This is a genomic window from Janthinobacterium paucivorans (assembly GCF_051380805.1).
Taxonomy (GTDB): Bacteria; Pseudomonadota; Gammaproteobacteria; order Burkholderiales; family Burkholderiaceae_D; genus Janthinobacterium; species Janthinobacterium lividum_D.
Window position 1 is genome coordinate 1 of record NZ_JBNYXR010000002.1, and the last position, 359,440, is coordinate 359,440.

Annotated in this window: 290 protein-coding genes, 8 tRNA genes, 2 pseudogenes and 1 riboswitch; of the genes and pseudogenes, 168 read left to right on the top strand and 132 right to left on the bottom strand. The window is 61.4% G+C overall.

Features of this window, described 5'->3' with window-relative positions; translation table 11 throughout:
* Positions 1-670: 670 nt before the first annotated feature.
* Complete coding sequence (locus tag ACQ4V8_RS03065) at positions 671-3,376, bottom strand: M1 family metallopeptidase (RefSeq protein ID WP_436570870.1); 2,706 nt, start codon at positions 3,374-3,376, stop codon at positions 671-673.
* A 243-nt stretch (positions 3,377-3,619) separates the two neighbouring features.
* On the opposite strand from ACQ4V8_RS03065, the gene ACQ4V8_RS03070 reads away from it, so the two are divergent.
* Positions 3,620-4,243: a glutathione S-transferase family protein gene (locus ACQ4V8_RS03070; protein ID WP_010399364.1), complete on the top strand. Its 624-nt coding sequence runs from the start codon at positions 3,620-3,622 to the stop codon at positions 4,241-4,243.
* A gap of 131 nt (positions 4,244-4,374) precedes the next feature.
* On the opposite strand, the gene ACQ4V8_RS03075 is transcribed toward ACQ4V8_RS03070, so the two are convergent.
* The 5 genes from ACQ4V8_RS03075 to ACQ4V8_RS03095 all read right to left on the bottom strand — a co-directional run bounded on the left by ACQ4V8_RS03075 (position 4,375) and on the right by ACQ4V8_RS03095 (position 10,492).
* On the bottom strand, positions 4,375-6,477 hold the full coding sequence (locus ACQ4V8_RS03075) for a prolyl oligopeptidase family serine peptidase (protein WP_043462165.1): 2,103 nt from the start codon (positions 6,475-6,477) through the stop codon (positions 4,375-4,377).
* A 189-nt stretch (positions 6,478-6,666) separates the two neighbouring features.
* Positions 6,667-8,376, bottom strand: coding sequence for a CehA/McbA family metallohydrolase (locus ACQ4V8_RS03080; RefSeq protein ID WP_436570871.1), 1,710 nt, complete (start codon positions 8,374-8,376; stop codon positions 6,667-6,669).
* 136 nt (positions 8,377-8,512) lie between these two features.
* Positions 8,513-8,797: a pyridoxal-phosphate dependent enzyme gene (locus ACQ4V8_RS03085; RefSeq protein ID WP_436570872.1), complete on the bottom strand. Its 285-nt coding sequence runs from the start codon at positions 8,795-8,797 to the stop codon at positions 8,513-8,515.
* A 78-nt stretch (positions 8,798-8,875) separates the two neighbouring features.
* Positions 8,876-9,379, bottom strand: a complete 504-nt coding sequence (locus ACQ4V8_RS03090) for a MarR family winged helix-turn-helix transcriptional regulator (protein ID WP_196855574.1) — start codon at positions 9,377-9,379, stop codon at positions 8,876-8,878.
* Between the two features lie 354 nt (positions 9,380-9,733).
* Positions 9,734-10,492, bottom strand: a complete 759-nt coding sequence (locus tag ACQ4V8_RS03095; protein ID WP_010399350.1) for a DeoR/GlpR family DNA-binding transcription regulator — start codon at positions 10,490-10,492, stop codon at positions 9,734-9,736.
* A 194-nt stretch (positions 10,493-10,686) separates the two neighbouring features.
* On the opposite strand from ACQ4V8_RS03095, the gene glpD reads away from it, so the two are divergent.
* The 8 genes from glpD (at position 10,687) to glpK (ending at position 20,027) form a co-directional block, all read left to right on the top strand.
* Entirely contained in the window at positions 10,687-12,285 is a 1,599-nt protein-coding gene (glpD, locus tag ACQ4V8_RS03100) for a glycerol-3-phosphate dehydrogenase (protein WP_261981011.1), read from the top strand.
* Positions 12,286-12,359: 74 nt separating this feature from the next.
* The gene (locus ACQ4V8_RS03105; RefSeq protein ID WP_436570873.1) at positions 12,360-13,499 is read left to right on the top strand and encodes an ABC transporter ATP-binding protein; all 1,140 of its coding nucleotides are present in this window, start codon (positions 12,360-12,362) and stop codon (positions 13,497-13,499) included.
* Between the two features lies 1 nt (position 13,500).
* Positions 13,501-14,601: an ABC transporter ATP-binding protein gene (locus tag ACQ4V8_RS03110; RefSeq protein ID WP_010399344.1), complete on the top strand. Its 1,101-nt coding sequence runs from the start codon at positions 13,501-13,503 to the stop codon at positions 14,599-14,601.
* Positions 14,598-15,485 carry a carbohydrate ABC transporter permease gene (locus ACQ4V8_RS03115; RefSeq protein WP_010399342.1) on the top strand — a complete coding sequence of 296 codons (888 nt, stop codon included), beginning with the start codon at positions 14,598-14,600 and terminating at the stop codon, positions 15,483-15,485. The genes ACQ4V8_RS03110 and ACQ4V8_RS03115 overlap by 4 nt, the downstream gene beginning before the upstream one ends.
* Positions 15,485-16,288 carry a carbohydrate ABC transporter permease gene (locus tag ACQ4V8_RS03120; RefSeq protein ID WP_010399340.1) on the top strand — a complete coding sequence of 268 codons (804 nt, stop codon included), beginning with the start codon at positions 15,485-15,487 and terminating at the stop codon, positions 16,286-16,288. Before ACQ4V8_RS03115 ends, ACQ4V8_RS03120 begins: the two co-directional genes overlap by 1 nt.
* A 1-nt stretch (position 16,289) precedes the next feature.
* Positions 16,290-16,604 (top strand): DUF2160 domain-containing protein, encoded by a 315-nt coding sequence (locus tag ACQ4V8_RS03125; RefSeq protein WP_010399336.1) that lies wholly within the window; start codon positions 16,290-16,292, stop codon positions 16,602-16,604.
* A gap of 116 nt (positions 16,605-16,720) precedes the next feature.
* The gene (locus ACQ4V8_RS03130) at positions 16,721-18,448 is read left to right on the top strand and encodes an ABC transporter substrate-binding protein (protein ID WP_010399333.1); all 1,728 of its coding nucleotides are present in this window, start codon (positions 16,721-16,723) and stop codon (positions 18,446-18,448) included.
* 85 nt (positions 18,449-18,533) lie between these two features.
* On the top strand, positions 18,534-20,027 hold the full coding sequence (gene glpK / locus ACQ4V8_RS03135) for a glycerol kinase GlpK (RefSeq protein ID WP_196855577.1): 1,494 nt from the start codon (positions 18,534-18,536) through the stop codon (positions 20,025-20,027).
* Between the two features lie 19 nt (positions 20,028-20,046).
* Here the strand turns inward: glpK and ACQ4V8_RS03140 are convergent, their stop codons facing one another.
* Both ACQ4V8_RS03140 and ACQ4V8_RS03145 read right to left on the bottom strand, forming a co-directional pair.
* On the bottom strand, positions 20,047-20,589 hold the full coding sequence (locus tag ACQ4V8_RS03140) for a YdcF family protein (protein ID WP_010399329.1): 543 nt from the start codon (positions 20,587-20,589) through the stop codon (positions 20,047-20,049).
* 72 nt (positions 20,590-20,661) lie between these two features.
* Positions 20,662-21,294: a cysteine hydrolase family protein gene (locus ACQ4V8_RS03145; protein ID WP_436570874.1), complete on the bottom strand. Its 633-nt coding sequence runs from the start codon at positions 21,292-21,294 to the stop codon at positions 20,662-20,664.
* Between the two features lie 141 nt (positions 21,295-21,435).
* Here ACQ4V8_RS03145 and ACQ4V8_RS03150 point away from each other — a divergent pair, with 141 nt between their 5' ends.
* Positions 21,436-22,407, top strand: a complete 972-nt coding sequence (locus ACQ4V8_RS03150; protein WP_436570987.1) for a GlxA family transcriptional regulator — start codon at positions 21,436-21,438, stop codon at positions 22,405-22,407.
* A 114-nt stretch (positions 22,408-22,521) separates the two neighbouring features.
* Here the strand turns inward: ACQ4V8_RS03150 and ACQ4V8_RS03155 are convergent, their stop codons facing one another.
* The gene (locus ACQ4V8_RS03155) at positions 22,522-22,869 is read right to left on the bottom strand and encodes a hypothetical protein (RefSeq protein ID WP_010399325.1); all 348 of its coding nucleotides are present in this window, start codon (positions 22,867-22,869) and stop codon (positions 22,522-22,524) included.
* Positions 22,870-23,017: 148 nt separating this feature from the next.
* Positions 23,018-23,518, bottom strand: coding sequence for an Lrp/AsnC ligand binding domain-containing protein (locus ACQ4V8_RS03160; protein WP_010399323.1), 501 nt, complete (start codon positions 23,516-23,518; stop codon positions 23,018-23,020).
* 104 nt (positions 23,519-23,622) lie between these two features.
* Between ACQ4V8_RS03160 and ACQ4V8_RS03165 the strand changes: the two genes are divergently transcribed.
* The 9 genes from ACQ4V8_RS03165 (at position 23,623) to ACQ4V8_RS03205 (ending at position 33,289) form a co-directional block, all read left to right on the top strand.
* Positions 23,623-24,912, top strand: a complete 1,290-nt coding sequence (locus tag ACQ4V8_RS03165; protein ID WP_010399320.1) for a D-amino acid dehydrogenase — start codon at positions 23,623-23,625, stop codon at positions 24,910-24,912.
* 13 nt (positions 24,913-24,925) lie between these two features.
* Positions 24,926-26,047 (top strand): alanine racemase, encoded by a 1,122-nt coding sequence (gene alr / locus ACQ4V8_RS03170; protein WP_142303425.1) that lies wholly within the window; start codon positions 24,926-24,928, stop codon positions 26,045-26,047.
* 98 nt (positions 26,048-26,145) lie between these two features.
* Positions 26,146-26,703, top strand: coding sequence for an NADPH-dependent FMN reductase (locus ACQ4V8_RS03175; protein ID WP_070346769.1), 558 nt, complete (start codon positions 26,146-26,148; stop codon positions 26,701-26,703).
* Positions 26,704-26,842: 139 nt separating this feature from the next.
* Positions 26,843-28,435: a sensor domain-containing diguanylate cyclase gene (locus tag ACQ4V8_RS03180; RefSeq protein ID WP_436570875.1), complete on the top strand. Its 1,593-nt coding sequence runs from the start codon at positions 26,843-26,845 to the stop codon at positions 28,433-28,435.
* Positions 28,436-28,615: 180 nt separating this feature from the next.
* The gene (locus ACQ4V8_RS03185) at positions 28,616-29,038 is read left to right on the top strand and encodes a hypothetical protein (RefSeq protein ID WP_436570876.1); all 423 of its coding nucleotides are present in this window, start codon (positions 28,616-28,618) and stop codon (positions 29,036-29,038) included.
* Positions 29,039-29,154: 116 nt separating this feature from the next.
* The gene (locus tag ACQ4V8_RS03190) at positions 29,155-29,544 is read left to right on the top strand and encodes a hypothetical protein (protein ID WP_010399312.1); all 390 of its coding nucleotides are present in this window, start codon (positions 29,155-29,157) and stop codon (positions 29,542-29,544) included.
* 1 nt (position 29,545) lies between these two features.
* A complete protein-coding gene (locus ACQ4V8_RS03195) occupies positions 29,546-30,904 on the top strand; it encodes a TolC family protein (RefSeq protein WP_043462149.1) in 1,359 nt (452 codons plus the stop codon).
* Between the two features lie 2 nt (positions 30,905-30,906).
* Positions 30,907-32,289, top strand: coding sequence for a multicopper oxidase family protein (locus tag ACQ4V8_RS03200; RefSeq protein ID WP_029496504.1), 1,383 nt, complete (start codon positions 30,907-30,909; stop codon positions 32,287-32,289).
* Positions 32,290-32,512: 223 nt separating this feature from the next.
* Positions 32,513-33,289, top strand: coding sequence for a transporter (locus ACQ4V8_RS03205; RefSeq protein WP_436570877.1), 777 nt, complete (start codon positions 32,513-32,515; stop codon positions 33,287-33,289).
* 58 nt (positions 33,290-33,347) lie between these two features.
* Here the strand turns inward: ACQ4V8_RS03205 and ACQ4V8_RS03210 are convergent, their stop codons facing one another.
* Positions 33,348-34,088, bottom strand: coding sequence for a sensor histidine kinase (locus tag ACQ4V8_RS03210; RefSeq protein ID WP_010399307.1), 741 nt, complete (start codon positions 34,086-34,088; stop codon positions 33,348-33,350).
* 313 nt (positions 34,089-34,401) lie between these two features.
* Here ACQ4V8_RS03210 and ACQ4V8_RS03215 point away from each other — a divergent pair, with 313 nt between their 5' ends.
* On the top strand, positions 34,402-34,797 hold the full coding sequence (locus tag ACQ4V8_RS03215; RefSeq protein ID WP_010399305.1) for a hypothetical protein: 396 nt from the start codon (positions 34,402-34,404) through the stop codon (positions 34,795-34,797).
* Between the two features lie 76 nt (positions 34,798-34,873).
* On the opposite strand, the gene ACQ4V8_RS03220 is transcribed toward ACQ4V8_RS03215, so the two are convergent.
* On the bottom strand, positions 34,874-35,857 hold the full coding sequence (locus ACQ4V8_RS03220; protein ID WP_010399303.1) for a GGDEF domain-containing response regulator: 984 nt from the start codon (positions 35,855-35,857) through the stop codon (positions 34,874-34,876).
* Between the two features lie 299 nt (positions 35,858-36,156).
* On the bottom strand, positions 36,157-38,652 hold the full coding sequence (locus ACQ4V8_RS03225; protein ID WP_436570878.1) for an ATP-binding protein: 2,496 nt from the start codon (positions 38,650-38,652) through the stop codon (positions 36,157-36,159).
* Positions 38,653-39,078: 426 nt separating this feature from the next.
* On the opposite strand from ACQ4V8_RS03225, the gene ACQ4V8_RS03230 reads away from it, so the two are divergent.
* The 4 genes from ACQ4V8_RS03230 (at position 39,079) to ACQ4V8_RS03245 (ending at position 39,718) form a co-directional block, all read left to right on the top strand.
* Positions 39,079-39,155 (top strand) — tRNA-Arg (locus ACQ4V8_RS03230).
* A gap of 82 nt (positions 39,156-39,237) precedes the next feature.
* A tRNA-Arg gene (locus tag ACQ4V8_RS03235) sits at positions 39,238-39,314 on the top strand.
* A gap of 90 nt (positions 39,315-39,404) precedes the next feature.
* Positions 39,405-39,481, top strand: a tRNA-Arg gene (locus ACQ4V8_RS03240).
* A 160-nt stretch (positions 39,482-39,641) separates the two neighbouring features.
* Positions 39,642-39,718 (top strand) — tRNA-Arg (locus ACQ4V8_RS03245).
* A 55-nt stretch (positions 39,719-39,773) separates the two neighbouring features.
* Here the strand turns inward: ACQ4V8_RS03245 and ACQ4V8_RS03250 are convergent.
* The gene (locus ACQ4V8_RS03250; protein WP_436570879.1) at positions 39,774-40,646 is read right to left on the bottom strand and encodes a helix-turn-helix domain-containing protein; all 873 of its coding nucleotides are present in this window, start codon (positions 40,644-40,646) and stop codon (positions 39,774-39,776) included.
* Between the two features lie 115 nt (positions 40,647-40,761).
* On the opposite strand from ACQ4V8_RS03250, the gene ACQ4V8_RS03255 reads away from it, so the two are divergent.
* From ACQ4V8_RS03255 to ACQ4V8_RS03265, 3 genes are all read left to right on the top strand, one after another.
* Positions 40,762-41,718: a phytanoyl-CoA dioxygenase family protein gene (locus tag ACQ4V8_RS03255; RefSeq protein ID WP_436570880.1), complete on the top strand. Its 957-nt coding sequence runs from the start codon at positions 40,762-40,764 to the stop codon at positions 41,716-41,718.
* 92 nt (positions 41,719-41,810) lie between these two features.
* A complete protein-coding gene (locus ACQ4V8_RS03260; protein WP_070346762.1) occupies positions 41,811-42,956 on the top strand; it encodes an alpha-hydroxy acid oxidase in 1,146 nt (381 codons plus the stop codon).
* A gap of 207 nt (positions 42,957-43,163) precedes the next feature.
* Positions 43,164-43,727: a GNAT family N-acetyltransferase gene (locus ACQ4V8_RS03265; RefSeq protein WP_010399295.1), complete on the top strand. Its 564-nt coding sequence runs from the start codon at positions 43,164-43,166 to the stop codon at positions 43,725-43,727.
* 36 nt (positions 43,728-43,763) lie between these two features.
* On the opposite strand, the gene ACQ4V8_RS03270 is transcribed toward ACQ4V8_RS03265, so the two are convergent.
* Both ACQ4V8_RS03270 and ACQ4V8_RS03275 read right to left on the bottom strand, forming a co-directional pair.
* Positions 43,764-44,744 carry a D-2-hydroxyacid dehydrogenase gene (locus ACQ4V8_RS03270; protein WP_436570881.1) on the bottom strand — a complete coding sequence of 327 codons (981 nt, stop codon included), beginning with the start codon at positions 44,742-44,744 and terminating at the stop codon, positions 43,764-43,766.
* The gene (locus tag ACQ4V8_RS03275; RefSeq protein ID WP_010399289.1) at positions 44,741-45,703 is read right to left on the bottom strand and encodes a LysR family transcriptional regulator; all 963 of its coding nucleotides are present in this window, start codon (positions 45,701-45,703) and stop codon (positions 44,741-44,743) included. Before ACQ4V8_RS03275 ends, ACQ4V8_RS03270 begins: the two co-directional genes overlap by 4 nt.
* Before the next feature lie 147 nt (positions 45,704-45,850).
* Between ACQ4V8_RS03275 and ACQ4V8_RS03280 the strand changes: the two genes are divergently transcribed.
* From ACQ4V8_RS03280 to ACQ4V8_RS03305, 6 genes are all read left to right on the top strand, one after another.
* A complete protein-coding gene (locus ACQ4V8_RS03280) occupies positions 45,851-46,063 on the top strand; it encodes a hypothetical protein (RefSeq protein ID WP_128089278.1) in 213 nt (70 codons plus the stop codon).
* Positions 46,060-46,932, top strand: coding sequence for an alpha/beta hydrolase (locus ACQ4V8_RS03285; protein ID WP_070346761.1), 873 nt, complete (start codon positions 46,060-46,062; stop codon positions 46,930-46,932). Before ACQ4V8_RS03280 ends, ACQ4V8_RS03285 begins: the two co-directional genes overlap by 4 nt.
* Positions 46,933-47,212: 280 nt before the next feature.
* Complete coding sequence (locus ACQ4V8_RS03290) at positions 47,213-48,466, top strand: efflux RND transporter periplasmic adaptor subunit (protein ID WP_436570882.1); 1,254 nt, start codon at positions 47,213-47,215, stop codon at positions 48,464-48,466.
* A 2-nt stretch (positions 48,467-48,468) separates the two neighbouring features.
* Positions 48,469-51,669 carry an efflux RND transporter permease subunit gene (locus tag ACQ4V8_RS03295; RefSeq protein ID WP_436570883.1) on the top strand — a complete coding sequence of 1,067 codons (3,201 nt, stop codon included), beginning with the start codon at positions 48,469-48,471 and terminating at the stop codon, positions 51,667-51,669.
* 11 nt (positions 51,670-51,680) lie between these two features.
* Positions 51,681-53,201 carry an efflux transporter outer membrane subunit gene (locus ACQ4V8_RS03300; protein WP_436570988.1) on the top strand — a complete coding sequence of 507 codons (1,521 nt, stop codon included), beginning with the start codon at positions 51,681-51,683 and terminating at the stop codon, positions 53,199-53,201.
* A 149-nt stretch (positions 53,202-53,350) separates the two neighbouring features.
* A complete protein-coding gene (locus ACQ4V8_RS03305; RefSeq protein WP_010399278.1) occupies positions 53,351-53,908 on the top strand; it encodes a fasciclin domain-containing protein in 558 nt (185 codons plus the stop codon).
* Positions 53,909-53,974: 66 nt separating this feature from the next.
* On the opposite strand, the gene ACQ4V8_RS03310 is transcribed toward ACQ4V8_RS03305, so the two are convergent.
* From ACQ4V8_RS03310 to ACQ4V8_RS03335, 6 genes are all read right to left on the bottom strand, one after another.
* Complete coding sequence (locus ACQ4V8_RS03310) at positions 53,975-54,262, bottom strand: hypothetical protein (protein WP_070346758.1); 288 nt, start codon at positions 54,260-54,262, stop codon at positions 53,975-53,977.
* Between the two features lie 43 nt (positions 54,263-54,305).
* Positions 54,306-54,653, bottom strand: a complete 348-nt coding sequence (locus tag ACQ4V8_RS03315; RefSeq protein WP_436570884.1) for a hypothetical protein — start codon at positions 54,651-54,653, stop codon at positions 54,306-54,308.
* A gap of 130 nt (positions 54,654-54,783) precedes the next feature.
* Positions 54,784-56,016 (bottom strand): PepSY-associated TM helix domain-containing protein, encoded by a 1,233-nt coding sequence (locus ACQ4V8_RS03320; protein WP_043462257.1) that lies wholly within the window; start codon positions 56,014-56,016, stop codon positions 54,784-54,786.
* Positions 56,017-56,031: 15 nt separating this feature from the next.
* Complete coding sequence (locus ACQ4V8_RS03325) at positions 56,032-58,179, bottom strand: TonB-dependent siderophore receptor (RefSeq protein WP_436570885.1); 2,148 nt, start codon at positions 58,177-58,179, stop codon at positions 56,032-56,034.
* A gap of 250 nt (positions 58,180-58,429) precedes the next feature.
* Positions 58,430-58,765 (bottom strand): hypothetical protein, encoded by a 336-nt coding sequence (locus tag ACQ4V8_RS03330; RefSeq protein WP_010399271.1) that lies wholly within the window; start codon positions 58,763-58,765, stop codon positions 58,430-58,432.
* 222 nt (positions 58,766-58,987) lie between these two features.
* Positions 58,988-59,311, bottom strand: a complete 324-nt coding sequence (locus tag ACQ4V8_RS03335) for a hypothetical protein (protein WP_436570886.1) — start codon at positions 59,309-59,311, stop codon at positions 58,988-58,990.
* A gap of 212 nt (positions 59,312-59,523) precedes the next feature.
* On the opposite strand from ACQ4V8_RS03335, the gene ACQ4V8_RS03340 reads away from it, so the two are divergent.
* Positions 59,524-59,799, top strand: coding sequence for a hypothetical protein (locus tag ACQ4V8_RS03340; protein ID WP_436570887.1), 276 nt, complete (start codon positions 59,524-59,526; stop codon positions 59,797-59,799).
* On the opposite strand, the gene ACQ4V8_RS03345 is transcribed toward ACQ4V8_RS03340, so the two are convergent.
* Positions 59,761-62,073, bottom strand: coding sequence for a PAS domain S-box protein (locus tag ACQ4V8_RS03345; protein WP_436570888.1), 2,313 nt, complete (start codon positions 62,071-62,073; stop codon positions 59,761-59,763). The two genes, ACQ4V8_RS03340 and ACQ4V8_RS03345, sit on opposite strands and share 39 nt — an antisense overlap.
* A gap of 172 nt (positions 62,074-62,245) precedes the next feature.
* Positions 62,246-63,223, bottom strand: a complete 978-nt coding sequence (locus ACQ4V8_RS03350) for an SDR family oxidoreductase (protein ID WP_436570889.1) — start codon at positions 63,221-63,223, stop codon at positions 62,246-62,248.
* Between the two features lie 328 nt (positions 63,224-63,551).
* Here ACQ4V8_RS03350 and ACQ4V8_RS03355 point away from each other — a divergent pair, with 328 nt between their 5' ends.
* The 3 genes from ACQ4V8_RS03355 (at position 63,552) to ACQ4V8_RS03365 (ending at position 65,894) form a co-directional block, all read left to right on the top strand.
* Positions 63,552-65,204 (top strand): SulP family inorganic anion transporter, encoded by a 1,653-nt coding sequence (locus tag ACQ4V8_RS03355; RefSeq protein ID WP_436570890.1) that lies wholly within the window; start codon positions 63,552-63,554, stop codon positions 65,202-65,204.
* 2 nt (positions 65,205-65,206) lie between these two features.
* Positions 65,207-65,590, top strand: coding sequence for an Imm1 family immunity protein (locus ACQ4V8_RS03360; RefSeq protein ID WP_070346752.1), 384 nt, complete (start codon positions 65,207-65,209; stop codon positions 65,588-65,590).
* Positions 65,591-65,768: 178 nt separating this feature from the next.
* On the top strand, positions 65,769-65,894 hold the full coding sequence (locus ACQ4V8_RS03365) for a hypothetical protein (protein WP_010399259.1): 126 nt from the start codon (positions 65,769-65,771) through the stop codon (positions 65,892-65,894).
* A 209-nt stretch (positions 65,895-66,103) separates the two neighbouring features.
* Here ACQ4V8_RS03365 and ACQ4V8_RS03370 read toward each other — a convergent pair whose 3' ends face one another.
* The 6 genes from ACQ4V8_RS03370 to tssF are packed head-to-tail and all read right to left on the bottom strand — an operon-like array spanning position 66,104 to position 74,835.
* Positions 66,104-67,219: a T6SS immunity protein Tli4 family protein gene (locus ACQ4V8_RS03370; protein ID WP_436570891.1), complete on the bottom strand. Its 1,116-nt coding sequence runs from the start codon at positions 67,217-67,219 to the stop codon at positions 66,104-66,106.
* Positions 67,220-67,221: 2 nt separating this feature from the next.
* Positions 67,222-69,150 carry an esterase/lipase family protein gene (locus tag ACQ4V8_RS03375; protein WP_436570892.1) on the bottom strand — a complete coding sequence of 643 codons (1,929 nt, stop codon included), beginning with the start codon at positions 69,148-69,150 and terminating at the stop codon, positions 67,222-67,224.
* Complete coding sequence (locus tag ACQ4V8_RS03380) at positions 69,147-71,744, bottom strand: type VI secretion system Vgr family protein (RefSeq protein WP_436570893.1); 2,598 nt, start codon at positions 71,742-71,744, stop codon at positions 69,147-69,149. Before ACQ4V8_RS03380 ends, ACQ4V8_RS03375 begins: the two co-directional genes overlap by 4 nt.
* A gap of 12 nt (positions 71,745-71,756) precedes the next feature.
* Complete coding sequence (locus ACQ4V8_RS03385; protein WP_010399251.1) at positions 71,757-72,011, bottom strand: PAAR domain-containing protein; 255 nt, start codon at positions 72,009-72,011, stop codon at positions 71,757-71,759.
* Between the two features lie 14 nt (positions 72,012-72,025).
* The gene (tssG, locus tag ACQ4V8_RS03390; protein ID WP_436570894.1) at positions 72,026-73,021 is read right to left on the bottom strand and encodes a type VI secretion system baseplate subunit TssG; all 996 of its coding nucleotides are present in this window, start codon (positions 73,019-73,021) and stop codon (positions 72,026-72,028) included.
* Positions 73,022-73,029: 8 nt separating this feature from the next.
* Positions 73,030-74,835: a type VI secretion system baseplate subunit TssF gene (gene tssF / locus ACQ4V8_RS03395; RefSeq protein ID WP_436570895.1), complete on the bottom strand. Its 1,806-nt coding sequence runs from the start codon at positions 74,833-74,835 to the stop codon at positions 73,030-73,032.
* A gap of 29 nt (positions 74,836-74,864) precedes the next feature.
* Between tssF and tssK the strand changes: the two genes are divergently transcribed.
* The 12 genes from tssK (at position 74,865) to ACQ4V8_RS03455 (ending at position 90,041) form a co-directional block, all read left to right on the top strand.
* On the top strand, positions 74,865-76,358 hold the full coding sequence (gene tssK, locus ACQ4V8_RS03400; protein WP_436570896.1) for a type VI secretion system baseplate subunit TssK: 1,494 nt from the start codon (positions 74,865-74,867) through the stop codon (positions 76,356-76,358).
* A gap of 182 nt (positions 76,359-76,540) precedes the next feature.
* Complete coding sequence (locus tag ACQ4V8_RS03405) at positions 76,541-79,645, top strand: sensor histidine kinase (RefSeq protein WP_436570897.1); 3,105 nt, start codon at positions 76,541-76,543, stop codon at positions 79,643-79,645.
* Positions 79,642-81,813: a sensor histidine kinase gene (locus ACQ4V8_RS03410; RefSeq protein WP_436570898.1), complete on the top strand. Its 2,172-nt coding sequence runs from the start codon at positions 79,642-79,644 to the stop codon at positions 81,811-81,813. The genes ACQ4V8_RS03405 and ACQ4V8_RS03410 overlap by 4 nt, the downstream gene beginning before the upstream one ends.
* Positions 81,814-81,987: 174 nt before the next feature.
* Positions 81,988-84,192: a GGDEF/EAL domain-containing response regulator gene (locus ACQ4V8_RS03415; RefSeq protein WP_010399243.1), complete on the top strand. Its 2,205-nt coding sequence runs from the start codon at positions 81,988-81,990 to the stop codon at positions 84,190-84,192.
* Positions 84,193-84,322: 130 nt separating this feature from the next.
* The gene (locus ACQ4V8_RS03420) at positions 84,323-85,189 is read left to right on the top strand and encodes an urease accessory protein UreD (RefSeq protein WP_436570899.1); all 867 of its coding nucleotides are present in this window, start codon (positions 84,323-84,325) and stop codon (positions 85,187-85,189) included.
* A 25-nt stretch (positions 85,190-85,214) separates the two neighbouring features.
* Positions 85,215-85,517 carry an urease subunit gamma gene (locus ACQ4V8_RS03425; protein ID WP_010399241.1) on the top strand — a complete coding sequence of 101 codons (303 nt, stop codon included), beginning with the start codon at positions 85,215-85,217 and terminating at the stop codon, positions 85,515-85,517.
* Between the two features lie 30 nt (positions 85,518-85,547).
* Positions 85,548-85,877 carry an urease subunit beta gene (locus tag ACQ4V8_RS03430; protein ID WP_010399240.1) on the top strand — a complete coding sequence of 110 codons (330 nt, stop codon included), beginning with the start codon at positions 85,548-85,550 and terminating at the stop codon, positions 85,875-85,877.
* 1 nt (position 85,878) lies between these two features.
* The gene (gene ureC / locus ACQ4V8_RS03435) at positions 85,879-87,579 is read left to right on the top strand and encodes an urease subunit alpha (RefSeq protein WP_010399238.1); all 1,701 of its coding nucleotides are present in this window, start codon (positions 85,879-85,881) and stop codon (positions 87,577-87,579) included.
* 12 nt (positions 87,580-87,591) lie between these two features.
* A complete protein-coding gene (gene ureE / locus ACQ4V8_RS03440; RefSeq protein WP_010399237.1) occupies positions 87,592-88,116 on the top strand; it encodes an urease accessory protein UreE in 525 nt (174 codons plus the stop codon).
* Complete coding sequence (locus ACQ4V8_RS03445) at positions 88,116-88,796, top strand: urease accessory protein UreF (RefSeq protein WP_029496499.1); 681 nt, start codon at positions 88,116-88,118, stop codon at positions 88,794-88,796. The genes ureE and ACQ4V8_RS03445 overlap by 1 nt, the downstream gene beginning before the upstream one ends.
* A 49-nt stretch (positions 88,797-88,845) precedes the next feature.
* Positions 88,846-89,484, top strand: coding sequence for an urease accessory protein UreG (ureG, locus tag ACQ4V8_RS03450; protein ID WP_010399232.1), 639 nt, complete (start codon positions 88,846-88,848; stop codon positions 89,482-89,484).
* Complete coding sequence (locus ACQ4V8_RS03455; RefSeq protein WP_436570900.1) at positions 89,481-90,041, top strand: HupE/UreJ family protein; 561 nt, start codon at positions 89,481-89,483, stop codon at positions 90,039-90,041. Before ureG ends, ACQ4V8_RS03455 begins: the two co-directional genes overlap by 4 nt.
* Here ACQ4V8_RS03455 and ACQ4V8_RS03460 read toward each other — a convergent pair.
* The 3 genes from ACQ4V8_RS03460 to ACQ4V8_RS03470 all read right to left on the bottom strand — a co-directional run bounded on the left by ACQ4V8_RS03460 (position 90,038) and on the right by ACQ4V8_RS03470 (position 92,503).
* Positions 90,038-90,649 (bottom strand): 1-acyl-sn-glycerol-3-phosphate acyltransferase, encoded by a 612-nt coding sequence (locus ACQ4V8_RS03460; RefSeq protein ID WP_010399227.1) that lies wholly within the window; start codon positions 90,647-90,649, stop codon positions 90,038-90,040. The two genes, ACQ4V8_RS03455 and ACQ4V8_RS03460, sit on opposite strands and share 4 nt — an antisense overlap.
* Before the next feature lie 436 nt (positions 90,650-91,085).
* Positions 91,086-92,150, bottom strand: coding sequence for an alkene reductase (locus ACQ4V8_RS03465; protein ID WP_436570901.1), 1,065 nt, complete (start codon positions 92,148-92,150; stop codon positions 91,086-91,088).
* Positions 92,151-92,206: 56 nt separating this feature from the next.
* On the bottom strand, positions 92,207-92,503 hold the full coding sequence (locus ACQ4V8_RS03470) for an ArsR/SmtB family transcription factor (protein ID WP_010399225.1): 297 nt from the start codon (positions 92,501-92,503) through the stop codon (positions 92,207-92,209).
* 210 nt (positions 92,504-92,713) lie between these two features.
* Here ACQ4V8_RS03470 and sugE point away from each other — a divergent pair, with 210 nt between their 5' ends.
* Positions 92,714-93,034, top strand: a complete 321-nt coding sequence (sugE, locus tag ACQ4V8_RS03475; RefSeq protein WP_010399224.1) for a quaternary ammonium compound efflux SMR transporter SugE — start codon at positions 92,714-92,716, stop codon at positions 93,032-93,034.
* Positions 93,035-93,149: 115 nt separating this feature from the next.
* Positions 93,150-93,479, top strand: a complete 330-nt coding sequence (locus ACQ4V8_RS03480) for an SMR family transporter (protein WP_010399223.1) — start codon at positions 93,150-93,152, stop codon at positions 93,477-93,479.
* A 7-nt stretch (positions 93,480-93,486) separates the two neighbouring features.
* Here ACQ4V8_RS03480 and ACQ4V8_RS03485 read toward each other — a convergent pair whose 3' ends face one another.
* A complete protein-coding gene (locus ACQ4V8_RS03485; protein WP_436570902.1) occupies positions 93,487-94,449 on the bottom strand; it encodes a M14 family metallopeptidase in 963 nt (320 codons plus the stop codon).
* A gap of 151 nt (positions 94,450-94,600) precedes the next feature.
* Here ACQ4V8_RS03485 and ACQ4V8_RS03490 point away from each other — a divergent pair, with 151 nt between their 5' ends.
* Positions 94,601-95,710 (top strand): acyltransferase family protein, encoded by a 1,110-nt coding sequence (locus ACQ4V8_RS03490; RefSeq protein ID WP_070346853.1) that lies wholly within the window; start codon positions 94,601-94,603, stop codon positions 95,708-95,710.
* Positions 95,711-95,742: 32 nt separating this feature from the next.
* Here ACQ4V8_RS03490 and ACQ4V8_RS03495 read toward each other — a convergent pair whose 3' ends face one another.
* Positions 95,743-96,207 carry a hypothetical protein gene (locus ACQ4V8_RS03495; protein WP_029496496.1) on the bottom strand — a complete coding sequence of 155 codons (465 nt, stop codon included), beginning with the start codon at positions 96,205-96,207 and terminating at the stop codon, positions 95,743-95,745.
* A 148-nt stretch (positions 96,208-96,355) separates the two neighbouring features.
* On the opposite strand from ACQ4V8_RS03495, the gene ACQ4V8_RS03500 reads away from it, so the two are divergent.
* The 12 genes from ACQ4V8_RS03500 (at position 96,356) to ACQ4V8_RS03555 (ending at position 107,212) form a co-directional block, all read left to right on the top strand.
* A tRNA-Val gene (locus ACQ4V8_RS03500) sits at positions 96,356-96,432 on the top strand.
* A gap of 79 nt (positions 96,433-96,511) precedes the next feature.
* Positions 96,512-96,588, top strand: a tRNA-Val gene (locus tag ACQ4V8_RS03505).
* 212 nt (positions 96,589-96,800) lie between these two features.
* Positions 96,801-98,708: a threonine--tRNA ligase gene (gene thrS, locus ACQ4V8_RS03510; RefSeq protein WP_196855976.1), complete on the top strand. Its 1,908-nt coding sequence runs from the start codon at positions 96,801-96,803 to the stop codon at positions 98,706-98,708.
* A gap of 12 nt (positions 98,709-98,720) precedes the next feature.
* Positions 98,721-99,281 carry a translation initiation factor IF-3 gene (infC, locus tag ACQ4V8_RS03515; RefSeq protein WP_436570989.1) on the top strand — a complete coding sequence of 187 codons (561 nt, stop codon included), beginning with the start codon at positions 98,721-98,723 and terminating at the stop codon, positions 99,279-99,281.
* A gap of 227 nt (positions 99,282-99,508) precedes the next feature.
* Positions 99,509-99,706: a 50S ribosomal protein L35 gene (rpmI, locus tag ACQ4V8_RS03520; RefSeq protein WP_010399216.1), complete on the top strand. Its 198-nt coding sequence runs from the start codon at positions 99,509-99,511 to the stop codon at positions 99,704-99,706.
* A 26-nt stretch (positions 99,707-99,732) separates the two neighbouring features.
* Positions 99,733-100,092, top strand: a complete 360-nt coding sequence (rplT, locus tag ACQ4V8_RS03525; protein WP_010399214.1) for a 50S ribosomal protein L20 — start codon at positions 99,733-99,735, stop codon at positions 100,090-100,092.
* A 270-nt stretch (positions 100,093-100,362) separates the two neighbouring features.
* On the top strand, positions 100,363-101,379 hold the full coding sequence (gene pheS, locus ACQ4V8_RS03530) for a phenylalanine--tRNA ligase subunit alpha (RefSeq protein ID WP_010399212.1): 1,017 nt from the start codon (positions 100,363-100,365) through the stop codon (positions 101,377-101,379).
* A gap of 78 nt (positions 101,380-101,457) precedes the next feature.
* Positions 101,458-103,884, top strand: a complete 2,427-nt coding sequence (gene pheT / locus ACQ4V8_RS03535) for a phenylalanine--tRNA ligase subunit beta (RefSeq protein ID WP_436570903.1) — start codon at positions 101,458-101,460, stop codon at positions 103,882-103,884.
* 170 nt (positions 103,885-104,054) lie between these two features.
* Entirely contained in the window at positions 104,055-104,402 is a 348-nt protein-coding gene (locus ACQ4V8_RS03540) for an integration host factor subunit alpha (RefSeq protein ID WP_010399205.1), read from the top strand.
* 10 nt (positions 104,403-104,412) lie between these two features.
* Entirely contained in the window at positions 104,413-104,817 is a 405-nt protein-coding gene (locus ACQ4V8_RS03545; RefSeq protein ID WP_436570904.1) for a MerR family transcriptional regulator, read from the top strand.
* Between the two features lie 201 nt (positions 104,818-105,018).
* Positions 105,019-105,651, top strand: coding sequence for a response regulator (locus tag ACQ4V8_RS03550; protein ID WP_010399201.1), 633 nt, complete (start codon positions 105,019-105,021; stop codon positions 105,649-105,651).
* Positions 105,652-105,796: 145 nt separating this feature from the next.
* The gene (locus ACQ4V8_RS03555; protein WP_436570905.1) at positions 105,797-107,212 is read left to right on the top strand and encodes a sensor histidine kinase; all 1,416 of its coding nucleotides are present in this window, start codon (positions 105,797-105,799) and stop codon (positions 107,210-107,212) included.
* 98 nt (positions 107,213-107,310) lie between these two features.
* Here ACQ4V8_RS03555 and ACQ4V8_RS03560 read toward each other — a convergent pair whose 3' ends face one another.
* Positions 107,311-108,120 (bottom strand): Crp/Fnr family transcriptional regulator, encoded by an 810-nt coding sequence (locus ACQ4V8_RS03560; RefSeq protein ID WP_010399198.1) that lies wholly within the window; start codon positions 108,118-108,120, stop codon positions 107,311-107,313.
* Between the two features lie 209 nt (positions 108,121-108,329).
* Complete coding sequence (locus ACQ4V8_RS03565) at positions 108,330-110,396, bottom strand: methyl-accepting chemotaxis protein (protein WP_010399196.1); 2,067 nt, start codon at positions 110,394-110,396, stop codon at positions 108,330-108,332.
* A gap of 186 nt (positions 110,397-110,582) precedes the next feature.
* Between ACQ4V8_RS03565 and ACQ4V8_RS03570 the strand changes: the two genes are divergently transcribed.
* Positions 110,583-112,271: a peptide chain release factor 3 gene (locus tag ACQ4V8_RS03570; protein ID WP_010399194.1), complete on the top strand. Its 1,689-nt coding sequence runs from the start codon at positions 110,583-110,585 to the stop codon at positions 112,269-112,271.
* 77 nt (positions 112,272-112,348) lie between these two features.
* Here the strand turns inward: ACQ4V8_RS03570 and ACQ4V8_RS03575 are convergent, their stop codons facing one another.
* Positions 112,349-114,241 carry a putative bifunctional diguanylate cyclase/phosphodiesterase gene (locus tag ACQ4V8_RS03575; RefSeq protein ID WP_010399192.1) on the bottom strand — a complete coding sequence of 631 codons (1,893 nt, stop codon included), beginning with the start codon at positions 114,239-114,241 and terminating at the stop codon, positions 112,349-112,351.
* Between the two features lie 577 nt (positions 114,242-114,818).
* On the opposite strand from ACQ4V8_RS03575, the gene rnk reads away from it, so the two are divergent.
* A complete protein-coding gene (gene rnk, locus ACQ4V8_RS03580; RefSeq protein WP_029496493.1) occupies positions 114,819-115,226 on the top strand; it encodes a nucleoside diphosphate kinase regulator in 408 nt (135 codons plus the stop codon).
* 54 nt (positions 115,227-115,280) lie between these two features.
* Here the strand turns inward: rnk and ACQ4V8_RS03585 are convergent, their stop codons facing one another.
* From ACQ4V8_RS03585 to ACQ4V8_RS03595, 3 genes are all read right to left on the bottom strand, one after another.
* Positions 115,281-116,309, bottom strand: a complete 1,029-nt coding sequence (locus ACQ4V8_RS03585; protein WP_010399183.1) for a transporter — start codon at positions 116,307-116,309, stop codon at positions 115,281-115,283.
* Between the two features lie 155 nt (positions 116,310-116,464).
* On the bottom strand, positions 116,465-116,809 hold the full coding sequence (locus ACQ4V8_RS03590) for a YXWGXW repeat-containing protein (RefSeq protein WP_010399182.1): 345 nt from the start codon (positions 116,807-116,809) through the stop codon (positions 116,465-116,467).
* Positions 116,810-116,955: 146 nt separating this feature from the next.
* Entirely contained in the window at positions 116,956-117,213 is a 258-nt protein-coding gene (locus ACQ4V8_RS03595) for a hypothetical protein (RefSeq protein WP_280720990.1), read from the bottom strand.
* Positions 117,214-117,602: 389 nt separating this feature from the next.
* On the opposite strand from ACQ4V8_RS03595, the gene ACQ4V8_RS03600 reads away from it, so the two are divergent.
* The 4 genes from ACQ4V8_RS03600 to ACQ4V8_RS03615 all read left to right on the top strand — a co-directional run bounded on the left by ACQ4V8_RS03600 (position 117,603) and on the right by ACQ4V8_RS03615 (position 123,767).
* Entirely contained in the window at positions 117,603-119,930 is a 2,328-nt protein-coding gene (locus tag ACQ4V8_RS03600) for a hypothetical protein (RefSeq protein ID WP_436570906.1), read from the top strand.
* Positions 119,931-119,949: 19 nt separating this feature from the next.
* Positions 119,950-122,280, top strand: coding sequence for an SUMF1/EgtB/PvdO family nonheme iron enzyme (locus tag ACQ4V8_RS03605; RefSeq protein WP_436570907.1), 2,331 nt, complete (start codon positions 119,950-119,952; stop codon positions 122,278-122,280).
* A 204-nt stretch (positions 122,281-122,484) separates the two neighbouring features.
* Positions 122,485-122,883, top strand: coding sequence for an OsmC family protein (locus tag ACQ4V8_RS03610; RefSeq protein WP_010399178.1), 399 nt, complete (start codon positions 122,485-122,487; stop codon positions 122,881-122,883).
* Positions 122,880-123,767 carry a pirin family protein gene (locus tag ACQ4V8_RS03615; protein WP_436570908.1) on the top strand — a complete coding sequence of 296 codons (888 nt, stop codon included), beginning with the start codon at positions 122,880-122,882 and terminating at the stop codon, positions 123,765-123,767. Before ACQ4V8_RS03610 ends, ACQ4V8_RS03615 begins: the two co-directional genes overlap by 4 nt.
* 54 nt (positions 123,768-123,821) lie before the next feature.
* On the opposite strand, the gene ACQ4V8_RS03620 is transcribed toward ACQ4V8_RS03615, so the two are convergent.
* Together ACQ4V8_RS03620 and ACQ4V8_RS03625 are read right to left on the bottom strand one after the other, a co-directional pair.
* Entirely contained in the window at positions 123,822-124,415 is a 594-nt protein-coding gene (locus tag ACQ4V8_RS03620; RefSeq protein WP_070346735.1) for a metal-dependent hydrolase, read from the bottom strand.
* Positions 124,416-124,740: 325 nt separating this feature from the next.
* A complete protein-coding gene (locus ACQ4V8_RS03625) occupies positions 124,741-126,324 on the bottom strand; it encodes an FHA domain-containing protein (protein WP_436570909.1) in 1,584 nt (527 codons plus the stop codon).
* Positions 126,325-126,677: 353 nt separating this feature from the next.
* Here ACQ4V8_RS03625 and ACQ4V8_RS03630 point away from each other — a divergent pair, with 353 nt between their 5' ends.
* Complete coding sequence (locus ACQ4V8_RS03630; protein ID WP_010399170.1) at positions 126,678-127,097, top strand: DUF2177 family protein; 420 nt, start codon at positions 126,678-126,680, stop codon at positions 127,095-127,097.
* On the opposite strand, the gene ACQ4V8_RS03635 is transcribed toward ACQ4V8_RS03630, so the two are convergent.
* The 3 genes from ACQ4V8_RS03635 to ACQ4V8_RS03645 form a co-directional block, all read right to left on the bottom strand.
* A complete protein-coding gene (locus ACQ4V8_RS03635) occupies positions 127,078-128,028 on the bottom strand; it encodes a PP2C family protein-serine/threonine phosphatase (protein ID WP_436570910.1) in 951 nt (316 codons plus the stop codon). The genes ACQ4V8_RS03630 and ACQ4V8_RS03635 overlap by 20 nt on opposite strands.
* Positions 128,029-128,186: 158 nt before the next feature.
* Positions 128,187-128,660: a glycine zipper 2TM domain-containing protein gene (locus tag ACQ4V8_RS03640; protein WP_436570911.1), complete on the bottom strand. Its 474-nt coding sequence runs from the start codon at positions 128,658-128,660 to the stop codon at positions 128,187-128,189.
* A gap of 120 nt (positions 128,661-128,780) precedes the next feature.
* Positions 128,781-129,311 (bottom strand): GNAT family N-acetyltransferase, encoded by a 531-nt coding sequence (locus tag ACQ4V8_RS03645; RefSeq protein ID WP_010399165.1) that lies wholly within the window; start codon positions 129,309-129,311, stop codon positions 128,781-128,783.
* 179 nt (positions 129,312-129,490) lie between these two features.
* Between ACQ4V8_RS03645 and ACQ4V8_RS03650 the strand changes: the two genes are divergently transcribed.
* A complete protein-coding gene (locus ACQ4V8_RS03650) occupies positions 129,491-130,948 on the top strand; it encodes a M20/M25/M40 family metallo-hydrolase (RefSeq protein ID WP_010399163.1) in 1,458 nt (485 codons plus the stop codon).
* Positions 130,949-131,135: 187 nt separating this feature from the next.
* On the opposite strand, the gene ACQ4V8_RS03655 is transcribed toward ACQ4V8_RS03650, so the two are convergent.
* Positions 131,136-131,993 (bottom strand): MBL fold metallo-hydrolase, encoded by an 858-nt coding sequence (locus tag ACQ4V8_RS03655; protein WP_010399160.1) that lies wholly within the window; start codon positions 131,991-131,993, stop codon positions 131,136-131,138.
* Between the two features lie 175 nt (positions 131,994-132,168).
* On the opposite strand from ACQ4V8_RS03655, the gene ACQ4V8_RS03660 reads away from it, so the two are divergent.
* The 7 genes from ACQ4V8_RS03660 to ACQ4V8_RS03690 all read left to right on the top strand — a co-directional run bounded on the left by ACQ4V8_RS03660 (position 132,169) and on the right by ACQ4V8_RS03690 (position 141,243).
* The gene (locus ACQ4V8_RS03660; RefSeq protein ID WP_010399159.1) at positions 132,169-132,405 is read left to right on the top strand and encodes a hypothetical protein; all 237 of its coding nucleotides are present in this window, start codon (positions 132,169-132,171) and stop codon (positions 132,403-132,405) included.
* A gap of 124 nt (positions 132,406-132,529) precedes the next feature.
* Positions 132,530-132,778 (top strand): hypothetical protein, encoded by a 249-nt coding sequence (locus ACQ4V8_RS03665; RefSeq protein WP_010399157.1) that lies wholly within the window; start codon positions 132,530-132,532, stop codon positions 132,776-132,778.
* Positions 132,779-133,194: 416 nt separating this feature from the next.
* Positions 133,195-134,082, top strand: a complete 888-nt coding sequence (gene prpB / locus ACQ4V8_RS03670) for a methylisocitrate lyase (RefSeq protein ID WP_096236075.1) — start codon at positions 133,195-133,197, stop codon at positions 134,080-134,082.
* Positions 134,083-134,157: 75 nt separating this feature from the next.
* Positions 134,158-135,312: a bifunctional 2-methylcitrate synthase/citrate synthase gene (gene prpC, locus ACQ4V8_RS03675; protein ID WP_010399151.1), complete on the top strand. Its 1,155-nt coding sequence runs from the start codon at positions 134,158-134,160 to the stop codon at positions 135,310-135,312.
* 11 nt (positions 135,313-135,323) lie between these two features.
* A complete protein-coding gene (gene acnD / locus ACQ4V8_RS03680) occupies positions 135,324-137,918 on the top strand; it encodes a Fe/S-dependent 2-methylisocitrate dehydratase AcnD (RefSeq protein WP_436570912.1) in 2,595 nt (864 codons plus the stop codon).
* A gap of 114 nt (positions 137,919-138,032) precedes the next feature.
* A complete protein-coding gene (gene prpF / locus ACQ4V8_RS03685) occupies positions 138,033-139,232 on the top strand; it encodes a 2-methylaconitate cis-trans isomerase PrpF (protein ID WP_010399145.1) in 1,200 nt (399 codons plus the stop codon).
* 124 nt (positions 139,233-139,356) lie between these two features.
* The gene (locus tag ACQ4V8_RS03690; RefSeq protein ID WP_010399142.1) at positions 139,357-141,243 is read left to right on the top strand and encodes a propionate--CoA ligase; all 1,887 of its coding nucleotides are present in this window, start codon (positions 139,357-139,359) and stop codon (positions 141,241-141,243) included.
* A 44-nt stretch (positions 141,244-141,287) separates the two neighbouring features.
* Here the strand turns inward: ACQ4V8_RS03690 and ACQ4V8_RS03695 are convergent, their stop codons facing one another.
* Positions 141,288-142,010 (bottom strand): S24 family peptidase, encoded by a 723-nt coding sequence (locus tag ACQ4V8_RS03695; RefSeq protein ID WP_436570913.1) that lies wholly within the window; start codon positions 142,008-142,010, stop codon positions 141,288-141,290.
* 149 nt (positions 142,011-142,159) lie between these two features.
* On the opposite strand from ACQ4V8_RS03695, the gene ACQ4V8_RS03700 reads away from it, so the two are divergent.
* From ACQ4V8_RS03700 to ACQ4V8_RS03710, 3 genes are all read left to right on the top strand, one after another.
* Complete coding sequence (locus ACQ4V8_RS03700; protein WP_436570914.1) at positions 142,160-142,639, top strand: FeoC-like transcriptional regulator; 480 nt, start codon at positions 142,160-142,162, stop codon at positions 142,637-142,639.
* A gap of 9 nt (positions 142,640-142,648) precedes the next feature.
* Positions 142,649-143,077: a hypothetical protein gene (locus ACQ4V8_RS03705; RefSeq protein ID WP_010399138.1), complete on the top strand. Its 429-nt coding sequence runs from the start codon at positions 142,649-142,651 to the stop codon at positions 143,075-143,077.
* 277 nt (positions 143,078-143,354) lie between these two features.
* Positions 143,355-144,854 (top strand): nucleobase:cation symporter-2 family protein, encoded by a 1,500-nt coding sequence (locus ACQ4V8_RS03710; RefSeq protein ID WP_436570915.1) that lies wholly within the window; start codon positions 143,355-143,357, stop codon positions 144,852-144,854.
* A 386-nt stretch (positions 144,855-145,240) separates the two neighbouring features.
* Here ACQ4V8_RS03710 and ACQ4V8_RS03715 read toward each other — a convergent pair.
* Both ACQ4V8_RS03715 and ACQ4V8_RS03720 read right to left on the bottom strand, forming a co-directional pair.
* Positions 145,241-145,327: transfer RNA gene (locus tag ACQ4V8_RS03715), tRNA-Leu, on the bottom strand.
* A gap of 146 nt (positions 145,328-145,473) precedes the next feature.
* Entirely contained in the window at positions 145,474-147,771 is a 2,298-nt protein-coding gene (locus ACQ4V8_RS03720) for a TonB-dependent receptor (protein ID WP_436570916.1), read from the bottom strand.
* Between the two features lie 496 nt (positions 147,772-148,267).
* On the opposite strand from ACQ4V8_RS03720, the gene ACQ4V8_RS03725 reads away from it, so the two are divergent.
* A complete protein-coding gene (locus tag ACQ4V8_RS03725; RefSeq protein ID WP_070346730.1) occupies positions 148,268-149,659 on the top strand; it encodes an HD-GYP domain-containing protein in 1,392 nt (463 codons plus the stop codon).
* A gap of 54 nt (positions 149,660-149,713) precedes the next feature.
* Here ACQ4V8_RS03725 and ACQ4V8_RS03730 read toward each other — a convergent pair whose 3' ends face one another.
* The 3 genes from ACQ4V8_RS03730 to ACQ4V8_RS03740 all read right to left on the bottom strand — a co-directional run bounded on the left by ACQ4V8_RS03730 (position 149,714) and on the right by ACQ4V8_RS03740 (position 151,237).
* The gene (locus ACQ4V8_RS03730; RefSeq protein ID WP_010399127.1) at positions 149,714-149,926 is read right to left on the bottom strand and encodes a hypothetical protein; all 213 of its coding nucleotides are present in this window, start codon (positions 149,924-149,926) and stop codon (positions 149,714-149,716) included.
* Positions 149,927-150,029: 103 nt separating this feature from the next.
* Entirely contained in the window at positions 150,030-150,533 is a 504-nt protein-coding gene (locus tag ACQ4V8_RS03735; protein WP_010399125.1) for a DUF2939 domain-containing protein, read from the bottom strand.
* Between the two features lie 125 nt (positions 150,534-150,658).
* Positions 150,659-151,237: a DUF2939 domain-containing protein gene (locus ACQ4V8_RS03740; RefSeq protein ID WP_128089271.1), complete on the bottom strand. Its 579-nt coding sequence runs from the start codon at positions 151,235-151,237 to the stop codon at positions 150,659-150,661.
* A 2-nt stretch (positions 151,238-151,239) separates the two neighbouring features.
* On the opposite strand from ACQ4V8_RS03740, the gene ACQ4V8_RS03745 reads away from it, so the two are divergent.
* A complete protein-coding gene (locus ACQ4V8_RS03745; RefSeq protein WP_010399122.1) occupies positions 151,240-152,076 on the top strand; it encodes a hypothetical protein in 837 nt (278 codons plus the stop codon).
* An 88-nt stretch (positions 152,077-152,164) separates the two neighbouring features.
* Here the strand turns inward: ACQ4V8_RS03745 and ACQ4V8_RS03750 are convergent, their stop codons facing one another.
* Positions 152,165-153,346: a trans-sulfuration enzyme family protein gene (locus ACQ4V8_RS03750; protein WP_436570917.1), complete on the bottom strand. Its 1,182-nt coding sequence runs from the start codon at positions 153,344-153,346 to the stop codon at positions 152,165-152,167.
* Positions 153,343-154,734, bottom strand: a complete 1,392-nt coding sequence (locus ACQ4V8_RS03755; protein WP_436570918.1) for a pyridoxal-phosphate dependent enzyme — start codon at positions 154,732-154,734, stop codon at positions 153,343-153,345. Before ACQ4V8_RS03755 ends, ACQ4V8_RS03750 begins: the two co-directional genes overlap by 4 nt.
* A 303-nt stretch (positions 154,735-155,037) precedes the next feature.
* Between ACQ4V8_RS03755 and ACQ4V8_RS03760 the strand changes: the two genes are divergently transcribed.
* Entirely contained in the window at positions 155,038-155,586 is a 549-nt protein-coding gene (locus ACQ4V8_RS03760; protein WP_029496485.1) for a thymidine kinase, read from the top strand.
* Between the two features lie 2 nt (positions 155,587-155,588).
* Here ACQ4V8_RS03760 and ACQ4V8_RS03765 read toward each other — a convergent pair whose 3' ends face one another.
* Together ACQ4V8_RS03765 and ACQ4V8_RS03770 are read right to left on the bottom strand one after the other, a co-directional pair.
* Complete coding sequence (locus ACQ4V8_RS03765; RefSeq protein ID WP_070346727.1) at positions 155,589-155,861, bottom strand: putative signal transducing protein; 273 nt, start codon at positions 155,859-155,861, stop codon at positions 155,589-155,591.
* Between the two features lie 50 nt (positions 155,862-155,911).
* Positions 155,912-157,882 carry a methyl-accepting chemotaxis protein gene (locus ACQ4V8_RS03770; protein ID WP_436570919.1) on the bottom strand — a complete coding sequence of 657 codons (1,971 nt, stop codon included), beginning with the start codon at positions 157,880-157,882 and terminating at the stop codon, positions 155,912-155,914.
* A gap of 531 nt (positions 157,883-158,413) precedes the next feature.
* Between ACQ4V8_RS03770 and ACQ4V8_RS03775 the strand changes: the two genes are divergently transcribed.
* Positions 158,414-160,681, top strand: a complete 2,268-nt coding sequence (locus tag ACQ4V8_RS03775) for a carboxy terminal-processing peptidase (RefSeq protein ID WP_436570920.1) — start codon at positions 158,414-158,416, stop codon at positions 160,679-160,681.
* A 253-nt stretch (positions 160,682-160,934) separates the two neighbouring features.
* On the opposite strand, the gene ACQ4V8_RS03780 is transcribed toward ACQ4V8_RS03775, so the two are convergent.
* The gene (locus ACQ4V8_RS03780) at positions 160,935-161,882 is read right to left on the bottom strand and encodes a LysR family transcriptional regulator (protein WP_010399109.1); all 948 of its coding nucleotides are present in this window, start codon (positions 161,880-161,882) and stop codon (positions 160,935-160,937) included.
* Between the two features lie 244 nt (positions 161,883-162,126).
* Positions 162,127-162,387 (bottom strand): hypothetical protein, encoded by a 261-nt coding sequence (locus ACQ4V8_RS03785; RefSeq protein WP_436570921.1) that lies wholly within the window; start codon positions 162,385-162,387, stop codon positions 162,127-162,129.
* Positions 162,388-162,526: 139 nt separating this feature from the next.
* Here ACQ4V8_RS03785 and ACQ4V8_RS03790 point away from each other — a divergent pair, with 139 nt between their 5' ends.
* From ACQ4V8_RS03790 to ACQ4V8_RS03805, 4 genes are all read left to right on the top strand, one after another.
* Complete coding sequence (locus ACQ4V8_RS03790) at positions 162,527-164,092, top strand: ShlB/FhaC/HecB family hemolysin secretion/activation protein (RefSeq protein WP_082261062.1); 1,566 nt, start codon at positions 162,527-162,529, stop codon at positions 164,090-164,092.
* An 18-nt stretch (positions 164,093-164,110) separates the two neighbouring features.
* The gene (locus ACQ4V8_RS03795; protein WP_436570922.1) at positions 164,111-168,778 is read left to right on the top strand and encodes an MBG domain-containing protein; all 4,668 of its coding nucleotides are present in this window, start codon (positions 164,111-164,113) and stop codon (positions 168,776-168,778) included.
* Positions 168,779-168,864: 86 nt separating this feature from the next.
* Positions 168,865-169,683, top strand: coding sequence for a sulfotransferase family protein (locus ACQ4V8_RS03800; RefSeq protein ID WP_436570923.1), 819 nt, complete (start codon positions 168,865-168,867; stop codon positions 169,681-169,683).
* Between the two features lie 239 nt (positions 169,684-169,922).
* A complete protein-coding gene (locus ACQ4V8_RS03805; protein ID WP_010399102.1) occupies positions 169,923-170,177 on the top strand; it encodes a hypothetical protein in 255 nt (84 codons plus the stop codon).
* Here the strand turns inward: ACQ4V8_RS03805 and cysC are convergent.
* Positions 170,170-170,793 (bottom strand): adenylyl-sulfate kinase, encoded by a 624-nt coding sequence (gene cysC / locus ACQ4V8_RS03810; protein ID WP_436570924.1) that lies wholly within the window; start codon positions 170,791-170,793, stop codon positions 170,170-170,172. The two genes, ACQ4V8_RS03805 and cysC, sit on opposite strands and share 8 nt — an antisense overlap.
* 443 nt (positions 170,794-171,236) lie before the next feature.
* Between cysC and ACQ4V8_RS03815 the strand changes: the two genes are divergently transcribed.
* A complete protein-coding gene (locus ACQ4V8_RS03815) occupies positions 171,237-172,451 on the top strand; it encodes an MFS transporter (RefSeq protein WP_010399097.1) in 1,215 nt (404 codons plus the stop codon).
* Between the two features lie 163 nt (positions 172,452-172,614).
* Here ACQ4V8_RS03815 and ACQ4V8_RS03820 read toward each other — a convergent pair whose 3' ends face one another.
* Positions 172,615-173,307 carry a pentapeptide repeat-containing protein gene (locus ACQ4V8_RS03820; protein WP_436570925.1) on the bottom strand — a complete coding sequence of 231 codons (693 nt, stop codon included), beginning with the start codon at positions 173,305-173,307 and terminating at the stop codon, positions 172,615-172,617.
* A 2-nt stretch (positions 173,308-173,309) separates the two neighbouring features.
* Positions 173,310-173,609: a type 2 periplasmic-binding domain-containing protein gene (locus ACQ4V8_RS03825; protein ID WP_436570926.1), complete on the bottom strand. Its 300-nt coding sequence runs from the start codon at positions 173,607-173,609 to the stop codon at positions 173,310-173,312.
* 100 nt (positions 173,610-173,709) lie between these two features.
* On the opposite strand from ACQ4V8_RS03825, the gene metE reads away from it, so the two are divergent.
* The 7 genes from metE to ACQ4V8_RS03860 all read left to right on the top strand — a co-directional run bounded on the left by metE (position 173,710) and on the right by ACQ4V8_RS03860 (position 181,412).
* Positions 173,710-175,998, top strand: a complete 2,289-nt coding sequence (gene metE, locus ACQ4V8_RS03830; RefSeq protein ID WP_436570927.1) for a 5-methyltetrahydropteroyltriglutamate--homocysteine S-methyltransferase — start codon at positions 173,710-173,712, stop codon at positions 175,996-175,998.
* A 257-nt stretch (positions 175,999-176,255) separates the two neighbouring features.
* A complete protein-coding gene (locus tag ACQ4V8_RS03835) occupies positions 176,256-176,759 on the top strand; it encodes a hypothetical protein (protein WP_436570928.1) in 504 nt (167 codons plus the stop codon).
* A gap of 224 nt (positions 176,760-176,983) precedes the next feature.
* Positions 176,984-177,796: an aspartate-alanine antiporter-like transporter gene (locus ACQ4V8_RS03840; protein ID WP_436570929.1), complete on the top strand. Its 813-nt coding sequence runs from the start codon at positions 176,984-176,986 to the stop codon at positions 177,794-177,796.
* 321 nt (positions 177,797-178,117) lie between these two features.
* Complete coding sequence (locus ACQ4V8_RS03845) at positions 178,118-179,308, top strand: acyl-CoA dehydrogenase family protein (protein ID WP_436570930.1); 1,191 nt, start codon at positions 178,118-178,120, stop codon at positions 179,306-179,308.
* Positions 179,309-179,324: 16 nt separating this feature from the next.
* The gene (locus tag ACQ4V8_RS03850) at positions 179,325-180,470 is read left to right on the top strand and encodes an acyl-CoA dehydrogenase family protein (protein WP_436570931.1); all 1,146 of its coding nucleotides are present in this window, start codon (positions 179,325-179,327) and stop codon (positions 180,468-180,470) included.
* Positions 180,467-180,964 carry a MaoC family dehydratase gene (locus tag ACQ4V8_RS03855; protein WP_070346716.1) on the top strand — a complete coding sequence of 166 codons (498 nt, stop codon included), beginning with the start codon at positions 180,467-180,469 and terminating at the stop codon, positions 180,962-180,964. The genes ACQ4V8_RS03850 and ACQ4V8_RS03855 overlap by 4 nt, the downstream gene beginning before the upstream one ends.
* Entirely contained in the window at positions 180,957-181,412 is a 456-nt protein-coding gene (locus ACQ4V8_RS03860) for a MaoC family dehydratase (RefSeq protein ID WP_010399080.1), read from the top strand. Before ACQ4V8_RS03855 ends, ACQ4V8_RS03860 begins: the two co-directional genes overlap by 8 nt.
* Here the strand turns inward: ACQ4V8_RS03860 and ACQ4V8_RS03865 are convergent, their stop codons facing one another.
* The 16 genes from ACQ4V8_RS03865 to ACQ4V8_RS03940 form a co-directional block, all read right to left on the bottom strand.
* Positions 181,413-182,336, bottom strand: coding sequence for a diguanylate cyclase (locus ACQ4V8_RS03865; RefSeq protein WP_010399078.1), 924 nt, complete (start codon positions 182,334-182,336; stop codon positions 181,413-181,415). It lies immediately after the preceding gene.
* A complete protein-coding gene (locus ACQ4V8_RS03870; protein ID WP_436570932.1) occupies positions 182,333-186,856 on the bottom strand; it encodes a PAS domain-containing protein in 4,524 nt (1,507 codons plus the stop codon). The genes ACQ4V8_RS03865 and ACQ4V8_RS03870 overlap by 4 nt, the downstream gene beginning before the upstream one ends.
* A gap of 222 nt (positions 186,857-187,078) precedes the next feature.
* Positions 187,079-187,651 (bottom strand): prepilin-type N-terminal cleavage/methylation domain-containing protein, encoded by a 573-nt coding sequence (locus ACQ4V8_RS03875; protein WP_436570933.1) that lies wholly within the window; start codon positions 187,649-187,651, stop codon positions 187,079-187,081.
* Positions 187,652-187,737: 86 nt separating this feature from the next.
* Positions 187,738-188,460, bottom strand: coding sequence for a hypothetical protein (locus ACQ4V8_RS03880; protein WP_010399073.1), 723 nt, complete (start codon positions 188,458-188,460; stop codon positions 187,738-187,740).
* On the bottom strand, positions 188,460-189,227 hold the full coding sequence (locus ACQ4V8_RS03885; protein WP_436570934.1) for an ABC transporter permease subunit: 768 nt from the start codon (positions 189,225-189,227) through the stop codon (positions 188,460-188,462). Before ACQ4V8_RS03885 ends, ACQ4V8_RS03880 begins: the two co-directional genes overlap by 1 nt.
* Positions 189,228-189,238: 11 nt before the next feature.
* Complete coding sequence (locus ACQ4V8_RS03890) at positions 189,239-189,955, bottom strand: type II secretion system protein (RefSeq protein WP_436570935.1); 717 nt, start codon at positions 189,953-189,955, stop codon at positions 189,239-189,241.
* On the bottom strand, positions 189,952-190,668 hold the full coding sequence (locus ACQ4V8_RS03895; RefSeq protein ID WP_436570936.1) for a hypothetical protein: 717 nt from the start codon (positions 190,666-190,668) through the stop codon (positions 189,952-189,954). The genes ACQ4V8_RS03890 and ACQ4V8_RS03895 overlap by 4 nt, the downstream gene beginning before the upstream one ends.
* Positions 190,665-191,153: a hypothetical protein gene (locus tag ACQ4V8_RS03900; protein ID WP_436570937.1), complete on the bottom strand. Its 489-nt coding sequence runs from the start codon at positions 191,151-191,153 to the stop codon at positions 190,665-190,667. The genes ACQ4V8_RS03895 and ACQ4V8_RS03900 overlap by 4 nt, the downstream gene beginning before the upstream one ends.
* Complete coding sequence (locus ACQ4V8_RS03905; RefSeq protein ID WP_436570938.1) at positions 191,150-191,833, bottom strand: hypothetical protein; 684 nt, start codon at positions 191,831-191,833, stop codon at positions 191,150-191,152. Before ACQ4V8_RS03905 ends, ACQ4V8_RS03900 begins: the two co-directional genes overlap by 4 nt.
* Complete coding sequence (locus tag ACQ4V8_RS03910; protein WP_436570939.1) at positions 191,830-193,389, bottom strand: hypothetical protein; 1,560 nt, start codon at positions 193,387-193,389, stop codon at positions 191,830-191,832. The genes ACQ4V8_RS03905 and ACQ4V8_RS03910 overlap by 4 nt, the downstream gene beginning before the upstream one ends.
* A 7-nt stretch (positions 193,390-193,396) precedes the next feature.
* Positions 193,397-194,602 carry a type II secretion system F family protein gene (locus ACQ4V8_RS03915; RefSeq protein WP_010399055.1) on the bottom strand — a complete coding sequence of 402 codons (1,206 nt, stop codon included), beginning with the start codon at positions 194,600-194,602 and terminating at the stop codon, positions 193,397-193,399.
* Positions 194,602-196,305: a GspE/PulE family protein gene (locus tag ACQ4V8_RS03920; RefSeq protein ID WP_010399053.1), complete on the bottom strand. Its 1,704-nt coding sequence runs from the start codon at positions 196,303-196,305 to the stop codon at positions 194,602-194,604. The genes ACQ4V8_RS03915 and ACQ4V8_RS03920 overlap by 1 nt, the downstream gene beginning before the upstream one ends.
* Positions 196,306-196,310: 5 nt before the next feature.
* Positions 196,311-197,774: a tetratricopeptide repeat protein gene (locus tag ACQ4V8_RS03925; RefSeq protein WP_436570940.1), complete on the bottom strand. Its 1,464-nt coding sequence runs from the start codon at positions 197,772-197,774 to the stop codon at positions 196,311-196,313.
* Positions 197,771-199,744 (bottom strand): secretin GspD/PilQ domain-containing protein, encoded by a 1,974-nt coding sequence (locus ACQ4V8_RS03930; RefSeq protein ID WP_436570941.1) that lies wholly within the window; start codon positions 199,742-199,744, stop codon positions 197,771-197,773. The genes ACQ4V8_RS03925 and ACQ4V8_RS03930 overlap by 4 nt, the downstream gene beginning before the upstream one ends.
* Positions 199,745-199,851: 107 nt before the next feature.
* The gene (locus ACQ4V8_RS03935) at positions 199,852-201,297 is read right to left on the bottom strand and encodes an ExeA family protein (protein ID WP_436570942.1); all 1,446 of its coding nucleotides are present in this window, start codon (positions 201,295-201,297) and stop codon (positions 199,852-199,854) included.
* Positions 201,294-202,091: an ABC transporter ATP-binding protein gene (locus ACQ4V8_RS03940; RefSeq protein WP_436570943.1), complete on the bottom strand. Its 798-nt coding sequence runs from the start codon at positions 202,089-202,091 to the stop codon at positions 201,294-201,296. The genes ACQ4V8_RS03935 and ACQ4V8_RS03940 overlap by 4 nt, the downstream gene beginning before the upstream one ends.
* 139 nt (positions 202,092-202,230) lie before the next feature.
* Here ACQ4V8_RS03940 and ACQ4V8_RS03945 point away from each other — a divergent pair, with 139 nt between their 5' ends.
* The 17 genes from ACQ4V8_RS03945 (at position 202,231) to ACQ4V8_RS04025 (ending at position 220,370) form a co-directional block, all read left to right on the top strand.
* On the top strand, positions 202,231-203,934 hold the full coding sequence (locus ACQ4V8_RS03945; protein WP_010399044.1) for a GspE/PulE family protein: 1,704 nt from the start codon (positions 202,231-202,233) through the stop codon (positions 203,932-203,934).
* Position 203,935: 1 nt separating this feature from the next.
* Positions 203,936-205,168 (top strand): type II secretion system F family protein, encoded by a 1,233-nt coding sequence (locus tag ACQ4V8_RS03950; protein WP_010399043.1) that lies wholly within the window; start codon positions 203,936-203,938, stop codon positions 205,166-205,168.
* 8 nt (positions 205,169-205,176) lie between these two features.
* Positions 205,177-205,716, top strand: coding sequence for a type II secretion system protein (locus tag ACQ4V8_RS03955; protein WP_010399042.1), 540 nt, complete (start codon positions 205,177-205,179; stop codon positions 205,714-205,716).
* A gap of 58 nt (positions 205,717-205,774) precedes the next feature.
* On the top strand, positions 205,775-206,254 hold the full coding sequence (locus ACQ4V8_RS03960) for a type II secretion system protein (RefSeq protein WP_142303414.1): 480 nt from the start codon (positions 205,775-205,777) through the stop codon (positions 206,252-206,254).
* Positions 206,255-206,381: 127 nt separating this feature from the next.
* Positions 206,382-206,960, top strand: coding sequence for a pilus assembly FimT family protein (locus tag ACQ4V8_RS03965; RefSeq protein WP_436570944.1), 579 nt, complete (start codon positions 206,382-206,384; stop codon positions 206,958-206,960).
* Positions 206,947-207,576 carry a prepilin-type N-terminal cleavage/methylation domain-containing protein gene (locus ACQ4V8_RS03970; RefSeq protein WP_436570945.1) on the top strand — a complete coding sequence of 210 codons (630 nt, stop codon included), beginning with the start codon at positions 206,947-206,949 and terminating at the stop codon, positions 207,574-207,576. Before ACQ4V8_RS03965 ends, ACQ4V8_RS03970 begins: the two co-directional genes overlap by 14 nt.
* Entirely contained in the window at positions 207,573-208,472 is a 900-nt protein-coding gene (locus tag ACQ4V8_RS03975; RefSeq protein ID WP_010399037.1) for a prepilin-type N-terminal cleavage/methylation domain-containing protein, read from the top strand. Before ACQ4V8_RS03970 ends, ACQ4V8_RS03975 begins: the two co-directional genes overlap by 4 nt.
* On the top strand, positions 208,469-208,918 hold the full coding sequence (locus ACQ4V8_RS03980) for an agglutinin biogenesis protein MshP (RefSeq protein ID WP_010399034.1): 450 nt from the start codon (positions 208,469-208,471) through the stop codon (positions 208,916-208,918). Before ACQ4V8_RS03975 ends, ACQ4V8_RS03980 begins: the two co-directional genes overlap by 4 nt.
* 23 nt (positions 208,919-208,941) lie before the next feature.
* A complete protein-coding gene (locus ACQ4V8_RS03985; RefSeq protein WP_436570946.1) occupies positions 208,942-212,679 on the top strand; it encodes a LamG-like jellyroll fold domain-containing protein in 3,738 nt (1,245 codons plus the stop codon).
* Between the two features lie 168 nt (positions 212,680-212,847).
* Positions 212,848-213,792 carry a type IV pilus biogenesis protein PilM gene (locus tag ACQ4V8_RS03990; protein WP_010399030.1) on the top strand — a complete coding sequence of 315 codons (945 nt, stop codon included), beginning with the start codon at positions 212,848-212,850 and terminating at the stop codon, positions 213,790-213,792.
* Entirely contained in the window at positions 213,789-214,478 is a 690-nt protein-coding gene (locus ACQ4V8_RS03995) for a hypothetical protein (protein ID WP_010399028.1), read from the top strand. The genes ACQ4V8_RS03990 and ACQ4V8_RS03995 overlap by 4 nt, the downstream gene beginning before the upstream one ends.
* Positions 214,475-215,233 (top strand): type II secretion system protein M, encoded by a 759-nt coding sequence (locus tag ACQ4V8_RS04000; protein WP_436570947.1) that lies wholly within the window; start codon positions 214,475-214,477, stop codon positions 215,231-215,233. The genes ACQ4V8_RS03995 and ACQ4V8_RS04000 overlap by 4 nt, the downstream gene beginning before the upstream one ends.
* Positions 215,218-215,598, top strand: coding sequence for an MSHA biogenesis protein MshK (locus tag ACQ4V8_RS04005; RefSeq protein ID WP_436570948.1), 381 nt, complete (start codon positions 215,218-215,220; stop codon positions 215,596-215,598). Before ACQ4V8_RS04000 ends, ACQ4V8_RS04005 begins: the two co-directional genes overlap by 16 nt.
* 31 nt (positions 215,599-215,629) lie before the next feature.
* Entirely contained in the window at positions 215,630-217,414 is a 1,785-nt protein-coding gene (gene mshL / locus ACQ4V8_RS04010; protein WP_043462116.1) for a pilus (MSHA type) biogenesis protein MshL, read from the top strand.
* A complete protein-coding gene (locus tag ACQ4V8_RS04015; protein WP_436570949.1) occupies positions 217,415-218,329 on the top strand; it encodes an ExeA family protein in 915 nt (304 codons plus the stop codon).
* 17 nt (positions 218,330-218,346) lie between these two features.
* On the top strand, positions 218,347-219,432 hold the full coding sequence (locus tag ACQ4V8_RS04020; RefSeq protein ID WP_010399023.1) for a tetratricopeptide repeat protein: 1,086 nt from the start codon (positions 218,347-218,349) through the stop codon (positions 219,430-219,432).
* An 11-nt stretch (positions 219,433-219,443) separates the two neighbouring features.
* Entirely contained in the window at positions 219,444-220,370 is a 927-nt protein-coding gene (locus tag ACQ4V8_RS04025; protein WP_010399021.1) for an alpha/beta hydrolase, read from the top strand.
* Between the two features lie 72 nt (positions 220,371-220,442).
* Here ACQ4V8_RS04025 and ACQ4V8_RS04030 read toward each other — a convergent pair whose 3' ends face one another.
* The 3 genes from ACQ4V8_RS04030 to ACQ4V8_RS04040 all read right to left on the bottom strand — a co-directional run bounded on the left by ACQ4V8_RS04030 (position 220,443) and on the right by ACQ4V8_RS04040 (position 223,282).
* The gene (locus ACQ4V8_RS04030) at positions 220,443-221,546 is read right to left on the bottom strand and encodes an HD-GYP domain-containing protein (protein ID WP_010399019.1); all 1,104 of its coding nucleotides are present in this window, start codon (positions 221,544-221,546) and stop codon (positions 220,443-220,445) included.
* A 40-nt stretch (positions 221,547-221,586) separates the two neighbouring features.
* Positions 221,587-222,765: a pyridoxal phosphate-dependent aminotransferase gene (locus ACQ4V8_RS04035; RefSeq protein WP_436570990.1), complete on the bottom strand. Its 1,179-nt coding sequence runs from the start codon at positions 222,763-222,765 to the stop codon at positions 221,587-221,589.
* Positions 222,766-222,847: 82 nt separating this feature from the next.
* The gene (locus tag ACQ4V8_RS04040) at positions 222,848-223,282 is read right to left on the bottom strand and encodes a putative toxin-antitoxin system toxin component, PIN family (RefSeq protein WP_010399014.1); all 435 of its coding nucleotides are present in this window, start codon (positions 223,280-223,282) and stop codon (positions 222,848-222,850) included.
* Positions 223,283-223,312: 30 nt separating this feature from the next.
* Between ACQ4V8_RS04040 and yaaA the strand changes: the two genes are divergently transcribed.
* Entirely contained in the window at positions 223,313-224,083 is a 771-nt protein-coding gene (gene yaaA, locus ACQ4V8_RS04045) for a peroxide stress protein YaaA (RefSeq protein WP_010399012.1), read from the top strand.
* A 161-nt stretch (positions 224,084-224,244) separates the two neighbouring features.
* On the opposite strand, the gene ACQ4V8_RS04050 is transcribed toward yaaA, so the two are convergent.
* A complete protein-coding gene (locus ACQ4V8_RS04050) occupies positions 224,245-225,048 on the bottom strand; it encodes an outer membrane protein assembly factor BamD (RefSeq protein ID WP_010399011.1) in 804 nt (267 codons plus the stop codon).
* An 89-nt stretch (positions 225,049-225,137) separates the two neighbouring features.
* Here ACQ4V8_RS04050 and ACQ4V8_RS04055 point away from each other — a divergent pair, with 89 nt between their 5' ends.
* Positions 225,138-226,163, top strand: coding sequence for an RluA family pseudouridine synthase (locus tag ACQ4V8_RS04055; protein WP_010399009.1), 1,026 nt, complete (start codon positions 225,138-225,140; stop codon positions 226,161-226,163).
* Entirely contained in the window at positions 226,163-226,948 is a 786-nt protein-coding gene (pgeF, locus tag ACQ4V8_RS04060; protein WP_436570950.1) for a peptidoglycan editing factor PgeF, read from the top strand. The genes ACQ4V8_RS04055 and pgeF overlap by 1 nt, the downstream gene beginning before the upstream one ends.
* A gap of 16 nt (positions 226,949-226,964) precedes the next feature.
* On the opposite strand, the gene ACQ4V8_RS04065 is transcribed toward pgeF, so the two are convergent.
* Positions 226,965-227,198, bottom strand: coding sequence for a hypothetical protein (locus ACQ4V8_RS04065; RefSeq protein ID WP_280720976.1), 234 nt, complete (start codon positions 227,196-227,198; stop codon positions 226,965-226,967).
* Positions 227,199-227,353: 155 nt separating this feature from the next.
* On the opposite strand from ACQ4V8_RS04065, the gene phaC reads away from it, so the two are divergent.
* From phaC to ACQ4V8_RS04080, 3 genes and pseudogenes are all read left to right on the top strand, one after another.
* Entirely contained in the window at positions 227,354-229,099 is a 1,746-nt protein-coding gene (gene phaC / locus ACQ4V8_RS04070) for a class I poly(R)-hydroxyalkanoic acid synthase (protein ID WP_436570951.1), read from the top strand.
* A 224-nt stretch (positions 229,100-229,323) separates the two neighbouring features.
* Complete coding sequence (gene phaR / locus ACQ4V8_RS04075) at positions 229,324-229,887, top strand: polyhydroxyalkanoate synthesis repressor PhaR (RefSeq protein WP_010399000.1); 564 nt, start codon at positions 229,324-229,326, stop codon at positions 229,885-229,887.
* A 249-nt stretch (positions 229,888-230,136) separates the two neighbouring features.
* Positions 230,137-230,597 (top strand): annotated as a pseudogene (locus ACQ4V8_RS04080) (nucleotidyltransferase family protein).
* A 72-nt stretch (positions 230,598-230,669) separates the two neighbouring features.
* Here ACQ4V8_RS04080 and ACQ4V8_RS04085 read toward each other — a convergent pair.
* Positions 230,670-230,897, bottom strand: coding sequence for a DUF1203 domain-containing protein (locus tag ACQ4V8_RS04085; protein WP_010398995.1), 228 nt, complete (start codon positions 230,895-230,897; stop codon positions 230,670-230,672).
* A 22-nt stretch (positions 230,898-230,919) separates the two neighbouring features.
* Positions 230,920-232,452: a beta propeller repeat protein gene (locus tag ACQ4V8_RS04090; protein WP_010398992.1), complete on the bottom strand. Its 1,533-nt coding sequence runs from the start codon at positions 232,450-232,452 to the stop codon at positions 230,920-230,922.
* Between the two features lie 295 nt (positions 232,453-232,747).
* On the opposite strand from ACQ4V8_RS04090, the gene rimO reads away from it, so the two are divergent.
* The 3 genes from rimO to ACQ4V8_RS04105 all read left to right on the top strand — a co-directional run bounded on the left by rimO (position 232,748) and on the right by ACQ4V8_RS04105 (position 237,790).
* Positions 232,748-234,103: a 30S ribosomal protein S12 methylthiotransferase RimO gene (rimO, locus tag ACQ4V8_RS04095; RefSeq protein ID WP_010398991.1), complete on the top strand. Its 1,356-nt coding sequence runs from the start codon at positions 232,748-232,750 to the stop codon at positions 234,101-234,103.
* A gap of 449 nt (positions 234,104-234,552) precedes the next feature.
* Positions 234,553-235,719 (top strand): cystathionine beta-lyase, encoded by a 1,167-nt coding sequence (locus tag ACQ4V8_RS04100; protein WP_436570952.1) that lies wholly within the window; start codon positions 234,553-234,555, stop codon positions 235,717-235,719.
* 175 nt (positions 235,720-235,894) lie between these two features.
* Positions 235,895-237,790 (top strand): serine hydrolase domain-containing protein, encoded by a 1,896-nt coding sequence (locus tag ACQ4V8_RS04105; RefSeq protein ID WP_436570953.1) that lies wholly within the window; start codon positions 235,895-235,897, stop codon positions 237,788-237,790.
* A gap of 41 nt (positions 237,791-237,831) precedes the next feature.
* Here the strand turns inward: ACQ4V8_RS04105 and serB are convergent, their stop codons facing one another.
* From serB to ACQ4V8_RS04120, 3 genes are all read right to left on the bottom strand, one after another.
* On the bottom strand, positions 237,832-238,674 hold the full coding sequence (serB, locus tag ACQ4V8_RS04110) for a phosphoserine phosphatase SerB (RefSeq protein WP_010398985.1): 843 nt from the start codon (positions 238,672-238,674) through the stop codon (positions 237,832-237,834).
* 56 nt (positions 238,675-238,730) lie between these two features.
* Positions 238,731-242,174, bottom strand: coding sequence for a transcription-repair coupling factor (gene mfd / locus ACQ4V8_RS04115; protein ID WP_010398983.1), 3,444 nt, complete (start codon positions 242,172-242,174; stop codon positions 238,731-238,733).
* 233 nt (positions 242,175-242,407) lie between these two features.
* The gene (locus ACQ4V8_RS04120; protein WP_070347119.1) at positions 242,408-243,343 is read right to left on the bottom strand and encodes a 5'-nucleotidase; all 936 of its coding nucleotides are present in this window, start codon (positions 243,341-243,343) and stop codon (positions 242,408-242,410) included.
* A 340-nt stretch (positions 243,344-243,683) separates the two neighbouring features.
* Between ACQ4V8_RS04120 and ACQ4V8_RS04125 the strand changes: the two genes are divergently transcribed.
* Positions 243,684-245,435 carry a methyl-accepting chemotaxis protein gene (locus ACQ4V8_RS04125; protein ID WP_070347118.1) on the top strand — a complete coding sequence of 584 codons (1,752 nt, stop codon included), beginning with the start codon at positions 243,684-243,686 and terminating at the stop codon, positions 245,433-245,435.
* Positions 245,436-245,529: 94 nt separating this feature from the next.
* Here the strand turns inward: ACQ4V8_RS04125 and ACQ4V8_RS04130 are convergent, their stop codons facing one another.
* Entirely contained in the window at positions 245,530-246,462 is a 933-nt protein-coding gene (locus ACQ4V8_RS04130) for a lipase secretion chaperone (RefSeq protein ID WP_010398977.1), read from the bottom strand.
* Between the two features lie 10 nt (positions 246,463-246,472).
* Positions 246,473-247,387, bottom strand: a complete 915-nt coding sequence (locus tag ACQ4V8_RS04135) for a lipase family alpha/beta hydrolase (RefSeq protein WP_010398975.1) — start codon at positions 247,385-247,387, stop codon at positions 246,473-246,475.
* A gap of 388 nt (positions 247,388-247,775) precedes the next feature.
* Here ACQ4V8_RS04135 and ACQ4V8_RS04140 point away from each other — a divergent pair, with 388 nt between their 5' ends.
* Positions 247,776-248,429 (top strand): TetR/AcrR family transcriptional regulator, encoded by a 654-nt coding sequence (locus tag ACQ4V8_RS04140; protein WP_050855929.1) that lies wholly within the window; start codon positions 247,776-247,778, stop codon positions 248,427-248,429.
* A 115-nt stretch (positions 248,430-248,544) separates the two neighbouring features.
* Here the strand turns inward: ACQ4V8_RS04140 and ACQ4V8_RS04145 are convergent, their stop codons facing one another.
* Positions 248,545-250,824, bottom strand: a complete 2,280-nt coding sequence (locus ACQ4V8_RS04145; RefSeq protein ID WP_436570954.1) for a penicillin-binding protein 1A — start codon at positions 250,822-250,824, stop codon at positions 248,545-248,547.
* Positions 250,825-251,206: 382 nt separating this feature from the next.
* Between ACQ4V8_RS04145 and ACQ4V8_RS04150 the strand changes: the two genes are divergently transcribed.
* Positions 251,207-253,474, top strand: coding sequence for an OPT family oligopeptide transporter (locus ACQ4V8_RS04150; protein ID WP_436570955.1), 2,268 nt, complete (start codon positions 251,207-251,209; stop codon positions 253,472-253,474).
* 300 nt (positions 253,475-253,774) lie between these two features.
* Here the strand turns inward: ACQ4V8_RS04150 and ACQ4V8_RS04155 are convergent, their stop codons facing one another.
* From ACQ4V8_RS04155 to ACQ4V8_RS04170, 4 genes are all read right to left on the bottom strand, one after another.
* Positions 253,775-255,304 carry a hypothetical protein gene (locus ACQ4V8_RS04155; protein WP_436570956.1) on the bottom strand — a complete coding sequence of 510 codons (1,530 nt, stop codon included), beginning with the start codon at positions 255,302-255,304 and terminating at the stop codon, positions 253,775-253,777.
* A gap of 308 nt (positions 255,305-255,612) precedes the next feature.
* Positions 255,613-255,975 (bottom strand): DUF6232 family protein, encoded by a 363-nt coding sequence (locus tag ACQ4V8_RS04160; protein ID WP_010398968.1) that lies wholly within the window; start codon positions 255,973-255,975, stop codon positions 255,613-255,615.
* 131 nt (positions 255,976-256,106) lie between these two features.
* Positions 256,107-256,787 (bottom strand): UPF0149 family protein, encoded by a 681-nt coding sequence (locus tag ACQ4V8_RS04165; protein WP_010398967.1) that lies wholly within the window; start codon positions 256,785-256,787, stop codon positions 256,107-256,109.
* A 132-nt stretch (positions 256,788-256,919) separates the two neighbouring features.
* On the bottom strand, positions 256,920-258,425 hold the full coding sequence (locus ACQ4V8_RS04170; protein WP_010398966.1) for a peptide MFS transporter: 1,506 nt from the start codon (positions 258,423-258,425) through the stop codon (positions 256,920-256,922).
* Between the two features lie 332 nt (positions 258,426-258,757).
* On the opposite strand from ACQ4V8_RS04170, the gene ppnN reads away from it, so the two are divergent.
* Positions 258,758-260,128, top strand: a complete 1,371-nt coding sequence (gene ppnN / locus ACQ4V8_RS04175; RefSeq protein ID WP_196856842.1) for a nucleotide 5'-monophosphate nucleosidase PpnN — start codon at positions 258,758-258,760, stop codon at positions 260,126-260,128.
* Positions 260,129-260,314: 186 nt separating this feature from the next.
* On the opposite strand, the gene lysS is transcribed toward ppnN, so the two are convergent.
* From lysS to prfB, 3 genes are all read right to left on the bottom strand, one after another.
* Positions 260,315-261,844, bottom strand: coding sequence for a lysine--tRNA ligase (gene lysS, locus ACQ4V8_RS04180; RefSeq protein ID WP_010398961.1), 1,530 nt, complete (start codon positions 261,842-261,844; stop codon positions 260,315-260,317).
* Positions 261,845-261,862: 18 nt separating this feature from the next.
* Positions 261,863-262,570, bottom strand: coding sequence for an HAD family hydrolase (locus ACQ4V8_RS04185; protein ID WP_436570957.1), 708 nt, complete (start codon positions 262,568-262,570; stop codon positions 261,863-261,865).
* Positions 262,571-262,572: 2 nt separating this feature from the next.
* A protein-coding gene (gene prfB / locus ACQ4V8_RS04190; protein WP_436570958.1) for a peptide chain release factor 2 occupies positions 262,573-263,677 on the bottom strand; the annotation gives its coding sequence in 2 pieces (ribosomal slippage) (positions 262,573-263,595 and positions 263,597-263,677; 1,104 coding nt in all).
* A 236-nt stretch (positions 263,678-263,913) separates the two neighbouring features.
* Between prfB and ACQ4V8_RS04195 the strand changes: the two genes are divergently transcribed.
* Both ACQ4V8_RS04195 and ACQ4V8_RS04200 read left to right on the top strand, forming a co-directional pair.
* Positions 263,914-265,959, top strand: coding sequence for a bifunctional 2',3'-cyclic-nucleotide 2'-phosphodiesterase/3'-nucleotidase (locus tag ACQ4V8_RS04195; RefSeq protein WP_495542702.1), 2,046 nt, complete (start codon positions 263,914-263,916; stop codon positions 265,957-265,959).
* Between the two features lie 113 nt (positions 265,960-266,072).
* Complete coding sequence (locus ACQ4V8_RS04200) at positions 266,073-266,474, top strand: tetratricopeptide repeat protein (protein ID WP_436570991.1); 402 nt, start codon at positions 266,073-266,075, stop codon at positions 266,472-266,474.
* Between the two features lie 14 nt (positions 266,475-266,488).
* Here ACQ4V8_RS04200 and ACQ4V8_RS04205 read toward each other — a convergent pair whose 3' ends face one another.
* Positions 266,489-266,896 (bottom strand): hypothetical protein, encoded by a 408-nt coding sequence (locus tag ACQ4V8_RS04205; protein WP_010398946.1) that lies wholly within the window; start codon positions 266,894-266,896, stop codon positions 266,489-266,491.
* Between the two features lie 9 nt (positions 266,897-266,905).
* Positions 266,906-267,802 carry a hypothetical protein gene (locus ACQ4V8_RS04210; RefSeq protein WP_436570960.1) on the bottom strand — a complete coding sequence of 299 codons (897 nt, stop codon included), beginning with the start codon at positions 267,800-267,802 and terminating at the stop codon, positions 266,906-266,908.
* A 368-nt stretch (positions 267,803-268,170) separates the two neighbouring features.
* Here ACQ4V8_RS04210 and ACQ4V8_RS04215 point away from each other — a divergent pair, with 368 nt between their 5' ends.
* From ACQ4V8_RS04215 to ACQ4V8_RS04230, 4 genes are all read left to right on the top strand, one after another.
* Positions 268,171-269,328 (top strand): ABC transporter substrate-binding protein, encoded by a 1,158-nt coding sequence (locus tag ACQ4V8_RS04215; RefSeq protein WP_010398941.1) that lies wholly within the window; start codon positions 268,171-268,173, stop codon positions 269,326-269,328.
* 93 nt (positions 269,329-269,421) lie between these two features.
* Positions 269,422-270,312, top strand: coding sequence for a branched-chain amino acid ABC transporter permease (locus tag ACQ4V8_RS04220; RefSeq protein WP_010398938.1), 891 nt, complete (start codon positions 269,422-269,424; stop codon positions 270,310-270,312).
* Between the two features lie 7 nt (positions 270,313-270,319).
* Positions 270,320-272,263, top strand: coding sequence for a branched-chain amino acid ABC transporter ATP-binding protein/permease (locus tag ACQ4V8_RS04225; protein ID WP_436570961.1), 1,944 nt, complete (start codon positions 270,320-270,322; stop codon positions 272,261-272,263).
* 10 nt (positions 272,264-272,273) lie between these two features.
* Positions 272,274-272,996: an ABC transporter ATP-binding protein gene (locus ACQ4V8_RS04230; RefSeq protein ID WP_010398932.1), complete on the top strand. Its 723-nt coding sequence runs from the start codon at positions 272,274-272,276 to the stop codon at positions 272,994-272,996.
* 177 nt (positions 272,997-273,173) lie between these two features.
* Here the strand turns inward: ACQ4V8_RS04230 and ACQ4V8_RS04235 are convergent, their stop codons facing one another.
* From ACQ4V8_RS04235 to ACQ4V8_RS04260, 6 genes are all read right to left on the bottom strand, one after another.
* Positions 273,174-273,503 (bottom strand): DUF2288 domain-containing protein, encoded by a 330-nt coding sequence (locus ACQ4V8_RS04235; RefSeq protein WP_010398930.1) that lies wholly within the window; start codon positions 273,501-273,503, stop codon positions 273,174-273,176.
* A 53-nt stretch (positions 273,504-273,556) separates the two neighbouring features.
* Positions 273,557-274,252: an RES family NAD+ phosphorylase gene (locus ACQ4V8_RS04240; protein ID WP_196856836.1), complete on the bottom strand. Its 696-nt coding sequence runs from the start codon at positions 274,250-274,252 to the stop codon at positions 273,557-273,559.
* A gap of 2 nt (positions 274,253-274,254) precedes the next feature.
* On the bottom strand, positions 274,255-274,692 hold the full coding sequence (locus tag ACQ4V8_RS04245; protein ID WP_010398927.1) for an MbcA/ParS/Xre antitoxin family protein: 438 nt from the start codon (positions 274,690-274,692) through the stop codon (positions 274,255-274,257).
* Positions 274,693-274,832: 140 nt separating this feature from the next.
* Complete coding sequence (locus ACQ4V8_RS04250; protein WP_436570962.1) at positions 274,833-277,451, bottom strand: putative Ig domain-containing protein; 2,619 nt, start codon at positions 277,449-277,451, stop codon at positions 274,833-274,835.
* Between the two features lie 83 nt (positions 277,452-277,534).
* A riboswitch (cyclic di-GMP riboswitch) is annotated at positions 277,535-277,621 on the bottom strand.
* Positions 277,622-278,084: 463 nt separating this feature from the next.
* Positions 278,085-279,785: a single-stranded-DNA-specific exonuclease RecJ gene (gene recJ / locus ACQ4V8_RS04255; protein WP_436570963.1), complete on the bottom strand. Its 1,701-nt coding sequence runs from the start codon at positions 279,783-279,785 to the stop codon at positions 278,085-278,087.
* Positions 279,782-280,834 (bottom strand): hypothetical protein, encoded by a 1,053-nt coding sequence (locus tag ACQ4V8_RS04260; protein WP_070347150.1) that lies wholly within the window; start codon positions 280,832-280,834, stop codon positions 279,782-279,784. The genes recJ and ACQ4V8_RS04260 overlap by 4 nt, the downstream gene beginning before the upstream one ends.
* A gap of 384 nt (positions 280,835-281,218) precedes the next feature.
* On the opposite strand from ACQ4V8_RS04260, the gene ACQ4V8_RS04265 reads away from it, so the two are divergent.
* The 11 genes from ACQ4V8_RS04265 to ACQ4V8_RS04315 all read left to right on the top strand — a co-directional run bounded on the left by ACQ4V8_RS04265 (position 281,219) and on the right by ACQ4V8_RS04315 (position 297,319).
* Positions 281,219-284,728: an SdrD B-like domain-containing protein gene (locus ACQ4V8_RS04265; protein ID WP_436570964.1), complete on the top strand. Its 3,510-nt coding sequence runs from the start codon at positions 281,219-281,221 to the stop codon at positions 284,726-284,728.
* Positions 284,729-284,841: 113 nt separating this feature from the next.
* Positions 284,842-285,495: a PEP-CTERM sorting domain-containing protein gene (locus ACQ4V8_RS04270; protein ID WP_128089336.1), complete on the top strand. Its 654-nt coding sequence runs from the start codon at positions 284,842-284,844 to the stop codon at positions 285,493-285,495.
* Between the two features lie 210 nt (positions 285,496-285,705).
* A complete protein-coding gene (locus ACQ4V8_RS04275; RefSeq protein ID WP_436570965.1) occupies positions 285,706-287,910 on the top strand; it encodes a type I secretion system permease/ATPase in 2,205 nt (734 codons plus the stop codon).
* A complete protein-coding gene (locus tag ACQ4V8_RS04280) occupies positions 287,907-289,220 on the top strand; it encodes an HlyD family type I secretion periplasmic adaptor subunit (protein ID WP_436570966.1) in 1,314 nt (437 codons plus the stop codon). Before ACQ4V8_RS04275 ends, ACQ4V8_RS04280 begins: the two co-directional genes overlap by 4 nt.
* The gene (locus ACQ4V8_RS04285; protein WP_436570967.1) at positions 289,220-290,515 is read left to right on the top strand and encodes a TolC family protein; all 1,296 of its coding nucleotides are present in this window, start codon (positions 289,220-289,222) and stop codon (positions 290,513-290,515) included. The genes ACQ4V8_RS04280 and ACQ4V8_RS04285 overlap by 1 nt, the downstream gene beginning before the upstream one ends.
* 124 nt (positions 290,516-290,639) lie before the next feature.
* Positions 290,640-291,917, top strand: coding sequence for a lipoprotein-releasing ABC transporter permease subunit (locus ACQ4V8_RS04290; protein ID WP_070347099.1), 1,278 nt, complete (start codon positions 290,640-290,642; stop codon positions 291,915-291,917).
* A 117-nt stretch (positions 291,918-292,034) separates the two neighbouring features.
* Positions 292,035-293,294 (top strand): lipoprotein-releasing ABC transporter permease subunit, encoded by a 1,260-nt coding sequence (locus ACQ4V8_RS04295; protein WP_010398908.1) that lies wholly within the window; start codon positions 292,035-292,037, stop codon positions 293,292-293,294.
* 16 nt (positions 293,295-293,310) lie between these two features.
* Complete coding sequence (gene lolD / locus ACQ4V8_RS04300) at positions 293,311-294,036, top strand: lipoprotein-releasing ABC transporter ATP-binding protein LolD (protein ID WP_436570992.1); 726 nt, start codon at positions 293,311-293,313, stop codon at positions 294,034-294,036.
* A 22-nt stretch (positions 294,037-294,058) separates the two neighbouring features.
* A complete protein-coding gene (locus ACQ4V8_RS04305) occupies positions 294,059-294,856 on the top strand; it encodes a TatD family hydrolase (RefSeq protein WP_070347149.1) in 798 nt (265 codons plus the stop codon).
* A 4-nt stretch (positions 294,857-294,860) separates the two neighbouring features.
* A complete protein-coding gene (locus tag ACQ4V8_RS04310; protein ID WP_070347098.1) occupies positions 294,861-296,099 on the top strand; it encodes a PQQ-dependent sugar dehydrogenase in 1,239 nt (412 codons plus the stop codon).
* A gap of 668 nt (positions 296,100-296,767) precedes the next feature.
* Positions 296,768-297,319: a hypothetical protein gene (locus tag ACQ4V8_RS04315; protein WP_436570968.1), complete on the top strand. Its 552-nt coding sequence runs from the start codon at positions 296,768-296,770 to the stop codon at positions 297,317-297,319.
* 186 nt (positions 297,320-297,505) lie between these two features.
* Here ACQ4V8_RS04315 and ACQ4V8_RS04320 read toward each other — a convergent pair whose 3' ends face one another.
* Entirely contained in the window at positions 297,506-299,494 is a 1,989-nt protein-coding gene (locus ACQ4V8_RS04320; protein ID WP_436570969.1) for a helicase-related protein, read from the bottom strand.
* Positions 299,495-299,854: 360 nt separating this feature from the next.
* On the opposite strand from ACQ4V8_RS04320, the gene ACQ4V8_RS04325 reads away from it, so the two are divergent.
* A complete protein-coding gene (locus tag ACQ4V8_RS04325; RefSeq protein WP_436570970.1) occupies positions 299,855-302,278 on the top strand; it encodes a DNA internalization-related competence protein ComEC/Rec2 in 2,424 nt (807 codons plus the stop codon).
* Between the two features lie 114 nt (positions 302,279-302,392).
* Here the strand turns inward: ACQ4V8_RS04325 and ACQ4V8_RS04330 are convergent, their stop codons facing one another.
* Positions 302,393-303,310, bottom strand: coding sequence for a LysR family transcriptional regulator (locus tag ACQ4V8_RS04330; RefSeq protein ID WP_334686075.1), 918 nt, complete (start codon positions 303,308-303,310; stop codon positions 302,393-302,395).
* A 157-nt stretch (positions 303,311-303,467) separates the two neighbouring features.
* Here ACQ4V8_RS04330 and ACQ4V8_RS04335 point away from each other — a divergent pair, with 157 nt between their 5' ends.
* The 4 genes from ACQ4V8_RS04335 (at position 303,468) to dcd (ending at position 306,506) form a co-directional block, all read left to right on the top strand.
* The gene (locus ACQ4V8_RS04335) at positions 303,468-304,229 is read left to right on the top strand and encodes a sulfite exporter TauE/SafE family protein (RefSeq protein WP_010398896.1); all 762 of its coding nucleotides are present in this window, start codon (positions 303,468-303,470) and stop codon (positions 304,227-304,229) included.
* A 21-nt stretch (positions 304,230-304,250) separates the two neighbouring features.
* Positions 304,251-304,931 carry an HAD family hydrolase gene (locus ACQ4V8_RS04340; protein WP_010398894.1) on the top strand — a complete coding sequence of 227 codons (681 nt, stop codon included), beginning with the start codon at positions 304,251-304,253 and terminating at the stop codon, positions 304,929-304,931.
* A 72-nt stretch (positions 304,932-305,003) separates the two neighbouring features.
* Complete coding sequence (locus tag ACQ4V8_RS04345) at positions 305,004-305,804, top strand: alpha/beta fold hydrolase (protein ID WP_010398892.1); 801 nt, start codon at positions 305,004-305,006, stop codon at positions 305,802-305,804.
* A gap of 132 nt (positions 305,805-305,936) precedes the next feature.
* Positions 305,937-306,506 carry a dCTP deaminase gene (gene dcd / locus ACQ4V8_RS04350; protein WP_010398891.1) on the top strand — a complete coding sequence of 190 codons (570 nt, stop codon included), beginning with the start codon at positions 305,937-305,939 and terminating at the stop codon, positions 306,504-306,506.
* Positions 306,507-306,630: 124 nt separating this feature from the next.
* Here dcd and ACQ4V8_RS04355 read toward each other — a convergent pair whose 3' ends face one another.
* The 5 genes from ACQ4V8_RS04355 to ACQ4V8_RS04375 all read right to left on the bottom strand — a co-directional run bounded on the left by ACQ4V8_RS04355 (position 306,631) and on the right by ACQ4V8_RS04375 (position 314,139).
* Positions 306,631-308,079: a DUF1501 domain-containing protein gene (locus ACQ4V8_RS04355; RefSeq protein ID WP_436570971.1), complete on the bottom strand. Its 1,449-nt coding sequence runs from the start codon at positions 308,077-308,079 to the stop codon at positions 306,631-306,633.
* Between the two features lie 9 nt (positions 308,080-308,088).
* The gene (locus ACQ4V8_RS04360; protein WP_070347097.1) at positions 308,089-309,879 is read right to left on the bottom strand and encodes a DUF1800 domain-containing protein; all 1,791 of its coding nucleotides are present in this window, start codon (positions 309,877-309,879) and stop codon (positions 308,089-308,091) included.
* Between the two features lie 474 nt (positions 309,880-310,353).
* Positions 310,354-312,606: an arginine/lysine/ornithine decarboxylase gene (locus tag ACQ4V8_RS04365; RefSeq protein WP_010398872.1), complete on the bottom strand. Its 2,253-nt coding sequence runs from the start codon at positions 312,604-312,606 to the stop codon at positions 310,354-310,356.
* Between the two features lie 253 nt (positions 312,607-312,859).
* Positions 312,860-313,345, bottom strand: coding sequence for a dihydrofolate reductase (locus ACQ4V8_RS04370; protein ID WP_010398870.1), 486 nt, complete (start codon positions 313,343-313,345; stop codon positions 312,860-312,862).
* Positions 313,342-314,139: an alpha/beta fold hydrolase gene (locus ACQ4V8_RS04375; RefSeq protein WP_436570972.1), complete on the bottom strand. Its 798-nt coding sequence runs from the start codon at positions 314,137-314,139 to the stop codon at positions 313,342-313,344. The genes ACQ4V8_RS04370 and ACQ4V8_RS04375 overlap by 4 nt, the downstream gene beginning before the upstream one ends.
* Positions 314,140-314,342: 203 nt before the next feature.
* Here ACQ4V8_RS04375 and ACQ4V8_RS04380 point away from each other — a divergent pair, with 203 nt between their 5' ends.
* Both ACQ4V8_RS04380 and ACQ4V8_RS04385 read left to right on the top strand, forming a co-directional pair.
* Positions 314,343-314,918, top strand: coding sequence for a TerD family protein (locus ACQ4V8_RS04380; protein ID WP_010398866.1), 576 nt, complete (start codon positions 314,343-314,345; stop codon positions 314,916-314,918).
* 537 nt (positions 314,919-315,455) lie between these two features.
* Positions 315,456-317,732 (top strand): TonB-dependent receptor domain-containing protein, encoded by a 2,277-nt coding sequence (locus ACQ4V8_RS04385; RefSeq protein ID WP_010398865.1) that lies wholly within the window; start codon positions 315,456-315,458, stop codon positions 317,730-317,732.
* 155 nt (positions 317,733-317,887) lie between these two features.
* Here the strand turns inward: ACQ4V8_RS04385 and ACQ4V8_RS04390 are convergent, their stop codons facing one another.
* Positions 317,888-318,862: a thymidylate synthase gene (locus ACQ4V8_RS04390; protein ID WP_010398863.1), complete on the bottom strand. Its 975-nt coding sequence runs from the start codon at positions 318,860-318,862 to the stop codon at positions 317,888-317,890.
* Positions 318,863-319,019: 157 nt separating this feature from the next.
* Here ACQ4V8_RS04390 and ACQ4V8_RS04395 point away from each other — a divergent pair, with 157 nt between their 5' ends.
* On the top strand, positions 319,020-321,752 hold the full coding sequence (locus ACQ4V8_RS04395) for a bifunctional diguanylate cyclase/phosphodiesterase (protein WP_010398861.1): 2,733 nt from the start codon (positions 319,020-319,022) through the stop codon (positions 321,750-321,752).
* Between the two features lie 220 nt (positions 321,753-321,972).
* Positions 321,973-323,424, top strand: coding sequence for an OmpP1/FadL family transporter (locus ACQ4V8_RS04400; protein WP_010398857.1), 1,452 nt, complete (start codon positions 321,973-321,975; stop codon positions 323,422-323,424).
* Positions 323,425-323,555: 131 nt separating this feature from the next.
* On the opposite strand, the gene ACQ4V8_RS04405 is transcribed toward ACQ4V8_RS04400, so the two are convergent.
* From ACQ4V8_RS04405 to wrbA, 9 genes are all read right to left on the bottom strand, one after another.
* On the bottom strand, positions 323,556-324,656 hold the full coding sequence (locus ACQ4V8_RS04405; protein WP_029496468.1) for a threonine aldolase family protein: 1,101 nt from the start codon (positions 324,654-324,656) through the stop codon (positions 323,556-323,558).
* A gap of 27 nt (positions 324,657-324,683) precedes the next feature.
* Entirely contained in the window at positions 324,684-325,358 is a 675-nt protein-coding gene (gene leuE / locus ACQ4V8_RS04410; RefSeq protein WP_436570973.1) for a leucine efflux protein LeuE, read from the bottom strand.
* Complete coding sequence (locus tag ACQ4V8_RS04415; RefSeq protein WP_010398848.1) at positions 325,355-327,241, bottom strand: ABC transporter transmembrane domain-containing protein; 1,887 nt, start codon at positions 327,239-327,241, stop codon at positions 325,355-325,357. Before ACQ4V8_RS04415 ends, leuE begins: the two co-directional genes overlap by 4 nt.
* Positions 327,242-327,319: 78 nt before the next feature.
* Entirely contained in the window at positions 327,320-328,396 is a 1,077-nt protein-coding gene (locus ACQ4V8_RS04420) for a lipocalin-like domain-containing protein (protein WP_436570974.1), read from the bottom strand.
* Entirely contained in the window at positions 328,396-330,993 is a 2,598-nt protein-coding gene (locus ACQ4V8_RS04425) for an FtsX-like permease family protein (protein WP_436570975.1), read from the bottom strand. The genes ACQ4V8_RS04420 and ACQ4V8_RS04425 overlap by 1 nt, the downstream gene beginning before the upstream one ends.
* The gene (locus ACQ4V8_RS04430; RefSeq protein WP_436570976.1) at positions 330,981-331,409 is read right to left on the bottom strand and encodes a DUF4124 domain-containing protein; all 429 of its coding nucleotides are present in this window, start codon (positions 331,407-331,409) and stop codon (positions 330,981-330,983) included. The genes ACQ4V8_RS04425 and ACQ4V8_RS04430 overlap by 13 nt, the downstream gene beginning before the upstream one ends.
* Positions 331,406-332,836 carry an FAD-binding oxidoreductase gene (locus ACQ4V8_RS04435; RefSeq protein WP_010398839.1) on the bottom strand — a complete coding sequence of 477 codons (1,431 nt, stop codon included), beginning with the start codon at positions 332,834-332,836 and terminating at the stop codon, positions 331,406-331,408. Before ACQ4V8_RS04435 ends, ACQ4V8_RS04430 begins: the two co-directional genes overlap by 4 nt.
* Positions 332,833-333,252: a DUF2069 domain-containing protein gene (locus ACQ4V8_RS04440; protein WP_029496464.1), complete on the bottom strand. Its 420-nt coding sequence runs from the start codon at positions 333,250-333,252 to the stop codon at positions 332,833-332,835. Before ACQ4V8_RS04440 ends, ACQ4V8_RS04435 begins: the two co-directional genes overlap by 4 nt.
* A complete protein-coding gene (wrbA, locus tag ACQ4V8_RS04445; RefSeq protein WP_029496463.1) occupies positions 333,252-333,860 on the bottom strand; it encodes an NAD(P)H:quinone oxidoreductase in 609 nt (202 codons plus the stop codon). Before wrbA ends, ACQ4V8_RS04440 begins: the two co-directional genes overlap by 1 nt.
* A 121-nt stretch (positions 333,861-333,981) precedes the next feature.
* Here wrbA and ACQ4V8_RS04450 point away from each other — a divergent pair, with 121 nt between their 5' ends.
* The gene (locus ACQ4V8_RS04450) at positions 333,982-335,304 is read left to right on the top strand and encodes a YihY family inner membrane protein (protein ID WP_070347092.1); all 1,323 of its coding nucleotides are present in this window, start codon (positions 333,982-333,984) and stop codon (positions 335,302-335,304) included.
* A gap of 115 nt (positions 335,305-335,419) precedes the next feature.
* Here ACQ4V8_RS04450 and ACQ4V8_RS04455 read toward each other — a convergent pair whose 3' ends face one another.
* The 3 genes from ACQ4V8_RS04455 to ACQ4V8_RS04465 are packed head-to-tail and all read right to left on the bottom strand — an operon-like array spanning position 335,420 to position 338,989.
* The gene (locus ACQ4V8_RS04455) at positions 335,420-336,826 is read right to left on the bottom strand and encodes a PoNe immunity protein domain-containing protein (RefSeq protein ID WP_436570977.1); all 1,407 of its coding nucleotides are present in this window, start codon (positions 336,824-336,826) and stop codon (positions 335,420-335,422) included.
* Positions 336,827-336,861: 35 nt separating this feature from the next.
* Positions 336,862-337,677 carry an alpha/beta fold hydrolase gene (locus tag ACQ4V8_RS04460; RefSeq protein WP_010398833.1) on the bottom strand — a complete coding sequence of 272 codons (816 nt, stop codon included), beginning with the start codon at positions 337,675-337,677 and terminating at the stop codon, positions 336,862-336,864.
* Position 337,678: 1 nt separating this feature from the next.
* The gene (locus tag ACQ4V8_RS04465; protein WP_436570978.1) at positions 337,679-338,989 is read right to left on the bottom strand and encodes an O-acetylhomoserine aminocarboxypropyltransferase; all 1,311 of its coding nucleotides are present in this window, start codon (positions 338,987-338,989) and stop codon (positions 337,679-337,681) included.
* 282 nt (positions 338,990-339,271) lie between these two features.
* Here ACQ4V8_RS04465 and ACQ4V8_RS04470 point away from each other — a divergent pair, with 282 nt between their 5' ends.
* Positions 339,272-339,895 carry a 2OG-Fe(II) oxygenase gene (locus ACQ4V8_RS04470; protein WP_436570979.1) on the top strand — a complete coding sequence of 208 codons (624 nt, stop codon included), beginning with the start codon at positions 339,272-339,274 and terminating at the stop codon, positions 339,893-339,895.
* A gap of 128 nt (positions 339,896-340,023) precedes the next feature.
* Positions 340,024-340,470 carry a CBS domain-containing protein gene (locus tag ACQ4V8_RS04475; protein WP_010398828.1) on the top strand — a complete coding sequence of 149 codons (447 nt, stop codon included), beginning with the start codon at positions 340,024-340,026 and terminating at the stop codon, positions 340,468-340,470.
* Between the two features lie 138 nt (positions 340,471-340,608).
* Here the strand turns inward: ACQ4V8_RS04475 and ACQ4V8_RS04480 are convergent, their stop codons facing one another.
* Positions 340,609-342,879: a putative bifunctional diguanylate cyclase/phosphodiesterase gene (locus ACQ4V8_RS04480; protein ID WP_436570980.1), complete on the bottom strand. Its 2,271-nt coding sequence runs from the start codon at positions 342,877-342,879 to the stop codon at positions 340,609-340,611.
* Between the two features lie 423 nt (positions 342,880-343,302).
* On the opposite strand from ACQ4V8_RS04480, the gene aroC reads away from it, so the two are divergent.
* On the top strand, positions 343,303-344,397 hold the full coding sequence (gene aroC / locus ACQ4V8_RS04485; protein ID WP_010398824.1) for a chorismate synthase: 1,095 nt from the start codon (positions 343,303-343,305) through the stop codon (positions 344,395-344,397).
* 208 nt (positions 344,398-344,605) lie between these two features.
* Here aroC and ACQ4V8_RS04490 read toward each other — a convergent pair whose 3' ends face one another.
* Together ACQ4V8_RS04490 and ACQ4V8_RS04495 are read right to left on the bottom strand one after the other, a co-directional pair.
* Positions 344,606-346,099, bottom strand: coding sequence for an HDOD domain-containing protein (locus ACQ4V8_RS04490; protein WP_436570981.1), 1,494 nt, complete (start codon positions 346,097-346,099; stop codon positions 344,606-344,608).
* Positions 346,096-347,835: a putative bifunctional diguanylate cyclase/phosphodiesterase gene (locus ACQ4V8_RS04495; protein ID WP_436570982.1), complete on the bottom strand. Its 1,740-nt coding sequence runs from the start codon at positions 347,833-347,835 to the stop codon at positions 346,096-346,098. Before ACQ4V8_RS04495 ends, ACQ4V8_RS04490 begins: the two co-directional genes overlap by 4 nt.
* Before the next feature lie 408 nt (positions 347,836-348,243).
* Here ACQ4V8_RS04495 and ACQ4V8_RS04500 point away from each other — a divergent pair, with 408 nt between their 5' ends.
* From ACQ4V8_RS04500 to ACQ4V8_RS04515, 4 genes are all read left to right on the top strand, one after another.
* Positions 348,244-349,926 (top strand): isovaleryl-CoA dehydrogenase, encoded by a 1,683-nt coding sequence (locus ACQ4V8_RS04500; protein WP_436570983.1) that lies wholly within the window; start codon positions 348,244-348,246, stop codon positions 349,924-349,926.
* Between the two features lie 146 nt (positions 349,927-350,072).
* Positions 350,073-350,723 carry a uracil phosphoribosyltransferase gene (upp, locus tag ACQ4V8_RS04505; RefSeq protein WP_010398816.1) on the top strand — a complete coding sequence of 217 codons (651 nt, stop codon included), beginning with the start codon at positions 350,073-350,075 and terminating at the stop codon, positions 350,721-350,723.
* 21 nt (positions 350,724-350,744) lie between these two features.
* Positions 350,745-351,107 carry an Hpt domain-containing protein gene (locus ACQ4V8_RS04510; protein ID WP_029496462.1) on the top strand — a complete coding sequence of 121 codons (363 nt, stop codon included), beginning with the start codon at positions 350,745-350,747 and terminating at the stop codon, positions 351,105-351,107.
* 298 nt (positions 351,108-351,405) lie between these two features.
* A complete protein-coding gene (locus ACQ4V8_RS04515) occupies positions 351,406-351,609 on the top strand; it encodes a cold-shock protein (protein WP_010398811.1) in 204 nt (67 codons plus the stop codon).
* Positions 351,610-351,792: 183 nt separating this feature from the next.
* On the opposite strand, the gene ACQ4V8_RS04520 is transcribed toward ACQ4V8_RS04515, so the two are convergent.
* Positions 351,793-352,704: a LysR family transcriptional regulator gene (locus ACQ4V8_RS04520; protein ID WP_436570984.1), complete on the bottom strand. Its 912-nt coding sequence runs from the start codon at positions 352,702-352,704 to the stop codon at positions 351,793-351,795.
* Positions 352,705-352,920: 216 nt separating this feature from the next.
* Here ACQ4V8_RS04520 and aceB point away from each other — a divergent pair, with 216 nt between their 5' ends.
* Positions 352,921-354,519, top strand: coding sequence for a malate synthase A (gene aceB / locus ACQ4V8_RS04525; protein ID WP_010398803.1), 1,599 nt, complete (start codon positions 352,921-352,923; stop codon positions 354,517-354,519).
* An 80-nt stretch (positions 354,520-354,599) separates the two neighbouring features.
* On the opposite strand, the gene gloB is transcribed toward aceB, so the two are convergent.
* Entirely contained in the window at positions 354,600-355,409 is an 810-nt protein-coding gene (gene gloB, locus ACQ4V8_RS04530) for a hydroxyacylglutathione hydrolase (protein WP_436570985.1), read from the bottom strand.
* Between the two features lie 19 nt (positions 355,410-355,428).
* On the opposite strand from gloB, the gene ACQ4V8_RS04535 reads away from it, so the two are divergent.
* The 5 genes from ACQ4V8_RS04535 to ACQ4V8_RS04555 all read left to right on the top strand — a co-directional run bounded on the left by ACQ4V8_RS04535 (position 355,429) and on the right by ACQ4V8_RS04555 (position 359,309).
* Complete coding sequence (locus tag ACQ4V8_RS04535) at positions 355,429-356,205, top strand: class I SAM-dependent methyltransferase (RefSeq protein WP_010398799.1); 777 nt, start codon at positions 355,429-355,431, stop codon at positions 356,203-356,205.
* The gene (gene rnhA, locus ACQ4V8_RS04540; RefSeq protein ID WP_010398796.1) at positions 356,198-356,647 is read left to right on the top strand and encodes a ribonuclease HI; all 450 of its coding nucleotides are present in this window, start codon (positions 356,198-356,200) and stop codon (positions 356,645-356,647) included. Before ACQ4V8_RS04535 ends, rnhA begins: the two co-directional genes overlap by 8 nt.
* Before the next feature lie 224 nt (positions 356,648-356,871).
* A complete protein-coding gene (gene dnaQ, locus ACQ4V8_RS04545; protein ID WP_010398794.1) occupies positions 356,872-357,585 on the top strand; it encodes a DNA polymerase III subunit epsilon in 714 nt (237 codons plus the stop codon).
* 81 nt (positions 357,586-357,666) lie between these two features.
* Positions 357,667-357,741 (top strand) — tRNA-Val (locus ACQ4V8_RS04550).
* 203 nt (positions 357,742-357,944) lie between these two features.
* On the top strand, positions 357,945-359,309 hold the full coding sequence (locus tag ACQ4V8_RS04555; RefSeq protein ID WP_436570986.1) for a site-specific integrase: 1,365 nt from the start codon (positions 357,945-357,947) through the stop codon (positions 359,307-359,309).
* Here the strand turns inward: ACQ4V8_RS04555 and ACQ4V8_RS04560 are convergent.
* Positions 359,272-359,440 (bottom strand): annotated as a pseudogene (locus tag ACQ4V8_RS04560) (IS481 family transposase); the annotation flags it as partial. The gene ACQ4V8_RS04555 and the pseudogene ACQ4V8_RS04560 overlap by 38 nt on opposite strands.

A 359,440-nucleotide genomic window follows, 5' to 3' on the forward strand; every position in this document is an offset into this window, starting at 1 on the left:
TTTCAACATCGCCCAGGACAATCAAGGTCACGGCAAACCAACGCCTACAAGCCCCATAAATACATGGCCTACAAGGTTGCTTGATGGCAGCCTGTTGCTTAACTTGGGTGGATTGGGTCGGACCCTCAGGGTCCGACCCCTGTCCTGGTTCTTGGGCTAAAAATAGCATCACTAACACACTAACTGAACGCCATTACGGTCATAGGGCGGTCATATAGCGCTGCTATGATGCTGTTGTTGGCATACGGCATGTGTTGCGCAAATCACTACGCTCCGGGAGCGATAGGATGCAGGCATGACTCAACAGCTTAGCCGGTGAGCTCAAGCATCGGCACCAGATACGTGAAACTTGTTTTACAGCAATGATCGCAGGGCGTGGCAGGGGAAAAGCAGCAATCGTGCAGCAATCGTGCAGGGATTTAATGAAGTTCTAAGCCTGTTACAGGCAAGGGCTGGCATAGTGGAGTCATGGCGCACGGAAACCCCGGGCCCAGGGTTGCCGGACACCTCAATGACCGGCACGATTTCCGCTTTTGCTGTCGCTTTTTATGCTTCCCCAGTTTATCCCTGCGCTCTGAAACAGCGTTTCAACCGGCTACCGCACTGTGCGAAGCCGGTTTTTTTTGTCTGCTTTTTCTTCTTGCCGGCGCCGTCGCGCCGGCAATTGTACTCAGCCCGCCTGCTTCGCCAGCCATGCATCGATGGCCGGCAGCCGTTCGGCACGCAGTTTGATGCGGTACTTGATGCCAGCGACGGAGCTGTCGGCGTCGCCGCGCGCACCGGCCGGCAGGTGCGCTTGCGCGTACGCTTCGAGCTTGGCGATCATGTCCGGCTGCGCCGAAGCGGCGGCCAGGCGCGGGACGTAGCGGCTGCGCGAGCTGGCGTCGATGCGCGCATAGACTTGTTCCAGGTGCGCCAGCGCGAAGTCGAATGCCAGCTCAGGATGCGTGCGCGAAACGCGCGAGATCATGGCTGCGCTGTTGGTCACGCCCGGCTCTTCCGTCAGCGCCAGCGTTAGCGCCCGTTGTGCCAGAGCGGCATCATCGCTGGCGGCCAGCAAGTCGTACAACTGGTTCTTCACTAGCGGCGTTTTTTCCTGCTGTGCCTTGGCGTGCAGCTGTTCCCAGGTGGCCGCATCGGCATGCTGCGCCACCACGCCCAGGATGCTGCTGCGCAGGGCTGCGGGCATGGCGGCGGGATCGTGCAGGCTGGCTGCGTAGCGGCGGCGCGCCTCTTGCAGTACGCCCGGCTCACCCATGTCGCCGAGGATGGAAATGAGGCGTCCGCGCAGGGTCGCCACGCTGGACGCTTCGCCCGCGCGCGCTTCCCAGCCCGTCTGCGTCATCATCGGTGTCAAACGCGTCATGGCAAAGCGGCCGAACGCCTTCTGGCGCGCTTTGCTGTCCACGCTGTCACCCGCATATTGTTCATATAGACTGTTGAGCGAGGCGGCCACCCGGCCCAGCACCTGCGGATCGGCCGACAGGGGCGTCGCTTTCAGCAGTTCCAGGAAACCGGCCGGGTCTTGCAAGCCCGCCATGCTCAGCGACTGGCTATCGGCCAGCAAACCCAGTTGATCGATCGGCGCCAGGCGCGTAAAGCTGCCTGCCAGAGCGCGCGCGCCGGCGGGCGCGTAGACGGTGCGGTAGTAGCCGCTCTGGCCCACGTTCACCAGCAGGGCGCCGCAACCGGGCACGTTCAAAATCGCCTTGCCATCCTTGACCAGTACGCGCGCCGGCTTGCCGTTGCCGACCGTCGAGGCGATCACCGGCACTTTCCACGACAGCGGTTTCTTGTCCGGCTGGTCCTTGGAAAATTCGCTCTGCGTCAGGGTCACGCGCGTGCTGCCCTTGCTGCACACGGCGTCGCTCACTGTAATCATCGGCACGCCCGGTTGCAAGGTGAAATCGTGGGCGATGGCGCTGACAGGCTTGCCGGCGGCAGCATCGACTTCGCGCCACAAGTCGTCCGACACCGTATTGCCATAGGCATGCTTGCGCATGTAGTTGCGTACGGCCGTGCGCCAGGTGTCGGCGCCGACGTACGCTTCGAGCATGCGGATCACCGCTTCGCCCTTTTGATAGGTGATGCCGTCGAAGGCCTGGCTGGCTTGCTCCACGGTGGCGATGCGCTGCACCACTGGATGCGTAGTGCGCAGCGCGTCCTGGCTCATCGCAGACTCACGCCCGCCGACGTTGGACAGGGCCGTGTTCCACTCCGGGTGCAGACGCTCGGTGGTGCGGCTTTCCATCCACGACGCAAACCCTTCGTTGAGCCACAGGTCATCCCACCAGCGCATGGTGACCAAATCACCGAACCACTGGTGCGCCATTTCATGCGATAGCGTGGTGTAGATGTTTTCCTTGTCGGTCTGGGTCGAGATGGTCGGATCGAGCAGCAGGGCGTATTCGAAGGTGAAGACGGCGCCCCAGTTTTCCATGGCGCCGAAGAACTGGCTGCGGCCCGGCGCGGCGATGTTGTCGAGCTTGGGCAGCGGGTAGCGCACGCCGAAATAATCATTGTATTCGCGCAGCAGGGCGCTTGACTCGTCGAGTGCGTAGCGGCTTTGCGCCAGCGCGCCTTTCTTGGTGATGACGCCTACTTCCGTGCCGTCGGCCATCTTTGTTGCCCGCTCGAAGTCGCCCAGGCCGAAAAACAGCAGATACGTCGACATGCGCGGCGTGGTGGCGAAGCGCACGTGCTTCATGCCATTACCCAGTTCTTCGCTGCTGGCAATGGGCATGTTGCCGACTGCCATCTGCTTGCTTGGCACGATCACGTCCAGCGCGAACGTCGCCTTGTAGTCCGGTTCATCCCAAGACGGCAGCATGCTGCGTGCATCCGAATTTTCGAACTGCGTGTACAGCGCGCGCTGGCGCCCCTGCGGTGTGTCGTAGTCGAGCGAGAACAGGCCCGTGGCCTGCGTGCCGATCTTGCCACTGTAGTCGATGCGCAACTGGTACTCACCCTTGGCCAGCGGCTGGTCAAAGTGCAGCGTCGCCGTCTGCTTGTCGGCATCGAACTCGATCTGGCGCGTCACCTGCTTGCTGCCGCCAGCGCCTTCGATGGCGGCGCTGGCAAACGCCAGGTTCAAGGCATTCAAGGTGATGCTGGTCGTTGGCGTGTCGACGGCTACCTTGATGGCGGCTGCGCCCTTGAAGGTGGCGGCGGCAGCGTCTGGCGTGATCGACAGCATATAGTGCAAAGGCGTGACGCCGCGTGGCAGCTGCGTCGTGGTGGCGTTGGCATGGCTGGCCGAGGCGTACTTGACGCCAGGGGCGGCGTGGCCCGGCTTGAAGGCGGTGATGGCAGTCAGTGCCAGGACAGCTGCGGCCAGTTGGCTGCGGCGGAAACGCGGTGTTGGTATGCGATGCATGGTATGCCCTTGGTGCATGAGTAAAATGCCCGTCAGCCGGGTAGGCCGCGAGCGTCGATGGCGGTAGCGGGACATCGCTGGAACTGAACGCCAGCGCTCCCGTAGGCAATCTAAGGCGAAACGGATGCAAAGTCAACGCACCAGTGCCGCCGCTGGTATGATGGGTAGCGGGGCGCGCTGCCACAGGCGAGTGCCGCACCCGATTGTCCACCACCACCACCACAACCAGACGAGATCAAGCGCATGAAACTGTATATCAGCCCCCGCACGCCCAATCCACGCCGCGTCACGATGTTTATCGCCGAGAAAGGCATCACCGGCATCGAGGAAGTGGCGCTTGACCTGATGGCGGGCCAGCAACGTGACCCTGCCTTCCTGGCGAAAAACCCGCTGGGCCGCGTGCCCGTGCTGGAACTGGCGGACGGGCGCGTGTTGACCGAGGCGCGCGCCATCTGCACCTACCTGGAAGGCTTGCAGCCGCAGCCGAACTTGATGGGCGAGGGTTTCGAGGAGCGCGCCTTCATCGAAATGGCCGACCGCCGCGTGGAGCTGAACTTGCTCAGTGCCGCTGCCAACTGGGCGCGCCACGGCCATCCGGCCCTGGTGGCGATGGAAAACCCGCAGTTGCCCGATTTCGCTGCGGCGCAGGCGGGCAAGCTGCGCGAGACCGCGCAATGGCTGGACCAGTTGCTGGCCAAGCAGCCCTACATCGCTGGCGACCGGTATACGATTGCCGACATCACGGCCTTTTGCACGCTGGAATTTGTGCGCGGCCTGATGAAGTACCGTCCGGGCGCAGAGGGATTGGAGCACCTGCAGGCTTACCGCGACCGCATCGCCGCGCGCCCCAGTGCGCAGTCGAAATAAGCAATGTCTGCGGCCCGCGTCGACAATGTTGTCGGCTTACGCCCGTTGGGCTAAGCCGACCTACGCCGACCTACGCCTACCGACAGCCCGGTAGGTCGGATTACCGGAACGCGTAATCCGACACCACAACATTACTTCAGCTGCTCTAGCAGGAAGGTATAGGTCAGCGCCCACATCAGCGCCTGCTGGTCGTTGTTGGCGGCGCCCGCATGGCCGCCTTCCGTGTTTTCCCAGTACAGCACGTCGTGGCCTTGCTCTTCCATCTTGGCCACCATCTTGCGCGCATGGCCAGGGTGGACGCGGTCGTCGCGCGTCGAGGTCGTAAACAGCACGCGCGGATACTTTTTATCCTTGAAGACGTTCTGGTACGGCGAGTACTTGCTGATGTAAGCCCATTGTTCCGGCACGTCCGGATCGCCGTACTCTCCCATCCACGAGGCGCCCGCCAACAGCTTGTTATAGCGGCGCATGTCGAGTAGCGGTACCTGGCTGACGACGGCGTTGAATAAATCGGGACGCTGTACCAGCACGGCGCCCGTCAGCAGGCCGCCATTGCTGCCGCCCATGATGCCCAGGTGGCGCGCGCTGGTGATCTTGCGCTTGATCAGATCTTGCGCCACCGAGATGAAATCGTCATACGCGCGCTGGCGGTTTTCCTTCAGCGCCGCCTGGTGCCAGCGGGGGCCGAATTCGCCGCCGCCGCGGATATTGGCCAGCACGTAGACGCCGCCCTTTTCCAGCCACGCCACGCCGGTGGTGCCGCTGTAGCTTGGTTTCAGCGATACTTCAAAGCCGCCATAGCCATACAGCACGGTAGGGTTGCGGCCATCGAATTTCGTCTGCTTGCCCATGATGGCGAAATACGGCACCTTGGTGCCATCCTTCGATGTCGATTCGAACTGCTCCACCTTGTACGGCGCGCCGTCGTAGTAGGCGGGCAGCGATTTGATTTTTGTGCGGTTGTCGCTACCCGACGTGGCCAGGTGCAGGGTGGTGGGGTTGAGGAAGTCGGTCACCGTCAGGAAGTACTGGTCCGAGTCGACCGGATCGAGCGCACTGACGGCCAGGGTGCCCAGTTTCGGCGCATCGACGGCGCGGCGCTGCCACTTGCCGTTCACATGGCGCAGCTCCGTCAGGCGGTTCTTGACCTTGTCCAGGGTCGTCACGAGGATGGCTGATTTCGTTGGCGTGACATGGTCCAGCGAAGACGTGGCGGTCGGTGCGTACAGCACTTCCATCTCTTGCTTGCCCAGCATGAAGGCCTTGAAATCGGTCGCCAGCAAGGAGCCTTGCACATAGGTCTTGCCGTTCACTTTCCAGTCCGAGCGCAAGGTGATGATCAATTGGTCGCGCACGGTCGATGCCGTGGCGTCGTCCGGTTTCGGCACTTTCTTCAAGTCGGCGCCGTCGCGCAGGAACATTTCGCCGCTGTAGAAATCGATTTGTCGCTCGATGAACTGGTGTTCGTGGCCGGGCGTGAAGTCTTTGTAGGCGCCCGCGCTCAGGTCGTCGGCCTTGGCTTCGTATAATGTTTTCGCCTGCGCCAGCGGCGTGCCGCGCTGCCATTCTTTGATGATGCGCGGGTAGCCCGAGCTGGTCATCGTGCCGGGGCCAAAATCGGTGGACACGAAGATGGTATCGTGGTCGATCCAGCTGGCGCTGCCTTTTGCTTCGGGCAGGCTAAAGCCGTCCTCGACAAAGGCGCGTTTGGCGACGTCGTATTCGCGCACCACCTGGGCGTCGCCGCCGCCGCGCGACAGGGAAATGAGGCAGCGCTCGGCTTTCGGATACAGGCAGGAGGCGCCGGCCCAGACCCAGTTTTCATGCTCGGTGGCGGCCAGCTGGTCGAGGTCGATCACGGTTTCCCAGGCCGGTTCCGCCAGTTGGTACTGCGCCAGCGTGGTGCGACGCCAGATGCCGCGCACATGCTGGGCATCGCGCCAGAAATTATAGTAAAAAGCGCCTTCCTTGCTGACGTAGGCAATGCGCTCCTTCGAATTGAGGATGGTTTTCAGACGCGCCTGCAGGGCCGGGAAGCCTGGACGGGCTTGCAATTGTTGGGTGGTGACAGCGTTGCGCTGTTGGACCCAGGCCAGCGGCTTGTCGCCGAGGACTTCTTCCAGCCACAAATGGGGGTCGGCCGGAGCCGTGGGCGCGGGTGCTTGCGCGTGGGCGATGCCCGCTGTAGCCAGGCCGAGCAGCACGCTGCCGGCGAAAGTGCGATAAAAAGACATGGACGGTTCCTTGGCGGTGTTCGGTTGCGCCGTCTTGCTCTCAAGACGGCGCAGCTATGTTGCCATGGATTAATGCGGGGAACCAGCCTCCAACGGTGGCACGCCAAGAAACAGCATGCTTTTCTAATATTATTTCCTAAAATTGCATGGCGCCGTAGAATCTGCGGCGCCGTCACGCTCAGACATTGCTTACGGCAGCTGCATCACCCACACGGGTGCCGACCAGGCGAGCTTGCCATCGTCCTGCGTTAAGCGCGCGTAATAGAAATGCGGGCCGGGCGCCGGTGTGACGGTGATGCTGGCCTGGCTCGACACTGGGGTGACGGAACCGTTGCCGCCCGGCACACCGTGGAAAATGGCGACGGCCGCCGCTTGCCGCCCGGCGCTGTTGCTGAAATGGGTGGCCAGGTGCAAGGGGCCGTGATTATCGAAACGCTCGCCCATCAGCCGGCCATTGGCCGTAAATAGCAGTTGCGCATGTTTGTCCATGGTGGCAAACACCCGTCTCGCGCGCAGCGCCGCAAGGAAACTGTCGCGTGTCACGGGCGTGCCGGCGGCCGCACTGGCTACCAGCACAGCCGTGCGGTTGCCGTAGGCGGCGCCCCAGTTGGCGCAGTGGTTATCCTGGTTGCTGCTGAAGGCCACATGGTAGCCGGCGGCCAGGGCGCGGTTGCAGCCTGCCTCGTAGTTGCTGCGCCGCGTCTCCGTTTCCTCGTCGTTGCTGGAAAAGGCGGAGCTGTTCATCACCTCGCACAGCACCATGGCCACATCGCCGTCCGGTGTGTAGCCCAGCGGCTGGCCGTTGACGAGAAACTGGCCCGTTTGCGCGGGGTGGTTGAACTGGCCAAGCCAGCCCCGTTCGCGCATCAGCGCGTACAGGCCCGCGTAATCGCCCTTCGGCGTTTCCACGTCAGCCAGTAATTCACCGCTGGCATTTCTTTCCCAGCCCAGCAACTGTTCGCTATTGAGGATATTCACATGACCACCCTGGTTGATGACGCCCCATTCCATGCCGTACAGAGCCAGGAAGCCGGGGTGGGCGTTTGTATAGGCGGCCGCTTCGGCCAGGCCCGTCTGATATAGGGCTTTTGCTTCGGCAGGCTTGGCGCGTGCATTCGTTCCATCGGAGCCGTCGTACATATGGTTGTGCTCGGATGTCAGCAGTGCATCCAGGCCGTGTTTATGCGCATAGGCATAGGCATCGGTGGGGCCGTAGGGCGCCGTTTGTGGTTTTTGCGCGCCATGGCAGGCGTCGAGCGCTGCGCCGCCGTCGCTGTGGCGCGTCTGGCTGTGCAAGTTGGCGTAGGCGATGCGATAGACGATCTGGCCATCCAGGCTGGGCAGTTGTTGCAGGCCGGCCTGAAAGGCCGGTACGCGCGCTGCCTTACCTCGCCCGCGCTGCACCTGGATGTGCCATTGTTGTTCCACTTGCGCTTGCTGCGGCGTACCGGCAGCCGCTACGGCCAGCAGGCGCAGCGCGTACAAGCCGTCCGGCACCAGCACGCGCCGTGCGCGGGTATTGGCGTTGGCGTTGGCGTCGGCGCGGCCATCCCAGAGTACGGTGACGCTCTGGCTGTCGGCGCCCACCTGCTGCGTGCCCGACCAGCGTCGCAGCACGGCCCCTTGCGGGCTGGCGCCGGACAGTGTCAGCGTCCAGCGCACTGCATGGCTGCGCCCCCCGTCGGGATAGGCGAGGCGGATAAGAAATGTACGTGCCTGCGTGGCGCTTTCTATGCGCGTGGCGCGGAACGGCGCGACGACGGTGGCGTCGAGTTCGCTGTGTTCCTTAGGCTCTTGCGCTGCTGGCGTGTTGCTCCACGTAATGAACAACACGCCAGCGCAAGCGCCAGCCAGCCATGGCACCCACGGTGGGCGCCAGCGTCGTAGTGTCTTGACCATCGTTGCCTCGCGCGATAGCTGCAGATGGTAGTGAGACACACTGCGCCGCGTGCAAGTTCCCGCGTGCGCCGGCATTGGCGCCCTGGCAGCGTGATGTGCCATGATCTGGCGCAAAGCTGTTGTTCTTATTCTAGCGTTAGGGCGGCGATAGCGTGGCGCTGCTCGTTTCCGGCAGCACGATGATGACGGGTATGTTCAGCCGGCGTCCCGCGTAGGCCACGGCGATGCCGGCATTGCCGCCAGAAGCAGAGATGAACCGGCTGGCACCACGTTGCGCGTATTGTTCGCAGGCGAGACCGATGCCGCGAATCGTGAAGGTGCCGGGCGGCTGCAAGGCTTCAAGCTTGAGCCAGATGTCGCGTTCGCTGTACAGGCTTAGGGCGCGTGAGTTGAGCGCCGGGGGTGCGATGTGCAAGGCCATTGTGTGCCTGGTGGACGCTCACGCCAGCAGCACAGCTGAAGTGCGCGTGCCTGCGTCTCACCGTTGCCGCAAGCCGTTTTAATTTAACGGCACGCTTTTGAGCTGATGCGTGCGCGCCACTTCCTTCATCGCCTCGAGCAGGGCATCGCGCAGCTGGCGCGGCAGCTTGCCGAAGAATTCTTCGTCATTCTGGTCCGCCATCCCGGCCAGCACGGGCACCAGCGCTTCGCCTTCCGTGGTCAGTTCGATCGAGTGCTGGCGGCGGTCGGCCAGCAGGATCGACTTGCTGACCATGCCCTTGCTTTCCAGGCGGTCGATCAGCTTCGACACGGCGCCCTTGCTCATGCCGGACACTTGCGCCAGCACCGTGGGCGAGGTGCAGCCCAGGCGGAACATTTCGCGCAGTACCACCCATTCGGACAGCGTCACGCCGTTGGCTTCGGCTTTTTTCTGGAAGCCGTGGGAAACATGGTTGGACACGAAACGTAGCCAGTAGCCGAGATGGGCTTCGAGCTCGCTGACGGGAGCGCTGTTGGAATGGGTGGCTTGCGGCGTGGCGGCCGTTTCAAAATTATGGCTCATTTATCTTCCTTCACTGGGCGGCGTTACCGGCATGGTCAAGGCCTTCACGCTTGCCGTCGAGTGGTTTGTTGGGGAATAATCATGCTGCTTGAGGCAGTTCTAACACTGTTTTCACAGGAAATCACTGGCCGGCAAAGAGTTTTTCCTTTTTCCTTGCTCTGGATACATAAAAAGCAATATCAAGTGAATAATCGTATTGCTGGAGTGGAAGATAAAAAAAATAACTCATGTTGCATCAATGGTAACAGCTTTTTTTCAACTTGATAAATATTTCATATCATTCGCTGTGCTTGCCCATCGCTGCCGTATTGCCCACGCGACAGTGCCAAGGGTGGCTGCAGACCTGCCAGCCGCTCAGGCCACCACCACCTTCACGCCTGCCTCGCGCAGGACTGCGGTAAAGCGGGCCGGCGGCGACGCGTCCGTAAACAAGAGATCGATTTGTGCCAGGTCGGCCAGCCGCACCAGCGCCTTGCGGCCGAATTTATGCTGGTCGGCCACCAGCCATACTTCGCGCGACTGCTCGATGATGGCTTGCGCCACCTTCACTTCGCGTGCATCGAAGTCGCGCAGGCTGCCGTCTTCGTCGATGCTGGAAATGCCGATGATGCCGATGTCGACCTTGAATTGACGGATGAAGTCGATAGTGGCCTCGCCCACGATGCCCCGGTCGCGCCCGCGCACCACGCCACCAGCGACGATGACTTCGCAGGCAGCGTTGTCGGCCAGGATGGCCGCTACGTTGAGGTTGTTCGTCACCACGTGCAAGCCGCTGTGCTCTCCCAGCGCGCGCGCCACTTCCTCGGTGGTGGTGCCGATATTGATCAGAAGCGAACAGCCATGCGGTACTTGCGCGGCGACGGCGGCGGCGATGCGCCGTTTGGCGTCGCTATTGAAGACCTGGCGCTGGCTGTAATCGATGTTTTCCACGGAGGAGGGCAAGCCCACGCCGCCGTGATAGCGCGCCAGCAGACGCGCTTCTTCCATTTGCTTGACGTCGCGCCGCACGGTTTGCGGCGTGACACCGAGTTGCTGGGCCAACTCCTCGACTGACATGGTGAGTTTCTGGCGCACCACTTCAAGCAAGCGGCGCTGGCGGGGATTCAAAATCATGGGCGTATCTCTTTAAAATTCCACAAACGAAGAAAATCGAACAAATGCGGGTAAAAATATGTTGCTATGAGTTCGATTTATGGCGTAATCTTAACCATATTGCATTCGTATGACATCCGTATTGATCTTAACCACAGTCGTCGGGTGTGCCTAGTCTTTCTTGATCGCCTGTCCTTGATAATGATGGAGTTCCGATGGCCTTAGTACAGCAGGGAATCGACGCAGTGCTCGAATCTGCGATGGAATGCGACCTGCTGGTGGTGGGCGGCGGCATCAATGGCGCGGGCATCGCGCGCGACGCGGCCGGTCGGGGCTTGTCGGTGGTGCTGTGCGAAAAAGATGACCTGGCCGCGCACACCTCGTCGGCTTCCACCAAGCTGATACACGGTGGCCTGCGCTACCTCGAATATTATGAGTTCGGCCTCGTGCGCAAGGCGCTGATCGAGCGCGAAGTGCTGCTGCGCTCGGCGCCGCACATCATGTGGCCGTTGCGTTTCGTCATGCCACATGCGAAGGGCCAGCGCCCAGCCTGGCTGATACGCGCCGGCCTGTTTCTCTACGACATGCTGGCGAAGCGCGAAATCTTGCCAGCCTCCAGCGGCATCGACCTTCGGCGCCACGCGGCAGGAAAACCTTTAAAGCCGGAGTTCAAGCGCGGCTTCGTGTATTCCGATGGCTGGGTCGATGATGCGCGCCTGGTAGTGCTCAATGCCATCGACGCGGCCGACAGGGGCGCGCATGTGCTGACGCAGACGCGCTGCACGGCGCTGGTGCGCGACACTGCGGGTAACAACGATGCTTGGCTGGCGACCCTGCAGAAGAGCGACGGCAGCGTACTGTCGGTGCGCGCGCGCAGCGTCGTCAATGCGGCGGGACCGTGGACGGCCGAATTCATGCAACAGGCGGCGCCCGGCCGGCAAGGCCAGAATTTGCGCCTGATCAAGGGTAGCCATATCGTCGTCAAACGCCTGTTCGCGCATGACCACGCCTATATTTTTCAGCATCCGGACGGGCGCATCGTGTTTGCCATCCCTTACGAGGATGATTTCACCTTGATCGGCACCACCGACCTTGATTATCACGGCGACAGTGGCAAGGTGGAAATCGATGACGAGGAAATTCGTTACTTGTGTGAACTTTCAAGTTATTATTTCAGTAAGCCCATTGTGCCTGCCGATGTAGTCTGGACGTATGCTGGCCTGCGCCCGCTGGTGGAAGACGCGGCGGCCGATGCCAAGTCCGTCACGCGCGATTACCGTTTCGAGCTGGACCAGGACGGCGCGCCGATGCTGAGTGTTTTTGGCGGCAAGATCACCACCTTCCGCAAGCTGGCCGAGGAGGCCCTCGATTTGCTGGAACCCATGTTGGTACCCGAGCCAGGCCAGAGGCGGCGGGCCTGGACGGAACACGCCTGCCTGCCTGGCGGCGACGTGTTCGGCAGCACGCCGCAGAACAAGTCAGTGCGTGAGTTCGGCCAGTTCGTGCAAGGCTTGCAGCACGCCTACGCATGGCTGCCGGCGGCGTTGGTGGCGCGCTATGCGCGCGCCTACGGCACGCGCATCCATATGCTGCTCGATGGGCGCAAGGACGTGGCAGCCATGGGCGAGGAAATTGCCGCCGGCCTGTACGCGGCGGAAGTCGATTATTTGCGGCGCCACGAATGGGCCGTCAGCGCGGCCGACATCCTGTGGCGGCGCTCCAAGCTGGGCCTGCACTTGCCGCGCGAAACGGCGGTCAGTCTCGACGCCTGGTTGTTGCAACACCCGTTGCTGCAGCATCCGTCGGTGCAGTAAGAAGGACAGGCAGGCGACCGCGCCCCGCAGAGGGTGCGGCGAAGAATAAGAAACCATCACTGGAGGAGAAGCGCGTGCAATTGGTACTGGACAAGATCAGCAGGAAGCAGGGTGCTGATGACTTTTTATATCCGATGTCGCTGGCCTTGGTGCCGGGCGCCATCAACGTCTTGCTGGGCACCACGCGTGCCGGCAAGACGACCTTGATGCGCGTGATGGCGGGCCTGGACAAGCCCAGCGGGGGCACGGTCACCGCCGATGGCGTCGATGTGACGGGCGTGCCCGTCAGCCGCCGCAACCTGGCCATGGTATACCAGCAATTCATCAACTATCCGGCCTTCACCGTGTACGACAATATCGCCTCGCCTTTGCGCTTGCGCAAGGTGCCCGAGGACGAGATACGCGCGAAAGTGCTGGCGCTGGCCGAGCGCCTGCACATCACGCCGTATTTGCAGCGCACGCCAGGGGAATTGTCGGGCGGCCAGCAGCAGCGCACGGCGCTCGGGCGAGCCCTGATCAAGGATGCCTCGCTGTTGCTGCTCGACGAGCCGTTGGTCAACCTCGATTACAAACTGCGCGAAGAATTACGCCGCGAACTGACGGAACTGTTTTCCAGCGGCAGCACGACGGTCGTGTACGCCACCACGGAACCGCTGGAAGCGCTGCAACTGGGCGGCCACGTGGCCGTGCTGCACGAGGGGCGCTTGCTGCAGCAAGGGCCGACCCTGGACGTCTTCAATGCCCCCAATTCCATCGCCGTGGCGCGCACTTTCAGCGACCCGCCGATCAACCTGATCCCCGCGCGCGTGGATGCGGCCGGCGTGGCGCAGGCCGCCGATGGCTTGGCGATTCACTTGAGCGGCGCGCAGCGCGCCTGCCTCGGTAACAGCTGCGACGTGATCCTTGGCGTGCGCGCACACAGCCTGCATTTGTCGCCCCAGTCCGACGCCGACGTGGCCATCGCGGCGCAGGTGGACCTGGCGGAAATCAGCGGCTCGGAAACCTATGTGCATGCGCGCCGCGGCGAACTGGCCCTGGTGGCGCAGTTGGGCGGCGTGCACAATCTGGAGATCGGCAGCGCTTGCACCGTGTATTGCCAGCCGCATGCTTTGCTGATCTTCGCCAGCGATGGCGGCTTGCTGTTTGCTCCGGGCGCCGTCGCTCCGGGAGCCGTCGCTCCGGGCGCCGCTGCGTCGTTACAGGCAGGAGCTTGATATGGCGCGTATCGAACTGATCGACCTGGCGCATGCCTACAAACCGAACCCGACGGCACCGGCCGACTATGCGCTGCGGCCCATGAGCATGACCTGGCATGACGGCGGCGCCTACGCCTTGCTGGGGCCGTCGGGCTGCGGCAAGACGACCTTGCTCAATATTATCTCCGGCCTGGTGAAGCCATCGCACGGCAAGGTGTTGTTCGACGGCAAGGATGTGACGCAACTGCCCACCGAAGCGCGCAATATTGCGCAAGTGTTCCAGTTTCCCGTCATCTACGACACCATGACCGTGCATGACAACCTGGCGTTTCCGCTGCGCAATCGCGGCTGGAAAGAGAGCGAGGTCAAAAAGCGCGTGCAACAGGTGGCGCAGATGCTGGAATTGACGAGTGACTTGAAAATGCGTGCCAGCGGCTTGTCCGTCGACGCCAAGCAAAAGATTTCGCTGGGACGCGGCCTCGTGCGTCCCGACGTGGCGGCCGTGCTGTTCGACGAACCGCTGACGGTGATCGACCCGCACTTAAAATGGCTGTTGCGTCGGAAATTGAAGGAAATCCACCACGAATTGAAGCTGTCCTTGATTTACGTCACGCACGACCAGGTGGAAGCGTTGACCTTTGCCGACCAGGTGGTCGTCATGACCCAGGGCGAAGTGGTACAGACGGGCAGCGCGCAAGCCTTGTTCGAAGAGCCGGAGCACACGTTTGTCGGCTATTTCATCGGCAACCCGGGCATGAACTTGCTCGATTGCACGCTGGACGATGGCGTGGCGCGGGTAGCAGGGCAGCCGCTGGCGCTGTCCGCTGCGGCGCGCGCGGCCTTGTCTGGCGCGCAAGGCAACATCACGCTGGGCGTGCGGCCCGAATTCGTCGAATGCCTGCGCCAGGGCGAGGCCAGCGAGGGGGGCGGCGATACGCTCGCTGCCAGCGTCATTGCGGTGCGCAACATGGGTACGCATTTCCTGGCCCAATTCCAGCTGGGCAGCGCCACGGTGGCGGCCAAGCTGCGCGCCATCGATGTCCAGCCTGGCGAAGCTGTGCGGCTGCGTTTCCCCGTGCAACGCACTTTGTTCTACGTCAACGATAAGCGGGTGGCATGATGATACATAACGGTAAAACCGATAACAACCGCCGCGCCTGGCTATTGATCCTGCCCGTACTGCTGTGCGTGGCTTTTTCCGCCATCCTGCCGCTGATGACGGTAGTGAATTATTCCGTGCAGGATATCCTGAGCCCCACGCAAAAGGTATTTGTGGGTACCGAATGGTTCCGCATGGTCATGCTCGACGGCGACTTGCACAGCGCCTTGCTGCGCCAACTGCTGTTTTCCGGCTGCGTGCTGGCGATCCAGATTCCGCTGGGCATTTTGATCGCCCTGTGCATGCCGGCCGATGGCTGGAAGGCGTCGCTGGCGCTGGTGCTGATCGCGCTGCCCTTGCTGATTCCCTGGAACGTGGTGGGCACCATCTGGCAAATCTTTGGCCGCGGCGACATCGGCCTGATGGGCTACAGCCTGAATCAATTGGGCTTGAACTACAATTACAGCGGCAACTCGCTCGATGCCTGGCTGACGGTGATGGTGATGGATATCTGGCATTGGACGCCCCTGGTAGCGCTGCTGTGCTATGCCGGTTTGCGTGCCATTCCCGACGCGTATTATCAGGCGGCGCGCATCGACGGCGCTTCCGGCCTGGCCGTGTTCCGCTACATCCAGCTACCGAAACTGCGCAATGTGCTGATGATCGCCGTGTTGCTGCGCTTCATGGATAGTTTCATGATCTACACGGAACCGTTTGTGCTGACCGGTGGTGGCCCCGGCAATGCCACCACCTTTTTGTCGCAATACCTGACGCAAAAAGCCGTCGGTCAGTTCGACCTGGGACCGGCCTCGGCATTCTCACTGATCTATTTCCTCATCATCCTGCTGTTCTGCTTTGTGCTCTACACGTGGATGCAGCGCGTCGGTACGGGAGACCAGAAATGATGCACCAGAAAATACGCAGTGCCATGCTCGTCACTTTTTTGCTGGCGTCCCTGTTGCCCATCTACTGGATGCTCAATATGTCGCTCAAGACCAACGAGGAAATCGTTGGCGTCCTGAGCCTGTGGCCGCAGCAACTGACGTTCGCCAATTACCATACGATCTTCACGGACCGCTCCTGGTACAGCGGCTACATCAATTCCATGCTGTACGTGGCGTTGAACATGGTGCTGTCGGTGACGGTGGCCTTGCCGGCCGCGTATGCCTTCTCGCGCTACAACTTTGTGGGCGACAAGCATTTGTTCTTTTGGCTGCTGACTAACCGCATGACGCCGCCCGCGGTCTTCCTCGTGCCGTTTTTCCAGCTGTATTCGACCGTTGGCCTGATGGATACGCATTTGGCTGTGGCGCTGGCGCACATGGTGTTCAACGTGCCGCTGGCGGTGTGGATACTGGAAGGCTTCATGTCCGGCGTGCCGAAGGAAATCGACGAGACCGCGTATATCGACGGCTACAGCTTCCCCCGCTTCTTCATCCGCATCTTCTTGCCGATGATTAAGTCGGGCGTGGGCGTGACGGCTTTCTTCTGCTTCATGTTCAGCTGGGTGGAACTGTTATTGGCGCGTACCTTGACGTCCGTCAATGCCAAGCCGATTGCCGCCACCATGACGCGCACCGTCTCGGCCGCCGGCATGGATTGGGGCGTGCTGGCAGCTGCCGGCGTGCTCACCATCGTGCCTGGCGCGCTGGTGATCTGGTTCGTGCGCCATTACATAGCCAAGGGTTTTGCGATGGGAAGGGTCTGACATGGAAAATACTATCGATAGCACAGCGAGCAACGTCGGCCTGTTCGACTGGATGGCTTGGACGCCGGAAGTGGCCATTTTCTTCATTTGTATCGGTTTGATGCTTGCCGGCATGACGCTGTGGCAAATCCGTTCACCGAGCATCGCACGCAAGGGCTTCTTGCCGATGCCGACCACGCGCGGTGATCGCCTCTTCATCGGCTTGCTCACGGCGGCGTACGTCAACCTGGCCTGGGCCGGATTGACGGAAATGCAGCAGGCCGTCGGGGCTGCCATCAGTTTTGTCTTGTTGTTGATTGTCATGCGTTGGGGATAGCCGGCTTGCCGGTGTTGAATGTTGATCGTAATGCGGTGGGGATAGCCGGCTTGCCGGTGGTGATGGATGCCGGTTGCCAGCAGGCTGCCGGTAAAAACTATAAAAGGAGATACACGATGAAATTGAAGTTCACGATCTTCGCGGCTGCGGCCATGCTGGTGTCGAATGCGGCGCTGGCAGATGCCAAACAGGCGCAAGTCTGGATCGACAAGGAATTCCAGCCATCGAGCTTGAGCAAGCAGCAACAGCTTGCGGAAATGAAATGGTTTATCGATGCGGCGGCCAAGCTGAAAGCCAAGGGCATCAAGGAAATTTCTGTGGTTTCGGAAACCATCGATACCCACGTCTACGAATCGAAGACCCTGACCAAGGCGTTCGAGGAAATCACCGGCATCAAGGTACGCCATGACATCATCCAGGAAGGCGATGTGGTGGAAAAGCTGCAAACGTCCATGCAATCGGGCAAGAGTATTTATGATGGCTGGATTTCCGATTCCGACCTGATCGGCACGCATTATCGCTATGGCGCCGTCGAGCCCCTGTCCGACTATATGGCCGCCAAGGGCAAGGAATTTACCAATCCCGGCCTGGACTTGAAGGATTTCATCGGCATCAGCTTCACCACGGCGCCCGATGGCAAGGTGTACCAACTGCCCGACCAGCAATTCGCCAACCTGTACTGGTTCCGCGCCGACTGGTTCGCACGCAAGGATTTGCAAGCCAAGTTCAAGGCCAAGTATGGCTACGAATTGGGCGTGCCGCAAAACTGGTCCGCCTACGAAGACATCGCCGACTTCTTCACCAATGACGTGAAGGAACTCGATGGCAAGAAGGTCTATGGCCACATGGATTATGGCAAGAAAGATCCATCGTTGGGCTGGCGCTTCACCGATGCCTGGCTGTCGATGGCTGGCGCAGCCGACAAGGGCATTCCTAACGGCATGCCTGTCGACGAGTGGGGCATCAAAGTGGCAGCCGACAAGTGCACGCCCGTGGGCGCATCGATGTCGCGCGGCGGCGCCACCAATTCGCCGGCGGCTGTCTTTGCGTTGACGAAATATATCGACTGGATGAAGAAGTACGCGCCACCGCAGGCGAACAGCATGAATTTCTCGGAAGCGGGGCCGGTACCGGCGCAGGGCGAAATTGCCCAGCAAATTTTTTGGTACACGGCATTTACGGCCGGCATGACGAAACCGGGCTTGCCAGTGGTCAACAAGGATGGCACGCCGAAATGGCGCATGGCACCGTCGCCGCACGGTCCGTACTGGAAAGAGGGCATGCAGAACGGCTACCAGGACGTCGGTTCCTGGTTCTTGTTCAAGTCCACGCCCGATGATCGCAAGGCCGCCGCCTGGCTGTACGCGCAATTCGTTACCTCGAAAACCGTGTCGCTGAAGAAATCTATTGTCGGCCTGACCTTCATACGCGATTCCGACATCCGTCATGATTATTTCACGCAGCACGCCAACGAATACGGCGGCTTGATCGAGTTTTACCGCAGTCCAGCCCGCGTAGCGTGGACGCCGACAGGCAACAACGTACCCGACTATCCGAAGCTGGCGCAACTGTGGTGGAAAAACGTGGCCACGGCCATCACGGCGGAAAAAACGCCGCAAGCTGCGATGGATAACCTGGCCGAGGAAATGGACCAGGTCATGGCGCGCTTGCAGCGGGCCGGCATGAAGGCATGTGCGCCCAAGCTCAATGCCAAAGGCGACCCGAACCAGTATCTGTCGGATCAGCATGCCCCATGGAAAAAGCTGGCGAATGAAAAGCCGAAGGGTGAAACGATTGCCTACGATAAACTGTTGCAGGCATGGAAAGAAGGCAAGGCAAAGTAAGGTAGCCGTGTAGTTTTCTGCCGCCGCTTTCCCGGGGCACGGGCCTATGCCCGTGCCCTTTTTACTGATAGACGTAGTAGCGACCATGACCAAATACATACTTGCTTTAGACCAGGGCACCACCAGTTCGCGCGCCATCCTGTTCGACCATGCGGGCCGGCCGCACGCCAGCGCGCAGCGCGAATTTCGCCAGATTTTCCCCCAGCCGGGCTGGGTCGAGCATGACGCGGGCGAGATCTGGGCCTCGCAAGAGGGCGTGCTGCAGCAGGTGCTGCGCGACAGTGGCGTGGCCGCCTGCGACGTGGCCGCCATTGGCGTGACCAACCAGCGTGAAACGACGGTACTGTGGGACCGCGCCACGGGCGAGCCTGTCGCCAACGCCATCGTCTGGCAAGACCGCAGGAATGCCGCCTACTGCGAGCAACTGGTCGAGCAGGGCCAGGCCGACTTAATCCAGAGCAAGACCGGCCTGGTGCTGGACGCCTATTTTTCCGCCACCAAGTTGAAATGGCTGCTCGATAACGTGCCGGGCGCCCGCGCGCGCGCCGAGCGCGGCGAACTGGCTTTCGGCACGGTCGACAGCTGGCTGATCTACAAAATGAGCGGCGCCCATTTGACGGACACCAGCAACGCAGCGCGCACCATGCTGTTCAACATCCACACTCTGCAGTGGGACACGGCTTTGCTGGCGCTGCTCGATATTCCTGCCTCGTTGCTGCCCGAGGTCGTGCCATCGAGTGGCGTGGCCGCGCACACGCACGCGTCATTGCTGGGCGTGTCCGTGCCGATCGCCGGCATCGCGGGCGACCAGCAGGCTGCCACGTTCGGCCAGGCCTGTTTGCAACCGGGCATGGCGAAAAATACCTACGGCACCGGCTGCTTCATGCTGATGAATGTGGGCAAGCGCCCCTTGCCATCGAAAAACCGCTTGTTGACGACGGTGGGCTGGAGCCTGGGCCCGGATGCGAATCAAACCGATTACTTGCTGGAAGGCAGCGCCTTTATCGCTGGCGCTGCCGTGCAATGGATGCGCGACGGCATCGGCATCATTCGCGACTCGTCCGAAGTGGAAGCGCTGGCCACCAGCGTGCCCGATTCGGGCGGCCTGGTCTTCGTGCCTGCGTTCGCCGGTCTTGGCGCACCGTACTGGGACCCGTATGCGCGCGGCACCCTGATCGGCATCACGCGCGGCACGGGCAAGGCGCACATCGCGCGCGCGGCGCTCGAAGGCGTGGCTTACCAGAACGTCGACGTCTTGTCCGCCATGCAGGACGACGCCGGCATCGCGCTATCGGAATTGCGCGTCGATGGCGGCGCGGCCCGCAACGACATGCTGATGCAATTCCAGGCCGACATCCTGAACGTGCCCGTGGTGCGTCCCGTGGTGACGGAAACGACGGCCCTGGGCGCCGCTTACTTGGCGGGCCTGGCCGTGGGTTTCTGGGAGTCGCTGGAAGAAATCGCCGCCCAATGGCAGGTGGGGCGCCGCTTCGAGCCGGCCATGGCGGCCGACGAGCGCCTGACGCGGCTGCACAAATGGCAACGCGCCGTGGAGCGCTCGCGCGACTGGAGCGAGTGAGCCGGGCAATAACGCGCGATCAGGGCCGCGCCAAGTACACGGCGTAGCCCAGTGTTTCGCGCGGCACCGAATACAGGTCGCGCAGTTCAAAATAGGGCGCGTGCACGTTGCCGCTGACGGCTATGCCGGTGCGTGCCAAAGCCAGGCGCAAGCGGGGCACATGAAAGTATTGCGTAGCCACCATGGCGCTCTTCCAGCCACGCGCGCGCATCAGCGCCGCTGCATTGCGGGCCGTGGCCTCCGTGGTCCAGCCTTGATGATCCTCGAAGATGGCGCTGGCCGGCACGCCGCGCGACTGCAGATAGCGGGCCATCGACGCGGCTTCGTCGAAGCCTTCCTTGCCGGTGGCGCCGCTGACGAGGATGCGCGGCACCCGTCCAGCCTGGAGCTGCGCCAGGGCCGCATCGAGCCGCGCCTGCAGGCGCGGGCTGGGCGTGCCATTGGGCAATATCGTATTGCCCGGCACGACGATGACGTCGGCCGGCGCCAGCCTGTCATTGAGTCCCGCCAGCACCAGCGCTGTCGTGGCCAGCAGAAAAATACCCGCAGAGATTAAGCCCAACAGTGTTATTTTTCGCATCGTTGATGATCGAGTGGGCAATGGCTGCATGATACGCGCCCATTGCTGAGCGCGTCAGCTCGCCCGTGCTGTGCGTGCGCGCTGGTTCGACAGATAAATATTGTCCTTTTCCAATGGCTTGCCTTCGCGCACGGCAGCGAGCCAGTCCTGGGTGCTGACGACGGCGGCGAAATTGGAGTGAAACACGGTGCTGAAGACGCGGTGGATTTCCTCGGCGCTGGCCGTGCCGCCCGCATTTGCGTAGGGCACGGCGCCGCTGGCGTCTTGCAGCAATTCGACCTGCAAGCCTTCGTGCGCGGCCTGGTAAATGCTGGCGGCGTCGCAGTTGTGCGTCATGTAGCCGCTCACCGTCAAGGTGTCGATGTCGTGGCTGTCCAGCCAGGCGCGCAAGTTGGTACCCGCAAAGGCACTGCTCATGGTCTTGTTGATGCGGTGCTCGGCGGGAAAGGCGGCCACTAGCGGATGCAACTGCCAGCCCTCGCTGCCCTTGGCGAAGACGGGCGAATTTTCCGGCGCATCGTGCTGGACGACGATAACGGGCACGCCGGCGGCGCGGGCGCCAGCCATGGCGGTGACGATATTGGGCAGCGAGATGTCGACCGATGGATATTCGATGAGCATGTTGCCCGTAAAGTATTCGTTTTGGACATCGATGACGAGCAGGGCGCGGCGTGGGGTGGTGGACATGTGTACTCCTGAGTGGGTGAAAGAGGAAACAGCTCCTCGACAAGGCCATTGTCAGGCCGCATGATTACAATAAAAAGTGGCCCGAAGGCCGCTCTGCGATAAAATCGGGCCATGCCTACTATTTCTCCATCTTCCTCTCCCTTGAGCGTGGCCGTGATCGCCTTCGACGGCATGACGCCATTTCATTTATCCGTGCCTTGCCTCGTGTTTGGCGCCCAGCCGGGCGAAGCCGATCTGCCGCGGTTCCTGGTGCGCGTGTGCGCCGCCGATGCCGCGCCCTTGCGCACGGCAGCCGGCTTTTGCATCACGCCCGAGTTCGGGCTGGAGGGATTGCAGGGGGCCGATATCGTCATCATGCCGGCCTGGCACGACGATTGCCGCGATGCCGCACCGTCCCTGGTCGCGGCGCTGCAGGCGGCCAGTGGGCGCGGCGCGCGCATGGTGGGCCTGTGCCTGGGCGCGTTTCCGCTGGCGCAGGCGGGCTTGTTGGATGGCAAGAGCGCGGCCACGCACTGGGGCATGGCGCAGAGGCTGGCGGCCCGCTACCCCAAGGTCAGGGTGGACCGGGAAGTGCTGTACGTGGATGATGGCGCGGTGCTGACGTCGGCGGGCGTGGCCGCTGGCCTCGACTGCTGTTTGTACCTGCTGCGCCAACTGGCGGGCGCCGAGGTGGCCAACCGCGTGGCGCGTCGCTTGCTGGTGGCGCCGCACCGGCAGGGCGGACAGGCGCAATTCATCGAGCGCCCGCTGCCCGTGTCCGGCAGCGAAGGTCGCTTTGCCGAGGTGCTCGCTAGCGTGAGCGCCAGTCTAGGCCAGGCGCACAGCATCGATGCGCTGGCTGAACGGGCCGCCATGAGCCGACGCAATTTTACGCGCCACTTCCGCCAGGCGACGGGCACGTCTTTCAAGCAATGGCTGCTAAACCAGCGTCTGGCGCATGCGCAAGGCATGCTGGAAAAAAGTGCGGCCTCGATCGAGGTCGTGGCGCAACAGGCCGGCTTTGGCACCGCCCTCTCGCTGCGCCAGCATTTCCGCGCCAGCTTGCAGACGTCGCCGTCGGCCTACCGCAAGCTGTTCCGGCAGCAAGGCCAAGGCGTCCGTGTAGGCGCGTAGTCGTGCCGCTGGTCCCTGGACTGTCGAGAGGCGGGCGCGTCCCCATGGCTTGCTTGGGAGGCTGATTGATGTGGCTGATTGGCGTTGCTTACTTGCACGACTTATTTGCACGACTTATTTGCGCGGCTCGTGTATGCGAAATTTCCTGACGATGCCTGCCTGGTCGAACACGACAGCGACTTCGCGCGTGCCTTTTTCGCCCAGCAGGGGAATTAGCCGCGTCACGCCCGGCGTTTGCAGCTGGTTTTTGTAGACCCACACTTCATAGCCTGGGTCGAAGCTGACGACGGTGGCGTTGCCCAGCGCCGCGTCGAGGTCGAGGCGGGTGGTCTTGCCCACCGTGATGTTCTGATAAATGGCGCCGTTGGCCGGCGCGCGGTTGACCTTGTATTCACTGGCGGTGCACATGGCCACGGCCAGGCCCGCGAGGCAGGAAGCTGCCAGTTTTATCAAAGTGTTCATACGGACTCCCAGTGTGCATCACTGCTTCCAATCAAAGAGGGGACGGGCGTGATGTCGTGAGGGCAGTGTGCGTCGGTGGCCGAGAATGTGCTACAAAATTATACAAAGGCGCACAAATCGGTGCTGCCAGTATCGGCCGCCGGTACTTTTAGCGGCTCTGCAACACGTCCGTCGAAAGCGCCAGGGTTTCTTTGATTTCTTCCATCACCACATAGCTTTTCGATTGCGCGGCACCCGGCAGTTGCAGCAGCATATCGCCCAGCAGCTTGCGGTATTCGGCCATTTCATGGATGCGCGCCTTGATCAGGTAGTCGAAGTCGCCCGACACCAGGTGGCATTCCTGTACTTCGGGAATTTGCAACACTTCGCGGCGGAATTGCTCGAACGCTGACGCGGATTTTTGATTGAGAGTAATCTCTACAAAAACGAGCAACTTGGCGCCCAGTGCGGCCGGATTCACCTTGGCGTGGTAACCCGTGATGACGCCGTCGCGCTCCATGCGCTTGACGCGCTCGATGCAGGGCGTGATGGACAGGCCTACCTGTTCACCGAGGTCTTTCATCGAGATGCGTCCATCCTGTTGCAGGATGCGCAGGATGTGACGATCCAGCTTGTCGAGGCTGCGTGCTGATTCTTTCAGGATTCTCATGATTTATTGCTGAATATCTCGATTTATACGTGAACAAATACTAGCTCTTTCCCAATATCATAGCCGTTAATCTGGCACTAGCCATAAATATAATTGAGGAAACTATGCGTATTGTGATTCTGGGGTCCGGCGTTATCGGCGTCACCAGTGCTTACTATTTGGCCAAAGCAGGACATGAGGTGACCGTCATCGACCGCCAGCCTGGCCCGGCACTGGAAACCAGCTTCGCGAATGCGGGGCAAATCTCGCCCGGCTACGCTTCGCCATGGGCCGCACCCGGCATTCCCTTGAAAGCCGTGAAGTGGATGATGCAGCGCCACGCGCCCCTGGCCATCTCGCTCGATGGCAGCGCCGCCCAGCTCAAATGGATGTGGCAGATGTTGCGCAATTGCACACCGGAAGCGTATGCCGTGAATAAGGAACGCATGGTGCGCCTGGCTGAATACAGCCGCGACTGCTTCAAGGTGCTGCGCGCCGAGGCCGGCATCACGTATGAAGGCCGGCAGCAGGGTACGATGCAATTGTTCCGTACTGAAAAGCAATACAACGATGCGGCCAAGGATATCGAAGTGTTGAAAGACGCAGGCGTGCCGTATGAAGTGCTGCAGCGCAACGAGCTGTCGCGCGCCGAACCAGCGCTCGAAGCGGTCAAAGACAAGCTGTTCGGCGGCTTGCGCCTGCCCAACGATGAAACCGGCGATTGCCAGCTGTTTACGACGCGCCTGTCGGAAATGGCCGTGGCGCTGGGCGTGAAGTTCCGCTATGGCGTGGCGATCGACGCGCTGCTGACGCGCGGTGACGAAATTGCTGGAGTGCAATGCGGCGCGGAAATCGTCAAAGCCGATTCCTATGTGGTGGCCCTCGGTTCTTACTCGACCGGCTTCATGCAGCCGCTGCTCGACATCCCCGTGTATCCGCTGAAAGGCTATTCGATCACCGTGCCTATCGTCAACGCAGCCAAGGCGCCCGTGTCGACCATCCTCGATGAAACGTACAAGATCGCCGTCACGCGTTTCGATGACCGCATCCGCGTGGGCGGCATGGCGGAAATCGCCGGCTACAAGCTGAACCTGAACCCGCGCCGTCGCGAAACCCTGGAAATGGTCGTCAATGACCTGTTCCCTGGCGGTGGCAACACGGCCGATGCCACCTTCTGGACGGGATTGCGCCCGATGACCCCGGACGGTACGCCGATCGTCGGGCGCACGCCGCTGCGCAATCTGTTCCTCAACACGGGCCACGGCACCCTGGGCTGGACCATGTCCTGCGGTTCGGCGCAATTGCTGGCCGACCTGATGTCGTCGAAAAAGCCCGCCATCCTGGCCGACGACCTGTCCGTCAGCCGCTACAGCGGCGCGCAGCACGGCGGTAAACTACAGTACGCGGGCGCCTGAGATGGGCGCTAGCATGCCACCCAAGGAACGTAGCGGCGCCATCCTGACGGTGGACCTGGACGCCGTGCGCGCCAATTACCGCTTGCTGCGCGACAAGGCGCACCCGGCAGCCTGCTCGGCGGTGGTGAAGGCCGATGCGTATGGCCTGGGCGCCGCGCAAGTGGCTGCGGCCCTGTATGAAGAAGGCTGCCGCCATTTCTTCGTGGCCCACCTGGAAGAGGGCATCAGCCTGCGCCCGTATGTGGCGCACGATGCACACATCTTCGTGCTGCACGGCCCACCCGTCGCTACGGAAGGCGAATTCACGGCCCATGGTTTGATACCCGTGCTGAACAGCGAGCCGCAGGTGGCGGGCTGGCGCAAGCATGCACAAGCGCTGGGCACGACTCTGGACGCCATCGTGCAGGTCGATAGTGGCATGTCGCGCATGGGCTTGTCGCCGCAGGAAATCGACGCCTGGCTGCTGGACCCTCATTTTCTTGACGGCATCAACGTGCACTACATCATGAGCCATTTGGCGTGCGCCGACGAGCCCAGCAACCCGATGAATGGTGAGCAGTTGGCCCGTTTCAGCGCCATCCGCGTCCGTCTGCCGCAGCAGTATCGCGCCAGCCTGGCCAATTCCTCGGGCATTTTCCTGTCGCCCGATTTTCACTTCGAGCTGGTGCGTCCCGGTGCGGCCCTGTACGGCATTGCGCCGCAGAGCGGCGAAGCCCATCCCCTGCGCTCGGTGGTACGCCTGCAAGGCAAGGTCATACAGACACGCACGATTGCCGCTGGCGAGCACGTCGGCTACAGCTGCCGCTACACGGCCAGCGAGGCGCGCCAGGTGGCCACTATTTCCGTCGGCTATGCCGATGGCTGGCTGCGCAGCATGAGCAACCAGGGCCTGGCCATCGTCGATGGCGTGAAAGTGCCGCAGATCGGCGCCATTTCCATGGATTCCATCACCTTGGATGTGAGCGCCATCGCGCAAGAGCGCGTCGCGCCTGGCAGCCTGGTCGACCTGATCTGCGCCGAACATCCGGTCGACGCCGTGGCAGCCATGGCCGGTACCATCGGCTATGAAGTGTTGACCAACCTGGGCGGGCGCTACTACCGCGACTATCTGGGCCTGGCCCAAGGCGCACGCTAAACAGCGCCAAACAGCGCCAAACCGATGATTGTGTGGCAAGATAGCCGTGGCGTGCGCTGCACGCCACGGCCATCTTTTAACCGTTATCGGGGATTTCTATGAGTCAATATAACGTTGCTATCATCGTCGGCAGCCTGCGCAAGGATTCCTTCAACCGCAAGCTGGCCGACGCCATCATCAAGCTGGCGCCGCCCGAGTTTTCTTTCAAACACATCGAAATCGGTGACTTGCCGCTGTATAACCAGGATGACGATGGCGCACAGGCCGAGCAGGTGTTGCGCCTGAAGTCGGATATTTCGGCTTCGCAAGCGTTGCTCTTCCTCACTCCCGAATACAACCGTTCTATCCCCGGCGTGCTGAAAAACGCCCTCGACCATGGCTCGCGCCCGTATGGCCAGAGCGTGTGGGGCGGCAAGCCGGGCGCCGTGCTGGGCGTCTCCGTAGGCGCGACCGGCACGGCCCTGGCGCAGCAGCATTTGCGTAATGTGCTCGCTTACCTGGACGTGCCGCTGCTGGACCAGCCAGAGATGTTTATCCAGGCCAAGGAAGGCTTGTTCGACGAGCATGGCGGCGTCGGCCCGGCCAGCCTGGTTTTCTTCCAGGGCTGGATGCAGCGCTACGTGCACTGGGTGCGCCAGCACGCCGTGCATGCCTGAATGGCTTAGGCTTGCCGGGCGGGGCGCCATGGGGCAATAAATAGTTGATCAAGGCACTTTGTTGTTGTCTTGGTATGTGTCCCGGTATGTATAATGGGCGTTTTTTTCACGCGCAAGCCTACCCTGCCGCGTCCCTTTCATGCCGCTTCAACCTGTGGCGCAACCGCTGTTGCGCATCAATCTGCGCCGTCTGATCGTGCTGGTGGCGTTTGCCAGCGCCGTGATCTCGCTGCTCAGCAGCTTTTACGCCACGTATCAGGTGCAGCGCCAGTTGCTGATCGATACGACCCTGGAGGCGAACCACGCCTATGCGCTGAAGCTGGCCAGCAGCACGGAAAACTTCCTGCTGGCGGTGCGCCAGCAGCTAGCTTATAGCGCCAGCCTGCTGCCCCGGCACTTTGCTGATCCTGCCGCCCTCAAGGCGGAAACCGAACGCTTGCGCGGGCAGACCAACAGCTTCAATTCCGTCCTGGTGGTCAATGCGCAGGGCAAGGTGCTGGCCGTCTCGCCTGAAATCGTGGCCTTGCAAAATAGCCAGCTCGATTCGGAAGGCGCGCGCCAGGCCTTGCGCGAGCGTCGCCCCCTGATCACCAAGCCCTACCTGTCTTCGGTCGGCAACCTGGTCATTTTCATCTCCCATCCCGTCTTCGATGATGCCGGCCGGTATCTCGGCTATGTGGGTGGTTCGATTTATCTGAAACAGAAAAATATCTTGTTCACCTTGCTGGGACAGCATTATTACCGCGATAGTTCTTACTTGTATGTGGTCGACCAGAGCCGGCGCCTGCTGTACCACCCCGATCCCCTGCGGGTCGGCGAAGTAGCCGGTGACAATGGCGTGATCGACGCCCTCCTGCGCCAGGAAAGCGGTAGTGCAAGCATCGTCAACAGCCGGGGCACCGACATGTTGGCTGGCTATGCCGTACTGCCGTCTACGGGTTGGGGCATCGTGGCCCAGCGACCCACGGCTGCCACGCTGGCGCCGCTGAACCAGCTGATGCTCAACACCGTGTGGTATTGCTTGCCCATAGCCTTGCTCAACCTGCCGTTGATCTGGTGGCTGGCACGCCTGATTTCACGCCCCCTGGTACAGCTGGCCGAAGGCGCCAGCGGCATGGACGCGCCCGGCATGGCCGAGCGCATCGGCGGCATCCCCGCCTGGTACCTGGAAGCGTCGCAGATCAAGCGCGCCTTGCTGGTGGGAATGTCCCTGCTGCAGAAAAAGATCGGCAAGCTCAAGACTGACGTGCAGACGGACCCGCTGACGGGCCTGTCGAACCGGCGCGGCATGGCAGCGGCGCTCGATGCCTGGCAGGCCAAGGCGCTGCCGTTTTCCGTCATCGCCCTCGATATCGACCATTTCAAGCAGGTCAACGACCGCTGGGGGCACGCCGTGGGCGACGACGTCATCTTGCACCTGGCACAGTTGATGCGCGCCTGTTCGCGTGATGTCGACGTGCTATGCCGCAATGGCGGCGATGAATTCATCATGCTGCTGCCAGACGCCGACCTCGATGTAGCGCTGCAGGTGGCTGAGCGCCTGCGCGCCCGGGTCGCTGCCGCCGATTTTCCCGGCGCCGGTCACGTCACGGTGTCGCTGGGCGTCGTGTCGTCGCAGCAGGCGGCGCTCAAGCTCGGCGGCGCGGATGCCGTGCTGCTGGCGGCCGATGCAGCGCTGTATGCGGCCAAGGAAAATGGGCGCAACCGGGTGGGTCTGGCAGAGCCGGCCTGAGGCGCTATTGCGCCGTACCCGGGTATATGCTGCACTGCGACTGGCGCGCGTGCAGTTCGGCGTCCGCCTCTCATTGCATTGCATTTCGCGCTGTCCAATGCAGCGGTCTGGCGTTTCCGGCTAAGCGAGAGGCAAATAGTTGCTTGACCTTCCTCGTGTTGGAAGGTTTATAGTATTGCGATGAACCGTGCATTTTCCCGCTTACTTGTCCGCTCGCTGCTGTGGCTGCTGGCCGTCACGCTGCCCTTGCAGGGCTTTGCGTCGGCCATCCGCAGTTGCTGCGTGGACGAGCTGGCCGGCAACGCCAACGTCAGCGCCGCCGTCGGGGCAGCGCCGGCCTCTCAGTGCCACAATACGGGCGACATGAGGATGCAGGACCAGCCGATGAAAATGGCCGTGGGCGATGGCGGCGCCACGCACTCCGGCCACGATTGCAGCGAGCATGGCGCTTGCAGCGTGGGCGCCACGGCCCCTCCGTGCATGCCTGTCTTGCCGGTGTTGACGCTGTGCGCGCCGCCACCGGCGCTGGCGTACGATTCCTTGTTCACCGGGCATATTCCGTCCGGCCCCGAACGTCCTCCGAGAAGCACGCACTCCGCTTGACCGCCCCTTGAACCTGGCGGTGCAGCCAGTGCACGCCCTTCGCTGCCGTGCCTGCCGCACCCTTGTGTTCCAGCTGCGCGCCCGCCGCGCCATACCCTGTCAACCAAGGAAGCACCATGAAGCAATTATTGAGCCTCGCGCTGGCCGCCGGCGTCGCGCTTGCCTCGCTGCCGCTGAGCGCCGCCGCCCAGCCCCAGCCCCAGCCCCAGCCCGCCCCGCAAGAAGCGCAAGCGCCCGTGCCGGCCACCACCTACCGCTCGGCCTTCGCCGGCTACCGTCCCGCCACCGAGGACGAGGCCACGCCTGACCAGAATTGGCATGCTGGCAACGAGAAAGTCGGCAAGACCGGCGGCCACATGGGCATGATGAAGATGGATAGCCACAAGATGGAGGGCCACAAGATGGAAGGGCATAATATGCCGGTGGGTAAGCCCCAGCCCAGCCCCAAGCCCGATGCCAAACCTGCCGCCCAGCCCGCCGGACAACACCAGCATGAAGGACATTGAGATGGCTCGATTCACAAAATCAATCTGTCTCACGCCGCTGGCGCTGGCGGCCGTCTTGTTGCTGAGCGGCTGCGTCAGCTTTAGCCCCGATGGCGGCATGCAGACGGTGTCCGCGCTGGCCGACGCCCGCACGGGCGCGCCCGCAGCATTGACCGACACGGGCGGCGAGGACAAGCTGGCGCAGCTGCTTGCCCAGCCCCTGGACGCCGACAGTGCCGTACGCATCGCCCTGATGAATAACCGCGGCATGAAAGTGGCGCTGGCCCAGCTGGGCGCGTCCGAGGCGGACCTGGTGCAAGCGGGGCGCTTGCGCAATCCCGGCCTGTCGTTCGGCCGCTCGCATGGCAGCGGCGGCAATGAAATCGAGCGGGGCGTCAGTGTCGACCTGGCCGGCTTGCTGACGATGCCGATGCGCGTGGACATTGAGCGCGGCCGTTTCGAGCAAGCCAAGCTGCAGGCGGCCATCAGCGCGGTGCAACTGGCGTCGGACACGCGCCGCGCCTATTTCAACGCCGTGGCTGCCGTGCAGACGGAGCAGTTCATGCAGCGGGCGCTGGTGTCGGCCGAGGCGGGTGCGCAACTGGCCACGCGCTTGCAGCAGGTTGGCAACTGGAGCCGCCTCGACCAGGCGCGCCAGCAAGTTTTTTATGCGCAGGCCGTCGGCGACCTGGCCCGCGCGCGCCACCAGGCCACGGCCACGCGCGAACATCTGACGCGCCTGCTGGGCCTGTGGGGCAAGCAGACAGGCTTTACTTTACCGTCGCGCCTGCCCGACTTGCCGCCGCAGGCTGTGGCGGCGGACGATATCGAGGCACAGGCGATGGAGCAACGTCTCGACGTGCAGATGAGTAAGCTCGACGCGCACGCCACGGCCAGCGCGCTGGGCCTGGCTAAGGTGACGGGTGTCGTCAACGTGTTTGAGGTGGGCTATAGCAACAAGAGCAGCAGCGAGGCACCGCGCGAAAACGGCTATACCGTGTCCCTCGAATTGCCGCTCTTCGATTGGGGTTCGGCGCGCAATGCCAAGGCGCAAGCTGTGTACGCGCAGTCGCTGCAGCGCACGGCGGACACGGCGCTGCGGGCCCGTTCGGAGGTGCGCGAAGCGTACTCTAGCTACCGCACGGCCTACGACCTGGCGCGCCACTACCGCGATGAAGTCCTGCCGCTGCGCAAGACTATCTCGCATGAAGTATTGCTGCGCTACAACGCCATGCTGGCCAGCGTATTCGAGTTGCTGGCAGACGCGCGCGAGCAAGTCGCCAGCGTGAATAGCGCCATCGAGACCCAGCGCGATTTCTGGATCGCCCAAACTCAATTGCAATCGGCCATCAATGGCAGCGGCCCAGCTGCAAAGGAATAATGATGATTACACGTAGAAACTTTTTCATGAATGCGGGCGCTGTCGCCCTCAGTGCTGCGGCCGTCAGCCGCGTGGGCGCGGCGTCGCTGCCGGAAGCTGTCAGCATGGCCGATGCGCAAACGAAAGCGCCGCCGCCACCGCCGAACGGGCGTCCATACAACCCCGTCGTCACTCTCAATGGCTGGTCCTTGCCCTGGCGTATGAACAACAACGTCAAGGAATTCCACCTGGTAGCCGAACCCGTCGTGCGCGAACTGGCGCCGGGCATGATGGCCAACCTGTGGGGCTACAACGGCCAGTCGCCAGGCCCCACCATCGAAGTCGTGGAGGGCGACCGGGTGCGCATTTTTGTCACGAATAAATTGCCGGAACACACTAGCGTGCACTGGCATGGACAGCGTTTGCCCAACGGCATGGATGGCGTCACGGGCCTGACCCAGCCCGGTATTGCGCCAGGCAAGACCTTCGTCTACGAGTTTGTGGCCAAGCGGCCCGGCACCTTTATGTACCACCCGCATGCCGATGAAATGACGCAGATGGCGATGGGCATGATGGGTTTCTGGGTGACGCACCCGAAAGATCCGAATTTCATGCAGGTGGACCGCGATTTCGTATTTTTGCTCAGCAATTACGATATCGATCCCGGCAGCTACACGCCGAAGATCATGACCATGACGGAGTTTAATCTGTTCACTTTCAACAGCCGCGTCTTCCCCGGCATCGACCCCATGGTGGTGCGCCAGGGCGACAAGGTGCGCGTGCGCGTGGGCAATCTGACCATGACGAATCACCCGATTCACCTGCATGGCCATGAATTCGAGGTCACGGGTACCGATGGTGGCTGGACGCGCCCCGAGTCGCGTTGGCCCGAAGTGACGACAGACGTCGCCGTGGGCCAGATGCGCGCCTTGGAGTTCACGGCTACCGACCTCGGCGACTGGGCTTTCCATTGCCACAAGTCGCACCACACGATGAATGCCATGGGGCATGACGTGCCCACCATGATCGGTGTCGACCACCAGGGCGTGGCCGCAAAGATCAATCAACTCGTGCCCGGCTACATGGTGATGGGCGAGCGTGGCATGGCCGACATGGGCGAGATGCAGATGCCGATCCCCGACAACACCTTGCCGATGATGGCCGGCGACGGCCCCTTCGGCGCCATCGGCATGGGTGGCATGTTTACCACCGTCAAGGTGCGCCGGGAGCAAAAGCCAGGCGATTATCGCGATCCTGGCTGGTACCGGCACCCGGCCGGCAGCCTGGCCTATGAATGGACGGGTGCCTTGCCGGAACCGGTGCGCGGCCAGGGCATGGGCAAGCTGCCAGCCAAGGGCGGCGTCGAAATGACGGTGCGCAAGCGGGCCGGCCACAGCGGGCATTAATTTCCTGCGCCACCGGCATGACAAGACCAGGCGCGCACCTTGACGGGGCTGGCAGGCGTGTTGCGCCTGCATACCTCGGTGCAATAGCTTTCCGTAGTGCAAGTTAGCAACGCCACGCCCTTGCGCCGGCCAGCGCCCGCCGTCTGGCTTGAGGGCGTAACACGCACGCATGGACTTGATGGTAGGCTAGCGTTCTTGCGCATTTGCCACTTCCGGGTCTTCCATGTCTTATCCTTGCTTACCGTCGCTGTGTTTCTCCCTGCTGTGCCTAGCGCCAATGGCGCCATTGGCGCAGGCGCAAGACGGCGATCCTGTCCTGCCTTACCGCCCGTCCGTGGCCAGTCCCGCCCAACTGCCCGTACCGGGCCAGCTGGAATTGGAGGCCGGCGGCCTGCTGTCAAAAACAGGCGCCACGCGCCGCGCCAGCCTGCCATATACCTTCAAATTGGCGTTGACGCCCGAGTGGGGCGTGCTGCTGGGCGGCGAGGCGTTCGTGCGTGCGCGCGATGCAACGGGCTTGGGCGACTCGGGCCTGGGTGACACGAGCATCGTGCTCAAGCGCGCCTTCTTGCTCGACAGCGCCACGGCGCTGGGCCTGGAACTGGGCTGGAAGTTGCCGACGGCCAAGGACGCCATCGGCAGCGGCAAGCGCGATGTCACCTTGAATGGCATTTTCAGCCGCGACCTGGGTGTCGTGCATATGGACGCCAACCTGAACGCCACGCGCCTGGGAACCTCCGACCCTGGCACTGGCAGGGTACAAACGGGCTGGGCAGCCTCTTTTTCCACGCCCGTCAGCGCGCGTTGGGGCGCCACGGCGGAAGTGTCGGGCACGCGTTTGCGCGGCGCGGCGGCTAGCGCGCAGTTGCTGCTGGCGGCCACTTACAGTCCCACGCCACGGCTAGCCATCGATATCGGCATGGCGCGCGGCTTGACGTCGGCGTCGCCGGACTGGTCGCTATTTAGCGGACTGGTCGTGCCTTTGGGCAAGCTGTGGTGAGATAGACATACTGGCTCTCATGCATCCTGGCGAACAGACAGCTTGGCGCGCGGGAGTGTTAGCGCCCGCTGCCGTGGAGCAGCGATGATGCTTGCGCGCTCGTGCGCGGCAAGACGACGCTCAGGGCCGTGCCGCCTTGTGCATTGGCCGTCAGGTTCAGGCTGCCCCCCAGGTAGTGCACGCGCTCGCGCACGCAGCGCAGTCCATGCTTGCGCATGTCGACCGGTTCCCGCGCCGGCAGGCCGTTGCCGTTATCCTTGACGGTCATCATCAGCGCTGCCTCGTTGTCGTCAATGATGATGTCGACCTGCGTGGCGTTGGCATGCGTGGCGATGTTGCCGAGCGCCTCTTCCAGGGTGCGCAGCAGCGCTACGCCCATGTTGCGGGGGCAAATTAATTCGTCATCAGGCAGGCTGCAGCGTACGGTGATCTTGTGCTGTTCGGCGAATTGCGCGGCCAGCTCGCTCAGCGCCACATTGACGCCAAGAAACTCCAGCTTGTCGTTCCACAGCTTCAGCTGCATTTGCCGGTTGGTTTCAATCACATTGAGCAGCAATTGCTTCATGGTCGCAGCACGTTCGAGCAAGGCCGTTTCCTGCGGCATTTTTTGCGTCAGCAGCGACAAGTGCATGGTCAGCGCCGTCAGCGATGAGCCGAGGCTGTCGTGCAGTTGGCGCGACAGGGAGCGCCGTTCATTGTCCCAGCTGGTATTGATATGACCGAGCAATTCGCTCAGATCGGCTGCGCGTTCCGCATCGGCCTGGGCCGCTTCCTTGTTCGGATCTGTTTGTGCGGACATAGCGCCCCGTGAATGGTGAAAGGTGGACCAAATTCAAGTGGTGGATCATACATGAGGATTTCATCAGAGGGCGCATGGATGGAAAATTTCTATCTTTTCAGCAATTTTAATCTCCTCCCATCATTTTTGTTCGATGCATAAGATGATTGTTTGTGCCAGGCCAAGGCGCAGTTCCCGTCGTTGCGTACGGCTGCGCACATACCGGGGCGCTTTGCACTGCCATAGTGGAGGCGTGCATTCTCCCCATGCAGCATAGCCGTTCTGCGGCCCAGGGTGCAGCACAGGCCCGCTTATAGAAACGAAAGGACATGCCATGAATATCGATACCATCGTCGACCAGGAATATGCCGACAAAAGCTTCCGCGACATCGTCAATGCGCCCATCAGTGCCCTGCGCGGCGTCAGCGCGAAGGATGCCAAGGTCTTGCAGCAGGCGTTTGGCGTGAGCACCGTGCGCGAACTGTCCAATCTCAATGTCGTCAAATGGGCCAGCGCGCTGGTCATCCTGGCCGATGAAGAGGGCATGAGCGGCGAAGAACGTGCGAAGGAAGAGCTGCTCGACGACGCCGTCGAAATGACTTTCCCGGCCAGCGATCCGATTTCCGTCGATGCCGGCATCACGCGCATTGAAGTGCCGCCCGAGACCGTGAATGCGCAAACGGACCACCAGCATGCCGGACAGCATGAAGTGACGGCCGGGAAAAAATAAAGCGCGCGGGCAGGAAAAAATCGGCTGGCCGTGTTGGCCGGCCGTTTTTTCTTGGTGCGCCAGGCACAAACTCAGTTCAGGCGATAGAGTGGATGTTGCTGTTCTGCGTGCTTGGCTGCGGCGCGATCACTTCCTGGGGTGAGCAGCAAAATCGGTTCTTGCCGGCGCGCTTGGCTTCATACAGAGCCGTGTCGGCCGTGCCCAGCAGGGCGGCGACGGTGCTGGCATCGTCCGGGTAGATGGCGATGCCGATGCTGGTCGACAGGCGCAAGCTCAGCTTGTCGATAAAATATGGCTCGGAAATGACTTCGATCAGCTTGGCGGCCGGCTCGCGCGCGTCGCCCTTGCCGGCCAGGTTGCCCAGCACGATGACGAATTCGTCGCCGCCGATGCGCGCTACCGTGTCTTCCTTGCGCGACGCGGCCACCAGGCGGTCCGCCACCATTTTCAGGATCTCATCGCCACAGCCGTGGCCGTAACTGTCGTTGATGGTCTTGAAGCCGTCCAGGTCCAGGTACAGAATGGCCGACTTGCTGTGGCTGCGGGCCGATTGCTGCAGCGTATGCTCGATACGGTCTTCCAGCAGGCGCCGGTTCGGCAGGCCCGTCAGCGCGTCGTGCAGCGCCAGTTCTTGCTGTTGCTTGCTGTATTGCGCCAGTTCCTTGTACAGCAGGCGCACTTCGAGCATGTTGTGGATGCGCTTGTGCACTTCCATCAGGTCGAACGGTTTGCTGATGAAGTCGCGCGCACCCGCTTCCAAGGCGGCGATCTTGAAGCTGGGTTGTGCCGTCAGGGCCAGTACCGGCAGGTAGCCGCCATGCTCAATTTCCTTCAAGCCTTTCATGACCTGGAAACCATTGAGTTCCGGCATTTGCAAATCGAGCAGGATCAGGTCGTAGTAGTGCTCCTGGTGCAGCGGGCAGACCTCGGCTGGGCGCATGGTTGCCGTGACGTTGGTATAGCCGGCATCGCGCAGGATTTCCAGCATGAGCTCGACATTGTCGGGTGAGTCGTCGACGACCAAAATTTTGGCTTTCAAAATCTCATCTTGGCTTGGCATGTAAGGTCTCGGTTAATACGGTCTATGCAACGCTGGCTTGTACCGCTGATGATCGGCTGACGGCGGTAGGAAAGATAGTAGCGCCTTGCAAGAAGATAGCGCGCACTACAGCGCTAGACTCACTTTTGCCGCTCTTGGCAGCCAAGGCCGCCTGTCTCCTGCCTGCCGTACAGGTGTGCTGATGAATTCCAGTGTAGCAAATTTCAGCTTAGTTGCTTGTAGGACAGTGCCGCGTCTGAAAGTAGGAAGGCCAACCGACAAAAATAGTCATTTCACTCTGTGCTGTGTATTTCTTTGCATCATCTTTTTAAGGGGGGCGCTATGTGCGTCGTGGCCAGTTGCGCCACGGCCGCCACCAAGGTGACCGGATCCAGTGGTTTCGCGACCCACGCCTGGAAGCCGCTGCTCAGTGCCCGCTGACATTGTGGCAGCTGCGCAAACGCCGTCAGGGCCAGCGCGGGCAGGCTGGCCGCTCCAGGGGCGGCGTGCGCGCGCATATGCGCCAGCAAGTCGAGACCGTCGGTATCGGCCATGCCGATGTCGCTCACCAGCACATGCGGCTGTACCTGCTCCAGCAGTTGCAGCGCTTGCGCCACGCTGCCAGTGCCATGCACTTCGGCATGCTTGTCGCGCAGGATGCGCTGTGTCAGTGCGCGCGCCCCGGCATCGGCATCGACCAGCAGTACCCTGACGCCGCGCAAGTCAGGGTTGGCCGATGCGGTGTCACCCGCCTGGGGCGCGGCAGCCGCTGGCGGGTCCAGTGGCAGGCGCACGGTGAAGCTGGCACCCTGCATATCGCCGCCGCTACTGGCCGTGACCGTGCCGCCATGCTGCTCCACCAAGTGCTTGACGATCGCTAGTCCCAGCCCCAAGCCGCCGTGCCGGCGCGTGATGGCGGCGTCTGCCTGGCGGAAGCGCTCGAATACGTGGGGCAGGAAGTCTTTCTTGATGCCCACGCCGTTGTCGCTCACCGTGATGGCCAGGTGGGTCGCCTCGCGGCGCATGCCGATGTCGATCCGTCCTCCTTGAGGCGTGAACTTCAGGGCATTCGACAGCAGGTTCCAGAGCACTTGCTCGATGCGGAAGGAATCACCGATGATCGTGCCCGCATCGCTGGCCACGCTGCTGTGGATGGCGATGTCCTTGGCGTCGGCCGCCGGGCGCAGGATGTCGATGGTCGAGGCGATGATACTGGCCGGTGCAAGCGGCTGCAGGTCGAGTAGCAGCTTGTCGGCGCTGATGCGGCGCATGTCGAGCAAGTCTTCGATCAATTGCGCCTGCGCGCGCGCATTGCGTTCGATGCTTTGCAAGCCACGGTGCAGGTCGGCCTGATTGCGGGTGCCGCGTCGCAGCACCTGGGCCCAGCCCAGGATGGCTGACAGCGGCGTGCGCAGTTCATGCGACAGGGTGGTGAGAAAATCATCTTTTAGCTGGTGCGTGTGCTCGACCTCGGCGCGGGCCTCGCGCTCGCGCTCGCATAGCACCTTGTGCTCTAGCGCGGCGCGCGTGGCGGCCGCGTGCAGACGCATATTGTCGAGCGCGACGCCCGCCTGCGCCGCAATGGTCGAGGCGATGCGTTCGCTGCGCGCGTTGAACATGCCCGCCTGCGGATGGCCTAGCAGCAAGTGCCCCAGCAGCATGCCTGAGCGCGAGCGGATGGGCAGGCTCAGGCAGCTGCGCAGCGTTGGCGTGCCGTCGGTGCTGGCGTCGGGAGCGGCTCGCAAGTCGTTCTGGCGCATGGCCGGTCCCTGGCGCAGTGGTGCAGCGATGGTGTCGGCCTGGAACAGGCTGATGCCGTTGACGGCGCGCGCCGCAGGCAGGGCGCCACAGTTGTCGCGGACATCGCGCGCGTCGTCGTAATACAAGGCGCCGAAGCGCGCGCCGCTGATGCGCGTCGCCGCGTCGACGGTTTCCTGCAGCAGCGCCGGCATGTCCAGTGGGGCGGCCAGGGACGCGCCTGTGTCATTGAGCAATTCCAGCACGCGTGTCTCGGTACGCAGTGCTTGCTGCGCACGCTTGACCTGATCGACGTCGGTGCTCGTGCCAAACCAGCGCAGCAGCTGCCCGCCCCGGTCGCGCACGGGATAGGCGCGCGTCAGGAACCAGCGGTACTGGCCATCGGCAGCGCGCATGGGAAATGTCATGTCGAAAGGCGTGCCATCGCGTAAAGCCGTCTTCCAGCCTTGCAGCATGGGCGCCAGGTGCTGCGCCTCACAGGCGCTGCTCCAGCCGCCGCTGGCCATCTGTTCGGCGTTGCTGCCGGTATAGTCTTGCCAGCGCTGGTCGACCCAGGCAATGGTGCCGTCGACGTTGGCGATCCAGGCCAGTTGTACGATGGAATTGGCCAGCGCGTGTACATCTTCTTCGCCCTGGCGCGCGCTTTCCTCGGCCGCCTTGCGCTCGCTGATGTCTTGGATATACGTGGTCCAACCTTCGCTGGACGGGTAGATGCGCACTTCCAGCCAGCGTCCCGATGGCCGATATGGCAGCTCGAAACTGCCGCTCTGCTGCTGCTGCTGCTGCGCCATGGTGCCCCGGTACTGCGCTTCCAGTGCCGTGCCCTGCAAGTCGGGGCAGGCTTGCCACAGGCTGCTGCCTGCCAGCTGGCTGCCGGGCGAACGTTGCGGCGCGAGCATGTCGGCACCGCGCGTATTGATGTAGCGAATGGTCCAGTCGTGGTCGAGCAGGCAAAGGCCGTCGGTCATGTTCTCTAGCAAGTTGGCCATGCTGTCGTTTGATAGGCTCAGCAGCGCTGATGGGAAGAGCAGATCTTGCTCGCCGTCATGCTTAGCCATCGGTAATCCTGCAACGGTGTGTCTGCAGCGCTGGCTGTCGCTGCGCCGTGCTGCCATCGCCAAGCTCAGTTAAAAGGGTCATGATGGAAGTGCCCGCTGTCATGCATGAGAGGTGGCACAAGCGCCCCTGTCTGGCCAGTATTGTAGTCGCAAGCGCCGCGCCGCCACCGCACGCTTGCGTGCTGCCTGCAGATAGCACTGGACAGACGGGAAGGCAGTCCCTATAATCCCGCTTCTTTCGAGACAGCAACTTCTCGATGCGCTGGAAGCGACTGTGAAAGCAGCTGTGTCCATCGATGAAAGGCGTAGGCTTTTCTGCAGTGAAAAGATGGCTGATGGTGCGGGGCGGTATTGCGCAAAATCAGCTAAGCGATTGAAAAATCGAACTTTTCAAAGCGAAATGAATACGCTATAATGTTTGCCTGCGCGGCTGTAGCTCAGCTGGATAGAGTACTTGGCTACGAACCAAGGGGTCGTGGGTTCAATTCCTGCCAGCCGCACCAGAATACTGAAAGTCAGACTTTGTCTGGTTTTGTTGTAAAAGTTGTTAGCTCCATGTGGTAACGGAGACGTTGTAGAGGTTTTGCGGCTGTAGCTCAGCTGGATAGAGTACTTGGCTACGAACCAAGGGGTCGTGGGTTCAATTCCTGCCAGCCGCACCAGTTTTATCAGTATGATTGCCAGAGCGGAGTTCGCTTCGTTTTGATCAGAGTTTCAAGCTTCGTGCAGTAAGGCCTAGCGTGTCAAAGTTTGCGGCTGTAGCTCAGCTGGATAGAGTACTTGGCTACGAACCAAGGGGTCGTGGGTTCAATTCCTGCCAGCCGCACCAGTATCAGCAGTAAAGAAAAAACCCGGAAAGTTCACTTTCCGGGTTTTTTTTCGTCATGACAGCGGGCGGGCAGCGGCCATGTTGGCGGCCTGGGCAATTGTGAAATATCCGCACGGCGCCCTTTGCCATTCTGCAAAGCCCTGCTATAATCTTGTCTTAGGCGGCTGTAGCTCAGCTGGATAGAGTACTTGGCTACGAACCAAGGGGTCGTGGGTTCAATTCCTGCCAGCCGCACCAGAATATTGGGGGTCAGATTGTAAAATCTGATCCCCTTTTTCGTTACCAAATGGTTTTACGCTGCGCCTGTGGCGCCGCGCCGGTATTGCCGGCGAAACGCGCGCGGCGTTACTTGTTTTGCGGCGCGGAACTGGCGATTGAAATGCGCCAGGTTGCGGTAGCCCGCCTCTTGCGCGATGACGGCGATGGCCAGATTACTCTCGATCAACTGTTGGCAAGCGCGGCCGATGCGTAGCTGCGCCAGGTACTGGCCCGGCGTGCAATGCGCGTGGCGCTTAAAACAGCGGTGAAAGGCGCCCAACGACAGGGCAGCGCGCTGCGCCAGGGTTTCGATAGCAATGTCTTGGCGGAAATGCGCATGCATGAAAGCGAACACGTCGCTCATGCGCTTGTGCTGCCCATCGGGCAGCGGCGCCTGCGCCATCGAGGCCAGCGGCCGCGCCCCCGTATCTCCCGCCAGGTCCAGCAGCACGTCGAGCAGCAGCGGCAGGCGCTGCGGCACGGGCAGCGCTTGCAGTTGTAACAGCTTGGCCGCGCTGCGCGCGCTCGCTGCCGGCGAAAAGTGCAGCGCGGGGCCGGCGCGGGCCGCCAGTTGCCGCAAGGCTTGCAATTCGGGAAAACAGGCCACCAGCTGCTCCACCCATGCCAATGAAAACCACACGACGACGGCCAGCATCGGCTGCGCGCTGTCGATGCGCTCGCTGGCCGACCAGGTATGTGGCAAATTCGGCCCTAGCAGCACCAGGTCGCCCGCTTCGAAATCGCCCAAGTGGTCGCCGATGTAGCGCTGGCCCCGGGCATTGACGGTCAGGGTCAGCTCGAATTGCGGATGGTAATGCCAGAGGAAGGCAATGGTGTCGAGTTCGCGCCACAGCAAGCCCCAGGAGTGGCCCGCCGGTATGGTGACTTGTTCGAATAAGGGCGTCATGATGACGTTATGAGCGGATATATAGTCACTATAGTATCAGTATTGACCGCTAGGCGCGCATTTGAGCTGGCCGTACCATCGCACAATCTGTCTCACACCAACACAGGAGACAGCGATGCAAGACAAATATCAATATGGCGCAGACCGTCCCGGCAATCCGTCCGTGGCTTACACGGAGCAAACTCAGTTGCGCGACATCGAGAAACAGCTGCCCCTGCGCGTGCTCTCCGACAGCGACTTTTTGCATTGGCAAACCTACGGTTATGTCATCGTCAAGGAGGCGGTGTCGCCGGAACAGGTTCGGCGCACCACCGATTTCCTGTGGGAGTTTCAAGGACTGGACCAGCACGATGCCGCCACCTGGAACCAGGATCAGCTGCGCGAGCACGCGATGAAGGAACTCAACGGTGCCGGCATGGTCGAGGCTTATCACAACCAGACCCTGTGGGATAACCGCCAGACCCAACGGATATATGACGCCTTCGTCGACATCTGGGACCGTCAGGATTTGTGGGTGACCATCGACCGCGCCAACTTGAACACGCCGAACAAGGGCAAGCGCAAGTTTGGCGGCTTCATCCACTGGGATGCCGATACCACGCTCGACCCGCTGCCGGTCAACGTGCAGGGCGTGCTGGCCCTGTCCGACACCTCGCCCGAGAGCGGCGGTTTCCAGTGCTATCCGGAACTGTTCAACAACTTGCTGGCGTGGCGCAAGAGCGTGCCGCTTGACCGCAACCCGTGGCAGCCGGACCTGGCGACGGTGCCGTACCCCTTGCAATTCATCGCCATGAAGAAAGGCGAGTTGCTGATCTTTAATAGCCTGCTGGCGCACGGCATCCGCCCGAATACATCCACGCACCAGGTGCGCCTGGCGCAATACATTTCCTTTGCGCCAGCCCAGCACGACAATCAAGTCTTGCGCGACTGGCGCGTGCAAAGCTGGCGCGAGCGCAGCGCGCCGCAAGGCTACGCGTTTCCCGGCGACCCGGAGGAAAAGGAAAAGCTGCGCTACCCGCAAGCGCAGTTGAGCGAACTGGGTGAGAAGATCCTCGGTGCGCGCGACTGCTAAGCCACGTTCTGTCCGCCACGCTTGCCTGCCGCATAGACAATTGCGGGTAAATGCACGATCATGGTCCGACCTGCAATCGACCGAGGAAACGCATGAGTATCATCACCTGTATCGACGACTTGCGCGTGCTGGCCCAGAAACGCGTGCCGCGCATGTTTTACGACTACGCCGATTCCGGTTCCTGGACGGAATCGACGTACCGTGCCAACAACAGCGATTTCGCCAAGATCAAGTTCCGCCAGCGCGTGGCCGTCAACCTGGAAAACCGCAGCCTGGCCTCGACCATGGTGGGCCAGCACGTGTCGATGCCGGTGGCCCTGTCGCCCACGGGCTTGACGGGCATGCAGCATGCGGATGGCGAAATCCTCGCCGCCCAGGCGGCTGAAAAATTCGGCGTGCCGTTTACCCTCTCGACCATGAGCATTTGCTCGATCGAGGACGTGGCGGCGCACACCACGAAACCGTTCTGGTTCCAGCTGTACGTGATGAAGGACCGCGAATTCATCAACCGCCTGATCGACCGCGCCAAGGCGGCCAAGTGTGGCGCGCTGGTGCTGACCCTGGATTTGCAAGTGCTGGGCCAGCGCCACAAGGACTTGCGCAATGGCCTGTCGGCGCCGCCCCGGCTGACCATCCCGAACATCATCAACATGGCCACCAAGCCGCGCTGGGTGGCGGGCATGTTGGGCACGAAACGGCGCGGCTTCGGCAACATCGTCGGCCATGCCACGTCCGTCTCCGACATGTCGTCGCTGTCGGCCTGGACGCAGCAGCAGTTTGACCTCAGCCTGTCATGGGCGGACGTGGAATGGATCAAGCAGCGCTGGGGTGGGAAATTGATCATCAAGGGCATCATGGACCCTGAGGATGCGCGCCTGGCCGTGGAAAGCGGTGCCGACGCGCTGATCGTTTCGAACCACGGCGGGCGCCAGCTCGATGGCGCGCAATCGTCGATCGAAGCCTTGCCCGCCATCGTCGACGCCGTCGGCAGCCAGATCGAAGTGCATATGGATGGCGGCATCCGCTCGGGCCAGGACGTGCTCAAGGCCGTGGCACTGGGCGCCAAGGGCGTGTACATCGGCCGTCCTTTCCTGTACGGCCTGGGCGCCATGGGTGGGCCGGGCGTGACGCGCTGCCTGGATATCATCCGCAATGAACTCGACTTGACGATGGCCTTTTGCGGCTTGCGCGACCTGCAGCAGGTGGATAAAAAAATCCTGCTGCCTGGCACGTTTTAAGGGGAAATCCGCACGCTATCAAGCCCTTTCTGTGCCTGGCGTGGCGGGAAGGCGCTCGATGGCGTCTGCGTCGCTGATGCAGACACGTCCGCCGGCGACATAGGGCAGGGTAGACGCGCCGTCTTTGCCTGGGTCGAAGAGTTGCCATTTATTTATGGTTGCATGGAGTAATCAGCATGCGACTGTTCGCCTTCAGACTGGAGTGTCATGACTTATAGAAAGAGCATCAGCACTGAACGCTTGATCCTGCGCAAGCCGCAGCTCTCCGACGAGGCGGCCCTGTTCGCCATGCATGCCGACCCTGAGGTGATGCGCTATTTCAGCGAACCGCCATGGACCGACGCCAGCCGCGCCGCGCGCCAGATTGCCGAAGATAGCGCCGCATTTGGGAAAGAGGAATTTTTCCGCTTCGCCGTCGAGCTCAAGGCGACGGGCGAATACTTGGGCAGTTGCAGCCTGTTTTCCGAGCACCGCCAGAACCGCCGCGCCGAGATCGGCTACGCGCTGGGCCGTCCGTACTGGGGGCGCGGCTATATGCACGAAGCCTTGTCCGCGCTGATCGCATTCGCGTTTCTCGAGCGCGACCTGAACCGCCTGGAAGCCGATATCGACCCGCTCAACGCCGCTTCGGCCAGCGCCCTCGAGCGCCAGGGTTTCAACAAGGAAGGTTTTCTGCCGGAACGCTGGATCGTGGCTGGCCAGGTCAGCGATTCGGCCTTGTACGGCTTGCTGCGCCGCGAGTGGCAGGCGCGCCGTAGCTCGCCCCCTTGAGTGACGGCCTTCAGGCCAGCAGCGCGTCGATTTGCTTCAAGCCGCTGATGCCACCACGTGCGTGGGCGTACCCTGCGCGAACGCTTCCACGTTGCCGATCAAGATATCGGCCAGTTTTTGCATGGCCGCTTCGCTGGCCCAGGCCGTGTGGGGCGTGAGGATGAAGTTGGGCAGGCGCAAGGTCAACAGCGGGTTGTCGGGCAGCGGCGGCTCCTTCGATAGCACGTCGAAGCCGGCGCCGGCGATCACGCCATTTTTCAATGCCTGGGCCAGCGCCGCTTCATCGACCAGGCCGCCGCGCGCCGTGTTGATCAAGAGGGCTGTCGGCTGCATGCGCGCCAATTCTGGCGCACCGATGATGTTGCGCGTCTTGTCCGTCAGCGGCAGGTGCAGGCTCAACACGTCGGACGTGGCCAGCAGCGCGTCGAACGTCACTTGCGTCACGCTGTCGTCTTCGATGGGCGAGCGATTGTGGACGATGACGTGCATGCCGAAGGCGCGCCCCAGTTGGGCGACGGCCTTGCCCAGCGCGCCGTAACCGAGCAAACCCAGGCGGCTGCCGGCCAGGTCGCGGATCGGATGGCCGAACAGGCAGAAGCGTTCTGACGCCTGCCACAGGCCCGCTTCCACGTCCGCGCGGTAGGCGACCAGTTGGCGGCGCAGGGCCAGCATCAGTGCCAAGGTATGCTCGGGCACGCTGGCGCGCGCATAGTCGCGGATGTTCGTCACCACGATGCCGCGTTCGCGACAGGCGGCCAGGTCAAGGATGTCGGTGCCGGTGGCGGCCACGGCGATCATCTTCAAGTCCGGTAATTGCGCCAGCTCGGCCGCGCGCAGCGGCACCTTGTTCGTGATGGCGATCGTTGCGCCTTGGAGTCGGGAAACGGTCTGCTCGCCGCCCCTGGTGTGCGCATACTCTTTCCAGCTGTGCGCGAAGGCGGGCGGGCGCACGTTGGCGATCAGGCTGTCGCGGTCGAGGAAGACGATGTGGTGTGACGATGTGTTTGTTGCGGTCATGGCTGGGCCTCGGTCTGGGTGGCGCGCGCGCTGGGAAGGTTGCTCTTGCCCTTCAGTTGCGTGGCCGGGTGGTTGCTAAACATGTCGGCGACCCATTCGACAAATACGCGCACCTTGGCCGACAGATGGCGGTTGGGCGGATAGATCACGTGGACGGGCAGCGGGTCGGATTCCCATTCATTGAGCAATTCCACCATTTTGCCTTGTTCCATCAGCGGCGCAAGGATGAAATGCGTCATTTGTACGATGCCCAAGCCCGCCAGGCCGGCGGCCGCATAGGCATTCGAGTCGTTCACGGCGATATGGCTGGGGATAGACATCTGTATGCGTTCGCCTGCGCGCGTAAAATCCCAATCGAACATCTTACCTGTCTTGGCGGAGAAGAAATTGACGCCCCGGTGCTGCGCCAGGTCCTTCGGATGCAACGGCGTGCCATAGCGCGCCAGGTAGCTGGGTGCGGCGCAGGTGATGAAATGCAGCACGCCGACCCGGCGCGCGATCAGGTTCAGGTCGCCCAGTTCACCGCCGCGCACGGCGCAGTCGACGCCTTCCTCGATCAGATCGACGGGGCGGTCGCTGCAACCGAGCTCCAGCGAGATGTCGGGGTAGCGGGCAAAAAAGTCGGGCAGGGCGGGGATGATCAGTTCGCTGGCCAGGGCCGTGGGTGCATCCACGCGCAACCGTCCGCTGGGACTCAAGCGCGTGCGCGACAGCGATTCCTCGGCTTCGCGCACGTCCGACAGGATGCGCACGCAGCGCTCGTAATACGCGGCGCCGTCGGAGGTGATGCTGACGTGGCGCGTGGTGCGGTTGAGTAACTTCACCGACAGGCTCGCTTCGAGCGACTGGATCAGGGTCGACACGGTCGCTTTTGGTAGTTGCATGTTTTCCGCCGCGCGCGTAAAGCCGCCCGCATCGACGACTTGGATGAAAACTTCCATGGCTTGCAGCTTGTTCACTTGATTCCTTATCACTTTATGCTTGATTGTTCGTAATTCTGAACAATCAATTCGTCATTGCGCTCTTTATTAGATTGTAGATCAAGTCTATAGTTGCTGTACTGCAGCATAAACGTGATGCAGCAAGAAGTTCACAGGAGAAAAATCATGGGTCATCGGAATAGAAACTTTGCAGTACCGGCCTTGGTGGCGGTTGCGCTCGCTCTGGCCGCGATGGTATCGACGGATGCCTACTCGCAGGCAGCGCAAAGCGAAGCTAATGCCTACAGCGCCCTGACCCATGAAGTGGGCGGCATCGCCCTGTTGTGCCTGAACGACAGCGTACCCGTTGTTGCGTTGCAGCCGGTGGTGGCGCAATGAGCTTTGCCGAGGCCGCGGCCGCACTGGCGCCTGGCCAGGCGCTGAAGATACGCGACATCGAGGTGCAAGGTGCGCAGGATGCGCTGGCCGCGCGCATCTACACGGCCGGCGTGCCGGGCGCCAAGCAGGCTAGCCTGATCGTCTTCTTTCACGGTGGCGGTTTTGTCGACGGCGACCTGGACGATGCGGATGACTTCCTGCGCTGTTTGGTGCTGAGCAACCCTGACCATATCGTGCTGGCTGCGAACTACACGCTGGCGAAGGTGCGGCCATTCCCGGCCGCCGTGGAAGACGCGCATGCCGTGCTGCTGTGGGCGAAAAAGAATAAGTCCAAGCTGGGATGGACGGGCAAGCAGATGGTGGTGTCGGGCATCGAGGCGGGCGCCAACCTGGCCGCCGTCTGCGCCATGATGTCGCGCGACCGGGGCGGACCGCCCCTCGCGGGCCAGGTGCTGATCATGCCCATGCTCGACCCCGGTCTGTCGACCTGCTCCATGCGCTCCTTGCCCAGTTGCCCGGACTCGGCGGAAGTGGCCGATCAATGCGCCGCCGCCTACCGTGGCTATCTGCCGAATGCCGCTGACCGCAGTCATCCGTACGCGTCGCCATTGCAGTCGAGCCGCCTGAAGAACTTGCCGCCGGCCCTCATCCTGTCGAGCGAAGATGATCCATTGCGCGACGAGGCTGAACAATATGGCAGTAAATTGATCGCCTGCGGCATCAAGACCACCGTGCGGCGCATGGCCGCCGCGCCGCTGCAAGATGCCGGCGCCCGCAATGAGTGCGCCTGCAAGGTGCAAGTATTGGGCGAAATCGCCAGCTTTGTCGCTGGACTGGGACTGGGACAGGAGCCCGAGCCGGCGTCATGAGGCCACCACCTGCGGCACTGCAAATAAATTACACCTATTAGTTTACTTTTTGAGTTTCGGTTGCTACACTGCGCAGTGTAGTTTCCATCTGGTCTGCGTTGTGCGCTCGCACAGCCAGCTTCATCGTGCCCGTCTGTTGTTAAGCAACTGGCACCCTGTCTACCTTTGATTGCGCGCCGTCGGGCGCCATGGCATCACCATACGCTGCAGTTTCCGCTTTTAGCTGGGTTGCTTTTTGTCGCCCATACCATTAGAAATTTTCATAAATCAGGGAAATAAAATGAAAAATGTTCAACAATTGTCGATCTTGGGGACCTTACTCAAGCCTCTGGCCGCCTCGCTCGCGCTGGCCGGACTGGTGGCCGTGAGCCTGGCCGGCTGCGATAAGGCCAATAGCAAGGTACCGGACGCGCCAGCGGCCGGTGGTCCACCGGTATCGGCTGCCGCCGTTATTCAAAAACAGATCACGGAAACGCAGGAATTTTCGGGCCGCCTGGAAGCGATCGAGCGCGTGGAAATCCGTTCGCGTGTCGGTGGCTACATCACCGCCGTCAACTTCAAGCCGGGCAGCGAAGTAAAAAAGGGGGATGTGCTGTTCGTCATCGATCCGCGTCCTTTCCAGGCTGAAGCGGCCCGCGCCGAAGGCAGCGCTGCCTCGGCCCGCGCCAAGGCTGAATTGGCCAAGCTGGAACTGTCGCGCGCCGAAAAACTGCTGGCCGAAAAAGCCATCGCCCAGCGCGAATTTGATGAAAAGGCTTCCGGCGCGAAAGAGCTCGACGCTAACGCCCGCTCGGCGCAAGCCGCGTATGAAGCGGCCAAACTGAACCTGTCGTACACGCAGGTGCAGGCACCGATCAGCGGGCGCGTCAGCAAGGCCGAAATCACCGTCGGCAACCTGATCGACGCTTCCGCCATCCTGACTTCGGTGGTGTCGACCGAGCGCATCTACGCCAGCTTCGACGGCGACGAAGATACCTACCTGCGGGTGGCCGGCACGGCGCAAAAGGGCACACCCGTCATCGTCAAGGTGGGCCTGGCCAACGAGACGGGCTTCCCGCACGAAGGCAAGCTGGAATTCGTCGACAACCAGCTCGATCCGGCCACCGGCAGCGTGCGCATGCGCGCCACCTTCGCCAATGTCGAGCGCCAACTGGTGCCTGGCCTGTTCGCGCGCATCTTGCTCGACGGCGGCAATGGCCCGCAGGCACAAAGCACGGCCTTGTTGATCAGCGACCGCGCCGTTGGCACGGACCAAAGCCGCAAATACGTGTACGTGGTGGGGGCCGATAACAAGGCCGAGTACCGCGCCGTCAAGCTGGGCCCGAATTCGGACGGCTTGCGCGTGGTGCGCGAAGGCTTGAAGGCGGGCGAAAAGATCGTCGTCAACGGTTTGCAGCGCGTGCGTCCCGGCACGCCCGTGACGGCGCAGATGGTGGCCATGGATTTCGACCCGACCGCGCCGCTCGTCCCCGCAAAAACTGAAGTAAAAGACGCCAAGATCGCCGCGAAAGCAGCATCGACTTCCAAGGAATAAACATGAATTTTTCCCGCTTTTTCATCGACAAGCCGATTTTCGCGGCGGTACTGTCGATCGTCATATTCGTGGCCGGGCTGCTGTCGATATTCGGCCTGCCCATCTCCGAATATCCCGACGTCGTGCCGCCATCGGTGGTGGTGCGCGCGCAGTACCCGGGTGCCAACCCGAAAGTGATTGCCGAAACCGTCGCCGCGCCGCTCGAAGAGCAGATCAACGGCGTCGAGAACATGCTCTACATGTCCTCGCAAAACACCTCCGATGGCGCCATGATGCTGACCGTGACCTTCAAGATCGGCACCAACGTCGAGCAGGCCGAGACACAGGTGCAGAACCGCGTGCAGCGCGCCTTGCCGCGCCTGCCCGAAGAGGTGCGCCAGATCGGCGTGACCACCGTCAAGTCGTCGCCCAACCTGACCATGGTGGTGCACCTGGTCTCGCCAAACAAACGCTACGACGATATGTACCTGCGTAACTACGCGGTGTTGAACGTCAAGGACCAGCTGGCCCGTCTGCCCGGCATGGGCGACATCCAGATCTTCGGTGCCGGTGACTATGCCATGCGCATCTGGCTCGACCCGCAAAAGGTAGCGGCGCGCGGCATGACGGCCAATGACGTCGTCGAGGCTATCCGCGAGCAGAACGTGCAGGTGGCGGCCGGCGTGATCGGCGCCTCGCCAGCAAAAAACTCGGACTTCCAGCTGACCGTCAATACCCAGGGCCGCCTGAAGACGCCCGAGGAATTTGGCGCCATCATCGTGCGCACCAATGCCGACGGCGCCGTGACGCACCTGAAGGACGTGGCGCGCGTGGAAATGGGCGCCAACAGCTACTCGCTGCGTTCGCTGCTGAACAATAATCCGGCCGTCGGCATGGGTATTTTCGAGGCACCGAATGCCAACGCGCTGCAACTGTCGTCCAATGTGCGCGCCAAGATGGACGAATTGAAAAAAGACTTCCCGCAAGGCGTGGAATACCGCATCGAGTACGACCCGACGCAGTTCGTGCGCTCGTCCATCGAAGCGGTAATCCATACGCTGCTCGAAGCGATCGCCCTGGTGGTGCTGGTGGTGATCATCTTCCTGCAAACCTGGCGCGCGTCCATCATTCCGCTGCTGGCCGTTCCCGTGTCGATTGTCGGCACCTTTGCCGTGATGCTGGGCTTTGGCTTCTCGATCAACACGCTGTCGCTGTTTGGCCTGGTGCTGGCCATCGGTATCGTCGTCGATGACGCCATCGTGGTGGTGGAAAACGTCGAGCGCAACATCGAGGAAGGCTTGTCGCCGCGCGACGCCACCATCCAGGCCATGAAAGAGGTCAGTGGTCCCATCGTCGCCATCGCCCTGGTGCTGTGCGCCGTGTTCGTGCCGATCGCCTTCGTGCCCGGCCTGTCGGGCGAGTTCTATCGCCAGTTTGCGCTGACCATTGCCATTTCGACCGTGATTTCCGCATTCAGCTCGCTGACCCTGGCGCCAGCGCTGGCCGCTGCGCTCTTGAAACCGCACGATGCGCCGAAAGACGCGCTGACGCGCGGCATGGACATGCTCTTCGGCCGCTTCTTCGCCTGGTTCAACCGCTTCTTCGGTCGCGCCTCGCACCGCTATGAAGCGGGCGTGAAGGGCGTATTGGGTCGCAAGAGCGCCTCGCTGGGCGTGTATGCGCTGCTGGTGGTGGCCGCCATCTTCACCTTCAAGTCCGTGCCGGCCGGCTTCGTGCCAGCGCAGGACAAGCAATACCTGGTGGGCTTTGCGCAATTGCCTGACGCCGCTTCGCTGGACCGCACGGAAGATGTCGTGCGCCGCATGTCTGACGTCATCAAGTCAGTGCCTGGCGTCGAATCGACGATCGCCTTCCCCGGCTTGTCGATCAACGACTTTACCAATGCGCCAAACGCCGGCATCGTTTTCGCCACCCTGAAGCCGTTCGACGAACGCAGCAGCAAGGAATTGTCGGGCGCTGCTATCGCGGCCGAGATCAACAAACGCCTGGGCGGCATTCAGGACGCTTTCATCATGGTCTTCCCGCCACCGCCGGTCAACGGCCTGGGCACCATCGGCGGCTTCAAGATGATGATTGAAGACCGTGGCAACCTCGGTTACGACGCGCTGTACAACGCCACCCAGGCGCTGGCCGCCAAGGCCTACCAGACGCCGGAACTGGCGGGCGTGTTCTCGGGTTACCAGATCAACGTGCCGCAGCTGTTTGCCGACGTTGACCGTGTAAAAGCCAAGCAGATGGGCGTGCCGCTGAAGACGATTTACCAGACCTTGCAGATCAACCTCGGTTCACTGTACGTGAATGACTTCAACCAGTTTGGCCGTACCTACCAGGTGCGCGTGCAGGCCGACGCGGCATTCCGCTCGCATGCCCAGGATATCGCGCAGCTGAAAGTGCGCAGCGACAAGGGCGAGATGATTCCGCTGTCCTCCTTAATGCGCGTCAAGGATAGCTATGGTCCTGACCGTGTACAGCGCTATAACGCCTACGCCGCAGCCGATTTCAACGGCGGCCCCGCGCTTGGCGTATCGAGCGGCCAGGCGCAAGCCGCGCTGGAACGCATCGCCAAGGAAGTGCTGCCGCAGGGGATTGCGTATGAATGGACGGAACTGACCTACCAGGACATCTTGTCCGGCAATACGATGATCTATGTCTTCCCGCTGTGCGTGCTGCTGGTGTTCCTGGTGCTCGCTGCCCAGTACGAAAGCTGGACCTTGCCGCTGGCCGTGATCCTGATCGTGCCGATGTCTATCCTCTGCGCGCTGCTCGGCGTCAAACTGACCGGCGGCGACAACAATGTGTTCACCCAGATCGCGCTGTTCGTGCTGGTGGGCTTGGCGTCGAAGAATGCGATTCTGATCGTTGAATTTGCCCGCGAACTGGAAGAGCATGGCCGCACAGTCGTGCAAGCGGCGCTGGAAGCATGCCGTCTGCGTCTGCGTCCGATTTTGATGACCTCGATCGCCTTCATCATGGGCGTCGTGCCGCTGGTGTTCTCGCACGGTGCCGGCTCGGAAATGCGCCATGCCATGGGCGTGGCGGTGTTTGCCGGCATGCTGGGCGTGACCTTCTTCGGCCTGTTCCTGACGCCCGTATTCTATGTATTGCTGCGCACCCTGGCGCAGCGTTTTGAGAAAAAACCAGCTGTCGCTGTCGCCAAGCCTGTTGCTGCGCCTGCGCTGGACCTGGAAGGAGATAAAAATTGAAAACCAATCTGATGACACGGATCGCTGCGCAGCGTGCGGCGCCAGCGCTGCGCACGGCCTTGACCGCCATGGCAGCTGCCGTGCTGCTGGCCGCTTGCGCGGCACCCGAGTTCAAGCAGCCGCAGATCGAGACGCCGGCGGCGTTCAAGGAAGCGCAAGGTGAGTTTCAAACGCGCCCTGTCGTGCAGACGGCAGCCGATGGCACGCGCTGGAAGCAGGGCCAGACGGGTATGGCCGAACGCCAGGCGCGCGGCGAGTGGTGGCTGGCCTTCAATGATCCAGCCCTGAACAGCTTGATTAATGATGCCACGCAGGCCAATGCCAACCTGGCCATTGCCGCCGCCCGCGTCAAGCAGGCGAGGGCGATTGCCGGCATCGCCGAAGCGGACCGCACCCCGCAAGTGGGCGTGAATGTGGGTGGCCAGCGCAACCGCGCCTCCGCCGTATCGCTCGGCATGCCGAACGGTGCGCCGGTGGCGGCGAGCAACGTCTATCAGGCAAACCTGACGGCCAGCTACGAAGTCGATTTGTTCGGCAGAGTGGCCGCTAATGTCAGCGCCTCGCGTAGCGATGCACTGGCCGTGGAAGCGACTTACCGCTCGGTGCTGCTGTCGTTGCAGGCCGACGTGGCGCAGACGTATTTCCAGCTGCGCGCCACGGATGCCGAACTGGCGACACTGGAGCAGACGGTGCGCCTGCGCGAGGAAAGCGTGCATGTGAACCAGCGCCGCTATGACCTCGGTGATATCGGTGAGTTCGACTTGTCGCGTGCCCGCACGGAGCTGTCGACCGTGCGCGCCGAAGCCATCGGCTTGCAGCGCCAGCGCGCCAATAGCGAGCATGCGCTGGCCGTCCTGTTGGGCAAACCTGCCGCCAGCTTCACGGCGAGCGTCAACCCGCTGCAGGACAGTGGCTTCCTGCCCGTGATCCCGGCCGGCATGCCGTCGTCGCTGCTGGAGCGCCGCCCCGACATCGCGTCGGCGCAGCGCACCATGGAAGCGTCGAATGCACGCATCGGCGTGGCGAAATCGGCCATGTTCCCGGCCCTGACCCTGAACGCCTCGGGCGGTGGCGCCTCCGATACGTTCTCGGATATCTTCAGGTGGAGTAGCCGCTCCTGGCTGCTGGGCGCTTTGATGTCGATGCCCATCATCGACGGTGGCCGCAACAAGGCAGCCGTGAGCCGCAGCGAAGCGCAACTGGAAGAGTCGGTGGCGACGTATCGCCACAGTGTGCTGCTCGCCTTCGCCGAGGTGGAAGACAACCTGGCCGGTTTGCGCATCCTGTCGGGCCAGACGCAGCAGATCGACGCAGCCGTCGTCTCGGCGCGCCGTTCGGCCGACCTGGCGCAAAAGCTGTACGACGCGGGCCGTTCCAGCTACCTCGATCTGCTCGACGCGCAGCGCAACCTGGCAGCTGTCGAGCGCAACGCCGTGCAGTTGCGCGGCAACCGCGCCGTCACCACGGTGGCACTGATCCGCGCCCTGGGCGGCGGCTGGGGAGAGGTCGAGCCGCAGGTGGCGGCCAACTAGTTTTCCTGCCCGCAGCAAGCGATTTGTATGGGAAACGGCGGCGTGCACTTGCACGGCGCCGTTTTTTTCAGGAAGTTGAATCCGTTGGCGCAAAGGCTGCGTAAGTACTCCTGCAATCATGCAAACGTAGTCCTCCAGGAGATATCATCATGCGTACCTTCGTTCCCGCAGTAATGTTTGTCACTTCCATGCTGGCCGCCAGCGCCCCTTTTGCCGCCGACATGAGCACCATGGTGGGTGGCAAGAGCATGTCTCCCTCCAAGGATATCGTCGATAACGCCGTCAATTCGGCCGACCACACAACCCTGGTCGCTGCGGTGCAGGCTGCAGGCCTGGTCGATACCTTGAAAGGCAAGGGCCCATTTACCGTATTTGCGCCGACGAACGCGGCGTTTGGCAAGCTGCCGGCCGGCACCGTCGAGACCCTGGTCAAACCGGAAAGCAAGGCGACCCTGACGAAAATCCTCACCTACCACGTGGTGCCCGGCAAATATGACTTCAAGGCCCTGGCCAAGGAAATCAAGATGCACGATGGCAAGGCGACCCTGCCAACGGCCAGCGGCGGCAAGCTGATGTTCGCCATGAACGGCATGCACAACATCGTCGTGATGGATGAAAGCGGCAATAGCGCCAACATCAGTACCTACGATGTGTATCAGTCCAATGGCGTGATCAATGTCATCGACACGGTGCTGATGCCAAAATAAGTAGACGAAAAGCAGACGAAAAAAAAGACAGGGGAAACCCTGTCTTTTTGCTTGCTGCCGGCGCTTTTACTTGACTGGCGCTGCTGCCGGTGCTGGCGCTGCGGCCATCGCTGGAGTTGCTGGAGTTGCTGCTGGCGAAGCTGCTGGCGTTGCCGCTGCGGCCTTCTTCGCCTTGTGATGCTGTACTTTTTTGTGCGCCGCTGGCTTGACGGCGGCCGCTGGCGCTTCGGCCTTGGCGACAGGGGCGACGACGGCTACTGGTGCTACTGGAGCGACTGGCGCGACGGCTGGCGTCTGGGCGAAAGCGGCGCTAGCGAACAGGCTGGCGATCAGGGTGGCGATAACTTTTTTCATGCTGAAATCCTTGTTGTAGTGTGCTCAGTAAAGTGTGTCGGAATTATTTGGCTGGCGCTGGCGCTGGTGTTGACGCAGCGGCGGTGGCCGATGCCAGCTTGTCGTCAGCCTTGGCTTTGGTTTGCTTGGCTTTCTGGTGCGCCTTGGTCTTGGTGGTGGCCGCTTGCGCTTTAGCACTCGCTACGTCCGTTTTGGCGGCGACAACCGCTTTTGCTTCTTTCGCGTCCGCTTTTACGACCGTTTGCGCTTCCTTGGCATCGGCTTTTACGACGGCCTTGGCGTGGGCCGCTTCCACTTTGGCGGGGACCGAGGCTGCAGGCGCTGCAGGCGTCTGGGCAAAGGCAGCGGTAGCGAACAGGCTGGCGATCAGGGTAGCAATTACTTTTTTCATGGTGCAGTCCTCGGTGGTGGTTTGTCTGGTGTGTCTGTTGGTGCCGGGATGATTCCCGTGTCACTGAGCATAAAACGCGGCCTCGGACGCTTGCGTTGACGCTCATTACAAACGCTTACATCTGCGCCGCCTATGGGCTGACGTTGGCATGCAGCGGCAGTGCCGCCTTGCCGGCTTTTGCCGCGCGTGCGCGGCGCTTGCGCAGCCAGATGATCAACCCCGTCGCGCTCAACATGGCCACCACCAGGCCCATGACAGAAATCAGGATGCGACCCGGCAGGCCCAGGATGCGGCCCGAATGCAGGGGAAATTGCGCTTGCAGGAAGATGTCGCCGGCGCTGCCCGTGCCGGGCACCACGCCGCCGGCCGGCTTGCCATCGCGGCCATCAAAGTACAGCCACGCATTGCCCAGGCCACCATCGCCATGGTCGTTGTCCGCCGCGAAGAAGCCCACGCCATACAGGCCATAGCTCGATGAATAAAACACGCCGCCGGCCGGCAATGCCCAGCCTCGCCTGGCCGCTTCCGCTTTTGCCAGCGCCACGGCCTGTTCGCGCGTCAGCTGCGGCTCGATCGGTTTGTCGGGCGGCTGCGGCGTGCGGCTGTCGAAGGCGTTCGGCTTGAGTGTGGAAAACTTCGCTACCAGGGGGCGCATCACCTGGGTTGGCAAATTCATCGACACGGAGGTGATGGCCAGCACCAGCAGCAGCAACCAGACCCACACGCCGCCCGAGCGGTGCAGGTCGAAATTGAGTTTGTGTCCCCCTTCACGCCAGCGCAAGGCCAGCGACTTGCGCCAGCTGCGCCAGTTCGGGAACGACAGGTACAGCGCAATAGCGCAGTCAAAAATCCATACGATGCCGATGATGCCCATGAACCAGACGCCCAGTTCGATGCCCCAGCCATCGGGAATGTGCATGGTGTAGTGCAGTTTGTACAGGAAGGGCAGCAGGTTTTCGCGCGTCAGCGAGACCACGCCCCACTGGCGCTTGCCTTGCATGGCGCCGGTGACGGGATCGATGGCCACCTGGTTGAAGCCCAGTTCATGGGGCTTGCCGGTAGCCGGGTCGGGCCGGCCTTCCACCGCGATCAAGGCCGTGTGGCCAGGCTCGATCGTGGTGAGCGTGTAATTGACGCGCAGGCGCGGGTCCTGCGCCTCGAGCTGGCGCGCCAGTTCCAGGCCCGATTTTGCGGGTCTCACAGCGGCGCTGCTGGCGCTTTGCGCATGAAACAGCTGCGCATTGAGCCAGGCATCGAGCTCGTGATCCCACGAGATGATGGCGCCCGTCAAGCCGGAAATGAACAGGAAGAGCGCCACCGCCAAGCCGAACCAGCGGTGCAGAACAACCATGGATGGACGCAGTCGCATGGCCGCTCCCTAGTATTTCCAGCTCAGGGTGGCGCTGCCATTGCGACCCGCTGCATACAGCGACTGGGTCCAGTACAGGCTGTTCAGGTGCTTCTTGTCCGTCACATTGTTCAGGTTCAGCGACAGGCTGACGTTGCGGCTGATGTCGTAGCTGGCCATCAGGCCCAGTTGCGCGTAGGCGCCCTGGTGCAGGGTCGTGCTGTCGTTGACCTTATTGTAGATGGCGTCCTGCCAGGTGAGGCTGGCGCCCACCTTGAATGTCGGCAGCGCCGGCACGTGATAGGTGGTGGCCACATGAAACTGTTTGCGCGGGATGAAGGTGCGTGCATCCTGGCCGTCGTCGCCCTTGATGCGCAGCTGTGAATAACCGGCGTTCGCTTGCCAGCCTTTCGCCAGCTCACCCGAGGCATCGAGCTCGACACCCTGCGATTGCGAATCGACGCCTCGATAGAAGGTCTTGAAGTCGGCTGTGGTGCCGGCCGCTTCGGCCATATTCTTCTGGCGCGTCTTGAACAGGGCGCCGGACAGGTTCAGGCGGCCGTCGAACCATTCGCTTTTCAGGCCTGCTTCCAGGCTCTTGCCGGTGGCGGCGGCCAGGGTCTGGCCCCTGCTGTCGATGCTGCTTTGCGGGTTGAAGATTTCCGTGTGGCTGGCGTAAGCTGACACATGGCGGTTGATGTCATACACCAGGCCCACGTACGGGCTGGTGTCGCTTTGCGACTTGGCCTGGCTGACGCCATACGCGCTGCCCGTGCTATCGGCCTTGACGACGTTGACGCCTGCCAGCAGCTTGGTATTGTCGGCCAGCTTGAGGCGGGTGGCCAGATAGGCGTTCTTGCGTTCGTCCTTATAGGCGCTGCCGTCGGTCGAGGCGTCGAACAGCGGTTCAGGGTAGGCGCCATCGAACGCCGTGCCATTCGGCAGCGCCGTGCCGATGCCGCGGCCGTAGTAAGACACATCGTCGAGCGTGGAGGTTGACCAGGCGACTCCCATGCTGATGTCATGCTGGCGCCCGGCCAGCGTGAATTTTCCCGTCGCGGCGACATCGAGCAGGCGCTGCTTGTTGCGAGAGCCATAGCGCGAAGGGTAGCTGAACAAGCCGTCGCCCGTGGCCTTGTCCGGCGTGCCGTAGACATAGAACAGCTTCGAGTCGGAGCTGGAGCGGTTGTAGGTGGCGGTGGCCTTCACGCGCCAGTCGGCGTTGAACTGGTGCGCCAGTTCGGCGAAGCTGCTGTTATTGAGGATGCTCCAGCGCGACCAGTCGGCTGAAGTCGAGGTGGAAATCGGATAGTTGGTCGGCGTGCCGTCCGTGTAGGCGATGGGCAGGGCACCCCACATGCCGCCCCTGGCCAGGCTATTGTGGTAGCTGTGGCCCAGGGCCAGGCTGGTATCGGCTGTCAGTTTCGCTTCGACGATGGCGTAGGCGACATCTTTGCGCGGCGAGTAGCGGTCCAGGTGCGAGTTACCCTCTTCGTGGACGACGACGAAGCGCGCCGCCACCTTGCCATCGTCGCTGAGCGGTGTCGATACATCGGCATCGAGGCGGCGCGTGTTCCAGGAGCCGAGCATGACGCCAGCGGAAGCGGCCAGGTCCGGGGTGGGGCGTTTGCGCATGAAATTGACAGTGGCCGACGGATTGCCGGTCGAGGAAATCAAGCCGTTCGCGCCGCGCACGATGTCGACGCGCTCGAACAGCGCCGTATCGAGGTCGCCCATCACAAGGCCGAAAACGAAAGCAATGCCGACGCCGTCGAACTGGAAATTGGTGATGTCGTAGCCGCGCGCCGTGTAATAGCTGCGGTCCGTTTCCACCGCTTCTACCGTCACGCCCGTGGTGTGCGCCAGTACCTTGCTGGCGTTGTCGAGCCTGAAATCATCCATGTGCGCGCGCGTGACCACGGAAACCGCCTGCGGCGTCTCGCGCAGCGACAGGTTGAACTTGCTGGCCGAGGCGCTGTTGCGCGCCGTGTAGGCGTTCGCGTCGCTGCTGGCCGTCACGGTAATGGTTTGCATCACTGGCGCTTCATCGCCAGTGCCATCGGCTGGTGCGCTGGCGGCGCCATGCGCCATGCCGGCGCCGAGTGCCAGTGAAATGGCCATGGCCAGCGGGCGCAATGACAGCGTAGTGAGGGTGGACGGTGCGGTGTAGCCTGGCATTGAAACGGCTCCTGAATCAAGGATGAGAATGAGAAGTGTTCTCAATTATATTGGAGCGCACGCCAGGATGGGAATTTTTTGTGGCTGTAAAGCGTTATTTTTTGTCACATCTTTACATCGTCTTAGTTTGGATGTTGCTCGTTGTCATCGTCATTTTCGGTCATGCACATGACCGCCGGTGCGGGGTGGGGAGTATTTTGCGCGAAAAAAAAGACAGTCGAAACTGTCTTTTTGCTGGAGGCGTCAGCCCTTACTTTGCCGGTGTGGCAGCAACTGCGGCGTCTGCCTTGGCCGCATCGGCTTTCACTGTTGCCTTGCTCGCTTTGTGATGGGCCTTTGCCTTGCTGGCTTTGGCGTCAGCCTTGGCGCTGGCCATATCGGCTTTTGCATCGGCGGCAACGGCCGCTTGCTTGGCATCGGCTTTCACGACGGCCTTGGTTTCCTTGGCTTCGGCCTTGGCCACGGCCGCCGTGTGGGCCGCTTCCGCCTTGGCGGGAGCCGATGCTGCAGGGGTTTGGGCAAAGGCTGCGGTAGCGAACAGGCCGGCGATCAGGGTCGCGCTCAGGTTGAAAATGCTTTTTTTCATGGTGCAGTCCTCAGTGGTGGTTTGTCTGGTATGTCTGTTGGTGCCGGGATGATTCCCGTGTCACTGAGCATAAAACGCGCCCCGAAAGCTTATCGTTGACCTTGTTTACACTTGCTTACAATCATGTTTTTTATCGACTGATAGTGCTTTATGTGAGTGTGAAGACGAAAAAAGACAGCCGAGGCTGTCTTTTTGTGTGGCGCAGAAAAGGCGCTGAACGGATTATTTGGTTGCTGCTGCGGTCGCTTTAGTTTTGGCTTCGTCAGCTTTGTCCTTGGTTTTTTCCGCTTTGTCATGGGCTTTGGCTTTGGTGGCGCTGGCATCGGCCTTGGCGCTGGCCATATCGGCTTTTGCATCGGCGGCAACGGCGACTTGCTTGGCGTCGGCTTTCACCACGGCCTTGGTTTCCTTGGCTTCTGCTTTTGCCACTTCCTTGGTGTGCTTGGCTTCGGCCTTGGCAGGCACGGCTGGCGTTTGAGCAAAGGCTGCGGTGGCGAATAAGCCGGCGATCAGAGTAGCGCTCAGCTTGAAAATGCGGTTTTTCATGGTGCAGTTCCTTGAGAAGTGGGTGGTAGTTCAGGAGAAGCATTTCCCCTGTCACTGAGCCAAAAACGCGCCGTGCGGCAATATCGTTGACTGATTCTTTGGGGCATTACAAACACTTACATTTGCCGCGATAGGTGTTCTGTCAGCTTGCCTAAGGTGCCATCGCCTGTCACGGCCCGGAGTCAATGCCAGCCTCACCGCATGGGGCCGTCATGAAAGCGGCCTTGAAAGCCTATCCAGCCAAGCGCAATGTCGCCGTCACGCCCGCGCCTGCAGGTGCAAAAGCACCGGCTGCCTATGCCAATATTGAAGGTTTGCTGCAAGGTATGACCGCCGAAAAACAGGATGGCGCGGCTAAGTTCATCATCGATGACAAGGGCACGTGGCAGCCCCAACCGGCCATGCCCGATGCGCGCAAGGCTACGATACGGCGACGAAAAAGCTGGCTTTTACTCCTCTGGCTTGAATGGCAGGGTGGCGCGCTTTAGTTGCAGGGCTTCGTCGATGGCAATATTGAGCTGGGCAATCTCGACCGGTTTGGTCAGGTAGCGGAAAAAGCCCGTGGCCAAGCCATGCCGGATGTCGCCCTTCATGGCGTTGGCCGTCAGGGCGATGACGGGAATATGCGCGGTGCGCGTATCGTCGCGCAGGATGCGCTGTGCCTGGTTGCCATTCATGCCGGGCAGGTTGATATCCATCAGGATGACATCGGGGCGCTGTGCCAGCGCCAGCGCGATGCCTTGGCGCGCGTCGGTGGCCGAAATCATGCGCAGATGGGGCAGGAAGCTGACGATGTCTTCCACCAGCCGCAGGCTGGCCGGATTGTCTTCCACGTACAGTAGCAGGGCCTTGCCGCCGGCATGATCCACAGCGCCACCAGGGGGCTGGGGCAGCCCCTCCGTATGGCGCGTAGCCCTGTCGGGTGGCGCGATCATGGTGTCGAGTTCGATCCAGAACATGCTGCCCACGCCGAGGCAGCTGTGCACGCCCATGCGGCCTCCCATCAGCTCGACCAGGCGCTTGGTGACGACCAGGCCGATGCCTGTGCCTTCTTCTCTGCCGGCCTCCTGCCCCAGGCGGTTAAACGGCTGAAATAGCTCGGCCATCTGCGCATCGTCCAGTCCATTGCCCGTGTCGCGGATGGCGATGCGCACGCGCAGCGCATCGGGCTGCGAAATTTCCAGCGCCACCGTGCCGGCCGGACGGTTGTATTTGATGGCGTTCGACAGCAGGTTCAGCAGGACTTGCTTGAGGCGAGTATGGTCGGCCCTCACCGTCAGCGCTTCGCAAGTTGGAAAGAGCAGCTCGATTTGGCGCTGCTGTGCCTGATCTTCCATCATCACACGCACTTCCTCGATCAACGCCGGTAGCGTCACCGCTTCCATCGACATGCTCAGGCTGCCTGATTCAATCTTCGCCAGGTCGAGGATTTCATTGATCAAAGTGAGCAGATGGCGGCCCGAGGTGACGATGTTTTGCACGAAGGTGCGCTTTTGCAGCGCGGTCGCGGGCAATGCTTCATTGGCCAGCAACTGGGCAAAGCCGAGGATGGCGTTCAGCGGCGTGCGCAGCTCGTGCGACATGCTGGTGAGAAAACGGTCCTTCGCCTGGCTGGCCCGCTCCAGTTCGACTTTCTGTTCGTTGAGCGTGCGTTCGATACGCTTGCGCTCCGAGATGTCGCGGATAGCCGACGAAACCAGCATACCTTCATCTGTTTCCAGCGGCGACAGGCTGATTTCGACTGGAAACTCGCTGCCATCGCGGCGCAAGCCGTACAGTTCCAACCCTGCGCCCATGGAGCGCGCTCGTGGCGCTGTGGAAAAGGCCTGGCGATGGCGCGGATGATCGTGCGCGTAGCGGGCCGGGATCAGCACTTCCACATTGCGTCCCAACAGCTCCGCGCGCGAATAGCCGAACAGCCGTTCCGTCTGCGAGTTGACGAGCACGATTTCACCGTCGCTGTTGACGATGACGATGGCGTCCGGCGCCGATTCGAGCAGGCCGCGAAACTTTTGCTCGGCCCGGCGGCGGTCGCTGACGTCGCGGATGGCGCTGATGACGAAGGTGCCGATTTCGGTCTGAATGGGAGAGAGGCTGATTTCGACGGGAAACTCGGCCTTGTCCTTGCGCAAGCCCAGCAATTCCAGGTCGGCGCCCATGGTGCGCGCGCGTGGCTGGTCGAAATAGCCGGCACGGTGTGCCACGTGCGCATGGCGCAGCCGCTGCGGCAGCAGACTATCGATTTGCCTGCCGTTCAATTCGCCTTCCGCGTAGCCGAACAGGCGCTGAGCCTGCAAGTTGGCCAGTACGATGGCGCCCGTAGCGTTGACCATGATCACGCTGTCCGGCGTCGATTCGAACAGCACGCGGTAGCGCGCATCGACAAACTGGGCGTCGCGTGCCGCCTTCAGCAAGGTGGTGTCCTTCATGGTGGAAATGAGGTAGCGGCGGCCGTCCGCACCAGTGCGCGCGAACTGGCACGCCACGTCAACGTAGATGAGTTCGCCATCCTTGCGCCGCCGCAGCGATTCCCGGTCGTAGCAGCCGTTCACGGTCAGCTCTTCGTCGATCAGTGGGGTCGATTCGGCTTGTGTCGGCAGCGAGATCAATTCCCACAGCATGGAGCCCAGTGCCTCCTCGTCGGCATAGCCGAAGATGCGCTGCGCCCCGGCCGTCCAGCGCACGATGGCATGGACTTCGTTCGTGATGACAACGCCGCCGGGGGCGTCGCTGAGGATAAGCTGATCTAACTCGGCATCCATGTTTTTCCCCACGCGTGAGAAGGCTTGCCGGGCGGCATGCTGTATGCTTAAGTTAGCGAGGAGCCGCAGCAAAGTCAATGCATTTTTGCACGGCGTTTCCCCTCCGGGTACGCTGTAGGTGGCCCCGTGTTGCGCTGTGCCGGTGCTGCTTTCCCTGGGCGTGTGCCTAGCCCTATGTCCCCACGCTGCCGGTGACGGGCAAGACGATGCCCGTGATGTAGCTGGAACAGGCGGGCGAGGCCAGAAAGACGTAAGCGGGTGACAACTCTTCTGGCTGGGCCGGGCGGCGCATGTCAGTGTCTGCGCCAAATGTGCGGATTTCTTCTGCCGTCTTGTCGGCCGGATTGAGGGGAGTCCAGACTGGGCCCGGCGCGATGGCGTTGACGCGAATACCTTTTTCAAGCAAGTTGCCGGCCAGCGCCATGGTGAAGGCGTGGATGGCGCCCTTGGTGGTGGAATAGTCGAGCAAGTACTTGGATCCATGCAAGCCCGTGACGGACCCGGTGTTGATGATGGCCGCGCCGCGCTGCAAATGGGGCAGCACGGCCTTGGTCATGTGGAAGTAACCGTAGACATTGGTCTTCATTGTGAGGTCGAAGCGTTCCTCGCTCAGGTCCAGCAGCGATTCGGCGTGTTCCTTGAAGGCGGCGTTGTTGACCAGGATGTCGATATGCGTGTACCGTTCCATCACCTCGCGCACTGCTTGCCGGCAAAAGCCTTGCTCGCGCACGTCGCCGGGGATCAGCAGGCAGCTCTGGCCTTCCGCTTCCACATAGCGGCGCGTTTCGTTGGCGTCCGCGTGTTCATTCAGGTAAATGATGGCGACATCGGCCCCCTCGCGGGCGTACAGCACGGCCACGGCGCGGCCGATGCCAGAATCGCCACCCGTGATGATGGCCACCATGCCGGTCAGCTTGCCGCTGCCGCAGTAGTCGGGCGCCAGGAAGCGCGGTTTCAATTGCATCTGCGCTTCGATGCCGGGCTTGTCCAGATGCTGGGCGGGCAGGGGAGGGGCAGGCTGGCTGCGGCTGCCCGTTGGCAGCGGTGCTTTGCTGTCCCGCTTGCCTATGGCGGCGGCGTCGCGGTGATCTTGCTCCTGCTGTATGCTGCGCTGCAAGTTACCGGCAGACTGCTCCTTGTTCTCGTTCATGCTGGCCTCCGTGGAAACGAAGATTCAGTATCGGCGCGGCAGCGGCCGCCAACCGTGCGTTCGCTAACAGAATGGCGCAAACAGGCGTCAATTTATAAGATGATGGACATGATTTTTGGGAGCGGCATAAGCCGAGCGGCGCATGCGCGGCGCCAGCCGGCGGTCGCCAGGCTGCTGGCCCTTTGCGTCGTTGATGCGGCCTTGTCGGTGCAGATCCTTGCTGCCAGGAAGGCGCAATCGCAGCAAGACTGAGCATAGTTGACAAGTACGCCTGTTAGCCGGCCTCAACGCATGATAGGCTTCGGTTTTCAGATTTTGGGATTTCATCATGCTGCTTTGGCTCAGGCAATACCGGCGTCCACTGTTGGCCGGGGACATCACTGCCGGTATCGTTGTCGCCATGATGATGGTGCCGCAGGGTATGGCCTACGCGCTGGTGGCCGGCTTGCCGCCCGTGGTGGGCATTTACGCCAGCATCCTGCCGCCCGTGCTGTATGCCTTGTTCGGCAGCAGCATGACGCAGTCGGTGGGTCCCATGGCGATCGTCTCGCTGATGACGGCCGCCGCCCTGGCTCCGCTGGCCGACCCCGGTTCTTCCCTGTACATTGTGCTGGCCGCCCAACTGGCCTTCATCAGCGGCTTGGTCTTGCTGCTGTGCGGCGTGCTGCGCCTGGGCTTCATGGCCAGTTTTTTGTCGCGTCCCGTGATCAGCGGTTTCAGCAATGGCGCCGCGATCCTGATTATCTGGGGACAGATTACCCCCTTGCTGGGCGCCAGCATCCCTCACTGGCATGCCCCCAGCCTCGTGCTGGGGCTGTCCGGCTTGCTATTCCTGTTTCTGGCCAAGCGCTACGCCTCGCGCCTGCTGCAGCGCTGTGGCTTGAACAAGGTGGCGGCTGATGTGGGCGCGCGCCTGGCGCCGATGGTGCTGGTGCTGGCTGGCATCGGCCTGGTCGCCTATGGCGGCTTGGAAACGATGGGTGTGCAGACGACGGGCCATGTGTCCAGTGGTTTGCCGGGCCTGAACCTGGCCACGTCCAGCGCCCATTGGCGCACCTTGCTATCGCCGGCGCTCTTGATCGCTTTTATCATCTTTTTGATGAGCATGTCGGCCGCCCAGACCCTGGCGCAAAAACGCGGCGAAAAACTGCATACGAATCGCGAATTGCTGGGCCTGGGCGCGGCCAACGTGGCCAGCGCGCTGTCGGGCGGCTTCCCTGTCACCGGTTCGATCTCGCGTTCGGCCGTCAATTTCCAGGCGGGCGCCAACACGCCGCTGGCCAGCATCATCACGGCTGGCTTGCTGGCGCTGGCGCTGGTGGCGCCCACGGGCTGGCTGGCGCTGCTGCCGCTGCCCGTGCTGGCGGCCACCATTATCTTTGCCGTGGCCAGCCTGCTCGATTGGGATACCTTGAAATTGTCATGGCGCTACGACCGCAGCGATGCGCTGGCCCTGCTGGCAACGACGGCCGGCGTGCTGGCGCTGGGCGTGGAGGCGGGCGTGGTGATCGGCGTGCTGCTGTCGATGGGCACCCTGATCTGGCGCGCCAGCCGCCCGCACATCGCCGTGCTGGGGCGCATCCCGAATAGCGAGCACTTCCGCAACGTCGAACGCTATGAGGCGCAAACCCTGCCGGACGTCTTGCTACTGCGCATAGACGCCGGCCTGTTTTTCGGCAATGTGGAAGCTGTTACCGAGCGTGTCGAGGATGAATTGCGTGCCCATCCGACGGCGCGCCACCTGGTGCTGGTGCTGTCGGCTGTCAACCAGATCGACAGTACAGCCTTGCTGGGCTTGATCGAGCTTAATGGCGTGCTGATCAAGCGCGGCATCAGCCTGAACCTGGCCGAAGTGAAGGGACCCGTGATGGACCGCTTGCGCCAGAGCAGCCTGCTGCAGGAGCTGGGCGGCAAGTTGTACCTGAGCACAGCGCTGGCGATGAACGATTTGAGCGGCGCAAGCAATGGAGAACAGGCGTGAGCATGGAACTGAATCTGCACGGCGAGTCGCGTGTGATCGATAGCATCCTTGCGCTGGAACAAGCGCTGCGCGAGGCGCGCGCGCTGGCGCAATGTCAATTATGGTTGACCAGGGCCACGGATGCGGAACAGGGCCCGGCCCTGTGCATGTTGCGCAATGGCGGCAATGCCTTGCTGATGTATCTGTCGGGGCAGGATGACCTGAGTTTTCATACATTGGGCGACGAGGAGGCAGACGGCGTCTGCAGCTATCTGTTGGCCAATGGCCAGGTGGACGAATATCCCGAGGCCTGGTGCGTGGAGGTGGAACAATGTCAGCGGGCCTTTGTCGAATTTTTCAGGACAAGCGGCGCGCAGCCGGCCGGCATCGCGTGGCAGGCGGATTGATAGGGCGTAAATCACGGATGCCATCCTCGCCGATATCGGGCGCGACGGGTGCGCCGTGCTCGATGCCATGCAGGTTTGCTCACCGCCACGCGGAAAGACTGGCCTGAAAACGTGATACTCGATGCCCTGGACATGCTGACGCGCTGCTGCGAACCGCAGTGACGGGTATGGGACCGACATGTATCCTGAAGGGTTCAAGCAGGTAGCGGGGCTAGCATCCGCCGAGCGCCATGCTTACTTTATGCGCGAGGTGGTCGATACGCAAGAAGTGTCGGGCTTGCACCACGACGGCTGGGCGGCATAGGCATCTGGCGCGGACGAGGCCGTCCATACGGCGATCTGTTGCGGCGCATAGTGCGTGGCGCAAGCCCCACAGTGCATCGATATCGGGGTGGCAGGGCGGGGTGCATGGTGATGGACATGCAAGCTTTGGTGCAAACGGCCACGCTGGCGCAATGGCCCGCATCGCGCCAGCATGCGTGCTTGCCATGCTTGCCATGCTTGTCCAGCGCATCACTGCGCTGGCTGGTCCGGATCGATGTAGTACGAGCCCGGCGGCGCGCCCGGCACTTTCACCCGGAACTTCAGGCTGGACAGCAGCTTGTCCCACAAGGCGATGGCCTCTTCGTCGGTCAGTGACGCAGCTTCGGCGGCGCCGACCATGTTGTGGGCGACTTTGGTGTACATATGCGCCTCCAGCACAGATGGATTTGCGATGTCTTTCGGCTTGCCTACCAATGCCCATTCAAAATCGTGTACGCCATCTGTTCGTCGTATCAGCGATTCTTCGCCTTGCCAGTGTTGAACAGTGCGCTTGCCTTCGCGCAGCAAGGTGCGCTTGGGATAGTTATTGCCTTGCATCTTTTTTGCGTCTTGTATGCGATTGAGTAGTGATAGTTCCCCACGCAACCTTGATTCAAATTCTGTCGGCGGGTAGTCGCCGTATGCATCTTTATTTGAGCTGATGGAGAAAGTAACATCTGGCAAGCTAGGTAAATAAATACCTACGTCGTCTATTTCTTGATATTTATACTGATTTTCGCTCATGAATCCGTGTTCTACGCAAAGGCCTGGCGTGACAGGAATTTCTTCAGTAGCACGCAAACGCAGACTTTTTGCTTGAAGGAATTGTCTTTCCGCTGTTGCTCTTTCGGTGTCGCCACTACCTACAGCATCGCCTATGGCAAATATGAAATCCCCTTTGTTGATTAACGTTCGGTAAATTATGAAATTAACTTCTTTGGCGGATTTGCTATTGTAGTATCGAATTTGCCAGCTGTTTTCAATTGGCCCATTGCCATTGTAAATAATTTCTGGAGCGAAGTTTAAGGATCGTATTCTTTTTAAATCAATTTCTGCCTGGTGCTTTAAAAAGTCTGATCCTCCTTTAAATAAATCAACTGCTGAATTTCCGATTATCAGTTCTGCCTCGCTTGGTAGATTTAATAAGTATCTACCAAAGCAAATTTTTTTTGTCTTTTGAAATAATATTTCAATTTTTTTTCTTGGAGTTGTCGTTTCGTTCATTTTCCTAGCCTCATTTTTTCTGTACGGTCTGATCTCATTTGCCTCTGTTTGGATTGATATGGCAGCAAAGATAAATATAAGAAATTTTCTATAAATAGACATGATCATTCCCATTTTGCTGTTTTGGCAATTTGAACAATTGAGTAAAGCATAGATGCTAGGACATTTGGATGAGTATAGCTATTTTGATGTTCATATCCAGTTCCAGCTTTTTCTCCATGGACAAATTTTTTCCCAGGTATGTGTTTTGCTGAACGATCCGATGGGACAGTTTCATCGCCAGCCGAATTTGCTGGTTGTAATTTTAACTGCAAAATGCGCGTTCCCGCTTGTATGATGAGGTTTCCTTTTGCGTCATCACTCATTAGTTTCCATTTATTTGGCGGGGGTATTGTATTTTCCTGGGTGGCTGATTTTTTTATTTCTAAACCTTCAATGACTTTGAATATTATTTCTCCATAGCTTAGAAAATCTTTGGATGCGCAATAGCTTGCGTATGTATTTGGATGAAATATTTTCTCTATTTCATTTAGTAAGATAGAGGCATCTTTCAATCGTTGCATGACATTGTCGATTCCTCCTCCTTTGTTAAGTGGAACATTTGCAGGATTCACCCACGAAGGATTTATTAGCCTCCACCAAGCATTCGCAGGTTGCAGGTAAATACTCTCTAGCGCACTATCCTTATCTCGTGGCCAACTCCAAAGTAATCTATCACTTCTGTCAACAACTTTGAGCCACTCTTGACCATATGCCATGCCGGGCATCATCTCTAAAGGTGCTTGTGTATTTGCGAGAATCGCAGTGGCGTGTTCGCCGTCAATGCCCAGAACTTGGGCTGCGAGAGTATTTAATGGGCCACTTTTTTCCTGAAAACCGAAGCGCATGCGTTTGTATGCACTGGCGGCACCTAAAGTAGGCATCACGTTATGATATATTCCAAGTATTTTTACATTTTTATCATTAAGCATATTTCCATATTTAGGATGCATTAAGGCTCTGGCGAGCAAGCCCCCCATACTATGTGTGACGAGAATGACCTCACTGCATTTGAAGCCGCATTTCTGATAGCCTATTACTATGCCGCGTATGCGTTCGGAAATAATGGCGGCAGAAATGGCATTGCTCTGTAGGAAGTTGTATCCCAACGCATGAACCGGATACCAACATGGAGAAATCTTTAGCATGTCAGAATTTTCAATTAGTGTTCCGGGAGGGCCGCCAAATTCTTTTGGGTCTTTTATCAAAAGCTTAGCAACAGACGGATAGGCTTGTTGACCATATGAATATTTTCCGGTGGCTTGATCGGACGGGTCAATTTTCCAATGAGGTAAAACTTGCCCTTTTTTTGTTATATTATTCATGAAAAATTCTGTTTTTTGAAGCATTTCGCCATACGCGCCGGCGAAAAGAACTTCACTCCATCCACGCCACCGTGCAATATGTGCTGGCGTTTCACGTATCTCACGGGGAATAAATCTTTCCGTTACTCCAGGTTTTTTAATCGCATCTACCTGTGCATTTTTTTTAGCACTAACAGAAATCAATGGAGGAACTCCAAGGAAATCATCGGGAACGTTGTTATGACGGGCGTCAGATCCTTTGGTTATGTCTCCACCAGGGAAGAAGCGCTCATTTTCGATAGAATATTGATAGTACTCAACTTCAGTTTCATTTGGATCAAAGACCAATTGTCGATCTCTGGGCGACGCACTCCTGAACCAACCACCTAAACCACTACCGGTTGCAACCGCCAAATTGCCAGATTTGTCGACCATGTCATCTGGCCTCCATGATCTGTTATCCGGTCGCTTCAGATCGTCTTGACGTTGTTTTTTCATTCTTAAATTGCTACCCATAACGCCGGGTAAAAATATAATCGGTATGATTTTTCTGGGTGGAATCGTGACGTCATGACGAATCGTATCTTTTATTTCCGTCATATGAACGGTGTATTCAGCCCACCCGCCGACAGTTTGCCGAAACTCGCCTTGGTGATTGCCATGTTCATTCAAATCCGTATCGTCACTCATGGAAGTTCTCCCTTATAGCGTATTGTGTAGCTATCCATACCGTCTCCTTTCTGTACTGGGGTGAGCCCGTCACTGCTACTCTTTTCACAGATTCTGTGGCCATCTTCGCGTGTTAACTCAAAAGCTATATCGGGGGCAGGTGTGCCATCGACTTCCAGCAGCCGGACGGCCTGATCAAAACGCGCTACTGGCCGTTCATTAAATTCCTGCGACACGCTCTTCGGCGCCAGGGTTTCCAGGTTGCCGTTGAAGAGCACAGGCGATGAGGTGAAGAATTGCACCTTGTCGCTGATTTCCAGCATGTGGTTGGCGCCGTGCAGGCGGATGCCTTTTTTGCCCTTGATGTTGACCCAGTCCGCTTCGCTGATTAGTGACAAGACTTTTTGGGCGAGGATTTCCACCTCGTCGCTGTGGGCCTGGATGGACACCTTGCCGCTGGCTGCAATCAGTTTCATGCCGGCCTTGTGCACGAACAGGCTGAAGCTCTTGGCGATGCTGGCAAACATGCTATCGCCGCTGGCGAGGGAAATATGTTTGCTGCTGCTGAGCGCCACATGCTCGCTGGCGGCCAGGTGGATGGATTGGGCCGTGCTCAGCTCGATGCCGGCCGGGCTGGCCAGCACCAGATGTGCTTCGGACAGTTCAGGGAAATCGCCGCTGGCGCCTTTGATCGCGGCGTTTTGCCGCTCGATGGACTCGGCGACGCTACCTTGTTGCTCTTTGCTGTCTTGCGCACCCGCGTCGACGGCCATGCCAGCCAAGCCTTGCTGCAGTTGCTGTGCTTGCGCCAGGCGCGCCTGTGTTTCGTCGAGTTGCTTGACTGATCCAGTGCCTGTTGATGTTTCTGTGGTGATCAACATGCCTCTGGCGGCGCGTAGGGCGCCCCAGGCGTTGCTGGCCAATTCAAAGCCCACGCCGCGCGCGTCCTTGCGGCCGGCATTGTCATCGATGCGGGTGATGTTGCCCAAGCAAAGCCGACTGTCGTGCTGCTCGCTGCGCAGCTGTGCCTGTATCGCCCCCTTGGTATCGTCGAGCACGAGATGGTTGGCGCTGCGGGCGCCCAGTTCGCGGCTGCGCCAGCCGGACAGGGCGCGCTGCTGCGGCAGTTGCCATGGCGGTGGATTGGCGCTGTTGTAGACCACGCCGATGACGATCGGATGGTCGATATTGCCGTCCTGGAATTGCACGACGACTTCTTGCCCCACGCGCGGCAAGGCGATTTGTCCCATGTGCGCTCCCGCCATCGGCATCATGACGCGTATCCATGGCGAACTGCGCGCATCGAATGTACCCAGGCGGTCCCAGTGAAATTGCAGGCGGATGCGTCCCAATGCATCGGTATGAATTTCTTCTCCGGCCGGCCCGACCACCAGCGCCGTCTGCACACCGGCAACCACGCATGGCGTGCTGTTGTAGCTGCGGCCCGGCCGCCAACGAATGTCACGCCGCACGCACACCATATTGTTGACATAGTGGGACGCTGTGCTGGGACCAACCTGATAATTATTGCTGGCGCGATGCACGACTGACAAAATCAGGTACTCGCGTTCGGCGATACTGTCGCGGCGCTCCTGGCCAGGTTGATAGCGCTTTTCTTCGGCGCTGAAATGGCCATCGAGCCGGAAGCAAAGGCCAGGCTGTGCGCCACGGTGATTGCCTGCCGCCTCGAAGTACTGGCGCAGATGGTCGTTTTCTTCCATGCGGCGTTGCGCCAGCGATGTTCCCTCATCGATATTCTGATAGCCATACGCGCCCGTGTTTTCGTATAGTTCATGGGCGAATACATCACCCTGGCGATTCAATGAATAGCCGCTGGCAAGGCGTGGTTGTGGATTTTTATAGTCGAAACTGGCCAAGGTCAGCTGGCCGGAACCGATCCGGCGCACGGCTTGCCACTGGTGCATGCCATCGTCTTCCATGGAGCCCGATTCGGCGTGAAAGCGCATGGCGCCGTCGCCGGACGCCGTATCGATGATGTCAGCGAAGGTGCTGTTATCTGCGAGCCATAACGTGTGGCCATCGGCGCGGTGCGCGTACCAGTAATGCCAGCCCAGCGCTTCCCAGCGACGGTGCAGATGGTTGTAATCGGTTTCATTGTGCTGATTGGCGCAGGTGATCTGTGGATCGTCGCCATGGATGCTGCTTTTCCAGTCGCGCTGCGCGTAGTGGGCAAACGTCGTCTCGGTCAGCTGCATCACGCTTTGGCCATGAAACGATACATTGTCCTGGCGCAGGCGGGCAAAGGCCAGCCATGGTTGCAGCACCATGCGGTACCACGCAAAGCCGCCATCGGCGCGCAGCAGGCAAAACTCGCCCACATAGCCGTTAAAGTAGCGCAGCGTGCCATCGTCGCGCAGCATCGAAATGGTCACCATGCGGCCCATCATGGCCTTGAGCGCAATATGCGCGTCATCGGACAGCAATTCGGCTTCGAAACGGAAGTCGCGCGACATCTCTTCCGTGGCGATCAGCGAATTGACCAGCACGATGGTACCGGCTGGCCCATCTTCATGCGGGAAATCTATCTTCAACAGGCGCCGTTCCTGCGCGGCGAGGTCGAAGGCCGATAGCGCGGCCTGGATGTCTGCATGCATGGCCTGCCTCTCTTATAGCGATGAGATTAAGTGGGCGCCACAGGCGGTGGCATCGCCGTCATAGGCGTACGGCTTGCCCATGTGTTTTGCGCCGGCGCCGTCCGGGGTAATCGCAAAGCTGCCCTTGCACTTGGGGCAGAAGGTTGTGTCATCGGCCAGCGCCGCGCTCTTACCCATGACGGTGCTGCCCGACGATGCGCTGGTGACCTTGCCGCCGTGATCGGTTGCATCGCCGAGCCGGATAACGCCGCGTCCCGCATGTTTCATGTTTGCCTCGCTTTTCAAAGATGAGTTGCGCAAGTCAGTGGCAGCAAATAACGCACTTCGGCGGCGCGCACCTTGCCTTGTGCTGTCTGCAAGAACGTCGTCCAGCCAAGGTGCCGTCGTTCTGACGGGTGCGAACTGAGGAGCAGGGGAGTCATGCATGGCGGACTCAATATCAGCCGCACTTCATACTGCAAGTCGGGTACGCCAAACAGTGCCAGCATCTTTGCCAATGCCGCCGCACCTGCGCTGCGCGGCAGGAAGCGTTGCAGGCCGGCAGGATCGAGCGGGCCGATATGCAGGCAGACGCGCATGTCCTGGCGCCAAAGCCGCAGGCCAAGCGTCGCGCCGCGCGCCAGGGTAAAGTTGACACTGCCCAGCAGACTGCGCCGATTTTTTTCCAGATAGTCCCAGCCGCCGACAAATTGTTGCACGGTGATCGGTACGCCGCAGTACTCGGCCAGTACGCGGCCAAGCGCTTGCGCCGAGACGGGGCGACAGCGCAGCAGGCCCGCATACCAGGCCGCGACGTCCTGCGTCACGGCATCAGTTTCTGCGCTCGACGGCAACGCACTGCGCTGCACCCCGGCCAGCGCCGTCAGCAAAGGCAGTTGTGCGTCTTTGGCCTGGGTTTGGAGGCTCGATTCGAGTCGATACTTTTCCCACGCCTGGTAATACAGCACGACCATGCGGTGCGAAAAGATATCGAGGAAGGCCGAGGCGCCAGGGTCTTTGCTCGACCAGCGGTAGGCGGCGATACGTTCTGAATAGTGCAAGGGCAAGGTGCCGCCGACGCCCAGAAAACGCATGAACGTCGGTGTCAGGCTCAGTTGTTCATTCTCGTCGAGCGAGAGCTGCTCGATTTCACTGGCGGGAAAACTTAACGACGCGCTGTTCTTGAAGCGCAATATCTGGCTGAAGGCCTGCGCATAGGACACGTCCTGCCGACGTAGCCAGCACAGCAAAATACGCACGGCCTGCACGAACTGGTAGCGGTACGGTTCGGCGAGCAAGTGTGCGATTACACCAGATTTTGCAATCCGCTTCTTGGCTTGCATCGGATCAGCTCCTCTCCGCTTTGCAGTGACAGCACCACCAGTTCGATGAAGCTGTTGATGTGCACGTATAGCCCCAGGAAGTGGTCGACCAGCTGCACAAACAAGTGCATGCCGCTACCGACAAACGCTTCCTCGTCCAGCGTGATGCGCACTTCCACGCCATGCGCCAGCGAGGTGCCGCGCTTGTGGCGTAGCCAGGTCGTCGTTGGCGCGTGCGCCAGCGCGACGATGCCGCTGATTTGGCGTTGCGAGCTTGCCGATTGGGACAGGTCATACAGCGTCAGCATTTCGCGCAGCGCCGGCAAACCCTCCTGGACCAATGCATGATGATTCAGCGCCAGATGCGAAATGAGGCGCCAGTGCAGGCCCGCGTCAGGTGAAAAGCGTTGCGCTTGGCTGGGGCGTCGCAGCATGTGCAGCGCAGCGCCGCCACTGCATGGTTGCAAGTCGCCTTGCGGCTGGCCGTATTTGAGCGCAAGCGGAAGATCGCGGTTGCTGCATGTCAACGACAGCGACAAGCTGGCCTTTTCCTGTAGCAAGGGATTGAAGTCGCTATCGATCAGCGTGATTCTCTTTTCGTGACCAGGACTGTTGGCAGCCAAAGTCATGTCGTGGCGTAGGACCCAGTAATGGCCTTGTTGCGCCGCGTCCTCGCCATGGCGCAGGCTGTACAGCGGGCGAAGTTCGCTCAGCGTGCTTTCGCCTCCCCGTTGGCGCAATAAACGTACCGCATCGACCGAGACGACTTCGTAACCATGCGCATGGGTCGCATGGGCCAGCACGCAGTAGTCGGTTTTTTGCCGGGTGACGCAAATTGGCACGCCTTCCTGGCGGAAGAGATTGACCGCCGGACTGCAGCCCAGCTTTAAATTGTTACTGCAAATGCTAGACAAGATGCGCGCCGCAGCGCCATCGGGCCGCAAACCGGACAGGCACAGGTGCAGCGTAAAGCGCTGGCAAGCAGGCGGCAGGGCAGCACTGAGCGCTGCGATATCGAGGTCGAAGAAATTGAATTTTTCCGGATAGGCAAAATACTCGCTGAGGATGCGGTAGGCCGGCTGCGAACGCGCACCGAAAGGTATCAAGGCATCCGTGTCGGCGAAGCCGACGGGTGTCACAGGCACGGTGGGCAAGGCCACCCACTGTAGCGCGTCGATGGACACAAAAGCGCAGACCGTGCGCATGAACAAGGCATCGCGCAATGCGGCGCAAAAAGAAGCTTCGCCATCGATGAAAATGCGCAGCGATGCGGGCGCCGCATCGAGATGCCGGATGCCGATGTTCAGCGAGGAACAGGCCGATGCTGGCAGGCGTACGCCGGGTGGCGCCTTGATCATCGCATCGAAAACCGTGCTTTCCAGTACTGCTGCGCCTGTCGTCATGTCGTAGACGCTCTTGAAGCGGCAACGCACGCCGCGCACAGGCGGCGCATCCATTTCACTGCCCGCTGGCAGGTGGAATATGCCCGCTCCTGCCGCCGGGGTTGGCTGTTGTACGATGGTGCACGATGGGAAGGGGCGCAGATAATGGGGGAACAGGGCTTCGAACAAGGCTTCGGTAAATTGCGGATAGTCGTCATCGAGCCTTTTGGAGATGCGTGCTGCCAGCATGGCCACCGATTCGATCAAGTGTTCGACGTGCGGGTCTTCGCAGGACTCGCCTGACAGGTGTAATTTGCCGGCAATTTTCGGATAGCGTTCGGCAAACTCACGGCAATGTCGCCGCAGCATCACCAGCTCGTGCTCGAAATACGGCAGCAAATCCTCCATCTTGATTTTTCCTGTGTCTACGCGGCGGAATGAACAGTATCCGAGCGTTTTCTCAAGGCAAAATTGCGTTTGCGCAAATAATTGGACAGGCTTGCTGCGCAACCTCAAGGACTTCCACGCTGACGACATCAGACTGGCAAGGCAGCAAGATGCTAACGGTCAACATGGAGAACATCATGACATTGCCATCCAAATTACTTTGGTCCGAGGGCCTGGCCATCGGGCCCCAGCAATTCCAGCAGCTGGACCGCTATCATGAAGCGCGCCTGCAACGTCTGGCTTCCTTGATTAATCCCCATTTATGGGGCGTGCATGGTGTCCGCTGGAATGCGGATGCATTGGCCAACAATAGTCTGCGGGCGGACGCCATGTCGCTCGTATTTCAGGATGGAGAACTGTTTGAGGCGCCGCTCGGCGATGTATTACCCAGTGCGGTTGACTTGTCCAAGCTACCGTCGAGCGAACACAGTTTTACTTTTTATGCCGCGCTACCGGCGTTGCAGGCACATGGTGGCAATGTCAGTTCTACAGCAGCGCGCTATGTCCAGGCGGATATCGAAACCCCGGATCTGTACAGCGAGGCGGTCAGCATAGACGTCGCTTACCTGAAGAAGCGTGTGTATCTGCTGTCGCAGCTCGATCCCCTAAATGATTACCTTGCCATCCCGCTCATTCGTTTGTACCGCGCCGGCAACGGCGGCTTTGAAATCGATACCGGCTTCATGGCGCCTGGCCTGACCATCAGCGCCGAGTCGACGCTGCAGAAAATGCTCGATGCGCTGATCGAGCGCATGGGCGCGAAAATTGAGGCGCTGTACAGCCGCCACCGTCAGCCGGGTAAAAATATGCTTGAATTTCACGGCGGCGATGTTTCCTCGTTCTGGATGCTCAATACCTTGAGCATGGCCAGCGCCACGCTCAGTCATTGCGCCAGTTACCGGCGTCACCATCCGGTGTATCTATTTGAAAAATTGATGGCACTGGCTGGTGGCTTGATGACGTTTTCAAAAAAATACACACTGAGCGACTTGCCAGTTTACTGTCACGAGGACGCCGCTCCCGGTTTCGGCAAGCTCGATGGCATCATTCGCGACTTGATCGATACGGTTCTTCTGTCGCGCCACTTCCCGATTGCGCTGACCAATGACACGCAACAAAACACCCACTATTACGGCGTGCTCGATGCCAAGCGGATTGACCCTCAGACCGAACTCTGTCTTGCCGTCAACGCCGATATGCCGGCGCTGGAATTGGTCGCCACGGTACCGTTGCAGTTCAAAATTTCATCGCCTGACAATATCGAATTATTACTGGGCCGAGCACTTCCCGGTGCCGAGTTGCGCCATATGGCCCAGGTCCCTGCTGAAGTGCCAGTGCGGCCCAATACCTATTATTTTTCGATCGAAAACAAGGGCCGTATTTATGACAGCATGATCAAGGCCCAGGCGATTGCGATTTATGTGCCGTCTGGCATCAAAGGGCTGAAGCTGGAATTGTTCGGCATCAGCGCCAGCGCTGCATAACGATGCCTAACTACGCCTAACGACGCTTGGCGTTGCAAGCCGGCGTATTGTGAAAAGATTGTTTTAAGCAATAGACTTGCCCCTGCAGTTGACGTTATCATGTTTTCGTAAGTATTGGTGGCTGATCCATCAGCGCACAGTCGAAACACGGTGACAGGTGGGAGTGAGCATGGGCATGGCGAATGATGCGTGATGTGTCGGGCGGCTCGCGCCCTGGCGACAAAATGGGCAGGGCAGCGGTGCGCCGCTGCTGGCGCGCATTGCTGCTGGGCTTCTGTATCGCCGCGCCTGGCGCCGCATTGTCGGCATCGGCATCAGCATCGGCGTCAGCATTGACGGCGGCCGCTGCGCCGTCGCATCACGGCCAGCGCGTGCTGTTCCTCAACGCTTACGAATATGGCCGCGGCGGCGTGGAATCGTACACGCGTACCTATGTTGCCGCCATGGCCGCCGCTGGCCTGGCCAGCGAAGACATCATGGTCGAGTATCTCAACCTCAATACCCAGGGCGATCCCGCGCTACGCAACGAGATGCGCGATTTGTTGCTTTTGAGATACACTCAAGTGATGGGGCGCAAGGCCGATCTGATCATCGCCATGCAGCAGCCCGCGCTCGATTATTTGCTGTCGGACTTGGTGCCGCTGACGCACGGCGTGCCCGTGCTGGCGATTAACAGCTCGGGCAAGGCCTTGCCGCCCGGCAGTCCGCCTGCCATCTGGCAGCAAAAGGCGAATGTCGATTTTCCTGGCACGCTGGCGCAAGCCATGGCGCTGTTTCCGGAGACCAAAACCATCGTCATGGCCGTCGGCACCAGCGAGGCCGACCAAGCCTTGAAGCGCAGCATGCAACAGGCGGCGCTGGCTTGGCAGGGCAAGGTGATCATGCGCTACCTCGATAAGCTGACCCTGGCACAGATGCGTGCGGAGGTGGCGCACTTGCCCGCCGATACCGTGCTGATGGCGGGCAATGTCAACCGCGACGTGGACGGCGCCATCGCCACGCCCGTGCAGTTTTCCATGCAGTTGGCGCGACTGGCCAATGTTCCCACTTTTGGCATGTACAACGCGGCGCTCGGCAAGGGCATCCTGGGCGGCTCCATCCTGCATATCGAACAGGCCGCGCAGCAGGTGGCGCAGATGTCGCTGGCCGTGCTGGCCGGCCAGGCACCCACCGCGCCAGGCACCTTGCTGCCGCCGGCCCGCCTGCTGCCGATGTATGACTGGGAACAGCTGCAGCGTTGGGATGCCGACATCAGCCGCCTGCCACCGCACACCGTGTTCTTCAACCGGCCGCCGCAACTGTGGCAGGAACACCGCCTTGCCGTGTTGCTGGCGGGCGGCGTCTTCATCGTGATGACCGGCTTGCTGAGCATCTTGCTGCTGCAGCGTCGGCGCCTGCGCCGCGCCGAGAGCGAGGCGCGCGAGAGCGAGCAGCGCTTCCGCATACTGGTCGAGCATGCGCCGGAAGCCATCTTGGTGTACGACCTGGACCTGGATCGCTTCGTCGATGCCAACAGCAGCGCGCAGCGCATGCTGGGCCTGTCGCGCGAGGCTTTGCTGGCACGTGGGCCGTTCGATCTGTATAGCTGCAATCAGCCCGATGGCCTGCCGCTGGGACTGATGATGGAAGAGCATCTGCGCCGCGCCATGCTGGGCGAGCCGGTCCTGGTGGAGCGCAATGTGCGGCGTGCCGATGGCAGCATTTTCCCCTGCGAAGTGCGGCTGGTGAAATTGCCCATGGACGGGCGGCGCCTGATGCGCAGCGGCATCGTCGACATTTCCGAGCGCAAGCATAGCGAGCAGGAATTGCTTGGCTACCGCGACCACCTGGAGGAACTGGTACAGCAGCGTACGGCCGCCCTGTCGGTGGCCGTCACCGAGGCCGAATCGGCGAATCGGGCGAAAAGCGTCTTCCTGGCTAACATGAGCCACGAATTGCGCACGCCCTTGAACTCCGTGATCGGTTTTTCGCAGATGATGGCCGATTCGAGCAGTATGTTCGAGGAAGAAAAGCATAATCTGGCCATCATCAACCGTGCCGGTCACCATTTGCTGACCCTGATCAACGATATCCTTGAGTTATCCAAAATCGAAGCGGGCCGCATGCATCTGCAAACCGGGCCAGTGGACTTGAATGGCGTGCTCGATGAGGTGCTCGAGATGGTGCGCATGCGCTCGAGCGAGCAGGGCATCGCGCTGCAGCTCGAACGTTTCGGCGTGCCACCGCTGGTGCGCCTCGATGGCGCCAAGCTGCGCCAGGTGCTGCTCAATCTGCTGTCGAACGCGCTCAAGTTCATCGAGCACGGCAGCGTCACCTTGTCGCTGACGTGCCAGGCGGCAGAAGGTGGGCAGATGGCGCTGGCGTTTGCCGTGCGCGATACCGGCAGCGGCATTGCGGAAGAGGATATGGAACGCATCTTTGAACCCTTCGTGCAGGCCGACAGCGCGGTGGCGCAGGCCGGCACGGGACTGGGGCTGACCATTTCGCGCGAATTCGTGCGCCTGATGGGCGGCGAGCTAAGTGTCGAATCCACGCTGGGCGCAGGCGCCGTATTCCGTTTCGACCTGCGTGCGCCGCTGCTGCAGCAAGCGGCCGTCCCGGCGCAGGCGCCGGGACGCGTGGCGCGCCTGCCGCCGGGTCAGCGCGGGCGCATGGTGCTGTTGGTCGATGATGACGACAACTGCCGCAAGCTGCTGTCGGGCTTGCTGGCGCCGCTGGGCTTCCAGCTGCAGGAAGCGGCTGGCGGCGCGCAGGCGCAAGCCATGCTGGCGGCGCAGCGCTATGACATGGTGCTGAGCGACTGGCGCATGCCGGACATGGATGGCTTGGCGCTGACGCGCTGGCTGCGCGCGCAAACGACACTGGTGCAGCCGCGCCTGGTGATCATGACCGCTTCCGCCTTCGAGGAAGAAAAGCAGGAGGCCCTGGCGGCCGGCGCCGATGGCTTCCTGCGCAAACCGATCGAGCAAGAACACCTGTTCGCCATGCTGGAGCAGCAACTTGGTGTACGCTTCCAGCGCACAGCCGCCGCGCCGCCGTGTGTGCCGGTGGCAGCTTTTGACTTGCAGCAGGCGCTGGGCCAGTTGGGCGCGACCGAACGGCAGGCACTGCTCGAAGCCGTGCAAGCGCTCGATTTGCGGCGCAGCACCATCGTGCTGGCCGGCGTGGCAACCAGCCTGCCGCAACTGTCCGCGCACATCGCCGCGATGCTGGAACAGCACCAGTATCAGTCGCTGTGCACCTTGCTGGCGCAGCTGGACTGCGAGCCGCAGGGCGAAGACGCATGACTTTTTACACACCCAAAGGCGCCCGCCTCGGTGGCGTGTCCATCGTGCTGGCCGTCAGCGTGGCGCTGACCTTCGTCGTCACGGCCTTGCTGCTGGTGTTTGCCGTACTGTTTTACCAGTCCGAACGCAGCCAGCGTTGGCAGCAGCTGCATGACAGCCTGTCAGTGAGCGCTGACCAGTTGGCCGTGGCCATCGAACTGCCATTGTGGAATCTGGATGAAAAGCAGATGCAGGCCATCATGCGCAGCATGCTGGGCAAGCGCGAACTGGTAGCCGCTGCCCTGACGCCGGGCATCGGCAAGGAAGCGCTGGCCCTGCGCCGCAATGCCGACGGCAGTATCGACAGCCTTTCCTCGCTATCGCCCGATCCGGTCTGGCTGGTGCAGCGGCGCCCCGTGACGATAGGCGGACAAGTGATCGGCAGCGTTGCCGTCTATGCGACGCCGGCCCTGCTGAACGCGCAGCTGCGGCAGCGCGCGCTGGGCATCGGCGCCATGATCGTGGCGCTCGACGCAATCCTGCTGGCCAGCATCTGGCTGCTCATGTGGTGTTTGATGCTCAAGCCCTTGAAGATCATCGGCCAGTACGCGGCGGGCGTCAAGGCGGGGCAGGGCGAAGCATTCGGCACGCCGCCGAAAGCGTGGTTCCAAGGCGAGCTGCGCACTCTGTACCGTTCCATCCGCGACATGGTGGCGCTACTCGACAGCCGCTACCGTGCCCTGCAACGCAGCGAAGAGCGCGTGCAGATGGCGACGGGTGCGGCCAGCATCGGCATCTGGGACTGGAACGTCAGCAGCGACGCATTGCAATGGGATGAACAGATGTATGCGCAGTTCAAGGCCGATGCGGCCAGCGCCATGGCGCCCGCGGCGATCTGGCGCGCGGCGCTGATGCCAGAGGACGTGCCGGCCGTCAAAGAGGCTCTGCGCGCCGCGCTCGGCAGCGGCAAGGCGTTCACGCACGAGTACCGCATCCTGTGGCCCGATGGCACCATCCGCTACATCAAGGCCGATGCCGTGATCTTTCGCGATGGGCTGGGCCGGCCCATGCGCCTGGTGGGCTCCAACTACGACATCACCGCGCACCGCGAGGCTGAACTGGAACTGCTGCGCCACCGCCATCATTTGGAAGAGCTGGTGGCCGAGCGCACGAGTGCCCTGTCGGTGGCCGTTAGCCAGGCACAGGCAGCGAACCGTGCCAAGAGCACCTTCCTGGCGAACATGAGCCATGAATTGCGCACACCCTTGAATTCCGTGATCGGTTTTTCGCGCCTGATGGCCGCCTCGCCCAATATGCAGGACGAGGAAAAGCGCAACCTGGCCATCATCCACCGCTCCGGCAAGCATTTATTGACGTTGATCAATGAAATTCTTGACTTGTCGAAGGGCGAGGCCGGGCGCTTGCAGGCGCAGGCGAGCGTGGTGGCGCTGGCACCCCTGTTGCAGGAAGTCATGGACATGCTGGGCATGCGCGCCGAGCAGCAGGGACTGGCCCTGCGCCTCGATTGCACGGATCTGCCGGCGGCAGTGCTGCTCGATGCGACGCGCTTGCGCCAGGTGCTGCTGAACCTGATGTCGAATGCCGTCAAGTTCGCCGGCAGCGGCGAGGTCACCTTGCGCGTGCGCGCCGAATGGCGCGATGACGCCACATGGTGCCTGTCGTTCGCCGTCAGCGATACGGGCATCGGCATCGCCCCGGAGGACCAGCAGCGCATCTTTGAACCATTCGTGCAGGCCGACAGCTCGGGACCGAAGGATGGCACGGGCCTGGGCTTGGCCATCTCGCGCGAATTGGTGCAGTTGATGAAAGGCGAACTGACGCTGGAGTCCATGGCGGGGCAGGGGGCTACCTTCCGTTTCAGCATTCCCGCGCAGGCAGCGCAGGCGCCGGCACAGGTGCAGGCACCCATGTCGCCAGTCATGTCGTTGCAGGCGCAAGTGGCGCCGGTACTGCAGGCGCAAGATTTGCGATTGCTGTCCCGGGACGAACGCGCCGCCCTGCAGACAGCACTGCGCGAATTGAACCTGGTCAGGGTGGGGCAGTTGCTGGCGGCCTTGCCGCCGGCGGCGGCACCGTTGCTGGCGCCGCTGCAAGCCATGCTCGACCAGCATCAGTACCGGCAGCTATGCATCTTGTTGGACAGTGAGGTCGCGCTGGCGCCTACCTGAAAAGTGTGGACTGACAACATCAAATGCGATGAAAGAAGGGCTCAGTGCCGTGGATTGATGGTGCTAAATTGCAATAAAGATTATGATGATGGTATGTAGCTCATTGCAACGAAATGTCTTGTCCAGCGTGGCAATTGACTGCCGCGCCTCATCCAAAGCTGAGAGAACTGCTACATGCACCGCGATTTTTCCGAAGTGAATGCTAAGGGCGAAGTACTGATTGTTGAAGATACACCTGCTTCGCTGAAGTTGTTGAGCGATTTGCTCAGCGGCGCCGGCTATGCGGTGCGCCAGGCGCCGAACGGTGAACTGGCGCTGTGGACGGCCCAGGCGCGCCCGCCGGAGCTGATCTTGCTCGACGTGCGAATGCCGGGCCTCGATGGCTTTGAAGTCTGCCGCCGCCTCAAGCAGATACCGTCGCTGTGCCAGGTGCCGGTGATTTTCCTGTCGGCGCAGTACGATACGGACGACAAGGTGCGCGGCTTTGCGCTGGGCGCCGTCGATTTCATCGCCAAGCCCTTCCAGGCCGAGGAAATTCTTGCTCGCACCGATGCGCACGTACGCCTGGCGCGGGCGCAGTTGCAGCTGACACAAGAGCGGGCCAACCTGGAACGGCGCGTGGTCGAACGCACGGCCGAACTGGAGCAGGTGGCCAGCACCCTGGCACGCGAAGTGCAGATCCGCCGCGCCAATGAAGCATTGCTGCGCCTGTCGGGCCAAGTCTTTGAGGCCACCCAGGACGCCATCCTGATCACCGATCCGAGCGGCGTCATCGTCACGGCCAATCCTGCGTTTACACGCATCACCGGCTACGCGGCGCAGGATGTGGTGGGTACCGACATCATGCGCCTGCACGCCGAGCACACGGGCGAAGCGGTGTTGCTGGCCTTGCGCCAGGGCTTACACAGCAGCGGCTGCTGGTCGGGCGAAGTACAGACGCGGCGCAAGAGTGGCGACACCTATCCCTGTTTGCTCAGTGTGTCGACCGTGCATGGCCCGGACGGTGACGTGATCAACTACGTGGGCGTTTTCCTCGATATCAGCGAGCGCAAGGCCGAGCAGCATCTGATCGACTTCCTCTCCTACCACGACGCGCTGACCGGCTTGCCGAACCGCGTGCTGCTGCGTGAGCGCTTTGGACAAGCGCGCACCAACGCCCTGCGCGACGGCCAGCAAGTGGTGCTGATGTGCCTAGACCTGGACCGCTTCAAGAATATCAACGATTCGCATGGCCAGGCCGTGGGGGACAAGACGCTGCAAGTGGTGGCGCGTTTCCTCTCGGGCTGCGTGCGCGAGGGTGACACGGTGGCGCGCCAGGGCGGCGACGAATTCCAGATCCTGCTGCACGACGATGTCTTGCTGGGGCGCACGCTGGCGCTGGCGCAAACCATTCTGGCCGGCTTGCGCGAAGAGCTCAGCGTCGACGGCGAGCGCCTGGCGCTGACCACCAGCATCGGCATCGCCATGTGCCCGGCCGATGGCGACAGCCTCGACGACGTGCTGCGTCACGCCGACACGGCCCTGGTGCGCGCCAAGGAAATGGGGCGTGATCATTACGCTTTCTTCACGGAACGCATGGGCAGCGATATCCGCGCCCGGCTGGCCATGCAGCAGCAACTGCGCGGCGCCATCTGCCGTGATGAATTCGAGGTGCATTACCAGCCGCAAATGTGCTTGCGTACGGGCGCCTTGCTGGGCGCGGAAGCACTGCTGCGCTGGGATAACCCGGTGCTGGGCAAGGTGCCGCCCGGCCTGTTCATCGCGCTGGCCGAGGAATACGGCTTGATCACGGCCATCGGCGAATGGGTGCTCGAAAGCGTATGCGCACAAATTCGCTCCTGGCTCGACGCGGGCCTGGGCAGCATCAAGGTGGCCGTCAACCTGTCGGGCAAGCAGTTCGCGCAGGATCACACGGTGCCGTTCGTCGAGGCGGTATTGCGCAAATACGCTATCACGCCCGCCTGCCTGGGTATCGAGATCACGGAAAGCACGGTGATGGGCGACCCGGACAAGGCAGTGGCGGCCCTCACGCGCCTGAAGGATATCGGCGTCGGCATTTCGCTCGACGACTTCGGCACCGGCTATTCCAGCCTCGGCTATCTGAAGCGCTTCCCCATCGACGTGCTGAAAATCGACAAGTCTTTCGTCGACGACGTCACCACCAGCAGCAGCGACGCGGCCATCGCCCGTTCCGTCATCTCGCTGGCGCACAACCTGGACATGCGCGTCATCGCCGAAGGCGTGGAAACGCGTGCACAGGTGGACTTCCTGACGCAACATGGCTGTGACGAAATGCAGGGCTATTATTTCAGCCCTCCGCTGGCGGCGGCACCGTTTACGGTCTTGCTGCGCGAACGGCGTACTCTGGCCTTGGCATAAAACACTGCGGTGCGGCCGGTGCACCATGCCGGTGCGTCCACCGCCGCGTGGTGCGCAATGTTCGCTATTTCTTCTCCTGACGCTGGCACATATCCTGCTTAGGTAGTCGCTTATTTACGCGATTGCCCGTATGCCAGACAGCACCCACCCAGCCATCCTCTCACAGGCCCGCGCGCATGACGCTTGGCAGGCGCATTTGCGCCTGGGTTTTGCCTGGCGTGATGGTGTCAGCCGCCTGGTCGAACGCACGCACAGCGGCCCCCTGCGTGTGCAAAAGCCTTTGTATCCGGAAGGCGGGGCCGTCTGCCACGCCATCATCATTCATCCGCCCGGCGGCGTGGTGGGCGGCGACCAACTGGCCGTCGATGCTACGGTGGGCGAAGGCGCGCATGCCTTTCTTACGTCACCGGGCGCCGCCAAGTGGTACCGTGCCAACGGCCATGTCTCGGGCCAGCACATCGTGCTGCGCGCCGGTAGCGGCGCCACCATCGAGTGGCTGCCGCAGGAGAGCATCTTTTTCAATCAGGCTTGCGTGCGCCTGCGCCACGAGGTGGAACTGGCGGCGAACGCCAACTACATCGGCTGCGACATCGTCTGCCTGGGTCGCAGCGCTGCTGGCGAAATTTTTAACCAGGGCAGCATCGCCCAACAGGTGCAGATCCGGCGCGGCGGCAAGCTGCTGTGGTGGGAGCAGGGCATGCTGGCTGCCGGCGGTCCGCTGATGGCCAGTCCCCTGGGCCTGGCTGGCCACACGGTATGCGCCACCCTGATCGCCGTCGGCCGCCCCCTTGCTGCCGCCGTGCTGGCTGCCTTGCGCGAGATCGAGGTGCCGGTTGGCGCCGTATTCGGCGCCACGCACATGAAATCGCTGGTGGTGGTACGCCTGCTGTGCGGCGACAGCGAGGCGGCGCGCAGGATCATGCTGGCTGCCTGGCTGCTACTGCGCCCCGCCATGCTGGGGCGCGATGCCGTCGTGCCCCGTATCTGGAACACTTGATCAGAAAAGAGGCACAAGGAAAACCATGGACCTGACTCCCCGCGAAAAAGACAAGCTGCTCATTTTTACGGCCGCGCTACTGGCCGAACGGCGCCTGGCGCGCGGCTTGAAATTGAATTATCCGGAAGCGGTGGCCTTGATCAGCGCCGCCATCATGGAAGGTGCGCGCGATGGAAAATCGGTAGCGCAGCTGATGTCGGACGGTAGCAAAATACTCTCGCGTGCCGACGTCATGGATGGCATCGCAGAGATGATCCCCGATATTCAGGTGGAAGCGACCTTCCCCGATGGCAGCAAGCTGGTGACCGTGCATCATCCGATAGTGTAAGCATACCAGCGACATTGAAAGGAGTTCCTCATGACACCAGGCGAATACAAATTGGAAGAAGGCGTAATCACCCTCAATGCAGATCGCGCCACGGCCACCGTGGTGGTGGCCAATCGCGGTGACCGGCCTATCCAGGTCGGCTCGCACTTCCACTTTTTTGAAGTCAACCCGGCGCTGGACTTCGAGCGCTGGCGTGCCTACGGCATGCGCCTCAATATTACTGCCGGTACCGCCGTGCGCTTTGAGCCGGGCCAGCGGCGCACGGTGGAGCTGGTGGCGCTGGCAGGTGAGCGCAAGGTCTACGGCTTCAATGGCGCAGTGATGGGCGAACTGCAAGACACTCCACCAGGAAAGGATTGATATGGCCAGCATTGCCCGCAGTGCGTATGCCGAGATGTTCGGCCCCACCAAGGGCGACCGCATCCGCCTGGCCGACACGGAGCTGTTCATCGAGATCGAGCACGATTATGCGATCTACGGCGAAGAAGTGAAATTCGGTGGCGGCAAGGTGATCCGCGACGGCATGGGCCAGTCGCAGCGTTGCGCTGCCGAGGTGATGGATACCGTTATCACGAATGCCGTCATCCTCGACCACTGGGGCATCGTGAAGGCCGATATCGGCCTGAAAAATGGCCTGATCTTCGGCATCGGCAAGGCGGGCAACCCGGATATCCAGCCCGGCGTGACCCTGGTCATCGGCGGCGCGACCGAGATCATCGCCGGTGAAGGCTTGATTGTCACGGCCGGCGGCGTCGACACGCACATCCACTTCATCTGCCCGCAGCAGATCGAAGAAGCCCTGATGAGCGGCGTGACGACCATGCTGGGCGGCGGCACGGGACCTGCCGTGGGCACGGCCGCCACCACCTGCACGCCGGGGCCATGGCATTTGCACGCCATGCTGGCGGCAGCCGATGCCTTCCCGATGAACCTGGGCTTCATGGGCAAGGGCAATGTGAGTTTGCCTTTGCCATTGGAAGAACAGGTGCGCGCGGGCGCCATTGGCTTGAAGCTGCACGAAGACTGGGGCAGCACGCCGGCCGCCATCGACAACTGCCTGTCAGTCGCAGATCGCATGGATATCCAGGTGGCGCTGCACAGCGACACCCTCAACGAGGGCGGCTTCCTGGAACACACGCTGGCTGCCTTCAAGGATCGCACCATCCACACGTTTCACACGGAAGGAGCGGGCGGCGGCCATGCGCCCGACATCATCGCCGCCGTGGGACAGTCGAACGTGCTGCCCTCGTCGACCAACCCGACGCGTCCGTTTACCGTCAACACGCTCGACGAGCACCTCGACATGCTGATGGTGTGCCACCACCTGGACCCGGCCATTGCCGAAGACGTGGCGTTTGCCGAGTCGCGCATTCGCCGCGAAACCATCGCCGCCGAAGATATCTTGCATGACATCGGCGCCATTTCCATGATGTCATCGGACTCGCAAGCCATGGGCCGTGTTGGCGAAGTGATCATGCGCACCTGGCAGACGGCGCACAAGATGAAGGTGCAGCGTGGGCCACTGGCGCCCGACACGGCGCGCAGCGACAATTTCCGCGCCAAGCGCTATATCGCCAAGTACACGATCAACCCGGCCATCACGCATGGGATTTCCCATGTAGTCGGCTCCATCGAGGCGGGCAAGATCGCCGATCTCGTGTTGTGGAAGCCGGCCTTCTTCGGCGTCAAGCCGTCGATGATTTTAAAGGGCGGCATGATCGCCGCCGCGCAGATGGGCGACCCGAATGCCTCGATTCCCACGCCGCAGCCGGTGCATTACCGCATGATGTTCGGCGCCTTTGGCGGCGGCCTGAAAAAATCTTTTACGTTTGTCTCGCAGGCGGCCTATGACCTCGATATTGGGCATCAGTTGAAACTGAATAAAGCCGTCATCGCCGTGCAGAATATGCGCGGCTTGCGCAAGCAGGACATGATCCATAACGGCGCCACGCCACATATGGAAGTGGACCCGGAAACTTATGCCGTGCGTGCCGACGGCCAGCTGCTGGTATGCGAGGCCGCCGCCGTGCTGCCCATGGCGCAGCGCTATTTTCTATTTTAAACAGGAGGCATCATGCTCACATTGCATACCAAGCTCGGTGCGAACGACGACCGCACGCCCTTCGCGCAACTTGTGCTGCCCTATGATCAGCGCGAAAAATGCCGGCTGCGCGCCGTGCTGTCGAATGGCGACGAGGTGGCCGTGTTCACCGTGCGCGGCACTGTACTGCGCGACGGCGAACGCATGACGGGCCCAAGCGGGCAGGTGGTGCAGATCGTCGCCGCGCGCGAACCGACCTATCTGGTGCAGTGCCTCGATTCCCACACCCTGCTGCGCTGCGCATTTCATCTGGGCAATCGCCACACGCAGGCGCAGGTGGGCGATGGTTTTTTGCGCATCCGCAAAGATCCGGTATTGAAGGAGATGCTGCAAGGCTTGCAGGCATTGGTGACGGAAGAAGACGCGCCGTTCGAGCCGGAAGCTGGCGCATACGGCGGCGGCCATGGGCACCACGACGGCCACGGCCAGCACTTGCTGGCGCCCGTGCCGCTGCGGCAGAAAATCCACCGCCCCGGCGATGTGCCGTGCGCCGCATGATGCAGGCATCGGCCTTGCTGCATCTGCTGCAGTTCGCCAGCCCGGCCTTGCCGATAGGCGCCTACAGCTATTCGCAGGGGCTCGAAGCGGCGCTCGAAGCAGGCCTTGTGACGGACGCGGTGACGGCGCGCGGTTGGATCTCGCAGCATCTGGCGCAGGTGATGGCGCGCTGGGAAGCGCCTTTGTGCTGGCGCTTGATGCAGGCGTTTGAAGCGCAGGACCTGTGCGCCGTGCAGTGTTGGAGCGAGCGCTTTATCGCCTCGCGCGACACGGCGGAGTTCCGCGCCGAAACTATCCAGATGGGCTATTCCCTGACCAAGCTGCTGGCCGAGCTGGGCGTGGCCGATGGCGTGCTGATCGACATGCTGCAGAGCCAGCCGGAAGTGGCGCTGCCCACAGCCTATGCCTGCGCCGTGGTGGCGCTGGCGATCCCGCGCCAAGAAGCGCTGCTGGCGATGCTGTTCGCCTGGGCGGAAAACCAGGTGCTCGTCTGCGTGAAATCCGTGCCGCTGGGGCAGGTGGCGGGCCAGCGTTTATTGCTGTCATTGCGCCCTGAACTTGAAGCGGCGGCCGGCACGGCGCAAACCATAGCAGACGCGGAGATGGGCAACTGGGCGCCCGGCCTGTCGCTGCTGTCGATGCGGCACGAAGTGCAGTACAGCCGGCTGTACCGTTCCTGAATCCTACAAGCAGACACTACAACGTGACACCACAACGAGACACCACAACATGACAACGATTACCTCCAATCCGCTGCGCGTAGGCATCGGCGGGCCCGTCGGCTCGGGCAAGACGGCGCTGTGCGAAATGCTGTGCAAGGGCATGCGCGAACGCTATGACATGGCCGTCATCACGAATGACATCTACACCAAGGAAGACATGGAAATCCTGCTGCGCGCGGACGCCTTGCCGGCCGAGCGCCTGATGGGCGTGGAGACGGGCGGCTGCCCGCACACGGCCATCCGCGAAGACGCCTCCATCAACCTGGAGGCCATCGCGCGCATGCAGGCAGATTTTCCGAACCTCGACCTGATCCTGGTCGAATCTGGCGGCGATAACCTGGCCGCTACCTTCAGTCCGGAACTGTCGGATTTGACGATCTACGTGATCGATGTGGCTGGCGGCGAAAAAATCCCGCGCAAGGGCGGCCCCGGCATCACGCGCTCCGATTTGCTCATTATCAACAAGACGGACCTGGCGCCGTATGTGGGCGCCAACCTGGACGTGATGGCGCAGGATGCCAAACGCATGCGCGGCGAGCGCCCCTTTGTGTTGACGAATCTGCGCAGCGGCGACGGCGTGCAGGTCGTCATTGATTTTATCCGCGAGCAAGGTCTGCTCGACCAACCAGGCAAGGAGCTGCAATGAGCGCAAGACGGATGATAAAAACGGCTACTGTGGCCGCATTGTATTTGCTCGCTTTGCCTGCCATGGCCCATTCCGGCCACGGCGACAGTGCCGGCTTGCTGGCTGGTTTCGCCCATCCATTGACGGGCATCGACCATTTGCTGGCCATGCTGGGCTTGGGTATATGGGGCGGCCAGCAGCGTCGCAGCCTGGCCCAGCCCGCCATCTTTCTCGGCATGATGCTGTTCGGTGCGCTGGCCGGCATGGCGGGCTGGCGTATTGCCGGCCTGGAAACGGGCATCGCCGCCACGGTGGCGCTGCTGGGATTGGCCATCGCGTTGGCGCTGGCCTTGCCGAACTGGCTGGGTATGTTGTTAGTGGGCATGTTCGCTCTGGCGCATGGGAATGCGCATGGCCAGGAATTACCCGCAGCCTCGGCCGCGTGCGGCTTTATGCTCGCTTCGGCCATGCTGCTGTGTGCGGGGCGTTTTGTCGGCCAGGTGCTGGCCGAGCGCGTGCTGCGTGTCGCCGGCGTGGCTTTGACGGCCGCCGGCCTGGTGTTGATGGGGCTTGCTTAAGCGCCGGGGCGCTTGTCGGACAGCACGATGGGTGCCGCTTTTTCAGGGTGCAAGCCCTGGTGGCCCGCATACACGGCCGCGATGGCGGCCATGTCGGCGTCCTTGTCGCCGGTCAAGTATAAATGGTCGACGACGCCCAGCACTTTGTTCGGGTAGTCGATGTAGACCAGCAGTAGCGGCACCTTGGCAGCCAGGGCCAGGTGATAAAAGCCACTTTTCCAATTCGGACGGTAGCTGCGCGTCGCTTCCGGCGTGATGGCCAGCCAGTACCAGTCGGCGGCCAGCATGCGCTCGGCTTGGCGTTGAATCGTGCCGCTGGTGGTGCTGCGGTCGACGGCTTCGCCGCCCAGGTAGCGCAGCACCTTGCCCATCGGGCCGCGAAACAGGGAATCCTTGGCCAGCCAGCGGAACGGCAGCGATAGCGCCCATTTACCGAACAAGCCCACCATGAAATCCCAGTTCGAGGTGTGCGGGTAGACAACGGCGATGCCGCGCGGCCCCGGCAGGGGGCGGGCGCGCATGCGCCAGCCAAACAGGTGCAGCACGCGCAAGGCGCAGCGCTGGTGCCAGGTCGGCAAGTCGCCCGCTTGTACAAATAAATCGTCCATTGATACCCTTCAGTGACACTGTTCTTAATCGGATGGCGCTGGTGGCCATTTTCCTTGAAGTAAAAATTCTGCGCAGGCATTTTATACGCGGCTGGCGGTGGCGACAAGCAGCCGAGGCCGCTATTCATGCGGCGTCGGGGCGATAGTTGCGACTATTTTAACGACGCTTAGCCACTCTGGCGGGCACTCAATGCGCATAATGTGGTCAAAACTTGATGCGGTGTTGATCTGCCCGAGAGGCAGCCGCAGTATGAGAAGCGATATCGACGATGTCGCAGGGGAGCATGCGCGGATGGCTAAAGTGATGGCCGAGCTCTTTGAAACGGGGAGCGTGTCATCGCGCGCCAGCCGGCACGATGCTGCTGCTGCTGCTGCCGATGGCGTCGAAGGTCCGACGGCAGCGCCGTCGTGGCGCTGCCGTCTGCTGGAGTGCTGTTTAAGCCTGTGCTGCCAGCGCCGGGTAATCCGTGTAGCCGGCCGCATCGGGGGCATACAGGGTGTCTGGGTTCAGCTGATTCAATGGCGCGTCGCTGTGCAGGCGGATGGGCAGGTCGGGGTTGGCGATGAACCACAGGCCAAAGGCCACGGCATCGGCTTCGCCCTTGGCCAACAAGGCTAGCGCTGCCGGTTTGTCCATTTTTTCGTTGGCAATGTAGACGCCGCCAAATTCCTGCTTCAGGTAGGGGCCTAGGCGATCTTCACCGAGCGCTTCGCGCGCGCAGATGAAGGCGATGCCGCGCTTGCCCAGCTCGCGCGCCGCATAGCCGAAGGTGGCCTTTGGGTCGGAGTCGCCCATGTCGTGCGCGTCGCGGCGCGGCGCCAGGTGCATGCCCACCTTGTCGGCGCCCCATACCGCGATGCACGCATCGGTCACTTCCAGCATCAGACGGGCGCGGTTTTCAATCGAGCCGCCGTAGTTGTCGGTGCGCAAGTTCGTACTGTCTTGCAAAAACTGGTCGAGCAGGTAACCATTCGCACCATGGATTTCCACGCCGTCGAAGCCGGCCTTTTTCGCATTCTCGGCGCCCAGGCGATAGGCTGCCACGATGCCGGGAATCTCTTGCGCATCAAGCGCGCGCGGTGTGACGAATTCCTGTTTCGGGCGCAGCAGGCTGACATGGCCGGCCGGCTTGACGGCGCTGGGCGCCACGGGCAAGTCGCCATCGAGGAAGGCGGGCGCGGAAATGCGGCCCACATGCCACAGTTGCAGCACGATCAGGCCGCCTGCGTCATGCACCGCCTTGGTGATGTGTTTCCAGCCTTCCACCTGCTCTTCGGACCAGATGCCTGGCGTGGCGGCATAGCCCACGCCCTGCGGCGTGACGGCCGTCGCTTCGGAGATGATCATGCCGGCCGAAGCGCGCTGCGTGTAGTACTCAGCCATCAGGGCGTTCGGCACGCGGCCCGGATTGTCGGCGCGCGAACGCGTCAACGGCGCCATGATGATACGGTTTTTCAGTTGCAGGCTGCCAATAGTGATGGGGTCGAATAAGGTTGTCATGATTGCTATCTTTCCTGTCGAAAGTGCCGCGGACGGCGATATGAATGGGACTGCGCTTATAAACCTTGCTGCATCTGCTGCAGAAATGCCTCGATAGTGTCTTCATTGCGCTTGAAGAAACTCCACTGCCCGACTTTTCTGGCGCAAATCAAGCCAGCCTTTTGCAAGGTGGCCAGGTGGGCCGAGACCGTCGATTGCGACAGGCCCAGCTTCCGGTCGATCAGTCCGGCACAGACGCCGAAATCGAGCGGATGGTCTTGCTGGGCGAAATGCTGTTCTGGCTCCTTCAGCCATTGCAGTATCTGTCGGCGTACGGGATTGGCCAGCGCCTTGTGGATGGCGTCGATGTCCATGGTGTGTTCCCCCATCGATGTTCGTCTGTCGACGATGTGTGTATCGTCTTTTGTGGATTTTAATATCGGTATATTACGATATAAGTGCAAAGCGTGCTGAAGGCAAGAGGTTTTAGCCAATGCTATACTTTGAGCTTTGCTCCTGGGGACGGCCCCGCTCGATGTGGGGCTGCATGGCGGGGACGACCCTGCCACCTTGGGAGAATATGTATGGCGTGGATCATCCTGGTCTTGGCAGGTTTGCTGGAAATTGGCTGGGCCATCGGCCTCAAATACAGTGCCGGTTTTAGCCGTCTATTGCCATCGGTGCTGACGGCCGTATCCATGCTGGGCAGCGTGGTGCTGCTGGGTCTGGCCTTGCGCACCTTGCCGCTGGGCACGGCGTACGCCATCTGGACCGGCATCGGCACCGTGGGTACGGCTATCTTTGGCATCATGGTGCTGGGCGAACCGGCCAGCGCCGCGCGCATTGCCTGCATCGCCCTGATCGTGTGCGGCATCCTGGGCTTGAAGTTGCTCAGCCCGCAGTAAGCTCCTTGTCCCCGATGCGCCCGCGCCGTCGTGCCAGCCGGATCGACCAGGCGGCGCGCGGGCAGGGCGTTGTTATTCCCATGTACCTTGAAAGGACTGCCGCATGAGCCTCGCCATGACGTATTGCTACTTGGCCATCGCCATCATCGCTGAAGTCATCGCCACCAGCGCCTTGAAGGCATCCGACGGCTTCAGCCGCTTGTGGCCCAGCATCATTACGATGGTCGGTTACGGCATTGCCTTCTGGTGTTTGTCCCTGACCTTGAAGGTTATTCCTACCGGCATCGTGTATGCCATCTGGTCGGGCGTGGGCATTGTGCTCATTTCCGCCGTGGGCTGGTTCTGGTTCAAGCAAAGCCTCGATACGCCAGCCTTGATCGGCCTGGGGCTGATCATTGCCGGCGTGCTGGTGATTAACCTGTTCTCCAAGTCCGTCGGCCATTAGTCATCAGTTAAAAGCTGTTGGCTACCCGCGCCAGGTAATACCACTCGGCATTGGCTTGCGCGTTGACGTCCGGGAAGAGGATGTAAGCATCGAATTCGGCCGTCACCGGCGTGCCGTCCGCGCGCACGCCGATCTGCTCACCCTGTTTGAGCTTGTCAAAGCTGCACCAGGTCTTGATGAAGCGGTCATCCGCGTGCAGTTTGTCATGCACGACGACCATGTTCAGCGCTTCCATGTCGGCGTCGGCGATGGCTGGCGGTGGCGGTGCATCAATGAAGCCGAGGAAGGCCAAGGTATTCATGATGGCACGGTAGGCGACATCTGGCGCAGCCGGGTCGGCATGCTGGCCGCATTCCAGCGTCAAGGCATAGCCACCTGTCGAGCGCATGTATTCGGTGGTGCCTACGCCGTAGCGCAAGACCAGTCCCACCTGCTCGCTATTGCCCAGGCGGCGTTGCACGCCCTGGCCATACGCATGCAGCCAGCCATCGACGAAGCGGCGCACGCCCAGGCGGCGCGCCAGCGCGCGTTCCTGGTCTTCGTGCTGGAATGGTTGCAGCGGGCCATCGTTGTTGCGCGGCCCCACCATGACGAAGGGCTGGCTGTCGGCATTGAAGGAGTGCAAGTCCAGCAGTACGTCGTGCTGGCCCAGCAATGGGCACAGCCAGTTGGCGATGCGGTCTTCGAAATCCTGTGCATTATCGTTTGGAAACAAATTGCGGTTCAGGTTGCGCTCGCCACTGCGCACGCCTTTGGCATAGGCCAGTGGGTTGGTGATGGGCACGAAGGTGACGCTGCCGGCCACGATGGAGAGGGCGCCGCTGTCGAGTTCAGCCATCACGCGCTCAATGCCCTTGGTGCCGCAAGTTTCATTGCCGTGCACGGCGCCGGTGACGATCAGGCGCGGGCCGTTGCCTTGGCCCGTGTAGTTGATGGATTTGAAGTGGAGTGTGCTGCTCATGCTGGACATATCCTATGCTGTTGCTGGAAGGGAAAACGGGGTCGGCTTATTTTAGCGGGATTCGCCGCTGGCTCCCTTAAAAATGTGATGACGAAGTTAACCATGCCCGGCCTGGTCATGGCATGATCGGCGCCACCGTTGTTTTTCTTTGTTGATCTCCATGTCGTCTTCCTCTTCTCCACGCCTGTACGGTCTCGATACCTTGCGCGCGCTGGCCATCGTGCTCGTCTTCATGCACCATTATGTGCTGTTCGTCAGTGAGGGCGCAGCGTTTGGTTTTTTGGGGGAAATCGGCTGGATGGGCGTGGACCTGTTCTTTGCCCTCAGCGGTTATCTGATCGGCAACCAGATCTTTGCGGCCTTGCGCAGCGAGCACGGTTTTTCCCTGCCGCGTTTCTATGCGCGGCGTTTGCTGCGCACTTTGCCCAGTTTCTATGCCGTGCTGGCGCTGTATTATTTGTGGCCCACGTTTCGCGGCGATAGCGCGCTGCTTCCCCTGTGGAAATTGCTGACATTTACGCAAAACATCAATTTGACGCCGGGCACGGCGTTTTCGCATGCGTGGTCGCTGTGCGTGGAAGAGCAATTCTATGTGCTGTTGCCGGCCGTGGCCTTGCTTGTCGCCGCCTGCCGCAAGTCGCTGCTATGGGCCTGGTTGGCCGTGACAGCGAGCTGTATTGTCGGCATGCTGCTGCGCGCCTATGCATGGGATGAGTATGTGCAAGTGCCGCGCGGCGGTCTCGGCTATTACAAATATATTTATTACGCGTCGTGGTGCCGCTGCGACGAACTGGTAGCGGGCGTGGCGCTGGCGCTGCTAAAAAATTACCACCCTCGCGCCTGGACGCGCCTCACGGCGCACGGCAACCGCACCTTGCTGGCGGGAATCGTTGCGACGGCGCTCGTAATGTATGTATTTCTCACCGATCATTATGGCTATGGTGTGACGGTGTTCGGCTATCCGGCCCTGGCTGCCAGTTTCACTGTGCTGCTGCTCGCCGCGCTCAGTCCCGCCAGTACGCTCTATCAACTGCGCGTGCCGGGCGCGGCCAGCCTGGCGTTGTGGTCGTATGCGATTTATTTGTTGCACAAGCAACTGTGCATCTTGCTGCGCCCGATCTTGCACGATATGGGCTATGCACCGGACAGCCTGCCAGCCATGCTGGTGATGATACTGCTCAGTATCGCCACAGGCTGGCTCTTGTATAGCTTGGTGGAGGCGCCGTTCATGCGCTTGCGGGCGCGCTATGTGCCGGCCAACCACGCTTGAGCTAATAGTCGATCATTGCATGTTGTCCAGCATTACATGTCGATCACGTCCAGCCCGCGCGGCGTGCCCGCCAGCAATTCCAGGATGGCATGCACGCGCAGATTCGTGTCTTCCTGTGCCGTGTCGCAGATCAGGGTGCGCAAGCCAGGCACCGCTTCCATTGTATGGGCGCTGGCGTAGGCATCGATCAATAACAAGACCAGGTCCGTGGCACCCGCGCCGGGCTGGCGCCGCAGCCGTTCGTGGATCACGTTCAGCAGCGCGCGCTGCATGCGCGGCGTGGGATGGGTGATATAGGCAAAGACGCTGGGCGTGTTGACGATGGCTGCGCAGAGGCGCCGTTCCATCTCGTCCGGTTTGACATCGGACGCGATATCGAAGTACGCGCCATTCCAGCGCGTGCGCGCATAGACGTGGCCGGGCGGGAAGGAATCGGCCGTTTCGAAACCGCAGACGCGGCTCAGGGTTTTCAGCCAGTTCAATAGAGTGGAGTTCATGCCGCGATTCTAGCGGCATTTCGCGCCTGCCGGGCCGACGCTGTATTAAGCAGGCTGACGCCCGGGAAGCGGGTGAAAAACAGATTAAAGTTTCCTGCAAAACAGCCCTTGTCATTCTGGGAAAGCCTCTCTATAATGCTGGTCTTCGGGGCGGTTAGTTCAGCTGGTTAGAATACTTGGTCGACATCCAAGGGGTCGGGGATTCGAATTCCTCACCGCCCACCAGAATTTTGCAGTACGCAGTTTCAAGCTGGCGCAAGCGGCGAGCGGTCATTTGAAATACAGTGATCAACAAAAGTTTTACGGGCGGTTAGTTCAGCTGGTTAGAATACTTGGTCGACATCCAAGGGGTCGGGGATTCGAATTCCTCACCGCCCACCAGAATGCAGTGAAAGAGAAAGGGTAATCGGTTATGACACCGCGAACTACTACCAAGCTTTGGGAGTGACGCTAGTCGAACGGGTTTCCTTTGTCTCAAGAAAGTGAAAAACGCGGCTAGCCCGCGTTTTTTTGCGTCTGCGTTTTCCTTTCAGTTATTTTACCCATTACACACCGCAGTTTTACCTGGCGCCAGCGCCGACATGGAGATCAATATGCTTACAATCCGACTTCCCGATGGTTCCGCCCGTCAATTCGACGGCCCGGTCACCGTGGCCCAGGTTGCGGCCAATATTGGTACCGGCCTGGCCAAGGCTGCCCTGGCCGGCAAGGTCGACGGCAAGCTGGTCGACACCTCTTACCTGATCGAGCAAGACGCGGAACTGGCGATTGTGACGGACAAGGACGCCGATGGCCTGGAGGTGATCCGCCACTCGACGGCCCACTTGCTGGCGTATGCCGTCAAGGAGTTATTCCCGGACGCGCAAGTGACCATCGGTCCCGTGATCGACAACGGCTTTTACTATGACTTCGCCTACAAGCGTGCGTTCACGCCGGAAGATTTGACGGCGATCGAAAAGAAAATGACGGAGCTGGCCAAGAAGGATGAGCAAGTCACGCGCAAAGTGCTGGCGCGCGACGAAGCCATAGACTACTTCAAGAGTATCGGTGAAGCGTACAAGGCAGAGCTGATCGCTTCGATCCCGGCCGACCAGGAAGTGTCGCTGTATTCCGAAGGCAAGTTTACGGACTTATGCCGTGGCCCTCACGTGCCATCGACGGGCAAGCTGAAAGTATTCAAGCTGATGAAGCTCGCTGGTGCCTACTGGCGCGGCGACTCGAAAAACGAGATGCTGCAGCGTATCTACGGCACGGCTTGGGCCAAGAAGGAAGACCAGGAACTGTATTTGCACAATCTGGAAGAGGCGGAAAAGCGCGACCACCGCAAGCTGGGCAAGCAGCTCGACTTCTTCCATTTCCAGGAAGAAGCGCCGGGCCTGATCTTCTGGCACCCGAAAGGCTGGTCGATCTGGCAGCAGGTCGAGCAATACATGCGTAATGTGTACCAGGTCAACGGCTACCAGGAAGTCAAGGCGCCGCAAATTCTCGACCGTGGTCTGTGGGAAAAAACCGGCCACTGGGATAATTACCGTGAAAACATGTTTATCACGGAATCGGAAAACCGCGCCTATGCGTTGAAGCCGATGAATTGCCCCGGTCATATCCAGATTTTTAACAATGGCATGCGCAGCTACCGCGATTTGCCGTTGCGCTACGGCGAATTCGGTCAATGCCACCGCAATGAGCCATCGGGTGCCTTGCACGGCATGATGCGCGTGCGCGGCTTTACGCAAGATGATGGCCACATCTTCTGCCTGGAAGAGCAGATTGCCGGCGAAGTGACGGCCTTCCACCAGCAGGCGATGGATGTGTACACGGCTTTCGGCTTTACGAATATCGACGTGAAACTGGCCTTGCGTCCCGATAATCGCATCGGCACGGAAGAGTCGTGGGATTTCGCCGAGGAATCGTTGCGTTCGGCCTTGCGCGCCTGTGGCGTGGAATGGACAGAATTGCCGGGCGAGGGTGCGTTTTATGGTCCGAAGATCGAATATCACCTGAAAGACAGCCTGGGCCGCGCATGGCAAGTGGGCACCGTGCAGATCGATCCGTCGATGCCGGGTCGTCTGGGTGCTGAATATGTGGCCGTCGACAACACGCGCCAGGTACCGATCATGCTGCACCGCGCGATCGTGGGTTCCTTGGAGCGTTTCATCGGCATCCTGATCGAGCACTATGCGGGCGCCATGCCCTTGTGGTTGGCGCCGGTGCAAGTGTCGGTGTTGAATATTTCCGACGCTCAAGCCGACTATGTACAGGAAGTTACAACAAAACTGCGCAAAGCGGGGCTGCGCGTACAGGCCGATTTGCGTAACGAGAAGATTACCTATAAAATACGTGAACATTCCGTACAAAAATTGCCTTACATCTTAGTAATTGGCGACAAAGAACGGGATGCGAATACAGTGGCCGTGCGGGCGCGGGGCAATGTCGATCTGGGCGTCATGTCCGTCGATGCCCTGATTGAGCGACTCAAACATGAAGTCGACACCAAGGCCTGACGAGGAAACTCGCTGCACGACCGTCTTACAAGATTTTTAAAGGAAACTACAATAGCTACTGACAAGTCACATCGCATCAATGGCGAAATCACTGCCCCTGAAATGCGTTTAAGCGGGGTCGATAACGAGCCACTCGGTATCGTAAGTTTGGCTGAAGCCTTCCGCCTGGCGGAAGAGGCAAACGTCGACCTGGTGGAAATTGCGCCTACAGCGCAGCCACCGGTGTGCCGTTTGATGGACTACGGCAAATTTAAGTATTCGGAGCAGAAAAAAGCTCACGAAGCCAAATTGAAGCAAAAGATCATCCTCGTGAAGGAAGTTAAATTCCGTCCGGGGACTGATGATGGTGACTACAATATCAAGTTGCGTAATCTCATCAAGTTCCTTGAGGATGGCGATAAAACCAAAATCACGCTGCGTTTCCGCGGTCGTGAGATGGCGCATCAGGATATTGGCTTCCGCATGCTGGAACGTCTGAAAGCCGATCTGGAGCCGCATGGCCAGGTCGAGCAGTTCCCGAAGATGGAAGGCCGCCAAATGATCATGGTTCTTTCGCCTAAGAAGAAGAAGTAAGCTACAATAGTGTTTTACTGTGGATCGACGCAGTCTGTGCCTGCATTGGTGCAATGCTAGATCCCAGGCAGAATTTGTGCGGCCCGCTTAGCAATGTGTGGGCCGCGCGAACTGTAGCGGACTCGCATCCGCTGCACAACATGTGAAAGCAGGCATCTAAGCGCAGCGTCGTGTTGCCACCTGCAATCCTGTTATAAATGGAGCTGTCCGTAAGAGGACAGATTGCTATGCCTAAAATGAAGACCAAAAGCTCTGCGAAAAAACGTTTTCGCGTGCGCCCGGGTGGTACTGTTAAATGTGGTCATGCGTTCAAACGCCACATCTTGACCAAGAAAACCACCAAGCTGAAACGCGCTCTGCGCGGTACCACCAATGTCGCTGCGTCTGACGTGAAATCCGTCTACCGCATGATGCCGACTGCTTAATCTCACACTCAATTTAAGGAGTTACTATGCCTAGAGTAAAACGTGGGGTTACAGCTCGTGCCCGTCATAAAAAGATTCTTGTTCAAGCTAAAGGCTACCGTGGTCGCCGCAGCCGTGTATACCGTGTTGCCAAGCAAGCAGTTATGCGCGCTGGCCAATACGCTTACCGCGATCGCCGCAACAAGAAGCGTGTTTTCCGCCGCCTGTGGATCGCCCGTATCAACGCCGCTTCCCGTGAGCATGGCGTAACGTACAGCGTATTCATGAACGGCTTGAAAAAAGCAAATATCGAACTGGACCGTAAAGTCCTGGCCGATATGGCTGTGATGGACAAGCCAGCATTCGCTGCGATTGTCAACGCAGTTAAAGCAAAAATCGCTGCGTAAGCAACGGTGATTGCGCAACGTCATCCGTAGGGTGGCGTTAGAACGGCAACTGACAAAATCGTCGCGAGCGGAAGGGAGTTGCGGTCGAGAAGCGCAACCGTACGAAAGTACGGTGAGCATCGCAAACCGTAAATCACGACGCGCAGCAGATTAGGTCGGTTGTCACAAAGAGCGGGGCAGGGGTGTAAACCTTATGCCCCGTTTCCGTTTTTGATTGTTGGACTTTTGATAAGCAAGTCCAGAATTGATGTCCAAAACAGGAAATGCCGCATGAACTCCCTAGAAGAACTCGTCGTCTCGGCCCAGGCTGACTTTATCGCCGCCGCAGACGCTGCCGCACTTGAAAACGCCAAAGCCCGCTACTTGGGCAAGACTGGCCAGATTACCGAAATGATGAAGGGTCTGGGCAAGCTCGACCCGGACGCGCGCAAGGCGCAAGGCGCCTTGATCAATGCCGTCAAAGTGCAGATCGAAGACGCGCTGACGGCGCGCCGTGATGCGCTGGCCGATGCCCAAATGCAAGGCCGCCTGAACGCTGAAGCGATCGACGTGACCCTGCCAGGCCGTGGCCGCATGCCCGGCGGCATCCATCCCGTGATGCGCACGTGGGAACGCGTCGAAGAGATTTTCCGCTCGATCGGCTTCGACGTGGCTGACGGCCCTGAAATCGAAAACGACTGGACCAACTTCACGGCGCTCAATAGCCCGGAAAATCATCCCGCCCGTTCCATGCAGGACACTTTCTATATCGATGGCAATGACACCGATGGCAAGCCCTTGCTGCTGCGCACGCATACCAGCCCGATGCAGGTGCGCTATGCGCGCACGCACACGCCGCCGATCAAGGTCATCGCGCCGGGTCGCACTTACCGCGTCGACAGCGATGCGACCCATTCGCCGATGTTCCACCAGGTCGAAGGCCTGTGGATCGCCGAAGACATCAGCTTTGCCGACTTGAAGGGCGTATACCTGAATTTCGTCAAGGCTTTCTTCGAAACGGATGACTTGCAAGTGCGTTTCCGTCCGTCGTACTTTCCGTTCACGGAACCATCGGCCGAGATCGACATCGCCTTTGGCTCTGGTCCTTTGAAGGGCCGCTGGCTGGAAGTGTCGGGCGCCGGCCAGGTGCACCCGAGCGTGGTGAAGAACTTCGGCCTCGATCCCGAGAAATTCATCGGTTTTGCTTTCGGCTCCGGCCTGGAACGCTTGACGATGCTGCGCTACGGCATCAACGACCTGCGTCTGTTCTATGAAGGCGACTTGCGTTTCCTGAAGCAATTCAACTAAGCGTTGTTCCGTTTGATTCATGGCGCTTGAGCGCCTGTGCGCTCGCGCTGTGAGCTTTGACCCTTTGAAGGCTTGATTATGCAATTTTCCGAAAACTGGCTCCGTACCATGGTCGATCCGAAGATAACTTCGGACGAACTGGCCCATCTGCTGACCATGTCCGGTCTCGAAGTCGAGGACGTTGATCCTGTTGCCCCGCCATTCTCGAACGTGGTGGTAGGCTTGGTCCTGGAGATGGAAAAACACCCGAACGCGGACCGCCTGAATGTGTGCCAGGTCGACGTCGGCACGGGCACCATGCTCAACATCGTTTGCGGCGCGCCGAACGTGCGCCCAGGCTTGAAAGTCGTCTGCGCGATGGCCGGCGCCGTGCTGCCGCCGGGCGCCGACGGCAAGCCGTTTGAAATCAAGGTGGGCCAGCTGCGCGGCGTCGAGTCGCAAGGCATGCTGTGCTCCGCGCGCGAATTGAAATTGTCGGAAGAAAACGCCGGCTTGCTGGAATTGCCGGACGACGCGCCGATCGGCCAGAATTTTCGCGATTACTTTGCGCTCAACGATTTGAAATTCACCATCAAGTTGACGCCGAACAAGGCGGACTGCCTGTCCGTGCTTGGCGTGGCACGCGAAGTGTCGGCCCTCACGGGCGTGGCCTTGAATGTGCCGCAGTTCCGCACCGTGCCCGTTTCCAGTGACGAAGTCTTGCCAGTGACCGTGAGCGCACCGGACCTGTGCGGCCGTTTCACGGGCCGTGTCATCCGCGGCTTGAACGCCCGTGCCGCCACGCCGGACTGGATGAAGCAGCGCCTCGAGCGCAGCGGCCAGCGTCCACTGTCGGCCCTGATCGACATTTCCAACTATGTCATGCTGGAACTGGGCCGTCCTAGCCATGTGTTTGACCTGGCGAAGATCCACGGTAGCCTCGACGTACGTTGGGGCAAGGCGGGCGAATCCGTCAAGCTGTTGAATGGCAACACCATCGCCGTCGACGAGTGGCTAGGCGTCATTGCCGACGAGCAGGAAATCGAATCGCTGGCCGGCATCATGGGCGGTGACGCCAGTTCCGTATCGGACGATACGGACAGCATCTACCTGGAAGCGGCATTCTGGTGGCCGAACGCGATTCAAGGCCGCGCGCGCCGCTTGAATTTCTCTACCGATGCGGCGCACCGCTTCGAACGCGGTGTCGATTTCGCCACCAACGTCGAGCACATCGAACGCATCACCGCCCTGATCGTGGAAATTTGCGGCACGCCGGCAACCACCGTCGGCCCCGTCGACGACCATGTGGTGAACTTGCCGCAGCGCCAGCCGGTGTCGATGCGCACGGCGCGCGCGCAAAAGGTCATCGGCGTGCCGCTCAACGACGCGCTGATCGCCGATATCTTCACGCGCCTGGCCCTGCCATTCACCCTGGCCGACGGCGTGTTTTGCGTGACGTCGCCCAGCTACCGTTTCGACATCGAGATCGAGGAAGACTTGATCGAGGAAGTGGCGCGCGTGTACGGTTTTGAAAACATCCCGACCTTGCCGCCCGTAGCGGCGAACGTGATGCAGATTGCACCTGAAAATACCCGCTCCCTGTTTGCGGTACGCCATGCGCTGGCCGACCTGGGCTTCCAGGAAGTGGTGAACATGAGCTTTGTCGACACGGCATGGGAGCGCGATTTCTCGGCCAACACGCACCCCATCAAGTTGCAGAACCCGATCGCCAGCCAGATGAGCGTGATGCGTTCTTCGCTGATCGGCAGCCTGATCGCCAACGTGCGCTACAACCTGAACCGCAAGACCAACCGCGTGCGCATTTTCGAAGTGGGCGCCATCTACCAGCGCGACGACAGCGTGGAAAACGGTCCCTTGTCGGTGGCCGGCTACGCCCAGCCTAAGCGTGTGGCGGCCATGGCCTACGGCGCGGTCGCCGACGAGCAGTGGGGCCAGACTGCGCGCACGGTCGACTTCTTCGACGTGAAGGCGGACCTGGAGGCACTGTTTGCGCCGCTGGTGTTGCGTTTCACCAAGGCGCAACACCCGGCCCTGCATCCTGGCCGTTCGGCCAACGTGGAACTCGATGGCAAGGTGATCGGTTTCATCGGTGAATTGCACCCGCGGTGGATGCAAAAGTACGATTTGCCGCTGGCGCCCGTGCTGTTCGAAGTCGACGCCGCTGCCCTGACGCAACGCGTCGTGCCCGTGTACCAGGAAATCTCGAAATTCCCAGGCGCCAGTCGCGATCTGGCCGTCGTCGTCAAGCAATCGGTGGCGGTGCAAGATTTGCTCGACAGCTTCCAGGCTGCCGCCAAGGCAAGCGCAGCAGTGCGTATCGTGCAAGCCATTGTTTTATTTGATGAATATCGCGGAAAAGGATTGGAAGCGGATGAAAAAAGCCTTGCTTTCCGGATTAGCTTGCAAGATACTCAAAATACCCTGCAAGACGATGTCGTCGATGGCCTGATGGCTGTTCTGATCGATGCGGCCAAGCAGGGCCACGACGCGAAACTGCGTTCGTAATTACCGGACTGGCCGTCGCCTAGCGTGACGGCCAGTGCGTCGTCAACCGTAGACGAGCTTGCCGAAAGGCGGGTTCGGGCGTACAGAAAAGGCAGGGCAGGAAAATTAATAATAGCGACGTTGATTCCGCCGTACTGCAATCCGCACTGGCCGCCGATCTGCATCGGGCCATGCTGGTTGCCAAAGTGCGCCAGGAAGCGGAAAAAGATTTACCCACCTTGACCAAGGCGGAACTGGCTGAACTGTTGTTCGAGCAAGTGGGCCTGAACAAGCGCGAAGCGAAAGATATGGTCGAGACCTTTTTCGATGAAATCCGCAATGCGCTCGAGCGTGGCGAGGCCGTCAAGCTGTCCGGTTTCGGCAATTTCCAGTTGCGCGACAAGCCGCAGCGGCCGGGCCGCAATCCGAAGACGGGCGAAGAGATTCCCATCACGGCACGCCGTGTCGTGACCTTTCATGCGAGCCAGAAGCTGAAAAGCATGGTCGAAGAGACCAGTCCGCTGGCGCGTGCTGCCTGAGTGAGTGGCGATGAACGAGCGCATCAGTAAAACCGAGTTGATCGCCTTGCCGCCCATTCCGGCGAAACGTTATTTCACGATCGGTGAGGTGAGCGAGTTGTGCGGCGTCAAACCGCATGTACTACGCTACTGGGAGCAGGAGTTTTCTCAGCTAAAACCGGTCAAACGACGTGGCAATCGTCGTTATTATCAGCACCATGAGGTGCTGCTGATACGCCGTATCCGCGAATTGTTGTATGAGCAAGGCTTTACGATCAGTGGCGCGCGCAACAAACTCGATAGCCGTGGGGCATCGCATGGCATCGTCAATGAGCTGCCTTTGCCGCTGGCCATGGCTGTTGTATCGCAGGAAGAACCACTGGACCGCGCGTGGATACGCAATGAATTAATGGCGATTTTAAACTTGCTAAAATAAGATTTGTACCAATATAGGTGGAGTTGTCCGATACCGGCTGACTGTATTGCATGGGCTAGCTGCCCGGTTGCTCCCGGTATCCTGGGGTGCGCCATATTTTGAATATAATGCGAATGTTGCGTTTTTGTTAGTGACGCTAAGCCGGAGCAGCATCCAGGTTCCGGTAGTCTTTCCCATGCCAGGAAAATTTAAGGGGAAACAATGATACGCGTTGCCATTTGTGATGATCACCAAATAGTACGAGCTGGATTCAAACAGATTTTTTCGTCGTCTGACGATTTCAGTGTGGTGGCGGAAGCCGGTACCGGGCGGGAAGCGCTCGATATCGCCCGCCGCGAAATTTGCGATGTATTGCTGCTCGATATAGCCATGCCCGATCAAAGCGGCATCGATACCTTGCGCACCATCCGCCAGGGCCAGCCTGAATTGCCGGTGCTGATCCTCAGCGGCTATCCGGCGCAACAATACGCCTTGAACCTGTTCAAGATGGGCGCCAATGGCTATCTGAACAAGGAATGCGAAGCCGATGAGCTGATGACGGCCGTGCGTACCGTGTTCCAGGGACGGCGCTACGTCAGTTCCACGGTGGGCGAGTTGCTGGCGCAGTCGTTTGACCGCGATACGAATGCCGCCCTGCATACAGAACTGTCGGACCGTGAATTCCAGGTCTTCCTGCGCCTGGCGCGCGGCGCCACCGTGTCCGATATCGGTGTCGCTTTGTCACTGAGCATCAAGACGGTGAGTACTTACCGTACGCGCATCATGGAAAAAATGGGCTTGCAATCGAACAGCGATTTGACCTATTACGCAATGAAAAACAATTTGCTTGACTAGTCCGGCAGTGTGATCATGGCAGCATGATCGCTCAGCGAGCTAGCCGGGTACGACTTGTGCAGTGCAGCAGTCTGTGGCGAGGATTATAATCGGTCGGCTTCGGTGTTTTCTCCCGTGTCGAACCTTGCTAAGGATGCCCATCAGGATGTATTTTACCGTTGAACCGGCCCCACATCACCGCCTGCCCCTCTACAAGACCATCCTGTGCGTGGCTTGTGCCTTCTTGCTTGTACTCAATGGTTTTAGTCTCTTCCATAATCTGCAATCGCTGAAGGGCACGAATGCCTTGCTGAGCCAGAGCGCTCGCGTGGCAGACCGCCTGCAGTATCTGAACGTGCTCGTGCTCGATGCGGAAAGCAGCTTGCGCGGCTATTTCATTTCTGGCTCCGAAACGTATCTGGGGCCGTCGAAGACCGCGATCACCGAAATAGAAAACGAATTTAATGAGCTGCAAACTTTGCTTGCTGGCAGTCCTACGCAGCTGAAAAACTTGGGCCAATTGAAAAGCTTGATCCGTCGTAAGATGTTAATGCTGCAAGAGTCAGTCGAGGTCTACAAGCAGGGTGGGCTGGCCGAAATCGTCAATATCTCGCGCGTGACCGATGACCGCGCCACGATGGATGAAATCCGCCTGCAGGTAGTGATCATGACGCGCGAACAGAATGAAGCGCTGGCGTCCGGCAGCGCCGCTTTTTACCATGAGTATCAGAAAGCCGTGCTGCTTGGTATCGGTATCAATGCACTGGCCATCCTCGTGCTGATCATGTTTTATCAGCTGGTGCGGCGCAGCTTCCAGAACCGCGCCGCCGTCGAGTATGCCTTGCAAAATGCCAATGACACCCTGGAGTCGACGGTCAGCAAACGTACGCAGCAGTTATCCGTGCTGTCGCGCCATTTGATCAGCGTCAATGAGGTGGAAAAGGCGCGCCTGGCGCGTGAGTTGCACGATGAATTGGGGGCCAATTTGACCTCGATCAGCATGGACCTGGGCGCCGTCACGCAGCAACTGGCGCACACGCAGCCGGAATTGGCCGCGCAACTGCGCCGCGCCAAGGCGACCCTGCTCGAAACGGTGGAACTGAAGCGGCGCATTGTCGAAGATTTGCGTCCCAGCCTGCTCGACAACCTGGGCCTATGCGCCGCCATCGAAAGCTACTGCGAGGATTTCATGCGCATGAGTTCTGTGCGTTGCGAAACGGACGTGGCCATCAATATCGACAATCGCGAAGCCACGCTGACGATCGCGCTGTTTCGCATCGTGCAGGAATCGTTGACCAATATCCTCAAATATGCGCGTGCCGGCATGGTCACAGTGAGCTTGAAACGCAATGAACACGGCCTGGTGCTGCGCGTAATCGATGACGGCATCGGCATCAGCGAAGATGCCCTGCAAAAACCGATGTCGCACGGCTTGCTGGGCATGCGCGAGCGGGCCTTGCTGCTCGGTGGCACCCTCACCGTGCGCCAGGGGCCGGACGGCAAGGGCACGTGTGTGGAAGCGTTGATACCGCTGCCGCTGACGGCGGAACCGGAAGAAATCGACGAAGATGGCGGCGCCTGACGCTACATGGACGTAATGAACGTAATGAACGTAAAAATGGCCGGGCATATAGCCCGGCCATTTTTCTATCTAGTCTGCCTATTCAGATCAGCCGCGCATTAGCAGCGCGAAACGTCGCGCAGCAAGCGGTCGTATTCCGTCTTGGCGACCTTGTAGCACTCGCCCGCATAGCATTCGAGGCCAGCGCGGTCCAGCACCGTGATATTGCCGCGGCGATAGTGGATCAAGCCTTCTTCTTGCAGCTTGCCGGCAGCGGCCGTGATGCTTTCGCGGCGCACGCCCAGCATGATGGAAATGAGTTCTTGCGTCACTTTCAATTCGTTCGATGGCGAGCGATCCAGGCGGTCAAGCAGCCAGCGGCAGAGTTTTTGCTCGATCGAGCTATGGCGCCCGCCGACCGCATTTTGCGCCATTTGCGCAAACAGGGCGTTGGTATAGCGCATTAGCAACTGCGGCAGGGCGCCGCCTTGATTGAAGGCGTCGCGCAAGCTTTGCGTTTTGAGGCGGTAACCGTAGCCGGCACTTTGCACGACGGCCGTGCACATGGCGCGCTCGCCGGCCAGCAGCGAGGCACCAGCCACGCCTTCATGACCGACGACGGCGATTTCCGTCGTGGCGCCGTCTTCCATCACATACAGCAGCGAAATGATGGCGGTGGTGGGGAAATAGCTGTACTCGAGATGATGACCGTAGGCGTACAGTTCCTTGCCGAAAGGCAGTTCCACCAGTTCCAGGCCTTCGAACAGCGATTCGAGCGCGGCGCGCGGCAGGGCGGCCAGTAACTCATTCTGTTGAGCACTGCTGAGGCTAACCCGCGACGCAAGCTTGATTTCCCGTCCGGCCGCCGGCATGCTGCGCGGCAGCAACTGGTTCTTTTGGATCGGGGCGATAAGTTGAGTATGGCTCATAGTATTCCTCACAGGCTTTTTACATCGGAGTGCGACTGCCGCGTTGCTGATCAAAAAAAAGCTGCCGTACCCATGTGGTGACGGCGATTTTATCGAGCGCGCGCTGCAGATCGCGATGTAGCTACTTTAAAAGCTTATGTAAGTGGCGAACATAAGATTAGCAGTCGCCACTTTGTAGTCTCATTTGAGGTAAAAATGTAGTCCTTGTCCTACGTGCGCACGTTTGACTGTTGATCCTCGCGCCGTCCTGTACGATTTTGTGATAACACGCGAGGCTTGTTGGCGCTGCGCAGGCCGGCCGGGCGTACGCTGGGCAAGCCGCCGCGCAGGCTTGCCTGGCGCGCGTCAGGCACATTGTGTTCGCTCAAGCGGAAACGGCTGACGGCCTGCGTCAGCGCCTCGCCTTCCTGGTGCAGGCGCTGGGAACCAGTGCGCGCCTCGTCGACCAGGCCGGCGTTCTGGCGTGTCATGTCATCGATTTGCGCCAGCGCCTGGTTGATGCGGGCGATTTCGCTATTCTGCTCGGCGCCGGCGCTGCTGATGCGCCCGATCACCAGCGCTACTTGTTGTACGGCATCGACGACTTGCCGCATGGTGCTGCCGGCGGCATTGACGAGATCACCGCCCGCATCGACGGTGGCCACGGAATCGCCGATCAGGCGCTTGATTTCCAGCGCCGCCTCGTTTGAGCGCTGCGCCAGGCTGCGCACCTCAGAGGCGACGACGGCAAAGCCGCGTCCTTGTTCGCCAGCGCGTGCCGCTTCCACGGCTGCGTTCAGGGCCAGGATATTGGTCTGGAAGGCGATGCCGTTGATGACGCCAATGATATCGACGATCTTGTGCGAACTTGCCTTGATCGAGGCCATCGTCTCGACCACGGCGCCCACCGTTTTGCCGCCGCGCAGGGCCACCTCGGCAGCCGTCGCCACCAGTGTGCGTCCCTGTCCTACGTGCGCTTCGTTGCGCCCGACGGTGGCCGTCAGTTCGCGCATCGAGTCCACGGTGGCGCCCAGCGCATCGGCTTGCGTGGCCGTATGGCCGGATAGGGCGGCGTTGCCCTGGGCGATATCGGCGCCAGCGGCGGCGATGATGGCCGCGCCGCCGCGGATTTCCTGCACCAGGGTGGCCAGGCCGTGCGTCATGGCGCCAAAGTCGCGTACCAAGTCGCCGATTTCGTCCTGCGCCTGCGAGGTGATGCGTTGCGACAGGTCGCCCGCCGCCGCCGCGCCGACGGCCAGGCGCAATTGTGCTACGTCGCGCGCGAAGGCAGCATAAAAGCCAGCGCACAGGTAAGCGGCGGCCAGCAGCACCAGCAGCATGGCGGCCAGGATCAGGCCTCGGCGCGCCTCATCGCGGGCAATGCGCTGCGCCAGCAGGCTGTCCAGGCCGGTGGCGGCGGTGCCGGAGAGCGTCTGCAAGGCGTCGATGGCTTGCATGCCGGCCGCGTGGAATTGCGCGCCCGAGCTCTGGTTGTAGGAATTCATCACTTCATTCTTGTTGCGTTCGAGGAAGGCCAGCGCCACCGGCACGGCTTTCAGTGCGCCTTGCAAGCTGGCCTGCAAGGCTGGCTCGGCGGCGATGATTTCGTCGAAGCGCGCTGGCAGGCGCTCCAGTTCGTGGCGCGCGATCAGGGCGTTGGCGTTGACGAGTTGGTCTTCGTTTGCTTCGAACAGGCCCGTGTCGATGTAGGCGGCGCCGCGCCCGGCGATGTCGGACAGGCTCTCGGCCAAGTCGGGCAGGGTGGCCGTGAAGACGGCGCTCAGGTGGTTGGCACCCGCATCCGGGTCCAGGCTCAGGTGCGAGCGGTCGGCCACCAACTGGCCCAGTTTGGCCGCCTGGCGCAGCAGCGCCGTGTGCGCCGCGTAGCTGTCGCGTGCCGCCAGGCCCGCCTGGCGGCCCAGCAGGGCTTGCCACTGCTGTGTCAGCTCGGCCGCCTGGGGCAGGCCTGCGCCTGCGGGCAAGCGTCCCAAGTCGACCAGCGTCGTCGTGATGCGCGCATTCAATGCCGTATTGTTCATGCTCGCCTTGCCGCTCAGGCGCAAGTGTTCGAGCCCGCGCCGCTGCTGCAGCAAGCGTGTAACGTCCTGCAGTTGGCGCACATAGGCCACGCCCCGTTGCGCATCCTGCGCCTGGGCCAGCGACTTGCCTAGCTCCGAGATCAGCAGGGTCGTCGCGAGTGCCAGCGGCAGCAGGAAGACCAGGCAGACAAGCATGAATTTGGGTAGCAAGCGCAGGCGCTGCATGAGTCGGATGGCGGGCGTGAGGAGGATTTTCATCGATTTTCCAGGATGGGTGACAGCATTGGTGCAGTGCAATGTTGCCTGTAGATTGTGACCCCTTGATGAAATGCACGACCCTGTGGCCTGGGCGTGTCATTAATTTTGCCGTGCGCCAGAGTGAAGCAGTTCACACGGAAGGGCGATCCTTCTGTAAAATCGAGGGTTTTTTGCGAGGGCCATATTATGGTCACCAATATGGCCAACGAGAACGACATTACTACCCCCGATTCCAGCGATAATGCGGGCAACGCTGCGGCGTCAGTCAGCAGCAAAGCTCCTGCCATGATCGCGCGCGAAGTGCAGCGCCGCCGCACCTTCGGCATCATTTCCCACCCGGATGCGGGTAAGACTACCCTGACGGAAAAACTGCTGCTGTTCTCGGGCGCGATCCAGATGGCCGGTACTGTCAAGGCGCGTAAATCGGGCCGCCATGCGACGTCGGACTGGATGGAGATCGAGAAGCAGCGCGGCATTTCCGTCGCTTCTTCGGTGATGCAGTTCGAATTTCGCGACCACGTCGTCAACCTGCTCGACACCCCGGGCCACCAGGACTTCTCGGAAGACACCTACCGCGTGCTGACGGCCGTCGACTCGGCGCTGATGGTGATCGATGCGGCCAAGGGCGTGGAAGCGCAGACGATCAAGCTGCTGGCCGTGTGCCGCATGCGCAATACGCCCATCGTCACGTTCATGAACAAGATGGACCGCGAGACGCGCGATCCGCTGGACCTGCTCGACGAACTCGAATCGGTGCTGAAGATTCAGTGCGCGCCCGTCACCTGGCCCATCGGCATGGGCAAGAACTTCCGCGGCGTGTATCACCTGCTGAACGACGAGATCATGCTGTTCAAGGCCGGCGAAGAAAAAGCTGACGGCGCCTTCGAGATCATCAAAGGCATCGACAATCCGCGCCTGCAAGAGATGTTCCCGCTGGAGATGGACCAGTTGCGCATGGAAGTGGAGCTGGTGCACGGCGCCTCGAACCCGTTCAACCTGGAGCAATTTCTCTCCGGCGTGCAGACCCCCGTGTTCTTCGGTTCGGCCATCAACAACTTCGGCGTGCGCGAGATTCTATCCGCGCTGGTCGACTGGGCACCGGCGCCGCGCGAGCGCGATGCGACCGTGCGCTCGATAGCGCCGTCCGAACAGCCGTTTACCGGTTTCGTCTTCAAGATCCAGGCCAATATGGACCCGGCGCACCGCGACCGCATCGCCTTCTTGCGTGTGTGCTCGGGACGTTTCGAGCGCGGCATGAAGGTCAAGCACTTGCGCCTGGGGCGCGAGATCAAGGTGTCGAACGTGGTGACCTTCATGGCATCCTCGCGCGAACAGGTGGAAGAGGCGTATGCGGGCGATATCATCGGCTTGCCAAACCACGGCAACATGCAGATCGGCGACAGTTTTTCCGAAGGCGAGATGCTGACCTTCACCGGCATCCCCTACTTTGCGCCAGATTTCTTCCGCTCCGTGCGCATCCGTAATCCCCTGAAAATCAAGCAGTTGCACAAGGGCTTGCAGCAGTTGGGCGAAGAGGGTGCAGTACAGGTCTTCAAGCCGGTGCAGGGCGGCGAACTGGTACTGGGCGCCGTCGGCGTGCTGCAGTTTGAAGTCGTGGCCAGTCGTTTGCTGAACGAATATGGCGTCGATGCCGTGTTCGAGGGCACCAGCATCAGCAGCGCGCGCTGGGTCAGCTGCGACGATAAGCGCGTCTTGCAGGATTTCGAGGATGCCTTGGGTCACAACGTGGCCTATGATGCGGCTGGCAACATGGCTTACCTGGCCACGTCGGGCGTGAACTTGCGTTTGACGCAAGAGCGTTGGCCGAAGCTGACGTTCCACGCGACGCGCGAGCATTCGGCCAAGCTGGCTTAAGTACCGGGTCAGACCCATCGACAGCCGGGGTCGTACCCTGAGGGTACGACCCCAGTCCTTGCACTTGGGTTCAGGCCCTACGCCGGCACGATCGTGCGCGTGCTCCAATCGCGCCGCTCCAGCAGCAATGCCGTCAACTGCGCCGCCGTCATCGGGCGTGCAAAGAAGTAGCCCTGCACGTTGTCGCAGCCAGCCTTTCTTAAAAACTCCACTTGCTGCAGCGTTTCCACGCCTTCGGCCACCACTTTCAGATGCAGGCTGTGCGCCATGGCGATGATGGCCGTGACGATAGCTTCACCTTCTCCTGGCAAGTCGTGCACGAAGCTGCGGTCGATTTTCAATTGATCGATGGGCAGGCGCTTCAGGTAGGACATCGAGGAATAGCCGGTGCCGAAATCGTCGACCGACAGATGGATGCCAGTTTCCTGCAGGCGCCGCATCAATTCCACGTTGGCGTGGATATTGTCCATCAATACCCCTTCCGTAATTTCCAGCTCCAGCAAGCCATGCGGCAGCTGCGTTTCGTGCAGGATGGCGCGGATATCATCCATCAATCCCGGGTCGCGCGCCTGGCAGGCCGACAGGTTGACGGCCACGTGTTCGAGCGAATCGAGCAGGCCGGCCTTGCACCAGAGAGCCGCCTGGCGGCAGGCGCTTTGCAGCACCCAGCGTCCGAGTTCGACGATGATGCCGCTTTCCTCTGCCACGGGAATGAATTCGCTGGGGCTGAGCTGCCCCATTTCGCGGCAATGCCAGCGTATCAGCGCTTCCACGCCGACAATACGTCCGCTGCGCAAGTCGATTTGCGGCTGGTAGTGCAGATACAGTTCCTCGTTTTGCAGCGCGCGGCGCAGGTTCGCCTCGATGCGCAGGCGGCGTTGGGCGCGCAATTCCATTTCTGACTGGAACACGGCGTAGCGGTTCTTGCCTTGGTGCTTGGCATGGTACATGGCCGTGTCGGCATTGCGCGTCAGGGTGGTGACGTCCTGCGCATCGAATGGATACAGACTCACGCCGATGCTGGCGCTGACATACAGCTGGTGGCCTTCGAGCGCAAACGGCGCAGCCAGCACGGCCAGGACCTTGCGCGCCACGCTGGCCAATTCCGAGGCGTCGTCTGCCGGTTCGACGATGACGACGAATTCGTCGCCGCCTATGCGGCAGATGATGTCGGCGCTGCGCAGGATCGACACCAGGCGCTCGGCAACGAGTTTCAGCAGTTGGTCGCCACAGTGGTGGCCCAGCGTATCGTTGACCACCTTGAAGTTGTCGAGGTCTAGCAGCAGCAGTCCCACGCTGCTGTCCTGGCGGTCAGCGCGCGTCAGCGCGTAGGCAAGGGCGCTGTTGAATTCATGGCGGTTCGGCAGTTGCGTGACAGGGTCGACGTGGGCCAGGTAGTGCAAATGGGTTTCTGCTTGCTGGGCGGCGGTGCGTGTGCGGCGCACCATCAGCAGCGTCAGGCCGAATGCACACAGGCAAACGAGCAGGGTGAAGGCGGAAAATTGCGCCAGGCTGCCGAACAGCGGCGTCAGGCTGGCGCGCAGATATAGTGCGCCGCCGCCGGGCAAGACCAGGAGCTGGGCCGCGCTGCCGTTCAGGTAGTCGATCTGCAGGCCGCTGCGCGGCGCTGTGGGCGCGGCATCGCTGGCGCTGCGTGCATAGCGGGCAAATGGCGTGCCATACGGACTATAGAGCAGCGCTTGTTCGATATGGGGGGCGGCGGCGAGGGGGGCGAGCAGCAGTTGCGCCGCAAGACGATCGTCCTGGCGCATGGCCCGGGTAGCCGCTGGCGCCAGCATCTCGGCCTGGATGAGCAGGTTGCGCTGCAAAGAGGTCTGGAGGGAAAATAACTGAAAGAAGATCAGCAGCAGGCTGGCCATGGCCAGCATGCCGGCTGCGGCGACCAGGTTCAGCCTGGCTATCCGGTCACCGGGCAAGGGCACCGAGGGCAGCATCAATGGCGTCATCATGACGCACTCTCCTGCCGGGCTCGCTTGCCGCCGGCCCATGTGATTCCGCCTTGCCCTGCCATACTTTACGTTCCAGTCTGATGAAAACCGAAGTGAGCCGGAACTCTCAACGTGTTGTTAAGACCGACATTTTGTCATTTTGTAGTGCGAAAGTACAGGGCGCGCGGCAATTTATTGGCCATGGTACAGGCCGCTTGTCGCTTGCAAGGCGATAAGTGAGGCGCAATAAGCGGCGCGTATTTTTCTAATAATTATGCAAGCTTGATTGGCAGCCTTTTTTTTGATGGCGTATTTTCTCCTGAAAATATGCTGCCGGAAAAAAGTGCAATGAAGAGTAATTGGATGGGTTTCAGCCGTCCTGGCATGGATGCATTCTTTGTTTGCATTCGTCATTGCAAGTCATTGATTTTAATAAATTTTAATGAGTAATGCGAGAACGCTATGGCCTTGCTCCGAGAGTTCGTCCATAATCTGCTGATGATGGACGTTCTAATGCTGTTTGTTTTGTCTGGCGCAGCCAAGCACGCTGCCGCCAGCAAAACCGGACGTCGCCCTAATGATGAATAGTGAGGATATCTTGGAAATAAAACCAAAAATTATTTTGTCGTCACAAGACCTGGAACGACTCGAAGCGTTGTTGTATGCCTTGGGAAATAATTTGTCGCCGGACAAGGTCGCCTTGCTCGATGAGCTGGGCCGTGCCGAGGTGCTCGAGCCGCAAGAAATACCGCCCACCGTGGTGACGATGAATTCTACCGTGCGCTTCACGGTAGAAAACAAGGATGAGTTCTGCCTGACGCTCGTATATCCGAAGGATGTGGAAGGCCAGGCCGACCGCATTTCCGTACTGGCACCGGTCGGCAGCGCACTGCTGGGCTTGTCCATAGGCGACAGCATCGCCTGGCCCATGCCCGGCGGCGTGGTGAAGGTGAAGATCGAGGAAATCGTGTATCAGCCTGAACGTGCCGGTGAGTATCACCGCTAAGCAGCGATGGCGGACGGCGCCTGCCGTTCGCCCGTCTGGCCGAGTTTTTAAGCATTAATTGTTGCGTTGCACGCGCACCACCAGCCATCCCGCCACGACGGTAAACGTGAGGATGATGGCCACGATAATCCAGAAACCCTGCGGGTGTTGCGCCAGCGGAATTCCCCCCACATTCATGCCCAGCATGCCGGCGATGATATTGATCGGCAAGGCCAGCACAGTGACGATGGTCAGCACGAACAGGCTGCGGCTGTTTTCCTCGTTGACGCTTGCGGCAATCTCTTCTTGCAGCAGCTTGATGCGCTCCTGCAAGGATGACATATCGCTGAGTACGACGGAAAATTCCTCCGTTGACTGGCGCAGTTCCAGGCTGTCCAGCTCGGAAACCCACGCGGGCGGGCGTTGCAGCAGACGGAACAGGGCCGCCGGTTCCGGCGCCAGCAGGCGCTGCAGGCGCACCAGCACGCGCCGCATGGCGCCCAGGTCTTCGCGCTTGGGCACCAGGCGTCCGGCCAGCAAGTGGTCTTCAATATCGTCGACCCGCGCCACGGCATCGCGCACGATGTTGACCAATACGTCGGCCTGGTCGCGCAGCAGATGGATCATCAGTTCCACCGACGAACGGATAGGCTCGTGGTTCTTGATGACCGCCTGGCGCAGGCGTTCTATCGACTGCAGCGGCGCGCGGCGCGCCGTGATGACGAGGTTTTGCTCCACGCTGGCCCACATGGTGGAAATGTCGGACGCTTCGAATGAAAAATTGTGTACCACATCGTTGACCACCGCGATCAGGGTGTTTTCCGCCTGTTCGATGCGCGTCGAGCGCGAACCCTGGTGCAGGGTTTCATAGAATTCGTCGGCCAGCTGCGTATGCGTCATCAGCCATTTTTCGCTGGCTGCATGCGACAAATTGAAGTGCAGCCAGACAAATTGCTGCACCGGCCTGGCCGCGCCATCGGCCAGCCAAGCGCCTGCGGCGGCCGAGTCCAGCGCCAGCGGCTGCGCTTCGCGGTCAAACAGGAAGCCCCAAACCAGGCCCGAGGTGTCCGAACCGTAGGTGAAACCGGCAGTTTCCTTTGCCATCGTGAATCTTTCTCGCGCAGTATGATTGATCGTCGCGCGATTCTAATACAGAGATGTGTCGGGACAATGACAAGGCCGGTTTGTCGTTCCTGCTATCGTGCGACGCCCGACAGCACCGTAGCGAGCGACTGCCGCGCAGTAGTTTTACTCAGGTGTTACTCACGGCGGGGCTGCACTTGCGCGGCGACCCAGTCACCACGCTCCAGGCGCCAGTGATTGTTCTCTTGTCTCCAGGCGGCGTGGCGATACTGCTGGCCGCCGCGTTCGCGCAGCCATTTGCCGCCGCTCCAGACATGGCGCTGCCCGTCCCAGTTCCAGTAGCCTGGCGCCCAGACATAGCCGGCGCGCGGCGCGGGCGCGCTTTCAAACCGTGGCGGAGGCGGGGCGTTGCCAACGACAATGCTCACGCCGAGCTGATTCTGTGCTGTCGCCTGCGCGGGCAAGAAGGCCGCGGTGCTGACGGCAAGCATGGCTGCTGCGTAGAGTGCGATGGGTGTCATGCGGTGCTCCATTTCGGTAATTGCGTGAAATGGACTATAGCCACTTGTCGGCGCGCTGATCGCCTTTGATGCAACTTCTTACAACTGACACAATACTGTGTCTGCGTGGCCGAGAGCAATGGCGCCCTGGCGTCAGCATGGACGGCTCACAAGGCGCTGGCGCTGGCATTGGCCAGCAAGGCTTGCCGTTCTTCGATCAGCGAGATTTTCTTTTCTTGTTCCGTCATGCGCTTGGCGCTGACCACCACCACGGGAATGGCGCCGGTTTGTACCGCAGCGCTCGTGACGGCAGCTGTTGGCTGGGTGAAACTGGCGTAGCTGGCATAGCTGGCACCGCAGGCGATGGCAACGGCGATGGTGAAGATGGCTTCCATGTTTTTCAAGGTGTTTTTTGGCGTGTTCATGATCGGTCCTGTCGGGTGGGCGGTTGGCGATGTCTGCACTGTAGCGTAGCGTGCGCCGGTGCGCCATGCGCATGCGACCAGGCGTAGTTTTGGCGGCATGGCTTGCAGAAAAACGGCGCTGAAATGCCGTCCCGGGACTGGTGGGCGAGCGCTTGAATTGAGGCCTAATTAGCCCTGTATCCTGGCATATGAATGCAATTGCCCTATGGCATTATTTGACACTATGCAGTGTTGTGCGCTTGCTGTGCGTCATGTCTTGCATCACATATTGCCGCATGGATTGCACGCTTGGCGCGCGCAAGGTGCAGCGCCAGCTGGCCTGCTAGAATCGGCATGGCAGCCGTGTTGCGCACACTTGCGCGCGCAATCATTTTCATCAGGAGTCACACATGTTCCAATTGTTTGGTTTTGGCGGCGCCCGCTGTCCGCGCTGCGAGCATAAGAACGGCGCGGCCGCCTGCTATTGCGCGCAATGCGGCTTGTCACTGGGCGCTCCCGACAGCGATGCGGTGCTGCATGCCAATCAATGGCATCTTGCTGATGGGCAACTGGCTCTATTTTTTGGCGTGCGCGAGTTGTCCTCGCTGTTCGGCAATGCAGCGCGCCGCTTGCAGGTGCCCGCCGAGTCGCGCGCCTGGATCGTGCAGTCGGACGCTTTCACCCTGGTACCGGTTGGCAGCTATGACAGCGCCGCCTTCTTTGCCCGACTGCCGGCGCTGTTGCCGGCGCGTCCGGCCGAAGTGCTGATCGCGCGCGCCGATGCTGTGAGCCTGGAATTCGACTTGCCTGGCCTGGCCAGCGCGGAGTTGCTGAACGTCACCGCGTCCCTGCGCGTCGATATCGGGCTGGGCCAGTCCGATGCGTTCGCGCGCCAGTTCATGCGTGCGCCAGGCGCCGTCACGCGCGCGCATCTGCACGCCTTGCTGCTGCCATCGGTGCGCCAGATTGTGCTCGAATTCATCGGCAGCCGGGTGCTGCGCGAGATGGACGCGAATGCCGATTTGCGGCCCGAATTGAACGAACGCCTGCAATCGTCCCTGACCCAGCGCCTGGCGCCTAGCGGCCTGGCCGTGGCGCACGTGGAGACCCTCAGCCTGCGCCACGACAAGCGCGAGAGCGAGGGCAAGGGCGACACTGGTGCCTGCATCGGCACGCTGTGGCTGGGCGGCTTGGCGTCGCAGCAATTGGAACAGCACAGCCTGGAACGCATGCAGCAGCTCGACCAGCTGTATGACGCAGAAGAAAGGCAGCGCATCGGCCGTGAAGAACTGGCGGCGCGCCATGCGCACCGGCGCGCCGAACTGCAACAGGATGCGACGCTGGAAAAGGCGGAGCTGGGGCACCAGGAAGCGGAGCGCCTGCAAGCGCTGCGCGGGCGCCAGATCGACCTGTATGGCCGCATCCTCGAAGCGAAGTCGCGGCGCCAGGCGCTTGAACATGGCGCCGCGCTGGCGCTGGGCGAACTGGAACAGGAGCTGGCACAAAAGGGCGCGCAGCGCGCCGATGAAGCAGCCAACTGGGAACACGTGCGCGCGCTGGCCGCCATCAAGATGCGCAGCGAGCTGGAACTGTCGCAGTTGCATGGGCGCGAACAGCTCCAGTTGGCGCAGCAGCGCTTTACCCATCAAGTGCACTTGCAGTCGATCGCGCAGCAGATCGAAAGCGCGCTGTTGATCGATGACGAGACGGGCCGCCGCACCCAACTGGCGCGCCTGCGCCGGGCGCAAGCGGATGCGGCCCAGCGCGAGGCGCAACTGGAGGCGGAGCAGCACCAAGCCGCCTGGCAGGGGCTGATGCTGGTCAATGCCGCGCGCAAGCGCGAGGCCGAGCGGGTGCAGGAGTGGGAAGACCAGATGCAGCTGGCGCGCCAGCGCGAACTGCTGCGCGCCGAGGCCCACAAGGATGAAGCGGCCCAAGTGCAGGCGGCAGAAATTGCGGAAAAAGTGGCGGCGCTTCGGCGTGGCGGCGCGCGCGAGGATGCCATCGCGCAGCAGGAAAAACTGCTGCGCACCATCGAGGCTGATGGCGTGCATGCGCGCCAACTGCAGCAGCAGTCGCAGCTGGCGCAGCGCGACGCATTGGCCATCGAGGAGCAGCGCCAGCAGCTGCGCCAGCTGGAACAGGAAGCGCAATGGCAGCGCGACTTGCAGGCCATGGCGCAGCAGCGCGAAAGCGATTACGCGCGCTGGAAGGGGGAATACGACGCCCTGCTGGCGCAGCAGGCGCATGCGGCCGAACTGGCGCGCATCGACATCGAGCGCATTGAGAAGATCGGTTCTTTGAGCGACACTGGCAAGGTAGCCATGGCCGCCGGGCAAAATGCGGCCGCGCTGGCGCAAGTGTTGAAGGCGCAGCTGCAGGCGGGCATGAGCGCCGAACAGATCCACGCGCTGGCGGCGCTGGCGGCAGCCGAGAACAGTATCGCGCCGCAGGATGCGATACGCATGGCGCACGATAGCGTGGCGCAGGAGCGCAGCTACCTGGACGGCCAGTTTGAGCGTGAACGGCGCCAGCAGCTCGACCTGATCACGCTGCACAATGCGGCGCATGCGCATGGCCTGTCGGCGCAGGTGCAGCTGGGCGTGGCCGTGGCGCAGGCGCTGCAGCCAGGCGCCGCCAGCGCGGCACCGCTGCGCTGCAAGAACGGGCATGCGCAGCGCGTGGGCCATCCTGAAGATCAATTTTGCGCCGCCTGCGGCGTTGCCCTGCAGCCTTGATGGAAGCGTATCACCCCTGATGATGCAAAAAGCACGAGATAAACTGCGCGAACTGCGCGCCCTGCATGACGATGGGCTGCTCAGCGAGCAAGAATTTGAACGCCGCAAGAACGCCATCCTCGATGCCGAGTACGCGCCGCCGGGCGCCATGCCCGTACCGCTGCCCGTGCGCCAGGGCACGGAACTGGGCTTCATGGCAGGCCAGGAAATCGGCCCGCAAAACCGCCGCTACCGGCTTGAACGCCTGCTTGGCACGGGCGGCATGGGGCAAGTCTGGCAAGCCACTGACCTGGCCACCCACGCGGAGCTGGGCAGCAGCGAAATGGTGGCGCTGAAGATTTTGCCGCCGCAACTGACGCAGAGCGCCACGCACGCCAAGCTGCTGATCGAGGAAGCCACGCAGGCGAGGAAGCTTGCGCATGAAAACATCGTGCGCGTCTACGAATGGGCGCAGGACCCTGCCACGGCCAGTTATTTCATCATCATGGAGTGCCTCGATGGCGAAGACCTCGAGCACTATCTGGGGCGCCAGGGTGCGCTGTCGTTGTCGACGGTGCAGCAATTGCTGCAGCCGGTGGCCGATGCCCTGTCGTATGCGTGGGAAAAGCACAAGCTGGTGCACCGCGACATCAAGCCAGGCAATGTCTTCCTGACCGCGAAAGGCGACATCAAGCTGCTCGATTACGGCATCGCTACACGCGTGCGCAATGCGGGCAGCAGCCTGGGGCTGGAAACGCCGAATGCGGGCACGCACGGGTATCGGGCACCGGAGGCGGGCGCACACCAGCGCCAGCCCAGTCCGCGCCAGGACGTGTATGCAGTGGCGGTGATGATTTACCAGATGCTCGAAGGGCGCATGCCCTTCGACGATGCGCGTGGCGCCAGCCATCTTCCCTCGAAGCCGCAAGCGCTCAACGCGCAACAGTGGCAAGTGCTGCAGAACGGCTTTTCCATGACAGCGCCATTGCGTCCACAATCGGTGCAAGCCTTGCTGGAAGCACTGGAGCGTGCCGTCGGACCATCGCCCGAGGAGCTGGCCGAGCAGGCGCGCCAGCAGCAGGCGCGCGCTGCGCAGCAGCAAAAGGAAGCGGCAGTGGCGGCCGAGCAGGCCCGCGAAGCGGCGCTGAGGGAAGCACGTGCGCGCCAGGAAGAACTGGACCTGCGGCGCAAGGCGGAAATCGAGGCCGCCGCGCTGGAAAAGCAGCGGCAGGATAAACTGCGCCGCGAGCAGGAAGCGCAGCGCCATGTCGAAGCGGAAGAGGCGCGCAAGCTGCGCAAGGAAGCGCTGCGCGGCCAGTTGCGCGCGCGCCGCGAAGCCGATGCCGCCAGCGCCTTGCAGCAGCATCAGCAATTGCAGCGCAAGGCTATCGTCGCCAAGGCGGAGGCGGCGTATCGCGCCGAGCAGGAACGCGCGCGCAGGCAAGAGGCCAGCCGCGCCGTTGCCGCGACTGCCCCGGCGCCGGTGCCGGCACCGGCGCCGGTGCCGGCACCGGCGCCGGCAGCAGAAGCGCAGCACGTGGGGCCGGTGGCCAATGCCGAAGGCATCTTGCGCGATGCTTTCCTCGATGGCGCGGGGCAGGGGCCGGAATTGGTGCTCATTCCCAGCGGTCGCTTTCAGATGGGCGCGCACGAGATGGAGCACAAGGTCGCCATCGAGGCCGGCTCGCAACAGGCTTGGCTGGGGCGCGAGACACCGCAGCACTGGGTTGGCATCGAACGACCGTTTGCGCTGGCGCGCCACCCTGTCAGTGTGGGCGAATGGCGCACCTTTGTGCAGGCGACGCAATGGGTGGGTGGTTCGGAAACGGACTGGGACAATCCCGGTTTCGTGCAGAACGACCAGCATCCGGTGGTCGGCGTAAGCTGGAATGACGCGCAGCTATACCTGGCCTGGCTGAGCGCGCGCACCGGGCGGCATTACCGCCTGCCCAGCGAAGCTGAGTGGGAATACGCTTGCCGCGCCGGCACGCGCACGGCCTTCAACGTGGGCGACACGATCAGCACCGAGCAAGCCAACTACGACGGCCTGTATGTCTATAACGGCGGCCCGCGCGGCGTGTACCGGGGCGGCACCAGCGCGCTGGGCACCTTCGCGCCCAATTCATGGGGCTTGTTCGACATGCATGGCAATGTGTGGGAATGGGTGCAGGACGTGGTGCATGATAATTACGCCGGCGCGCCCGCTGATGGCAGCGCATGGGAAAGCGGTAGCGACAGCAGCCGGCGCGTCCTGCGCGGCGGTTCCTGGCTGTACCATCCGCGCTATCTGCGCTCGGCCCTGCGCAACGGTTTTTCCACCGTGCTGTCGAACGACATCGTGGGCTTTCGCGTGGCGCGCACGCTCGATTAGGGGAGGCATGCCATCATGTTGGCAAGGAAGTGATACTGCTGCATGCTGCATGCTGCATGCATCTTGACGATGCTCGAGTGCGCGTGTTCAAACACCGCCCGCTGTCCATGCTGTCCGTCTGTCTGCCCCTGCGGGCCCCGAGTCGACTGCGCCAAGCGGGCAAACGGTGTACATTGTGGCTTTCCAAACGCCGCGAGGAACGCCATGACCATCACCGCCATCCGCGACCAGTCGCAAGCCATGCGCCACATCGTGCACGTGCGCGACCATATCATTTCCGCCGACGTCTCGGTGGCAGAGGGCGGCGGCGATGCCGGTCCGTCGCCGCACGACCTGTATGACGCGGCCCTGTCGGCCTGCAAGGCGCTCACCGTCGTCTGGTACGCCAAACACAAGGGTATTCCCCTGGAACACGTGGAAGTGTCGACCGAGCGCGATGCCAGCGAAGAGCGCAAGGGCGTGTATCGCCTGGCCGCCACCGTGCATCTGAGCGGTGACTTGAGCGACGCGCAGCGCCAGGAATTGCTGGCCGCAGCCGGCAAATGCCCGCTGCACAAGCTGATGACGGCCGTTACCACCGAAGTGACGACGGTGCTGGCATGAGCGTGGCCATCCTGAAGAGCCATGAAAAGGATCTCGGCGGCGGCTTCGTCGTGCGCCGTCTGCTGCCCTCGGCTGTCAAGCAGGCCGTCGGACCCTTCATTTTCTTTGACCATTTCGGTCCCATCGACGTCGCGCCCGACGCCAACCACGACGTGCGCCCGCATCCGCATATTGGCTTGGCCACCGTCACCTATTTGTTCGAGGGCGCGATCGACCACCGCGACAGCATCGGTTCCTACCAGCGCATCGAACCGGGCGCCATCAACTTGATGACGGCCGGGAGCGGCATCGTGCATTCCGAGCGCACGCCGCACGACCTTGCTGGCCAGCCGCATCGCACGCATGGCTTGCAGCTGTGGGCCGCGCTGCCAAAGGCGCATGAAGAGGATGAGCCGAGTTTCACGCACACGCCGCAGGCCGACATTCCCGTCGTGCCGCTCGATGGCGCTATCGTGAAAGTGTTGATTGGCACGGCCTTTGGTCAGAGCTCGCCCGTGCGCACTTACATGCAGACCTTGTACCTGGACGTGGCGCTGCAGGCGGGCAAGGCGCTGCTGCTGGAGGGCTTGCCGGCGGAAGCGGCGATCTACCCGATCAGCGGACAGATATTGATCGATGGCGTGGCGTTGCTGCCGCACAGCATGGCCTTGCTTGAGGGAGGCGCCGCACCGGTGGTGGTGGCAGGCAGCGGCCCAGTGCAGTTTGTTGTCATCGGCGGCGAGCCGCTCGATAGCCACCGCTTCCTGTTCTGGAACTTCGTCTCATCGAGCAAGGAGCGCTTGGCGCAGGCGGCCGATGACTGGAGCGCCCAGCGCATGGGGCGAGTGCCGGGCGAGACGGAGTTCATTGCGTTGCCGAAGGCGCCGTTGCGTCCTGCAAGCTAGCCCCCTGCAGGGGCGTCTGGCTTGATCACTGCCACCGGCTGGCGTCAACGGGCGTCAGTCGCCCAGGCGCCAGCGCTGCTGCCACTGTTGCAGATCCTCCCAGGCCGCTTGGAGTGCGCCGGCGGACCAGTGCAGCAGGCTGCTGAGCGCCAGCAGGGTGCGCCGCAGGTGGATGCCCTCAAAAAATACGTGATCGGCCACGACGCTGGCGGCCAGCCAGGCGGCCATGATGACGATGAGGTCGTGGCGACCGCTTTTCCACCAGCGCAGCGAGTGGCGGCGGAAAATCCAAGGCACGCCCAGCGGATTGGGCCAGTCGGCCAGCAGATGCATGATGCCGCCGGCGGCAAAGCCAAACAGGGGCGGTGCCCAGAAGTGATGCGGCAATTGCAGGTAGGTGTAGACGAGCAGGGCGATCCAGGCCAGGCCCCAGTGGGTCCAGGTGCGGTGCGTGATCCATAGCCGGTGCGTGCGTGCCCACCAGGCTACTTCCAGCCAGTCCGGCGCCGTGCCGCCGAGTGCTCCCATGACAAAGGCGAGCATGCTCAGCACTTGATAGGGGCCACCGGCGTCAGCGTGTGCGACGAGGGCTGCGGCGATCACGCCGGCCGCCCAACCGGTCGCATGATGCGCTTTGTTGGAAGCCATAGGAAATGTTAAACGTCACGCGGACGCTTTGTGAAATGCGAGGGATATTAACTGGATGAATATACAGTATCCACGGGCGTGAATGGGGAGTATTTGCAGAATATATGGCGATAATTTGTTAAATTATGTGTCGGAGGGTCTTGCCAGGCAGTCCGTCACGCCATGCTGGCCGCGCAAGTGCATTGTGTTCCTGATAAGGTAGTGGCGCAGAGCGCGCGATACTGGAAGCAGTCGGTTGATGGGCGCAGCTATTGCCTTGAAAAGCGTGTGCCTATGGCAGATAGCCGTCAGACGTTTTTTCAGGCGCTGGCGTATGGAGGGGGGGCTATGCGGTCAGTGCGCTGTTGCTATCGCACAGCGCCGCGCCTTCGGTGCGGATGATCCAGCATTCCGGATACGGTTCGCTGGCGAAGCGCTTGTGCCGCGCGAAGCCGCTGAGTTTATCCAGAGCGGTGGCCGGTGCCAGTGCTGTGTCCTTGCCAGTGGCGCTATCGCGGTGCCAGAAACCGCCATTGCGGTGGAATAGTAAGGGCAGGCAGCTCGCTTGCGGCGTGGCCAGGTGGGTGGCCGGCGAGGGCTGGGCTTCCGGCAGCAGCAGGTAAAAACATTCGGCGCGCGCGCCGTGGTCAATGCGGTGCAGGATCACGCCGTGCGCAAGGATGGCCGTCACGCAGAGCACGACGATGCCCTTGATGCTGGCGGACAATTCGATGCGCATGCCCAGGCGCAGGGCGACGGGCTTGTGCTTGCCCGGCCACACGCCGTCGAGCAGCATGCCATAGCGCGACACGTCCTCGATTTCAAAGCCTTGCCCGCTGCGCCGGATGATGGCATGGCGGCCCGACAGGCGGCGCGTCAGGCCATTGTTGTCCTGGCCGTCGGGACCGAAATGGCTGAGCAGTACGTCCGCTTCCGGGTCCACCAGCTCGAAGCGGCCCAACAGGCATTCTTCCAGTGCGAACAGGCGGATTTGGCGTTGTTCGCCCGCTTCCGGCGCCGCATTGACGAGACAGGCGGCCTGGCTCGGGTGAGGATGGCAGTGGCTGGCGGCGGGCAAGTCGACTTCGATCAATTCCTCGTCCCAGGCAATGGTGGTAAAACCCATGTCGATCTTGCCTTGCGGCGCCGACAAGTCGACGTGGGCGATGCCGGCATTGCGCGCCGTCACGTCGAGGTTGCAGCCGTCGCCACCGGTCACGCGGGCGATCGAGGCGTCGTCGGCCATCACGCGCACGTTCTTGTGCGTGCTGAGGAAGATTTGATGAATTTCCGTCAGGGTGGCGTCGCGGCGCGGCACCAGGATGACGAAGGTGCAGACCCATTTCTGCGCCACCGCGCCATCGACGTGGCTATGCACTTCGACTTCGATCTGGTATTGCCCATGTTCCTTGTTGCGCGAGGAGAACTCGACAAACACGGGGCGCCAGTCGCCGCGCGTGGTGCGCACGAAATCATGCTGTACATGGCCGCGCGGGATCAGCTCCGAGCGCAGGCGCAGCGTCAGTTGTGGTGCGCAGGCCGTGCTCATGCCGCGCAATGCCATTTTCAGCGTTTGCCGTCCGCCTGCCGCGCGGGGATCAAAGCCGCTGATGTGCAGATGGGCTTGCGCTGGCTGGTAGGCCGGGAGCGCCGCTGCGGCGGCGGGGGCAGGAGCGGGAGCGGGCCTGAGCGTCGGCGGCGCGGCCGGGGGCGACACGACGCACTTCACGCCTTGCAAGGCAGCGTCATGTGCCCGGGCGTGCGCTAACGCCGTTGCCGATGGTTCGGAACGGGCGTTGCGCAGTGCGGACAACAGGTCATAGCTGCTGGGAGTAGTCGTTGCTTGCGGGTGGTTGCCCGCGCATACTGTATCCCCAGGCAAGACCCAGAACGTACAGTGCGGGTGCTCCGGGTTGCTGCATTTTTTCATGACATTTTGACTCGAATCGAGCGGGGACATATTGCCCTCAGTGTTAGCCAAGAGCTTACGCGCTTTTGCTCCGGCTTGGCAACTTTCGCAGCGCGGAACACGCTCTTTTTAGCCAAATTGATGTCTTTGCTGACACCTCACAACACATGTTGCGGAAACTATTGCATAAAAGAATATTTCATGCATTTATTGACATGCTATTTTAACATGTCATGCATTTTTTCCCGTCACCACGCGCCTGCGACGGCTGCCCATTTCAGTGCCCGCCATCCGAACCTGATGGCGTTTGGTAGTATGCTGGCGCAGCGTTACCTGCGCAACCTTCACACGCCGCCTGACTCCGAAAGATGACCATGCCTGTCCAACGTCCGTTCCAGCTTGCCATAGCCTATGGTGCCACCTTGTGTGTATTCCTGGCCATCGATGCCCTGTGGCTGGGAGTGCTGATGCCCTCCGTGTACGCCGCAGCGTTGGGGCCGCTATTGGCGCAGTCGCCCCGCTGGGCGCCGGCCATCCTGTTTTATCTGCTGTACGTGGCGGGGTTGCTGGTCTTTGCCATCCTGCCTGGCCTGCGCGCGCGCCGTGCGCGCACGGCGGCAGCACTGGGCGCGCTGCTGGGACTGCTTGCTTACGGTACCTACGATTTGAGCAACTATGCCACTTTGCGCGGCTGGCCGCTGGGCTTGACGGTGCTCGACATGGCCTGGGGCAGCGTGTTGTCGGCCGTGTCGGCCACGGCCGGTTATCTGGCAGCTAGCCGCCTGGGCCGCTGAAAGCGGCACCGAAACGCAGCGCCAGCAAGGTGATGTTATCGCTATGCAAGCCTTTTGGTGGTCGCGACAGGAAGTCGTCAAACAAGGCACTGACGGCTTGGGCTGCAGTCTTGCCGGCGCACAAGGCTGGCCAGCGGGCAATGAGGGCCAGCGGATCGTCGCAGGCCCAGAAGCCGTCGCTGGCCAGCACATAGTGGGCGCCGGGGCGCACGCGTAGCACGCGGCGGTCGCCCAGGTGCGCCAGAAAGGATGGCAAGGTGGATGCATCGAGGCCGCGCAGGGGCTTGGCCAGTTGCCAGCTGTCACTGATGGCATTGCCTAAAATAAAAGCCTGCGATATTTGCGGATGGTGCTCGCCATGCACGGCAGCGCGCCAGCGCGCCTCGTCTAGCGCGCCGCGCATGGCGTACGCGGTGGCTGGCACGTGGTCGACGGTGAGGATGTTGGCTAGGCCGTCAACAAGTTCATACAGGCGTGAATCGCCCACGTGATACAGCAGTGGCGCTTCGCCGGGCGGTATTTCCAGCAAGGTCAGGGTGGTGCCTGGCGGACGCGCCTGGGCCGGTGCTGCCCTGGAAAAATTGTCTTGCAAGCGCGTATGCAATTGGTCCAGTCTGGCTGCCAGGCTGGCCGTATCGCCGCAGGCGGGCACGCCCAGCAAGCCTTGCACGGCCGCTTCCGCCGCCTCGCGACCCTGGCCGTGGCCGCCCATGCCATCGAGTACGGCGGCGCGCACATGGCCGCGCGGCCAGCCCGGCACCTGGCAGTGCAATGGCGCCTGCTGCGATAGGCAAACGGCGTGGCCGCTGGCATCGATCAGCAGGAAATTATCCTGGTTCTCGCGCCGTGGCGCCGGGCCGGCACCCACGCTGCTGCCGGCGGCAGCATCGAGCCAGGGACCGAAGTCGAGCGCGTCTTGGATTAAATGCATCGGTTGCTGCGGTCGAGACGGCCAGTAATGTTGATCATAGAACACAGCTTAGCCGAAATTGTGCGTCGGCGATACCTTGCTTATCTAACAAAAATAACAAAAAAACCTGCGGCAGCAGGCTGGCGCAGGTTTTTCATGGTGCAGGTGCGGGGCAGTCCTTAGCGGCGATGGTCCCAACCATGGTCACGCTCGCGTTCATGGTAGTCGCGGCGGCCATGGTCGCGGTAGTGGCCGCGACCCGGCTGTACATAGATGACAGCCGGCGGGCCGTAGTAGCGCGGTGGTGGCGCGTAGTACACTGGCTGCGGCGCCGGGGCGTAGTAGACCGGTCGCGGCCGCGGCTGCGGCGCATAATAGGTTTCGCGGTAGTTGCCGTGATAGCCGCCACGGCTGTCGTAGCGATCGTAGCGGTCGTAGCGGTCATGGCGGTCACGCGTGCTGATGCTGTTGCCGATGGCCGCGCCAAGCACGCCGCCGACGATCGCGCCGTTACCCCCGCCGGTGCTGTTGCCAATGGCTGCTCCGACGACGGCGCCTGCAACGGTATTGAAGTTGCGGTCACCGGCAACTGCGGCCGAAGACGCCACCACCGCCGCTACCATTGCCGCACCCAGCAGTTTTTTGTTTAACATGGCATTTCCTTCCATTGCGGCGAGATCACAATGATCTGCATGGAGTGGACTATAGCTGCTGTCACAAGCTTGTTCCACGTCTAATACAACTCCTTACATTCCCGCCGCGAGGGTAACAAGTCAGGGCATGCGCGCCTGCCATTCGGGCCGAAGCAGGCTGTACATTTTGACATCGCGCATCACGCCATTAATAAAGAATGCCTGGCGCAGCAAGCCTTCCTGGGTAAAACCGTTCTTTTGCGCGATGCGCTCGGAACCGATGTTCAGCGGGTCCATCAGCAGTTCCAGCCGGTGATAGGGATGAGCCTTGAACAGGTAGTCGACCAGCAGGCGCGTCGCTTCGCTGATGTAGCCGCGCCCGTCGCGCTGCCGCTCGAACAGGCGATAGCCGATCTCGCGCGCGGTTGGCGTGCGGCTCTTGAAATGCGTGATCGTGCCGATGATGTGCTGCGCCTTGTCTTCGATGAGGAATAATTCGCTATCCTCGGTGACAAAGCCCGATTGCAGGAAATCGCGCCGCATGGCTTCGGGCGACTTGAACTGCATGGAGAAAAACTCGCCGCGCGAGGGCAGGTCGTTGACGAGCGCAATATAGGTATTGAGGTCGGCGGCCTGCACATGCCGGACGGTGCAGAGGGTTCCCTTGAGCATGGCGGTATCCGGTAGCGATCATGCTCTGCATGGTAATCGACTGTGGCGGGAGGCGCCAATCGAATGCGCAAAAGTTGCTGCAATGACAGAACAAATACGCTATCGTAGAAAACCTTGCCTTGCTTTGCCCATGGCCACGCTGCACCCGCTTCGACCTTGTTGACTGGAATTGGAATTACATGCATACCAACCCCACTGGCGCGCCACTGCGCCGTCCCTCTTTATGCTTCGCCATTACCCTCGCCCTTGGCTGTATCGCCAGCGCCGGCGCCTTGGCTGGCGCGCCAGGCAATGCGCCGCAAGCGCTGGCGCAGGTGCGCGATACGGCGCTGCAAAGCGACTGGGCGTATGCGCGCCTGGCCGACATGACCGATTTGATCGGCCCACGCCTGTCCGGCTCGGCCGGCGCCGCCGCCGCCGTGCAGCAGGTGGCCGAGGCCATGCGCCAACTGGGCGCCAGCGTCACCTTGCAGCCCGTGAAAGTGCCGCACTGGGTGCGCGGCGTGGAGACGGCGGAAATCGTCGATTACGCCGGCCGTCCGCAGGGCGTCTCGCAGCGCGTGGTGCTCACCGCCCTGGGCGGCTCGGGTGCCACCCCGGCTGCCGGCCTGACGGCGCCCCTTATCATCGTCAAAAGCTTCGAGGAACTCAAGGCGCGCGCAGCGCAAGTGAAGGGCGCTATCGTGCTGATCGATACGCCGTTCGACCAGGAGATGGCCGAGCGCGGCCTGGCTGGCGTCACTTACGGCCAGGGCTCGCGCTTTCGTTTCAATGGACCGAAGGCGGCGGCCGAACTGGGCGCGGCTGCCGCGCTGGTACGCTCGATCGGCGGCGCCAACTTCCGCATCCCGCACGCGGGCGCTACGGGGCTCGATGACAACAAACGCATTCCTGCCGCCGCCGTCACGGTGGAAGACGCCTTGCTGATCGCCCGTCTGGCTGCGCGCGGGCCTCTGAAAATGCACCTGACACTGACGCCGCAAAACCTGCCCGACGCGGACAGCTACAACGTGATCGCCGACTGGCCGGGTACGGACAAAGCCGACGAAGTGGTGGTGGTCTCGGGTCACCTTGATTCCTGGGATCTGGCCACGGGCGCGCACGACGACGGCGCGGGTGTGGTGGCGGCCATGGGCGTGGTGGAAACCCTGAAAAAGCTCGACTACCGTCCGCGCCGCACCATCCGCGTGATCGCCTGGATGAACGAGGAAAACGGCGGGCGTGGCGGGCAGGCGTATTTCGAGGCCCACAAGCAGGCGCTCGGCAAACAATATGCGGCCATCGAGATGGACAGCGGCGCCGGGCGCCCGTTCGGCATCCTCGCCAGCGTGGAAGCGAAGTCGGAAAAACTCTTCGCGCCCCTGCGCGCCGCCCTGCAAGCGATGGGCGCGCACGCCTTCACGCGCCGCGATGCGCTGGGCACGGGCGACTTGCACCGCCTGGAAACGGGCGGCGTGCCCAGTTTCGAGCCACTGGTCGATACTCACAGCTATTTCCACTACCACCATACGCCGGCCGACACCCTGGATAAGGTCGACCCGGAGAACCTGAAGCGCAACGTGGCGCTGATGTCGTCGCTAGCCTGGTTCCTGGCCAATATCGACGGCGAGATTGGGCGCGCGCCGCAGCAGGACTAAATGAAGTCGCCTTGCTGCGAATGGCCCTGCATGGGGCCAGCCGCATCATGGACTAAGCTCAACCATAGCAGGACGGCAATGTTTTCGCCCAAGCAAGCTCAGGCGATCTGCACTGCATGCGCCTTGCCTGAGGTGGAACTTGCGTGGTGACAATAAAGGAGGTGCGTCTACAGAAGTGCGGGCGGAGTCAGATCGCGTCCAGCGGTATCTTGAGGTAGCGCACGCCATTGTCTTCCGGCTCGGGCAGCTTGCCCGCGTTGATATTGACCTGGATGGCGGGCAAGATCAATGTCGGCATGTCCAGCGTGGCGTCACGGCCCGTGCGCATGGCCACGAATTGTTCTTCCGTGATGCCGTCGCGCAAATGGATGTTACTGGCACGCTGTTCGGCCACCGTCACTTCCCAGCGCGGCGCGCGGCCGTTGGGCGGGTAGTCGTGGCACATGAACAGCCGCGTTTGCGGCGGCAGCGATAGCAGGCGCCGCACGGAGCGGTACAGCAGGGATGCCGAGCCGCCGGGAAAGTCGCAGCGGGCCGAGCCCACGTCCGGCATGAACAAGGTGTCGCCCACAAACACCGCATCGCCGATCTGGTAAGCCAGGTCGGCCGGCGTATGGCCGGGCACGTGCAGGGCGCGCACTTCCAACTGGCCAATATGAAATACCTGGTCGGGTGCAAATAACTGGTCGAACTGCGAACCGTCGGCCTTGGCCGCATCCTGGTGGTAGACGGCGGCGAAGGCGCGTTGCACCGTCTGGATGGCGGCGCCGATGGCCACGTCGCCGCCCAGTTGCTGCTGCAGGTAGGGCGCGGCCGATAGGTGGTCGGCATGCGCATGCGTTTCCAGCAGCCAGCGGCATTGCAAGCCGTGTTCGCGCACGAAGGCGATCACCTTGTCGGCCGAGGTGGTCGAGGTGCGGCCGGCCTTCGGATCGTAGTCGAGCACGGAGTCGATGATGGCGCAGTCGCGGCCATCGGCTTCATACACGACATAGGTGACGGTGGCGGTGGCGGGGTCGAAGAAGGCTTGGATTTGTGGGGTCATCGCGGCGGCAAGGGACGGACAGGGAAGAACATTATATCGTCAGTGTAGGCTAAAAAATGTTGGAAACTGACATTTTCCATGCGGAAAACAGATAAGCGTGCGCGTCAACGTCTGTCCCAGTCGTGCGCACCCTCGCGCTTGCCGCGTGCTAAGCTCTTTTTGACAAGGAGAGCTCATGGACGATACCACTGCACGCAGCGAAGAGTACCGCGGTTTTACGATGTCGGTCACCGCGCAAAAAGATCATGACGATTTGTGGGATTTTACTTACCGCCTGCAGCGCGAAGGCGAGACGGCGGCGCAAGCGATTACGCGTAGCCGCACCTTGGGCGGCTACGCGGCGCCCGAGACGGCTTGCACGGCCGGCTTGGAAGTGGCGAGGACGGAAGTGGATAATCTGTTGCGTCCTTGAGCCAGCGCAAATCGTTTCGTCCGAAAGTGAGCCTGAGCACGTGCTGCTGCCTGAAACACGTCGCTACCAGCTGCGCTTCATGCTACGATTTCCATTATTGAGTCAGTCACGAAGGAGGCACCGTATGGGTAGCAGTTCTAAAATTCACTACAAAGGCTGGGAAATCGTTCCCTTGGCCGTGCCCGCCAGCGACGGCAAATGGTCGGCCAGTTGCGACATCGAACGCGCCACTGCGGAAGGCCTGGAAGTGTTCGAAGGCTCGACCATGCAGTTCGTGCGCGACGACGAGGAGGGCGCCATTGCCGCCGCCTGCGAAGAGGCGGTGCGCCAGATCGACAACATCATCGCCAACCCGCTGGTACGCCTGGCCTGAGCCCCGAGTCTTGATTCCTGGTTTTCCAGTACTGCTGCAGCCGGCGCCCGCCGGCTGTTTTTCATTCAATTACTGCTGCGCACCGCAGCGTCTTTCGCCCCCCCTGATTGCCGGCTGATCGAGCGCCTGCTTTGGCTTCGGCAATGATTGCGTGTTGCGTGTTGCATGTTTCAAACATTTGTTTCAACTGAAATAGTTGAAACAAAAATGAAACACCGCTTACACTTAACGCGGCAGCGCTGTCCTGCTGCGTGAGCGTGCGCAGCCGCCGATACAGGCCATTTCCCCTCGTATCTCACCATGCTGTGGCACCCTTCCCGGGCACGCGCAAGGTGCTGGCACGGCATTTGCAATACTGATGCTCATAGCAAGTCCATGAAACATTCGGGACGACCCGAATCCCATAAGGTGAAGACATGACTCAATACTCCGCAGGTGCCGCATTTCGCAAGGCCGTCCAGGAAGAATCCCCCTTGCAAGTCGTTGGCGCCATTAACGCCAACCACGCCTTGCTGGCCAAGCGTGCCGGCTATAAAGCTATTTATTTGTCTGGCGGCGGCGTCGCGGCCGGCTCGCTGGGCTTGCCCGACCTGGGCATTTCCAGCCTGGACGACGTCCTGACCGATATCCGTCGCATCACCGACGTATGCGACCTGCCGCTGCTGGTCGATGCCGACACGGGCTTCGGTTCTTCCGCCTTCAACGTGGCGCGCACCGTGAAATCGATGATCAAGTTCGGCGCTGCCGGCTTGCACATCGAAGACCAGGTGGGCGCCAAGCGCTGCGGTCATCGTCCGGGCAAGGAAATCGTCAGCAAGGAGGAAATGGTCGACCGTATCAAGGCCGCCGTCGATGCGCGCACCGACCCGAACTTCGTCATCATGGCGCGCACCGATGCGTTGGCCGTCGATGGCCTGGAAGCGGCATTGGAACGCGCCGTCGCCTGTGTCGAGGCGGGCGCCGACATGATCTTCCCGGAAGCGATCACGGACCTGGACATGTACGCCACGTTCGCCAAGGCCGTCAACGTGCCTATCCTGGCCAACATCACGGAATTTGGTTCTACACCGCTGTTCACGCTGGACGAATTGCGCAGCGCCCACGTGGGCTTGGCGCTATACCCGCTGTCGGCCTTCCGCGCCATGAACAAGGCGGCCGACAACGTCTACCGCGCCCTGCGCCGCGACGGCACGCAAAAAAATGTCGTCGATACCATGCAGACGCGCATGGAACTGTATGAATCGATCAATTACCACGACTTCGAGCAAAAGCTCGATGCGCTGTTCGCCGCGCAAAAGAAGTAAGCACCAATAAAAGAGCGGGCCGTGGGAATCCCGGGCCCGCCGCACTGGACTGACAATCATTTTCTGGAGAACACAATGACCGCACCGCAAGCCGCCACTTTCAAGCCTAAAAAATCCGTCGCCCTGTCCGGCGTCACCGCCGGCAATACGGCGCTGTGCTCGGTCGGCAAGACCGGCAACGATTTGCACTACCGTGGCTATGACATCCTGGACGTGGCCGACAGCTGCGAATTCGAGGAAATCGCTTATCTGCTGGTGCACGGAAAATTGCCGACTAGCGCCGAACTGAAAGGCTACAAAGCCAAATTGCGCTCCTTGCGCGGCTTGCCATCAGCAGTGAAAGCGGCGCTGGAAGCGCTGCCGGCCGCTGCCCACCCGATGGATGTGATGCGCACCGGCGTGTCTGTCCTGGGCTGCACGCTGCCGGAAAAAGACGACCATAACGCGCCGGGCGCGCGCGACATCGCCGACCGCCTGATGGCGTCGTTCGGCTCCATGCTGCTGTACTGGTACCACTACAGCCATAACGGCAAGCGCATCGAAGTGGAAACGGACGACGACTCGATCGGCGGCCACTTCCTGCACCTGCTGCACGGCGAAAAACCATCGGCGTCGTGGGAAAAGGCCATGCACACGTCGCTGATCCTGTACGCGGAACATGAATTCAATGCCTCGACCTTCACCAGCCGCGTCATTGCCGGCACGGGTTCGGACATTCACTCGGCCATCACGGGCGCCATCGGTGCGCTGCGCGGCCCGAAACACGGCGGCGCAAACGAAGTGGCGCTGGACATCCAGAAACGCTACGACAATGCCGATGAAGCGGAAGCCGATATCCGTGAACGCGTGGCCAACAAGGAAGTGGTGATCGGCTTCGGCCACCCCGTCTACACGATTTCCGACCCGCGCAACGTGGTCATCAAGGAAGTGGCCCGTTCGCTGTCGCAGGAAGCCGGTTCCACGAAAATGTTCGACATCGCCGAGCGCCTGGAATCGGTCATGTGGGAAATCAAGAACATGTTCCCCAACCTGGACTGGTTCTCGGCCGTGTCGTACCACATGATGGGCGTGCCGACGGCAATGTTTACGCCGCTGTTCGTCATCTCGCGCACTTCGGGCTGGGCCGCCCACATCATCGAACAGCGCATCGACAACAAGATCATCCGCCCGAGCGCCAACTACGTGGGCCCGGAAGACCTGGAATTCGTGCCGATCAAGGACCGCAAATAATGACCTCTAATATGAACACCCTGCATCGCAAGCCCTTGCCGGGGACAGGGCTAGACTACTTCGACACGCGCGCCGCCGTCGATGCGATCGAGCCAGGCGCCTACGCCACCTTGCCCTATACCTCGCGCGTGCTGGCCGAAAACCTGGTGCGCCGCTGCGACCCGGCGACCTTGAACGCATCGCTTAGCCAGTTCATCGAGCGCCGTCGCGACCTCGATTTTCCTTGGTTTCCGGCGCGCGTCGTCTGCCATGACATCCTGGGCCAGACGGCCCTGGTCGACTTGGCTGGCCTGCGCGACGCCATCGCGGCCCAGGGCGGCGACCCGGCCCTGGTCAATCCCGTCGTGCCGACGCAGCTGGTAGTGGACCATTCGCTGGCCGTCGAGTGCGGCGGTTTCGACCCCGACGCCTTCGCCAAGAACCGCGCCGTCGAAGACCGCCGCAATGAAGATCGTTTCGACTTCATCGACTGGACCAAGAAGGCGTTTAAAAACGTCGACGTGATCCCGCCAGGCAATGGCATCTTGCACCAGATCAATCTGGAGCGCATGTCGCCCGTGATCCAGGTGCAAGATGGCGTAGCCTATCCGGACACCTTGGTGGGCACGGATTCGCACACGCCCATGGTCGACGCGCTGGGCGTGATCGCCATCGGCGTGGGCGGCCTGGAAGCGGAAAGCGTGATGCTGGGCCGCGCCTCGTGGATGCGTTTGCCCGACATCATCGGCGTCAAGCTGACAGGCAAGCCACAGCCGGGCATCACGGCTACCGACACGGTGCTGGCGCTGACGGAATTCTTGCGCAAGCAAAAGGTCGTCTCGTCTTACCTGGAATTCTTTGGCGAGGGCGCTGCGCACCTGACCTTGGGCGACCGCGCCACGATTTCCAATATGGCGCCGGAATTTGGCGCCACCGCTGCCATGTTCTACATCGACGCGCAAACCATCAAGTATTTGAAATTGACGGGCCGCGACGATGAGTTGGTAAAACTGGTGGAGTTGTACGCCAAAGAGACTGGCCTGTGGGCCGACAGCCTGGTCGACGCGCAATATGAGCGCGTGCTGACGTTCGATCTGTCGTCCGTCGTGCGCAATATCGCCGGGCCTTCGAATCCGCACAACCGCGTGCCGACGTCGGAACTGGCTGCGCGCGGGATTTCCGGCGTAGTGGAAAACGAGCCGGGCAAGATGCCGGACGGCGCCGTCATCATCGCGGCCATTACCAGCTGCACCAACACGAACAACCCGCGCAACATGATCGCCGCCGGCCTGATCGCGCGTAATGCGAACCGCCTGGGACTGACACGCAAACCGTGGGTCAAGTCCTCGCTGGCGCCAGGGTCGAAAACCGTGGAACTGTATTTGCAGGAAGCGGGCCTGATGCCGGAGCTCGAAACATTAGGCTTTGGCGTGGTGGCGTTTGCCTGCACTTCGTGCAACGGCATGTCGGGCGCGCTCGATCCTGTCATCCAGGAAGAAGTGGTGTCGCGCGACCTGTACGCCACGGCCGTTTTGTCGGGCAACCGCAACTTCGATGGGCGCATCCACCCGTACGCGAAACAGGCGTTCCTCGCCTCGCCGCCGCTGGTGGTGGCGTATGCGATTGCCGGCACCATCCGCTTTGATATCGAGAAGGATGTGCTGGGCATCGCCCCGGATGGCAAGCCTATCCAGTTGAAGGATATCTGGCCATCGGACGAAGAAATCGACGCCATCGTCGCTTCCAGTGTCAAGCCGGAGCAGTTCCGCAAGGTGTACATTCCCATGTTTGCCGCGCAGGTCGACGACGGCATCAAGGTCAGCCCGCTGTACGACTGGCGTCCGAATACCACGTATATCCGCCGTCCGCCGTACTGGGAAGGTGCGCTCGCTGGCGCCCGTCCATTGAAAGGCATGCGTCCGCTGGCGGTCCTCGGCGACAACATCACGACCGATCATTTGTCGCCATCAAATGCCATCATGCTCGATAGCGCAGCTGGCGAGTATCTGGCGAAGATGGGCTTGCCCGAGGAAGACTTCAATTCCTACGCCACGCACCGGGGCGACCATTTGACGGCGCAGCGCGCGACCTTTGCCAACCCGACCCTGAAAAACGAGATGGTGATCGAGGATGGCAAGGTGAAGGCCGGTTCGCTCACGCGCATCGAGCCGGAAGGCACCATCTCGCGCATGTGGGAAGCCATCGAGGTGTACATGGAGCGCAAGCAGCCCTTGATCATCATCGCCGGCGCCGATTATGGCCAGGGTTCTTCGCGCGACTGGGCTGCCAAGGGCGTGCGCCTGGCCGGCGTGGAAGCCATCGTTGCCGAAGGCTTCGAGCGCATCCACCGCACCAATTTGGTGGGCATGGGCGTGCTGCCACTGGAGTTTTTGCCCGGCGTGAACCGCAAGACACTGGGCCTCGATGGCAGCGAAACCTACGACGTCGTTGGCGAGCGCACGCCGCGCTCCACGTTGACCTTGCTGGTCCACCGCAAGAACGGTGAAACGCTCGAAGTGCCGGTCACCTGTCGCCTCGATACGGCCGAAGAGGTCTCGATTTACGAGGCGGGCGGCGTTCTTCAACGCTTCGCCCAGGATTTCCTCGAGTCGTCGAAGGCGGCGTAGTGGTGATGTGATCGCGTAATTCGTCCCAAAGGCAAGTTCTGGGGTCGGACCCTCAGGGTCTGACCCCGGCGCTTCGCCGTTGGGTTTAAGGACACATTCAACGCAGGAACTCCAATGACCCATCAACCCCAAATCAAGATCCCCGCCACCTATATGCGTGGCGGCACCAGCAAAGGCGTGTTTTTCCGCCTGCACGATTTGCCCGCCAGCGCACAAGTGCCTGGCGCGGCGCGCGATGCCTTGCTGCTGCGCGTGATCGGCAGCCCCGACCCGTACGGCAAGCAGATCGACGGCATGGGCGGCGCCACGTCGAGCACCAGCAAGACAGTGATCGTGGCGGCAAGCGATAAGCCGGATCACGACGTCGATTATCTGTTCGGCCAGGTTTCCATCGACAAGCCTTTTGTCGACTGGAGCGGCAATTGCGGCAACCTGTCGGCGGCCGTCGGCTCGTTCGCCATCGCCAGCGCGCTGGTGGACCCCGCGCGCCTGCCACACAACGGCGTGGCCACGGTACGCATCTGGCAAGCCAATATCGGCAAGACCATCATCGCCCACGTTCCCATGGCGCATGGCGAAGTGCAGGAAACGGGCGCCTTCGAGCTCGATGGCGTGACCTTCCCGGCCGCCGAAGTAAAACTCGAATTTCTCGACCCGGCAGCGGAAGAAGAGGGTGGCGATGGTGGCAGCTCGGCCATGTTCCCTACCGGTAACTTGGTCGATGAGCTCGACGTGCCCGGCATCGGTCGCCTGACAGTCACCATGATCAACGCCGGCATTCCGACGATTTTTGTCGATGCGCACGCCATCGGCTACACGGGCACGGAACTGCAGGACGCCATCAATGGCGATCCCGCCGCGCTGGCCCGTTTCGAAACTATCCGTGCGCACGGCGCCCTGCGCATGGGCTTGATTTCCCACTTGGACGAAGCGGCGAAGCGCCAGCACACGCCGAAGGTGGCTTTTGTCGCCAAGCCGGCCAGCTATGTTTCGTCGAGCGGAAAAAAAGTGGAAGCCGCCGAGATCGACCTGCTGGTGCGCGCCATGTCGATGGGTAAATTGCATCACGCCATGATGGGCACGGCGGCCGTGGCCATCGGCACGGCGGCGGCCATTCCCGGCACCCTGGTCAATCTGGCGGCGGGCGGCGGCCTTCGCAACGCCGTGCGCTTCGGCCACCCGTCCGGCACCCTGATGGTGGGGGCGGAGGCGGCGCAGGTCGATGGCGCGTGGAGCGTCACCAAAGCCATCATGAGCCGCAGCGCGCGCGTGCTGATGGAAGGGACTGTGCGCGTTCCCGGCGACGCGTTTTAGGCAGAAATACGCAGGCAGATGGTAGGCAGATGGCACGCAGGTATCAGATAGGTAGCACTCATAAAGTGCTGGCCAGGGCAGTTCGCCCAGGCCAGACACAGATTACACGCATACCGGAGGAGACATGAATTTCGCTGCATTTTATCAACGCTCGATCGACACGCCGGAGGCTTTTTGGCGCGAGGAAGCGGACAAGATCGATTGGCATACCCCGTTTTCGCAAGTGCTTGATTATTCCCGTCCGCCGTTCGCCAAATGGTTCGTCGGCGGCACCACCAATTTGTGCCACAACGCCGTTGACCGCTGGGTCGATAGCCACGGTGACGCGGCCGCGCTGATCGCCATTTCCACCGAAACCAATACCGAGCGCACCTACAGCTTTCGCGAACTGCAGCGCGAAGTGGAGCGTTGCGCCGCCATCTTGCAGTCGCTGGGCGTGGTCAAGGGCGACCGCGTCTTGATCTACATGCCGATGATCGCCGAAGCGGCGTTCGCCATGCTCGCTTGCGCCCGCATCGGCGCCGTGCATTCCGTGGTGTTCGGCGGTTTTGCCGCCAACAGCCTGGCCAGCCGCATCGATGATGCGCAGCCCAAGCTGGTGTTTTCTGCCGATGCCGGTTCGCGCAATGGCAAGGCAATCGCCTACAAGCCGCTACTCGATGAAGCCATCCGCATCGCTGCGCACAAGCCGCAGCAAGTGCTGCTGGTCGATCGCCATCTGGTGCCGATGCAACTGACGCCGGGGCGCGACGTCGATTACGCGACCCTGCGCGAGCAGCACCTGGACGCGCAGGTGCCTGTCACCTGGCTGGAATCGAACGCGCCGTCGTACGTGCTGTACACCTCTGGTACGACGGGCAAGCCCAAGGGCGTGCAGCGCGACGTGGGCGGCTATGCGGTGGCGCTGGCATCGTCGATGCAGTACAACTTCTGTGGCAAGCCCGGCGAAACCTTTTTTGCCACCTCCGATATCGGCTGGGTGGTGGGCCATTCCTACATTGTGTATGGTCCGCTGATCGCCGGCATGGCCACCATCTTGTACGAAGGCTTGCCGATCTGTCCCGATGCAGGCATCTGGTGGAGCATCGTTGAAAAATACAAGGTCACGCGCATGTTCTCGGCGCCGACTGCCATCCGCGTGCTGCGCAAGCATCCGGTGGAACTGATGCGCAAGCACGACCTGTCCTCCCTGAAAGCGCTGTACCTGGCCGGTGAGCCGCTCGATGAAACCACCTCGCAATGGATCGCCGACGAACTGAAAGTGGACATCATCGACAACTACTGGCAGACGGAGACGGGCTGGCCGATTTTGTCGGTGGCGAAAGGCGTGTCCGATACGCCGACGCGCCTGGGCAGCCCGGGCCTGGCCATGTACGGCTATCAGGTCAAGCTGCTCAACGAAGTGACGGGCGAGGAGTGCGGCACCAATGAGAAGGGCGTGCTGGTGCTGGAAGGCCCGCTGCCGCCCGGCTGCATGCAGACCGTCTACGGCGACGACGCGCGTTTCGTCGACACTTACTGGTCCACCTTCAGCGGCCGCCAAGTGTATTCCACCTTCGACTGGGGCATGCGCGACGCGGACGGCTATTACTTCATCCTGGGCCGCACCGATGACGTGATCAACGTGGCCGGCCACCGCCTGGGCACGCGCGAAATCGAGGAAAGCATCAGCAGCCATCCGAATGTATCGGAAGTGGCGGTGGTGGGCGTGGAAGACAAGCTCAAAGGCCAAGTGGCGATGGCTTTCGTGATCCTGAAAGACCCGCAGGGTTTCGACAGCCTGGACGCGAAAGCGGCGCTGGAACGCGAAGTGATGGCCGTGGTCGACCGCCAGTTGGGCGCCGTGGCGCGGCCGGCGCGCGTGCTGTTCGTGGCACAGTTGCCGAAGACGCGGTCGGGCAAGCTGCTGCGCCGCTCCATCCAGGCTATCTGCGAAGGGCGCAGCCCGGGCGACCTGACGTCAATGGATGATCCGGCATCGCTGCAGCAGATCCAGGCAGCATTGGCTTAAGCGCCATGATGAGAACAGAGTTTATCAAATGATATACTTTGTTCTCAAATTCGGTCGCTTTCCTTGCGCACGACCCTGCCCACGATCAGGCATTCATTGCCGCGGCACAGCTTGCGGTGATATTTGCGCTGGTCCGGGTTGTCCGAGGTCAGCCACCATTCGCCGATATCGCGCGCCATGCGCTTGACCACCGCTTCGCCTTCGTAATTGATGGCAAACACAATGCCGTCGGCCGGCCGCTTGTCGGCTGTATTGATGATCACCACGTCGTCCTCGTACAGGGCCGGCTCCATGCTCTCGCCCTTGACCTTGATACCCACCAGTTTTTCAGGGTGGTAGCCATTGCGCTCGACCCAGCTGCGCGGCACGCTGATAGTGCTGCCATCGTGTGTTTCCGCTTCGATGGCAAAGCCGGTAATGCCTGCCGATAGGCGCAATTTGACCTTGCGGATCGGGTAGAAGCGCGCATCGTCGCCATCGACTACCGCCACCGGCTGCACCTCACCTAAGGCGCTCAAGGCACGCGCCGCCAGCGTCGCCTGGTCGGGCGCCGCTCCCTGGTCAAAGTACATGCTGTCCAACTGCAGGTCCGCTTCCAGCTTGCGCGCGATTTTTTCGCTGAAGGCGCGTCCCTCGCGGTACGTGGGGGAGAGGATTTGCGAGATGCGCGCCTCGCTCCAGCCACTGATGTCGGAAACTTTCTTGCGCGTGTTGTCGTAGTGCTCGCTGATCAGGGCCAGCAGGCGGTCGCGTCTGTATTGATACATATTCATGTTCCCATTAAACCTGAAATTTACCGTTTGATAAATTACCAAATGCTTGACTTTAACATTAGCGATTGATAAAGTCTATTCATTGCCTGTCGCAAACGCACTACAGCGTCTGCCGGCGGGCAGCACCATGGGAGATCAGGCAGATGTTGAACAGTAGTCAGTTGGTGGAAAGCCGGGCGCGGCCAGGGCAGGGGCGCCAGTTACAGGGACGCAGCAAGAAGTCGCAGCTGCATATCGCCCGTATCGCGCAGTTCATTCGCGAGCAGGGTCAGGCCAGTGCGGCGCAACTGTCTGCCTTGCTGGGCCTCGATGCGGGCACCATGAGCCGCTATTTGCGGCATATGTGCGCCATGGGACAGATACACCTGGCGCAGCGCCATTGCACTGAGCCGTGGCGCCAGCGGCCTGCCTTATACGCGCTGGGCGAACTGGACGAGGAGCTCGAGGGCTGGGCCGAGCTGCCGCCGCAGGTATGTCGCACGGCCTGCTGGGCGCGCGGTGCGGCGCGCCGCGATCCGCTGGTGGCGGCCTTGTTTGGACCGGCGCAAGGGGAGGGCGGCAAGCGGCCTTCTCAAATGAATGACAGCGAACTGCCAAGCGCAGTTCTTTTTTGCCGCAACTGAAAGCACATCATGCATATCGATATCACCGCCGCAGGGGCTGCCTGGATCAAGCTGCTGGGCGTGCCCTTGCTGGCCGCCTTCTTTGCCGCCTTGCTCAGCTTCATGGTCATGTGGCCACGCAGCTACAAAGAGGCGCTCATGCGTATTTGCTCCAGCATTATCATTGCCACCTTTGCCGGTCCCGTCTTGGTGTCGGCGGTGCTGGCGTGGTGGCCCGGCTTGTTTGACAGCGCGCAAACGGTGGCGGCGCTGTATGGCTGTGATCCGGCCATGGGCTTCCTGTTCATTGCCGCACCGCTGATGGCACTTGTCGGTTTGCCCGCGTGGTGGCTGGTGCGTGCCAGCGTGCGCTGGTTCGAGCGGCGCCGCGACAAGGATATCGGTGAACTGGCGGCCGATGCGGCCGCTGCGCTCAAGGCGGTGCGCGCGCGACGTTGACTACGCTGGCGTCCTGTTTTAGTGCGTGGACCAAGCGGCACGCCTGAAATCGGTGCGAAGGGAGGGGGCACCATGCACAGTCATGCTGGTTTGTCGCCACAAACTGTATACAATTCTACCTGGCATGAAGCATGCATTGCTTGCTGGAGTCGTCCCATCCAAGGAGCTTCGCATGCATCATCGACCATCGTCGTGTTTCTGTCGTCCCGTTTCTCTCTTGCTTTTCCCTTTCATCTGCGCCCATCCGGGCTGCAGTAACCCAGGAAATGGAGCGTAAATGGCCTCTCCCCGCTTGAAATCCATCCACCGCGACGTGCCCCGCGCACTGCCTGCTGCGCCATCGCCCGTGGATGAAATCCTGCCCGCTGGCAAACTGTTCACTTTGGGCTTGCAGCACGTGCTCGTCATGTATGCGGGCGCCATCGCCGTGCCGCTGATCGTCGGCCGCGCCCTCAAGCTGCCACCCGAGCAGGTGGCCGCGCTGATCAGTGCCGACCTGTTTTGCTGTGGCCTGGTGACCCTGATCCAATCCTTGGGCTTAGGCAAGTACTTCGGCATTCGCCTGCCCGTGATGATGGGCGTGACCTTTGCCGCCGTCAGTCCCATGCTGGCCATGGCGAACAATCCGGCCCTCGGGATCAGCGGCATCTTTGGCGCCGTGATCGGCGCCGGCATCGTCTCCATGTTGATTGCGCCCTTCATCAGCCGCTTGCTGGCCCTGTTTCCGCCCGTGGTTACCGGCAGCATCATCGCCGTGATCGGCGTGTCGTTGATGCGCGTGGGCGTCAACTGGGCCATGGGCGGGCCGCCCTCCATGGCGCAAATTGCCGATCCTGCCTTCCTCAAGATGGCCGCTGCCGCCGCTGCGGCCGGCTTGCCTGCGCCGCCGGGTCCCGTGCCCCTGATTGCCAATCCCGGCTACGGCGCGCTCGATAACATGGGCATTGCCTTCTTCGTGCTGGCCGTTATCTTGCTGGTGGCCAAGTATGGTCGTGGTTTCCTGTCTAATATCGCGGTATTGATCGGCATCATTGCCGGTACGGCTTTGTCGTTTGCCTTGGGCAAGGCCGATTTTTCCAAGGTGGCCAGCGCCAAGGCCTTCGCCATCGTCACGCCGTTCCAGTTCGGCATGCCGACCTTTGACGTGGTCGCTATCGTCACCATGAGCCTGGTGATGATCGTCGTCATGATTGAGTCCTTGGGCATGTTCCTGGCGCTGGGCGAAATGACGGACCAGTGTATCAGGCAGGACGATATCAGCCGCGGCTTGCGCGTCGATGGCCTGGGTACCCTGATCGGCGGCATCTTCAATACCTTTCCCTACACCTCGTTCTCGCAGAACGTCGGCCTGGTGGGCGTCACGGGCGTGCGCAGCCGCTGGGTGTGCGTGTCGGCCGGCGTCATCTTGCTGGTCATGGGCGTGATTCCGAAGATCGCGCAAACGGCCGAGTCCGTACCGGCGTTCGTGCTGGGCGGGGCAGGGCTGGTGATGTTCGGCATGGTCGCCGCCACGGGCATACGCATCCTGGCCGGCGTCGATTACAAGAGCAAGCGCAACAACCTGTTCATCGTCGCCCTGTCGATCGGCTTTGGCATGCTGCCGCTGGTGGCGGAGCAGTACGCGCAGCACATGCCCAAGGTCCTGTCGCCGCTGCTGCACAGTGGCATCTTGCTGGCCGCCATCGTTGCCGTGCTGCTCAATCTGTTCTTCAATGGACTGGCATCAACGGAAGTGGCGAAGGAGCAGGCGCGCGAAAATAGCCACGGCAGTGAGTGAGGCGTAGCGCGCCGCCGTGAACGCGGCGCGCGGGGCATGTGGGTCAGCAAGGTGGCAGTAGCTTGAGGGCGAGGCAATGGTGCCTCGCAGCCTTGGCGTGGCCTACCGCAGTACATAACAAGGTCAGCGAAAGCAGCTGATGCATGGTGGAAGACCTCGCATTGTTGGGCAATGGACGGTAGAGCTCAATGTAGGAGCCATCCTTGCAGAAGTTCAGGCGAAGGTTAAATAGTTGGTGATTTGCCCGAAGAAACTGACTGCCCAGCACAAGTGAAGAGAGGGGGCTACAAGTGCGTCGGAGAGTTTTTGCGGAACAAAGCTAGTTTTGCGGAACTGGCAGGAGCGAGATAAATAGTCGTCACTATCTCTGTATATTGCATGTGCGCTGGTGCCCGGAGCCGGAATCGAACCGGCACGCCCTTACAGGCGGGAGATTTTAAGTCTCCAGTGTCTACCAGTTTCACCATCCGGGCAGCGCGGCGATATTTTAGCACAGGTGATGCCGGTAATGCCATCTTGTGCCTGAGTGATGGTCTCGCATCCACGGCCAGGTATCAGCCGTGGTGGGATAAAAAGGCTGTCCGGTTGGGCCGAACAGCCTGGTTTTATCTAAGCGCCATTAAAACGTCGCCTTGAACTGCACGCCATACGTGCGTGGCTCGTTGACGATGCCGGTCAGGTTGTTGAATTCGATCGCGCCCAGCGCCTGGATTTGGTTGGTGATGTTGCGGCCGTACGCGGAGAGTTCGTAGCGGTCCCATTTGTAGCCGACGCGCAAGCCGCCTTCCAGCAATTCCTTGGCCTTGTATTCCTTCGCTTCGTACAGGAAGAAGTTATAGCTGGTACGGTAGGACCAGTCGGTGTAGGCGTAGAACTCGCCGTTGGCGACGGGGATGCTGTATTTCAAGGTAACGTTGGCTTGCCATTCCGGCGCGCGTGGCAGCGGGTTGCCGTTGATGTAAGCGGTGCCCACGAATGGGCCGACCGGGTCGGTGACGGTGCAGCCGCTGGACGGGGTGTTTTGCGCGTTGCCGCAGCTTTGCACATACAGTTTTTTGTCCTGGATCTCGGTGTGGTTATAGCTGCCACCCAGGGTCATGCTGAGCGAGTCGCTGAGGTTGGCCTGGAAATCGAGTTCCACGCCCTGGCCGATGGCCTTCTCGGCATTGAGCAGTCGGTTCATGTTGACCACGCCGCTGCCGGCCGTCAATTGCTTGTCCTTCACGCGGTACTGGAATACGGCCAGGCTGAGGCGGGCGCGCTTGTCGAACAGGTCTTGCTTGATGCCGGCCTCCACCGACAGCACTTTTTCGGCGCCGGCCTGCGACGGGCGGTCGCCCAGGCCGTTCAGGCGCCCTTGCATCGATGGCGCACGATAGCCGGTAGCGATGCGCGCAAAGGCGTTCGTTTCAGGGCTCAGTATATAAGTGCCACTCACGTCCCAGCTGACGTTGTGCGAGGTGTCATTCAGGTTGAATGGGCCGGCCGTGGTCGCTTCTACGCGCTTGGCCGAGAAATCCTTCTTGTCGCTCGTGTAGCGCAAGCCGGCGCGCAGTTTCAGTGCATCCGAGACCGTGTAATTGAGCGAGCCGAACGCCGCGTACGATTTCGAGCTCTGGTTTTGCGTGGCGTAGGCGCTGTTTTGCGGATTGCCGGGTGCCAGACTGTCGAAGCTGATGCTGTCGATCTGGATATCTTCCTTGAAGTAGAACAGGCCGCCTATCCACTGCAGCGGGCCCTTGCTGCTCGATTCTGCGCGAAATTCCTGTGAAATCTGCTTGTGGTTGGGGATCACATCAGCCGTTTCCACGACGAAGGGGATGAAGCCGGGGCCCATCGGTGGGGCATATACGGCACCATAGCCGCCGTCGACGTCGGCGCGGCTGAAGAAATCAAGCTTTTCGTAGCCGGTGATCGAATGCAGGGTGATGCCGGGCAAGTCCCATTTCAGGCGCATGCTGCCGCCCTTGGTTTTCAGGTGCTGGCGGTTGACGCCGTCGCTAGGGTAAGAGCCGTAATCGAAGTTGTCGACCAGCTCATTCGTGCCTTGTTTCAGGATGTTGGCGCGGAACAGCGTGGCCGTGCCGTCGAGGTTGCGCGCGTGCACATTAAACAGGGCCGTCAAATCGCGCGTGGGCTTGACGAGCACCTGCAGGCGGGCGGCGCTGTCTTCATAGCCTTCGAAGTCGCGCGTGCCGGTGGGGCGCGGGTTGTGCACGCGGTCGCCGCGGCGCTGCGTCTGGCCGGAAAAGCGCAGCGCCACCGTGTCGCTGACGGGAACGTTGAAGGCGCCTTCCAGGTTCTTCATGCCATCCTTGCCAAAGCCGCCGCTCAGGTAGCCTTCCGTATTGAAGACGGGCTTGGCGGAATCGAACTTGATCACGCCGGCCGGCGAGTTGCGCCCGAACAGCGTGCCTTGCGGGCCGCGCAGCACCTCGACCTGGTCCACGTCAAACACGGGGAAACCCTTGAGCATGGCGTTTTCCTGCACCACATCATCCATCACCAGGCCCACCGGTTGCGAGGCATTCAGGTCGAAGTCGGTATTGCCCAGGCCGCGAATATAGAAGCGGGGAAAGGTGCGGCCGTAATCGGATTCGACCGAGACGCTGGGCGAGCGGCTGTTGAGGAAGCGGATGTCGGCGCCGCCGGCGGTCAGGGTGTCGAGCTTGTCGCCTTTCAGGGTGGCGATGGACATGGGTACGTCCTTGATGTTTTCCGCGCGGCGCTGCGCCGTGACGATCACCGTTTCCAGCTGGCCAGGGCCGGCTTGTGCTGCCGGCGCAGCTTGTGCCTCGCCAGTTGGCGCCGGGATGCTGTCCTGTGCCATCGCTTGCAGGGGAAAGGCGGCAGCGATTGCCAGGGTAATCAGGGTACGGCGTATCGCGCTGGCGTGGTGGCTGGCATGCGGTGTCATGATGAACTGCTCCTGGTGGTCAAGTTTGTTAGTAAGGTCCAGGCAGTCGTAAGTGCGCTAGACGAAAGATCATGCTAGCACGGAAAGTTTTGACCTTCATGCCATTTCTAGGCAAGATTATTTATATGTCTTTCGAATCAATACGCGAATAAAATCGTATTTGTCGTCAATATCGGGCGGGTGCATAGTCGAGGGGCCGACAGGCTTTTAGCAGCGTTACGGGGCACTTTGTCACCCAAGCTTTTCCTTACGCCAACGCAAACATGCCGATACCCTGGCCTCCACATGGGCATGGCGCGGTGGGGAAAATACGACAGTTTCCCCTTTTTCTTTCTGTAAAATGATGTTGTTGTAACGCAACATCATGCAAGGAATGCTGCATGCCAGCGTATGCGGCGCGGCGCGTGCACGGTCGGCCATGTTGCCACAAGGCATAGATAGAGCAGATTTCGCGTAAAATGTAATTTATTGCCAATTAGAAACTTGTATTTCTACCATGTTAATTTCACCCGCAAGTTTGCCGATCGTTGACGGCATACGGCTCTCCGAACTGATCGCCGCCCTCAGCCAGGCCCTGGACATCACGGAGGGGCAGCCAGAAGGTCATTGCATCCGTTGTTGCTGGATTGGCATGCACGTGGGACGCGAACTGGGCATGGCGGATGAAGACTTGTGGAATCTGTATTACACCCTGCTGCTCAAGGACCTGGGCTGCAGCAGCAATGCCGCGCGCATCTGCGAGCTTTACCTGACGGATGATCTGTCTTTCAAGCAAGGCTTCAAGACGGTGGGCGAGAGCCTGCCGCAAGTGCTTAAATTCGTTCTCAAGCACACGGGCCTGAAGGTGGGCCTGGCCGAGCGCTTTCGCGCCGTGATGACGATCTTACGCGACGGTCCGCGCATCGCGCACGAACTGATCGCCACGCGCTGTCAGCGCGGCGCCGAGATCGCGCGCCTGCTGCGCTTTCCGGAATCCGTGGCACAGGGCATCTACAGTCTCGATGAACACTACAACGGCCAGGGCAAGCCGGACAAACTGGCAGGCCAGGCGATTCCCCTGTTCTCGCGCATTGCGCTGCTGGCGCAGGTGATCGACGTGTTTCATACGGCTGATGGCGCGCGCGCCGCCCAGGCCGAGGTGCGCCAGCGCGCGGGCAACTGGTTTGATCCGCAACTGGTGCAGGCATTCGAGCGGGTGGCGCAGTCGGGTGCCTTCTGGTCCATGTTGCGGTCGCAGGAAATCACCTCTGCGGTGGCGGCGCTGGAACCGGCGAATCGTTGCGTGCCGGTCGATGAGGACTATCTCGACGATATCGCCGCCGCGTTTGGCCAAGTGGTCGATTCGAAAAGCCCTTACACCAGCGGGCACAGCGCCCGTGTCGCTTTGTATACGGACATGATCGCCGAAACCTTGGGCCTGACGCCCGAGCGGCGTCGCTGGCTCAAGCGCGGTGCCTTGCTGCATGATGTGGGGAAGCTTGGCGTCAGCAACAGCGTGCTCGACAAGGCTGGCAAGCTCGACGCCGATGAGTGGCGGGCCGTGCAGCAGCACGCACACTATACGGAAATGATTCTGTCACGCATTGACGCGTTTGCCGAACTGGCTGTCGTGGCAGCTGCGCACCATGAACGGCTCGACGGCAACGGTTATCCACGAGGCTTGACGGCCGACGACATCAGCCTGGAAACGCGCATTATCACCACGGCCGATATTTTCGACGCCATCACGGCCGACCGGCCGTATCGGGGACCAATTCCCATTCCGAAAGCGCTCGAGATCATGGCCGAGACGGTGGGCACAGCCATCGACGCGCAATGTTTTGCCGCCTTGAAAGCGGCGTTGGCGTGCTTGCCCGACCTCGCGCAACTGGACGGCGTCAGTGAATAAATGACTGAGTGACTGAATGGCTGACTCAGTGAGCGAGTACTGGCGCCTGCTTGCTTAGATGGGAAACGCGCCCGCGCCCGACACATTCAGGCAGGCGACCTTGTCGCTGGAAAAATACTTGATTTGCCCCAGGCCGATGGCGTAGCAGCCGTCGCTGAGCGGGGAAATGGGACCGGTGAGTTTTTCACCGCTGATCAAGGTCACCACCCAGGGCGTAGTGGCCGGTTTGCCCGCATGGGCCAGGGCGTGTTGTACCAAGTCTGACATGCTGCCTCCGATGGATATCAAAAGCCGATAATAGCATTGCAGAACAGGCAGGCGGCGATAACTTCATGGCATGCTCTGCCATCGTCGAGACATTGCCGGCGCCTCAGGCGTCGGCCAGCAGACTCTTGGGTAGCGCCACCGACACCAGTTTCCAGTGCCACAGGCCATCGCGCGTCAGGGTCAGCTCGCCGATGTGGCTCTTGCTGTGGGCGCGCTGCACCACCACGCTGTCCCAGGAGGTGTAGCGCAGCTTGTAGTCAGGTTTGGCGCTGCGCTGGCGGCCGCTGACGTCGCTCACTTTGGCGATCGGTTTTTCGTAGCGGTCATTGAGCTTCATCAAGGCGACGATGCCTTCGGGCATCAGCATGGTATCGAGCAAGGGGGCGATAACGTCGGGGCTGATGTCGTCGGCGACTTCCGGCGCCGAGAACAAGGCATGCAGTTGCTGGCCCAGGCTGCCGCGCAGCTGGTTCAGGTCGATTTGCGCCGCCAGCGCCTGGGCATCCTCGTCCAAGGTCGCCGTGTGGATCTTGTTCATGACGAGATACGGGCTGCCGTAAAAGACGCCGGCCAGCGCGACGAGGACCATGACAGCGAAAAGCAGCATTCTTTTCATCGTGTACTTTCTCGGATGCCTGGCGACTCAGTGCGCCTGAAGTGTTGATATTCTACATAATATTTCTCAAAATCAATATGGCGGTTTAAGTAAGTATTGTTTTGAATCAAGTTTCTTTAGAGTAATTCTGGTGGCAAGCGTATGTCTGTCAATTTCCAGTCCCAGATGCCATGCCGGCGCAGCAAAAATTGGCTGCTGGCGGGAACAGTGCCGCGGCGCTGCAGCGTCACTTCGCTCCACGAGCGGTAAGCCATGCCGAAGTCGTGGCGCTTGCCATCGGCCCCCTGCTTGCCGTGCAGGATCAAGGCCGTAATGCCGGGCGGCGAGACGATGGTGTCGAGCATTTCCTTGAAGTCGTCTTCGCTGGCCGTGTCGCCGGCGGCCCGCAACTGGCGCGCTACGCTGGCGCGCACGGCGGGCAGGTCCGCCTGCTGCGCCAGGTTTTCCAGGCGTACGGCCTTCGCCGCGATGCTGATGCGGTACATGGCGATGTAGGGGCTGACCCAGGTGAAACCTAGGGCGGCGACGCTAAAAATCACCGCAGTGGCGTACTTTCTTTTCATGGTCTCGGTGGTGTGGTGATCTATGGGGGCGATGGGGACGATCGGTGTCGCCGTGATTTTACCCGGCCAGCGGCGGCCGATGGTGTAGCATGCGTGCCGGTGCGGACCATCGCGCCGCATTACTAAGGACAACCATGAATATCACTATCAATCAGGTGCTGCAGTCGTATATCGACCCGCTCACCGCCAGCGAATACGCGGCGCTCGAGCGCAGCCTGCTGGCCGAGGGCTGCCGCGACGCGCTGGTGCTGTGGAACGACGTGCTGATCGACGGCCACAACCGCTACGCCATCTGCCGCCAGCACGGCATCGAATTCAAGACCATCCAGAACACCAGCTTTATCTCGCTCGACGATGTCATGCTGTGGATGATCGACAATCACCTGGCGCGCCGCAGTGTATCGGACTTCCAGCGCGGCGTGCTGGCCCTGCGCAAGAAGGAGATCGTTGCCGCGCGCAGCCCGGCGCCTGTCAGCGCGCAGGATGCGCCCGAAGGCGAAAACGCGCCCAAGCCATCCATGAGCACGCGCGAAGAGGTGGCCAAGGTGGCCAGATTGAGCAGCAACCAGATCAGCCAGATCGAAAAGATCCAGAAGGCGGCCGCGCCGGAACTGGTGGCCGCGGTCCGCTCGGGCACCATTTCCATCAATGCCGCAGCGACCGTGGCATCGCTGCCGCCGGAAGAGCAGGTGGCGGCCGTCGCCGGCGGCAAGAAACTGCTGCGCCAGGCGGCCAAGGAAGTCCGCGAACAGCGCGCCGCCACGCGCATCGCGCGCACGCCCAAGGTGCATGTATCTGGGGATACGCCCGAGACGGGCAATGAGCCGTGGGCGGAAAACGCTGCCCAGCAGCCGTCCGAAGTGGCGCGCCTGCGCGGCGAGATCGCCAGCTTGCAGCAGCGCAATGCGCAACTGCAGGCGGAAAACGTGGCGCTCAACGAGCGTATTGCCGCGTTGATCGACGCCTCCTGATCTTGCCGTAGTGCAGGCTAAGCCAGCATCAGGACGGCCGTGGAAGTCGGCCCTGCCTTATGCGCGGCGTGTGATGCAGTGGGGCTGATCAAATTGCATCGAGCGCGGTGCGCAAGTCATGGCGCAAGTCTTCCAGGTCTTCAATTCCCACCGACAGCCGTATCAAGCCGTCGCCTATGCCCAGCTTGGCCCGCTGTGCGGCGGGAATGCTGGCATGCGTCATCAGGGCCGGGTGTTCGATCAGGCTTTCCACGCCGCCCAGGCTTTCGGCCAGGGCGAACACTTCGCAGCGTTCCAGGAAGCGGCGCGCGCCCGCCAAGTCGGTGTCGAGATCGATCGAGATGATGCCGCCGAAGCCATCCATCTGGCGCTGCGCCAGCGCGTGTTGCGGGTGCGACGCCAGGCCCGGATAAAACACGGTTTTCACTTCCTTTTGCTGTTCCAGCCACTGCGCCAGCGCCAGCGCGCTGGCGCAGTGGCGCTGCATGCGGATGGCCAGGGTTTTGACGCCGCGCAAGGCGAGGAAGCTGTCGAACGGCCCGGCAATCGCGCCCACCGAGTTTTGCAAAAAGCCCAGCTGCTCGCGCCATTGCGCCTGGTGCTCTTCTGCGCCCACAATGGCGATGCCGCCGATGATGTCGGAGTGGCCGTTCAAATACTTGGTCGTCGAGTGCACGACGATGTCAAAACCGTGTTCCAGGGGGCGTTGCACCAGCGGGCTGGCGAAGGTGTTGTCGGCCACGGCGATGATGTCGCGCGCGCGGCAGATCTCGGCAATCGCGCGTAAATCCGCCAGTTTCAGCATCGGGTTGGTGGGCGTTTCGACCCACACCATCTTCGTTTCCGGGCGCAGCGCGGCGAGCAGGTTTTGCCGATTCGTCAGGTCGACATAGGTGAACGCATGGCCGGCCGAGCGCCGCCGCACGCGTTCAAACAAACGGTAGGTGCCGCCGTACATATCGTCACCGGCGACAATATGGCTGCCTGCGTCGAGCAATTCCAGCACGGATGAAATGGCGGCCAGGCCGGAGGCGAACGCGAAGGCAGCGCTGCCACCTTCCAGGTCGGCCACGCAACGTTCGAGCGCCCAGCGCGTGGGATTATGCGAGCGGCCATAATCGAGGCCCTTGTGCACGCCGGGGCTGTCCTGCACGAAGGTAGAGGTGGCGTAAATGGGCGCCATGATGGCGCCCGTCGACGGGTCGGGCGACTGGCCAGCATGGATGACGCGCGTGGCGAGATGGCTTTTGCGAATGGTGTGCTGGCTCAAGGTAGCGTCCTGCGTAAGTGGTTGAGAAGGTCGAAGCGGGTAATCAGGCCATAGAAGACGTCAGTATCGGCGACGACGGCCGTCAAGCCTCGCTCCAGGGTGGCGCGCAGGGCCGGCAAGCCGCTGGACGGCGCCAGTGTTTCGATCTGCGTTGTCATGGTGCTGCCCACCAGCGATGCAAAATGGGCGGCGTTGCCGGACACGTGCAGCAGCAAGTCCGATTCGTCGACGATGCCGACCAGCTGGCCGCTATCGATGACCGGCAGCTGCGCCAGGTCGCTGGCGCGCATGCGGTTGAATGCGGTGAGCACGGTGTCGCCCGGCGCCACGCTGACGACATCGCCCTCGTCATAGCGGCGCCCGATCAGGTCGCGCAAATCGCCCGACACGGCCCGCTGCAATAAGCCCTGGTCGCGCATCCAGCCATCGTTGTAGACTTTTGACAGGTAGCGCGTGCCCGTGTCGCATACAAAAGTCACCACGCGTTTGGGGGTGCTCTGTTCGCGGCAGTACTTGAGGGCGGCGGCCAGCAGGGTGCCGGTGGACGAACCACCGAGGATGCCTTCGGCGCGCAGGAGGGCGCGCGCGCTGTCGAAGCTTTCCTGGTCGGTGATGGTGTACGCGTGGCGCACGCTGTGCATGTCGGCGATCGCGGGGATGAAATCTTCGCCGATGCCTTCGACGGCCCACGAGCCGCTGGTGTCGCTCACTGTTCCCGATTCGATGTATTCGGTGAGGATGGAGCCTTGCGGGTCGGCCAGCACGAATTCGAGCTTGGGCTGCACCTTGCGGAAGTAGTGCGTGAGGCCCGTCAGGGTGCCGGACGAACCGACGCCGACGACGATGGCATCGACGTCATGCCCGCTCTGTTGCCAAATTTCCGGTCCGGTGCCCGTTTCGTGCGCCAGCGGGTTGGCGGGATTGTTGAACTGGTCGGCGAAGAAGGCGCCCGGCAGTTCGCGCGCCAGGCGCGCCGCGTAATCCTGATAGTACTCGGGATGGCCCTTGCCCACGTCCGAGCGCGTGGTGTGCACTTCTGCGCCCAGCGCTTTCAGGTGCAGCACTTTCTCTGTCGACATCTTGTCGGGTACCACTAAAATCACGCGGTAGCCTTTGATGCGGCCCACCAGCGCCAGGCCGATGCCGGTGTTGCCGGCGGTGGCCTCGATGATGCTGCCGCCTGGCTGCAAGCGGCCGTCGGCTTCAGCCGCTTCGATGATGGACAGGCCGATGCGGTCCTTGATGGACCCGCCAGGATTTTGCGATTCCAGCTTCAGGAACAGCTGGCATAGGCCCGTGTCCAGCCTGGTCACTTCGACCAGTGGCGTATTGCCGATCAGCTTGTATAGCGCTGGCGGCTGGAGTGGAGATGGGGATGGGGATGGCATTCGATCATTCATGTTCGCTCCTGTCAGGGAAACAGCGGCCAGCGATTGTGTCCCGGGCCGCCTTCCATGCCGCGCAGTGTAGGCCGCTGGACGGGCGCGGCGAACGAATGTTTGTATGCTTGCATATACATCCTGCGCATATCGGTGGCGGCGTGCGCTTGGCGAGTATGCGCCGTTTTTGGCCCGCTTGCCGCGCCAATGACACGCGTATTAAGCTGCCGCAAGCGTCGCGTTGCGATTTATAATCACGCCTCGAAAAGATACTAAATAGTATTGAAAATCAAACAGACAGGGCAGGCTGCGGTGGCAAAACTTTATTTCCGGTATTCCGCGATGAACGCGGGCAAGTCGACGGCCTTGTTGCAAGTCGCGCACAACTATGAAGAGCAGGGCCAGCAGGTGCGCCTGTACACGGCGGCCATCGACAGCCGCTATGGCGTGGGCCGGGTCACTTCGCGCCTGGGGCCGCAGCGCCAGGTCGATATCTTCGATGCTGACACGAATTTCCTCAACGATATTGCCCAGGTGGCTTGTTTGCTGGTCGATGAGGCGCAATTTCTCAGCACGGCACAAGTACAGCAATTGCACCAGCTGGCGCAAGTGAAGGGCGTGCCCGTCATCTGCTATGGCTTGCGCACGGATTTCAAGGGCGAGCCGTTTCCTGGCTCGGCCTATTTGCTGGCGCTGGCCGACGATATCGAGGAATTGAAGAATATTTGTACTTGCGGCAAGAAGGCCACGATGAACATCCGCGTGGACGAACAGGGGCGCCGCATCAAGGAAGGCGAGCAGATCAGTATTGGCGGCAACGAACGTTACCGCCAGGCGTGCGGACGCTGTTTCTACTCTTAGGCTTACTCGGCCGCCGGCGCACCGACGTCGGCATCATCTGCCAGCGCCAAATCGCCGCGCTCGAAGGCGGCCAGGATGTCATGGGCGCGCTGCAAGTCTTGTTCTCGCACCAGCACGCGCGCGCCGCCGATGGCGGGCGCCAGCAGCAAATTGGCCTGCATGTGCTGGTCGTCCGTGAGGATGACGTCGATGCCGGCCGCTGCCAAGCAGCCGCGGATGACGTGCGCATCCGTGGGTATCATGAGCCGGGCTATCAAAACGTAGTCGTTGTGCATCGCGTCTCCGGGTTTGAATGGTGTGCGCCATCATAGCACCGGGCCGTCTTTTACAGCTTGAACACACCTACCACCTGGTTCAGCTCCTGTGCCTGCTCCTGCAGCGCGTCGGCGGCCGCAGCCGCTTCTTCCACCAGGGCCGCGTTCTGCTGGGTTACCTGGTCCATCTGGGCGATGGCTTGGTTGACTTGCTCGATGCCGCTACGCTGTTCTTCGCTCGCCTGCGCGATCTCGGCCATGATGGTGCTCACTTGCTGCACGCTGGCCACTACGGTATCCATGGTGGCGCTGGCCTGGCTCACTTGCGCGTGGCCCAGGTCCACCGTGCCGGCGGATGCCTGGATCAAATCCTTGATGTCTTTCGCGGCAGCCGTCGAGCGCTGCGCCAGGGTGCGCACCTCGGTGGCGACGACGGCAAAGCCGCGTCCCTGCTCGCCGGCGCGCGCCGCTTCCACGGCCGCGTTCAAGGCAAGGATGTTGGTCTGGAAGGCGATGCCGTCGATGACGCCGATGATGTCGGCGATCTTGCCCGATGAACTGCGGATGGCGTCCATGGTGGCGGCCACCTGCGCCACGGCCGCGCCGCCTTCGGCTGCCAGACTGGAGGAGTCGTGCGCCAGCCGGCTTGCTTGTTTTGCGTGATCAACGTTCTGGCGCACGGTCGAGCTAAGTTCCTCCATCGAGGCGGCGGTCTCTTCCAGCGAACTGGCTTGCTGTTCCGTACGGCTCGATAAATCCAGGTTGCCACTGGCGATTTCACCAGACGCCGTGGCGATTTGCCCGGCGCTGCCGCGCACATTGCCGACCACTTGCGACAGGTTGTTGCTGATGCTGTTCATGGCGCGCAGCAGGCGGCCGATTTCGTCGTGGCTGCTCGTTTCCAGGCGCACCGTCAGGTCGCCGGCGGCGATTTGCGCGGCAGCCTTTTCGGCGGTGGCCAGCGGGTGCGCCACGAGGGTGCGCACCAGCCAGTACAGCAGCATGGCAAAAATGAGCAGGGCGAGGAAGCCGTAAATGGCCAGCTGGTTGCGCAACTGGCGTGCCTCTTGTGTGATCTCGTCGGTGAACGTGCCGCCAGCGATGACCCATTGCCAATCCTTGAATTGACGATAATACAGATGCTTTTCGCGCGCGCTGGCAAGCGTTTCGCCCGGTGCCGTCCAGGTGTAGCGCATGTCGCCGTTCTTCTGCGCCAGCATTTCCTGGATGAAGAGGCGGCCATCGCTGTCCTTGAACTCGAGCGCGCTCTTGCCTTCAAGATTCGGGTGCAGCACCAGGTGGCCATAATTGGCACCGGGCGCCGTGTCGACGATATAGATATAGCCGGTCTGGCCGATCTTGATCTGGCGAATCTTATCTCTCAACATGGCCAGATTCTTGCTGATATCGAGGCCGATGAACAGCACGCCCACCACCTTGCCGCTTGCATCGCGCACGGGGTCGTACTGGGTGATGAATTGCTTGCCAAACAAAGTGGCCATGCCGACGAAGCTTTTGCCTGCGCGCAAGGGGGCGTAGCTGGGGTGGTTGTGGTCGAGCTGGGTGCCGATGGCGCGTTCGCCATTCTGTTTTTTCAGCGAGGTGCTGATGCGCACGAATTCATCGCCGTTGGCGGCAAAGATGGTCGCGATGACGCCCGTCTGTGTCGTGTAGCGGTCAACGATGGCCGTGTCGAGGTTGAGCACCTTGCCGCCATTGGCCAGGGCCGGCGTGGCCTTGCCAGCCACGGCCACCATGGCGCCCGTATCGACCGCGAACGGGCCGGGAAATTCGGCCGCGAACAGGCGCGCGAAGCTGGCCGCCTCGTTGACCATGGCAGTATGGAATACTTCCGTCGTCGTCATGACGCTATCGAGCTCGCTAATGATAGCCGCTTCGGCGCGCTGTTCGAGCACGCGCGAGGTATAGCTACTCATCAGGGCAGTCAGGCTGGCCAGGATCAGGCTGACCAGGAAAAATGTGAAGACGGTAATTTTTCCCCCGACACTCCAGTGGCGGGGTGAGAACAAAATTGTAGGCATAGTTTGAGTCTGGCAAAGGGTAATCAGCTCGGCCATTCCTGGTCATGACATGACATGCAGGGAGGGGATCTGGTGGGAAATGCGCTTGCAGTAGAGGTGCTTTTGCTTGGTGCTGTACACATGCAAGCCGAATTTAAGGGTGTGATGATAGCATGTTGCTTACCTTTTGTTACTAAGTATTTCCCGTAAGAATCATTTATTTGCGAAAAATATCGACTAAATCAAGGATGAACAGTCAATTTAATTGACTTGTTAGGGTTGGTGTGATTCATTTTTTTAGTCCTCGCTTGCGGTGCACGCCCATCCTGACGAATATTTCACTTCGGAATGTTTCACTTTGTAATGAATGAGACGCCGCCTTTAATCCGCGGTTAAGCTTGCAGGAAGAAACTACGACTCCACGGAAGACTGGCAGGGCGTATCCTGTAGAATAATGTGCAGACCAGTCGTGTACTCCCCTTACTGTCTTGCTCGCTGGCGCATGTAGAGTTGCGCCGCCTGGAGTGATTTAACTAATTTTCGGAGACGCCGATGAAGAAGCAAATGATGCTGGTCACCCTGGTGCTTGCCCTGTCAGCCCACGCTGGCGCAGCCCAGACGGACAAGGGCGCCGCCCCTGCGACCCCCATGAAGCCACTGGCCCAGCAAACGCAGGCCGCGCTGTGGGCATCGCGCGTATTGACACGCGTCCATTACAAGCCGACGCCGCTCGACGACGCCATGTCCGAGAAAATCTTCGACCGCTATTTCAAGTCCCTGGACGCGGAGAAACTGTTCTTCGTGCAAGCCGACATCGACCGTTTCGCGCCGCTGCGCAGCAAGCTCGACGACGCCATCATCAATGAAGACTTGACGCCGCCGTTTGCCATCTACAACCTGTACCAGCAGCGTTTCGACGAGCGCATGGCGTATGCGCGTGAATTGCTGAAAACCAAGTTCGACTTTACTGCCGACGAGAGCTATCAGCTCGACCGTGAAAAGGCCGCCTGGCCGAAGAACGATGAAGAAGTGCGCGACCTGTGGCGCAAGCGTGTCAAGAATGACTGGCTGCGTCTGAAACTGGCGGGCAAGGAAGACAAGGCTATCCGTGAGACGCTGGACAAGCGCTATGAAGGTTACACCGCCCGTTCGCGCAAGCTCAACAGCGAAGACGTGTTCCAGATCTTCATGAACGCCTACGCCATGTCGATTGAACCGCACACCAATTACCTGGGGCCGCGCGCTTCGGATAACTTCGACATCGCCATGCGCCTGTCGCTCGAAGGCATCGGTGCCGTGCTGCAGACGCGCGATGAATACACGGTGGTGCGCGAAGTCGTGCCGGGCAGCCCGGCCGGCTTGTCGGGCAAGCTGAAAGTGGGCGACCGCATCGTCGGCGTGGGGCAGGGCGAAAGCGGTCCCATCGTCGAGGTGCTGGGCATGCGCATCGACGATGTGGTGCAGCTGATCCGTGGCGCCAAGGATTCCACCGTGCGCCTCGACATCTTGCCGGCCGATGCCGGCCCGGACGCCAAGCACGTGGTCTTGCCGCTGGTGCGCAAGAAAATCAGCATGGAAGAGCAGGCGGCGAAGAAATCGATCATCGAAGTGCGAGAAAATGGTGCCAAGCGGCGCATCGGCGTCATTTCCTTGCCGACGTTCTACCAGGACTTCGAAGCGCGCCGCCGTGGCGACAAGGATTTCAAGAGCGCCACGCGCGACGTCACCCGTTTGCTGGGCGAGTTGAAGAAGGAGAAGGTCGACAACGTGCTGATCGACTTGCGCAACAACGGTGGTGGCTCGCTCAATGAAGCGGTCGAACTGACGGGCCTGTTCATCGGCAAGGGGCCTGTGGTGATGCAGCGCAATGCCGAAGGCAAGGTCGATGTGGAAAGCGATACCAATGCGGGCCTGGCCTGGGATGGACCGATGGGCGTGCTGATCAACCGTGGCTCCGCCTCGGCTTCCGAGATTTTCGCCGCCGCAGTGCAGGACTATGGTCGTGGCGTCATCATCGGCGAAGGCAGCTTCGGCAAGGGCACGGTGCAGACCCTGTTTAACCTCGACCGCTTTGGCGGCAGCGAAAAAGCCCGCTTTGGCGAGCTGAAAATGACCATCGCGCAATTCTTCCGCATCAATGGCGGCACCACGCAGTTGCGCGGCGTCACCCCTGACATCAAGCTGCCAGCCATGTCGGACACGGAAAACTTCGGCGAATCGAGCTACGAGAATGCCCTGCCATGGGTGGCCATCAAGCCGGCGCAATACATGCCGACGGGCGACCTGAAGGAAATCGTGTCGCTGCTCGACAAGAAACATGAAGCGCGCGTGGCCAAGGACAAGGATTTCCAGTACTTGCTCGATGACATCGCTCTGGTCGTCAAGCAGCGCAAGGAAAATCAAATTTCGCTCAATGAAACCGTGCGGCGCAAGGAGCGCGATGTCCAGGAAGCGCGTGCCAAGGCGCGTGAAAAACGCATGATCGCGCAGATTGCCAATCCTGCCGATGACTTGGTGGTGATTCCTGATCCGAAAGATGTACTGAAGGGTGCGAAAGCGGCCAGCAAGACGGCCAAGCAGATCGCCGCCGTGAAGGGCTCCTTGCGTACCGATGACGGCTTGCAAGGCGATGAGCGGGCCCTGAGCGCCGAACTGGACGCTGAAACGGCCGCGAAGAGCGCCAAGGACGTGCTGCTGAACGAAGCGGCGCGCATCCTGGCCGACGAAGTGACGCTGATCAAAGCCGATACCCGCATGGCGTCCAAGGTCTTGCCACATGGCGCGGACATCAAGGCGACGCCGGTGACGGCAGCGAAGTAAGGAACTTGGGTCAGACCCTCCGGGGGAATGTGCTTCAATGGAGCACATTCCGATCAGGAAGTGACTGACCCCAGCTTTGGCGAGAAGGAGAGTTATCCGTCTGGTGTATTTCTATCATTCCAACAATCAATTGGATTGATATGTCGCGGTGCAGCATAATTGACTCGTCTCCTCTATTCTCCTCCAAGAAAATAGATTCAGCCCGCTCTCGCAGCGGGCTTTTTTTTGTGGTGCGCCCGGCAGGGGCGCACCTTCAGCGCGCCCCTATGCTGACGCCCGGGATGGCGCGCGCGCCCTGCACATCGGCATTTGCCGCCAGCAACGTAGTTATCCAGGCCGAAAACACGTGTACCTTGGGCACTGTCAAGCGCCCCTGCGGCGTCAGTAGCGACACGGGCATGGGCGTTGGCGGATGCTCGGGCAGCACGGCGACCAGCGCGCCGCTGTCGAGGTGCTCGCGCACCTGGTACATGGCTGCCTGCGCCAGGCCCAGCCCTTGCAGCGCGCAGGCCACGCTGGCGTCGGCATCGTTGACGGCGATGGGGCCGGTCATGGGCACGCGCAGCACTTCCTTGCCTTGCATGAAATCCCAGTCGAAAGCGCGTCCCGTGCGGCCCGAGTAATGCATGATGCCCATGTGCGTGGCCAAGTCGGCCAGTGTCTGCGGCGTGCCGTGCCGCGCCAGGTAGGCCGGTGCCGCGCACGTGACGAAGCGCATCAGGCCGACTTGCTTGCCGATGAAGGCGGAATCTTGCAAGGTGCCCACGCGCAAGGCGCAATCGATGCCTTCCTGGGTCAGGTCGATCAGGCGGTCTGTCAGGCTCAGCTGCAATTGCACGTCCGGATAGGCGGCGTGGAATTGCGCGATATGCGGCATGACGAGGCGCCGGCCCACCGTATTGGGCAAGTTTATACGCAGCAAGCCGCGCGGTTTTGTTGCCTCGGGGCCGCGGAACGCCAGTTCCGCCGTGTCGACAGCCTTCAAGATATCGATGCAGTGGCGAAAGTAATCGGCGCCTTCTGGCGTCAGCGACAGGCGGCGCGTGGTTCGCTGCAGCAATTGCGTGCCCAGATAGGCTTCCAGCTTTTGCAGGGTGGCCGTCAGTGCCGCGCGCGGCAAATTGAGCGTCTCGGCCGCCTTGGAAAAGCTGTTGGCCTCAACGATGCGCACGAAGGTCTGCATGGCCTTGATCTTGTCCATGGCAATTGTTCATCTTATGTGAAAAGTGTAAGTCGATTATGCATCAATTTTCTGAGGCCTGTTTTTGCCGACCCAGCCCCTTCGGTCCACCTTTTCCAGAGATTCGCCTTCATTGACTGCGCCCTTCCAAGCATGCTTACCTGGGCCAAGATGTAAGAGCGCAGAAACTACGAGCGCAGAAACTCTCGAACCGCAGGCTTGCTTCTGCCCGCGAACGCATATCGATGAATATGCGACCGATTGATCAGTCGAGTTTGGTGTTGGTGCCAATACAGGCCAACACAGGCCAGCGCAAGCCGGCCCATGATTTGTCGCGCGGCTGCAACGCCGACGATGTGTTCAATGTGACTGCCGTGACCGTAGTGCAGGTGCAGAATGGGGCTCTTTGCCCCCGCACGCCATACTGTGCCACCGATTCGCGCGCGCCGCGCCCGTTGCGGGCCGCCAAATAATTGCACCTCGCACAAGTTAATTTGCGATAATTGATTAATAGAAATAATTCCATACGGTAATCTTCAAATACGGACGGCACAGTGCATTCGATCCCACGTTCTACGCTCCCCCTCATCGTGTTCTCTGCGCTGTCTGCAGTAGCATTGCCAGGCACGGCGCAAACTCCCACACCGACCAACGCCGGACAGATTTTGCAGCAGATCGAAAAGGAGCGCGGCGTCGGCCTCCCGCAAAGCCCGCCACCGAAAATCGCCCCGGCGCCACAAGCCATGAAGCCGATATCGGGCGCCACTGTTACGCTGACGCGGTTCCAATTTTCCGGCAATGTCTTGCTCAGCGATGCAGAACTGGCAGATGTCGTCGCGCAATATCTGAACCGGCCCATTGGCTACGCCGAAATGCAACAAGCCGCCGCCGCCGTCGCTGAACTTTACCGCAAGCGAGGATGGATCGTTCGCGCCTACCTGCCCGAGCAGGATATTCACGATGGCAGCGTGACTATCGAGATCGTCGAGGCTATATTCGGCAACGTCAAACTCGAAGGTCCGGCTGCCAAGCGATTGACTTTGGAACAGCTGCAACGCGGTTTCGAAGCGCGGCAAGCGAAGGGTACTGTCATCGATAAGACCGCGCTCGACCGCGCCCTGTTGCTGGCCGACGATTTGCCTGGCGTCGCCGTTTCCGGCCGCTTGCAAGAGGGCAGCAATGCGCGCGAAACCGACCTGATCATTAAGCTAGCCGACGAGGCGTTCGTGCTCGGCGAAGTCAGTCTGGACAACTTCGGCGCCCGCTCCACCGGCAGCAATCGCCTGACCGCGAACCTCAATCTCACGAGTCCCCTGGGTGTCGGCGATCTGCTCGGCGGCAACCTCATCCATACACGCGGCACGGACTATTTGCGGCTGGCGTATACGTTGCCGGTCGGCGCCGATGGCTGGCGTTTGGGCGCGAGTGCATCCGCGCTCGCTTATCGATTGACCGCCGCCGAATTTGCCGCCCTGAACGGCAAGGGCAGTTCCGCCACGGCCGGAATCGATGCCTACTACCCACTCGTCCGTTCCCGTTTCAAGAATCTGTTCCTGGGCATCAACTACGACATCAGGCGCTTCGACAACGAGTCTTCGTTCGCGACGCAATCGCGTTACCGCAGCAATGCCCTCGCGCTCAATTTGAATGGCAACCTGTTCGACGGCTTCGGCGGAGGCGGCGCCAGCAGTGCCACCTTGACGCTGCTGGCCGGTCGTGTCGCTATGGGGAAACTTGATCCGGGTGAAGACGCGGCGCTCGACGGCGGCTTCAGCAAACTGCGCTACAACTTTTCCCGTCAGCAAGCCCTGGGCGGCGACCTGTCCTTGTATGTTGCGCTTTCCGGCCAGGAAACGAACGGGAAAAATCTCGATTCCTCGGAGAAGTTCTATCTGGGCGGCGCCGATGGCGTGCGCGCCTACCCGACCAGCGAGGGCGGTGGCGCCAGCGGCAATCTCGCCAACGTCGAAATACGCTGGCGCTTGCAGCGCGGCGTTGTCCTGACCGGATTCTACGACCATGGCGGCATACGCAACTACAACGGCGGCGGAAACTACAGCCTCAAGGGCGCCGGCGCGATGCTTGCATGGCAAGCTGAGTTCGGCTTGAGCCTGAAGGCCACTTGGGCGCGTCGTCTCGGCAGCAACCCTAACCCGACGCTTGCCGGTACCGACCAAGACGGATCGTTCAGCAAAAACCGCTTCTGGTTGGCTGCCAGTCAGCCATTCTAAATTTCTCCGGACCACGCAATGAATAAATCCTACCGTTTAATTTGGAACGAAACGACCAACACCTGGACGGCCGTCTCGGAGCTGGCCAAGGGCCGCGGCAAGCGCGCCTCGGGCGCCGTTATCGTGGCCGCCGCTAGCAGCCTGCTCGTTCCCTTCGCCCTGGCATTTGCCGCTCCGCCGCCGGCCCCGAATGCGTTACCCGGCAAGGGGCAAGTTGTCGCCGGTTCGGCCAGCATCGCGCAAGCGGGGGCGACGATGACCATCAAGCAAAGTACGAATAGCGCGGTAATCGACTGGCAGAGTTTCAATCTCGGCAGCGCGGCGCAGCTCAATTTCATACAGCCATCGAGTAGCAGCGCCACGCTCAATCGCGTGCTTGGCTCCGATGTCAGCCAGATATTCGGGCGCATCAACGCCAATGGACAAGTATTTCTCAGCAATGCCAACGGCGTGTATTTCGGCCGCTCCGCGAGCGTCAACGTCGGCGCGCTCACCGCCACTACACACGGTATCGGTAACGACGATTTCATGGCGGGACGTTACCGTTTCACGCAAGGCGGCGCCAGTGGATCTGTCATTAACGAAGGCAGCCTGAGCGCCGGGCTGAATGGCTATGTCGCCCTGCTGGCGCCGGAAGTACGCAACAATGGCGTCGTCGTGGCGCAGATGGGAACGGTCGTCCTGGCCGCCGGCGACGGCTTTGAGCTCCAATTCGGCGGCCACGGTGATCTGGCGAACGTGCGCGTAACGCCGGCGGCGCTCTCCGCGCTGGTGGACAACGGCAATGCCGTGCGAGCGCCCGGTGGACTCATCATTCTTTCGGCGCAGGCGGCCAACCGTTTGCAGGGCGGCGTCGTCAACAACAGCGGCACGCTGGAAGCCAGCGGCCTGGTCGACAACGGCGGCGTGATCCGTCTCGAAGCGAGCGACCACATCAGCCACACCGGCAGCATTCGGGTCGATGCCGCGTCGCATGGCCGCGGCAACGGCGGCACGGCAACGCTGATCGCTGACCTGTCCAACCACGCCAGCGGGGCCGACATTGACGGCAGCATCGACGCGCGCGGCGGCGGGCTCGGGGGCAACGGCGGCTTTATCGAAACGTCGGCCGGTCGCGTGCAGATCGGTGACAAGACGCTCGTCAGCACCGCCGCGCCGCAAGGCCGGGCCGGAACGTGGCTGATCGACCCGACCAACTTCACCATCGCCGCCGGAACGGCGGCGCGTACCGCCAGCGGTATCGGCGCGAGCACACTGCAAACTGCGCTCGCCGCCGGTAGCGTCAGCATCGCGACCTCCGCAACGAGCAACGGCACGGACCTGGGCGACATCAACGTCAATGCCAACCTCGCCTGGAGCGCCAACACCCTTACCCTCATCGCACACCACGACATCAATATCAACGCGACGATGACCGCCGGTGGTACGTCGGCGCTTTCCTTGCTCCCAGGCAGCGGCAATGTGAACGTCGGCATCGACGCCAGCGGCGCGTTCAAAGGGCGGGTCGATTTCGCCGGGCGATCCGGTACGGGCATGCTTTCCATCAACAACGCCGCTTACACGGTGATCAACAGCCTGGGTGCGGCGGGAAGCGTGACCGCCGCCGATTTACAAGGGATGAGCGGCGGTTTGGCGCTTAATTATGCCCTTGGCGGCAATATTGACGCCACCGCAAGCTCTGGCTGGAACGCCTGTACGACATGCAATAGCGGTGGCGCCGGTTCCTATGGCTTCCAGCCGATTGGCGCGCTCACCGGTCAATTCAATGGACTGGGCCATACCATCAGCAACCTCACGATCAACCGGCCGGCCAGCAATGCCGTCGGCCTGTTTGCAAGCGGCACGATCAGCAACGTCGGCTTGCTCGGCGTCAGCGTGAAGGGGGCGAACAACGTCGGTGGATTGACGGGGGGCGATGGCGCGATACGCAATAGCTACGTCAGCGGAACGGTGAGTGGCGCAACGCGAGTCGGCGGCATGGTGGGCGGATACGGAAATATCGCGAACAGTTATAGCAGCGCCACGGTGAGCGGGGTGAGCTACGTGGGCGGGCTGGTGTCATTTGCCCGGACCATTACCAACAGCTATGCCACGGGCAATGTGACGGGAACGAGCATTGTTGGCGGATTGGTCGGGTATGGTAATTACGCTACTATTACCAACAGCTATGCCACTGGAAATGTCAGCGGCACGAGCAGTGTTGGCGGCTTGCTGGGATCAGGTCGCACGACCGTAACGTACGGGTCTATGCGCAACAGCTACGCCACAGGTTTGGTGAGCGGCTCAGGTGGCGGCCTGGCTGGCAGCGGCTATTTTGCTGCCGGCAGCGCCACAAACAACTTTTGGGACACCACAACGTCAGGAAAGTCGACCGGGATGGGCGCAAGCAACGTGAGCGGCATGACCGGCATGAGCACCGCCGACATGAAGACGCGGGCAAATTTTGACACTGCAACGAGCGCCAACGGCAGCGTGAACCCCGCATGGGATTTCACGACGGCGGCCAAGCTATGGAGTGTCAGTCCTGGTGTCAATGGAGGCTATCCCGCACTGTGTGTATTCAACTGCCTGACGCCGGTTTATCTGCGCTTGACAGTCACTGGTAATAGTGTGTACGGCACTGCGCCAAGCACGTTCAGCTATGACTACTACACCGACCCCGCTGGCGGTGTACTTGTCACCGACGCCGCGCCAACAGGAACCGTGGTCTGGACCGGGGCGCCAGCATCGACTTCCGGTGCTGGCAGTTACAGTCCTACCTATACCCGCGGTGTTACCCTTGGAAACGCCAACTATGCACTTGTGGCAGGCAATGCGGTGAACTGGGAGGTAAGCAAAGCGCACCTGACGGTGACTGCCGACGACAAGAGCCGCGTGTACGGCCAGGCTAATCCGACGTTCTCTCAAAGCATCAGCGGCTTCGTCAATGGCGAGGGCATTGGCGTGCTGAGCGGTACGGCGAGCGGCAGCAGCGCCGCCACGGCGAGCACTGGTGTTGGCACGGCGAGCATCGTCGCCGGCCTCGGCAGCCTTGCCTCCAATAACTACGATTTCACCACCGTGAACGGCACGTTGACGATCAACAAAGCGCACCTGACGGTGACTGCCGATGACAAGAGCCGCCTGTACGGCCAGGCCAACCCGATGTTATCGCAAAGCATCAGCGGCTTCGTCAATGGCGAAGGCAGCGAAGTGTTGAGCGGCACGGCGAGCGCCAGCAGCGCCGCCACGGCGAGCACCGGTGTTGGCACGGCGAGCATCGTCGCCAGCCTCGGCAGCCTTGCCTCCAATAACTACGATTTCACCACCGCGAACGGCACGTTGACGATCAACAAAGCGCACCTGACGGTGACTGCCGACGACAAAAGCCGCCTGTACGGCCAGGCCAACCCAACGTTCTCGCAAAGCATCAGCGGCTTCGTCAATGGCGAAGGCAGCGAAGTACTGCGCGGCACGGCGAGCGCCAGCAGCGCCGCCACGGCGAGCACCGGCGCCGGCACGGCGAGCATCGTCGCCAGCCTTGGCAGCCTTGCCGCCAGCAATTACGACTTCACCACCGCGAACGGCACGCTGACGATCAACAAAGCGCACCTGACGGTGACTGCCGACGACAAGAGCCGCCTGTACGGCCAGGCCAACCCGACGTTCTCGCAAAGCATCAGCGGCTTCGTCAATGGCGAAGGCAGCGAAGTGTTGAGCGGCACGGCGAGCGCCAGCAGCGCCGCCACGGCGAGCACCGGTGTCGGCACGGCGAGCATCGTCGCCAGCCGTGGCAGCCTTGCTGCCAGCAACTACGACTTCACCACCGCGAACGGCACGCTGACCATCAACAAGGCCCACCTGACGGTGACTGCCGATGACAAGAGCCGCGTGTACGGCCAGGCCAACCCAACGTTCTCGCAAAGCATCAGCGGCTTCGTCAATGGCGAGGGCATTGGCGTGTTGAGCGGTACGGCGAGTGGCAGCAGCGCCGCTACGGCGAGCACCGGTGTCGGCACGGCGAGCATTGTCGCCGGCCTCGGCAGCCTTGCCTCCAATAACTACGATTTCACCACCGCGAACGGCACGCTGACCATCAACCCGCTTCCCCCAGTGCCACCTGTGATAGCGCCGCCGACTTTGCCCAGCCCTACAGCCAACACACCGGCTCCGTTGGCTCCGCCTGCAAGCGAAACGCCGACCGTGCCCACGACGGTCACCCCGAGTGCCCCAGAGCCGGCCGCTCCAAGTACCCCAGAGCCGGCCGCCCCGAGTGTTCCAGTGCCGGTCACTCCAAGTGCCCCAGTGCCGGCCGCTCCAAGTACCCCAGCGCCGGTTGCCGCAGCCAGTAAAGCTTCCGCTGGGCCGTCTGGCGAAGCTGGTATTTCGATTTCTGTGCAGCGGGTGGCGAGCCTGAATGAAGGCGGCATCATTACGGTCTCCGTGCCGAAAGAAATGGCGACAGCAGGTAGTGGTTTCAGCTTCCCGTTGCCACAACAAGTGAACAGCACAGGGACCGATGTGAACGTCACTGTCCAGGTAACGACAGTCGCTGGCGAGGCACTACCGGCCTGGTTATCGTTCAATCCTAAAACCAGGATCTTTGCAGCGACAGCCGTGCCCGATGGCGCATTCCCGATGCAGGTAATGGTAACGGTGGGTGGGCAAAGCACGACAATCGTCATTTCAGCGCGAGCCGGGCAGTAGCGCATGTGTCAGATTAATTTCGGCTTGATGCATCGGCCCTGCCTGTCTCATCTCGCGGACAATATTGAGCAACAGAAACCTAAATCATGACATCACGTTTTGTTGGCGTTGCCGGTCTGCCTAGGGCGGGGTCCACCCTGCTGTGCCAGTTGTTGGCAGAGCATCCGGAAATGCATTCCGAGGGGCATAGCTCGCCGCTGTGCAATGCATTGCTGGCGACGCGGCGCAGCATCAGCGACGACCAGTTTTTTCTTTCCCAGCTTGATGCGCAAGCCGATATCACCTACGCGCACCTCAAGTCGGCGATGCAAGGGTTCTTGTCCGGTTGGCACGCGGGGCATGGCAAACCTGTGGTGGTCGATAAGAACCGCGCATGGTTGCACTGCATAGAGTTTTTGTTGCACCTCGACCCAAGTGCAAAATTGTTGGTGCCAATTCGTGAACTGGGGCAGATTTATGGCTCCATCGAAGCGCAGCACCAAAAGACCATCTTGATCGACTTCATCGACCACCTGGCCGACCTTGATCGTTTCGGTCGTGCTGATCAGTTGTTCGCCAAAGACAAGGCCATCGGCGCACCGTTGTCGTCGATCGAGGCCGTGCAGGATTTGCCGCAGGCGATAAAAAGCCGGCTTTACTTCGTGAAGTTTGAGGATTTGATGGCGCAGCCTGCGCAAACGATGGCTGCGGTCTACGCTTGGCTGGGGGTGGCACCTCACAGGATAGATCCGGCGAAGCTCGTCGTTCGCGCGCACGAAAGCGACAGCCATTACCGCAATAAATACTTGCATCGCCAACACGCCCAAGTCGTGCCGCCCGGGCCGCACACTATCCCCCCGCGTATCCAGGAACATATCGAGCACGCTTGTGCTTGGTACTACGCATGGTTCTATCCAAAGCGCTGACATGTGCTTGCCCTGCGGCGCTTAGCGGCGGGCGCCAAGTATGCTCGCGATGTCGGCGCACAGTCCTTTGTTGAGCGCATGCTGCACCTTCGTGGCCAGGCTGCGGCTGCAGACGGCGCTCAGGTGAGCGTTGGCGTGAGGGAACAACAAGGCCCTGAAATGAGCGAAAAATGTTGTCACATTAGCCGTCGCTTGGTCAAAGTAAGGCCTCGCTTTACGCGCAGTGGCAACTGCTGAAATTGTCGTCGATTGCGGCGCAGCAGGCCTTGCCAGAGCTTCCAAAGGGGCTTGATGATGTCCGTATTGCCGATGAAGGCGTTTTTTGTCTGACCTTGCAAATAAAAATACCGGATCAGCTTTTTAAGCTGCATGCAAGACGGGGCGGTTTCAAAGAGCAAGCGCTCACCATGCTCATCGAGATGATCTGCGTCATCTCGATGAGGGCAAAAAATGGGTGTGGAGAGCGATGGAAGCGTTATGGATTGCTCAGCTAACTCGGTTTGCCGGAGGTAATAGAGGAAGTTTGACGCGCAGTTGCAGCTGATCGAGTATCAGGCCTATGCAGTCGCTCACGGACAGCGTGCTCGTATCGAGGACCAGGTGCGCCGTCTCAGGCACTTCGTACGGTGCCGATATGCCGGTGAAGTCCAAAATCTCTCCGCACCGGGCTTTCCGGTACAAGCCCTTCACATCGCGTGTTTCACAGACTGTCAGTGGACATTTTACATAGACCTCGAACAGGTCGTGCGCGCCGATGATGTCGCGCACCATGGCACGGTCTGCATCGAGCGGCGATATGAAGGCAGCGAGCGTGATGACGCCTGCCTGTACCGTCAGCCTGGCCACTTCGGCGACGCGGCGCAGATTCTCATGCCGCTCCTGGGCGGAAAACCGCAGGTCTGCGCATAGGCCCTGCCGCATGTTGTCGCCGTCCAGCACCAGCGTGTGCCGGCCCTGGCAATGCAGCGCATGTTCCAGCGCCATGGCCAGCGTGGACTTACCGGCGCCGGACAAGCCGGTGAACCAGATCACCAGCGCACGATGGCCGTTAAGCTGTTCGCGCGCGTCGCGCGTCACACTAGAATGCTGCCAGAAAAGGTTGTTGTTCATGGAGTCGAGCCTATTTCATTGCACAGTCGCCATTGTCCACCATGGCGGGCAAGGGGCGCTAGCAAATGCCAAGTGCGACACTGGGTTGATGTACCGTATTCGTCGGATGTTGTAGCAGGGCTATGGGCTGAGCGTGGCCCTGGTCCTAGGTCATGGTTTTCGCATCGCCGCTGGCGCGCTGTTGAGCACTGCGGCGTAGCTGTCGACGACGCCCTTGATCTGGTCGTTTCCCGAATGGTCGTAGAAGAGGCGGTCCTCGATCTCCGAGCGCAGATATGGATGCCCTGCATGTCCGGCATCTGGCCACGAAGGTCTGCATGGCCTTGATCTTGTTCATGGCGATTGTTCATCTTATGTGAAAAGTGTAAGTCGATTATGCACTAATTATCTGAGGCCTGTTTTTGCCTAGAATAGCGCCATCTCTATTGAAGCGAGGAAACACCATGCACCAGGCCGCATCTTCTGCGCCACACGATATTTCGCCCGCCATGGTGCTGTTGCTAGCCATCTCGTCCGGCCTGATCGTGGCCAACCTGTATTACGCGCAAACGCTGGTCGGGCCCATTAGTGCATCGACTGGCCTGTCGGCCAAGGCGGCCGGACTGATCGTCACCCTGACCCAAGTGGGCTACACCTTGGGCTTGCTGTTTATTGTGCCGCTCGGTGACTTGCTGGAAAATCGCCGCCTGATTATCACGGCCCTGCTGGTGACGGCCATGGCCTTGATGGTGGCGGCCCTTTCCACGGGCACCATCGTGTTCCTGGCCGCCGCGCTGGCGATCGGCCTCGGTTCCGTGGCGGCGCAAGTGATCGTGCCGTTTGCCGCCCACCTGTCGCAGGAAGCGACGCGGGGGCAAACGGTGGGCAAGGTAGTCAGCGGCTTGTTGATGGGTATCATGCTGGCCCGTCCCGTGGCCTCGCTGGTGGCCGCGCACGCCAGCTGGCACGTGGTGTTTGGCGGCGCCGCCGTGCTGATGCTGGCGCTGGCGGCTGTCCTGCGTCGCGCCTTGCCCGCGCGCCAGCCTGTCGCCAATATGCGTTATCCGGCCTTGATGGCCTCGCTGTGGCATCTGCTGCTGGGCACCCCCGTGCTGCGCCGCCGCGCCGCTTATCATGCGGGCCTGTTTGGCGCCTTCAGCCTGTTCTGGACCGTCACCCCGCTGGTGCTGGCCAGTGCCGCGTTCGGCCTGTCGCAAACGGGCATCGCCATCTTTGCCCTGGTGGGCATGGCGGGCGCCTTTGCCTCGCCCATCGCCGGCCGCCTGGCCGATGCGGGCCATACCTTGCCGGCCACGGCCGCCGCGCTGGTGCTGGGCATCAGCGCCTTTGCCTTGCCGATGTTTGCGCCAGAGTCGAAACATGTAGCGCTGGGCTTGCTGGTCATCGCTTCCATCGTGCTCGACATGGGCGTGGCAGCCAACCTGGTTCTGGGCCAGCGCGCCATCTTCAGCCTGGGCGCGGAAGTGCGGGGCCGTTTGAATGGCCTGTATTTCGCGCTGTTCTTTGCCGGTGGCGCGGCTGGCTCTGCCATCGGCGCCTGGGTGTATGCCAGCTACGGCTGGCCAGCAACGTTGTTCACTGGCATGGCGTTTCCGGGCCTGGCCCTGCTGGTGTGGCTGGCAGAATTTGTACCACTGGCTACGCGCCGCACGGCTTGAAACCCTGCTCGCGCGCCATTATCACTGGCAGATATTTCTATCATCATGAATATAAAGTGGCATGAAATGCCGCAATGGCGCAAGATGCTTTGGTCTCCTCTATCTCCTCCAAGGAAATAGATTTAGCCCGCTCTCGCAGCGGGCATTTTTTTGTCTATTGACATTAAATCACTAGCAGATTGAGCGCACGCATGAAGTTCGCTGCCTGCGCATACGTGATGACGGCACCCTTGAGCAAGGACGCATCGCTCAAGGTAAAGCCGTCGATGTCGGCGCCGCGCAAGTCGGTCCCCTGGAATTTCGCCAGTTTGATGGTGGCGTTGCGCAGGCTGCAGTCTTCGAAGACGGCGTCGCGGAAATCGCAGCCGGCCAGGTAGGCGTCGGAAAAGTCCAGCTGTTTCAAGATCGCCTTGCGGAAGGAAAAACCGCGCAAATCTGCGCCCACCAGCAGGCTGTCTTCGAAGCTGAGGCCCAGATGGGCTACTTCCTCGAAAGACGCACCCGTCAACTTGCAGCCCCGGTAGGTGACCGAGGCCAGTTTGGCGCGCCGCCATGTCGTGTTGTTCAGGTCGCAGCCTTCAAACGTGGCATCGACGGCGTCGACGGATTCAAAATCGGCACTGCCGGCGCGACAGCGGCGCCAGGTGCTGCGCGCCAACTTGCTGGCGAACAAGCTCGTTAGGGCCAAGGTGCAGCGCTCAAAGGTGCAGCCCTGTAAATCGAGGCGCGACAAGTCTGCGTGGTCGAAAGCGCAATCGATGAAGTGGTGCACGGATTGCGCCAGTTGTTGCTCGATGCCGGCGCGGTCCAGGGTCATGCCGCTCACTGCGGTAGTGTGTGTTGTCATGCGTCTCATTCCTAAAGAAAAAAGCAGGGGAGCAATGGTGCGGCGGAAAACATGAGGTGATCAGCGTTTCTTCGGCCAACTGCGCCGGCGTGATCACTTCCTGTCCCGCCAGGCGATGCTGGTGCTTGACCACCAAATCCTGCTCGTAGGCACGCTGCTTCGAAATGCACGGTGGAGCGAGGCAGCGGGTCGGGCGTGACCAGCATGTCGATCTCGTCATTGATCAGCGCGCCGATGCCGCCGAACTGGAACTTCTGTTTCACGTCGACATCGACGTCGCGCAGCACGGCCAAGGGTAGACGTTCGAGCATGACTCACATGAATTTTTATAATGGATGTATTAAATTTTACCATTATTTTTTATGGATCAGAGTGGCTATGATGTGCTCATACTTCACAAGGAGCAGCGTCATGACCGTCACGACACACAATCTGGGTTACCCGCGCATCGGCGCCAAACGCGAACTGAAATTCGCCCTGGAAGATTACTGGAAGGGCCAAAGCACGCTGGAAGCGCTGCAAGGCCAGGCTGCCGAATTGCGCCAGCGCCACTGGCAAGACCAGAACGCCTTGGACCTGGTGCCCGTGGGCGACTTTTCCTTGTATGACCAGGTGCTGGATCTGAGTTTTACGCTTGGCAACTTGCCGCAGCGCGTGCGCGGCTTGCACGGCGCGGCGCTCGATAACTATTTCCGTGTGGCCCGTGGCCGCTCGGCCAGCGACAGCGATTGCAGCTGCGTCCACGCGGGCGAAATGACGAAATGGTTCGACACCAATTACCACTACATCGTGCCGGAATTCGCAGCCGACACGCAATTCACGCTCGACAGCTCCTGCTTGCTGCAGCAACTGGCGCAAGCGCGCCAGCTCGGCGTGAAAACCAAGCCCGTGCTGATCGGTCCCGTTACGTATTTGTGGCTGGGCAAGGCCAAGGATAATTCCGACAAGCTGGCGCTGCTGCAAGGCTTGCTGCCCGTCTACGTGCAATTGCTGCAGGCACTGGCCGCGCAGGGCGTGGAGTGGGTGCAGATTGATGAACCGATTCTGGTCACCGAACTCGACAGCGCCTGGCAGCAGGCGCTGGTGACAGCCTACGACGCCTTGAGCAAGGTCAATCACGTCAAACTGCTGCTAGCCACGTATTTCGGCAAGTTGCAAGACAACCTGGCACTGGCGTGCAAATTGCCCGTGCAAGGCTTGCACCTGGACGCCGTGAATGCCCGCGATGAAGTGGCGCAAGTGATCGCCCAATTGCCCGCCAGCAGCGTGCTGTCGCTGGGTGTGGTGAATGGGCGCAATATCTGGAAGACGGACTTGAACGCGGTGCTGGCATGGCTGGAACCGGTGCACTCGAGCCTGCAGTCGCGTCTTTGGATCGCCCCATCATGCTCACTGCTGCACGTACCTGTTGACCTCGACAGCGAACAACAGCTCGATGCCGATATCCGTTCCTGGCTGGCCTTTGCGCGCCAAAAACTCGATGAAGTGCACACCATTGCTGGTGCCCTGAACCATGGCCGCGCCAGCGTGCAGGCGGCGCTCGATGCCAACCATGGCGCCGTCGAAACGCGTCGCCAGTCGTGCCGCGTGCACAATCTGGACGTCAAAGCGGCCGTGGCCCGCATCGATGCGAGCCTGGGCCAGCGCGCCAGCGGCTATGCCGTGCGTGCCGCCAAGCAAGCTGCACTGCTGCAACTGCCAATGTACCCGACGACGACCATCGGCTCCTTCCCGCAGACGGCGCACATCCGCCAGGCGCGCAGCCAGTTGCGCAGCGGTCAGCTCGATGAGGCCAGTTACAAGAAGCTGATGCAGGAGGAAATCGCCCATTGCGTCAAGGAACAGGAAGCGCTGGGCTTGGACGTCTTGGTGCACGGCGAAGCGGAACGCAACGATATGGTCGAATATTTTGGCGAACAGCTCGACGGTTACACCTTCAGCCAGTTCGGCTGGGTGCAATCATATGGTTCGCGCTGCGTCAAGCCGCCTATCTTGTTCGGCGACATCAGCCGCCCCCGCGCCATGACGGTCGAGTGGAGCACTTACGCCCAGTCGCTCACGCATAAACCGATGAAAGGCATGCTGACGGGACCCGTCACCATCTTGAACTGGTCCTTCGTGCGCGACGACCAGCCCCGCTCCGTGTCGTGCTATCAGCTGGCGCTGGCCATCCGCGCCGAAGTGCAGGACCTAGAACGGGCCGGCATCCGCGTGATCCAGATCGACGAAGCGGCGCTGCGTGAAGGCTTGCCACTGCGCAAATCGCAATGGGCCGAGTACCTGCGCTGGGCCGTCGAATCATTCCGCATCACGGCCAATGGCGTGGCGGACGAAACGCAGATCCACACGCACATGTGCTACTCGGAATTTAACGACATCATCGCGCAAATCGCCGACATGGATGCGGATGTCATCACGATCGAAACTTCGCGCTCCGACATGGAATTGCTGGATGCCTTCGATGATTTCAACTACCCCAATGAAATCGGGCCTGGCGTCTACGACATCCACTCGCCCAACATTCCAAGCCAGGAACAGATGGTTAAGCTGATGCGCAAGGCGGCCGAGCGCGTCCCCGCGCAGCGCCTGTGGGTCAATCCTGATTGCGGCTTGAAGACGCGTGGCTGGAAAGAAGTCATTGCGGCGCTTGCGAACATGGTGGCGGCAGCAAAAACCTTGCGCGGCGACAACGTGGCCTGAGGATAACGGGGGCGGGGGAGGCGTATATGGTTCAGATATAGCCGGATCGTATTTCTATCATCACAACATACAATTGGATAATGATGCTGCGATGCGCGATCATCCATCTGTCTCCTCTACTTCCTCACAGGAATTAGATTCAGCCCGCTCCCGTAGCGGGCTTTTTTTGTCCGTGCGCTTTACTGTGCTGGCTATCACAGCCTCGTCGCTTGATATACTTGCTCACTTAAACCCACCGTTCAACAGGAGACCAGCTGATGAAGTCTTTGTTGCGTGCCGCCGGCACGCTTGCGCTGACGGTGCTGATGGCGCTGGCAGGATGCTCGAAGGAACGCCATCGCTTGGATCGCCATTTGGCCCAGTTGCATCCGGACACGGTCACAGCGCTGCCGGAGATGGGGTGGCCGGCCGGGACACTGCTGTGTCCGCTGACCACCTACCAGAGCGACCTGGATGGATCGGAGCCTCCCGCGGATAAGGTCAACGCATTCCTGGCGCAAAAACAATTTTTGGGTAATGAAGGCTACTGGTCGCTCATCCTTGTCAAACCGGCGCCAGCCGGCGACAACAGCATTGAACAATTGATTTTCAAGCGCGCAGAGTTTGATGTTATCAACGATGCGACGACGCTCAAGCGCGATGCCGAGACAGTGCCGGCGGGGTTTGCACCACAGACCTGCATACCGGTGGAGCGCGCTCGCGTGCTGCTGACGCGCACCCGAGGCAGCCATCGAAAGCTTGTTATTTTTGGAACGGCCTGAACGAGATATTGATGAAACATATCTCTATCATCACAACATACGATTGGATTGTTATGTTGCGATACGGCATCATTGCACCTGTCTCCTCTACTTCCTCACAGGAATTAGATTCAGCCCGCTCCCGTAGCGGGCTTTTTTTTGGCCTTTTTTGAGCGCAGCCAGGTGCACACGCTTGCTTGCCATCATCGCCATCATGTCACCTTTGTGCGTGCTAGACTGGGCTTTTGGCAGATCAAGGTTGTCTGATACTTCAACTATGTCGCCACACGCTGGAGTCCACGCCCATCCTCGCTCTGTTTCTCGTCATCGGCGCCGGATATGCGCTGGGGCGCGCTAGCGTGTTCGGTTTTTCGCTGGGCGTGGGGGGCGTGTTGTTCGCCGGGCTGGCGCTGGGCGCATTCGCTCCCGGGGCCGTGCCGCCGCCGATGGTTGGCTCCCTAGGCTTGCTGCTGTTCTTGTACGGTATCGGCGTGCAATATGGCGTGCAGTTTTTCGCCGGCTTGCGCGGCGCCGGGCAAAAACACAATTTGATGAAGGACAGTAGCGCGCTCGACGGCACGATGGCTATTGCGCCGGCCAAACACGCGGCCGAGGTGCGCAAGCTGTTTGGCAATTCCATTACGGCCACAGCCGAGTTCAGCTATGTCTCGCTGGGCATGGGCATGGGCATGGTGCTGGGCGTGCTGCTGGTGCCGATACCCTTGCCGTGGATAGGCTCGTTCAGCCTGGGCCTGGCGTCCGGTTTGCCCTTCGTGCAGCAAGTGGGCGCCGATGGCTTGCCCATGCTGGCACTCGGTGCCGTGACGGTGCTGGTGGTGGTGGCATTGGTGGTCATCTTGGGCAAGGTCTTCCTGCGCCTGCCGTTTCCCGAATTGCTGGGCATTGCCGCCGGCGCCACGGGCAACCCGGCCGTGCCGGTATTGGCCAATCGCCTGGCCAAGTCGGACCGTCCCAACCTGGGCTATGCCATGATTTTCCCCAGCATGACCATCGTCAAGATCGTTGCGGTGCAGGTGCTGCTGCATTCATATGGCTGAATTTGGCCAGCATCAGTGCTTCGTCCGCCCTTTTTTCATTGCCTAACATTGCGCGACATGATGAAGTTGCCGAGCTTGCCTACTCTGCAGCCCAATAGCTTGTGCCAAAGAAATGCATCACCGACTTGAGCGGGGCAATGGTAGTCAAGCACAGCCAATTGCAGCCAATTGCAGCCAATTCCAGCTAGCGCAGGCCTTGGTAAAAGGCGTGGCGCTCCCCCGATTCTGTTGTACAATCATCGAGAACGGTCGTGCTTTTTTGTGCGCTGAACTTCCTTGCGTGCAGTCATCACGGCAATCGATAAGAACAAGGAGACAGACATGGACCTGCATTACACGGCCGAGGAGACGGCGTTCCGCGACACGGTGCGCGCCTTCCTGGGCACCCATTTGCCCGCCGATTTACAGCGCAAGGTGCGCCAGCATTTGCGCCTGGCGAAAGATGATTATGTGCGCTGGCACAAGATTGTCGCGCAGCAAGGCTGGGCTGCGCCGGCCTGGCCTGTCGAATACGGCGGCACCGGCTGGACCGCCGTGCAGCGCCACATCTGGGAAGACGAGTGCGCGCGCGCCGCCACGCCGCCGATCTTGCCCTTTGGCGTCAATATGGTGGCGCCCGTCATCATGGCCTTCGCCAACGCCGAACAAAAAGCCTATTATCTGCCGCGCATCTTGAACTGCGACGACTGGTGGTGCCAGGGTTATTCCGAGCCGGGCGCCGGTTCCGACCTCGCTTCCCTGAAAACCACGGCCCAGCGCGATGGCGAGCATTACATCGTCAATGGCCAGAAAACCTGGACCACCCTGGGCCAGCACGCCGACATGATCTTTTGCCTGGTGCGCACGGACACGACCGTGCGCAAACAGGAAGGCATCAGTTTCTTGCTCATTGACATGAAAATGCCGGGCATCACCGTACGCCCCATCAGCCTGCTCGATGAAGAGCATGAAGTCAATGAAGTCTTTTTCGACAATGTGCGCGTGCCCGTCAGCAATCTGGTGGGCCAGGAAAACAAGGGCTGGACGTACGCCAAGTATTTGCTGGGCCATGAACGCACGGGCATCGCCGCCGTGGGCCGCTCCAAGCGCGAACTGACCTTCCTCAAGCAACTGGCCATGCAGCAAGCCAAGCGCGGCGCGCCGCTGCTGCACGATCCTGCTTTTGCGGCCAAGGTGGCCCACCTGGAAATCGAATTGATGGCGCTGGAAATGACGGTCTTGCGCGTCATCAGCGACGAGGGCAAGGGGCCGGGAGCGCAGGCTTCCATGCTGAAGGTGCGCGGTTCCGAGCTGCAGCAGCAGCTGACGGAGTTGATGGTCGAAGCCATCGGCCCGCAAGCCCTGCCGTTCGACCCAGCATTTCTCGACGGCAGCGTGCCGCACAGCGCTGGCGGCGACGACCTGGCCGCGCCGCTGGCCGCCTATTACTTCAATTACCGCAAGACATCGATCTATGGCGGCTCGAATGAAATCCAGAAAAACATCATCACGCAGATGATCCTGGGCCTGTAAGGCAGAAGGAGGCGACATGAACTTTCACATGAATCAGGAACAGCAGCAATTTGCCGACGCGCTCAGGCGCTGGGCCGACAAGGATTACCCGTTTGAAACGCGCAAGCAGATCGTTCACTCGGCCACGGGCGTCTCCAGCGCCGCCTGGGCCACCCTGGCCGAGCTGGGCATGACGGCCTTGCCGCTACCGTCCGGCGCAGGCGGCTTCGATGGCACGGCCGTCGATATGCTGCTGGTAATGCAGGAACTTGGGCGCGCGCTGGTGGTCGAACCGTATTTCGCCACTATATTGGGGGCCCGCGTTCTCACTCTGGCGGGCGGCCACGAGGGCGTGCTGGAACAGGTGGCCAGCGGCAGCCTGAAGCTCGCTTGCGCGCTCGGTGAGCGGCAGTCGCGCCACGCTATGCACGACATCGCCACCACGGCCACGGCCAGCGGCGACGGTTTCGTGCTCGACGGCGAGAAAACCGTCGTCATCCATGGCGCGCAGGCGGACTTTCTCATCGTCTCGGCGCGCAGTAGCGGCAGCCAGATGGACACGGATGGCATTGCGCTATTGCTCGTGCCTAGTGACGCGCCCGGCGTTTGCGTGCGCGACTACCGCACCATCGACGGCCAGCGTGCGGCCACGGTGACCTTCGTGCAAGTGGTGCTGGAGCATGAGGCTCTGATTGGCCAGGCGGGGCAGGGCTGGCCCGTGCTGGATGCGGCCGTGGATTACGGTGCCACGCTGCTGTGCGCGGAAGCCGTGGGCGCCATGGATGCCCTCTTTGCCGCCACCCTGGACTACCTGAAGACGCGTCAGCAATTCGGCGTGCCGATCGGCAAATTCCAGGTCTTGCAGCACCGCATGGCCGACATGTTCATCCATCTGGAGCAAGCGCGTTCGATGGCCATGCTGGCCGCGGCCAAGGTCGATAGCATCGACGTGGCGGAGCGCCGCCGTGTGGTCTCCGCTGCCAAGGCGCGCGTGGGGCTGGCCGCCACCTTTGTCGGCCAGCAAGCCGTGCAATTGCATGGCGGCATGGGTGTGACGGACGAATTGCCCGCCGCCCATCATTTCAAGCGCTTGAGCATGATCGCCCTGACCCTGGGCGATGTGGAGCACCATATCGAGCGCTTTATCGCCCAGCCGGGCTTTTTGCCCACGGAGACCGTATGACCGTATTGACCGGAATCAAACCCAAGCACTGGTATTTCGAAGATTTTACGCAGGGCCTGGAAATCGAGCTGGGCCAGCGCCATGTGACGGAGGCCGAAATCATCGCCTTTGCCACGGATTTCGACCCGCAGCCGTTTCATGTCGACCATGCGGCAGCGGAAAAAACCATCTTCAAGGGCGTCATCGCCAGCGGCTGGCATACCTGCGGCATGATGATGCGTCTGGTGGTGGACAACTTGCTCAAGCACTCGTCCAGCATGGGCTCGCCCGGCCTGGACAGCATCCGCTGGCTCAAACCCGTGCGCGCGGGCGATACCCTGCACCTGACTTACCAGGTCAAGCAAGTACGGCCATCGACGTCAAAGCCGGACCGTGGCATCGTCATTTCCCTGTGGAGCGTGCGCAACCAGCATGGCGAGGTGGTGACGACGGTGGAAGGCATGGGCATGTTCGGCCGCCGTCCGCTGGCGCAAGCGGAGCAGTCGCATGCGTGACATCGTCGGCATTGCTGGTTTCCAAGCCTTGTCGGGGCAGCATGTGGCCGTTTCCGACTGGCTCACTATTACCCAGCAGCGCATCGACATGTTTGCCGACGCCACGGACGACCATCAGTGGATCCACGTCGATGCCGAGCGCTGCGCGCGCGAGTCGCCCTACGGCTGCACCGTGGCGCACGGTTTCCTGACCTTATCGTTGCTGCCGGCCATGCTGGCCGGTGCCTTGAATATGGCCGGCATCCGCATGGCCATCAACTACGGCTTGAACAAGGTGCGCTTTCCCGCGCCCGTGCCCGTCGGCAGCCGCTTGCGCGCGCGCCTCGACATTATTTCCGTGGATATCTTGCCGGAAGGGGCACAAGTGAACTGGGCCGTCACCATGGAGCGCGAGGGTGACACGAAACCGGTGTGCGTGGCGCAGTTTTTGATGCGCTGCCATGCCTAGTTACTCTATCGCCGACGCGCAATACCTGTCACGTCCCGTTTGCTTGGCGCGGTACAGCAGGGCGTCGGCGGCGCGGATCAGGGCGCTGGGGTCCATGCCTTTGGTGGGCATGACGCTGGCCAAGCCCAGGCTGACGGTGACGTGCGGGCCGACGCTGGACTTGGCGTGCGCGATGTGCAGGGCGTGCACTTCGTCGAGGACGCGCTGGGCCACCACTTCGGCCCCTTCGCGCGTTTCCTGCGGCAGCAGGATGATGAATTCCTCGCCGCCGTAACGCGCCAGCAGGTCAGACGAGCGCACGGCGCAGCGGCGCAGGGCGGCGCTCACCTGCTGCAGGCACAGGTCCCCCGCCTGGTGTCCATACGTGTCGTTGTAATGCTTGAAGTGGTCGATGTCGGCCATGATGATGGCCATCGGCATGCCGTCACGCGCGCAGCGTCGCCACTCGCTATCCATGGTCTCATTTAAGCTGCGCCGGTTGGCCACGCCCGTCAGCGTGTCGGTCAGCGACAGTTCGCGCATGGCGTCGGCTTGTCGCTTGATGGTCAGCTGGCTGCGCACGCGGGCGCGCACGACGGCCGCGTTGAACGGCTTCGTGATGAAATCGACCGCGCCCGCTTCCAGCGCCCGCGTCTCGTCTTCGGGCTGGTTCAGGGCGGTGACGAAAATGACAGGAATGGCACTCAGTATGGCCGATGCGCGCAGCGCATTGCAGACGGCGTAGCCATCCATGCCGGGCATGACAGCGTCGAGCAGGATCAGGTCCGGCAGTTGATTATGTGCAATTTCCAGTGCTTTTACACCGCTCAGTGCGAACAACACCTCGTGTTCCTCGCGCAGCAACTGGTGCAAAATCTGGATGTTTTCCATGGCGTCATCGACGATAAGGATACGCCCGTTCATGGCAAGGTCGGTCCAGCTCACTTGTTTTCCTCTCGTTTTAGCTGATCGAGCACGAGTTTTTCCGCCTCAGAAAAGTTCAATGTTTCAATCGCGTTTGCCATCGCCAGCGCCGCTTCCCGGTCTGACTGTTCGATGACAGGGTGCAGGACACGGAATTGCGCCAGCGCCTTCAGGTTGTGGTTGCGGATTAAGACGAGCAGTTCGGCCAGGCCAGCGGGCAGGTCGACCTGCCCGCTGGCGGGCGCGCTCTGTGCCGGTTGGCTGCGTCGCAGGGGCGAGGGCAGGGTGCGTGCCGCTTCGATGACTTCGGCCATCGCCAGTTCCAGTTGCACCAGCAAGTCTGTGCTGGCACGCGCGTGTCCCTCTTTCAGTGCCTTTTCCACAGCGCCAGCCAGGCTGGCGATGTGGACGGCGCCCAGGTTGGCTGCCACGCCGCACACGCGGTGCAGCAACTGCTTTGCCTGCAGCGTCTGGCCTTCGGCCAGCAGGCGCCGGGTTTCCTCGACGGCGTCGCCTTGCGAATTTTCAAAACGCTTGAGCAGTGCCAGGAAGGCGCCGTAATCGCCGCCGAAGCGCTGCAGGGCTGCAGCCAGGTCGATGCCGGGCACCGTGGCCGGCACTTGCGGCGTGGGCGCGGCGGCTTGGTCGGTCCGGGTGGCGCTGTCACCCGCGCCGCCGGTTGCCGGCACCAGGCGGTTCAGGGTCTCGATCATGTCGTCGACATTGATGGGCTTGGCCACATGCGCATTCATGCCGCTGCTAATGGCGCGCAGGCGGTCCTCGTGCATGGCATTGGCCGTCATGGCGACGATGGGAAGATCCGGCAAGCCCAGCGCGCGTATGGCCAGCGTGGCGTCGTAGCCGTTCATGACGGGCATCTGCAAATCCATCAGCACCACGTCCCAGGCGTCAGGTGTGCTGGTGAGCAAGTCGACTGCCAGCTTGCCGTTGGCGGCCACGTCCACGCGCGCGCCCGAGTGCAGCAAGATGTATTGTGCCACTTCCTGGTTGATTTCATTGTCTTCTACCAGCAGCACGCGCATGCCTTCCAGCAAGCCCGACAGGGGCGTCGAGACGGGCAGCGCCGATGGTGCGCTGCGCCCTTCGCGCACGGCGGTGACGGCCGCCAGCAGGCGCGCCGGGGTGGCCGGTTTCGAGACGATGCCGGCCAGCATCAGGCTGTCGGCCAGGCGTTCGAGGTTTTCGCGGTCCGGTTCGGCCACCAGCATGATCACGGGCGGCAGTAGCAAGTGCGCGGCGGCGCGCATCTCGGTGAGCAAGGAAATGCCATCCATGTCGGGCATGGCCGCGTCGAGTAGCACCAGGTCTGCCGGCGGCAGGCCATCAAGGCCGCCAGCGCTGGCGTGCAGTAGCGCCAGGCCAGCGGCGCCACTGTCGGCGCTGCGGCTGTACCAGCCCTGCGCCGCGCACCAGTGTTCCAGCATGGCGCGCACGCTGGCGTTGTCGTCGATGATGAGCAGCGACAGCGCCGTAGGTGCGCTCTTGTCTGGCGGCTTGGACTGCGGCGCCACCTTATCGAAGCGGCAGCTGAAGCGGAAATCGGAGCCTTCGCCGAGCGCGCTTTTCACGCTGAGATTGCCTCCCATCAATTCCACCATGCGCCGGCAGATGGCCAGCCCGAGTCCCGTGCCGCCATATTTGCGGCTGGTGCTGCTGTCGCCCTGTGAAAATGCGTCAAAGATGCGTTCCTGCTCGACCGCGCCGATGCCGATGCCCGTGTCGCGCACGGAAAACTCCAGCGTTGCGCTGGCCGCATCCTCGGCCAGCATGGCGATGGCCAGCACCACTTCTCCCTGCGAGGTGAATTTGACGGCGTTGCCGACCAGGTTGATGAGGATTTGTTCCACGCGCAGGGCGTCGCCGATCAGCTCGTCCGGCACGCCCGGTGCCAGCACGAATACAGGCTCTACGCCGCGCGCCCAGGCGCTGCTGGCGAGCAAGACGCCTATGCTGTCGAGCATGCGTTCGAGCTGGAAGCGCCGCTGTTCCAGCATCATCTGTCCTGCCTCGATTTTGGAAAAATCCAGCACGTCATTGACGATATTGAGCAGCGACTGCGTGGCCATCTGGATCTTGCCGACATAGCTGCGCTCGCGCCGCTCCAGCGGCGACTCTTCGAGCAGGCGCGCCAGGCCGATGATGGCGTTCATGGGCGTGCGGATTTCATGGCTCATGTTGGCGACGAATTCGCTCTTCGCCGTGCTGGCCGCCTCGGCCTTGTCGCGCGCGCGCACCATTTGCTCATTGAGCTCGTACAGGCGCAATTGCGTGTGCTTGAGTTCGGACACGTCCGAGGCCAGGACGAAGAAGCCGCGCACGCCACCGCTGTCGTCGATATCGGGGATGTAGTTGGTCCAGGTATGGCACACCTGGCCCGTGGCACTGAGCAGATCGCGCTCGAAGCTTTGCGGCCGGCCTGCCAGTACGCCCTGGACATGGTGCGCATACACGTCGAACAGTTTCTGCCCCAGCAATTCGCGCATGTGGATGCCGTCGAGCTCGGCGCTGCTGCGGCTGAACCATTCATTATAGAAATTATTTGCAAATCGGCAACGCAAATCGGCGCCCCAGTACGCCACCATGCCGGGCAGGTTGTCGGTGACGGTACGGATGAAGCGTTCGCTCTGCTCGAGGCGCAAGGTGGTGGCGTGCAGCACTTCGGTAGCGCGCTTGCGTTCCGTAATATCGATCGACACCCCCAGCACGTGGCTGGCACGCCCGGCATCGTCGCGCAAGACTACCTTGCGCGTGGTGAAGTGGCGCGTGCTGCCGTCGGCCGCGTTGAGCGCTTCCTGTTCGATTTCCACCATCTGCCCGGTGGCCAGCAGCTTGCGGTCGGCGCTGAAGAAGGCGGCCGCCTGCTGCGGCGGGAAGAAGTCGTGATCGGTCTTGCCCAGCAATTGCTCGCGCGAGCGTCCCAAGGTCAGTTCTGCGTGGCGGTTGACTATTTCAAAGCTCAGCTTGTCGGCGCGCTTGACGAAAATCATGGCCGGGATGTTTTCGATGATGCTGCCGAACAGATGCTTCGAACGGCGAAACTCTGCTTCACTGCGCTTGCGCTCGGTAATGTCCAGCCACAGGCCCGAGACACCCAGCAACTGCTGTTCCGGGCCGAAAATCGGATGGTACGAGACGATCCAGTCACTGAGCTGTTCGCGCTGCCGTCCGCTATGGCCGTTCAACTCCCGGTCAACGATCGGCATGCCCGTCTGCAGCACCTGGCGCACGCAGCGCTCGACGTCCGCGCGCACGGTGTCGTCGACCAGCATGGCGCCCACGGGACGGCCCAGATGCTCGGTTACGCTGGCGCCGTTGATGGCGGCCAGGTAATGGTTGATCATGACGATGCGCAAGTCCAGGCCCACGAACAGCATGCCGATGGGCGCCGTCGCGTACACGGTTTCGAGCAGGCGCGTGGATTTTTCCAGGGCCAAGGTGCGCTCGGCCACCAGGCTTTCGAGTTGCGTGCGGTGGCGCCGCAGGTCGCGCTCCAGCGCGCCCAGGGCGCTGGCCATGTCAGCCGATTCGCGGTCCGCGTGCTTGTTCGATAGCAAGGGTTTGCCCTGTGCCAGCGCGTGGATTTGCTCGGTCATTTCCTGCAAGGTGCGGGCCAGGCGGCCGCCTACGCGCCAAGCCAGGGCATAGCCGGCGCCCAGCAGCAGGGCCAGGATGACAGAAGCGGTGACCACCGAGCCCAGCAGCGCTTCGGCCACCGTGCTGTTGCGCATGGTGACGGCTACTGCCCAACTGTTGTCAGGAGCGCGGCGAAAGCCGGTATACACGTCCAGGCCTTCCAGAGTGTCATGGCGCAACACGCCTTCGCGCGCCTGGCGTATGTGTTCGAGCAGCGGCGCCACGCTGCGCTGGCCCACATAGCGCTGCGGCGCCAGGGTGCGCGCCACATGGATGCCGTCGGCATTGATGATAGCCGCGCCCAAATAGGCTGGCAGCTGTAGTTCGCGCAGCAGCAAGGGCAGGTAGTCGGGCGGGTACAGCGCCGTCAATACATGGGCGGCACCCTTAGCGCGAGGCAAGGGCAGGTTCAGGGCCAGTTGCGGCATGCCGTCGGGCGTCCTGGAAAGGCTGGTCAGCCGCGCCTTGCCGCTGTCGCGTACGCGTTGCATGCTGGCGGCCCATTTTCGTGGCAAGGGAGGCGCTGCCTGGCTAGCCGGCACCGCAGTATTGATCAGCTGGCGTCCCTCGGTGTCGGACACGATGAAGGCACTGATGGCCAGGCCCGGCTGCAGCAGGCTGTCGCTCAGGGCGCGCAGGGCGCCGATGTCGTCCGCTTGCAGGGCGGCCGAGGCGGCGAGGATGCGCGCGGCCATCTCGGCGCCATTGAGGTCGCGTTCGACGGCGGCGGCGACTGCCCGCGCCGCTTGCGCCGTTTCGCTGACGACATGGTCGCGTTCGCGCGTGTAGCTTTGCGCGACGAGCACGAAAAATACTAGCGCCGTCGGAATAACCGAGGCCAGCACCAGCCATGAAATTCTTGAGCGTATCGAAGCCAAAGCTTGCACTCGGAAAGCTCCCAGAATGAATGAGTCGACAGGCAGGCTCAAGCGGCTACTGACTGATCTTGAATGAAATGATGCTAGACGAAATTGATTGCTCTGACAAGCCTAGTTTCCGCAACGAAAAAAAGCTTGTGCCAGGCATGCCGATGCAGCGCCGCGCTGTGCCGATGGCAGGCGGGCGAGGTGCGCATCGTGTATGGTTTTGTTGTGATAGTGACTGGCAGGTCAGAAAAAGACGGCGATGCGGGGGATGATCGCACCGGCATTGCCATATGGCATGTTCGCCCGTACGCTGCCCGTGCTGGCGACGCCGTCGTCGAGTTTGCTGTCGATCTGCTCCGCGTAGCTCTCGGGCAAGTTGTCAAAACGGATACCATTGCCGGCGCGTCCGCCCACTTCATCGTTGTACAGGTAGACGGCGCCGCCTTGGGCGCTGGTCATGAATTGCGAGGTGCCGTTGTAGGCGCCGGTAATGAAGCCGCCCAGCGCCAAGTGCTGCGGCGCGAGGGTGAATTCGCGCGGCTGGCCGTCGCCGATCTGGCCATCGCCATTGCCATTGCCGGCCGAGTTGGGCACGTGCACGGTACCCTGGACATCGTCGCCGGGCAGGGCGCGGAACTTGTCCTGGTAGGCGTTGACGGCGGCCGTCAGTGCATTCGACTGCTGGATGATGTTTTTCACCTTGGCGCTGTCGATCAAGCCTTGTCCTTTCAGCACACCACCGAGCAGCAGGCCGATGATGACCAGGACAATGGCGATTTCTACGAGCGTGAAGCCTTGCTGGCGGCGTGGGAGCATGGAAATTCCTTGAAAAAAGTGCAGGGGCCTGATATCGCAGTTTACTGCAAATATTATCGGCTGCGCATGGCATTTTGGATGCTGGCTCATGGCGCCGCCTTTGCTTTCCTCTTGCTCAGTTCGTCGAGCCGGCGCGCCAGGAAAGCGAGCTCGTGCGGATCGCTGATTTGCCCGCTGGCGATCAGGCCGCCGATCAGCAGGCGGGCGCTGTCGAGTTGATCCATGTCTTCCAGGATGAACGCTTCCATCTCGCGCACCCAGGACGGCACTTGCGGCCCTGCCGCCAGTTGGCGCAGTGCGCGCGCGTAGACTAGCGCCAGCGGCAAGTCGTGCAACTGGTGTTTTGCCACCAGTACCGCCTGCGCCATGGCAGGCCAGCGGTGCTGCGGGTCGGTGGCAAAGCTGTCGGCGACAAAGGCCAGCATGCGCCGCGCGCGCTGTGGATCGGCCACGCCCGCATACACGACACTGGCGGCCAGCAGCGCAGACTGGCTGCGCGGATCGAGCGTTTGCGCCGTCTCCAGCCAAGCCGCCAGGCGGTCATAATCGAGTTGGCGCCACGGCAGGCTGAGGCCGGGCTGGTCTTCGAACGATTGCAGGTACAGCAACATAGCCTTCGACATCGCCAGCGGCTCGCCCAGGCTGGCTAAGCGTGCCACGGCGGCCGGCGGCGCGGCAGGCAGCGGCTGTGCCTGGGCGGGAGCGTACTGCTGCGACAGGCGCCAGCCCAGCTGCAGCAGCAGGCAGGCAGCCAGCAGCCAGCACAGAGGGCGTGGCACGCTCGACCAGGGACGCGGCGCGCCAGCCATCAGATGTTGCGGCGGTAAAAGTCGCACAGCGCGCAACTGCTCAACAAGCCGACATAGATGGCCGTCTGCAGCGCCACGCGGCCCAGCGCTTGCCAGTCGCCGCTCGCATACAGCAGCCACTCCGTGCGCGTAAAGTCGTCCAGGCTGGGCAAGAGCAGGGCCAGCACGTCGATGCTGGCTGCCGTTGCCCGCTGCAGCCAAGAGTCGCCCGTCTGGCCGCCGTGCGCCAGCAGTTGCAGGCTGCCCAGCATGCGCGCCAGCAGATAGAAGCTGCCGGTAGCGGCCAGCGCGGGCAAGGCCTGTTGCAGGCTGGCCGCGCACAGCAGGCTGAAGGCGGCGACGATCCACAGTTCTGCCAGCAGGGACAGGGCCCACAGTGCGCTGTGCGCAGGCGCGGCGAACAGCGCCATCAGCAGGCCAAACAGCACGGCGGGCACGCCCGCCAGTGCTGCGTAGCCCAGCAACTTGCCCAGCAGATAGGCTGCGCGCGGCATGGGCAGTGCCAGCAGCAACTCTAGCCCCCTATCGGCCGCTTCGCGCGCCATGCTGGTGATGATGAACGTGGACAGCAGGAAGACGCTGGCCAGGCGCAAGGTGGCCGCCAGCAGCGCCGCCTGCACGGCGCCGCTTTCCGTCAGCGCCAGTTGCTGCAGGAAGCCGGCCAGGCCGGTGCAGCCGCAGGCGGCCAGCACGAATAGCCACAGCAGGCGGCTACGCAGCGCTTCGAGCAGCGTGTAGCGGGCGATGGTGAGCGCTGGCGTGAGCATGGCCGGGCGCATCAGCGGGGCAGCCTTTGCGCCACCACCATGCGGTTGAACAGGATGTTCGGCGACAGCCAGGCGACCAGGTCGTCGAACTCGCCGCCTGGCTGTTGCGGTCCGCTGGCCGCGCGGCTGATGACGGTGGTGGCGTTCGCGCCATTATTGCGCTCGTCGACATTGTTACCGATAGGCACAGCCTGGCGCTGGCCCTGCAAGCTGGTGGCGCCAAAGCCGTTCTTGCCATAAGACATGATCATGGCGGGGATATCGTTCAGCGCCGTCGCTTGCTGCAGCGCGCCGCCATTGCGCGTGACGATGCTGATGTCGCGCGGCGTCGATAGGCTAAATAGCAGGCCGCTGTCGCTGAAGGCGGGCGTCACGCTGTAGCGCAACAGATTGTTCCAACTGTCGCCCGCACGCAGTCCCAAGGTGGCCCACGGCAGGAAACCGGCGCGTTTTTCACCTCGGCAGCGGGTGCCGCGCCGATCTTCCAGTCCATTGCCGGCGGAGATGGCGGGACACGGCAGGTAGCCGTAGCGCAGCGCGTACCCGGTCAGCGCCTCCTTCGCCTCGTCCAGGGCCTTTTGCGTCTCGGCCACCTTGCGTTGTTCCAGCTGCACCGTCAGCGGCGTGACCATGCCGCCTATCATCAGGCCCACGATGACGAGCACGATGGCGATCTCGATCAGGGAAAAGCCATGCTGGCGGCGATGCCGCAAAAGACGGGCGTTCATGGCAGGTTGCGCGCGGCGCGCATGCGTTGGTATAGCGTGGGCAAGGTAATCCAGGTCAACATGTCGTCAAAGGTGCCGCCCGGCAGCGCGGTATTGTCGCTGGCAGGGCGGGTGATGAAGCTGCGGCTGGCGCTGTCATTGGCCGCCTCGTCGAGATTGTCGCGCGCCGTATTGCGTTGCCGCACGCCGCTGGCGGCCATGCCATAGTGATCCTTGCCTTGCGAGAACAGCACGACGGGCAGGCATTGGGCGCTGACGTCGCATTGCGCCTGGCCGGCGACGAAGGCGAAGTCGCCGCGCTCGCCGCGCGTGAGGACGACCCGGTCGGCGATGGCGGAGAACGAGACGATGGGGGCGCGCGCCATTGCCGGCGTGACGCTGTAGCGCAGCAACTTGCCCCAGGCATCGACGCCCGCTACGCCCAGCGTGACCCAGGGCAGGAAGCCGTTGCATTCGGCGTCGTCGGCGCAGTCGGCGGCCCGCTCGCGCCCATCGAGGGCGGAGGCGGCTGGACGCGGCAGCCGGCCCTGCGTGGCAGCAAAGCCGAGCAAGGCTTCGCGCGCCTGCGCCAGAGTGGCCAGGGTGCGCTGCTGACGCTCGGCCTGCTGCGTATTGCGCCCGAAGGCGCCGATCAGCACACTGGCAGCGGCGAGGCTGATGACGGCCAGCAGCAGCAGCAGGGCGGCGCCGTGCTGGCGCTGTCGCGGCGTCATGGCTGCGTATCCTGTATCTGCTGTATCTGCTGTATCTGCTGTATCTGCTGCACCTCGGTGACCGTGCCGCTGGCCGGGTCATAGCGCTGGCCAGGCTTGAGTAGCACCACCTGGCCCGTCGACAGGCGCAAAGTCAGTGTGCCCTGCATGCCGGACTTGTCGCGCACGAGACGGTTGTGCGGTTCGTTCTGCGCTTCCTGATTCAGCCAGACAGTGGAGCGGCCACTGCTGCGCAGTAACACGCCATTCAATTCCACGGGCGGTGAAGGCGGCGCTGGCGCTGGCGCTGTGGCCGGCGTCAGGGCCGGATCGGCCGCCGGTGGCCCGTAACGCTGTGCATCGATCTGGGCCCGCTGCTGGGGTGACAGGAATAATCGCCCGAGCTGGGGCGACTGGGCGTGGGCGGTCACTGCGCTGCCGGCCAGCAGCGCGCACAGGACGAGGGTGCACCGGGCGGAGGGGCACAGGATGGGGGGACATCTCATGGCCGCCCCGCTTCGGGCACGGCCGTGCTGCCCAGAGTCAGCCATAGCAGCTCGCATTCGGCGCCCACGGTGGGTGGCGCCTCACTGCCGCCGCCGGCCGCTGCCTGGCGCTTGAGCGTGCAATCCTGTACGGCGAAATAGCCGGCCTGGCGCAAATCGTCAAACAGGTTCAGCAAATCCATCTCGTGCAGCAAATCCATGCGCAGGCGCATGCGGCTGCCGCGCAGACGATATTGCCCCATCACCATGGACGATGGCACTTGCAATCCTTGCTGCGGGCTGATGTCATAGCTGATAGGTAACAATTTTCGCTGTTCCTGGCTGCGGCGCATGGTGTCGATCCAGGCCAGGCGGTTTTCTTCGCCGATCAGGCCGCTCTTGCGCAAGGCCAAAAATTGCGGTTCGTAGGCGCGGATTTCCTGCTTTTCCGCTTCCGCGTGGTTGAACAGCGAGGTGGCCGCCGAGCGCGTGCGCCGTGCCATCTCCAATTGTTGCGCTTCGCGTGCGTAATAGGCGGTGCTTAGGCTGAGCAGCACCAGGCTGGCCAGCAGGGTCAGTACAAAGCACAGCGCAGCGTTGCGCACCAGATGCAGTTCTCCCATCCAGGCGGGCAGTGTGCGCCTGGACGTGCCGGCCCGCTTCATGCCGGCCAAGGGCGCTTGCTTGAGCGGGCCGCTCATGGCTGCCACGCGAGCAAGAGCGTAAAGCGGGCCTGGCTGTCCGGCGACGAAGCGGTGCTCTTGCCGGACAGGGCGACGCTGGGGCGCAAGTCCAGTGGCATGGCCTCGATCGTCACCTGCAAGCCCGGCTGGCGCGCCAGGGTTTGCGCGAAGGCCGTGATGGCGGCCAGGGCGGCGCTGTAGTCATTGTTCGGCATGGTCACGTCCGCTTCCAGGCGCAGCGCCTGCGGCGGCGCGACGGGAATGCCTGCCTGGGCGCTGCCGCCTTGCAAGCTGGCGCGCTGCTGCGCTGCCAGGCTGCCTGTGTCGCGCGCGGCGGGCTGGCCCGCATGCCAGTGCAACTGGCTGAGTGCCACCTGCGGTGCCTGGTTCAGCGCGGTGCCCAGCATGCCCAGCAGGCGGCCCGGTTCCGGCGCCTGGCTGGCCATCATTTGGCCCAGGGTCACGGCCACTTTCATGTTTTGCGTCTTGGCCGGCGCCGGCGACTGTGTCGACATGACGCTACGGTAGCGCTCTTGGTAGGACGCCGTCTCTTGCGCCAACTGCTGCGTGGCGGCGTCGGCGCTGATGCCGCTGGACAAGCAAAACACGCACCACAGGGCAGCCGACCCGCCGATCAGCGCACTGGCGCCATACAGCGCATTGCGCGCGCGCCGGAAGTGGTAATAGCGGGCCAGCGTACCGGGCGGATAGTGGCTGGGCGGCGGATGCTTGCCCAGCAAAGTGAGCAGCAATTCGTCGGCCAGCGCGGGCGTCTGGCGCAAGCCTACGCGTTCGCCTGCCAGCTGCAGGTCGATGAAGTGGTAGGCCACTTCCACACCGTTGTCGCATAACAGTTCAAGCTTGGCGATCTGCGCGGCCGGCGCCAGGATCACGGTATTGAGCACGTCGCCGCGCGCCAGCATGCGCGTGCTGGTGAGAAACTGCCGCGTCTTTTCCGTTTCCAGCGCAATATTCACGGCCACGCCATCGAGCGCGATGGCCAGGGTCTGGCGCGAAAAGCGCAGCTGGCCTTTTTCGTAATAGCTTTGCCGCAAGCCGCCTGATTGCTGCGTTACCAGCAGCAGGTGTTCGTGTGTGATCGACAGTTTTTTCACCAGCGCCACGCTGAGCAGGCTGGTCGAATATATGCCCGCTACCGGTACGCGCAAGTGCTCAAGTGCCTCCGTCCACGGCTGCAGCAAGCTGGGGTTGGTCAGCGCAAAGAACAGTACCTGGTCGTCGTGGCGGCCGGTGCTTTCACGGCCCAGCAGCGTGCTGCCGCGGTAGGGCGTATCGCGGTGCAATTGTTGCTTGCGCCGCTGCAGCAAGGCACGGCCGGCCTTGCCGCGCACGTGGGGCAGCAACTGGTGCTGGAAATCTTCCTCGATCAAGTCCGTCAGCAGGTAAGTGGGGACATCGCGCCGCGCTGTCTGCGTATCTTGCAGCCATGCGGCGAAGTCGTCCAGCCCGACTGCGCTGGCAGGGAAGGTCTGGCCCTGGCCCAGCCCGCCTTGGTCCCAGTCGTAGGCGCACAGGGCGTCGCTGGTAATGTAGAGTAATTGTTTGCGCAACACGGCGGCCTCAGGTCTTGATTGTGCTGATGGTGTCGTAAATCGGCCCCAGCACCGACAACATGATCCAGCCCAGCAGCAAGCCCAGGATGACCGTCATGGTGGGTTCGATCATGGCCTGCACTTTTTCGATCAATTCCTTCACTTCGCGGTTGTAGAAATAGCTGACATTGCGCAAGGCTGTGTCCAGCGAACCCGTGGCCTCGCCCACCTTCAGCATGCGCACCACCAGCGGCGGGAAGATGCCCGTGTGCTGGAAGGCGGCGGTGACGCCGTGACCCTCGCTGATCAGCTGCGCGGCGCGGCGCAGGCCGGCTGCCACCACCTGGTTGCCGGCAATGCCTTCGGACAGGCGGATGCACTCGAGTATCGTGATGCCGGAAGCATACATCAAGGCAAAAAAAGTGGCAAAGCGGGCCAGGATGATCTTGTGCAGCACGGGACCGACCAGCCACAGCCGCAGTTTCAAGCCATCCCAGGTGTAACGGGCCGCCTCGCTGCGGCCGATCAGGGCGCGCAGGCCGAAAAACAGCAGTACGGGTAAGGCCAGCAGCAGATACCAGTAAGCGATGAAGACATTCGACACGGCAATAAGCACGCGCGTATGCAGCGGCAGCTCGCCGCCCATGTTGCGGATGAAGGCCGTCAGCTGCGGCACCAGATAAATCATCAGGAAAAACGTCACGGCCGCCACCACCACCGCCACGATGACGGGGTACATGATGATCTTGCGCGTCTGCGACGCCAGCTCGTCTTGCCACTTTAAACTTTCCGACAGGTTCTTGAACACATCGGCGATCCTGCCGCTTTGCTCCCCGGCCAGTATCAGGCTGGTAAACGTGGCGTCGAAGATGTCGCCATGCTGGCCCAGCGCACCCGACAGCGGCAGGCCACCTTCGATGCTTTCAATGAGATCCGTGACGACTTCGCGCAGGCGCGGGTGATCCGTGCTTTCGCGCAAGTCGTTCAAGCCTTCCAGGATGGGCACGCCCGCGCCTGTCAATTGTTCCATGTGAAAACAGAAATTAATCAGGTCGCGGCGATGGATGATGCGCTTGCCCAGCAGCACCAGATATTGGCCCGTTATCCTGCAATCGACCAAGTCGAGCTGCATGCGGTGTAAACGCGCTTCCAGGTCCGGCACGTTGGCCGCCTCCATGCTGCCGGGAACCAGGCGGCCAGCACTATCCATGGCACGGTAGACATATTGCGCCATCAGGCCAGCCTTTCCGTCAGGTCGACCACGCGGCCCACTTCTTCCAGGGTCGTCACGCCTTCCATCACGCGGCGCATGCCGTCGTCGACCAGCCCTTTGAAGCCGGCCGCGCGCGCTGCGTTCTTCAATTCGCGGCTACTCGCGCGACGCGCCGTCAATTCATCGAGTTCGGCCGTCATCTTGAGAATTTCCATGATGGCTAGCCGGCCCTTGTAGCCTTGGTGCGCGCAGCGCTCGCAGCCGACGGCGCGGCAGATGGACACGGGCGCAGCGTCGGCCGCCAGGCCCAGCAGGCGGCGCTCGACGCTGTCGGCGATCAGCGTTTCCTTGCAATGCGGGCATAAGCGGCGCACCAGGCGCTGCGCAACGATGCCGATGATGTTGCCGGCCATGATGTCGGGCAGGATGCCGATGTCGAGCAGGCGCGCCACGGAACCGATGGCCGAGCTCGTATGCAGGGTGGAATACACCTGGTGGCCCGTCATGGCGGCGGCGAAGGCCATTTCCGCCGTTTCGCGGTCGCGGATTTCGCCCACCAGGATGATGTCCGGGTCTTGCCGCATCATCGAGCGGATGCCGTCGGCAAAGCCCAGCTTGACCGATTCGTTGACCGAGGTCTGGCGTATCATATTCATAGGATACTCGACCGGGTCCTCCAGGGTCATGATGTTGACGCTTTCCGTATTGATATGGTTGAGTATCGAATACAAGGTGGTGGTCTTGCCGCTGCCCGTCGGGCCCGTCACCAGGATCACGCCGTCGGGGCGCGCAATCATCAGTTTCAACAGCTGCAGCTCCGCCTCGGCCAAGCCCAGGGCGTCCAGCGGCACGATGCCTTTTTGCCGGTCCAGCACGCGCAGCACGACGTTTTCGCCATGCGTGGTGGGCTGCGCCGAGGCGCGGAAGTCGATTTGTCGACCGGAAAACTTGATGCTGATGCGTCCGTCTTGCGGCGCGCGCGCCTCGGCGATATTCATGTTCGACATCACCTTCAGGCGCACGGCCATGGCGGGCCAGTACGATTTGTGCAAGCTGCGGATTTGCCGCAGGATGCCGTCGATGCGGTAGCGGATGCGCAGGAACGACTGTTCCGGCTCAAAATGGATGTCCGAGGCGCCGTTCTGGACGGCGTCGGCCAGCAGCGCGTCGATCAGGCGCACCATGGGCTGGCTGTACTCATCGGACGGCGAGGCCATGCTCTGGTAGCTGACTTCGCCCGTTTCGATTTCGTGCAAGATGCCGTCGATCGACAGTTCGAAGCCATAGTACTGGTCGATGGCGCGCGAAATATCGGATTCGTTGACGAGCACGGTAGAAATCGTGATGCCCTTGACCAGCATGGCGCTGATTTGATCGAGCGCCACGATGTTGCTGGTATCGGCCATGGCCAGTATCAGATTGTCCGCCTGACGCTCATACACGATGGGAAACACGCGGTAGCGCTTGGCAACGTCCTTCGGGATCAGTTTCAGGGCGATGGCGTCGACCACCAGGCTGGACAAGTCGGCGCTGACCTGTTTCAGGTTTTCGCTGAGCGCCTCGCGCACGGTCGCTTCCGTGACGAAGCCCAAAGTGATGAGCAGCTTGCCCAGCGGCTCGCTGCTGCGCCGCTGCTCGATGAGGGCGATGCGCAATTGATCTTCGCTGATCACGCCTTTCTGGATCAGCAATTTGCCCAGTGGAAGTTTTGCCTGTTCTGCCATGTCGCTTATTCTTGACGGGTAATAATGATGGCCGGGTCTGCCTGGTTTGCCGCGTTAGCGCCCGCCGCTGGCGTGGCGCCAGCCAAGTCGCGCAGGCGCGCCTGCAGCACGGTCCGGTCGAACGCGGCGGGCGTGGCTTGCGCCAGGTCCAGTGCGCGCTGGTAATACGTGGCGGCCAGCCTGGGCTGGTTTAGCCGGTCCAGGCCCACGGCCAGGTTGAAAGCATAGTCGGGATTGCCGGGCGCGGCGCCATAGGCGCGGAAAAATTGTTGCTGCGCTTCATACCAGCGGCGTTGCTTTGCGTACACATTGCCGAGTGCAAACAGCACGGGAGCGCTGTCGGGGCTGCGCGCCAGGATGGCTTTCAACTTTGCCTCGCTCTGCACCACGTCGCCCTGGCGCAGGCCGATCAGGCCGGCCAGCGCTTCGCCATCGTCGGGATTGATTTCCAGCAAACGCAGGTACAGCGACGCCGCTTGTGCGCCCTGGTTCTCGCGCAGGGCGACTGCCGCCAGCCCGAGCAGCGCGTCGCGGTTGTTGGCATCTTGCCGCAGCACTGTTTCATATTGCTGACGAGCAAGACCCAGTTGGCCGCCGTTGAAGGCGAGGTAGGCTTGCTGCACGCCGGGGTTGATATGCGGCGCAGCAACGCTGCGCTGTACCTGGATCTGGCTGTTGTCGGGCGCAGCCACGGGCGGCAGGCTCGGTGGGGCGGGCGGCGCCGTGCGTGCCAGTTGCGCCGCCACTGCCGCCTGCGCCGCCGCTTGTATCATGGCTTGCTGGTTCATCGCCTGTTGCTCAGCCGCACCGGCTGCCTGGCGCGCATCGCGCGGGTAGTCCGGTGCCAAGGTTGCGCCCGAGGGCTGCGTATCGGGTGGCGCGGCCGGTGTTGCCGGCAGCACCACGATGGGGCCGGCAACACCGGACGCACCCGGGGCGTCCGTCAGCGGCATGGGTACGCCGGGCAAGTTGGCGCCCGCGCCTGGGTTGGTGCTGGCGCGCCAGTACCAATACGCCATGGAACCGGCCACCAGCAGCAGCATCGCCAGCAGGATGGCCAGGCGCACGGTGGCCGGATCGACGCTGATGGGCCCGGTGGGACCTTTCGGCGGCGTATTGCTGCGGCTGACGCGTGGCCGGGCGGGCGGTGGTTCGGGGCGAGTCGACTGCTGCGCACCGGCTTGCGCGCCCGCTTGCGGGTCTGGCGGCGAAGCCGGCTGGGCACTAGCCGGCTGGGTACTGCTGGGCTGGGGCGGCGGCGCGGGTGACTCCGGCAGCGCTTCCAGGCTCAGCGTGCTGGCCATTTGCACGGGTGGCGCGGCCGGCATGGCACGCGGAGCCACGGCATCGGCCGGTGCCAGCTCCAGTACCTGGTCGTAGGCCTCGGACGGCTTTTCCAGTTCTTCGTCGGAAAGGCTATTCTGTTTGGCGCGCTCGGCCTTCTTGAGCGCCTGCATCAGCAAGCTCATGGGAAGCCTCCCTGCAGGCGTGCCTGCGGCTGGCCGGCGGCCGGTTGGCCATCCGTGTACGGCTGGGTATTGAGCGGCGCCTGGCCGGGCAGCAGGTAGCGGTAGTCGCGGTAATCGCCGTCGATGCTGGCATCCTTGACCACCACCGGGCGCATGAAAATCACCAGCTCCGTCTTGCTGCTCGCTTCGTTGCGGTAGGTAAACAAATTACCCACCAAAGGCAGGCCGGACAGGCCCGGCACGCCATCGCGGGCATTGTCGATGGAATCTTGCATCAGGCCACCCATCACGGCGATCTGGCCATTGCCCACCTTCATGATCGATTCCAGCTCGCGCGCCTGGATGACGGGCACGCGGCTTTGCACATTCGCCGTGGCCAGGGCCGGATTCGGGTCTTGCACGTAGCCAACGATGCGCGTGATGGTGGGGCGCACGTTCAAGGTCACTTCATCGCTGTCGGAAATTTGCGGCGTGACGCTCATGACGAAGCCGACGGGCACCGTTTCCAGTTTCGACTCATAGGTCGCAGGCGTGCTGATGGTGCCCGTCGAGCTGATCACGGCCGGCGTCACCTTGATGGTAAAGAAGACATTGTTGTCGACTACCTTCAGCATGGCGGTCTGATTGTTGAGTACACTAATTTTCGGGCTGGACAGCACTTTTACCTTGCCGAACGATTCGAGCAGTTGGATGGTGGTGGAAAAACTGTCTTTCAGATAATTGAGCAGGAAGATGCCGGGCGTGGCGCCCGGTGTCACGCCGCTGCTGAGGGCCGCAGAACCGACTTGTTTCTGGGTCAGGCTCAGGCTGCCCGTCAGGCGCGCCCAGTTGATGCCTTGCTGGTATTCATTGCTCAGGCGCACTTCGATGATGGTTGCCTCGATCAGCACTTGCCGCTTGGCGCTGTGCAATACCGCATCGAGGAATTGCGCGATCTTTTCATGCTGGCGCCCCGTCGCCCGCACGGCGATCAATCCGCCTTCGACGTTGACGACGACAGACGAGGGGCTACCCTTGTTGGCCAGTTTTAACAGCGGCATGCCGTTCGCGTCCAGTGCCTGTCCAGGGTTGCCGCTCTGGCCGGCCACCTGCTGGCCCGGCGCAGACCCAGACCCAGACCCAGACCCCGACAGTCCGCCATTCTGGCCGCCACCTTGCATCGGCGGCTGCGCGCCGTATTGGCCGGTCGCGCCCGTGACAGGCAAATTGCCGGCCTGGTTCTGCGGCTGGCCTTGTTGCCCTTGTTGGCTGGGCACGTTCGTCAATTGCTGGTTCAGCTGTGCCAACGGGTCCACCTGTACGTCATTGAGCGTGGTTTCGCGCAGCAGGTCGCGGATATTCTTTTCGAGGCTGTACCAGAAATTATTTTCCGAACGATTCACTACCAGGGTGGTCGAATTGTTGTTGCCATTGCCGCCTTGCGTACTGCCGACGGGATTACTCGCGTTGTTCGACCCGCCCCCCGCCGTGGAGATTTGCGTGGCGATATTCACGCTGCTGTTGGTGCTGCGCGCGATGTTAACGTAATCGACCTTGTAATTGCGCCACTCCGGCGCATCGGGCAGCACCATCAGATTCTTGCCATCGATTTCGTAGCGCATATCGACTTGCTTGCCGATGCGCGACAGCAGTTGCGGCAAGGTCTGGTTCAGTGCATTGAGGGTGACGCTGCCCTCGATCTGCGGGTGGATGTCGATGTTCATGCCAGCATCGCGCGCCAGCGCAAACAGCAGCGATTGCACGGGCACTTTGTGCACGGTGACGCTATAGGTTTCCACTTTGGGCGCCGGCACGGGCGCGGCCAGCGCGCTACTTTGCTGCACCGGTTCGGGAATGGCGCCAGCAGGAGGGGGCGCGGCATTGACGTGGCCAGGCGATAGCGGCGTTTGAGGCGTGGCGCAGCCGGCCAGCATGGCGCTGCAGGCAAGAGTGACCCAAGAGGCCAGCACAGGAATAGGGTGTTGAGTCATGAAAAGTTCGCCCTTTGAGTCGTGTTGTGCTTTTGTAATTTTAACTAGCATGATCGCCTAAAAGCAATCCGCTGTGCAGGCCCGGGGGGGAATATGTCGAAATAAAGTCAGGGTGCGCCACGCCCCGCCTGTGCCGGGGCGGTGGCATTAATTTCTGTGCGGATACTATCTATGCTGCTAAGAAATATTTTCTGCGACGATGCGGGGGCTATTCTCGCCCAGACGGCTTCGGCGCTGGCCTGGTCGGCAAAGCTGCCATAGACGATGGCCAGGCGCGCGCTGGCGCTGGCGGGTGCCTGTTGTTGCCACTTGCTTGCGGACACTGTACCAGGCAGACGAAAGACGTGCACGTTGTGCAGGCCGATGGCTTGTTGCGCCTGCTGCAAAAAAGTTTCTGCCGCGGTCGTCTCGCTGGCAGGCAGGCTGGCAATGTGCAGGACCAGTTGCTGCGATCCTTGCTGTGCCAGCCAGCCGCGCGATTCGGCCAGCTTGCTGTCGAGCAGCGCAGGCGGCGCGGCGTGCGAGCGTGCTGCCGGGAACGTGGCGGGCGCCGCCATGCCCGTCGCCATGCCCGACTTGTGGCCCGGCATCAGCCATTGCCACAGCAGCGCAGCGGCCAGCAACAGCATCAACGCGCACAAGGCGCCCGCCAGCAGCTTGCCTGCGTGCCATGGCGCGCGGTAAAACGCACTGTCGGCGATGGCCAGGCGCACATGGCGCGCACTGACTTGCTGCGCATCGTCGGCAAATGCCGCCAGCAAGGCTTTGTCGGCCAGGATATTGATCCTGCGCACGATGCCCTGCGCAGCACGCGCCAAGCGGCGCAGTGCGGCCGGCGTAAAAACCAGCGGTGTTGTGCGGCCGGCGGCGGCCAGGCGACACGTCAGATAGTCGTTCAGCAATGCCGGCGGCAAGCACGGCACGGTAAAACTATGGGTGATGCGCTCCTTGAGCTGGCGGAACTGTGGCAAGTCCAGGGTAAGCTGCAATTCCGGCTGGCCAAACAGGACGATTTGCAGCAGTTTGTGACTGGCCGTTTCCAGATTCGTCAGCAGGCGCAGCGCTTCCAGGGTCGCACCCGGCATGGCTTGGGCTTCTTCAGCCAGCAGCAGCACCTGGCGCCCGGCCGCATGTCGGGCGATCAGCTCGCCATGCAGGGCGCGCAGCACGGTGTCGGCGCGGCAACCATCGAGTGTCAGGCCCAGCTCGGCGGCGATGGCGTGCAAGACTTCATCCGGTTCCAGGCGGGGGTTGAGCAGGTACACCACGTCAATCTGGGGCGGCAGGCGTTCGGCCAGCATACGGCACAGCATGGTCTTGCCGCTGCCCACTTCGCCCGTCAGCTTGATGATGCCTTCGCCTTGTGTGACGGCGTACAGCAGCGCCGCCAGCAGTTCGCCGCGCGTATTGCCAGGGTAAAAGAAGGCCGGGTCTGGCGTGATGCCGAAGGGGGCCGTGCGCAAGCCGAAATGGCGCAGATACATGCCGTGCGGGGAGGGCGCGTAATGCCGGTCGGGCGGCCTCTGGCGTGTAGCGTGCGGGTCGTTGTTCATGCTGCGATGCAATTGAGGAAAGCCTGCTCCAGGCTGGCGTCCGCCGCGCCGCCATGGCGCGCACGACATTCGGCGGGCGTGCCGGCAAACACGATGCGGCCCCGATGCAAGATGGCCATGCGGTCGCACAACTCTTCCACGTCGGCCAGTGCATGCGACGTGAGCAAGGCGCCGCGGCCTTGCGCGCGTGCTTGCCGTAGCACTTGTTTGAACTGTGCGCGCGCTTTCGGGTCGAGCCCGCTCATCGGCTCGTCCAGCAGCAGTTGCTGCTTGCCCGACAGCAAGCAAGCGGCCAGCCCGAGTTTTTGCATCATGCCTTTCGAATACTCGCGCGCGGGGCGGCGCAAGGCCTCCGGCGCCAAGTCCAGCGCGCTCAGGGTGTGTTGCACGGCTTGCGCATCAGGGCGCGCCTTGTGCAGGCGCGTCAAATAAGCGAGGAAGTCACCGCCCGTCAGGTAGTGGGGCGCCTGGAAACGTTCCGGCAGAAAAGACAGCGGTTGGCGCGCCGCGCCATGCCGGTGCGGCTGGCCGAAAATGGCGATGTCGCCCCGTTCGGGCGTGCAAAAGTCCAGCAGGCATTTGAGCACGCTAGTCTTGCCAGCGCCATTGACGCCGACCAGGCCGAACAGTTCCCCCGCGCGTACCTGCAGGTCGACGCCGCGCAGCACGGCACTACCGGCCAGTTGCAGATGCACATTGTTAAACTCGATGGCGCAGGCGTTCATAGGGGCAATAGGTGGCAGGCAAGACGACGTACGACCAGCATTATTGCCATGGCGACGGGTGGGCGGCAAGTGTTTCCTTGCAGCGTGCTGAAATGCGCGAAAATCAAGCTGCGCAATGTATTTTCTGTAAGAAACAACAGGTTCTGGAATAAAATACCCGTACGCGCCGCTGGCGTGCATCGTCTGAAGAATTTGTCGAGGAGTAAGCATGGCAAGGCCAGAGAAAGTCCGGCTCGGTGAAATTTTGGTGCAGCAGAAGTTGCTGACGGAAGAACAGTTGGGCCAGGCCTTGACGGAACAGAAGCGTTCGGGGCGCAAGCTGGGCCGCGTTTTTGTCGAGCACGGCTTCGTTACGGAAGAGCAAATTTCCGGCGCCCTGGCGCGCCAGCTTGATATTCCCTACATCAATCTGAAGTTTTTTAACATCAGTCCCGAACTGGTGCGGCTGCTACCGGAAACCCAGGCGCGGCGTTTCCGCGCGCTGGTGCTGGAAGACCGGCGTGAGGGTTTGCTGGTCGGCATGTCGGACCCCACCGACCTGTTCGCGTACGATGAGATCGCGCGCCTGGTCAAGCGCCATATCGAGCTGGCCGTCGTCAATGAAACGGAGGTGCTGGCCGCCATCGACCGCATCTATCGTCGCACGGAAGATATTTCCAGCTTGACGCGCGAGCTGGAGCAGGACCTGGGCGACGTGTCGGTCGACTTCGGTGCCCTGGCCGCCAATCCGGGCCTGGAAGAGGCGCCCATCGTCAAGCTGCTGCAATCGGTGTTCGAAGATGCCACCCAGGTGCGCGCCTCGGACATCCACATCGAACCGCAGGAAGGCCGGTTGCAGATCCGCTTCCGCATCGACGGCGTGCTGCACCTGCAGACGGAAGCGGACAGCAAGATCGCCAGTTCGCTGGCGCTGCGCCTGAAACTGATGTCCGACCTGGACATTTCCGAGAAGCGCCTGCCGCAGGACGGTCGTTTCGCCATCCGCGTGAAAAACCAGCGCATCGACGTGCGTATTTCCACCATGCCGACGCAATACGGCGAATCGGTGGTGATGCGGCTCTTGAATCAGGGCGGCACGACCTTGCGCCTTGACGCCATCGGCATGCCGCCCAAGCTGGTGCAACAGTTCCGCGCCATGGTGAGCCGCCCGAACGGCCTGGTGCTGGTGACGGGGCCAACCGGTAGCGGCAAGACGACGACCTTGTACTGCGCCCTGGCCGAACTCAATTCGGTGGAAAAAAAGCTCATCACGGTGGAAGATCCCGTCGAGTACCGCTTGCCCGGTATTAACCAGGTACAAGTGAACGAGAAGATCGAGCTGAACTTTGCCCGCGTGCTGCGCTCGGCCCTGCGGCAAGATCCCGACATCGTGCTCGTGGGCGAGATGCGCGACCAGGAAACGGCGCAAATCGGCTTGCGTGCTGCCATGACGGGCCATTTGGTGTTGTCGACGCTGCACACGAACGACGCCATCAGCACGCCGCTGCGCCTGATGGACATGGGCGTGCCGCGCTATATGGTGGGTAGCTCGCTGCAAGCGGTGCTGGCGCAGCGCCTGGTGCGCGTGATCTGTGAAAGTTGCAGCACGCCCTACGTGCCCACGCCCAACGAATACGAATGGCTGCGCCTGGAACTGGGCGAGCTGGTCGAGCGCAATCAGTATTTTCACGGCAAGGGTTGCTCGCATTGCAACGGCATGGGTTACCGGGGCCGCACGGGCGTGTACGAATTGCTGGAAATCACGCGCGCCGTGGCCGATGCCGCCAACCATGCCGATCCTTCCCACTTCATGAAGGTGGCGAAGGAGCAAATGGCGGGCGAGACGCTGCGCCGCCACGCCGTGCAGCTGGTAGTGCAGGGCCGCACGACGGTGATGGAAGCGATGCGCATCAGCAACCAGAGCGAGGATTGACGTGCCATTTTTTGCTTACAAGGCGCGCAATGCCAGCGGCGAGTTGCTGAGCGGCGTGATGGAAGGCGCCGACAGCGGCGCTGTGGCCGACCAATTGTTTTCCACCGGCGCGACGCCGGTGGAAATCCTGGCGACCAAAAAAGCCGCCACCACCGGTGCCGATATCGGCTGGTGGCAAAGGCTGACGGAGAAAAAAGTCAGCTCGATGGATGTGCAATTGTTCAGCCGCCAACTTTACACCCTGCTCAAGGCTGGCGTGCCTATCATGCGCGGCTTGGCTGGCCTGCAGGAGTCGGCCATCAGTCCCGCATTTGGCCGCGTCATCAAAGATGTGCGCGAGTCGCTCGACGCGGGACGCGAACTGTCGGCTGCCATGGCGCGCCACCCCACCGTGTTTACGCCGTTTTACCTGTCGATGGTGCGTGTGGGCGAAATGACGGGGCGCCTCGATGAAGTGTTCCTGCGCCTGTTCGATCACCTGGAATTTGACCGCGACATGCGCGCGCGAGTGAAGACGGCGACGCGCTATCCCACTTTCGTGATCGTGGCCATGCTTATCGCCATGGTCATCGTCAACATGTTCGTGATTCCCCAATTCGTGAAAGTGTTCGCCAGCTTCAACGCCGAACTGCCTTTGATGACCCGCATCCTGATCGGCACGTCGGCCTTCATGGTCAATTACTGGCCCTTGCTGCTGGTAGTGACTATTGCCTCGATAACCGCTTTCCGGGCCTGGTTGCGCACGATTCCCGGCCGCTACACCTGGGATCGCTACAAGTTGCGCTTCCCCATCGCCGGCAAGATCATCCTGAAAGGCACCATGGCGCGTTTCGCGCGCAGCTTCGCCTTGTCCAGCACCAGCGGCGTGCCCATCGTGCAGGCGCTGACGGTGGTATCGCAAACGGTCGATAACGCCTATCTGTGCGCCCGGGTCGAACAGATGCGCGACGGCGTCGAGCGCGGCGACAGCATCTTGCGCACTTCGGTGACGGCGGGCGTCTTCACGCCGGTGGTGCTGCAAATGATCGCCGTCGGCGAAGAGTCCGGTTCACTCGATGATTTGATGAATGAAATCGCCCAGATGTACGAGCGCGAAGTCGATTACGAATTGAAGACACTGTCTGCGCAGATCGAACCCATCCTGATCGCCTTCCTTGGTGCCATGACGCTGGTGCTGGCGCTGGGTATCTTCTTGCCAGTGTGGGATCTGGGCAAGGTGGCCCTGCAAAAATGAGAGCGTGCATGTCGCCCCAAAAAAGTATTGCGGCTGGCAAGGCAAGGCAGCGCGGTTTTACTTTGTTTGAGCTGGCCGTCGTGGTGTCCGTTATCACCGTGCTGGCGCTCGTGTTGCTGAGCCGCTTAACGCTGGTTCAGCGGGAGGCGGAGCGGGTCGCGGTGCAGCAAACGATCGTCGCCTTGCGCGCGGGCCTGCGCATGAAAGTGCTGCAACTGTATGCAACTGACCGGCAAAACCAGTTGCCGGCGCTGGTCGGGCAGAATCCCGTCGATTGGCTGCTTGAAAAGCCGCCCAATTATTTGGGCGAGTATGCGACGCCGGAGATAGCAAAACTCCCCCAAAGTCATTGGTTTTTTGATCAAAGTAATGCAGAATTGATATATATATTAAATCGGAGCAACACTTTTGGCGGATACCATTCCGAGTTGCTTCAATTCAAGGTAAGCTTGCAGCCAGCTCCCCCTAATTCGGCCAGCCCTTCAATCTCGGTTGAGATGCCTCAGGTGGTACTGATGCAGATGGGCGAGGCGGGCGGGCTGAAATAGTTCGATATTGTGTAGATAAATTTTGTCTATGGTGTTTTTTGATTTTTTGGAGATCAGCATGAAGATCAGCAATAGTAAGCAATCGATTCGTCGTTTTCAACAAGGTGGCCAGGCGGGCTTTACGCTGATCGAGTTGGTCGTCGTCATCGTCATCCTGGGCATACTGGCGGCCACCGCGATTCCGCGTTTTATCAATTTGTCGGCCGACGCCCGCCTGGCGAAAGTCAACGGCGCCCGCGCCTCGGTACAGGCTGCCGCTTCCCTTGCCCACGCGCAATGGCTGGTCAATGGCTCGCCCACTACTGGGACCGTCACGGTACAAATGGAAGGCACTACCATCTCCATGGCGAACGGCTATCCTGATGCGGCTGGCATCGTACTCGCCGCAGGTGGCTTGAATGACTACAATGTCTCGGGTACGGCGCCGGTATCGATTGCCGCCGATGCAAGCCATCTTACCTGCGCGTTCACCTATACGGTCGCCACGGCGACTGTGGCGGCGCAGGTGGGTGTTTCACCTGCCCTGAGCAATTGCTAATAGCGTAAGCTGCGCATGCGGCGGCCATGTGCGCCGCATGCAATCCGCCTGGTTCGCCAGGCGCTTTCTATTTGTCCTGGCATGTTTCAGCCGGCATGCCGTCCTTTGCCATAGGTGCGTGGATACGATGTTGTTTCCAGCGGATTTGATGTTTGCCGTACGGGCGAGCCGTGGGCGCCAGCAGCGTGGCTTTACCCTGGTCGAACTGATCGCCGTCTTGGTGGTGGGTGGTATCGTGGCAGCTTTCGCCATGCCGCGCTTCTTTCAGCAAGACAGTTTTGATGCGCGCAGCTTTGCTGATCAAAACGTCAGCATGCTGCGCTATGCGCAAAAACTGGCAATTGCGCAAAACAGGCCCGTGTTCGTGCTGCTCAACGGCAGCCGCATCGCCCTGTGTTTTAGCGCCGCCTGCGAGGCGGCCAACCGTGTCTTGCCGCCAACTGGCAGCAACAGTGGCCGCACGGCCACCCTGGCTGCCTGCGCGAATGTCACGGCATGGCTGTGCGAGGGGGCGCCCAACAAGATCAGCTATAGCGTGCCGCTGCAAGCGGCCGCCTTTTACTTCAATGCCCTGGGCCGTCCTTACCGTGTGGGCGATGTCGAGCCTGTATCGAGCTTTCCCGCGCGCGTCAGCATCGGCATCAATGGCGCGGACATGACGCGCAACCTGGTGCTCGAAGGGGAGACCGGCTATGTCCATGACTAGCATAGCCGTCTTGCCTGTGCGCAGGACGGCGCAGCGCGGCGTGACCCTGATCGAGTTGGTCATTTTCATCGTTGTGGTCAGCATCGCCGTCGTGGGACTGCTGCAAATCTTCGCCCGCACCACGGCCAGCAGCGCCGATCCGCAATTGCGCAAGCAGGCGCTGGCGATCGCCGAAGCCATGCTCGATGAGATCGAAGGGGCACGGTTCACGTTTTGCGATCCGCTTGCCGATCCGGCAGCCGAGAAGGCGAAGAATGCCGCGCAGTACGACAGCGCCACCAACCCTGAGGGCTGCAATACGCCGCAAAATGTCAGCGCGGTGGTGCCTGCCACGGGGCGCCCGTATTACAATGTCAGCGACTATGTGCGGGCCTTCAATGCCTCCGTGATCTACCCGGATGACGCTGCTGGAAACCGCTTTCCTGAAGGCTATGCGGTGAGCGTGGCCATTGCTCCCGACGCGGCACTGGGGCCGGCCGGCGCCGGCCTGGTATCGACCGCTGCGCCCGTCAACATGAATGTCTTGCGCATTACGGTCACCGTGACTTATGCCACGAATCAACAGATCGTGCTGGCCGGCTACCGCACCCGCTACGCAGGCAATGCCGTTCCATGATGACTTTTCCCACGCCCCGGCAACGCGGTTTCACCCTGGTCGAACTGATCGTGGTGATCGTCATCACGGCCATCGTTGCCGGCATGGTGACGGTATTTATCCGCGCTCCCATACAAGGTTACCTGGATGTGAGCGCCCGCGCCGAATTGGCGGACGCGGCCGATTTGGCGACCCGTCGCATCACGCGCGAGGTGCGCCTGGCCTTGCCCAACAGCGTGCGCGTGACGAGCAATAGCAGTGGCAGTTATCTGGAGCTGCTGCTGACCAAGGCGGGTGGGCGCTATTTGTCGGAAGACGACGATCTCAGCGTGACACCGGGCAATGTGCTGGCCTTTGATCCCAGCACGCCGGTGGCCAACTCGACTATCTTCAGCATCGTCGGCACCGCGCCGTCCGGCTTGCAAACCATTGTTGCCGGCGACTTTATCGTCGTCAATAATCTCGGCGATCAGCCTCCCGTGGACGCCTATAATTGCAGCGGGCAATGCAACCGCGCCCGGGTCACAGCGATAAACGGCAACAATGTCACGCTGGCCAGCAACCCCTTCGTCGCGCAAACGCCGTCCATGCCTTCGCTCAGCTATCGTTTTCAGGTGGTCAGTACGGTCGTCACTTATCACTGCGCGCCAAATACAAACGGCACCGGTACGCTGACGCGCTATGCCGGTTATGCCATCGACCCTGTCCAGCCGGTCAGCGCCGCTGCCGCGCCGTTGACTAGCGCGTCGTCGGCGGCGCTGATGGCGATGCAGGTCGCGCAATGCGAATTTTCCTTCGATACGCTGCCCAACCTGCAGCGCGGCCTGGTGCGTATTAGCCTGACCTTGGGCGTACCCGGCGGCAACGCGGGTCAGGTCACGCTGGTGCAGCAGGCACAGATTAATAATTCGCCATGACGCTATCCATTTCCCCCATGCCGCATGGGCGCCCGCCATACCGCAAGGCGCGCGGTTTCAGCATCGTCACCGCCATCTTCTTGCTAGTGGTGCTGTCCGCGCTGGGCGTGGCACTGGTCTCCATCTCGACCATGCAGCATGCCGAGTCGGCGCTGGACGTGCAGGGCGCGCGCGCCTACCAGGCGGCCAGGGCCGGCATGGAGTGGGGCGTATACCGGCAGCGCGTGGACGGCAGTTGTGTCGCCAGCAGCCATTTTGCGCTGCCCGCAAATAGCGCCCTGAGTGGCTTTAGCGTGACCGTGCGCTGTACGCAGGCGGCGGGTGCGCTGCCGCGTTTTCAGGTCATTGCGACCGCCTGCAACCAGCCTGTGGCCAGTGTCTGCGCCACCGCCAACGCCACCAACCATCCTGATTATGTGCAACGCGTCGTGCAGGCGGAATTTTGAGCATGCCGCTAGAAAGGAATAATATGCAGGCAGTCACCACTTTATGGCTAGTTGCACTGGCCCGACTGGTCGCTCTGGCCATGTTCTGTTGCGCGTCGGCCCAGGCGGCAACCTACGCCAACACCAGTTTTGCCTATAGCTGGATCGACGCCAGCAGTCATGCCAAGCTTGGCTATAACACCTCGCCTTACCGCTTCAACGGTTCCGCCGGCTGCGGCACCACGCCGCCCATCCTTGACGACACGCTCAGTGATGCCTTGCCCATCGGCTTTAGCTTCATGTATTCGGGCGTTGCCTTCAGCACGGTGCGCGTGATGACGAACGGACGGTTGCAATTCAATAACAATGTTACTTGCGGCTATGGCAGCCCGGTACAGACGCAGCCCTATCCGGACAGCAGCTTGAATTACACCATGCGCATCTATGGCAATGACCTCGATCCCACCTCGAAACTGGAACTGCCCAGCTACAACACCGCTTGCGCCAGCCGCCTCACGTGTTACATCAGCTATGCCACCATCGGCACCGCCCCCTATCGCAGCTTCGTGGTGACCTGGAGTAATGTGCCGGAATGGACCACGGGCTCCAACCCCACTGGCTCTTACAGCCTGCAATTGATCTTGCAGGAAAACGGCGAATTCATCTACCAGTACGGCGCGGCAGTGGCGGGACCTTCTGGCAAGCTGGGGCAGATTGGCTGGCAGGCCGACAGCAACGATTACGACACGCCGCAGACCGGCTTCCCGGTCAGCAATTCAGCCATCAAGTTCTATATTCCCCGCCCCGTGCTCGAGTACCGCATGGAGCAGCCCAGCTGGAACAATACGCCGGCGCAAGTGAGCGATACCAGCGGCAACGGGCGCGATGGCACGGTGCTGGGCGGCGCCCAGACGATCGCCGCCGGTCGCGTCTGCCGTGCCGCCAGTTTCCCACTCAATACCAGCGCCACTGCCATCGATGCGATCGATAGCGGTCTTTCCGTGCCCGTCAGTATGGGCGGCGCCGGCACGATCACATTTTGGTACAAGGCCAATACGGCCTGGTCCGGCAGCGGGGCGCGCGATGCACAATTGCTCGATGCCACGCAAATGAACAATGAATGGTTTTTTCTCGTGCGGCGCAGCACGGGTGCCTTGCGCTTTGTCGTCACCGACAGTCTGGGCAACCAGCGCGTGGTGGAAACGGCCGCCAATAGCGTGCCCGCCGGTACCTGGAAACACATTGCCGTGAGCTGGAGCTTCAATGCGCTGGCGGCAGCCAATAGCGACCGCCTGCGCATTTACGTCGACGGGGTGCTGCAGAAGGAGTCGGCGTTCACCACGGCGGCGGTGGCGTCGCCGCGCATCGGCAGCGTGTATATCGGCGATAACCGCAGCACGGTGACGGGGCAAAACGGCAGCGGCAATTCCGCCGATGGCGCCATCGACGAATTGCGTGCCTATAACTATGAAGGTGGCCTGGCGCTGGTGCAGCGCGACCAGAACCTGAGCCAGGCTGGTTGCCTGAGCCATTATGCGGTGAGCAATTCGGGCACGGGCCTGACCTGCCAGCAAAGCACGGTCACGGTGACGGCGCATGACATCAACCATAACAATATCGTGATGCCCAACAATACCACGCAAATCGTGCTGAGCACATCGAACGGCATAGGCGACTGGGCCTTGATCGCCGGCTATGGCGTGCTCAATAATGGTACCTTGAACGATGGCGTGGCAAGTTATCTGTTCAACGGTGAATACCAGGCTGTGTTCGGCCTGAGCAGCGGCACGGCTGCCACCGTCAGCGTGAATGTGACGGATGGACAGTTCACGGAGCAGGAGGACCAGTCGCTGGTGATCAAGGCGTGCGCGGTGGCGCTCTTCAACGCCTGCGAGGCGACGACGCCGCGTTGCGTGCCCAGCACCAGCAGTATCAGCTATGCCCGCCTCAATACCAAGTTGGCCGATACGGCTTTCAAGCTCGACCTGGTAAAACTGAAGAGCGATGCCAGCCTGGAAACGACTTTCGCTGGCGTGACCACGGTTGATTTGCTGGCCAACACCGCCACCGGTGTCGCGCTAGGGGCGAATAACTGCCCGCTGACCCAGACGGCGGTCATTCCGCTGGGCCTGGCCACGTTCGTGGGCGGCTATTCGAGCGCCAATGTGAGCATCCCGGCTAACGCCATCAGCGCCGTGGCGCCCAAGTACAGCGCCTACCGCGATGTGCGGGTGCGCGTCACTTGCACGGCGGCCGTGTGCGTCACCGCCAATGTGGCTTGTTCGACCGATAATTTTGCGGTGCGACCGCAACAGTTTACGCTCAGTTCCAACATGAGCAACAGCGCCCTGAGCGGCACGCCCAGTCTGCCGGCGGGCACCCCGTTCACCCTCGGTGCGGCGGCCGTTGCCGGCTATAACGGCACGCCGCTGGTCGACAATTCCGCCGCCGGACAAAAAATCACCGGCTTCATCAGTAACACCGATTACAGCGACCGCCTGGGCTCGAGCTCGAGTGCCAGTCCGTTTCCGCTGGGGCAGGCGGTATTGGCCAGCGGTGTGGCCAGCAATAGCGGCGTGACGTACAGCGATGTCGGCACCTTCCGCATGCTGCCCGACGCGGTGCTCGACAATTCCTACACCAGCGTCGACCAGCCGGGCGACTGCGTGACCGGCAGCAGCAGCAATACGGCCGTGGGCGGCAAGTTTGGCTGCAATATCGCCAACCAGACGCAAAGTCCCGCGCCCGTCTATGGCCGCTTTTTTCCTGACCACTACGCGCTCACGGGGGCGCTGACGGCCGCCTGCGGCGACTTGACCTACATGAGCCAGCGCGAACTGGGCGTCGCGCTGGGCGTGACGGCTCTGAGCAAGGGCAATCAAATCCTGGGACGCTACGGCAGCGCTTATCCAGCCCTCGCTAGCGTGAGCGTGGGCGCCCGCAATGGCAGTGCGACGCTGGCCGCCAGCCGCCTGTCGCCCGCCTTGCCCGCCTTTGCGTGGAGCCAGGGCCGCAGCGGTCGCAGTTATGCCACCGACAGCGCCGGCTACGCCGTGGGCAGCACGCAAGTGACATTGGCCGGCAGCGGCAGCCTGTCGGCGGGGGAGTTGATCAAGTTTAGCGGCGACAATGCCGTATACACGGTGCAGGCAGACATGGCCGGTGCCGGTACGCTGACCCTGGCGCCGCCTGGCTTGCTGCAGGCGATCCTGCCCACCGCGACCGGCGTGGCGGTGCAGTATGGTTTCAACCGCTTGCCCAGCGGCCAGGACGGGCCGTACGACAACTTTTCGCTGCTGGTGTCCATCAGCGACGCCGATGGGGCGCTCATTTCCAGCGTCAATGGACTAGCCGTCACCCCCGCAGCCAGTGTGGCGGTGGGCAATACCAAGTTGCGCCACGGGCGCCTGCAGGTCGCCAATATGTATGGTTCCGAACGGCGCGCCTTGCTCGTGCCGCTGGCCGCGCAATATTGGAACGGCACGCTGTTCGTCGACAATGTGCTGGACAATTGCACGGCCTTGTTGCGCAAGAATTTACTGTTGACCAATTATCTTAATTTGACGGATGCCCAGCTACCGGCCGCCACCAGCTTGCCGCTCGATAGCGGCCTGTTGGTGCAGGGTGTCGGCAGCGTTTTACTGGCCAAGCCGGCCGCGCCGGTGACGAAAAAAGGCACGCTGACGCTGCAGTCCCTGATTCCCTATTTGCCGGGCCAGGCGCGTGAAACCATCGGCGTGTTTAAGAGCGAGCCGCTGATATTTATCCGCGAGATGTTTTGATGCGAGGGCATTTTGTGTAGGGAGATGACTTTCGTGGTGTTTTCTTGAAAATATATTGTCAATATATTATTTTTTAGACTGTTCTTCCATACGATGAATTAAAATTGATTTCATGCATCATTGGCGCGGCAACGTTGCCGGAGCACTTCTATTCTCGGGATCGGTTGCATGAGTTTCTTCGTAAAAGCAAAAAAACAGGACGGCTGGCTGGCGACATCGTTTTCTGCGGAGGGCATGTGTGCTGCCGTCGTCGAGCGGCGCACTGGCGAGCGCCCGCTGGTGCGGGCCGCAGCGTTTTATGCCGGCCGCAAACCCGTGCCGGCCGCCACCCTGGAAAGGCTGAACAAGGAGATGCACGCCCAGTCGCACCTTTGCAGCACGCTGCTCGGCGCAGGCGAGTACCAGTTGCTGACACTCGATGCGCCGAATGTGCCGCCGGAGGAACTGAAAACTGCCGTCGGCTGGCGCTTGAAAGATATGCTGGACTTTCCGCTGGCCGAGGCCACCATTGACGTCGTTGGCATCCCGGTCGATAAAAATGCGCCAGTGCGCGGCCAGTCCCTGTTCGCCGTCGCCGCGCGCAACGCCCCTTTGGCCGAAAGGCAGGCACTTTACAGCGAGTGCAAGATAGCGCTGGCCGTCGTCGATATACCGGAAATGGCGCAGCGCAATGTCGCGGCGCTGATGGAGCCGCAGGGGCGCGGCCTGGCCATGCTGTCTTTCGACGGCGAGGGCGGCTTGTTGACGGTGACGTTTGATGCCGAACTGTGTCTGGCGCGCCGCATCGATGTCACGCTGGCCCAGTTGGCCGATGTCGACGAGGCCCGGCGGCAGCAGTATTACGACAGGATCACTTTGGAATTGCAGCGTTCGTTTGATCATTTCGAGCGTCAGTTTCATTTTATTAGCATCTCCAAGCTGGTGCTGGCACCGACCGGCAGCGAGGGTTTGCATGGCTACCTGGCGGACAATCTGTACATGCCTGTGGAGCTGCTGGACTTGGCGCTGCTGTTTGATTTTTCCCGCGTGCCCGACTTGCAAGCGGCCGCCAGCCAGGCGCGCTTTTTCCTGTCCCTGGGTGCAGCTCTGCGACAAGAGGGGGTACTCGCGTGAGCCAGCAAATCAATCTGTTCAACCCCGCGTTTGAAAAGCAGAAGCAGGTATTGTCGGCGAAGGGCATGGCGCAGGGACTGGGGCTGATCTTGCTCGTCAGTGGTGCGCTGGCCTTGTATGGCGCGCGCCAACTGGCCGTGCTGGAACGCGCTGCGGCTGATAGTAAGCTCATGCTAGCTGCGCGCGAGGCGCGGCGGGCCGATGTGCTGACGCGTTTTCCCACGCCGCAGAAGGATCCCCTCATCGCGCGCGCGCTGGGGCAAGCGCAAGCCGACCGCGCCGCCCTGTTGGAGGCGCAAACTATCTTGCAAGGTGGCGAGCTGGGCAATACACACGGTTATGCCGCTTATTTCCGTGCCTTTGCGCATGCCAAGGTCAATGGTCTGTGGTTGACGGAGGCGAGCATCGTCGGCGCCGGCAAGGAGATCGGTCTGCAGGGGCGCACCGTGCAGCCCGATCTGGTGCCCCAGTATATTAGCGCCCTGTCCAGGCAGTCTGTGCTGCAAGGAAAATCATTTGCGCGCCTGGATATGGCGGCGGCGCAAACTCCCGCGCCCGCGCTGCCGGTGGCGTCAGCCGGTGCGCTGGCCGAGGCCGTGGTTGCACCAGCGCGGCGATTTATCGAATTCAGTTTGCAATCGTCTGCGGCGCCGGCCGGCGGCGCGGCAGGGACGGTGAAAGAATGAAACAACAATGGCAGAAACTCACCCTGAAAATCGATGCACTGAGCGTGCGCGAGCGGGCCATGATTTTTGGCGCCGCTGCCGCGCTGCTGGTTTTTATCGTTTTTTATCTGGTGCTCGACCCTCAAATGAGCCGCAGCAAGGTGCTAGTTGACGCGATAGCGCAGCGACAGCAGGCGGCCGCCGTCATCGATGGCGAAGTGGCGCAAAAGCTGGCGGCGCATGCCGGTGATCCGGATCAGCAAGACCGGATCCGGCTGGAACGCACCAGGCAGGAAACCGGGCAGATGCGGCATGCTTTGCAGGCCACACAAAATGGCCTGGTGGCACCGGAGCGTGTCGTGCCGATGCTGCAGCAATTGCTGAAACAGCAATCGCGCTTGCAACTGGTGTCCTTGCTCACCTTGCCGTCTGGCCCGATGGGACACGGAGGTCTTGCTCCCGCCGTCGCTATAGCGACCGCGACCGCGACAGCGATAGGGACAGCGACGCCTGCGGCTGCGCCTGCTGCGCCCGCTGCACCGGCGACAGCGGAAATCGCCCCGGCGAAGGCACCGGCCCTGCTATACCGCCATGGTGTGGAAGTCGTATTGCGTGGAAATTATCTGGACATGGTGAATTATATGGACGCTCTTGAGGCAATGCCGGCCCATGTGTTCTGGGGCAAGGTCAACATGAAGGTCGAGCAGTATCCGAACGCCACGCTGAGCCTGACCCTGTACACGCTGAGCCTGGACGAAAAATGGATCGCGCTGTGATGCGCGCCAGGCGCTATGTCGCCGTTGCGAGCGTGCTGCTGTCCTTGGCGCCCAGTGCTGTTGCTCAGGGCCTGATCGATCCGACCAGGCCGCCCGATGCGATGCCGGCCGAGAGCGCTGCCGTGTCTGCCCGTGCGGCGGCGCCGCAGCTGCAGTCGCTATTGATTTCGAATAAACCGGGCGGGCGGCGCCTGGCCGTGATCGATGGCGTCAGCGTGCGCCCCGGCGACAGGATCGGTGGTGCCGTGCTGGTCAGCATCGGCGAGGCAAGCGTGGTGCTGCGGCGCGGTAAAACCCTTGAAACGCTGCGCTTGTATCCGAAAGCGGCGCAGGTGAACGACGGTGTGCAGATGCGAAGGAAATAGGTTCATGTCACCCAATAAACACAAGGCGGGAATGCGGAAGATATTTGAAATAGGCAAAAGAGCCGGCGTGCTGGGCGTTGCCGTAAGTTTGTGCGCCTGCAACGTGGCGCCAGTCAAGCGCGATACTTACAATGCCATCAAGGAGCAGGTGGCCGCCGCCAGCGCCACGACCAGTCAGGCAGTTCAGTCCGCAGCAGTGGAAAACGCGCTGCTGCCGCAGGCGAGCGCGCTGGCGGCGCAACTGCCGAAGGCGCGCGGCGTGCTCGATGAGCGGTTTAACGTTGCCTTCAGCAACGTTCCGGCGCGTCAGTTTTTTGCTTCGCTCGTCACCGGCACGCGTTACAACATCCTCGTCCATCCTGATGTGCAGGGCAATATTTCCGCCAACCTCAAGGATGTGACGCTGATCGAAGCGCTCGATGCGGTGCGCGAACTGTATGGCTACGATTACAAGATCGAAGGCACGCGCATCGCAATTCGCCCCCTCACCATGCAAACCCGCATGTTCCAGGTCAATTACCTGACGGGTAACCGCAAGGGCACGTCGAATTTACGCGTCTCCTCGACGTCGGTGTCGAATTCCGGCACCAGCAACAGCGGCCAAAGCGGCGGCAATAGCGGCCAGCAGTCGCAGAATCAGCCGCAGCAGTCGGGCCAGGGCGGCAGCCAGGTGCAGCAGGATAGTGCCAATCTCAGCACCACGTCGGACAGCAATTTCTGGGCAGAATTGAAAGAATCGCTGGGTGCTATCATCGGCGGCACGGCCGATGGCCGCAAGGTGGTAATCAGCCCGCAGTCCGGCGTCGTCGTCGTGCGCGGCATGCCCGATGAACTGCGCGCCGTCGACCTGTACCTGAAGGCGACGCAACTGTCGGTGGACCGCCAGGTGATCCTGGAAGCGAAGATACTCGAAGTGGAATTGAACGATAATTTCCAGACCGGCATCAACTGGGCTTCGTTTGCCTCCATCAAGAGCGGCCATACGAACCGCATTTCGACCGGTTTCATCCAGCCCGGTGGCAGCCTGGCGCCGCTGCCGTTCAACGGCGGCCAGCCGCCCAAGATGACCAATAGCAACGGCTTGACGGCCAGCAGTGGCTTTGGCCTCAGTTCGGCGGCGAACGCAGCCGGTTCCATGTTCGGCCTGGCTTTCCAGACAGCCAACTTCGCCGCCATGCTCTCTTTCCTGGAGTCGCAGGGTTCGGTGCACGTGCTGTCGAGCCCGCGCATCGCCACCATGAATAACCAGAAGGCCGTGCTGAAGATAGGCACCGACGAATTCTTTGTCACTGGCGTCAGTACTACCGTGACGTCGACCGGCAACACGAGCGGCACCACCTCCAGCCCGAATGTCACGCTGCAGCCCTTCTTTTCCGGCGTGGTGCTGGACGTGACGCCGCAGATCGATGATCAGGGCAATATCATCTTGCACGTGCATCCTTCCGTCAGCCAAGTCACCACGGTCAACAAGGAAATCGACCTGGGCAGCGCCGGTTCGCTGAAACTGCCGCTGGCCGCGTCCAGCACTTCCGAGATGGATAGCATGGTGCGTAGCCAGGATGGGCGCATCGTCGCCATCGGCGGCTTGATGCGCCAGGCTACCACCGCCGACCGCTCGCAAGTGCCGGGCGCCGGTGATATTCCCTTGCTGGGCGCGCTGTTCCGCAACACGGGGCAGGTAATACAGAAGCGCGAACTGGTGGTGCTGATCAAGCCCACCATCGTCGATGGCGCAAATAGCTGGAGCGAGGACTTGCTCGATTCGGGCAAGCGCATCGAGGCGCTCGACCCGCGCCGTCCCTCGGAGCTGCGCTAAATGTACCAGGCCCATTTCGGCTTGCGTGAGGCGCCGTTTGGCCTCACGCCCGATACCAGTTTCTTCTTCAACGGCCCGCAGTCGCAAAAGGCGCTTAACACCTTGCTGGTGGCGGCGCGCAATGGCGAGGGCTTCATCAAGATCACTGGCGAAGTGGGCACCGGCAAAACCTTTCTCTGCCGCAAATTCATGCAATCGTTGGGGCCGGACTTCGTCACGGCCTACATCCCGAATCCGAACTTGCCACCCCGTTCACTGATGCTGGCGCTGGCCGACGACCTCGATGTCCTGCTGGAGAAAGATGCCGATCAGCATCAGCTGCTGAAGTCGCTCAACTTGCGCTTGCTTAACCTGGCAGCGCAGGGCAAGCGCGTGTTGTTGTGCCTCGATGAAGCGCAGGCGATTCCCGTTGACAGCTTGGAGGCCTTGCGCCTGCTGACCAATCTGGAAACGGAAAAGCGCAAGCTGTTGCAAATCGTGCTGTTCGGCCAGCCCGAATTGGACGTCAAGCTAGCCCTGCCGGAAATCCGTCAGCTGGCACAGCGCATCACCTTTCACTATCACCTGGGACCTTTGTCGCGCGACGACGTGGACTTTTATGTGGCGCACCGCCTGCGCGTGGCCGGTTTCGATGGCGCGCGCCTGTTCAGCCGTGGCGGCGTGAGCAAGCTCTACCAGGCTTCCGGCGGCATCCCGCGCCTGATTAACATCATGGCGCACAAGGCGCTGATGCTGGCCTATGGCGAAGGCCGGCAGCAGGTCAGCGGGCGCCACGTGGCGCTGGCCGCCAGCGATACCTTGGCCAGCAAGCCCCGTTTTTGGCACGCGCGCTGGCACCGCCCCTGGCCCTGGGTCGCTGGCAGCGGCGTGCTGCTCGCCGCCTGCGCCGTGAGCTGGACTTTATTGAACCGATGACGAAGATGAGCCCGTAGATGAGCCTGATTAACAAGATGTTGCAAGACCTCGATGCCCGCGGCACCCCCGATGGGCGCGGCGACGCGGCCGGCATCCGCAGCGTGCCCGAACGCGAACGCGGCGTGTCGCGCGCGCTGGTCTTTGGCGGCGCGGCCGGCTTGACGGCCGCCGCTATCGCCCTGGGCTGGGTCTACCTAAAACGCCCGCCCGTGCCGCCGGTGCTCGTCAGCGTAGCCAACACGCCGCTGCCGGTGGCGGCACCGATACCCGTGCCGGTGACGGCGCCAGTTGCTGTGCCTGCGCCTGCGCCAATTGCTGCGCCGGTGCCGATCGCCACGGCCCCGGTGACACCCGAGCCGGTGTTGCCGGCCGAGCAGACGGTCGCGCCAGCCAAGCTGCGTGCTGCTGAAATGGGCCGCATCACGCAACAACCAGCCAAGCCTGCCTCTGCGGCGGCGGTGAAGACGGCAGCTCCTGCCGCCAGCGAGCTTATCCTTGACGGCAAGCAAGTCACAGCGCAGCAGCGCGTGGACAATACATACCGGCGCGCGCTGACCCAGTTGCAAGATGGCCGCGTCGCCGACGCCATGCTGGCCTTGCAGCAGACCTTGCAGCTGGACCCGCGCCACCAGGGCGCGCGCGAAACCCTGGCGCGCCTGCTGCTCGAAGCGCAGCGTCCCGACGAGGCGGCCCGGCAGTTGCAGCTGAGCCTTGCACTGGACCCGAAACAGCCGGCGCAAGCGATGATGTTGGCGCGTTTGCAGCTGGACCAGGTCAACGGCGGCGCGGCGGCCCTCGATAGCCTCATGCGCAGCTTGCCGTACGCCACCGACAACGGCGAATACCAGGCTTTCCTGGCCGCCGTGCTGCAGCGCGAGCAGCGCTATCGCGAAGCAGCCGAGCACTACCAGCTGGCCTTGCAGACGGCGCCCGACAACGGCGTCTGGTGGATGGGCCTTGGGATAGCCTTGCAGGCCGATAACCACCCAGCTCAGGCGCGCCAGGCTTACGAGCGGGCCAGGGGTTTGCAAACCCTGTCGCCCCAGTTGCAGGCGTTTGTCGAGCGCAAGCTGGTGCAGCTGACAACGGTTGCGACGAAGTAACTTTTACCTCGATGAAAGAAACCAGCTTGCAGCCGCGCAGTGTGCTCATCCTCTTTTGTTCGCTCTGCTTGCTTGCCAACAGTGCGCCGGCTGCACCCGCCAGCGCACCCGCCAGCTACGTACTGGAAAATACCGAGGTGCGCGACATTCGTGCACAAGCCCTGAAACGCGACTATCAGGTGTTTGTGGCCTTGCCCGATTCTTACCGGCAGGGCAGCAAGCGCTATCCGGTGCTGTTTGTCGTGGACGCCAATTATGCGTTTCCCGTCGTGCGCAGTATCGCGCAGCGCCTGAACAAGCATGCCGGGCTGGAAGAAGTGGTGGTGGTCGGCCTGTCTTACGCCAACGGCGATGGCGGGGTGTACAGCCGCCGCCGCGACTACACGCCTACCACGCCGCGCAAGCATGATTACCGTTCGGACATGCCGGGGCGGCAACCGGCGTTCGGCGAAGCGAAGGCCTATGGCCAGTTTGTCACGGGCGAAGTCTTTCCCTTCATCGCCCAGCATTACCGCGTGAACATGCAGCGCAAGGTGTTTATTGGCCACTCGTATGGCAGCTTGCTGGGCCTGCAATTGCTGCTGAGCGAACCGCGCAGCTTCGAGCATTACATCCTCGGCAGTCCGTCGCTGTGGTATGACGCTGGCGTGATGTTCGAGCGCGAGCAAGCGTATGCGGCCAGTCACCGGGACTTGCCTGCGTCTGTGTTCTTTGGCATCGGCGGCCTGGAAAAGCTGGCGGCGGGCAAGCAGCGTTCACGCTCGGAGGAAGAGGCCGACATGCTGGCCGACTTGCGCGAGTTCGACGGCAAGCTGACATCGCGCAAGTTTCCCGGCTTGAAGACGCGTCTGCGCGTGTTCGAGGACGAAGACCATGCGAGCGTGTTTCCGTTGGTGCTGACGCATGGCTTGCGGGCGTATTTGAAGTCAGTGAAATGAATCGCGCTCAGGCGCGCAAGACTGTCTCGCCGTGTCTTGCCGTGTCTTGCCGCCGAAACAGCTGAGGCAGCTTTACAAGCGCGCCTCTTCGCCCCACACATTGCGCATGCTGAAATGCAAGCCGGCATCGTCTTCGTGCAGTGACGAGACGATGGCGAACTCGCTGTCGAGCGTGTCGCGCGGTGCCAGTTGCGCCAGCGTGGCGGCGCCCAGCGGCGCGCCCAGCGGATCGCTGAGCGGATGCACGTGCGCGGCGCCCCGTTGCGTCACGACGCCCAGTTCGCCGCTGCGCAGGCGCACCAGGGTACCCGGTGGATATTTGCCCAGCAGCTTGACGAACTGTTCTCTCAGCAAGGGATCGATGGACACGCCCGGGTCGAGAAAGATGTGCTGTAGCGCCTGGTCGGGCACGATGGAGCGGCGGTAGTTGCGCGCCGAGACGCGGGCACAATAGCGGTCGGCCAGGCCGATCAGTTTGGCATTTTGCAAGATTTCATCGGCCGTGCGTCCCTGCGGATAACCGCTGCCGTCGTCGATTTCATGGTGCAAGAGCACGCAGCTCAGCCATTCCTCGTCATCGACGCCGGCGCAGCGCAGCAATTGCGTGCTCTCTTGCGGGTGCTGGTGCACGACGCGCATTTCTTCGTCATTCAGGGGGCCGCGCCGGTCCTGGAAACTGTCGTGGTGGCGCAGCATGCCCACGTTCATGGTCAGTGCAGCGGCACCGATCAGTACTAGCTCATCATTCGATTTGTGCATGCCGCGTCCTACCAGCATGGCGAGCAGCGCCGTCTCGATGCAGTGGCGCACGGCATAGACAGCGGCGATTTGATTGAGCAAGATGCTGGCTAAGGCAATGTCGGCATCGTGCTCGAGCGCGCGCAGCAGTTCGCGGGCAATGTCGCGCACGTCGCGCTCGGCATTGCTTTCGCTGCGCAAGTCCAGCAGCAAGCGCTCCAGGCGCTGCGCCGCCTCGTTCAGCAGGCGCAGCACCGATGGCTGCTCGGGCGTGCCGATGTACAAGCCCAGTTGCAGCAAGCGGCCCAGCTGCGCGCCGTCGGTGATGATTTGCCCCTTGCGTAGTTGCGGGCCGGCACTGTGCTCGGCCAGGAACAGATCCCAGGGCAGGGGCTCGCCGGGAACCAGGTCGGCCGGGCCGATGCGACGCTGTACCATGCTGTCATCCTTTGCTCCGCCGTGGCAGAGCCGTTATCGCTTATATGCTGCGCAGGCGCTCTAGCGCCAAACGCAAGGTCTCATCTTTCTTGGCAAAGCAGAAGCGCACGATGCCGGACTCCTTGCCCTGCGCGTAAAAGGCGGAGACAGGAATGGCGGCCACCTTGATCTCTGCCGTCAGCCACTCGGCGAACTGCGCTTCGCTCTTTTGTGAAATAGCATCGTAGCGCACGCACTGGAAATACGTGCCGTCGGCCGGCAGCAGGGTAAAGCGGCTGCCCGCCAGACCGTCGCGGAACATATCGCGCTTGCGCTGGTAAAACGCAGGCAAGTCCAGATAGGGTTGCGGGTCCGCCATATAGCCGGCCAAGCCGTGCTGCATCGGGGTGTTGACGGTAAATACGTTGTACTGGTGTACCTTGCGAAACTCCGCCGTCAGGGCCGTTGGTGCCGCCACATAGCCAACTTTCCAGCCCGTCACGTGATACGTCTTGCCGAAACTGGAGACGATGAAGCTGCGCGCCGCCAGTTCCGGGTGGCGGGCGAGCGACTCATGGTGCACGCCGTCGTACACCATATGTTCGTAGACTTCGTCGGACAAGATCAAAATTTGCGTGCCGCGCACGATATCGGCCAGCGCCGCCACGTCGTCAGCGCGCAAGATGGTGCCCGTCGGGTTGTGCGGCGTGTTGATGATGATCAAGCGCGTCTTGCTGCTGACCGCAGCGGCCAGCTGGTCCCACGGCACGCTGTAGCCGCAGTCTCCCACTTCCATGGACACCAGCACGGGCACGCCGCCGGCCAGCGCGATGGCGGGCAGATAGCTGTCGTAGGCCGGTTCGATGACGATGACTTCGTCACCCGGATGGACGCAGCACAGGATGGCGGTGGTGAGCGCCTGCGTGGCGCCGGCCGTGACGGTAATTTCCGTGCCTGCATCGTAGCTGTGGCCGTACAGGCTGGCGATCTTCGCGGCGATGGCCGCGCGCAAGGGCGCGGCGCCCGTCATCAGTGGATACTGGTTGTGGCCGGCGCGCATGGCCTCGCTGACCAGGTCGACCAGTTGCGGCGCGCAATCGAAATCGGGGAAACCCTGGCCCAGGTTGACGGCGCCATGCTGGGCCGCCAGGCTGGACATGCGGCTAAACACGGTGGTGCCCACCAGAGGCAATCGCGTGCAGAGGGTGGGAGTCAGATAGGGCGGGGAAGGGCTGTGCATGAACGGTAGGGTCGCGGTGCGCATAGTGGATTTGTCTCCTATTCTAGCGCAGCGCGTGGCCTTGCGTGCAGTCCTTAATGGCTCAGCTTGGCAATGCCCAGCCTTCCGGCAACATGATCTTGAACATGCCGGCCTTGGCCGTCTTGCGGGCCAGTTTCAGCAGCGCCTTGTCCTTGGTGATGAGGATGTCGGCGTTGGCGTCGCGCGCCAGTTCGAGGAATTTCTGGTCATCCTTGTCCGTGCAGACAGGCAGGCGCACGCCCGACGCGGGCGGCGCCACGACGCTGATGTGGGCATCGAAGCGGGCGGCGGCGACAGCGCGGCTGGCTTCATCGAGCGGCAAATGTTTGTAATGCAATACGACAAGATATTCCGCGCGGCAATCTTCGCGCGTGATGGCGTGCACGGCGCCGCTTTCCATGGCCGCCAGCAGGCCCGCCCAGCGCGGGTCGTTGAAGACGAAGAGGTCGAGGCAAACGTTGGTGTCGAGGACGAGTTTTTGTGGAGCAGGTATCATGTCGGCAATTCTATTTTGTAGTGATAATTTATGTTGATCGTGCTTTCGCCCGCCAAGAGTCTCGACCTGGAGACGCCGCCAACAACCGCGTTGCACAGCACGCCCGATTTTCTCGACCATAGCGCCCAGTTGATCGAGCGCATGCGCCAGTTCTCGCCCGCCGAAGTGGGCAGCCTGATGGGCATCTCCGACGCCTTGTCGGCCCTCAACGTGGCCCGCTACGCGTCCTGGACGCCCAATCTGGCCGAGGCGCGCCAGGCCATCATGGCTTTCAATGGCGATGTGTATGCCGGTTTCGAGGCGCGTAGCCTGCAGCCGGCCCAGCTCGACTATGCCCAAGCGCGCGTGCGCATTTTATCGGGTCTGTACGGTTTGCTGCGTCCGCTCGACCTGATCCACCCGCATCGCCTGGAAATGGGTACGCGCCTGTCGACGACGCGCGGCAAGGATTTGTATGCGTTCTGGGGCGACACCATCACCAATGGCTTGAACCGTGCCGCGCAAGAGCAGGGCGCGAAGGTGCTGCTTAATCTGGCCTCCGAAGAATATTTCAAATCCGTCAAGCCGCGCCAGCTGGACGTGCCCGTCATCGCGCCCGTGTTCGAGGACTGGAAGAACGGCAAGTATAAAATCATCTCGTTCTATGCCAAGCGCGCGCGCGGCATGCTGGCCCGCTATGCGGCCGTGAACGCGATCCGCGATCCCGAACAGCTGAAGCAGTTCGACGTCGATGGCTACGCTTTCGTGCCGGAAGCGTCGAATGACACCAGCTGGGTATTTAGGCGAAAAGTGGGCGAATAAGCGCGAATGGATCGGTGAAGCCCCCCCAGTTGCAAAATCTGGGGTCGTACCCTGAGGGGCCATACGGCCCAGTGGGACGCATGGCGATCGCGCAGCGACCGACCTCAGTTTTCACCGTTGGGTCAAGAAAAAAACCGGGCTAGCCCGGTTTTTTTATCAGCTTACTGCCAGAATTTCCACCACTTGCGATCCTTGTTCACCCCTTCCGGGCTGAGGAATGCCGTGTTCGGGTAGTTCTTGGTCAGCACGCGCAAGGTATCGTCGCGCAGGTCCGTCAAGCCCAGCTTGTCATACGAGCGGTACATGATGAACAGCGCTTCTTCGATGGCTGGCGAAGCGGCAAAGTCGCTCACCGTCGTTTGTGCGCGGTTGGCAGCTGCCAGGTAGGCGCCGCGGCGGTAGTAATAACGCGCCACGTGCACTTCATATTTCGCCATTGCATCGATCAAATAGTTCATGCGGGCCAGCGAATCGGGCGCGTACTTGCTATTGGGGAACTTGTCGATCAGTTGCTTGAAGGCCGCAAACGCTTCGCGCGTGGCTTTCGGGTCGCGCTCTGTCGGATCTTGCTCGTACAGGAAGTTCAGGAAGCTGATCTGGTCGTTAAAGCTGACCAAGCCGCGCAAATAGTACATATAGTCTACATTGGCGTGGTTAGGATGCAACTTGATGAAGCGTTCGACGGCAGCCAGTGCCTGCGCCTGGTCTCCCGCCTTATAATACGCGTAAGCGATCTCCATCTGCGCTTGCAGGGCATAGTTGCCGAAAGGATAGTTAGCCTCCAGCTTCTGGAACAGGCCGATTGCAGCTTCATAATGCTGCCCGGCCATTTCTTCACGCGCCTCCGAGTATAATTTCGTAACGGACCAGTTTTTGGTCTCGTCCACTTTTTCAGGCAACAAGCTGCAAGCGGACATGCCGAGCAGAACGACTGAAGCGACTACCAACGATAATTTTTTTTGCATGACGTTTTGCAAGAAGGTTTTAACCAAGATTTTACAATAGGCTGATTATAGCCGATGGGAATGCTGTGATATTAACTCCGAAGCCTAATTTGGCTGACTCCGCGTTTGACTCCCTTTCTGAGCATGGCGCCGAAGATGCGTTTGACGGCGATTTTGCCGCCGACGACGCCTTCGAGATCATGCTCCCGATTACATTGGAACTGACGCCGGACGCTTGCGGCCACCGCCTCGATAAAGTCATCTCCAAGCTGGTGCCGCAATACTCGCGCAGCCGCTTGCAATTGTGGGTGGAAGCCGGTTTCGTGACCGTCGATGGAAAAGTTGCGAAACGCAATATGACCGCCTATGGCGACGAGAAGATCGTCATTCTGCCGCAAAGCGCGCCGGAAGACGAGGCTTTTAAGCCCGAAGCGATGGAATTGAACATCGTGCACGAAGATGAACATATCATCGTGATCAATAAACCGGCAGGGCTGGTCGTGCATCCAGGCCCAGGCAACTGGTCGGGCACCTTGCTCAACGGCCTGCTGCACCACTGCCCGCAACTGGCTGGCGTGCCGCGCGCCGGCATCGTGCATCGCCTGGACAAGGATACCAGCGGCCTGATGGTGGTTGGCAAGACCCTGGCCGCGCAAACGGATCTGGTACGCCAGTTGCAGGCGCGCACCGTCAAGCGCGAATATTTTGCGCTGGTGTGGGGCACGCCGAAAATGGCGGGCACCATCGATGCGTCGATCGCGCGCCATCCGCGCGACCGGGTCAAGATGGCCGTGTCGGAGAATTTCACCGCCAAGCCCGCCATCACGCACTATGCATTGATCGGTAGCGGCGAACTCGACCGCCGTCCCGTGAGCCTGATGCAATGCCGTCTGGAAACAGGGCGCACGCACCAGATTCGCGTGCACATGCAGCACCTGGGGTTTGCGCTGGTGGGTGACTCGGTGTATGGCAAGCAGCACTTGGTGTCCGTCTTCTCGCGCCAGGCATTGCAGGCACGCCGCCTGGGTCTGGTGCATCCGGGTACCCTGGAAGCGTGCGAGTGGATCGTGCCGCTGGCCGATGATTTCGCGCAATTGATCGCCACCGCCGGCATTGCCGAGCCGGAACAGGTCTGATGCCGCCAGCGTTGCCTTGCCTGATACCCGATTGGCCCGGTTTGCCCGCCAACGTGGGCGCTCTGGCGACCATGCGTGCAGGCGGCGTCAGCCAGGGTCCTTACGGTGATGGACAGGGCGGCGCTGGCCTGAATTTGGGCACGCACGTGGGCGACAATCCTGCGCACGTGGCGGCCAACCGTGCGCGGCTGGCCGCCATGCTGCCGGCGCAGCCTGCCTGGCTGTCGCAGGTGCATGGCGTGGCCGTGGCCGACGCCGCCAGCGTGCATGGTTGCCTACCTGATGCCGACGCCAGCGTCGCCACGCAGGCCGGTGCCGTGTGCGTGGTGATGACGGCCGATTGCCTGCCTGTGCTGTTCAGCTCAAGCGACGGCCAAGTCGTCGGCGCGGCCCACGCGGGTTGGCGCGGCCTGGCCAATGGCGTCCTGCAGCGCACGGTGGACAGCATGCGGGCGCAAGGGGCGGGGGAAATCCTCGCCTGGTTGGGGCCTGCCATTGGTCCGCAGCAGTTCGAGGTAGGGCAGGACGTGCTGCAGGCATTTCGCGACGGTGCGCGCGATGCTGCCGAGCGGCAAGTGCTGTCGGATGCGTTCGCTGCCATCGCCGGCAAGCCGGGCAAGTATCTGGCTGATATTTACGCGCTGGCGCGTACCATGCTGCTGCGCGATGGCGTGGTGCGAGTGGCGGGTGGGCAATACTGCACCGTCAGCGATGCGGCGCAGTTTTACTCGTATCGGCGCGATGGCGTCACGGGAAGACAGGCCAGCTTGATCTGGCGCAAATAATCTGCACGGCAGACACTCATGTGTCTGCCGTTTTTGTTTTATCGTCTGAAGAGGCCAGTGCGCGCGCCTGCATGGCTGCGATACGCTCGGCCTTGCGTTTGCGTCGCCGCGAGCCTGTCAGATAGAATAGGAGCGATAGCGGCACGATGCAGTACAGCACGAAGGTCATCACCCCGGCGATGATGGACGATTCCGTCAGCGCCATGAGGCCGACGACGTAGATCCAGGCAATAGCGGTGATGAGCATCATATGCTGTGGCAGTGGCAGTGGGTGTGGCAGTGAGTAACAGTTTGCATGCAGTTGATTCCGAAGTATTTATTTTTGACTACGTTTGCGACACCTGACAAAACCGACGCAGCAGGTTTTGTTCGGCGTCCCTCAATCTTGAATGGACTTAGATATTTATGCATATGCCCGATCCTCAAATGATGACCAAGGAATGGATGGCGCAGATCAGCAATCCTGAGCATTGGAAGACATGGTTCAACATGGTACCGCAGCCGGCCAGTAATCCGATTGCCGGCATTTTGCACGATGCCGGTGCCAGCATCAAGCCGGACGTGATCGAACAACTGAAAAATACTTACGTGGCCAAGCTGACGGGCTTGTGGGCCGACTTCATGGCTGGCAAGGCGCCGCAGCTGAGCGACCGCCGCTTTGCCGCGCCTGCCTGGCACGCCAGTCCGGTGTCGGCCTTCAATGCGGCAGCCTACCTGCTGAATGCGGAGTTTCTCAGTGCCATGGCCGATGCCGTGGAAGCGGCGCCGCACCAGAAGCAAAAGATTGCCTTTGCGGTCCAGCAAATCGTCGACGCCATGTCGCCCGCCAACTTTCTCGCCACCAACCCCGACGCGCAGCAAACCCTGATCGAAACCAAGGGCGAAAGCCTGGCCAAGGGCTTGAGCAATATGCTGACCGACATGCAGAAGGGGCGTATTTCGCAATCGGATGAATCGGCCTTCGAAGTGGGCCGTAATGTCGCCACCACGCCCGGCACGGTAGTGTTTGAAAACGCCTTGTTCCAGTTGATCCAGTACACGCCAACGACGGCCACGGTACACCAGCGTCCCCTGTTGATGGTGCCGCCTTGCATCAATAAATTCTACATCCTTGACTTGCAGCCAGAAAACTCGCTCGTGCGCTACGCGGTGGAGCAGGGCAATAGCGTCTTTTTGATGTCCTGGCGCAATCCTGACCTGAGCATGCAGCACCTGACGTGGGACGATTACGTGGAACAAGGCGTGCTCGAGGCGATTCAGGTGACGCAAGACATTTCCGGCCAGGAAAAGCTCAACATGTTCGGCTTTTGCGTCGGCGGCACCATCGTCTCGACGGCGCTGGCCGTGCTCAAGGCGCGTGGCGAGAATCCAGCCGCCAGCCTGACCCTGTTGACCACCTTCCTCGATTTCTGCGACGCCGGTGCACTCGACGTCTTCATTGACGAGCCGCAAGTGGCGCTACGCGAGCAGACTTTGGCCAACGGTGGCCTGATGTCGGGCCGCGACCTGGGCAGTACTTTCTCCAGCCTGAGGCCGAACGACCTGGTGTGGAACTACGTACAGGCGAATTACTTGAAAGGCAAGGAGCCGCCGGCGTTCGACTTGTTGTACTGGAATGGCGACGGCACGGGCTTGCCAGGTCCCATGTTCTGCTGGTATCTGCGTCACACTTATCTGGAAAACAGTCTGAAAGTGCCGGGCAAGCTGACCGTGGCCGGTGAGCAGATTGACCTGGGCAGCATCGATGCGCCCGCTTTCATCTACGGTTCGCGCGAAGACCATATCGTACCCTGGGGTGCGGCCTACGCCAGTACGGTCTTGCTGAACCCGAAAAAGCCGAAAGCCAACCGTTTCATTTTGGGCGCCTCAGGCCATATTGCCGGCGTGATCAATCCGGCCTCGAAGAAAAAGCGCAGCTACTGGAGCAACGACGCAGGCAAAGGCGCCCGCACGGCGAAAGCCCGCCCCTTGACTGCCGAGCAATGGATGGAAGGCGCGACCGAGCACGTGGGCAGTTGGTGGCCCGAATGGGCGGCCTTCCTGGCCGAGCACGGTGGTGCACAAGTGAAGGCGCCAGGCAAGCCGGGCAACAGGCGGCACGCGGCAATCGAGGCAGCGCCCGGGCGGTATGTTAAAGTCAGGGCAGATTAGGTCACGAAGTGTTTTGCCTGACAAGGCCGGCATCAGCACTGGCCTTGTCAGTAATCTACTTTTAGTTGCGTTGCAATAAATGTGGGAATCAACTACCCTGATGCGTAGTGGAGCCGTTTTCCACTCTATAATGGAAAAAGTAGGCAGGTGCGAAAGCGGACCCACGTTCGCTTTTTTTTCGGATCAACTCAGTATGCGCTGCGGCGCAATAAGTGGAACTTGTGATGAGTAGTGCAAAAAAAAGTATAGACCGCCTGATTAAAAAATATCCCAACCGTCGTCTGTACGACACGCAAACCAGTTCCTACATCACCTTGACGGATGTCAAGCAACTGGTGCTGGACAATGAGGTGTTTACCGTCGTCGATGCCAAATCCAACGAAGATTTAACGCGTAGCATCTTGCTGCAGATTATTTTGGAAGAGGAAGCGAACGGCGCGCCCATGTTCTCGAGCAGCGTGTTGTCGCAGATCATCCGCTACTATGGCCATGCCATGCAGGGCATGATGGGATCCTACCTGGAAAAGAACGTGCAAGCGTTCACCGATATCCAGCACAAATTCACGGGCACATCGGCTGGCAGTTTCGAAGGCAAACCATTCAGCCCGGAAATGTGGACCCAGTTCATGAACGTCCAGGGCCCGATGATGCAGGGCATGATGAATAATTACATCGACCAGAGCAAGAGCCTGTTTGTGCAAATGCAGGAGCAGATGCAGAGCCAGAGCAAGAATCTGTTCGGCACCTTTCCGTTCGTTCCGCCGGTGCCGCCGACGGACAAAAAATAAGCTGATCCGGTTTTTATGTCGCAGAACGGCACAGGAGTTCCTGTGCCGTTCTGCATTCAGGCGCCATATCGCCTCGGTGTGCCGGGTTTTGATCGGAGCATGGTGCAACCATTTTTCCTTGATGGGCAGACGCTGTCCGGCAAGGATGACATTTCAGCGTTCGTTTGATATGCAACTGCAGGTCCACGAAGAGTATATATGGCGCTGCTTGAGCAATTGCAGGCAATGATTGCAGCCGATAATGAGCGTATGCATGTCCTTCGTCTTGTCAGGGAACTTGATCTGCCCGATTGCTGGGTTGCCGCGGGATTTGTGCGATGCTGTGTCTGGGATCATTTGCGCCAACGTTCGCCTTCGCCACTGCCTCACGATATCGACGTCATCTGGTACGACCCAAGCAAGGCGATACAGGCGCATGACGCCATGCGGACCTGCCTTACCTGACCGCTTCCGATGCCATGAGATACTGGCCGAAAACCGCCACTGCCGTGGGTGTGCGACTCAATGACCTTGCAGACATCGCTATAGCGGCTCCTTTCGGCCTGCATGATCTTTTCGATCTGGTGGCCCGGCCGACAGAGCGATTTCTGACAGCGAAGCAATCGGTCTACGCAGGCCGCGTGCGTGGCAAGAATTGGCAAGGTACCTGGCCCAAGCTACGTATTGAATTCCCAGGTGCTGCTTCCTGCCGTGCTTTGGAACCGGACTGAGCAAGCTCATAGCCTGCATTTGATGATCAGCGATGCAGGAGCCTGAGAATCGCACCTGCAATCCATTGCTACCTATGCCCGGTCAACCCGGACAGCGTAGCGACCGCGTCTGGCGTTGTGGACGTGGATATAGCTGACTTCCTGATTGCCAAAGATCTGCTCAATCAGGGTTTCAATCGACGTGCCTTCCACCACATATTCAGGCGCGTCCGCCATCCGGCTCTTGCTCTGCAAGTCGATCCAGGTAGACGGCACGGATGCCGCCTGGTAGTCATCGTTCACATCGGGTGGGCATGCCATTGTCGACTGACGGTCAGAGCTTTCACTTCATGCTTTCGGCAGTCCAGCTTTTACCGCCGTCGTTCGATATTTCAAATTGCGCCGGCACGCTCCAGCGCATTATTTTTCCCAGAATCGCACCCGATTTAAGCGGGGTCAACTCGCGTGATTTCGGTTTGGCGTCCACCAGTGTCCACGTTTTGCCCATGTCGCTACTGGCATGTAAGGTCGTATCGCTCATCAGACTGCTTTCAAAACGCAGCAGGGTGCCATCGGTACGCTGAACCAGCGGAATGTGGCTAGCGGTGACCTCTTGCCAGGTTTGACCTTGATTCACTGAAACGAAAGCATCTCTGGAGGTGATCGCAAATGGCCCGTAACCTTGTGTTATGAGGCTCCACATGCCGCTGCCGCTGATGCGCATCGCATCCACGCGGCGATCGGGCATTGCCCGCTCTGACCACTGGCCACTGGCGTAGTCGTAGAGGTGCAGCGTTCCTTTCGTCGACGTGTAGGCAAAGCCTGTGCCGATATCGCGCAGCCAGAACCAGGTGTCCTGGTTCAGGAGCCACTTCCCCAGCTTCTCACTGCGTACCTGATTCCACTCGCCGCGCTCGAGACGGGTGGAATGATAAATCGTGACTTCATTGTTACGCTGGACGGCGACATACCAGCCAGCGTCCATATTGCCAGCCAGTCCGACCAGATTGCCATAGGGAAGGTTGCCAGTGTCAATCGGTTCAAGCTTGTTCTGTCCCGGCGCATGGCGCAGCAGGGTGCCGAACTCGCCGAAGGCCAGCAAGTCTGCATCCGGCATTTGCACCGGCTGCACGCAGTTCAGCGTCTCTATTTTGTCGCTGGCCAGTTGTTTCCATGTTCCCCCAGGGCTGCGCCACAGCACTGTGCCCATGCGGGTTGCGGCCGCCACGCTGCCGTCTGGTAGCTCCGTCACGCATTCGGCGCCGGTGGGGCGGGCCATGGCGACTTCCTCAGCGCGATCCGTATCACTGCGCGATCCGGACCAGCTGACTGTCTTTTCGGGTGCAAACAGCTTCAGGTGCTCGGGAGAATAGCGTTCGAGCAGGGTGCGGTTGTCTCGCACCCGCACGCTGCGGCCGACCAGTACACGCTCGCCATAAAGAGGCGTGACGATCAGGCGGCCCAGATCGACCGGCTTGCCTTCCTCCACAGTAAATAAGCCCAGGCCGCTGCCCATTTTGATGTAGCGGTTTGATTTGCCGGCGTCGGCCAGTTGACTGAAGTAGTATTTCCCCGGCGGCAGGGTCCCCATGAAAAGAGTCGTGTCGCGCGCCATATCCTTGGCAACCTGGTTCAGGATATATTGCTGCAGTACCAGGCTCGATACTGCGTCTCCGCTACTCAGGCGGCCCAAGGTGATCTGGCCCAATCCGTTCACCTCATCAGTGTTGGCAGTAATGCTGACAGTAACGGCTGTACCTTCGGAGGGCACGCCGGCGCTGAGAGGGCGCTGCACATGCGTTGTGACGCAGCCACCGAGCATCAGCGCAGAGACGGCTCCTGCAAAAACGTAGGCAACGAAATTTTTGATGAACATTTTATTTCCACAGTGCAATAAAATCTTATTATAGCGAGACTGTGTATGAAATAACAAGTACATTAGCCAAGTATGGGCTGCAGCCAGATATGGAATGCGTGAAAGAATATGCTCAGGGCAGGTCGCCCGTAACTCCCACCGTTGCATATCCCGCAGCAAAACCAGAGCGCCACTGACAGCCAAGGGCGGCTCGGGGTACAATAGCCGATTCGCCTCACCATATTACTAGCTGCCAACTATGTCTGAAATTCACCGTATTGCCGTTCCTTCCGCCAAGCCAGAGGCCATGCTGGCCATGCCAGGTGCTGCGCCGAAAGTGGGCTTTGTCTCGCTCGGCTGCCCGAAAGCGCTGGTCGACTCCGAACAAATCCTGACCCAACTGCGCGCCGAGGGTTACGAAACGGCGAAATCCTACGCTGGCGCCGATCTGGTGATCGTCAATACCTGCGGCTTCATCGATGCCGCCGTGCAAGAGTCGCTCGACGCCATCGGCGAAGCGCTGGCTGAAAACGGCAAGGTCATCGTTACCGGTTGCCTGGGCGCCAAGAAAGATGCTGCCGGCGACGACATCATCATGAAGGTGCACCCGAAAGTGCTGTCCGTCACGGGCCCGCACGCGCTGGCCGAAGTGATGGATTCGGTCCACCTGCACCTGCCGAAACCACATGCGCCCTTCCTCGATCTGGTGCCGCCGCAAGGCGTCAAGCTGACGCCGAAGCACTATGCCTACCTGAAAATTTCCGAAGGCTGCAACCATCGTTGCAGTTTCTGCATCATCCCATCGATGCGCGGCGACCTGGTCTCGCGCCCGATCGGCGAACTGATGATCGAAGCGGAAAATCTGTTCAAGGCCGGCGTCAAGGAATTGCTGGTCATTTCGCAAGACACTTCGGCCTATGGCGTGGACGTGAAATTCCGTTCCGGTTTCTGGAATGGCCGTCCCGTGAAAACCCATATGACACAGCTGACGGAAGCGCTGGGCGAACTGGCCAAGTCCTACGGCGCCTGGGTACGCTTGCATTACGTCTATCCATACCCGCACGTGGACCAGATCATCCCGATGATGAGCGGCGGCCACATCCTGCCTTACCTCGATATTCCGATGCAGCATGCGCATCCTGACGTGCTCAAGCGCATGAAGCGCCCGGCCAGTGGCGAGAAAAACCTGGACCGCATCCAGGCCTGGCGCGCCATCAACCCGGACTTGACCATCCGCTCGACCTTCATCGCCGGTTTCCCTGGCGAAACGGAAGCGGAATTCGAGTACTTGCTCGACTTCCTCAAGGAAGCGCAGATCGACCGCCTGGGCTGCTTCGCCTATTCACCCGTCGAAGGCGCGACCGCCAACGCCATCGCCAACCCTGTGCCGGAAGAGCTGCGCGAAGAGCGCCGTGGCCGCGTGATGCTGCTGCAGGAAGAAATTTCGAAAAAACGCCTGCAAGCGAAGGTCGGCAAGACCGTGCGCGTGCTGATCGATGAAGTCACCCGCTCCGGCGGCGTGGGTCGCTCGTCCGCCGACGCGCCGGAAATCGATGGCGTCGTCTACGTCAAGCCACCGTTCGAACCGCACCGCAAGCTGGCCGTTGGTCAATTCGTCGACGTGACCATCACCTCGGCCGATGCGCACGATCTGTGGGGCGCTGCCGAGTAAAAAACGTCCATGCCTGCGTTGCGCTGCCTTGCCGTACAGTGAAGTACTGTCTTCGGCAGCGCGCCTTGGCCTGAACGTTTTTTATGCAGGTGTAATAGGGCATAGGCCCTTGCAATCGAATGTCCATGCCTGCGTTGCGCTGCCTTGCCGTACAGTGAAGTACTGTCTTCGGCAGCGCGCCTTGGCTTGAACGTTTTTTATGCAGGTGTAACACTCTGCTCTATGCACGGCAGACTAGGGCATAGGCCCTTGCAATCGAATGTCCATGCCTGCGTTGCGCTGCCTTGCCGTACAGTGAAGTACTGTCTTCGGCAGCGCGCCTTGGCCTGAACGTTTTTTTATGCAGGTGTAACACTCTGCCATACGTACGGCAGACTAGGGCATAAGCCCTTACAATCATGGCGGACCAGCAATTGCTGGCCCGCCTTTTTTTTTATGCCGACGACGCCATGACCACACTCAAATCTCCGCAAACGGCGCTGATCCACAGCGATTACCAGGCACCGCAAGGCTTTGCCGCCTTTCCCAACGCCATACACCATGCGTCCACCGTGTTGTTCAAGGACGTCGCGGCCATGCGCTCGGGCGACTGGAAAGAGAAGAACGCCTACACCTATGGCTTGCACGGCACGCCCACCACGTTCACGCTGGAAGCGCGTCTGGCCGAGATCGAAGGAGGCAAGTACTGTTTGCTGGCACCGTCGGGCCTGGCGGCTATCGCCATGGCGGACTTTGCCCTGCTCAAGAGCGGCGATGACGTCTTGCTCCCTGAAAATATTTACAACCCGAACCGCGAACTGGGACGCTGGCTGGCGCAGGACTTCGGCATCACGGCCCGCTATTACGACCCGCTCATCGGCGCCGGCATCGCCGCCCTGATCCAGGAAAATACCAAGCTGATCTGGACGGAAGCACCGGGCTCGGTGACTATGGAAGTGCCGGACTTGCCTGCCATCTGCGCGGCCGCGCATGCGCGCGGCGTGCTCGTCGCCCTGGATAACACCTGGTCGGCCGGCCTGGCCCTGCGCGGCTTTGAGCTGGGCGTCGATATCATCATGCAGGCGCTGACGAAATACCAGTCGGGCGGCTCGGATGTGCTGATGGGGGCGCTGATCACGCGCGACAGGGCGCTGCACGAGCGCCTGGCGCTGGCGCACATGCGCCTGGGGCTAGGCGTGGGGGCGGACGATGCCTACCTGGTGCTGCGCGGTTTGCCGACCATGAAGTTGCGCTTCGACGCCCATGATGCGGGCGCGCGCGCGGTGGCCAGCTGGCTCAAGGGCAGGCGCGAGATCGCCACGGTGCTGCATCCGGCTTTCGACGATTGTCCGGGTCATGCCATCTGGCAGCGCGATTTCACGGGCGCCGGCGGCCTGTTTTCCGTGCTGTTCGATGCCCGCTACACGGAGCAGCAGACAGACCGTTTCGTCGATGCCTTGCAGTTGTTCAAGATAGGCTACAGCTGGGGTGGTGCGAATAGCCTGGTGATGCCATACCGCATCGCCGCCATGCGCAAGGGCTGGCAGTTGCCGGGCCAGCTGGTGCGCCTGAATGTGGGGCTGGAAGAGCCGCAGGATCTGATCGCCGATATCGAACGCGCGTTCGCAGCGATGTAGCGGCAAGTGGGCAAGCGGCAATCGGGCAGGCGGCAGGCTTGCCGCAGCCCCGCCATGCCCCATGACATGCCCTATGACATGCAGCTTCCTGCCTGCCTGATTGTTGGCCCAGTTTTTATGCTGACAAGCTAGGTTGCGCAGCAGCGCAATACAAGGAAAAAGGTGGAATACATTGTTGAAAGCTGATCGATATCTCACCTGGGCCGCGCGCGCCGGATGCTGGCTGCGGCGTAGCTTTCCATTGCCGGCCTTGTTGCTGTGCGCCACGCTGGCCCACGCCGCCGACCCTGCACTGGAGGCGCAGTTTGCTTCCGGCTTGAAGGAAGAGGGCTTGGCCGGCGCCGTCTGGAGTGAGGTCTTGCCAGATGGAACAGTGAGAGTCGGCGCATCGGGCTTGCGCGATGTCAGCCGGCTTATACCCATGCAGGCTGACACGCGCGTGCAGGTGGGTTCCGTGGGCAAGGTGGCGCTGGCGCTGGGCGTCTTGCGCCTGGTCAGCGAAGACCGGCTCACGCTCGACACGCCCTTGCAGCAGGTGCTGCCGGAACTGGCCTTGAAAAATCCGTGGCAGGCCAGCGATCCCGTGCGCATCCGCCACCTGCTGGCGCATACGTCAGGCCTGGATAATGTGCGTCTCTGGCAGGCGTTCAGCCTGCACCCGGCGCCGCAGACGCCGTTGGCCGAGGCTTTTGAGGGCGGGCGCAATCTGCTGCGCGTGCGCGCCCGGCCCGGCAGCCGTTACGCGTATTCCAACATGGGCTATGGCTTGCTGGGCATGCTGATCGAGAAGGTCACGGGCCAGCCGTACGAGCGCTACCTCGATGCCCAGTTGCTGCAGCCGCTGGGGATGGCGGACAGTACGTTTGGCTTTGTTACCCAGATGAGCACACCAATGAGCACACCGGCAGGTGCGCAGCTTGACCCGCGCCTGGCCATGGGCCACTTCGAGCATGGTGTGGCACAGCCGGCAGTGCCGCAGTACCTGCGTCCGGCCGCGCAATTTACCACCACAGCGGCCGACATGGGCAAGCTGGCGCAATTTCTGATGGGTGATGGCAAGCTGCAGGGCAAGCGCTTCATCGACCTGGCGCTGATGGGTGCCTTGTCCGAACCAGCCGGCACGGATGCGGTGCAGGCGGGCCTGGCAACGGGCCACGGCCTGGCGCTTGCCGTGCGCGACCGTCACAATGTGGTCGGTGCCTGCCATCCTGGCACGACCGTCGGTTTCCGCGCCATGCTGTGCTTCTATCCGGAGCAGGGCAGCGCCTTCTTCGTGGCCTTCAATGCCGATGTGGAACAGGCCGACTATGAACGCTTCAACCGTCTGCTGCTGCGCGACCTGGCGCTGCCGCTACGCGCGCCTGCCCCGCAGGGCACGCCCGCGCCCACGCTGGAAAACTGGCAGGGCGTGTACGTGCCGTCACCCAGTCCCATGGCCAGCCTGGCCTGGGTCGATGCCGTCTTCGGCTTTACGCGCCTGAAATGGGATGGCGAGTCGCTATTTCTGATCCCGTTCCAGGGCGAGCCTAAGGAGCTGGAGCCGGTGGGCGGCTTGCTATTTCGCGCCAGCGACCGCAGCATGCCATCGCATGTGCTGCTGCAAGACGATGGCAAGCATATCCTCAGTGACGGCTTGCGCAACTATGAGCGGGTGTCGATGCTGCGCCTGCTGGTGTTGTGGGGCAGCCTGGCGCTGGGCGTGCTCGGTTTGCTGTATGTGCTGGTGGTGGGCGTCTGGCGCGCTGCGCTGCGCGGGCTGGGGCGGGGCGACCATCTGTTCGCGCCCCTGCTGTCACTGCTGGCGCTGCTCTTGCCCGCACCGTTGTTTTACTTCCAATCCTACCTAAGCCTGGGCGACGTGAGCATCGCCAGCGTGCTGCTGGCGCTGCTCACGGGCACGCTGCCGCTGGCCGTCGCGTTCGGCCTGGCGCGCTGCTGGCGCAGCCGTGGCACGGCGGCCGAGGCGGGCTCGTGGGCGAAATGGGATTGGGTGGCCTTGCTGGCGGCGCTGCAACTGCTGCTGGTGCTGGCTTGGTGGGGCTTGCTGCCGCTGCGCTTGTGGCAGCTATAGAGTAGGCCCGGGCATGGCCGCGCAGCCATGCCCGGGCAAGATCAGTTGAGGATATTCAAAATACCATCGAGCCCCACGAAGTTCAGCGCCACGTCCGCCTGCGAACGCACCACGGGCTTGGCGCGGAAGGCAACCGACAGGCCGGCGATGCCCATCATTTTCAAGTCGTTGGCGCCATCGCCCATGACGATGGCTTGCGCTGGCGTGATGCCCAACTGTGCGCAGACGCGCTCTACCGTGCGCTGTTTTTCTTCGGCGTCGACGATGCCGCCTAAGACTTTGCCGGTCAGCTTGCCATCGACGATTTCCAGTTCGTTCGCGTGCGTGAAATCGAGCCCCAGGCGCTGCTTCAGGCGCTCCGTAAAGAAGGTAAAGCCGCCCGAGACCAGCAGGGTTTTCAGGCCGGCTTTCTGTACCGCTGCCAGCATGGTTTGCGCACCCGGCGACAGCTTCAGGCGCTCGTCGTAGACGCGCTGCAGGGCTGACGCGTCGAGTCCTTCGAGCAAGGCCACGCGCTGCTTCAGGCTGGCGGAAAAATCGAGTTCGCCGCGCATCGCCGCCTCCGTGATGGCCGCCACCTGCGGTTTCAAACCCTGCATGTCGGCGATTTCATCGATGCACTCGATGGTGATCAGGGTCGAATCCATGTCCATCGCCACGAGCTTGAATTCACTCAGTTCGCGCTGGCCCATCATATAGGTGGCGTCCAGCTGCGCCGCCTGCGCCGCCACTTCGATGGTGTGGCGCAGCGCGGGAGAATAGGCGATCTGCTCGCAGTGCACGGCGTTCGGGCCGATTCGCGTGATGCTCGCGGGCGCAGCCAGGGCGGCGATGCGCTCAAGCCTGGCCATGTCGCCGTCCGCGTCTTGCAGGATCAGATTCATGGTGATGGAAGTGGTATTGGTCATGGGGGCAGTCCCGCGTAAGGTTATCTAATAGTCTACACCGTCAATTGCTTGATGGTGGTCTTGATCTGTGTCACGCGCGCGGCCAGGTCGGGCATGGTGGCCGTGATTTTCAGCTTGTCCTGGCCATGCAGCTTGATATGGCGGTTCTTCTGGATCAAATCGATAATGCGCATCGGGTCGATCGGCGGCTTGGCCATGAATTGCAGGGTGGCCGCCTCGCCATGTACGTCAATCTTGACGATGCCCACGGTTTTCGCGCCGATGCGCAGGCGGTGCGTCTCGATCAGCGCTTTCACGGCGTCGGGCAGCTTGCCGAAGCGGTCGATCAGTTCTTCCTGGATATCGTCGATTTTTTCCTGCGTGGCGCAGTTGGCCAGGCGCTTGTAGATCGACAGGCGCTCGTGCACGTCGCCGCAGAAGTCGGCCGGCAGCAGGGCCGGCACGTGCAGGTTGATTTCCGTCGTCGAGGCCAATGGCGCGGCCAGGTCCGGCTCCTTGCCCGCTTTCAGCGAGCGCACGGCTTCGTGAAGCATGTCCGAATACATCTGGAAGCCGATTTCCGTCATCTCGCCCGACTGGCTCTCGCCCAGTACTTCGCCGGCACCGCGAATTTCCAGGTCGTGCATGGCCAGGTAAAAGCCGCTGCCCAGTTCTTCCATCTGCTGAATCGCGTCCAGGCGGCGCTGCGCCAGTTTTGTGAGACCCTGCACGTCGTGCACCAGCAGGTAGGCGTACGCCTGGTGGTGCGAGCGTCCGACCCGGCCGCGCAGCTGGTGCAGCTGCGCCAGGCCGAATTTGTCGGCGCGGTGCATGATGATGGTGTTCGCCGTTGGCACGTCGATGCCCGTTTCAATGATCGTCGTGCACAGCAAAATATTGAAACGCTGGGCGACGAAGTCGCGCATGACCTTTTCCAGGTCGCGCTCGTGCATCTGGCCGTGGGCCACGGCGATACGCGCCTCGGGCAGCAGTTCCGTCAGCATGGCCATGCGGTTCTGGATAGTGTCCACCTCGTTGTGCAGGAAGTAGATCTGGCCACCGCGTTTGAGTTCGCGCAAGCATGCTTCGCGGATGATGGCTTCGCCCTCGCTGCGCACGAAGGTCTTGATGGCCAGGCGCTTTTGCGGTGCCGTGGCGATGATGGAAAAGTCGCGCAAGCCTTCCAGCGCCATGCCCAGCGTGCGCGGAATCGGCGTGGCCGTCAGGGTCAGCACGTCCACCTCCGCGCGCAAGGCTTTCAAGGCTTCCTTCTGGCGCACGCCAAACCGGTGTTCCTCGTCGATGATGACCAGGCCCAAGCGCGTGAATTTCACGTCATCGGACAGCAGTTTATGCGTGCCGATGACGATGTCGATGGTGCCGTCGGCCATGCCCTTGAACGCCTGCGTGATCTCCTTGCCGCTACGGAAACGCGACAATTCCGCGATGCGTACGGGCCAGTCGGCGAAACGGTCGGCAAAGGTTTGCGCATGCTGTTCCGCCAGCAGGGTGGTGGGCGCCAGGATGGCAACCTGCTTGCCGCCCATGACGGCGATGAAGGCGGCGCGCAGCGCCACTTCGGTCTTGCCGAAGCCGACGTCACCGCACACCAGGCGGTCCATCGGTTTGCCCGAAGTCATGTCCTTGATGACGTTGCGGATGGCCTCGGCCTGGTCCGGCGTCTCGTCGAAGCCGAAGCTGTCGGCGAAGCGCTGGTAATCATGCGCCGAAAATTCGAAGGAGTGGCCCTGGCGCAGGGCGCGGCGCGCATACAGGTTGAGTAGCTCGGCGGCCGTGTCGCGCACCTGTTCCGCCGCGCGCTTCTTGGCTTTTTCCCACTGTCCCGAGCCGAGCGAGTGCAGCGGCGCGTCTTCCGGCGAAGCGCCAGAATAGCGGGAGATCACATGTAACTGCGACACGGGCACGTACAGCTTGGTGTCCTTGGCGTATTCAAGGTGCAGAAATTCCGTTTCGCCTTCGCCCAGGTCCATGCTGGTCAGGCCCATGTAGCGCCCGATGCCGTGGTTGATGTGCACCACGGGGTCGCCGATTTTCAGCTCCGACAGGTCGCGCACCATCGATTCGACCTGCGTCACGCCCTCCTGCTTCTTGCTGCCAACCCTGCGCCCGGAGCCGGCGTACAGTTCCGTCTCGGTGATGAAAGCGAGCTTGCTGTCCGGCGTGAACAGCTCGAAACCGGCGTGCAGCGGCGCCACGCCCAGCATCAGCTTGGCGTCGGATTGCAAGAAGCCGTCGCAGCCTTCCACCGGCGTCAGCTGCAGATCGTATTCGGTGAAGTACTGTTGCAATGTTTCACGGCGGCCGTTCGATTCGGCGCAGATCATCACGCGGCGCCCTGATTGCAGCACATAGCTGCGCAGGTTGGCCAGCGGGTCGTCGGCGCGGCGGTTGACGGCGATATTCGGCACGGGCGCCGACAGTTCGGAGGCCAGCGCATCGTTCGATTTCGCAATCGCCAGGCGCGGATACGGCTTGGCCAGGCCGAAGAACTGCTCGTCGGACAAGAAGATCGATTCGGGTGGCAGGATCGGCCGCTCGCGGTCCGCCTTCAAAAAGCGGTAGCGCGACTCGGTATCGGTCCAGAAGCGCCCGATGGCTGCATCGATTTCGCCCACCAGGGCCAGTGAAGCGTCGGGCGGCAGGTAGTCGAACAGGGTAGCCGTTTGCTCGAAGAACAGGGGCAAATAGTATTCGATGCCGGCCGAGGCGATGCCGCTGCTGATGTCCTTGTAGACGACCGAGCGCGACGGGTCGCCCTCGAACTGTTCGCGCCAGCGATTGCGGAAGGTGGTGCGCGCCGCTTCATCCATGGGAAATTCGCGGCCCGGCAGCAGCCGCACTTCGTGCACCGGGTATAGCGAGCGCTGGGTGTCGGCGTCAAACGTGCGGATCGTTTCGATGGTGTCGCCGAACAGGTCGAGCCGGTAAGGCAGGCTTGATCCCATGGGGAACAGGTCGAGCAGGCCGCCGCGTACCGAGTATTCACCCGGTGACATCACTTGCGAGACATGGCTGTAGCCGGCCAGCGTCAGTTGCGACTTCAAGCGCGCTTCGTCGAGCTTTTCGCCCTTCTTGAAAAAGAAGGTGTAGGCCGCCAAAAAGGAGGGCGGCGCCAGGCGCACCAGCGCCGTGGTGGCCGGCACGATCAGCACGTCGCACTGGCGCGTCTGGATTTGGTGCAGCGTGGCGAGGCGCTCGGAGACCAGGTCCTGGTGCGGCGAAAAGGCGTCGTAGGGCAGGGTTTCCCAGTCCGGCAGCAAATGGCAGCGTAGTTCCGCGCCGCCAAACCAAGGGATTTCATCGAGCAGGCGCTGGCCGTCGCTCGCCTGCGCCACCACCACGGCCAGCATCTGGCCGCGCGCTTTCAATTCCAGTGCGGCCAGCGCCAGGGCATAGGCATCGGATGAACCATACAGGGCGGGCAGCGCGTAGCGGTTGCCGGGCTTGGGGAGAGCTTTTTTTAAGTCTAAGGACATGCAGGCGATGACACTAGTGGCAGAGGCAGTTGAGTGGAATAGCTGTGGTGCGGGCAGCGCCGCCAGTGACGGCGCTGACAGACGAGATTATAGACTATCGCCCTTATCTGCGCGCTTGAGACAGCCGTCGCTCGCGGCAGTAACTTGTGGCCAGTAAGCGCAACCGTACTTGTAGTACGCCGAGCATAGTACGCCGAGCATCGCAGGGCGTACATGACGATGCGCAGCAGGTGTCAGCCTGCGCGGACATTGGCGATGCCGAAGGGCACATGCACCATCGGGATGGTGCCGCCCGCCGATTTCAGGTGGCTCAGCTGATCGTCGAAGAAGATATGTGGCTTGAACACGGCCAGCACGCGCGACTTGTCCATGCCGCCCAGGAAAAACGTTTCGTCGGCCGCCACGCCCCAGCTTTTCAGGGTTGTGACGACCCGTTCGTGCGAGGGCGCGCTGCGCGCCGTAATGATGGCGATACGCAGGATCTTCTTGTAGCCGGGGTCGCGCCGCTGCGCCTTCTCTTCCAGGCGCTGCATGCTGGCCAGCTTCTGGAACAGGTCGGCCAGCGGGCCGGGGCGGTGCGGCGTGCCTACGTTCAGGGTTTCATGGGCGTGGAATTCATCGACGTCGTTGTTGCGCTTGAACACGGTTTCCGCTTCGTCATCGGCGATCACGCCATCGAAGTCGAAGGCCACGCGCAGCTCTTCGTCGTTCTCGTCGTCTTGCGTGCGCGACGGCAGCACCAGGCCCGCCGGATAGTTGCAGGCCAGCGCGCTGCGCACGTCGTCTTCATTTGCGCTGAGGAAGAGCGAGGCGTTGAAGGCCGGCAGGTAGGGGTAGGGCGATTGGCCCGTCATGAAGGCGGCGCGCGAAATATCCAGGCCGTAGTGGGCGATTGAGTGCATCACGCGCAGACCCGTTTCCGGCGAGTTGCGCGAAAACAGCACCACTTCCACGGGCGACTGGCGTGGATAGTGTTTGTTGATGTTCAGGAAGCGGCGAATGAAGGGAAAGGCCACGCCGCGCGGCAGGACCGTATCGATATGCGCTTGCTGGTACTTGCGGTACTCCTCGGGGCCGTTGTCGAGGTAGACCTGATGCGATTCGGCCAGGTCGAAGAGGGCGCTGGAAGCGACCCCGATTACCAGTTTTTGTTCGATAGGATAGGCCATGCTGTTCCTGTGGTGTGCGTGTTGACCATCTTATACGACTATTAACTGCGTAGCCAGTACTGGCGCATGGCGTTTTTTTTTGCCAAAAGCTAGTTTCAAGTCATTTTTTTGCCCGCCCTGCAACACGCACTACAGTAAAGAAATAAATCTTGTCTTGCATCAAGTAGGTACCTGTCAGTAACTTCCTTTTTCCTTTATGCTTGTGCTTAGAAAATCTCTCCAATTGTAACGAAGCGTACGCCCCATCCCCGCCACCTTTATACAAATGTCAGCCGTTTAACTCGCATATGCCAGCCCGAACCTTGCCAGCAGCCGTCGTGACTTTATAAAGGACTTAGCCATGTTTAAGAATTTACTGATCAAATGGAAACTGGCGACCCTTGTCGCCGTGATGATGACAGCCTTGCTGGTGGTGGGCAGTTGCGGTTACGCGGGCATCGGCACCGTGGGCAACGCCGTCAATGAAATCGGCGTAGTGCGCCTGCCGTCGATCCAGGGCTTGATGATGATGAGCGAGGGCCAGACGGCCGTCGCCGCTGCCACCTTGACGGCCGCGATATATGAAAGTAATTACCAAGCACAAGACAAGTTCGCGCAAGCGCTGCAGCTGCGCAGCAAGGCCTGGAGCAATATCGAGGCGGGCCGCAAGTTGTACGAGCCGTTGCCGCAAACGCCCGAGGAAGCCGTGTTGTGGAAGCGCTTCCTCGATGAGTGGGCTGCCTGGAAGGGCGATGACGACAAGGTGCGCGCCACCTTGCGCCAGCTGGCCGACAACCGCGACGAGCAGCAGCAAAAGACCCTGTTCGTGGCGTTCTACAAGCATTATCTGGATTCGCGCAGCCGATTCGACAAGGCTGAAGCGACGCTTGATGAAATCATCAAGCTCAATAACGACGTGGCCGACACGAGCGTCAAGGATGGCAGCGCGGCTGTGCAGCGCTCGGAAAGCCTGATGCTGATGATGGGTTTGCTGGCCTCGGCACTGGGCATGGTCTGCGCCGCCTACATTACGCGCGCCATCACGCAGCCGATCAATTTGGCCGTGAAAGTGGCGCAAACGGTGGCTTCGGGCGACCTGACGAGCCATATCGAGGTGCTCACGACGGAAGAAACGGGCCAGCTGCTGCAGGCGCTGAAAGACATGAATTCCAGCTTGGTCAATATCGTCGGCCAGGTGCGCAGCGGTACCGAGACGATGGCTGCGGCCTCGTCGCAAATTGCCAGCGGCAACCTGGACCTGTCCTCGCGCACGGAAGAACAAGCCAGCTCGCTGGAAGAGACGGCGTCGTCGATGGAAGAGCTGACGTCCACCGTGCGGCAAAATGCCGACAATGCCCAGCAGGCCAACCAGTTGGCGCTGAGCGCCTCGGGCGTGGCCGTAAAAGGCGGCGCCGTGGTGCGCAAGGTAGTCGAGACTATGGATAGCATCAACGATTCCTCGCGCAAGATCGTCGACATCATTTCCGTTATCGACGGCATCGCCTTCCAGACCAACATCCTGGCTCTGAATGCCGCCGTGGAAGCGGCGCGTGCGGGTGAGCAAGGACGCGGTTTCGCCGTGGTAGCGACCGAGGTGCGCAACCTGGCGCACCGCTCGGCGGCGGCGGCCAAGGAAATCAAGACCCTCATCGGTGACTCCGTGGTGGCGGTCGATGCGGGTAGCAAGCTCGTTGCCGAGGCGGGCGGCACGATGGCTGAAGTCGTCTCCAGCGTGCAGCGCGTGACGGACATCATGGCCGAGATCAGCCTGGCGACGCAGGAGCAAAGCATGGGCATCGACCAGATCAACCAGGCCATCGGCCAAATGGACCAGGTGACCCAGCAAAACGCGGCGCTGGTGGAAGAGGCGGCCGCCGCAGCCGAATCGCTGCACGAGCAATCGGGCCATCTGGCCGAGGTGGTCAGCGTCTTCAAGCTCGATGGCATGCAAGCGCCTGTCGTGCGTGCGAAGGCGGCCGCGCCGCGCGCCGCGCTGGCCAACAGTGCGCTTGTGCGTCCGGCAGCGCATCGAACTGCGGGCCGGCCGGCCCTCAATGCTGTCGCGTCCTCGCACCAAAGCGCGTCGCGCGAGCCGGAGTGGGAAGTGTTCTGACAGCTCGATGGCGTCAGCCTGCACTTGCGCGCGGCTGCCTTTGCACGCCGCCTTGCACACTTTGTACGCGTTGTTAATCCGGCTGGCTTGGCCGCTATTCGTAGGCGCCCAGCCGGCGCTGTTCTTCCGGTGTAAAACTGGCGTCGCGCAGTTGCTGCAGCGCTGCCCCATCCTGCGCGCCGTCGGGCAGGGTTGCCTGCTGCGCCTTGTGCGTTTGATAGGCTATGATGCGCTGTTGCCACTGCGATTGCTCGCGGTCCAGCTCCGCCAGGCGCGCTGCCGCCGCTGGCGTAAACGTGCTGGCGCGCAGGCGGTAGACTTCATTCTCGCCGCCGCCCTGGGCGCGCAGCGTCTTCACGGCCGCATCGAGCTGGGCCACCTGCAGTGGTGCATCGCGCGCGGCGCGCTGGGCCGGCGACAGGTGCCGGTCCAGCGCCGCCAGTTGCGCCTGGCGCTGCGCTGCATCGAGCGTGGCGTCGCCCAGGATGGCCATGCGCATTACGGCATCGTCATCGTAGGCGTCGCTGGCGCCGAACAGGCCCGCGCTTTCCTCGGGCGTAAAGTAATTGCTGCGCAGCGCGCGTAGCGCTTGCAGGCGCGCGCGCGCCGCCCGAGCGGGATCTGCTTGCGCGGGCAAGGCTTGTTGCGCGCCAGCGAGCGCCTGCTTGTAGGCCAGCCAGGCGTCCAGCAGGCGCCTGGCTTCGCGGGCGGGGACCGGCGCCAGGCGTTTATCGAGATCTGCCTCGATCTGGCTGCGGATGGCTGCCAGCGGCTTTTCGCCCAGGCCCGCCAGGTAGTAGTCGAACAAGTGGCCCAGCTCCGCATCGAGCACCAGCTTGTCGCCTGCGGCCACCGTCACGTTGCCGTCTGGCCGCGTGCCTTGCATCGAGCGCACGAACGCGAACAGGTCCGGTTCCGGTTTTTCTTGCTGCGCGTCGGGTGGCTCGCCCGGGCGCAGCGCCAGGTACAAGCCCACGAGCAGCGCCAGGGCTGCCCAGCTAGCGCCGACAATCCATTTCGCGTGCATGCGCTTCTCCTTATAGTCCCAGGCCTTGCAGGCGGTTCGCTTGCTGGCGATAGACGGTGACGGGGTTGGTTTCAAACAGATTGACGATGCCGACGAACTGGTTGACTTCATCGAGGTGGTTCATGGCGTAGTCGTCGCGTATCACCTGGCCCAGGTGGCTCGAACAGCTGCTGACCAAGCCATCGTTCTTGACGTCGCCGAAAGCCAGGCTGACGGCCGCCAGGGCCGGGTCGCCGACGTCGAGCAGATTCGTATACGGTTGCGCGCCGCTCCACGAAAAGTAGTACACACCTTGCACCTGGTAGGCGCCTTCACCGCAGGCGGTGGTGGGGATACCTTGCGGGTGACGTTTATTGAAGGCCAGCGCGCCGGCCGTGGACAGCGACGCCAGCGAGGCACTGGCGTTTTGCGGCAGTCCCTTGTTGCCCGACAAAATGCCGATGAGCGAGGCGAGCGCATTGCCCAGCGCGCCACTGGTGTTGGGAATGGCACCGCTGAGGATATCGGCCACCTTGGAACCCTTGTTGACGCCGGCCACGCTGGTGACGGAGGCCACTAGGTCGGGCCGCACGGAAGCGACATAGCGGGCCGTGGGGCCGCCGTGGCTGTGGCCGATCAAGTTGACTTTGGCCGCTCCCGTGACGGCGAGGATTTGCTGCACCTGCGACAGCAATTGTTCGCCGCGCACTTCCGTGCTGTTGGCCGCCGAAACCGTGCTCACATACACTTGCGCGCCGCCGCTGCGCAGGGCGGCCGGCACGCCATAGAAATACTCGACGGGGCCGAGCTTGTCGAAGCCGAACAGGCCGTGCACCAGCACGATCGGGTACTTCGTCTGTGTGTAGCCGGTGGCGCTGGCGGTGCCAGGCAGGACGGCGATGGTGAGCAGCAGGGTGAATAACAGTTGCCAGAAGCGAGTCTTCATTTTGTCTCCGTAATGTGTCAGTGATCGACGCAATGCATGGTCGATTAAGTGTGGAAATGTCGATGCTGTAGCGATGCGCCGTGCGCCCCTGCACATTCTATTGATGGATAAAATCTAGCGAGCGCTCGGTTTTATGACTGTAGCATTGCTCGATTTAGATTGCAGACAATTGCATGATGCAGCGCAATAACTGTCGGTATTTGGCATCGTCTGTGCGCCCATTGCATAGTTGCAATGTCACAGTGGTTTTCCTGGGCTATAATCGGCGCGGCATCAGCCGTCCCGCCGTCTTGCAGTGCCCAATGCTGGCATTGCTTAGACCTCGCTTCTACACCGTTATTTGGGAATGCACTTGTCGACCCATTTTAATTTTGAACAGTTTCAGCAGATGACGCCTTTAAACGGCGAAAATATCTGGGAATATATTCTTGACCGTCACGCTGACCGCATCGGCGTCAAGCGCCGCAAGCCGGCGCTGGAAAATCTCGAACGCATCTTCGTCGCCACCTTCCGCCTGGCCAATGACGTCGGCTTTCGCGCCATGAGCTTGCGCGACCTGTGCCGCGAGACCGGGCTGTCGATGGGCGGCCTGTATGGCTACATCGCCAGCAAGGACCAACTGGCCGAAATGATCGAGGACGTGGTGCGCCACGCCACGCAAGCCCTGCCGCAGCTGTTCGCCGACGTGAAGTCGCCGCTGGATCGCCTGGAGGCGATGATACGCTCGTCGATTTACCTGTCCGAAGTGCTGCAGCCGTGGTTTTATTTTGTCTTCATGGATTCGCGCGTGCTGCAGGCGCAGCAGCGCAGCATGGCGAAGAATTCGGAGCTGTATGTGCAGACCTTGATCGCCGCCACCATCGGGCAAATCGAGCCGAAGCCGCACGGCGATCCGGCCTTGCTGGCCGCGCACTGCCTGGCCCTGTTCCAGGACTGGTACGTGAAGCGCTGGAAGTACCGCGCCGCGAAGGTGAATGTAGACGATTTCGCCGATAGCGTCGTCAGCACGGTGCGCGGGTATTTGAGCATGACCGCTGTGTAAACCTCGGCGGCACTTGTCGGGTTACGCCGTCCCGGCTAACCCGACCTACGATTGGTGATTGATGCAGTAATAGGTAGGTCGGATTAGCGAAGCGTAATCCGACAAGATACCTGCGTCAGTTCGTGGTTTCGATGGGTAGCGTCTCCGGCACTGCCGCCGGATCGGTCGGCGTTTCCACCTCCATGTCGAGCGTCTTGACGCCATTCATGTCGATGAACTCGTCATACAGCCATTCGCCATCGACCTGGCTCAGGCCCGCCGGCACGGCGCGCGTCACTTGCGGACGCGTCGACAGCGCGATGCGCATGTAGTCGATCCAGATCGGCATGGCCAGGGTGGCGCCAAATTCGCGTCCGCCCAGCGATTTGGGCTCGTCATAACCCATCCACGCCACCGCCACGATGCCACCGCCGTAGCCGGCAAACCAGCCGTCGACGGCATCGCTGGTGGTGCCTGTCTTGCCGGCGATGTCGCTGCGACCCAGTTTTTTCGTCGCCGCCGCACCCGTGCCGGTGCGCGTCACTTCGCGCAGCATGCTGTCCATCATGAAGGCATTGCGCGGGTCCAGCGCCAGGGTCTTGTCGTCGTTCGCGACCGGTGGCTTCGTTTGCATCAGTACGCTGCCTTTGGCGTCGACGATGCGCTCGATCAGGTAGGGCTCCACCTGGTGGCCGCCATTGGCGAACAGGGCGTAGGCGCCCGCCATTTGCACGGGCGTGACGGAACCGGTACCCAACGCCATGGTCAGGTTGTTGGGTTGGCGTTTTGGATCGAAACCGAATTTTTCCAGGAAGTCGTGCGTATACGACACGCCCAGCGCGCGCAGAATACGTACCGAGGCGACGTTCTTCGACTGCGCCAGCGCATAGCGCATGGTGATGGGGCCATCGAATTTGAAGTCGTCATTCTGCGGCGCCCACACCTTGCCGCCCGCCTGCATTTCCAGGGGCACATCGTTGATCAGGGTAGCCGGCGAATAGCCTTTTTCCAGCGCCGCCGAGTACACGAAAGGCTTCATGGCCGAACCGGGCTGGCGCCAGGCCTGCGTGACGTGGTTGAACTTTTGCAGCTGATAGTCGAAGCCGCCCACCATCGCATGGTAGGCGCCCGTTTGCGCATCGAGCGAGACGAAGGCGGCGGCCACCAGCGGCACTTGCGTGATGGCCCAGTTGCCCTTGCCATCCCTGGTGATGCGGATCACGGCGCCCGGGCGCAGCTTGATGCCGGCGCTCGCCTTGCTTGAGAGTGCCGATGCGGCAAAGCGCAAGCCCTCACCGGTGATGGCCTTGGCGTCGCCGTCACCGGTGTCGGCCAGCACCATACCGCCCGTTACTTGCGTGACGACGGCGGCGATCAAGCCGTCGCTGTCCGGGCGTTTTTGTAGTGCAGCATCGATAGCGTCGTCGCGCTGCTCGGGCTCAGCCGGCATGTCGATGAAGGTTTCCGGGCCGCGGTAGCCGTGGCGCTGGTCGTAGGCGATGACGTTGCGGCGCGTCGAGGCGTAGGCCGCATCCTGGTCCGCTTTCAAAATCGTCGTGTAGACGCTGATGCCCTTGCTATAACTGTCTTCCTTGAATTGGGCGTACACGGCCTGGCGCGCCAGTTCGGCCACGTATTCGGCGTGCGTCTCAAAACCCTGCTTGCCGCGCGTATTGAAACGCAGCGGTTGCGCCAGCGCCTGCTGGTACTGGCCTTCGCTGATGTAATCGAGTTCGCGCATGCGTTTGAGCACCAGTTTCTGGCGCGCGTGCGCCTTCTTTGGGTTGCTGATCGGGTTATGGCGCGAGGGATTTTGCGGCAAACCGGCCAGCATGGCCATTTCGGCGATCGACAGTTCCGACAAAGGCTGGCCGAAGTAGGTCTGGGCCGCGCTGCCGAAGCCAAACGAGCGCTGGCCCAGGTACATCTGGTTCATGTACAACTCGAGGATTTGCTCTTTCGACAGGGCCGCTTCGATCTTCAGGGCCAGCATGATTTCATTGAGCTTGCGCGAAGCGACTTTTTCGCGCGTCAGGAAGAAGTTGCGCGCCACCTGCATGGTGATGGTGGAGCCGCCGCCGTGGCCAAAGCCGTGGCGCAGGTTCGACAGCACGGCGCCGCCGACGCGCACGAAGTCGATGCCGTGGTGCTCATAAAAGCGGCCGTCTTCAATGGCGAGCAGGGCTCTTTTCATCATTTCCGGCACTTGCGCTATCGGCACGAAGTCGCGGTGCTCTTCGCCAAATTCGCCGATCAGCACATTGTCAGCCGTGTACACGCGCAGCGGTATCTTCGGCTGGTAGTCGGTGATGACGCCTAACTCGGGCAGGCGCGGGCGCACGTACAGGAACAGATAGGTAGCCAGCAGTATGGCCGCTGCCAGCGCGGTGCAGCCGGCGAGGATGATAGCGCGCATGGCAGCGCGGCGGGAAGGCCAGGGGAATCCGGATCGTTTGGCAGTCAAGGCAGTCTCACGTGAGCGTGCAAGGCACGGTGGCAGCGATTATAGACCAAGGCGCCAGCGTTTCTGGTGCGGGCGCGGTCCGGGACCGGGAGCAAAAAACCTTTTCATCGAAACGCGGCTGTGCGATAGTCTCGGCTTCAAGAAAGAGCCCGGGCGTCAATCCGGGCTGTTTATTTTTACATCATTACTAATGAGCGCTTGATAAAACCGTAGCGAGCGAAAGGGAGTTGTGGCCGAGAAGCGCAACTGTACGCAGGTACAGTGAGCATCGCAGGCCGCAGATCACGACGCGCTTAGGTTTGCTCAGGCGTTCCTTAGACACAAGGATTTTTTTATGGCAAAAGATGCAATGCCGAGCGCCGTGAAGCCGTATATTCCGGCCGATGCGAAGCTGCCCGAGATGACCTTCCGCGCGCTGTTCATGGGCGTCATTCTGGGGATGGTGTTTGGCGCCTCCTCGCTGTACCTGGTGCTGAAAGTGGGCTTGACCGTCAGCGCCTCGATCCCCGTCGCCGTGATCGCCATCACCCTGTTCGGCCTGGCCAAGAAGGTGGGCGGCAAGGATTCGTCTATCCTGGAAAACAGCATCACGCAAACGGCCGGTTCGGCCGGCGAGTCGCTGGCTTTCGGCTTGGGCGTGACCATGCCCGCCATCCTGATCTTGGGCTTCGACCTGGAAATGTCGCGCGTCATGCTGGTCGGTATCCTCGGTGGCTTGCTCGGTATCCTGATGATGATCCCCATGCGCCGGACCATGATCGTCGATCAGCACAAGGAACTCAAATTCCCCGAAGGCACGGCTTGCGCCGAAGTGCTGAAGGCCGCTGCCACGGAAGAATCGCGCATCGCCGCCGGTGAAAGCATCGAGAAGGATTCGGCCGCCGCACTGGACGCCAAGCGTCGCGCCAAGATCATCTTCGGCGGTTTCGCCGTCGGCTTGCTGTATAAAGTCTTCAATATTTCGTTCAAGGGCTGGAAGGATACACCGGGCGTGGAATTTGCCGCGCCGCTCAAGGGCGGTTCCATCGGTGCCGAGATTTCGCCTGAATTGCTGGGCGTGGGCTATATCATCGGCCCGCGCATCGCCGCCACCATGGCGGCCGGCGGCGTATTGTCTTATTTGCTCTTGATCCCGATGATCAAGTTTTTCGGCGACAGCCTGACCACCGTGCTCTCGCCCGGCACCAAGTTGATCAGCGACATGGGCGCCGACGACGTGCGCAGCGCCTACGTGCTGTACATCGGCGCGGGCGCCGTGGCCGCCGGCGGCCTGATTTCACTGGTGCGCGCCATGCCCATGATCTGGCGCAGCCTGTCGGCCGGCCTGAAAGGCATCGGCAAGGGTGTCAAGAGCAATTCCACGCTGCGCACCGAGCAGGATATCCCCCTGAAATGGGTCATCATCGGCTGCCTGGCCATCATCGCCGTGATCACCTTCGCCACGCCGCTGCACATGAATTTCCTCGGCGCGCTGCTGATCCTCGTCTTCGGCTTCCTGTTTGCCACCGTGTCGTCGCGCCTGACGGGTGAAATCGGCTCCTCGTCGAACCCGATCTCCGGCATGGCCGTGGCCACCTTGCTGTTTACCTGTCTGATCTTCCTGATCATGGGCTGGACGGGCGGGCGTTACTATGTGACGGCCCTGTCGGTGGGCGCCATCGTTTGCATCGCCGCCAGCAATGCCGGCACCACCTCGCAAGACCTGAAAACTGGCTACCTGGTGGGCGCCACGCCGCGCCTGCAGCAGTACGCGATCCTGGCGGGCGCACTGTCGTCGGCGCTGATCCTCGGCCCCATCTTGCTCAAGCTGAATGAGGCGAGCACCGTCTATGTGCCGGCCGCGCAAGTGGCGCCTGGCCTGACGGTGGACGCGTCGAAACTGACAGTGACGGGCGAGCTGCATGGCCCGCAAGCCGACACCGACCACACTACGTATAAAGTCTGGCAAAAGACCGATACCGTGGGCGGCCCGGCCGGCAAATATTTTGTCAAGGACGATGGCCAGTTGGCTTACCTGGTCGATCCGGGTATTAATGGCCATTACAGCAAGCGTCCCGACGGTTCGGAAGTGAAAAAATACGATGCGCCCAAGGCCGTGCTGATGTCCTACATCATCAAGGGTATCCTCGACCAGCAACTGCCGTGGACGCTGGTGCTGTTTGGCGTGATGATCGCCGTGGTGCTGGAAATGGCCGGCATCCCATCGCTGGCGTTTTCGGTGGGCGTGTACCTGCCGCTGTCGTCCACTTTGCCGATTTTCGTCGGCGGCCTGGTACGCTGGCTGGCGGACCGCCGCAACAACAAGCTGGAACACAACGCAACATTGAACGAGGAAGAGCGCCAACTGGCGGGTGACCGCAGTTCGGGCGTGCTGCTGGCGTCCGGCTACATCGCCGGCGGCGCACTGGCCGGCATCATCATCGCCATTACGGCTGGCGTGCTGACGCACTTCGACCAGATGATGGCCGACTGGGCCGAACACGGCAACCCGTTCTACGCGGGCCTGCACTCGGATGCGTTGTCCCTGCTGCCGTATGCGCTCATCATCGTGCTGTTGTATATCGTCGCACGCGAGAAAAAGGCGGCTAGCAAGCTGGCTTGATGCCGGGTACTGTCGAATGCAAGCCGCCCGGATCGTGATGATACCGGGCGGTTTTTTTTATGCGCGCCCGGTCGGGCCGCCAGGGCAGGGCGGGCCGCAAAACGCCGCGCTTCGAACAGGCCGCCATCGACATGCGTTTCGCAGGCCTTGCTACACGGCGCGCAGTATCGGCGTATGCAGCGGCGCAGCATCGAGCAAGGCCAGGCGTGCATGCGAGTACCTCTGCACTCGCGCATAGGGATCCCGCTTCTCGAGAAAATCGGCAAACAGGAAATCAGTCGCTCATCAGGCCTTCGTCGGCTAGATGCCGAACACTTTCAAGATCGCATCGGCGCAGCCCTCGAACCAGCTGCCTGCCTTGCCCGCTTGTTTGCCGTGGCGCGCGGTTTCTTCATACAGGTAGACGCCGTTGTCGCCATCGAAGCGGTCGTTAAGCAAGGCTTGCTGGCCGCGCAGGTAAGGCATGAAGGTGTCGCTGCGCAGGGTCGAATACAGCACGTCGGTGCTAAAGCCCAAAGTGGCGCACTGGCTGATCGAGCGGCCCTGGTCTGCGCGCTCCAGGCGCACGCCGCGGCAGCCGCGCACGATCAGGGTGACGGGGCCGCGAAAGACGATGAAGCGCAGCTGCAGGGTGAGCCATGCGTGCAGGCTACCCAGGCGCCAGTGGCTCGATATCGCCAGCGGCTGGCCCGCGTCGCAGATCAATCCCACCAGGCCCCGTGGCTGGAAGACCAAGGCGCAGCCGGCCGGCAGGTGGACGATGGCCACTTCCAGCAGCGGATCGTCGCTGGCGGAAATGGTCACGGATGCTGCTTGCTCGCTGCGCAAGCGTGTCAGTAGCAGCATGCCGGCGGCCAAGCTGGTGAAAGGGAAGCGCCAGTCCAGCAGCCACTGCGTGCGCTTGGTGCTATTGACGGGCGACGCTTGCAGGTAGGCAGGATGGATCAGCATCTGCTGGCCAGGCTGCAGTTGCAGCGCCTGCGAGACGGCGGAGATGCGCGATTCGCCTGGCGTTAGCAGCGGCTGTGGCAAGGCCAGGGCGTTGCCCGCTACTTGCAGCTCGCGCGCGACCGACAGCGGCGGCATGCGCGCGGCCAGCGGCGCGAGCACGAAGTAAAAGAAGGCCCTGATGGCGACTGGCAGCAGGATCGCCGACAGCACTAGCAGGGCGGCCGTGGGCCCGTAACGGGCGAATAGTTCACGCAATGCGCGCCACCAGTTGTCGCGCAGCTGTCCTTCCATCGACGCCATGGCATGGACCAGATCGCGCAGGCATGAGTCGAGGCGTGCCTGGTCTATCTGGAATGACGCGATGCTGCCGGCGTCGACAGGAGCGAGGTGCTGGCGCTGCGCCAGGTAGCGCTGATATGCCAGCGCATTGGCCTCGCGCAGGCGCGCTTCCTCGGCCTGCATCGCGGCCATCGCTGCATGTTGCGCCGTACCAGGGAGATAAGCGCGCAGCGGGTATGCTCGTATCTGCTCCTGTTGTCTGGCCAGGTTGCCGCAGAGTGTCTGGTAAGCCTGCCGATGTTCGCCATGCAGGCGCTGCAGCAGCTGGCGTGCGCTTTCATGGCCGAGGGCAATACGCAGTGATTGTAGATAGGCGCGTTCCTGCAACAGCAGTTCGATGCGGATGTGCTGCTCGGCCTGCCTGGCGATGGCGTCGCCGAGATCTTTGCCTGTGGGTAGTGCCAGGGTGAAGGACCACGCTGCTGCCGTTTGCCGCAGCGCGCCCAGTGCCATGTCGATATGCGCGATGCGCGTCGCGATGGCTTGGTCGGAAGCCTGGCGCAGCCCGTCTACCCGCGCCTGCGTCTCCCGGCTCAACATTGCTTTGCGGGTGTCGGCATGACTTGCTCCATCGCGCAACATACCGAGCCGGGCCTGTCCAGCGTGAAATTGGCGTGCCTGTTCCAGCAGCGCATGGCCGGCTGCGAGTATGGCAACGAATAGCAGGAATTGCAGCAGATGTCGGCTGAGAAAGCGTAGCAGGGAAGCGAGGAGAAGGCGCAAGGGTCGGCAAGAATAAAGCTGGCGGTGGCGGTGGCCGTAATGGCTGGGGCTGCGTACCGGCTGCAAGGGCAGTCCGATACGCACACCTGATTTTACCGCACCGCCGTGATGGCAGTGCAGTGCGATCAGCCGCGGTGGATCATCGCTTCGTTGACGGCCTGGACAACCTGGTTCAGATACTCGCGGTTTTTGGTCATGAGGGCGCGTGTTTCACCGGCAGAAGTTGCCAGCAGCACGTGGTAGACGGGCTTGACCAGGAACAGGACGGCGAGACCGGCTCCCAGCACCAGCAGGCCGAAAAAGGGACTGCTGCCGACCATGATGCCCAGGCCAATCAAGGCAATGATGATGGCAAGTGCACGTGGCGGTTTTTTCTCAAATGGCTTGACCGATGTCACATTGCTCATGGCATAGGTCTGGCCACCGCTGACGAAACGGGCGTTGGTAACCTTGACATCGCCTTGCTCAAAAAAAGTGCGCTCTTCCATGGAATTCCTGTGTGGTGATATTGATTAACATTGTTGCATTTCAACAATCTTTTCACTATACACAGTTGTGTATTGTCAATACTCACGCATTGTCACATTTTGGCCCGATAGAACATCATATAGAACATTTTTTACGCGGCATCGGCATCGGCGCAGCATTTTTTGTACTTCTTGCCGCTACCGCAGTGGCACGGGTCGTTGCGCCCCGTCTTTGGCACTTCGCGCAGCACGGTGGCGCCGGGCTGGCTTTGTGCCTGGCTTTTCAGGTGGCGCTGGCGTGCCCAGCCGGCATTGATGGCGATGACAGCGGGAATCACGCCATCCATGGCCGTTTCGGCTGCGTCGTCGTCAAGCGCGCTGGCTGTCGCCAGGTACTGGAACGGTGCCAGGCAGTGCGGCTGGCTGACGGCCAGGGCTGCCCACTGTGGCTTGTCCAGGCTGGTGCCAAGCAGGAAGCCTGCGCACCAGGCCGGTACGCTCCACTCGGGGCCGCATACATAGATGGGCTCGAAGCTGTCCGGGTCCTTCGCCAGCCATTCGACCATGTAGGCGTGGTGGCGCTGCGCCAGGCTGGCCGCTCGTTCGCTGTCCGCGTCCGGCGCGGGCGCAGTGTTGCCCGCTGCCTTGTCCCAGACCCAGGGCAGCCATTGCTCGGGTGTGATGTGTTTCGGGCTCAGGGCGACGGCCGTGAGAAAACCTTCCAGCATGGACACGTCCATGGCGGCATTGGCCAGCGCTGGCGCTGCCAGCAGGGTGTCGAGTTCGGCGTATTCGTCGTCGGAGAGAGGGGAGGTGGTGGAGATACTGGACATGGGATTCTTTATCGGGGTTGCTCGGGGGGGCCGCTGGCCATGGCGGTATTGTACCGCCCGGCAAGCGTAAAACCGGTGCCGGAATAAAAAGCGGCGGCCCGCAGGCCGCCGCTTTTATCCAAGGCAGAACGCTTACTTCACGCCATGCATCAGTTTGTTGATCAGCGGTGCGATCAGGAACAGGATGACGCCGGCGCCCAGCAGGGACCAGAAGCCGAAGGTGTAGCCGGACAGGGCCGACTGCACCGACATGCCGCTTTCGCCGCTGACGTGGCTGGCGAAAATGCCCGACAGGTTGTTGCCGATACCCGTAGAGAGGAACCAGCCGCCCATGCCCAGGCCCACCAGGCGCACCGGCGCCAGCTTGGTCACCATCGACAGGCCGATAGGCGACAGGCACAGCTCGCCGATCGATTGCAGCACGTACACGGTGGTCAGGGTCCAGAACGGGATCTTGTTATCGGCGCCAACCAGGTTCGACAGAGCGAAGATCAGCAGGCCGAAGGCCAGCGCATTGCCCAGCAAGCCCAGGCCGAATTTGCGCGGGATCGATGGATTGACGTTATGGCGTGCCAGGAAGACCCAGACGGCGGCGATAATAGGCGCGAAGACGATGATGGCCACCGAATTGACGGTCTGGAAGTAGGCGGTCGGGAAGATCCAGAAGCCCAGGTCGCGGTTGACGATTTTGTCGGCCAGGAAGGTAAACGAGCTGCCTGCCTGTTCGAAGAACATCCAGAACAGGATGTTGAAGACGAAGATCAGCAGCATGGCGATGACGCGGTCGCGCGCAACTTTACCGTTGCGTATGCCTTCGATCATCAACATCACGGCCAGGCCGGCGAACAACACGGTCAGGACGATTTGCAGCTTTTCAGCGCCGACGGTGAGCAGGAAGTACATCAGCGGAATCACGCACAGCGAGCCGACGGCTACCCAGACGACGCGCATCGGGTTGCCTGAACCGGCTTCCGGTGCGCCTATGCCCTTCAGGGCGCGGCGGCCGATGAAGAACCATACCAGGCTGATCAGCATGCCGAAACCGGATGCCATGAAGACCATCTTGTAGGAAGGCATGGCGCTGGTGCCAAAGATCGACTCGGCCAGCCATTGCGTGAAGACAGGCGCGACCATGGCGCCCATGTTGATGCCCATGTAGAAGATGGTGAAACCACTGTCGCGGCGCGGATCGGCTGTCGTATACAGCTTGCCGACCATGGTCGAGATGTTCGGCTTGAACATGCCGTTACCGACGATCATGGTGGCCAGGCCCAGGTTGAAGATATCCTGGTTGGGCACCGAGATGCAGAACAGGCCGGCGGCCATGAAGATGGCGCCCAGCAGAATCGAGCGCTGGTAGCCGATGACGCGGTCGGCGATGTAACCGCCGAACAGGGCGCCGGCGTACACCAGCGCGAGGAAGGAACCATAGGTCAGGTTGGCCGCTGCCTGTCCTGAAGCGTCGCCGCCGTGGAACTGGGCAACGATGTACAGTACCAGTGCCCAGCGAACTCCGTAGAACGCGAAGCGTTCCCAGAATTCGGTCATGAACAACATCCACAACGGGCTTGGATGGCCCATAATTTGCTTGAACTCCGGAATAACGGCTTCCTTGTTGGGCGTAGTCGCACCGCTCATGCGGTTCCTCCTGAAAAATTATTATAGTCTATCGATACAACACACTTATGGAAGCCTGCGTGCGGCGGGCACTCTCATGAAGAACCTCACGCACGGGAATTCCAATAGGCTGGCATTCTAATCTACAAATTGCGCTGAGCGAAGGTTTCGATTCGCATTAGCAAGAATGACTGTTTCATATGAGTCAAACCGGTTTGCAGGCAAGGATGGCCGGGCGATTTTGCGGCGACACAGCACAACTTGCCTGACTTGTCGTATATTTGTCGCAAATTTGTCGTATATTAAGGCTGCATGACCTTCGAGCATCGATTTTTAAAGGGATTTTTCGCATTATGGAACACGACGTTATCGATACTCTGGTTTCACCGGAAGGCCGCCTGGACGTGCTCTCCAAGACGGAAGTCAATAAACTGCTCGATACCAGCCAGGGCGGCCTGTACAACACCTTCCGCCGCTGTGCGCTGGCAGTCTTGAATTGCGGCAGCACCATCGACGATGGTCGGGCCTTGCTGGAGCGCTACCAATCGTTTGAAATCTCCATTATCCAGCGCGAGCGCGGCATCAAGCTCGATATCAAGGGTGCGCCAGCCATCGCCTTTGTCGATGGAAAGATGATCAAGGGCATACACGAGCACCTGTTTGCCGTGCTGCGCGATATTATCTTCGTCAGCGATGAGGTCACGGGCAACCCGAAATTTGACCTGCACAGCACGGAAGGCGTGACTGACGCCGTGTTCCACATCTTGCGCAACGCGAACGTGCTGCAAACCCAGCTCAACCCGAATCTGGTGGTATGCTGGGGTGGTCATTCGATCAACCGCGCCGAATACAATTATTCGAAGGAAGTGGGCTACCAGCTGGGCTTGCGCGGCCTCGATATTTGCACCGGTTGTGGTCCCGGCGCCATGAAGGGTCCCATGAAAGGCGCCACCATCGGCCACGCCAAGCAGCGCCTGCACAATGGCCGCTACCTGGGCATCACCGAGCCGGGCATCATCGCCGCCGAATCGCCGAACCCCATCGTGAATGACCTCGTCATCATGCCGGACATCGAAAAACGCCTGGAAGCGTTCGTGCGTGCCGGCCACGGCATCGTCGTCTTCCCCGGTGGCGCCGGCACGGCCGAAGAGATTTTGTACATCCTCGGCATTTTGCTACACCCCGACAATGCCGATATTCCATTTCCCTTGATCTTCACGGGTCCGGAAACCTCGCGCGAATATTTCGTGCAGATCAATCAGTTCATCAGCGACACCTTGGGCCCGGAAGCGCAGCAGCGCTATAAAATCATCATCGACGACCCGGAACTGGTGGCGCGCGAAATGCTCGAAGGCATACGCCTGGTGCGTGAATTCCGCAAGGCCCATAGCGATGCCTATTATTTCAATTGGCTGCTGAAGATCGACCACGAGTTCCAGAAGCCGTTTCACCCCACGCATGAAAACATGCGCAACCTGAGCTTGCACAAGAACCAGCCCACGCACTTGCTGGCAGCGCAGTTGCGCCGCGCGTTTTCCGGCGTGGTGGCGGGCAACGTCAAGGACGACGGCATACGCTCGATCGAAGAGCACGGCAACTTCGAAATCCATGGCGACAAGGACATCATGGGCCCCATGGATGCCTTGCTCGCCTCCTTCGTGGCGCAGCACCGCATGAAGCTGGCGGGCACGGCGTACGTGCCTTGCTATACCGTGATGCAGTAAGCTGCCTTGGCTTGCTGTTTTGGACTCAGTAAGCGGCAGCAAAAATACCGCCTTCGGCGCGCCGGGACGGCGCTGAGCACGCTGTACAGATGGGGCGGCTGGATGCTTACAGGGTAACGGCGAAGAAGCGTAAAAAAGCCGCCTGATCTTGCGATCAGGCGGCTTTTTATCGGTTTGCGTGCGTGCTTAGTCTTCGCGGCGCAAATGCGGGAACAGCAGTACGTCGCGGATATTGGGCGAATCCGTGATGATCATCATCAAACGGTCGATGCCGATGCCGCAGCCGCCGGCTGGCGGCATGCCGTATTCCAGCGCGCGGATGTAGTCGGCGTCATAGAACATCGCCTCTTCATCGCCGGCATCCTTGGCGGCCACTTGCGCCAGGAAGCGGGCCGACTGGTCTTCTGCATCGTTCAACTCGGAGAAGCCGTTGGCGATCTCGCGGCCGACCATGAACAGTTCAAAGCGTTCGGTGATGCCGGCCACCGTGTCGGAAGCGCGCGCCAGAGGCGACACTTCGACCGGGTAATCGATGATGTAGGTCGGTTCCCACAGCTGCGCTTCGGCCGTTTCTTCAAACAGCGCCAGTTGCAGCGCGCCCAGGCCGGCCGTGGCGAATGGCTTGACACCGAATTTCTTCAGCTCTTCCTTGATGAATTCGGCATCGCTCAACTGCTCGGCGCTGTAGCCCGGCGCATACTTGTTGATCGCTTCGACGATGGTCAGGCGGTGGAACGGTTTTGCCAGGTCCAGCTCGCGGCCGCCGTAGGTCAGGCTGGCAGTACCGTGCGCATCGATGGCAGCCTGGCGAATGACCGCTTCCGTGAAGTCCATCAGCCATTTGTAGTCGGTGTAGGCGGCGTAGAATTCCATCATCGTAAATTCTGGGTTGTGACGGATCGACACGCCTTCGTTGCGGAAGTTGCGGTTGATCTCGAACACGCGGTCGAAGCCGCCCACGACCAGGCGCTTCAGGTACAGCTCGGGCGCGATACGCAGGTACATTTGCATGTCGAGCGCATTGTGGTGCGTGATGAATGGCTTTGCCGCGGCGCCGCCCGGAATCGTGTGCAGCATCGGCGTTTCCACTTCCATGAACTCGTTCTTTTCCATGAAGCGGCGAATCGACGAGATGGCGGCCGTACGCGCCTTGAAGGTGCGGCGTGTCTCCTCGTTCATGATCAGGTCGACGTAGCGCTGGCGGTACTTCGTTTCCTGGTCGGCCAGGCCGTGGAATTTGTCTGGCAGCGGGCGCAGCGACTTGGTGATCAAACGCAGTTGCGTGACCTTGATGGTCAGTTCGTCTGTCTTGGTCTTGAACAGGGTGCCCGTCACGCCCAGGATATCGCCCAGGTCATAGTGGTGCAGGGCGGCCATGGCCGCTTCGCCGGTGAGATCAAGGGTGGCGTAGATCTGGATGCGGCCGTCGGCCTTCGGGCCGGAAGCGTCTTGCAGGGTGGCGAAAGCGGCTTTCTTGCCCGCTTCGCGCTTGAGCATCATGCGCCCGGCCAGCACCACGTGCACGGGATTTTCTTCCAGCTCATCGCGCGTCTTGCTGCCGTATTGCGCGTGCAGATCGGCCGCCTTGTGCTCAGGGCGGAAATCGTTCGGGAAGGCGATGCCTTGTTCGCGCAGTGTGGCCAGCTTGACGCGGCGCTCGGCGATGATCTTGTTTTCATCTGGGGCGGCGGCTTGTTCTTGGATATCCGTAGTCATGGTGTTCTTCGTTGGTGATTATTGATGATGTGGCGTCAGAGCAGGCGCCACGCTGGCAAACAGTGCGTCGACGTCGAGTGCGGAGAAATCGGGCACGATGGCAATGACGTTGTCGTATGCGGCAAATGCTTCGGCCGGCAGGGTGGTGCTCAGCACCACGACGCGCATGCCGGCACGGCGCGCCGCTTCCACGCCCAGGGGCGCGTCTTCAAAGACGATGCAGTCTTGCGGCAGCGCTCCGGCCAGTTGCGCGCCTTTCAGGAACACGTCCGGCTGCGGCTTGCCGCGTGCCACGTCGGCGGCGCCGACGATGGCGTCGAAGCGGTGCCGCAGGTCCAGGCCGTCGAGTGTGAACGCGATGTTCTCGTCCGGCGCGGCCGTGCCCACCACCAGTGCCACGCCGTGCTGGCGCGCGCTGGTGATCAAGCGCTCGAACCCGGCCACAGTGGCCAGGTGCGGGCCATACAGTTCGCGGTAGACGACTTCCTTTTCAGCCAGCAAGCTAGCGTGGTCGGCTTCGTCGCCCAGGTACTTGGCGATGATTTCGCGGCCCTGACGTCCTGCCGTGGCGCGGAAAAAGGTGTCCGCATCGAGCACATGGCCCTGACGTTCAAAGAACGCCAGCCACGAGCGCGTGTGGAAGGCCATGTTGTCGACGATCGTGCCATCCATGTCGAACAGGAAGGCACGCTGCGCCGATGCCGATGCCGATGCCGGTGCATTCATCCTTACACGCCCTGTTTCAGCGAGGCGGAGATGAATTCGTCGATGTCGCCATCGAGCACGCCCTTGGTATTGCCCGTCTCGAAGCCGGTGCGCAAGTCCTTGATGCGGGACTGGTCCAGCACATAGGAGCGGATCTGGTGACCCCAGCCCACGTCCGTCTTCGAGTCTTCCAGCTTTTGCTGCTCGCTCATGCGCTTGCGCAGTTCATGTTCGTACAGCTTGGCTTTCAGCATTTCCATCGCTTCGGCGCGATTGCGGTGCTGTGAACGGTCGTTCTGGCACTGCACCACGATGCCGGTCGGCGCATGGGTCATGCGCACGGCAGAGTCGGTTTTGTTGATGTGCTGACCACCGGCGCCCGACGCGCGATAGGTATCGACGCGGATGTCGGCCGGGTTGACGTCGATTTCGATCGAATCGTCGACTTCGGGATACACGAACAGCGACGTAAACGAGGTATGGCGGCCGTTGGCCGAGTCGAACGGCGACTTGCGCACCAGGCGGTGCACGCCCGTTTCCGTGCGCAGGAAGCCGTAGGCGTGATCGCCCTCGACTTTCAGGGTGGCCGTCTTGATGCCGGCTACCTCGCCGTCGGACTGCTCCAGGATCTCGACCTTGAAGCCCTTGCGTTCGCAATAGCGCAGGTACTGGCGCAGCAGCATCGAGGCCCAGTCCTGGGCTTCCGTGCCGCCGGCACCGGCCTGGATGTCGATGAAGCAGTTGTTCGGGTCCATCGGATTGTTGAACATCCGGCGAAATTCCATGCTTTCGATGACCTTGCCGATTTCCTGTACGTCTTGCTCGATCGCTTCGAGCGTCTCTTCGTCGCCTTCTTCGCGGGCCATGTCGAACAGATCACGGGTGTCGCGCAGGTCGGCATCGGCACGGGTCAGCGTGAAGACGATCGCTTCGAGCGCCTTCTTCTCTTTACCGAGTTCCTGGGCGCGCTTGGGATCGTTCCAGACGGTCGGATCTTCCAGTTCTTCGTTGACTTGCTCTAGTTTCTCCGACTTGACAGTGAAGTCAAAGATACCTCCGAAGTTCGGCTTCGCGGACCGTCAGGTCGTTGAGCAGGGCGGAGATGATATTGATGCGTTCGGCTTCCATAATATTCTGGTCTTCTATGGTGAAATCAAACCTTGGATTATACGCGAGCGCGGCCCGTTTCTGATGCCAAGAGCGGGAAATCGCTGCCGCGCGCGGCAATGGCTTGGCGATTTTGCGGTATTTGCGACAAGATTGCACCTGTTGCGGCGGGCCTCGTACGGCTTGCTGGGGGCTGCCGTGCTGCGTATGATGCGGACGATATTGTCTTTCTACAGGAATACTTCATGCGTCACCTTATGCGTCAACTCATGTGCCAGCGCCCCCGTCTCGCCCTGTTGCCGCTGCTGCTGGCCGGCTGCAGCGCCTTGCCGCCCGCCGCCCTCGGACCGGACCAGGCGCCCGCCGCCGCGCCAGCGGGCAGCAGCGCCACCCTGGCCCTGCTGGAGACGACGGACTTGCACGCGAATGTGCTCAGTTATGATTACTATAAGCTGCAGGCGGAACCGTCGGTCGGCCTGGAACGCACGGCGACCCTGATCGCCCAGGCGCGCGCGCAGTTCCCGAACAATCTTTTGCTCGATAACGGCGACACCATACAGGGTACGGCCCTGGCCGACTACCAGGCGCTCGTGAAACCGCTGGCCTGCGACCAGACCCTGGCTATCTACAAGGCCATGAATGTGCTGAAGGTCGATGGCGGCGGCATCGGCAACCATGAATTCAATTACGGCCTGGCGTTCTTGAGCCAGGTGACGGGCAACCGCTTCGACGTCGACGGCGTCGATGCGAGCAAGCCGCGCTGCGCCGGTCCCGCGTTCCCGCAAGTGCTGGCCAACGTCTACAGCGTCAAGACGGGCCAGCCTTTGTTCGCGCCATATCACATCATCAACAAGCAGATCACGGCGACGGGCCCCGATGGCAAGGCCGTGCGCAGCAGCGTCAAGGTAGGCATCATCAGCTTCGCCCCGCCCACCATCATGGCCTGGGACAAGCGCTGGCTGGAAGGGCGCGTCTACACGCAGGGCGTGCGTGAGACGGCGGAAAAATTCATCCCCGAGATGCGCGCCAAGGGCGCCGAACTGGTGGTGGCCATTTCGCACGGCGGTCTCGATGACAGCGCGTATTCGCCCAGCATGGAAAACGCTAATTACTACCTGTCGCAAGTGCCGGGCGTGGATGCCATGCTGATCGGCCATTCGCACCAGTTGTTCCCGAATGCCAGCAGCACGGTACCGCAATTCAATTTGCCCGGCGTCGATAAAGTCAAAGGGCTGGTCCATGGCGTGCCCACCGTGATGGCCAATCTGTGGGGCAAGCACTTGGGCGTGATCGGCCTCTCCCTGCGTCACGACGGCAAGCAGTGGGGCGTCGACAAGAGTGCCACCACGGTGGAGGCGCGCAGCATCCAGAATGCGGATAAAAGTTATGTGGCGCCCGATGCAGCCATCGCCAAACTCGTGGCCGAAGAGCACGCAGCGACGATAGCCTACGTGCAGACGCCCGTGGGCACCACAGATTTCCGCATGTCGACGTATTTTGCCGACGTGGGCGATGTCAGCGCCATCGAGGTGGTGAACCAGGCGCAGGCGTTCCATCTGGCCGCCTACGTCAAGGCGAATTTGCCGCAATACGCGCACTTGCCCGTGTTGTCGATGTCGTCGCCGTTCAAGAGCGGCTCGGCCGGCGTGTCCGACTACACGGATGTCAAGGCGGGCAATGTGGCGCTAAACAACGCGGCTGACTTGTATTTATACCCGAACGCGTTGTATGGCGTGAAGATGAATGGCGCGCAATTGAAGGCCTGGCTGGAACACTCGGCGCAGCGTTTCAATACCATCGCCGCCAACAAGCGCGAGCCGCAGGAATTGGTCAATACGGCCCATCCGAGCTACAACTTCGATGCCATTAGCAGTGCTGACGTGCGCTACCAGATCGATGTCACCCAGCCGCCCGGCCAGCGTATCCGGGGTCTGACGTACCAGGGCAAGCCGGTGGATGCTGCACAGCAATTCTTGATCGCGACAAATAACTACCGCGCCAGCGGCGGCGGCAATTTCCCCGGCCTTGATGGCAGCAACACGGTGGTGGCCTCGCCCGACAATAATCGGGAACTCTTGATTGCCTACATCACGCAGCAGAAAAACCTGACGCGGGCGAAAAACGGTTCGGCGCGCAGCTGGACTTTCGCCAAGGTCGCCACACAAGGGCCGGTGGTATTCCACTCGGCGCCGAACGTGATCGACCTGGCGCAAGCGGCCGGCATCGACAATGTCACGCAGCTGAAGGCCGACGATGGCGCCGGCAAGGGCTTTGCGCTGTACCAGCTAGACCTGTCGAAATGATCTGGCTACTGCCTGGCGCGCTGTTGTTATCGCTCGTCTGTTCCTCGCTGACGCCCGGGCAAGCGCAAGCGCAGGATGAGGCTGGCAATCAGCTGGTTCAGGCCAAGGCCTTGATGCGCGGCGCTGTGGCAAGCCAGCCGCAGGCGCGCGCGCTGTTCAAAGTTGCGGCGCAACAGGGCAGCGGGCCCGCCGCCTATTATCTTGGCCTGATGCACAAGAATGGCTTGGGCGGGCCGCTGGATACGGCGTCCGCCATATCCTGGCTGGCACTGGCTGCCCAGCGTGGCGTGGCGCCTGCGATGTTTATCCTGGCGAACCTGCTCCAGACCATAGATGAAACGCAGGCTCGCCATTGGCTCGATGCGGCTTGCGCGCAGGAGTACCCGGAAGCCTTGATGCAAAAAGCCATCGTCACGAAAGACGGGACGATGGGCTATGAGCGCAGCGAGGCACAGTCAGCGTTGCTTTTCAGGATGGCTGAGCATGCGATGGGGCACCGGGGGCAGGAGCCTTGATGGCGTCGTTTTGATTAACCGCTAGCCTTGACCAACGCCTGAAGGTCTTTCGTTGCGCCGATCACGCCCATGACGTCTTTTGACAGCAAGGTCGCCGCAACACTGACGACGGCCGCGGTGACGTCAATCGCATGCTTGACGGTCTTAATTTTCTCCAGCGCCGTATTGGCGGTATCGATCGCCTGGTCGGCCTGCCTGGCGGCATCTTGTGCTCCATCTGCGATCATGTCGATGCCGTGCGCCTGGAAGCTGGCCACCAGTTCATTGAGGTGATCTTCGAGTTCCTTCAATTCCCCTTTTTCCTCAGTGCTCAGCGTTCTGCGCCCCTTGATCCGCCACGCCAGCAGCAAGGTGGAAATCTCGGACAGGTTATTGGCGATTTCTAATGCCTTCAAGGTGGCCTGTTTGTTGATCGTTGCCATGATGTCCTCCTACCAGTTTACAGGTGCAAGGAAGGCCACCTGGAGTTTCAGTTCATCGACGCGCCGGGAGAACTCCTTCAATTGCTGTTGCAGCTGTGCGCTGTCGTCGTGTGATTTGCGTAGGCTCTCAAGGTTGTCTTGAAAGGCTTTGACGGCCCTTGCATAGCTATCGGGAATTTTTGCGCGTTCGCCTAGCTGCTTCTCGTCGCGATACAGTCGGACCCTGACGTAATTCGTCGCCAGCGGCTCTGCGCGTGCCGTTTCATGCAGGGCCATTTGCAAGACGCCGCTGTCGCGCCGTTCGATCGCGATCCTGTCGCGGTACACCGTCTGCACATAGGTATTGAGCGCATTGGTGATGGCGGCGATGGCCTCTTGCTGGGCGAGTAGTTCGTTGATGGCTGATTTCTGCATGTCCTGCGTCAGCAAACGGCTCAGTTGTTCGCTCAGTTTCATGATGAGGCTTACCTGCCCCGGGTCGAGCAGCGGCTTGTCGCTGCCGGGAACCGGGATGCTGCCCAGGGCTTCGCCGAGGCCGGAAAACTGATCATGGTAGTGGGCCACCTTGCCGCCACTCAGAACTTGCAGGGCTTGAGCGTAGCGCGCCAGGACATCGTTCAGGCGTAGTATTTTTTGATTCGAATCGGCGATCTTGTCACAGCCGCGCCTAGCCTGTTGCTCGGCGGCTGCAGGGTCGAAGCCGTCGGTGGAAATCAGGTTCCTGCGCAACTCGTTGTTGATGCAGCTGTCTACGGTGGCGTTGGCGATGGGGGGAAAGGTGACGGTCATTTGCTGGCCCGTCCGTGCAAAGTTGTCGACGGATGTGAAGCTGGCGCAACCGCTGAACATACTGAGCAGCAGTGCAGCGAGGGAAAGGGCAAGCGATCTTCTCAGGGGTAGCGGCATGATGCCTCCATGCAGGTGGTGGTGCTGGAGAGACCCGTGCGGATGCAGGGAGATGCCTCACCTTAGCAGTCAACGACGGCTCGGCTTTGCGGCGGATCAAGCGGGCGAGGTGGAGCGTGTTTTACCGGAGATCGACACTCGCCTTTCTCCTCGCTGGTCAAGTCATTTTGGGTTTGCTTCATATTTTCCTTACAGAAGACTGACAATAGACCAAGCAATTGGGCGTCTTACACATGTTGCGACGCGTCATATGTAGTTGTTGCTGGTGCATGTTTACTAACCTACAATGATTTATCGATGGGGCGGTTATCCAGCGTACGACTATAAAAATATGTGGCTTTAAAAATGTTGTATCAGAGGAGATGAGAATGAATTTGAAACAGAAATTGCTCGTGGCAAGTTTGGTTTTGGGTTTCTCGCAGGCGGCAGTCGCAGCCGACCCCATCAAGATCGGCGTGTCCGGTCCGTTCACCGGTGGTTCCGCGCCGATGGGCGTTTCGATGCGCGACGGCGTCAAGCTGGCCGTCGCTGAAATCAATGCCAAGGGCGGCGTCTTGGGGCGCTCGCTGCTGCTGATCGAGCGCGACGACGAAGCCAAGAATGAACGCGGTGTGCAAATCGCCCAGGAACTGATCAACAAGGAAAAGGTTGCCGCCACTGTCGGCTACATTAATACCGGCGTGGCCCTCGCTTCGCAGCGCTTTTACCAGGAAGCGAAAATCCCCGTCATGAACAATGTGGCGACGGGCTCCATCGTCACCAAGCAATTCGCCGACCAGCCGGAAAACTATATCTTCCGCAACGCGGCCAATGACACTATTCAGTCCGGCATGATCGTGCACGAGGCGATCGAGAACCGCAAGTTCAAGAAAGTGGCGATCCTGGCCGACTCCACCAATTATGGCCAGCTGGGTCGAGAAGACCTGGAAAAGGCGCTGGACAAGAAGGGCATCAAGGCCGTTGTCGTTGAAAAATACAACATCAAGGATGTCGACATGACGGCCCAGCTGCTCAAAGCCAAGCAGGCGGGCGCGGAAGTGGTGCTGACCTACGGCATCGGCCCGGAACTGGCGCAGATCGCCAATGGCATGGAAAAACTCGGCTGGAAAGTGCCGCTGATCGGCAGCTGGACCCTGGCCATGGGCAATTTCATCGATAACGCCGGCAAGAACGGCAATGGCACGCGCATGCCGCAAACCTTCATCCAGGATGCCAGCACACCGAAACGCAAGGCCTTTATCGACGCCTATGTGGCCACCTACAAGCCATCGGGCGGACGCATGCCGTCGGCCGTCTCTGCCGCGCAAGGCTATGATTCCATTTATCTGCTGGCTGCCGCCATCACGCAGGCGGGTGGCACGGATGGCCCGAAAGTGCGCGCCGCGCTGGAAAACCTGAATGAAAAAGTGGAAGGCGCCGTCACCACCTACAACAAGCCGTTCAGCAAGACCAACCATGAAGCGATCACGGCCGACTTGACCGTGTTTGGCGAAGTCAATGACGGCAAGGTCGTCCTTGCCAAATAAGTTCGGCTAATTCCAACGATCTAGCCGCGCAATGGCCAGCCTTGAGGAATCAGGACTGGCCATTTTTTCATCTTTCGTCTTCCGGGGAATACCATGGAAATCTTCCTGCAGCTCGTCTTCAGCGGCATTGCGCTGGGCATGATTTATGCCGTCATTGCCTTCGGCTATCAGCTGACCTTTGCCACTTCCGGCACCCTCAATTTCGGCCAGGGCGAATCTCTGATGCTGGGCGCGCTGGTGGGCCTCTCGCTGGTGGGCACCATTCACGGCGGCCCCTACATGAGCTATTTGCTGATGATCCCCATCGTCATCGTCTTCGGCGCCTTGCAGGGCGTGTTCGTCGAATGGATAGGCGTGCGGCCCGCCATCAAGATCAAGTCCGAATTCGGCTGGATCATGTCGACCATCGCCCTGGCCATCATTTTCAAGAACGTGGCAGAAAATATCTGGGGCAAGGATGATCTGATGTTCCCGTCGCCGTTGTCGGCCGCGCCGTTCCAGGTGTTTGGCGCCAATGTGCAGCAGATGCAGGTGGCCGTTATCGTCGGCGCGCTGGCCATCATGCTGGCCGTCGAAGTATTCAACCGCAAATCCATTTACGGCAAGGCTGTAGTGGCGACAGCCAATGACCGCGACGCGGCCGGTCTGATGGGCATCAATACGGGCATGGTCATCACTTTTTCCTACGCGCTGTCGTCGGCCACGGCCGCCTTTGCGGGCGTGCTGGTGGCGCCGTTGACCTTGACTGGGGCCACCATGGGCGCCTCGCTGGGCTTGAAAGCGTTTGCCGTGGCCATTATCGGCGGGCTGACTTCGGGCGTGGGTGCCATCGTCGGTGGCCTGATACTGGGCATCGCCGAGACGACCACCGGCTATTACATCTCCACTGGCTACAAGGAAGTGCCAGGCCTGCTGCTGTTGCTGCTGGTGCTGGCAGTCAAGCCATCGGGCCTGTTCGGCAAAGCCGCGATCAAGAAAGTCTGAGGATCATATGAACCAGAAAATCACTATGCTGGCGCTGAGTGCGGCGGGCCTGGCCGCGCTCGTGCTGTTTCCCATCCTTATCCCGAACCCTTACTATATCCACTTGGCCGAGACCATTCTGATCTACGCCATCTTGCTGTTTGGCCTCGATATCGTCGTCGGCTACACGGGCCAGGTGTCGCTGGGCCACGCGGGCTTGTTCGGTATCGGTTCGTACGTCACGGGCGTGCTGGTGTTCAAGCTGGGCTTGTCGTTCTGGCTGGCCATCCCCGCCAGCATCGTCGGCGCGGCCGCGTTTGGCGCCATCCTGGCCTTGCCGGCCTTGCGCGTAACGGGTCCCTACCTGGCCATGGTGACACTGGCCTTCGGCACCATCGTGCAAATTCTGATCAACGAGATGAGCTTCCTGACAGAGGGGCCGATGGGCATCAAGATCCACAAACCCGTACTGTTCGGCCACAAATTGAGCGAAGTGGAGTATTACTACATGGTCGCCGCGCTGATGGTGATCTCGCTGGTGCTCGTGCACCGTATCTTGAAGTCGAACCTGGGGCGCGCCTTCGAGGCGCTGCGCGACAGTCCCATCGCCTCGGACTGCATGGGCGTGTCCGTGTATCGCTACAAGGTGTACGCCTTCGTCATCAGCGCCGGTTTCGCCGGCCTGGCCGGCAGCCTGTATGCGTATTCGGAAGAGTACATCTCGCCCAATACCTATAACTTCGAGCTGACGATATTGTTCCTGCTCGCCGTCATCATGGGCGGTCGCAAGACGCGCTCGGGCGCCTTGATCGGCGCCTTGATCGTCGTCATGCTGCCCAGTTTGCTGGCGGACATCGAACTATTTCGCAAGATCGCCGTCGCCGCCGCCGTGCTGGGCGTGATCGGTTCCATCTTCATGCTGGCGAAAAAGCGTTCCACCGTGCGCGGCGTGCTCGTGCCCCTGGTCGCCACCATCGGCCTGGCCGCCTACTCGTACAAGCTCGATAACATGGTCGACTGGCGCCTGACCATCTTCGGCTTGATGATCTTATTTGTCGTCTACTATCTGCAGGACGGCATCGTCGGCTTTTTGATGAGTTTTGTGAGCAAGGGCCGGCGTCATGTGCTGGCCGTCGCCTCGCATGGCGTGGCGCCTTTTGACCATGCCCAAGGCGGCCAGCGTGGCGAAACGCTGCTGCGCGTGGACCGGGCGCTGATGCAGTTCGGCGGCTTGAAAGCGCTCAACCAGGTGGACTTGAACGTCACGCAGGGCTCCGTGCACGGCTTGATCGGGCCCAATGGCTCGGGCAAGAGCACGATGATGAATGTGCTGACGGGGATCTACAAGCCGACGGCGGGCAGGGTGGAATTTGCCGGCGCCGTGATTTCCGGGCGCACGCCGTCCGAAATCGCCGTGGGTGGCGTGGCGCGCACTTTTCAGAACGTGCAACTGTTCGGCGAGATGACGGCCACCGAGAATGTGCTGGTGGGTTTGCACAATACCTTCAAATCGAATGTGCTGGAGGTGATGCTGCACACGCCGCGCTACAAACGTGAAGAGAAGGCCGCGCGCGAGCGCGCCGCCAGCATCCTCGAATTCGTCGGTCTGGCTGACCTGGCTAACGAAGAGGCGCGCAATTTGCCGTATGGCAAGCAGCGGCTGCTGGAAATCGGCCGCGCGCTGGGCCTCAATCCGCGCCTGCTGCTGCTCGATGAACCGGCGGCGGGCCTGACGGCGCCCGACATCAAGGAGTTGATGGCCATCATCCGCAAGATCCGCGAGCACGGCATCACCATCATCCTGATCGAGCACCACATGGACGTGGTGATGGCGCTGTCGGACGTGGTGACGGTGCTGGACTTCGGCCAGAAGATTGCCGAAGGCGCACCCGCGCTTGTCCAGAGCGATCCGAAAGTGATCGAAGCCTATCTTGGCGGCAGCGCCGACACCCTGAGCCCTGCGGCGCACTGAGAGGAAGACCATGCTGAGCATTCATAATCTGCACGCCGCCTACGGCAAAGTCGAAGTCCTGCACGGTATTTCGTTCGAGGTCCCGAAGGGCAAGCTGGTGACCCTGATCGGCTCGAACGGCGCCGGCAAGACCACTACCATGCGCGCCATTTCCGGCATGCTGAAACCCAAATCGGGCACCGTTACGCTGGGCGGCAACGATGTCACGGGGCTAGACTCGCACCGCATCGCGCGTGCCGGCCTGGCCCACTCGCCGGAAGGGCGGCGCGTATTCGCCTCCATGTCAGTAACCGATAACCTGCTGCTGGGCGCCTTTCCCCGCTTTACGCGGGCGCGCCCGAAGGGCGACATCAAGGGAGACCTGGACAAGGCCCTGGAGCTGTTCCCCCGCCTGAAGGAACGGCGCGACCAGCTGGCCGGCACGCTTTCGGGTGGCGAGCAGCAGATGCTGGCCATGGCCCGCGCCGTGATGCTGAATCCGGAAGTGATCTTGCTCGACGAGCCATCCATGGGCCTGGCACCCATTCTGGTGGAGGAAGTCTTCCGCATCATCACGCGCCTGAAAGCCGAAGGCGTGACCATGCTGCTGGTGGAGCAATTCGCCGCCGCCGCCCTGAACGTGGCCGATTACGGCTACGTGCTGGAAAACGGCAGCATTTCCGTGCATGGCCCGGCCCAGAGTTTGAAGAACGATCCGAAGGTGATCGCCGCTTACTTGGGCGGCGGGCACTGACGCGCGTTGAGGTGCGTTGAGGTGCGTTGAAGTGTATTGACAATGCGCTACGCTGCACATTGTCAATCCGCTACGCTACGCGCTTCTGTTTCTTGCCGTGCAGGAGGATGATTTTTACCCCGCCCATTGCAACACGAGTTCAATTTGCAGCGTCGACGCAATGTGGTGGCGTGGCCCTTAGTGTTTGGTGGGTTTGGTGGGCTTTTCCTGCTGCACCAAAATGAACGGGCTGACGACGACCGCCCACAGGGCCGCGTCGGCCGCTTGCCAGTCCAGCGCTTGCTGGTCCGACACCTTGGCCACTTTGCCATCGACCATCCATTGCGTGATGGTGGTCTTGTCGTCGTGCGAAATGCGCACGGCCACTTCGACCAGGTCGAGCTCATTGGCGACCCAGACGACATTGCCTTGGGCGAAGTGCTTTTCCAGTTCGCTCCAGGCCAGGCGGGCCGTTTCGCTGTTGACTTTGAGGCGTAGTTCGGTGTCTTTTTCAGGATTGGTTTGCATGCGGTATATCAAGTAGCGGTGACTCGGGTGCCGTTGCGCGCGCTTGGCTTGCCTTATGCGGCTTCCACGCGTGGCGTCGGCGTACCCTGCCATGTTAACCGATAGACGGCGCCTTTGCGAACATTGCCTACCAGGGCAGGGCGGAAGCAAGCCAGGTTGGTGCCGCTGGCGTGGCGGACGCTGGGGAAGATCACGCCCATGGAGCCCGCTTCGAGCAGGATGGCGGCCAGCTCTTGCGAGGCGATGTAGCTGGCCGGGTCAAGGCAAGCCTGGTAGCGGGGTTGGCCGCGCAGGTCGTGGAAGCTGGCGGAAAAATCGGCCAGCAGCGCCTGGTAGCTGACGCTATCGTCGAAATAGTCGATTTCCTGGTATTCCACGGTCTTGTGGAAAATGATCTCGGCCAGCGCCGTTGGCATGTCGAAGGCGCAATACCAGGCACCGCGCTCGCCATCGTTGAAACGCGCCCCTTCCGGGCGGGCGTAGGTGTAAGCGGCGTTGATGATGCGAAAGTGCGGTACGCCAAAAACCAGCTCGTCCACGCCAATTCCTGGTGCGCCGCCGTACTCGGCCACCAGGCGCGCATTGGTCGCGTTATCGAGTTCAAACAACTCGCGCAGATGATTGTCGTCCTCGGCCAGGGGCGCCAGCACGGAGTCTTCCATGTCGGCGAAGCGCGAGGGAATCAAACGGCAGGTGTCGATCTGGCGCAAGGCGGCCAGCGGCGGCAGGTGCGCCTGCGCGGCGGGCATGCTTACAGGCCTCCGCGGCGCGCGTCGAGCAGCTTGCGCACCGTCTGCATGGCCAGCAAGCCGCCGGCCAGCATCTGTGACAGCGGCGTGCGGCCGCCAAAGATGGCGTTTTTGTTGGGCAAACTTACCCATTCGTCGGCCAGCTTGTCGCCGTACAGGATGTGCAAGGCCTTGTAGATGCCGAGCAAATAGGAAATGCGTGTGATGCGGTCCACTTCCAGCACGCGGTCCGGCTGCTTCTTCCACTCGTAATAGGCGCTGCTCGACAGGCCACCCAGCAATTCGCGCGCCTCGTCGTCGCGCAACTTCCAGGCGATGGCCAGCTTGAAAAACCCTTTCAGTGCCGCTTGCGACAAGCGCTCGCGTTCAGCTTTGGCATTCAGGTCGACGAGCACGGCCGGCTCGAAGCGGCTCTTGGGGTAGGCGTAGGCGAGATGCATGGCATTCCTTGTGTAAAACTCTGATTATGGACCATTTATACTCCTTTTCTGGATTCGTTGCAAAGGCGGCGCGCAAGAAAAACGGGGCGCAGCAGGATGTGTCTCCCGCTGCGCCCCGTTGGCAGGTGTCCCGCGCCAGCTTATTTTGCCGTGATAGTCACCGGCACGGTCAGCTGCGCCGTCAAGCCGTTATTGTCCCGCGCCACCACTTTCAAGGCGTAGTTGCCGGTCACCGGTTGCGGCCAGGTGGCGGTGATCGTCAAGCCGCTCATGGAAAATTGCATGCCCAGCGGCGCGCCGCTGATCGAGATCTGCAGCGCGTTCGCGCCGGGTGCTGTCAGCACGATGCTGCCGCTTAATGACTTGCCCGCCACGCCCGTCATGGCAGCGGCGCTGATGGTGGGGCCGGCGGCGGCGATTTTTACCGCAGCCACGGCCTGGCCCGTCAATCCCGTCTTGCTATCTTTGGCGATGACGGTGACGTTGTAGCTGCCCAGCACGGGGTTGGCCCAGCTGACGACGCCGGCGGCGTTGACGGTCATGCCGGACGGCGCGCCCGACAGGCTATAGGTGACGGCGTTGGGCGCTACCGTCGTGGCGGTGAACGACAGGGCCACGCCGGGCTTGCCGCTGACGCTGGCGACGCTCACTACCGGTGGCAGCGGTGCGGCGATGGCCACCGTATAAATGCCCTTGCCACTCAAGCCGGTCTTGCTGTCCGTGGCCGTCACGGTGACGGTGTAGGTGCCGGCCACGGGGGCGGCCCAGCTCACCAGCCCTGCGCTGCTGATGCTCATGCCGGCCGGTGCGCCGCTCAGCGCGTAGCCGACGGGATTGGCGGCCGTGGCGCTGACATTGAACGCCAGCGCCGTGCCCACCTTGCCCGCGATGGCGCCGGCGGCAACGACAGGCGGTGCGATGGGCGCGATGACGATGCTGTATGCGCCCTGGCCACTGAGGCCGCTGACGGTATCCTTGGCTACTATGGTGACGGCATACGTGCCCGCCAACGGCGCGGCCCAGCTGACCACGCCCGTGGCGGCGATGCTCATGCCGGTCGGCGCGCCCAGCATGGTATAGCTGAGGGGGTTCGATGCGCTGGCCGAGACGGTGAAGGACAGCGGCTTGCCGGCCGTGCCACTGATGCTGGCCGGCGCCACCACGGGGGCGGTTGGCGCGATCTGGCTTCCCGACAGGCTGGCCAGCAGGTTTTTCACGTTGGGCGTACCCAGGCCACCGAGCGGGTCATAGCCGACCCTGGCCGTGCATGCGCCGCAAGTACCGTTGCTGCCGCGCGTGATATCGGCAAAGCTGCTGGCAAAGGTGCCCGGTATGGTGGCGATCTGGCCGTACAGCATGGTGTGCGCCAAGCCGAGCGCCGTCTTCGCTTGCAGCGCGCGGTTGGCGTTGGCGATGGCGACCAGGCCGGCCCATTGCGGAGTGGACAGGCTGGTGCCGCCAACGCTGAGCCAGCTGGCGGTGCTGCTGCCCGGTGTCATCACTGCCGTGTACTGGCCCGTGGCCGGGTCGGCATTGAAGGCCACGTCGGCCACGTTGCGCCGCAACAGATTGCTCAGGCCGGGTACGTTGGCCGTCTGGTAGCTTGGCAATGGCGTATAGGCGCTGATGCCGCCGCCCGTGCCGGACCAGGCCGTTTCGCTGCGCACGCCGCTGCCGCTGTAGCTGAGCGTAGTGCCGCCCACGGCCAGCACATTGGGCGACACGGACGGCCAGGAGACGCCGTTGCCCGAGTCGCCCGTGGCAGCCAGGTAAGTCATGTTCTTGCCCGTGAAGGCGCTGTCGACGGCAGCGGTCCAGTTGCCTTCGGCGGCGCCAAAGCTCATCGACACGACGCCTGGTCCCATCAGGTTGGCCAGGCGCACGCCGCCCAGCAGGCTGTTGACCGAAGCGTCGGGTGCCTCGATCAGCACGATGCGCGCCAGCGGCGCCGTGGCATGCGCCCATTGCACGTCGAGCGCGATTTCCATGGCCCAACCCGAATTATAGGCGGGCGCGGTAGCCGTCATGGTGCTCGCTGGCGTGTTGTAGACGATGGAAAATTCACAGCCACTGGTCGAGGCAGGCGGCAATGGCAGGGTGGCATTGGTGGCGATGACTTTGCTGGTGCAGCCGGGCAAGCCGAACTTTTGGTTGAAGAGGGCCAGTTCGGCGGCCGCGTTCGGGTTATGCATGGCGTTGACGATGTAGATCGTCTGCCCCGCGCCCAGCTGTGCCGCCTGGGCCGGCGTCAGTGCCGTGCCCGCCGCAGGCAGGGCGGGCAAGTCGTAGGCGGCGCGGATTTGCGCGGGGGAATAGGTAGCCACCACACTGCTGCCGGCCAGGGGCGCGGCAATGTCGCTTGCGCCGCCGTCCAGCAGTGGCGCAACTTCTTGCGCCACCTGTTCCGAGGCGACAATTGTTTGCGCCGTCAAACGGCGCGTGCTCATTTCCTGCATGGCGCCGGGCACTCGCTGCAAGTGCGGCCGCCAGCGGGCCGAGCCGCTGCTGTTGGCGCTGTCGCGCCCGTCAGGCGCATCGAGCAGCATCGGGGCCGCATGGAACATCGGTTGCACCACCAGCGCCCCGACATCGGCGGGGATGACTGGCACTTCAACACTAAACTGTGTCGCAGCCGTGGCGACGGCGGCGGGCGGGGTCGATGTTTCCTGCCCTGGGCCGCAAGCGCCCAGCAGGAGGGCAGCAGTGGCGCCCAGCAGCAGCCGAGCGTGGCGGCGATGTGGCGGGATGATTTTTTTCATGGCGAAACTCTCCGGGTTGGCGAGGGCCACATTTCTACAACGCATCGAGGCATGGTGCCGCGCACTGGCGGTGTCAGCCCTGCATTGGTAGCCCCGCTGCCATAGCGCTTGCGCGCGGTAGGCCGGTGGCTTTGCGTCCCCGTCTTTCGACGGGTTTGCCCTCAGAATTAATCATGCATCGCTACACTCCCTGATGCCTTATTAATTCTAGCGAATTCGCCAAATAAGTGTTAACTATTTTCAATCAATAGTTTTATTTTAGCAATTTAATGTTGCGGATTTGCCCATTATTGAATGCAATAATGCCAGCTTGATTAAGTATTAAAAGCAAGGTTATCAGAGGGATATTGATGCGAAACAGTGTTTCTCCCGGATAACGGTGCTTGTCTTTCCTGGTAATTTCATGAATTTACCGAATATATTGTTTTCATACATCAATCCTCGAACGCCATGCCTGGATACGGCGCTGCGCGGCAGGCCGCCAGCATGGCAACAAGGCGACTAATCTCAGGGCACCTGAGCAAGCCGTGGCGAGCGGCAGTGATTTGTGGCCGAGAAGCGCAACCGTACTTCTAGTGCGCTAAGCATCGCAGGCGGCCTATACCGACGCGCAGTAGATACTGTCAGGTGTCACTACACAGGTTCCGCGTGTTCCACCATCAGTTGTACTTTGGTCGTGCCATTGTATTCATTCGCATCGAGGCGGAAGGCGACCCTGGTGCGTTCGCCCAGGGCGTCCGTGTGGCCAAACCAGATGGCGTCGAAGCGCACGCCGTTTTTTTCCAGCAGCAGCTTCAAATGGCGCTCTTTCAATATGCGCTGGCTGACGACGCGAAATTCATCGCAGAAGACGGGCGGGGCGAAGCCCTGGCCCCATACTTGGCCATCCATCAGTTCGATGAAGGCCGTCGTGTAATACGCGTCTTCCAGCGGGCCGTCCGTTTCCACTACCCGTTCCAGCTGTTGCGAGCTGAGCCAGGCCTGGCCCACGGCTTCGAAGGCCTGGGAAAACGCGTCGAAGGCCTCGGCGCGGATGGTCAGGCCTGCCGCCATGGCGTGGCCGCCGAACTTGTCGATCAGGCTCGGTGCCCGTTTCGACACCAGGTCGAGCGCGTCGCGCAAGTGGAAACCGGGAATCGACCGGCCCGAGCCCTTGATCCAGCCGTCCGCGCCCGGTGCAAACGTGATCGTCGGGCGGTAGAATTTTTCCTTCAGGCGCGAGGCGACGATGCCGATCACGCCCTGGTGCCAGGATGCGTCGAAGACGCTGATGGTGCTGCTGTTGGCCGGTTCGAAAGCATCGAGGTGCAGCAGGGCGGTATCCTGCATTTCCGCCTCGATTTCGCGGCGCTTCAGGTTAATGTCGTTCAATTGCTGCGCCAGCGCCCAAGCCCGCGCTTCGTCGTCCGTGATCAGGCATTCGATGCCCAGCGACATGTCTTGCAAGCGCCCGGCCGCATTCAGGCGCGGGCCCAGGGCAAAACCCAGGTCGAACGGCGTGGCGCTGCGCGCTTCGCGGCCCGCCACGCGGAACAGGGCGGCCACGCCCGCGTGCATATTGCCCTTGCGCATGCGTTTCAAGCCTTGCGCGACGAGGATGCGGTTGTTCGTATCGAGGCGTACCACGTCGGCCACCGTGCCCAGCGCCACCAGGTCGAGCAGATTGTCGAGCTTGGGTTGCGTTTGCGCATCGAAAATCCCGCGTCGTCGCATTTCTGCGCGCAGGGCCAGCAAGACGTAAAACACCACGCCCACGCCTGCCAGGTGTTTGCTGGGGAAACCGCAGGCTGGCTGGTTGGGATTGACGATGACGGCCGCGTCGGGCAGGGTGTCGGCCGGCAAATGGTGGTCGGTAACGACCACTTCGATGCCGCGCCGGTTCGCTTCGGCCACGCCGTCGATGCTGGCAATGCCGTTGTCGACGGTGATGATGATGTCGGGCGACTTTTCGCGCGCGGTCAGTTCGACGATTTCCGGCGTCAGGCCGTAGCCGTATTCAAAACGGTTGGGCACGATGAAATCGACGTCGGCGCCCATGGCGCGCAAGCCGCGAATGGCCACGGCGCAGGCGGTGGCGCCGTCGCAATCGTAGTCGGCGACGATGACCATGCGTTTCTTGGCGGCAATTGCGTCGGCCAGAAAGGCCCCGGCCGCGCCTATGTGCAGCAAGCCCGATGGCGGCATCAGGGCCGCCAGTTCGCTCGACAGTTCCGCGGCGTCAGACAAGCCACGCGAGGCGTACAGGCGGGCCAGCACCGGGTGGATGCCGCCCTGGCGCAGCAGTTCGGATTCGCGGTAAGGACAGGGGCGGGTGGCGATGCGGGTACGGGTCATGTTGTTTTCAATTTGTTCAGGGTCATCGCGCGCCAGAATTTGCGTTGCGCATTCTTGCTGGTGCTGCAAGCTAGCCAGGCATCGCGGTGGCTCAGCACCAGGCGCAGTTGCCCAAGCCGGCCGTCTTTTACGGCCGCCAGCAGGGGCGTGAACCAGTCCGCTTCCAGTGATTGCAACTGTTGCAGCCACATGCCCCATTCCTGCGCCTGCGCCGCCTCGATCAGTCCGCCCAGCACGACGACGGCGTCGGCATGCTCGGCCAGCACACTGTTTGGACTGGCATCGCGCCGGGCCGGTTCCGCCAGCGCTGCCAGCCAGCCGGGCGCGTCCTGCGTATGCAGCTTGGCGGCGCAAAGCTCCGCGGGCGCCGTGGCGACGCTGGCGCCCCAGATCCAGAAGGAGTTGATGGCTTTCAAGCCGCGCTCCTCGCGCGCCGCGTTGACAGGGTGTTCATGCCACAGCATCTGCACTTCGTTTTGCAGACGGCGCGCAGCGCGCGCGTGCTCGCCTTCCGGCATCCAGACGGACAGGTCTTGCGTGGTGGCGGCGTCCGGCGAGGCGCACTGCAAGTCGCTCCAGGCATCGGCGCGCATGAACCAGGTGCCCGCATCGCCGTACGCCAGGGGCTGGCCGATTTCGTCGAAATACGGGGCAGCACTGTCGAACAGGGCGCGGCCATCGGCTTCGCTCAGCCTGAGTTGGCGCAAATCTTCCAGGCTGATATGGCTGCGGGCGATGGCCAGGTGGGCTGGATGCAGCAGGAAGTAGCGCGCCCCAGGTTCCGGCACGAGGCCGTAGCCGCGCATGGCTTGCGCGGCAAAGGCTGCTTGCGCCGCCTCGCCATTGGCTGCGGGCGCCAGGCCCAAGGCGTGCGCCAGCCACGCTTCGTGCGGCAGCAGGCGCTTGGCGTTGTCAAAAGTTTCCAAATTGCAAGCGGATGTGCGCGACAGCAGCGCCGCCAGGGCGGGTGCCTGCAAGACCTTGAGCAGGTCGGCGGCCAGTTCGGCATTGGGCAAGGCGCAGGGCAGGACGAGGGTAAGTTGATTCATCCCCAGATTGTAGGCGATTGTGGTCATGCCCGAGTAGGGCTAGATCATCTTCCTCGAATAGGAGGGTGTCGAAAAAACATCAAAATAATATGAATTCAATCATTTTTTAAGGAAAATATTTTTCTTTTGAAAGCATAGTAGATATAATTGAAATAACTTTAGTGTCGTAAAAACAATCATACCCTGCTGTATGGTTGCGTCGTTTGGCTTCTGTGTCCCTCAAACCGTATACAAGATGCTGCCGGCTTCATTGATTAAATAAGACTCTTTTTTGGAAGCCCCCACCATGTATACATTTGCTGCTTCGCGCAGCCGGGCTGACTGCGCCCTGGCCTCTCACATTTGCACTCCTGGCGCCATCGCTGCGCATTGCCAGGAGGCCGCATGACTACCTACAATCTGTCGACCACGGTTCACGTGTGCGAAGACATCAACAAGAACTTTGATATCCGCGACTTGCTGACACAGGCCGGCTACGCTGTACAAGGTGAGCTGAACATCAAGAATTTTACCGTCCTGTTACCCGATGATACGGAATCGACCAGCAACACGCCCCTGTTCGGCATGTTGGACGCCGACACTGTTTATGTGCGGCCCGGCGACTGGGCGGCCAACTACAATGGCAATTTCTCGACCATCCAGGTGACGATCGACAAAGGCAATGGCGATATCGTCCAGTTGGAACTGCAAGTGATCATCGATCCCGTCAACGACGCGCCCGATGCGGCTGACAAGACGTTCAACCTGGTCGATGGCTCCAGCGTCGTGCTCGGCGAAAGCGATTTTGGTTTTCACGACGATGTGGAACACAACGACTTCAAGTCCGTGCTCATTACCAACACGACCACTGCCGGCCAGGTATTGCTCAATGGCGTGGCGGTCACGGTGGGCACGGAAATTTCCATCGACGACATCCGCGCAGGCAACCTGGTCTTTGTGCCAAGCCAGACGGTCGCCGGCAATTTCGACCTGGGCTTCAAGGTGCGTGACGATGGCGGCACTGCCGGCTGCAACGCGCAAGACCTGAGCCTGGCGCCGCACTACCTGACCTTCAAGGTGCCGATGGCGCACCTGGGCGATTTCGTCTGGGAAGACAAGAACGCCAACGGCGTGCAGGATGCGGGCGAGGCCGGTATCGCCAATGTGGTGGTGCAATTGAAGGATACGGCCGGCAACGTGGTCGCTACCACGACGACGGACGCCAGCGGTGGCTACCACTTCGACGTCAATCCGGGCACGTATTCGGTGACCGTGGTCGCGCCGGCCGGCTATGTGCCGACGGTAGCGAACCAGGGCGGCGACACGGCCAAGGACAGCAATATTGATGCGGCCGGCAAGATGGCGTCTGTCACCCTGGCACCGGGCCAGACCAACTTGAGCCTCGATGCGGGCCTGTACCGCGCTGCCGAACTGGGCGACCGCGTATGGTTCGATGCCAACAAGAATGGCTTGCAAGATGCGGGCGAAGCAGGCGTGGCCGGCGTGAAAGTGACCTTGCTCGATGCGTCGGGCAATGCCGTCGGCAGCCCGCTGGTGACGGACGCGAACGGCAACTACCTGTTCACGAATCTGAAACCGGGCGCTTACAGTGTCCAGTTCGACAAGACCAGCCTGCCTGCCGGCTATGCCTTTACTGGCCAAGACCAGGGCGGCGATGAGCAGCGCGATTCCGACGCCAGCGCCATCGACGGCAAGACGGCGCAAGTGCTGCTCGCTTCCGGCGACAGCAACCATAGCCTCGATGCGGGCATCGTGGCTCTGCCGGCTTCCTTGGGCGACCGCGTCTGGCATGACGCCAACTTGAACGGCGTGCAGGATGCGGGCGAAGCCGGCATCGGCGGCGTCACGGTGCAGCTGAAAAATGCAGCTGGCAGCGTGATCGGCTCGACCGTCACGGATGCCACCGGCTATTACAATTTCAGCGTCGATGCTGGCACGTATTCCATCGCCGTCGTCGCGCCGCCAGGCTATCTGAGCACGGTCAAGGATGTGGGCGGCAACGATGCGCTCGACAGCGACATCAATGCCGCAGGCCAGAGCGCTCTGGTGACGGTTGCAGCCGGCCAGAACTACAAGGACCTGGATGCGGGCTTGTACAAAACGGCTGCTATTGGCGACCGCGTGTGGTTTGACGCCAACGGTAACGGCACGCAGGATGCGGGCGAAGCGGGTATGAGCGGCGTGAAAGTCAATCTGTTCGACGCCTCCGGTACCGTGGTGGCCAGCGCCACCACGGATGCCAGTGGCAATTACTTGTTCAGCAACTTGATGCCTGGTAACTACTTCCTGGGTTTCGTGCCACCAGCCGGCTACACTTTCACCAAGCCGGACGTGGGCGGCTATGCCACTGATTCCGACGTCGATCCGGCCACCGGCCTCACCACCAGCTGGATCGCTCTGAAATCGGGCGACGTTCAGCTGGAATGGGACGCTGGCCTGGTCAAGCGCGCGCCTGTCACAGGCAGCATTGGCAACCGCGTGTGGGAAGACAGTAATTACAATGGCGTGCAAGATGCGGGCGAGCTGGGTGTGGCTGGAGTGAAAGTTAACTTGCTCAACGCCAGCAACCAAGTCATCGGCACGACGACGACGAACGCCAGCGGAGAATATCTTTTCGATAAGCTGATTGCCGGCGGCTATAAAGTGGAAGTCGTTCGCCCATCGGGCTTTTATTACACCAAGGCGAATGTCGGCAATGACGCCAGCGATTCCGACGTCGATACCAGCACGGGCCGTTCCGGCTTGATCAACCTGGCTGCCGGCCAGAACGACATGAGCTGGGACGCGGGTATCTATCGCAAAGCCAGCCTGGGAGACAAGGTGTGGCGCGACGCCGACCATGACGGCGTACAGGATGTCAACGAGGCAGGCATCGCCAACATCAAGGTACAGCTGTACTCGGGCAGCGGCGTGTTGCTGGCTACCACTTACACTAATGCCACCGGCAACTATCTGTTTAGCAACCTCGATCCTGGCAGCTATTCGCTGAAGTTCGACAAGAGCAACGTGATGCATGCTGGTTACGCCATGAATAGCTGGAAGTGGGGCGCCAAGAATGTGGGTAGCAATGACAACATCGATTCGGACGTCAACAGCAATGGTAGCTATGCCAACGTGGTTTCCACGGATGTGCTGAAGCTCGCTTCGGGCCAGAACGACATGAGCTGGGATGCCGCCATTACGCCTATCGTGATCGACTTGAATGGCGACGGCGTGCACACTATCGCCCGCGCTGATTTCCACGGCAGCTTCGACTTGCTGGGCACGGGCAGCGCCATCCAGTCGGGCTGGGTCTCCGCCGACGACGGCTTGCTGGCCATTGACAACAACGGCAATGGCAAGATCGACAATATCTCCGAACTGTTTGGCGGCAATGAGAAAGGTACGGGTTTTGCCAAGCTGTCCAGCTATGACTCGAACGGCGACGGCGTGGTCGATGCGAAAGATGACAAGTTTGCGCAATTGCGCATCTGGCGCGACGCCAACAGCAATGGCGTGACGGACGACGGCGAGCTGATGTCGCTGCATGACGCCGGCGTGGCCAGCCTGACCGTGTCCTACACGGAACTGCCTTTCCTCGACGCCAACGACAACCTGCACCTGGAGCGCAGCAGCGCCACCCTGGTCAACGGCAAATCGGTCGACATGACGGACGTGTATTTCAACGTCGACTCCAAGGATGCGGCCAAGGCTGGCATCACCTTGCCGAGCATGGCCGACCTGCTGCGCGACGACCATGCGCTGGACAAGGCCTTGGGTCAGGGCGCGGCTGGCGCTACCGTTGCCGCGCCAGTGTCCCAGGCTGTCGACGCCCAGGCCCAGTGCGAGATGGCTGAAGTGTTGCGCCGCGCCATGGCACATACCACTGCACAGCCCCAGGAAATGGTTGTCTGATGTCCTGTTTTGCCAGGCCATATCCGCCTGTCTGATATGTGCAGGCGCCCCCGTTTCCAGGCGGCACCGGCACTTTCCAATCACTTTGAAAAGAATACACAATGAAAAAATCCATGCACCTGATCGTCCGCGCCAGTATCGCCGCCGCTGTTTTCGCCCTCGCCAGCGGCAGCGCCCTGGCAGCGTCCAACCTGCAAGTCGTCGATTCGCATAGCGTCAGCCTGTTTACGGCCAGCGGTGGCGCCTTCGGCCCCGGCCGCGCCATCTCGCCTACCTTGTGGCAGGTCAAGTATGACAGCAATACCTTCCTGGCCTTCTGCCTCGATCCCAATGTGGCAGTGAGCAACAGCGCAAATAACTATAGCAGCAGCGCCTTTGCCGCCAGCGATTCCGTGAAGCGCCTGTACGAGGGCTACTACGCTTCGTCCATTGCAAATGTATCCACCAGCGTCGACAGCGCCGCCGCCTTCCAGTTGGCCCTGTGGGAATTGAATAACGACAATGCCAACTTGCTAACGGGCGGCCTGCGCTTCAGAAACCTGAGCAATGCCGTCGTCATGCAGGCAAACAGCATGCTGGGCGTGGCGACGGGCAATGGCGCCATCCAGAACCTGTACAACTACACCAGCCTGACGAGCGTTAATCCTGCCTCGCAAACCTTGCTCAGCGTGTCGCCTGTGCCGGAAGCGCAAACCTGGGCCATGTTGGTCGCCGGCCTGGGCTTGCTGGGCTTCATGGCGCGCCGGCGCAACGCTGGCGCAGCGTAAATCGCTAGCAGCGGTATTGACTGAGTCAACTGAGTAGTTTCGGCTGCGGTGCGTCCGTCACGACGCACCGCAGTTTTTATTTTTCCGCAACACTATTCTGAATAGCTGTTATTACTATGGCACAATGTTTCTGCAAGCTAGCACTGCGCGACCTTGACAATAGTTTCTCACTGTTCATTGCAACTGCCTGAGATCGGATTTGAGTTCATCATGACGCCACCTTCTGCCGCGAACGCCGCCGTCGACGATTCCCCATCCACCGCCCGCGCCGACACGCTTGCCGACGCCATCGTCTTCCTGGCCCGTTTTCTTGGCACCGGCGTACAAGCCGAACGCCTACGCGACAGCGTGACCGCGCATGGCGACCCGGGCGCCGCCGATTTTCTCGATCAGGCGCTCAGCCATGCCAGCTTGACCGGCACGTCGCTGCCGATGGACAAGCCGCGCCGCGTCACGGAAATGCCAGCCTTGCTAGTCAACGGCGAGGGCCAGGCGCTGGTGGTTCTGAGTATTGCAGATGATAAATATGAATGCCATGTGCCTGGCATCGCCGGCACCTCCTGGCTGGACGCGACCATGCTGGCGCAGGAAGTGCCCGCCGGGCGCTGGGTGGCCGTGCGGCCCGTGATGTTTTTCGACCAGCGCAGCTTGCTCTACAGCATGCCGGCGGCGGGGCGCTGGTTCTGGGACGTGTTCAACCGCAACCGCTGGGTCTTTCGCTGGGCCTTGCTGGGCACGCTGGTCTTGAACGTCATCAGCGCGCTGGTGCCGTTCTATGCGATGGCCGTGTACGACCGCGTGATTCCCAACAACGCCACGTCCAGCCTGTGGGTGTTGACGATAGCCGTTGTCGCGCTGACCGGTTTCGAGCTGGGCATGCGCTTGCTGCGCGGCGAGCTGGTGGAAACAGCATCGCGGCGCATGGATGTGGCCCTGTCGTCCAATATTTTCGCCCAGTGCCTGCGCTTGCGCGCGGCCAGCCGGCCCGCCTCGGGCGGAGCCCTTGCCAATACCGTGCGCGATTTTGAATCCGTGCGCGAATTCTTCGCCTCGACCACCGTGACCACTCTGGGCGACTTGCCCTTCCTGCTGCTGTTCTTGCTGGTCATCGCCTTTGTCGGCGGCTGGCTGGTGCTGGTGCCCTTGGCCGCCATCCCCATCCTGCTGCTGTTGGCCTTCGCCTCGCGCGCGGCGCTGGCGCGCCACGTGGCCGCCTCGATGCAGGAAAGTGGGCAGCGCACGGCGCACCTGTTTGAAAGCATGAATGGCCTTGACACCATCAAGGCGCTGGGCGCCGAGGCGTGGAGCCGCCGTAAATGGGAGAGCCTGACGGTAGCCATCGCCGCCAGCAGCGTCGAGACGCGCGAAATCGTCAGCCGCGTCAATTACATCAACACGGCCGTGCTGGCCCTGTCCGGCGTGGCCGTGGTAGCCGTCGGCGCACTGCTCATGGGGGAACGCCTGCTGACCCTGGGCCAGATCATCGCCGTGAGCATGCTGACGGGGCGCGCGCTGGCGCCCGTGAGCCAGATCGCGGGCCTGATTATGCGCTGGGAGCAGACCAAGCTGTCCTACCACGCGCTGAACAAGATCATGGAAGCGCCCACGGACGACGATGCAGCCAGCTTGCAGGCGCCGCCGCTGTCCGGGCGCATCGAGTTCCGCGAGGTGAGCTTCGCCTACCCGAACTCGCCGCCGCTGCTCGATAAACTGAGCCTGCAGATACGTCCGGGCGAACGGGTGGGCGTGATCGGCAAGCTCGGTTCCGGCAAGAGCACCTTGCTGCGATTGCTGCTGAACCAGTACGGTCCACAAAGCGGCAGCGTGCTGTTCGACGACCTGGCCAGCACCCAGCTGGACCCCTTGAGCCTGCGCCGCCAGATCGGCTATGTGCCGCAGGACGTGACGCTATTTCACGGTACCGTGCGCGAAAACATAGAACTGGGCCGCAGCCAGGCGGACGATGCCGGCCTGCTTGACGCCATCCGCCTTGCTTGCCTGGACGACATCATCGCGCAGCTGCCCAATGGCGTGGCGATGGAAGTGGGCGAGCGCGGCGAGCGCCTGTCCGGCGGCCAGCGCCAGGCCGTGGCCATGGCCCGCGCCTTGCTGGCGAAACCGCCGATACTGCTGCTCGATGAACCGAGCAGCATGTTCGATCCGGCCACGGAGCAGCGCCTGATCGCCCGGCTGCGCACCTTGCAAGACACCACCATCGTGCTCGTCACGCACCGCATGGCCATGCTGGCGCTGGTGGACCGGCTGATCGTTTTCGACAAGGGCCGCATCGTGGCCGACGGCCCGCGCGATGAAGTTTTGCGTGTAATTCATGGTCAAAATGGTCAAAATTCGGCTCAAAATCAGGCCGCCAAGCCGCCCGCTGCCGTTGCCAACACGACGGGAACATCGACATGAGCGCCCTGAATGCGCGTGCGCTGACGCAGGCGCACCCGGACCCCGAGCGCGAGCCGCGCCGCATCATTATCTGCATGCTGGCGCTGACGGCCGTGTTGCTGGTGCTGACCCTGGTCTGGACCACGTTCGCCCAGCTCGACGTGTCCGTGAATGGCCGCGGGGCCATCACGCCGCCGTCACACCTGCAGGAAGTGCAAAGCCTGGACGGTGGCATCGTGCGTGAAATGCGGGTCAAGGCTGGCCAGCAGGTGCGCCGCGGCGACTTGCTGCTGCGCCTAGATACGGCGCAATACGACGCCAACCTGGGCGCCAGCGTACAGAACCGCCTGGCCGCGCTGGCGGGCAGGGCGCGTCTCGATGCGCTGCTGACTGGTGGTGCGCCGCAGTTCGCGCCGGAATGGCAACGCGAGGCTCCCGCGCTGATCGCCAAGGAAACGCAGTTGTGGCGCGATGGCCAGCGTGAGTTCGCGTCGGCCACGGCGGCCGCGCGCGAAGGCGTGATGCGCCGGCGCGGCGAGCTGGCCGAGGCGCACAGCCGCATCGCCCAGCTTGAGACGGGTCTCAAGATCGGCATGGAAAGCCTGGCTATCGAGGAGCGGCTGTTCAAGGAGGGCGCGGGTTCGCGCGGCGATTACCTGAACGCGCAGCAGCGCGTGCAGCAGCAGCGCACGGAACTCGACAGCCTGCGCAGCTCCTTGCCGCGCCTGGTCGCTACCCTGGCCGAAGCGCAGGCGCAGGCCAGCGAAGTGGAGGCGCGCATGCGCGGCCAATGGGGCGCACAGCGCAGCGAATATGAAACCAAGGCCGGCGCCCTGGCCAGCACCGTCAAAGGCCAGCAGGACCAGGTCAGCCGGCGCGACGTGACGGCGCCCGTTGACGGCGTTGTCAACCGCGTGCTGATAGCCACCGTGGGCGGCGTGGCGCCGCCTGGAAAACCTATTCTTGAAATCGTGCCGGCCGACTCGGAAGTGCTCATTTCCGTGCGCGTGAAGCCGTCCGACATCGGCTTTATTCACGTCGGGCAGAGCGCCTCGGCAAACGTGCTTGCCTACGACGCCACCACTTATGGGCGCATGAAGGCGCAAGTGGTGCGCGTGGGTGCCGACGCCATCCCCGACGAGCGCAACGAGCCGTATTTTGAAGTGCAGCTCAGTACCGACCGCAGGCAGCTGACGGCGCATGGCAAGGTGCTGCCGATTACGCCCGGCATGCCGGTTGACGTGGGCATCCTGACGGGGCGCCGCTCGGTGCTGCAATATGTGTTCAAGCCGGTGCTGCGCGGCTTGCAGTCTTCCCTGCAGGAGCGTTGATGCGTGCCATATCAATATCGCTCATGCTGGCGTGCGCCGGCATCGTGCTGGAAGCGCAGGCCCAACTGCCAGGAACCTTGTCCGTCCAGCCGATGCCCATGCGCGGTTTGCCTGCCCTGCTGGCGCGCGCCGTGCCGAGCGACCCGCAGGTCATCACAGCGCAGGCGGCGCTGGCCACCGCCGAGGCGCGCTACAAGCAGGCCCGCTCGCGCCTGTTCCCAACTGCGGCGCTGCAGGCGACGCGGGGGCGCAGCAATGATGTCGATGGCACGCTGGACGTGGAACGCCGTACGCACCAGGTGGAAGCGAGCGTGCGCTGGAATCTGTACAACGGCGGCGCCGACCGCGCCGAACTCGATGCGGCCGAGCGCGAAATGGCGGGCGCCGCCTTCGACGTGCAGCGGGCACGCGCGGAAAGCGCAGAAAAACTGGCCGAAGCGTATTTCGACATGCAGCGCCTTGAGCGCAGCCTGTTGCAGTCGCAGCAACGCCTGCATGACGTGACGCTGTTGGTGAAGCAGGTAGCGCGCCAGGCGGAGCTGGGAAAATCGTCGGAAGTGGACCGCGAACTGGCGCAAAGCTCGCAGCTGGACGCGGAACTGGTGCACGACGGCGTGTTGACGGACCGTCTGGCCGCGCAGATCAAGCTTGAGGCGCTGGCCTTCGAGCCGGTGGCGCAGTTTCTCGACTTCACGTTTGCGCCGCTGCCGGCGCAGGCCCTGGAAAACGCCGACACGCAGCAGGCGCAGTTGCGTGCCGCGCGCGAGCGGGCGGCGGCGGCCCAACTGCGCGTGCGCAGCGTGGCGGCCACGCTGGCGCCGAAAATCGACCTCGATGTCAGCCATCTGCTCAATAACAAGACGACGCCGCCGCCATCGACGATACAGCAGCGCGGCTGGTCGGTGGGCGTGAGCTGGGAGTTTCCGCTCGGCGGCGGCAGCCTGGCGCAGCGCGACGAGAGCGTCAGCCGGGCCCAGGCGGCCAAGGCAGATGTGGCGCGCGCCGAGCAGGGCATGCGCGCCGATCTGGCCAGCATGCTGCCGCGTATCGCCAATGCGCAGCGCACCTTGGCTCTACTCGACGAGCAGGAAAAGAAGATGGCCTTTGTCGTGCGCGGCGGTAGTATCCAGTACGAGGCGGGGCGGCGCAACCTGCAGCAGATCATCCAGACGCGCGACAGCTACTTCACGATACAGCAGCGGCGCATCGACCAGTTGCACCGTTTGACCCTGGCGCAGATGCGGCAATATGCGCTGGCGGGGCAGCTACTGCAGGTGTTTGGGCTGGCACAATAGGGCGCTGGCGCCAGATTTGGTGTCAGCGTGCGCTGTTTTACATGCAGTTTCATGCATGAAATGGCCATTGTGTGGCAAACTGCGCGCTCGCATATTACCTTGTCGCGGGAGCGCATGAGCATCAATGAGCATCATCAAACAATTTCCTTTTGAGTGGCAGGTCGGCGTGCGCTATACGCGCGCCGGGAAACGCAGTGGCCGCAACAGCTTCATTTCCTTCATTTCCCTCATTTCCGTGGCCGGCATCGGCCTGGGCGTGGCCGCCCTGATCGTCGTGCTCTCCGTGATGAACGGCTTTCAAAAGGAAGTGACTGACCGTTTGATGTCAGTGCTGGCCCATGTCGAGGTGTTCGATACCAGCGGCTCCATGCCCGACTGGCAAGCGCAGGAGCGCGCCGCCTACGCCAACCCGCAAGTGAAAGCCGTGTCGCCCTTCGTGGAAACCCAGGGTATGCTGCTCAATGATGAAACCATGCGCCCGTCCATCGTGCGCGGCGTGCTGCCGCAGCAGGAAGGCAGCGTTTCCAGCGTGGCCTCCCAGATGAAAGAGGGCAGTTTCAAGGACTTGACGCCAGGTTCGTACAACATCGTGCTGGGCATCGATCTGGCCAAGGCGCTCGACGTCAAAGTGGGGCAAAACGTCACCCTGATGCTGGAGCGCGAACCGAGGGCGGGCGAGGCGGCCAATGGCATCGCCATGCCGCGCATGCGCGCGCTGAAGGTGGCCGGCATCTTTGAGGCAGGTCACAATGAGCTTGACGCCGGTCTGGCGTTTGTGAACATGCAGGACGCGCAGCAGTTGCTGCAGCTAAACGGCCCGTCCGGCCTGCGTTTGCGCCTGCATGACATGAACCAGGCGCCACAGGTGGCGCGCGAACTGAAAGCGTCGATGCCGGGGCAACTGTGGATGCGCGACTGGTCGCGCGCCAGTGCCAGCTGGTATGCGCTGGTGCAAAGCCAGAAGAACATGATGTTCATCATCCTGAGCATGATCATCGCCGTGGCCGCGTTCAACCTGGTATCGACACTGGTGATGTCGGTCACCGACAAACAGGCCGACATCGCCATTTTGCGCACCCTCGGCGCCTCGCCATTCTCCATCATGAAGATCTTCATGATCCAGGGCGCACTGGTGGGCTTGCTGGGGAGTGCCTTGGGCGTCATCGGCGGCGTGCTGCTGGCGCTCAACGTGGGCGTCATCGTGCCCTTCATCGAAGGCATTTTCGGCCTGCATTTCATCTCCAAGGAAATCTACCAGATCAGCGCCGTGCCATCCGACGTGCATTGGCTGGACGTGGCGCAGATCGGCCTGATTGCCTTTGGCCTGGCGCTGGTGGCGACCATTTACCCGAGTTGGCGCGCCGCGCGCGTCAAGCCGGCCGAGGCGCTGCGCTATGAGTAAGAAAATTACCCCTAAGGCAGAATCTGGGGTCGGACCCTCAGGGTCCGACCCCGGCACTTCGCCGTTGGGTCAGCACGGTGGCATGTCGCTTACACAAGAATCAATCACATCACAAGCATGTTAAAAAATATTCCTTTCGAATGGCTGGTCGGCCTGCGCTACACGCGGGCCGGCAAGCGCAGTGGCCGCAACAGTTTTATCTCCTTCATTTCCCTCATTTCCATGGCCGGCATTGGACTGGGCGTGGCGGCGTTGATCGTCGTGCTGTCCGTGATGAACGGCTTCCAGAAGGAAGTGACGGACCGCATGCTGTCGGTGCTAGCCCACGTGGAAGTATTCGACAACAGCGGCAGCATGCCGGACTGGCGCGCCGAGGCGGCGCAGGCCTTTAAAAATCCGGCCGTGAAAGGCGCCGCGCCATTCGTGGAAACGCAGGGCATGCTGCTGCGCGACGATGCGCTGCGTCCCGCCATCGTGCGCGGCGTGCTGCCCGAGGAAGAGCCGAACGTTTCCGATGTGGCCGGCCAGACGCGCATGGGCAGCTTCAAGGCGCTGCAGCCGGGCACCTTCAATATCGTGCTGGGCATCGAATTGGCGCGCGCCCTGCGCGTCAACCTCGGTGAAAAAGTCACCCTGATGCTGGCGCAGGGCCAGGTCACGCCGGCCGGCGTGCTGCCTCGCATGCGCAGCTTCACCGTCAGCGGCATCTTCCAGGCGGGCCACAATGAATTCGACGCCGGTTTGGCCTTCATCAATATCGAAGACGGCCAGCGCTTGCTGCGCCTCGATGGCCCGTCCGGCCTGCGCTTGCGCCTGGCGGACATGAACCAGGCGCCGCAAGTGGCGGCGCAGCTGAAAAAAACCATGCCGGGCGATCTGCGGCTGCGCGACTGGTCAAAACTGAACGCCAACTGGTTCGCCGCCGTGCAGACGGAAAAGCGCATGATGTTCATCATCCTGACTCTGATCATCGCCGTAGCCGCCTTCAACCTGGTGTCGACCCTGGTGATGACGGTGACGGACAAGCAGGCCGATATTGCGATCCTGCGCACCTTGGGCGCGTCTCCCGGCTCGATCATGAAAATTTTCATGATCCAGGGTGCGCTGGTGGGCATCCTGGGCACGCTGCTGGGTGTGGGCGGCGGCGTGCTGGTGGCGGTGAACATCGACGTCATCGTGCCCTTCATCGAGCATTTGCTGGGCGTGCAGTTCCTCTCCAAGGACATTTACTTCATCAGCACCGTACCGTCCGACTTGCGCTGGCCCGACGTCACCAAGATCGGCGTGCTGGCCGTGATCCTGGCCTTTTTGGCAACCCTGTACCCAAGCTGGTGGGCTGCCCGCGTGAAACCTGCGCAAGCCCTGCGCTATGAATAAACCACTGACTATTACCATGACCGACTTGAACAAACCTGTTTCCAACGGCGCTGCCGCTGCTTCTGCCGTCCTGTCCTGCCGCGGCCTGGGCAAGACTTTCACGCAAGGCAGCTACAAGGTGCAGGTCCTGGCCGGCATCGACATCGACATCCATCGGGGCGAGCGGGTCGCCATCGTCGGCGCTTCCGGTTCCGGCAAGTCGACGCTGCTGCACCTGCTGGGCGGGCTCGATACGCCCACCAGCGGCAAGGTGAGCTTGTTGGGCAAGGATTTCGCTACCCTCAGTGAAAAGGCGCGCGGCAACTTGCGCAACGCCTCGCTGGGCTTCGTCTACCAGTTCCACCATCTGCTGCCCGAGTTTTCCGCGCTGGACAATGTCGCCATGCCCCTGATGATACGGCGCATGAAGCGCGCGCAGGCCACCGAACTGGCGCAGCAGATTCTCACGCGCGTGAACCTGTCCAAGCGCGTCACGCACACGCCCGGTGAATTGTCGGGCGGCGAGCGCCAGCGCGTGGCGTTGGCGCGCGCCCTCGTCACGCAACCGGCCTGCGTGCTGGCCGATGAGCCGACTGGTAACCTCGACCATGCCACGGCAGAACAGATTTTCGACCTGATGCTGGAATTGTCGCGTACTCTGGGCACGGCCTTCGTCATCGTCACGCACGATATCGAACTGGCCAAGCGCTGCGACCGCGTGCTGCGCCTGACGGACGAAGGGCTGCAGCCGTATCAATACTGAACAATACTAAGGAGCCGTCATGCTGTGGATCGACACGCATTGCCACCTCGACGCGCATGAATTTGGCAGCGAGTCGCTGCAAGTGGCCGCGCGCGCCAGTGTTGATGGGGTGGCGATGATCGTTATTCCCGCCGTCGAACGGGCCAATTTCGCCATCGTGCGCGATCTGGCGGCAACGGCGCCGAACGCCTGCTATGCGCTGGGCATACACCCGATCTACGTGCCGCAGGCCACCGAGGACGATTTGATCGCCCTGCGCGAGGCCGTGGCGCAGGCCATGACCGACCCGCGCTTTGTGGCCATCGGCGAGATCGGCCTCGATTTCTTCATCCCCATGCTGTGCGAACCGGCGATGCGCGCCAAGCAGGAGCATTTTTTGCGCGAACAGCTAAAGATCGCCCGCGACTTCGACTTGCCCGTGCTGACGCATGTGCGCCGCTCGCAGGACATCGTCCTTAAGCATGCGCGCCAGATCCGTCCGAACGGCGGCATCGCGCATGCGTTCAACGGCAGCTTTCAGCAGGCGCAAGGCTATATCGACCTCGGTTTCAAGCTTGGTTTTGGCGGCGCCATGACCTTTACCCGCGCGCTGCAGATACGCCGCATGGCAGCCGAACTACCTTTGGCGTCCATTGTGCTGGAGACGGACGCGCCCGATATTTCCCCGGCTTGGTTACACCCTGGGCGCAACAGTCCCGAACAATTGCCGCGTATCGGCGCCATGTTGGCCGAACTGCGCGGCCTGGATATGGCGCAAGTGGCCGCTGCGACCTGCGCCAACGCGCGCGCCGTACTGCCCCGACTACCGTTGATGGAATAAGACCATGCATCTGAAAAAATTCACCAGCACCTTGGCGGCCTGCCTGGTCAGCGCCACCACTCCCGCCATGGCAGCCGTCAATGCCCAGTGTGACGGCATGCCGCGCCTCGACGTCGCCACGCCGGCCGGCTTTTGCGTGGCCGTGCTGGCCGACGGTTTGAAGTTTCCCCGTGGCGTGCTGCCGCTGACGAATGGCGACATCCTCGTCACGGACATGGCGGGATGGGCGCCGAAGCTGGGTAAATTGTGGCTATTGCAGCGCAAGGCGGCAGGCCCCGGCTACGCACGCAAGCTGCTGCTCGACAAGCTTGATCGCCCGAACGGCATCGTGCAAGGGCCGGACGGCATGGTTTATGTGGGCGAAGTGGGGCGCATCTTCCGCTTCGATTTGCGCGACCCCGCTCGCACCGTCAACGATGTGATCGGCGGCACGGCCAAGACGCCGCGCCTGCCGGGACTGGGCTTGCACCTGCTGACGACGATGCGCTTTGGCCCCACGGGCGACCTGTATGTCAACGTGGGTTCGAGCACCGATCATTGCGAGAACGATGGCCAGGCGCCCGATCCGGCTAAGCCCTGCGCTGCTGCGGAAGGCCCGCAAGCGCTGGGCGCCATCCGCGAATACAAGATGGCCTGGCCGGACGGTACGGTGACGAGCTGGCGCACGCATGCGCGCGGCTTGCGTAATTCGATGGCGCTGGCCTTTCATCCGGCCACGGGCGAACTGTGGCAGGCGGAAAACGCGCGCGACGCCATCCAAGCCGCCATGCCGCAGCTGAAAAGCGATGAAAACCTGCCGCACGAAGAGCTCAATTTGATCAAGGCCGACCGGCATTACGGCTGGCCGTACTGTTATGACGACAATGTCGCCAGCCCGGAGTATCCGAAGACGGCTTGCGCCACCGAGTACGTCGCTCCGCAGCGCCTGCTGCCGGCTCACGCCGCGCCGCTGGGCATGACCTTCTACACGGCCAGCCGCTACCCGGAGTTATACAAAAATAGCTTGATCATCGGCTACCACGGCTACCGCAGCAACGGCCATCGCCTGGTGGCGCTGCTGCCCGACAAGGCCGGTGCGCCGCTGGGCAAGTCTGTCGAGTTGATCGGCAACTGGGAACGCAAGGGCAAGCAGGGCAGGGGCGCGCCCGTCGACGTGAAGCTGGGCCAGGATGGCGATATCTACATGGCCGACGACCATAATGGGCTGGTGCTGAAACTACACTATGCGGCGGCGAAGCCGTAATGCCTATTGCCTGGCCTCGCGCAGAGCGAGGTCGGCGCATCGTCCTGCAATCGGCCGGCCATCGCATCATTGACCAGGGCTGGCCTCTGGAAATCAGTGGATGCTTATGCGACTTTCCGAAGTAACTGCGACGTGTTGGAAATTGCTGCGACTACGGGCGTAAAGTAGCGAAGTCCACCGCTTCTTGCTGAGTTACGCTGGCGGCGACGAACTTCCGCTTTCGGCCCAGGAGCAGCCGTTCGTACAAGCTCAAATAAGGAACGTGAATGCTCTGGTTCAGGTTGCCGAGGGGTTCAATGGTTCGACCTTCTCGGCACCCTCTGGCGGCATGGGCAGCCTTCATGTAACTCTCTCGACCATCCCTGGGAATGGGGCGTATAATCTTAGCTTGTTTTTTGATGTAAAATTATGACTAATTTGAGAACGAGGAGAACGGCATGGCGAAAGTAGCTTTCTCTCGTAGTGACGTTATGGCTATCAATGGCCGAATGTCTAGCAAGTCGGCCGTCCCGAAACAGGCTAACTATGGCCTAGCTTCTACTACTTTGTCGCGGGCGCCGTCCTCGCCAGTTGCGGCGAAAGTCATGCGGGAAATAGGAGTTTCAAACAAAAAAATGTCAGAAGCCTATCGCTTTGCAAAGACAAGCACTAATAAACCAAAGTGACCTGTGGCGTACAACACTATTTACGGAAAGCTAACTGCTGATCCCAATGACTTGGTAGGGGCGTTAGCTTACATTATCTACAAGCAACAAAAGGTTGAGTTCTGCAAGACAACTTCTGGTGGCAATCCGAGTCGAGAGGAAATTGAACGTTTCCACGCTATCGCTTCCCTTGACGCATCAATAGCAGCGTATCGTTCACAAGCTGAGGCGATGGCCCAAGCTTTTCTCAATGAGGGTCTTGACGACCTGGTTCAACGTACTGAGGCAGAAACTCGGCAGGACGTTCTGTACACATATATTGGAACCATTAATGCCAGCTTGCAGACACAGCTAACTACTGTCAATGGGGCTTTGGCAGCTAAACGTACTTGGGTGGGTTGGTTGCGCGACGTTGGTGGGAACCTTATTGTTAATGTTGTGACAATTTTGGTCATCGGCGCTTTAGTACTCGGCTATAAATTTATCGGTGAGCTTCAACAACGCACTGAAACGAAGGCAGGACTTGGTTCGGCAAGTGTTCCAGTTAGCCCGGCGACGGATGCCGTAAAGAACTGACATCATCCACTATAGTCCAACGTCTGCTTCGGGGCGCAAGCAGCCGGTCCCGATCCTTGACTCTGCGGCGCCGTTACCTTAGCCGTCAAGTCAGGCAAGAAGTGACTCGCAGCTATTAGCAAAATGGCTTGGGCGCCGCCTTACACGGGCGCACCTTGCGTCGCATCTATTTCGGGAAATCACAGCTTATTTGAACTTTTTGCCCGCGCGTCCGCGCGATGCCGCATTGTGCGCGCGCAGGATGGAGTCGACGCGTTCGGAGGCATCGCGCGACAGGTTTTGCGCCACGGCGATATCGGGGAAAAATTCCGGCAGGCGGTAACTGAGCCACGCATACGCCGAGTAGTAGCGGCAGGTGTCTTCCACCTGCTGCAGATTCTGCGTGCCACCGCCATACGCATGCTGGCGCAGTGTGCTGGCCTTGCCCTGCGACAGATTCTTTGCCCAGTGCTCCCACGCGGCTTGCAAGGAGGGCACCTTGCTCGATATCGGCACCAGCGACAGGGCGAACTTGTCGGCTACGGATAGCGGCAGGGTGTCGAGCCAGACGGCGCGCTCTTTCTGCTCTTCCGTGATGCGGGGGAAGAAGAAACCGTCCGGCACGTCGATATTGTGGATGAAGCGGCGCAGTAGTTTTGACAGTGACAGCTCGCCCGTTACCGATGAAATGCGGTGCAAATGTTCGAGCGAAGGGGCCACGGCGAAGCCGCTGGTATTGAGCGGATGCAGCTTTTCCTTCAGCAGGGCGCGCATCACTTCATGCGTCTCGTTGTCGTAGCCCGCTACCAGCCCTTCTTCGTGGACGCCGTAGCGGCCAGCGCGTCCGGCGATCTGGCGCGCCAGCGCCGCCGAAATCTCTTCTTCTTCGCGGCCGTTGTACTTGACGCAGGTGGTCATGACGATGCGCGCAATGGGCATGTTCAGGCCCATCGCCAGCGCATCCGTGCCGACGACGACATCGGCCGTGCCGTCGCGGAAGCGCTGCGCCTGAGCGCGTCGTACTTCGGGCGACAGGTTGCCGTAGACGGTGGCTACCGACAGGCCCGTTTCCGTGATCATGTCGCGCCACATCAGCACTTCGCGGCGCGAAAAGGCGATGACGGCGTCGCCGCGGCGCAGGTTGCGCACTTTGCGCACGGCGGTCGGCTCCATCGACAGGGGCGCCATGCGCTTTAATACATGCACTTCCAGCGGGCAGTCGAGGCGCTCGGCCAGCGCTTCGATGGCGCGCCGCGCTTCGGGCGCACCCACCAGGTACACGGTGTGGGCCGGCGCGCCGCAGACGGCCGCCGTCCATGCGGCGCCCCGGTCCGGGTCGCCCAGCATCTGGATTTCATCGATGACGGCCACTTCGACGACGGTTTTCGTGTCCAGCATTTCCACCGTGCTGGCCACATGGGTGGCACCGTCGACGACGCGGCGTTCCTCGCCCGTGATCAAGTTCACCGCCAGCGGTTTGCCGTGCGGCGCTGCTTCTTGCAAGCGTTCGTAGTTTTCCAGCGCTAGCAGGCGCAGGGGCGCCAGGTAGATACCGCTCTTGGCCTTGACCAGCGCTTCTATGGCGCGGTGCGTCTTGCCGGAATTGGTTGGCCCCAGCAGGGCGATGAAGCGGCGCGGCAGGCGGCGCGCCATCTCGAACGAGGCCGGATACTCGGCCAGGTTGATGCTCTGGCGCGTGCGCGCCGCGTGCTGCTCTTCTTGCTGGCGCTCGATGGCGTGGTTGAAGCGCTGGCGGATGCGGTCGAAGACCATGCCCGCCGGCTCCGACGTCTGCATGTCGGCCAAGGTGTGCAGGAAGAGCATCGGGTCCGTATCCACATCCTCGCTCAGGCCAGCGATATCGGCGACGAAATCCATCACATGCTGGCGCAGCTCCTCGAAGGCGGCCGCGCTGGCCCGTTCGCGCACCAGTGCCAGCTTGGCCTCGCGCTCCATCTTGCGCCACTTGGCCGGCCGTGCCAGCACGCCCTGCGCTGGCACCAGCGCATACGGCACCAGCAGATGCCCGGCCTTGACCGTGCCGGAAAAGCGTATGAAGACGCGCCCTTCCATCTTGACCAAGCGGATATGCTCGGCCAGCTCCCCCAGTTCCGCGACCAGGGTGGCGTCGTTATTGTCTTCGCTGCTGTCGGAAATATCGGTGGAAGTAACGGGGGGGAGTGCGGAGGAAGTCATGTCGTGCCTGGGTGTTGAAGTAAGCGAGGCCGATTATACCGTTGATGGCTGCTGTCGGTATTGCCCGGCCTTGGTCGCCATCTTTTCCGTCAGCGTGCGGCGTAGCGCCTTCGGCTGCGCTCCTGTCGATAGGGGCAGCGGGGACAGGCATGCTTACTAAAGTCGCGGCGCATTGCACGCACGAACGGCTTTGTCTGCCCACCATTGCGCCAGATCAGACGGCACAGCATGGAAAGCGATCACAGTACCTGAGCCCCTGACGCCGCGGCTGACGATCTTGCCGCGATTTTGCCGCGATCTTGCCCCGATTTCATCTTGCCCTTACCTTTACCTTTACCTTTACCTAGCCCCCGCCTTCCCATGCGCATCCTGATACTCGGCTTTGCCGCCGGCGCCACCGGGCTGCAGATGCAGGCCGGATTGCCGCCGCATGCAGGCCTGCTGCTATTGCTGATCGCCGGCCTGGGCTTGCCAGCCGGTCTGTTGCTGCACCGTCACGTGCGCTGGCGCTGCATCGTTGGCTTTGCCGCTGGGGTGGGACTCGGTTTTTACTGGGCTGCGTGGCTTGCCCAGGCCGCGCTGGCGCCGCAGCTGGCGCTGGCCGATGAAGGGCGCGACATCAGCGTCACTGGCACGGTGGCCAGCCTGCCATACCGTTTCGAGCAGGGCGTGCGCTTCAATTTTGCCGTGGAAAAAGCGCTGGGGGCGAAGGTGCCACCCTTGATTGCCCTGTCCTGGTACGCGGGCTTTCGCGATGCAGTGACGCACGAAGTGGGCGACGTGCAGCCGGGCGAGCGCTGGCGCTTGACGGTGCGGCTGCAGCGTCCGCACGGCAATGCCAATCCGATGGGATTCGACTATGAGGCGTGGCTGCTGGAACAGGGCGTGCGCGCCACCGGCTATGTGCGCCCGCAGCCAAGCGCCAATATGTCGAATCTGCGCCTGGCCGCTTTCGTGCCCGGCTTCGGCAATGTAGTGGAAGCGAGCCGCGCGGCGTTGCGCGCGCGCATATTGCGCAGCCTGGAAGGCAAGCAGTACGCGGGTGTGATCGTGGCGCTGGTGGTGGGTGACCAGCGCGCCATCGGGCAGTCGGACTGGCAAGTGTTCAACCGCACGGGCGTGAGCCATTTGATTTCCATCTCCGGTCTGCACATCACCATGATCGCGGGCCTCTTCGCGCTCGGAGCGGGGGTGCTGTGGCGCCGCTCATTTTTCACGCACAGGCAACTGCCCTTGCTGCTGCCGGCGCAAAAGGTGGCGGCCCTGGCCGGTGCGCTGGCAGCCTTGGTGTATGTGCTGCTGGCCGGCTTTGGCGTGCCCGCGCAGCGCACCTTGTATATGTTGCTGGTGGTGGCGCTGGCCTTGTGGCTGGAACGCATCACCAGCATAGGCCACGTGCTCTGCCTGGCGCTGGGCGTGGTGCTGCTGCTCGATCCGTGGGCCGTGCTGTGGCCCGGTTTTTGGCTGTCGTTCGGCGCCGTCGCCACCATCCTGTATGAGACGGCAGGGCGTATCACGGCGCCTTTGCCCGAGAGCGCCAGTCGCTGGCGCCGCTTGCGCGCCGCTGTGGCGCTGGGCGCACACACGCAGTATGTGGTAACGGTGGGACTGGTGCCGTTGACGATGCTGCTGTTCTCGCAAGTATCGCTGGTCAGCCCGGTGGCCAATGCGCTGGCCATTCCCGTCATCAGCCTGCTGGTTACGCCTTTGTCGCTGGCCGGCAGCCTGTTGCCCGCACCCGTGTCCGATGCGTTGCTGCTACTGGCGCACGCCATCGTGCAAATGTTGGCGCAGGTGCTGGAATGGCTGGGTGCGCGCCGCTTTGCCGTGTGGACGGCGCCCGCGCCGCCTCTGTGGAGTTTTTGCTGGGCCTTGTTTGGCACGGCATGGCTGCTGGCGCCACGCGGATGGCCGCAGCGCTGGGCCGGTATGCTGGGCTGGCTGCCGCTGCTGACGGCCTTGCCGTCGAGTCCGCCGCCAGGCCAGATGTGGATTACGGCCTTTGACGTGGGGCAAGGCATGGCCGTCCTGGTGGAAACGCATGGCCATCGTCTGCTGTACGACACGGGGCCCGCCTACAGCCTCGATTCCGACGGCGCCAGCCGCGTCATCGTGCCTTACTTGCGCGCGCGTGGCATTGCCAAGCTCGATGGCGTCATCATTTCCCACAGTGACCTCGATCACGCGGGCGGTGCCGTCTCTTTGCTGGAAAACATAGACGTGGGCTGGCTGGCCTCGTCGCTGTTCGATGGCCACCCGGCCATCGAGGTGCGGCGCGAATCGCAGCGGCCCTATCTGCACTGCATGGCAGGCCAGAGCTGGACCTGGGAAGGCGTGCACTTCGCCATGTTGCATCCACTGCTTGCCAGTCACACGGACATTTCATTGAAACCGAACGCCCGCAGCTGCACGCTGAAAATCACGGCAGGCAAGCATGCAATTTTGCTGGCCGGCGACATCGAAGCGGCGCAAGAAGCGCAATTGCTGGCGCGCTCGGCGCAGGGTGAGCTGGCGGCCGACGTGCTGCTGGCGCCGCACCATGGCAGCGGAACGTCTTCCACGCCAGCGTTCTTGAACGCCGTCCATCCGGGCTTGGCGATTTTCCAGGTCGGGCACCGCAATCGCTATAAACATCCGAAAGCGCAGGTGTATGCGCGCTATGGCGACATGGGCATCACGCGCCTGCGCACCGATGTGACGGGGGCTGTGGTGCTGGCGTTTGGCGAGGGTATCGACGTGACGCTGTATCGGCACTGGCGGCCGCGCTATTGGCATGGACGTTAGCGCTGCGCTATGACGGGCAGTCCGATGGTAGCTGGCCTTGGCGTCGATGGCGTGCAGTTTGCCGTGTATGGTGACACCGTCGTCGCGCAATAGACGCAATAGACGCAATAGAAGCTACAGGACGCGTTCATCGGCTATTTTGAGCCCTTGCTGGCGCACATATTCCAAAAACAGCCGCGCCCCCTTGGCCATGCGCGAGCTGCCGTACACGGCGTGGATGCTGGGGTCGAGCTCCTTGGACGACGTCAGCCGGTACGCCGTGCAGACCCGGCGCAAGCTGCCGCTGGCGACCGCCGGTTCCGCCAGCCAGCTGGCCAGGCGTACGATGCCGGCGCCTTCCAGGGCCGCCTGGAAAGTGGCGATGCCGGAAGTAAAGCGGAAGCGCGGTTGTACCTGGTAGCGCACGTTGCGCGTCGCAGAGACGAAATGCCAGTCGCGCAGGATGCGCGGAGCCGAGTGCATGATGATGTCGTGGCCGGCCAGCTCTTCCGGTTCGTCGGGCGCGCCCATGCGTTGTAGATAGTCGGGCGAAGCGTACATATAGCGGCGGTAATTCCACAGCGGGTAGCCGATCAGCTCACTGGACTGTGGGAAGGCGCCGCGGATGGCAAAGTCCAGCTTTTCCTGGATCGGGTCGATCGATTTGTCCGAGAAATGGATGTCCACCGACACATTCGGGTAGTCGCGTGAAAATTGCGCCACCACTTTGGGCAAGAAGCCCAAGGACAAAATTTCCGGCGCTGACAGGCGCACCCAGCCTTGTGGCGAATTACTCAGTTCAGCGAGCTGGTCTTCCGCCTCGGCCTGCGTTTCCAGCAAGTGCCTGGCTGACGCGTAATAGGTTTCGCCAGCCGTCGTCAGCGTGAACTGCTTTTGCGTGCGCACGATCAGCTCGGCGCCGATGGCGTCTTCGAGGAACTGGATGGCGCGCGTGACGGCCGACGGCGAGCGTCCCAGCATGCGTGCCGCATGGATGAAGCTGCGCTTTTCGACCACGCTGCAAAAAGCGCGTATCTCCCACATCAGTTTCATCGACATTGCATGACTCCCGGCAAAAGAGGCCAGTAGAGCGCACGCGGTGCATTCCGTCAAGCGTTACGGATGATTGCGTTTTCCGCAATTTGAAGTTGCATCTGGAAAAACCCAAGGCGCCTATACTGCCGCTGTTGCTCATTTTTCATTGCCTATCATGCTGACCATCTCGCTGCTGTGTTTATTTGCCTTCTTTGCCGGCCTGATCGATGCCGCTGTGGGCGGGGGCGGGCTGATACAGCTGCCGGCCTTGTTCAACCTGATGCCGAACATGGCCTCGACCTCCTTGCTGGGCACGAATAAACTGGCGTCGGCCTGCGGCACCACGTTTGCCGCCCGCGCGTTTGTCGGCAAGGTGCATATTCCCTGGCTGCTGGTGCTGCCGGCTGTGGCCAGCGCCTTCATCATGTCCTTCATCGGCGCCGCTGCCGTGTCCTATGTGCCGCAGCAGGTGGTGCGCCCCATGGTGCTGGTGTTAATCATCATCATGGCCATTTACACCTTCATCAAGAAGGATTTCGGCACCACGCGCGTAGCGCGCCCCATCGGTGGGCGCGAACGCATCCTCGCCATCGTCATCGGCGGCGCCATCGGCTTTTATGATGGCCTGTTCGGGCCGGGTACGGGCAGCTTTTTGATCTTCCTCTTTATCCGCGTCTTCGGCTTCGACTTCATCCTTGCCTCGGCCTGCTCGAAACTGGTCAATATCGCCACCAACGTCGCTGCCCTGGCTTTTTTCATTCCCGCCGGCCACGTCGTGTATGCGGTGGCCGCACCGATGGCAGTGTGCAATATCCTGGGCGCCCTGACCGGCACCTGGATCGCCGTGCGGCGCGGCGCCGCCTTCGTGCGCATCCTCTTCCTCGTGCTGCTGGTGTTGCTGATCGTCAAATTGTCTTACGATATCTTTTTCAAGTAAGTTATTGAACCGAGCCTAGCCATGAAAACCATCTGCGGCGTGTTGTGGGATAACGATGGCGTGCTGGTCAACACCGAGCAATTGTTTTACGAAAGCAACCGCGACTTGCTTTTGCCCTACGGCATAGACTTGACGCCAAAGCAATTTTTTGACTGGTTCCTGGACAATAACTATGGCGCCTGGCATGTGTTGCTGGGGCGGGGCCACGCGATCGAACTGGTCGAGCGCTTGCGCGCCGAGCGCAGCGTGTTGTTTGGGCAACGCTTGCGCCAGGCGCGCCGGCTCGCCATGCCCGGCATCGCAACGTTGCTGGCGGCGCTGCGCCCGCATGTGGCCATGGGCGTGGTGACGAGCGCTTACGCACAGCATTTTCAGATCAGCCATGCGGCCACCGGCATGTTGCCGCACTTTGACTTCGTGCTGACGCGTGAAATGTATGGGGCAAGCAAGCCGGCCCCTGACGGCTACGCGCTGGGTTTGCAGCGCCTTGGGCTAAGCGCTGCCCAGTGCGTGGCCGTGGAAGATTCGCCGCGCGGCTTGCGCGCCGCCAACGCAGCCGGGCTGGAATGCATTATTGTGCGCAATCATATGAACCGCGAGCATGCGTTCGATGATGCCTTTTGCGTGGTGGAGTCAAGCGCCGAGCTGAGCGCAGTGCTGGCCTCCTTCGTGCCCGGCATGGCCATGGGCGCGGGCAATTAGAGGCCTTCCTCTGATACGGCTTGCCAGCATGCCATTACAATTGTCTATTGCATTCACCGGCACCATCCTACGATGACACTCCCGCAACTGCACTTTGCCCACGCCAACAGTTATCCGGCCGGCACTTACCGCAAGCTGTTCGGCTTGCTTAGCCAACATTACGCCGTGCAAGCGCTCGACATGCACGCGCACGACCCCGAATACCCGGTCAGCACGGGCTGGCCGGAATTGGTACGCGAGTATATCGATGAGCTGGAGCGCCGCTACAGCGCGCCCGTGATCCTCGTCGGCCATTCGCTCGGTGGCATGCTCAGCGTGATGGTCGCCAAGCAGCGGCCCGACCTGGTGCGCTGCGTGGTCTTGCTCGATTCACCCGTGGTGGCCGGCTGGCGCGCCTTGCTGGTGCGCCTGGCGCGCAATACGGCGCTGGGCGAGCGCTTTTCCCCTTCGCGCTTTTCTGCCCGGCGGCGCAAGCTGTGGCCCGACGCGCAAGCCGCGTATGCCCACTTTGCCGCCAAGGACATGTTCGCCATCTGGGCGCCGCAAGTGTTGCACGACTATATCGATAGCGGCCTGGCGCCGCATCCGCAAGGGGTGCAGCTGCGCTTTACGCGCGAAGTGGAAACACAGGTCTACCGCAGTCTGCCGCATCACATCGGCGGCCTCGTCAAGAACGGCTTGCCCGTGCCCATCGGTTTTATCGGCGGCACGGAATCGGTGGAATGTCGCCAGGCAGGCTTGAAAGCCACGCGCAAGCTGGTCGGCAAGTATTTCCGCCAGGTGCCGGGCGGGCATCTGTTTCCCATGGAAAACCCGGAACTGACGGCGCAAGTGGTGCGCGAGATGGTCACTTCCTTGCTGGCTAAAGAGTAGCCTCAGGCCAACGATTTTCATGTTGCAAGGGCCAACAGTGGCGGGTTTTCAAGTAAAATCCTGCCATTCGGGCCGCGCCTGTGCCAGGCGTGCAGCCCCGCCATTCCGATATTCTAGAAAGAAGCCCCTGCGATGACGATTAAAAGCGATAAATGGATACGCCGCATGGCGGAAACAACGGGCATGATCGAGCCGTTCGAACCGGGCCAGGTAAAGGAACGCGACGGCAACCGCATCGTATCCTACGGCACCTCCAGCTATGGCTATGACATCCGTTGCGCCGACGAGTTCAAGTTATTCACCAACATCAACACCACCATCGTCGATCCGAAGAATTTTGACGCAAATAATTTCGTCGATGTCTCCGGCAAGGGCTATTGCATCATTCCGCCGAACTCATTCGCGCTGGCCCGCACGGTCGAGTATTTCCGCATTCCCCGCAATGTGCTGACGATTTGCCTGGGCAAGAGCACCTATGCGCGTTGCGGCATCATCGTCAACGTCACCCCGTTCGAGCCGGAATGGGAAGGTTTCGTGACCCTGGAGTTTTCCAATACGACACCGTTGCCGGCGAAAATCTACGCCAATGAAGGCGTGGCGCAAGTGCTGTTCTTCGAATCCGATGAAGTGTGCGAAACCTCGTACAAGGACCGTGGTGGCAAATATCAGGGCCAGGTTGGCGTGACATTGCCCAAGACCTGAGCGCTTGCAAGGGCCGGGCGTCTATCTTGCCCGGCCAGCTGGCTGCTGGCAATGGCCCTAGAGCGTGGCGGCGGGCGTGCCGCTCAGCATCAAGTTGCAGTTGCTCAACGCCAGCGGCAGTTGCTTACGCTGCTTTCATGAAACCCAGGTCGCGCCGGCTGAAGTTGCCGATATTCGGGAACACGTCGGCTAGCTGGCTGTCGGCCACGCCGAACCATTGCGCCAGGGTGGCACCGTACTGTTCGACGGAAGTGGTCGGCAGCAGCACGCCGGAGCCGACGTCCAGCGCATGGCCCAGGCCCGTGGCGGGGAATGTGCCGTAGATGTCGCCGCCCTTGACGGCGCCGCCCACGACAAAGTGGTGGGCACCCCAGCCGTGATCCGTGCCGTCACCGTTGCTGCTGAAGGTGCGGCCGAAGTCCGACGCCGTAAACGTCGTCACCTGGCGCCGCACGTCGGCGCCCTGCAGGGCTGCCAGCGTGGCGTCGAAATACGCGAGCGCGTGCGCCAGGCGCGCCATCAGGTCGCCATGCAGCTCCTTTTGGCGGTCATGCGTGTCGAAGCCGCCCAAGGTCACATAAAACACTTGCCGTTTCGCCCCCAGGGCGCCGCGCCCGCCGATGATGCGCGCCACGGTCTGCAATTGCACGGCCAACTGATTGACGCCGGACGCGCCCGTGTTCGGATTGATGTAGGGTGGCGGATTGGGTACGCCACCCGCGCCGGCCGCCAGCATGGCGCCGCTCAGCACGCTCTGGCTGGAAATGGCGCGCTGTACTGTCGCCACGTGTTCCTGTTCCATCATGTCGTCGCTCGCCGTGCTGATGATGTCACGCAAAGCGGCCTCGCCCTCGGTGGTGCCGAACAGAGAGCCGCTGCCGCCGATATTGCGGATCGGCACGGCGCCCGCCTGTCCCACCTGGAACTGGCGCACCTGTCGCCCGCTGAGGAAGAGGGCATTCGACGCAGCCGAGATGGCCGTAAACGTTGCATTGCCGTTGCCCGTGCCCAGCAGGTCACCCAGGCGTCCGCCCCAGCCCACGCTGGCGCCTTCCGGCAGGCCAGATTGCCAAGTCGATTGCTGGTCGTTATGCGAAAACAACTTCGGCGGCAGCGCCACATTGCCTGCTTTGTATTGCGCCAGTGTCACTGGCTGTATCAGGGTGCCCGCATTGGCGATGATGGCGGCGCGGCCGCCGTCGAACAAGTCTTTCAAGGGGCCAAGGGAGGGATGCAAGGCAAAGCTGCGTCCCGCTTGCGCCGTGGCGGGCGTGATCGGCAGTACGCCGCCTGTTTCACCGAGGCCGGCCAGGTGGATCGAATCGTTACCCCCTGTGTTGCGCAAGCGCAGGTATTCATTCCAGGATGGCGTGTCGGTGGCCAGCACCGTGTTGAAGGCATCGTTGCCGCCGGCCATGAACAGGCACACGAGGGCCTTGTAGCCGTCGGCTGACTGCGCCGCCGCCTGGCCCATGGCCGCCAGGTTGAGGGCGAATGGCGCAGCCGTGCTGCCGGCCAGGCCCAGCATGGAGCCGAGGAAGCGGCGGCGCGAGAAATGGGAGGTGGTCGTCATGTCGCTTCCTTATTTTTGAACCAGGTATTCGGGCGAGGCCATGGCCAGGAAAATGGCCAGGTGCACGCGGTAGGTTTTCGCCGTCGTCACTTGTGCGGCGTTGCTGGCGCTGGCGGCGGGAATGGCGATGCTAGTGACCGCAGCGAGGATCTTGCTGCGCAGCCGGGACGACATATTGCCGGACATTAAAAGCAAGTCGATACGGTCCAGCAAGGCGCCCGGCTCGCTGGCCAGGGCCAGTTCAGCCGTGTAGTCGGCCTGCACGGCGCGGCTTTCCCCCACGCCGCCGCGGATGGCATCTTGCATGAAGTTCAGGTAACCGGTGACGGAAGGCTCCGACGTGATCTGCATTTCCGGTGCCACCAGGCCCGCTGCTGCCAGCGCCGAATTGGGCGGCACGTAGGAGGGGCGGAAGTAGTTGAACACGGACGGCGCATTCATGGGATTCTGGCCCAGCCCCGAGAGTGGATCGCTGAGGTAATAGATGCGGTATTGCAAGGCGGCGTCCTTGGCGTTGAAGGCGCGCATCCAGTTGCCCAAACGCACCAGCGGTTCGCGCAGTTTGCCCGTGCGCAGGGTGCCGCCGGCTGGCGCCAGTGCCTCGGGGTCCAGCAGCACGGCGCGGATCACGGCCTGCATGTCGCCGCGCACGCCCGCACCATTGTTGGCAAAGGCGGCTGCGACCCGGCCCACATAGGCCGGGCTGGGATTGCTGGTGACCAGGCGCTGGATCAGCTGGCGGCCAAAGAAGGGGCCAGCATTCGGGTGGTTGAACAGGGTGTCGAGGGCTAGCGCCATGTCCGCTTCGCCTTCGCCGGCGCCTGCCGCACTCACGCCGAGAAAGTGTTTTTCGCTGGTGGAGTGAAACGCCGCGTAGTTTTGCATCGGTTTCCAGTCGCGATCGGGATCGGCCACGCTGCCATAAAAACGGTTCGCGGCCTGGTCTGGCCCAGCCCAGCTCCAGCCCGTGAATACTTTTGCCAGAGCGCTCACATCGTCGCGCGTATAGGTGTCGATCGGCTTGCCACCAGATAATTTCACTGAGCCATCCGCATTCAGCTGGTAGAGGCCGATGGTAAATAATTGCATGACTTCGCGCGCGAAATTTTCGTCGGGCGTGCGCGTGCTCGATTCCTTCTGGTTGCGCAGGTGTGACAGGTACAGCCCCATCATCGGATGCGTGGCCACGCCCTGTAGCAGGGTGCGGAAGTTGCCGAACGCCTGTTGCCCCAGCATATCGTAATAGCTTGCCAGGCCCCGCGTCTGCGGCCACACGGCCTGGCTTTGCGTGGAGACGACGAAGATTTCACTGAGCGCAAAGGCGACGCGCTGGCGCAACTGGTCATCGCCGCGTACCGCCTGCTGCCAGAACGATTCATAGAAATCGGTCGGATTAGCCTTGCTGGCCGCCGCGCCTGCGGCCGGATATTTTGCGTCGATATACTTGCGGTGCAAGGTTTGTGGCTTGGAAAACTGTGCGCGAAACCAAGCCTCGCTATCGCTGGCGGCCAGCGCCTCGATGGCCGCCATGTCCGGCCCGAACGTGGCGCGGCCCAGGAAGCGCGATGCTTGCGGGCGCGTAAATGTGCTCGTCTGTTTGCTTGGGGGCGTGCTCAGGGGTGGCGGTGCCGTGGTGTCGCCCGGCGTTGTGCCGGGGACAGTGCTTGCTGGCGGCACGACCGAAATGTCGGGATTGCGGGCAGTATCGGACTGGCTGTCGCCGCCACCGCCACCGCCACAGGCCGTAAGTACAGTCAGCGATGCGATGGCCAGTAAGTGGCGTAAGGTACGGTAAGTCATTAGTTTCCCTGGGGCAATAAAAATATGACCTGCTAATTGTAGGGCTTGCTTACCGGAATCCGCGTCCAAATAACTGTTTGCGTGTTGATCACATGAATTTTTAAGGTTCTTTTAGATGAATTTGATGCATTTTTCAGGTGTTTAAGCCGAAGTTTATTTTTTAAAAATGAAAAATATTTTTTATGGATAGGCTGTACTGTGGCGTATAAACGACGTAATCATTTCCGCCAATTAAGCTTGTTCGAAAACTCATCTTGAGAGGGAAAATCACTGCATCGGAAACGATGGTCGTTACGCTATCGGCGAAATGCCGTTCGCCATGCCGTCGCCACGCGCGCATGAGTCGCCCATCCCGGATGCCCGCTATCGTCGCGGTTTGATCTGGCGCCAGCGTGTGCGCTGGCCTGCAATGCAAAACGCCGCCTGATTTGCATCAGGCGGCGTCATGTAGGCAGCGGTGCTCCTAGGGCATCGTTACTGGCGAACGCAGTCGACGAAGTAACCACGCTTGCCATCGACTTCGCGTTTCACGAGGCCATGCACATCCGTCTCGAAGCCGGGGAAGCGCTCGTTGAAGTCGCGTGCGAAGCGCAGGTAGTCGACGATGGTCTTGTTGAAGCGCTCACCCGGGATCAGCAGTGGAATGCCCGGTGGATACGGCGTCAGCAGGATGGAGGTGATACGCCCTTCGAGGTCGTCGATGGCGACGCGCTCGATTTCGCGGTGCGCCATCTTGGCGAACGCGTCCGACGGTTTCATGGCCGGGATCATGTCCGACAAATACATTTCCGTCGTCAAGCGCGCCACATCGTAGGCCTTGTAGAAATCGTGGATTTGCTGGCACAGGTCGCGCAAGCCCATTTTTTCGTAGCGTGGGTTGGCCGCCGCAAATTCCGGCAAGATGCGCCACATCGGCTGGTTCTTGTCGTAGTCGTCCTTGAATTGCTGCAAGGCCGTCAGCAAAGTATTCCAGCGGCCCTTGGTGATGCCGATGGTAAACATGATGAAGAACGAGTACAGGCCACATTTTTCAATGATGACGCCGTGCTCGGCCAGGTATTTGGTGACGATGGATGCAGGAATGCCCGTCTCGCCGAACTGGCCGTCCAGCGACAGGCCCGGGTTGACGATGGTCGCCTTGATCGGGTCGAGCATGTTGAAGCCGGGGGCGAGGTCGCCGAAGCCGTGCCAGTCATCTTCGGCGCGTATCATCCAGTCTTCCTGCTGGCCCATGCCTTCGTCGTTGAATTTTTCCGGACCCCAGACCTGGAACCACCAGTCCTGACCCCATTCCTGGTCGATCTTTTTCATGGCGCGGCGGAAATCGAGCGCTTCCATGATCGATTCTTCCACCAGCGCGGTGCCGCCCGGCGCTTCCATCATGGCAGCGGCCACGTCGCAGGAGGCGATAATCGAGTATTGCGGCGAGGTCGAGGTGTGCATCAGGTAGGCCTCGTTGAAGGCATCCCGGTCCAGTTTGACCGTGTCCGATTCGCGCACGAGGATTTGCGAGGCTTGCGACAGGCCAGCGAGCAATTTGTGCGTCGACTGGGTCGAGAAGATCATCGATTCCTTGGCCCGCGGACGGTCCTTGCCGATGGCGTGCATATTTTTGTAGAAATCGTGGAAGGTGGCGTGCGGCAGCCATGCTTCATCGAAGTGCAGGGTGTCGATCTTGCCATCGAGCATTTCGCGCAGGGTTTCCACGTTGTAGATCACGCCATCGTAAGTCGATTGGGTGATGGTCAAAATACGTGGTTTCTTGTTCTTCGCTTCGCGCGCGAACGGATTCGCTTCGATCTTGCGGGCAATGCTTTCCGGCGTGAATTCAGCCAGCGGGATAGGGCCGATGATGCCCAGGTGATTGCGCGTCGGCATCAGGAACACGGGAATGGCGCCGCACATGATGATCGAGTGCAAGATGGACTTGTGGCAGTTGCGGTCAACGACGACGATGTCGCCCGGCGCCACGGTCGAGTGCCACACCATTTTGTTCGAGGTCGACGTACCATTGGTCACAAAGTAACAATGGTCGGCATTGAAGATGCGCGCCGCATTGCGCTCCGAGGCGGCGACTGGGCCTGTATGGTCGAGCAGCTGGCCAAGCTCTTCGACGGCGTTGCAGACGTCGGCGCGCAGCATGTTTTCACCGAAGAACTGGTGGAACATCTGGCCGATCGGCGACTTCAGGAATGCCACGCCACCCGAGTGGCCGGGGCAGTGCCATGAGTAGGAGCCGTCGTTGGCGTAGTGCACCAGCGCGCGGAAGAAGGGCGGCGACAGGCCGTCGAGGTAGGATTTCGCTTCACGGATGATGTGGCGCGCGACGAATTCCGGCGTGTCTTCGAACATGTGGATGAAACCATGCAGTTCGCGCAAGATATCGTTGGGGATATGGCGCGAGGTGCGCGTTTCGCCATACAGATAAATCGGGATATCGGCGTTCTTGTAGCGGATTTCTTCGACGAAGGCGCGCAGGGACTTCAGTGCGTGGTCGGTTTCTTCGACGGAACCGGCACCGAACTCTTCATCGTCGATCGACAGCACGAAGGCCGACGCGCGCGACTGTTGTTGGGCAAATTGCGACAAATCGCCGTAACTGGTCACGCCCAGCACTTCCATGCCTTCTTTTTCCATTGCGGCGGCAAGGGCGCGAATACCCAGGCCGGACGTATTTTCAGAACGGAAATCCTCGTCAATGATGACGATAGGGAAACGAAATTTCATGCATGTCTCCAAAAAAGCAAGCCGCCCCTGACGTAATCGAGGGGCGGACTAGGGCGCGACGGTCAGGCGGTCGTGAAACCCGGCAGCCGCATAAAAAAAATAAGAACGGGATTCTCGCAGAAATGCGGCGTCTGCGGGAAAAAAATATGGTCTCAAAACATCACGAAAGAGCGCTAGCGTGACGCAACGGTGTGACTGGGGTATTACAGCAACGTTTTGCCCACGCAATTATCAACGTTACAGCTCAACCTTATCAGGCTTTGCGTTGCAGTGTGACAAAGGCGTAAGGCAGGCCAGATTTCTCCGAAACCTGCGATACACGCGCTGTTTCTTGCCAAACGGCATGTTCAATGGCGGGAAAAAACGCGTCGCAGTCAAATGTCTGGCCGATTTCCGTGATGATCACACGCTGTGTCAGCGGTAATGCTTGCTTGTAAATCTCGGCGCCGCCGATGACATAGCCTTCTGCGCCGTCGAGCAGGGCGATGGCCTCTTCCAGCGACGCCGCCGTTTCCACGCCTTCATGGCGCCACTGCGCATTGCGCGTAATGACGATGTTGCGGCGGTTTGGCAGCGGGCGGCCGATGGAATCGAAGGTCTTGCGGCCCATGAGGATGGGGTGGCCCGTCGTCAGGCGCTTGAAGTGCGCCAGGTCTTCCGGTAATGTCCACGGCAAGGTGTTGTTGATGCCGATGCCGCCTTGCTGGTCGGTGGCGACGATGATGGTCAAATGGCTCATTGGTTCTGTGAAAGTGGTGGGGGCATGGCCCGATGCACGACATTATCCTTTAAATTGTCTGTCGCCTCCAGATGCGCGCGCAGGGCGGCGGCCAGCGCGCGCGGCGCCTCCAGCGGGATCATGTGACCGGTGTCGTCACTGAGCATGTGCAGGGTCGCTTGCGGCAGGCGAGTCGCCATGGCGCGCAAGTCGTCGGCAGGGACCAGCTGATCGTCTTCTGCGCCCACGATCAGCACGGGAAAATCGAGTTCCGGCAAGCGCGCCATCAGGTCCGGGCGGGCTATGGTGGTGATAAATTGCGCCAGCAGCACCTCCTTGCCCAGGTCCAGTCCCATCTGTAAGATCAGGTCAGTGATGCTGGCGTCGTGCAAGTGTGACGGGTGCAGCAGTTCGCGCAGGCGCTGGCGCGTGATGCCCGTATAGGCGTTGCGTTCGAGCATGGCGACGATGCGCTGGCGCGCGCTCATTTCGGTCGGCTGCAAACCTTTGGCCGAATTGGCGATCAAAGTGAGGGACTTGATGCACTGCGGGTGCGCCAGCGCATGTTCGAGCGCCAGGTAGGCGCCCAGCGAAAAACCCAGCAGATGCACTGGTGAAGTGCAGTGCCTGGCTATCATCGATTGCATCTGCGCGCGCGTACGCGCCTGATGCAAGGGCAGGTGCTGCAGATGAAAGGCGTCGCCCAGGGCAGGGACCAGGCGCGACCACAGACGTTCATCGCACAAGGTGCCGGGAATGCAAACGAGTCGCGTGCTGCCTTCAGGCAAGTCCAAGCCAGGGGTCGTATCGCTCATGGTGATGGAAATTTTTGTCGAGCAGTATTATCCGTCATTTTGCTCATCCGGGAGGCGGTACAGTCTTTTCTTGTGGCATTATTTTCAATAGTACGCGACTGACAAGCAGGCACTTTATGGTAGGCTCATAGGGCATCAAGCCGGAGTGCCGGCGAAATGACTTGTAGCACCGAATGCAACCCACTAATTGAAAAGGAATTACCATGGCGATCAGTTTGCAAAAAGGCGGCAATGTCAACCTGAGCAAGGAAGCTCCTGGCTTGAAGAAAATCGTGATTGGCCTTGGCTGGGACCCGCGCGCCACCGATGGCGCCGCTTTTGACCTGGACGGCAGCGCCTTTCTGCTGAAAACGGATGGCAAGGCGCGTTCCGATGCTGATTTCATTTTTTACAACAACCTGAAGTCGCAGGATGGTTCCATCGTCCACGCGGGTGACAACACCACGGGCGGCGGCGATGGCGACGACGAGAAAATCGCCGTCGACCTGGCCAGCGTGCCAGCCGACATCGACAAGATCGCCGTGGCCGTCACGATTCACGACGCCGAAGCCCGCAAGCAGAACTTCGGCATGGTGGGCAAGGCTTTCATCCGTTGCCTCAATGGCGACAACGGCGCGGAAATTGCCCGCTACGACCTGTCGGAAGATGGTTCGACAGAAGCGGCCATGATTTTCGGCGAAATCTACCGCGCTGGCAGCGAGTGGAAATTCAAGGCCATCGGCCAAGGTTTCAAGGGCGGCCTGGGCCCGCTGGCACGCTCTTTCGGTATCAACGCCTAAAACAGCGGTCAAAACCTGCTGTCGTGGCGATTTTCGGCCGCCGATGCTCACTGCCTCGGCGGCCCAGACCAGGCACAGCTGCGCGCCTCGGCCATAACTCGCTGCCGCTCGCTATGGTTTTGTCAGGCGTTTCAACGCATCTGTACATGCGTACTGCCTTCGGACGACGCGCCTTGCCCTGCGCCCTGGTGCGACGCTCCCACTGCTGAATAAATAATCCCATGGAAAGCCTGGACTCGGCTCAGCGCTTGCCGCTGTCATCGAGCGCCCGCTCGTCACCGCCCACGACTTGTATGTCGGTTTGCCCGTTGAACACGGTGATGCGCAGCGGGGAGATTTATCGATGACTGAGTTTCTGCGCTAGCGTACGGTTGATCGAATGAGCTTGTGCGGCTACAAGTGGAAGAGATTTGTAAATTGAAGTAAAAACAAGGCCTGGCATTTGCTTTGGCTGCGCTAATCGTGGCATGCTTTAAAAGTGCTCTCTCGCTGTAGCGTAGAGCCTCATCCTTAGCGTGACGATTATTTTTAAGCCAAATGCATACAAACCTTTTCCACTGTCTGGCGGGCGCCAGCCTGCTAGTCGCCGGCAGCGCCGTCCAAGCGCAAACTGTCACCAGCGACGCCATCGTCAAGCCGGTGCCGGCCAAGGCGCCTGCCATTGACGCTTCTCCTTCCGTCAGCGTGACGGCCGAGCGTCCCACCGGGCGCATCGACCGGCAAGTCTACGACGTCAAGTCCGACGTGGGCAGCAGCAATGGCACGGCGGCCGATGCCTTGAGTAATGTGCCGTCGGTGGCCGTGAGTGCCGATGGTTCCGTATCCTTGCGCGGCAGCAGCAATGTGCAGATATTGATCGATGGCAAGCCCTCGGCCATGCTGCAGGGCGATGCGCGCGGCGCTACCCTGAACGCCATGGCAGCTGACGATATCGAATCGGTGGAAGTGATTAACAATCCCGGCGCGCAGTTCGGCAATGAGGCTGGAGGGGGGCCGATTTTGAACCTGGTGATGCGACGTAACCGCAAGCCGGGCGGCTTTGCTAGCGTGAATGCGAATGCGGGTATCGCTGGACGCTACAACGGCGGCGTGTCTGGCAGCTACAACGACGGTCCCTGGGGCTACCAGGGCGGCGTCTATGTGCGCCACGACGGCCGCAACTCTGTCGGCGAGGTCAGCCGCGAGCGCCTGGACCGCCTGGTGCCCGGTATGGGTGCTTTTGCCCCCAGCAGCCAGCATTCCACCAGCAATGGCTTGAATGACTCGCTGGGCTTGCACGGCAGCGTCAATTACAACCTCAATACGCAAGATACCCTGGCCGCCAGCGTGTCGTATAACGGGCGCGGCAACGACCAGCGTTCGCTCGACCGCTACATCAATGGCGACAGCACGGGCAGCCGCATCGGTGACTATGTGCGCAGCACCGTGCGCAATGGCGACAGCCGCAACTACAGCTGGGGGGCGCGCTACGACCATAAGGGCGAATTGCCAGGTGAAACCCTGAAAATCGACTTGCGCGTATCGTCGTCGGCCAACGAGAGCGACAGCGATTACGTCAATACCTACACGCTCGCGCCCGTGCATGCCTTCGACAGCCGCGCGCGCCAGCACAGCGATACGGGCAACCGCATCGTCGACTTCAGCGGCGACTATGAGCGTCCACTGGCGGGCGGCACGGCTAAGCTGGGCTATAAGGTGGCCGATAACCAGAGCAGCTTCGACACCCTGTACACCAACATCAACCCCACTAGCCTGGTGGAAACGCTCAATCCCATGCGCAGCAACCGTTTCGAGCTCGACGAGCGCACTGTCGCGCTGTACGGTTCCTACCAGATGCGCCTGAGCGAGCGCTGGGGCGCCTTGGCCGGTTTGCGCGCCGAATACACGGACTTGCACGTGCGCCAGATCACCGGTGGCGTCGAGGCCAGCAACAATTACGTCAACTATATTCCCAGCCTGTTTGCTACCTACAAGGTCAGTGACGAGAGCAATGTCCGCTTCAGCTATGCGCACCGCCTGCGCCGCCCGAGCGCCGGCGACCTGAACCCTTACGTGGTTTACCGTGACGAGTTCAATGTCTCGACCGGCAATCCCAAGCTCAAACCCACGCAGACCGATGCCTTCGAGATCGGCTATGAAACCAAGCTCTTAGGCCTGGAAAGCAGCTTGCGCGCCTACCACCGGCGCGACACGGACGCTATCGTTGATTACCGCTATTTTATTAGCGACAACGTGCTGCTGACGACGCGTGAAAACGGCGAGGGCAGCCATTCGAGCGGCCTGGAGTTCAGCATCAGCGGCAAGCTGACCCCGGCCCTGACGCTGAACACGAGCGGCAACCTGGCGCGCAGCGAGCAAACCAGCTCAGACGACCTGGGCAACCGCAGCACGCGCACGGCGAATGCCCTGAGTGGCCGCGCACGCCTCAATTATCAGATCAATCCGGCTAACCAGCTGCAATTGGCCCTGCAAATGCAAGGAAAAACGCTCTCGGGTCAGGGCTACCGCTCGCCGAACAATACCTTGAACCTGAGTCTGCGCCACACGGTGACGCCGCAACTGAGCCTGGTCATGAACGTGACCGATGTGTTTAGCAGCAACAAGATGGAAACCATCATCAACAGCGCTTCCTTGCGCGAGACAAGCACGCGCCGCTTCGATGGGCGCATGCTGTATGTGGGGCTGTCGTATCGCCTCGGCGGCGCGACGTCGGCAGCAAAAGAGGGCGAGCGCGAACCGCGTTTTGGTCCGCCGGGCGGACGCGGACCGGGTGGCGCAGGTGGCGCTGGTGGTCCGGGTACAGAGCCGGGCTAGGTCGCTGGCGCGATGTGCTGCCGGAAGTCGATGAAACCGTGCGCATGTCGATCATGCACGCGTCGCCGTGAACGGCAGCGTCGATCGGACGAACTCGCTGCCCTGTCGTTGGTCAAACGGCTGGCGCTGCATCGCTGCCAGCGGTTTGACCGGCATCAGACGGCCATCGCCGCCTTGATGGGCGCATGGTGTTCATAGCCTTCCAGCGAGAAATCCGACGGTTCGATTTTTTCCAGCCATTGCGGCTCGTACTTGCCCGTCTTGGCATAGTCGGGCACGCGGTCGGAAATGACAAAGCGCGGCGCCGGGAATGGCGTGCGCTTCAATTGTTCTTCCACCATGTCGAGGTGGTTTTCATAGATGTGCGCGTCGCCGATGAAGTAGGTGAACCAGCGCGGCGTGTAGCCCGTCAGGCGTGCCACCAGGTGCAGCAGGGCTGCGCCTTCGGCGATGTTGAAGGGCGTGCCCAGGCCGATATCGTTGCTGCGTACATATAAACATAGCGATATCTCGCGCGTGCTGGCGTTCGGGATGAACTGGTACAGCAAGTGGCAGGCGGGCAGGGCGACGGCATCGAGCACGGCCGGGTTCCAGCCGTGGAACAGGATGCGCCGGCTGCCCGGGTTCGTCATGATGGTGTCGAGGCACTCGCGCAACTGGTCGACTGCCTTGTACAGCAATACTTTTTGCACGCCAGCGTCGACGATGGGGGCGATGAGCGTAAAGCCGTTCTTTTGCGCATCGGCAATTTGTGCCGGCTGGTCGGCAGCGAGCAGTTTGTAGGCGGGCCATGACCGCCATTGCACACCATACACGGGACCCAAGTCATCCTCGCCTTCGCGGTAGGGATTGGCTAGCCATTGCGCATTTTCGTTGGCGTTCTGGTCCCATACTTTGCAGCCCAGCGCGCGGAACTGTGCCGCGTTGCGCGAGGCGCGCAGGAAGGCGCACAATTCGCCGATCACGGATTTGAAAGCCAGTTTCTTGGTCGTCACGGCAGGGAAGTTGCCGTTGGCCAAGTCGAAACGCATCATGGCGCCCGGCACGCTGAGGGTGCGGATGCCCGTGCGGTTGTCTTGCCAGCTGCCCGTTTCGAGCACGGTCTTGATCAAATCTTGATATTGCTGCATGTATTTCTCCAACGGTAAGGGTACTGATTGTAACGCAGGCACGACAGGTGGGCTGTCGTCAGCACACATAAATACGCTACCGTTACACCTGTACACATGACTTTGTGGTAATTTGTGTGTCCTTAAAGAAATACATAGAAACGGCAGATGCTGCACCATGTTCTTGCGACAATTTGTAAATAACAATAATAACGGCGCCATGGTGGAGATGAGCAGGGCTGATTTTCTCAAGGCTAACTTGCGCCTGATCCTGGCTTGGCCCTTGCTTGGGCTGGTCTTGTGCGCGGTGTTGTGGACGGCCACCTTGCTGCAGTTGGAAGCGGAAAAGAAGGTGGCGCAGCAGCAGGCGCTCGAGAGCGTGTCTTCCTTGTCGAAAGCATATGGCCAGTATCTGTTGCGCACTCTGGAACAGATGGAGCAGCTGACCCTGCAGCTCAAGTATGAGTGGGAGCATTCGCACGGTCAGCTGCGTCTCGACCAATTGAAGACGCGGGGCATGTATGCCTTGCCGCAATTTGCCATCGTTGCCATCCTCGACCGCAAGGGTCATGCCGTGACGACCACGGCGCCGCTGCAGCGGCTGCGGGTCAACGAGCGCAGCGATATCCTGCTGCGCCACTGGCGCAGCAATTCCAGCGCGCTGCGCATCGCGCTGGGGCGCGCCAGCGTAGCGGCTGCCGCAGTATCGGGCGCCGATGAAAGCCTGGTGCACTTCACGCGCCGGCTGGAAGACGAGGATGGTAATTTTGACGGCGTATTGCTCATTTCCATTCATTCCAGCTATTTTTCCGAATTCTACAACAGTGTCAATTTCGGCAAGTTCGGCATGTCCGCCGTGGTGGGCGAGGAGGGCGAGCTGTTTAGCACGCGCCTCGGTTCGCGCGTCTTGCCCATGCAGAGCGGCCACGGCAGGCCGTTTCTCGATACCAGCTTCCTGGAAACGGAGAGCGGCGCCATGCATTCGGGCGGCAGGATCGCTTTTTCCGACCAGCAAAGCCGCTATGTAGGCTGGCAGGCGCTGAAAGCCTATCCGTTTACGGCCGTGGTCGGACTGTCGGACGGCGAACTGCTGCACCCCTACGAAGAAACGCGCACCATTTATATCGGCATCGCCCTGGCCGTCAGCGTGCTGCTGCTGGCCTTTGCCGCCGTCGCCACCGTGTTGTCGCTGCGCCTGGCATGGCGTCATCACCAGTCCGAAGGCGTGCGCAACGCTTATCGCATGGCTACCGAAGGCACCAGCGACGGCTTTTACATCATTGCCGCCCTGCGCGGCGAGGACAGCAACATCCTCGATTTCGAGATCGTCGATTGCAATGAGCCGGGCGCCGGCTACTTCGGCGTGCGCCGCGAGCAGTTGCTGGGCATGCGCTTGCAGTCGCGTGCCCATGAGCCATATTTCCGCGACCTGATGCAGCATTACCGTGCCGCCATGCAGTCCGGTTTTTCCGAGGAAGAGATCGAATTGCCGGAAGGTAATCCCTTCAGTTTGCGCTGGATACGCCGGCGCCTGGTGCGTAGCGGCGACCGTCTGGCAGTGACCCTGCAAGACATCAGTACTGCCAAGGAGCATGAGCGCGACTTGCGCCGTCTGGCCAATGAAGATGGTTTGACGGGTTTGCCCAACCGCTATTGGCTGCAGCAATTCCTACCCGGCGCCCTGGGGCGCGCTGCCATCGCGCAGCAGATGCTGGCGCTACTGTTCATCGATCTCGACGGTTTCAAGGATATCAACGACACGCAGGGCCACGCCGAAGGCGACAAGGTGTTGCGTGCCGCGTCGCTGCGCCTGAAGGCCGTGTTGCGGCCGGGCGACCATGTGGTCCGCCTGGGCGGTGACGAATTCGTCGTCGTGCTCGATCCGGTGGAAGACGATAGCCGTGCCGAACAGGTGGCGCAGCGCATCGCCCTGGCCTTTGACGAACCGTTTTACCAAGGCAGCGAACGCCACAAGATGGGCGCCTCGATCGGCATCAGCCTGTACCCGCGCGATGGCGCCGAAACGGAAGTGCTGCTGAAGAACGCCGATATTGCCATGTACGCCGTGAAAGGGGCAGGCAAGGGCCATTACCGCTTCTTCCAGCCGGAATTGTACGAGACCATCCGCAACCGCCGCGAGCTGGAGCAAAGCCTGGTGGTGGCCCTGGAGCAGGATCAGTTCCTCGTCGTCTACCAGCCGCGCGTGGACGCCTTCAGCGGCGAGCTGTGCAGCATGGAGGCGCTGGTGCGCTGGCATCATCCGCAGCATGGCATGGTGCCGCCGCTGGAATTTATTCCCGTGGCCGAGAGCAGCGGCCTGATTTCGCAGCTGGGCGAAGTTGTCATCGAAAAAGTATGCCTGCAAATGGCGCGCTGGCAGGCCAGCGGGCTGGAACTGGTGCCCGTCTCCATCAACGTCTCGGCGCGCCAGTTCGGCCGTGGCGATGTGCACCAGGTGCTGGCGTCTGCGCTGACGCGCTACAGCATCGATGCACGGCTGATCGAGGTGGAAATCACGGAATCGGCCATGATGGATGAACAGAATCGCGCCGTGGAGCAACTGTCAGCCATCCGCGCCCTGGGCGTGCGGCTGCTGGTCGACGATTTCGGCACCGGCTATTCTTCGTTGTCGCAGTTGCAGAAGTTCGCCATGGATGGCTTGAAGATTGACCGCGCCTTCACCATGGAGCTGGGCCGTTCGGAGCAGGGCGAGGTCTTTGTGCGCGCCATCTTGTCGATGGCGCATGCGCTGGGCATGAGCGTGGTGGCCGAAGGGGTGGAGACGCGCGAGCAACTCGACATCCTGCGTGCGCTGCAGTGTAACGAAGTGCAAGGCTATTTCATTTCGCGCCCCGTGCCGGCAGAGCAAATGCTGGCGCTGATGCAGCAGCGCTTTCTGATACCGCGGTAAGCGCCCATGCCAGCCCCTTGCAGAGCGCGATTGGCGAGGAAAACATCGCTCCGCCACAAAAAAGACCGAACGTTCGCTTTTTTCTAAAAAATATTATATGCTTCGCGCATGCCGTCAGTGAGGCAATTCGCGGCGGCAAGAAAAGTGCAAGGCGGGACAGCTTGAAATGTCCCGAATAGTGCGCCGAAGAAAATTACACATATATAATAAAGAGACTAACTTGAAACATAAATATCTGCCCCTTCTGATCGTTGCCGCGTTCGCCGGCATCTCCTCTACCGCTCAAGCATCGGGCTACCGTTTTGGTTCGCAAAGCGTTGCCGCCCAAGGCACGGCCGATGCCAGCGGCGCCGAAGCGGGCGACGCATCGACTATTTTCTACAACCCGGCCGGCCTGTCGCGCCTGGAAGGTACGCAGTTCGTTGGCGGCGGCACCATCGTAGTGCCGCATTCGACCTACCAGGATATGGGTTCGAAGGCGTTTTACCCATCGGCCGCACGTGCGCCATTTGCCGCTACCAAGGACTACGCCCCGGACGCGGTGGTTGCGCCAGCGCTGTATGCCAGCAAGAAAATCAATGAGCAGTGGACTGTCGGTGCCGGCCTGTTCGTGCCCTACGGCGCCAAGCTCGACTATGGCAATGACTGGTACGGCCGCTATGCGATCACCCACATCAAGCTCGAAGCGATTGCCCTCAATCCTTCCGTATCGTTCAAACTGGATCAGCACCACGCGTTTGGTTTCGGCATCACGGCCGAATACATGAAGGCGGAACTGGGCCAGGGCGTGGATGTACCCGGTTCGGTTGCTTACTTGCATGACAAAGCGCCAGCAGCATCGAAGGCTTTCTTAGATTCCATCGGCATGACGCAGGGGCAGGCTGCCAAGGTCGCTGCGGGTTTGGCATTGCAAGGCGCCAAGGACGGCCATGCCTCCATGAATGGTCACGACTGGGGCTTTGGCTTCAACCTGGGCTATCTGTACCAGATGAATGAAGGCACGCGTTTCGGTATTTCCTACCGTTCATCGATTTCGCACAAGCTCAAAGGCATCACTATCTGGGATTTCTCGCAAGTGTCGAATAATGCTGCAGTGAATGCTTTCGTTGCCAAGGCATCGCGCAAGGCCAACTCAGAAGCGCTGGTGGAATTGCGTACGCCGGAAACCGTATCGGTCAACGCCTTCCACCAGATGGATGATCGTTGGGCCTTGATGGGCGACGTCACCTGGACCCGCACTTCGCGCCTGCAGAACCTGGACATCCAGTTCCCGCCGACGGCCGAAGGCGTCGAGCGTATCCGCCAAAACTGGAAAGACACTTACCGCGTCTCGCTGGGCAGCAACTACAAGTACAGCGAGAGCCTGATGCTGCGCGCCGGTATCGCCCACGATCAGGCACCGGTGCGCAGCGCCGAGCTGCGCCACCCGGCTTTGCCCGACAGCGACCGCATGCAGTACTCGATCGGTGCGAACTGGAAGCTGAACGCCAATTCTTCGATCGACCTGGCTTACAGCTATATCGACTTCAAGGATGCGCCGATGAACTACAAGAATGACTGCACGCCGGTGTCGCCAATTACGGCTGCTTGCACCGGTAACGGTGAAACCACCAAGGGCCTGTTCAAGACCCGCATGCAGTTGATCGGTCTCGCTTATAACTACAAGTTCTAAGCAGGTAGTGGCGGCCAATCCGGCCACCATGAAATGAAAAAAGCGCCTCAGGGCGCTTTTTTTTGGGCACGACAGTGGTGGTGTCGGGTTACGCGCTGCGCGCTAACCCGACCTACCCCGACCTGCGCCTGTCATTCAATTGCTGCCTGCTTGCGCATGCCCTGGTCCAGCAAGGTCAAGGCCAGCCGCACGGTGTCGTCTGGCAGTTCCAGCAACTGATCGCCCACATACCATTCCACCACGCTGTGCCCGGGCAGGGCGGCGTGGCTGGCGCGCCCGAAGAGCCAGATGCCGTGCTTTTCGGCTACCTGGTTGCGGATGGCGATGGCCCGCTCGCGCGAGACGGGCAAATGCAGGTGCAGCATGTTGGCCTGCGGCTGGGCAGGGTTGACGGCAATCGCCGGATAGTCGCGCAGCAGCGCGTACAGCCACTGCGTGCGTTCGAAATAGCGCGGCATGGCGGCAATGCGCGCGTCGAACTGCATGGCCGCTGCCACCACGTAGGGGGTGCGATGCACGACGTTGCCGCCCTGGCGGTGGAACCAGGCACGCGCGCGTTCGACAAACGCGTCACTGCCGGCCAGCATGGCGCCACCGAGGCCGCCGATGCCCTTGTACAGCGAGACATACACAGAATCGAAGCCGTCGCAGATGGTAGACAAGGGCTGGCCAAAACCGGCTTGCGCTTCCCACAGGCGCGCGCCATCCATGTGCAGATGGATGTTGTGCTCGCGGCAGTGGCGCTTGATGTCGTTCAAATCTTTCCAGGCAGGGCACTGGCCGCCGATTTCGCGCATCGGCAATTCGACCTGCGCAGCGCCCAGTGCATCGGGCACGGCGCGCAAGTCGTCCACCGTCCATGGGCGGTGCGGGTCGCCCAGCATCAAACCCTTGAAGTGTTCGAGCAAGGCGTGGTTGCCGCGTTCGTGGCGCAAGATATGCGAAGTAGGATGCAGCGCCACCAGCGAGGAACCCCGGTCCTGGCACGCCAGGCGCAGAGCCGTCACCTGCGTCATGGTGCCCGTAATGCAGAACACGGCCGCTTCGAAGCCGAGCAGGCTGGCGATCTTTTTTTCGAACTGTTCGATCAGCGCGCCATCGCCATAGGTGTCGTGCGCGATGTCGTTGGCGTCGCACCAGGCGGCCATGGCGGCAAAGGTGGCCGCCGGCGAAGGCTGGCGGTGGCCAGGCAGGACGCTGTGGCAACGCTGGCGCAGTTCAATCTCGGTCAAGGCGGTCACGCTAAATCTCCAGTGCAGTTAAAGTGTGGCGGTGGCCAGTTTCGCGCCGAAGCCGATGAACATGGCGCCCACGCCACCGCCCATGCCGGCCGACAGGCGGCGACGGCGGCGGAAGGTCTCGGCCAGGCGCGCGCCGACGAAGATGATGGCCGTCAGATAGGTAAAACTGATCACCTGGCAAGTCATGCCCAGGCCGATGAAGGACAGCACGGGATTCGGGAATGCCGGGTCGACGAACTGGATGAAAAACGAGATGAAGAACAAAATGGCCTTCGGGTTCATCAGGCTGATGATCAAGGCCTTGCGAAATGGCGCGCTTTCCTTGACGGGGGCAGGTGCTGCCGCCGTTTCTCCGTCGGCGGGGGCGGGCGTGCGCAGCTTGCCCCAGCAAGCTATCAACATCTGCAGGCCGATCCAGCCCAGGTAGGCCGCACCGATGTATTTCACGACATAAAACAGCGCTGGGCTCGCTTTCAGCAGCGAGGCCACGCCGCAGGCCGACAGCACCATCAATATCAGGTCGCCGGCGAAGATGCCGAAGGCGCCCTGGTAGGCTGGCCGCACGCCGCGTTGGGCGGCGACCGACAGCACATACATGGAGTTGGGGCCGGGCAGGATGACGATGAAGATGGTTCCCAGGAAAAAGGTCCAGAAATCGGTGATGCCCAGGTTGGCGTGGAAAAGTGCGTTCATGATGCAATTGCTTGTGCTGGGGTGAGCTGGACGTGATGGAATTGCAGGGCCGCTAAATTGGCGTACACGCCTTTCATGGCGACCAGTGACGCATGCGTGCCCGTCTCGACGATCTTGCCGTCTTCCATGACGATGATGCGGTCGGCCCGCTGCACGGTGGCCAGGCGGTGCGCGATGATGACGGTGGTGCGGCCCACCATGGCCGCTTCCAGCGCCTTTTGCACCAGGCGTTCCGATTCTGCGTCCAGCGCGCTGGTCGCTTCGTCGAGCAGCAGCAGCGGCGGGTTTTTCAGCAGGGCGCGGGCGATGGCGATGCGCTGGCGCTGGCCACCGGACAGGCGCACGCCGCGTTCGCCGAGGAATGATTTATAGCCATTCGGCAGGCGTTCGATGAATTCGTGGGCGGCCGCCATTTTCGCAGCAGCGATGACTTCCTCGTCGCTGGCGCCGGCGCGGCCGTAGCGGATGTTTTCCATGGCGTCGGCCGAGAAGATCACCGTATCTTGCGGCACGATGCCGATGGCGTCGCGCAGGGTATGCAGGTCGAGCTGCTTGATGTCGACGCCATCGAGGCGGATGCTGCCGCTTTGCGGGTCATAGAAGCGCAGGAATAGCTGGAACAGGGTGGTCTTGCCGGCGCCGGAAGGACCGACCACTGCCACCGTTTCGCCAGCGCCGATGTCGAGGCTGACATGATCGAGTGCGTGGGTGTCCGGCCGCGACGGGTACGAGAACATGACATCGTCCAGCGACAGCGCGGCGCCAGTGGCGGCGCGTGCGGGCAGCGGCAGCGGCGTGACCGGGGATTCGATTTCCGATTTGACGGCCATCAGTTCCAGCAGGCGCTCGGTGGCGCCGGCGGCGCGCTGCGCTTCGCCCATCACCTCCGACAATGCGCCGATGGCACCGGCCACGATGGACGCGTACAGGATGAATTGGCCCAGATCGCCACCCGTCATCGACCCTTCCAGAACGGCGCGCGCGCCCAGCCACAGCACGAAGACGATGGCGCCAAAGACGAGCAGGATGGCGATCATGGTCAAGAGAGCGCGCGCGCGGATGCGCCGCATGGCCGTCATGAAGGCGCCTTCGACGGAGTCGCCAAAGCGTTTCGATTCGATTTTCTCGTGCGTGAACGCTTGCACGGTGGGCATGGCATTGAGGATTTCGCCAGCCATGGCCGAAGCGTCGGCGATGCGGTCCTGCGAATCGCGCGACAGCTTGCGCACGCGACGGCCAAACACGATGATGGGCACGACGACGAGGATCAGCAAGCCGATGATGATGCCGGCCAGCTTGGCGCTGGTGACGAACAGCATCACCAGGCCGCCCAGGAACAGTAGCACATTGCGCAGCGCCATGGAGATGCTGGTGCCGACTACGGCCTGTATCAATGTCGTGTCGGTGGTGATGCGCGACAGCACTTCGCCGGTCTGCGTGGTTTCAAAAAATTTCGGGCTTTGCGTGACGACGTGGCGGTACACGGCGCTGCGGATGTCGGCCGTGACCCGTTCACCCAGCCACGATACTGTATAAAAGCGCGCGGCCGTGGCCAGCGCCAGGATGGACGCCACGCCGAACAGCGCGAGGAATACCAGGTCGACGTGCTGTATGCTTTTCGAGCCGGCCGCGCCGCCGAAGCCCAGGTCGATCATCTGCTTGAACGCGGCCGGGATGGCCAGGGTGGAGGCGGCGGCCACCACCAGTGCGATGCCGGCGAGGAAGAACTGCTTGCGGTACGGCTTCAGGAAGGGCATCAAGCCCTTGAAGGCGGCCAGGCTGCCCTTTTTGAGTTCGCGGCTGCTGCCGGTATCAGGGGCGGTGGCGGGGGTGGGGCTTGCTGCGGTGCTGCTGGTATTGCCTGTATCTGTGCTCGTTGTCATTGTTTTCCGCTTGGTAGGTACTGTATCCGGTATTGATTGCTTATTATGTATTATGTATTATGTATTATTAATTATGTATTACAAGCTTATTGGCTGCACGTAGCCCGTCATTTCCAGGTAGGCACGGCCCACCGGCTGGCCATCGCGCTCCACCGTGACGGCGCCTTCCCAGTACACGGCGCCGGTCGAGCGGCGCGAATCGAGTTCCTGGTCGGGCTGCAAGGGCTTGATCTGCCAGCGCGTGGTGCCGGTGCGGATCTCGGTGGCGACCGGGTATTGGGCCTGCGTACGGGGCGAGCGCCATAGCTGCTTGGGTGTGAAATCGACCTCGCCGGGAGCGAACTGCGTCACCTTGCCGGACGCCTCGCGCCATGTCGCATGTGCCCATAGTTTAGCACCTGTCTTGCTGCGGATCTGGAAGGCCATCAGGGCGCCGCCATCAGCGAGGTTGGCGCCTAGCCAGTCCCAGCCGCTGGCGTTTGCATCGAGCACCTGGCTGGACCACTCGTGATCGAGCCAGGTGGTGCCTGTCACGGTTTCCGCCTTGCCGCCGGCGCGCGCGATCGTGCCACGGGTAGCAAGCTGTGGCTCGCTATAGTAGTAGCTCGCTTGCGCGGGCCGTGCGCCCTTGCGCGAATAGCCGCCTTCGCCCTGCAGCAGCACGGGCTGGGTGGGGGTCAGGGTCAGCTGCAAGCTAAAGTCGCGCGCGGCCAGGCTGACCTTGTAGCTGCCGTCGGCTTGCCGCTGCATGCGCCAGTCGTCGAGTTTTACATCTGTGTCGCCCACCTTGGCGTAGGCCAGGCCGAAACCTTCGCGCGCGCTTTTCTCGTCGTGCAGCAGCTTGCCCACCTTCGGGTCGGACAGCGCCGCGTGGCCGATGATCAGCTGTTTCGGCGCAAAGGCGCTGGGGTTCATCGTGTCGGCGGCCGTGGCGCTGCGAAAGAAGGTCACCTGGTAGCCCAGCTGTTCGCCGCCGCTGGTTTTGACCCACCCGGTGGCGTACCACCATTCGGTTTTATACGCGGGATGGGCGCCGAAGTCATGCGGCAGGCGCAGGCCTTGCCCGGTCGGCAGCGGCGTGACGGGGGCAAAGGCGGGCGGCGCGGCGATGGCGGCGGCGCTGCATAACAACAACAGACAAGTCAAACGGCGCATTACCAGTCCTCCCTGACGGCGCGGATGGGACCAGCGGACAGGGCTTGCCGGCCCGCGATCAGTGCCGTGGCGGCGGCTGCCGTCAGCAAGGCGCCGGCCACGATGCTGATCATGGACCACGGCAGGTGCAGTTGCATGGTCCAGTGGAACGATTGCGGATTGACGATGAAGACCAGCACAAAGCTGATCAAGAGCCCCAGGACAAAACCGGTAGCAATACCGAGCGCCGTCAGCGTGCCGCCTTCCAGCGCCAAAATGGCTAAAATCTGGCCGCGCGTCACGCCCACGTGGCGCAGCATGCCGAATTCGCGGGCACGCGCCAGGGTCTGTGCGGAAAACGTGGCGGCCACGCCAAACAAACCGATGACGATGGCGATGGCTTCGAGCAGGTAGGTGACGGCGAAGCTGCGGTCGAAAATTTGCAGGCTCAGGGCGCGGATGGCCGAGGGATTCGATACCTCCAGGCTGGCGCCAAATGGCAGGGCCTTCAGGCGCTGCTGCAGTTGCTCGCCCGTGGCGTCCTTGTCCAGCCACAGGGCCGCATCGCTGACATCGAGGTCGCCCGTCAACGCGCGATACTCATCGAGCGACATCTGGATGGCGCCGGAAGAGCGCGCATAGTCGCGCCAGATGCCGGCGACGAAGAACTGGTGCAGGCCGCCGGCCAGCGGCAGGGCTATCCGCTGGCCCGGTTTGACGCTGTACAGGTCGGCGGCCGCTTCGGACAGCCACACGGCTTTCGCGCCATCTGGCACGCGCATGGTGTCGCCCACCAGTACCATGCTTTTTTCCGGATCGGCCAGGTTGATGGGACGTGCCAGCAGCACCACATTGGGTCGGTCGGGTGCCAGCGACAGCGAGCGCAGGCGTTGGAAATCCACCCTGGCCACGCCGGGCAGGGCAGTGATGGCCGCTTGTTCGCGCGGGTTCAGGCCCGCCGTTGCGCCGCCGGCGGTGGTGCGCATATACACGTCTGCGGGCAAGATCTGCAGCAGCCAGTCATCGACGGAAACGCGGAAGCTCGACACCATGATGGCCATCGCCACCATCAGGCTAAAACTCGACAGCACGCCGCCAAGCGCGATGCCGGCCTGGCCCGAAGCGTTCGCCAGGCGGGCCAGGGTCAGGCTGCGCACGGGTGCCTGGCCACTCGCGTCCGTGCGTAGCCAGGCGCGCTGTAGACAACGGAAAACCACGGCCGCCAGCTGTGGCATCAGGGCGATGGCACCGATCAGCAGCAGGGCGATGGACAGATAGCCAAACAGGGGTAGCTCGAACACGGGTGGCAGCAAGGTCATTGCGCCGGCCAGCAGCAGGCAAGCCAGTGCCGGCCAGGTTTTCGCCAGGCGCGTCGTCACGGCTTCCTCGCTGCCCGATTTCAGGGCGATGGCGGGAGCGGCACGCGCCGCCTCCAGCGCGGGCGCGGCGCAGCCCAGCAAGGCTACGCCCAGGCCGAGGGAAAAATACACGAAGGCGGCGACGGGCGTAAATTGCACCTGCGGCTGCACGCCGGCGAAATAGCCGGCACCCAGGTCGCCGCCGAAAAAGCGCAAGGCAACGGCCGCCAAGCCATAGCCGCCGGCGATGCCCAATCCGGCACCGACGATACCCAGGCTGGCGCCCTCGAGCAGCACTTGGCGCAGCAGTTGGCCACGCTCCATGCCCAGTACGCGCAGCAGCGCGAACTGAGCGCGGCGGCGGATGACGGACAGGGCTTGCGTGGAAAATACCAAAAAGGCGCCCGTAAACAGGGCTACGAGGGCGAGCACCGTCAGGTTGACCCGGTAGGCGCGGCTGAGGTTATTGTTGCGGCTATTCTGGTTTTCGTCATTCGGCTGGCCCACCTGGAAACGCCCCGGATACTGCGTTTCCAGCGCGCTGCTCAGCGCTGCCTGGAAAGCATCGCGGTTGACGCCCTGGCGCAGTTTCAAGTCGATGCGCGACAGTTTGCCGAGTTTATTGAAACGCCATTGCGCCGCGCCGATATCCATCACGGCGATGCGCTGACCGGCGCGCGCGCTTTGCAGCGAACCGGCCACGCGCAGCGACACCGTGCGCGTACCCGATTGCAGGGCAATCATGTCGCCCTGCGCCAGCTTGAGCCAGCGCAAGGCGGCCGGCGATAAAAAGACGGTATCGTCGGCCAAGGTGTCGAAAGACTGGCCCTCGGCCGGTGCGCCTATCAGGTCGGGCGAGATGAAGCCGGCGCGAAAGACGTCGAGCGCGAGGATGTGCAGTGGGGCGCCGCTCTCGCCCGCGCGGCCAGGCACCGCAAGCTGCAGATCGAGCACGGGCGAGGCCAAGGCCACGCCGTCGCGCTGCGCCAGCCACGGGTAGATGGCTTCGTCGAAAAATGCTTCGCGCCCAGCCACTTGCACGTCGGCCTGGCCGGACAGGCTTTTGACGGCCGTAGAAAATTCATTGAAGGCGGCGGCGTTGATCAGGTGGATGGCAAAGCCCAGCGCTACGCCGATGGCGATGGCCAGGATGGCGACGAGGGCGCGTACGGGATGCGCGCGCCATTCGCCCAGTAGTAGCCAGCGTGACAGCAGGCGCAGGGTCGCCGGCTTGGCCAACTGTGCGCTCAATTCGGGCATTCGATGGCCAGGCGTTCGCCGGCGCGCCGCGCTTTCAATTGCGCCGCCTCGCGCTGCTTGTCGTTGGCGCCGACGGCATCCTGCGCCGTCCACTTCTGCGCCAGGCGCAGCTGCGCACAATGCTTGTCGCGCGCCTCGATCTGCTTGGCGGCCCGTTCGCGCGCCTGGTCTTCCAGGCTTTCACGCTTCTTGCGCGCCGCTTCCATCTGGCTGGCGACGCGTTCCTGGCGCGTCGCCGCACCCTTGTCGACGGCAGGCGGCGGCGCGGGTAGGTCAAGAATTTGCAGCTGGCCGCCGGTGCACGGCGTGGCGCTATAGCTGGTCTGGCCGTCCTGCACGCATTTGTAGACATCTTGCGCGCTGGCGGGGCCGGCCAAGCCGGCGCAGATGAGGAAGGGGATGCATGCTGTTCTCACAGGACCTTCCCCGGATTCATGATGTTTTGCGGGTCCAGCGCCTGCTTCACGGCGCGCATCAGCTGCAATTCCAGCGGCGACTTGTAGCGCACCAGGTCCGCCTTCTTCAGTGCCCCGATGCCGTGTTCCGCCGAAATGGAGCCGCCAAAAGCGTGCACCTGGTCATGTACGATGCGGTTGATGGCATCCTGGTTGGACAGGAAAAGCGTGTCCGTCATGCCCGCTGGCGGCGCCACGTTGTAGTGCAGGTTGCCATCGCCCAGGTGGCCGAAGCACACGCGCTGGCAGCCGGGGAAGGCCGCTTCCAGGGCCGCATCCGTGACGGCGATGAAGTCGGCGATGCGGGAAATGGGCAGCGAGATATCGTGCTTGATGTTCTTGCCTGCCTGTGCCTGCGCCAGCGGAATATGCTCGCGCAGCTGCCATAGGCCTTCGGATTGCGCCACCGAGCTGGCGACGACGGCGTCGTCGATCAACGCTTCTTCCAGCGCCGCGCCGATGCTCGCTTCGAGCAGTTCCACGGCGTGTGCCTCGGACGTGCTGCTCGACAGCTCGAGCAGCACATATTGCCCATGCGGCTCGGCGAAAGGACGCGGCAGCTGGGGGAACTGCTGCGCCACCAACTGCAAGCAATACTGCGACATCAATTCAAAACCCGTCAGGCTGGCGCCGCAATGGTCCTGCATCAGGCTCAATAAACGCAGGGCGTGGGCGGGCGAGGGCATGGCGGCCAGCGCCGTGATGCACGCTTTGGGCTGCGGATACAGTTTCATGACCGCGCCTGTGATCACGCCCAGGGTGCCCTCGGCACCGATGTACAGGTCGCGTAAATCGTAGCCGGTATTGTCCTTGCGCAAACCGCGCAAGCCGCTCCAGATCTCGCCCTGCGGCGTGACTACTTCCAGGCCCAGGCACAGTTCGCGCGTATTGCCGTAGCGCAGCACGGCCGTGCCGCCCGCATTCGTGGCCAGGTTGCCGCCGATGGTGCAACTGCCTTCAGCCGCCAGCGACAGGGGGAATAAGCAGCCGGCGGCGCTGGCCGCTTGCTGGATGATTTGCAGGATGCAGCCCGCGTCGACCGTGATGGTGCGGTTGACGGGGTCGAGCGCGCGGATGCTGTTCAGGCGCGCCAGCGATAGCACGATGGCCGTGCCCGCGGCGTCCGGTATGCTACCCAGCACCAAGCCTGTATTGCCGCCTTGCGGCACGACGGGAACTTGCCATTGCGCGCAAGCGCGCATGACGCCTGCCACTTGCTCCACCGTGGCGGGACGCAGCACGGCCAGTGCCTTGCCGGTGAACCTGCCGCGCCAGTCGGTGAGGAAGGGGGCTGTCTCGGCGTCCACGGTGAGCACGTAGGCGTCACCGAGCAGCTCGCGGCACGCGGCGAGGAAATCGGCTTGTGCACGCATGGGCTGTTCACTCATTTCTTGATGCTCACTTTATTGACTGTATTTACTTTTTCCAGCAATTCCCTGGCTATGCGCTTGGCCGCCTTTTTATACGGGCGCAGGTACAGCACGGCGCAGAAAAAATAGATGCAGACGATGAGCGCTTCGCCCCAGGCCATCAGGGCCGAGGTGCTGTTCGTGTCGCTGTAGCCGCGCACCACGCCTTCGGTAAAGTACAGCAGGATCACCATCGACGACCATTGCAGCGTGTAGACATCGCGCTTGATGACGCCATACAGCGGTATGAGCAAAGGCACCGCTTTGAGCACGATCCACGAGCCGCCCGGCTTTAGCGGCGCGACCACGGTTTCCCACAGCACGCACCAGATGATCAGGGTAACGAGACTGGCGATGGCGCCCCAGTGAAAATACTTGTGCAGTACGCCGTGCATCATGCGCCCGCCAGTTTTGCGGCGTTTTCCGCCAGGCGCCGACCCAGGGCGATGGCCAGGCGCTTTTCATCGTCGCTGAGCGCCTTGTCGCCGGCGATGCCCGACCAGTGCGTGGCGCCATACGGCGAGCCGCCCGTCGATGTCGTCATCAGTTCAGGATGCGTGTAGGGCAGGCCCATGACCAGCATGCCATGGTGGAAGAGTGGAATCATCATCGACAGCAGGGTCGATTCCTGGCCGCCGTGCAGGCTGCCCGTGGAAGTGAACACGCAGGCGGGCTTGCCGGACAGGCTGCCTGACAGCCAATCGCTGGCCGTGCCATCCCAGAAGTACTTCATGGCAGCGGCCATGTTGCCGAAGCGCGTGGGCGAGCCCAAGGCCAGGCCGGCGCAGTCCTGCAAGTCTTCCAGTTCCACATAGGGCGCGCCAGCGGGCGGTACCTCGGGTGCCGTCGCTTCGGTCACCGTCGAGACGGCTGGCACGGTGCGCAAGCGCGCATCGCAGCCAGGCACGCTTTCGACCCCCTGCGCTATCAGCTCGGCCAACTGGCGCGTGGCACCATGGCGTGAATAGAACAATACGAGAATAATCAGATTGGTTGGCTTCATCATTGGTATTATAGGGCGCTTTACAGCCTGATACGACTGCTGTCATGGCGCCGTTCTAATTTTGCACATGTTTTCAAAATATATACTACCCGTCTTTCAATATCTGTGGCGTGCCCCGAGCATGGGACTGGCCGTCGTGCGCGGCCTGAGCTGGTCCGAAACGCGCGACCTGCTGCAGTTCGCGCGCCGCCGCGTGCGCGAGGAAAGCTTGCCGCAAGTGGCCGGCAGCCTGACGTTCGCCACCGTGTTTGCGCTGGTGCCGCTGTTCACTCTGGCCCTGGCCATCTTCACCACTTTCCCCTTGTTTAATACTTTTCGCCATGCGCTGGAAGACTATTTCGTGCAAAGTGTGATGCCCAAGGGCATTTCAAACACCATCCTCGACTATCTGACGACGTTTGCCTCGAAAGCCACGCGCTTGTCGGCCATCGGCGCGGCCACCCTGATCCTCACCTCGGTGGGCATGATGGGCTTGATCGAACGCGTTTTCAATCGCATCTGGCGCGTGCGCCAGGAGCGCCGCTGGAGCAAGCGCCTGCTCGTCTATTGGGCCATCGTAACCCTGGGGCCGCTACTGGTGGGTGTGTCGCTGACGGTGACGTCGCGCCTCTTCATGGCCACCAGTGGCGTGGTGGGGGCCGTGCCTTTCCTCGGCGCCGTGTTTTACACCCTGGTGTCGATCGGCCTGACCATGCTGGCGTTTACCCTGCTCTACATCGCCGTGCCGAACCGCGACGTCGACTGGCGCGACGCGGCCTGGGGCGGTCTGCTGGCGGCGCTGGCGTTCGAGGTGGCCAAGCGGGGATTCGGTGAATTTATCCAGGAATTTCCCACCTATTCGCGCATCTATGGCGCACTGGCCGCCTTGCCGCTGTTTCTCGTGTGGATTTACTTGAGCTGGATGATCACCCTGGTGGGCGCCTTGCTGGTAGCGGCCTTGCCTGTCGTGAAATATGAGCGCTGGTGGTACGAGGCGGCGCCCGGCAGCGAATTCGTTGACGCCGTCGCCATTTTAAAAGTGCTGCACCAGGCTTGCCATTGCGCCGATTCGGCTCTGGTGGGCGCGGCCGAGATCCGCCGCAGCACGCGCCTGGGCTTCGAAGAGATGGAAACGCTGCTCGACAAGATGGTGCAGCAGGGCTGGGTGGGACGCGTCAACGTGGATGGCGCCGTGCGGGTGCAGTGGGGCAAGCGCGTGGCCGACGGTTCCGACCACTGGGTCTTGCTGGGCAATGTCAACCGCATCAGCCTGGCCGATGTTTACCGTTTATTCGTCTTCGGCGGCATGCGCGTCAATTCAGGCTATCCGGCCGGATCCACCAATGACCGCGACATCAAGGCGGCCATCGATGCCGCCGCGCTGGCAGCGCAGGTGGAAAACGCCGTGGAGCACGGGCTGGGCCTGACTCTGGCGCAGCATTTCGGCGTCGTGCGCTGTAGTTGAGCGAGGCTGCAAATGAGATGACTTGCCTCTCGCCTGCAGGCCCTGTTTGATACAGTATTGGGTTCAGCGCCAGGGCGTTCGCAAAGACCACGTGCAACACCTTTTCCTGTCAATGTCAGGGTGATGCCGGCATCACCCAGTGCGCCAGTGCGCTGCGTTCCAGTTGCAGATGCTTGGCCACGGCGGCTGCCTCGAAGGCCCACAGGCCGTAGTAGCCCCCCAGGCCTTGCGCGCGCAAATGGCCGTTGAACCAGTCTTCTTGCACCAGCGCCGCATGCCACGTCCGCACGTAATGCTGCAGGTGCTCCAACTGTTGCGCGGGAGCGTGCGCGTCCAGGCAGTCATACAGGGCCGAATAGGGCTCGGCGAAATACCACTCGTCGACGCTGGGACGCTGCGGATCGATGGTGGACAGCAGCGCCTCATACACCCCATCTTCGCCATCGAAGGCTGTTTGCAGGGCGGCCAGGCGGCCAGCGAGGTCGTGGCGCTCGAACAGCAAGGTCGCGCCCAGCAACTGCAGGGTGCGGGCGTAATCCGTCAATTGTTCGAAATCGAAGGCGGGCAAGGCATCGTCAGCGTAGGCTGCGCCCAGGGCCGCGCGCGCCGTTTCGCAGGCGGCGACGGCCGCTTCCAGCGCCGTTTCCACTTCCGGCAAAGGCAAGCCTGCCGTGTAGCGCAGCGAGAAAACCTGGTAGGCCGTGCTGGCGGCGGCGCAAGCCCAGTAGGCGCTATCGCCAGCGTCGATGTGTGCCTGCGCCTGCGCGCGGGCGTAGGCGGCCAGCAAGGCATCGAGGTAGGCCAGGTTGCGGGCCACATCGAACGGCATGCCGTTCGGCGCGGGCGGCGCCTGGCGCGGCGTGTATGGCCAGGGCGCCGCTGAAGAGGGGCAAGCGTGCGCACAGCGGCGCTGGATGGCCCAGTCGGCGAAGATTTGCTGCAAATACTGCGCTGTCTCGTCGTCGTGGGCGATGGCGCCCGCGCCCACCATGGTTGTGCCTAGCAGGGTGTAGCCGGGAAAGCGGCTGCTCTCGTAGGCGATGGTGGTGACGCTCTGGATGGCCTTGCCATCGCTCAAGTCGCGCACGCGGAAATAAACATCATCCCAACCGGCTAACGGCGGCGCTGGCGGGCCATCGGCCACGCTGGTCCAGCTGCCATCGGCCTGTTCTGCGTAGGCGTCGAGCAGTTCGTCGAGGCCACCCGGGCGGTCGATGCGGTTGTTGGCGTCGTATTGCAGTCCCAGTTCGGCCGCAAACGCTGCCGCATGGCTACCCGCGAAGACCAGGTACTGGGCGTTCAGGGTGCCGACCAGCAGGTCGCTATGCTGGCCTGCCACCGTCAATGCCTGTGGCAGCCGGTACCAGTGGTGGCCCGGGATGCCGGCCATCGGGCCGCCTGCTGCAGCTTGCGCATTACTGCAGCGCAGTTGTTCCAGCCAGTGATAGCGCTCGTGCCGCGCCGCTTCCGTGCCGCTGCCACGGCCAGTCAATTCATCGAGCAGAGTGTTGAGCAACATCATCCATCTATCCTAAAAAAAGTCCGTTTGGTCCATGTTCATTGCGCTGCTGCTGTTTGCGCAAACGCAAACAGCGCGTCGAGCACGGCATCAGGCTGCTCGGCCATCAATTCATGTCCGCTGTCGACTTGCACCAGCGTGCCATGCGCGATTGCCGCTGTCAGCAGCCGGGTCGATTTGGGCGGCGTCATCATGTCGCGCGCGCCTACAATGAATAAGGTCGGGCAGTGTACCGAAGCGGCGGCGATTTCGCCGTTCGCGTAGGCATTGCAGGCAAAAAAATCTGTATGCAACACGTGCTCGGGGTTGCGGGCGGCGATGCGCTGTTTCAAGCGCCGCGCGCCGCCCATGGCATAGAAGCCGGGGCCGGGAAACGACGGCTTTTGCGCGATCGACGAATGTGACCAGATATTGACCATGTCGATGGCAGCTTGTTCGTCCTGCAGCGCCGTTGCCAGCAGCGCGGGAGACACTTTCATCGGGTAGGTGGAACCGAGCATGGCCAGATGGCTGACACTTGCAGGTGCAAGGAATGCCGCTTCCAGCGCGATCAGGGAGCCCATGCTGTGACCGATGAGCATGGCCTTTGGCGCGCCGGCAGCGTCGAGCACGGCCAGTATCGAGCGCGCCAGCTCCTCTATGCTGCTTTTCGCCGCGCCCTGGCTGCGGCCATGCCCGGGTAAATCCACGGCCAGCACGTTCCAGCCGTGGTGGGCGAAATAGCGCGTTTGCAGGGCCCACACGCAATGGTCGTTCTGCGCGCCGTGAATGAAGACGGCAGTCGGCTGATTCGGGTCAAACGCTTTGCCGCCGGTATAGCAGTAGAGCGTGCTGTTTTCGATGGTAAATAACATCTCAGGCACCTTTCTGCGACAGTTTCAGGCCGCGGGCCAGGTCTTCGATCAAATCGTCCGCGTCTTCCAGGCCCACAGACAGGCGCATGGTGCCCTGCGTGATGCCCGCCTGTGCCAGTTGATCGTCGGGTACGCGGAAATGCGTGGTGGAGGCGGGGTGGATGACGAGCGACTTGGCGTCGCCCACGTTGGCCAGGTGCGAGAAGATCTTCAGGCTGTCGACAAAGCGCTGGCCGGCCGCGCGGTCGCCGCGCAGGCGGAAGGTGAAGACACCGCCCGCGCCTTTCGGCAGCAGGCTTTTCGCCAGTGCGTAGTCGGGGTGGGACGGCAGTTCGGGATAGGATACGGATTCCACTGCCGGATTGGCCAGCAGGAAGTCGATCACCTTGCGTGTGTTGGCCACGTGGCGGTCCATGCGCAGGCCCAGCGTTTCAATGCCCTGCAAGATGGCGAAGGCATTGTGCGGGCTCATGACGGCGCCGAAATCGCGCAAGCCCTCGCGCCGCGCGCGCAGGGCGAACGGCGCCACCGTGGATTCTTCGGCGAAGACCATGCCATGAAAACCGTCATATGGTTCGCACAGCTCGGCAAAGCGGCCTGTCTTGTCGTACGCCGCTTGCCAATCGAAGGTGCCGCCATCGACCAGCAAGCCGCCGATGGCCGTGCCGTGGCCGCACAAAAACTTGGTGGCCGAGTGCAATACCAGGTCGGCGCCATGCTCGAAGGGACGCAGCAGGTAGGGCGTGGTCAACGTCGAATCTAGCATCAGCGGCAACTGGTGTTCGTGCGCCAGGGCGGCAATGGTCGCGATATCGAGCACCTCGAGGCCGGGATTGCCCAGAGTTTCGCCAAACAGCACTTTCGTATTTGGACGGATGGCGGCGCGCCAGGCATCGACGTCGCGCGGGTCGACAAAGGTCGTCTCGATGCCGAAGCGTTTCAGGGTGTAGGCCAGCAGGTTGTGCGAGCCGCCGTAGAGGGCGCGCGAGGCGACGATGTGCGACCCCGCACCGGCGATGGTGCTCAAGCCCAGGTGCATGGCGGCCTGGCCGCTGGCCGTGGCGATGCCGGCCACGCCATCCTCCAACGCGGCGATGCGCTCCTCGAGCACGGCGTTGGTGGGATTCGACAGGCGCGAGTATACGTGGCCGGCCCGTTCCATGTTGAACAGCGAGGCCGCGTGCTCCGAGCTCTTGAAGGCAAACGCGGACGTGAAATGGATGGGCGTGGCGCGCGCGCCCGTGGCCGGGTCGGGCGCCGCGCCCGCATGCAGGGTTAAAGTGTCGAAACCGGGGTATTTCGGGCCGCTCATGGTGTCTCCGCCAAGTTTTATAGTGGCAAGATCGTAACCTGATTTGCAGCTGAGTAAAAGGGCGCGCGTGCAGGGCGCATGGTGCCGTGCTGGCGCGTCGCGCAGCGTACTTGAAGTTGAAAAAAAGTGAACGGCTGCGCGTGGCGGTGGTACGATGCCGTGTCAGTGATATTCGGGCTGTTCGACCTTTGCGCGTGCGCCGCACCGCGGGCAAGCAGTTGCAAGCGAACGAAATCCTGGGCTTCAGGCGCACTCTCATGTATGTCCACCAGGAAAGAATTTATGCCCGCAATCTCGTTCGACGGCGCCCTTGCCGTGCCCGGACCATCTATCGCCGACGGCTTGTGTCGCGCAGGCTGGTACGTGCAGGAGCAATTCATCCCCGCTGAACTTAGTCGCCAACTGGCCGTCGAATGCGAGCAATCCATGCTCAGCGGCAAGATGAAAAGCGCAGGCCTGGGCAGCGGTCATGCGCCGCTATTGCAGCCGGACATACGCGGCGACCATATCGCATGGCTGGAAGCGGGTCGTTCGACGGCTTGCGATAGCTATCTGAAGCACATGGAAGCGCTGCGCCAAAGTCTCAATGGCGAGCTGTTCCTGGGGCTCGAAGAGTATGAAAGCCATTTCGCCGTCTATGCGCCGGGCGCCTTTTACCGGGCCCATCTGGACCGTTTTCGCGACGACGACAAGCGCACCGTGTCGGTTGTACTGTATCTGAATGACGACTGGCTACCCGAACACGGCGGCGCATTGCGCCTGCACCCGCAGGATGGCGGCCACGTCGATATCGCCCCGGTCGTGGGACGCATGGCCATGTTTTTGTCGGGTGAGATGCTGCACGAGGTATTGCCGACGGCGCGCCAACGTCTTTCGATCGCCGGCTGGTTACGCCGTAGGGCATGAGGAAAAGTTGCGCGCAATCGCCTTCGATTTGTTTGCGCGCAAGGCTGGATTTTTCCGCAGGCATAGGCTACAGTCGCACTCAGGGCTAGCATAATCAAAATACCAATCACGCGGACAGGACGGCCAATATGAAAGTATCTGAAATTCTCCAAGTCAAGGGCAATATTCTCTACACGGTCACGCCTGACCAGCCCCTGCTAGACGCGGCCAATACCATGGCTGAAAAAGACATCGGTTCGCTGGTGGTCATGGAGTTTGGCGATCTGGTCGGCATGCTGACGTTCCGCGAAGTGTTGAACGCCTTGCATGAAAACGCGGGCCAGATCGGCGGCGGCACCGTACGCAAGCACATGGATGACCATCCGATCACGGTCACGCCCGACACGGAAGTCAATGAAGTGCGCCGCATCATGCTGGAAAAACATGCGCGCTATCTACCCGTCATGAATGCCAAGACCTTGCTGGGCGTCATCTCCTTCTACGACGTAGCGCGCGCCGTGCTTGAAGCGCAAAGTTTTGAAAACCAGATGCTCAAGGCATATATTCGCGATTGGCCGGCCGAAACGACCGATTAAGCACACCTGATAAAGGTTGCTGCGCTTCTGGTCACAAGTTTTTCCGCTTGCGACGGGTTGTTAAGTGTTAAAGACGATTTGAGCACAGTAAAAACAACGCCGGCACTGCCGGCGTTGTGCATTTCCGAGCTCATGGCACTAGGCCGCTCCCTGCAGCGCCTCGTTGTTCAGCCAGGCTTCCAGGGCCCTGGCCGTCATCGGGCGGGCAAACAAAAAGCCCTGCGCCATGGGACAGCCCAAGGCCTGCAAAATTTGTGCTTGCCGTTCATCTTCCACGCCTTCGGCGATCACGCCCAGGCCCAGGTTGCGCCCCAATTGGATGACCATTTCGGCGATGCTGCTGCCGCGCGCCGAGCCCGTGATTTCTGTCACAAACGCGCGGTCGATCTTCAGGCGGTCGATTTTCAGGCGCTGCAGGTACGATAGCGAGGAAAAGCCGGTGCCGAAGTCATCGATGGCGATGCTCACGCCCGTCTGTTTGATCTGCCACAACATCTTGATCAGCAGGTCCGGCTCTTCCATGGCCATCGATTCCGTGATTTCCAGTTCGATGAACTCGGGGGGCGCCTGCGTATCGTTCAGCGCGGCGCGCAGCATTTCCAAAAACAGCGGGTGGCGGAACTGCACTTGCGACACGTTGACGGACATGACGAAGTTGCGGTGGCCTTGCTCGCGCAGCAATACCAGTTCGCGGCAAGCCGTGCGCAGCACCCATTCACCGAGGTCGATGATGATGCCCGAGTATTCGGCAATCGGGATGAAACGGTCGGGCGAGATGAACTTGCCATCCGGTGTCTGCCAGCGCAGCAGCGCTTCGGCGCCCACGGGGCGGCGCGTGGTCAGGTCGATCTGCGGCTGGTAGACGACAAACAGCTCGTTCTGGCTGAAGGCCGTGCGCAGCGCATGCATCATGCGTACTCTCTCGCGGATTTCGATGCCCATGCTGCGCGAGAAATAGAAGTGCCCGGCACGCTGCTGGCTCTTGGCCCGTTTCAGGGCGATATCGGCATCCTTGAGCGCATCGGCGCTGGTGCCCACATGTTCGCCCAGCCGGACCAGGCCCAAGGTGGCCGACAGCTGCACGCCCTGGCCATCGATATAGAAGGGAGCCTGGAACAGTGCCAGGATATTGGCCGGATTGACTTGCGACGAGTCGCCCAGCACGCAAAAGATGTCGCCGCCCAGGCGCGCCACCGTCAGATGCGGCCCCAGCTGGGTTTGCAGGCGGCCCGCCACGGCGACTAGCAAGGTGTCGCCGAACTGGTGACCCAGCGCGTCGTTGGTCTCGGCAAAGTGGTCGAGGTCGACCAGCGCCACGGTGGCGTCGCCGCGCGCGGGGCTGGCCATGGTGGCCTCAAGAATTTCCACCAGGCGCGTGCGGTTGGGCAGCTTCGACAATTGGTCGTAGAAGGCGGCATTGTGCAGATGCGATACCAGCTCGACATTGTCCAGGCCCACGGCGACATTGCTGCAAAACACTTCCAGCAAGCTTTCATCGATGGCGGTGAGGGGGCGTGGCAGGACCAGGTAAGCGGCGGCGTCGCGGCTGGTCTTGCCTGCGAAGTACAAGCTGGCATAGTCGTGCGCGTAGACATTGCGCCGCTGTGTCAGTGAGTGCTCGATGGCTGCCGTCACGCGCGGGTTTTGCAGGCGGCACAGGGCGCTGTGCGGCAGGCTCGCAAAGCTGCCCGTGCAGGCCGACACGAGCAGCTCCCTGGCGCTGTCGTCTTGCAAATCATGCAAATCATGCAAACACAGCACGCCATCGGCGTCGATACCCAGCAGGTCGGCGATCTGCGCCAGCACGCCAGCCGAGAAGTTTTGCACGCCGTGCAGCGCCATCAGCTCAGTGCTGGCGTGGACGATGCGGCTCAGGCCGCGCCGGCTGTTGCTGATCGAACGTATCTGCTCGTAGGAGCGGATGGCTGCCGTTACCGTGGTAAACAGCTTGATGCGCGTCAGCTCGGACTTGGTCTTGTAGTCGTTGATGTCGAAATCGCGGATGGCGTCAATTTCCGGCGCATAGCCGGGCTGGCCCGTGCGCAGGATGATGCGTACATCCGTCATCTTCAAGGTTTCGCGGATGTAGCGCACCAGATGCAGGCCCGCATCGTCCTGTTCCATTACCACGTCGAGCAGAATGACGGCAATATCGCATTCATGCTCGAGCAGTTCGCGCGCCTGGCCGGCCGAATACGCGTGTATGAATTCGAGCGGGCGGTGCTGCATTTCCAGATTGCCTAGGGCGAAAGTGGTGGTGGAGTGGACGTCTTCATCGTCGTCGATGATCATCACTCGCCACACGCTGCGCGGAGCGACGGCCAGCGGCGCCGCTGGTGGCTCATTGAGGAATACCAGGTCGTCGTGATCGTCCTTGTTGGCGTCAAGGGGGATGATCGGTGCGGGCATGTATAGCTTCTCCAAGATGACTCGATATTTTTTACGAGCGCGTCAAAAAAGCCCATGGCGTTGTTGGGCTGCCTTGCCGTACATGCGTACTGTCTTCGGCAACGACGCCTGGCCCTGGGCATTTTGTGACATGCTCTCGGCGCAGCACAGTTCCGGCTTGGCATCGGATATTGTGGGCGCGCTAACACCTAAGTATATAGCTATTTAATAAGCAAAATGCTTTTTTAAGTCTGCTGTTGAGTGCAATTTTTCTTGCATTGCACTCTTGCAACGCCTATTTGATGTTTTTTCCATCAAAAACTCCCCGAGATATGAAAATGGCGATGCGCACGGCGCAATATCGCGCTTTGCGGCTGCATTGGCGGCATGGCCTGCCCCGCAGGCTGGTAGAATTGGGTTTTACAGTCTTTCACACTTCCTATTATGTCCGGCAATTCTTTTGGCAAACTGTTTACTGTTACCACTTTCGGCGAATCGCATGGCCCGGCTATCGGCTGCGTGATCGACGGCTGTCCTCCGGGATTGGTCCTGTCGGAAGCCGATATCCAGCCCGAGCTGGACCGCCGCAAGCCGGGCACCTCGCGCCACGTGACGCAGCGCCAGGAATCGGACACGGTGGAAATTCTCTCTGGTGTGTATCAAGGCGTGACCACGGGTACGCCGATTGCGCTGCTGATCCGCAATGAAGACCAGCGCAGCAAGGACTACGGCAACATCGCGGAAAGCTTCCGCCCCGGCCACGCCGACTACACGTATTGGCATAAATACGGCGTGCGCGACCCGCGCGGCGGCGGGCGTTCCTCGGCGCGCCTGACGGCGCCCGTCGTGGGGGCGGCGGCGATCGCCAAGAAATGGCTGCTGCAGCAGTACGGCACCACCTTCAAGGGCTGCATGAGCCAACTGGGCGACATTGCCGTGCCGTTCCAGTCTTGGGAACACGTGCATGCGAACCCCTTCTTTGCCGCCAGCGGCGATGCCGACCTGATCGGGCGCATGGAAGCGGCCATGGACCAATTGCGCCGTGATGGCGATTCCATCGGCGCGCGTATTGATGTGATGGCGCAAAACGTGCCGGTCGGCCTGGGCCAGCCCATCTACGATAAGCTCGATGCCGACATCGCCTATGCCATGATGGGCATCAATGCCGTCAAGGGCGTGGAAATCGGCGCCGGTTTTGACTCGGTCGCGCAGAAGGGCTCCGAGCACGGCGACGAACTGACATCGCAAGGTTTTATCGGCAATAACGCCGGTGGCGTACTCGGTGGCATCTCGACGGGGCAGGATATCAGTGTCTCGATCGCCATCAAGCCGACGTCGTCGATCCGCACGCCGCGCCGTTCGATCGATAAAGAGGGCAATGCCGTGATGGTGGAAACGTTCGGCCGCCACGATCCTTGCGTGGGCATCCGCGCCACGCCGATCGCCGAAGCCATGTTGGCGCTGGTACTGATCGACCATGCCCTGATGCACCGCGCGCAGTGCGGTGATGTCTCGGTGAATACGCCGAAGTTGAAGTAAGCTGAAGGTCGTCGGATTACGGGCCTGCGGCCCTAATCCGACCTACGACCCATGATGGTCATCTTCTCGTTTAACAACGACGCTTGCGACACCTGACAAAACCGTAGCGAGCGGAAGGGATAGGTGGCTGAGAAGCGCAACCGTACGAAGGTACGGTGAGCATCGCAGGCCGCCTATACCGACGCGCAGTAGGTTTGGTCAGGTGTTCTCATGCAACCTTATTTGCCACCAGCTCCAGCTGGTGGCGCATCTCCACCGACTGCACCAATAACGCCCGTATCTCGTTGATCAGGCTAAATTCCGTCTGGTTCAGCTGGATCGGCGGGAAGCTGTCGTCCCAGTCGCCGTACAAGAAGCCTGTGGGGTGGCCGTTGGCCGACAGAGGCAGTACGATAAAGCTGCGCGCCTCCGACAGCGTGGCTTTCCACCATTGCGGCAGCTTGGCGGCAAATTTCGGGTCGCGCGCATTGTCGATGAAAATCACGCGGTCGCTATTGAGGGCCGCGTGGAACACGTTCGGCTCATAGGCGTCGCCAAACACCATCAGGTCTTGCAGATCGGCCATGCCTTCGCCCATGCTGATGCGCGCCGAGTACAAATGATCGCGGTGGTTGCGCACAAAAGCCACCGAGCGCGAAAAATCAAAGCCCTGGTGTAGCGTTTCGAGCGCCATCGAGACCATCTGGCCCGGGTTGGCGCTGCCGATGGCGCTGCGCAAGTCGGCCAGGCCGCCGATCAGGATGCGATTGCCCTCGGCGCGCATGCGCGTCGAGGCCAGCTGGCGCGCGCGCCGTTCGGCCGGTTTCGACAAGGGCGCGATCGACAGGTCGGCCGCGGCCATTGTCTTGGCCTTGTCCACGGCCACCGCCAGGTCCGTCGAGGTCATGCCCAGCGTATCGGCATAGTCGTCGATCAGGGAATGCACCCGTGCCGCGCCGGCCGCATCGTCATGCCACAGCGAGTCGGCGCAGCGCGCTGCCATGGTCGACAGGCCCGCCATCCAGTCCGTGCCGTTGAGGGGGGCGTTGTCGAGCGACGGCTCCATCGGGTGCATGCCGTTGATCAGGTGCTGCGGCAAGCCCCAGTGGGCAGCCGTGGCATAGCCCACTTCCGGCAGCGATATGCCGAGAATTTCGCGCGCCGCCGCCTCATTGCCGGCACCCGCATGCGCCTGCATGCGCGTCCAGAAATCGGTCATGTAGAACGTCACCATCATGCGGCCAAGAGTGTGCAGCATGGCGCAGACGACGGCTTGCTCCGCCTGCACGTTGCCGGCGCTGGTGGCTACCTGCTGCGCCACCATTCCGGCCAGCACGGCCTTTTCCATTTCCACGTGGGCGCTGACGGAGTCGGGTGAGGCCTGCGATAGTTCCTCGATCAGTTTCAAGCCCAGCGCCAGATGGCCGATGGCATCGATACCCAGCACCAGCACGGCCTTTGAGATCGTGTTGACTCGCTGGCCGAAAGCTGAATACATGCCGCTATTGGCCAGTCGCAGCACCTTGTTCGTGAGGACAGGATCGGACAACACCGTTTGCGTGATGTCGAATTCATTGTCATCCTCGCCGCGCATGGCGCCGAGGATGGCGCTGATGGCTTTCGCGAAGCCGGGCATGTCGCCCTGTTGGCGCGTGCGCGCCCACAGCAGGTCCAGGGTGTTTTTGCCGAGCTGTGTCGGCACCGAGAAATGACATGGATTCATTGCCCCCCTCCGCGCTGTTCATGGGCATGCGGCGTGGGCACCAGCGTCGCATAGGTTCTTTCGCTCAAGGCTGATAGCGCAGCATGGGGCGGCATCGGTTTGCCTGTCAAATAGCCTTGCACATACTGGCAGCCGCGCGACGCCATGAAGTGCATCTGCTCCTCCGTTTCCACGCCTTCGGCCACCACGGACAAAGTCAAATGCTTGGCCAGGTCGAGAATGGTGTTGCAGATGGCCGCATCCTTGCTCGATCCGGGCAAGTCCTTGATGAAGGTACGGTCGATCTTCAGTACGGAAATGGGGAAGCGCTTTAAATATGCGAGCGAGGAATAGCCGGTGCCGAAATCGTCGATGGCGATGCGCGCGCGGCGCTCCGTCATCTTGACGAGGATGGTTTCCGCATGCACGGGGTCGGTCATCAGCGTGCCTTCCGTGATTTCCAGCACCAGGTGTTCGCCCGAGAGGCCTGAAAAGGCGATGGCGTCATCGAGCACGTCGAGGAATTTGTCGTTGCGGAACTGGCGCGGGCTGATGTTGACCGAGATGTAGAGCGGCCGCTTGGCCACGTCCTGGAACTGCTTGAGCTGCACGCAGGCCGACTTCAGCGCCCAGGCGCCCAGCAGGTTGATCAGGCCATTGGCTTCGGCAATCGGGATGAAGCGCACCGGCGGTACCAGGCCCAGGGTAGGGTGCTTCCAGCGCATCAGTGTTTCGAAACCTTGGATTTGCCGCGTGTGCGCGTCGACGATGGGCTGATAAAAGAGCAAAAACTCGCCTTCTCGCACGGCGTTGAACATGGCCGCTTCCAGCGAGATGTCATGTTCCGACGGACCGTTCAGGCGCGGGCTGTAGACCAGGCAGCGGGCCTTTCCCGTCTCCTTGGCGCGCGACATGGCCGCATCAGCCAGTGCCACCAGGCGCACTTCATCGTCGGCGTGCAGTGGATAGATCGAGACGCCCACGGATGCCCCCACGTAGATGGTGTGACCATCGACTTCGAAAGGCGCTTGCAGGGTTGCCAGCAGGCGCCCCGTCACCAGCTTGATCTGCGCATCGGTGGCGCTGCCTGGCAGTACGGCAACGAATTCATCGCCACCCACGCGCGCCAGCGTGTCGCTGTCGCGCAGCGTCTTGCGCAGGCGCATGGCGGCCAGGCGCAGCACGGCGTCGCCGACGGGATGGCCGAGGCCATCGTTGACTTTTTTAAACCCATCGAGGCCGATGGTGGCCACGTAAAAGCTCTGCCCGGAACGCGCCGCCTGGGCGATGACCATGCGGATGCGGTCCGACAGCAGCAGGCGGTTCGGCAGTCCCGTCAGCGCATCGTGCGTAGCCATGTGGCGCAGGCGTTCCTCCGTGTTGTGCTGGGCCGATGTGTCGCGCCCGACCACCAGCAATTCGGCGATGCCGTCTGCATTCATATAAGAAGACAGGCGCAGCTCGAACCAGATTTTCTGGTCCGGCGTTTGCAGGCGCACTTCCAGGCGCCCCGGTTCTTCCAGGCAATCTTGCAGTGCAGCCTGCAGCGCGGCGCGCGACGCTTCGGCGGCCAGCGGCAGCAGCAAATGGCCGCACAGGCCCGATGGCGCGCTGAACAGGGTGTGCGCGCGCTTGCTGGCGAACAGGATCAGGCCGTCCGTATCGAGCCGGAACACGAGGTCGCCGGCCTCTTCCATGAGGTTGTCCAACTCGTGGCGTGCCTCGCGGTGGGCGGCGGATGGGGTGCTGGAAAACATCGTGCTGGCTTTTACCTTTTTGTTATCTTTTATCTGTTGTCACTGCCAGCGCCCCAGCAGTGCAGGGGCGCCAACGGAAAAGTGCATCGTGCGCTACGCGCGCCATCTTCGGCCGAGAGTAACTATCGGAACGCGATCTACACGAAATGTATCATTGAAAAACATTTGGTTACATGAAATAGAGCAACATTGCTTCAGGTTTTGCAAATATTCTTGCCTTCCATGAAAAAAAATCATCGTGCGCGATACGCGCAGATTTTTTCTTTTCCTGGGGAAATATGCTGCTGCGCTTGCTTCCTGGCGCGCGCTTGCCTTGCCATGCGCTTTGCGCTAGTCTGGTAGTTGAAGGTGTTGACGCTGCGCCAGGGATAGCAAGGGCGCCATGATAACAAATCACGCAAGGCCTCCATGAATGCCTTTGACACGCATGAAGTTTTCAACCAGGCCACGCCGTTTGAAAACGTCAATCTGTTCGCCTGCGATCCCGCCTTGATCGAGGCGCTGCGGCGCGAGGGCGGTGGCGCGGCGCTGCAGGAGCTCGATGCGTTGGGCGCGAAGCTGGGCTGCGCCGAGACGTATGCGCTGGCGCGCCTGGCCAATATCCATGTGCCCGAGCTGCAGCAATTCGATCGGGCCGGGCGCCGCAACGACGAAGTGCAATTTCATCCGGCCTGGCATGCGCTGATGGCCATCCTTGTGGGAGCCGGTGCGCACGCGTCACCATGGACTTCGCCTGGCCCTGGCGCCCAGGTGGCGCGCGCGGCGGCCTACATATTAATAGGGCAGGTGGAAAACGGCACGCAGTGTCCCGTAACGATGACCTATGCCTCGGTGCCGGCCTTGCGCCAGGCGCTTGATCTGCCGCATATCGCCGCGCGCTGGCTGCCGAAGATCCTGTCGCGCCAATATGATCCTCGCTCCCTGCCCGTGGAGCACAAACGCGGCGCCCTGGTCGGCATGGGCATGACGGAAAAGCAGGGCGGCTCGGACGTGCGCAGCAACACCACGCGCGCCGTGCCGGTGCCGCCGGTCGAGGCGCAAGCCCTGTTCGGCGACGAGGCCAGCGGTGCCTGGCGCATCGTCGGCCACAAATGGTTTTTTTCGGCGCCACAATGCGACGCCCATTTAATCCTGGCACAGGCGCTGGAGGGCGGCTTGTCGTGCTTTTTCCTGCCCCGCTACCTGCCCGATGGCAGCCGTAATGCCATCCGCGTGCAGCGCTTGAAGGATAAGCTGGGTAACCGCTCGAATGCCTCGGCGGAAGTCGAGTTCGCCAATGCCTATGGCTGGCTGCTAGGGCAGCCGGGGCGGGGCATTGCCACCATCCTGGACATGGTCAGCCACACGCGCCTCGACTGCATATTGGGCAGCACGGGCATCATGCGCGCCGCCTTGAGCCAGGCATTGCATCACGCGCGCCAGCGGGCCGTGTTCGGCAAGCCGCTAGTCGAGCAGCCCTTGATGCAAAACGTGCTGGTCGACCTGGCGCTGGAATCGGAAGCGGCCACGGCCTTTGCGCTGCGCCTGGCTCGTTGTTTCGATGAAAAAGACGATCCACAGCAAGCGATGCTGGCACGCGTGCTCACGCCGGCTGGCAAGTACTGGATATGCAAGCGCGGTCCCGCTTTCGGCTTTGAGGCGATGGAGGTGCTGGGCGGCACCGGTTATGTGGAAGATGCGCCGCTGGCGCGCTTGTATCGCGAGCTGCCCGTGAACTCGATCTGGGAAGGTTCGGGCAACGTCATGTGCCTGGACGTCTTGCGCGCCTTCGGCAAGTCGCCGGCCGCGCGCGACGCCCTGGCGGGCGAGCTGGCGCTGGCCGGCGACGGCGACGCTGCCTTCACTGAGTACCGCAGGCGCTTGCTGGCCGACCTGGAAGGGGCGCAGATGGATGAATTTGGCGCCAGGCGATTATCCGAGCGCATCGTGCTGGCCGTGCAGGCGGGATTGCTGCTGCGCCACGCGCCGCCCTTTATCTCGCAGGTGTTCCTGCAGTCGCGACTGGTGCAGGCGCCGGGCGGGGCGTATGGCCGCTTGCCGGCGGGCGCCGATTGTGCGGCCATCCTGGCGCGCGCACTGCGCGAGTGTTGAGCTCAATAAATCTGATTAATTCAAAAATTCCGGCCACAGGCGGGCTATGGGCTGGGATAATGCACCCATCCATCATTTTATCGACACACAGTACGCCTGCGGCCCAGGCTTGCCGCAGCGTCAGAGAGTAGAGAAAGAAAAACAATATGAAACAAGATCCACGCTTCCCGAATTTGTTCATTACCGATCACCCTTTGATTCAGCACAAGCTGAGCCACATGCGCGAGCACGACACGTCGACGCGCACGTTTCGCGAATTGCTCAAGGAAATCACGCTGCTGATGGGTTATGAAATCACGCGCGACCTGCCGCTGACCACGCGTGAAATCAAGACCCCGTTGGTCACGATCGACGCGCCTGTCATTGCAGGCAAGAAACTGGCCATCGTCCCTATCTTGCGCGCCGGCATCGGCATGAGCGACGGCTTGCTGAACCTGGTGCCATCGGCCCGCGTCGGCCACATCGGCGTGTACCGCGACCCGGCCACCCATATGCCGGTGGAATACTTGGTGCGCCTGCCTGATTTGAACGAGCGCACCTTCATCCTGTGCGACCCGATGGTGGCGACCGGCAATTCGGCCGTCTACGCCGTCGATGTGCTGAAGAAGCGGGGCGTGACGGACGAGCAGATCATCTTCCTGGCGCTGGTGGCCGCACCGGAAGGCGTGACGGTGTTCCAGAACGCGCATCCGAACGTCAAGATGTTCTGCGCCTCGCTCGATTCGCACCTGGATGACCATGCTTACATCGTGCCGGGCCTGGGCGACGCCGGCGACCGCATCTTCGGTACCAAGTAAGCCTTTCAGGCGAGTATGGCGATGGCAACCTTGATCGACCCGGATTTTCGCGCGCGCATGCGCGCCCTGAATGAAAAATATGCGACCCGCGTGCCTGCACTGATGCAGGCGATCAAGCAGGCAAGCGGCCGCTGCGATAGCGAAGGCCCACGTCTTGAGCCATTGACGTCGCTGCATGGCGCGCTGCACACGGTGGCCGGCTCGGCCGCGACCTTCGGCTTTGCCGCGCTGGGCCAGGAGTGCCGGCGTATCGAGCAACAGGTGCGTGCCATGCTCAATGCCCCCGCGCAGGCAGTGGTAGAATGGCCGGCCGTGCGGGGTCAAGTAGAGACACTGCTGCATTGGGCGGCGCTCGATGCGGGCGCGACGCATTTCAGTGCATGAATGACAGCGCCATAAAGATGTGGTTGCAATGATTCATTTGATGCAACGCAAGGCATCGACGTTGCAGATTAGGATATAGTGTCTCCAGACCGCTGGTACAGGGTGCAGCAAGACGGGGATTTGACTATTAAAGTAGTGTTCGCAAGTTTATTTTGCGAAAGAATGGTTTTCCCCAGTTTTGTTGGTATAATTGGGCATCGTTGGATTCGAGGTAGTTGTGCAGTTTGTCTGTCATTTCTTTCTTGCTTCAAACGATATAACGGGCGCAAGCCCAACTTAACTGAAATAGGAAATTGTAATGGCAACTGGCATCGTAAAATGGTTCAATGATTCGAAGGGTTTCGGCTTTATTACCCCTGACGAAGGCGGCGAAGATCTGTTCGCTCACTTCTCGGCTATCCAGTCGAACGGCTTCAAGTCCCTGCAAGAGAACCAACGCGTTTCTTTTGAAGTGACCGCTGGCCCTAAAGGCAAGCAAGCTTCGAACATTCAGCCAATCTAATACGCTGGATCAAACGAAATAAAGAAATCCTCGGTCTCCGAGGATTTTTTTTCGCCTAAATTTCTGTGAGGCATGGATTTCACCTGTGTTTTAAGGGCCACGCGTTCTTTTCGACGTACTTTGCGTCACCGTCTAAGCCGACCTCCGCTGAGTCAGTCGCTGTGCTTGGCCCCTCCGGTGTCCTCAGTTAGTGCGTTCGCGCCAGTAATCGGCTTGCGAATACGAATGCCTTAAAAAATCCACGAAGGCCCGGATGCGCAGCGGCAAATGGCGGCGCTGGGCGAACACGGCGTAAATATCGTTGCCCGGGGCGGCAAACTGGTCCAGCACCGTCACCAACTGGCCGGAGGCGATTTCCGCGCCCACTTCCCACATTGACCGCCAGGCCAGGCCCTTGCCGGCCAGGGCCCAGTCGTGCAGCACTTCGCCATCGTTGCAGACCATATTGCCCGCCACCTTCAAAATCACATTCTTGCCGTTTTCGCGGAAGGTCCAGCCCCGCTGGCTGCCTTCGCTGCTGATCGCCAGGCAGTTGTGTTTGGCCAGATCGGCCGGGATGCGCGGCGTGCCGACCCGTTTCAGGTAGGCGGGCGAGCCGACCAGCACGCGTTGGTTATCGGCCAACTTGGTGCTGACGAGCGAGGAATCGGACAGGCTGGCGATGCGGATGGCCACGTCGATGCCTTCGCCAATCAGGTCGACCAGGCGGTCGTTCAAGTTCAGCGACACCGTCACGTCACGGTGCTCGGCCACAAACGAGGGAATCAACGGCGCCACGTGCTGGCGCCCGAAGCCGGCCGGCGCGGAAATAAGCAAATGGCCGCTGGCCTTCACGCTGCGCTCGGCCACGGCCGCCTCCGCTTCTTCCAGCTCACCGAGTATGCGCTGGCAATCTTCGAGGAAGGCAGCGCCTTCATTCGTCAAGGCCAGTTTGCGCGTCGTGCGCTGCAGCAGTTTCACGCCCAGGCGCTGCTCCAGCGCATCGAGGCGCCGACCTATCATGGCCGGGGCGATGCCTTCTGCGCGCGCGGCTGCCGACAGGCTGCCCTTGGCCACCACTTCCACGAACGTTGATATTTGTCTGAACTGTCCCATGCCGTGCTCCTGCTATGCCATCACTTGTGATAAAAACGCATAGATGAAGTGATTTTTAATCTCGTTTCCATGCCTTATAGTGCAATACTATAGAACAAACGTGCCGCCCGGCAGAGTGTTTTCGCACCTTTGTCCGGCTTGCCAGCGCAATCGTTCCGCTTATACTTGGATCGCCAGATTACTTTTTCTTATATTGATTAAAAACCGGAGAACTTCATGACGCAGAACACCATCGCACTTCCAGAGGGCATGCACATATCGGGTGAAATCAAGCCCGGCTACGAACAGATACTGACCCCGGCAGCGCTGGCGCTGGTGGCCAAGCTGACGCGTCAATTCGAGCCGCGCCGCCAGCAATTGCTGGCCCTGCGCGTGGAGCGCGCCAAGCGTCTCGACGCGGGTGAACGTCCTGATTTCCTGCCAGAAACCGCGCATATTCGCGACGGTGACTGGAAGATTGCGCCGATTCCACAGGCGCTCGAATGCCGCCGCGTGGAAATTACCGGCCCCGTCGAGCGCAAGATGGTCATCAACGCATTTAATTCCGGCGCCGACAGCTATATGACGGACTTCGAGGATTCGAACACGCCGAACTGGGATAACCAGTTGACGGGCCAAATCAATATGTTCGACGCCGTGCGCAAGACCATTTCGCTGGAGCAAAATGGCAAGTCATACAAGTTGAATGACAAGATCGCCACCCTCGTGGTGCGCCCGCGCGGCTGGCACCTCGATGAAAAGCATGTGCTGGTCGACGGCAAGCGCATTTCCGGCGGCATTTTCGACTTTGCCCTGTTCATGTTCCACAACGCCAAGGAGCAACTGGCACGCGGCGCCGGTCCCTACTTTTATCTGCCGAAGATGGAATCGCACCTGGAAGCGCGCCTGTGGAACGATATCTTCGTCATGACGCAAAACGAACTGGGCTTGCCACAAGGCACGATCAAGGCGACCGTGCTGATTGAAACCATCCTGGCAGCCTTCGAAATGGATGAAATCCTGTACGAACTGAAAGAACACAGCTCGGGCCTGAACGCGGGCCGCTGGGATTACATCTTCTCTTGCATCAAGAAATTCAAGCTCGACAAGGATTTCTGCCTGGCCGACCGCGCGAAAGTGACGATGACGGCGCCCTTCATGCGCGCTTATGCCTTGCTGCTGCTGAAAACTTGCCACAAACGCGGCGCACCAGCGATCGGTGGCATGGCGGCATTGATCCCGATCAAGAACGATCCGGAAAAAAATGACATCGCCATGGGCGGCGTGCGCAACGACAAGGCGCGCGACGCCACCGACGGCTACGACGGCGGCTGGGTTGCCCATCCGGGTCTGGTGGAACTGGCCATGGGCGAGTTCACGAAAGTGCTCGGTGACAAGCCGAACCAGATCGACAAGCAGCGTCCCGACATCGACGTCAAGGCGTCGGATTTGCTGAACTTCCAGCCCGAAGCGCCGATCACGGAAGCGGGTTTGCGCTACAACATCAACGTGGGCATCCACTACCTGGGCAGCTGGCTGGCCGGCAACGGTTGCGTGCCTATCCACAACCTGATGGAAGATGCGGCCACGGCCGAGATCAGCCGCTCGCAAGTGTGGCAGTGGATTCGATCGAGCAAGGGTGTGCTGGAAGATGGCCGCAAGGTGACGGCCGAGATGGTGCGCGCCATGATTCCTGAAGAGCTGGCCAAGGTACAGCGCGATGCGCCCGGCGGCGACGGCCCGACTTATGTGCGTGCCGGCCAGATTTTCGAGGAAATGTCGACATCGGAATCGTTCGCCGAATTCCTGACTTTGCCGCTGTACGAAGAAATCTGATCCTGATCAAGTAAATCGATAAAAAAATCCCGGCGATGCCTGATGGCATCGCCGGGATTTTTCTTTTTAGAAACAGAAGCTTAAAAGTTGTTTTTCCACATACGCAGCGCCGCAAACGCTTCCACGGGCGAGGCGTCGGCAGCCAGCTTGCCTTCTACCTTCAGGCTGGTCAAAATCGCCGGCTCGCGGTAGCGCAGGAAGGGATTCGTGGCTTTTTCCATCGCAATCGTCGACGGCACGGTCGATAAGCCTTGCTGGCGCTTTTCCGTGTCGATAGCGATGCGTTCCTGCAAGGCCAGGTTGCCCGGCTCGACGGCGTTAGCGAAGCGCAGATTGGACAAGGTGTACTCATGCGCGCAAAATACCTCGGTGTCGTCGGGCAGGGCGGCCAGTTTGCCCAGCGAGTCTGCCATTTGACCCGGCGTGCCTTCGAACAGGCGGCCGCAGCCACCGGCGAACAGGGTATCGCCGGAAAACAACCACGGCGAGCCGTTGCGCTCGTCGCGCTGGCGCACGTAAGCGATATGTCCCTTGGTATGGCCGGGTACGTCGATGACCGTCATCTGCAATCCCAGTGCGGCCACATAGGCGACATCGCCTTCGGCAAGCGGCTGTGTGATGGCTGTGATAGCCTCATGGCGCGGGCCAAAGACGGGCACGGCGAAATGCTGCAACAATTCAGGTACGCCACCGGTGTGGTCGGCGTGGTGGTGTGTGAGTAAAATAGCGGACAAGGTCAGCCGATGGGCTTGCAGCACATCGAGGATGGCCATCGCATCGCCAGGGTCGACCACGGCGGCGTGGCGGCCGTCGTGGATCAGCCAAAGGTAGTTGTCGGCAAAGGCAGGCACGGCAAGTACCGATAAAGCGTGTTCAGGGGAGTGTGTCATGAGCAAGAGAGAAAACTGAATGGACAGTGCGGCATCCGAAAAATCCATTATAGCGCTTGATGGCTGGCTGCAGACGCCGGCCGGCCTGTATGTGCGCGCCTGGGAGCAGCAATGCCTCGACAGCCTAAGCGTCGACATCTTCGGTTACAACGCGGTGCAGATCGGCTTGCCCCAGCTCGACGCGCTGGCCGCCAGCCGCATGCCGAACAAATGGCTGCTCGATTCGCGCCTGCCGTCACGCTCGCCGCAGGAGCGGCGCCTGACCTTGGTATCGGCCTTCGATGAACTGCCGTTTGAATCGCAAAGTCTGGACCTGGTGATCTTGCCGCACGTACTCGAATTTGCCGCCGAGCCACACCAGGTCTTGCGCGAAGTCGAGCGCGTGCTGATACCGGAGGGGCGCGTGATCGTTTGCGGCTTCAATCCGGCCAGCCTGTGGGGCGTGCGGCAGGGCTTGGCGAGGTTCACGGGACGCCATTACCTGCCGCAGGCGGGCGAGCTGATCTCTATGGCGCGCATGAAAGACTGGTTAAAATTGCTCAACATGGGCGTCAGTCAAAGCTATTTTGGCTGCTACGTACCTGCCTGCAGGACAGAAAAATGGCTGCGCCGCAACGCCTTCATGGACAAGGCGGGTACGCGTTGGTGGCCATATCTGGGTGCAGTGTATATAGTGCAGGCGATCAAGCGTGTCAAAGGGATGCGTTTGATCGGTCCGGCGTGGACCAAGAAACCGGCGACGGCGCCCGCAGGCGCACCGGTCACGAATAAAAGGCGGGAACAGCAAGATGGCTAAGTTTGAAGACAAGGTAGAAATTTACGCCGATGGCGCATGCAAGGGAAATCCCGGCACAGGCGGCTGGGGCGCACTGATGGTGGCCGACGGTGCCAAGAAAGAAATTTATGGCGGGGAACTGAACACGACGAATAACCGCATGGAATTGCAGGCCGTGATCGAAGCCTTGACGGCACTCAAACGTCCCTGCCAAGTGGTGATTTATACCGATAGCCAATATGTCCAGAAGGGTATCAGTGAATGGATACACGGCTGGAAGGCGCGTGGCTGGAAAACGGCGGCCAAGGCTCCCGTCAAGAACGTCGACCTGTGGCAAGCCCTCGATACGGCCCAGGCCGTTCATGAAGTGGAATGGCGCTGGGTGCGTGGCCACAATGGTCATCCTGGCAACGAGCGGGCCGATGCACTGGCCAACCTGGGCGTGGAAACCGTGCGCGCATAAGCGCCCGCAAGCTCAGCCGGCTGCGCTTCCTGCCTCGCGCATTGCCGGCCGGCGCTGCTCACCAGCGCAGCGACGCTAGAGTGAGCACGGTTGCGCTTCTTGGCCGCAAATCGCTGCCGCTCACGACGTTTTTGACGGGCGTCCGGGCCTAACTAGTTGTAAGCGAAGGGCGCAGCTTTGCTATACTGTGCCCTTCGCTTTTTGCTTTTACGACTGAATCTGCCATGCGTCAAATTGTTCTCGATACTGAAACCACCGGCCTCAATCCGCGCACAGGTGACCGCATCCTGGAAATCGGTGCGGTTGAGCTGAACAACCGTATGTTGACGGGGAACAATTTTCACCATTACATCAATCCCGAGCGTGATTCGGAAGAGGGCGCGCTCGCCGTCCACGGATTGACGACGGAATTTCTCAGCGATAAGCCAAAATTCGCGCAGATCGCGGAACAATTGCGCGCGTATATCGCCGGCGCCGAATTGATTATTCACAACGCCCCGTTCGATATCGGCTTCCTCAACGCGGAATTCAAGCGCCTGAACCTGCCGCCCGTGCATGAGCAGGTGCATGGCGTTATCGATACCCTGGTGCAGGCCAAGGAAATGCATCCAGGCAAGCGCAACTCGCTCGATGCCCTGTGCGACCGCTACGGCGTCTCGAACGCCCACCGCAAACTGCATGGCGCGCTGCTCGACTCGGAATTACTGGCCGACGTCTACCTGGCCATGACGCGCGGGCAAAACAGCCTGAGCATGGAAGAAGTGGAAGTCGCTGCCGATGGTGCCGTACTAGAAATCGTGCCACTCGCCGAAGTCATCTTCCAGAGCGCCACTGCCGACGAACTCGCCGCCCATGAAGCGACCATCGCCGGCCTGGACAAGGCCGCCAAAGGCCAATGCATCTGGACCGCCGTCCTGGCGCCACCAGTGGCAAGCTGAGAAAAAAGCCTCGCATACTAAATTTCCTGTTGCCAGCCCTTGCAGATGCCGCAACACCTATGCGATAATTCGCCTCGCTTCGGGAGGTTAGCTCAGGGGTAGAGCACTGCATTCACACTGCAGGGGTCGCAAGTTCGAAACTTGCACTTCCCACCAAATTTAAGCTTTGAAATCAAGGTCTTGGCGTTCGCCGGCAGGTTTCAAGGCATCGGCAAATGCCGGCTTGATGGTGAAAAATAGGGGAATTCGACAAACGATTCCACCAACGCCGAAAGCCAATCATGGCATAATCCATTCCTCGCGGCATCCGGGTCATTGACTGGAAAAACGCCGACAAAACAAAATCCATACGTTACAGAGTGCGCGTTGAGCGCGGCGACTTCGTTGTCGACCGCTCGTTCGGGCAAGACGAGCTCGAGCGCGCCAAGATATTTTTGGCCGACACCAAGACGCCGCAAGGCCGGCTTCTGATCGCCCAAGGGCGAGACCGCGCGAGTCTGATGGTTTCCGAGATCGAGCGCCTTGCCGCGGAATTCATCATGGAAGGGCGCTGCACGCTTGGCCATGCCATCGACAGCTATCTGCGCGCCTACGTGACCCCATTGATAGATTGCGGCGTAGACAAGGTCCAGCAAACAGCAAAGGCCGCCAGGGCGCGCCTGGAAAGCTGCCGCAATATTGAGATCTCCTACATCAAAAGCGGCTTTGTCGTCCCGTCAGGGCCGCTTGCAGGCCTGAGGGAGCATGCCAAGGGCTTCGCCAAGCAAAAGATCGGAGATTTCTATATCGACGACCTGACGGAGCAGGAGACGACCGAATACATTGATGTCAGATTGCGGCAGGGCAAGGCGAAGAGCACGGTCAAGCGCGAGATATATGCTCTGCAAGCCGTCGTCAACAAGCTGCGCTTCACGGACAATAAAGCGTGGAAGCGCCTCAACGGGCACAATCCCTTTGCAGAAGCAGACAAGGCCAAGGTGAAGGGCGGCGAGCGGCGCCGACGACGGATCATCTCGCCGGACGAAGAGGAAGCGCTGCTTACGGAGCTGCGCAAATGCCGGAACAAGGAAATGCCGCTCATTTTTGCCGTCGCCATATCCACGGGCATGAGAAGAGCTGAAATACTTGGCCTGCTATGGTCGCAAATCGATGTCGAGCGCCGAGTCATCAATCTCGATGCGGATCAGACGAAGGCGGACGAGGAGCGCCTGGTTATTTTGCTGCCGGAGGCCGTGGCAGCCTTTAAGGTTATTCCGCGAGTGGACGAGCGAGTCTTTCACTACAAGATCGAGGGCTTCAAGACTGTATTCCGCCGAGTGCTTGAGCGGGCGAAGCTTGATGGCATTCACATGCATGACACTCGTCGCTCCTTCATTTCCAGAGTGCTCAAAGACATCACCTCGTCGCCAGTGGCCATTGCAGACATGATTGGCGCCACGCAGCGTGGCGAATTTGCAGAAGCGGACCATCGAGCGCATCCGGCAAGGCAACATGATCGATGCTGGCTTCATTCAAACGGAGGAGGAGCTGCGTTCAGTTGTTGGGCACAAGGACGGGCAAACGACCGCGCGTTACGCGAACATGGCGCCGGAGAAGAAGGGCTGACAAACCATGATTTGCAGCGCTTTCTCGGCGCGCTAATGACCTCAATCAGCGTGCCTTATGTAGTTAAGAAGAGTGAGTTTATTAACTGTCCAGTCCCGTTTGATCATAAACGCGCTTAACGAATAGCTCCGGTTTCTTTTGCTGCCATTCTTTGAGCGCCTGGATGGGTGTTTTGGCACCGATGGCCCGTTGTGGAATGTGGTGGTTGTAAAGCTTTAAATAGTTGAGCAAGGTCTTCTCCAGGTCGGCC

Bases quoted from the DNA above. Each gene is read 5' to 3' on its own strand.
- ACQ4V8_RS03065 (WP_436570870.1), bottom strand. From the start codon at position 3,376: ATGCATCGCATACCAACACCGCGTTTCCGCCGCAGCCAACTGGCCGCA.
- ACQ4V8_RS03070 (WP_010399364.1), top strand. From the start codon at position 3,620: ATGAAACTGTATATCAGCCCCCGCACGCCCAATCCACGCCGCGTCACG.
- ACQ4V8_RS03075 (WP_043462165.1), bottom strand. From the start codon at position 6,477: ATGTCTTTTTATCGCACTTTCGCCGGCAGCGTGCTGCTCGGCCTGGCT.
- ACQ4V8_RS03080 (WP_436570871.1), bottom strand. From the start codon at position 8,376: ATGGTCAAGACACTACGACGCTGGCGCCCACCGTGGGTGCCATGGCTG.
- ACQ4V8_RS03085 (WP_436570872.1), bottom strand. From the start codon at position 8,797: ATGGCCTTGCACATCGCACCCCCGGCGCTCAACTCACGCGCCCTAAGC.
- ACQ4V8_RS03090 (WP_196855574.1), bottom strand. From the start codon at position 9,379: ATGAGCCATAATTTTGAAACGGCCGCCACGCCGCAAGCCACCCATTCC.
- ACQ4V8_RS03095 (WP_010399350.1), bottom strand. From the start codon at position 10,492: ATGATTTTGAATCCCCGCCAGCGCCGCTTGCTTGAAGTGGTGCGCCAG.
- glpD (WP_261981011.1), top strand. From the start codon at position 10,687: ATGGCCTTAGTACAGCAGGGAATCGACGCAGTGCTCGAATCTGCGATG.
- ACQ4V8_RS03110 (WP_010399344.1), top strand. From the start codon at position 13,501: ATGGCGCGTATCGAACTGATCGACCTGGCGCATGCCTACAAACCGAAC.
- ACQ4V8_RS03115 (WP_010399342.1), top strand. From the start codon at position 14,598: ATGATGATACATAACGGTAAAACCGATAACAACCGCCGCGCCTGGCTA.
- ACQ4V8_RS03120 (WP_010399340.1), top strand. From the start codon at position 15,485: ATGCACCAGAAAATACGCAGTGCCATGCTCGTCACTTTTTTGCTGGCG.
- ACQ4V8_RS03125 (WP_010399336.1), top strand. From the start codon at position 16,290: ATGGAAAATACTATCGATAGCACAGCGAGCAACGTCGGCCTGTTCGAC.
- ACQ4V8_RS03130 (WP_010399333.1), top strand. From the start codon at position 16,721: ATGAAATTGAAGTTCACGATCTTCGCGGCTGCGGCCATGCTGGTGTCG.
- glpK (WP_196855577.1), top strand. From the start codon at position 18,534: ATGACCAAATACATACTTGCTTTAGACCAGGGCACCACCAGTTCGCGC.
- ACQ4V8_RS03145 (WP_436570874.1), bottom strand. From the start codon at position 21,294: ATGTCCACCACCCCACGCCGCGCCCTGCTCGTCATCGATGTCCAAAAC.
- ACQ4V8_RS03155 (WP_010399325.1), bottom strand. From the start codon at position 22,869: ATGAACACTTTGATAAAACTGGCAGCTTCCTGCCTCGCGGGCCTGGCC.
- ACQ4V8_RS03160 (WP_010399323.1), bottom strand. From the start codon at position 23,518: ATGAGAATCCTGAAAGAATCAGCACGCAGCCTCGACAAGCTGGATCGT.
- ACQ4V8_RS03165 (WP_010399320.1), top strand. From the start codon at position 23,623: ATGCGTATTGTGATTCTGGGGTCCGGCGTTATCGGCGTCACCAGTGCT.
- alr (WP_142303425.1), top strand. From the start codon at position 24,926: ATGCCACCCAAGGAACGTAGCGGCGCCATCCTGACGGTGGACCTGGAC.
- ACQ4V8_RS03175 (WP_070346769.1), top strand. From the start codon at position 26,146: ATGAGTCAATATAACGTTGCTATCATCGTCGGCAGCCTGCGCAAGGAT.
- ACQ4V8_RS03180 (WP_436570875.1), top strand. From the start codon at position 26,843: ATGCCGCTTCAACCTGTGGCGCAACCGCTGTTGCGCATCAATCTGCGC.
- ACQ4V8_RS03185 (WP_436570876.1), top strand. From the start codon at position 28,616: ATGAACCGTGCATTTTCCCGCTTACTTGTCCGCTCGCTGCTGTGGCTG.
- ACQ4V8_RS03190 (WP_010399312.1), top strand. From the start codon at position 29,155: ATGAAGCAATTATTGAGCCTCGCGCTGGCCGCCGGCGTCGCGCTTGCC.
- ACQ4V8_RS03195 (WP_043462149.1), top strand. From the start codon at position 29,546: ATGGCTCGATTCACAAAATCAATCTGTCTCACGCCGCTGGCGCTGGCG.
- ACQ4V8_RS03200 (WP_029496504.1), top strand. From the start codon at position 30,907: ATGATTACACGTAGAAACTTTTTCATGAATGCGGGCGCTGTCGCCCTC.
- ACQ4V8_RS03205 (WP_436570877.1), top strand. From the start codon at position 32,513: ATGTCTTATCCTTGCTTACCGTCGCTGTGTTTCTCCCTGCTGTGCCTA.
- ACQ4V8_RS03210 (WP_010399307.1), bottom strand. From the start codon at position 34,088: ATGTCCGCACAAACAGATCCGAACAAGGAAGCGGCCCAGGCCGATGCG.
- ACQ4V8_RS03215 (WP_010399305.1), top strand. From the start codon at position 34,402: ATGAATATCGATACCATCGTCGACCAGGAATATGCCGACAAAAGCTTC.
- ACQ4V8_RS03220 (WP_010399303.1), bottom strand. From the start codon at position 35,857: ATGCCAAGCCAAGATGAGATTTTGAAAGCCAAAATTTTGGTCGTCGAC.
- ACQ4V8_RS03225 (WP_436570878.1), bottom strand. From the start codon at position 38,652: ATGGCTAAGCATGACGGCGAGCAAGATCTGCTCTTCCCATCAGCGCTG.
- ACQ4V8_RS03250 (WP_436570879.1), bottom strand. From the start codon at position 40,646: ATGACGCCCTTATTCGAACAAGTCACCATACCGGCGGGCCACTCCTGG.
- ACQ4V8_RS03255 (WP_436570880.1), top strand. From the start codon at position 40,762: ATGCAAGACAAATATCAATATGGCGCAGACCGTCCCGGCAATCCGTCC.
- ACQ4V8_RS03260 (WP_070346762.1), top strand. From the start codon at position 41,811: ATGAGTATCATCACCTGTATCGACGACTTGCGCGTGCTGGCCCAGAAA.
- ACQ4V8_RS03265 (WP_010399295.1), top strand. From the start codon at position 43,164: ATGACTTATAGAAAGAGCATCAGCACTGAACGCTTGATCCTGCGCAAG.
- ACQ4V8_RS03270 (WP_436570881.1), bottom strand. From the start codon at position 44,744: ATGACCGCAACAAACACATCGTCACACCACATCGTCTTCCTCGACCGC.
- ACQ4V8_RS03280 (WP_128089278.1), top strand. From the start codon at position 45,851: ATGGGTCATCGGAATAGAAACTTTGCAGTACCGGCCTTGGTGGCGGTT.
- ACQ4V8_RS03285 (WP_070346761.1), top strand. From the start codon at position 46,060: ATGAGCTTTGCCGAGGCCGCGGCCGCACTGGCGCCTGGCCAGGCGCTG.
- ACQ4V8_RS03290 (WP_436570882.1), top strand. From the start codon at position 47,213: ATGAAAAATGTTCAACAATTGTCGATCTTGGGGACCTTACTCAAGCCT.
- ACQ4V8_RS03295 (WP_436570883.1), top strand. From the start codon at position 48,469: ATGAATTTTTCCCGCTTTTTCATCGACAAGCCGATTTTCGCGGCGGTA.
- ACQ4V8_RS03300 (WP_436570988.1), top strand. From the start codon at position 51,681: ATGACACGGATCGCTGCGCAGCGTGCGGCGCCAGCGCTGCGCACGGCC.
- ACQ4V8_RS03305 (WP_010399278.1), top strand. From the start codon at position 53,351: ATGCGTACCTTCGTTCCCGCAGTAATGTTTGTCACTTCCATGCTGGCC.
- ACQ4V8_RS03310 (WP_070346758.1), bottom strand. From the start codon at position 54,262: ATGAAAAAAGTTATCGCCACCCTGATCGCCAGCCTGTTCGCTAGCGCC.
- ACQ4V8_RS03315 (WP_436570884.1), bottom strand. From the start codon at position 54,653: ATGAAAAAAGTAATTGCTACCCTGATCGCCAGCCTGTTCGCTACCGCT.
- ACQ4V8_RS03325 (WP_436570885.1), bottom strand. From the start codon at position 58,179: ATGCCAGGCTACACCGCACCGTCCACCCTCACTACGCTGTCATTGCGC.
- ACQ4V8_RS03330 (WP_010399271.1), bottom strand. From the start codon at position 58,765: ATGAAAAAAAGCATTTTCAACCTGAGCGCGACCCTGATCGCCGGCCTG.
- ACQ4V8_RS03335 (WP_436570886.1), bottom strand. From the start codon at position 59,311: ATGAAAAACCGCATTTTCAAGCTGAGCGCTACTCTGATCGCCGGCTTA.
- ACQ4V8_RS03340 (WP_436570887.1), top strand. From the start codon at position 59,524: ATGAAAGCGGCCTTGAAAGCCTATCCAGCCAAGCGCAATGTCGCCGTC.
- ACQ4V8_RS03345 (WP_436570888.1), bottom strand. From the start codon at position 62,073: ATGGATGCCGAGTTAGATCAGCTTATCCTCAGCGACGCCCCCGGCGGC.
- ACQ4V8_RS03350 (WP_436570889.1), bottom strand. From the start codon at position 63,223: ATGAACGAGAACAAGGAGCAGTCTGCCGGTAACTTGCAGCGCAGCATA.
- ACQ4V8_RS03355 (WP_436570890.1), top strand. From the start codon at position 63,552: ATGCTGCTTTGGCTCAGGCAATACCGGCGTCCACTGTTGGCCGGGGAC.
- ACQ4V8_RS03360 (WP_070346752.1), top strand. From the start codon at position 65,207: ATGGAACTGAATCTGCACGGCGAGTCGCGTGTGATCGATAGCATCCTT.
- ACQ4V8_RS03365 (WP_010399259.1), top strand. From the start codon at position 65,769: ATGTATCCTGAAGGGTTCAAGCAGGTAGCGGGGCTAGCATCCGCCGAG.
- ACQ4V8_RS03370 (WP_436570891.1), bottom strand. From the start codon at position 67,219: ATGTCTATTTATAGAAAATTTCTTATATTTATCTTTGCTGCCATATCA.
- ACQ4V8_RS03375 (WP_436570892.1), bottom strand. From the start codon at position 69,150: ATGAGTGACGATACGGATTTGAATGAACATGGCAATCACCAAGGCGAG.
- ACQ4V8_RS03380 (WP_436570893.1), bottom strand. From the start codon at position 71,744: ATGCATGCAGACATCCAGGCCGCGCTATCGGCCTTCGACCTCGCCGCG.
- ACQ4V8_RS03385 (WP_010399251.1), bottom strand. From the start codon at position 72,011: ATGAAACATGCGGGACGCGGCGTTATCCGGCTCGGCGATGCAACCGAT.
- tssF (WP_436570895.1), bottom strand. From the start codon at position 74,835: ATGGAGGATTTGCTGCCGTATTTCGAGCACGAGCTGGTGATGCTGCGG.
- tssK (WP_436570896.1), top strand. From the start codon at position 74,865: ATGAACAGTATCCGAGCGTTTTCTCAAGGCAAAATTGCGTTTGCGCAA.
- ACQ4V8_RS03405 (WP_436570897.1), top strand. From the start codon at position 76,541: ATGATGCGTGATGTGTCGGGCGGCTCGCGCCCTGGCGACAAAATGGGC.
- ACQ4V8_RS03410 (WP_436570898.1), top strand. From the start codon at position 79,642: ATGACTTTTTACACACCCAAAGGCGCCCGCCTCGGTGGCGTGTCCATC.
- ACQ4V8_RS03415 (WP_010399243.1), top strand. From the start codon at position 81,988: ATGCACCGCGATTTTTCCGAAGTGAATGCTAAGGGCGAAGTACTGATT.
- ACQ4V8_RS03420 (WP_436570899.1), top strand. From the start codon at position 84,323: ATGCCAGACAGCACCCACCCAGCCATCCTCTCACAGGCCCGCGCGCAT.
- ACQ4V8_RS03425 (WP_010399241.1), top strand. From the start codon at position 85,215: ATGGACCTGACTCCCCGCGAAAAAGACAAGCTGCTCATTTTTACGGCC.
- ACQ4V8_RS03430 (WP_010399240.1), top strand. From the start codon at position 85,548: ATGACACCAGGCGAATACAAATTGGAAGAAGGCGTAATCACCCTCAAT.
- ureC (WP_010399238.1), top strand. From the start codon at position 85,879: ATGGCCAGCATTGCCCGCAGTGCGTATGCCGAGATGTTCGGCCCCACC.
- ureE (WP_010399237.1), top strand. From the start codon at position 87,592: ATGCTCACATTGCATACCAAGCTCGGTGCGAACGACGACCGCACGCCC.
- ACQ4V8_RS03445 (WP_029496499.1), top strand. From the start codon at position 88,116: ATGCAGGCATCGGCCTTGCTGCATCTGCTGCAGTTCGCCAGCCCGGCC.
- ureG (WP_010399232.1), top strand. From the start codon at position 88,846: ATGACAACGATTACCTCCAATCCGCTGCGCGTAGGCATCGGCGGGCCC.
- ACQ4V8_RS03455 (WP_436570900.1), top strand. From the start codon at position 89,481: ATGAGCGCAAGACGGATGATAAAAACGGCTACTGTGGCCGCATTGTAT.
- ACQ4V8_RS03460 (WP_010399227.1), bottom strand. From the start codon at position 90,649: ATGGACGATTTATTTGTACAAGCGGGCGACTTGCCGACCTGGCACCAG.
- ACQ4V8_RS03465 (WP_436570901.1), bottom strand. From the start codon at position 92,150: ATGACAACCTTATTCGACCCCATCACTATTGGCAGCCTGCAACTGAAA.
- ACQ4V8_RS03470 (WP_010399225.1), bottom strand. From the start codon at position 92,503: ATGGACATCGACGCCATCCACAAGGCGCTGGCCAATCCCGTACGCCGA.
- sugE (WP_010399224.1), top strand. From the start codon at position 92,714: ATGGCGTGGATCATCCTGGTCTTGGCAGGTTTGCTGGAAATTGGCTGG.
- ACQ4V8_RS03480 (WP_010399223.1), top strand. From the start codon at position 93,150: ATGACGTATTGCTACTTGGCCATCGCCATCATCGCTGAAGTCATCGCC.
- ACQ4V8_RS03485 (WP_436570902.1), bottom strand. From the start codon at position 94,449: ATGTCCAGCATGAGCAGCACACTCCACTTCAAATCCATCAACTACACG.
- ACQ4V8_RS03490 (WP_070346853.1), top strand. From the start codon at position 94,601: ATGTCGTCTTCCTCTTCTCCACGCCTGTACGGTCTCGATACCTTGCGC.
- ACQ4V8_RS03495 (WP_029496496.1), bottom strand. From the start codon at position 96,207: ATGAACTCCACTCTATTGAACTGGCTGAAAACCCTGAGCCGCGTCTGC.
- thrS (WP_196855976.1), top strand. From the start codon at position 96,801: ATGCTTACAATCCGACTTCCCGATGGTTCCGCCCGTCAATTCGACGGC.
- rpmI (WP_010399216.1), top strand. From the start codon at position 99,509: ATGCCTAAAATGAAGACCAAAAGCTCTGCGAAAAAACGTTTTCGCGTG.
- rplT (WP_010399214.1), top strand. From the start codon at position 99,733: ATGCCTAGAGTAAAACGTGGGGTTACAGCTCGTGCCCGTCATAAAAAG.
- pheS (WP_010399212.1), top strand. From the start codon at position 100,363: ATGAACTCCCTAGAAGAACTCGTCGTCTCGGCCCAGGCTGACTTTATC.
- pheT (WP_436570903.1), top strand. From the start codon at position 101,458: ATGCAATTTTCCGAAAACTGGCTCCGTACCATGGTCGATCCGAAGATA.
- ACQ4V8_RS03540 (WP_010399205.1), top strand. From the start codon at position 104,055: ATGCTGGTTGCCAAAGTGCGCCAGGAAGCGGAAAAAGATTTACCCACC.
- ACQ4V8_RS03545 (WP_436570904.1), top strand. From the start codon at position 104,413: ATGAACGAGCGCATCAGTAAAACCGAGTTGATCGCCTTGCCGCCCATT.
- ACQ4V8_RS03550 (WP_010399201.1), top strand. From the start codon at position 105,019: ATGATACGCGTTGCCATTTGTGATGATCACCAAATAGTACGAGCTGGA.
- ACQ4V8_RS03555 (WP_436570905.1), top strand. From the start codon at position 105,797: ATGTATTTTACCGTTGAACCGGCCCCACATCACCGCCTGCCCCTCTAC.
- ACQ4V8_RS03560 (WP_010399198.1), bottom strand. From the start codon at position 108,120: ATGAGCCATACTCAACTTATCGCCCCGATCCAAAAGAACCAGTTGCTG.
- ACQ4V8_RS03565 (WP_010399196.1), bottom strand. From the start codon at position 110,396: ATGAAAATCCTCCTCACGCCCGCCATCCGACTCATGCAGCGCCTGCGC.
- ACQ4V8_RS03570 (WP_010399194.1), top strand. From the start codon at position 110,583: ATGGTCACCAATATGGCCAACGAGAACGACATTACTACCCCCGATTCC.
- ACQ4V8_RS03575 (WP_010399192.1), bottom strand. From the start codon at position 114,241: ATGATGACGCCATTGATGCTGCCCTCGGTGCCCTTGCCCGGTGACCGG.
- ACQ4V8_RS03585 (WP_010399183.1), bottom strand. From the start codon at position 116,309: ATGGCAAAGGAAACTGCCGGTTTCACCTACGGTTCGGACACCTCGGGC.
- ACQ4V8_RS03590 (WP_010399182.1), bottom strand. From the start codon at position 116,809: ATGACACCCATCGCACTCTACGCAGCAGCCATGCTTGCCGTCAGCACC.
- ACQ4V8_RS03595 (WP_280720990.1), bottom strand. From the start codon at position 117,213: ATGAACACGCCAAAAAACACCTTGAAAAACATGGAAGCCATCTTCACC.
- ACQ4V8_RS03600 (WP_436570906.1), top strand. From the start codon at position 117,603: ATGTTCCAATTGTTTGGTTTTGGCGGCGCCCGCTGTCCGCGCTGCGAG.
- ACQ4V8_RS03605 (WP_436570907.1), top strand. From the start codon at position 119,950: ATGATGCAAAAAGCACGAGATAAACTGCGCGAACTGCGCGCCCTGCAT.
- ACQ4V8_RS03610 (WP_010399178.1), top strand. From the start codon at position 122,485: ATGACCATCACCGCCATCCGCGACCAGTCGCAAGCCATGCGCCACATC.
- ACQ4V8_RS03615 (WP_436570908.1), top strand. From the start codon at position 122,880: ATGAGCGTGGCCATCCTGAAGAGCCATGAAAAGGATCTCGGCGGCGGC.
- ACQ4V8_RS03620 (WP_070346735.1), bottom strand. From the start codon at position 124,415: ATGGCTTCCAACAAAGCGCATCATGCGACCGGTTGGGCGGCCGGCGTG.
- ACQ4V8_RS03625 (WP_436570909.1), bottom strand. From the start codon at position 126,324: ATGAAAAAATGCAGCAACCCGGAGCACCCGCACTGTACGTTCTGGGTC.
- ACQ4V8_RS03630 (WP_010399170.1), top strand. From the start codon at position 126,678: ATGCCTGTCCAACGTCCGTTCCAGCTTGCCATAGCCTATGGTGCCACC.
- ACQ4V8_RS03635 (WP_436570910.1), bottom strand. From the start codon at position 128,028: ATGCATTTAATCCAAGACGCGCTCGACTTCGGTCCCTGGCTCGATGCT.
- ACQ4V8_RS03640 (WP_436570911.1), bottom strand. From the start codon at position 128,660: ATGTTAAACAAAAAACTGCTGGGTGCGGCAATGGTAGCGGCGGTGGTG.
- ACQ4V8_RS03645 (WP_010399165.1), bottom strand. From the start codon at position 129,311: ATGCTCAAGGGAACCCTCTGCACCGTCCGGCATGTGCAGGCCGCCGAC.
- ACQ4V8_RS03650 (WP_010399163.1), top strand. From the start codon at position 129,491: ATGCATACCAACCCCACTGGCGCGCCACTGCGCCGTCCCTCTTTATGC.
- ACQ4V8_RS03655 (WP_010399160.1), bottom strand. From the start codon at position 131,993: ATGACCCCACAAATCCAAGCCTTCTTCGACCCCGCCACCGCCACCGTC.
- ACQ4V8_RS03660 (WP_010399159.1), top strand. From the start codon at position 132,169: ATGGACGATACCACTGCACGCAGCGAAGAGTACCGCGGTTTTACGATG.
- ACQ4V8_RS03665 (WP_010399157.1), top strand. From the start codon at position 132,530: ATGGGTAGCAGTTCTAAAATTCACTACAAAGGCTGGGAAATCGTTCCC.
- prpB (WP_096236075.1), top strand. From the start codon at position 133,195: ATGACTCAATACTCCGCAGGTGCCGCATTTCGCAAGGCCGTCCAGGAA.
- prpC (WP_010399151.1), top strand. From the start codon at position 134,158: ATGACCGCACCGCAAGCCGCCACTTTCAAGCCTAAAAAATCCGTCGCC.
- acnD (WP_436570912.1), top strand. From the start codon at position 135,324: ATGAACACCCTGCATCGCAAGCCCTTGCCGGGGACAGGGCTAGACTAC.
- prpF (WP_010399145.1), top strand. From the start codon at position 138,033: ATGACCCATCAACCCCAAATCAAGATCCCCGCCACCTATATGCGTGGC.
- ACQ4V8_RS03690 (WP_010399142.1), top strand. From the start codon at position 139,357: ATGAATTTCGCTGCATTTTATCAACGCTCGATCGACACGCCGGAGGCT.
- ACQ4V8_RS03695 (WP_436570913.1), bottom strand. From the start codon at position 142,010: ATGTATCAATACAGACGCGACCGCCTGCTGGCCCTGATCAGCGAGCAC.
- ACQ4V8_RS03700 (WP_436570914.1), top strand. From the start codon at position 142,160: ATGTTGAACAGTAGTCAGTTGGTGGAAAGCCGGGCGCGGCCAGGGCAG.
- ACQ4V8_RS03705 (WP_010399138.1), top strand. From the start codon at position 142,649: ATGCATATCGATATCACCGCCGCAGGGGCTGCCTGGATCAAGCTGCTG.
- ACQ4V8_RS03710 (WP_436570915.1), top strand. From the start codon at position 143,355: ATGGCCTCTCCCCGCTTGAAATCCATCCACCGCGACGTGCCCCGCGCA.
- ACQ4V8_RS03720 (WP_436570916.1), bottom strand. From the start codon at position 147,771: ATGACACCGCATGCCAGCCACCACGCCAGCGCGATACGCCGTACCCTG.
- ACQ4V8_RS03725 (WP_070346730.1), top strand. From the start codon at position 148,268: ATGTTAATTTCACCCGCAAGTTTGCCGATCGTTGACGGCATACGGCTC.
- ACQ4V8_RS03730 (WP_010399127.1), bottom strand. From the start codon at position 149,926: ATGTCAGACTTGGTACAACACGCCCTGGCCCATGCGGGCAAACCGGCC.
- ACQ4V8_RS03735 (WP_010399125.1), bottom strand. From the start codon at position 150,533: ATGCTGCTTTTCGCTGTCATGGTCCTCGTCGCGCTGGCCGGCGTCTTT.
- ACQ4V8_RS03745 (WP_010399122.1), top strand. From the start codon at position 151,240: ATGAATATCACTATCAATCAGGTGCTGCAGTCGTATATCGACCCGCTC.
- ACQ4V8_RS03755 (WP_436570918.1), bottom strand. From the start codon at position 154,734: ATGCCATCCCCATCCCCATCTCCACTCCAGCCGCCAGCGCTATACAAG.
- ACQ4V8_RS03765 (WP_070346727.1), bottom strand. From the start codon at position 155,861: ATGCACAACGACTACGTTTTGATAGCCCGGCTCATGATACCCACGGAT.
- ACQ4V8_RS03770 (WP_436570919.1), bottom strand. From the start codon at position 157,882: ATGCCTACAATTTTGTTCTCACCCCGCCACTGGAGTGTCGGGGGAAAA.
- ACQ4V8_RS03775 (WP_436570920.1), top strand. From the start codon at position 158,414: ATGAAGAAGCAAATGATGCTGGTCACCCTGGTGCTTGCCCTGTCAGCC.
- ACQ4V8_RS03780 (WP_010399109.1), bottom strand. From the start codon at position 161,882: ATGGACAAGATCAAGGCCATGCAGACCTTCGTGCGCATCGTTGAGGCC.
- ACQ4V8_RS03785 (WP_436570921.1), bottom strand. From the start codon at position 162,387: ATGGAATTATTTCTATTAATCAATTATCGCAAATTAACTTGTGCGAGG.
- ACQ4V8_RS03795 (WP_436570922.1), top strand. From the start codon at position 164,111: ATGAATAAATCCTACCGTTTAATTTGGAACGAAACGACCAACACCTGG.
- ACQ4V8_RS03800 (WP_436570923.1), top strand. From the start codon at position 168,865: ATGACATCACGTTTTGTTGGCGTTGCCGGTCTGCCTAGGGCGGGGTCC.
- cysC (WP_436570924.1), bottom strand. From the start codon at position 170,793: ATGAACAACAACCTTTTCTGGCAGCATTCTAGTGTGACGCGCGACGCG.
- ACQ4V8_RS03815 (WP_010399097.1), top strand. From the start codon at position 171,237: ATGCACCAGGCCGCATCTTCTGCGCCACACGATATTTCGCCCGCCATG.
- ACQ4V8_RS03820 (WP_436570925.1), bottom strand. From the start codon at position 173,307: ATGAGACGCATGACAACACACACTACCGCAGTGAGCGGCATGACCCTG.
- ACQ4V8_RS03825 (WP_436570926.1), bottom strand. From the start codon at position 173,609: ATGCTCGAACGTCTACCCTTGGCCGTGCTGCGCGACGTCGATGTCGAC.
- metE (WP_436570927.1), top strand. From the start codon at position 173,710: ATGACCGTCACGACACACAATCTGGGTTACCCGCGCATCGGCGCCAAA.
- ACQ4V8_RS03835 (WP_436570928.1), top strand. From the start codon at position 176,256: ATGAAGTCTTTGTTGCGTGCCGCCGGCACGCTTGCGCTGACGGTGCTG.
- ACQ4V8_RS03845 (WP_436570930.1), top strand. From the start codon at position 178,118: ATGGACCTGCATTACACGGCCGAGGAGACGGCGTTCCGCGACACGGTG.
- ACQ4V8_RS03850 (WP_436570931.1), top strand. From the start codon at position 179,325: ATGAACTTTCACATGAATCAGGAACAGCAGCAATTTGCCGACGCGCTC.
- ACQ4V8_RS03855 (WP_070346716.1), top strand. From the start codon at position 180,467: ATGACCGTATTGACCGGAATCAAACCCAAGCACTGGTATTTCGAAGAT.
- ACQ4V8_RS03860 (WP_010399080.1), top strand. From the start codon at position 180,957: ATGCGTGACATCGTCGGCATTGCTGGTTTCCAAGCCTTGTCGGGGCAG.
- ACQ4V8_RS03875 (WP_436570933.1), bottom strand. From the start codon at position 187,651: ATGCTCCCACGCCGCCAGCAAGGCTTCACGCTCGTAGAAATCGCCATT.
- ACQ4V8_RS03880 (WP_010399073.1), bottom strand. From the start codon at position 188,460: ATGGCTGGCGCGCCGCGTCCCTGGTCGAGCGTGCCACGCCCTCTGTGC.
- ACQ4V8_RS03885 (WP_436570934.1), bottom strand. From the start codon at position 189,227: ATGCTCACGCCAGCGCTCACCATCGCCCGCTACACGCTGCTCGAAGCG.
- ACQ4V8_RS03890 (WP_436570935.1), bottom strand. From the start codon at position 189,955: ATGAACGCCCGTCTTTTGCGGCATCGCCGCCAGCATGGCTTTTCCCTG.
- ACQ4V8_RS03895 (WP_436570936.1), bottom strand. From the start codon at position 190,668: ATGACGCCGCGACAGCGCCAGCACGGCGCCGCCCTGCTGCTGCTGCTG.
- ACQ4V8_RS03900 (WP_436570937.1), bottom strand. From the start codon at position 191,153: ATGAGATGTCCCCCCATCCTGTGCCCCTCCGCCCGGTGCACCCTCGTC.
- ACQ4V8_RS03905 (WP_436570938.1), bottom strand. From the start codon at position 191,833: ATGAGCGGCCCGCTCAAGCAAGCGCCCTTGGCCGGCATGAAGCGGGCC.
- ACQ4V8_RS03915 (WP_010399055.1), bottom strand. From the start codon at position 194,602: ATGGCGCAATATGTCTACCGTGCCATGGATAGTGCTGGCCGCCTGGTT.
- ACQ4V8_RS03920 (WP_010399053.1), bottom strand. From the start codon at position 196,305: ATGGCAGAACAGGCAAAACTTCCACTGGGCAAATTGCTGATCCAGAAA.
- ACQ4V8_RS03925 (WP_436570940.1), bottom strand. From the start codon at position 197,774: ATGAGCTTGCTGATGCAGGCGCTCAAGAAGGCCGAGCGCGCCAAACAG.
- ACQ4V8_RS03930 (WP_436570941.1), bottom strand. From the start codon at position 199,744: ATGACTCAACACCCTATTCCTGTGCTGGCCTCTTGGGTCACTCTTGCC.
- ACQ4V8_RS03935 (WP_436570942.1), bottom strand. From the start codon at position 201,297: ATGAACAACGACCCGCACGCTACACGCCAGAGGCCGCCCGACCGGCAT.
- ACQ4V8_RS03945 (WP_010399044.1), top strand. From the start codon at position 202,231: ATGGCAAGGCCAGAGAAAGTCCGGCTCGGTGAAATTTTGGTGCAGCAG.
- ACQ4V8_RS03955 (WP_010399042.1), top strand. From the start codon at position 205,177: ATGTCGCCCCAAAAAAGTATTGCGGCTGGCAAGGCAAGGCAGCGCGGT.
- ACQ4V8_RS03960 (WP_142303414.1), top strand. From the start codon at position 205,775: ATGAAGATCAGCAATAGTAAGCAATCGATTCGTCGTTTTCAACAAGGT.
- ACQ4V8_RS03965 (WP_436570944.1), top strand. From the start codon at position 206,382: ATGTTGTTTCCAGCGGATTTGATGTTTGCCGTACGGGCGAGCCGTGGG.
- ACQ4V8_RS03970 (WP_436570945.1), top strand. From the start codon at position 206,947: ATGTCCATGACTAGCATAGCCGTCTTGCCTGTGCGCAGGACGGCGCAG.
- ACQ4V8_RS03975 (WP_010399037.1), top strand. From the start codon at position 207,573: ATGATGACTTTTCCCACGCCCCGGCAACGCGGTTTCACCCTGGTCGAA.
- ACQ4V8_RS03980 (WP_010399034.1), top strand. From the start codon at position 208,469: ATGACGCTATCCATTTCCCCCATGCCGCATGGGCGCCCGCCATACCGC.
- ACQ4V8_RS03985 (WP_436570946.1), top strand. From the start codon at position 208,942: ATGCAGGCAGTCACCACTTTATGGCTAGTTGCACTGGCCCGACTGGTC.
- ACQ4V8_RS03990 (WP_010399030.1), top strand. From the start codon at position 212,848: ATGAGTTTCTTCGTAAAAGCAAAAAAACAGGACGGCTGGCTGGCGACA.
- ACQ4V8_RS04000 (WP_436570947.1), top strand. From the start codon at position 214,475: ATGAAACAACAATGGCAGAAACTCACCCTGAAAATCGATGCACTGAGC.
- ACQ4V8_RS04005 (WP_436570948.1), top strand. From the start codon at position 215,218: ATGGATCGCGCTGTGATGCGCGCCAGGCGCTATGTCGCCGTTGCGAGC.
- mshL (WP_043462116.1), top strand. From the start codon at position 215,630: ATGCGGAAGATATTTGAAATAGGCAAAAGAGCCGGCGTGCTGGGCGTT.
- ACQ4V8_RS04015 (WP_436570949.1), top strand. From the start codon at position 217,415: ATGTACCAGGCCCATTTCGGCTTGCGTGAGGCGCCGTTTGGCCTCACG.
- ACQ4V8_RS04020 (WP_010399023.1), top strand. From the start codon at position 218,347: ATGAGCCTGATTAACAAGATGTTGCAAGACCTCGATGCCCGCGGCACC.
- ACQ4V8_RS04025 (WP_010399021.1), top strand. From the start codon at position 219,444: ATGAAAGAAACCAGCTTGCAGCCGCGCAGTGTGCTCATCCTCTTTTGT.
- ACQ4V8_RS04030 (WP_010399019.1), bottom strand. From the start codon at position 221,546: ATGGTACAGCGTCGCATCGGCCCGGCCGACCTGGTTCCCGGCGAGCCC.
- ACQ4V8_RS04035 (WP_436570990.1), bottom strand. From the start codon at position 222,765: ATGCACAGCCCTTCCCCGCCCTATCTGACTCCCACCCTCTGCACGCGA.
- ACQ4V8_RS04040 (WP_010399014.1), bottom strand. From the start codon at position 223,282: ATGATACCTGCTCCACAAAAACTCGTCCTCGACACCAACGTTTGCCTC.
- yaaA (WP_010399012.1), top strand. From the start codon at position 223,313: ATGTTGATCGTGCTTTCGCCCGCCAAGAGTCTCGACCTGGAGACGCCG.
- ACQ4V8_RS04050 (WP_010399011.1), bottom strand. From the start codon at position 225,048: ATGCAAAAAAAATTATCGTTGGTAGTCGCTTCAGTCGTTCTGCTCGGC.
- pgeF (WP_436570950.1), top strand. From the start codon at position 226,163: ATGCCGCCAGCGTTGCCTTGCCTGATACCCGATTGGCCCGGTTTGCCC.
- ACQ4V8_RS04065 (WP_280720976.1), bottom strand. From the start codon at position 227,198: ATGATGCTCATCACCGCTATTGCCTGGATCTACGTCGTCGGCCTCATG.
- phaC (WP_436570951.1), top strand. From the start codon at position 227,354: ATGCATATGCCCGATCCTCAAATGATGACCAAGGAATGGATGGCGCAG.
- phaR (WP_010399000.1), top strand. From the start codon at position 229,324: ATGAGTAGTGCAAAAAAAAGTATAGACCGCCTGATTAAAAAATATCCC.
- ACQ4V8_RS04085 (WP_010398995.1), bottom strand. From the start codon at position 230,897: ATGGCATGCCCACCCGATGTGAACGATGACTACCAGGCGGCATCCGTG.
- ACQ4V8_RS04090 (WP_010398992.1), bottom strand. From the start codon at position 232,452: ATGTTCATCAAAAATTTCGTTGCCTACGTTTTTGCAGGAGCCGTCTCT.
- rimO (WP_010398991.1), top strand. From the start codon at position 232,748: ATGCCAGGTGCTGCGCCGAAAGTGGGCTTTGTCTCGCTCGGCTGCCCG.
- ACQ4V8_RS04100 (WP_436570952.1), top strand. From the start codon at position 234,553: ATGACCACACTCAAATCTCCGCAAACGGCGCTGATCCACAGCGATTAC.
- serB (WP_010398985.1), bottom strand. From the start codon at position 238,674: ATGAATCTGATCCTGCAAGACGCGGACGGCGACATGGCCAGGCTTGAG.
- mfd (WP_010398983.1), bottom strand. From the start codon at position 242,174: ATGTCCTTAGACTTAAAAAAAGCTCTCCCCAAGCCCGGCAACCGCTAC.
- ACQ4V8_RS04120 (WP_070347119.1), bottom strand. From the start codon at position 243,343: ATGGCCTATCCTATCGAACAAAAACTGGTAATCGGGGTCGCTTCCAGC.
- ACQ4V8_RS04125 (WP_070347118.1), top strand. From the start codon at position 243,684: ATGTTTAAGAATTTACTGATCAAATGGAAACTGGCGACCCTTGTCGCC.
- ACQ4V8_RS04130 (WP_010398977.1), bottom strand. From the start codon at position 246,462: ATGCACGCGAAATGGATTGTCGGCGCTAGCTGGGCAGCCCTGGCGCTG.
- ACQ4V8_RS04135 (WP_010398975.1), bottom strand. From the start codon at position 247,387: ATGAAGACTCGCTTCTGGCAACTGTTATTCACCCTGCTGCTCACCATC.
- ACQ4V8_RS04140 (WP_050855929.1), top strand. From the start codon at position 247,776: ATGACGCCTTTAAACGGCGAAAATATCTGGGAATATATTCTTGACCGT.
- ACQ4V8_RS04145 (WP_436570954.1), bottom strand. From the start codon at position 250,824: ATGCGCGCTATCATCCTCGCCGGCTGCACCGCGCTGGCAGCGGCCATA.
- ACQ4V8_RS04150 (WP_436570955.1), top strand. From the start codon at position 251,207: ATGGCAAAAGATGCAATGCCGAGCGCCGTGAAGCCGTATATTCCGGCC.
- ACQ4V8_RS04155 (WP_436570956.1), bottom strand. From the start codon at position 255,304: ATGTTGAGCCGGGAGACGCAGGCGCGGGTAGACGGGCTGCGCCAGGCT.
- ACQ4V8_RS04160 (WP_010398968.1), bottom strand. From the start codon at position 255,975: ATGGAAGAGCGCACTTTTTTTGAGCAAGGCGATGTCAAGGTTACCAAC.
- ACQ4V8_RS04165 (WP_010398967.1), bottom strand. From the start codon at position 256,787: ATGTCCAGTATCTCCACCACCTCCCCTCTCTCCGACGACGAATACGCC.
- ACQ4V8_RS04170 (WP_010398966.1), bottom strand. From the start codon at position 258,425: ATGAGCGGTGCGACTACGCCCAACAAGGAAGCCGTTATTCCGGAGTTC.
- ppnN (WP_196856842.1), top strand. From the start codon at position 258,758: ATGGAACACGACGTTATCGATACTCTGGTTTCACCGGAAGGCCGCCTG.
- lysS (WP_010398961.1), bottom strand. From the start codon at position 261,844: ATGACTACGGATATCCAAGAACAAGCCGCCGCCCCAGATGAAAACAAG.
- ACQ4V8_RS04185 (WP_436570957.1), bottom strand. From the start codon at position 262,570: ATGAATGCACCGGCATCGGCATCGGCATCGGCGCAGCGTGCCTTCCTG.
- ACQ4V8_RS04195 (WP_495542702.1), top strand. From the start codon at position 263,914: ATGCGTCAACTCATGTGCCAGCGCCCCCGTCTCGCCCTGTTGCCGCTG.
- ACQ4V8_RS04200 (WP_436570991.1), top strand. From the start codon at position 266,073: ATGCGCGGCGCTGTGGCAAGCCAGCCGCAGGCGCGCGCGCTGTTCAAA.
- ACQ4V8_RS04205 (WP_010398946.1), bottom strand. From the start codon at position 266,896: ATGGCAACGATCAACAAACAGGCCACCTTGAAGGCATTAGAAATCGCC.
- ACQ4V8_RS04210 (WP_436570960.1), bottom strand. From the start codon at position 267,802: ATGCCGCTACCCCTGAGAAGATCGCTTGCCCTTTCCCTCGCTGCACTG.
- ACQ4V8_RS04215 (WP_010398941.1), top strand. From the start codon at position 268,171: ATGAATTTGAAACAGAAATTGCTCGTGGCAAGTTTGGTTTTGGGTTTC.
- ACQ4V8_RS04220 (WP_010398938.1), top strand. From the start codon at position 269,422: ATGGAAATCTTCCTGCAGCTCGTCTTCAGCGGCATTGCGCTGGGCATG.
- ACQ4V8_RS04225 (WP_436570961.1), top strand. From the start codon at position 270,320: ATGAACCAGAAAATCACTATGCTGGCGCTGAGTGCGGCGGGCCTGGCC.
- ACQ4V8_RS04230 (WP_010398932.1), top strand. From the start codon at position 272,274: ATGCTGAGCATTCATAATCTGCACGCCGCCTACGGCAAAGTCGAAGTC.
- ACQ4V8_RS04235 (WP_010398930.1), bottom strand. From the start codon at position 273,503: ATGCAAACCAATCCTGAAAAAGACACCGAACTACGCCTCAAAGTCAAC.
- ACQ4V8_RS04240 (WP_196856836.1), bottom strand. From the start codon at position 274,252: ATGCCCGCCGCGCAGGCGCACCTGCCGCCGCTGGCCGCCTTGCGCCAG.
- ACQ4V8_RS04245 (WP_010398927.1), bottom strand. From the start codon at position 274,692: ATGCATCTCGCCTACGCCTACCCCAAGAGCCGCTTCGAGCCGGCCGTG.
- ACQ4V8_RS04250 (WP_436570962.1), bottom strand. From the start codon at position 277,451: ATGAAAAAAATCATCCCGCCACATCGCCGCCACGCTCGGCTGCTGCTG.
- recJ (WP_436570963.1), bottom strand. From the start codon at position 279,785: ATGACCCGTACCCGCATCGCCACCCGCCCCTGTCCTTACCGCGAATCC.
- ACQ4V8_RS04260 (WP_070347150.1), bottom strand. From the start codon at position 280,834: ATGAATCAACTTACCCTCGTCCTGCCCTGCGCCTTGCCCAATGCCGAA.
- ACQ4V8_RS04265 (WP_436570964.1), top strand. From the start codon at position 281,219: ATGACTACCTACAATCTGTCGACCACGGTTCACGTGTGCGAAGACATC.
- ACQ4V8_RS04270 (WP_128089336.1), top strand. From the start codon at position 284,842: ATGCACCTGATCGTCCGCGCCAGTATCGCCGCCGCTGTTTTCGCCCTC.
- ACQ4V8_RS04275 (WP_436570965.1), top strand. From the start codon at position 285,706: ATGACGCCACCTTCTGCCGCGAACGCCGCCGTCGACGATTCCCCATCC.
- ACQ4V8_RS04280 (WP_436570966.1), top strand. From the start codon at position 287,907: ATGAGCGCCCTGAATGCGCGTGCGCTGACGCAGGCGCACCCGGACCCC.
- ACQ4V8_RS04285 (WP_436570967.1), top strand. From the start codon at position 289,220: ATGCGTGCCATATCAATATCGCTCATGCTGGCGTGCGCCGGCATCGTG.
- ACQ4V8_RS04290 (WP_070347099.1), top strand. From the start codon at position 290,640: ATGAGCATCATCAAACAATTTCCTTTTGAGTGGCAGGTCGGCGTGCGC.
- ACQ4V8_RS04295 (WP_010398908.1), top strand. From the start codon at position 292,035: ATGTTAAAAAATATTCCTTTCGAATGGCTGGTCGGCCTGCGCTACACG.
- lolD (WP_436570992.1), top strand. From the start codon at position 293,311: ATGACCGACTTGAACAAACCTGTTTCCAACGGCGCTGCCGCTGCTTCT.
- ACQ4V8_RS04310 (WP_070347098.1), top strand. From the start codon at position 294,861: ATGCATCTGAAAAAATTCACCAGCACCTTGGCGGCCTGCCTGGTCAGC.
- ACQ4V8_RS04320 (WP_436570969.1), bottom strand. From the start codon at position 299,494: ATGACTTCCTCCGCACTCCCCCCCGTTACTTCCACCGATATTTCCGAC.
- ACQ4V8_RS04325 (WP_436570970.1), top strand. From the start codon at position 299,855: ATGCGCATCCTGATACTCGGCTTTGCCGCCGGCGCCACCGGGCTGCAG.
- ACQ4V8_RS04330 (WP_334686075.1), bottom strand. From the start codon at position 303,310: ATGAAACTGATGTGGGAGATACGCGCTTTTTGCAGCGTGGTCGAAAAG.
- ACQ4V8_RS04335 (WP_010398896.1), top strand. From the start codon at position 303,468: ATGCTGACCATCTCGCTGCTGTGTTTATTTGCCTTCTTTGCCGGCCTG.
- ACQ4V8_RS04340 (WP_010398894.1), top strand. From the start codon at position 304,251: ATGAAAACCATCTGCGGCGTGTTGTGGGATAACGATGGCGTGCTGGTC.
- ACQ4V8_RS04345 (WP_010398892.1), top strand. From the start codon at position 305,004: ATGACACTCCCGCAACTGCACTTTGCCCACGCCAACAGTTATCCGGCC.
- dcd (WP_010398891.1), top strand. From the start codon at position 305,937: ATGACGATTAAAAGCGATAAATGGATACGCCGCATGGCGGAAACAACG.
- ACQ4V8_RS04355 (WP_436570971.1), bottom strand. From the start codon at position 308,079: ATGACGACCACCTCCCATTTCTCGCGCCGCCGCTTCCTCGGCTCCATG.
- ACQ4V8_RS04360 (WP_070347097.1), bottom strand. From the start codon at position 309,879: ATGACTTACCGTACCTTACGCCACTTACTGGCCATCGCATCGCTGACT.
- ACQ4V8_RS04365 (WP_010398872.1), bottom strand. From the start codon at position 312,606: ATGAAATTTCGTTTCCCTATCGTCATCATTGACGAGGATTTCCGTTCT.
- ACQ4V8_RS04370 (WP_010398870.1), bottom strand. From the start codon at position 313,345: ATGAGCCATTTGACCATCATCGTCGCCACCGACCAGCAAGGCGGCATC.
- ACQ4V8_RS04375 (WP_436570972.1), bottom strand. From the start codon at position 314,139: ATGAGCGATACGACCCCTGGCTTGGACTTGCCTGAAGGCAGCACGCGA.
- ACQ4V8_RS04380 (WP_010398866.1), top strand. From the start codon at position 314,343: ATGGCGATCAGTTTGCAAAAAGGCGGCAATGTCAACCTGAGCAAGGAA.
- ACQ4V8_RS04385 (WP_010398865.1), top strand. From the start codon at position 315,456: ATGCATACAAACCTTTTCCACTGTCTGGCGGGCGCCAGCCTGCTAGTC.
- ACQ4V8_RS04390 (WP_010398863.1), bottom strand. From the start codon at position 318,862: ATGCAGCAATATCAAGATTTGATCAAGACCGTGCTCGAAACGGGCAGC.
- ACQ4V8_RS04395 (WP_010398861.1), top strand. From the start codon at position 319,020: ATGTTCTTGCGACAATTTGTAAATAACAATAATAACGGCGCCATGGTG.
- leuE (WP_436570973.1), bottom strand. From the start codon at position 325,358: ATGAACGCACTTTTCCACGCCAACCTGGGCATCACCGATTTCTGGACC.
- ACQ4V8_RS04415 (WP_010398848.1), bottom strand. From the start codon at position 327,241: ATGACAACGAGCACAGATACAGGCAATACCAGCAGCACCGCAGCAAGC.
- ACQ4V8_RS04420 (WP_436570974.1), bottom strand. From the start codon at position 328,396: ATGCGCCGTTTGACTTGTCTGTTGTTGTTATGCAGCGCCGCCGCCATC.
- ACQ4V8_RS04425 (WP_436570975.1), bottom strand. From the start codon at position 330,993: ATGCCCGAATTGAGCGCACAGTTGGCCAAGCCGGCGACCCTGCGCCTG.
- ACQ4V8_RS04435 (WP_010398839.1), bottom strand. From the start codon at position 332,836: ATGAGTGAACAGCCCATGCGTGCACAAGCCGATTTCCTCGCCGCGTGC.
- ACQ4V8_RS04440 (WP_029496464.1), bottom strand. From the start codon at position 333,252: ATGCACGGCGTACTGCACAAGTATTTTCACTGGGGCGCCATCGCCAGT.
- wrbA (WP_029496463.1), bottom strand. From the start codon at position 333,860: ATGAAGCCAACCAATCTGATTATTCTCGTATTGTTCTATTCACGCCAT.
- ACQ4V8_RS04450 (WP_070347092.1), top strand. From the start codon at position 333,982: ATGGGACTGGCCGTCGTGCGCGGCCTGAGCTGGTCCGAAACGCGCGAC.
- ACQ4V8_RS04455 (WP_436570977.1), bottom strand. From the start codon at position 336,826: ATGATGTTGCTCAACACTCTGCTCGATGAATTGACTGGCCGTGGCAGC.
- ACQ4V8_RS04460 (WP_010398833.1), bottom strand. From the start codon at position 337,677: ATGTTATTTACCATCGAAAACAGCACGCTCTACTGCTATACCGGCGGC.
- ACQ4V8_RS04465 (WP_436570978.1), bottom strand. From the start codon at position 338,989: ATGAGCGGCCCGAAATACCCCGGTTTCGACACTTTAACCCTGCATGCG.
- ACQ4V8_RS04470 (WP_436570979.1), top strand. From the start codon at position 339,272: ATGCCCGCAATCTCGTTCGACGGCGCCCTTGCCGTGCCCGGACCATCT.
- ACQ4V8_RS04475 (WP_010398828.1), top strand. From the start codon at position 340,024: ATGAAAGTATCTGAAATTCTCCAAGTCAAGGGCAATATTCTCTACACG.
- ACQ4V8_RS04480 (WP_436570980.1), bottom strand. From the start codon at position 342,879: ATGCCCGCACCGATCATCCCCCTTGACGCCAACAAGGACGATCACGAC.
- aroC (WP_010398824.1), top strand. From the start codon at position 343,303: ATGTCCGGCAATTCTTTTGGCAAACTGTTTACTGTTACCACTTTCGGC.
- ACQ4V8_RS04490 (WP_436570981.1), bottom strand. From the start codon at position 346,099: ATGAATCCATGTCATTTCTCGGTGCCGACACAGCTCGGCAAAAACACC.
- ACQ4V8_RS04495 (WP_436570982.1), bottom strand. From the start codon at position 347,835: ATGTTTTCCAGCACCCCATCCGCCGCCCACCGCGAGGCACGCCACGAG.
- ACQ4V8_RS04500 (WP_436570983.1), top strand. From the start codon at position 348,244: ATGAATGCCTTTGACACGCATGAAGTTTTCAACCAGGCCACGCCGTTT.
- upp (WP_010398816.1), top strand. From the start codon at position 350,073: ATGAAACAAGATCCACGCTTCCCGAATTTGTTCATTACCGATCACCCT.
- ACQ4V8_RS04510 (WP_029496462.1), top strand. From the start codon at position 350,745: ATGGCAACCTTGATCGACCCGGATTTTCGCGCGCGCATGCGCGCCCTG.
- ACQ4V8_RS04515 (WP_010398811.1), top strand. From the start codon at position 351,406: ATGGCAACTGGCATCGTAAAATGGTTCAATGATTCGAAGGGTTTCGGC.
- ACQ4V8_RS04520 (WP_436570984.1), bottom strand. From the start codon at position 352,704: ATGGGACAGTTCAGACAAATATCAACGTTCGTGGAAGTGGTGGCCAAG.
- aceB (WP_010398803.1), top strand. From the start codon at position 352,921: ATGACGCAGAACACCATCGCACTTCCAGAGGGCATGCACATATCGGGT.
- gloB (WP_436570985.1), bottom strand. From the start codon at position 355,409: ATGACACACTCCCCTGAACACGCTTTATCGGTACTTGCCGTGCCTGCC.
- ACQ4V8_RS04535 (WP_010398799.1), top strand. From the start codon at position 355,429: ATGGACAGTGCGGCATCCGAAAAATCCATTATAGCGCTTGATGGCTGG.
- rnhA (WP_010398796.1), top strand. From the start codon at position 356,198: ATGGCTAAGTTTGAAGACAAGGTAGAAATTTACGCCGATGGCGCATGC.
- dnaQ (WP_010398794.1), top strand. From the start codon at position 356,872: ATGCGTCAAATTGTTCTCGATACTGAAACCACCGGCCTCAATCCGCGC.